Genomic DNA, 461,373 nt, shown 5'->3' on the forward strand with positions numbered 1-461,373 from the left:
TGGTCACCTGGTCCCGCAGGGCCTTCATGTCCTTGACCATCGCGTCGCGGTGGACGGTCCAGTTGTCGGCGAAGTCACCCATCGACAGATTGGCGTTGTGCTGTCCCCAGAGCCCCTTGTCGTCGTTCTGGAAGTCCAACGCCCCCTCGAACTGGCTGATCAGCGAGTTGAGGTCGTTGACCAGGTCCTGCAGGTCCTTCACCACGAGGTCTGCCATCAGTGCTCCCGGTTGTCGTGGGCGGGTCGGTGGGGCTCGGCCGGTGCGGGCGCCGGCAACGGGATCCTGGCGGGCAGCAGGGTGCCGCTGCCCAGGTGCACCAGGGCCGCGCCCGGCGCGACCCTGGCGGCGACCTGGGAGCGGGACAGCCGGACGCCCACCAGGTCGCCGTCGCTCATGTTCGGCGGCGACAGCAGCACGCCGCGCCGGTTCTTCTTCACCTCGGCCTGCCAGCCGGAGAAGCCGCTCGCCACCGAGGCGACCTCCCCGCCGATGATCAGGCCCCGCCTGCTCCCGGAGGCCTTGCGGACGAACGCCCGCAGCCAGTCCCGGCAGCGCAGGTCGCGCCAGACCTCGGCGTCGTCGACCACGAGCACCACCGGCCCGGCACCGGGGTCGAGCAATTCGGCGAACTCGGCCTCGGTGGGCTCCTCGCCGGTGAGGACGCCGCGCACACCGGGCCGGTCGGCGAAGCCGCGCAGCGGGGAGTTCATCGGGGCGCCGATGACCAGCTCGGTCCCGCCGCGCAGCAGTGACTCGGCCATCACGGCCAGCGCCGTGCTGCGCCCGGACCGGGAGGGTCCGGCGACCAGGAAGGTCGGCTGGTCGCCCAGCAGGTCGGCCCCGACCGGCTCCAGGTCGTCGCCGGCCACGCCCACCAGGGCCCACATCGGCGCGGGGGTCCCGACCATCTCCCACGCCTGCTCGAACGCCAGCTGGGTGGGTAGCACCGCGATCCGGTGGGGCCGCGCCGACTTCGGGACCGCCGCCTCCCGCTCGACCAGCCGGGCGGCCAGCGCGTGCACCGCGGCGACCTGCGCCGGTCCCGAGGGGTCGGCGGCCACCAGCGCGACCTGGGTCTCGATCGCGCTGACCGCGCGGTAGCCGCGGCCCGGCGGCAGGTTCTCCGGGATCTTCCGCGCGTTCAGCCCGGCCAGGCTCGCGTCGCTGCGGTCCGAGAGCCGCAGCACCAGCTTGTCCTCGCAGAGCGAGCTCATCCGGCCGCTGAGCAGCATGTGGTCTCCGGCGACGACCAGGTGCACCCCGGCGCTGGCCCCTTCGCGGTGCAGGGTCTGGACCAGGTCGGTCAGCACCCCGCCGTCGTACTCGCTGAGGGTCCCCATGAACCCTTCCCAGCGGTCCAGCAGCAGCAGCACGTGGGGCAGCCGCTCCGACTCCGGCCGGGCCGCGCGCTGCTCGGCCAGGTCGGCGAAACCGCCCTCACCGAGCAGCCGCTGACGGTTCTGCACCTCGGCGTGCAGGCGCCTCAGCAGCCGGGCGGCCCGGTCGGTCTCCGTGCGCTGCACCACCGCGCCGCAGTGCGGCAGCCTGGTGAGCGGCAGCAGGGCGCCGTTGCCGCAGTCGAGCCCGTACAGGTGGAGGTCGGCGACGCTCGCGGCGGCGGCGGCCGCCGCGGCGAAGGTGCGCAGCGCGGCCGAGCGCCCGGAGCGCGGGGCGCCGACGATGTGCAGGTGGCCGAAGGTGGCCAGGTCCACCGTCACCGGCTGCTGGCGCTGCTGCGCGGGCAGGTCCTGGACCGCCCAGGAGAACGACGGATCCCCGCGCTCGCCGCGCACCGGGTCCGCCGCCAGCTCGACCACCGGCGAGGACGGCAGCGGCGGCAGCCACGGCCGGCGCTGCGCGGCGATGCCCAGCATGTCGTTGGCCTGCCTGACCGCCGTCACCAGAACCGACAGGTCGGTCACCTCGTCGGTCTCGGCCGTGCTGTGCGGGCGCTGCGGCGCGGGCAGTCCGAGCTCCAGCCAGGAGACCGGGTGCAGGAACGGGGCGGGGGCCTCGGCCGTCCGGTCGGTGCGCGGGCGGCGGCCGCCCACCCGGCCGGTCTGGAACGGGATCAGCGAGCTGTGCCCGAGCCGGGCGTAGGCGCGCCCCGGGGTCGAGGCGGCGATGCTCGCGGCCTCCCTGGCGTCGATGACGTCGGTGCTCTCACCGGCGTCGGTCACCCGCAGCGCGACCCGCAGGTTGGTGTTGGCCCGGATCTCCGCCGACACCACGCCGGAGGGGCGCTGGGTCGCCAGGATCAGGTGGATGCCCAGCGAGCGGCCGCGCTGGGCGACGTTCACCAGGCCGGTGACGAAGTCGGGCAGTTCGCGGGCCATGGACGCGAACTCGTCGATGACGATCAGCAGCCGCGGGATCGGCGCGAGTTCGGGCCGCCGGACGGCGTAGTCGAGGTAGTCCTCCAGGTCCTTCGCGCCCGCGGCCGCCAGCAGGTGCTCACGATGGGTCAGCTCGGCCCCCAGCGAGGTCAGCGCCCGTTCCACCAGATGCGGGTCCAGGTCCGTCACCAGGCCCACGGTGTGGGGCAGTTCGACGCAGTCCTTGAACGCGGCACCGCCCTTGTAGTCGACCAGGACGAAGGTCATGGCGTCCGGGCGGTTGGCCACGGCCAGTGAGGCCACCAGGGTCTGCAGGAACTCCGACTTTCCCGAGCCCGTGGTGCCCGCTACGAGTCCGTGCGGGCCGTGGTTGACCAGGTCGAGAGCGAACGGGCCGTTCAGCGAGTAGCCGACCACGGCCTTGGTGCTGCGGCTGGAGGAGCGCCAGCGGCCGGCGACGGCGGCCGCGGTGGGGTCCTGGAGGCCGAGGATCTCCAGCAGCCGCGCGGCGCCCGGCAGCGCGGCCTCGCCCTGGTTCTCGCTGACGTCACGCAGGGGTGCCAGGTGCCGCCCGGTCGCCGCGTACCAGCTGTCGGCCACCTCGTCCGCCCGGATGCCGTCGATCTGCGCGGCGCGCTGCTGGCGCAGGGTGGCCCCGCGCCCCGGGCCTCCGACGACGACGGCCGTGCACTCCTCCGGAAGGGTGCGCTCGTCGGCGTCCACGCAGATGCTGTGGACGCCGACCGCCGGCCCTTCCTGCAGGACCGTCACCACGCCGGGCAGCGCCCGCAGCCGTCGGGCGCCGTCCAGCACCACGATCACGTCGGGATCGGCGAGCGCGGCCCCGGCTCCGGCGTTGAGCCGTGCCTGCTGGCGGACGGTGATGAGTTCGATCAGCTCGGCGACCCGGTGGCCGAGCGTCTCCGCGTCGGTGCCCACCAGCGCCAGGGCCTGCTGTCCCAGCATCGGCCGGGTGTGCGGCAGCCAGGCCGCCCACTCCCACAGCGACTTGCCGGCCGGGTCGGTCAGGACGTACAACTGCACGTCGCGGGGGCTCTGCAGCACGGCCAGTTGACCCACCAGCCAGCGGGCCATCCGCCGCGGCCAGTCGCCGTGGCCCGCGACCCCGACCACGCCCGTGCGGGCGATGGAGAAGGTGGCGGGGACGTCCCGCGCCACCCGCGGCTCCCGCTGGCGCTCGGTGCCCTCGCCCTCCTCCACGACGACCGCGGTGGGCAGGTCGGCGACGCCGACCCGGACCAGCAGGTGGTCAGGGTCGGTGCGGCGCCGTTCCCAGAGCCTGGCGTGCGGACCGGTCGCGATGACCAGCAGCTCGGCCGGATCGGGTCCCGCGGCACGGCGGTCCAGCCGCTCCTGCTCCAGCGCCGCCGCGATCTCCGCCTCGGTGCTCGTCAACTGCTCCCGGTAGTCTGCCAGTTGCCGCCGCTGGCCGATCTTGCCCTGGCGCCGTCCGGAGATCCAGTTGCCCACCATCATGACCGGCGACATCGCCGCCATCATCAGGAACATCGGGTTGTGCGTCATCACCGCGATCAGCCCGCCGCCGACGGCGGGCAGGCCGGCCGCCAGCCACGGCAGCGCGCTCGGAGCCGCCGGCCTGGGCTGGGTCGGCAGGCGGAACGCGGTGGTCTGGGCCGGGGGGAGCAGCCGTGGGGGGCGGTTGTAGTCCAGGTACTCGCCGTCGTGCGAGGGTTCGATGACGGCGTCCGGACGCAGCACCGGGTGCGCCTCCAGCAGGGTTTCCCCGACCAGGAGTTGGACCGTCTCCCGCCAGGGGACCTCGTGCTCGGGCAGCGGGACGCGACCCAGCAGGGCGGTGGGCGCGAGGGCGCGCACGTGCACCGAGGCATCGAGGGACACCCGGGCGACGGCGACCACCGCCGCCTGGTCACCGCCCTTGGTGACCTGGACACCCGCGCCGGTCCGGATCCGGTGCTCACCCGCGTTGAGGTACCAGACCCGCCCGGCGCCGGCGCCCGCCACCACCCTGATGCTGACCAGGCCGGTGCGGCGGCCCGGGACGGGACCCGGCCGACCGAGCCAGAGGACGGAGCCGTCGTGGATCCCGCTGTCCGCCAGGGGGCGGGAGAGGTCGAGTGGCTGATCGGCGAGGTAGACCGCCGTCACGGGGGCCGCGCCGGGCGGCGGGGCCTGCGCCCCGTCGAGGCTGTCCAGCAGGTTCTTGACGACGTCGCGCAGCGGGGTGGTGGGATCGGCGTCCACGACCACGTCGGCCGACCAGTCCGGGCGCCGGGCAATGGTGATCATCATGGGCATGCTTCCCAACCCCTCGTGGGTCCGGGCGCCCCGGGCCGGTGCCACGGCCGGCTCGGGGCGCGCGTTCGGTGCCGACCGACTGCGCTGCTACTGCTACTGCTACTGCTACTGGTACTGCTACTGGTTGAGGGAGCTGGAGAGCTGGGTGTCCATGTCGCGCAGCGCGGCCACGGCCTTGTCGAGCCACTGCGAGAGCTGGTCCAGGGTGTCCATCGCCTGGTTGGCCGAGGTGACGAACTCGGTGTGCACCTCGTCGAACTTGCCCGACGCCTGCTCGGTGACGAAGCCGTTCGCGGTCAGGCTGTCGACGATGCTCTTGCACTGGGTGAGCTTGTCGTCGATGTCGGCCTTGTTGTTGCGCATCGTGGTCGCGGTGTCCGACATCTCCTGATAGGTGACGTTCAGGTTCGCCATGGTGTGGGTCCCTTCTGGTGTCGCCGAGCGTCCCGGTGGACACCGACACGTCCGGCACGGACGCTCCCGATGCTAGGAACGGACCCCGGGGCGGTCCAGAACTCCCGCCCCTGCCTTGGGCCCTGGGGCCCAAGGCGGGCCGGTGCCCGGCGTTGACGCCGGCCCGCTGGGAAACCAAGGTTCCGAGGACGCCGAATGCCCCGGCGCGGCGGTCGACCCGGGGCAGCACCCGACGACACGGAAACCACGCCGGACGGGGCCCACACACTCGACCGGCCGCCCAGAGCCGAGGAGACACAGGTGACACTGTCGAGCCGATCCGCTGATCGCGTTCCGCGCCGCGGCGACTGGCTGACCCAGGCACGTCGGTCGCGCAGGACCGAGCCGCGATCGGGGCCGGCCCCGCGAGCCGACCACGGCCTGTGGACCGTGGACCGGGCCCTGCGCGTCCTGGCCACCGCCTGCGCCCGCGAGAACCGCGGCGTTCCACTGGCCCACCTGGTCGTCGTCGGCCCCGAGGCCGTCCGGCTGCGGCTGAACACCCCCGACGAGCGTCCCCCCGCCGGCTGGACCGCCGAGGACGGCGGCCGGACCTGGCAGGCGCGGCTACGGCTGCTGCAGAGCGCGAGCGTGGCGGAGTCGCTGGAGGACCCGTACCCGCGGCTGGTCTCGCTCGGCGCCACCGGTCAGGGCTTCATGCTGCTCAACCTCGGACAGGCCGGCGGGATCATCAACCTGGAGGGCGACGCCCGGCAGGCCAGGGCACTGGCCCTGGAGTGGAGCCGCCAACTCACCTCGAACCCCTGGTCACGAGATGTGCCGGTGGTCCGGGTGGGGTTCAGGCCGGGCACCGCGGAGCGGTTCGGACCGACCGGTGCGCCGGCCCCGACCGACGGCGAGACGGCACTGGCCGACGAGAGCGGCGGGGTGGCGCTGCTGGCCGGTATGCCCGGCGGCCGGGACCGCGAACGCATCCACCGGCTGGCCGACGATCCGAGGGGACGCTGGTCGGTGGTCGTCGTGGGCCGGGTCGACCATCCGCGGTGGCGTTTCACCATCGACGCCACCGGTGTCGTGGACACCGGCCTGCTGGACGAACCGGTGGTGCTGCTGCCGAGCATGCCCTCGGACGAACCCGACCACGCGGACGCCGCCGCCGACCCCGTCGGCGCGCCGGCCGGGAAGACCCCACCGGGCGGCCGCCCGCGAGGGCGTCTGATCAGCCGCCGGCGGCTCATCGTCGCCACCGCGCTCCTCGCCTGCCTGGTGGGCGCCGCCCTGGTGCTCACCAGGCAGGGCGCCGCCTCGCACGCCGCTCCCCCGGCCCGGGCCGGAGGCGTCCAGGGAGCCTCCGGCGCGGCCAGCACCCCGGACCCGACGGCGAGCACCGCGCCGCCGCGCTCGGCCCCGGCGAGCGCGGCGGGCACGCTGCTGAACCCCGGCACCGGCAAGTGCCTCAGCGGCTCGACCGGCACGGACGGCACGCCCCTGGTCCTGGGAGCCTGCGACGGCGCCGCGAACCAGCAGTGGACCGCGGCCCCGGACGGCACGGTCCGGACGAAGGGTCTCTGCATGGACGCCGCCTGGGGCGCCACCACCCCCGGCACCGTCGTGCAGGTCGCGAACTGCAGCGGGAACCCGGCGCAGCAGTTCTCCTTCAAGAACGGCACCGTCTTCTCCACCCGGGCCAACCTGTGCGCGGGTGAGGTCAACGGCGGCACGGCGGTCCAGCTGCTGCCCTGCGACCAGAGCGCGCCGGAGGTCTTCAAGCGGGGCTGACCACCGCCGGGCACCCGCGGACGGAGCCCGGCGGCCGGGACGGGAGCGTGTGGTGGCCGGGACGGGGGCGTGTGGTGGCCGGGACGGGACATGTGGCGGGGGCCACGAAGAGGCCCGATCGTCACGCCAGGTGACCGGGTGCGGGCGGACCGTCGACCGATCCCGGCCGTTTTCGAGAGGCGTGCGCCACATCGAAAGCACGGCGGGACGCTCCCGGCGCCGTGCTTTCCGGGCCCACAGCCCGCCAGGAGGCCCATGTTTCCGCGGGTAACAGCCACTGACCTGCGACGATCCCCCGAACATTGAAACGCCCCGACGCATTGCCTAACTTCGATCTCAGCGCACCGAGCGCCACCGCAGGCCCCCCACACCGAACCACGGCCCCGACCAGGGTTTGGTTCCGTGCGGCCACCCGCGATCCGCCCGTCGAAAGGCACGCTTTGATCTTCCGTAACGAGAACACCGCCACCACCACGACCACCACCAACACCACCAAGCGCAACCGGGTGCGGATGGCCGTCATGGGCGGCGCCCTCGCCGTCCTGCCCGTGGCCGGTCTCGTCACGGCGACCAGCTCCTCCGCCGCCGACGCCTCCACCTGGGACAAGGTCGCCCAGTGCGAGGCCACCGGAAACTGGTCCATCAACTCCGGCAACGGCTTCTACGGCGGCCTGCAGTTCACCCCCTCCACCTGGGCCGCCTTCGGCGGCACCCAGTACGCCGCCCAGGCCAACCAGGCCACCAAGGCCCAGCAGATCACCATCGGCGAGAAGGTCCTCGCCGCCCAGGGCCCCGGCGCCTGGCCCATCTGCTCCGCCAAGGCCGGCCTGCACTGACCCCACCCGCACAAGTCCCCCCACCCGGAACCCAAGGTTCCGGGTGGGGGGACTTCTGCATGCCGCCACCCGCACCGGCGGGCCCTGGCGCGCACCCACGGTGCGTGGACGGACGACCAGCCCGACCGTTCGACGGGACTGACAACTGATCAGCACAGGTCAGCGGCACAGCAACTGATCCCACGGCGGGCTCCTCCCGCTGGCGCCATGCCCTCCCGGGCAACTTCACACATGAAATTTGAGCAAACACCATCAACGTGATCTGATAGCCCCGCCAGGCACCACGAGGGGGATCGATGAGCCTGTCCGCATCGTCTCCAGCCGTGCCGCCAGCCGTGGCCGTGGGGGAATCGGACGTCACGCGCGTATGCGTACGCGCGGATCGGGCCGGGGGCGCTGCTCAGAGCGCGAACTCCAGATCCTCGGAGGTCATGGGCCTTGACGTCCAGCCGGCTGCGGGAGCAGCCCCACCACCCCCGCCCTCGCACTGAGGGGAACCGCCCGCGGAATGCCGTCGTCCTATCGCGGGAGTGCTTGACGTCAGGTCAGGTCTACGCCCGTAGTTCCCGCCCGGTGCGGGCCACGCCGCGGCCTTGACGCCACAGCCCCGACCCCACAGCCCTGACGCGGTGGCGTCTCCGGTGCCGGCCCGCAGCCGGCCCAGGCACACCGCGCCCCCGCCCCAGAGGCCCCGCTGACCGCTGGTCAGCCCTACCAGGTGAGTGACAGGAGAGAATCCGCATGTCGGAGATCGACGGATCAGCCAACACCGGCACAGCCGGCCCCGCATCGGCCGGCCCCGGATCGGCCGATGCCGGCCTGCGGCTGCTGAGCGCGGGCGCGGGCGCGGATCGTCTGCCGGACGGTGCCGTCGAGGTGTTCCTGGGCCTGGACGGCGCGTTCCGCGTCACCGCCGGGGCCCGGGTCCGGACGGGCACGGCCGACACCGCCTTCCTGCGCCGGATCGCGACCGAGCTGCGTGTCGCCCCAGCGGGGGCCGAGGCGGCTTCGACTCCGACCGGTGCGGCACGCAGCCTGACCACCACCGGCGTTCCCGGGCACGTCGACTCGGTGTGGAGCGACGGCACCGCTCAACCGGTGCCCGCCTTCGCCACGCTGCTCGACGCGCTGGCCGCACGGGTGCTGCGGCCGGCCGACCCGGCCGCCGTGCCCGGGGCCCTGCTGCGGCTCGACCCGGCCGCCGCGGTGGTCGACACCGGCCGCGCCGTGGCCACGATCGGCGTGGTGCGCGGCCGCACCGCCTACGCGCTGGCCGACCAGGACGGTTCCTTCGGCCTCACCGCGCTGGACGACGCACAGCCCCTGGGCGGTTCGGGGCCGGATGCGGGGCTGCTGCCGACGGCGGTGGCGCTCGGCACCGCGGCCGGCCGCGAGTTGTTCGCGGTCGGCGGTGCGGACGGTGCGGTGCAGGTCTGGGACGCCGTCTCGGGCGCGGTGCTGCACGGGACTTCGGGCGGCGAGGGCGCGCAGGCCGTGGCCGCGGGCCTGGTCCAGGACGTACCGCTGGCCTTCTCCGGCGGCGCCGACGGGGGTGACGTGCGGGCGATGCGCGCCGACACCGGCCAGGCGCTCGGCACCCTGTCGGTCGGCGGCCGCGGGGCCGAGGTGCTCTGCGCCGCGCGCTGCGCCGACCTCGACCTGCTGGCCGCGGCCGGCCAGGACGGGGTGATCCGGGTCTGGGACGTGTCCTCCGGGACGCAGCTGCACCTGCTGGTCGGACACGTCGGACCGGTGGTCGCGCTCGCGGTGCTGAGCCTGGGCGACGAGGCGGTGCTGGCCTCGGGCGGGGCGGACCGGCGGATCCGGCTCTGGGACCTGGCCACCGGCCTGCCGGTGGCCGAACTCGACGGGCACAGCGCCACCATCACCGGACTCGCCTTCACCGAGGTGGCGGACCGTCCGGTACTGGCCTCCTGCGCGCTGGACGGCACGGTCCGCACCTGGGACGTCCGCCGGGCCGTCGCCCTGCACGGCTGGCCGACCGGCGAGGAGTGGCCGACCGGCATCGTCGCCGTCCCCTCGGGCGCCGGACCGGTGCTGGTGGTCGCGCAGCACAGCGGCCGGCTCTCGCGCTGGGTCGCGGCGACCGGCTCGCCCCTGGGCGAGTTCGCGGTCGCGGGCGCGGCGGCGCACCCGGTCACCGCGCTGGCGGCCGGCGAGCTGGCGGGCCGTCCGGTGCTGGCGGCGGGGTACGGCGACGGCACGCTGCGGCTCTGGGAGGCGGGGATCGGCGTGGAGCTCTACGCGCTCGCCCCGGACGGCGGTCCGATCACCTCGCTGGCGGTCGGTCAGGGCGGCCCGGACGGCGCGGTGCTGGTCTGCGGGACGGCCGCCGGGGCCGTCCGCAGCCACCTGCTGAGCACGGGCGCACCGCTCCCCGTGCCCACCCCGCACGCGGGCGCCGTGACCGGGCTCGCCTTCGGTGCGGGCGGCGGTGGCGCCGACACGGCGCTGGTGTCCGCGGGCGCGGACGGCACCGTGCGGGTCCGGTCGGCACTCGACGGGACGCCCCTGCTCCAGCTGGCCACCGGCCAGGGCGGTGTCACCGCGCTGGCCGCGGGAGAGGCCGGGGGGCACCTGCTCCTGGCGACCGCCGGCCGGGACCGGACGGTACGGCTCTGGCACGGTGTCAGCGGGCAGGCGGGCCCGGTCTGCGAGGGTCTGGCCGCCCACGCGGAGACCATCGCGTTCGGGGTCTTCGGCGGGCGTCCGGTGGTGATCGGGGGCGGCAGCGACGGGTCGGTGCTGGTCTGGGAGGTGCGTGACGGGAGCCGGATCGCCGCGCTCACCGGCGGTGCGGCGGCGGTCCGGACGCTGGTCGCGCAGGAGCTGGACGGTGAGACCCTGCTGGCGGCCGGCGACGAGCAGGGCACGCTCCGGCTCTGGCACCTGCCGAGCGGCACCCTGCTCAACGAAGCGGGCCTGGCCCAGGCCGCCCTCGCCATCAGCTTCGCGGACACCGGGCTCACGGTCGTCGGCCCGGGCGGGGTCACCTCGCTCTGACGGCAGGGGCCGGTGTCCTGAGCTCCCGTCAGCCGTCCCTGTCGTTCCTGCTGTCCCTGCTGTCCCTGCTGTCTCTGTCGTCTCTGTCGTCTCTGTCGTCCCGGCTGTCCGCAGCCGACTCTAGGAACTCCCGTGGGGGGAATTGGTGGCTGGTACACACGTGCGGATCGACCTGGACGCGGTCGATGACACGGCGAAGAAGATCAACGGCCTGCTGGACGAGCTGACCACGGCCACCGCGAAGCTGAACGCGGTGATCCAGCAGGTCCAGCCGTCGGTGTACGGCACCGACGGGCTCGGCAAGGCGCTGACCGGCGGCAGCTCCTCGGTCGGCGGCCTCGCCGACCACCAGAAGCAGGTGCTGACCGGTATCCAGGACTACCTGAGCAACTCGACGGCGATGGCGCAGAACCTCACGCTGATGAGCCAGCGCCACCGGGAGAACGACGGTCAGCAGGCGGCCAACCTGAAGGGCATCGGCACCGGCGACCCGACCTCGCCCACGCTGCCGGACGCCGATCCGGCTCCGGAGCAGACCCAGCCGACGCCGACCCCCACGGACGACCAGGCCTACCAGGACGACCCGTCCAAGGACCCGACCTACAAGGACCCGAACGCGCCGACGCTGACCTTCGACACCACGACGACGAAGCAGCCCGATGACGGCGGCGGCCGCGGCGGTGGTGGCGGCGGCGGGCACCAGTTGATCTGAGCAGGCCCGCCCGCCGGTCCTCGCGTGCCCCCTCCGTGGCTCCGCGCCGCCGCGGCTCGCCGCCGCAGACCCCTTCACCCGTCCCGGCCAAGCCGAACCCGTCCCGTCCCGTCCCGTCCTGTCGAGGAGAGTACGTCGCCGTGATCGAACTGCCCGATGATCTCGCCGAGGTCCTGAAGACCGTCCAGAGCAACAAGGACGGTTCGAGCATCGTCTTCCCGAACGCGGACGAGGACCTGATCGGGCAGCTCGCGCAGGCCTGGGACACCTGGAAGTCCGTGGCCGAGAGCCACATCCCGGCCATCGTCGCCAGCGCCGAGCAGGCCTCGTCCGCGATGTCGGGCGACGCGGCGGACAGCTTCCAGGACTACCTGCGCAAGTACGGCAGCGGCAGTGACTCGCACGCGGCGACCACGCTGGCGGCCGGGCGGGCGATCGGCGAGTCGCTGCACGCGGCGAGCACCGCCGTCACGCACACCAAGAACGAGATGATCCGCGAACTGCAGTACACCAAGGAGTGGATCGCCAACAACCCGGCCGGCAAGCACGACGACATCGCCCAGTCGGACGGCGTCAAGAAGGCCGCGGACCTCTACAACTCCTACATCGGCCAGGTCGGCGACAACGTCGACACGATGCTGCGTCAGAACAGCGGCTTCGTGGAGGCGATGACCGGCGCGGGCGCGGTCTGCAAACTGGACGGCGGCGCGTCCTCCGGTGGTTCGGGCTCCAAGCCCGCCCCCGGCAGCGGCAACCCGGACGGGACGTCGGGCCCGGTGCTGCCCACCAGCGTGGACGCGCTGGGGCCGGGCGGTCTGCCGCTGCCCACCGGCCTCGACGCGTTGACGAACCTGGACGGCACGCCCGCCGACGGCACGGGGGTCACCCCGTTCAGCCTCGCCACCGACGGCGGCAGCGGCGGCAGCGGTTCCGGCGGCCCCGGGGGGTCCCAGCCGGCGCTGCCGTTCCAGATGCCCGGTGCCACCCAGCCGTCCCTCCAGCCGGAGGACGGCACCGCGGCGTCGTTCGACCTGCCGGCCACCGGAGCGCTGACGCCGTTCCGGTCGGACAACGGCCTCGCCTCCCCCACCACGCTCACCAGCAAGGACGGCATGCCGGTCTTCCAGCCGCAGTCGGTGACCACCCCGAGGCTGGCCCTGGACGGGATGAAGGGGTTCGACGGGACCGGCACCGGCACGGACGCCTCCTGCCGCGACACCTCGAAGCTGAGCCCCTGGCAGGGCGGGTCGGTCACGGCACCCTCGTTCACCGGACCCGACGGCCTCACGAACGGCGGCCTCGGCGGCGGGTCCTTCCCCGGCTTCAGCCTCCCGGGGACGGGCGGCGCCGACGGGGTCGGCAAGCTGTCGCTCGCCGGGCTCGACGACGGCGGGAGCGGCGCGGGCGGCTTCGGCGGTGGTGGGGCCGGTGACGGGGGCGCGGGCTTCAGCCTGGGGTCCGGCGCCCTCGGCGGCACGGGCCTCGGCGGCGGGGGCGGGAGCGGCCTGGACCTCGGCGGCGGGGGCGGCGCGGCGAGCGGCTCCAGTCTCGCGGGGGCGGCCGGCAGCGCGGCCCTGGGCAGCACCGTCGCGGGGGAACTCGGGGCAGCCGAGTCCACCGCCGCCTCCCTGAGCTCGCAGGCGGCGCGGGCGGCCGGCGGGGCCACGGGCGGCGGGACACCCCTCGCGGGCGGGGCCGGCGCGCTGGGGGGTCGTGGCGGCGGCGCGGGCAGGTCGGAGCGCAAGGGCAAGTCCAAGTACGTCCGGCCGACCCGGTTCGGTGCGGAGATCGCGGACGAGGAGGACCAGGCCGCGCCGACCGACCGGGGCATCGTCGGGGTGGCCGGCGCGACGCGGCAGGGCGACCGCAGCTGGCAGCGGCTGCGCCGCGGTTGGCTGGACGGCGCCCGCACCGAGGACCGCGGGGCGGTCGAGGAGGACGCCGGGCAGCCGACCGCCGGCCCGCAGACCCCCGAGGAACAGCACACCCTGGCAACGCAGTTGACCAGCGCACTGCTCGGAACCGGCCCCGACGCGGCCACCGCCGGCGGTCCGGTCACGGCCGGTGCCGCGCCGGCCCACGAGACGGCGGCGGCCCAGGAGTCGGCGCCGGCCCAGGAGTTGGCGCCGGCTGGGCCGGCGGCGGAGGCCGCGCCGTCGTCCGACCAGGACTCCTACCTCGACCGGGCCAGGAGCGCCGCAGCCCGTCGCGGCCACCCGGACGCCCCCGAGGCCGCCGCGCCTACCGCGCCCAAGAAGGCCCCGCTGCTGGAGGAGGGGGGCTACCAGGTGCCCAGCCCCTTCCTGCGGGCGGCTCTCGCCAAGCTCGCCGACACCGGGGCACTCGAAGGCGCCGGAGCGGCCTAGGCACCAGAGCCAGCCGGACCCACCGACCACGTTCCTCACACTGATTCGGAAACCCCATGGCTGACGCACCCGACTCCACCGGCACGGCCGGTGCCGGCTTCGCGGTCGACCCGGCGCGCTACCGCGCCGCGGTCTCGCCGCTGCTCGCCGCGGTCGATCAACTCACCGAGCTGAGCACCGGCATGACCGCCTTCCTCGCCACCATGGAGGACCAGGCACCATGGGGCAACGACGACTCGGGCAAGAAGTTCGCCAACGGCGACAAGGGCTACCTGCAGTACAGCGCCGACACCATGAAGACCCTCAACGGCATGCCGGACGGCCTGCGCTACGTCGCCGACGGCATCAAGGCGATGGCCGACGGCTACGAAGGGGCCGACGGCTCCGTCCAGGGCGACATGAGCAGCGGGGACGGCCCGACCCCGCAGAGCGCGCCGCTGCAGCCCATGTCCGTGTCGGTCACCCCGGTCGGCCCGATCCTGCCCCGCGAGACGCTGAACCGGATCGCCCAGGACCGCACGACCGTGAACGGGAAGGGCTGAGCACCATGGCAGTCGAGTTGCCCGAACCACTGCAGTGGGTCCTGATGCTGCTCGCCGGCACCCGCTGGCCCGAGGCCGACGAGGACGCGCTGCGCGAGATGGCGGACCGCTGGCGCCAGGCGGCGAAGAGCGTCGAGGACGCGGGGCACGCCGCCGACAACGCCGTCAAGCAGGCGCTGGACGGCCAACAGGGCGCGGCGGCCGAGTCGTTGAACACCTACTGGGCCCAGTACACGGTCGGCAAGGGCACCGCGGACAATCCCGGCTACTTCCCCGGGCTGGTCGACTCCTGCAACAGCATGGGCGACATGCTGGAGGAGATGGCCAACTCCGCCGAGACCGCCAAGATCCAGATCATCGCCCAACTCGCCATCCTGGCCTTCGACATCGCGACGGCCGAGGCCGAGGCACCGGAGACCTTCGGCATCTCGCTCGCCCAGATCCCGATCGCCATCGCGGCCGGCCGCGAGGCCGTGCAGGCGCTGCTCAAGGCCTTCCTGAAGGAGGTCGTCACCATGGCGGCCAAGCAGGCGGCCCAGATGGCGGCCATCAACCTGCTGGCCCAGGGCATCGAGGTGGCGCAGGGCCACCGCAAGAGCATCGACCTCAAGGAGGTCGGGCAGAGCGCGGAGGGCGGGGCGGTCGCCGGTGCGGCCGGGCACCTGATCGGCAAGGGCGTCGGCGAGGCCGGGGCCAAACTCGGCCTCAAGGGCGCGATGGACACGCTCCCCGGCAAGATGGCCACCGGAGCCGGGGTGGGCGTCGCCACCGATGCGACCACACAGGAGATCACCACCGGGCACGTCGACGGCAGCAGCCTGCTCGGCTCGGGGCTCGGCGGCGCCGGGGGCGTCGGCGCGCACGCCGCCGCCGGCGCGTTCCGAGGTCATTCCGGCCCTCCGGCACCGGACCTCCCGCACCACGACCTCCCCACGGGACAGACCCGCCTCGACTCCACCGGCAAGCCCGTCTTCACGAAGAGCGGGAGCCCGGACCTCACGGACGGCGCGGGGGCCGGCCTCGACGGCACGGGCTCCGGCTCCACGTTCCGTGGCGTGGGGCACCCGTCGCAGGACGACGCAGGCACCGCTCCGCACGGCCTGTCACCCTTCACCCTGGAGCGCGACACCACCTCGCCGGCCGGCGGCGAAGCCGACCGGAGCGGCCCGGTCGAGCCGGTCGAGCGGACGGCGGGGGCGCCCCGCGGCGAGTCCGAGCCGGTGCCGCGGTCCGCCTCTCCCGTGCGGTTGAACGCGGACCGCTCGACCACGCCGATGGACCTGTCGGCCGAGACCCGGTCGGCCGAGCAGCGGCCCGACAGCCCGGCGCCCGGGACGTCCGACGCGCCGCGTCCGCAAGCACCGGCGTCGGACACCCGGGTGACGGACACCCAGCTGACGGCCCCCCGGGCACCGGAAGCACCGGCACCGGAAGCCCCGGCGCCGGAGGCCCTGGCACCGGAGGAGGGCGTCCGCCCGGCTCCCGGCGTCGAGACCCCGCGGGAAGCCGTCACTCCCCCGTCGCCCGTGGACCGTGGCGAGGCGCCCGTGGCGCAGGCGGCCCCGGTCACCGAGTCCCCCCGGGACATCACCTCCCCGGCGCCGGCGGAGACGCCGGCCCAGCCGCGGCCCGACGCGCCCACACCGGTGGAGGCGTCAACCGAAGTCCGGCCCGAAGCACCCACACCCGTCGAGACATCACCCCAACTCCGACCCGAAGCACCCGCACCCGTCGAGACATCACCCCAACTCCGACCCGAAGCACCCGCCCCCCTGGAGGCCCCGGCGCCCCAGCACTTCGCCGACGCCACCGGTGCGGCCGCCCCGCGCCCCGAGGCACTCGCGCCGCACCAGGACGCAGCCGGCGTCCCGCAGCAGGTCCCGTCCGGCGTCCGCCTCGACGACACGAGCGTGCCCGCGCCCACCCGTAGCGCGGTCGCCGTCGACCCGTCCACCGTCCGGCTCGGTGACCACGTGCCGTCCCCGTCGGCCTCGTCCGGCCCCTCCCACGGTGACCACGAGGCCCAGCAGCAGCCGCTCATGGCCGGTGCGCCGGCCATGAGCGTTCCGTCCAGCGCGGGCGGCGGCGCCCGCGCCGAGGACACCGCCTTCGCGACCCCCGCCGCCGCGCCGCGCCACGACACGCCGGACACTCCTCCGCCGCCACCGATCGCCCCTCCCCGGCCGACCACCCTGCCCGGGGGGCTGCGTCCGGGCCCGGAGCGCCCCGCCGGGCCGCGCCCCGACCCGGCACGGCCGGCGCCCGCGCCCGGTGCCGGCACCGGCCGATCCGCCGGGAGCGGTACCCGGCGGACGGACCCCGAGCCCGCGGACACCCGGCCGCCCAGCTCCACCCGGGCCAAGTGGACCGCCGAGGGTCTCGACCAGGGCCACTTCCGCACGATGGACCGCGAGCAGGTCGACCGGCTGGTCGACCGGCTGCCGGAGATGACACCGGCCGACCGGGCCAGGGAGCTCGGCGGGCTGACACCGGAGCAGCGGCGCTGGTTCGCCAAGAACCCGGCGCTGGTCGACCGCCTGCGCGACGAACTGCCGCCGGAGGAGTTCGCCCGTACCGCCGCGCGCTTCCTGGTGAACGTCGACCCGCGCTGCGCGCAGCCGGTCGCGGCCCGCGAGGCCGCGCTCGTCCAGGTCGGCCGCATGCTCCAGGACCCGCACGTGGCAGCCGAGTTGCTCAAGCGCGGCGCCGGGGTGACGGTGGTGCCCAAGGACCTCCCGATGACCGACGTCCCCGCGTTCGGCTGGATGCGCGGCACCCACGCCGACGGGGCCTCCGGCGACGGCCGCGGGTGGGACACCGTGCGCGGGTCGGGCGGGCTGGAGACCGCGGTCACCGAGGAGAACCTGCTCGGCGAGACCACGACCGTGGGCTCGGACGAGCACTACGACGACGGCTACTCGACCACAACGCACGAGTTCGCGCACAACCTCCACCAGTTCGGCCTGTCGCCCGCCGACCGGCGGACCATCACCGAGGCGTACCAGAGCAAGATCGACACCGACGACATGACCAGGATGTTCGGCGAGGAGAGCCCGATCGCGTGGTCCGACGGCCGCCGGGAGCTGCACGACACCGACCTGGACAACTACGGCTCGCGGGACGAGCTGGAGTACTTCGCCCAGGTCAGCAACGCGTACCTGGGCACCAACCACGGCACCGACCCGTACACCGGGGAGCCGCGCAACAACGGCGCCGAGTGGGTGCGTGCCAACGAGCCCGACCTGGTCCCGCTGCTGGAGCGGCTGTACGGCAAGGACCCGGCCGCGATCCACCCGGAGCCCGCCAACCCGGTCAACTCGGTGCGGGAGGACCACGAGGTGTTCGCGGCCGTCCGCGATCTGCTGGGCCACGATCCCGCGAGCACCGTGCCCCCGCGGCACGAGCCCCCGGCCGCGCCGGAACAGCACCAGCCCCCGGCCACCGTGCTGGAGCACCACGATCCCGCGGCCACCCTGCCCCCGCGGCACGAGCCCCCGGCCGCGCCGGAACAGCACGAACCCCCGGCCACCGTGCCGGAGCACCAGGAACCCCCGGCGGCCGCCGGTCCCTTCGCGCACGACAACCCGCCCCCGGCCCCGCCGTTGCGGCGCGGCGGATCCGACGCCTCCATGGGCCGGGACTCCGAGGACGAGAGCGATTCCGACGCCTCGATGGGCCGGGCGTCCGACGCCTCGACGGGCCGGGACTCCGAGGGAGAGCCCGAGGGCCGGGACTCCGACACGTCCATGGGCCGGCGCTCCGACGCCTCGACGGGCCGGGACTCCGAGGGAGAGCCCGAGAGCGACTCCGACGAGTCCATGCGCAGTGGCTCCCCGACCGGCCCGGTGCGCCCGCCGGTCGAGCAGCGCCGCCCCCTGCCGGTCGGGGTGCGGCTGGAGACGCCGCCCGGCCGGACGGGCAGGCTCGCCGGCCACGAGGTGCGGGTGGACAGGATCGCCCTGTCCGCCGACCGCCCGATGACCCGCTTCGGAGCCAAGCAGCGCTCGCACACGGTGCCCTGGACGCTCACCCGGCGCGCGGTCGGCGGACTCGCGGGGCGCAGCGCCGACGACCTGTGGCACGAGCTCAAGTCCGAGGTCACGGAGCTGAGGCAGTTCAAGCCGCGCGGCACCGGGGCCGAGGCCAAGGACGCGCCGAAGGTCGCGACCCGCTGGGACGACATCCTGGACCGGCTCGACCGGCTGCCGGACACCCCGCCGCACGACCAGCCGCTGCACGAGTGGAAGGAGCAGCTGGGCGACCTGCTCTCCGGCTACGTCGAGCTGTCGCAGCTGACCAGCTTCGCCTCGTTCGCCGATGGCCGGGCTGTCGGCCGCGGCGAGCGCTCCACCATGAAGGGGCTGGACGACGCGGAGCGCAGGTCGGCGGGGAACGCGGCCTCCCGTGGGGACGACGACATGAGCGCCGACTCGCCGGGGAGTTCGGGTCACCAGGGTGAGGACCCTGACGACGAGCCGGTGGCGGAGGACGGGACGGCGGAGCTCGTCCGCAAGAAGCTGCTCGACCTCAAGGAGAACGGTTCACTGACGCCGGCGGACGTGGCCGCCGCGAAGCGGCAGCTGGCTCGTGGCCTGCTCCGCACCTTCCCGGGGCTGATGACCGGCGAGAAGGGCCGGGGCATCCTGAAGGACCTCGGCTTCGACGGCCATGACCAGCTGAACGTCGCCCCCGGCTCCGGGCGGCAGCCGAAGCAGGGCTTCCTCGCGGACGTCACGGTCAAGCCGGGCGGCGCGGACGGGTCCGCGAGGGTCGGCCGCATCATGCTGAGCGACAAGGACCGTCCCCCCACCCAGTACACCGACGGGCAGCGCTCCCACGCGGCGTCGTGGTCCCTGCTGCGCGGCACGCTGCTCTCCTTCGAGGGGCGGGGCGTCCACGAGCTGGGCGACTGGCTCGGTGACAGGTTCAGCGGCATGGAGAGCGTCGTGCGCGACTCACCGGACCGCGCCACCGAGTTGAAGGCCATCCAGGAGGCCCGGGAGCAGCTCGGCGGCCTGGCCTTCGAACCCGACCACGTCGTGTCCGAGAAGCTGGGCGACCTCCTGGAAACCTTCGTGACGGCCCATCAGAAGATGCCGCACGCGACCTTCGCCGACAACCTCCAGGGCGGCGGGGCCACCAGCAGCGGCGAACTCGACCTGCCGGTCACCAGGGGCGGTTCCACCGGGTCCGGGGTCGGACCGAAGGCGCTGGCGAGCCACTACGACGGAGCGGCGCCGTACGGCATGGAGCTGAAGCCGCTGGTGCACTCCTACCAGGACTGGAAGGCGCAGGCCGAGGTGCTGGGGCCGGTCGGTCAGGAGGCGCTCGACCACCTCGCGGGCCGCTCGTTCACCGACAAGAACCTCGCGCCCCTGAAGTCCATGGCCGGCACCATGACCGCGGGCACGGCCGGGCACTACCTGGACGGGCTGCGCAACTGGGACCACGGGATGTCGATCGCGTTCAAGGAGAAGGGCGAGCGGGCGGTGGAGCACGCGTGGGCCGAACACGGCTCCGCCTTCACCCTGCGCGCCTTCGGCACCCACGGCGCCTCGAAGGCGGACACCGAGCAGCTCGGCGAGTGGTTCCACGACGTCACCGGCGCCGCCCGTCCGACGGACCAGCCGAAGGCGCTGGCGGCACTGACCGAGTACTACCGCGCCCTCGCGCACCCGACCTCGGCCGGCGGAGCACCGGTCCGGCCCAGGCGGGGGCAGCAGGAGCAGGTCACCGGGCAGGCGATGGCCAGGGCGCGGCAGGCGTTCGAGGGCACCGCCGAGGACGGCCGGCCGGACCACACCGACTTCTCGCTCCAGCTCGAATCCGCGCTGCTCGGCAGCACGATCCCGCGCGACGGCGACTGCCTCTACCACGCCGTCAACGTGGCCCTGGACCGGACCGCGCCCTCCCACCACGCGGCGCTCGAACTCCGCGGCCGGGTCACCGACTGGGTGCTGCGGGACGCGAACCTGGACACGGTCCGGCAGTACGCGGCCCAACACGGGGAGAGCCTGGAGACGGTCGTCGACACGCTGGCGACCACCGGCAACTGGGCCGGGAACGCCGGCGACCTCGCACCCCGGATCGTCGCCTCCGCCCTCGGCGTGACGATCGTCGTCCACCGGCCGGGCCAGGCAGCGGTGAACGTGCCGCCGCTGACGCCCCAGCCCGGCCGGGCACAGCTGATCCAGCTGCACCTGGAGGGCGACCACTACACGGTCCACGGCACGAAGCGCAACGAGTGGGAGGAGAGCGGGGACGAGAGCGGGGACGACGGCGACGGTGAGAGCGACGGCGCGAGCTGGGACGACAGCGACGGCGACGGCGAGATCGTCCAGGACCACAAGCGGTTCAAGCCGTGAAACTGCCCAGTTCCTTGGCCGGACCGCCGACCCTGGTCGACGGTGAGGTGGTGCTCCGACCGCCGAGCGCCGATCTGGACGCGGACACCGTGCTGGCCGGCACCCGCGATCCCCTGGTGCGCGAGTTCCTGCAGGGCGTCGTCCCGCACCGGGACCGGGCGGCTGCCGCCGAGTGGCTCGACCTGGTCCCGCCACGGCTGTGGGCCGAGGGCCGGGCCGCCTACTTCGCGGTGGCCCTCGGCGCGGGGCCGGCGGTGGGGTGGGCCGAACTCGTCGACTTCCGGGCCGAGACGGACAGCGCCGAGGTCGTCGTCTGGCTGCTGCCCGCGGCCCGCAACCTGCGGACGGCCACCAAGGCCCTGCGCCTGGTCTGCCGGTTCGGCTTCGACCAGCTCGCGCTGGGGCGGATCGACGCCTACGCGGCGGCCGACAACATGCCGAGCCAGGTGATGGGTGCCTGGATCGGCTTCCGCCGGGCGGGCTACCGGCCGGCCCTGTTCCGCAGCTCCAGCAGCCACCGGCTGCACGACGCCGTGCACGCCACGCTGGCCCCCGAGGACCTCTGCTGACCGCATGGTGCGAGCGGCGTCCAGCCCCGCTGCCCCCGCCCCCCGGCGGCCCGGCGCCCGGCAGCCCGGCCGCCGGGCCGCAGAGCCGTTCGACCAGGGCGCGGGTCAACCGATCTGCTCGGCCAGGGCGATGATGACGCCCGCGGGGCCGCGGAGGTAGCAGAGCCGGAAGATGCTCTCGAACCGCACCACCTCGCCGAGGAGTTCGGCGCCGTGGGCGCGCAGGCGGGCGACCGTGCCGTCGATGTCGTCGACGGCGAACATGACGCGATGCAGGCCCAGCGTGTTCGGCGGCGGGTTCGCCGGCTCGGCGCCGAGCGCCGCCGGGGTGTGGTACTTCGTCAGCTCGACCTTGCTGTGACCGTCCGGGGTCCGCATCATCGCGATCTCGCTCCGGACGCCGTCGAGTCCGACGATGCGATCCACCCAGGAGCCTTCGACCTGAGTCCTGCCCTCCAGGTCCAGACCCAGCTCGGTGAAGAACGCGATGGCGGAATCCAGGTCCTCGACGACGATGGCGACGTTGTCCATCCGCTGAACGGTCATGTCCGCGAGCATAGGGCGGCGGCCGGCCGAGGGCCCGCAAGCGGGAGCGCCGGAGCGTCAGCCGCCGCCCAGGGCGCGGCCGAGGCGTGACAGGGTGACGGGGCAAGGGGGTGACGGGGCGAGGGGGCGAGGGGGCGAGGGTCATCGGCCCGCGGCGGCGCTGAGCAGGCCGGTCACCAGGGCGAGCGGCGGCCAGTCGAGGCGGCCGTGCCGGGCCACCGCGTAGGCCCGCAGCTCGACGTCGGGGGCGGCCAGCGGGACGATCCGCACCGCGGGCCGGGTCGGGAAGCCGATCGGCAGCAGCGCCACGCCCAGGCCCGCCGCGATCATCTCCTGCACCAGGTCGAGGCTGTCGGCCTGGTGGGTGACCCGGGGGCGGAACCCCGCCATCGAGGCGAGCGTGCGGATGACCTCCTCGTCCGCCGTGTTGCGGGAGTTGACGATCCAGTCGCGCGTCCGGAAGCGGGCGAAGACCTCCAGCGTCGTCCCCGCGCCGGGCTCGGCGTCGGCCGGCACACCGAGTCCCCACCTGGCGGTCCACAGCGGGGTCGCGCTGACCGCGGGGTCCTCGGCGGCCGGGGCCAGGTCGTAGTCGTAGGTGAGTGCGAGGTCCACCTCGTCGGTGGCCAGCAGCTCCAGCGACTCGGCGGGCTCGTGTTCACGGATCAGAACGTGGACCCGCGGACTGGTCGCGGCCAGGTCGACCACGATGGGCAGCAGGTAGCCGCGGATGGCGGTGGCGAAGCCGGCGACCCTCAGGGTGCCGTTGGGCTCGGCCCCGGGGCCGAGGTCGCGGTGCGCCGTCTCGACGGCGGCCAGGATCGTCACCGCGTGCTCGGCGAGCCGCCGACCCGCCGGCGTCAGCCGGACCAGCCGCCCAGCGGGCTCGATCAGCGCGGTGTCCATCTCGCGGGCGAGGGCGGCGATCTGCTGCGAGACCGTCGAGGTGGTGGTGCCGAGCACATCGGCGACCGCCCGCATGGAGCCCAGCCGGGACAACTCCGCCAGGATCTGCAGCCGCCGTGTCTCCATCCGGCCATTGTTCAGCTTTCCCGAACGGTTTGTCCATGATCGACACGTGGACGGCAACGGTGCTCGCGACATCTACTGTGCGCATGAGCCCGCTGGAAGCCGTCGCCCCGCCCCTCGCCGCCCGCCCGCGCACCGCCCGGAGCGGAGCCCTGATGGCCATGGGGGCGATGTCCTCGGTGCAGCTCGGGCTGGCCCTGTCGGTGCCGCTCTTCGCCCAGCTCGGTGCCGTGGGCACGGCCGGGCTGCGGCTGGCCTGGGCCGGCGTGCTGGTCCTGCTGCTGATACGCCCGCGCCCCCGGGACTTCGCCGGCCGGGACCTGGCGGCCTGCGCGCTGCTGGGCCTGGTCACCGCCGGCATGGTGCTGCTCTTCATGCTGTCCGCCGCGCGCATTCCGCTGGGCACCGCGAGCGCACTGGAGTTCCTCGGGCCGCTCGCGGTCTCCCTCTTCCGCCCCGGCGGCGGGCGAAAGCGCTGGGCGGCGGCCGCCGCCCTGGGCGTGGTCCTGCTGACCGAGCCCTGGCACGGCGGGATCGACCCGGCCGGCCTCGGCTTCGCACTCGGCGCGGCGGCCTGCTGGGCCGGGTACATCCTGCTGACCCAGCGCGTGGGCGACCGGGTCACCGGGCTGAAGGGGCTGGCCGTCTCGCTCCCGGTGGCCGGCGCGATCGCCACCCTGGTCGCCGCACCGTCCGAACTCGCCCGCACGACCTGGCCGCTGCTCCTGGTCATGCTCGGGGTGGCCGCGCTCAGCACCGTGCTGCCGTTCAGCCTCGAATTCCTCGCACTGCGCCACCTCACCGCCGGCGCGTTCGGCACCCTGATGAGCCTGGAACCGGCGATCGCGCTGCTGATGGGCATCCTGGTGCTCGGTCAGATCCCCGGGCCCGCGGCCGCCGCAGGCGTCGTCCTCGTGGTGATCGCGGGCGCCGGCGCCACCCGTACCGGCGGCCGGGAGGCGCAACCGGTCCGGAGCAACGAGCCCGGGGCGCCGGCGCTCTGCGCCTGACCCTGCCGCGCGGGCTCACCGCGGCAGGTCGGCCTCCCGCACGCGCTGCAGGTGGACGAGGACGTCGTAGGACGGGCCGATCGCGACGTCCTCGGGCGGGCAGGGGTACTGGGTGCCGATCTGGCGGGTGGGGCGGGCGGTGTCCAGCCAGGCCCGGGCCACCGCCGGGGCACTGCGGGTGTCGAGGAAGTAGTCGCGGGAGCGGACCCGGGCGAGGGTGTACTCGTTGCTGCCCGGAGCGGCCGCGTCCACGGTGAACTTCTTCCACGGGCCTTCGAGGCTGGTGTCCTGTGACAGGAAGGAGCCCTGGTCGAAGGTGGTGCCGATGGCGAGGTAGGCCCCGCCGAGCGTCTCGCGCAGGAACGCGCCCTGCAGCTTCGGGTAGTTCACGGGATCGGCGGTCACGTACGCCACGTGCTGGTCGTGCGCCGAGAGCAGCATCCGGTGACCGGTGTGCCGCTGCCACCAGGCGATGTTCTCGGCCATCAACCGGTCGCGCTGGAGCTCCGCGGCGCTCAGCGCCTCGGCGTCGCCGAAGTCGCAGGCGAGGAACGCGGCGGTCTGGGCGATGGACCTGGCGTGCTGCACCGTCCACTCGTACTCCTCGCCACCCGCCCCCGAGCCCTCCAGCAGTTCCAGGGCCTGCTGGGCGTTGGCCGCCAGCCGCTGCCGCTCCGCCAGCGGTCCGCGCGTGTAGGCGATGGCGTCGTCGAGGGGGCGCAGCCCGGCGTAGAGCTCGGTGAAGCGCGGGCCCAGCCGCGGTTGGTGCCGGCCGACGTAGCCCGTCACCCGCTCGAAGAAGTCGTCGCCCACCCGGGGAGCACCGACGTCATCGCCCATGAAGTGCACCCGGCGGCCGGGAGCGCGCCGGTTGTGGTCCCGCATCCACTCGATCAGGTGCAGGAACTCCTGGCGCCCGAACGGCGATCCGCCCAGGGCCTCCTGCACGACCTGGCGCGCGTCCCCCCGCCCGCTCTGGAGGTACTCGTCGATCAGCAGTCCCGACGGCCAGCCGATCTCCAGGGCGAAGGTGGTGAAGCCCTTCTCCTCGACGAGATAGCGGAAGACCCGCTCCTTGAGGGCGAAGAACTCGTGCGACCCGTGGGTGGCCTCGCCCAGGCCCACCACCGCGGCGTCACCGATCATCGCCCCCAGGGGCCGCAGGTCGGCCGTGTCCGGCCCCGGCTCCGTCGACCGCAGCGGATGGGCCGCCAGGGCGAGGGCGCGGACCGGGTCCTGGCCATCGGGCCGCGCCGGGACCTCCTGGTCCGCGTAGGCGGACGTGGGAGCCAGCAGCGCCCCCACCGTGGCCGCGGCCGCCACCAGCAGCGGGCGTCGTCCCATCGTCGTCGTCTTCTCGGTCATGCCGATCACTCCTCAACTCGAACAGCCCGCCGGCGTCGGTGGCGGACCCGGCCCGGTCCCCGGTCGATCACCACTCCATCACCCGGTCGGCGCCCTCTTGTCCGAGCGCGGGACGAGATCGCGTGGGGGTCTGGAGTCCCCCACGGCACCGGGACCAGGACCCCGGTCCCGGTCCCGGTCCTGGTCCTGGTCCCGCTGGGGCTGGGGCTGGGGTCAGCGCTCCATCATCCGCATGCCGGCCTCGTTGTGGGTGTCCCCGGCGGCCGGGGGAAGGCTGGTGAGCTTGGCGAGCTGCTCCTCGCTGAGGTCGACCGCGTCGGCCGCGGCGTTCTCCTCCAGGCGGGCCACCCGCCTGGTGCCGGGGATGGGCGCGATGTGGTCGCCCTGGGCCAGCAGCCAGGCGAGCGCGACCTGGGCCGCGGTGGCGCCGATCTGGGCCGCGACGGCGGCGACCTCGTCGGCCAGGCGCAGGTTGTGCTGGAAGTTCTCGTCGGCGAACCGCGGGTTGTCGGCGCGGAAGTCGGTGGGGTCGAACTGCTCGGTGGAGCGGATCGCGCCGGTCAGGAAGCCGCGGCCCAGGGGCGAGAAGGGCACGAAGCCGATGTTCAACTCACGCAGCACCGGCAGCACGCGGGCCTCGGGGTCGCGGGTGAACAGCGAGTACTCGGACTGGACGGCGGTGACCGGGTGGACGGCGTGGGCGCGCCGGATGGTGTCGGGCCCGGCCTCGGAGAGCCCGATGTGCCTGATCTTGCCCTCGGTGACGAGGTCGGACAGGGCCCCGACGGTCTCCTCGATCGGGGTGCCGGGGTCGACCCGGTGCTGGTAGTACAGGTCGATGCGGTCGGTGCCCAACCGCTTGAGGGAGCCCTCGACGGCGGCCCGGACGCTTGCCGGGCTGCTGTCCGTGCCTCCCTGACGGCCGGTGTGCGAGATCAGGCCGAACTTCGTCGCGAGCACGACCTGGTCACGACGCCCCTTCAAGGCTCGGCCGACGAGTTCCTCGTTGGTGTAGGGGCCGTAGACCTCGGCGGTGTCGATGAGGGTGACGCCCACGTCCAGGGCGCGGTGGATGGTGCGGACGGACTCCGCGTCGTCGGTTCCGGCGCCGGTGTAGCCGTGGGACATGCCCATCGCACCCAGGCCGATCCGGGAGACGTCCAGGTCACGCAGTTCGATGTGCTTCACAGGTGTTCCGTTCACTCGGGCCCGCTGAGCGGGCGCGCGGGTCCGGGCGGGTGCCCGGCCCCTGCTCGACCGCACCGGTGGGCGGGTGCCGCTGATCGTTGGTGCAAGGGGGGTGGCGCACTTTTCAGGGTGGGGCCAACAAGGCCGGCTACGAGCCTCTCACTCCGGAGTGGCCCGGCACCCCCGACACGGTCGCCGAGGCCCGTGCGAACAGCTGACAGGGCCGAAGCCTTCGATCAGTAGGCAACTTCCTGAACAGAAGGAAAAATGCAAGGTGTGGCGCGCATTCTGGTGTAGAATCTGAAGCAGAGGGCGACCTCCGGGACAGGCTTCACAGGGAGGCCGACGGATCGCCCGGCTCCAGGGGGAGAACACCATGAACTACCGACTCGAAGCGGCCCGCGTGACCATCGACGACCGCCTGCGGGAGGCCGAGGAGCATCGCCTGCTGCGCGCCCTGCGCCTGCGGAACCGTGCCGAGCGCACCACCCAGCGCGCCCGCCGAGCCCTGACCAACCTGACCGCATGAGCACCCCGCACCACCACCACGACGGGCCGTCACCAGCACACCGGTGAGGGCCCGTCCCGCTTTCCCCACGCCGAAGCACCACGTCACCGCGTCACGAGAGCAGCGGCGCATGGAGCAGCGGCGCGGCCTGGACGGCGGGTCGAGCGGCGCGCCGGGCGCGGAGGCGGAAAGCTGGAGTGACCAGCTCACCCCGCCCACCCAGGAGGCCCTCATGCCCGCCGACTTCTGCAACGTCCTGGCCGGTCTGATCAAGGACGCCCGCAAGGACGCGGTCGACAAGCAGCGATCGATCGACACCCTGAACCGCCAGCTGGCCGAACTGCGGGACGACCCGGAAGGCAACGCCCAACTCATCCAGCTGGCAGAGCAGCGGCTGACCCAGGTGCAGAGCCAACTCGACGACGACAACGCCCAGATCGAAGCCGCCCGCGAGGAGTACCAGGCCGACAACTGCCCCGAACCCACTCCCTGACCCCGCGGGACCGTGCGCCCGAGCCCTCCCGATCGTGACGTGGCACCTCAGGCACGGCCACGTGCGAGCAGGGCGGCGTGCGGCAGCACCAGCCGGCCGTCAGGCCCGGCGAACTCGGCGCTGAGCAGGTCGAACTGGCGCTTGATCTCGGCCCGGGTCGCGGGCGTCTGGCTCACCACGACCTGTCCGATCGAGGCCACACCGGCGGCGGGGCCGCCCCACCACTCCTCGGGGCCGGCGAGGTGGTCCCACCGGAGCGTCTCGCAGGCGACTCCCGCCAGGCCGGCCGACCGCAGCAGGTCGGCCAGACCCCGCTCATCCCGTGGGAAGTCGTCCTCGGGCGCGAGCGCGGGCAGGTGGGCCGGTCGGACCGCGCCCGCCGCCTGGATCGCCCGGCCTAGCAGCGCCTGCCCCGGCGCGGCGGGCGATGCCCAGATGGTCACGGCGATCCGCCCGCCAGGGCGGGTGACCCGCCGCAGCTCGGCCAGCGCCTGTCGCGGACGGCCCACGTGGTTGAGCACGAAGTTGCCCACGACCGCGTCGAACTCGTCATCGGCGAAGGGGAGTTCCGGCAGGGTGGCCACTCGCGCAGCGGCCTCGGGGACGGCCTGCCGGGCCAGCTCGACCATGCCCGGATCCGCGTCCACCGCCGTCACCCGTGCCCCGCGCGCGGCCGCCGCGGCGGCGACCACGCCGGTGCCGGTCCCCACGTCCAGCACGCGGGCCCCGGGCCGGATCGCCGCCGCGTCCAGCACGTGCGGCACCGGGTACGCGCAGAGTGCGGCGAAGCTGTCCGCGTACGCCTGCGCCCGTCCGGCCCAGGTCTTCCGCTCACACTCGTCGAAGATCGTCACAGCGGTCGTTCCCCTCGTTCATCGGCCGCACCGGAGGTCGGCTCCGTCGACGTCAGGACCCTAACGCAGCGGCCGTGGAGCCTATCCGCTCGATCCCGGCGACCGACCGTGCGATGATCACCTGATCCCACCGACCGAAAGTGCTACCGCGATGCGCCCTGCCCTCTTCACCATCGACACCCCAGGCCCGGGACGGCTGAGCACCATGGCCAGGCCCCGCGGCGACGACTGGCTGGAGGACGAGATGAGCGCCCTGCGCGCCCACGGCGTCGACATCCTGGTCTGCGCACTCACCCGACCCGAACTCGACGAGCTCGGCCTCACCGACGAACCCCGGGCAGCCGTGGCCGCCGGGCTCCGGTTCGTCGCGACGCCCATCCCCGACCGCACCGTCCCCGACCTGCCCACGGTCCTGCCGACCCTGCGGGCGCTCGCCGAGGAACTGCGCGGCGGCGCGCACATCGTCACCCACTGCCGCGCGGGCATCGGACGCTCCTCCCTGCTCGCCGTCGCGCTCCTCATCCTGGGCGGCGTCGATCCCGACACCGCCTGGTCCGAACTGGAGCGAGCCCGCGGCCTGGCCGTCCCGGACACCGCGGAGCAGCGGGAGTGGACCACGGGGCTGCTCGGAGCCACCTCGCGCTGACGGGCGGAGCCGGGGCCGACCGGCCCCGGCTCCGCCCGGGCTCACTCGGCGGCGTCGTCGCTCCAAGCGACGCCGGCGATGCGCCAGCCCTCGGGCGTGCGCACCAGGTGCATGGACTTCGTCCCGCTGCCGGTGAAGGCGGCACCGCGCAGGACACCGGACTTGGCGTAGCGGACCAGGCGCTGCGCGACGTCGCCGGAGACGAGGGTGGTCCCGCTGGTCTCCCACTCCTTGAAGTCGATCAACTCGCCCCCGGTGAGCAGGGTCTGGCGTGGGGTCAGGAAGTCGGCGAGGGACTCGGCCTTCACCGTTCCCGTGCCGCTGACGACCACCGCGCCCGGGACGAAGGCGGGCTCCACGGTGGCGGCCAGCTCGACCGCGCGGCCGTCGGTGTTGGTGAAGGCGTCGAGGAACGCGGCGGAGAGCGCGCCGATCTGCGCCTCGTCCGAGGCCGCCCCGGCCCCGCCCGCCCACGTCTCCCGGGTGACCGACCAGATCTCCATCGGCTCGTCACGCGAGTCGTCGGCCTCCTGGAAGGTCAGCCCGAGCCGACGGGCCGTGCTGATGCTCCGGGCGTTGGCGGACCGCGTGTGCCAGATGACCTGCCGCACCCCCCGCTCGCGGAAGGCCCAGTCGATCAGCAACCCGGCGGCGCGCGTGACGAGCCCCCGCCCCTCGGCCGCGGGCTCCAGCCAGCAGCCGACCTCCGCGACGCCCGTCTCGGTGTCGATGGAGACGAACAGGACGCCGCCGACCAGGACCCCGTCCAGCCAGATGCCGTGGATGCCGGCCCCGGTGCGCCCCTGCGCGTCCCAGTAGCGGCGCAGCACCGCCTCGGCGGACTCCAGGTCGGTGGCGACGAAGCTACGGCCGACCCAGGGCGCGATGTGGGTGCGGCAGCGGTCGAGGTTGGCGAGGAACTCCGCGGCCCGCCAGGGCTCCAGCGGGCGCAGCTCGGCGGCGGGGGCGGCGGACAGCGGTATGGCGTACACGAGGCCTCCAGGCGGCACATGATGACACGAGGTACGTAACAAATGTTTGGTACGTACGTTAGCCGCACGGATGCCTGTTCGGGAAGCCCGTGCGGGCCGGCACCGAGGCGCTCGCCCCGGCGCTCGCACGCCCGCACGCCAGGTGCCGCGGACTTCACCGCTCCTCGGCTACTCCTCGCCGCCGCTGCCGCTGCCACTGCCACTGCCACTGCCACTGCTGCCGCCGGCAGCACCGCTGGAACCGTCCGCGCCCGCGCCCTCTTCCTCCTCCGGGTGCCGGGCGATGGGCTTGCCGCGGCGGGCCATCTCGGCCTCGAAGAGGCGCTGGAACTTCTTCGCCGACTCGTCGAGGACGATCGGGGCGTCCTCGTCCGGGACCAGGCCCTCCGCGCGCAGCCGCTGGTCCAGCACCATGACCGGCTCCTCGGGGTCGAGGTCGCTGGGGCGGGGGCCCTCGGGGCCGTCCGGGCCGAAGCGGACCACCCGCTCCACCCGGATGATCCGCAGCAACCGGCCCTCGACGGTGATCTCGTGGCCCGACCCGGCGTCGAGCCGATCCGCCACCCCGGCGTAGTGCGCCTCCTGCTCGGGGCTCAGCCGACGCTCGACCGGCTCGGCCACGCGCAGCCGCATCGACAGGATGTCCCGGGCCCGGAAGGGGGTGGGCGCGTCCACCATGCCGCTGGGCCGCCACCGGTCGTCCACCCGCTCGGCGACGGTGAAGGCGGCCGGCAGCAGCACCACGCCCGGGTGGGTCCGGCTCGACCGCAGCGCGTCCTCGCGGGCCCCGGGCGGGAAGCCGTTGGCGGCGGGCAGCAGCTGGATGATGTCGGTCTTCAGGATGCCCTCGGACATGCCGGTGGGCGCGGCGGGGTCCATGACGAAGCCGTCGTCCGGTTCGAGGCCGCGGGGCAGGTCGCGCCTCTGGTAGTCGTCCGGGTCGGTGGAGCGGGGCGGCTCGGGACCCTCGGGGCCGCTGCGGATGTACCGCGCGGCCCGCACCACGCGGTAGCGGGTGTCCAGCTCGACCTCGTCGATCTTCTCCCGGTCCAGCCGATCGGCCAGCGCCTGGTACCGCTGCCCCGTCTCGGCCTCACCGGCCTCCTCGGCCTTGGCAGCCTGTTGACGGCAGATCATGCCCAGACCCTCGCGGGCCGACTGCGGGTAGCTCTCGACCATCGAGGACTCCAGCTCCCAGCCGCCCTCGGGCCGCTCGCGGGCGACGCCGAAGACCGGGCTCCCGGCCGAGAGGAGCTGCGGATACTCCTCGCGCGCGGTCCATGCCTCGACATCCGCGAGCTCCGCCACCGGACTGTCGGGGGCCGCGACCCTGATGGTCAGGTAACCAGGAGCATCATCAGCGAAGTTCACCATGGGCACATGATGCAACCGGCCGAGCACCCTGCGCAGCCGAACGGTGCTCCTGTCCCCTTCCCGAGGGACGGGCCGCGGGGACGGGCCGCGGGGACGGGCCGCGGGGGACAGGCCCCCGAGGGACCGACGTAGAGTGGCCCTGCCGACAACGGGGGGCGGGGAAGAAGCGTGTCCGATCAGAATGTTGTGCGCCGTGGTTGCCTCACGGTCTTCCTGGTGCTCCTGGCCCTGGTCGGGGCCCTGATCGGGTGGGTGTACCTCAGCCTCCGGCCGGATCCGATGCCGAACGTGACCAAGGCGGCGCACTCGCCCACCGCCCGCGCCGCCGACCAGCTGATAACCCCGCAGATGGATGCCCAGCTGGCCGGCCTGAAGGCCGCGCTGCCCTGGGCGACCCCGCTGGGGACCGGCGTGTCGGACCTGTGCCGCACGGTGGTCAACCCCACGGGTGAGGACTTCCTCGCGCGCGAGACCTGGAGCCCCGTCACCTGCGGCCGGACCGTGACGCTCTACGCCGCCTTCGACGGCGACCTCACGGCGCGGCTCGGGCAGCTCGACACGGCGCTGGGCGCGGCCGGCTGGCAGCCGCAGAACCTCTCCAACCGGCCGGGCGACCATGGGCTGACCGGTCAACTCGCCTACCTGCACCGGCCGCCGGACGACCCCACCCCGGCCGAGGTGGCGGCGGCCGCCGCCAGGCCGAACACCGTCGACCTCGCCTACAAGGTCCCGATCACCGATCCGACGCCGTACCCGCTCCCGGGTCCCAGTACGGTCGACCGGCAGCCGCTGCCGATCGGCGGGCGGGTGTACGTGGCCCAGGCGCCCCTCGTGCCCTTCGTGGACGACGGCGTCGCCGTGCACGACGACCACAGCCCGACGGACTACTACCTCGCCTGGCAACCCCTCCCCCGCGCCGACCTGGCCGCCGCCTACCCCGCGCACGGGGCCGTGCTGGTGATCACCCTCTCCATCGGGTACAAGACCACCCCGCCGCCCCCGGCGCCGACGCCGACGCCGGCCGTGGATCCCGGCTACAGCCCGTGCTACAGCGGCAGTTTCTGCCCCTGATCCGGGCGCTGTGGGCGGCCGTCAGAACGCGCCGCGGAGCGCGATGCCCTCCACCGTGGCGGCCAGGGTCCGCACCAGGGCGGCCTTGGTGCGCCGCGCCCGCGGGGTGTCGACGAAGGCGCAGTTCAGGTGCAGCCCCGCTCCGGTCCTGTGCAGCCAGAGCAGCACACCGTTCGTGCGGGGCACCGAGGTGTAGAAGTTGGCCCGCCAGGCTCCGTGGCTCGCGGCACCCGGCGCCTTCCTGAAGTCCATGTAGGAGAAGAAGTTGACGGCCGCGGGCCATGGCGCCGAGCGGTACTCGGGCGCCAGCAGGCGCAGCGCCTCGGTGAAGGGCACGTCGAGGCTCCTGGCCATCCTGGTGGAGGCGGCCTGCGCGCCGGCCAGCACACCGTCGAAGTCGTGCTCGTCCGCCACCGGGAACTCGATCGGCAGGATGTTGACGAACCATCCCATGCTGTGCGGATCGGCCCCGCGGCCGCGGGTGCTGACCGGCAGCAGCCCCCGGTAGACGTCAGGACCGCCCTCCCGCCGCAGGCTGACGGCCACCGCCGCCAGCACGCCGGTGGCGAACGTGGCACCCGCCGCCCGGCAGTGGGCCTCCATGGCATCGGCCCCGGCGGCGGTCAACAGCGTGTCCGTCTCGTTGACCGCGTCGTACACACCGCCCGGCCGGGTGCCCAGGTCCAGCGGGAACGGCGGGAACGGGCCGCCCTCGCCCGTGATGAACCGCCGCCAGTGGCCGAGCCGTTCGTCGCCCGCCGCCAGCGACCGGCTGCTGCGGCGCTCCCGCTCGGCGTGCTCCAGCGCGCCCGCCGGCTCGGGGAGCGCGACGTGCCGGCCCTCGCGCAACGCCGCGTAGGCGGTGGCGATGTCGTGGACGGCGACCGTCATCGACATGCCGTCCGTGACGATGTGGTCGCAGGCCAGGTACACCGTCGTGGAGTCGTCCCGGACCATCGCGCCCATCACCAGCCACGGACCGCGCAGCGTGTCGGTGCCGCGCAGGAAGCCCCGCAGGTAGTGCCGGGCCCGCTCCGGGGAGTCGATGCGCCCCACCTCGGCCCGCTCCAGCTTCACGTCCCGCGGGCCGACGACGTCCAGGGCCAACGCACCGCCGTGCTCCCGGAACACGCAGCGCAGCACCTCGTGCCGCCGCACGAAGTGCAGCAGCGCCTCCTCCAGCGCCCCCGCGTCCAGCGGCCCCTCGATCTCGAAGGACGCGGCGAAGGAGTCGCTGCGGGAGGGGCCGGCGACCGGCCTGCCGGAGGGGCCGCTCGCTCGCGCGGACTGCCGGGCGGCGCCGAAGTGGAACTCCTGGTTGTACGAAGGACGCCGGCGCGGGCCGGCGCCATCGGGGCCGGCGGCCTGGGCGGGCACGGCCCCGGTCGCCGACCGGACCGTCCACTCGATCGCGTGGCCGGGCGCGACGACCAGGTCCGTGCTGGGGAGTTGGAGCACCAATCGACTTCTCCTGCGTGTTGCCTGCGGTGGGGTTGGGTGGCGCGGGGTGGGGTGACGTGGCGTGAGGTGCGACGGTCGGATCAGGGGGCCACGTGGTGCGCGGCGTCGTCCAGCGTCCGGGTCAGGGCCCGCACGAAGCCGGCCTTGGTGCGGCGGGCCTGCGGGGTGTCGACATGGATGGTGCTGAGGTGCACCCCGGTGTCGTTGCGGTGGAACCAGAAGAAGATCCCGTTGCTGTGGGACGCCCAGACGTAGGCGCGGGCCTGCCACCCGAGGTGGCCGCGCGCCCCCGGGGTCACCCGGTAGTCCAGGTAGGAGAAGAAGTTGACGGCCTGCGGCCAGACCTGAGGGCCGCACTGCTGGGAGGTCAGCAGGTCGAAGGCCCTGACGAACGGCGTGCCGGTCGACCCGCGCGCGGCGGCGAGCGCGTCGCGGGCGGCGGTGACGACCTGCTCGAACCCCCTCCCCCGCGTCACCGGGAACTCCACCGGGACCGTGTTGACGAACCACCCCATGCTCTGGGCGTCCGGCCCCCGGTCCCTGGTGCTGACCGGCAGCAGCCCCCGGTAGACGTCAGGGCCGCCCTGCCCGTGCAGCGCGAGCCCGACCGCCGCCAGGACACCGACCGACATCCTGGCGCCCACCGCGCGGCAGCGGGCCTCGACCGCGTCGGCCGCGGTCGCGGTCAGCAGCGTGTCCGACTCGTTGACGGCCTGGTACACGCCGCCGGGGGCCATCCCCAGGTCCAGCGGGAACGGCGGGAACACGCCGCCCGCACCGGCGGTGAACCGGCGCCAGTGCCCCAGCCGACCGTCGTCCGCCGCCAGCGCCCGGCCCCGGCGCCGCTCCTGCTCCGCGTAGCCGAGGAAACCGCTCGCCTCGGGCAGCAGGATCCGCCGCCCCTCGCGCAGCGCCGCGTAGGCGGTGGCGATGTCGTGGACGGCGACCGGCACCGACACACCGTCGATCACCAGGTGGTCGCAGGCGAAGTACACCGTCGTGGAGTCGTCCCGGACCATCGCGCCCATCACCAGCCACGGACCGCGCAGCGTGTCGGTACCGCCCAGGAACCTCCGGACGTACGCCCCGGCCTCGGCCCGGGAGGCGATGCGCCCCGCCTCGACCCGCTCCAGCTTCACGTCACGCGGGCCGACGACGTCCAGGGCCAACGCACCGCCGTGCTCCCGGAACACGCAGCGCAGCACCTCGTGCCGCCGCACCAGGTGCAGGAACGCTTCCTCAAGCGCCCGGACGTCCAGCGGGCCCTCGATCTCGAAGGAGCCGCCGATCCAGGACCGGTAGCGCACATCCGCCCGCCGCAGGCCCTGGGCCACACTGAAGTGGTCCTCCTGGTTGTACGACGCCACCGGCCCCACCGACGCGGACGATCCGGGCGGACCGGGCGGCGCCGAAGGAACGGTCGCCCTGGTCGGTCCGGTGTGTCCGGTCGGTCCGGTCGCCGTGGTCGGTCCGGTCGCCCCGGCGAACGACACCGTCCACTCCACCGCGCGCCCCGGCGCGATCTCCCACTCCTCGACGGGTACCTGCAGCACAACAGCCCTCCTGACCAGTTGACACCCGACACACGCCCCGACCAGTCAACGAGGGAACGGACAAGGACCCGGGCCCACCCCACCACGCGCCCGCGCGCCCAACGACTCAATGACTCAGTGACTCACCCATCACTAACGAAGCGATCACCTCGCGGTGACGGCACAACCGGACACCGGCCACAACGCGGCGGCGGACACGTGCCGGCACCGGCCACGGCGGGCCGCCGCCGCACCGGGCCCCGCCCGGATCGCCGAGGGGCCCGCGCCGCCGGGATCACCCAGGGGCGTGCGCCGACCAGAACGAGCAGTAGACGGCGGGCGGCGGTGCCAGGTCGACTGCGGTGCCCGGGTGCCGGGCGATGCCGGGCGTGCCGGGCGGGTGCGGTACCTGCTCGGAGCGGGCCACCCCGGGCGAGAGCGCGGTCAGGTAGGCGTTGCCGAGCACGCCGAAGTCCAGTGCGAGCCGGAACCCGTCGGCCGTGGCGGCATAGAGTCCGGGCGACTCGCGGTCGGCGTTGGCACCGGTCAGGGTGTGGCCGCACGCGCGCCAGTGCCGCTCGACGACACCCAGCAGCGCGCCGCGCCGGGCCGGCGAGATGACCGTCAGCACGTTGCGGTTGCGGGCCACGAACCAGGTCGGCGGCGCCGGATCCGAGGTGCTGTCCACCGCGCCGGTGCGGGCGAGCAGCCCGGCGCTCGGCACCCCGTGGGACCAGGTCAGCCCCGGGCGCACCGCCAGCAGGGTCTCCTGGAGCAGTTCCTCGCAGCGCAGGGCTGCCCGGGCCTGGTCCGCGGTGCCCGCCGCTCCGGTCACTGGGCGGCCACCGGTTGGTTGCGGTCGCCGTGCCCGGTGGCGATGTTGGCCAGCGCCTTGACGTAGGCCGGGTCGTTGGGGTCCTGGTGGAACTCCTGTCCCGGCGGAACACCCGGGACGGAGTTGACGCCCGGCGTGCCGTCCCACTGCGGCGGCACGTCGACCGCGGCGGTCGCCGAGCCCGCCAGGCCGCCCTGTCCGTCCGAGGCGTCCGCGATGGGGCCGGTTCCGGCGCCGGTCCCGATGGCCGTCACCCTGGCCGCGGGGCCGTCGTGGGTGGCCTGGACCCCGGTCAGGAAGCGGTTGAGGGAGGCACCACCGAGGTCGGGCGGCGGCGCGTCGTCGGAACCGCCGTCGCCGTCGTCGAGTTCGGTCTGTGCGAGGCGCGGCGGGGCGTTGTAGTTCGTCCACACCACGGTCGCGGTGGAGGACTTCGGATCGGCCTGGGCGGCGGCCACGGACAGGCGCTGGGCGTAGGCCATGTCTCCGCTGACGAACTGCGGGTCCAGGCCACCGACCGGCGGCACGTAGGTGGCGACGTTGGTCGCGGTGTCGGGGTTGCCGTAGGAGACGATCGCATTGTGGTTGCCGTCCGGTCCACCCAGGCCCAGCAGCAGCAGCGGCGGGTTCGAGGGCTGGTCGAGCTGCTGCTGCAGGGCGTCCAGTCCGGCGAGTTTGGGCCCCGTGGCCCAGGTGTTGTTCGGGTCCGGGTTCTTCAGCGCCTGCTGCATCTGGTCACGCAGCAGGGGTAGTTCGATCCGGTTGGCGGTGTCGCGGTCCTGGGCGGGGATGCCGTCCAGGTTGCCGAGCTGGTCGGGGTGGTCGCGCAGGAGCTGTTGGCGGGTGGCGTCGGGCAGCGAGTCCCACCAAGCCTTGACCTTCGCGGGATCCTTCTCACTCGCCCACGGGTCGAGCACCACGGAGTCGTAGCTCTGCGCCTGCTGGGTGTCGGAGGCCAGCGTGGCGGCGTCGATGAGCTGCGCGTTGGCGACGTCGGCCAGGTGCGCGAACACGGAGGCGGCTCCCTCGTCCAGGTTCTGGGCATCGCTCTCCAGTTGTTGGAGAGCGGCGGCCAGTGCCTGCCGCTTGGGCTCCAGCGATGCCAACTGGGCTCGGGTGTCCGGGTCGTCGCGCATCGCCGGGTTCTCCTGAATCGCCAGATCCAGGAACGCCGTGATCGACGGCTCCCCGCCATCGCCGTCCTTGATGGCCAGGCCGTCGGCGCCGGCCTGGACGGCCAGCTGCTGCCGTCGGGCTATCAGCAGTGCCACCTCGTCCGCGGTGGAGCGCAGTTGGATGCGGACGTTCTCCAGCGCCTGCTGGCAGTCCTTCAACTGCGTCTGCCACTTGGCCAGCTCGTTCTCGGCGCCCGTCGCCGCGTCGCCCGTCCAACCCGAATTCAGCACCTGCGCCTGGACCTTGGCCGACCAGTCGCTGGCATGCGCCGCGAAGCGCTGCGAGATGCCTTCCCAAGTGTCCGCCGCCGCCCACAGGCTGCCCGGATCGGATGTCTCCAGCAAGTCGTAGTACGACCGGTCCATCAGTTCGCCCCTCCGGTGGATCCGGCCGAGTCGAGCACCAGGTGGTTCTGGTCGTCGGAGCGCCGGTACTGCGCCGCCGTCGTCGACAGCTTCTGCGACACGGCGTCCAGCGAGCCGGCCAGTGCCGTCAGATGCGCCGTCCAGGCATCCGAGCAGCTCTGCGCCGGGGCGATCAGCTTCCAGCCGCCCATTTTGGGGATACTGCTGCCATCAACGCTCGTCAGCGGCAGCGGCGACTGCGGGGCCTCGGCCCGGATCGCGCCCGCCACCGTGTGCCCGGCCCCCGCGGCCGCGTCCAACGCATCCGGATCGACCGTGAATCCGCCGCCACCCACCGCACTCCCCCGCATCCTGAGTCACCGTCAGAACATGACCGGCACAGCCTAGACGAGCACAGCGCGTAGTCGCAGGGGTGGTGGTCGGCACACGTTCTTCCCCAGGTGGTGCGTGGTGGTGGGGCCGGCCGACCGGCAGCTGCCCACCCGGTAGGCTCACCCGCCATGACTGACGCATCGAAGGAACACGACCGCCCGGAACCGCCGATCGCCGGCGACGAGACCGCCGCCCTGCTGGGCTCCCTGGAACGTCAGCGCGCGACCTTCGCCTGGAAGTGCGGCGGCCTGGACGCGGACGGCCTGCGGGCGAGGGTCGGCGTCTCGTCGATCACCCTGGGCGGCCTGCTCAAGCACCTGGCCAACGTCGAGGACACCCACTTCGCCCGGCTGCTGCTGGGGCGCGGGCCCGGAGCCCCGTGGGACGCGGTGGACTGGGACGCCGAGCCCGACTGGGAGTGGCAGTCGGCCGCCGACGACACCCCCGAGCAGCTGATGACGCTCTGGCAGGAGGCCGCCGACCGCTCCCGCGCGGTGGTCGCGAAGGCGCTGACCGAGGCCGGCCCGGAGCAGCTGGGCCGCTACACCACCGCTGACGGCCGATCACCCAACCTCCGGCGCATCCTGATCGACATGATCGAGGAGTACGCGCGGCACATCGGCCACGCCGACCTCATCCGGGAGTCGGTGGACGGCCTCGTCGGGGAGTGATCGCCCGGCGCCGGCCGGTCAGGCGCCCAGGCCGCCCGGGGTCAGGCGCCCGGCACGCCCGGCAGCCCGGTGGTGAGGCCGTCCAGGGCGTGCGAGCAGACACAGTCGCGGGTGGCCGGCAGACCCTCCAGGGCCTGGAACAGGACACCGCGCAGCCGGTCGACATTGCGGGCGAACTCGGCCAGCACCTCGGCGTGCGTGACGCCCTCGCCGCTCTCCACCCCCGCGTCCAGGTCGGTGACCAGCGCCAAGGAGGTGTAGCAGAGCCCGAGTTCACGCGCCAGGGCGGCCTCGGGATGGCCGGTCATGCCGACCACCGACCAGCCGTTGGCCGTGAACCAGCGCGACTCCGCGCGGGTGGAGAAGCGCGGGCCCTCGATCACCACCAGGGTTCCGCCGTCCACCGGCCGCCAGTGGGCCGACCGGGCGGCGTCGGCCACCGCCCCGCGTCCGGCGGGGCAGTACGGGTCCGCCATCGACACGTGGACCACCTCCGGCACCGACCCGTCCGGCAGCGGCAGGCCGTCGTAGTAGGTCTGCGGCCGCCCCGAGGTCCGGTCGACGAACTGGTCGGGGACCACCAGCGTGCCCGGCCCGTACTCCGGCCGCAGCCCGCCGACCGCGCACGGCCCCAGCACCTGGCGCACCCCCAGCGAGTGCAGCGCCCAGAGGTTGGCCCGGTAGTTGATCCGGTGCGGTGGCAACCGGTGCTCACGCCCGTGCCGGGGGAGGAACGCCACCTCGCGCCCCGCCAGCCGGCCCAGGAAGAGCGAGTCGCTGGGCGGCCCGTACGGGGTGTCGACCACCACCTCGCTGACCTCGTCCAGCAGCGCGTAGAGCCCGGAGCCGCCGATCACCCCGAGCTCCGCCCGTGCCGGTGCGCCATCCACGATCTGATTCGCCGTCATGCCCTGTTCCCTTCGCAGGAGATGTCCCGCACCAGCTTAGGAGCGGCGGGCGCCGGGCTCCCGCTCGACCGGCCGGGCCCCGCCCCACGCGGCTCGACCCCCTCCCGCCCCGCGCGGCTCGACCCTCCCGCCCGCGCGGCTTGACCCTCCTCCTACCGGAGGCCCTAGCGTCCCGGGTCATGAAGATCATCGTTCACGACACGGCCTCCGCCATGGCCGATCTCCTGCGGCTCCGCGCGGCCGAACGGCCCGACGCCCTGCGGGAGATGCTCAGCCCACTGCAGAGCGTGATGCCCGCGGCCGGCGGCCTCGACGCGGTGCGGATGCACCTGATGGGCAGCGGCTTCCGGATCGACCGCGACGACCCGCGCCACCTGGCCGCCCTGACGCTGCTGCGGGAGGCGGCCGTGTGGGAGCGGGTCGAGCAGTGCCTCGACACGGCGTGGCAGCGGCTGAGCGACGCGGTGCCCGACATCAGGAGCGCCGACACCGTGCACGTCCTGCTGGTGCTCGGCAACCCCGACGACGAGCTGCTGACGGTCCGCAATGCCGGATACCTGGGCATGGGCGGCTTCCCCGGGGCGATCCAACTGACGGTGTGGCCCACCGCGACCAGCCTGGCGAAGATCGGCTACGCCGCCGCGCACGAGCTCCACCACAACGTCCGCTACGCCAACGTGGTCTGGAACCCGATGACGGTGACGGTCGGCGAGCAGGTCGTGGCCGAAGGGCTCGCCGAGGCGTTCGTCCGGGAGTTGGCGGGCGAGCAGGCGATGGGGCCCTGGGCGACCACGCTCCGCGGTGCGGAGCTGGACGACGCCCACCGGAAGATCACCGCCGCGATCGACGTCGCCGGGATGCGCAACCTGCCCGCGTACGTGTTCGGCGACGCCACCGCGGAGCGCTTCGGGCAGCCGCCGCTCGGACTCCCGGACTTCGCCGGGTACGCGGCCGGCCTGCGGATCGTGGACGCCCACCTGGCCGCCTCCGGCCTCACCGCCGCCGGGAGCACCGCGCTGCCGGCCCGCGAGATCCTCAACAACGCCGGTGTGCCGACGGGCGCGTGACGCACCGTCCGGCCGGCGGTGCGGATCGGCGGTGCGGATCGGCGCCGACCGGCACCGCGGATCAGCGGTCGGCAAAACCGGTTGCCCGGGCGCGGGGCGGCGCGCAGAATCTCCGTCGTGATCTCTCAACGTCGTGACCGCCGCCGTCCGCACACCGCCACGCACGTTGAGGATCACCGTCTTGAACCACGTCATACGTGAGTACACCCGCACCGACGAGACCAGTTGGCTGCGCTGCCGGGTGCTCTCCTTCCTGAGCACCGCCTATTTCGACGACGTCCTGACAGCCAAGCCCGTGGTCCCCGCGCCGGGCTTCGAGCTGGTGGCGGCCGACGACTCCGGTGCTGTCATCGGGATCCTGGACGTCACCGTCGAGGGCGACCTGGCGACCATCGACACCGTCGCCGTCCATCCCGACCACCAGCACCGGGGCATCGGCCGCGCCCTGCTCGCCGAGGCCCGCACCCGCGCCGGCGCACTCGGGCTGCCGACCCTGGACGCCTGGACCAGGGACGACCCGGACACCCTGCGCTGGTACCGGGCCATGGGCTTCGCCGAGAGCGACCACTACCTACACGTCTACGCGAACTACTACACCGACGTCGCGGAGCCGGACCGGGCCATCACCGAACGACGCCCGGGGCTGCGGCCGATGGCGGCCTTCCTGCACGCCAACCGGCGGGACGAGCAACTGCTGCGCGAGCAGTTCGCCCGGGTCCACGTCTGCCGCCGGTTCGCCCTTCAGCTGTGACCCGGAACGCCTGATCCTGTGGCCGGCGGTGCCGGCCACAGGATCAGGTGGTTCTCGCGGTCTGGTGGTTCATGGGCTGGTGTTCAGCGGCTGGTGCCGCCGAGCAGGGCCGGGCCGGCCCAGGTGTTGCTGCCGGTGATCCAGTCGTTGGCGACGTCGCCATTGGTGTCGACGAAGACGACGAGGTTGCCCGCAGCATCCGTACTCAGCCCCGACCCGGGCCGCGCCTGACCACCGATCAACGCCGGACCAGCCCAACCACCACTGCCCGCCCAGTCATTGGCGACATTCCCGTTCGGATCGATGAAATACAGGTGATCACTGCTGTTGTCGAAAGCCAGCGGCGAATCAGCCCGCGCCTGACCACCGGTCAACGCCGGACCGGCCCAGGTGTTGCTGCCGGTGATCCAGTCGTTGGCGACGTCGCCATTGGTGTCGACGAAGGCGACCAGGTTGCCCGCAGCATCCGTACTCAGCCCCGACCCGGGCCGCGCCTGACCACCGATCAACGCCGGACCAGCCCAACCACCACTGCCCGCCCAGTCATTGGCGACATTCCCGTTCGGATCGATGAAATACAGGTGATCACTGTTGCTGTCGAAAGCCAGCGGCGAATCAGCCCGCGCCTGACCACCGGTCAACGCCGGACCGGCCCAACCACTGCTGGTGTGCCAGTCGTTGACCACATTGCCATTAGTGTCAATGAAAGCCACGAGATCACCACCGGCGTCAGTGGCGATGGGCGACCCGGGCCGCGCCTGACCACCGATCAACGCCGGACCGGCCCAACCACCGCTACCCGCCCAGTCATTGGCGACATTCCCGTTCGGATCGATGAAATACGCATGGTCGGCATTGGCGTCGAAAACCACGGGAGAATCCGCCCGCGCCTGACCACCGATCAACGCCGGACCAGCCCAACCACCGCTACCCGCCCAGTCATTGGCGACATTCCCGTTACTGTCAACGAAAGCAACGAGATTGCTCGCGGCATCCATCGACACGGGACTGAGATCTGACGACCCGCTGATCGACACGCCCGGGTAGTAGAGACTCAGTATCGACTGCCAGGATGAGCCTGCGGCGGCGCAGTTCTGCGACCCCCACTGGCTGAGCGTGTTCGGGTACCGGGACAGGCCGGATCCACAGGCCTCGTTCGAGGCTCCGGTGAGCGTCGCCTGGAACGAGGCCTCGAAGACCGAGCCGCCCTCCGTCATCACCGAGTTCCAGGTCGCCGCCACGGCGGCGTTGGTGGCGGCCGCGGACTGGCCGGGGACGTAGCGCTGGTAGTTGGTCGAGTCGTCGACGTTGTAGCAGGCGCCGCCGTACGAGCCGGAGTTCCAGGTGTTGACCCAGTGCCACGCGTAGGTCTTCACGGCCATCGCGCCCGCCTCCAGCGCGTTGGGCTGCCAGGAGGAGATCCACTCGTTGGGCAGCACGTCCTCGACGTACGTCTCGAACGGCACGCTGAACACACCTGTCTCGGTCCCCGCCACCGGTGCTCCTGAGCTGGTGTGCTGCGAATACTCCAGCACCCGGATGGTCGAGGGCGGCGTCGAGGTGGACGAGTAGCCGCCGCAGTTGCCTGCTGCCTTGGGTGTGACCGCGGCAGCCCGGTTCGGTAGGGCCTGTCCTGGCGCGGCCTCATCGCTGATCGACTGCGCCTTGCCTGTCAGCTGCACGGTCAGCGCGTCGCCGCTCTGCGCCGGAGTCACGCCGGCCAGTTGGTAGGTGCCGAATCCCGGAGCCGCCACCGTGATCGTCACGGCCTCGCCGCTCGGATCCGGATAGTCGACCGTGAATCCGCCCGTCCGGTCGGTGCGGCCCACGAGGGTGCCGTTCACCTCGATCCGTGCTCCAGGCACGACCGGCGTTGAGGTGGGAGCGGTGACCAGTCCACCGGAGACCTGCTCCGCCCGGGCGTCCGTCACGGTCCCCGACAGGGCGATCGACGCCGACGACGGCGAACCGAGTGGCGCCGGCGCCGCGGCGGCCGGGCCTGTCGACGCACAGCACAGGGTCGCTACTGCCATGGCACCGGTGAGCGTCAGGCGTAATGCACGGATGGCTGACAATTCCGATTCCTCACGTGTGGGGCCGCGCCGGCCGATGGGGTCGGCCAGCGCGGTGATGTGTTGGTCGGGCCGGGTTTGCCGGGTGGTTCTCGCGGTCTGGTGGTTCATGGGCTGGTGTTCAGCGGCTGGTGCCGCCGAGCAGGGCCGGGCCGGCCCAGGTGTTGCTGCCGGTGATCCAGTCGTTGGCGACGTCGCCATTGGTGTCGACGAAGACGACGAGGTTGCCCGCAGCATCCGTACTCAGCCCCGACCCGGGCCGCGCCTGACCGCCGATCAACGCCGGACCAGCCCAACCACCACTGCCCGCCCAGTCATTGGCGACATTCCCGTTCGGATCGATGAAATACAGGTGATCACTGCTGTTGTCGAAAGCCAGCGGCGAATCAGCCCGCGCCTGACCACCGGTCAACGCCGGACCGGCCCAGGTGTTGCTGCCGGTGATCCAGTCGTTGGCGACGTCGCCATTGGTGTCGACGAAGGCGACCAGGTTGCCCGCAGCATCCGTACTCAGCCCCGACCCGGGCCGCGCCTGACCACCGATCAACGCCGGACCAGCCCAACCACCACTGCCCGCCCAGTCATTGGCGACATTCCCGTTCGGATCGATGAAATACAGGTGATCACTGTTGCTGTCGAAAGCCAGCGGCGAATCAGCCCGCGCCTGACCACCGGTCAACGCCGGACCGGCCCAACCACTGCTGGTGTGCCAGTCGTTGACCACATTGCCATTAGTGTCAATGAAAGCCACGAGATCACCACCGGCGTCAGTGGCGATGGGCGACCCGGGCCGCGCCTGACCACCGATCAACGCCGGACCGGCCCAACCACCGCTACCCGCCCAGTCATTGGCGACATTCCCGTTCGGATCGATGAAATACGCATGGTCGGCATTGGCGTCGAAAACCACGGGAGAATCCGCCCGCGCCTGACCACCGATCAACGCCGGACCAGCCCAACCACCGCTACCCGCCCAGTCATTGGCGACATTCCCGTTACTGTCAACGAAAGCAACGAGATTGCTCGCGGCATCCATCGACACGGGCGAGGTCCGCGTCGTGGCGATGTTGTTGTAGCGCAGGGCCTCGAAGTCGGAGATCGGGAAGGTCTCGAGCGTGCTCGCGTAGATGCTGCCCTGCCGCTGGTCCGCGACTTCACCCGTCTGGTGCTCGGCGTCGTAGTTGAAGGTCCCTGCGGACTGGCTGACCCACGAGTCGAACAGCACGTCGTGTTGGACGGTGTAGTCCAGCGCGTCGCCCGGCTGGAGGCTCGTGTCACCGCTGATACTCGCGGCGGTGACGGTCGAGACGCTGGGAAGGGTCCCGGTCACCAGGCTGGTCGTCAGACCCCAGGCCATGGAGACGAAGCCGGAGCAGTCCTGGCGGTACGGGCCGCCGACGGCGCTGTCCTGTCGATAGGCCGACTCGCTGTACGGGACGGCGTTGTTGATCCAGTCGTGCGCCCTGGCAATGATCTGCTGCTGGGTGATCGCGGCGCCCGGCGCGGCCGGACCGAGGGTTCCGGTCGAGCTGGCGGCAGTGGCGGCAGAGGCGCCGGAGGCCGGTACCAGTGCGGCCACCGCGCCGAGCAGTGACGCCGCCGCGAACATGGCCACGCCCCGCTTGCGCCTGTGTGTGAATGACATGGTCCTCTTTCGGTAGCGGTGATCGGGTGGGTCAGTGCGTGCCGACCTGGGCGGCCAGCAGGTTCGTGAGCAGCGACAGCACGCTCGGGTCCTGATGCGCGTCGTACGGGCCGGCCGGGGCTCCCTGCCCCGTGGCCAGCTCGTCGAAGTGGAGGACCAGCAGGCTCATGCCGTGCGCGGCTACGTAGAGGTGGTTGGTCTGTTCGACGGGGGCCGAGATGCCCTCGACCCCGGTCCAGGTGCGTTCGAACGCTGCCGCGTCCGTGGCACTGGCGGTCTGCTGCGAGACCGCGTCGAGGGTGAGGTGGTTCGTGCTCTGCAGAGCCCTGGACGTTGCCTGGCACGTGCTCATACCGGAGTTGACCTGCGCGTACGCGGCGTCGGCCGCGGCCTGGGTGCCGAAGGTGTAGGTCTCCAGCACTGCGGGGCTGCCGCTGCCGCTCAGGTAGGGCTGTTGCTGCCAGGTCGCGGCACCGTGCACGGTCGCGCACTCGTTCAGTTCGATGTCGTGCCCGGTGACCTCGCGCACGGGGCCCGCGGTCTGCGCGGTCCAGGAATCGGCGGTGTACGCGGCGAGGCTGGAGCGGACCGTCCCGGCAGCCGCCGGATTCAGGGCGGCCGCCGGATTCAGGGGCGCCGCGACCGCACCGCTCGGTGCGGCAGCGGAACTCGGCGAAGCCGGCTTCGCCGGCGTCCCGGCAGCGCTCCGTGTCGCGGACACCGAGGGCGCGGCGGACAGCGAGGGCGCCGACCCCGGGGGCACCGAGGTGCTCGAACGGGCTGGCACCGGGGGCACCGAGGCGGTCGAACGGCCTGGCGCCGAGGGCAGCGCGGCGGTCGAGGGCACAGCAACCGAGAAGGTCGAGGGCGCCGACGAGGCAGGTGCGGACGCCGTCGGCGCGCCCCCGATCGGCAGGGCTGATGCCGGATCGGAACCCGCGGCGAGCGGAGTCCGCTCATGGGACCGGTCCGCCGACGCGGTGCCGCAGCCGGCGAGCCCGAAGGCGGCGCACGCCAGGCCGAGAGACAACAGCGCCGATCGTCGGCCGGCAACGCGCCCGCTCCGCCGCAGGCCGGCTCGATCCGCGGCTCCGCCGTCCCGCCGTCGTACCAGCATGCGGACTCTCAGGTCCGTCCAAGACCGCTTACGGGCCCGGTTCATGGGTTCTCCTAGACAAGGTGCGGCGTGGCTGCGCAGGGGTATGGGGCAGCGGCATGGAAAGGGGTGGTGCGACCAGCGTGTGGACACGGCGGGAATTGCCGGGCCGGATCGCACATGCGACCAACTGGCCGGGCGACTGGTGCTGCCCATCGGCAGCACGGTCAGGCCCGCAGGTGGAGAGTCGCGGAATACCGCGAAAGGAGTTCGACTCTCTCCGAAACAACGTCGACCAGGGCCCGGGCATTTGCTACCGCCTCGGACGCGGTCGCGGCCTTCATGAACAGCACGACGTCGACACCGTCTGCCGCGGCTCGGGCCCGGATGTGTTCCAACCCGTGCCGGGGAGTCGCGTAGGCCAGGAGAATGTCATTGACCAGATGAGCGTCAGTCGGGCTGGCGAGGGACGCGTTGACGGCGGCCAAGGCCAGAAGTACCTGGTACATCGCAGGTCAGTCCCATGCGATGCTGTCGCCCGGCGCCACGGCCGCAGCGGTTCCCGAGTCGGCGGCCTGGACCTGGCCCGGAGCCAGGGCTTGGGGCTGGGCCGGAGCCGGGGTGAGGCTCAGCGAGTAAACCGTCAGCAGCGCCACGGCGAAAGAACCGCTGATGCAGAGAATGCGGGCGAACGTGGACACGGCGAAACCCCTTCGGAATATGGCGAGTTCCTGCGATTCTGCGGACGATCCGCGTTCCTCGCGGCCCCGACCTCATGACCACAATCCTGCCCGCCCGCCCAGGCTGTGAGGAGTGCCTGCGGCTGGCACCAAGGTGCCTGGCACCTTGATGCCGGGCAGCACCTCGGCCACCAGCTCCCGGTACGGCCGGTCCCACCCCTAACCTCACGCAGCCCCAGGGTTCGCGCCGACCGGCTACCCCTGAAGTTCTGTCAGCTCTGCCAACACGGTTGCGGGCCGTCAGGTCCGGCTGCAAGGATCCTTCGAACACATATAGCCACAGCACAGGGACGCCGGGGGGCAGCCAGATGCTGGAGATGTTGGGCCTGGATAGTACGACGGAGGCCGTGTACCGGCAGATGCTGGCGACACAAGGCTGCGGCATCGCCGACCTCCGCAGCTCACTCGGCCTGCCGGACAGCGCCGTACGCAAGGCCCTGGACCAATTAGCCGACCTCACCCTGGTGCGCGCCTCCCGGGACACTCCGGGCTCGCTGCGTCCGGTCAGCCCGGAGGTCGGGCTGGAACTGATCCTGCGTCGCCAGGAAGAGGAACTCGCCAGGCGACAGCAGGAACTGAACACGGGCAAGGCAACCGCCGCCCGGCTGATCGCCGAGTACGCGACCCTGCAGCCCGAGATCACCACCACTGAGAACTCCGAACGGCTGATGGGCCTCGACGCCATCCAGGACAAACTGGAGACGCTCACCAGCGAACTGACCGCCGAGATCCTCTCGGTGATGCCCGGCGGCGCCCAGTCCCGCGTCAGCCTCGACGCCGCCCGCCCACTCGACGCCGACGCACTCGGCCGAGGGGTCAGGATGCAGACGCTCTACCAGGTCAGCGCGCGTAACGACAGAACCACCCTCGCCTATGCCGAATGGCTCACCGAGCACGGCGGACTGGTGCGTACCGCCACGATGCTGCCGCCGAGAATGCTGGTCTTCGACCGGAAGGTCGCCGTGATCCCGGTCGATCCTTCCAACACAAAGCTCGGCGCTCTCTGCACCCGCGAACCCGGTATCCTCGCCGCGCTGATCGCACTTTTCGAACACACCTGGGAGACCGCCGTACCACTGGGCGCCGACCCCAGCTCGGTCCGGTCGACCGGGCTCAATTCCATCGAGAAGGAGCTGCTGCGGCTCCTTGCCACCGGCCTGACCGACGAGGCCGCCGGCAAACGGCTGGGAGTGTCCCTGCGCACGGTGCGGCGGCAGATGGCCGCCATCATGGAACGCCTCGAAGCCACCAGTCGGTTCGAGGCCGGGCTCAAGGCCGCGCAGAGGGGCTGGTTGTAGGCGTCACCACGTAGCGTCGGCCGCACCAGGATCACCACTCATCACGAGCGCCGACGGCCAGGCGAACGGACGGCTCGGCGAACATGTGCCCCGGGATCGCCAGCCGTGGCACCGGGACCGCCGGAACCTGGAGAATGGCCCGATGACCAGTCAGCTCCCCCGCGGGCTCACCGCCCTCATCCCGCAGTCCCAGCCCAGCACCCCGGGCCAGCGGGCCGCCGCCCAACTGGCGCACCTGCGCGAGGCCAGCCTGCCGATCCCGGTGATCGCGGCGGCCGCCGAGCTGATCGCCGCCCGCCTGGACGATCCGGACCCGGTCACCCGCGCCGCCGCCGGCACCGTCCTCGCCCGCCTCACCGCCGCGCTGCGGGCCGAAGCCTCCGGCTGAGGCCCCGGGGCGGCCGGAGGCGCCGCGGACGGGGGAGGCCGGTCAGATCTGCCGGTCGGGGTCGGAGAAGGTCAGCCCACCGCCGCCGAGCGGACCGCGGGCCGGGCCCGGCACCTCCTCCTCCGTCCCGGGCGGCTGGCGGAAGTCGGCGCCCTGCTCCACCGGCTGCGGACGGCGCTCACCGCCCTGCGCGGGCACGGCGGGAGCGGCGGGATCGGCGGCGGATTCGGAGAACACGGGCAGCCCAGGGCTGCGACGGTCGGGAGTCATGACTCCCAGTGTCGCAGGCCGCCCGGGCCACGGGCACACAGGCCCGGGACCGGCTCCGGGTCTCGCCAAGAGCCTCGCGGCCTCACCTGCGGCGATCGAGCATTGCGGACATGGCATGTCAGCGGACGGGAAAGGGCGCCGACCTGGAGGACCCCGAATTCACCGTGATCCTGACCTCATCTGAGTACGCTCACGAGCATGTCCGCCTCTGCGCTGTCCTTTGGTTCCGCTGCCCGCCTGTACGACGCGATCCGGCCCACCTACCCGGTGCGGGCGGTCGCCTGGGCCATCGGCGCCAAGCCGGTGCGCGTCCTGGATCTGGGGGCGGGCACCGGGCGACTGGCCGGTGTGTTGCGCGCCGTCGGCCACGAGGTGGTCGCGGTCGAGCCCGACGAGCGGATGCGCGCCGTGGCCGCCGAACGCCACCCGGGCACACAGGTGCTCGCCGGCAGCGCCGAGGACATCCCGTTGCCGGACGAGTCCGTCGACGCCGTCGTGGTCGGGCAGGCATACCACTGGTTCACTCCGCAGGACGCCCTGCCGCAGATTCACCGGGTGCTGCGCAAGGACGGCGTCTTCGCTGCGATGTGGAACATCCGTGACGATCGGACCCCATGGGTGGCCGCGCTTTCCGGCATCGTCGGCAACGAGGGATACGGCCTGGAAAGTGCCTGGCAGTACGGGCCAGTGACGCCATGGTTCACCGGACCCGAGCGTGGCTTGATCGAGCACACCGTGACCGTCCCGACGGACCGGCTGATCGACCTGGTGCGGTCCCGCTCCTCCTACCTGACCGCCGACGCCGCCGAGCAGGCCCGCTTGGACCGGGAGATCGGCGAGTTGGCCGCCACCGACCCGGCCCTGGCCGGCCGCGACAGCGTCGAGATGCCCTACCGGACCTGTGTCTACCGGATGCGGCGGGCCTGATTCCTGGCCAGAGCCCCGGCCCCTCTTTCCGCGTTCAGGATATCGCCCTCTTTTTCCGGGGGTCAATTTCCGAATTCCGCACCCGGTTCCCCCCTCCCACCGGCCGCATTCAGGTACATTTCCGGTTCGCCTTTCCGGCGAGAAGCAAGAAGCGAGAAACCAGAGGCGAGGAGCGAGGTGGCCATGACCGGCGAACGGAGGGCCCTGAACGTCGGCCCGGCGGGCATCGAGCTGGCGTACGAGCGGTTCGGCGACCCCCAGGCGCCACCCGTGCTGCTGATCATGGGGATCGCCGTGCAGATGATCGGCTGGCCGGAGGGGTTCTGCGCCGAACTGGTGGCGCGCGGCACGCAGCCGATCCGCTTCGACAATCGCGATGTCGGCCTGTCGTCCCACTTCCCCGACGCGCCGCTGGCGGACGTGCCGGCGGCGCTGGCCGGTGACCTGTCCTCGGCGTCCTACACCCTGTCCGACATGGCGGCCGACGCCGTGGGGCTGCTCGACGCGCTCGGGCTGGAGAGCGCGCACGTGGTCGGCCTCTCGATGGGCGGCGCGATCGCGCAAACCATGGCGCTCGAACATCCGGGCCGGGTGCGGTCGTTGACCTCGATGGCGGCCACCACGGGGGACCTCGCCGTGGGGCGGGCGAAGCCCGAAGCCCTGGGCGCGCTGGCGGGGCCACCGCCGACCAGTCGGCAGGAGGTGGTCGATCGGATGGTGCGGACCGCCCGGGCCCTCGGCTCCCCCGGCTTCGGGACCGACGAGGCGGCGGTCGCCGAGCGCGCCGGTCGCGCCTACGACCGGTCCTACGATCCGCTCGGCATCGCCCGTCAGGCGGTGGCCTCCCTCGCCTCGGGGGACCGGACGGAGCGGTTGCGGACACTCGCCGTGCCGACGCTGGTGATCCACGGCGCCGACGATCCGATGTGCGACGTCAGCGGCGGGCGGGCCACCGCGGCGGCCGTTCCCGGGGCCGAGCTGGTGGTGGTCGACGGGCTGGGCCACGACCTGCCCCGCGCGTTCTGGCCCGAGCTCGCCTCGCTGATCACCCGCCTCGTCCGGCACGCCGAGGAGAACCGGCCACAGCCCCAGCTGCGGCCAGTCACCAACGAGCACCCGCCGCAACAGCCCTGACCACCAGTCAGCAGTGACGCGGGCCGCCCCGGCGGGCCGCCCCGGCGTCCCATCCGCTCCAAACGTTCACCCGGCTTCATCTCGCCGCTACGTTGTTACTGGACAGTCGACATCTGACGGGAGCACAGTCTCCGGGCTGGAGATGTATAGCTATCTTCCCGGAGGCCTCACGTGACACCCGTCACCCGCCGTACCTTCCTCGGCTCCGCCGCCGCGCTCGGCGCCGCCATCGGCCTCGACTCCCTGCCCGGTGCCGCGCCCCGCGCGGCCGCGGCGACCACGGGGACGATCACCGACGTCAAGCACGTCGTCGTACTCATGCAGGAGAACCGCAGCTTCGACCACTACTTCGGTGCGATGAAGGGTGTGCGCGGCTTCGGCGACCGGGCCACCATCCAGCTGGCCGGCGGCAACAGCGTCTTCAACCAGCCCAACGGCAGCGGCCGGCAGTACCCGTGGCAGCTCAGCGCGACGAGTACCTGGTGGTGGGGCAGCAGCGGCGAGACGCTGGCGCAGTGCGACGGCTCGCTCGACCACTCCTGGTCCACCCAGCACCAGGCCTGGAACAACGGCAAGATGGACTCCTGGATCGCCGCCAAGGGCTCGAACCGGACGATGGGGTACATGGCCCGCGCGGACCTCCCGTTCCACTACGCGCTGGCCGACGCCTACACCATCTGCGACGCGTACCACTGCTCGATCCTCTCGGCGACCGGCCCCAACCGCACCTACCTCTGGTCCGGCACGATCGACCCCAACGCCACCGCGGGCGGCGCGGCCTACGACGGCGGCAGCGAGAGCGGCCTGCACTGGCAGACCTACGCCGAGGCCCTGCAGAACGCCGGCGTGAGCTGGAAGGTCTACCAGAACGCCGGCGACAACTTCGGCGACAACGCTCTGGCCTACTTCAACCAGTTCACCAGCGCGCCGAGTTCGAGCCCGCTGAGCCAGCACGGCATGGGCTCGGTGCCCAGCACCGGCTCGACGCCGGACGACATAGCCGCCGCGATCAAGGCCGACTCGCTCGCGGGCACCCTGCCGCAGGTCTCCTGGGTGGTGGCCAACCAGCTCTTCTCCGAGCACCCGGACGGCCCGCCGGAGAACGGTGCGCACTTCGTCAACCTGGTGCTGCAGGCGCTGTCGGCCAACCCCGACACCTTCAACTCCACCGTCCTGTTCCTCAACTACGACGAGAACGACGGGTTCTTCGACCACGTGCCGCCGCCGGTCGCCCCCGCCGGGACGGCCGACGAGTTCTACTCCGGCACCAACATCGGCCTCGGCTTCCGGGTCCCGATGGTCGTCGCCTCGCCGTGGACCCGCGGCGGCTTCGTGGACTCCCAGGTCTACGACCACACCAGCGTGATCCGCTTCCTGGAGACCTGGACCGCCGCCCTGGGCACCCCGGCCACCTGCCCGAACATCAGCGCCTGGCGCCGCCAGGTCTGCGGGGACCTCACCGGGGCCTTCGACTTCACCAAGCCCGTGTACGGACTCCCCGCGCTGCCGGACACCAGCGCCACGATCAGCCAGGCCACCGCCAACGTGCAGATCAACCCGAGCCCGGGCAGCAACGCGATGCCGGCCCAGGAGGCCGGCACCAAGCCCGCCCGCGCGCTGCCCTACCAGCCCAACGCCTGGGTGGACCGGATCGAGTACGACGCCAACAACCAGATCCAGCTCTGGCTGGACCTGGCCAACCAGGGCCCGCAGGCCACCGCCTGGGCGCACTACTCGGTCTACGCCAACGCCTACCGCACCGACGGGCCCTGGCAGTACACCGTCGCGCCGTACAACGCCCGGACCGGCGCCGACGGGAGCACCAGCACGCCCATCAACATCGGTGCCAACTACGGCAACGGGCAGTACGACCTGACCGTGGTCGGCCCCAACCGGTTCCTGCGGCACTTCGCCGGCAACGCGACCACCGCGGGGAAGGCTGCGGAGGCCACGACGTCGTACGCGCCGGCGCCGAACACCGGCCAGCAGGCGCTCTGGTTCAACATGGCCAACACCGGCACCAGCACGGTGACCTTCACCATCACCTCGAACAACTACCGTACCGACGGCCCGTGGACCTACCAGGTCGCCCCCGGCGCCACCGCCTCGGACTACTTCAACGCCGTCTCGCTGGCGGGCGGCTGGTACGACTTCACCGTCACCGTCAGCGGTGACAGCAGCTGGAGCCGCCGGGCCACCGGCCACATCGAGACCGGAGCCGCGAGCGTCAGCGGCTGACGCACCGGCCGACCCGGCGGAGGCCGTCGCCCACCAGGGCGGCGGCCTCCGCTGCTGCGCGCGCCCATCGCCCGGCCGCCCGGCCGCCCACCGCGGATCGCCCACCGCGGATCGCGGATTGCGGATCGCGGATTGCGGTCGCACGGGGGCTTCTCGAAACCGGCCTCCTATTGTACGTTGCGTCTAATAAGCGGATCCGACCGGACGACCGGACCACACCCAGGGCGCGCACGGGAGGCAGCCATGGCACAGCCCGCCACACCACGAGAGACCCAGCACCACACGGCAGTTGACGACGACGTCGCGGCGCGGCTGCTCGACTCGGCGGCCGTGCTCTCCTACGACCCCGCCACCGAGATCGACTGGGCCGCGCCGCTCCCCGCCGACGCCTACGGGCTCAACCCCGAGTGGAGCACCCTCTACGGGACCCCGCTGTGGGCGGAGATGACGCCCGAGCAGCGGGTCACCCTCACCCGGCACGAGGTCTGCTCGATCATGAGCACCGGCATCTGGTTCGAGATGGTGCTGCAGCAGATGGTGCTGCGCGACCAGTACCTGAAGAACCCCGGGAACGCCGAGTTCAGGTTCGCCCTGACCGAGATCGCCGACGAGTGCCGGCACTCGATCATGTTCGCCCGGCTCTGCGAGAAGATGGGCTCCCCGGCCTACCGCCCGCCACGCGCGTTCGCCGAGGCCGGCCGCGCCTTCAAGTCGCTCGCCTCCGCCGAACTCGCCTACGGCGGCATCCTGGTGGCCGAGGAGGTGCTGGACGTCATGCAGCGCGACTGGATGCGCGGCGAGAACGTCCTGGACATCGTGCGCGCCTCCTCCCGGATCCATGTCGTCGAGGAGTCGCGGCACATGAAGTTCGCCCGCCAGGAGATCCGCGAGCGGCTGCGCGGCGCGAGCCCCGCGCGCCGGCGCGCCGGCGGCGTGGGCATCGCCGCCGCGGCGTTCGTGATCCTCTCCAGCATGGTGAACAAGCGCGTCTACGCGGCCGCCGGGCTCGACACCGAGCGCGCGCTCGCACAGGTGCGCGCCAACCAGCACCGCAAGGCGATGATGCGCACCAGCTCCGCCCACCTGATGGCCTTCCTCGCCGAGACCGGCCTGCTCTCCCGGCCCGCGGCCGCGATCTACCGTCGCGTCGACATGCTCTGAGCACTGCCGGAAAACCCCCAGACCTGACCGCCGTCGGCCGCCGGACCCGACCGCCGCCGACAAGCCCTCACCCCTCCCCCAGCGGCAAGGACCCCCACACCGGCCATGGCCTACGCGATCACCAGGACCTGCTGCAACGACGCCTCGTGCGTCTCCGTCTGCCCGGTCAACTGCATCCACCCCACCCCCGACGAGCCGGGCTTCGGCACCACCGAACTGCTCTTCATCGACCCCGCCGCCTGCATCGACTGCGGGGCCTGCGCGGACGCCTGCCCGGTGGACGCCGTCCTCCCCGTGGACCGGCTCACCGGTCCCGACGCGGTCTACGGCGAGCTCAACGCCCGCTACTACCAGGAGCATCCCACCGACCACGCCTGGGGCGAGCCCCGGTTCCCCCGCAGCCTGCCGCCCGGGTTCGGCGCCCTGCGCGTCGCGATCGTCGGCACCGGACCGGCCGCGAGCTACACCGCTCAGACGCTGCTGCGCACCACCGGCGCCGAGGTCACGATGATCGACCGGCTGCCGGTGGCCGGCGGTCTGCTGCGCCACGGCGTCGCCCCCGACCACCAGTCGACCAAGCAGATCGGCGCGGGTTTCGCGGGTGTCCTCCAGCACCCGCGGCTGCGGCTGCACCTCAACGTCGAGGTCGGGCGGGACATCGGCCACGCCGATCTGACGGACCATCACCACGCCGTGGTCTACGCCGTGGGCGCGGCCGCCGACCGCCGCCTGGACCTGCCCGGCGAGGACCTCCCGGGCAGTCTGGCGGCGACCACGGTGGTGGGTTGGTACAACGCCGAGCCGACCGTGCCCGCCGACGCCGTCGACCTGCGCGCCGAGCGGATCGTCATCGTCGGCAACGGCAATGTGGCGCTGGACATCGCCCGGATCCTGCTCACCGACCCCGACCGGCTCGCCACCACCGACATCGCCGACCACGCGCTGGCCGCCCTGCGCGGCAGCCAGGTGCGCGAGGTGGTGCTGCTGGCCCGCCGTGGACCCGAGCAGGCGGCCTGGACCAGGCCCGAGTTCCTGGCCATGGGCCAACTGCCCGGCGTCGAACTGGTGCTGGACGACCAGCCGCAGGTGCGCGAGGCCGTCGCCGCCGCGCCGCCCGGCAGCAAGGCGGCGCTGCTGGCCGACCTGGCCGTCGAGTCCGTGGACTGGTCGCGGCCACCGCGCCCGGGCCGGCGGATCGTGCTGCGCTTCTTCTCCGCGCCCACGGCGCTGCTCGGCGAGGGCCGCGTCGAGGCGCTGCGGGTCGCCGGCACCCGTCTCGACGACGCACGGGTGCGGCGGACCGGCGAGGAGCTGACCATCGGCGCGGGCCTGGTCGTGCGGTCCATCGGCCACCGGGGCGTCCCGGTGCCGGGCCTGCCGTTCGACGAGGCCGCCGGCACCATCGCGCAGCGCGACGGCCGGGTGGTCGACCCGGTCACCGGCCGGCCGCTGCCCGGCGGCTACGTGGTGGGGTGGGCCAAGCGTGGACCCTCGGGCGGGATCGGCGCCAACCGCGCCTGCGCGGAGCAGACCCTCGACGCCCTGCTCGACGACGCCGCCGCCCGCGCCCTGCCCACCCCGGCGGGCACCGGCGCGGACTTCGCCCGGCTGGTCCGGCAGCGGCGGCCGGAGGCGATCGGACTGCGCGAGCTGCGGGCCGTCGACCGCGCCGAACGGGCCCGCGGCCAGGCGGTCGGCCGCCCCCGCGTCAAGCTCGCCACCGTCTCCGACCTGCTCGCCGCCGGACGCGGGTCAGGGCGCGGCTTCGGGCGCGGCTTCAGGCGCGGCTTCAGGCGCGGCTGACCAGGTGACGGTGACCAGCCGTCGCCAACGGCCTGCTGCCGCTGCTCACCCTGGACGAGTTCTTCGCCGGCAACGACAACGAGGAGTCCCTGGCTCCCGGCCACCGTCGAGGTCAGGACGCGGTGCTCTTCCCGTAGCGCTTGGCGAGCTTCGGATCCGACTCCCACCACGGCCGGCCCGAGCCGTCGTCGTACACGGCGTCCTCCTCGGCCTCGGCGGAGGGCCGGCGCGGTGCGACGTCCTCGCCCTCGGCGCGCAGCCGGAAGACCAGGCCGGGGATCTGGGACAGCGGACCCAGCACCGGCAGCACCGCCGTCAGCAGCGACAGGCCGGTACTGAAGGAGGTGAGCGCGAGCTCGGCGCCCTCGGCGACCTCGACCGCGACCGCGTTGGAGCGGCCGCCGCGCGCCCGGGTGCGGACGGTGTGCGGGCCGGCCTCGACCGTGAAGCGCGCGGCCCCGCCCTGCCTGACCTCGCCGACCTTCACCTCGTCGACGAACACCCCGAGCACGCCCGCCCGCTTCAGCGACGGCGCCTCCGCGCGCACGAACAGGATTCCTGCCACCGGTACCTCCTCCTGGTCGGGAGCGCGTCGAGAGCGCGACGAGACCGCGAACAGCGTACGGCGCGGATCCGTGACCCCCGCAGCCGCCCCTGCGTGCCCACCTGCCCGCCGGCTCACCTGCCCGCCTGCCCACCTGCCCACCTGCCCTAGGCATCCCCGCCCGCCGCCCCGCCCGACCCGCGCACCAGGTCGAGCGCCGCCGCGCTGAAGGCCCGCACCCGCGCCGTGGCATTGTCGGCGCGCCACAGCAGGCCCCACTCCACCGGCGCGGCGTCCACGAAGGGCAGGTACGCGACGTCGGGACGGCTGTAGTAGCGCCTGACGTGGGCACTCACGGGGAAGACCCCGGCGCCGGCGCCGACCAGCGTCAGGAGCTCGTTGAAGGTGGCGGCCACCGGCCCCGGTTCGATCGGCTTCCCGGTCGGTGTGTGCCGCGGCGTCCAGTCCTCGCCCACCAGGTCCGGCCCGGCGTCGGGCAGCCGCAACACCTTGACGCGGGCCAGGTCCTCGACCGAGAGGGTGCTGGCGCGGGTGAACGGATGCCCGGCCGGCACCGCGAGCATGCGCGGCTCGCGCACCAGGACCGGACCTGCCACCAGCTCCGGCGCGTGCGAGGGCAGGGTGGTCAGCGCGAGGTCCACCTCGCCGGCGCGCAGCCACGGCAGCGCCTGCGTGATCTGCGCCTCGCGGATCCCCACCTCGCAGTCAGGGTGCCGCTGCCGGAACACCCGCGCGGCCTCGGCCAGCAGCGGGCCCGCCGCCGACCCGACGAAGGCGACCCGCAACTCCCCGCCCAGGCCGCGGCCGGACTCGACCGCCCGCCCGAACGCGACGCCGATCCGCTCCCAAGCTGGCCGCAGCTCCGCCGCCAACTGCTCACCCACCGCCGTCAGTTCCACCCGGCGACTGGTGCAGTGGAAGAGCGGGACGCCGACCCGGCGCTCCAGCTTGGCGATCGTCTGGCTGATCCGGGCCGTGGAGACCCGCAGCCGCTCGGCGGTACGGCCGAAGTGCAGTTCCTCGGCCAGCGTCAGGAAGGCCTCCAGCTCGTGCCGCTCCAGCATGCCCACCCCTTCCCCCGCCCGCTCGCACTCTCGATCGTCAAGCGGGACTTAACGATCGTTGCACAGGCGCGCGTTGATGACCATGCCGGACCGGAGCAGGCTTGGCGGCGTCCGCACCACCGCTGACCAGCACCCCAGCACCCCAACACCCCAGCACCCCAGCACCCCATCCCCATCCGACCCGCACCGGAGACCAGCATGTACGTCACCCGCGACCGCGCCCTGACCGCCCCGGCCCACGACACCGCGGCGGTCGTCGCGGAGCTCAGGGACCGCACGGAGATCACCGACGCGCTCCACCGCTTCGCCCTCGGCCAGGACCTCAAGGACCGCGAGCTGTTCGCCTCGGCCTTCGCCGCCGACGCCGAGCTGGACTTCCGGCCGGCCGCCGCCGCGTGGGGGGCCCAACCGCCGCTGATGACCGGGCGGGAGTTCATCGTCACCACCATCCTGGGCATGTTCGAGGGGCGGGTGGAGACCACGCACCAGGTCACCAACGCCCGGATCGCCATCGAGGGCGACACCGCGCACCTCACCGCCCTGGTCGAGGCCCAGCACCTGCTCACCGCCGACCGCGCCACCCACGCCCTGCTGAAGAACCCGTACGACGTCGAGCTGGTCCGCGACGGCGCCGCCCGCTGGGTGATCCGCCGCCTGCGCATCGCCAACACCTGGTACACCGGCGACCCCACCGCGATCTTCGGCTGACACCGGGCGGCACACCGGCACCGGTCGGCACACCGGCACCGGTCGGCGCGGCCGCGCACCGGCACCGCTATCCGGTTGCGGGCGCGCGGTCGGAACCGGAATGATCACAGCCGCGTCCATCATCCGCGGACAGCACTGGGAGGGGCAGATGGGCGATCAGCCGCCAAGCGGGCCAGGGCCCGGATACACCGTCGACTACGCCACGTTGACCGCTGCCGCGAACACGCTGGAGCAGGCGGCGGGCGACCTGGCCACCACCTCGGGCAAGCTCGCCCACCCGCCGGCGTTCACCGCGGACACCTTCGGCGACTACGGCGCGGCGGACGCGGCCCGGGGCTTCGTCGGCGCCTGGCAGGACGAGGTCCAGGTGGACCACGACGCGATCGCGCAGCTGGCCGACAAGGTCCGCCAGAGCGCGGCGAACTACCAGGCCGGGGACGCCGCCGCGGCGACCGGGTTCGGCGGGCAGTGATGGCGACCCACCGCGAGCAGGTCGAGGCACTCAGCCGCACCATCGGCTCCGCGTACGGCATGTGGGGTGCCGGCGACCTCAAGGACGCGGTCGGCCAGGCCCTGAAGCTGGATCCGCCCAAGGGCTCGCCCGACGCGCTGCACGCGCTCGGCACCGCCTACAGCTCGGCCTCCACCACGGTCGGCGGGGTCCAGGGCGCGGTCAGCGGTCTGAGCAAGGGGCTGCTGCCGAGCGCGTGGACCGGCCGGGCGGGCGAGAAGGCCACCGAGGTGATCGGCGCGGCCGGGGACGACCTGGACCGGATCGAGGCCGCGTTCAGCCAGGCCGGCTCCGCCTTCACCAAGCTCGGCGACGCGCTGGCCGGCGCGCAGGCGCTGCACGCGAAGGGCCCCGGCCCGCTCCAGCAGGCCCACCGGCTGCTCGACGACATCACCATGGGTGACCTGCCCGACCCGCTGAACTGGGACGACGGCAAGATGCACCAGGCCGAGGCCGCCGCCAAGGAGGGCATCGGGCACCTGCTCGACGCGGCCGAGCAGGCCGAGAGCGCCGGGCACACCCTGACCGAGACGCTGAACAAGCTGTCCGGCCAGGCGGTGGCGGGGCGGATCAAGGGCGGCGACCTGCAGGCCGCCGACAAGCTGGTGCTGGCCGACGCCGCCACCCCGGACGGGCCCGCCGACGTCAACGGGATCCTGAGCGCCAACGACGCCACCCGGGCCGGCCAGTTCATGGACCGGATGAACCCGCAGGACCGGGCGAGCTTCGACGCCCTGCTGGCGAACGCGCGCTCCCCGCAGGAGCGGGCCTACCTGCTCAAGACCCTCGCCGCCGGGCACGGCGTCGCCGAGATCACGTCCTTCGACCTGCTGATCCACGCCCACGGCGACGACCCGGAGTGGCTGGCCCAGCGGCTGACGCCGGTTCAGCTGGCCTCCGACGACACCACCACCGGCCAGGACGGCAACCAGGAGCCCGACAGCTACCAGGGCGTCTCCTGGACCCAGGGGCCGCACCCGACCTGCGTCGCCTCCTCCACCGTGATGGCCAGGGCGATGCTCGACCCGATGTACACCTTGCAGCTCACCACCGGCGGTCACCCGGGCGACCCGCAGTTCGACAGCGGGCCGGCCTTCGCCAAGCGCCTGCAGGACGAGCAGAACCGGGTCTACGACGACGGCCGCCCGTTCTACGCCGACTGGCCGCTGGTCGGCTACGACGGCATCGACGACCCGGGCTCGAACAAGGAGGCCAACAAGGAGATCGCCCCCGCGACCGGCGCCGCGTACCACGATGTGGCACTCAACAGCGATGACAACCGGCGCGACGCCCTCTCCTCGGTCGAGGGCTCGGTCGACCAGGGCCGCCCCGTCCCCGTGTCGATCGACGGCGGTGGCGGCGGGCACCAGATGATGATCATCGGGCACAGCGGTGACAAGCTGGAGATCTACAACCCCTGGGGCTACACCACCTGGGTCAGCGAGGACGACTTCGTCCACGGCCACATGAACGTCGCGCTCTCCGGCCAGGATCCGCAGATGCGCAACGTCACCAGCGTCCGGCTCCCGCAGTGAGGCGGGGCGCGACCGCACTCACCGGCCTGGCCCTGCTCCCGGCGCTGCTGGCGGCCCTGCTGACGGGCTGCCAGAGCGAGGGGAGCATGGACCACGGCGAGGTCTACGCCTTCGGCACCGCGTCGATCCGGGTGAAGGCGGGCCAGACCTTCTCACTGCGCCAGAAGCTCGCCGTGGTCCCGGGCAGCGACGACTGGCAGGTCATCGCGCCCCGCCCGGACCCGGCCGTGGTCGCGGTGGTCGGCACCGACCTCATCAAGGCGGACAGCTCGCACATGGGCGACGGCGGCGAGGTGTACCTCGTCTTCAAGGCGGTGGCGAAGGGCAGCACCGAGGTGCAGTTGGAGAACTGCCTCAGCTGCGCCTCGTACCTGCGGGCGAGCTACCAGCAGCACGGCAGCTACCGCGTCGAGGTCGGCTGACCCGCCCCCGTGGAAAGAAGACCTGACGCCGGGGAGTGTCGAGCAGCCCCGACGTGATGTCAAGCATTCTGTACATCGATCGCGCGGGCGTGCCGGTGGGGGGCGGTGCGCGTACGGTGCCAGAAGGGGCGTCCAACTGGTCTGTGCAGGAGGTGGTTGCTGTGTCGGCGCACTTCGAGGTCTACGAGGACCGGGCCCAGCATTGGCGGTTCAGGTTGAAGGCCGGCAACGGCGAGATCGTCGCGGTCGGGGAGTCCTACCCGACCCGCAACGGGGCGGAGCGCGGTGTCGACGCGGTCAGGCGCGCGGCCGCCGAGGCCGATGTGCACGTCCTCGACGACGGCCATCGCTGAACCGGCCCGCACCCCGCGGGCAGAAGACCTCCCCGCGGGCCGGGAGCCCGGCGGGGAGGTCTTCTGCCCGCGGCCCCCGCCAGTGGTCGACGGGAGCCCGCGGGGTCGAGCTCAGTAGCGCTCGGCCTTCGCCAGCTTCGGCGCGAGCGGCTGGTCGGGCTGCTGGTCCGTGTACACCAGCGGCCTGCTGCTGGCGCCCGGCGCCAGGTTGCTCGCACTGACGATGTCGCTGGCGACCGTCTTGCCCGAGGGGTCCACGAAGTCCACCTGCACCGCGTAGGAGGCGGTGGAGCCGGTGCGGTTGGTGATCGTCACCACCGCGGCGTTCAGGCCGGCGGACTGCGCCTTCGGCACACCCGTGATGGTGATGTCGGAGACCGCGTTGCCGGTGCCGGAGACGGCCGCCAGGGTCGCCGAGGCCTGCGCCTGGCCGGCCGAGACCCGTGCGTTGACCGACGCCTCGAAGGAGGCCGCGGCGGAGGAGACGGAGGAGGCCGCCGAGGCGACGGCGGAGAGCGCGGACGAGGCCTGCGATGCCACGGCCGAGGGCGCCTGCCCCGAGAACGAGGCGGTGTTGGGCGAGAAGCTCGGTGTGGCGCTCGACGGCGCGGTCGTGCTCGTCGAGCTGCTGCTGCACGCCGCCAGCGCGAGCGAGGTCGACACCACGGCGGCGACCAGCAGCACGCCCGGCCAGGTCCTGCCGGGACGCGGGCGGTGCTGGGTCTGGCGGGGAGGATGCGGCGCGGAGCCAGGGGTGCGGGTCATCGTTCCGTCCGGGTGTGTGATGCGGGCCGGTCGGGCGCGGCCTCGTGGCTCTCACCCTGGCGCCCGCCGCGGGGAACGGCGAGTTCTGCTGACCTGTTCGGTACCCGGGCGACCGGGCCCGCGTCACCGCAGCGCCAGGGCGACGGCCACCGGCGCCAGGTAGATCAGCGGGAACGGGATGTGGCCGTAGAACCGGGCGCGGACCACGGCGATCACCGCGCCGCAGAAGTAGAGCACCAGGCCGATCCCGGCCAGCAGGCCGACGGCGGGCACCAGCAGGCCGGCCAGCAGGCCCGCCGCCCCCGCGGCCTTCGCGGCGCCGAGCCACGGCAGCCAGGTCTGCGGGATGCGGTACTCGGCCAGCGGCTCCACGACCCACTTCGCGCGCAGCAGGACGGAGACGGCGGAGAAGGAGACCAGGGCGGCGGCCAGCAGGGTCACGACGACGAAAGAGGTGGACACGGAGTGCTCCCGGATGAGAAGTGGCTGCCGGGGCTGGCTCGCTCCGGCTGGGTGCTGCGTTCAACATCCCTATGACCCGGGGCGCCGCGGAAGTGTGACGAGTTGGCGGGAGCGATTTCTGGAGAGTTTTCCGGCGACCACCTCTCGGGCGCCCCCGCCCCACCGGTCCGGCTCCGCGGACTACTTCTCGGGGACCGGGCGGTAGGTGCAGACCCTGGTGCCCGTGCTGCTGTCGACCGAGGAGACCAGCTCCAGGGGCCGCCGCCCGCCGTCGGCGGGGAAGATCGTCTTTCCGCCGCCGAGGAGCACCGGCATGATCATGAGTCGGAGCTCGTCGACCAGGCCTTCGCTCAGCAGGGTGCGGACGAGGGTGGGGCTGCCCATGACGAGCAGGTCGCCGCCGTCCTTCTCGTGCAGCTCGCGGAGGCGGGCGACGGCCTGCTCACCGGGGATGCCGGTGGTGTTCTGCCAGGTCAGCGCGGCCTCGCCCAGGGTGCGGGAGACGACGTACTTCGGGATGGCGTTCATCCGGTCGGCGAACGGGTCACCGGCCCGCTCGGGCCACGCGGCGGCCATCGTCTGCCAGGTGCGGCGGCCGAAGAGCAGCGCCTCGGCCTTGCCGAGCGCGTCGTTGAAGGCGCCGCCCACCACCTCCGGGTCGAAGAACGGGTGCGACCAGCCGCCGTGGGCGAAGCCGCCGTCGGTGTCCTCCTCTGCGCCGCCCGGGGCCTGCACGACGCCGTCGAGGCTGATGAACTCACTGATCACGATGCGCACGGGCGCTGCTCCTTCATCGATCGGGGACTGCCACTACTGGGACCGGGGCCACCGGGTGAACCACCGGGAAGCGGTGCGGGACGGCCCGGCCGCTCCGGGATCATCGCGCCCGACCGCTCCTCCATTGTGGACCGACCCGCAGAGGAGGGCCCGCAACCCGGACCGTCCGACCTCGCGGTCGCACCCTACGGCGGGGCACCGACAAGGGCCGCTGACGATGCGTCACAGCCCTCCTCCCTCTGCCCCCGGTCGCCGCCTCGCCCGGATAGGGAACGCTGCCGACGTCCCCCAGGCTGCCGACTTCCACCAAGCTGCTCGATCCGGCCTTCGCCGTCCGCCACCGCTCCCCCTCGCCGTCACCCCTGTGGCGCCTCCCCTACTCCGAGCGGGTCACCCCCGAACACGGGCGCCTCCAGTGCCGCCAGCGCCGCCAGCGCGTCGGCGAGCACCGCGTCGCGGAACCGCGCGCCGGCCGCCAGCGCCGAAGCCGCCTCCACCGCCTCCCGCAGCAGTGCCGCCCGCGCCTCGGGCAGCTCCCGCACCCGGCGGAACCTGCTGGCCACCACCAGCACGTGGGCGAGCTTCGCGCCGTACACCTGGGGACTGACCTCGTTCAGCGCCCGGTAGACCCAGAGCGCGTCCGGCCCGCTCAGCACCCACTCGTCGGCGCTGAGCAGCCGCATCCGCGCCCGCAGCACGACATGCTGATCCATCGTTCCCCCATCGCCTCGCACCCCTCGGCCCCGACCCGGCCGGCGGCCGGGCAGCACGACGTGCGCGCCGGCGCCCGGTGACCGGCGCCGACCCGTGGGCCGCAGGGTGAATGCGTCGAGTCTGCGGGCCGCCTGCGGGGGCGGACAAGGGCGGAGCGGGGTGCGCTACGTCCTACCGCACCCGCCGCTGAACAGGCATGATGGACTCGACACTCACCAACGGCCCGCGCCGGCGCGGCAGTAGTGGCCCGCACAGCGGAACCGCCCCGCGCCAGGTGGGCGCGGGGCGGTCCGGGGCAGTGCGGTTGGGCAGTGCGGTCGGGCACGCCGTTGGGCAGTGCGGTGCCGGGTGCTTACAGTGTGCGCCCCAGGCGGTCCGCCATCAGCTTGATGAAGCGTGACGGCTCGTCCAGCTGACCACCCTCGGCGAGCAGCGCCATCCCGTAGACGAGCTCCACCGCCTCGGCGAGCGCCTCGTGCTCGGCTTCCTGGGCGTGCGCGGCGTTCAGGCCGGTGACCAGCGGGTGGCCGGGGTTGAGTTCCAGGATGCGCTTGCCCCGGGGGACGTCCTGGCCCATCGCGCGGTAGAGGTTCTCCAGCGCCGGGGTCGCGTCGTGCGTGTCCGAGACCAGGCAGGCGGGCGAGACGGTCAGGCGGGCGGAGAGCCGCACCTCCTTGACCTGCTCGCCGAGCCGCTGGGTCATCCAGGCCAGCAGGCCCGCGTACTCCTGCTGCCGCTGCTCGCGCTCCTCCTGCTGCTCCTCCTGGTCCGCGCCGAGCGGCACGTCACCCTTGGCGACCGAGCGCAGTTCCTTGCCGTCGAACCCGGGGACCGCGTCCACCCAGACCTCGTCGACCGGGTCGGTCAGCAGCAGCACCTCGATGCCCCTGGCCCGGAACGCCTCCAGGTGAGGGGAGTTCTCCAGGGCCTGCCGGGACTCGCCGGTCAGGTAGAAGATGTGCTCCTGGCCCTGCGCCATCCGCTCGACGTACTGCTTCAGCGTGGTCGGCTCCTCCTGGTCGCGGGTCGAGGCGAAGGAGCAGCCGGCGAGGATCGCGTCGCGGTTCTCCGCGTCGGTGATCAACCCTTCCTTGAGCACCCGGCCGAACTCGCGCCACAGGACCGAGTAGCGCTCGGGGGCCTTGGCCTGCAGGTCCTTGACGGTGGAGAGCACCTTCTTCGCCAGCCGTCGGCGCATCAGCTCGATCTGGCGGTCCTGCTGCAGGATCTCGCGCGACACGTTGAGCGACAGGTCCTGGGCGTCCACCACGCCCTTGACGAACCGCAGGTACGGGGGCATCAGCGCTTCGCAGTCGTCCATCACGAAGACGCGCTTCACATAGAGCTGGATGCCGCGCTGGTAGCCCTGGGTGAACAGGTCGTGCGGCGCGCGGGAGGGGATGAAGAGCAGCGCCTGGTACTCGAAGGTGCCCTCGGCCTGCAGCCGGATGGTCTCCAGCGGGTCGGTCCAGTCGTGGCTGATGTGCTTGTACAGCTCGTGGTACTCGGCCTCGGACACCTCGTCGCGCGAACGCGCCCAGAGCGCCTTCATCGAGTTCAGCGTCTCGGGCTCGCGGGCGGCGGTCGCCTGCTCCTCGCCGTCCGCCCCCGGGGCGTCCGTGGCGGGCGGGGCGTCCGTGGCGTCCGTGGCGGGCGCGGCCAGCCTGATCGGCCAGGTGATGAAGTCCGAGTAGCGCTTGACGATCTCGCGGATCTTCCAGGTCGCGGCGTAGTCGTGCAGCTGGTCCTCGGTGTCCACCGGGCGCAGCCGCAACGTGACCGAAGTCCCCTGCGGCGCCTCGGCGGTGCTCTCCAGCGTGTAGGTGCCCTCACCGCTGGACGTCCAGCGGGTGCCCTCGCTCTCGCCGGCCCGTCGGGTCAGCAGCACGACCTCGTCGGCCACCATGAAGCTGGAGTAGAAGCCGACGCCGAACTGGCCGATCAGGCCCTCGGTGTCGCCCGCCTCCTTGGCCCCCTTCAGGTCCTGCAGGTACTTGGCGGTACCGGAGTTGGCGATCGTGCCGATGAGCTGCTTCACCTCGTCGTACGACATGCCGATGCCGTTGTCCCGCACGGTCAGCGTGCGGGCCTCCTGGTCGGCGTCGAGCTCGATGTGCAGGTCCGACACGTCAACGCCGAGCGAATCGTCGCGCAGCGCCTCCAGCCGCAGCTTGTCCAGCGCGTCCGAGGCGTTGGAGATGAGTTCGCGCAGGAACACGTCCTTGTTCGAATAGATCGAATGGATCACCATCTGCAGGAGTTGGCGTGCTTCCACCTGGAACTCGAACGTCTCAGTCGACATGACTCGCACGTCCTCCTCGGGTCTTCGCGGTGTGGTTGCTGACCCGAGCACTGTAGATCAACCGGGCCCCGACGCCGGCACGATCGGGGCCCTGGAGAGCGGCTCAGGGGGCGGAGTCGGGGACGCCGGGGCTCTTCTCGTACGCCTTGGTCGGGTTCATCCCGATGTTGTTGATCGTCACCGTGTCCTGGGTGCTCACCTGCGCGCACTTGCTGGAGTCGTCCGCGGTCTGCGCCTCGGAGTTGGTCAGCGCCGCCTGGGTGTTCACCGGCGCCGGGGCCGTCGGGGAAGCCGCGCCGCCCGCGCCCGCCGGCGCGGCAGCGAAGGTGCTCCCGGCCGTCCAGTCCTTGCCGATCACCAACGTGATCCCCGGACCGTCACCCGGCCTGACCGCCGAGGACGGCAACCCCACCGAGGCCGCCACCTCCTGCGCGTCCGCCTCCCGACCCGCCGTGTACGTCACCTCGCTGACCGCCGCACTCACCGTCGCGTTGGTCGCCGAGGTCAGCGAGCTGTACCCCGCCGTCTTCAACGCCTCCGCCAGATCCCCCGCCCGACCCGCCACCCCACTGCCGTTCTTCACGTGCACCGCGATCTCCTTCTTCGGCGCACCAGCCCCCGCCCCCGCGGCGGCCGCCGCCGACGACGCAGGAGCGGCGGGAGCGGCAGGCGCCGGCGCGGCCGAGGAGGCGTCCGGGTTCGCCGTGGAGGTGGCCTGCGCCGCCGCCGACGACTTGCTCCCGTCCCCGGTGGTCAGCGACTGGTCATTGATCATCGCGCTGAAGAGGTTCTTGGCCGCCGGGTCGACCACCACACGCTGCGTATTCGTCGGGTCGGGGTCGTTCTGCATCGTGGTCATCGTGATCCGGTCGGTCGGCACCTTGTTCAGGTCGTCCGCCAGCCCCACCAGCTGCGGGATCCCGCTCAGCCCGTTGTCCACCGTCAGCGCCTTGGTCGCCGCGTTCGCCAGCGACAGCACCGCCGCCGGGTTCGTCAACGTCCCCGCGCTCTTCAACTGCCGCACCATCGAGGACAGGAACATGTGCTGCGCCACCGTGCGCCCCACATCGCCACCATCGCCGAAACCGTGCCGGGTGCGCACGAACTCCAGCGCCGCCATCCCCTGCAGCGTGTGGTTGCCCTTCTTCAACTTCAGGTGCGAGTACGGGTCGTAGACGTTGTTGTCCACGCACACCGGCACCCCGCCCACCGCGTCCGACATCTGCACCACACCCGTGAAGTCGACCATCATGAAATGGTCGATGGGTATACCGGTCAGCTGGTGCACCGCCGCCACCGTGCACCCCGGACCGTAGTCCAGGGTGCTGTTGATCATGTCCCGGTGCGCCTTCATCGACGTGTGGTTCTCGGTGTCCGTGCAGGCCGGCAACTCCGCCATCGTGTCGCGCGGGATGCTCATCACCGTCGCGTTGCTGCGGTCCGCCGACACGTGCAGCACCATCTCGACGTCGGCGTTGGCCCCAGGCCCGCAGTCCCCACCGATCTGGCAGTCCGCGGCGTTGTCCCGCGTGTCCGAGCCGATCACCAGGATGTTGATCGGCGTGCGCCCGAAAGCGTCCGGCTTCTCGTGACCCGCGTCGCCCGAGGTGCCCGCGAAGAGCGCCGAGTGCTTGATGTTCCCGTTCAGCTCCTCGTAGACGTAGCCGAAGGTCCCCGCCGTCACCAGCACCAGCCCGGCCGTGCCGTAGGCCAGGATCCGCAGGCCCTTGCGCTTGGGCCTGCGGCCGGCTCGGCGGGCCGCGGCACGGCCGCCCCCGGCGCCGTCCGCACTGCCCGCCCCGCCCGCGTCGGCACGCCGCCGCCTTCCGGAACCGCTCTCCGGCATCTTGGTCACCTGTACGTCCTCGTTCATCGGCGCCGCCCAACACCGGCACTGGCCTACTCAGGACCGCACCACGGCAGCGGGTCGGTCACCTGAAAGGACGCCGCGTGGCAGCGCACCGGTTGCACAGTTGCGCAATCTAGCAACTATTTTCGGAAGATTCGACCACTCCGTCGGCGCACGGTGGCCCACGCCACCACCTCCGCTCACCCCGGCGCGGGCCAGGCCCCGGACCCGCGATGCGCGGCCCACCACGATCACGGATAGTGTCGACAGCAGCCAAGGAGGTCTGATGCTTGCCGGCCCTGGATTCTGGGACCTGGAGATCGCGAGGGCGGGCTGGTCGCGCGCCCCCTCGCCGTCCCCCGCCGCCTTCCCCGAGCTCATCGGACGCGCCGCCGTGTGGGGCCGCAACCTCTACAGCCGCGGCGGTGACCGGCTGGTCATCGAGTGGTCCGACCCCGTCACCCTCTCCGCCGTCCTCCTCAACGGGACGGCGCGGCAGGTGGACAGCGCCGAGGCACTGGCAGCCCTGGTCCACCGCGGCCGCTGAGCGGCCGACCGTTCGTGCGCCGTCCCGCGCGGCGCCACCCGGGCCAAATAGTAGCCATGGACATAGTTGCCATGTACTGTATCTCCCGTGAGCAACACACCGATTGGTCCGACCCCCGGCTTCCTGGTCTGGCGCCTGTCCACCAAGTGGCGGGCCGCCGTCGACCGGGCGCTGGCGCCGCTGGGCCTCACCCACGCCCAGTACGTCCTGCTGGCCTCGCTGTCCGGCATGGCGCACACCACCCCGCGCACCGCCCCCAGCCAGCGTGAACTGGCCGACCACACCGGCTTGGAGCCGCTCTACGTCTCCAAACTGGCCCGCGCCCTGGAGGCCGAGCAGCTCATCGAGCGCACTCGCGATCCCCAGGACAGCCGCACCGTGCGCCTCGCACTCACCGAACGCGGGCAGGAGGCGGTACGGCCGGCCATCGCCACCGTCCAACTGCTGCTGGACCGACTGCTCGCGCCACTGGGCGGGCGCGACGACCCGCGCACCGCGGGGCTCGTCCGCGACCTGACCGCCCTGCTGGACGCCCCGCTCGACCTCGACACCCCGCCCGCCCCCCTGCACTGACGACAAGGAGACCCACCATGCCCGAGATCGCCGTGCTCGACTCGACCATCCACTACGAGGACTTCGGCACCGGCACGCCCATCGTGTTCCTGCACGGCAACCCGAGCTCCTCGCACCTGTGGCGCGACGTGCTGCCCGCCGTCGGTCCCGGCCGACTGCTGGCGCCCGACCTGATCGGCATGGGTCGCTCCGGCAAGCCCGAGCTCGCCTACGACTTCGCCGACCACGCCCGCTACCTGGACGCCTGGTTCGACGCCCTCGGCCTGGACCAGGTGATCCTGGTCGGCCACGACTGGGGCGGCGCGCTCGCCTTCGACCAGGCCGCCCGGCACCCCGGGCGGGTGCTCGGCCTGGCCTTCCTGGAGACCATCGTCAAGCCGATGGCCTGGGACGACCTCTCGCCGCAGGCCCGCAAGCGCGCCGAGGCGTTCCGCACCCCCGGAGTGGGCGAGGAGCTGGTGCTCGACCAGTTCCTCTTCGTGCGCCAGGCCTTCACCGGCGGCGTGCTCACCCCGTTGACCGGCCCGGACCTGGACACCTACCTCGCCCCCTACCCCACCCGCGACAGCCGCCGCCCGATCCTCGCCTGGGCCCGCCAGCTCCCGCTCGACGGCGAGCCCGCCGAACTCGTCGCCCGGATCGAGGCGTACGACGCCTGGCTGGCCGACAGCACCGAGGTCCCCAAGCTGCTGCTGACCTTCGAGGGCTCGCCCACCCTGCTGATCGACGAGCGCATGGCGCACTGGTGCGCCACCCACATCGCCGCGCTCGACACCGTCGCCTGCGGCACCTCCGGGCACCACGCCCCCGAGGACCGGCCCACCGAGATCGCCGCCGCCATCAGCGCCTGGGCCGACCGCCACCAGCTGCGCCAGGCCCGCTGAGCCGACGGACCGCGGGGCTGACGGTGCCTCGGCCCCGCTCACCCGTCCGCCCCCCGTCGGCTGCGGCCGCCCCGCACCGGACCTAGGGGCCTGTCCGGGCGATCTTGCCGGGCGCGTGACGCCGGGCATCCCGCCTGGACGCACGCCCGAATCATCCAAGTACGACCCGGTACGAGGACGATCCGGGCGCACGCCCAGCCGGGCGCCCGACACCGCGCGCTGATCCGACAAGATCGCCCGGACAGGCCCTAGAAGGCTGATGAAGATCTTGTTGAGGGGCTGTCCGGTGGTTGGCCGGGTGGCCCCTCTGGCTATGCGGTGGCCGGGTTGAGGTGCCAGGTGTTGTCGGTGTGGGCGAGTCCGAGGTTGATCAGGGTTCGCAGGTTGAGGGCGGCAGCGCGGGTGTGGAGCCAGGTGTCGTTCTTGATGGTGCCGCGGTAGCGGAGTTTGCGGTTGCCGTGGGCGACGAGCCAGGCGACGGCGCGTTCGACGGGTGGTCTCCATCGTCGGTAGGCGGCTTGCCAGTGGGGGTTTGTGGCGGCTTGGTGGCGTGCGGTGGCGAGAAGATCGTGGTGCGGCCGGATGGTGACGATCCGGCCGGTCTTGGCGGTAGTGCACCGCTCGCGCAGAGGGCAGCCGGTGCACTGGCCGGTGAACAGTGCCTTGCGCTGCATGTGCTGTCCGGACGGCTCGGACAGCGGGGCGGTGTGGCCGGCGGGGCAGGTCACAGTGCCGGCCGCGGTGTCGATGGCGAAGTCGTCGAGGCCGAATCCGCCGGGGACGGCGGTCTTCAGCGGCGCCGGCTTGAGGAACAGCCGGTGCCCTTCCTGTTCCAGGGCCTGGCGGGCGTCGCTGGTGGAGTAGGCGGTGTCGCCGAAGGCGTCCACCGGGGCGTCCTCGTCGGCGAGCAGGTCGAGGGCGATGACGGCCTCGTGGTGTTCTGCTCCGGCGCCGGGCCGCAGGGCGACGGCGGTGTATAACCCGGTCTCGGGCTCGACGGCGAGGTGGGCCTTGTATCCGTCCTGGTAGTGGCTGCGGGTCTTGTGGACGTGGCGGGCCTCGGGGTCGACGGTGGAGACCGTGCGGTCGTGGGTGGTGCCCCGGGTGATGCGCCAGCGGCCGTCGCGGCCGTCGGAGTCGTCGGCCGGTTCGACGTCCTGTCCGGCGACCAGGGCCAGCAGGCCGACCGCGTTCGCGGCCTTCTCGCCGAGCTGTTGGTCGGGCAGGTGGCCCAGCAGCCGCAGTGCGTCGCCGACCAGGGCGTCGATGAGGTCGGCTCGGGCCTGGGAGTCGTTCCAGGCGATGCGGGGTTTGCCCGGGTCGGTGTAGTCGTGGGCGGTGCACTGCGCTGCTGCCACCTCGCCGGCCCCGGGGACCTCGCGGATCACCGCGCGGACGGCGGCGATGATCTGGGTGACGGTGTCCTGGGTGGCGACCGCGTCGTCCAGCACGGTGGAGTCCAGCGCCCGGCGGTGCCTGCCCTTGAGGACACCGGTGGCCTTGACGACCTCTCGAACGGCTTCGAAGATCCGGTTCGGCCGGGCGGAGCGAGCAAGCCGACGGCGGAAGTAGGCGAGCAGCGACGGGTCGAATGCGATGTCGTACAGGCCCAGTCCGCACGCGGCCTTCCATCGCAGGTCGCACCGCAGTTCCTGCACCGTCTCGAAGTCCGACAGTCCGTGCAGCGCCTGCAACGTGACCGCCGCCGCCAGAATCTGCGGTGGCATGCTCGGCCGCCCGTTCGCCGACGGATACATGTCCGCGAACATCACCGCCGGGAACAACTCACCACGGTGCTCGGCCAGAAACGCGAAGACGCTGCCCGTCGGGATCAACCCCCGGCACGTCTCCCAGACATCCGGCCCGACCGTCTCCCCGACCCATTCCCCCATCGCCACAAGACGAGTCTGGCCCCACCGCTCACGCGGCGGGGCCAGAACCCAACATCTTCATCAGCCTTCTAGCGTCGAGGGCATGACCAGCACCAGACGGCCGGCCCGCCGCCCCAGAGCCAGAGCCAGAGCCAGAGCAGCAGCATGCCTCGCGGTCCTCACCGCACCACTCCTGGCCCTGGGGGCGGGCACCACCCCGGCGCGGGCCGCCGGAACCACCAGGACTGTCCAGGTTCCCTTGTACTACCAGCAGTTGGGCAACGACTGCGAGGCCGCCGCGCTGCGCATGATGCTGGCCGCGCACGGGATCGCGGTCCAGGACCAGCAGATCCTGGACCGCATCGGCGTCGACCGGGTCCACGGCGAGTTCGGGCACGACGGGCCCAACTCCGGCGACCCGTTCAAGGCCTTCGTGGGCGACCCCGACGGCTCCGAGAACGAGGGCACCGGCTACGGCGTCTACGACCCGCCGGTGGCCGCCGCCGCCCGTGCCTACGGAGCGAAGGTCGCCTTCACCGGGCAGGGCCTGACCCCCGCGCGGCTGCGCGCCCACGTCCAGGCCGGTCGGCCCGCCATCGTCTGGGTCGACTACCTGTGGCGCAAGCGGCCCGACCATCCGTACACCGCCTATGACGGGCGCAGCGTCCTGTACGCCGGCCCCGCCGAGCACGCCGTCGTCGTCACCGGCTACACCGACCTGGCGGTCACCATCAACGACCCGGCCCGCGGCCACCTCACCGTCGCCCGGGGCGACTTCGAGGCCGGCTACGCGACCTACGGCGACATGGCCGTCGTCCTGGAGGCCTGACCCACCGCCCGCCCGGGCCCGGCGACCCTGGTCCGGCTGGTGCTTTCCCCGCGAGATCGCCTAGGTTCAGCCCAGCCCACACCCTCGCGGGGCCGGTCATCCGGCTCCTACCGCCGCCAACTGGGAGAACGCGCTTGTCAGGGGACTTCGGTGGACTCCTTCGGCAGTACCGGCGCCGAGCCGGTCTGACCCAGGAGGAACTCGCCCAGCGGTCCGGGCTCTCCGCCCACGCGATCAGCATGCTGGAGAGCGGGCGGCGCCTGCCCCGGCTGACCTCGATAGCCCGGCTCGCCGAAGGCCTGGGCCTGCCGGCCGCCGACGGCGAGCAGTTGGCCGCGAGCGTCCAGGCCGAGGACGCCGAGGAGGAGCGGCCCACCGCTCCCCCGGCCCCGCCGCCGCCCGCACCCGACTCGGTGGTGCCGCGCCTGCTGCCCTACGCCGTCGCGGACTTCACCGGGCGCGGCACGGCGCTGACCGAGCTCACCGGGCGGCTGCGCGGGCCGGACCCGGCCACGGTGGTGATCTCGACGATCGCCGGCATGGGCGGGATCGGCAAGAGCACCCTGGCCATCGAGGTCGCCCACCGGTGCCGGGACGACTTCCCGGACGGACAGCTCTACGTCGACCTGCGCGGCACCACCGCGCCGCGCGATCCCGGCGAGGTCCTCTCCGACCTGCTCGGCGACCTGGGCGTACCGCCGGCGGCCGTCCCGGTGCGCCCGGAGGCCAGGGCCGCGCTCTACCGCAGCACGCTGGCGGGGCGCCGGGTGCTGCTGGTGCTGGACGACGCGCGCAACGCCGCGCAGGTGCGGCCCCTGCTGCCCGGCACGCGGGGCTGCGGCGTGCTGATCACCAGCCGCTCCCGGCTGGCGGCCCTGTCCGGGGCTACGCGGCTGGACCTCGGGGTGCTCGACGACCAGGAGGCGCTGGCGCTGCTGACCGCGGTGATCGGCGCGGAGCGCGTCGCGGCCGAACCGGCGGCGGCCGCGCTGATCATCCGGCGCTGCGCCGGCCTGCCGCTGGCCATCCGGATCGCGGCGGCCCGGCTGGCCTCCCGGCCGGCCTGGCAGCTGCGGACACTGGCCGACCGGCTCGAAGGCGCCCACCTGCTGGACGAGTTCACCATCGAGGACGTCGCGCTGCGGATGAACTTCCAGGTGAGCTGCGAGGCCCTGGAGACCTCCGGGACGGCGGCGGACCGCACCGCGGCCCAGGCCTTCCGGCTGCTCGGCCTCTGGCCGGGGCCGTTCCTCGAACTGCCGGCCGCCGCCGCGCTGCTCGGGCTGACCGAGCGCGAGGTCGAACCGGCCCTGGAGGCCCTGGTCGACGCCCAGTTGCTGGAGAACACCTCGGCGAACCGGTACACCTTCCACGACCTCACCCGGGCCTACGCCTACGAGCAGTGCCTGCGACACGATCCGCCGCGACTGCGCGAGGAGGCGGCGGACCGCCTGCTCACCTGGTACCTGCACAGCGCCGCCAACGCGACGGACCTGATGAACCCGGACCAGGCGCGCGCCGGCTTCGACCGGATCCCGGCGTGCCCGACGGCGCTCACCTTCCCGGACCGGCCCGCGGCCCAGCTGTGGTGCCAGCGCGAGCGCGAGAACCTCGGCGCGGCCGTCGCGCTCGCGGCGGAGCGGCCCTCGGTGCTCTCCTGGGTGCTGCCCACCTCGCTGATGAACTACTACGTGCAGTACCGGCACTGGGCGGACATGTTCCGGGCGGCCACCCTCGGCCTGACCGCCGCCCGCCGGCTCGGCGACCAGGAGGCCCAGGCCTGGACACTCATCGCGCTCAGCATCGGCCACCGGCTGCTCGGCCGGATGCCCGAGGCGCTCGACACCGCCCGCGAGGCGATGACCATGGCCGAACTCGCCCAAGGTGAGCAGGCCGCCCAGGGAGCGCCGGTCATCGGGGCGGCCGCCTCGCTCTATGCCTCGACGCTGCACGTCATGGAGCGCTACGAGGAGGCGATCAGCTGGTACGAGACGGCGCTGCCGAGCCTGCGGGCGGAGGGCAGGCTCGGCAAACTGGCCGCCACGCTCAACAACCTCGGCTACGCCTACAACGAGCTGGGCCGGTACCAGGAGGCGATCACCTGGTACCGCAGGGCCATCGAACTGCTGCACGAGGCCCCGGACCCCTCCCCCTACGGCTTCGTCGAGGCCACCGTGCTGGACAGCCTGGGGCGGGCCCACCACGGCCTGGGCGAACTGGACCTGGCCGGCGAGACGCTGCGGGCGGCGTCCGACCAGCGGCTGCAGCTCGGCGACCAGGAGGGCGCGGCGACCACCCTCGACCGCCTCGGCGACGTGCGGCTGGCCGCCGGGGAGCGGCTGGCGGCCCGGGAGGCCTGGCAGCGGGCGGCGCAGTGCCTGACGGGCCGCGATCACCCCCTGACGGCGACCCTGCGGGCCAAGCTCGACGGGGCGAGCGGCGGCAGCTCGACGAGCCCGGAGGAGCCGGGCGTGGACACCGCCTGACCGCGTCGGTGTGCTGCGAGCAGAGTCACGTACGTCTCCTTCGGTGCTGTCGGTGCTGGTGGTGCTGGTGGTGCTGGTGGGCGCCGACACGGACAGGTCAGCGGCCCTGTGACCATCCTCGGTGGTGATCGACTTCGGCTCCATGGCGTCCGCTGTGCGTTCGCCTTGCGTTCCGGACCACCGCGTTCCGGACCACCGCGTTCCGGACCACCGCGTTCCGGACCCCGCGTTTCCGTCGGCGCGGTCCCGCTACCGGTGCCCGGCCCGGCCTCCGTACTCACCTGACCGGTCGGCTGGGACACGGCTCGCCACCCTGCTGTCGCCACGCCGGATCTTGCGCGTAGGGTGCCTTGTCGGAGCTCACCGGAGCCCGCAGCGGAGCACCGGATCGGTCGGCCGGAAACGGGAGGCGGACGCATGACGGAGTCGTGGAGCGGAGCGGGGCTGCCGCCCGCAGCCGCGGCGCGGATCGCCGAGGGGCGGTCCAGCGGGACCTGGTCCTCGGCGCTGTCGACGGGCGAGTTCGCCGCGATCAGATCGGTCGGGTTCGAGCCGGTCGGCCAGGTGATGGGCTCGGCGGTCTACCACGTCGGCCGCAGCGGCCGGTACTGGGGCTACCACTCCTGCACCTACGGCGCCGTGCGGCGCGCCGGCGGCCGGTACTACAGCAGCGGCATCGCGCTCTCCGGCGAGGGCGCGCCCTCCGCGGGGCTGGTGCAGGTGATGGACACGGCCCGGCGCACCGCGCTGGACCGGATGGCCGCCGAGTGCACCGCCCTGGGCGGCGACGGCGTGGTGGCCGCACAGCTGACGATGGCTCCGTTCCTGGGGGCGCCCAACTGCCTGGAGTTCCAGGTGATCGGCACGGCCGTGCGGGCCGCCGGCCCGGTGCGCCCGCGCCGGCCCTTCACCTCGCACCTGGACGGCCAGGGCTTCGCCAAGCTGATCACGGCCGGCTGGGTGCCGGTGGAGCTGCTGGTCGGGATGTCGGTCGGGGTGCGCCACAACGACTACCGGACCCTGATGCAGAACTCCATGTGGTCCAACCAGGAGGTGGACGGCTGGTCCGCGCTGGTGCACAGCGTGCGCTCCGACGCCCGCGCCCAACTGCGCCGCCAGGGCCTGGGGTACGGCGGTGACGGGGTGATCCTGGCCGACTCCGACCTGCGGATCTGGGAGGAGCCCTGCATGAACAGCTCCAACGACCAGAGTGACCACCTCGCCGAGAGCACCCTGATCGGCACCGCGATCGCCCGCTTCACCTCCGCGCCGGCCCGGCCGCGCACGCTGACGGTCATGCCGCTGAACGGCGGTGACCGGCTGAGCCGGCGCCTGGCGCAGGCCCGCCGACCGGGCGCCCGCGGTTAGGCCGTTCCTCGCCGGCCCAGCAGCAGCATTCGAACTCGCCGTAGACCACCAAAGGGGAGAACGACCCAGATGAACACCTTCGATCCGTCCGCGCAGGGTGTGCCCGCCGACGCGATGCGGCGCCTCGCGGAGCTGGAGCCGGGCAAGCCCGGCTCGATCTTCACCAGCGACCTGTCGGTCAACGAGTTCCTGCTGGTCCGCGAGGCCGGGTTCAAGCCGATCGGCCTGGTCCTGGGCAGCTCGATCTACCACGTCGGGATCCAGCTCGGGCGCTGGGGCAAGAACCAGGAGCTGGAGACGCTCAGCCAGGCGATGTACCACGCCCGCGAGTTGGCGATGACCCGGATGGAGGCCGAGGCGGCCCAGCTGGGCGCGGACGGCATCGTCGGGGTCCGGCTGAGCGTGGAGGCTCGCGAATTCGGCACCGACATCGCCGAGTTCATCGCCATCGGCACCGCCGTCAAGGCCGACCGGCCCGCACCGGACGGCAGCAGCTGGCGCAACAACAAGGGCCAGCCGTTCACCTCCGACCTCTCAGGCCAGGACTTCTGGACGCTGATCCGGGCCGGCTACGCGCCGCTGGGCATGACCATGGGCACCTGCGTCTACCACATCGCGCACCAGAAGATGAGTTCGGTCTTCTCCAACGTCGGCAAGAACGTGGAGATCGAGCAGTACACCCAGGCGCTCTACGACGCCCGCGAGCTGGCGATGGCGCGGATGCAGGCGGAGGCGGAGGAGCTGAAGGCCGAGGGAATCGTCGGCGTCCAGCTGAACGCCCACAACCACCGCTGGGGCGGCCACACCACCGAGTTCTTCGCGATCGGCACGGCCGTGCGCCCGCTGCGGGCCGACCACGAGATCGAGCGGCCCACCATGGTGCTGAGCCTGGACAACTGAGAGCCTGAGCTGCCCGGCACCAACCACACGGACCGACCGCATCGAGGAGCGCAATGACCGACCACGGCGAGATCGAGCCGGCCCCGCAGGACCCGGGTTCGATCGACCTGCTCGCCGCCGCCCTGCGCCGGGACGCCGCCGACCTGGAGGTCTACACCCAGGTGCTGACCGGCGCGCTCGCCGACGCGCTGCCGGCCGACGCGGTGGCGGTCGAGCGCAAGCGCGGCATGGCCGACCGGATGGCCGGGCGACCGGGCCGGATCGAGCGGGTCGAGGTCTCGCTGGCGGACCAGCGGCTGATCCTCAGCCTGGCCCACGGGCGCCCGGCCGCCGAGGTGTGCAAGGTGGTACGCGGCGTGGTGCTCTCGCGCCGGCCGGTGCCGCTGGACGAGTGGGCCCACGAGCTGGCGGCGGCCGTGACGGCCCGGGCCCGCTCGGACGCCCGGGCCCGCTCGGCGCTGGAGCGGCTGATCCTCGGCGACGGCTCCTGATCCGCTCACCCTGGGTGACGAGTGCCGGGCGGACGGCACCAGGTTCACCCGGACCGACCAGTGAGCGCCGCCCGCGCCCGCGAGGCGCGGAGCGGGAGCCCCCGAGGCGCCCGCGCTGGGCGGTCCGGGCCGGGCGGTCCGGGCGGACGAGGGCCTGGGCGCCCACCGCGGGCGTCCGGTTCGAGTAGAAGCATCCCCGTTCGTCCGTACGCTGGTAGCCAGGACTCCGATGCCCCCATTCTCCGCGGGGGCATCCAGGGGAAAGGCGTCGGCGCATGGCTGGACCCACGACCCGCGATCGGGGCAAGGCCCCCTCGTCGAAACCGCGCGGTGTGCGCGGCCTGCTGGCACGGCTCTCGCTCTTCTACCGGCAGATCGTCGCCGAGCTGCGCAAAGTCGTCTGGCCCACCCGCTCGGAGCTGACCAGCTACACCGGCGTGGTGCTGAGCTTCGTGACGGTCATGATCATGCTGGTCTACGGCCTCGACACCGCCTTCGCGCACCTGAGCTTCGCGATCTTCGGCTAGGAGCTGTCCGGCCGCAGGACGCGCCGCGGCGCCGTTCCGGGGACCACTTGGTCCGAGGAACGGCGCCGCGGCATGCTCTCGGCTGTGGGCGCCCGGCTGTGGGCGCCCGGCTGTGGGCGCCCGGCTGTGGGCGCCCGGCTGTGGGCGCCCGGCTGTGGGCGCTCAGAGGCGGAACAGCCCCGGGTCGGCCACCACCACGTCGAGCAGCACCGGGCCGTCCACGGTGAACGCCGACTTCAGCGCCTCCCGCAGCCGCTCGGGCGTCTCGATCCGCTCGGCCGGGACGCCGAAGCCGCGGGCCAGCGCCGCCATGTCGAGGTCCGGCAGGTCCCAGCCGACCCGCCAGGCCTCCTGGTCCTTCAGGTAGTACTTCAGCGACAGGTAGCCGTTGTTGTTCGGGATGATGTAGGTGACCGGCAGGCGGTGCTGCGCGGCCGTCCAGAGCGAGTGCAGGGTGTACTGCGCCGAGCCCTCACCCACCACGACCACCGCGCGCCGCTCCGGGCGGGCGAGCGCGTAGCCCACCGCACCGGCGAACGGGAAGCCCAGGGCACCCGAGGCGGTGGCGAAGTAGCCGTTGTCCGGGCCGAGCGGGATCTGCTCGTGGAAGTCCGCGCGGGCGATCGGCAGTTCCTCGAAGAGGATCGCGTCCTCGGGCAGCTCCTGCGACACCAGGTGGAACAGGTAGGCCTGGGAGAGCGGCTCGGAGGCCTCCGGCACCGGGATCGGCTCGCGGGTCGGCGCCAGCGCCACCTTCGGCTTCTCCTCGACCAGGTCGAGCAGGCCGGTGACCGCCGGGCCGGGGGGCAACACGTAGCTGGTGCCCGCCATCGACCAGGCCGCCGCCTCCGGGTTGTCCGTGAGGTGGTAGAACGCCGTCCCGGCCGGCAGCTGCGGCTGCTCGGACAGGTCGGGCCCGGCCGGTTCGGTCGAGAAGAGGTCGGCGCAGGTGAAGAGGGTGAAGGTCGGCGAACCGATCACCACCACGACGTCGTGGTGCTCCAGCTTGGCCGAGATCAGCTCGGGGATCGGTGGCAGCACGCCACCGAAGAGCGGGTGGTTCTCCGGGAAGCTCGCCCGGGGCCACACCGGCGCGCCCCAGACCCGGGCGTTCAGCTTCTCGGCGAGCGCGATCAGGTCCTGGCGCGCGCCCTGGGCGTCCACCGTCGGGCCGGCCACGATGCCCGGGCGCTCGGCCCGGTTGAGCACGTCGGCCAGCTCGCGGAGCACCGCCGGGTCCGGCACCACCGCGGCCTTGACGACGCGCTCCGGCAGCGGGTTCTCGCCCGCCGGGCGCACCCAGTCGTCCTCGGGGACGGCCACGAAGACCGGACCCTGCGGGGCCTGGTTGGCGATGTGGAAGGCCTTGACCAGCAGTGCGGGCACGTCCTGCGGGCGGGCCGGCTCACCGGCCCACTTGATGTAGGGCTCCGGCAGCTGGGTGGCGTGCCGGGCGTTGAGGAACGGCTCGCCCGCCACCATCTTGCGGGCCTGCTGGCCACCCAGGATGACCATCGGGGTGTGCGCGGTCGCCGCCGTGTACACCGAGCCCATCGCGTTGCCCAGGCCCGGACCGCCGTTGATGATCACCAGTGACGCCGAGCCGGTGGCCTGGGCGTAGCCGTCGGCCATGCCGACGATCGAAGCCTCCTGCAGGCCCATGACGAACCGGAAGTCGTCCGGCCAGTCCTCGAAGAGCTTCATCTCGGTGTGGCTCGGGTTGCTGAAGATGGTGGTCAGCCCGAGCTGACGCAGCACCTCCAGCGTCGCCTCACGCACCGTCCGGAACTCGCCGCTGTTCTCGCTCACCGTACGCACACTCCCGTCTCGTCTCGGGCCGCGACCGCTATCGGGCGCGCCATCAGTCCTCGACCAGCTCGTAGTGGCCCGAGGAGACCGTCGAAGGCTCCACCACGGCCAGGAACTCCTGGGTCTGCGGCACCTTCAGGAACTCGTTGATCGTCGCCTCGGCCTCGGCCACGCTGTTCCAGCGGACCACCACCAGCCATTCGCCCTCGGCCGACTTCGAGGTCCACCGGGCCACGAAGCCCGGCCGCTTGGCCATGTACTCGCGCTCCACACTCTGGTTGCGCTGCAGGAAGTCCTCGTCCGCGACGCCTTCGCGCAGGTGGAACCGGATCGTCTCCAGGACGCTCATGCCAACCACTCCCGATCTGCCAGTCGTGCCAGTCGTCCGTCATCGCCCGGACCGCCGGTGGCGGCACGGGCCGCACCGGGTCGGTCCGGGGCGCACATGGGCCCCTCCCATGTACCGGGCCGCACTCACCAGCCCTCGCGCGGCACCTGGGCCGGGGTCAGCGGCACGTTGAACACCGCTGAGCCCGTCCCCTGGCGCGCGTCGCCTTCCCGCAGCGAGCCCGCCGCCACCGCGGCGAACCCGATCTCCGCCACCAGCGAGGCGACCAGTGCGTTCGCCTCGCCGTCGTCGCCGGACACGAAGAGCGCGGTGCGCTCGGCCGACGGCGCGAGGCGGTCGGCCCGGTCCAGCAGGGTCTTGAAGTACAGGGTGTTCAGTGACTTCACCACCCGCGCGGCGGGCAGGAAGGCGGCGATCAGCTCACTGGAGGTGGTCCCGCCGGACACCAGCTCGGCGATCCGGCCGTCCCGCGCCGGCGTGTAGTTGGTGGTGTCCACCACCACCTTGCCCGCCAACTCGGCAACCGGCAGCTCCTGGTAGCGCCCGAACGGGATCGCCAGCACCACCACGGGGGCACCGAAGGCGATCGCCCCCGCGGCGCTCGCCGCCCGCGCCCCCGGGCCCAGGTCGGCCACCAGGGCGGCCAGCGAGGCCGGCCCGCGCGAGTTGGCGACCGCCACCCGGTGGCCGGCGTCCACCAGCAGCCGGCCGACCGCGCCGCCGATCATTCCGCTGCCCAGAATCCCGATGTCCATGTATCCGACCCTTCGGCCCTCGACGAGGTCCCGCACACCCGGCGGGACCGGACGAACTGACGTCCACGCCACTTGATGGTCAGCCAACTCCCTTGCGGAGTTGATGCATTGACCGTCAGTTCTCGCGCGCGTACTGGTAGCTGTCGTTGTGGCCGTGCCGGTCGGCGGTGAACTCCGTCACCGCCCGCTCGGCCGCGTGGATGTTCACCATCCGGGCCGGGCCGGGGCCCAGGTTGTAGAAGGTGTGCGGCACCCGCGCCTCGACGACGACGATCTGCTCCGGCGTGCCGTCCACCACCTCGTCACCCGCCTCGATCCGCACATTGCCCTCGACGATCACGAAGACCTCGTCGTACGGATGGGTGTGCCGGTCCGGCCCGACCTGCCCGGCCACGTCGACGATGAACGCCGACACGGTGGTGCCCGCCGACACCCCCTGGAAGATGTGTGCGGCGGTCTCGCCGTCGATCACCACGCTGGGCAGACCGCTCTTCGCTATGACTCTCATCTCAAGGTCCCATCTCTCGGCAGAAACCGCGCCGTCACGGCGCATGGCAAAGGAAGCGACCGGCGGGCGGGGACGGGAGAGGGACACCGGCCGGTCGATGGTTCGGTAGACAATTTTTCTTCCGACCTGCCGTCAGTCGGCGTGCACAGCACCGGAGTCGGCCACCAGGGCGGCAGCTGGTCCGGCCGCCGCCACCACCGTCTCGCCCTGCGAGGGCGGGGTGAGGAACCGCGAGGCCCAGGTGGCCGGCAGTGCCACCGCGCAGACCACCGCGCCGGTGACCACCACCGCACCCGAACCGTGGCTGCTCTGGGCCCAGCCGCCGACGGCCGCACCCGCCGCGATCCCGGCGTTGACCGCCGAGGCACCCAGCGTCGCCGCCAGGCCGCCGCCGGGCCCGGCCAGACTGATCACCCGCAGCTGGAAGGCCGGGGTCAGGCCGAAGCCGACCAGGCCCCAGAGGGCCAGCACCACGATCACCGGGATCGGGCTCGCACCGACCAGCTTGAGCACCACCAGCGCGACCACCAGGCCGACGTTGCAGATCAGCAGGGTCGCCGAGGCGTTGCGGTCGGCGAAGCGGCCACCCACGATCGCCCCGATCGCGCTCGCGACGCCGAAGGCCAGCACGAAGCCGCTGACCGCCCCGCCGGAGACCTTGGTCACGTCCTGCAGGAAGCTGGCGATGTAGGTGAAGGCCGCGAACTCGCCGCCGAGCAGCAGGAGTCCGACCGCGAGCATTGCCAGCACCCGTGGTGCGAAGGCGAATTTGGCCTGGTCGCGCAGCCCGGAATCGGTCTGCGCCGGCATGCTCGGCACCAGCGCCACCACGGCGACCAGCGCGATGGCGGCCAGGATCACGATCCCGACGAAGGCCGCCTGCCAGCTGACCGCCTGCCCGACCAAGGTGCCCAGCGGCACCCCGACCACCGTGGACACCGCGATGCCGCCGAAGACCATGGCCACCGCCTGGCCACGCCGCTCCGGTGTCACCAGGTTGGCCGCGACCATCGAGGCCACCCCGACGAAGAGCCCGTGCACCGAACCGGTGATCACCCGGGCCAGCACCAGCATCCCGAAGTTCACCGCGCTCAGCGCCAGCACGTTGCCGACGATGAAGGCGGCCAGCGTCAACCCCAGCAGCACCCGCCGGCCCAGCCGGACGGTCAGCACCGTCAGCAGCGGGCCACCGATACAGATGCCGAGCGCATAGGCGGTCACCAGCAGCCCGGCCGTACCGACGGAGACCTTCAGATCCTTCGCCACCAGGTCCAGGATCCCGACGATCACCAACTCGGCCGTACCGACCACGAAAGCGCCCAGCCCGAGTGCTCCCAGCGCCAGGTTTCCTCGGGCCCGCGCCCGTCCCGGTTGCACGGTCGTACTCATCTGCACCAGCCTTAGTCGCCGAAGGGGAAGCAGGCCAGCTGGGGTGAAGTCGCAAGCCCCGCAACGGAGTAGCGCAGCACTCCACTGACCACGAACCACGCTAGCGACCCGGCCGGACCCGATCATGGCGCAATAGGGGCGGATGCGGCACTGTCCGCAGTCCCATCCGGGACTGCGTCAGGTTTGCCGGATTGATACTAGGACGTCCTACTTGTCCGTGATCGCCCTACTCTTCCCGGCGGGCGGCCGAGGCGGCGGTCGGCCGGGGCGACGGCCGCGAGTTCGGGTGCGGGTGCGGGTCGATCCGCTCGCGCGGACCCCTCGGGGCTGTTCGAACCACCGCACAGGAGTATGCCCGGCAGAAGGCGGCTCGACCCCTGGATCGGGCTGATCCTCAGTGTGACCCGTGCCGCCGGCGGATCGTCAGTCGCGCTCGGGTGGAGTGAAGGTGAAAGGCAGCGAGCGGACCCGGTGGTCGAAGCTGGACGGGGTGATCTCGGGGGCGGCCGTGGCGCGGATGTCGGGCAGGCGGGCGAAGAGTTCGCGGTAGAGGGCCTTCATCTCCTGGCGGGCCAGGTGGGCGCCGAGGCAGAAGTGCGGACCGCCGCCGCCGAAGGCCAGGTGCGGGTTGGGGTGCCGGGTGATGTCGAAGGCCTCGGGATCGGGGAAGACCGCCTCGTCGCGGTTGGCCGAGCCGTAGCAGAGCAGCACCTGCTCGCCGCGGGCCAAGCGGGTGGCGCCGAGCTGGTGGTCGGCGGCCAGGGTCCGGCGGAACTGGATGATCGGGGTGGCGTGGCGCAGGATCTCGTCCACCGCGCCGTCCAGGTGCCGCTCGGGGTCGGCGAGCATCAGGGCGCGCTGCTCGGGGTGGACGGTGAGCAGGTGCAGGCCGTGGGCGAGCGCGTTGCGGGTGGTCTCCACCCCGGCCACCAGGAGCAGGGAGAAGAAGGCGCCGAGCTCGCGACCGGTCAGGCCGCGGCCGTCCAGGTCGGCGGCGACCAGGGCGGAGATCAGGTCCTCGGCGGGACGGCGACGGCGCTCCCGCCCCAGCTCGGCGACCAGCAGCTGCATCCGGCCCAGCGCGCGCAGGCCCTGGCCCGGCAGCCGGATCCGGGCACCCAGCGAGCGGTGGACACCGGCGTGCGCCGAGGCGCGGTCGATCTGGCGCAGGATCAGCGCGCGGCGCTGCTCCGGGATGCCCATCATCGCGCAGATCACCTGGAACGGGAGCTGGGCCGCGACGGCGGGCACGAAGTCCGCGGGGCGCTCGGCGATCACCCGGTCGACCAGCCGGGCGGCGGTCGCGTTGATGTCCGCCTCGGCCCGGGCGAGCAGGCGCGGGGTGAAGGACCTGGCGACGATCCGGCGCAGCTGGGCGTGGCGCGGATCGTCCAGGTTGACCATGGAGTCGCCGAAGAGCAGGCGCACCCAACGGGCCGGAGCGGGCGTGGTGACGCCGGGCGCGCTGCGGAACACCCGCGGGTCACGGCTGGCGGCGAGCACATCGGCATGGCGGACCAGGGCGTGGAAGCCGCGCTCACCGCGCAGCGGACCCTGGGGACGCTCGGTGAAGTGCACCGGTCCGGGCAGGGCGCGCAGCCGGCGGAAGGCGGCGGCCCGCCGCTCGGCGGGCAGCTCCCAGAAGGCGGGATCGGCCAGGTCGATCCTGGGGGGCGGATCGCTGGGCGGCTGGGCGACCCGCGGCCCGGGATCAGCCGGCGGAGCGGCGTGCGGCTGGGCGGCGTGCAGTTGATCGGCGTGCAGCTGGTCAGGCATACCGACCACCCCTCCCCCGCTCCGGGCTGTGACGGAGCGTCAAACAGCGGATACCCGAGGTTAGCAAGGGGCTGGCGGGCCGAATACCTCCGTTCGGGCGAGACCGGCCGCTGGTGACCCCTGGCGGGATATCCGGCGGCGCGCAGGTGATCCGGCGCGCCGTACGGAATGACCCCGCGCCCCCACGTGCGGATCGATGCGGCGGTCCTGGCGGCAGCGCCCCCGACTCGGGCCGACCGGGCCGGCCCACCCCGGCGAGCCCACCCAGCCGGTCGACCGCAGCCGACTCACCACAGCCGATCCACCGCAGCCGGTCCACCGCAGCCGACTCACCGCAGCCGGGTCAACCGCCGCGCGCGGGCCCGGCGACCCGCGGGGCGGGCGTCGCGCAGCGCGGCCCGGGCGGCGGGTCGCTGGGCGGCGAACAGCACGCCGTAGCCGAAGGTGTCCTCGCCGTCCGCCCGTGCCTGCGCGGCGAGTTGGGGTAGCAGCCGCTCGGCGGTCACCGCGTCCTGGTAGCCGCCCAGCGCCTCCTGCAGGTCGCGCATCCGCCGGGCCAGGCGAGCCGCGTCACGGCCGGCCAACTCGGCGGTGTAGCGGGCGCGTTTGGCGGCCTTGCGGGCCCGGTGCAGCGCCTCGTCGCGGCCGGGACCGGCGGGGTGGGCCAGTGCGGCGCGCAGCCGCCGGCCGGTGCGGCGCTGCTCGCGGCGCAGCAGCCGGGCCAGCTCGGCCCGCCCGCGCCGGGCCCGGCCGCGCAGCGGCGGCCGTTCGGCCAGCGTCCCCAGGGCGTCGAGCAGCTCGAAGTACCTCTCGCTGTCGAGGACTTCGAGCACCTGCAGACGGGCGTCGGCGTAGCGCCGCCGGAACCGGGCGGTGAGGTGGGCGGCGAGCTGTCCCGGTGCGGCGGCCGGCGGCAGCTCGGCGCAGGCGGCGGCGAGGCGCTCGCCGGTGGCCTCGGCGTCCCTGGCCCTGCCCAGGACCTGGCCGAGCCAGCGGAGTTCCTCGGGCAGCGGCCCGACCCCGCCGCGGCGCAGCAAGCGCCGGCCGGCGGTCAGGGCGCTGCGCAGGCGGCGGCAGCAGACCCGCATCCGGTGCACCGCGTCGGGCTCGTCCCGGCGGACCGCCGCGTCCAGCGCGAGCAACTCGTCGGTGCGGCCGCGCAGGTAGGCGGCGAGCGCGGCTCCGGCGGTGCCGGGGGCGACGCGGCGGGCGGGCACCCGGCGGGCGGCGGGCTCCCGGCGCCGGGCGAGCAGGGCGGTCGGCGGCGGGTCGGGGGCCGCGGTGAGGCCCTGGGCGCGCAGCTGGGCGTCCAGGGCGGCGAGCAGCCGGGGACGGCCGTGGACCAACCGCACCTCGGTGCGCGTCCAGCCGACCAGCCGGACCGGTCCCGGGGTGGCGTGGAGGGGCTGGGCGAGGGTCTCGGCGCGGTCGAGCTCGGCGAGGGCGCGGCCGCCCGCGTCGAAGAGCCGGGTGCGCGCGTGCCGGGTGCGCAGGCGCAGGACCGGGTGCGGGGTGCGGCCGCCGGTGTAGGCGCGCAACCGGTCGGCGAGTTCGGCGGGGATGACGGAGGGGGTGGCGGCGGCGGGTGGGGCGTGGTGCTCGGTGCCGTCGGGCAGGGTCAGGCACCAGTCGGGTTCGGGTCCGGTGAGGGTGCGGCCGTGGGCGAGCAGGCGCAGCTCGGGGGTGTCGTGGCAGATCCGGACCTGCTCCTCGGGCATGCCGTGCACGACCTCGGCGACGCGCGGCAGGGTGCCGAGGCGCAGCGGTTCGGCCGGCAGGCCCCGGTACGTCAGCGCGCGCTCGGGGTGCGCGGCGTGCGTGGCGGCCATGCTGTCAAGCTTCCCGCGTCCGCCCTCGGCCCGCACCCCACTCCCGTTCCACCGCGCCGACCTGGCATGATGCGCTGGCGCCCGCCTGGCACCAGGGTCCGCGGGGGCGGGACGACGGGGGTGGGCGGAGATGGCCGGACGCGGTGACGGAGCGGCGGCGGGCCGGGTGGTCCGCGATCGGACCAAGGGCGGGGCCACGCCCGGTCGACCCGGCAAGGGCACGCGCGGGCCGTGGCAGCGCAAGCCGCGGCGGCAGCCGGCACTGGCCGGGCTCGGCTGGCTGCTGGGCCTCCTGCTGATGGCCGGCGGGGCCGCGGGCTGCTGGGCGGTGGCGGGCGGCATCGGCTACGCGGCGCGGGTGGCCGGGACACCCGGGCTGCTCACGGTCGAGCGGTGCGAGGTGCACACCACGACGTCCGGGCGCACCAGCCACTACACGGTCTGTGGCGGCACCTTCCGGTCCGACGACGGGAGGGTGACCGTGCCCGCCTCCTTCGACCACAGCAGCCGGCCGACGGGCAGCACCATCCCGGTGCAGTACCACGACGGCGGCCTCTCCACGGTGGGCGTGCTGCCGGTGGCGGGGCGGCTGTGCGCGCTCGCGCTGGCGCTGCTGGCGGTGCTGGGCGGCGGGCTGCTGCTGGTCGGCGGCACCGTCGCCGCGCTGCCGGCGACCGCGACGTGGTTCGAGCGCGTGCTCTGGACCCGGCGGACGCGCCGCCTGGTCCAGGCGGCGGCACTGGGCTGCGGTGGCGCGGCGGCACTGGCCGGGCTGGTGAGCCTGATCGCGCTCGCGGCGGGCGGCTAGGGTCGCGGCGGAGCGGCGGGCGGGGCGGCGGGCGGAGCAGCGGGCGGAGCAGCGACCACCCGGTGGGGCGGCGGCGGCCCCGCCCGCCGGGCCGGTCAGCCGGCCAGGGCCTGCAGGCGGCTGAAGGCGCCGTTGAAGTAGTCCTGGTCGCCGGGGAAGGTGCCGGAGTCCGCGTACTGCCAGAAGGTCTGGTAGGACCAGCCGTTGGGCAGGGTGCCGGGCGAACTGGCGTAGCGGGCGATCCAGAGCGGGTCGGTGGCGCCGAACCCGCTGTTGTTGCCGGTGCAGGTGGTCCACCAGTCGGTGGTGGTGTAGATCGTCGGGTAGCGGCCGGTGAGGCTCTCGACGGTGTTGGCGAAGTCGTGGATCCAGCTCACCATCGCGCTCTGGCTCAGCCCGTAGCAGGTGGCGCCGTAGGGGTTGTACTCGATGTCCAGCGCGGGCGGCAGGGTCTTTCCGTCGGCCGACCAGCCGCCGCCGTGGCCGACGAAGTAGCTCGCCTGGGTCGCGCCGCTGGAGGCGTTGGGCAGCGCGAAGTGGTAGGCGCCGCGGATCAGGCCCGCGTTGTAGCTGCCGTTGTACTGCTGGGCGAAGTCCGGGTTGGTGTAGCCGGTGCCCTCGGTCGCCTTCACGTAGGCGAAGGTGGCGCCATCGGCGGCGACGCCGGACCAGTTGACGCTCCCCTGGTAGCTGGAGACGTCCAGACCGGAACTCTGGCCGGTCATCGGTTGCAGCGCGCCGACCGGGCCGCGGCCCTCGTGGGCGACCACGGTGGAGCCGGCGAAGTCGCGGTCGGGGTGGCTGGGTCGGAAGCCGGTGGCGGTGGCGGTGGCGGTGGCGGTGGTCGTGGTGCCGTCGGCCTGGGCGGGAACCGCGACGGCCCCGGCGAGCAGCGCGGCGGCCAAGGTGACGGCGGCACGGGCACCGTGGCGGGAGAGTCCGGTGCGGTGGGAGAGCCCGGTGCGGTGGGAGAGCCCGGTGCGGCGGGCGGGTCTGATGGTGCGGGCGTCGCGGGAGAAGCGGGCAGCGCGGGACATTGTCGCTCCTTGTGGCCTGGCAGGGATGAGTACCACATGTGCGAGAACGCGAATACCGATGCACGGATACCAATGATTGGCATGACCGCGCCCGGCGAGCGTAACCGCCAACCAGCCAGCGCCGCTAGAGAACTGAAGCCTCGTCAGAGAGAAGAAGGCCACCAGGACCCGCGTAGACCCGGCCGCGCCACCGGGTGTTCACCCAACGGGCTGAGCGGCCCGGATCAGTCGCCGCTCAGCGGCGGATCAGCGGCCGATCAATCGCGCAGCCGGCGGGCGACCTCACCCAGCGCCTCGGCGAGCACGGTGAGCTGCTCGCGGTCCAGCACATCGATCAGGGCCGCGCGCACGGCGCCGACATGCCCGGGCGCCGCCGCCCGCAGCACCTCGCGCCCGTGCTCGGTGAGGCAGGCGAAGACGCCGCGCACATCGCTCGGACACGACCGCCGACCGACCAGCCCCGCCTTCTCCAACTGGGCGATCTGGTAGGTGAGCCCGCTCTTGGAGGTGACCACCCGGTCGGCCAGCTCGGCCATCCGCAGCTCGCCTTCGGGGACGGCGGAGAGGTGCACCAGGATCTCGTACTGGGTGTGCGACAGCCCGGAGTCGTCCTTGAGCTGCTGCTCCAGGCGTCGTGCCACCAGGCTGGTCGCCATGATGAAGCCGCGCCAGGCCGCCATCTCCTGCTCGTCCAGCCACCGGGTCTCTGCCATGCCCCCTAGCGTAGCCTGGTTGTTCAAATTTGAAGCTCACCGCTCGGTGGGTGTACGGTCAGGTCTGGCTTCAAATTTGAACTACTTTGAACCATCTCTCACGGAGACCTCTACTTCCACGGAGACCTCATGACCAGTGCCGCTCCGTCCGTCCCGGCCCAGCTGCCGCCTGCCCGGGTCCGCACCCGGGTGCGGGTGCCGCTGCGGTTCGGCGACGGCTTCCGCGTCGAGGCCGACGTGGTGACCTTCCACGACCTCGCCGACGGCGCCGAGCACCTCGCGCTCGGCCTCGGCGACCCGCGGGCCACCACCACTCCCCTGGTCCGGCTGCACTCCGAGTGCCTGACCGGCGACGTCTTCGGCTCGGCGCGCTGCGACTGCGGCCCGCAGCTGCGCGAGTCGGTGGAGCGGATCGCCGAGCAGGGCGGCTACCTGCTCTACCTGCGCCAGGAGGGCCGCGGTATCGGTCTCTACAACAAGCTCGACGCCTACGCCCTGCAGGACGGCGGCCTGGACACCTACGCCGCCAACGCCGCCCTCGGCCTGCCGGAGGACGCCCGCGACTACACCGCGGCCGCCCAGATGCTGCGCACGCTGGACGCGACCAGGATCGAACTGCTGAGCAACAACCCGGCCAAGGCCGCCCAGCTCACCGCACTCGGCATCGCGATCGCCCGCCGGGTGCCGACCGGCGTGCACGCCTCGCCGAGCAACCTGCACTACCTGCGCGCCAAGGCCCGGGGCACGGCGCTCACCCTGGGCCACGGGCTGCGGCTGCGGCCCGAAACGGCCTGAGTCCGCCACACCGCCATCCGGCCGAACCCAACCCGACCCGACCCACCCCGACCCGACCCGCAGCAACCCGCAGCAACCCGAAAGGCAGGGACCACCATGCCCGTCCGCCGTCTCAACCACGCGGTGCTCTACATCCGCGACGTGTCCCGCGCCGTCGCCTTCTACACCGAGGTGCTCGGCTTCCGGGTGGACGTCGAGATCCCGGGCCGGGCCGCCTTCCTCAGCTCGCCCGACAGCCTCAACGACCACGACCTGGGCCTCTTCGCGGTCGGCGAGCAGGCGCCCGGTCCGCAGCAGGGCCACGTCGGCCTCTACCACCTGGCCTGGGAGGTCGGCACGCTGGGCGAACTGGCCGAGATCGGCCAGAAGCTCACCGAGCACGGCGCGCTGGTCGGCGCCACCGACCACCAGGTCTCCAAGTCCTTCTACGCCAAGGACCCCGACGGCAACGAGTTCGAGGTGATGTGGCGGGTGCCGCGCGAGGACTGGCCGACCGGTGACGAGCAGAACGGCCTGCGCCGACTGGACCTGGCAGGCGCGATCGAGCGCTGGGGCGCCCAGCTGGCCACCGGTGCGGCGGCCGGCTCGGCGACCTGAGGGCGGGACCCGGCTCCTGGGTCCCCAGAGGATCGTCAGCGCGGCTCGGCGCCGTCCGGGCCGGGGCCGCGCTGGCAGCTCGGGCACCAGAACGCCACCCGCTGCCGTGGCGCCGCCCCCTGCCGCGCGGTGCGGATCATGCTGCCGCAGCGGCGGCACGGCTGCCCGGCCCGCCCGTAGACCCAGTGGCTGCGGTCCGGGCGCGGCTCGCCGGTGGTGATGTGGCCAGGGCGCATCCGGTTGACCTGCAGCAGGCGGTGGGCCAGCGCGACCAGGCGCTCCGGCGCGGGCAGCTCGCCGAACGGCGTCCACGGGGTGACCCCGGCCAGGAAGCAGAGTTCCGCCGCGTAGACGTTGCCGATCCCGGCCAGGTTGCGCTGGTCCAGCAGCGCCTCGCCGGCGGGCCGCTCGGGCGCCCCGGCCAGTCGCCGCAGGGCCTCCTCGGGGCCGCCGTCCTGCCAGTGGGGTCCGAGCAGGTCGGGGCCGAGGTGGCCGACGGCCTCGTCCTCGTCCGCCGTGCGCAGCAGCCGCACCACCGGCAGACGGTAGCCGACGGCGGTGCACTCCTCGGTGCCGAGCACGGCGCGGATCTGGTGGGCGGGACCGCCGCTCCACCGCTCCCCGCCGCGGTAGATGTGCCAGCGGCCGTCCATCCGCAGGTGCGTGTGCAGGGTCAGGCCGCCCTCCAGCCGGGTCAGCAGGTGCTTGCCGCGCGGGGTGACGTCCAGCACCTGGCGCCCGGTCAACTCGGCGGTGGCGTGCGCGGGCACCCGCAGCTCGGCCGCGGTCAGCCGCCGGCCGGCCAGGGCCTGGTGCAGCTGCGCGGCGGTCCGGAAGACGGAGTCACCCTCGGGCATGACCCCAGCATGCACCCAAGAGGCTCAGCACCGGCTCCGCGTCCCCGCCCGGCCCACCCTCCCGCGGCTAGGCTCGACGCGAGCGGGCCATCAGCCCGCGCTCCCCCCGCACCGCACAACACCGCACAACACCGCACCGCACCGCACCGCACCGCACCGCACCGCACCGAGGAGGCGACCGATGGCGATCGCGACCGTGAACCCGGCGACCGGACAGACCCTGCGGACCTTCGAGCCCTACTCGGCCGCCACCGTCGAGCAGCGCCTGGCCCGGGCCGAGCAGACCTTCGCGCAGTACCGGCTGACCGACTTCGGCCGTCGCACGCAGCTGATGCACCGGGCGGCCGAGCTGCTGGACGCGGACCGCGAGACGGTGGCCCGCCTGATGACCACCGAGATGGGCAAGCCGCTGACCGCCGCCCGCGCGGAGGCCGCCAAGTGCGCCAAGGCGATGCGCTGGTACGCCGACCGCGCGGCGGCCCTGCTGGCGGACGAGCACCCGGCGGCACAGGACGTGGTGGACGCCGGGGCCTCCCGGGCCTGGGTGCGCTACCGACCGCTGGGGGTGGTGCTCGCGGTGATGCCGTGGAACTTCCCGCTCTGGCAGGTGATCAGGTTCGCCGCGCCCGCGCTGATGGCGGGCAACGTCGGTCTGCTCAAGCACGCCTCCAACGTCCCGCAGACCGCGCTCTACCTGGAGGACCTGTTCCGCGGCGCCGGGTTTCCCGACGGCTGCTTCCAGACCCTGCTGATCGACTCCGGCACCGTGGCCCAGGTGCTGCGCGACCCGCGGGTGGCGGCGGCCACGCTGACCGGCAGCGAGGGCGCGGGCCGGGCGGTGGCCTCGGTGGCGGGCGACGAGGTGAAGAAGACGGTGCTGGAGCTGGGCGGCAGCGACCCCTTCGTGGTGCTGCCCTCGGCGGACATCGCGGCCGCCGCCAGGACGGCGGTCACCGCGCGGGTGCAGAACAACGGGCAGTCGTGCATCGCCGCCAAGCGGTTCATCGTGCACGCCGAGGTGTACGAGGAGTTCAGGGCCGCTTTCACCGCGCGGATGGCCGAGCTGCGGATCGGCGACCCGATGGACGAGGCCACCGAGATCGGCCCGCTGGCCACCCGCCAGGGCCGCACGGAGCTGAGCGAGCTGGTCGCGGACGCGCTGGCGCTGGGAGCCCAGGTGGAGTGCGAGGTGGAGGTGCCGGGCGGACTGGGCGAGGGCTGGTTCTACCCGCCGACCGTGCTCAGCGGGATCACCGGGCAGATGCGGATCCACCACGAGGAGGCCTTCGGCCCGGTCGCCACGCTCTACCGGGCCGACGACCTGGAGCACGCCCTGCGGCTGGCCAACGACACGCCGTTCGGGCTGAGCTCCAACGTCTGGACCACCGAGGAGGCCGAGCAGGAGCGCTTCGTGCGCGACATCCAGGCCGGTGGCGTCTTCTTCAACGGCATGACCGCCTCGCACCCCGCGCTGCCGTTCGGCGGCGTCCGGCGCTCCGGCTACGGGCGGGAGCTGTCCGGGCACGGGATCCGCGAGTTCTGCAACGCCACCACGGTCTGGGTTGCGCAGCACTGACGGAGCGCCCGGACCTCCGGCGGGGGTGAGTGGGGTGTGGGCCGGCGGGGCGTCAGTCCTCGCCGAGCACCGCGTAGAGCTCGGTGTCGTCGACGGGTTCCACCTCCTCGACGTTGAGCTGCTTCTTCAACTGCTCGTTGCGGCTGCCCGGCTCACCCGGTGTGAGGATCTCGCGGTCCATCCTGCCTCCTCGGCTCAATGATCTTGGTAAAGATCTTGAGCCGAGCGGTACCCGAGCTGGTCACGGGGAAACGGCCGCGCCCCGGAGTTCGCCCGAACGGCGGAACGCGGCAGCGTCCTACGATGAGCGGGTGGAACGGGAGCAGGGGAGAGAGCAGGAGCGGGCCCGGGAGCACGAGCGGAGGCAGGGGCCTCGCGCGGCGGACCCGGTCGGCGGCGAGCCCGCCTGCCTGCTGCACCTGGTCTGCGCCGAGTGCGGCGCCCTCGCCGAGGAGCGCCCGCCCACCGTCTGCCGCCGGTGCGGCAGCGCGATCGAACCGGGCTGAACCGGACTGAGCCGGACTGAGCCGGACTGGACTCAGCTGGGCGGGTCAGCTCCCCGCCGGCCGGCTGATCAGTGAGAACCGGCCGCCCTGCGGGTCACGCAGGTGCGCCACTCGCCCGTACGGACTGTCCCGGACCTCGCCGAGCACGTCGGCGCCGAGCCCGTCGGCTAGCTCGACCGCGTGGTCGGTGTCGGCGACCGAGAAGTAGACGTTCCAGCTGGGCCTGGCCTCCGGGTCGGTGGCCTCCGCGAGCGCGGCCACGCTGCGTCGCTGGGTGCGCAGCACCACCCGGTCGTGTTCCCAGCGGACCTCCAGGTCCTGCGGCTCGCGGTTGTCCCAGGCGAAGACCTCGCCGTAGAAGAGGGCCGCGGCGAAGGCGTCCTTGGTCCGCAGCTCGATCCAGACCGGCGCGCCGGGGATCGTGCTGAGCACCGGGCCGACGTCCAGCGGCCCTTCCCAGAGACCGAACGGCGCGCCGGCCGGGTCGGCCGCGATCGCCAGGCGTCCGGCGTCGGACCCCAGCGGGCCCACGGCGACCGTGCCGCCGCGGGCGCGGACCCGCTCGGCGACCACGTCGGCGTCCTCGGTGCCGAAGAAGGTGGTCCAGGAGACGGGCAGCTGCAGGTCGACCGAGGCGCTCAGCCCCGCCACCGGGACGCCGTCGGCCTCCGCGCGGAGATAGGGGCCCCAGCGGCTCGGGCCCGGGCTGAAGGTCCAGCCGAGCAGCGTTCCGTAGAACTCGGTGGCGGCGTCCAGGTCGCCGGCCATCAGGCTGACCCAGCTGGGCAGCGCCGGCACGCAGCGCACCGCCGCACCCTTCGCCCCCTCGACCGCCCCCACCCTGCCGGCCGCTGCCTCCGTCATCGCTGCGCCTCCTCGCTGCCCGACCGCGCTGACCCGGCCGGTCTGGATCAGACCGTACCCGCACCACGGCCCGCTCGCACGGACCCCGCTCGGGCGGGCGCGGCCAGGTGCTCGGGCGGGCGCGGCCGGTCACCCCATGGGATCGTGGACGGACCGTGCCTGACGAACCGCCAGGCCGACGGAACGAGCGGCTTCCCGGGCGGACCGAGACGGACCAGCCCTCACCGGCGAGGCGAGAGAGGCGACAGCGTGGCCGAGCAGCACGACCGGAGCCGGCGGCCGTCCTGGTTCCCGATCGGCTTCGGCCTCGCGCTGGGCGCACTGCTCGCCGCGCTGCTGGTGCGCTCGGTGCTGCGGATCAGCGGACTGCTCACCCTGGTGGCACTGGCGCTCTTCCTGGCGATCAGCCTGGAGCCGGTGGTGACCTGGCTGACCCGACGGGGCGTGCGCCGGTTCTGGGCGGTGACCGCGCTGGTGCTGGTGCTGCTGGCGGCGATGGCCGGCTTCGTCGCGCTGGTGATCCCTCCGCTGAGCGCCGAGGTCAGCGCCCTGAGCACGGCGATCCCGGACTGGCTGCAGCAGCTGCACGACCACCAGTCCGCCCTCGGCAGGCTGGAGGACCACTACCACCTGATCGACCGGGCCAAGCAGGCGCTCAGCGGGGGCAACGCCACCACCGTGCTGAACGGGGTACTGGGCGCCGGGCGGCTGGTGCTCAACGCCCTGACCGCCGTGGTGGTGGTGACCACGCTGACGCTGTACTTCCTGGCCGGGCTGCCGGCCATCAAGTCCTACGGCTACCGCTTCGTGCCCGCCAGCCGCCGCGAGCGGGTGGTCGACCTGGTCGAGGAGGTGGTGGTGCGCACCGGGCGGTTCATGCTCGCCAACCTGGCCACCTCGGGGATCGCGGGCCTGGCCACCTTCGGCTGGCTGGAGGGCTGGGGCGTGCCGTATCCGGCGCTGCTGGGGGTCTTCGTGGCGCTGATGGACCTGGTGCCCGTGGTCGGCTCGACCATCGGCGGCGTGGTGGTCTCGCTGGTGGCGCTGGTGGTCTCGTTCCCGGTGGCGCTGGCGACGGCGGCCTTCTACATCGTCTTCCGACTGGCCGAGGACTACCTGATCATGCCGCGCGCGATGAAGTACGCGGTGGCGGTGCACCCGGTGGTGACCGTGCTGGCGGTGCTGGCCGGCGGCGCGTTGCTGGGGCTGGTGGGGGCGCTGGTCGCGGTGCCGGTGGCGGTCGCGGTGGGGCTGGTGCTGGACGAGGTGGTCTTCCCGCGCCTGGAGCGGCGCTGACCCTCCGTCAACACGTTCGGGCAGCAGGCGCCGACGGGCGCCGATACCAGGCAGGTGCCGACGCCGACGGGCGCCCGCGCGCGGTCAGCGCACCCCGGTGGTGACCGCTGTCCGCCGGGCGCGGGCGGCGGCGGCGTCGAGCAGCAGGTCCCAGCGCGGGGCGAGCAGCGCGGGCAGCCCGCCCGCCGGGTCGCCCGCGGCGGGCGGGCACAGCAGGGCCGCGGTCTCCGGCTCCAGCTCTCGGTTGCGCAGCACCGTGGGGTGCGCCAGGTCGGCCGAGTCCACGATGCTCTGCAGGAAGAGCAGGTTGGCGGCGATCAGCCACGGCGAGTCGGCAGGCGCCGGCCCGGCCCCGGCCCCGGCGGCAGGCGAACCGGCGTCGGCCGGGCCGGAGGAGGCCGGCGCCCACGGATCGGGGGCCAGGAAGCGGACACCGCCGACGCCGGTGAAGGCGAGTGCCGCCGCGCACATCGCGCAGGGCTGCTGGGTGCTCCAGAGTGTGAGGCCGCCCAGGTCACAGCCGGTGCGCACGAGGGCCAGTGCGTTCAGCTCGGCGTGCGCCAGCGGGGTGCCCTGGAGCGGGTCGGGGCCGCCGGGCCCGTCGTAGGCCCGGTTGCGCCCCTCGGCGCGGACCAGCCCCGCGCCGTCCACCAGGACGGCGCCGACCGCGAGGCCGCCCCCGGTCAGCGAGAGGTGGGCCAGCTCCAGACAGCGGCGCACCGCCGCCGGAGCCGCCTGCCAGGCCTGCTCGAACCCGCTCATCCCAACCCCCGTGGTCCGCCCGGTATCAGCGGGCATCCTACGGCCGGGCGTCTTACCAGCGGGTGAACGCCAGGGATGGGTCATCCGCAGGACGCCCGGAGCCCGGGTGCTGGGGGGCTCGGGACTGGGCCCCGGGGGCCGGGGCCCGGCTAGGGACGGGTCATCCGCAGGACGTCCAGCGCCTCGTCGAGCTGGACCTCGGTCAGCAGGCCGCGCTCCAGATAGCCGCGCTCCAGCACCACCTGACGGATCGTCTTCTCCTCGGCCAGTGCCTGCTTGGCGACCTTGGCGGCCTCCTCGTAGCCGATGTAACGGTTGAGGGGGGTGACCACGGAGGGTGAGGACTCCGCGAACGCGCGGGCCCGCTCGACGTTGGCGGTGATGCCGGCCACCGTGCGCTCGGCCAGCAGCCCGGCGGCGCTGGTCAGCAGCGCGACGGACTCCAGCAGGTTGCGGGCGATCACCGGGAGCATCACGTTCAGCTCGAAGTTGCCGCTGGCGCCGGCCACCGCCACGGTGGCGTCGTTGCCCATCACCTGGGCGGCCACCATGGCCACCACCTCGGGGATCACCGGATTGACCTTGCCCGGCATGATCGAGGAGCCCGGCTGCAGGTCGGGCAGGTTGATCTCGCCGAGGCCGGTGCGCGGCCCGGAGGACATCCAGCGCAGGTCGTTGACGATCTTGGTCAGGCCGACCGCGACGGTGCGCAGCTGGCCACTCAGCTCGACCAACGCGTCCCGGGCGCCCTGCGCCTCGAAGTGGTTGCGGGCCTCGGTCAGCGGCAGGCCGGTGGCCCGGGCCAACTCGGCGATCACGGCGGCGGCGAAGCCTGGCGGGGTGTTGATGCCGGTGCCCACGGCGGTGCCGCCCAGCGGCAGCTCGGCGACCCGGGGCAGCGTGGCGCGCAGCCGCTCCTGGCCGAGGCGGACCTGCGCCGCATAGCCGCCGAACTCCTGGCCGAGGGTGACCGGGGTGGCGTCCATCAGATGGGTGCGGCCGGCCTTGACCACGGTCGCGAAGGCCGCCTCCTTGGCCTCCAGCGCGGTGGCGAGGAGCTCCAGGGCGGGCAGCAGCTCCTCGGTGACGGCGGCGGTGGCGGCGATGTGGATCGAGGAGGGGAAGACGTCGTTGGAGGACTGGCTGGCGTTGACCTGGTCGTTGGGGTGGACCGGGCGGCCCAGGCGCTCGCCCGCCAAGGTGGCCAGCACCTCGTTGGTGTTCATGTTGGAGGAGGTGCCGGAGCCGGTCTGGAAGACGTCCACCGGGAACTCGGCGTCCCAGCGGCCCTCGGCCACCTCGGCGGCGGCCTGCCGGATCGCCTCGGCCACCGGGGCCTCGATGATGCCCAGCTCGGCATTGACCTTCGCGGCGGCGGCCTTGATCCGGGCCAGCGCCGCGATGTGGGCGCGGCCCAGGCCGCGCCCCGAGACCGGGAAGTTCTCCACCGCGCGCTGGGTCTGCGCCTGCCACTTCGCGGCGGCGGGCACCTTCACCTCACCCATCGAGTCGTGCTCGACGCGGTACTCGCCCGCGGCCCGCGCGCCGGCCTCACCGAACTGCTGCGCACTCATCGCGCCCACCTCCACAGCGATCAAGGGTTCCACGGGGCACAGCTTCCCCGGACCGCCGGGTATTTCCGCTCAGCCGATCGATTCACTCCTTCGTGTCGCCGACCCGTTCTCCCGGCCCACCGCGCTGCTCCTTCGGGGTAACGGGCCGCACCTCCCGAGGGCGGCCGGTCACTCCTTCGGCGCACGCGGCTCGCCGCGGTAGGTGCCGAAGGACCAGTGGTTGCCCTCCGGGTCGCGGGCGGCGAAGTCGCGTGAGCCGTAGTGGGTGGTGTGCGGCGGGCTGACGATCTCGGCGCCGGCGGCCTTGGCCCGCTCGTGCAGCGCGTCGGGCCGGTCGGTCACCACGTAGGCGCCGAACGAGCCGGGACGCAGCGCCCACTTGTCGTCGGCGCCGGGGCGGACCGAGCCGAGCATCAGGCCACCGCCCTGCGGCCAGGCGAGCTGGGCGTGCTCGACCAGCTCGCCCTCGCCGTAGACCACGACCTCCTCGAAGCCGAAGGCCTCGACCAGGAACCGGATCAGTGCCCGGGCGTCGGTGGCCCGCAGGCTGGGCCAGACCTGCGGTGCGGGGGCGCCCGGGGCGGGCGGCAGGCCCCCGTCGAGCTGCGCGCTGTCGGGCTGGGCAGCGGTGTCGGGCTGGGCAGCGGTGTCGGCGGGCTCGGACATGGCGACCGGACCTCCTCGGTTGTCGGGTGCCCGGGTCATCCCGGACTGCCTCCAGCCTGCGCCGTGCGCCCCGGCGGTGCCTTGGACGTTTCGGAACCCGCGAGGCCCTCGGCGGCCAGCCAGCGGCTCGGCGCGCAGCCGGCCAGGGCGCGGAACTCGCGGGCCAGGTGCGCCTGATCGAAGTACCCGCAGTCCACCGCCAGCTGCGCCAGTCCCAGGCCGCCGCCGTGGCGCACGGCTGCCTCGGACGCGGTGGCGGGGGTGGCGGCGGAGGCGGCGCCGCTCGCCGCGGCGGTCCGGGCGGTCCGGGCGGCCAGCAGCCGGCGGGCCCGGTCGAAGCGGATCACCCGGGCGGCGGCCTTGGGCGTGAGGCCGATCTCGGTGCGGAACCGCGCCGCCAGGTGGCGCCCGCTCCAGCCCACCCGCTCGGCGAGTTCGGCCGCCGCGGGCCGCCCGCCGCCCGCCAGCAGCAGCCGCCAGGCCTCGGCCACCTCGGGGGCGGGTCCGGGCACGGCGGCCAGCCGGCCGGCCAGCCACTGGTCGACGGCGGCGAACCGGCCCGGCCAGTCCTCCGCCGAGCGCAGCCGCTCCCGGCCCTCCTCGGCGCACCGCCCGAGGACATCGTCGGCCGGGAGGTCCAGCTCGGCCAGCTCCCCCGCGGGCAGCCCGAGCAGCGCGCGGGCACCCAGCGGGCTGAGCGCGATCTGCACGCCCGACTGCCGGCCGTCGTGGGTGATCAGCGCGGGGCGGGTGTGCAGGCCGCCGAGCAGCGCGCGGTAGCCGGCCGGCGGCTGCGCGGGGTCGGGGTGCGCGGCCAGCCGCAGCGGCTCGTCGAGGGTGAGGATCAGCGTCAGGTACGGCGAGGGCAGACCGCGGTGCAGGGCGGGCGGCACCCCGCGCTGCCGGTAGCCCGAGTACCAGGCGATGAACGGGCGCAGCGCGGGCGCCGGGCGGGCGCGGACGGATTCGTCCACCCGGCCCGTGGGGTCCCCGGCGGCGCTGGTCACCCGTCCATTCTCGCGCGCTCCCGCGCGGGCCTCGCGCGAGTCGCCGCCCGGCGGATCACCGCAGGCGGATTCACCGCAGGCGGATCACTGCAGGATGTTGACCGCGCGGGCCACCACCAGCACCACGGTGAGCAGCGAGATCGCGCTCTGCAGCAACATCAGCAGCTTGGCCCAGAGCGAGAGCGGCATGGTGTCGGTCGGGCTGAAGGCGGTGGCGTTGGTGTAGGCGACGTAGAGGTAGTCCAGGAAACCCGGCTCCCAGTCCGCCGGGGCCACCCCCTGCTGCTGCATCTGCGGGAAGAGGAAGTCGGGGTACTCGGCCACGCCGCGGGCCCGGGCGGCAGGGCCGCCGCGGTCCCACTCCCAGTACCAGAGCGCGAAGGCGATCACGTTGGTGGCCCAGACCGCGCCGCCGGTGCCGAGCAGCGCGAGCGCACCGGTAGCACCGCCGCCGTGCACCAGGTCGCGCACCAGCTTCACCGCCGACCAGCCGTTGGCCAGACTGATCGCGGCCACCAGCGCGAGGCTGAGCGTGCGCAGCAGCCGGGAGCTGCGGTTGATCCGCCGGTGCGGGTGCACCGCGACCAGCGCGACCAGCAGGCCCAGCTCAAGGGCGGGCAGCATCCAGCGCGGATGGATGCTGAGCCGGGCGGGCAGGAAGAGCTGCAGGCCGACCGCGACCAGGATCGCCGCGGTGACCGCCCAGCGCTGCTCCGCCTCCGTCTCGGTGCGCCAGACCGGCCGCACCGGGGCCGGGTCGGGTGCCGAGGCCGATGCCGGAGCCGATGCCGGCGCTGATGCAGAGGCCGCCGAGCGCAGGCCGGTGGCGCCCTCACCGGGCTCGGCGCCACCGGTCAGCAGCGCCTCGATCCGGTCGAGGCGGTGGTGCAGCAGTTCGGTCAGCTCGTGCGGGGTGTCGCCGGGGGGATGCTCGGTGCTCATGGCGGACATTCTGCTCGGCACGCAACTGTCCGCCGCACCCGGGCGGCCCTCACCGCGTGCCGGGGCCGGGCAGCGGACGGCCGGCGAGGGCGCGGGCGCGGGCGAAACCAGCGGACCGGACGGAGGTCCCCCAGTCCGTCTGACAACGCGCCGGCCCGGGTCCTGACGCGGCGTACGACCCGGTTGCCGCTCAGCGCAGCAGTTGGTCCAGGAACGGGTTGCCGAAGACGCGGGCCGGGTCGTAGCGGTCCAGGGTGGCCACGGCCGTGTCCCAGCCCGGGCCGCCGCCGGCGCGGTAGCTGTCGGGGATGACCCGGCCCAGGACGTCGGGGTCGGCCCAGGTGGCGTCCGCGGTGTAGGCCCAGCCCTTGGACCACTCGACGCGCAGCGCGGCGCGGGTGCCGTCGAAGGTGGCGAGCAGCAGTTGTTCGAGGTCGCGGCCGAACTCGTGCAGGCCAGGGGTGCCGGGCAGGGTGAGCACGTCGAACCAGACCGCGGTGTCCCACTCGGGGTGGTCCGGGCGGGCCCGCAGGGCCGAGAGCAGCGGCGCCTGGGCGCCGGGGACGCCGCTGGTGGCCGGGTCCTCCAGGCCGGTGACGCGGATCTCCACGGCGCCGTTGACCGGGAACCGTCCGCCGGCCTGGTACCGCGCCAGTAGCGTCTGGTAGCCGCTGGTGACCTGGTTGACCACCCACTGCACGTCGGCCCGGCGGGCGAGCACCGCGTAGCCGTTGGCGGTCATCCGCAGCGTGGTGGGGCGGACGTACTGGAGCAGCGCGCGGGAGGGGCCCCAGAGGTCGGAGCGCAGGCCGCCGGCCAGCAGGTGGGTGACCACGTCGAGGCTGAGCAGGTCCTGCAACAGGGTGCCGGAGAGCAGGACGTCGGTGAGGTCGCCGGTCAGGCCGATCGCGGCGATCAGGTACTGGAGTTGGCCGAAGGTGGGGGCCAGCGCCCAGGAGCCGCTGACCAGTTCGCCGGCGAGCGTGGCGACCGGCGTGGGGATGCTGTCCGAGAACGGGTAGTTGTAGGGCTCGGTGACGGCGCGCGAGGTGAGCGGCTGCTCGGGGGTGACGCTCCAGGACTTCAGCCAGGGGAACTCGGTGAAGGCGAACCAGATGGCCTCCACCCGCCCGCTCTGCGCCAGGAAGTCGGCCAGGCCCTGCCCGCCGGTGGCGCCCGGCGCGGCGAACAGCCGCGAGGCGGGGATGTCGACCCGGCTGAGGCAGCGCAGGTTCTGGTCGACGCCGGCCCGCAGCACGGCCTCGGTGACGAAGGCGCGGCCCAGGTGGACCAGGAACGCGGCGGTGTCGGGATCGGCGCGGTCGAAGGTGCGCAGCGCGTACCGGCCGGCGCTCCCGTCCCAGACCACGGCGGTGAGTTGGGTGACCAGGTTGCTCACCGAGCCGTAGCCGTGACCGGCCGGGGCGCTCTCGCCGGTGGCGGGCACAGCGGTGCCGTGGCCGCCGATGGCGAGCACGCCGCCCAGTGTCACGTCACCGGGGGCGGGGCAGTGGGTGACGCCCAGGCCGCGCCCGCCCAGGTGGGTGAGGATCGCCTCCATGTCGGCGCCGGCCTGGGCGCGCACGGCCGGAGCGTCGGCGGTGCCGGCGGCGCTGATCGCGGTGAGGTGCTGGGTGGTGTCGACCAGCAGCACCGCGGTGCCCGCCGGGGTGCCGTCGGCGACGGTGAGCGGGGCCCAGGTGTGCCGGTGGCCCTGGGCCCGCAGCCGCCAGCCCTGGCCGTACGCCCAGTTGGCCAGGGTGACCACGTCCTCGGGGGTCCGCGCGGCGCAGGTCCAGAGCTGGTCGGCGTGGATCTCGCCGGCCCAGTTCTCGTAGACCTGGCGGTAGGGCACCAGTCCGGCCGGGAAGGCGGGCGGTGCCGGCGGTACGGGTACGTCCGCGGGGGCACCGGGGCCGCCCGGCGCGGCCTGGGCGCCGTCCGGGGTGAGGATCCCGCGCAGCAGCCAGCCGGCCCCGCCGAGCGCGGCGGATCCGGCCAGCAGCCGACGACGGGTCAGACCCCGTGCCCCGTGCTCGGACTGCGGGGTCGGGGTGTCGTCGCGGTCGTGCGGGTCGGTAGCCATGGAACTCTCCCTGTCGGTCCGTCCGCGGGTCTGCCCGCGGGCAGGAGAGAGGCTAGGAGCGGCAGCCGGCGCCGATCGATCCATTGACGATCAGTCAGCAGTTCGAGTGAACCCATCGGTGACCGGGAACTTTCGGGAGCGCTCGGCGTTCCGCGCGATCCGGGCGGCCAGCTCCGGCCAGAGCGCCCGCGGCAACTCGTGCCCGACCCCCGGGATCAGCCACAGTTCGGCATCCGGGACGGCGGCCGCGGTGGCCTTGCCGCCGCTCGGCTCGATCAGCGGGTCGGCATCGCCGTGCACCACCAGCGTGGGCACGCCGACCCGGCGCAGCCCCTCGGTGCGGTCGGGCGAGCTGCGCACCGCGAAGAGCTGGCGCAGCGAGCCGTCCGGGCGGTAGGCGCGGTCGTAGCTCTCGCCGACCCGGTCGATCAGCTCCTCGGGGTCCGCCGGGTGGTCCGGCGAGCCGACCAGCTGGTGGAAGTGGACGCCGTTGCCGATCACCTGCTCGCGGGTCGAGGCGGGGCGGGCCACGAAGGCGGCCGCCACGTCGGGCCGGGGCTCGCCGTTCACCCGGTCGCCCGGGTGGGAGAGCAGCGAGCAGAGGCTGCGCACCCGCGTCGGGTGGTCGATGGCCAGCTGCTGGACGATCATGCCGCCCATCGAGACGCCGACCAGGTGCGCGGCCGGTATCCGCAGGGCGTCCAGCAGCGCCACCGCGTCGTCGGCCAGGTCGGCCAGGCGGTAGGCGGTGCCCAGCGGGACGAGGGTGGCGGTCAGGCCGCTGTCGCGGTTGTCGAAGCGGATCACCCGGTAGCCGTGCCCCGCCAGCAGTTCGCAGAACTCCGTACGCCAGCTGATCAGTTGCGAGCCCAGGTCGGCCACCAGCAGGATCACCGGGTGTTCCGGGCGGCCGAACACCTCGTACTCGATCGCCAAGCTGCCCGCGCGTACCTGTGCCATCCGCGACCTCCGACGCCCGCTCCCCCGGCCCTGCCCCCGGGCCAGGCCCTGCTGTGGGCCACGCTAAGGGGAATCCTGCTTCCGGAACAACACCCTTGACCGTGCACGGCAAAGGTAACGGCGGCCCCGGCGCCGGCGGCCCGCCCGCTCGGGCGCTCAGCCGACCGGCACGGGTGCCGCGGGCGCGGTGGGCAGCGCGATCTCGAAGCAGCAGCCGCCGGCCACGTTGTGCACCGAGGCCCGCCCGGCGTGCGCCTCCACGATGCCGCGCACGATCGCCAGGCCCAGCCCGGCCCCGGTGTCCCCGTGGTGCCGGACCGCGCCGCCGCCGGGCGCCGCGCCGCGCGCCTGGCGCGGGGTGCGGGCGCTGCCGCCGCGCCAGCCGGTCTCGAAGACCCGGGCCAGGTCGGCCTCCGGGATCCCGCCGCAGCCGTCGGTGACCGAGAGCACCACCTCGCCCTCACCCTGCCGCGCGGCAACCGCCACCACGCCGTCGGCCGGCGTCGAGCGGATCGCGTTGACCAGCAGGTTGCCCAGCACCCGGGTGATCTCCCGGCCGTCCACCTGCACCGGCGCCGGATCGATCCGCGCCCCGTCGAGCCGCACGCCGCGCTCGCGGGCCAGCGGGTCGGCGGCCGCGAGCGCGTCGCCGACCAGGTCGTAGACCGAGACCCGGGCCAGGGTGAGGGTCAGCGCACCGGCCTGGATCCGGGAGAGCTCGAAGAGGTCGTCCACCATCCCGGTGAGCCGGTCCACCTCGGTGCGGATCAGCCCGTGGTAGCGCGCCGGGTCCTCGGCGACATCGTCCTCCAGGGCCTCGGCCATCGCCCGCAGGCCGGCCAGCGGGGTGCGCAGGTCGTGCGAGATCCAGGCGATCAGCTCGCGCCGGGAGGCCTCCAGGGCCCGCTCTCGCTCCCTGGAGCGGGCCAGCCGGGCGCTGGTGGCGGCGAGCTCGGCACTCAGTTCGGCCAGTTCGGCGCCCAGCGGGCCGCTCGGCGCGGCGAACCCCGCCGCGGAGCCGACGGTGCGCGCCGCCCGGGCCAGCGCGCGGCTGCCGGCCACCACCTGGCGGCCCAGCAGGGCCGCCGTGCCCAGCGAGACCACCGCCGCCATGCAGGTCACCGCGATCACCACGCCGAAGTCGTGGTGCGAGAGGAACATCGCCTGGGCCACCGCCAGGGTGCCCGTGGTCATCGCGAGCACGGTAACCACTGCGACGGTGAAGAGCGAGAGCGCCACCGAGCGGCGGCGCAGCAGCCGCACCGCCGGCCAGCCGAGCAGCCCGGCGGCCCCGGCGCCCAGCGCGGCGTACAGCGCGATCAGCAGCAGGTCCCTCACCCGGTCACCTGCCGCTCGGCCACCGGGTCGAAGCGGTAGCCGACGCCCCAGACGGTGCTGATCAGCCGGGGTGCCGCCGGGTCGTCCTCGACCTTCTCGCGCAGCCGCCGCACATGGACCGTGACGGTGGACAGGTCTCCGAAGTCCCAGCCCCAGACCCGGTGCATCAGCTCCTCCCGGCCGAAGGCGGTGCCCGGGTGCCGGGCGAAGAAGGTCAGCAGGTCGAACTCGCGCTGGGTCAGGGAGAGCTCGCGCCCGCCGCGGAACGCCCGCCGGGCCTGCTGGTCCAGCGAGAGGTCGCCGGTGCGCACCGGCTCGCGGCTGGGCGGTGGGCCGGTGTGGCGGCGCAGCACCGCCTGGATCCGCAGCACCAGCTCGCGCGGGCTGAACGGCTTGGTGACGTAGTCGTCGGCGCCCAGCTCCAGGCCCAGGATCCGCTCCGACTCCTCGCCCTTCGCGGTCAGCATCACCACCGCCGGACCGCCGCCCTCGGCCGCGCGCAGCCGGCGGCAGACCTCCAGGCCGTCCAGCTCCGGCAGCATCAGGTCGAGCACCACCAGGTCGGGGCGGCCCCGCTCGGCGCGGGCCAGCGCGGTGCGGCCGTCGGCGGCGCGGTCCACGGCGTAACCCGCCCGCAGCAGGTAGCCGGTGACCACTTCGGCGAGGGTCGGGTCGTCGTCGACCACCAGGATCCGGGCGGGCGGGGCGTCGTCTGTCACGCCTACGAGGATAGGGACCGCGGACGGCGGCGCGGCCCGCGCGGCGGCGGCGTAAGACTTCCGTCACCGCTCACCCGGGGGGCTCGGCCCGCCGCGCGCGGGGCCGCGCGATGCGTCACGGTGGAACGGCACGACCAGCCACGACCAGCCACGACGACGTCCACGGAGGCCGCGATGAGCGAGCACACCTACCGGGTGACCGAGATCGTCGGCTCCTCGCACGAGGGGACCGACGCCGCGATCCGCAACGCGCTGACCCGCGCGTCCCAGACGCTGCGCAACATCGACTGGTTCGAGGTGGTGCAGGTCCGCGGACACGTCGCGGACGGTGCCATCCAGCACTTCCAGGCGACCGTCAAGGTCGGCTTCCGGCTGGAGGACCCGCCCGCCTGATCCCGCCCGCACCGCACCGCACCCGACGAGCGGGAGCGGGGTGCCGGTGAACGCCCGACGCGTTCACCGGCACCCCGCTCCCGCTCGTCGCACGGCACCCGCCGCGCGGTCGACTCAGTGGTGCACGGTCGGCCGCAGCACCTGCTTGAAGGCCGGCACGTGCCAGCGCCCGGCCACCTCCTCCTCGGGCTCGCGCTCGCCGCCGTGGCGCTGCTGCCAGTACGGGTTGTCGTGCGGCAGGTGGCCACTGACCCTGCCGTACATGCCGAAGGTGGCGATCACCAGCCCGAAGGCGAAGCTGAAGATCACGTTGGCCATCCGGAAGGCCAGGTGGTTCCAGCTGCTGTCGAGCGCGATCAGGCCGACGAAGCCGGCCACGAAGAAGATCGCGCCGACGGTCATGTTGAGCCAGGAGGCGAAGTTTCCGCCGATCACGGCGCCGATCATCAGTACCGCGCCGAAGACGATGGACAGCACGCCGAGCGCGCCGTTGCTGGACAGACCGGCGATGTTCTTGCCGTGGGTGGACAGGTAACCGGGGGCGCCGGCCACCCCGAAGCAGCCCCAGATCAGCAGCAGCAGGCCGCCGAGACCGGCGCCGTAGCGGTAGACCTGGGCCAGTCGGTGGTCGACGGGAAGCTCGTCCTGCAGTCTCATGACAACCTCCACGCGGTCGGCGGGGCGGACCGCGGTGCCGCGTCCGCACCCTGGAACCACGCTACGCCCGCCCAGGAACACCCGGCGCGTTGGACGCTGCCGGCCCCTAACTGCCTTGGTACTCATCGATCTTCGGCCACTTCCGACCCAGCCGTGGCACGTACACGCCAGCGCGGCGTAGCGTCACGAGCTGCACACGGACCGGAGCGGAACGATCACCGAGCACGATCACCGAGGAGGCACTGCGGATGTGCGGCATAGCCGGATGGGTGGCGTTCGACCAGGACCTGACCGAGCGGCGGGAGGTGCTGGCCGCGATGACCGGGACCATGGCCTGCCGCGGCCCCGACGCGGGCGGCACCCACCTGAGCGCGCACGCGGCCCTGGGCCACCGCCGCCTGGCGGTGATCGACGTCGAGGGCGGCACCCAGCCGATGACCTTCGAGGAGGACGGCCGCCCGCTGGTCACGCTGACCTACAGCGGCGAGGTCTACAACCACCTGGAACTGCGCGCCGAACTGGAGGCGCACGGCCACCGGTTCCGCACCCGCAGTGACACCGAGGTGGTGCTGCACGCCTACCTGCGCTGGGGCCGGGACTTCGTCGAGCGGCTGAACGGCATGTTCGCCTTCGCGCTCTGGGACGCGCGCGACGAGGAGCTGCTGCTGGTCCGCGACCGGATGGGCGTCAAGCCGCTCTACTACTTCCCGACCGCGGACGGCGTGCTCTTCGGCTCCGAACCGAAGGCGATCCTGGCCCACCCCGCGGTGGCCGCGGTGGTCGACCTGGACGGGCTGCGCGAGCTGCTCTCGATGGTCAAGACCCCGGGCCGCGCGGTCTACCGGGGCATGTCCGAGGTGCGGCCCGGGCACCTGCTGCGGGTGCGGCGCGAAGGGCTGACCGACCACCGCTACTGGGCGCTCACCGCCCGCGAGCACACCGACGACCTGAGCACCACCGTGGCCACCGTGCGCGAGCTGCTGGACGACATCGTGCGCCGCCAGCTGATCTCGGACGTGCCGCTCTGCTCGCTGCTCTCCGGCGGCCTGGACTCCTCCGCGATCACCGCGCTGGCCGCGCGCGGGCTGGCCGCCGAGGGCCGGGGCCCGGTGCGCTCGTTCTCGGTGGACTTCGTCGGGCAGACCGAGAACTTCCGGCCCGACGACCTGCGGGCCACCCCGGACGCCCCCTTCGCCCACCTGCTGGCCCAGCACGTGGCGGCCGAGCACCGCGACATCGTGCTCGACGCCGGCGCGCTGGCCGACCCGGCGAACCGCGCGGCGGTGCTGCGGGCGGGCGACCTGCCGACCGGCTTCGGCGACATGGACACCTCGCTCTACCTGCTCTTCAAGGAGATCCGCAAGCACTCCACCGTCGCCCTCTCCGGCGAGTCGGCGGACGAGGTGTTCGGCGGCTACCCGTGGTTCCACGAGCGCGAGGCCGTCTACGGCGGCACCTTCCCCTGGCACGCCGCAGGTGCGGTGCAGCGCCTGGGCGGGCCCGGCGCGGCCCCGCGCGCGAGCCTGCTCGACCCGGACCTGGTGGCCCGCCTCGACCTGTCGACGTACATCGCCGACTCCTACGCGGACGCGCTGGCCGAGGTGCCGCACCTGCCGGTTGCCGATCCGCACGAGCGCCGGATGCGCGAGGTCTGCCACCTGCACCTGACCCGGTTCGTGCGGACCCTGCTGGACCGCAAGGACCGGATGAGCATGGCCAGCGGCCTGGAGGTGCGGGTGCCGTTCTGCGACCACAGGCTGGTGGAGTACGTCTTCAACACGCCCTGGTCGATGAAGACCTTCGACGGGCGGGAGAAGAGCCTGCTGCGGGCCGCGGTCGCCGAGGTGCTGCCGCGGGAGATCGTCACGCGGGTGAAGAGCCCCTACCCGAGCACCCAGGACCCGGGCTACCCACTGGCGCTGCGGGCCGAGCTGGCCGCGCTCGCCACCGACCCGAAGGCGCCCGGGCAGGCGCTGGCGGACCCGGCCGCGGTGGCCGCGGCGCTGGCTCCGGACCGCGATCCGCAGACGGCCAGGGCGGCCGCGGAGGTGCTGCTGGGCCTGGACCGGTGGCTGCGCGCCTACCCGGTCTCGCTGCGGCTCTGAAGCCGCTGGGAACGGGCCCGGGCAGCGCTGACCGCCGCCCGGGCCCGGGTCGCGCCGACCGGCGGCAACCCCCGTGTGCCGCCGGTCAGCGCGGGTACTCGTCGTCGTCGACCGGAACCTGGCGGGTCTGCTCGAAGGCGTCGGCGACATCCGCGGCGGCGGCCAGCGGGAGCTCGCCGCGCGGCGGGAGCTGCTCGTCCGCGCCGGACTCCAGGTCCTCCGGGTCCAGCAGGTCTTCCGGGTCCAGCGAGTCGACGGCGAATTCAGCGGCGTTGTCGGTCATGACCTCACCCCTCACGGCGCCGGGGCCCCGGCGGCCCCTGCTGCCCCAACACCTACCCGACTCGTGGCGCCTCACTCGGCACCCGCCCCGTACGTCGGTGTGTCGCGGCACCGGCCCGCACCCGCGGGCAGCTCAGATCCAGGCGGTGTCGCGGCGGTGCGAGCGGGCCCACGCAGCGAGCCGCACCAGGGCGGAACGGTCGGTGAACGGCGTGGCAACGGACAGCTGGACGGCCATCGGCGGTTCCTTCCCTGGTACGGCGAGCGCGCCCGCGCGGACCGGCCGGGTTGGTGCCCTCCCCTGTTGGGCACCAACCCGGCCGGGCTCGGTTCCCCTGAGCCTGCCGGAGCCCGCACACGGGCGGGTAACATCCCGATAATGGACCATCAACAAGGCCCCGCGGACGCCGTTTCGTCCGCCCCGGCTGCGGCCGTGCCCGACCGGGGCGAACCGGCATGGACGGCCTCCCACCTGCGGTTCGGCCTGCTGGGGCCGCTGACGGTCCAGGACGCCACGGGCACCGCGCTGCCGGTGAGCTCCCCCAAGTGCCGGGCGCTGCTGGCGGTGCTGCTGCTGGAGCCGAACCGGGTGGTCTCCCGCGACCGGCTGACGGCGGCGCTGTGGGGCGAGCACCCGCCGGCCACCGCCGCCACCTCCCTCAACAACCACGTGGTCCAGCTGCGCCGGCTGCTCGGCGCGGGCGGTCCCGGCCGACTGCGCACCGTCCCGCCCGGCTACCTGCTCCAGGTCGGCGAGCACGAGCTGGACAGCGGGCTCTTCGCCACCCACCTGGAGGCGGCCCGCACCGCCCGGCGCCAGGGCGACTGGCCGGGCGTCAGCCAGCAGGCCGGGGCGGCCCTCGCGCTGTGGCGCGGCACTCCGCTGACCGACCTGCCCACGCTCGCCGAGGAGGCGCTGCCGCACGTGCAGCGGCTGCACGAGCTGCGGCTGCAGGGCCTGGAGTGGTTCGTGGACGCCGAGCTGGAGCTGGGCCGCCCGCACGCCGTGGTCCCGGAACTGAACCGGCTGACCGCCGAGCACCCGCTGCGCGAGTCGTTCCACCGCCAGCTGATGCTGGCCCTGCACCGCACCGACCAGCGGGCCGAGGCGCTCGCCGTGCACCGGCGGCTGCGCGGCACCCTGGTCGAGGAGCTCGGCATCGAGCCGGGACCCAGCGTGCGGGCCGCGCACCAGGAGATCCTGCGGGCCGAGGTCGGCGCCGGCCTGCCCATGGTGCCGCCGCAGCGGCAGGCCCCGGAGCCCGCCAGGAGCGCCGCCCCCGCCCCGCCGGCGCCCGCCGCGGCGCCCGCCGCGGTGGCCGCCGGGGCCGGGCTGCCCCGGGACGTGGCCGGGTTCACCGGGCGCTGCGAGGAGCTGGAGCGGCTGCTCACCGCCTGCCGCGCGGGCAGCTCCGACGGCCAGGTGGTCGGCATCCACGCGGTCGACGGGATGCCGGGGGTGGGCAAGAGCGCGCTGGCGATCCACGCCGCGCACCGGCTGGCGGCCGACTTCCCGGACGGGCAGATCTTCCTGCCACTGCACGCCCACACCCCTGGCACCCCCGCCGTCGAGCCCGCGGACGCGCTCACCGCGCTGCTGCTCACCATCGGCGTCTCCCCGCAGCAGATACCGCGGGACCTGGACGCGCGGGCCAACCTGTGGCGCAGCCGACTGGCCGGGCGGCGGATGCTGCTGCTGCTGGACGACGCCCGCAGCAGCGAGCAGGTCCGCCCGCTGATGCCCGGCACCCCGGGCAGCCTGGTGCTGGTCACCAGCCGGCGGCGGCTGCCGGCGCTGGGCGACGCGGTGCCGATCACCCTGGGGGTGCTGCCGCCCGAGGAGGCGGCCGCGCTCTTCACCGCCACGGCGGGGCGCCCCGATCTGGCCCCCGAGCAGGCGGCGGTGAAGGAGGTGGTGCGGCTCTGCGGCTACCTACCGCTGGCGATCCACCTGACCGCGGCCCGGCTGCGGCACCGGCGGGCCTGGTCGGTGGCCGACCTGGTGCCGGACCTGGCGGCCGCGGCGGGCCGGCTGGGCGCGCTGCGCGCCGAGGACGTCTCGGTGGCCGCCGCCTTCGACCTCTCCTACCGGGACCTGACGCCCGCGCAGCGCCGGCTCTTCCGCCGGCTCGGCCTCCATCCCGGTGACCACTTCGACGCCCGGGCCGCCGCCGCACTGGACGGCGGCGACCTGGCCACCGCGCGCCGGCTGCTGGAGGAGTTGGAGGACCACCACCTGGTCGACGAGCCGGTGCGCGGCCGCTACCGGATGCACGACCTGATCCGCGAGCACGCCAGGGCGCTGAGCGCCGAGGACGACCAGGCCACCCGCTACGCCGCGGTGGGCCGGCTGCTCGACGGCTACCTGGCGCTGGCCATCGAGGCCGGCCGGCACCTGGCGATCAACTGCCCGGAGCGGCCCGACGGCGCCGAGCTGCCCACCGAGGGCGCGGCGATGGCCTGGCTGCGCACCGAGCGCGGCAACCTGCGCGCCGCGGTGGAGCACGCGGCCCGCCACGGGTACCCGCGGCACGCCGTGTGGCTGCCGGCCGCGCTGCACGACCTGCTGCGCGCCCAGGGCCACTGGAGCCAGGCCCGCGCCCTGCACGAGATCGCGCTGGAGACCGCCCAACTCACCTGCGACTGGCTGGGCCAGGCCCAGGCACTCATCCACCTGGGCACCTTCCAGCGGCTCACCGGCGAGCACGAGGCCGGCGCCGAGCACCTGCGCCAGGCGCTGGAGCTGTTCCGGAGCCTGGACGAGCCGAGCGGGCAGGCCGCGGTGCTGATCCAGCTCGGCGCGATGGAGCGCACCTTCGGGGACAACGGCCGGGCCAGGGAGTACTTCGCCCAGGCGCTCACCCTGGCCAGGGGCGCGAACGACCGGCCCGGCGAGGCCGAGTCGCTCTGCCAGCTGGGCATCCTGGGCCGGATCACCGGCGACTACGCCGAGGCCACCGAGCACGCCACCTTGGCCCTGGCGCTCTTCCGCCGGCTGGGCAACCGCACGGGGCAGACGGCGGCGCTCAGCGAGCTGAGCCTGATCCAGCAGCTGACCGGCGACCTGACCGCCTCCGAGGCGAGCCTGCACCTGGCGCTGGAGCTGTGCCGGGACCGCGACGACCGGCCGGGCGAGGCGTACGCGCTGGCCAGCCTGGGCTCGCTGCAGCAGCTCACGGGCCGCTACCAGGCGGCCGAGCTGACCCACCAGCAGGCACTGACCCTCTACCAGGGCCTGGGCAACCGGATCGGCCACGCCAACGCGCTGATGGCGCTGGGCGCGGTGCGGCTGGTCACCGGGCAGTACGACGCGGCCGAACGCGACCTGGAGCGGGCCGGCCTGATGTACCGCGAGCTGGACGAGGCGCGCGGTCGGATGAACACCGGCGCGTACCTGGGCGTGCTGCAGCAGGCCACCGGGCGCCACGCCCAGGCGGTGGCCAGCCTTGGCCAGGCGCTGGGGCTCTACCGCGAACAGGGCGACCTGCTCGGCGAGTCCCGGGTGCTCGCCTACCTGGGCGACGCGCTGCTCTCCACCGGCGACCACCAAGGCGCCGCCGACCGCCTCGGGCAGGCCCTGGCGCTCTGCCAGGAGCGCGGCGACCAGGCCGGCCAGGCGGAGGTGCGCAACCTGCTCGGCCGGCTGCTGACCACCACCGGCGACCTGGCCGGGGCGCAGGGCGAGTTCGCCGCCGCGCTGACCTGCGCGCTGGCGGCCGGCTCGCCGCTGGAGGAGGTGCGCGCGCTCAGCGGCCTGGGCCGCGGCGACCTGGCGGCCGGGCGCCCCTGCGAGGGCCGGACGCGGCTGCGGCAGGCGCTGACCCTGGCCCGCCGGCTCGGCGTCCCGGAGGCGGAGCGGATCGAGGCGGCGCTGTCGCCGCGCCCGACCGGGCTGTCGGCGGCCTGCTGAGGCGCCCGCCCAGGCGCGCCTGCAAGGGGGCCGCGCGGCGGGCCCGCCGCGCGCCGCCGCGACGGTCACGACCCACCACGACCCACCACGACCCACCAGGATCCGTCACGACCCACCACGACCCGTCACGGTGCGGAGCTGCCGGGCGCTGACGGGCGGAGCGGCAGGACGCTGACGAGTGGTCAAGAGTTCACTGCACGGACCTTGTCCGGTGGTTTTCTACGCGCGTATCGTCGCCCGCCGAGGCACTCGCGCGGACCGTGGTCTACGCGAGTAGTCGACCTCACCCGCCGACCGTCGAGGAGCCCCGTCCCGGTGTCCACCGCTTCCTTCGCCCGCCCCTCGCGCCGCTCCGTGCTGCGCGCCGCCGTGCTGCCCAGTGCCGTCGTCGCCTCCCTCGTGCTCGCCGCGCTGCCGGCCGTCGCCGCCGGTGCCGCCGGCGCAGGCCAGGTCCGGATCCACGACATCCAGGGCACCACCCGGATATCCCCGCTGAACGGCCAGAGCGTGCAGGGCGTGCCCGGCATCGTCACCGGGATCCGCAGCTACGGCTCGTCCAAGGGCTTCTGGTTCCAGGACCCGAACCCGGACCGCGACCCGCGCACCAGCGAAGGGGTCTTCGTCTACACCGGCAGCACCCCGAAGGTCGCGGTGGGCGACTCGGTGCTGGTGGACGCGAAGGTGAGCGAGTACTACCCGGACTACGCCGACGGCTACCAGTCGGTCACCGAGCTGACCAAGCCGACCGTCACGGTCCTCTCCTCGGGCAACGCGCTGCCCACCGCCGTGAAGATCAACGGCGGTGACATCCCCGGCCGCTACGCCCCGCAGAACGGCAGCGCCTCGATCGAGAGCCTGACCCTGCAGCCGGAGAAGTACGCGCTGGACTTCTACGAGTCGCTGGAGGGCATGCGGGTCGAGGTGGACAACACCCGGGTGGTCGGCGCCACCGACGCGTACAGCGAGCTGTGGGTGGACGCCGACCCGGGCGACCAGCGCTCGGCCCGCGGCGGCACGCTCTACGAGTCGTACCAGGAGCCCAACGGCGGCCGGCTGCAGATCCAGTCGCTGGTCCCCACCGCCCAGCAGCCCTTCCCCTCGGCGAACGTCGGCGACCGGCTGACCGGGGCCACCGTCGGCCCGCTGGACTACAACCAGTACGCCGGCGGCTACACCCTGGTGGCCACCCAGCTCGGCGCGCTCCAGGACAACCACCTGCAGCGCCAGGTCGCCCCGCAGGCGAGCGACAACCAGGCCACCATCGCCACCTACAACGTGGAGAACCTCGCGCCCAGCGACTCGGCGGCCAAGTTCGCCGGCCTGGCGCAGGGCGTGGTGACCAACCTGCGCTCGCCCGACGTGGTGGCGCTGGAGGAGATCCAGGACAACAGCGGTGCCACCAACGACGGCACGGTGGACGCCAGTGCCACCGTGGCCAAGTTCGTCGCCGCGATCAAGGCGGCCGGCGGCCCGACCTACGACTGGCGCTCGATCGACCCGGTGGACGGCCAGGACGGCGGCCAGCCCGGCGGCAACATCCGCCAGGTCTTCCTCTTCAACCCGGACCGGATCAGCTTCACCGACATCCCCGGCGGCACCTCGACCACCGCCGTCGGCGTCACCGGCCACGGCGCGGGCACCGAGCTGACCGCCTCCCCCGGCCGGATCGACCCGGCCGACGCGGCCTGGACCGCGAGCCGCAAGCCGCTGGTGGGCCAGTTCAGCTTCCGCGGCAAGAAGCTCTTCATCATCGCCAACCACTGGACCGCCAAGCTGGCCGACCAGCCCTACGACAGCCGCTTCCAGCCGCCGGCCCGCAGCTCGGACGCGCAGCGCCTGCAGCAGGCCCAGGTCGAGGGGGCGTTCGTCGATCAGCTGGAGGCCGCCGACCCGCAGGCCGACGTGGTCTCGCTCGGCGACTTCAACGACTACCAGTTCTCGCCGGCGCTGGCCGCCCTCACCAAGGGCGACAAGCTGGACGACCTGGTGAACGAGCTGCCCGAGACCAAGCAGTACTCCTACGTCTACGACGGCAACTCGCAGGTGCTGGACCACATCCTGGTCAGCCCCTCGATCGGCAGCGCCCAGTACGACGTGGTGCACATCAACAGCGAGTTCGCGGTGCAGTCCAGCGACCACGACCCGCAGGTGGTGCGGATCCGCCCCTGACGCCTCCCGCCCGCCCGGGGCCCGGCCGCCGAGTGCGGCCGGGCCCCGGCGCGTGTCACGTCGCACCGCACCGCGCGCCACCGCGCGCCACCGCCCGCCCGCCGCCCGCCCGCCGCCCGCCCGCTGACCTGCGGCCCAGGTGCCGGTCGCCGGTTCGGGACGGCTAGGGTTCGGTTCTGGTCCGGTCGGCCGCGCGCCTTCGACCCGACCGCTCCCGCACCTGAACGATCGGAGTCCCCCGTGTCCAGCCTCTGGCCCGCCGGCCCGCGCCGCGTCCTGGTCGTCGGCATCGACGGCGTCCGCCTCGACCTGCTGCCCGAGCTGGCGACCCCGCACCTGGACGCGGTGGCGGCGGACGGCTTCCTGGCCCCCGTCGAGGTCGACGAGGCCACGCCCACCATGTCGGGGCCGTGCTGGGCGACCATCGTCACCGGGGTCACGGTCGCCAAGCACGGCGTCTTCGGCAACCACCTGGGCGGCAACCGGCTGGACGTCTTCCCGGACTTCACCACCCGGCTGGCCGAGACGCACCGGCGGCGCACCTTCGCGGTCGGCGGCTGGGAGCCGCTCTTCCTGGCCCGCCAGGGCGGCCCGCTCTTCGCCGCCCCGGGCCGGCTGGCCTACATCGCGCCGCTGGAGGACACCCCCGAGGCCTGGGAGGTCTGCGACGAGCGGGCCACCGCCGAGGCGGTCACCGTGCTGACCGGCGACGACGACCCGCAGGCGACCTTCGTCTACCTGGGCGCGGTGGACGAGACGGCGCACTTCCTGGGCTGCGGCGCCGAGTACCGCCGCTCGATCGAGGCCGCCGACGCCCGCCTCGGCCGGCTGCTGGCCGCGCTGCGGGCCCGCCCCGAGTACGCCGAGGAGGAGTGGACGGTGATCGTGGTGACCGACCACGGCCACGTCGACCAGGGCGGCCACGGCGGGCGCAGCACGCTGGAGCGCACCGCCTGGGTGGCCGCCAGCGGCCCCGGTCTGCCGCCCGGCGGCCAGGTGCTGCCGGTGCGCCACGTGGACGTGGCGGCCCACGTCTACGCGGCGCTGCAGATCGCGCCCGACCCGCACTGGACCCTGGACGGGCGCCCGTTCACCCCGGCGGCCGCCACCGAGGCGACCTCGCGGTAGCACCGGGCGGGGCGCTGGGCCGGGCCCGGGCCCGGTCGGCTCAGAGCGCCTTGACCAGCCGCTCGAAGGCCAGGTCGGGGCGCTTGGGCAGGCCGAAGCTCGGGTCGCCGTAGGGGAACGGCGACAGCTCGCCGGTGCGGTTGAAGCCGCGGCGCTCGTACCAGGCGATCAGGTCGGCGCGCTGCACGATCACCGTCATCTCCAGCTCGGTGGCGCCCCACTCCTCCCGGGCGATCCGCTCGGCCTCGGCGAGCACCAGCCGGCCCACCCCGCCGCCCTGCTGGGCGGGCCGGACCGAGAACATCCCGAAGTAGGCCCCACCGCCCCGCCGCTCCACCGTGCAGCAGGCGAGCAGCTCGCCGGTGCCGGCCCGCTCGGCCAGCAGCACCCGGGTGTCGGGGCGGGCCAGCGCCTGGGCGACGGAGTCCGGGTCGGTGCGCTGCCCGTCCAGCAGGTCCGCCTCGGTGGTCCAGCCCACCCGGCTCGCGTCGCCGCGGTAGGCGGACTCGACCAGCTCGACCAGCGCCGGGATGTCGCGCGCGGTCGCGGGGCGGAAGGCCAGGTCAGCGGTGGTTGCCATGCGTGTACTCCAGACGGCCGAAGGGTGTCCTGGCATGGTGCCACGGCGACACACCGGATGGACCAACCGGGAGCGGTGTTCGGCCGCCTCCGGGTGAGGATGTGAGACGGTCCGTAGCCGTCCACCCACCAGGAGTGCTGAGCCGCATGCACCCGCGCGTCTTCGCCATCATCACCGCGGTCCTGCTCGGGGCACTGGGCCTCGGCGCGCTGGCCGTCACGAACTGGACCCCGGCCGCCGTACCCACCGCGGGCCGGGCCGGGCAGGTCGCCGCGGGCCGGCAGGCCGCCGCCTCCGCCTCCCCCACCGGCGACCCCGCGGTGTGGACCCGCAGCACCCTGCGGAACAAGCTGATGGCCGAGATGGCGGCCACCGACCCCGGCGTCGCGCTGGCCGACCTGGACAGGATCTCCAAGGCGAAGCCGTACACCGTGCGGTTCTGCCACCCGATCGCGCACGAGCTGGGGCACGCGGCGGTCAAGCGCTACGACCACGACTTCGCCAAGGTGCTCTCCTTCCCGCACGACACCTGCGCGGAGGGCTACCTGCACGGCGCGGTCGAGGAGATGCTCGCCGCCTCCAGCGACCCGGGCACCGACCTGCTCAAGCTCTGCCAGCCGCAGATGGCCGGCCCGTGCGTGCACGGCGTGGGCCACGGCACGATGTTCGTCACCAAGCAGAACGTGCCCGCCGCCCGCGACCTGTGCAGCAAGTTCGGTTCGCAGAGCCGGATCATCACCTGCTCCGAGGGCCTGTTCATGCAGCTCTTCGGCCCCGACGAGGAGGACGAGAACGCCAAGGCGCAGCTGCCCGCCGACAAGCTGGCCGCCGAGCCGCTCTACCCCTGCCCCGAGCAGCCCGCGCTCTTCCAGTCGGCCTGCTACTTCTACGCGCCGACCTTCTTCCTCTCCTCGCACGACTACCCGGACCACCCCGAGGTCTACGCCCAGGCGCTCAAGTGGTGCCTGAACGCCCAGGCGAGCGGCGGCTCTGGCGACTGCAGCCGCGGGGTCGGCTCGCGGACCATGAAGTACAACCTGGACCGCGAGGACTGGGTGGGCCAGCAGTGCGCGAGCGCGGCCGACAGCTGGCAGCGCAAGGCGTGCGTGGACGGCATGGTCAGCTACTACACGGTCAACTACACGGACGCGGGCGCCGCCGGGCGGCTCTGCGCGAAGCTGACCGACCAGGAGCTGGCCCGCGACTGCCGCTCCTCGGCCCACCTGTCCGGCTCGCTGGACTAGGAGCTGCCGCTCAAGGTCACCGCCTGGACCGCTCAAGGTCACCGCCTGGACCGCTCAGGGTCACCGCCTGGACCGGGGGCCCTGGTTCAGGCGGTGACCTTGGCGATGAAGTCGGCGACGTTCGCCAAGGTCCGCTGGATCCTCTCCTCCACGGTGAGCGACTCCGGCAGCCGCGCGCCGGCGCCCGCGTCCTTCTTGCCCCGGACGTAGAGCGAGCAGGCGAGGTCGTCGCAGAGGTAGGCGCCGACCGAGTTGCCCTGCTGGCCGGCCCGGCCCGCCTTGGGGGCGACCATCAGCGAGACGCCGCCGGTGTGGGCGGTCAGGCAGAGCGAGCAGAGGCTGCGCCGGGCCTGCCGGACGGTCGAGCCGGGGCCGCGCAGCGCGAGGGCGGTCGGGCGGCCCTCCAGCACGGTGACCAGGTAGGCCCGGTCACGGGCCTGCGGGTCGCGCCAGCCGAGGTAGTCCAGGTCGGCCCACGGGCGGTCGGCCAGGTCGCGCGGGACGGACAGTCGCTTCGCCTCGCCCTTGGTGCAGTTCACGAACGCGGCACGGATCTCTTCTTCGGTCAGTGACTCCATAAGTGCAGGCTAATTTGCCTAAAGGTTTTAGGCAAATATATAGTTGGCCACGAGGATTGAGGAGAAGGCCATGGCACGAGCAGGAGTGACGACGGAACGCCTCACCCGAGCCGGGGCGGAGCTGGCCGACGAGGTCGGGTTCGAGCAGGTGACCGTCTCGGCGCTGGCCAGGCGGTTCGACGTCAAGGTCGCGAGCCTCTACTCGCACGTACGGAACTCCCACGACCTGCGGACCAGGATCGCCCTGCTCGCCCTGGAGGAACTGGCTGACCGGGCGGCCGACGCCCTGGCCGGTCGGGCCGGCAAGGACGCGCTGACCGCCCTCGCGAACGTCTACCGCGATTACGCCCATGAACACCCCGGCCGCTACACCGCGGCCCAGTTCAGGCTCGACCCGGCGACGGCGGCCGCCAGCGCCGGGGTGCGGCACGCCCAGATGACCCGGGCGATCCTGCGCGGCTACGACCTGGCGGAACCGGACCAGACCCACGCGGTCCGGCTGCTGGGCAGCGTCTTCCACGGGTACGTGACGTTGGAGATGGGGGGCGGCTTCAGCCACAGCGCCCCCGACACCCAGGAGACCTGGTCACGGACCCTGGACGCGCTCGACGCCCTGCTGCGGAACTGGCCCGCGCCCTGACGCAGCACCATCCGCGAACCCCGATCGGCAGGCCGATACCCATGTGCACCGACAGCACGCAGGACGAGAGCACGCAGACCGAGCGGCACTGGATCAGCACGCCCATCACCCCCGGCCTGCTGCGCGGCGCCCTGGACCTGGAGCACACCGAGCACGGCATCATGCCGCACCGGCTGCCCGCCCGCGCCCGCGCCCAGTTCGCCGACCCGCTGCTGGCCATGGCGGAGTCGCAGCCCTCCGGGGTCCGGCTGGCCTTCCGCACTCGGGCCACCGCGATCGAGCTCGACGCGGTGCCCACCAAGCGCGTCCACCCGGGCGCCCCGCCGCGCCCGGACGGCGTGTACGACCTGCTCGTCGACGGGCGCCTGGCCGGCCGGGCCAACGGCGAGCGGCGGCAACACCGCGACCATCGACCTGGCCACCGGCGCCTGCGAGCTCCGCGCCGGGGAGCCCGCCACGCTGCGCTTCAGCGGCCTGCCCGAGGGCGCCAAGGACATCGAGATCTGGCTGCCGCACAACGAGATCACCGAGCTGATCGCGCTGCGCACCGACGCCCCCGTCCAGCCCGTTCCCGCCCGGGGCGGCAGGACCTGGCTGCACCACGGCAGTTCGATCAGCCACGGCTCCGACGCGGCGAGCCCGAGCACCACCTGGCCCGCGCTCGCCGCCTCGCTCGGCGGCGTGGAGCTGGTCAACCTCGGACTGAGCGGCAGCGCCCTGCTCGACCCCTTCACCGCCCGGGCCATCCGGGACGCGCCCGCCGACCTGATCAGCGTCAAGATCGGCATCAACCTGGTCAACACCGACCTGATGCGCCTGCGCGCCTTCACCCCCGCCGTGCACGGCTTCCTGGACACGGTCCGTGACGGGCACCCCACCGCGCCGCTCCTGGTGGTGTCGCCGATCCTCTGCCCCATCCACGAAGAGACGCCCGGCCCCAGCGCGACGGACCTCGGCGAACTCGCCGCCGGACGACTGCGGTTCACGGCGGCGGGCGACCCGGCGGAGTGCGCGGGCGGGAAGCTGACCCTGCGGGTGATCCGCGAGGAGCTGGCCCGGATCGTGGCGCAGCGCTCCGCCGAGGACCCGAACCTGCACTACCTGGACGGCCGCGAGCTCTACGGCGAAGCCGACGCCGCCGAGCTGCCGCTGCCCGACCGCCTGCACCCGGACGCCGCCACCCACCGCCGGATCGGCGCGCGCTTCGCCGAGCGGGCCTTCGCCGCCGGCGGCCCGTTCTGCGGCGGGAGCGCCCGCTCCCCCGAGAACCACCGCCGCGCGGCTCCCGCGTAGCATCGGCGCCATGCCTGAGCTGCCCTTTCGCGATGCCGCCCGCGCCACCGCCGACCTGGTCGCCGACTACCTGGCCGCGGTGCCGGAGCGGCCGGTCTGGCAGCCGATGGACCCCGCGGCACGTGCCCGGCTGCTGGACGCGCCGCTGCCGGGCGCCGGGCGCGGCCTCGACGAGCTGCTGCGGGTGATCGAGCGCGAGGTGATGCCCGCGCCGATGGGCAACGGGCACCCGCGCTTCTTCGGCTGGGTGAACTCGGCGCCGGCCCCCGCCGGGGTGCTGGCCACCCTGGCCGCCGCCGCGATGAACCCGAGCTCGGCGGGCGGTGACCATGCCGACGTGCACCTGGAGCGGGCGGTGGTGCGCTGGTTGGCCGAGCTGGTCGGGTTCCCGCACGGCCCGCGGGGCGGCGGGGAGGGCCCTGGCGGCGGCGGGCTGCTGACCTCCGGCACCTCGATGGCGACCATCGTCTGCCTGGCCGCCGCGCGCAACCGCGCGGCCGCCAGGGCCGGACACGACGTGCGGGCCGAGGGGCTGGCCGGGCTGCCGCCGCTGGTCGGCTACGTCAGCGGGGAGACCCACTCCTGCGTCCGCAAGGCGGCCGAGCTGCTGGGCCTGGGCAGCCGGCAGCTGCGGGTGCTGCCCGGGGACACCGAGGGGCGGCTGGACGTCGAGGCGCTGCGCGCGGCCGTCGCCGAGGACCGGGCGGCCGGCCGGCTGCCGTTCCTGGTGGTCGCCTCGGCCGGGACGGTCAACACCGGCGCGGTGGACCGCTTCGAGCCGATCGCCGACCTCTGCGCCGAGGAGGGACTCTGGCTGCACATCGACGGCGCGTACGGGGCCTTCGGGGTGCTCGACCCCGGGATCGCGCACCGCTACGCGGGCCTGGGGCGGGCCGACTCGCTGGCCCTGGACCCGCACAAGTGGCTCGGCGTGCCGGTGGACTGCGGCTGCGCCCTGCTGCGCGACGCCGAGCAGTTGCGCGGCACCTTCAGCCTGGTGCCCGCCTACCTGCGGGACGAGGAGGGCGACGGGTTCGGCTGGTTCTCCGAGTACGGCACCGAGCAGACCCGCCCGTTCCGCGCGCTCAAGGTCTGGGCCACCATCGCGCACCGGGGCCGCGAGGGCCTGGCGGCCGACATCGCGCACTGCACCCGGCTGGCCCGGCGGCTCGGCGAGCTGGTCGAGGCGGATCCGGAGCTGGAGCTGCTGGCCCCGGTGGAGACCTCGATCGTGGCCTTCCGGGCCCGTCCGGCACGGCTGCCACCGGCCGAGCTGAACAGGCTCAACCAGGCGCTGCCGCTCGCGGTGCAGCGACGCGGGCGGGCCTTCGTCACCGGCACCGTGCTGGCCGGGCGGGAGGCGATGCGCGCCTGCCTGCTCAACGCCGCCACCACGGAGGCGGATCTGACCGTCCTGCTGGCCGAAGTCCGCTCCGCCGCAGGTGATCTGACTACCCGACAGTAGCCTGACCAGCCTCCTTCGCCGCCCGGCAGACATTAACCGGGCGGTCATAACAGATTCGTGATCGTGAAACACCAGCGCGTCATGGTGGGGACATGACTCGATCGCCGTTCTCTGCCCAGCACCCCGACCAGCACTCCAGCCGGGACCCCGACCAGCAGCCCGACCAGCACCCCGGCCAGCACCCCGGCCAGGCGGCCGCGCGGCCCTCCCGGGCCCAGCGCCGGCAGGCCCGCTCGGACCGCTGGCGCCGTTCGACCGTGGAGCTCGCCGCCGTCTTCCTCGCGGTGGCCACCGCCGACCTGGTGGCCAACGTGGTGGTGCACGGCCACGACGGCCCGGTGCTGCTGGCCGTCTCGGCCGCCGCACTGCTCGCCACGGCGGTGTTCCACAGCTGGTGGGCACACCGCCATCCGCACGCGCCGCCGGGCCCCGATCCACTGGCCGACCCCGGCCCCGGGCAGGCCGGGCAGCTCGAACCCGCCGCGGCGCTGCCCGAGCAGACCCGGCTCTGGCGGCTGCGGGCCACCGTTTCGGACGCGCCCGGCTCGCTGGCGGCCGTCTGCACCGCGCTGGCCGCGCTGCGGATCAGCATCGTCTCGCTGCAGACCCACCCGCTGCCGGACGCGACGGTGGACGAGTTCCTGCTGCGCGCCCCGCGCTCGCTGCCCCGCTCGATCCTGACCGAGGCGGTCGCCGGAGCGGGCGGCCGGGAGATCTGGACCGAGCCGGCCGACGCGCACGACCTGGTCGACGTGCCGACCCAGGTCGGGTAACCAGGGTTGCACCTCTCCGGGTGCGGGTTCCGACCGGGGAGGACACGATCGACGTATGGCTCCTGAAAAGCCGCTGGTGGACCTGTATCTCCGGAAGTCCCAGGTGATCCGCGAGGGCGACTACCGGCGAGAGCTGTCCATGGACGCTCAGGAAGAGCGTGGGCGCAAATGGGCCGACACTGAGAACTTTGAAATCCGGAAGATTTGGCGTGAAAACCAGTCCGCCTACCGGAGCAAGACCCGTCCCAAATTCGAGAGCGCCGTCAGCGCACTCTTGGAAGACGAGTCTCAGGCACTTTGGGTCTTCGATTCCTCGCGATATTCGCGGCGTGGTGCGGGTGACGTACTCCGGGTCATGGACGAAGGAAAGCGCATCGTCTTTGACTACGACCGGTTGGACTCGGCCGAACCGAGGGACCGGAAGTACATCATCAACAAAGCTGAGGACGCGAAAGAGTACAGCGACCTTCTGTCCTACAAGGTAACCGGCACCAAGGCTGTGCAGCGCGAAATGGGGATGTGGCTCTCCGCTGCACCGGATGGCCTTCGAGTAGACCCGAAGACGCGAAAGCTGCATCACACCAAGCGTTGGCCGATCTACGAGCGCATCTTCGCTGAGGCGGCCAAGGGGCGGCCCCACCGGAAGATCGCTATGGCGTTGACAGCGGACCGGATTGCAGCTCCAAGAGGCGATGCGTGGCTCGGGAGCACAATCGGGACGATTCTTCGGAACCCTGTCTACCTCGGGTGGCAGACCATCCGCGTCAACGGGCGACATGAGATCTGGCGGAATCCGAAGGGCGAGAAGGTCAGCGTGTTCGCCGAAGGGGTGGAACCGATCCCGCAGGCTACATGGGACAAGGCTCGCCGTATGGCGGCAGGACATCAGCGCCCAGAGATCTCCGAGGACGAGCAGCCGGCAGCACCGAACCCGCTCGCAGGCAGCGTGAGGTGCGAGGGCTGCAAAGGTAACTCCACGTCTGTCGGGACTTCGTTCCGGTGCTCCCGGCACATAGCTGGTGGCCCCTGTCCCGCCCCTGTCAGCATTCTCCGGGACAGTGTGATCAAGTACGTCTGGGCCGAGTGGAAGAAGCGAGTGGCAGCGAAGGACCCCATGGACCCCACGATGGTTGCCGTCGCGGAGGGATGGGTGACGCTGTCGCAGCCCGAGGAGAGCAACGCGGAGCGAGAGGCCAGGGCCACACTCAAGGGCGCCGAGGAGGGCGTCAAACGCCTGGACCGTGTGTTCGCGGCAGGTGCCTACGACGGGGCCGAGGGAGAGCTAACGTTCGCCCGACTCCGCCGGGAAGCCGTGACCGCTGTCGCAGAGGCCAAGAAGACGTGGGAGACCATCGCACAACCTGTTGCCGACCTCTCTGTGCTGACCAACCCTACTGCTGCGCAGGAACTTTGGGAGCGGTCCGACGACCACTTCCGAGGTCAGCTCATCCGGCTGGCCATTAAGGCTGTGCACCTTCGGCAGGCGGACTACTCCGGCCAGCGGACTACCGGCCGCATCCGGATCGAGTGGGCGAAGCCCCAAGCTTGGGAAGAGGAACAGGAGAAGCCTGCAAAGGCGGCCTGAAACGAAGAAATGGCCCCCGGTCAGCACTGTGCGAGCAGTGCCGGCCGGGGGCCTTCGTGGTGGGTCAAGTGGAGATCACCATCCGACGCTCTCTATGTCGGTGGCGAGGGCGAGTGCGACGTGCTCCGGGAGGGGGACGACCGTTCGGGTGAGCTGGCCGGGTGAGGAGTGCTCGGTCTCGATGACGATGACGCGCTCGCCTGCGGGGGTGCGGGCCTCATAGGCGCGGGCGGCCTGGTGGACGACGGCATGGATCACGGGCGGGGTCACTGGTGGCCGCCTTGGAGGAGGTAGTTCGCCATGGCGATGCGCGCCGCGACTCCGGCGTCCGGGCCGAGCAGTTCACTCGCCCGCAGGAACGCGCGCTCGCGCTCGGCGGTGTTGTCGCTCTGCGGCAGCATCGTGTCCGCGAAGGAAGGAACCTGGGCCCCGACGGTGGCAGTGCTCTGGCGGACCAGCGTGTCCGCGAGCGCGGTCTGCGGAAGGGCAGCGGGAGAGGTGGAGCCGCCGGCCACCATGAAGGGGGTTCCGGCCTGGCGGGCTTCCTCGGCCTGGCGGGCGGCTTCCATCTCACCGAGGCGGCGCGCGGCTTCGGCTTCCTGGGCCTGGACGCGGCGGATCTCCTCGGCGATGACACGCGAGCGCGCCGCCACGTTGACCAGGGACTGGCCCAGGGATTCGGCGACTTCGGGGTTCAGATAGATGGAGGCGGGGTTGGCGTTCGGGTCGCCGGAGCGGACGAGGAGGCCGATGTCGCCTTCAGCGTCGATGTGCAGGCGGGCGAAGTCGGCGGGGCCGTCGTACTTGCAGGGGAACCGCTGCTCGTCCACGTACACGGTCGGCTGCTCAGGTGCGGTCGTCATCGGGGTTCTCTCCGGTCATCAGGAACTCGGCCAGGCGGAGCACGGCGCTCACGCGGGCCTCGAAGGGGCAACCGTCTTGGTAGCCCCGGGCGTTGGTGGACATCTCGGTGACGGTCTTCTGGGCGAGGGTGAGGGCTTCGGTGCGGGTCACCGGGCCTCCCAGTGCGAGTCGATGCCGGCCAGGGGTCGCGGGGTTGGCCGGTCGTACAGTCCGGGCGAGGAAGCGCCTGCGGCCTGACGGCTCGTCGGGACGGAGACCCACTCGACCTTCTCGGTTCCCTCCAGCGCGGTGGCCTGGCGGGCGAGGTAGGCGGACAGCTCGCGGCACTGCTCGGCGTTGAGCTTGGCCGGCCGGGCGGTCTCGGCCCCGGCGGACAGGGCCAGGACCGCGCCCATGCGATCGTTGCGGACGGCGACGACGGAGCCGAATCGCGGCGTGAGGGTGGCCTTGTGCTCGGTGGTCTCAATCATGGTCTCTCTCCTCGTCAGCTGAGCAGGGCCAGGATGGCGTGGACTTGGCGGGCGGAGTGCCCGCAGTCGTAGGTGACGCTCTCCTCCCCACGGGTGATCTCCAGGCGGTACCGGTCGTCCTGGGCGGCGTAGACGTGCAGCTGTGCGCCGCCGGTCAGCTCGTGGGTTCCGACTGGGGACTTCATCGCGGGGTCCTTTCCGTGGGGTTCGGAAGGCTTGAGGCGGGGCGGTTAACAGGGGCGTTCACGCGGCGGCACGGAGCTTCTTCAGGGCCCGCGACCAGGTGGCCTTGACGGTGCCGGGGGTCTTGCCGAGGGCTTCGGCTATCGCGGTGGCGTCGAGCTTTCCGGCGTCGGTGAGCATCGGCGGCCCGTCGAATCCGAAGGCTGCGCGGGCGATGGCGGCCTCGGTCGGGGACATGCTCGCCAGCAGTTCGGCGGCCTTGATTCGAGCGGCAGCGGTGAAGCGGTCGCTGGTCTCGGTCTCGGCGCGGTGGTCGATGATCGCTCCGGTGGCGTGCTTGCCGCGCTTGGCGCCAGTGACCTTGACGCCCTTACAGCGGACGGCGTCGCGCGACAGCGCGAGCGGGTTCAGGGCAAGGGAGGGCTGGAGGTCGGTGCACCAGCCGGCCGTCGTCGCCCCGGCCACCACCTCCCGCCCGTTCGACACGACGATGTGAAGCCGTGGCATGCGGGGCGTGGTGCCCAGCGCGGTGTACTCGACCAGGACGTCCGGGTCCTGGGCGTGGGAGGCGGCGAGCGCGCTCTCGGACACGCTCTCGATGGGCACCGGCCGGGCGAAGGCGGAGGCCACGAGGTCGGCCTGCTGCGATGAGAAGCGACGCTTGGTATCGGGGTGGCCGGTCAGCTCCTGCTTGGCAGCAGCGAAGTCGCCGCCGTTGCGGGTGAGCGCGCCCATGAAGCTGGCCACCGAGTCGCGCGGCATGCCGGGGGCGATCTCGCGGGTGGCCGCCGAGCGGCCGTCGAGCTTGGCGCGCTGGAAGGCGTAGCTCGTGAAGGTGGCGGTGTTGGGGGCGTCCACGTCCCAGTCGTTGAGGGCGCGCCAGAACGAGAGACGCATCTCCTGGGCGATGTCCTGGGCGGCCTGGTGGCTGTCGCCTTCCATCTGCTGGGCGCGCTTGCGGGAGACGGACAGCGCGATGCCCTCAAGTCCGTTCAGGATCTCCTCGGTGGCGACGCGGCCCCGGTCGAGCTTGCCGACGCCGGTCAGGGCGGGCAGCGGCTTGGGGGTACGGGCCTGGGAAATCAGGGCGGGCGTGATGGCGGAGCAGGACGAAGACATGGAGGTTCCTTGGCATGTACACAACAGGGAGATGGGCGTGCGGTATCGCGGATCGGCGGGCGCGCCAGGGCATGACGAAGCCCCGGCCGGCGCGGGTGGCCGTGTCGGGGCATGGAAAAGGCCCCTACCGCTTCGGTGTCAGCCGAAGGGCAGGGGCCTGGTGCGGCCTGTCGTCAGGTCAGGCCGGTCAGACTCCTCGCACCCTGCGGCGGGTGGCCGCGGGGCAACACATAGCGAGGTGGCGCGTGAACAGCGCCATGCAGGTGGATAGTCGACGGTGCAGAGCTCGGGCAACGCGAGCGCCGAGGCGATCGGTCGCCACGGACCGGTGCACATGCGAGAGCGATAACGCCCGGAGGTCCAGGCGGGCGCACTCAAGTACATCGAATTCGCGGGCGGCCAGCTCAAGATCGAGGGAGCTGCCGTCGGTCACGCCCATCGCGCGGCGAATAACCAGCGCCGCACGGGGGGTTGTGAGTTTGGCGAACTCTCTTCGGAGCCGTGCCTGATGCGCGAGGAGTCTGCGGATGCCGCAGTACGCCGCCCAGCCGCGACGACGCATGACCACTCCTGTTTCACTGGCTGCGCACTTCCTTGTGCGGCACGTGAGCAGAGATTAAGCAGGTGTCCGATGTGCCCGCAACACACCTTTTGACCACTCTTGGTCACGATCATGGCCATGACCTGCATGTTTTTATGCAAAGACTAGGTAAAGTGACCTGGGTCTCACTTGCCGTGGGCGCGCAGGTACGCGGACCCGCTGTCGAGTCGGGCGGAGGAGTCCCCGAAGTGCCCGAGAGCGGAGTTCTCGCCCCGACACAGCAGTCGCCGTACGGCCTGGCCGTGGGGCTTGGCGTGGTCGTGGTCCACCACCAGGCGGTCCCCGGCCACGGCCTTCTGACCGCAGATCGCGCACCGCCAGCGCTGCTGGCGGCCCATGCGCTCGTAGTCGGCCAGGGTGATCCCGTAGACGCGCCGAAGGCGGGCGTCCCGGCGCTTGCGGACCACCTGCGGGTCGCGGTTGGCCCGGTTGTTCGCCGCCTTCACACACACCCGGCAGACGTTCGCGCGGCCGTTCGGCGCTCTCTTGCGCCGGCCGAACTGCCCGAGGGGCTTCTCGTCGTCGCACACCTCGCAGAACTGCGTGTGCGCGCTCTCCGGCTCACGCCGCATAGGCCCACTCCTTCGGCAGCTTGTAGCCGTCGGCCCAACTCGGCCCGTAGACCTCGGCGTCGGTGTCCAGCGGCACGCCCTTGAGGGTCATCTTCATGGCCTCGGCGACCGCGCGGGCCACGTCCGCGGCCTCGTCCTTCGGAGCTGTGCCCACCACCTCGTCGTGCACCCACATCGTCAGGTAGGGAGTGAGACCCTGGGCGTCCATCGTGATGAGCGCCTGCCCCATCGTGTCGCGGGCCGTGGACTGGCAGGCGTAGGCAACCGACTTGTACAGCTTGTCGCGGTCCAGGTGGAGCCTGCGGCCCACCGCCGTGGTCATCGTGCAGCGCTCCGCGAGCGCCTGACGCTGCATCTTGCGGGCCCACCGCTTGATCCCGGGGAACGCCCGGCTGTACCGCCGTAGCGTGTCCCGCATGACCTCCACGTCCTGTCCGGTCTGCTTGGCCAGCGTCGCGGCCCCGCCCTGGTAGGCGGTGCCGAGTCCGGCGATCTTCGCCAGTCCTCGCTGCGGCTTCGTGAAGTCGGGGCCGAACATCAGCTCCGCCGCGAAGCCGTGCAGGTCCTTGCCCGCCGCGATGGCCTCGACCATCCGCGACTCACCCGACAGGGCGGCCAGCACCCGAAGCTCCACCGCCTGCTGGTCCACCGAGAAGTAGACGCTGCCCCGCTCTGCGACCACGGCTCGCCGTACCTCCCAGCCGTGGGAGGGAAGTTGGGCCATCGCCGGGTCGGAGTGGGAGGCGCGGCCGGTCTGAGCCCCCAGCGGGTTGATCTTCGGGTGGATGCGGCCGTGCTCGTCGCGGTTGTTCAGCATCGCCTCGGCGTAGCTCGAACTCCACTTCCCCGCGCGCTTGGCCCGCAGCACGGCGTCCGCGAGCGCGTTGGGCTCGCGCATCCCGAGCCGCACCCAGTCCGGGTCGAGATCGGCCAACGGCAGCAGCACGTCCTTCGCCACCGACAGCGCGCCGCTGTCGGTGCGCTCGGTCAGCCGCTCGCCCATGCCCAGCAGCGCGCCGGCCACCTGATCCGACGAGTTCACCGAGGACACCCCGAACCGCGCGGCCACGGCGGAGAAGCGTTCCTTCTCATGTCCGAGCCGACGGACAAGGCCCTCGGTGTATTCGGGGTCGATGAGCATGCCCCGGCGCTGCATCTTCGCGCAGACCAGGGCCACGCTGTGCTCGTAGGGCAGCAGCGCCGAGCGCAGCCCCTCGGCCTTGTACCGGGCCAGCAGCTTGGGCAGCAGCCGGGCCACGAGCAGGGCGTCGAGACCGGCGTACAGCTCGTAGACGTGGTGCGAGAGGTCGATCCCGGCCCAGCCGGTCTGCTTCGTCAGCCCGAGCCCGTTGAACACCTTCGTCAGATCGCCCTGTGTGTCGGGCGCGGCGGGATCGACGTACCAGGCCGACAGCGGTTTGAGGGACAGCCCGACGCCGCCCTCGTAGTCGTGCCGGCTGTCGAGCAGATGGGCGGCGATGCGCGAGTCGCGGGCTCGGGGCCAGAGGTCTTCGAGCGAGATGCCCAGCTCGGTGTCCACCTTCAGCGCGTCGAACGCCAGGTTGTGCGCCACCAGGTTCGGCAGCTTCGCCAGTGCCTCGCGGGCCGCTTCGCGGAACGGGCCGCCGAGTTCGACGGGGATGACCCACGCGGTGTGGGTGTCGCCGAACTGCGCGAGCCGTATTCGGTCGGTCCAGGCCAGGCCCGTGGTCTCGGTGTCGAAGCCGATCAGTGTCCCGGCGTTGGCGTGCCCGGTCCACCAGGTGCGGAACTCCCGCAGGTCGTCACCGTTCTCGGCGACCTTGATCTCGACCAGCTCTCCGGCCAGTCGGTACGGGTGTACCCGCATGTGCTCTCTTCCTAGTCGTTGGTGGTGTCGAACACTCCCGGCCCGGCCGGTGACGGCTGGCTGGCGAAGCGGACGCCGAGCAGCACACGGCCCCGGGTCATGCGGTGCTGGCGGATGCCGCGCTCGTCCAGGGCGGAGATGAACCCGCGACGGGTCCACGCCTTCTCGCCCTGTGCCTCGCACCAGTCGCGGTACGCGGTGTACGCGTCCTGGGCGGGGACGTGCTCCTTCTCGCTGCCGGTCTTCACCAGCACGTCCGTCAGGAACTCCGCCAGCGCGTCCGAGTTCTCCTTGAACGAGGACGTGGCGCTCTTGATGCAGGCCGGCTCCTTCAGGCCCTCGGCGTACCACTCGACCGCGCCGGCCACCGCCCACGCGGCGACCCCCTCCGCCTCCTCGCGCAGCGCGGCGAAGATGCCGTGGTCCCGTTCCTCCGGCTTGAAGTACCGGTCGAACTTGATCAGCTTCACGCGCCTCCACAAGCCCTCGTCCTGCGACCTGAAGCTCGGGGTGTGGTTGGACGCCAACCACAGCAGGAAAGTCGGCTGATAAGTGAAGAAGTTCTCCCTCATAAAACGCGCCGTCAGCTTGTCGCTGCCGGTGGCCCGCTTCAGCACCGACTCCGACATCGGTTTGCCTGCCTCGCCCTCCGAGGCCATCACCATCCGGGCCCCGCGCAGGGCTGCGAGGTCGGCGGGGATGCTGGACCCCCGGTCCTCGAACGTCTCGAAGCGGGTCGTCTCCGACAGGTCGCCGAAGACGTGCGACAAGGTGTCCAGGAACACGCTCTTCCCGTTCGCTCCCGTGCCGATCAATACCGCGAACGCCTGCTCAGCCGTCGAGCCGCTGATCCCGTAGCCGCACAGGCGGCGGATGTAGCCGGGCATCAACGGCTCGGTGGGGAAGACCTCTTGGAGGAAGCCGAGCCATCGCGGAGCCTTCGCCTGCGGGTCGTAGTTCCACGGCAGGGCCTTGGTCAGCATGTCCGCCGCATCGTGCGGCTTGAGCCGACCGGTGCGCAGGTCCACGGTCCCGTTCGCGAACGTGACCAGTTCGGGCCGGTTGTCGAAGTCGTCCACCTCGCAGTGCACTCCGCGCACCGACGCCAGCTCGCGCATCAGGTCATCGATCCGCCGGGCCATCGTGAAGCCCTTCGCGGCCTTGGCCAGCGGCAGCGCCTGGACCTGCTTCTCGTACTCGGCGTCCAGCGCCTCCCCGGCGAGCTTCAGCTCCAGCGCCGCGCGAATGACCTCCTTCTCGCGGGCCAGCGTCTCCACCATCGCCGCCCCGAGGTCGTGGGCGGCCTGGCGCACCAGCACCTCCGAGCGCACCCACTTCCGCCCGTCCCAGACATGGAAGCCCAGCCCCTCGGCGTACTTGATGCCGCCCTTCTGAAACTGCACCAGCGCATGGGCGTTGACGATGTCGGACGCCCCGTAGCGGGACGCCGCCTCGCGGTAGGCGGCCACCGCCTGCTCCGGAGGTAGCGTCAGCGCTGCCTGCTCCGGCTCGTAGGGGGTGGTCAGGCTGTCGATGGCGTAAGCCGTCATCGGGTCTCTCTCCTCTCTCTCCATACTGCGTAGTCCTTGAAGCCCGGAGGCAGGGTCAGCCGCCGGGCGGGCACCTCCCGTTCGTGGAGGGCGGCCAGGATGGTCCGGGCGAACTCGCGCCCAGACCGGTCGTTGTCGCCGCACACCCGCACGTCGCGGCCGGCCAGCCCCCGGGCCAGGGCGTCCAGCGTCGCGGGGTCGTTGTTGAGCAGTGCGGCCCCGCGCACCCCAACGGCGTTGAAGCCGTCGGCGACGACCGCCAGCGGGTCCGACAGACCCTCGGCGATCACCCACGGCGCATCCGGGTCCGGCCCGGGGAACACCCCAAAGCGCTGCCACTCGAAGCCGTCGGGGTTGGCCAACGAGATCCACCTCACCGGGCAGCGCCCCGACAGGTCCCGGCCCTGCGCGCCCCGGGCCACTCCCGCGAAGTCGGCCATCGGCACGACGAGGCGGGGATACCGGACGAACGAACCGGGAACCCACTCGGGGCACGGCTGCGGACCGGGCCACCAACGCAGGCCCAGCCGGTCCAGCTCGGCCCGGGTGAGGCCGAAACGTTTCTGCGCATAGGCGATAGCGGGGGCGGCGTCCAGCTCACCGGCCGGCAGGCTGTCCAGCCACACCCGAAGCGCCGCCGTCAGGAACGGGGAGACCGGCTCTGGCCTAGCCTCGGCGACGGTCACCAGCCCCTCGGCGTCCACGTTGAACAGGTGCCGGGGCAGCAGGTCCAGCGCGGCGACGATGTCCTCGAAGGCGCACCCGGCGCGGCAGGCCAGGCCCACCATGCCGTTGCTCTTGAGGTTGAGCCACAGCGACGGCTTCCCGTCGTCGTGGGCCGGGCAGCGGGCCACCCACTCACCAGGCTGATAGTCCCGCCACTCCTCCAAGCGGTCCAGGATCGCCGACATGCGCACGGCGCTCTCCTCTCAGTAACCGGCCTCCCGAAGGGCCTTGACGATCGCGGCATGCGTGCGGATGGAGGTGACGGCGTACCCGTCCTCCGTCTTCGCCCGAGGGCGCTTCACGTAGGCGACCCCGAAGGGCTGACCCGCGTTGCGGGCCTCGGCTTCGGCCTGGCGGACGTAGGCGGCGAGGTCGTAGGACTTCTCTGCCTTGCACTCCCCGGCGAACGGCCGCACCCCGAGATCACCGATGTCCGCTGTGCCCTCCTGGACCTGGCGGCGGATGTTGTCGCGGTCGGTGGGGTCCTTCCAGCGGACCGCGCGGTCGCCGTCCTTCCAGAACTCCCGGTACTGGCCGAGCTGTTCGTTCAGGTAGTCGGCCACCGCGGACTCCCAGGCGGTTCCCTTGGCCTTGGCTCGGTTGGCCACTAGGCGGTCACCACCGTTAGCGCCGCGCCTCGGAAGACGGCCGTCGCGGCGGCCTGCCAGTAGCGCGGCCAGTCCGGGCGCTGACGGGCGTCGTGAAGGAACAGGATCGTGTCGCCGGGTCCGGCGGCCCGCAGGTCGCCGAGCGCCGGGGCGATGCCCAATCCGATGCGGTGGATCACTCTTCCTCACCCTCGCGCGGCTCGCGGAAGTCGATCGTGTGGGCGGCATCCGAGGCCCGCAGCAGCCGCTTCGGGGAAGCGCCTTCGGCGCTCAGGGCCCGTGCTCGGGCGTGCAGGAACGCCCTGCGGTGCTCGGCCGGGATCTTCCACAGGGGTGTGGTGTGGTTCAGCAACGGTCAGTCCCTCTCCGGGAGATGGGCCCAGGAGGTCCGTCGGGCGATGTGGCGGCAGGCCCGCTCCGAGATGCCGAAAGCCTCCGCGAGGGCGGAGAGACTGGCGCCCAGGTCAGCGGCGCGGCGGATTGCGTAGACCTTGCGCTCGGTCAGCTTCGCCTGGGAGTTGCGGGTGCCGGCCGACGGCGGGCGCGGGGACTCACGGAACGCGGAGCGCATGATCTCCTGCGCCCGGTCGGTGGCCGCAAGGGGGTTGACGAGGCGGGCCGGTATCGGCCCCGCAGGGGTGGGGGTGTGCACGGGGGCCTTTCTCATCGGGGGTTCGCGTACGCGGCGGCCAGCTCGGCGACGGCGTCCAGGCTGTGCAGGTAGGCGCGGTTCGTCTGGTCGGGGTTACTCAGGGCCTCCAGGCAATCGACCAGGCGCAGCACCGCGTCCGCGACGGCATCGGGGGCGCGGTCGAAGATGTCCTCGGTGGCGTGCTTCATGCGCTGCACATAGGTGCCGACGTGACGGCCTTGGGGCACCGGCACCAGGCGCACCGTGGGATCGGCGGCGAGTTCAGCCTCGGCCTGCTCCAGCGTCACGTCATCCGGCGTCTCAGCCCTCGGCTTCGGCGGGTTCGCCTTGCGGTAGAACTCCGTCCACGTCTTCGCGGCCGGAAGGTCCACATCTACGCCCGGGGCCAGCTCATCGCGCGACGAGACGTGCCCGGCCTCGGCCAGCAGATCCCACGTGGCGACGTAACGCGTGATTGTCTTATCGGATCTGCCCGACACCCTGGCAAACGCCTTCGCGCTGCTCTTACCCTCGGAGTTTTCCGAGGGGTCTACCGCGCTGTTGCCGTTGTTCGGCTCAACGCACCGCGCCGCGAGCATCGCAAGGAATGCCTTGCTCCCGGCCTTGCCGAACAGCTCGGCGTCGGCCTCCCAAGCGCTCACAGCTGGATTCCCAGCGCGTGCACGATCACCTGAAACGCGGCGGCCAGATGCTCCGGGACGGGTACGTTGACGATGCCCGAGGCGGCGGTCGGCGGCACTGCGGGGGCCAGGACCGGGGCCGGGACCGGAAGCTCGGCACGAGTGGCGTCGGGAAGCATCCGGATCGCGGCGGTGTAGCGGGGAGACAGCTTTGTCCTGCCGTCGGCGACGACGTACAGGATGCCGGAGCCAGCGAGGATGCCCGCCCGCGCCGCCATCTGCTCGAAGGACAGGCCCGTGCGCTCCTGCTGGTCCAGCAGCTCGGCCGCGCCCATGCGGGCGGGAGTGACCTGGGGAAAAGGAGAGACTGCGATCACGGCGACCTGGGTACTCACGGCAGCCCGTGCCGACTTCTGCGCCTGGGCACGAACGGCCGTCTCGGTGCGGCCGAGCAGCCGGGCGATGTCCCCGAAGCCGACGCCCTGAGCGCGCAGAACTGTGAGCTTGCGCCTGTCGGCAGCCTCCCACGTCGTGCCGTGATGCTCGCGGCCGGTCTGGCCGGCGGGGCTGAGGATCGTGTGGTTCGTGCAGGAGTTCATGGGTTCTCTCTCCAGAGGGTGGAACGGGAGCGGGACCGGCCCCGAAGGACCGGTCCCGCTGGTGTGATGGGTGGTGGAGCGCCGGTTAGAACGGCGGCTCCTCCTCGACGGCCGCGCTCGGCGCGTCGGTGATGGCCTGCTCGAACGGCTTGATGACCTTCAGGTGGAGCTTCTGGTAGTCCACGTCCCGGCCGCCCTTGGTCACGTACTGGACGCGCTCGTTGATCAGGTGGGCCAGGGCCGGGCCGCCGACCTTGGCCAGCGCGGTCTTCAGCGCGGGAAGCTCGCTGATCAGCGACCAGCCCGAGGACTTGTAGCGGAACAGACCGAGGCCGGTGTCGTGGGCCAGGCGGAACGTCAGGGTGATGGCGGGCTTGGGGCCGCGCTCGGCCTTCGCCCGGTCCTTCAGCTCCGCCAGCGTGCCGGGGCAGCGGCACGGCACGCCCACGTCCTCCGGCGGGGACAGGAACTGCCGGGTGTCGCAGTGATGGGCGAGCTTGCCGTTCACCCACTGCTTCATGTCGAACTCGATCGCGCCGGGACCGTCGATGACGACCTCGACCCGGTCGGTGTCGGTGTTGACCGCCATCGCGTCCTCGGCTTCGGTCTCCCGCTCGTACGGGGTGCCGCCCAGCAGCTCCGCCACCGCTTCTGCGGTGGACGGCAGCGCGGTGGTGACCTGCCACTGGTGCAGCGCGGTCGGGAAGCCGCCGTCGGGGGCGGCCTCGTAGTTGCGGAAGGTGCCGGCCACGTCCGGGCGGGCGGCGGCCTCGGCGCGCTCGGCGCGCTCGGCAAGCTCGGGGTCGCTAGCGAAGATGTTGTCGAGTGCGTTGCTCAAGAGTTTCCGATCTGTCGGGCAGGGGGCCGCCGGTTGGTCGGCCCCGTTCGTGGGTGTTGAGGCGGGGCGGTTAACAGCCCCGCTCGGGGTGCCGATCGCGTCTGCACAGAGGTAGAGGCGGGGCGGTTAACAAGCCCAGCTCGGGGGTGCAGGTCGCACCTCTACACAGACGTAGAGGCGGGGCGGTTAACACGCCCGCTCACGCGGCGCGGCGAGCGGTGCCGCTCAGGTGGCCGGCCTCGTTCTTCCAGGCGACGCGGCCGATGATTCCGGCGTCCGAGGCCCGGTCGTCGGTGAAGCGGCGGCGCAGGTTCAGGAACCGCTCGAAGACGGGTCGGTCGATCTTCACCGGTCGGAACTCGGCGCGCGCCGGGGTGACGTGAAGGACCGCCCCGGCGTCCACCGTCGGGAACGCCTGGATCTTGCGGTCCACGGTGATCAAATCGTCTGCGTGGGCGTAGGCGGCGAGCTGGGCCGCCACCGACAGATAGACGGATTTGCTGGTCTTCAGGTCGCCCAGAATCGTCTTGCCGTTGATCCGGACCAGGAAGTCGAAGCTCCCGGCGTAGCCGTGCTCTCGCGACCAGGCCACGTCTTCCGCGTGCAGCAGCTCGGGCTGGTAGCGGTCGAGCCACGCTTCGATGTGCGGGACGTACGGCTCGACATCGTGGTGGGGGTAGGGGACCTCTTCACCGCGCAGCCGCAGCTCGAAGTAGTCGTGGACCAGCGAGCCCACGTCGGCGCGGACCTTGGTGTAGCGCTTCGCCGCGTACTTGAGGAAGTCAATGGCGGCCTGGCGGTCGCGGGCCGCGATGCGCTGGACGACCTCCAGGTCCGTCACGGCGCACTCGGCTGCCATGCCGGCCGACCAGTCCTGGAGGAACGGCTTCGCCTCCATGTTCAGGATGGAGGTCACCGAGGGGGCGAGGTCGCCGTTCTCCGGGTGGATGTAGTAGCGCGAGCCCTTCTGGTGGATCGTGCGGACGCCGTCGGACATGTGCTCTCTTCTCTGTTTCGGGCATGGAAAAGGCCCGCCCCGGGTCGGGACGGGCCGCCGCGGAGTGATGGGCTATCAGGCGGCTTCGAGCATGGAGGGCAGGGTGTCCGAGTAGCCGGGCACCTCGTTCGCCACCCGGGCGTTCGCCGCCCGCTCGGCGGCCTCGCGCTCGTCCAGGGTCAGCAGGTCGGGCACGGGGGTGTAGATGAACACGACGTTCTCGATCGCGGTAGCGGTGCGGTCCAGGGCGTTGAAGCGGTCTCGCATGGTCACAGGCTCTCCAGAGCGGTGTGGATTCGGTGGGTGAAGGCGGCGATGGAGCCGAAGTTGGGGATGACGAGGTCGGCGTGCTCGGGCCCGAGTTGTTCGCTCGGGTGGTAACCGTCGGGGGCGCCCCGGTCGATGAACCACACCGCGAAACCGGTCGCGCGCAGGGCCTCGACCTCGTTCTCGAACCGCACGTCCGTGACGACGACCGGCCGGGTGGACGCAGCCGCGTCGCTCACGCAGCGGGTGATCCAAAAGTCTCGGTCCACATGCCGGCGGACCCCCTCCGTCCCTAGGCGCTGGAGAAACCGGCGCGCCGCCGGGAACTCGTCCTTCACCCGCTCCCAGCCGTAGCGGTCCACCGCGTCGGCCAAGCCGACCAGCGCCGGGGCGTTCACGCCCAGCATCTCGACGCCCACCACCGGGTCGATGTCGTACGCCATCGCCTTCAGCGGGTCGGCCAGTGCCAGCCGCGCGAACCCGTGCTCCGCCACCAGGACGGAAGCCGCCGTGTCCTTCCCAGACCGAGCCCGGCCGATCAGGGCAATCCCGTTCATCCGTGTCTCCTCTCTCCGTGGTCAACCGGGTTGAGGCGGGACGGTTAACAGCCCCAGAAACGCGAAACGGGCCCCGCCCTCCCAGCGGGAGGAACGGGGCCCAGGGTCGGGAATCAGCTCAGCGCACGCTCAAGGACGAGCAGGGCCGCGCGGGTCGCCTGGATCTCCTCGCGGAGCTGGGCCGTGGTCTCCGCGTCCAACCCCGCGAAGGAGGCCGGAGCCAGCGCCGCGACGGTGCGGTGCATGCTGTGAACCACCTCAGCACAGCGGGCCGCCGGGACTTCCTCGTCGTCGCTAAGCACTGCTGCCCCAATGCTCTGAAGAGTTACGCGGCGCTTGTAGGTCTCGGCCCGGATCTCACGCTGGGCCTTCGGGACGATCTTGTAATAGGCGAAGACTTCTTCAGAGGAGGAGAGGCCCGGGAAGCGGCGCTCCCGTTCTTCCTGTTGCTCGTCCAGCTGTCGGATGTACGCGACGCGGACTGATGAAAGCGCTTCGCGTACGGATTGCGCAAGGCTCTGTCGAGCCCTCTCGGCCTCGCGGCGGGACTCCAGGGACGATTGCGGTGGAGCCTTCAGGCCGACGGTGTCCAGGAGGTCGGACATCCACTGCCGTGCAGGACCGCTCTCCCGCCGAAGGTCCGGCAGGCCGTCCGAGTTCGTGAAAAGCAGAGCGGCGTCGAATACCGCTTCGGCAAGAGGGGCATACGACCGGGTCTCCCGTGCAACTGCCGCCAAAGGGACAGCCCTGGCCATCACATCCTGCGCGCCGGGCACCTCCTGCCAGCCGGGCGCGGTCTTCTTCTTCGGGGGCATGGGTTCCTCTCAGGTCGGCGGGCGGAGTGTTGTGCAACCAATGGTCTCTACCCGCCATTCCCATTCCACCACAGCCCTGGTCTGCGACGGGAAAAGGCCCCGACCCGCCCGAGGGCAGGCCGGGGCCCGGTTCATCGCTTGATCTTCATCCCGTCGCCGCCCGACTCGACGGCGGCGGGTCGAACGGGGTCTTCGTGCGGGCAGGCGCAGCATTCGGCGAGTGCTGTGGTGCGGGCGGCGTCAGTGCGGGCGGCGTCGGTCGCGTGTGTGACGACCTGCTTACCCGCGGAGTGCCCGCCGGCCATCGCGGCGGCGGCCAGCAGTAGGCCGATGATCTCTTCGTTGGTCTCGATGCCGGCCAGCTTGGGCACGACGGTGCCGAGTACGGTCAGCAGCGCGACGACGGCCGCGCGGGCCTTGACGGGGTTGGCGTTGAGCCAGTCCTTCATCCTTTATCCCTTCAGTCGTGCGACCACGTCGGCGGCGAGCGCGGTGCCTCCGGCGAGGCCGGAGGCCACGACGCCGTAGCGCCAGCGCTCCAGCGCGCGGACGCGGTCTTCGTGGTCCTTCAGCATCTGGTCCACGGTCGCGCTGCTCTGCGCCAGCGAGCGGACGTCCTCACGCACGCCCACCAACTGGTCGTAGATCTCGCGCGGGCCGATGTGGACCCCGCCGAGTTGTTCGTCACCGGCCATCAGTACCCGCCTGCGTTCCAGGCGATCGACTCGAACGAGCCGTAGGTCGCGTTCGCGTACCTGACGCCCGCGATGATCGAGTCCACCGGGTTGAGGATGTCCTTGTGGCCGGGCAGCGAGTAGGCGTCGAAGGTCGGCCGGATGGTCTGGAGCAGGCCGAACGTGCCGCCGTACGCGGCCTCGTTGCTGTCCCAGTGGTTCTCTGCGAGCGGGTTGCCGCCGGACTCGACCATCACGCGGTGCTCGATCGCGGCGGCGGACGGGACGATGTCGCCGTTCGCCCGCAGGACGTCCCGTGCCTCTTCGATCCACCCGGCGAGGTCGTTGGAGTAGCCGGTGCTCGGGGCGGGCGGCGTCTCCTTTACCGGTGGGGCCGGGGCCGCAGTCGCCGCAGGCTGCTGGGCCGGGGCCGGGGCGGGCTTCTGCGCGGGGGTCTGCGGTTCGGGCGCGGCCGGTCGCGAGGCCGGGGCGGAGCCGTCAGGGATCACGATGTCCTGGCCCGGGAAGATCAGGTCCGGGTTGGCGACCGTGGCGGCGTTGGCGGCCACCAGGGCTTCCAGCGTGACGCGGGAGCATGCGGCGATGTCCCACAGGGTGTCGCCGGGAACGACGGTGTGGACCGGCGGCGCGGCGGCGCTCGCGGTGGCGGTCGGCAGGCTGATGACCTGCCCGATCTCGATCCGGTCCCGGTCGGTGATCTGCGGGTTGGCGTTGACCACGGCCGCCAGGCTCGCGCCGTAGCGAGCGGCGATGGCGGACAAGGTGTCCCCGGCGACGACGGTGTGGGTGGCCGCGCCCGGGGCCGGGGTGGGAACCGGGTCAGGGGAGGGCGCTGGAGCCTCGATCGGGCTGGGCTGAGCCGGGACCGGGGACTCGGTCGCCTCCGGGGCCGGGGCCGGGGGCTGTGAGGCGACGGCCGACGGCGAAGCGGCGGGGACGGTGATCTGCTGGCCCTCCGCGATCCGGTCGGGGTTGGAGATCTGTGGGTTGAGGGAGAGCAGCCCTGCCACGGTGGTGCCCAGCGCCACGGCGATGCCGCCCAGGGTCATGCCCTTGCGGATGGTGAACGTGCGGGTGGCCGGCCGGGGCGGGACGATCGGCAACGGCGCGGTGGTGGAGCCGCTTCCGTACTCGGCGAGGAGGCGGGCGAGCTGCCTCGGGCCGGGGATGCCGTCCGCGTCGCGGGTGTCGCCGATCTTGATCTGGTAGGCGCGCATCGACTCGGTGTCCGCGCTGCCCCAGACCGGGCCGGGGCCCTCGGTGTAGCGGGAGCAGCCCGCGCGGACCAGGGCGCGGCCCATCTCGGTGATGTGCTCACCGCGCGCTCCGGGGCCATAGGGCTTGCCGTTGATGATGACGGCCTGTCCAGTGCCCGTCTCGGTGCCGGTGCTGCCGCCGGAGGTGAAGGCGGGCCGGCCGACACCGAGCACGACGGAGCGCGGGCGGGTCTTGCGGGCGACGTAGCCGCCGGAGCCCTGGCCCGCGCCGCTGTCGCGGGCGGTGTTGCCTTCGACGGTCTTGACCTGCTGGCCGGGCGCGGAGTCTTCCAGGACGATGCCCACGTGGTCGGCGATGCCGTTGGAGCCCCAGGAGAAGAAGATCACGTCGCCGCGCTTGAACGCGGCGTCGCGCCCGAACCACTGGCCCTTGTTGCGGAAGGCTTGGACGTGCGAGGGGCAGTAGGCGAACCTGCCGACGGCGGCGGCCTCGCCGCCCTTGTCGGCGCACCAGGAGACGAACATGTCGCAGTACGGCTCGTGGTTGAAGCCGTCCGCGTACCACTTGCCGAACGGGGTGTCGTAGTACTTGCCGTTCGGGGAGAGGCCGCCCCGGTAGTTCTGATCGGCCCACTTGGTGGCCTCGGTGATGAATGCTTCGCGGGAGATAGGTGCGTCTCTTTCAATGGCGAAGCCCCGCCCGGGAGTTCGGGCGGGGCTGGTGGTCGGGGTATGGCGACGGGTCAGGCGTAGCCGGGCGGGATCGGCACGGGGGTCCAGGTGCCGGCCTCGGTCGCGGTGGGGGCCTGGTTGAGGGGCAGGGCCATCGCGACGCCGGGATCGACGGTGCCGCCTCCGGTCACGTCGGTGCGGGTCTGGAGCAGGAGGCGCTGCCATTCGCCGGGCTGGCCACCGCCCATGGGCAGCACCCAGTCCAGCCGGACCCAGCCGTTGTTGAGCGCGCCGCCGGTGTACTGCCACTCGACGGTGACGGCGCGGGCCTTGTCCACATCGAAGAGCCTGAGCCAGACGTTGGCGCCCTGCTTGGAGGAGACGCGGCAGTCCAGGCGGATGACGGGGTGGGCGATGCCGGCTGTGGGAATGGTGGCGGCGGCGCGCCAGGCGGTCTGGACGTCCAGGCCCTGACGGTAGGGGGTCATCGGTAGCACCGCACCCAGCGCGCTGGCGGTGCGTTCCATCGCGGACAGGCGGGTGTCGATGCCCTGGAACTCATCCGCCAGGGTGGGGCGGCCGTAGACGGTCATGCGGCTCTCACCAGTTCTCCCTTCACCCAGTCGTCCACGCGCTCGAAGATCGTGACGGGGACGAGGGCGAGGGTGGTTTCCTCGCCGGTCTGGGAGACCTTGGTGCTGATCTCCTGGATGACGTATTCGGCGTCGATGCCGGGCCAGTTGGCGGTGCGGGCGCGCACTCGGATCTTGTGGCCCACGCGCAGCTCGGCGACCGAGTACTCGCCGCCGGGGTGCAGCCGCACCTCGGGGACGACGATGGGGAACGCGCCGACGGCGGTCATGCGCTCGGCCTGGGCGGTCAGGGTCTCGACTCGCACGACGGAGTTGTTCGTCTCGACGGCGGCCAGGCGCGGGATGCGGCGGCCGTCCTCGGTCTCCAACTGGCCGTTGTACCACCAGGATTTCAGCTGCGACCAGCCCTCGCCAGCGCCGTTGACGCCGGTCTCGGTGCACATCTTGTCGCCGTCGCTGGTGACGCTGGTGACGTCGCAGTTGGTGCCGTGTTCCAGGACGATGCCGGTGTCCACGCCTCCGGCCGGGGCGAGGAAGCGGAACCGGTTGCGGATGATCCGGGCGTCCACGTCCCAGTCGTGGTCGATGCGGAAGTCGAAGCCCTTGATCACCGCCCCGAGCTGTTCGACGGCTTCACCGACGGACTTCCACTCGAACCAGGGGTACGTCCGCTCGCGCTTCATGGTGTCCAGGTCCGGGCCGAAGGTGAGCGCGCCTGGGCCGTTGCTGCCCCAGTACCCGGGCTGGCCGGGGGCGACGGGCGAGGGGGTGTCCGCGAAGGTCTGGATCAGCTCGCGGGCGATGGTGGTCTGCTCACGCGGCGTGCTGCCGGTCGAATAGCCCAGGTTGACCAGGTTGCGGCGGTAGTACTCCCACAGGCCGGGGCAGTCCAGCGTCATGGCCTCGGACTGCATATCGACCGACCAGGAGAGCAGCGGGCCGCCCCACAGGACGCGGCTGCCGCGCTGGACGTGGGCGATGATCCGCCACGGCGAGATCAGCGACCAGTCCAGTCCGGCCAGCGGCTCGGCGGCCAGCGGCACGGTGAAGGAGGCGTTGCCGGGGGCGTTGAGGATGGAGCGGAAGGTGAGTCCGGAGACGGGCAGCTCGGCCAGCAGCCGGCCGCCCTTGAACTCGGAGAGGATGACGCGGTAGTCGTCCACTCAGGCCGCCTGTATGACGATGGCCTCGGCGTAGGAGGTCCACGCGGCTTTGAACTTGATGTTGTTGTTGGCGGTGTTGTCGGGTCGGCAGGTGGTGCTGACGCTCATCGCCGCCCCGGCGGGAACCTTGACGGTGCCCGTGCCGCGTACGTCGCGGTTGTCGCCCGCTCGGATGTACTGCGGGCGGCCGGCTCGGCGGCTCTCGCCGTGCCCGAAGACCACGGGGACGATCCATCCCTCGCCGAAGTCGCCCGCGTAGGTGGCTTCGAAGGAGATGGTGATCAGGCGCGGGTAGGAGGCGGCCGGGGCCGTGAAGGTGTGCCACGCCTCGCCGCCCCAGGTGTTCTCGGGGCCCTGGTAGGAGGGGTCATAGCGCGTCGCGCCGGGTAGCACGGGGGCCGTGGTTCCGGGCCCGGTGACCTTGTGCAGGGCGGTGGTCACCGAGTCGTAGACCAGGGAGCCGGCCGGGGCTCCGGCGGCGGCCTGGACGACGCCCTGAGCACCGGCGGTGCGGAGCTGGCGAAGCGGCGTGGTGTCGAGCTGCCCGGAGACCACGAATCGCTGGTCCTCAATCCCGGTGATACCGGTCTGGGCGATGTTCACCAGCGCCAGGCGGATGCAGTTGGACGGGACCGGCCAGTCCTTCGCGCCGGGGGTGGACTCGGCGAGGACCGCCAGCGACCAGCCGCGCGCGCCTTCCTTGGTCACCTGTGTGCCGGTGCCGGGGGCTGCGGCGTAGGGGGTGCCGTCGGCGGCGTAGGTGACGGACTGCATGTAGCGGTCCGCGGTGGTCTTCATGTCCATCAGCAGCGGGCCGGCCGGGGCGGTGTCGGGGTCGGCGAACGCCACGACGAGGTCTTGACGGGCGGCCTCCCCCGGCTTGGGGGTGGAGCACTGGAGCTGAATGGAGGCGTCCAGGTTGGCGAAGTGGACGGCCCCCTTGTGGGACACGGCCACGTCGTCCGGCAGCCACAGGGAGCCTGCGGCGACGCTCACGCGCGGGGTGGGGTTGTCCACCTTCTCGACCAGCAGCGCGGCCGGGCCCGAGACGCCGACGTGGGCACCCCTGGTGCCGCCGATCATCGTGCGCAGGTCCAACGCGTCGTAACGCCCCTGCTGCACGAAGAGCGGGGCACGGAGTTCTACAGCCAAGAGAAGGGGGTCCTTACATCCAGGCGGAGCGCCACTGCACATCCGCCGTGACCCCGTCGGGGCCTTCCAGTACGTCGAGTTGAACGGCGCTCGGCCCCGGGGGCAGGGCGAACCAGGCCGAGCCCGGATCGACCTGTCCGAAGCGGGAAGCGCCGTTGAGGGTGATGCGGCGGCGGCCCATGTCGATCACCAGGGCGTCACCGCGTCCGACCCGCAGTCCCCGGGTGGCGAAGCGTCGGCGGACCCCGCCGTTGACGAGGGTCAGTGCCGGGTCGCGTATCTCGCCGGTGCGCGGGGTGAGGCGGACGAGGGGCCAGGTCTCGACCGAGCCGGTGTTGGCGATGTCCGGCGTGGAGCGGGCGGCGGGGCCGTTGCCCATGTCGAAGGGGAACGTCAGCGGGAAGATCGGCCGCCCGCCCCGGGGCACGTCCACAGCAACCGTCGCGCTCTGGAGCCACGCACCGTAGAGACGGGGGTCGGTGGCGGCCAGCTCGACCGTGAAGCGGCGGCGGCCCGCGTGGTACTCGCGGTCCACGGTGACGGCCCGTTTGCGCACGCGGGCAAGGATGCGCGAGCGCCCGCCGGCCACCGGGGGGAACGCGAACTCGAACGGCCGCTCCGGACCGCCGGGGGCGAAGGCGGCCAGCAGCGCGGGCACCTCGCGCTCGTCCAGGGCCAGCATCGTCAAGGTGACGGTGCGCGCGCCCATGTAGTCGGTGCCGGGGGTGAGGCCGTCGCGCTGAAGCAGCTCGGCGTCCGAGGTGCGGACTTCGGGGGCGTCCAGCAGGCCGGCCACCTCTTCAAGGACGACGGACGAGCCGTCGCCGAGCAGCACCCCGCCCCACGATGCGGTCCAGTCGCGGCCGGTGTAGGGGTTGGCGACGCTCGGCGGGATGCCGGGGTCGGGCACCTCGGGAGGCGGGGCCGGGGCCAGGGCGCGGAAGGTGACCGGCTCGGACCAGGTGTCCAGGCCGGGACCGGTGCAGTGGTAGCGGACCCGGTACTCGGTGTCCGGCTCCAAGGGCGGGTCGATGCCTCGCGGGCCGCCTCCCCCGAGCAGGGCCGAGCCGGGCCAGGTGGGGTCTTCGGCGTCAGTGCGGGCTTTGCCCGTGCGGGTGTTGACGCTCTCCACGTCCGTCCGCGTGCTGGGCGGCGAGGCGCACAGCACGCGGGCGGTGGTGGTCGTGATGTCGGTGATGAACGGCGGGGGCAGTGTCCCGATAGCTACTACCTCCCGGAGGTCTTGAGTTCCCAGGCGATGGCCTTGCCGATCTCGTGCGGATCGGCGTTGGTGCGGGCGTTGACGGTGATGCGCGCGCCGTAGCGCTCCTGGCCTGCGGCCTTGGAAGCGGTGTCCGGGTGGCGCAGGCTGGCTGCGGCGCGCTGCCCGTAGCCGTAGCTGTCGAGCGAGCGCAGCCCGGCGGCGACCGGGCGAAGGGCGGTGTCCAGGGCGCTGGCGCGCGGCTCAGCGCGCAGGGCGGCCGGCATGGCGAACGCCATCGGCGCGGCCATCAAGGCGCGCGGGGCTGCGGCCGGGGCAGACGCGGGAGCCGAGCTGAACGGGTTCAGCGACGACATGATGCCGCTCACCACGCCGCCGACAGAGATCGACTTCATCCCGTTGACCAGTCCCTGGATCGCGGACTTGCCCTTGTCGTAGAGCAGCGAGCCCAGGTCGCCGATCGCACCGAGGATCTTGCCCGGCAGGCTGGCCACGTAGGAGACCACGGTGCCGATCCCGGACGACACGCCGCTTGCGATGTTGGACCAGGATGAACTCACTGCTGAGACGCAGGAGTTCCACGCGGACGAGGTCCACGACTGGACGTTTCCCCAGGCTGAGGCCACCGCGCTGGCCGTGGACGAGGCCGCCGACGACACGGCGGACGTCACGGACGCCCAGGACGAGGAGGTCCACGAGGTCACTGACGCCCAGGACGACGAGGTCCACGAGGTCACGGACGACCAGGCTGACGAGACGGCGGAGGCCACGGAGGAGGCCGCCGACGACGTCCAGGAGGTCACGGACGACCACGCTGACGAGACGGCTGAACTCACGGCCTCCCAGCAGGACTTGGTGGCCGATGTCACCCCGTCCCAGGCGGATTGGATCATCTGCCAGGCCCACTGGGCTCCGACGGCCAGGCCGTTCCACGCCTGCATCGTCACGCTGAAGCCGATGACGAGGGCACGGAGGCCGAGGTCAACTAGCCGCATCATGGCGGCAGTTGCTTCCGCATTGTCGGCGAAGACCTGGAAGAACTGGCGGAGGGAGTCCGCGAACCAGCTGATCGACGCGGCGATCTCGGGCGAGAACTGGACGGCGAGCTTGGCGATCCCCTGGAGGAAGGCGTCCAGCAGGCCGACCAAGGGGCCTAGGATGAGCTGGAGTTGGTCGCCCCCGTTGGACAGGGTGAGGAAGAAGTCCCCGAGGGTGGCCCCGAGGCTGACGAGCGACTTGGGCAGCTCGTCGGTGAATGCCTTCATCCCCGGCGACGACATCGCCGCCGTGAGCTTCGGGAACAGCGTGTCGGTGAAGTCGGTGATCGACTTCACCATCGGGCGGACGTACTGGGCCCCGGCGTCGAAGAACGCCTTGAACTCGGGCTGGGCCTGCTTGAACCAGGCCGTTACGTCCTTGACCGCACCGCCAAACTCGGTGCGCATGGCGGCAGTTGTAGGCTTCAGCGCCTCCGACGCTGCCTGCATCGCCTCCTCGGCTTTCTTGCCGAGGTTCTTCATGTCGCCGGCCGCTGCGATGGCCGCGAGGCCCAGTGGCAGGACCGGCAGGGCCGCCAGCGCCAGGACGCCGATCAGCCCCGAGGCGACGACCGTCACCCACGTGGCGATGGCCGTCACCGCCACGAGCAGCGGAGCGGCTGCGGCAGCGGACTGGGCGAGGCCGGCCGCCATCCCGGCGGCCCCCTGGGCGGCCGAGCTGATGCCCGAGCCGATGCCCTGGAGGGCGGAGGCCGTCTGCTCGATCGAGAGCGTGAAGAGGCGGCCGAAGTTGCGGGCGACCTCCGCGGCTCCCGAACCGATGCTCTGGAGACCGGACTTGACCCGGTCGAGCCCACCCCGGGCGAGGTGGACGTTGACCCCCAGCCGCCAGCGGCGGCCGGTGAACGCCCGCACCTGGGCCTCGGCCGGCGCGGTGTCCGCATCCGCCCGGACCCGCGCTCGTCGCTCGCGGGTGAGCGCGGCGATCCGGGCGGCGGCCTCGCCGGTGTCGGCGAAGACGTTGACCCGGACGTTGCGGTCGTGGGTCAGCTCGCGCAGCCGGGCGTTCACGCCCGTGGTGTCAAGGTCGAGCTTGACCTTGAGCTTGGTGTACTTCTCCAGCATCTCCAGGTACTGCTTCAGGCGCTGGCGGAAGTCCGAGGTGTCCGGCAGGACGCGGATGTGCACGCGCCCGGCTTCCTTGCCGCCGGGACCGGCCATCGGCTCACCTCCTACGTGAGTCGGACCGGTGCGGGCCGCTCTGGCGCGGCGGAGCGCGCGAGCACGGCCGCCGGTAGGCGGAACGTTTCTGCAAGAGGGGTGGAGGGCAACGCAATGGCGGGGCCTCCACCTTCACCGACCTCCCGCTGAAGGGCAGCCGCGAAGGGGTTCCCGTCGGCGGGCCTTCGGGCGCGCTTGGCGTACGGGCGCGGGTACGGGGTCGGCTTCTCGACCGCGCGGGGGTTCTTGGCGGCCTTGGCGATCTGGACGTGGGTGAGCGCCTGGACGGCGTCCACCAAGTCGGCCAGGACGTAGGTCCGCGCGTCCCAGCCCAGGGCCTCACGGCCGCCGCGCATCGCCGCCAGCGTCGCCGAGTCGTCGGGGAGCGTCCCGATCAGGGCCAGGATCAAGCGCGCGGAGTGCCGGCCCCGGACCCAGTCCAGGACGTCCACGCCGCAGTAGCGGCGCAGGTCGGCGGTGATCTCCGCGCCGTGCTTGTCCAGCAGCCTGATCAGGCCGAGGCTTCCCCCGGCGCGGCCTGCTCCATCCACCGCTCCACCACGGTCATGGTCTGCTCCAGCGGCAGGGCGTCCACGGACTCCCGCATCCGCTTCTTGTCGGAGGCGACCGCGACCAGCAGCGCGGACATGGCGTCGATGCGGCGCTCGTTGCTGACCTTCTCGGACTGCATGACGTCCATCAGCGCCATCGCGGCCTTGAGGTCGGAGCCCGGCAGGGCCTCGATACGGCGCAGGCGCAGCGGCTTGCCGCCCTTGGCGACGAACTTCAGGCCCTTACCCGCGTGCTTGCGGTCGGCCTCGGCTTGAAGGTCGGCGAAGTCCAGAGTGGTAATGGTCTAACTCTCCTAGCGGTCTTGCGGGTTGTGGGGTGGAGGAGGCCCGCCCCGGCGGTTCACGGGGCGGGCAGGGGATCAGGCAGCGGGCGGCAGGAGGCCCACGGCCAGGTCGAAGACGGGGCTGACCGTGCCGAGCGGCGCGGACTGGTTGAGCGCGACGACGGTTGCCTTCACCGGCATCTCGGTCAGCGCGGCCGGGTCGATCTTCACGGCGTCCGTCCCGATGATGCTGGTCTTCGGGTAGTGCCACACCACGGCCTTGCCGCCGTCCACCGCGACGATCATCAGCGCGCGGTTCTGCGCGGCGGGACTGCTGGGGATCGAGAAGAACCCCTTCGCGTCCAGGCCCTTGGGCGTGCCGTAATAGAGCTTGTAGGACTCGGCGGTGAAGTCCTCCAGGTTGATCGTCACCGCGTAGGTCTTGCCGGGGTCGGTGGTCTTCAGGCTCTTGTTCTGCCAGGACCCCAGCACCTCGGGGTCGTCGCCGTCCACGCTCATCTCGATGCCGTTGTCCAGGCTCGTGTTCCCCACGGACTTCCACGTCAGCCCGGTCGGGCCCCACTTGGACGTGTCCTTCGGGTCGAACCCGGCCTTGAGGTCCGGCGGCGCGGTGCCGGGGTCGGCGACGTAGATGTATCCGGTGCCCGGTACCAGGACCGGGGCGTCGTCAGCAGCCAAGCTGACTCCCTTCCGGCCCTCGCTCAGCGGGGCCTTGTAGCGATCATGTAGTTGGCCGAGAACCGGTAGAAGTCCACCTGGGCCTCGGTCATCGGGTCCGTGGTCATGAACGGACCCGTGGCTTCACGGAAGTGGGACAGGTAGCCGTCGGCGTTGCCCCACTGGTCGCGGGTCAGGCGCACCAGGCCGGCGCGGGCGCGCCGCGCCAGCAGGGAGGCGTCCGCGCGGGCGGTGGCGTAGGTCTGGACGGTGAACATGCCCTCGTCGATGAAGCGCCTGTCCTTCATCACGCCGCCGACGCGGCGTGCGATGACCAGTCCGCCGGCCTGGCGCAGCGCGAGCTGCCAGTCGGTGGGCAGGTAGACCGCGCACCGGTAGCCGGGCAGCGCGGTGCGCAGGGCCTCCATGACGATCCGCTCCGAGTCGGGCATCAGGAACGGCTCGCTCACCACAGGGCGGCCTCCATCGCGTGGATGCCGTCCACGTGGCGACCGGCGCGGTGGTTGAAGCCGCCCCAGTTCTTGTGAGCGGCCAACGGGTCCTCGTTGACGATGGCGTAGCCCTTGGCGTGCCGCGTCACCCTGAGACCGGCGATGAACTCGCCGGTGTCGATGTGGAGTGCGGCTTTCGCGGTGATGCGGGCCTTGCGCTCCTCGGCCTCCAGCTTGAGGGCGCCCATCACGCCGGGGAGAGCGGCGATCATGGCGTCACAGTCCGGTCGGATCTCCACCACTCTGCCCGCCTCCCTCCACGATGACGGTGACGAACCGCATGCGGTCGGAAGCGCCGTGGTGGGCGCGCGGGGCGTCCACCACGGCCCACCGCGTCCCGGGGTCGCCCTCGTCCGCGAAGGAGACGGCCGACCACTTGTCGAGCACGGTCTCCGGGGGGAAGACGATCTTGCGGCGGATCGGCGGGGACCAGCCGACCTGAGCGCCGACCGGGGCCCGCCAACCGGCGGCGTCGCCGACCGGCTGGACCCACGCCGAGTAGGTGGTGCTGGTCCCGGTGGCCGGCCGCCGGTCGCCGTAGCCGTCCGCGACCATCCGGACGGTGTGGACGGTGACGCGGGTTCGGCCCCGCTCCAGCAGGCTCACGTGAGCCCCCAGGAGTCTTCGGGGTCGGGGTAGGGGTAGCCGGTGCGCAGGCCGCGCGAGGCCACCGAGCGGCGGCCGTTCACGGACTTCAGACCCCCGCGGCCTGACACCCTGTCGATCAGAGTCTGTTCGCCCCGGGTCAGGGCAAGTCCCATCGGCGTGCCGTCCGGCATGCGGTAGGAGACCTCTCCGGCCTGCTCCTGCACGTACCCCTCGGGGTTGCGGAACCGGCGGTCGGCGACGGCCAGGGCCAGCGTGCGGATCACCGGAGGGTGGCGCTGCGGGGACCACGCGGGGTGGCCCTGCGCGGCGATCACCCAGAAGGCGTCTTCGAGCGCGGCGTTCGCCCGCTCCCACTCCGGCGTACCGGACGCGGGGGCGGGCTTGCCCAGGCGCTTGAAGAGGTCGGCGACTTCGAGCGCCACGAGGTCCCCTTACTTGGCGGGGACGGCGGTCGGCTCGCCGGTGAAGGTGAGGCGGATGCCCCGGACCTTGACGAGGTTCTTCGGGTCCTGCCAGTTGGTCTCGTTCTTCTTCAGGTCGGTGACCAGGGTCGCACCCCAGTAGGACGACAGGAACGAACGCTCCATCGCGGCACCCGAGTTGTAGTCCTTGATCCAGCGCAGCGCGAAGCCGTCGGCCGACTGCCGGCCACCCTTCGCGGACTCGGGCACGCCCGGCGCACCGGAGACGAGCTGAATGGCGGAGCGGTGGAAGGCGTAGACGCCGAGCGGGGCGAGCACGTCGTTCGTGGACTCCACGATGTCGAAGCCGTACAGGTTGCCGATGGTGGCCTGTCGCAGCGCGGCACCGCCGTTGGCGGACTCGTTGGCCTTGGTGATGTTCGGGTCGTTCAGGAGGTAGTACGCGGCCTCGGAGCCGACCACGGCGGTACGGCCCTCGGCGGGGATGTTCTCCTTGTTGAGCTGCACGCGCAGGCGCGCCAGGCTCTTGCGGATCATCTGGCCGGCCTGCTCGTCGCCGGTAGCCTTGGTGAGATCGACCGGGATCTTCGCGGCGGCGGCCACGTCCGGGAACTCGTTCATCGCCGAGGCGACCTTGTCCTCAAGGCGCTCGGTGATGGAATCGACCTGCGGCACCATGACCTGCTCGCCGAAGCTGAGCAGGTCGAGTGAGAGCTCAGCGTCGGACAGGTCCACTGCCGAGTAGGCGTGGGTGTCGAGCTTGACGGTCAGGAGACCTTCGTTCAGGTTCTCCGACTGAATCCAGGTGCTGGCGTCGTTGAACTTGCGCTTGGCGTCGATCCGCTCCTCCGCGCCCTTCAGGCGGGCGGGGCGGCGGATGTTGATGACCTGGCCGGTGGCGTTGACGAACTCGTCCGCCGAGCGGCGGTCGAACTTGTGGGCCAGGGTGACGGTGTCCTTCAGGTTGGCGATGGCCTGGAGGACGAGCTTGTCGGGGTTCTGGAAGGCGTTGGCACGGGTGGTGTTGAGAGAGATGGCGCTGATCCTCGGGAAGACGGAAGGCCGCCCCGGGACGGGACGGCCTCAGTGGCGGGGTGGGCGGGGTGGGTCAGATGCCGAAGCGCCGCTGTCGCAGCTTCTCGGCCAGACCCTTGTACGGGTCGGGCTCGGCGTGCGGGGTCAGCCCGCCCGCGCCCAGCAGCGGCTTCGGCGCGGCGACCGTGGCCAGGGCCTCCGCGTGCTGGCGGATGGCAGCCTCGTCACCGCCCTGGACCAGGGCGGCCAGGACCGGCGGCAGCGCGTACTCGGCGGCGATCCGGTCGCGAAGGGCCTGCTCCTGGAGCTGGGCCACCTGTGCGCGCAGCTCGTCCGCCTCGACCCCGGCCTCGTTCGAGCGCTCGCGGGTCGCGGTCAGGTCGGCCTGCATCTTCTCGTAGAGCGCCCGGTAGTCCGGCTTAGCGGGCTTCGGGACGGCGCTCTCCTCGCCGACCTCCGGAGCCGGGGCCTCCGGGGCCGGGGCCTCCGGGGCCGGGGCCTCCGGGGCCGGGGTGGCCGGCGGGGTGGCCGGGTTGACCACGCCGCCGGGGATCGCCTCGGCCGGGGTGGGGGTCTCGTGCTGCTCGGACATCTCTCTCCTAGGTCTTGGTGTAGTAGGCGCGCCAGTCGGCCAGCGAGCCCCCGCCGAACTCCCGCCACATCCGGGCGAAGCTCGTGTTGGCGTCGGGGAGTTGGTACCGGCGGGAGAAGATCGGGACGGCCTGGCAGTGGCAGTGCGGGTGCGCGCCGAACGCGGCCGTCCGCTTGGACTTGTAGACCGCGCCGCGCGCGGCCATCAGCGCGCAGAAGTAGCAGGGTGAGCCCTCGGTGGCGCGGTAGTAGCCGATCGCCCCGGGGTCGTTCTGCAGCGCGTTGTGGATCATGTCCCGGCCGCCGTCCTGGACGATCTGCCCGCCCGCCCCGGAGCCGGCCGTCTTCAGCGACTCCAGGAAATCCCGCTCCCAGGCGATCAGCGCGGGGTCGTCCAGCGCGGCCGAGCCCTCCCGGCCGGGGCGCTCCCGCTCGTGCTTGGCCACCCGGTCGGCGACCTGCTGGCGGAACGTCTCCGCAGCCCGCTCGGCTTCGCGCCCGATGTCCTCGGCGGGGAAGGGGTTGCGGGTGTCCACGGGCAGGGGCTCGCGCGCCCCGGTGCCGGTCCGCTTGCCCGTGGCGCGGTTGAAGTCGGCCCACAGGGAGCCGAGCGAGGCGCCCGGGCGGTAGCCGGGGCCGCCGATCACGCGGCCGGTCTCCAGCGCGCGGACCAGCCGGTAGAAGGCGATCGACAGCGTCCGGGAGGCCACCGCGGATTCGCGGATCGCCGCTTGGTACTGCGTGCTGAGCTCGGTCAGCGAGGTGGCCAGTTCGCGGGCCTCGACGGCGGTCAGGATCTCCGCCCAGCGGGCGGAGAACTCAGCGGCCAGCGCTTCCTGCGCGAGCTGGTACGCGGCCACTGCCCGAAGGATCTCGGCTGCTCTGGGAGTCCACGCCACCGGCCGCCTCCTTCTGCTTCAGGGCCTCGGCTTCGGCGGCCTCCGCCTTGCGGGCGGCTTCCTCGGCGGCCTTCACCGCCTCGTCAATGTCCGCCTGGGAGAAGCCCGGGATCTTGCGGAGTGCGACCGACAACGGGACGCCCTGCTGCATGAGCTTGACCATGGCGTCGGCGGCCTGCGCGAGGCTGCGGGTGGACTTCTCTGCCCACTCGACCTGGCTCTCGTCCTGCTCCGTCTCGCCCCGGCCGGCCACGGTGGCGCACAGCCGGAACACCGACTCCCACGACTCGCCCAGCGAGTCCTGAAGGGAGCCCAACATCCGCTTGAACGAGGTCTCGGCGGCGGCCAGGGCATCAGCCGAGAGGTTCACCAGGCTGGCCCCGGCAAGGTAGTGCGGCGGCACATCCGCCAGCGAGCTGATCTCCTCGATCGTCTGGCGACGGGAGGCCATCAGATCGCCGGTCGGCATCGCCGGGAGCTGCCCGAACGAGGCGTCGGAGTTGGGGGCCATCAGCAGCGTGGACGGGTCCAGGCTCGGCACGTCGTAGACCGGCTCACCGCTCTCCGGATCGCGCACCGGGTCACCCGTCTCCGGGTCAAGTCGCTCGGACGGGGCGAGGCCCGTCGCGTAGCGGATCGCGTGGGCGCCCCAGTGCTGATTGAGCAGCAGGCTCAGCGTCTGCTGGTTGAGGCGGTCCTGCGAGACGACCAGCGGCTCGACCAGGCCGCGGGTGCGGCCCCGAAGGTCAACCGACGGGGAGAAGCGCACCACGGGGCACACGTTCATGCCGTGCGGCTCGGCGGCCAGCACCGCGCTCTCCGGCTCGGCGTCCAGGTCGATGGTGTACCGCGCGACGTCGTCCCACAGGTAGCCGACAGTGGTGTTCTCGTCGGGCTGCTGCTCGGGGACGTGCAGCGCGTACACCGGGTACTCGTCCCACGCCGGGTCGGTGTAGACCGCGACGGTGTTGATCGAGTCGTAGGCCCGGATCAGCGGCTCCCTGCGACCCTTGCGCGGGTCGGGGGTGACCACGGCGTAGGCCGCACCGGAGGTGAGGGCAGCACGGTGGACGGCGGCCTGCCGCTCGTCCATCCGGTTCTTCTGCCAGTACCGCCACTCGTAAGCGTTCTCACCCGAACCCGGGCGGCGGAACCCCTGCACCCGCAGGGCGTTCAGCGGCGTCTCGACCACCAGGCCGGTGACGTTCAGGATGGACCGCTTGACGAGGTCCTTGAACTCCGAGTTGGCCTTGGCCGGCATCCACGGCGCGCGATGCGCTCCGCGGGCGTAGCGGTCCACCAGGTTGAGCCGGTCGAAATCGCGGTCGATCAGCTCCTTGGCGTGGCGGGCACGCTGGAGCACGACGGGGAGGGACATCAGAACCCTCCTCTGGTCTGGAGCTGTCCGGGGCGTTTGGCGGGCTTGAGCTTGCCGCTCTCGGTCAGGCGGCGGTGGGCGATCCAGGCGAGCACCATGGCCGCGTACAGGTCCACCTTCAGCTTCGACTCGCGGCTCTCCTTGCCGAAGGAGAAGCCGTACTGGTTCGGTCGCTTGCGGGCGTTGAGGGTGTGGCGGGTCAGCGAGTAGTCGCGCACGTGCGGCAGGGCCTCGGTCTCGATCGCGCCGACCATCGCCATGTGCTCGGTTGTGATCTCGCGCTGGTTGGCGCGCATGTCGAACCCGCACGTGGACTTGCCGCTGGCCTTGATGAGCAGGTGCTTGCCGTACTTCTCGGACCAGTCGGCGACGTAGCTCTCCCACCCGGCGATGTCCGCGAAGAACGCGGTGACGGTGTACTTCTGGAAGACGTGGGCCACCATGTCGTTGACCTCCTGGCCGTCCACTTCCCAGTTCTTGCCGGCCGGGCCGTCGGGCTTCTCCCACAGCGCGAGTTTCTGGACGAGCTTGTCCCGAACGCGTAGGGCCAGCAGGCCGGTTGAGTCGTCGGTCTTGCCGCCGTCGAAGGCGAGGACGATCCGCTCGCCGGGCTTGATGCCGTCGGCCGGCTCGACTGTGGCGAGGTCCCAGGTATCGCGGTCCACCAGCGCGTCGTCATGGCTGGAGAGCTGGTTGAGGTACTTGCGGCGGGACTCGTCCTCGGACGTGCTGGCGGACCAGATGTCCTTCATCACCCGCTCGGGGTTGATCCAGACCGAGTCGCCCCGGGCGCACAGGATCGCGGCGCGCAGCTGGTCCTCGTCGGCGAGATCGACCCCGGGCGGGGCCTCCACCGAGTCGTAGTAGATACCGGCGTCGCGGTTGACGCCGTCGCGCTGCTTCTCGAAGGCGTACCACGTGCCTTCGGCGACGCTCTCCTCGCCGATGACCGGCGCGTTGGTGATCTCCATCGTCCGGCCGGAGACCTTGGTCGCGTTCGGGCGGATCGTTGCCGCCAGGCGCGGGCCGTGGTTGCCCTCGACCCAGTGCCACGTCTCGTTCAGCAGCGCGAACGACGGCCGGCCACCCTCGGCGGCGCGGAAGGACGACGCCTTGGCCTCAAGGCGGCACTGGCGGCCGTCGGTGTCGGTCTGCGAGGCGTAGCAGACCTCCTGGCCGAGCTTGATGGCATACCGGTCGATGGCGGCCGGGGAGAAGATCGTGGCCAGCGCCGACATGGTGTTGACGTTCTGGCCGGCCGCCGTGGCGAAGATCTGCACCCATGCTTCCTGCGGTGGTCCACCGATCGGCGAGCCGTCGGCGCGGAAGCCGACCAGGCGGCACGGGCCGACGAACTCCATCGCGGCCACGCTCGCCATCTTCGGGTCCTTGCCCCAGCCCTTGAGGCGGCGCAGGGTGCCGGACTCGTAGCGGAAGGCGCGGCCCCAGGTCTCGGGGTCGTTGGGGTCCTCGGGTACGGCGTCGTCGCGCAGTTCGTACCAGCGAGCGAGGATGCGGCACTGCTCGGGGGTGTACTTCCAGTCCGGGCGGAACGCGTGGGCGCTCCAGCGCAGCAGCTCACCCGCGAGCGTGCGGCGGCGGTCGGGGATCTCGTCCGCGATGGTGCGGACCGGCTCGTAGCGAAGCAGCGCGGCCCTCCTCGGTCTGAAATTCGGCGAGCCCGGCTGTCAGTTTTGACAGCCGGGCCCTCTCAGGTCGCCGCTGCCTCCCTGCGGGCGCGCTCTTCCAGCAGCCGAGCAGCGTCAGCGGAGACATGCTCACCGGTCGCGAAGGGCGAGTTCATGTCGTGGGCCCACAGTTCGCGGGCGACGGCGTGAGGGACCTCGGAGTCCAAGCACGCCTCGTAGTAGACGATCGTCCGCGCGATGCGCAGGGACTCGTCCGAGGGTCCGGCGGCCCGGGTCTTGCGGCGTGCCACGGCGGCCCCTCTCAGACTCGGTTGCCCCAGCGGGCGGCAATGGCGTCGCGGGCGTTGTGGCCTCGGCGGTTCCCGTCGCCCTCCCCTCGGATTTTTCCGAGGGTGCCGGCCGCGCTCGCCCGGTTGGTCTGGGCCTGCGCGATGCCCGGGTGGAGGACGAACATCCCGGCCCGGTTCCCTCCGGGGATCATCTGGCCTTCACGCTTCACCACGGCGTCGAGCTGGGCGGCGCGCGCGAGCATCGGCGCGGCGATGTCGATCAGCGCGAGGTCGGTCGGCTCAAGGTCCAACTCGGTCTCGTACAGCTCGACCAGCGCGGTGCGAATCTTCGCCGGGTCCTTCTCGGTCGGATCGACGTTCAACGGACCTCCCCGGGGTGCGATCGGCGGGTTCGGATGGGCTGCCAGCGGCCCGCGGCGGCCCGCCTGCGGGCTCGGCCGGCGTCCGCCGAGTCCTTGCGCAGGACGTGCCAGTCGCACAGGGCGCGGAGGTTGGCCGGCGCGTCGGAGCCACCTTCAGAGGCGGGCACGATGTGGTCGCAATGGCGCGCTGGCTCGCCGCACGGCTCTCCGGTGTCGTACCGGATGTGCTGGCACATCCACGCGTCGCGGTTCATCACCGCGCGGCGAAGGCGGGCCCAGTGCGGGGGAAGCGGGGTCGTCCGGCGCGAACTCGTCTGCACGGCAACCTCCTTGAAGCGTTGGGCCCCGCCAGGTGCTCGACCTCGACCAGGGAGAGAGGGCCGGTCGGGGAGCGTTGCCCTGGCGGGGCAACTCGGGAGGCCGGCTCGGGGTGCCGCAGACGTGCGCGCACGCGCGCGGAGCTGCCTCCACATGTATTAAGGCGGTCCGGTTAACAACCGCCGACGCCCGCGGCCTCACTCTCCGCAGTCAGTGCATGGCAATGCGTTCATCCCTGCTGGTCACAGTGTGTTATTGATCAGGAAGAAGGAGTCGGCCGGCGTTCGTATCGGATCTCGACTGCTATGACGCTCCGGGCAATGAAGGAACGCGCGCGGGAGGCACCCCCCGGGTCACCCCGCAACGACCGCCGAACCGCCACGAACGTGCCACCAAATCTCTTGCAGCACTTAGGAGTTGACTTCGCTTCGCGTGAGCGCGTCTTCCGACTTGGCGAGTTGGAGTGCTTCAAGTGAGTGTGACGGGCATCACGCATTTCATATTGGACAACCAACGTGGTGGTCATGCAGTGTTGCCCTCAGAACGAACGAGCCGAGCGAAACGAGATCACGATGCGTAACCACATCACCCCCGCCGCCCTGGCCCTGGCCATGCTGCTGGCGGGCAACCCGTGGCAGACGCACAACTGGGGCGGAGGGGTCGCGGCGGCCCTGCTGACCGGCCTTCTGGCACACGGGGTGCAGCGGCTGGCCGGTCGCTTCCGGCGGACCGCGCCGTGCCCGGCCGAGGTTCCGGCGGTCGCCGACGACCGCGACGACGCCTGATCCGTTACCCCGCCCGACTCAACCCCGGAGAACACCAATGCGTGTCCGCCTCACCCTCTCCGCACTCGCCGTGTCCGCCGTGTCCGCACTCGGCGGGTGGGCGGCTGGAAGCCACCACGCACCGGCCCCAACTCCGCCGAGCGTCACGGCTGATGACGTCTACGCCGTACTCGGCGAAGGGCAGACCGTCGCGGCGGCCTGCGGACGGGGTCACGACGCCTGCCGCACGGCCCTTGACGGCTCGCAGGGCATGGCACTGGCCGGACAGGCCGTGACCTTCTGGGAAGACGGCTCGTGGTCGCTCACAGGCAGCGGCCCGGCCAGTGAGGACGCCTACACCCGCGCATTCAACGACGGCTGGCAGGACGCCATGCGCGACGCCTGCGATCAGGGCAGCGCGTACGCCTGCAACTGGCTCGCCACCACCCGCTGACCACCACCCGCACCACGCAAGGAACGCACCATGACCGCCACTCTCACCCACGAACTCGCCGACGCCGTAGACCAGTTCGGCACCCGATACGACACCGCACAGAACCTGATCAACGAGTGCGCCGCTCACGACTGGGCCCGGATAGCCATCGTGATGGACGTGACCGGGTTCCTGGAGGACGGGGACCACTGGTACTCCACCGAGGCCGAACAGGTCCGCGCGGCGTCCAACTACGAGACGGCCAAGCGCTGGTTCACGGAGGAGTGCGGGCCGATCGGCGGCACGTGGGACGACAACGGCTGGTTGCTGTACAACGCCGACGATCCGGCCGCTGTGGCGGTGGCGGAGCGCGTGACCGGCTGCCTGCACGGATACCCGCTGTTGGACGACGACGACCACAGCGAGCGGGAGCACGTGGCCATGGTCGAAGAGATCGAAGGGTCACCCCTCACCCTGCCGGACGGAGTGGACGGCGCGGACGTGCTGCGCGAACTGTCCTGTCCCCAACTCGGCTGCATCACGATGGACATGGTGGAGGATGCCCTGTCCGGCATGGGGTACGCGCAGTGCTCCGACTGCGACGAGTGGCTGACCCCCGCCACCGCCCGACACGGCGAACCGCTCTGCCGGGACTGCGCGTTGGAGGAATCGCGCCCCGTGGAGACGTCCAACTTCCTGATGCCCGGGTCTGAGCAGTGGCAGGCCCGCACCGTCTACGGCCACGGGAAGCCACTGACCGCCGTTCTCAAGCCCTACCTGGACGGCTACGCCACCGAGCAGGGGGCCGCGTACCGCGAGGACGTGCGCGCCATCGTGCGCGGCTCCAAGCAGGGATACCGCGCCGTGTACGGCCGTGCCGCGTAGGCAACAGGCCCCACCCCCTCCAACTCCCGTACCACAGAACGGAATCCCCGCCATGACCCGCACCGACGCAATCCGACTGTCCGGCTACTGGCCCAACCTGGCGAAGCTCGGCATGGACCACCCCGACGACGCAGCCGCGATGTTCGACGCCTTCCGCGACATGCGCCGTGACCCGGAGTTCGGCCAGGGCCTTGACGTCCTGCTGGACGAGATGTTCGCCGACCCGCGCAGCGTCTGACCCACCCACCCACCCACCCGCCCACCCCCACACCGACCCGAGAGAGACCCCACGGTGAGCCGCACCGCTGACTACCTTGCCCACCTTGCCGAAGAGGCCGGGCTGATGATCGAAGACCTGGAAGCCCTCACCGCCTACGCCGCACTCGTCGGCGACGCTGAGTACGCCGTGCGGACCTTCGATGACGCCTACGAAGGCCAGTGGGACGACTTGGAGGACTTCGCCCACGACCGGCTGATGGAGACGGACGACGAGTACCGCGCGGCGATGGAGAGTTGCCGGGGGTGGCGGCCCTCCCTGGACATGATCGCGTGGCACTGCGACTACTCGCACACCGCCGGTGGCCACGTCTTCCAGTCCATCTGAGCTGCGCCCCTTTGGTGAGGGCCCGCCCGCAGCGTCGGGCCCGCGCCATGGGTGCACAGACACCAGGCCCCACCCCCTCCCACCTCACCGACACACCCCCGGAGCACAGCCATGCCCGTAAGCCTGATCAAGTCCGCCGCCGTTGACCAGACGTTCGCCGCGATCGTCGCGGACATCCCCGACCACGACACCAGCACCGCCACCGACCGGTTCACCTGCGAGTACTGCGGCGGAAAGATCGAAGCGTCCGCCCCGATGTGGTTCAACGTCACCCGGCAGGCCGACGGAACCCCCCTCCTGGACATCTACGGCGTAGGGGCCGAGTCCGCCTCGGTGAGCTGCGAAGACTGCGGGCGCGACGCGGACACCGAGATCTACCGCGCCATCTCAAACGCCATGTGCCCCGCAGACAACTACCTGTCGGGAATGGTGCTCTGAGCCCGTCCGCACCCCCCTGAGCCGCTTTGGTGGGGGCCGGACCCCCGGCCCCCGTCATGGTCGCTCAGGCACCAGACCCCACCCCCTCACCCGGCCGAAGGAACAGCGCCATGTCCGCACAGCTCCAGACCCTCGTTGACCGCGTCCGCGAGAACGAACGTGCCTGGGAAGCCGCCTTCCGGGCGAACGTCCCGACCTACGACCCCGACCACCCCGACCAGCCCGCCGAAGACCAGTACATGGGCGACTACGACGAGATGGACACCGAGCGGGCGCACGACGCCCGCAAGCTGCTGCTGGACCTCTCCACCGAACTCGACGCACTCATCAGCGAGATGGAGGGCGGCCGGTGATCAGCGCCGAGGACTTCGCGCTTCTCTCCCACTGGGCCTACGCCGACCGCATCGGGGCCGACGTCGCCGACCCCGACGGAACGGCTACCGCCCGGCTGGCCGACGCCGGATACCTCACCCCCGGGGCCGTCCACGGTATGTGGCGCATCACCCGGGAAGGTCAGGCCGCCCGGGGCGCGTACCTCCGAGTCCACCCGGTCGGCAAGCGCGTCGGCGGCATCCCGTTCTGACCGGCCCCGCTGGCACCAGGCCCCACCCCACCCCGAAGGAAGCGAAGCACCGATGAACACCTACGACGCTCTTGTGGTCCAGCTCGGCGACCACGCCGCCGTGAGCGGCGCACGGGCCTACGCCACCGAGGACGACTCTCCGAGCACCAGCCCGGACGTCCTGGCCCAGCGTCTCGCCCGCCACGGCACCCACCACGGCGCGACCATCACCCCTGGCCCCGGCGGAGCCGTCACGGTCGAGTGGCCCCGGGTCGGTCGCACGGTCCGTGTGGTGTGGCTGCCGGTTATCCGGGCCGCATGGGTCAACCTCGCGGACGAGCTTCCCGAGTTGACTCCCGACAGCCGGGCGTACGGCAAGGGGGCGGAGGACGCGGGCAGGATGCGCGGCTGGCGGCTCAGCCGCGCGGGGTACCGGGCCTGGGCCGAAGCCGTCGGCCTGACCGGCGACGACGGCGAGTGGTTCGCCTACGAGACCGGTCACGCGGACTGGTGGATCTCCTACGAAGGCCGCTGACACCAGGCCCCACCCTCCGGCCGGCCTGGCACCAGGCCCCACCCCGACCCCGCAGGAGACCTCCGTGCCCCGCTTTGCCGTCTACATCAACGACACCAGCACCTACCGCTACGAGGTAGAGGCCGACGACTACGAGGCCGCCGAGGCCGCCGGGTTGGCCATCTTCGAGAGCGACGACCGCGAGAGCGGCTACAGCCACTGCCACGAACCAGAGGTTCCTGAACCGGAGTTGCTGGACGCGCTCCCGCTCCCCGTCGCGGCGTGACCACCCGCCGTTGACACCAGGCCCCACCCCCACCCCATCGCAGGAGATACCAGTGCCCACCCCCGCCACCCTGACCACCACGCTCCGCCTGCCCGGCGAGAAGAAGCCCGTCGTCGTCACCACCCCGGCCCAGCGCGGTGCGCAGAACAAGCACACCAAGGCCGTTCAGACCGCGCTCGACCTTCCGACGCTCAGCAGCCCCGGCAAGGCCGTGAAGATCGGGCCCGGTCCCCGCCCCGCCACGAAACCCAGCAAGGCCCGCACGGCGGGCAAGGGCTGGCAGCGCTGGACCGAGCCGGACGGCACCGTGCGCTACGGCGTCGCCAGCGAAGCCCACCCCAGCGAACTCGGGCTCGACTGCCCGTCCGTCCGCGCGACCCGCGCCCGGTACCGCGTCGTCGTCCCGGCCGACGGCGGGGAGCCGTTCGCCATCGTCACCGCCCCCGGTCACCCGTGGATGCGCGACCGCGACACCGCCATGGTCCCCGCACTGCTTCAGGACTGCCTGCCCGGCCTGCTCGTCAGCGGCACCGTGCTGGCTGCCTGACCCGCCCCGGTGCAGCCCGGACCACCACGTCCGGGCCGCGCCGAGGCCCGGTCAGACACCAGGCCCCACCCCGAGCACCGCAGGAGAGCAGCAGTGCCCACCCCCGACTACAAGCTGACCGCCTTCCGCGCCGAGCTGCTGGCGCTCGCCGAAGGGCTAGCCCAGGGCCTCGGCAGCGACGAGTGGACTGTCGACCCGCGCCGGATACCCGACTGGCACCCGTGCGTCGAACTGGTCCGCACCGAAGACAGAGCCCGCGTTCTGATCCAGCAGGAACGCCTCCGACCCGACCGCTGGGGTGTGCACGGCACCCTCCCCGACAGCAGCACCTACTACTACCGCCACGACCTGACCGGCGGGAACATCACCGTCACCCGGGCCAAGACCCCGGCCCAGGTCGCGCGGGACGTGCAGCGGCGGCTGCTGCCCGACCTCGACGCGGCGGTCGCCGAGATGAGCCGCAGGCAGCACCAGCACCTCACCGACGTCCACGAGGTGACCGCCGTGGCCAGCCGGTTGAAGGCCGTGCCGCTCACCACCGGCCAGCCGCCCGGCGAAGCCAACCGGCGCAACGGCGAGGACACCACCCGCACCCTGAGCTGGAACCAGGGCCCCGGGACCTCCTGGAGTTCACCCCACGCCGTCGTCAAGGTCCAACGGTCCCAGTTCGGCGGGGTCGAGATCACGTGCTCGCACCTCACCCCCGACATGGCCGAGGCCGTACTCCGCGCCCTCACCACCTCGCTGCCCGCCACCGCCCAGGCCGCCTAGGCACCAGAGCCCACCCCCGCCAGCGGCCGGCCGCCGCTGACACCAGGCCCCACCCCCGACCACCCGCAGGAGAGCAGCAGCATGCCCAAGTACATCGTCGGCGTAGACGAGATCCGCGTGCACTGGGTGCCCGTCCTCGCCCCCACCCCCGAGGCCGCCGAGCGCGAAGCCGAGCGCATCGTAGCGGCCGACCGGAAGGTGTGGTTCGACCACACCGAGCCCCTGGTGGTCGGCGATGCCCAGACCGAGGCCGAATGGGACGCCGAGCAGGAGGCCATCGACCGCCGCAGCGGCGGGCACCAGGCCCCACCCCGGGCCCGCCACTCGGAGCCCGCCCCCGCCGCGAAGTTCACCGCGCCCCGCACCGACCACCACGCCGACGACAGCCCCTGCCCGCCGAACCACAAGCACACCAGCAGCGGCAAGCCGCTCACCCCCGGCTGCCCCGGCCGCACGTACTCCAAGGCCGTGTGCACCTGCGGCTGGGAGACGAAGAACTCAGGCAAGGGCTACACCGACGAGACCCGCCGCCGCCACCTGCGCACCGCTCACGCCTGATCAGCGGCCGGCACCAGACCCCACCCCCGAGGAACCACCGTGCACGTCGTCTCCGCACCCCTCCGAGTCATGAACCTGCCCCGCCGGTACACCTTCGGCTACGCCGAAGGACCCGCCCCGCACATCGCGCTCGTGGACGACCAGGCCCGCCGCTCCCTGTGCAGCCCCCACGTCCCCCTCGCCTCGGACTGGGCCTTCAACGACGACCAGCTCTGCCCGGCCTGCGCCCCGCTCGTCCAGCGCTGACACCAGACCCCACCCCGATCCCCACAGGAGACCAGTGCCCACCCCCACCATCACCACCGGCTACACCCTCACCTACCCGCCGATCAGTGACCGGCCCCCGATGGCCGTCCGGTTCACCGTCGCCCCCGACGACAAGGGCACGTGGACCGTCGAACGCCAGGCGCACGGAGCGGCCGGCCGGATACTCGGTGGCGACCAGCCCCGCCGCTACTACGGGGATGAGGCCCAGGTCCGAGCGGAAGGCGCCTACCGGGGGCTCGTCGTTCGTGAAGTCCTGCACCTGGGGCAGATGCTCGACCTGGCCTTGGACCCCCGGGACATCCGCTTCATCGACGGCGTTCCCACCCTCGACGGGATGGACGCCGGCCAGTGGCTCGACGCCGTCGGTACCGGCTGACCAGCCCGCTGGCACCAGGCCCCACCCCGTCGCCCGGCTTCCGTCACCCCACTGTCGGTATGCCGGGTGTCGGACCCCGAGTTGGGTTGAGTCCCACCGCTAGGGGCTTATGTATAGATATTTTTTAAATGTCAATAAAAAAGACATTACGACATAGACCCTTACGCCGAGTACCCCAACCAATCACCCCGGGTGACCAAGACCGGGGGTCGCCCCACCGACCGCAGGAGACACCAGTGCCCACCCCCCGCGCCCCCTGGATTCCCGGCGGAGGCACCGCCCTGGACTGGGGGCTGCGCATCCCGTGCCCCGTCGGGGTGGGGCCAGCCGGCCTGTCCGGCGAAGGCGGCGCGGTCTGGTGCCTGGACTGCGGCGACCGGTACACCGGACGCCCCGCCCAGGTCGGCGACGACCACCCCCACCGCGACGACGCCCACCACGCCGCCCGCCTCCACGCCGACGACCACGAAGCCGACTTCCGCCGCTTCGTCCACGCCGAGCGCACCCGCGAAGCCCGCGAGAACTCCGGCTGGACCGGCAGCGTGTACGCCCTCGTCGCAGCGGCCACCGGGGAGGACCCGGACAGCGGGGTGTGGTGGGACGGCAACGGCTACCGCCTCGTCCCCCACGGGGCCCGCATCGACGCCAAGGGCCGCCGCGTGCGCCGCCGCGTGGTCGAGCTGATCATCAAGGCGGGGTTCCTCCGGCAGGAGGAGGACGGGGACGTGGTCGCCACCGCCGACGGCCGCGCCATGCTCACCATCTGGCGGCACCACCGCGCAGAGCTGGCCGAGCCCTGGCCCGCCCGCGCGGAGCCCGAGGCCCTGCCGCCCCTGCCCGGCGGGAAGGAGGCACAGCGCCGCCGGGAGGCCGCCCGTCAGCGCGCCCTGGAGCTGGAGCGCCAGGCCGCCCAGAGCCGGGCCGAGTTCCTGCGGCGGCGCGAGGAGGCCGAGCGGCAGCACCAGGCCGATCAGGCGGCCAAGCGGCAGCGCCAGGCCGACGAGCAGGCCGAGCGCGAGCGCGCCGAACGAGCCCGCACCGGAGCGGACATCTACCTCACGTGGTCCGCGGTGAGTGCCGCCCGCTGGAGCGTCACCGGAACCGGCAACGACCGCCGCCTGGACGTCGTCCTCAACACCACCGACTTCGCCTCGGACATGTACGAGATCCGCGAGAACGGCCACTTCGTCTCCCGCCACCCCTACCGGCACCAGACCGAGCCCGCCGTCCGGCAGCTACTCGCGGACGGCGTCGAGATCGGGCAGCGGACACCAGGCCCCACCCCCGCGGCCTCCACCGAGGCGGGCCCCGGCGAGCCCGCCGTCCGTGGACAGCAGGCCCCACCCCCACCACCTTTCGTAACCCCTGTCTACGGCCCAAGGTCTGTCGAACAGCGGGGCGAACCTGGCTTTCCGCTTACCCACCCGGCTACTTGCGCTCTCGCCGGACGCCGCGTGGCTGAGCTGGCAGTTCGTCAGAAACGGAAACGCCTGACAGGCAGGTCGTGTACGCGCCAGGATGAGCCCACCGGTTGTGCAACTACGCAGAACCAGAGCCCCAGGGAGCATCGTGGAGCCTCTACAGTTCATCGGGATCATCTCCAACACGCCAGAGGTTGACTCGCCGACCATCTGGCGCGACCCGGAGAACGGTGACCTGCTCATCCAGTCCTACAAGGCCAGCGATGAGGACTTGAGCCGCTGCAAGGAGGTTGGTTCGGTCCCCGGGCACTCGACTGACGTGCCCGACCACGAGACCGTGATCCGCCTCCCCGAAGAAATGATCAAGTTCATCGTGGACCTCGCCGCAAGGCTGGCCACTCAAGAGGACGAGAGGGAGTAGCGTGGCCAACCCGATCGCCACGGCCATGGCAGAGGCCAAGTTCTCTGCCGTGCACCTGGAGATGCGCGACAACTACACGCCGAACGACCCGCAGTTCCAGCGCTATCGGGAGGGTCTTCGCTACAACCCGGACGACCGGCCGGAGTGGTTCCAGTACTGGACCAACTTCGCTGGCGAGGCGATTGACCGGGGCGTGGTCATGCGTCGGGCTCGCATCGTCTCCGAGCCGGTCACGGAGTACATCCGCTACGAGCACCACGTGACATTCCTGAACGTGGCTATCGGCGAGCAGGTTCGCTGGCTTCCGCGCCGATTGGCGGCAGACATCGCCCTGCCTGGGACTGACCTGTGGATGTTCGATGACTCCAAGATCATGTTCACCTTCTTCTCGGGCGACGGGGATGTGGTGGACCGGGAGTGGACGACCGAGCCTGACGTCGTTCAGCTCGTAAAGAGCGCCTTCGAGACCGTGTGGCATAGGGCGACTCCGCACAAGGACTACGTGCTCAAGTAGCCGAACAAGATGCGTACCTCCCGCTCATCGAGCGTTCAGCAGGCCCGGAAGGCTCTAGCCGAACGGCTTAAGGAGATCCGGAAGGACTCCGGGCTCACCGGGCCTGCTCTCGCCCTCGCATGCGGTTGGAGCAAGTCGAAGTGCTCCCGCATCGAGAACGCGATCACCGCACCTTCCGAGCAGGACATCAGGGATTGGTGTCGAGCGTGCGGAGCAGACGACCGCGCCGCAGACCTGGTGGCTTCCCTTCGCTCAGTCGAGACCATGTTCACCGAATGGCGACGCATGGAGCGGAGCGGACTCAAACACGCCCAAGAGATGGTCCTGCCGCTGTACGAGCGGACTACGCGGTTCCGGGCGTACACACCTGGCATCCTGCACGGGCTCCTTCAGACTCGGGACTACACCCGCTCGGTACTCCAGGCCACCCAACGCCGTCGTGTTGCCGTGGACGACGTGGAAGAGGCCGTACAGGTGCGTATGGAGCGTCAGGAGATCCTGAGAGACCACGGGAAGACCTTCGCCTTCATTACCGAAGAGGCATGCCTGTACCACGGCCTCGGCGGCACGGAGGTAGCCGCCGGCCAACTCACCCGCCTGATCACCGTCGCGTCCATGGCGAACGTGAGCCTGGGGATCGTTCCGAGGGGCTACTTGCGCCACTCGATGCACGTCGAAGCGTTTTCGCTCTACGACTCGTCACAGGCCAACATCGAACTCGTCTCCGGGTACCTCCAGATCACGCAGCCCTCCGAGGTGGCCATGTACGTCAGCCGGTTCGCGGAACTGGCCAGCGACGCCGTGTATGGCGCTGCCGCTCGTACTCTGATCACAGAGGCGATTGACTCTCTCGGGTGACGGCTGTGCAACTGCGTGCAACTTTCTGGAGAGCGTCTGGCTGAAACTCCTACGGTCTATCACGCACCCCCCACCGCCACGGCGAAGGAGGACAGACCGGTGGCGAGACGCACCCCCAAGCGTGAGTACCGCGAGACCGGAACCGGCCCGAGCAAGTACGAGTTGAGCCGGGCTCCCGCCGGTTGGAACCCGCTGGACGACTACCGGAAGGCCAACGCCGCCGGGCAGGCCCCCTCGGTGGGCACGAAGCTCCAGATCGACGCCGTTCGCGCCACCTGCCCCTGCTCGGACTGTCGAACCCGCCGCGCCGGCCTCTCGGCCTGACCAGCACCACCACATCGCACGCCCCGACCCGATGGAGAGGCGCAACTGTGAACAGTGTGATCCAGGGAGCCCCGGTCCGGCACCGCACGGACGGCTGGACGGGCACCGTCGCGGAGACCCCGAGCAAGCTGGCCAACCACGCCTGGGTAAGCCGGGATAGCTCCAGCGACACGTACCCGGAGATGGTCCTCCTGACCGACTTGGAGCCCGCGGAGTGAGCAACCCGCTGCTACCCGTCCGAGTGACCGCGCCGCTGCCAGTCCGAGCGGACACCCCGCCGCCGACGCCGGTCCGATTCGCGGGTGAGGGGATGGTCGTGGACCGCCCCGACGGATACCGGCAGGGAACCTGCTGGGCCTGCCACCAGGAGACGCTGGTCTGCGCCGGCACCACGCTCCAGGCCCCCGGCGAGGACCAGGCCACCTGCCACGCGATCTGCGACGACTGCATTGCCCGCGCCCGGCGGCCCCACCGCCGCGCCGCGCTGCGCGCTGCACTCGACCAGCGCCCGGCGTAGGCCGCCGTGGACGACGGACAAGAGGAGTACCGCGAGGCCGCCGACCGGGAGACCCGTGGGCTCCCGACGCCGCTGCCGGTCGCCATCGCCCAGACGGTTGCGATGGTCCTGCTGGCTGCGGTGGTGGCCGCACTCATCGCCTCCGGCCGCTTCTGACCGTCACCCCGCGCCCCTGGGCGCCCCACGAACTCCCGGCCCGTCAAAACGACACGACGGGCGGGGGCACCACGCACGACTGCTCGCCCGCACCCGGGCGAGCAGAGCCAACCCGATAGGAGAGGCACGTGAGCACCGCCACCACCCCCGGCTCCACCGTGGAGCTGGACGAGCTGGGCAAGTTCTTCAACATCACTGCGCGACGGATCGACGCGGGCGAGACCGCGCCGCAGATGTTCTCCGCCGCGATCGACGCGACGTGGCACACCCTCGTCGCGGACCCGGCCGCGCACGACGCGTTCGCGCTGAAGCACGCTGGCCGCAAGCTGGAGCACGTCGAGATGCAGGGCTTCGGGCCCATCGCCTGGGTGGCCGCGTACGAGGAGGCGTACGGGCCCCTGCCGGAGATCTGGTTCACCAACGCCGACGGCACCGTGAACACCGAGGCCCGCGCCGAGTACCTGGAGACCGGGACCGTCACCGCCGAGTGGGACTGCGGCCCCCGGCCCGGCCCCGGCGACGGCGACGACCTGACCCCGGCGGCGTCCTACCTGTGATCACAGCACCGTTCGACGGAGCGCCCCGGCCCACCGCCGGGGCGCTCCGCCTCACCGAGGCCCGGACGGAGAACCCCGCCAGCGTGGACGTGAACGGCTACCTCGCCGACCTCATCGAGCACTGCCCGTTTCTGCTCCCCTCCATCCGGCGGGACATGACCGGCTGGACCGTCTACGAGATCACCCCAGGCAGCCACCGGTACGCGGTGGAAGCGGACTTGTTCTACGCCGGGGTCCAGGCCGCGGAATGGGTCCGCCCGCTGATGGGCAGGCCGTACGGTGTCCTCGCGTGCGAGAACGTGGTGCTGGTCGGGCACTGCGAGGGGGCGGGCCACCGGGAGCTGCTGGCCTGGCCGCACTGGGCGCTGAAGAATCTTTACGCCCCGGTCGGCGTGATGTTCGGCAAGTTCACCCAGGGGGCTGTCGAGATCGGCCGGCGCGGGCAGAGCATCCCGCCGCCGCCGTTCTCGTTCCTCCCGGTGCGGGCGGGCGTCCGGCCGCTGGACCCGAAGTTCCTGGAAGCAACACCCGACCTCGCCACGGCGCTGGCCGTGGCGGCGGACGACGGCCGGGACGTCTTCGAGCACATCCCTTGCGAATGGAAGGCAGTACGAGAATGGGCGAGTTCACTTCCGATGCCGCAGAGGCCCTGAAGGCCGCAGAGGCCGTCTGCGGGCCGGTCGAACTGGAGGAGATCAGCGACCGCCGGGGCTCGGCGGTGTGGAAGGCCAGCGGCCCGCTCGGGGTGGCGAGCATCAAGCTCGGCACCGGCGAGGCCGCCGAGGTCACCGCCCGCGAAGCGTCCGTACTGGACCAGCTCCCCGAGTACACCGTGACGGCCGGCCGCTTCAACGGCGGGGTCTGGTATGTCACTCCGTGGCTGGCCGGGCCGTCCACCTGGGACGTCTTCCGCCCGGTGCGCAAGGACGAGGGCGGACGGGACGAAGCGCTCGCCGCTGCGGTCGACCTGTGCCGCGCCGTCGCCGACCTGCACCACGCCGGATGGGTCCATGGGGACCTCCAGCCCCAACACGCCATCCACACCAAGGACGGCGTGCGCCTCCTCGACTTCGCGTGGTCGCGGCAGACAGGCATCACCCCGTGGTCGACGTTCGACGGCACGATGATCCACCTGACCCCGCCCGAGCTGGCCGCCAGGATCATCAACGGCCCGCAACCCGTCCTCACCACACAGAGCGCCGACGTCTACGCCCTCGCCGGAACCCTGTGGACCTGCATCACCGGTCGCTGGCCCCTGGACTACGAGACCGCAGGGATCGGCAGCGACGCCCCGGTGGAGGACAAACGCAAGGCCATCGCCCACCGTGCCGTCCCGCTGTCCACCGTTCTGCCCTGGCCTTCCCTCCAGGCCCGCCTGCGCCACGTCCTGCTGTGTGCCCCAGACGACCGCCCGAGCGCCGGCGAGCTGATGAGGCTCGTGAAGGCGGCGGAAGCGTGATCGAGCTGCGGGAGCTGACCGACGGCGACGCCGACGCCCTGCTGCGCATCTACTGCGCGGAGGCGACGAAGCACCTGGGCAGAGCCTCGATGGACGCCGCCGAAGCGCGGTTTTACGCCCGCACCGCCGCAGCCTCCGCAGCGCAGAGCCCCCGCATGCTGTACACCCTTGGGCTGGTCGCGGCTGGCGACCTCCTCGGGGTCGTCAAACTCCACCTCGACCGGCCCGCGCCCGCGATCAGCTACATCCTGCGCCCGGACGCCTGGGGCCGTGGCTTCGCCACCGAGGGCGTGCGCAGAATCCTCGCCCTAGCCTTCGGCCACCTCGGGCTGCCGGAGGTCCGCGCCAAGCACCACCCGGACAACCCCGCCTCCGGGCGTGTCCTGGTGAAGGCCGGGTTCGCACCGACCGGCGAGCACGTCGGTTTCATCACCTACGCCATCCGGCCGCCGTCGGCCGCCTGCCCCTCCCCGTACACCCGGAGCACCACATGGAACGCGCCGCTTTGATCCTTGTCCTGATCGTCTACATGGTGACCGGTGTCCGGTACTACCGAACGCCCCTGGACGAGAGCGACCCCGGCAAGCTCGTATACGCCCGCATCACCGAGCGTCGAACCGTGGAGATCTGGCGGCGCGGCCTCTCCATCGACGTCCGCGTGATCGACCAGCACTGACCATCTCGCACCCCCGCCGCCCTCAACCCCCAGTGGCGGGCCCGCCCCCGTCCTGCTGCTGCCCCCGCAGCCGCAGGGCGGGGGCCTCTTACCAAGGAGACATCAATGTGGGCCAGCAGCGGGCCTGAGCGCGAAGCCATGATCAAGAAACTTGTTCTGGCTGCGCTGCCGGTCGCTATCGGGCGGTACAAGGCCGGCACAGGCATGAGGACCCTCGCCACCATGTACGGCTGTGACCCGCTCTGGCTCCGCGATCAGTTCAGCAAGGAAGGAGTCCGCCTCCGTTCCCTCCAGGAGGTCTCCGTCGCGCGGGAGCTGAAGCCCGTGCCGTGGACGCCGGTTCCGATGCCCGGGAAGAAGCTGATGCCGTAGGGCAGGGGCCCTATATAGATGACTCCTCGTACGTTCACGGATGCGTAACCGCAGCGAAGCACGCACCTCGTAGCGTGGCTGGCATGACGGCAACCTGGGCTCAGAAGATGCGGCAGATCACACCTTTGCGCAGGTCAGAGCGGACCTGCAAGGGGGTAGACTCGACCCACGTGCTGGCGCTGGCCACCCGCACCGCGCTGGACGCCGCCGAGCTGCCGATCGCGCTGCGCCAGCTCTTCGGCCAGGTCACCATCCGGCAGTTCCCGGCCCGCGACGGGCAGGCCCCGGCCGCGCCGAGCCTTCAGGGTCCGGTGATGCGGCTGGCCGCGCCGGGCGGCGAGCTGATCGAGCTGGCCCGCCCGCACCTGCCCTTCACCCCGACCGAGTTCGCCCGGGCCAAGGCGCTGGTCGAGCTGGACACCGTGCTCGGCCCCCGGGTGCCCAAGGTCGCCGACCGGCTGAGCCTGCCGGGCGGCGGCGAGCCCGGTGGCACCGAACTGACGGTCCGCCGGGCCGATCCCGCCGACAAGGCGGCGGCGCTGGCCATGCACCGCCGCTGCTCGCCGGCCACCCTGCGCCGCCGCTACCACGGCCCGGTGTCCGACGCGGACCGCTACGTGGACCACCTGCTGGACCCCCGGCACGGCCAGACGCTCACCGTGGCCGCCCCCGACGGCCGGCTGGTCGCCCTGGCCCACCTGATGTGGGACGACGACAGCGCGGAACTGGCTGTGCTGGTCGAGGACGACTGGCAGCGCCGGGGCCTGGGCCTGGACCTGCTGCGCCGGATGGCGGCGCTGGCCGCCGAGGCCGGGGTGGCCACGGTCTACGCGGTCACCCAGGCCGGGAACACCGCGCTGATCGCCGCGATGCGGCGACTGGAGCTGCCGCTGGACTACCAGGTGGCGGACGGCACCCTGGTGATCACCGCCCATCTGGCGGGCGCGGCCGAGCAGTTGCCGAGCCCCTGGCCCTCGGTGCCCGGGAGGCGCTGAGGCGGTACGGTGCGGGGCGGGCCCGGCTCCACCGGCCCGCCCCGCACCGCGTTCCGGCCGGTCGGCGAGGTGCCGGACGGCTCATCCGGCACGGCAGGACGGGGGGCATGGCTCGGCCTGCTTCCGATGAGCCGTTAGGCTGGCCCCGTCCCCGCCGCCCTACGGCCCCGTACGAGGTCAGAGGGGGGTCGTCAGCTAGAGGAGGAACTCCTGAGCATGCCAGGCACCGGATCGGAGGCCGCGGCCACCGGCGCGCGCGACTCCTCACTGCCCGCCCGCTCCAAGCTCGCCGTCACCGCGGGCAAGGTGGCTGCTGCCGCCTCCCGCTCGGTCGGCCGTGGCAGCGGCTCGGTGATCGGCGGCAAGGTCGCGCTCAGGCTCGACCCGGACCTGCTGGCCCGGCTCGCGGACCACCTGGACGTGGTCCTGGTGAGCGCCACCAACGGCAAGACCACCACCACCCGGCTGATCGCCGAGGCGCTGCGTGCCGCCGGTCCCGTGGTCTCCAACGCGCTGGGCGCCAACATGCCCGCCGGCATCACCTCCGCGCTGGCCGGCGGCTCGGACGCCCGCTACGGCGTGATCGAGGTGGACGAGAAGTACCTGGCCGGCGTGGCCAGGGACACCCACCCCAAGGCCATAGCGCTGCTCAACCTCTCGCGCGACCAGCTGGACCGGGCCGCCGAGACCCGGATGCTGGCCGAGAAGTGGCGCGAGGGCCTGCAGGGCACCGAGGCCGTGATCATCGCCAACGCGGACGACCCGCTGGTGACCTGGGCCGCCTCCTCCTGCCGTCGGGTGGTCTGGGTGGCCGCCGGGCAGGCCTGGAAGGAGGACGCCTGGTCGTGCCCGTCCTGCGGCGGCGTGATGCAGCGCCCCGGCGACGACTGGTACTGCCAGGAGTGCGGCTTCCGCCGGCCGCAGCCGCACTGGGCACTGCAGGGCGGGCACGTGATCGACCCCAACGGCGCCGCCTGGCCGATCCAGCTGCAGCTGCCGGGCCGGGCGAACCTGGCCAACGCGACCAGCTCGGCCGCGGTGGCCGCGGTCTTCGGCGTGCCGCCGCAGGTCGCCCTGGAGCGGATGCAGTCGGTGGCCGCGGTGGCCGGCCGCTACGACGTGGTCAACTACCACGGCCGCGACGTGCGCCTGCTGCTGGCCAAGAACCCCGCCGGCTGGCTGGAGACCTTCTCGCTGATCGACGGTCCGCCCGCGCCGGTGATCCTCTCGGTGAACGCGCTGGACGCCGACGGCACCGACACCTCCTGGCTCTGGGACGTGGACTACGAGCGGCTGCACGGCCACCCGGTCTTCGTGATGGGCCAGCGCAAGCTGGACCTGGCGGTGCGGCTGGAGGTGGCGGGGCTGCAGTTCCACGTGGTGGAGACGCTGGAGGAGGCGGTCCGGATGGCGCCGCCCGGGCGGATCGAGGCGATCGCCAACTACACCGCGTTCCAGCAGCTGCGCAAGGTGGTGGCCGGAGCATGAGCACTCCCCCGCAGCAGCCGGGCTACCCGCAGCAGGGCCAGCCGCAGCAGCCCGGGCACCCCGGGCACCCCGGCTATCCGCCGCAGCAGCAGCCGGGCTACCCGCAGCAACCGCCCGCCGGGTACCCCCAGCAGCCCGCGCCCGGCCAGCAGCCGCCGGCCGGCTACCCGCAGCAGCCCGGCTACCCCCAGCAGAACCAGCCGCAGCAGAATCAGCCGCAGCCGGGCCAGCCGCAGCAGCCCGCCGGGCAGCCCCACCCGGGCCAGCCGTACCCCGGCTACCCGCAGCAGCCGGGCTACCCCGCCCAGCCCGGAGTGCCGCAGGGCCAGCCGCAGCAGGCCCCGCCGCCCCCCGGCCAGCAGCAGCCGGCGCAGCAGCACCGGCACGCGGCCCCGCAGCAGCACGCGCAGGCCGCGCCGCCGCAGCCCGACCCGCAGCACTATGGAAGGCCCTCCAGGATGAGCGACAGCAGCCTGCGGCTGGTCTGGATCTACCCGGACCTGCTCAGCACCTACGGCGACCGCGGCAACGCGCTGGTCGTGGAGCGCCGGGCCCGCCAGCGCGGGCTGAACGTGCAGCGGGTCGACGTGCGCTCCGACCAGCCGATCCCGACCAGCGGCGACATCTACCTGATCGGCGGCGGTGAGGACCGCCCGCAGCGGCTGGCCGCCGAGCGGCTGCGGCTGGACTCCGGGCTGCCGCGCGCGGTGGACAACGGCGCGATCGTCTTCTCGGTCTGCGCGGGCTACCAGATCCTGGGCCACGAGTTCATCAACGACCTGGGCCAGCGCGAGCCGGGCCTGGGCCTGCTGGACGTCTGGTCCACCCGCGGCGAGGGCGCCCGCAGCGTCGGCGACGTGCTGGCCGAGCCCGACCCGCGACTGGGCCTGCCGACCCTGACCGGCTTCGAGAACCACCAGGGCGTGACGCACCTGGGCCAGGGCGTGGCCCCGCTGGCGCAGGTCAGCGCGGGCGGCGGCAACGGCGACGGGAACGGCACCGAGGGCGCCTGGCGGGACACCGTCTTCGGCACCTACCTGCACGGCCCGGTGATGGCCCGCAACCCCGCGGTCGCGGACCTGCTGATCAAGCTGGCGCTGGACGTCAACGCGCTCCCGCCGGCCGACACCACCTGGTACGACGCGCTGCGCGCCGAGCGGATCGCCGCCACCCGCCAGCCCGCCTGACCCTCCCCGGCCCGGGCCGCGTTCGAGTCATCGTCGATCGGCCTGGGCCACCCTCGGTCGTGCTGAGCGTTCGTCAGCCGACCCAAGTGAACGTTTCCCGCCCGCCGGGTGTCCAGCATCCGGCGGCAGGAGATTCCACGTCGCGAAATTGCGACAATAAGCTCGTCGGATGCAACCCTCCTCGGCAGCCGGCACATTCGCGCGGGCGCGCCGACGACGCCGCCCCCGTGCCTGCTCCCGCCCGGCCGGAGGTGGGGGCCGCTAAGATCAGCTTCGGGTCGATTTGTCCGATTCTGACCCCGCCCTTCCAAGGTGGTAGTCCGGCCGTCCGGTTCCTCCCCCCAGCCTGGCGGCTGGGTGGTGCCCCCAGGGGAGTTGCAAGAAACAATGCGTATTGGTGTGCTGACCAGCGGCGGCGACTGCCCCGGCCTGAACGCCGTGATCCGTTCCGTGGTCCACCGGGGGGTGGTCGACCACGGCGACGAGATCATCGGCTTCCAGGACGGCTGGCGAGGCCTTCTCGAAGGTGTCCACCGCCCGCTGACCCTCGACTCGGTCAGCGGCATCCTGGCCCAGGGCGGCACGATCCTGGGTTCCTCCCGCGTCCAGCCCAGCCACCTGCGCGACGGCGTGGAACGGGCCAAGCGCTACTGCGCCGACCTCGGCATCGAGGCGGTGATCCCGATCGGCGGCGAGGGCACCCTCAAGGCCGCCAAGCTGATGAGCGACGCGGGCCTGCCGGTGGTCGGCGTGCCGAAGACCATCGACAACGACATCGCCTGCACCGATGTCACCTTCGGCTTCGACACCGCCGTCTCGGTCGCCACCGAGGCGCTGGACCGGCTGAAGACCACGGCCGAGTCGCACCAGCGGGTCATGGTGGTCGAGGTGATGGGCCGGCACACCGGCTGGATCGCGCTCAACGCCGGCATGGCCGCCGGGGCCCACGCGATCGTGGTGCCGGAGCGTCCGTTCCACATCGACAAGCTCACCCAGGTGGTCCGCGAGCGCTTCGAGCGCGGCAAGAAGTTCGCCATCGTGGTCTGCGCCGAGGGCGCCAAGCCCGAGGCCGGCACCATGCACTGGGAAGAGGGCACCAAGGACATCTACGGCCACGAGCGGTTCACCGGCATCGCCACCCAGCTCTCCGGCGAGCTGGAGCACCGCCTGGGCAAGGAGGCCCGCCCGGTGATCCTCGGCCACACCCAGCGCGGCGGCACCCCCACCGCCTACGACCGGGTGCTGGCCACCCGCTTCGGCTGGCACGCGGTCGAGGCCGCGCACAAGGGCGCCTTCGGGCACATCACCGCGCTGCAGGGCACCCAGATCAACCTGGTGCCGCTGGGCGAGGCGGTGGCGGACCTCAAGACGGTGCCGGCCGAGCGCTACGTCGAGGCCGAGATGGTCATCTGACCCGCTCCCCTCGGCCCAGCACGCTCCGATGCCCTGCCTCCCGGCGGGGCATCAGGCTTCTCCACCACGGCCCGTACACGCTGGTCCCGCGACCGGGCGCCGGAGCCCCGGGGGTGCCCGCGGCCGGCCGGTAGGGCGCCCGTAGTCTGGATGCCGACGAAAAACGGACGAACCGGACCCGAACGGGCCCCGGGGTCCGCTGGCACGACGGAAAGCGGGACCGCCGATGGACGGTATGTCGGGGATGCACCACGGGGACGGGCTCGGCCCGTTCTCGCTCCACGCGGTGCTCACCTGGTCGCCTGACTGGCCGTTCCTGCTGGGCTGCCTGGTGGCGCTGGGCCTGTACGGCACCGGCGTGGTCCGGCTGGTGCGGCGCGGCGACCGCTGGCCGATCGGCCGCAGCGTGGCCTGGACCCTCGGGGTGCTGACCATCGTCGCGGTGACCTGCTCGGGGTTGAACGACTACGGCATGGTGCTGTTCAGCGCGCACATGATGCAGCACATGGTGCTCAGCATGCTGTCGCCGATCCTGCTGCTGCTCGGCGCACCGATCACCCTGGCGCTGCGGGCGCTGCGCCCGGCCGGCAAGGGCCGCCCGCGCGGGCCGCGTGAGCTGCTGGTGGCGCTGCTGCACAGCCGGTACGTGAAGGTGCTCTCGCACCCGGCCTTCACCATCCCGCTCTTCATCGCGAGCCTCTACGGCCTCTACTTCACCCCGCTCTTCGACAGCCTGATGCAGTCGCGGATCGGGCACATCGCGATGATGGTCCACTTCCTGGCGGCCGGCCTGCTCTTCTTCTGGCCGATCATGGGCGTGGACCCGGGTCCGAACCGCCCGGGGCACGTGATGCGGATCATCGAGCTCTTCATGGGGATGCCGTTCCACGCCTTCTTCGGGGTGGCGGTGATGATGGCGACCAGCCCGCTGGTGACCACCTTCAACGCGGCGATGGCCCCGCCCGGCACCGACCTGATGGCCGACCAGAAGATGGCCGGCGGGATCACCTGGGCGTTCGGCGAGATCCCGACCGCCGTGGTGCTGATCGCGCTGGTCTTCCAGTGGGCCAAGTCCGAGCAGCGGCACGCCGTGCGCACCGACCGGGCCGCCGAGCGCGACGGGGACGCGGAGCTGGTCGCGTACAACGCCTACCTGGCCGCGCTGGAGCAGCGCGGCAACCGGTCGGCCCCGGCGGGCTGAGCCGCCACTCGCCCCGAAGGACCCCGTTCGCCGCACCGGCGGGCGGGGTCCTTCGCCGTCGGGGCGGCCTCGGCGGGGCGGGGCGGGGCGGCACTAGGCGCCGAGCAGCTGCCGCAGCACCAGGGCGTCCGGCGCGAGCGCGACCAGCAGGTGTGCGGCGGTGCCGGGCAGCGCCAGCAGCGCGCACTCGCCGGGCGGTGGCGACGGGCGGGCGGGCTCGGGGGCGGGGGCAGGCTCGGAGGCGGAGGCGGGGGCGGGCTCGGGGGCGGGGAGTCCGACGGTGAGCAGGTGGCCGGCGGTGCGGTGCGGGCCCAGTGCGGCCGGGCCGTCCCAGGCCGGTGCGCCCGGGCCGAGGTCGGTCTGCTGGTCGAGGACCAGCCGCCCGTCCTGACGGACGGTCAGCCGGGAGGTGACCCGGCCGGGGACGCCGTGCGCGGCCCAGTCGTGGTGGCGGCCCAGCACCAGCTCCTCGCGCAGCCGCAGCGCCGCACCCGCCGCCAGCCGGATCCGGGTGTGCTGGACCAGGTGGCTCCCGGCGGCGGCGACCACCGGCTCGGGGAGCCATTCGAGCAGGCCGCCCGCCGCCACGTCGAGGTCGAGCGTCCAGTGGGCCGGCCCGTCCCCGGGCAGGCTGACGGTGGCCGCGACGCTGGTGACCCGCAGCCGCGCACCAGGACCGACCCGCACCCGCACGGCCAGCCGGTCCCCGCCCAGCGGCGCCGCCATCGCGCCGATCAGCGCGACCTCGGCGGCCGGGCCGCCGGTGCGCAGCCGGCGCAGCGCCAGCGGTCCCGCACCCACCAGGGCGGGCAGCGCGGTGCGGCCGCGCTCGTCGCACACCGCGTGGATCCGCGCGGTGGGGACGGCCTCCGGCGGCGGGGGCGCCACGGCCGGGGCCGTCCCCACCTGCGCCTCCACCGCTCCTGGGACGGCCCCCGAGGCGCTCGCGCTCACCCCCGGCCCCAGGCCGCCAACCGCGCGCGGACCCAGGCGGCGACCTCCGCCACCCCGCCCTCCCGGGCCAGCGAGCAGAACACCACCGGCAGTTCGCCGCGCTGCGCCCGGGCGTCGCGGGCCATCACCGCGAGGTCGGCGCCGACCAGCGGGGCCAGGTCCGTCTTGTTGACCACCAGCAGGTCGGCCGTGCGGACCCCGGGGCCGCCCTTGCGCGGGATCTTGTCACCCCCGGCCACGTCGATCACGAAGATCTGCGCGTCCACCAGGCCCCGGCTGAAGGTGGCGGTGAGGTTGTCGCCGCCGGACTCGACCAGCACCAGGTCCAGCGGTCCGACGCTCGCCTCCAGTTCCTCGACCGCCTCCAGGTTGGCCGAGATGTCGTCGCGGATCGCGGTGTGCGGGCAGCAGCCGGTGGCCACGGCGGTGATCCGCTCGGGCGGCAGCACGGCGTGGCGGAGCAGGAACTCGGCGTCCTCGGTGGTGTAGATGTCGTTGGTCACCACCGCCAACGAGAACCGGTCGCGCAGCTCGCGGCAGAGCGCGGCGACGGTCGCGGTCTTGCCGGAGCCGACCGGGCCGCCGAGCCCGATCCGCAGCGCGCGCCGGGGCCGTTCGGCCGGCCGGGAGCCGTCGGTGGGCCGGGGCAGCAGGTCGGACCGGGGCGGGACGCCGGGCCAGGTGGTCGCCGCGGCGACGACGGGGGCCGCAGGGGCGGCGGTGGCGACGGGGGCGCCGAATTCGTCGGTCGCATGGTCACGATGCAAAGAGTTTCACCTTCCACGAGTCGTGCCGCTCGGCGTAGAGGTCGAGCAGCGGGGCCGAGGCGCAGGGCAGCAGGTCGACATCGCCCGCCTGGAGAGCCAGCGCGGCGGCCTCGGCGGCGGTGGCGGCGACCGCGTCCACGGCCGGTGTCAGCCGGGCGAGCACCGCGACCACCTGGTAGGGGTCCAGGCCGAGCAGCCGCACCGCCGCGGTGGCCGGGCCGTTGACGCTCTCGTGCGCCGCGGCCACGGCGGCCTGGTCCGGGGTCAGCCCGGCCGCCCTGGCGACCAGGCCGAGGACCACGCTGTGCTGGGTCGCGCCGACCGCGGCCCGGTCGGGGCCGGGCGCGAGATCGGAGTCCACGGCGGGGCCGGGGTCGTCGGGCCAGCAGGCGCGGGCCGCGCGCAGCAGTTGCCGCCCCAGCCGCCGACCCGCCGCCCGCAGGGCGGGCGAGGGGGTACGGGCCTCGGCCGCCGCGTCCAGCTCCGCCGGGTCGAACCCGCCGGCCGCGGCCGCCGCCAGGCCCGCGGCGGTCAGGCCCGCGGTGTGCAGACGACCCGTCAGAAAGCGCTCCAGCGTGGCGATGTCGTGCACCGCACCGGCGGTGACGGCCGCCTCGACGCCGCCGGAGTGCGCGTGCCCGCCGGCCGGGAACCGTCCGTCCGCGAGCAGCAGCAGCGTCGCGGTCCTTGCGAGCCCCTCCGGCGGCACGGCCATCAGAAGAGGAAGTACCGCTGGGCCAGGGGCAGTTCGGCGACCGGCTCGGGCACCACCAGCTCGCCGTCGATGGTCACCCGGAAGCTGTCGGGCGCCACCTTGACGTCCGGCCGGGCGCTGTTGTTGACCATCTGGTCCTTGGTCACCGACCGGGTGTCCCGGATCGCGCGGAACTCCTTGCCCAGGCCGAGCCGTTCGGGCAGTCCATCGGCCAACGCCTGCTGCGAGGTGAAGTTGACCGAGTTGGCCGCCGGGGCCCGGCCGACGCCGCCGAACATGGGTCTGGGCAGCAGCGGTTGAGGTGTCGGGATGGAGGCGTTGGCATCACCCAGCTGCGCCCAGGCGATCTGGCCGCCCTTGAGCACCAGGTCCGGCTTCACCCCGAAGAAGGCCGGGTGCCAGAGCACCAGGTCGGCGAGCTTGCCCGCCGCGACCGAGCCGACCTCGTGGTCGATGCCCTGGGCCACGGCCGGGTTGACGGTGTACTTGGCGACATAGCGCCTGGCCCGGACGTTGTCCGCGCGCCCGTCCCCGGGCAGCGGGCCGCGCCGCCGCTTCATGCAGTGCGCGGTCTGCCAGGTGCGGCTGATCACCTCGCCGATCCGCCCCATCGCCTGCGAGTCCGAGCTGATGATCGAGATCGCGCCGAGGTCGTGCAGGATGTCCTCGGCCGCGATGGTGCTGGGCCGGATCCGCGACTCGGCGAAGGCCAGGTCCTCCGGGACGGCCGGGTTGAGGTGGTGGCAGACCATCAGCATGTCGAGGTGCTCGTCGATCGTGTTGACGGTGTGCGGGCGGGTCGGATTGGTGGAGCTCGGCAGGATGTTGAGCTCGCTGACCACCGTGATGATGTCGGGCGCGTGACCGCCCCCCGCGCCCTCGGCGTGGTAGGCGTGCACCCCGCGCCCGGCGATCGCGGCGAGGGTGTCGGCGACGAATCCCGCCTCGTTCAGCGTGTCGGTGTGCAGGGAGAGCTGGGCCCCGGTGGCCTCGCAGACCCGCAGGCAGGCGTCGATCGCCGCCGGGGTGGCGCCCCAGTCCTCGTGGATCTTGAACCCGATCGCGCCGGCCCGCAGTTGCGCGTGCAGCGCCGCCGGGTTGACGGTGCTGCCCTTGGCCGTCAGCCCGAGGTTGACCGGCGCCCCGTCCAGCGCGGCGAACATCCGGGCCAGGTGCCAGCCGCCGGGGGTGACGGTGGTGGCCTTGGTCCCTTCGGCCGGCCCGGTGCCGCCGCCGATCAGCGTGGTGAGCCCCGAGCCGACCGCCTCTTGGACCAACTGCGGTGCGGTGAAGTGCACATGCGCGTCGATCCCGCCCGCGGTGAGGATCCGGCCGTTGCCGGCGATCACCTCGGTCTCCGGACCGATCACCAGCCCGGGGTGCACGCCGTCCATGGTCTCCGGGTTGCCGGCCTTGCCGAGCGCGACGATCCGTCCGTCGCGGATGCCGATGTCTGCCTTGACGATCCCCCAGTGGTCCAGTACCACCGCACCGGTGATCACCGTGTCCGGTGCGCCCTCGGCCCGGGTGGCGCGGCTCTGCCCCATCGACTCGCGGATCACCTTGCCGCCGCCGAACACGACCTCGTCGCCGCCCGCGCAGAGGTCCTGCTCGACCTCGATCAACAGGTCGGTGTCGGCCAGCCGGATCCGGTCGCCGGTGGTCGGTCCGTACAGCTCGGCGTACCGCTCCCGGGAGAGCAGCAGCCGCCGGCCGGAGCGCTCCGCGCGGTCAGCCATCGAGGCGCCCCGCGACCGCGCCGCGCAGTCCGTGCACCTCGCGGCGGCCGCCCAGCGGCACCACCGCGACCTCGACGGGGATGCCCGGTTCGAAGCGGACGGCGGTGCCCGCCGGGATGTTCAGCCGCTGCCCGTAGGCGGCTTCGCGGTCGAACTCCAGGCCCGGGTTGGCCTCGGCGAAGTGGTAGTGCGAGCCGACCTGCACCGGGCGGTCCGCGAGGTTGCGCACCCGCAGCAGGGTGACCGGGCGGTCCCCGTTGAGAGTGATCTCGCCTTCGCCACAGAGGATCTGACCAGGAATCAGCTCTTCGACCGGCGGGGCGGCGGGCGAGTCGGCAGGCTGGGCGGCGGGTGCGGCGGTGGGCCGGCCCGGGGTCGGGGTCGGTGCTGTCGGGCCGGTCACTGGATCGGCCCGTGGACGGTGACCAGCTTGGTGCCGTCCGGGAACGTGGCCTCGACCTGGACGTCCGGGATCATCTCGGCGATCCCGTCCATCACATCGGCCCGGCCGAGCACCCGCCGCCCGGATTGCATGAGTTCGGCCACGCTGCGGCCGTCCCTCGCGCCCTCCAGCAGGTGGGAGGTGATGATGGCGATCGCCTCCGGATGGTTGAGCCGCAGGCCGCGGGCCTGCCGGGCCCGGGCCACCTCGGCGGCGACATGGATCAGCAGGCGTTCCTGCTCATGGGGGGTGAGCCTCATCTGCGCGCACCTCAAGGGGAGTTCAGAGGGCGCGGACACAGCGCTGTGCCGCGTGGGGGGCGAATCTCGTGGCCGTAACCGTAGCGGACCCGCGCCCCGCTGGGGAGGGCGCCTGATCGCGTGTCGCGGGTTCGTGCCCCGCGCCGGGGCGGCCCCGCGGCGGCCCGCACCGCTGGTTCCCCGGATCGGGTGACGGCGGCGGACGGAGGTCCCGCTCACCCGGGAGGGTGAGCGGGACCCTCCCCGCTACGGGGGCGCCCCCCGGCGGCCGGTTGGTGGCAGGCTGGAGGGGCTGGCAGGAGTGATCGCGATGACGGTGTTCCACAGCGGCACACACCAGGGACGGACCTTCCGGGACCGCGCCGAGGCCGGGCTGCGGCTGGGCGAACGGGTGCTGGAGTGGCGTGCCGACGACCCGGTGGTGATCGGGCTGCCCAGGGGCGGCGTCCCGGTGGCCCACCAGGTGGCCAGGATGCTGGGCGCGCCCCTGGACATCCTGGTGGTCCGCAAGATCGGCGCGCCCGACCAGCCCGAACTCGCGCTCGGCGCCGTCGGCGAGGGCGGCATCCGGCTCTTCAACCACGACATCGTCACCGCCCTCGGCATCGGCCCCCGCCGCCTGGAGCAGCTGGCCGACGCGACCGCCGCCGAGGTCGCCGAGCGGACCGAGCGGCTGCGCGGGCCGGTTCCGGCGCTCGACTGGGCCGGGCGGACGGTGGTGCTGGTGGACGACGGCGTCGCGACCGGCGCGACCGTGCGCGCCGCGATGGCGGTGCTGCGCCGCCACGAGGTGGGCGCGCTGCTGCTGGCCGTCCCGGTCACCGCGCCCGAGGCGCTGCGGGTGCTCGGCCCGCTCGCCGACGACCTGGTCTGCCTGACCGCGCCGGCGGCGTTCCGCTCCGTCGGCGAGTACTACGCGGACTTCACGCAGACCACCGACCAGGAGGTGCGGCGCCTGCTGGCGGACGCGCGGCGGTGACGGCGGGCGGTGACGGCTGGCGGTGGCGGCGGGCGGTGGCAACAGGCGGCGGTGATGGGCGGCGGTGATGGGCGGTGACGCTGGGTGGCGATCCCGGTTGTGGGGTGACCGGAGCGGTGTTTCAGTCGTACACAGCCGCCGTAGAGCCAAGGAGGACTCCCCCCATGTCCGAGTCAGCGGTCCCCCACACCACCAACAACGCCGGTGTCCCGGTCGAGAGCGACGCCGATTCGCTCACCGCGGGCCCGGTCGGCCCGATCCTGCTGCACGACCACTACCTGATCGAGAAGATGGCCCAGTTCAACCGCGAGCGGGTGCCCGAGCGGGTGGTGCACGCCAAGGGCGGCGGCGCCTACGGCGTCTTCCAGGTGACCAACGACGTCAGCCGCTACACCAAGGCGGACCTGTTCCAGCCCGGCAAGAAGACCGACCTGCTGGTCCGCTTCTCGACGGTGGCCGGCGAGCTGGGCACCCCGGACACCTGGCGCGACCCGCGCGGCTTCGCCGTGAAGTTCTACACCGAGCAGGGCAACTACGACCTGGTCGGGAACAACACGCCGGTCTTCTTCGTCCGCGACCCGATCAAGTTCCAGGACTTCATCCGCTCGCAGAAGCGGCGCCCCGACACCCACCTGCGCGACAACGACATGCAGTGGGACTTCTGGACCCTCTCCCCCGAGTCGGCGCACCAGGTCACCTGGCTGATGGGCGACCGCGGAGTCCCCAAGAGCTGGCGCCACATGAACGGCTACGGCTCGCACACCTACCTGTGGGCGAACGCCGAAGGTCAGAAGTACTGGATCAAGTACCACTTCAAGACCGACCAGGGCATCGACTTCCTGCCCCAGGCGGAGGCCGACCGGATCGCCGGGCTCGATCCCGACACCCACCTGCGCGACCTCTACCAGTCGATCGAGGGCGCCCAGTACCCGTCCTGGACCCTGCACGTGCAGGTGATGCCCTTCGACGAGGCGTGGAACTACCGGTTCAACCCGTTCGACCTGACCAAGGTGTGGCCGCACGGCGACTATCCCCTGATCGAGGTCGGGCGGATGACGCTCAACCGCAACCCCGAGAACTACCACGTCCACATCGAGCAGGCCGCCTTCGAACCGTCCAACCTGGTGCCGGGCATCGGCGTCTCGCCGGACAAGATGCTGCTCGGGCGGATCTTCTCCTACCCCGACACCCACCGCTACCGGATCGGCCCCAACTACGCGCAGCTGCCGCCGAACCGCGCGCACGTGCCGGTGCACTCCTACGCCAAGGACGGCCCGATGCGCTTCGAGGCCTCGCGCGCCGCGACGCCGTACGCGCCGAACTCCTACGGCGGGCCGGCCGCCGACGCCGCCCTCTGGGGCGAGCCGCTGGGCTGGGAGGTCTCCGGGCGGATGGTCCGCGCGCCCTACCCCCCGCACGCGGAGGACGACGACTGGGGGCAGGCGGGCACCCTGGTCCGCCAGGTGATGGATGACGCGGCCCGCGACCGACTGGTGTCCAACGTGGCCGGGCACCTCGCCAACGGGGTGAGCGAACCGGTGCTGGAGCGGGCGTTCCAGTACTGGCGCCACATCGACAAGGCGACCGGTGACCGGATCTCGGCGGCGGTGCGGAAGAAGTAGGCGCGCCTGGCGACAGCGGTGCGAGCGCCCGCCCGGCTCCCGATGGGGAGGCCAGGCGGGCGCTCGCGTCGTGGCGTCGGGCGCGGGTCCCGGATCCGGATCCGGGGCAGGGGCAGGGTTCAGACGCCGGCGGGGGTGTCGGCCGGGGCTTCGGCGAGCTGGATGCTGAGCTGGGTGCCCAGCTCGCGGAAGCCGAGCCGCTCGGCGACGCGCCGGGAGGCGGACACCCGGGCCCGCCACTGCGGCAGCAGCCCGGCGGCCAGGGCGTGGGCGGTGGCCGCCGTGGCGGTGGCGCCGGCCAGGCCGCCGGAGCGGTGCGCGGTGTCCGTGAGCACGCACAGGTGCGCCGCCCGGCCGGGCCAGGTGCGGTAACCGGTGGCCGCGATGACCCGGCCCGCCTCGTCCAGCACCGCGAAGGCCGGTGAGGTGATCTCGTCCAGGCCGCACTCGGCCGCGTCCTCCTCGCTCACCCGGGCGATCAGCGCCTGGACGGCCGGGTGGTCGGGCGACAGCTCGGTCACCGTCCACCCGGAGCCGTCCACGGGGCGCAGGTCGCCCGGTGCCAGGTAGGCGAGGGCGGCCGGTCCGAGCACCCGGGCCGCCGCGAGCTCGGTGCCGAGCGCGAGCGGGTCGACGCCGGCGGCCAGCGCGGTGCGGATCCGCTCGGCGGCCGCCTCGTCCGGCGCGGTGATCAGCGCACCGCCCCCGAGCAGCACCACGCCCACCCACCCGGGCGGGCAGAGGCCCGAGTCGGGCGAGACGAGGACGGCGGGAACGGTCACCCCGGCGGGCGCCTTGGCCAGGTCGAGCCAGAGGCGCTCCGCGCGATGGAGAAGATCATCGGTGGTCACGCGCTCATCGTGGCACGGGGCGCCACGCCGGCGCCGCTGGTTTTTCCGCCGGCCGCCGGCCGCCGGCCGCTGGTCCCCTGGTTCTCCGCCGGACCGCACCGGCACCCCCGCCGCCTGCGTGCCGGGACCCGCACCGTCGAGCAGTGCGGGTCCCGGCACGCAGGCGGCGGTGCTCAGTCCTTGAAGGCGTCCTTGATCTTCTCGCCCGCCTGCTTGACGTCGCCCTTCGCCTGGTCGGCCTTTCCCTCAGCCGTCAGGCGCTCGTTGCCGACCGCCTTGCCGACCGCCTCCTTGGCCTTGCCCTTGCCCTTCTCCGCCAGGTTCCGGGCCTTGTCCTCGCCGCTCATGGTCGGTCCTCTCCTCGGTCCGGCCCGGTGGCGGTCACCACCGGGATCACCACCCGTCTGCCCCGTGAAGCCGCGCTCACACCCGGGCAAAGCGGTTTATCTCGGGCAGCCGCCCGTCAGGCGCCGGTCGGTCTCAGGTCGTGTCGATGGACGTGACGGCCGGCTGCCCCAACAGGGCGGCGTGCTCGTCGAAGCCCGCCTCGCCCAGCGCCCGCGCCGCGATCGCCAGGGCGCTGTGCTCGGCCTCGGCGCTGTCCTCGGCCTCGACCTCCAGGCGCAGGGTGAAGACGGGCTCGCCCTCGTGCAGGGTCAGCACCTCCAGGTCCTGCGGGTCCGCACCCACCTCGCGTGGGTCGGTGCCCCGCAAGGCGTGGAGCAGACGCCCCCGCCCGGTGGGGGTGAGATCGCGCCGGAAGGTTCCGGGAAGCGAGATGACGAACTTGGTCATGGCCTACGGCCCTCCGTTCCAGTGGCGGGAGTGCCCCGCCGGATTCCGTGCTCGCGGGATTTCGTGCCCGCGGAATTGCGTGCTCGCGACCGGCCGGCAGCCGGCCCCGCGGGGCGGATCCACCGCCCGCGGGGACGCGTCACGGCTCGTCGTAGTACCGCCGCTCCACCACCTCGTCCGCTCCCGGGCGTCCCGAGAAGCGACGGCGCCGGAAGACGTTCACATAGGTGATCAGCCCGAGCAGGCTCGCGGCCATCAGGATCCAACCCACCGCGTGGACGTTCATGCCGGACAGGTGCCAGTTGACCCCGAAGGCCAGGACCGCGCCCAGGGCGAACAGGAGAACGCAACCGCCGATGCCCATGCCATTCACTCCTTGCCGCGTCGCTCTCCCGGCCGACCCGGGTGGCGGCCCGTCGGTGCGGGCATCCCGCCGTCTGCCCCGGCCGCGGCGACTGACACCTGGCGAACCGGGCGGTTTGCGCGGCGCCGAGTGGGACAGACGCGAGCCGCCGGGCAGGCCGCGCCGGCACGGACAAGGGGTCCGAGCAGCCGAGGAAGGACTGGTCATGGGGTCACTGAAGCGCTACGAACTGACGTTCAGCGGCGGACGGGCGGGACAGGTGCCGCAGCGGGACGCCGTCGTGGTGGCGGTCACCGGGATGACCGGTCCCGGCGGGCATCCGGTGTACTCGGACGCCTCGGGCATCGTGCGGGCCGAGATCAGCGACCGCGACGAGGTGCGGATGCTGGCCAGCGGCGGCCGGCAGTCGCTGCGCCGCCCGGTCCGGATCGAGCCGCTGAGCTGAGTCGGCGGTGCCGCGTCCCGGAGCCCGGCACGCGCCAGGTCACTCCTCGACGAGCAGCGCGGTGCGCAGGCCGGTGAGGATCCGCGCCAGCAGGCGCGAGACGTGCATCTGGGTGACCCCGAGCTCGCGGCCGATCTCCGCCTGGGTGAGCTCGGCGCCGAAGCGCAGCGACAGGATCCGGCGATCGCGTGCGGGCAGCGCGACGATCAACGGCCTCAGGGTCTCGTGGTGCAGCACGGCCTCGAAGGCCGGGTCCTCGACGAGCAGGCGGTCGGTCGGCACCGAGCCGCCGCCCCGCTCGTCACCGGCGGGCGCGTCCAGCGAGCGGGCGCTCTGGGCGCCTGCCGCTGTCCGGGCCTCGGCCACCTCCGGCTCACCGACCCCGAGGTGCCGAGCGATCTCGGCGGTGGTGGGCACCCGGTCGAGCCCCCGCCCCAGCTCGTCCTCGGCCCTGGCCAGCGCCAGGCGCAGCTCCTGCAGGCGGCGCGGCACGTGCACCATCCAGCCCGTGTCCCGGAAGAAGCGCTTGATCTCACCGGTGATGGTCGGCAGCGCGAAGGTCGAGAACTCGACGTCGTAGCCCGGGTCGAAGCGGTCGATGGCCTTGATCAGGCCGATCGTGCCGACCTGGACGATGTCCTCCATCGGCTCGCTGCGCGCCCGGTAGCGGCCGGCGGCGAACTTCACCAGTGCCATGTTCAGCTCGATCAGCGTGCCGCGGATGTAGGAGTACTCGGCCGTGCCCTCCTCCGCCTCGCGCAGGCGGGCGAAGAGCGTCTTCGACAGCAGCCGCGCGTCGGCCGGGCTCACCGCGCCCGGGTCGGTGATCACGGGCAGGTCCGCCGCCGCGTCGGCGACCGCGCGGGGCGGGAGCGGCTCCTGCCACGCACCGGCGGACGGAAGCACGGACGAGGCTGCGAAGTTCGTGGTCGACATGACTCTCCTTCTCGTTCGCTCATCACGCACGCGCGCACGCGCGCACGGACACACGGGCAGTGGGCCCCGGGAGCTCGGGTCTGCGGTGGACCTTCACCCGGGTGGGCCTTCACCCGCCCCCGGCCGGGCGAGCCGGAGGGGACGAATTCGGACCATCCTTGTAGAATCGCACATTCCCGACGCCGCTGTCACGCGCGCCCGCCTGCTGAAGGCCTTGGGGCCGGACGTGATGCGGGCGGGGATCCCCGCGCCGGCAGAGGTCGGACCGGACCCGGAATGCCGAGCCCCCGGCCGGGTAGGCGCCCCTCGCGGGAATATCCGGCGCGCAGGACGCGCACCGCGGCCCCCAGGGCCACCTGCGACCGGCGCCACCAGACCGGCGCCACCAGACCGGCGCCACCAGATCAGCGCCACCAGACCGGCGCCACCAGGAGTCAGGAGAGTCAGGATGCCCACCGTCCCAGTACCGCCCGATCCCGACATCGGACCGCTGCCGGCCCCCGGTCCCGACCCGGTGCCGCCCACCCCCACGCCGCCGCGGCCGGGCGAGCCGCACCCCGTCGACCCCGAACCGCCGCGGCCCGTCCCGCCCTACCCGCCGCAACCCGGGCCCGGCCCGCTGCCGCCGGGCCCGGCCGCCTCAGCGGTGCCGCCCATCGGCGGCTGACTCCCCGACCGACCGCGGCGGCGGCGCCGTGGTGGTCGGCCGCGTCAGTTTCCGGCTCCGGCCAGGAGTTCGCCCATCGCGGAGGGGGTGCTGTACCGTCCCGGACGGTACGTTCAGATGTCCGGACCAGTCCTGGCAAGGCCGTTGGCCGAGCGCGGGGCACGGCCGGACGTGGCCGTGGCGGGCCGATGGCCTGACGCTCTACGAGGAAGGCGGCGCCCGATGGCCGGCTCGACCAAGCCCCGGACCGCACAGCGCGACGAGGGCGACGGCGCGGCCCAGGTCGGCGAACCGGATCTGCGCCGCCTGCTGGCCGGACTGACCGCCGTACGGGACGGGGACTTCGGGACCAGGCTGCCCGACGACGCGGACGGCCTGCTGGGTGAGATCGCCACCGTCTTCAACGGGATGGTCGACCAGCTCTCGCTCTTCACCTCCGAAGTGACCCGGGTGGCGCGCGAGGTGGGCACCGACGGTCGGCTGGGCGGCCAGGCCGAGGTGCCGGGGGTCTCCGGGACCTGGAAGGACCTGACCGACTCCGTCAACGCGATGGCGGGCAACCTCACCAGCCAGGTCCGTGACATCGCGCAGGTGGCCACGGCGGTGGCCAAGGGCGACCTGTCGCAGAAGATCGACGTGGCCGCGCGCGGCGAGATCCTGGAGCTGAAGAACACCGTCAACACCATGGTCGACCAGCTCTCGGCCTTCGCCGACGAGGTCACCCGGGTGGCGCGCGAGGTCGGCAGCGAGGGGCGGCTCGGGGGCCAGGCGCTGGTGCCCGGGGTCGCCGGCACCTGGCGCGACCTGACCGACTCCGTCAACTTCATGGCCGGCAACCTCACCGACCAGGTCCGCAACATCGCCCAGGTCACCACGGCGGTGGCCAAGGGCGACCTGTCGCAGAAGATCACGGTCGACGCCCGGGGCGAGATCCTGGAGCTGAAGAACACCGTCAACACCATGGTCGACCAGCTCTCGGCCTTCGCCGACGAGGTGACCCGGATGGCGCGGGACGTCGGCACCGAGGGCATCCTGGGCGGCCAGGCCGATGTGAAGGGCGTCTCGGGCACCTGGCGCGACCTGACCGACTCGGTCAACTTCATGGCCGGCAATCTGACGGCCCAGGTCCGCTCGATCGCCCAGGTCGCCACGGCGGTGGCCGACGGCGACCTGTCGCAGAAGATCAACGTCACCGCGCGCGGCGAGATCCTGGAGCTGAAGGAGACCATCAACACGATGGTCGACCAGCTCTCCTCCTTCGCGGGCGAGGTGACCCGGGTGGCCCGCGAGGTCGGCACCGAGGGGCGCCTGGGCGGCCAGGCCGACGTGCGCGACGTCTCCGGCACCTGGCGGGACCTGACCGAGTCGGTCAACGTGATGGCGGACAACCTCACCGCGCAGGTCCGCTCGATCGCCGAGGTGACCACCGCCGTGGCCCAGGGCGACCTGACCCAGAAGATCAGGGTGGACGCGCGCGGCGAGATCCTGGAGCTGAAGGAGACCATCAACACGATGGTCGACCAGCTCTCCGCGTTCGCCGACGAGGTGACCCGGGTGGCCCGCGAGGTCGGCACCGAGGGCAACCTCGGGGGCCAGGCCACCGTCCGCGGCGCCTCGGGCACCTGGAAGGACCTCACCGACAACGTCAACGTGATGGCCTCCAACCTCACCGGCCAGGTCCGCTCGATCGCCCAGGTCGCCACGGCGGTGGCCAAGGGCGACCTGTCGCAGAAGATCAACGTGGAGGCCAAGGGCGAGGTCGCCGCGCTCGCCGGGGTGATCAACACGATGGTGGACACGCTCTCCGCGTTCGCCGACGAGGTGACCCGGGTGGCCCGCGAAGTGGGCACCGAGGGCACCCTCGGGGGCCAGGCCCGGGTGCCGAACGTGGCCGGCACCTGGAAGGACCTCACCGACAACGTCAACTTCATGGCCCACAACCTGACCAGCCAGGTCCGCAACATCGCCCAGGTCACCACGGCGGTGGCCCGCGGCGACCTCACCCGCAAGATCGACGTGGACGCCCGCGGCGAGATCCTCGAACTCAAGACCACCATCAACACCATGGTCGACCAGCTGAGCGCCTTCGCCGCCGAGGTGACCCGGGTGGCCAGGGAGGTCGGCAGCGAGGGCCGGCTCGGCGGCCAGGCGGAGGTCGAGGGCGTCTCGGGCACCTGGAAGCGGCTGACCGAGAACGTCAACGAGCTGGCCGGCAACCTGACCCGCCAGGTCCGCGCCATCGCCGAGGTCACCAGCGCGGTGGCGGCCGGCGACCTGACCCGCTCGATCACCGTGGACGCCTCCGGCGAGGTCGCCGACCTCAAGGACAACATCAACTTCATGGTCGAGTCGCTGCGCGAGACCACCAGGGCGAACGAGGAGCAGGACTGGCTCAAGTCCAACCTCGCCCGGATCTCCGGCCTGATGCAGGGCCGCCGCGACCTCACCGTGGTCGCCGAGCTGATCATGGACGAGCTCACCCCGCTGGTCTCCGCCCAGTACGGCGCCTTCTTCCTCGCCGAGGACAGCGCCGACACCGTCTCCCTCAACCTGATCGGCTCCTACGCCTTCGCGCCCGACTCCACGCCCACCCGCTTCAAGCTCGGTGAGTCCTTCGTCGGCCAGGCCGCCCGCAGCCGGCGCACGATCGCCGTCAACGACCTGCCCGCGGGCTACGTGAGCGTCTCCTCGGGCCTGGGGCGCGCCGAGCCCGTCTCGCTGGTGGTGCTGCCGATCGTGGTCGAGGAGCAGGTGCTGGGGGTCATCGAGCTCGCCACCGTGCACAGCTTCACCCCCGTCCACCGCGCCTTCCTCGAACAGCTGATGGAGACCATCGGCGTCAACGTCAACACCATCGTCGCCAACGCCCGCACCGACGAGCTGCTCGGCGAGTCCCAGCGCCTCACCTCCGAGCTCCAGGTCCGCTCGGCCGAACTGCAGTCCCGGCAGGAGGAGTTGCAGTCCTCCAACGCCGAACTGGAGGAGAAGGCCGCACTGCTGGCCACCCAGAACCGCGACATCGAGACCAAGAACCTGGAGATCGAGCAGGCCCGCCAGGAGCTGGAGGACCGCGCGCACCAGCTCTCGCTGGCCTCCACCTACAAGTCGGAGTTCCTGGCCAACATGAGCCACGAACTGCGCACCCCGCTCAACAGCCTGCTGATCCTGGCGCAGTTGCTGGCGCAGAACCCCACCCGGAACCTGACGGCCAAGCAGGTCGAGTACGCGGGCATCATCCACTCCGCCGGCTCCGACCTGCTGCAGCTCATCAACGACATCCTCGACCTCTCCAAGGTCGAGGCCGGAAAGATGGACGTCACGCCCGAGCGCATCCCGCTGCGCAAGCTGCTGGACTACGTCGAGGCGACCTTCCGGCCGCTGACCACCCAGAAGAGCCTGACCTTCACCGTGGCGACCTCGACCGCGGTGCCCACCGAGCTGCTCACCGACGACTACCGGCTGCGCCAGGTGCTGCGCAACCTGCTCTCCAACGCCGTCAAGTTCACCGAGAAGGGCGGCGTCGAGCTGCGCATCGAACTGGCGGACGCGGCGCGGGTGCCGGAGGTGGCCCGCCGCGAGGACGGTCCGGTCATCGCCTTCCACGTCGTGGACACCGGGATCGGCATCGCGCCCCAGCACCTGGAGAGCGTCTTCGGGGCCTTCCAGCAGGCCGACGGGACGACCAGCCGCAAGTACGGCGGAACCGGCCTGGGCCTGTCGATCAGCCGCGAGATCGCCTTCCTGCTCGGCGGCGCCATCACGGCCGAGAGCGCGCCCGGCCAGGGCAGCACCTTCAGCCTCTACCTTCCCGCCGCCCGCCCGGACTTCGTCGAGCTGAACGCCCAGAACTCGCGGGCGGTCCTGGAGGCCGGACCGGCCGAGGCAGCCGCGCAGGGCCAGGAGAACCCGGTGGCGAGCGCGGCCGCGGTGGAGGCCCTCCAGCCCAAGCGGCTGCTGGTGATCGAGGAGCGGCCGCGCGGCCTGCTCTCGCTGGTGGCGGAGAGCGCCGTCGCCGACCTGGCGGGGCACCCCGGTCCGGGCGACCCGCGCGGGACGGTGGAGGTCATCACCACGGTCGGCGCGCAGGAGGCGGCGGCCACGCTGGCGGCGCTGCCCTGCCACTGCGTCGTCCTGGAACTCGACCTGCCCGACGGCGCCGCGCTGAGCTTCCTGGAGGAGATGGGGCGCGACACCGCGCTGCACAACGTGCCCGTCCTGGCGCACAACAACCGGCGGCTGGGTGTCGAGCAGGAGCGGCTGCTGCAGCAGCGCGCCTCCGCGCAGCCGCTGGAACTCCTCTCCAGCCTCGACGAGCTGCGCGAGCGCATCGCCCTGCACCTGAGCGCGGACCAGCCGGGCGACGTGCTGCCGCTGGTGCGCAGCGAGGACGCGGCCGACCCCCTCCCCCAGGACGTCTCCGGCTCCCTGACCGGCCGCACCGTGCTCGTGGTCGACGACGACGACCGCAACCTCTACGCGCTCACCGGCATCCTGGAGCTGCACGGCATGCGGGTCCTGCAGGCCGAGAACGGCCGTGCCGCGATCGGCACCCTCACCGCCAACCCGGGCATCGACCTGATCCTGATGGACGTCATGATGCCCGAGATGGACGGCTACGCCGCCACCGCGGCCATCCGCGCGATGCCGGCCCACACCGGCCTGCCGATCATCGCGGTGACCGCCAAGGCCATGATCGGCGACCGGGAGAAGAGCATCGCCTCCGGGGCCAGCGACTACGTCACCAAGCCGGTGGACGCGGGCGACCTGGTCGCCCGGATCGAGAGGTGGCTGCTGCCCTAGAAACCGTCCGGCCGTGTCCGGGCCTTCCCCCGACGCGACGACCACCGACGACCCGCCAGCCGAGGAGAGACCGATGCGCGACCACCAGCCACCTCGGGAGGTCGACGGCGCGGCCGCCCTGGCCTCGTCAGCCGTCGTCGCGCAGCGCGGACGGGGCGGCCGGGCCGACCAGCAGGCGGTGGGCCCGGCGGACACCGGTGTCATCGGCCGGCTGACGGCCACCGTCGACCGGTTGCGCCGCGAGCTCACCCGGGCGCAGGCCGAGGCCGACGGGCGGGCGCTGGTGGAGCTGGCCAAGGGGATCCTGGTCGAGCGGCTCGGCTACGGGCCCTCGGAGGCGGCCCGCCAGCTGGAGGACCTGGCCGCCCAGTCGAACCTGGCCGTCCTGGAGCTGGCCGCGGACCTGGTCAACCAGGCCTCGCACGACCGCATCGCCGACGTCGCCCGCGACTTCGTGGCCGCCGCGGGCGAACCGTCGGCGGCCCTGCGCCTGCGCAGCGCCGAGACGGGCATCCTGGTCGCCGACGACGTGCAGGCCGTCGCGCAGTCCGCGCTCGAACACGCGCTGCGCCCGCTCGGAGCGCAGGCCGTGGCGATCTGGGCGGCCAACGCCGACCAGTCGCTGACCCTGGCGGGCAGCGCCGGATTCGCCGACGCGGAGGCGGCCCGCTGGCGCCACGTGCCGCCCGGCGTGCCCACCCCGGCGCGCCAGGCGCTGACCGAGCGGGCGCCGGCGCTGTACGACTCGCTCCTCGCGGCAGGTCTGCCCTCCATCGGCCAGCGCGAGCTGACCGGCGGGCGGCTGGCCGTGCCGGCCGGGGTCGGCGGCCGGGTCACCGGCGTGCTGGAGATCTGCTGGCCCGCTGCCCTGCCCGTCTGGTCGCAGTCGCTGCAGCGGCAGTTCGAGGCCCTCGCCGAGCTGTGCGCCACCGCGCTGGAGTCGCGCCCGACCCGCGAGAGGGAGCGCGAGGGCGACTCCGGAACGGCCGAGCTGCTGGAGCTGGTCCGCGGGCTGCAGGATCCCTGCCTCGTGCTGCAGCCCGTCTTCGACGCCGCGGAGCTGCCCACCGACTACCTGATCAAGTACGTCAACCCGGGATTCGTGGACTTCGCGGGGCGGCCGCGCAGCGCCGTGGCCGGCGCGCGGCTCCTGGAGGTCTACCCGCTGGCCGCCGGGGCGGACGGGCTCTTCGAGAAGGTCGAGCACGTGCTGGCGACCGGCGAGTCCTTCCGCTCGGCGCGGATGAACCTCTCGGCCGTGGTCGACGGGGTCCCGCTCACCACCGAGGCCAACGTGGGCATCAGCCGGCACGGCTCGAACGTGGTGGTCCTGTGGCGGACGGCGGACGGCACCGCCCGGGTCGCCAGCCTGCTCCAGCACGCGCAGCGGCTGGGCCGGATCGGCGGCTTCGAGGAGAACCTGCACACCCACGAGATCGCCTGGAACGACACCCTGTTCGACCTGCACGGCCTGCCACCCACCGCCGAGCCCTTCTCGATCGAGCACCTGGCCGCCCACGCGCACCCGGACGACGAGAACGCCATCGGCCGGTTCCTGCGCACGCTGCTGCACCACCAGCGCCCCGCGTCCACCGCGTTCCGCCTCAAGCGGGCCGACGGCATCGCCCGCCACATCCGGGTGGTCGCCGAACCGGTGCTGGACGACCGCGCCCGCCTGGTCGCCGTCCGGGGCGCCTACCAGGACGTCTCCGCCCAGCACTGGACGGAGGTGGCGCTGGCCGCCACCCGCGACCAGCTCGCCCAGAGCGAGGAGCAGTCCGCCGAACGCAGCCGCCTGGCGCTGCAGTTGCAGCACGCCATCATGCCGCCCAGCCGCGGGCCACTGGACCTGCACGACCTGCGGGTGGCCGTCCGCTACCGCCCCGCCGAGAAGGACCACCTGGTCGGCGGCGACTGGTACGACGCGATCGCCCTGCCCACCGGCCGGGTCCTGCTCTGCGTCGGCGACGTGGCCGGGCACGGCATCGAGGCCGCCACCGGCATGGTCGCCCTGCGCAACGCCCTGCGCGGCCTGGCCGCGACCGGGGCCGGCCCGGCCCAACTACTGGCCTGGCTCAACACGGTGACCCACCACCTGACCGACAACGTCACCGCCACCGCCGTCTGCGCCCTCTACGAGCCGCGGACCCACCTGCTGCGCTGGGCCAGGGCCGGGCACCTGCCCCCCGTCCTGCTGCGCGACGGCGTGGCGAGCGAACTCCCCTCCCTCAGCGGGATCCTGCTCGGCGCGATCGACCAGGCCGAGTACGCGGAGGGCGAGATCCGGCTGGCGGCCGGCGACACCCTGATGATGTACACGGACGGTCTGATCGAACGCCGGGACCGCTCCCTTCAGGAGTCGCTGGACGACCTGCTCACCACCGCCCAGCAGCCGCAGGGCGCGGACGACCTGGGCGAACTTGAGCACCGGCTCGACCACCTGCTGCGGTACAGCAGCGCCGACACCGACGACGACACCTGCCTGATCGGCGTCACGGTCCGCTGAGCGGTTCGCCGGCGGTGCCGGTGCCCTGGTGGCCCGCGGTTCGGCCGGCGCCGGCCGTCCGGCCGGCGGCCGCCGTCTCCGCGATCCTGGCCAGGGTGGTGCGCATGCCGGCGCGGTTGACCTCGATCCGGCGCTCGGTGCCGGTGCCGGCGAAGAGCAGGCCCAGCAGGTGGGCGAGCCGGGCGCCCCGGCCCGTGCGCAGGTCCTGCCAGGACTCGGTGAGCCGGGTGCCCGTGCCCTCGGGCTCGAAGCGGTAGCCCCAGCGGGCGATCGGCAGGCCGAGGACGCCCACGTCGAAGACGAAGGCGGCGCCCTGCCGCGCTTCGAGGACCCGCCCCGTGGTGAACCAGGCGAACGGCCCGCGCCGGTTGAAGCCGACGAACCGGGTGCCCGCCCTGGCCGGCACCTGGGCCGGCCAGACCCGGCGGCACTCCGGGCTCCAGCGGCCCATCCGCCGTAGATCGCTCACCAGCGCGTAGACGGCTGCCGGGGCGGCGTCCACCAGGATGCTCTCCGTCAGCGTCGGCGGTGCCGGTGCTGGTGCCGGTGCCGTTGCTCGGGGCGGTGGCTGGGGCGGCATCAGGAGCGCTGCCCGTCGAAGACCGCGGCGTGGGCCTCGGCCAGCAGCAGGTAGCCCTCGGCGTTCGCCTTGATGCCGGCCGCCTCCTCCTCGGTGAGCGGGCGGCGGACCTTGGCGGGCACGCCGGCCACCAGCGAACCGGGCGGCACCACGGCGCCCTGGGTCACCACGGCCCCGGCCGCCACCAGCGAACCGCGGCCGATCCGGGCGCCGTTGAGCACCCGCGCGCCCATGCCGACCAGCACGTCGTCCTCGACCGCGCAACCGTGCAGCACGGCGTTGTGCCCCACCGTGACCCGCTCGCCGACCACCAGCGGGAAGCCGGGATCGGCGTGCAGGGTGCAGTTGTCCTGGATGTTGGAGTCCGCCCCGACCGCGATCTCCTCGGCGTCCCCGCGCAGCACGGCCTGGTACCAGACGCTCGCCCGCGGCCCCAGCCGGACCGCGCCGACCACCACGGCCGTCGGCGCGACGAACGCCGTCGGATCCACCCGCGGCTCGCGCCCTCCCACGCCGGCGATCAATGCCTCGGCCATGACGCACCACTCCCCACTTCGCCTGCTCCGCCTGCCTGGTGCCCCGGAGGTCCGGGGCTCCGACGGCCCTCACCCTACCGAGGAGTAGTCGCGGGCCGGACCCCGGGCGGCGGGACGCTTCACGGGAGTACTTCGCGGGCTACGGGACGATCGGCCGGGCGGGGTGCGGCCACCTGACAGCCTCACGGCCCGGCGAGCAGCGCGCGGATGAACAGCGGCGGCGTGCGGCGGCGGCCCGCATACGGCACCGTGCGGAACTCCGTAGTTCTACCGATGTCCCCGCGCGCGCTGTCCGGGAGCATCGAGGTACGGCGTCGAGGCGGGATCCATCCCGGCCCTCCGCCGGACTGACGTGCCATCAACCAGGGTCCGGCCATCGCCGGCACCGGACAGATCGAACGCGGAGTAGCGCAAACGCATGGGTATTTTCGGCTCGATCAAGGGCTTTTTCGCCTTCAACTACAACATCCTGGCCGACGCGCCGACGCTGACCGCCGAGCAGGAACGCGGCCTGGCGCTCGGCGCGGTGTACGCGAGCGAGGGCGATCTGCCGATCAACGCCCTGACGATGGAGGCCGACGCCAGGACCGCCGCCAAGGTGCTGCACGGACCGTGGGGCGTGGTGGACACCGAGTCCGCCCGGGAGAGCTACCAGTACCTGCTCACCAGCGGGCACCGCGGGATCTACCAGGTGGTGCGTCCCTACCTGGCGGAGCTCGGGGCCGTGAAGAAGCGCAGCGAGTACGTCGCGGTCCAGCGGCGCGCGGCGCAGGAGCTGCCCGAGGTGGCGCAGCGGCACCAGCTCGCCCCGCAGGACCTGCTGCGGCACTTCAACGGCTACGCCGGCACCATCTACGAGGTGAAGCGCAACCTCCCCGAGCAGTACCCGAAGTCGATCGCGGGCTGGGACGCGGCTCGCGTGGTCCACGTCAGCCGGCTCTTCCTGGACGCCGGGTTCATCGAGCCGGACGAGGCCTGGGCGGCGATCGCGCAGGCGGTGCGGCTGGCGCGCGCCGAGCACACGTCCTGGGCCGAGTTCAACGGCGGCTTCCTCTTCGGCCGCGCGTTCTGGCAGATGGGCCTGTCCGGAGCGAACGCGGAGAAGATCGGTCGGGATGCCTCGACGTTCCAGTTCAACGCCGAACGCCTGCTCACCCGCGAGGACAGCCCCTGGGTCCGGCTCCCCTGGTAGCCGCCCGTGCCGTGCCGACCCGCTCACGGCGGGTCGGGGGTCGCGCCGAGCACGGCATGGGTGAGGCTCGCCCGGTTGGGCACGCCGAGTTTGCGGTAGATCCGACCCAGGTGGCTGTCGATCGTGCGCACGCTGAGCACCAGGGCGCCGGCGATCTCACCGCTGGTCAGGCCGGTGCTGGCGAGGCCGGCGATCTCCCGCTCCCGCGCGGTGAGCCCGGCCAGCGCGTCGACCGGCCCCGGGTTCCTGGTCGCGGCGCGGCCGGCGCGGGCGGCGAGCCGACCGCGCTGGTGGGCGACCTCGTCGGCCAGTCGCGCCGAACCGCACTGGTCGGCCAGCAGCGCCGCCCGGTCCAGCCGGTCGGCCACCTGCTCGGTGCCGCCGGCGTCCAGGGCGAGCGCGGCCGCCATGACCAGGGTGCGGCCGACCTCGATCCGCTCACCGCCGGCGGCGAAGTGCGCGCCCGCCTCCTGGGCGCCGAGCAGGGCCCGCTCGGTCTCCCCGCGCATGGCGTGGGCCCGCATGCGCGCGCGCAGGGCGAAGCCGAGTCGGCTCGCGGAGGGGAGCTCTTCGACGCCGCGCTCCGCGAGCAGCGCCCAGTGCTCGACCGAGGCCCGATCACCCTGGGCCAGAGCCAGTTCGGCCAAGGTGTCGCAGAAGCGCGGTCGGCGCCAGGCGGTGAGCCGGGGCAGCTCGGTGCCCCCTGCCGCGTCCAGCAGCAGCCAGCCGGCACGGGTCGGGTCGCCGGTGAGCAGGACGAGGCCGGCCACCAGGCAGCGGACGCCGACGGCCCAGCCGGGCGTCTGCCCGTCGGCGATCGCCGCCGCCCGATCGGCCAGCTCGACGGCCTCCCGCAGGTCGTCCACGCCGCCGCGCCAGAGCAGTGCCTCGGACCGGAACGTCGCCAGGCCGGCCCGGGTCGCGGGGTTGCCGGCGCGTTCGACGAGCGGGCCGGCCTCGTCGAGGGTCGCCAGGGCGTGGCGCAGGTTCCCCGAGCGCAGCTGGGTGTTGGCCAGGCTCATCAGCATCATGGGCCGGACGTAGGTCTGCCCGGTGCGCCGGGACAGGGTCGCGCCGCGGTCCAGATGGCGTTCGGAGTCGGTCAGCCGCCCCAGCATCCCCTCGGTCATGCCCAGTTGGTAGGCGGCCTCCAGGTTGGTCAGCAGGACGGCGTCCGAGGTGGCGTCGATGAGCTCGGCCGATCTGGTCACCGTCGTCAGGGCGGCGGCCAGGTCGGCGGTGAACAGGTGGGCGAGGGAGGCCTGGGCCAGGGCGTTGGCCTCACCGACGCGGTCATGGTGCCTGCGCGCGATCGCCGCGCCCGTCTCGGCGTGCCGGCGGGAGGTCGCGAAGTCCTGGAGGTCGTAGCTGTAGTCGGCGAGCTCGGCGTGCAGGGCGGCGGCCGTCGCGGAGTCCTGGTCGGCCAGCGCCGTGAGCCCGTCGCGGGCGATGGCGCCGGCCTCGGTGAAGCGCCCGAGCCGTCGTTCGACCCGGCTGGCGTCGGCCAGCGCGGTCGGGGCACCGCTCTGGTGCGGCGGCCGGCCAGGACCGGCGGATCGCAGGGCGTCCAGGAGCGCGCGGCTCTCCGGTGCGTCTCCGGTCAGCAGCCGGGTCTGGGCGAGCAGGACCCGCGCCTCGTGCCAGTGCGGCTCGCCCTCGTGGAGCAGGGACAGCGCGGCCTGCAGGTACTCGGCAGCGGCGGCGGGCGAGCTGTGCAGCGAGTCGCGCGCGGCGGCGATCAGGGTAGTCACGTGCTCCGGTCGGCCGGGGTCGGCGGCCCGGACGACGTGGTGGGCGCGCCGGGCGATGGGCGCCGCCCGCTCGGCCAGCGCGAGTTCGGCGCCGCGGTGCAGGGCGAGCCGGCGGCTGGGTTCGAGTCGCTGGTAGACGACCTCGGCGACCGCGCGGTGACGCAGCGTCAGCTGGGGCGCGGGGTCGACCGGCCGGATCAGGTCGAGCCGGGAGAGGTCGTCCAGCGCCCGCATGGTCGCGGCCGCCTCCAGGCCGGCGACCGCGGCGAGCAGGTCCGGGTGGCACGGTTCGCCGAGCACCGCGGCGGCCTGGACCACGGCGAGCGCGGTGTGATCCAGCTCGGCCAGCTCGCCGAGGATCGCCAGGGCGGCGTCGGCGCCCGCCTCGCCCTTGGCGGCGAGGACCTTGAGGTACTGCGGATTGCCCTGGCACGCGCGGTGGACCTCCCGCGCGTCGGGGTGCTCGCCGAGCAGTTCGAGCACCTGCTCCCGGGAGAGCGGTCCGAGGTGGCGCACGTCGAGCTGGCCCATCGACGCGGCGCGCGCGAGCACGGCGGCAAGCGCGGGCGCGAGCTGGCGCTGCCGGTACGCCAGCAGGCAGAGCGCCGGACCGGTGGCGGCCGTGTGGAGCAGCCGTTCCACCTCCGTGATCCGCTCCGGCGCCAGCTGGTGCAGGTCGTCCACGGCGACCAGCGTGGCCGTCCCCCGCGCCATCTGCTCGTGCAGCTCGCGCAGTTCGCGGCTGCCGTCCGCCGGCGGGCGGACACCGGTGGGCGCGGGAGCTAGCGCGGGGGTGGGCTCGGGGGCGAGCACGGGGGCGAGCGCGCGCCGGCCGTGCGCCGCGAGGACCCGGACCCCGGCGGCCCGGGCATGCGCGGTCGCCGTCAGCATCAGCGCGCTCTTGCCGATGCCCGGCTCCCCGACCAGCGCGATCGCCCGCCCGCGGCCCGACGCCAGCTCCCCCAGGGCCGCCAGCACCTCCGCGACCTCGGTCTCCCGGCCGACAAACCGAGGAGCACCGGCCGCCGACCCGCGGGGCGCCGGTGCCACCTCGCGGACCACGGCGAGCGTGGAGTCACCCGCCGCCACGCGGCCGGCACGGGAGCCGGCCGGCCGACCCGCCCGTACCGGTGAAACCTCGGGCGGTGAGCCGTGACTCCACAGATCGTCAGACATGAACGGCACAGTAGTCGCCCCCACCGACTCGCCCGGCGGTTCGCGGTCCACCCGCCTGATCGGCGGGCGCGGTCCCAGGCTCCCGCACGGACGGCTCCGTTGATGAAACCCTAACTCCGGATGACATTCCGATGGCCTCAATGTGCCCTAGAGTTCTTTTCCTGAACAGTAGTTGACGATTCATCGGGGAGACATGGGCACGGGGGACGGAAGATTCGTCGTCGATCTACCGGATCTGGAGCGGTTGGCGAAAGAGCTGGACAGCGCGAAAGCGGAACTCGACAGCGCGTTGAAAGCCATGGGCGGCGCCGACCCGGCGGGACTGGGCATGACCGAGCTGGACAGCGCGTGCGCTCATTTCCAGAGCAGGTGGGGCTACGGCCTCGGGGAGCTCGGGAAGGACGCACAGGCATTGCACGACGGCCTGGCCAAGGTGCTGAAGAACTACGGCAGGACGGAGGCCGATCTCGCGGCCGGTCTCCAGGGCAAAGGGTAGGCACCGATGAGTACACCCGCTGAGGACTGGTCCGGGCTGGGTTTCGATCCGGCGCCGGGCGACCCGGCCGCGGTGGAGCAGTTGTCGAAGACCCTGGCGCAGGCGGCGCAGCACCTGCAGGGGGTGCATGACACCATCACCCGACTCGGGCAGCCGGGCGGTACCTGGACCGGAGACGCGCAGCAGGCGTTCTCCGGCCAGCTGGGCCAGTTGCCCGATCGGCTCAAGCACGCGGGCGACTCCGTCGACACCGCGCGCCAGGAGCTGGACAAGTGGTGGAAGGAGCTGGACGCCAACCGGCCCCGGGCGAACGACTACGAGCAGCAGGCCAAGACGCTGCGGGCCTCGCTGAAGGACGCCCAGGCGGAGCACGCCCAGGCCGGCGCGAACAGCGATCTCGGGCTGGTCGACCAGACGTTCCCCGACGACGCCGGGCGCGCCGCCGCGCAACAGCGCTACAACACGGCGAAGGCCACGCTGGACGCGGCGGCCACCCGACTGGGCAGCGCCCAGGACGCCCTCAACCGCGTGCTGGGCCAGGCGAGCCAGTTGTACAGCGACCAGCAGGGGTTCGGGCTCGACCGGGCCAACGCGATCCGCGGCGCGGCCGACCACGAGGCGCCGCACAAGCCCGGCCTGTGGGACTGGATCGAGAACCACGGCGCCGACTTCCTGACGGTGGCCGCCTCGGTCGCGGGCATCGTCGCGCTCTTCTGCCCGGCCGTCGCGCTCGTGGCCCTGGTGCTGAGCGCGGCCGCGCTGGTCGCCCACGTGTCCACGTACATCGGCCAGCAGGGGCTGTCGGCGTTCTTCCCGCCCTCGTCCAAGAACATGGGCAACTGGCTGACGGTGGGCGGCGACGCGCTGGGCGTCATCCCCGGCGTCAGTGAGATCAAGGCGGGCGCCACGGCGGCCAGGGCGGCCGACGGGTTCGGGGCCTCGGTCAAGGCCGGCGTCAGCGCGACCCAGGCCGGGATGAAGGCTCTCGACGCCTCGAACCCCGTCGCTTCGGCGATGCAGAAGCCGCTGGCGAAGTGGCTCGGGGAGAAGGGTCTGCAGAACAGCGAAACGGTGGCGACCAATGTCACCAGAGCGGGGCAGGGCGCGGTCATGGCGGGCCTCACGACACCGACCGCGCTGTCGCTCGGCAACAACTCCGACAACGACTGGGTGAACGGGACGACGGCCGGTGGAAACGCCGTGAACAGTCTGGGCTTCGTCCACGGTGAGGGCAGCGGCACGCGCGGCACCGTGCTCGGGACGCTCGCCATGGTCGGTGGTGCTTTCGGCTTCGGCTGGTCACTGCAGGGGAACAACTGATGGACCGCACGACGGTGCCACTCCTCTGGTTCGCGGCTCCGGCCGGATTCGTCGAGGTCCCGCTCGGCGGCACCGCGGAGGAACGGCTCGACCGGTTGGCGGACTCCTTCGCCGTGCTCATGCCCGACGCGCCGCTGGAACAGCGGCTCGGCTCGGCCGTCAACGCCGAGCTGCTCCTCGAAGCCCAGCTGTCCCAGGGCCTGACCTACCTGGCCAACTGCCTCCACCGGACGGAGGAAGGGGAGGTGACCCACGGCGTCTTCAGCATCTTCGTCACGGCCGCGCAGGTGGACGGCCCGCTCACCTTCGCCACCCGGACGGCTCAGCGGCTGGCGGCCGAGCGGCCGCACGCCGAGGTCGGGGTGCTCCAACTGCCATACGCCGACGCGGCCGTCGCGACCGAGGACCGGGTGGTGCGGGTGCCCGGGGCACTGTACGGCCTGACGGCGGACAGCGAGAGCCTCGTGCGGCAGATCGAGATCATGATCCCGCACCCGGCCGGCCGGCACGTGGTGCTGGTGGTCTTCAGCACGGAGCACCCCGAGCACTGGGCGGGCTGGGCGGTGGTGGTGGGTGCGGCCCTGCGGAACCTGTCGCACCTCCCGCCACGGCCCGCGGAGCCCGAGCGGACCGACCTGGCGGTGGCGGGTTCGGCGATGTCGGGTTCGGCGGTGGCGGGTTCGGCGATGGCGGGTTCGGCGGTAGCGGGTTCGGCGATGGCCGGCTCGGCGATGGCGGCGACCGAGGACCGCATCCGGCGGGCGTTCGGCTGACGGTGGGTGGAGGTCCGGACATGCACACGTTCGTCATGGATGTGAGAACAGCGCTCTTCGGTGTCGTCGTCCTCGCCAACGCGTGGTGGCTCGTTCACAAGACCCGGGAACAGCGGCTGCACCGCCGGCGCCAGGGGGTCCCGCACGAGCAGCAGTTGGCCGAGCTTCGCGCCGAGGTGGCCACGGCCCTGGTCCCGGGCGCCGAGCGGCACAGCGTTCCGACGGCGAAGTACCCGGCTCTCACCATCGAGCACGCGGTCGAGGCGGCCGGCGCGGCGGGTCCCTGGCGGGTGCGCGAGAGCGGTCCGAAGGGCGCGCTCCGCTGGGACTTCCAGCGAACCGGTTCCGCCGTCTGACGGCCTTCGTGCCCATGTTGATGGACAAGAGCGCCGGAGCGGACGCACCCGTGTGACCCCGGTGGTACGAACGGGGCAGCAGCGGGAGGACGCCGGCCCGCGTCCCGCCCGTCAGCTCGGGTCGACCTCCGCGCGCAGGGCGTTGTAGGCGGTGAAGGCCGACTCGACCTCGGCGCGGGTCAGGCCGTAGCGCGACAGGGCGTAGCTGTGCGCGCGGGTGCTCCGGCGGCGGGCGGTGATCGCGGGCAGGCGGGCGGCGGTCTGCTCGGTCCAGCGGGCGCCGATGGCGTCGTAGAGCTTCGGGGCGCCGGCGGCCGGGTCGGCGCCGAGCCAGGAGTACGGGACGTCGACCAGGGCTTCGCGCGGGATCGCGGCGCGGGCCGCGAGGCCGCGGGTCATCGCACGGCTCAGCAGGTCGAGCCAGGTGGCGCCGATGCCGGGCAGGTCGAGCGGGCGCACGGTGACGGCCATGCCGTGCTCGACCAGGCTGCAGAACGAGGCCACGGCGGCGACCGGGTCGCGGTGGGTCCAGACGATGGTGGCGTCCGGGAAGACGGTGCGCAGTGCGTCGAGGTTCTCCAGGTGCATGGGGGACTTCAGCACCCAGCGGCGGCGGGGGCGGCCGTACTGGAGCACCTGGAAGACCTGCTTGAGGTGGTGGTAGTCGGGAACGAAGTCGCGTGCGTAGTGCCAGGCCCGGTAGGCGGGGATGCGGGCCTGGGAGAGCACCATGACGGTGTGCGGCAGGGCGAAGGTGCACTCGTCGGGGCCCTCGGCGAGCAGCGGGTGGATGTCGCGGAAGCCCGGGGCGAACAGGTCGATGCCACCGGCCATCCGGCGCGCGGTGGCGACGGCCCGCCGGCGCTGCTCGGGCGGTCCTTCCAGGTCGGGGGTGAGCAGCTCCCAGAGCAGCGGGCAGCGGTGCTCCGCAGCCAGGGAGAGGACGCCGTGGGTCAGCGTGGTGGCGGTGCGCGGCAGGCCCAGCACGAACACCGGCCGCTCGATGGGCTCCCGCTCGATCGCGGGGTGCTCGGCGACCAGGCGGCGGATCCGGGCCCGGTTGGCGAGCTGCCGGCGGATGTGGCCCTGCGCGGACGCCCAGCCGACCGGGGTGAGGTGCTCGTCCGCCGCCCACTGGCGCAGCAGGAAGCGGAAGTCGTCGACGAACCGCTGGTCCCCGTCCGCCTGCCCGGCCGCGGCGACGAGCCGGTCGAAGGTCCGGTCGGGGGTGTGGCGGGCGCCGAAGCCCGGCCGGAGCAGCAGGTTGGCCAGGGTCAGGGCGAGGGGGGCGGCGGGCACGGGGGCGGGTTCCCTTCGGTGGCAGCTGGTGGGGGTGGCGGGGTGGCGGGTGGCGGGGCCGGGGTGGTCGCGCCGTGGGTCAGGGCCGCGCCTCGTAGCGGGCGAGCAGGCGGTAGGCGTTGGACAGACCCGCGCGGCCGGCGAAGCGGGCGATCAGCCGGTCGAGCGCGGTCGCCAGCAGCAGCACCGGGGCGCCGGCCAGGAAGAGCGTGCCGCGCAGCAGCCGCCGCAGCCGCCCCGGCGGCCTTCCCGGCAGCCACGGCGCGTCCTCGCGCGGTGCCACCGCGTCCAGCAGCAGCCAGCAGGCGGCCAGCAGGTCGACCGGGTCGTGCGGCTCGTGATGCTGCTCCAGGAGCACCGTGAAGCCCAGTTCGCCCAGGCGGCGGCGCAGGTTGGCCGCCGGGACGAGGTTCAGGTGCTGCGGCTGCAGCCAGGGCAGCCACCAGCGCCCCAGCAGTCGGGCGTAGCGGCAGCGCGGGTCGGGCACCTCGATCAGCAGCAGCCCACCGGGGCGCAGCGCCTCGCGCGCGGCCGCCAACTCCCGGGCCGGGTCGGTGCTGTGCTCCAGGTAGTGGAACATGCTCAGCACGTCGTACCGGCCGGCCATGGCGGGCGCCAGTTCCGGGAACGAGCCGCGGAAGCCGCGCGCCAACCGGCCGTTCTGCTCGGCGAGTTCGACACCCTCGCTCAGGTCCAGGCCGTCGAAGACGGTCTCCGGGAACACCTCGCGGGCCCGCTCGCAGAAGTGTCCGTGCCCGGTGCCGACGTCCAGCCAGCGGTCCGGCGCGGCGGCGAAGGGTGTCACCGAGCGGGCGCGACCGCGGTAGACCGCCGCCCGGGTGCCGAACACCGTGCCCAGCCGCTGCTCCCCCAGGCCGTCGTAGAAGTCGCGGTAGTAGAACTCCAGCCCCGCGCCGGTCAGTCGGGGGTTCTGGAAGACGTGCCCGCAGGCCCGGCACTCGTCCAGCACGAACCGCCCGGGCTTGTGCTGCAGCAGGTCGGAGGTGCGCAGCCGGACCCTCAGCAGGGTGGAGCCGCACCACGGGCAGTCGGCTCGGCGCGGCTCGAAGAAGCGCTCGGTGCCGTCGGCCAGGTCGGCCTGGTAGCCGGGGCGCAGCGCGGCGACCGCCCTGGCGCGCAGCGCGGCCTTGCGGGCGGCCGGCGCGGAGCTCGGGGTGGGCGTGCCTGGTGCGGTGGTGGTCATCGGGTCTCCCTGTCCGTCGGCCGCGGGCGTGCGAGGAGCAGCCCTTCGAGGTGGGTGGCCGCGGCGGCGGCGCCGCCCGCCGACCGGAAGGAGGCGCCGATGCGCAGCGCCGCCGCCTGGTGGGCGGGGTCGTCGAGCACCGCGTCCAGTGCCTGGCCCAGCCGGGCCGCGTCGGTGCGCCCGAAGCGCACCCGCACGCCCGCGCCGGCCGCGGCCACCTGGGCGGCAACCACCGGCTGGTCGTCGCGGATCGGGGCGACCACCAGCGGCACCCCGTGCCAGAGTGCCTCGCAGACCGTGTTGTGCCCGGCGTGGCAGACCACGGCGGCCGTGCGTGCGAGCAGGCGCAACTGCGGTACGGCGGGCAGCACCAGGACATCGGGGTCCAGCTCGGGCGCGGTGCGCGGCAGGGTCCCGGCGGGGTCGACGATCACCGCCTGGAGTCGCTCGGCCCGGTCCCGCAGCATCTGCTGACAGATCGTCAGAAATGCGGCGCCGGCGTCGCCGTTGGCCGTGCCGAGGGTGACCAGCACCGTCGCACGCTCCCGGTCCAGCCATTCCCAGGGGAACGGCGGGGCCGAGGGGCGGTCGGCGATCGACGGGCCGACGAAACGGATCGGGCCTACGGCCGGGGCCAACGCCGCGACCAGCGCCGGGGCCACCGGCCCGGTGAGCTGCGGGGTGGTGAAGGCGAGGATCAGGTGGGGGGAGAAGCGCGGGTCCGCGCCGCCCTCCGGGTCGCCGATCCGCTTGCGCAGGTCGGCGAGGAGGCCGGCGACCCAGGCGTCCACCAGCGGCATGCCGTCGAGCGCGCCGGTGAACTCCGCCGAGGTCGTCGCGCTGGTGGCCCAGGGCAGGCCGAACCGCTCGGCCACCAGCGCGCCGGCGACCGCCTGCTGGTCCGCCACCACCACGTCGGGACCGAAGCGCTCGATGGCCGCCGCCACGCCGGGGGCCATCGCCTCGGCGAGCGGGACCAGGAAGTCCTGCCAGAGGAACTTCAGCGCTCCGGGCCCGCGCAGCTCCGGCGGCCGCACCGGCTCGGCCGCGGGGACGGCGCAGGCGAAGACCTCGGCCTCCGGGCCGGCCAGTGCGCCGACCACCTCCGGCAGTCCCGCCCACGCGATCGTGTGTCCGCGGGCGGCCAGCGCGGCGGCCACGCCCAGGGCCGGGTTCACGTGCCCGACCAGCGGCGGGACGGTGAAGAGGAAGCGGCTCACCGGGCGGCCCCCAGGACCGCCGGCCGGCCGCGCAGCTCCGCGCCCTGCTCGCGCAGCCAGGACAGGGCCAACTCGCGCACCACGTCCGGCGCTTCGACCAGGACGGAGTGCTCCTGCCCGGGCACGAACACGCTGCGGCAGTCGGGCAGCAGGCCGTCCAGCCAGGCGGCCTGGGCGGCCAGGTCGGAGCGGGTGCCGTAGACGGTCAGCACCGGGCAGCCGATCGCGCGCAGCTCCGCCTCCCCGGGCAACCGGCTGGCCGGGATCTCCCGGGCCAGCGCGGTCTCGGCCAGCAGCCGCCCGGCCGAGCGGGCGAGCCGGGCGGTGTGCGGGCCGCGCTTCGCCGCGACCCAGGCCAGCGTGGACTTCTTGACCAGCTCGGTCTCGGCCCGCCGCAGGATGTCGTCCAGCTTGACCGCCCAGGCCGCCGTGGCCGGCTCGGACTCGATGGCCAGGATGGCGGCGACCTGCGCCGGGCGCCGGGCGGCGAGTGCGAAGGCCACTGTGCCGCCGAAGGAGTTGCCCAGCAGTTGCAGGGGCCCGGTCAGCTCCAGCCGGTCCAGCAAGGCCTCCAGGTCGTCGACGAAGTGCTCAAGCCGGTAGCCGGTCGGCGGCCGCTCGGAGCGGCCGTGGCCCCGCTGGTCGTACATCAGCACCTCCGCTCCGGCGGCGGCGAGGGCCGGGGCCAGGGTGAAGTAGTAGCTGGCGAGGCTGTCGGTGAGCAGCCCGTGCAGCAGCACCACGGTCGCCGCGGGCGGGCCCGCGTCCTGCGGACCGAGCCGCTGCACGTGGCAGCGGAGTCCGCCGAGGTCGACGAAGGCCATGGTCAGCTCCGCCCGGCGGTCCGCAGCCGGTCCGCGACGTAGCCGACCAGTCGGCCCACCGTCAGGCCGATGATCTCGTCGAGGTCCATGCCCGCGATGAACTCGGCGAAGTTGATCCGCTCGCCCCAGCGCTCCTGGAGCTGCCCGGCCAGCGTCACCAGGTCGATGCTCTCCAGTTCGAGGTCCTCGGTGAACCGGGCCTCCATGGTGACCTCGACGTCGTCGAGGCCGTAGTCGCCGAGCACGGTGGCCAGCATGCCGGCGATCTCGCCGAGGATCTGCTGCTCGGTGGGCGGGTGCCGCTCCATGGTCTGCTCGCTGACGGTCACTTGACTGCTTCCCTTTCCTGGTGGTCGAGGGTGTGGCTCTGAGGGGCGGGGCTCTGGGAGGTGGGGCCCTGGGCGGTGCTGGGGTCGGCGGTGCTGGGGTCGGCGGTGCGGTCCTGGGTGGTGCGGTCCTCGGTCGTGCGGTCCTCGGTCGTGCGGTCCTGGGCCTCGTCCGCCGTCCAGGCCGCGACGTAGCGGCGCTCGGGCAGCCCCGGCGGGTTGGCGATCAGCGTGCAGCGCACCCGGTGGACGCGCGGGCCGTCGGGAGTGGCGACCGTGACCAGCAGCGCGGCCGGGTCGGCGCGGACCACCGCGAAGTCGCGCGGCCGACCGCGCAGTCCGGTGCCCTCCGCCTTGGCCGCCGCCTCCTTCGCGGCCCAGAAGCGGGTGAACCAGAGCGCCTCGCTGCCGCCGTGGGCCGTGCGGCAGGCCGCCAGGAGCTCCAGCTCCGCCGGGCCGAGCGCGACCGGCAGGGTCTCGGCCGGCCGCTCCGCCACCTCCTCCAGGTCGATGCCCACCCCCGGCCCGCCACCGGGGCGGGACGGCCGGACGAGGGCGACCGCCGCCTCGCCCCGGTGCGCGAGGGAGACGTCGAGGTCGGGCAGCCGCCGCCCGTGCAGGCCCACCACCCGGGGCCGCCCGTCCGGTTCGTTGCGCACCTCGATCTCGGCGGGGAACACCGGGCCCTCACCCTGCTCCCAGAGCCACCGCCGCACCGCGTCCTTCACCGCGATCCGTCCCAGCAGCCATGCCCGGCGCCCGCGCGGCGGCTGCCGCTCGTAGCGGGCCCGCTCGGCGGAGCCCAGGTGGTTGCGCATGATCAGGTCACGGGAGGCGAGGTCCGGCCAGCGCTCGTGCAGCAGCACCCAGCCGCCGCGCTGTCGCACGGAGAGCGTGTTGCGTTCGACGAAGCGCTCGACCGGCCGGGTCTCGGGGTGGCTGTCGAAGCGGCGGTCCTGCCAGCCGCGCACCTCCGCCCAGACCGTGCCGCCGATGAGCAGTTGCACATCGGCTTCGAGCACGGTGTCGGTGAGCTCGGTGACCCGGATGTGGCAGTCCAGCGCGGTGCCGGGCCGCGGCGGCGGCCCGTAGAAGCGGAGGTGGCGCAGGCCGACGGGGAAGACGACGGTGCGCTCGGTACGGGTGGCCATGATCCAGTAGCCGAGCAGCTGGCCGACGTTGTCCAGCAGCGCGCCGGGGGCGGGCGGTGCGGTGATCACGCCGCGCACGTGCCGCTCCCCCAGCGCGGTCAGCTCGGTGAGCCCCTGGAACGCCGGGCCGTGGAACATCCACCGCTCCGCGTAGAGTGCGGCGGCCGTCAGCTCCGGTGCGCGTTCGGCTCCCCGGTCCACCGGCCACGGCCGCGGCGGCACACTGTGATGGTCCGTCAGCTCTATTGTGCCGCGCGCGAATTCGCCGAAGGAGGCGGTGCGGCGGCCGGGCCCGGCGTCCTGGAGGGTGAGCTCCACGTCCAACGGGGTCGCGGCCGGCACCCACTGCCCGAACCGCATCCCCTCGACGCCGGTGGCGAGTTGACCGGGCGCGGCGTGTTCCGCCGCGTCCATCAGGTGCCGCACGATGGTGGTGGCCGGGACGACGGGCCAGCGGTCGGCCGGATCGGGCCAGTCAGGGCGCTGCCGGAAGAAGCAGTGGTCGCGCAGGTAGGGCATGGCGGCGATGGAGACGTGCAGGGTGCTGGTGCTGGTCCGCACCGGTGCGGGCACCTGCACCTGCACCTGCACCTGCACCTGCACAGGCACCGGCACCGGCTGCTCGGCCCGGGGCCTCCCCGCGCCGATCACCTCGACCGCGGTCCGCTCGGTTTCGCGCAGCAGCGCGTCGAGTTCGGCCGCCATCGGGAAGCGCTCGGCCAGGGCCGCGAGCGCGGGGAGGTCCGCGCGCCGGCGGTCGGGGTACGGGCGGTGCGACGGCGCATCGGGCGGACCCGACTCCATTGCCCCGAGGGCCAGTTCGGCCCGGAGCGCGCCGAGTGCGGCCGGATCCAGGCGGACCAGCGCGCCACCGAGCTCCAGCCGCACCACCGGGTGCGCCCGCTCCTTCGCCACCTCGGCGCTGCCCGGAGCCCGCGTACCGGGGGACGGCAGCGCGGACAGGTCCGGTTCGGCGCCGTCCACCCAGAGCGCCGCGGCGACGCGGCGCAGCTGGGCCAGCCCGTCGCGGTGCGGGGAGTTGGCCGCGACCGCCAGGTGCTCCCGCTCGCCGAGCGTGTCGCCCACCAGCGAGGCCAGCTGCCCGGTACCCAGCTGGACGAACGCCCGGAAGCCGGCGCCGTGCAGGGCCTCGACCAGCGGCCGGAACCGCACCGGCTCCAGCAGATGCCGCAGGAACAGTGCGCGGACCTCGGCCTCGGCGGACGGGAAGGGGGCCGCCGTCGTGCCGGACCACACCGGCACGGTCGGCCGGTGGAGTTCGAAGCTCTCGGCGGCCCGGCGGATCGGCGCCAGGTAGGGGGCCAGCATCGGCGTATGGAAGCCCGAGCGGAACGGCAGCACCTGGCCCAGCACGCCCTGCGCGCGGAAGCGGCGCACCAGCTCGGTGACCGGCCGCTCGGGGCCGCAGACGATCGACTGCTGCGGCGCGTTGTCGTGCGACAGCACCACCTCCGCCATGCCCTCGGCCGCCGCCAGCTCATCGAGGACCCGCCCGGCCGGGGCGCCGAGCGCGGCGAAGGCGAGCCCCGGGACGCGCAGCGAGTCGGGGTCGAAGGAGGCCAGGAAGGCGTCCACCGAGGCGCCGGAGTAGAGACCGGCGGCCGCCATCGCCGTCCACTCCCCGACGCTGTGCCCCGCCACCGCGTCCGGCCGCACGCCGATCCGGCGCAGGGCCTGGTCGAGCAGCCGGCCGACGGCCACCACGCCCGCGCCGTGCCGCCCGACGTCGGCCACGCCGCCCGCCAGGTCGGGGCGGGGCAGGCCGAAGTGGTCGGCGACGTCGTCCACCCGAGGGGCGAACTCGCCCTCCAGGCCGGGGAAGAGGAAGGCCGTCCGGCCCGCGCGGCCGGGGCCCAGCAAGGGCTGCGGCGCGTACCAGACGTCGCCGCGCCCGCGCCAGGCCCGCCCCCGGGCGAGCGCGCGGCGGGCCAGCGCCAGGCGCTTGGCGGTCGGGTCGGCGATCGCCACCCGGTGGCGCGGGGCGGGCCCGCCCCGGTCCGGCAGGCCGGCGTCGAGCAAGGCGTGGTCGTCGGCCGCCAGCAGCGCCGCGAGCTGCTCGGGCCCCTCGGCGGCCAGCCGCAGCACCCGCTCGGGCTCGGTGACCACCGCGGCGGGCCGTGCCGGGGTCGCGGCGAGCGGTGGTGTGCCCGGCGCCTGCTCCAGCACCACATGGGCGTTGATGCCGCCGAAGCCGAAGGCGTTCACCGCGGCCCGGCGGGGCGTGCCGGCGGCGCCCTCCCAGGGCCGCGCGGCGTCCACCGTGCGGAACCGGGTGCGGGCCAGCGCCGGGTGCGGCTCCTCGCAGTGCAGGGTGGGGAGCAGCACGCCGTGGTGCACGGCCAGCGCGGCCTTGACCAGCCCGGCGATGCCGGCAGCCGGCATGGTGTGCCCGATCATCGACTTCACCGAGCCGAGCACCGCCCGCTCCTCCCCCGCCGTCACCGGGCCGAACACCTCGGCCAGGGTCGCGAGTTCGGCCGCGTCGCCGGCCGGGGTCGCGGTGCCGTGGGCCTCCAGCAGACCCAGGGCGCCGGGTGCCGCCGGGTCGAGCCCGGCCGAGCGCCAGGCCGCCCGCACCGCCCGGCTCTGGCCGCCCGGGTCAGGGGTGGCGGGCCCGGCCGTGCGGCCGTCGCTCGCCACACCGGTGCCGCGGATCACCGCGTACACCCGGTCGCCCGCGCGCTCGGCGTCGGCGAGCCGTTTGAGCACCACCACGCCGGTGCCCTCCCCGATCAGCAGCCCGTCGGCGCCGCGGTGGAACGGGCGGATCCGCTGGCTCGGGGAGAGCGCCCGCAGCTGCGTGAAGACGCTCCACAGCGTGACGTCGTGGCAGTGGTGCACCCCGCCCGCGAGCACCACGTCGCAGCGCCCGCTCGCCAGTTCGCCGACCGCCTGGTCCACCGCGACCAGCGAGGAGGCGCAGGCGGCGTCCACCGTGTAGGCGGGGCCGCGCAGGTCGAGCCGGTTGGCCAGCCGGGAGGCCGCGAGGTTGGGCACCAGGCCGATCGCCGACTCCGGCCGGTCGGGACCGAGCCGATCGGTGAACGCGTCCTTCACCTTCCGGAGTTGATCGGTCGTCAACTCCGGCAGCAGCTCGCCGAGGGTGCGCACCAGCTGGTGCGCGCCGCGGACCCGCTGGTCGAGCCGGACCAGGCCCGGGGTGAGGTAGCCGCCCCGGCCCAGCACCACGCCGACCCGGTCGCGGTCGGGCAGCCGCTCCGGGCCGCCCGCGTCCGCGATGGCGGCGGCGGCGACCCGCAGCGCGATCAGCTGGTCGGGCTCGGTGCCGGGCACCGAACTCGGCATGATGCCGAAGCGGGTCGGCTCCACCTCGGCCAGCGCGTCCACGAAGCCGCCGCGCCGGCAGTAGAGCCGGTCGGGCTCCACCGGTCCGGCGGCTGCCGCCGGGTCGTAGTAGCCCGCGTCCAGGCGGCCCTCGGGGAGTTCGCTGATGGCGTCGACGCCGTTCACCAGGTTCTGCCAGTACGTCGCCAGGTCCGGGGCGCCGGGCAGCAGCACCGCCATGCCCACCACGGCCACCGGCGGCAGCTGGGTGTGCGTCACCGCGCCGCTCACCAGCCCGAGGCGGTGTAGACCACGGAGCGCACCGACGGTTCGCCCCAGGCGAGTTCGCGAAGCAGTGCCAGCGCGCCCGCGCCCGGGTCGATCAGCCGCACGCCCCGCCGCTGGTAGTCGCGGGCCAGCTCGGGGGAGACCATGCCGCCGTGCGTGGCGGACGGCGCCCACGGGCCCCAGTGGACGGTCAGCGCCCGGCGCCCGGTGCGCTGCGCCCAGCGGGCGCCCAGTTCCTCCAACGCGTCGTTGGCCGCCGCGTAGTCGGCCTGGCCGCGGTTGCCCAGGGCGGCGGCGATGCTGCCGAAGAGCACGGTGAAGCCGGGCCCGGACGGCAGCTCGGCCAGTGCGTCGAGCAGGGCCCGCGCGCCGTCCGCCTTGGTGGCGAAGACCCGCCGGAAGGAGTCCGGGTCCTTCTCGGCGAGCACCTTGTCCTCGATCACACCCGCGGCGAACACCACGCCGTCCAACCGGCCGTGTTCCGCGTACACCTCCTTGACCGCCTGCCGCAGCGCGGCCGGATCGGCGGCGTCCACGACCTGGTAGCGGGCCCGCGAACCCAGCGCGGACAGCTCGTCGAGCGTCGCCGCGACCTCGCGCCCGGCCAGCAGGGCGGCGGCGGTGCGGTCGATGCCGGCCAGCGGCACGCCCTGGCGGGCGAGCGCGGTCCGCAGCGCCGCGCGGTCGCGGGCGGCGCCCAGCACCGGGTCCTCGGCGCCCTGCGGCGGTGCGGTGCGGCCCAGCAGCTCCAGCCGGCAGCGCGCGGCCGCCGCGAGCGTGGCCGCGAACCGCGCGGTGATCCCGCGCGCCCCGCCGACCAGCAGCACCACGGCGTCGCGGTCCAGCCCCAGCGCGGCGGCCTCCGCGGCGCCGTCGCCGGCCGGCCCCGCGCCGGTGCTGCCCAGCAGGCCCAGGGAGCGCTCGACCAGCGCCAGGCCCTGGCGTCCGGCCGGCCCGTGCAGCACCACCGGTTCCCGGTCCTCGGCCAGCAGTTCGCCGACCAGCGCCGCCGCGGCCTGCTCCGGGCCGACCTCCGCGCCGAACTCGACGAGCCGGGCGGTGCACTGGGGGTACTCGCGGCTCAACGTCCGGAACAGTCCGCGCAGTCCGTCGGCCCTGCCACCGCCAGCGGGTGCGGCGGTGCGGGCGGCGGTGCCGGCGGCGGTTCGGGCGGCGAGCAGCCGGCTGGGAGCGGCGGCCAGGGCGCTCTTGAGCGCGGGCACGCAGCCGGGCAGCACCGGCGGGCCGTCCTCGCGCAGCGGATCCAGCAGCAGCACGCCGTCCACCGGTCCGTCCGCCTCGGTGAGTTGGTGACCGGCGTCCAGCGCCAGCAGCTGCGCGCCGGCCGCGGCGAGCTGTGCCGCCAGTGCCTCGGCGACCGGGCCGCTGTCCTTGCCGCTGTCCGGGCCGCCGTTCTTGCCACCGTCCGTGCCGCCGTCCGTGCCCAGCACGGCGAAGCGCCGGCCGGCCAGCGACTGCGGCGCCACGGGGGGTGCGGCGGGCAGTGGAACGGTGGCGAACTCCAGGCGGGTGGGCTCGTGGCCGACGACGGCGGGCGGTTCGGCGATTCGCTCGGCGGGCGGTTCGGCGGGCGCCCCGTCAGGCGGCAGGGGAGCCACGGGCGAAGGCGCGGGCGTCGCACCGGGGCCGGCCAGCCGGTCGGTGAGCCAGCGGGTGATCGCGGCTGCGGTGCGGGCGCCGGAGAGTTGCTCCACCTCCTCGTCGCCCAGCGTGGCGAGGTCGGCGCCCGGGACGGTGGCCAGGCGGCGGGCGAGCCTGCCGATGATCTCGGTGCGCTTGATGGAGTCGATGCTGAGGTCGGCCTCCAGGTCCAGCTCGGGTTCGATCATGTCGGCCGGGTAGCCGGTGCGCTCGCTGATCACCTCCACCACCGCGCGCAGCACGTCCGCCTCGCCGAGGACGGCGGGGGCCGGCGGCTGCTCCCGCACGGCTGCGGCGCCCGATCCGGACAGCGCGGGCACCGCGGGCACCGCGGCGGGTGACGGCACCACGGCCGTCGGGACCAGCGGCGCCGTCGCCGCTGCCCCTGTCGCCACGGGCACGGTCGCCACGGGCACGGTCGTCAGGGGCAGCGGCGCGACGGGCACCGTCGCCAGCGGCGCCACCGGCGGCAGGGCCGGCGCGCCGCCCGCCCCGCCGAGATGGGTGAGCAACACGTCGCGCTGCGCCGCGATCATCTCCCGGCTGCTCCGCAGGAACTCCGCCACCAGGGCGTCCCCGGCGGCCTGGCGGCCGTCGGCCTGGGGTTCCCGCGTCGTCATCAGAGCCTCCGGTACAGGTCGGGCCGGTGCCAGCGCACCGGGCAGCAGTTCTCCGGCAGCGGTGCGCACCAGCTGCCCGTCCACCGTCCAGCCGGGCCGGCGCGGGGTCCGCGTCCGGCCCGGGTCCACCGCGTCGCGGCCGCGCAGCAGGCGGCCGGTCCGCACCGGCACCCCCGCGACGGCCAGCTCGGCCAGCGCGTCGAGGAAGCCGGGCAGGCCGCTGCGCCGCCCCTCCAGCGCCACCGCCCGATGGGGCCGCTCCCCCAGCACTGCCGAGACCAGCCGGGTCAGCACCGCGCCGGGGCCCGCCTCGACGAACACCCGGGCGCCCGCCGCGTACATCGCCTCGATCTGCTCCGCGAAGCGCACCGGGGCGCCGATCTGCGCGGCGAGTTCGGCCCGCACCCCGGCGGGATCCGCCGGGTAGCGCGCGGCCGTCCGGTTCGAGAAGACCGGGAACTCCGGTCCGCGCACCGTCCGGTCGGACAGCGCCGCGGCGAAGCGCTCGCCCGCGCCCGCGACCAGCGGGCTGTGGAAGGCGCACGCGACCGGCAGCCGCTTCACCCCGTGCCCCGCCTCCGCCAGCAGGCGCATCGCCTCCGCCACCTCCGCCGTCCCGCCGGAGACGACCGTCTGGCGCGGCGCGTTGCGGTTCGCCGTCACCACCCGCCCCGCGAGCCCGGCGGCGGCGAGCACCCGCTCGACCTGCTCGGCCCCGGCCGCCACCGCGGCCATCGACCCCGGGTCCTGGCCCTCGCCGACCGCCGCCAGGATCGCGCGCGCCCGCTCGGCGCTCAGCGCGGGCAGGTCCTCGGCCGCCAGCGCGCCCGCAGCGCACAGCGCCACCAGTTCGCCGTAACTGTGGCCGGCGGCCAGCCGCGGGCGCACGCCGGCCAGCCCCAGCAGCTCGTACGCCGCCAGTCCGGTCATGCCCAACGCGGGCTGGGCCACCCTGGTGTCGGTCAGCGCGGCGCGCTGCCGCTCGCGCGCCTGCGGCGTGAACGCCGCCGGGGGGTGGAGCGCGTCCGCGTGGTCCCGTCCCAGGCGCAGGTGCCGCCGCACGGCGGGGAACGCCGCGAACAGCTCCGCGAACATCCCCGGGCGCTGGCTGCCCTGCCCGGGGAAGAGGAACGCCACCTCACCCGGCGCGAGCTCGCCGGTTGCCGAACCGCTTTCTGACGACTCGTCAGCCTCGGCCAGGTGCAGACCCGCCGCCGGGTCGCTCTCCCCCGCCAGCGCCCGGCGCAGCAGCCCGGCCAGCTCGGTGAGGTCCGAGGCGACCACCGCCACCCGCACCGGCCCGGCAGCCGACTCCGCCCGCCCGGCGGCGGCCAGCGCGAGATCGCGCAGCCGCCACGGCGAGCCCGCCGTCTCCACCTGGCCCAGCAGTTCCGCCACCCCGCGCAGCGCCCGGACCAAGTCGGTGCCCCGGAAGGTGAAGAGCTCGGCCGGCCACTCCTGCAGCGCGTGCACGGGCGGCGGTCCGTCGTAACCCTGGAGCACGGCATGGAAGTTGGTGCCACCGAAGCCGAAGGCGCTCACCCCGGCCACCCGTTCGGCGGCCGGTGCGGTCCACGGCCGGGCCTCGGCGTGGAAGACGAACGGGCCGGCGCCGTCCTGCCAGGCGGGGTTCGGCCGTTCCAGGTGCAGGGTCGGCGGTTTGATCCCGGTGTGCAGCGCCAGCGAGGTCTTGATCAGCCCCGCCAGGCCGGCCGCGCACTTGGTGTGCCCGATCTGCGACTTCACCGAGCCCAGCGCGCAACTGCGGGGCGCCGCGCCCGCCTCCGTGAAGACCGCGCTCAGCGTGGCCAGTTCGGTGCGATCACCGACCACCGTCCCGGTGCCGTGCGCCTCCACCAGCCCCACGTCGGCCGGCCCGAGCCCGGCACCGCGGTAGGCGCGCTCCAGCGCCGCCCGCTGGCCCTCGGGCCGCGGCGCCGTCAGGCCCAGCGACCGCCCGTCGCTGGCGCTGCCGATGCCCTTGACCACCGCGTACACGCGGTCGCCGTCACGTTCCGCGTCCGCCAGCCGCTTGAGCACCAGGCAGCCGACCCCCTCACCGAGCACGATCCCGTCCGCCGCCGCGTCGAAGGGGCGGGAGACGCCGGTCGGCGAGAGCGCGTGCACCGAGGCGAAGAGCAGGTAGTCGTTGATCCCGTTGTGCAGGTCCGCGCCGCCGCAGAGTGCCAAGTCGCTTGTGCCCGAGATCAGTTCCTTGCACGCCACGTCCAGCGCCGCCAGCGAGGAGGCGCAGGCCGCGTCGACGGTGAAGTTGGCGCCGCCCAGGTCCAGCCGGTTGGCGATCCGCCCGGAGATGACATTGGCCAGCATGCCGGGGAAGGAGTCCTCGGTGAGCTCGGGCAACTGCTCGGCGATCGCCGCGGGCACCGCGCCGAGGTAGGCGGGCAGCACCGCCGCCAGCACACCCGCGTTGGAGAGGTCGCTGCCCGCCTCCGCGCCGAAGACGACGCTGGCGCGCGAGCGGTCGAAGGGCCGGCCGCCCTCCGCGGTGCCGGTGCTGGTGCCGGTGCCGGTGCTGGTGCCGCTGGTGCCGGTGCCGCTGGTGCCGGTGCCGGTGCCGGCGTCGTACCCGGCATCCAGCAGCGCCCGTCGCGCCGCCTCCAGCGCCAGCAGTTGCACCGGCTCGATGCTGCCCAGCGCGGCCGGCGGGATGCCGTAGTCCAGCGGGTCGAAGGGGATCCTGGGCAGGAAGCCGCCCCACTTGGACGGTGTGCGGCCCGGGTCGCCGTCCGCCGCGTGGTAGAGCGCCGGGTCCCAGCGCTCGGCCGGCACCTCGGTCACCGCGTCCACCCCGCCCACCACGTTCGCCCAGAACGCGGGCAGGTCGGGGGCCTGCGGGAAGAAGCCCGCCATGCCGATCACCGCGATGTCCAGCGGCACGGGCTCCGGCTCCGGTGCGACGGGGCGCTGGTCGAGCAACCGCGCCAGCTCCGCGGCACGGGTGGTCAGCAGGTCGGCCGCGCCGGTGCTCACCGCGGCGTGCAGTTCGGCGAGCGTGGTGGTGGCCGAGCGCAGGACCGCGACCTGCCCGGCCATGAACATCCCCCGCTCCAGCTGCCCTTGCTCGTCCACCTCGGTCAGCTCGCCCGCCACCCGGTCCACGCCCTTGGCCGCGATCCGCAGCCGCCCGACGTTCAGCCGCTCCAGTCGCTCCCAGACCTCCCGGTCCGGCACCCCTTCGGCCCGCAACCGCTCGCGCGCCCGGCGGAACTCCGCCGTGAACGGGCTCGGCAGGCATCGGGTGGCATGCCCGGGCGCCGTCCCCAGCAGCTCCGTGGCACGTGCCGCCAGCGCCTGCCGCTGGAACTGCGCCCGCACCGCGCCGCAGGCCACCGCCTCCTCGGTGAAGAGGTAGGCCGTGCCCATCAGCACCCCCGCCGCGAGGCCGCGCGCCGCCAGCGGTGCGGCCAGCGCCGCCACCATCGCCGCCGAGCGTGCGTCGTGCACCCCGCCCGCGAAGAGCACCTCCACCTCCGGGGCCTGCGGAGCCTTGGGGGCCTGCGGGGCCTTGGGGGCGGCGGCGAGGAAGTCCTCCAGCACCGCCAACTGTGCCTCCCAGAGCGGGAAGCTGTGCCGCGGCCCGACATGCCCGCCGCACTCCGAACCTTCGAAGACGAACCTGCGCGCCCCGTCCTCCAGGAACTGCCTGAGCAGCCCTGGCGAGGGCACGTGCAGGAAGGTGCGGATCCCCGCCTCCTCCAGCACTCTCGCCTGCGAGGGCCGCCCGCCCGCGATCACCGCGTGACTGGGTCTGGCGGCGAGCACCTCCGCGAGCTGCGCACCGCGCACCTCCTCCGGCGCGAAGCCCAGCACCCCGACGCACCAAGGCCGCCCGCCGACCGCCGCGGCCGTCTCCGTGAGCAGCGCGCGGGTCTGCGCCGGGCCCGCCAGCGCCAGGGCCACGCACGGCAGCGCGCCGGCCACGGCCACCGCCGCCGCGAAGCCCGGCTGGTCGCTGACCCTGGTCATCGGCCCCTGCACCACCGGCAACCGGGTGCCCAGCACCTCGGCCGCCCGCGACCCCGGCCCGAGCAGCGCAGCCGCCGCACCGGGCGCCGCCACTGCCCGTAGGCCGTCCAGGACGGCCTCGCGCACGGCCCGCACCGCTCGCTGGACGGTCCCCCAGCGTTCGGCGAACTCGGCAGCGAGGAAACCGTCCTGACCGATCATCAACTCCGCTGCGGGCCGCTCCCGCTGAGCCGACGCACCCGATTCACCCGATGGGCCTGAAGGGCCCGACACACCCGACAGGCCCGACGTGCCTGGCCGCCCGCGCCGCAGCAGGCGGCGCCCGTCGACGACCACGGTCTCGGACCCGTCCATGCCGCGCAGGAGTGCCGCGACCTCCTCCGGCACCCCGGACTCCGCCAGCAGCGCCAACTGGCTGTCCAGCACCACTCCGGCCGCCCCACCGGCCACCGCCGCCACCGCCGTGCGCGGCCCGATCCCGCCCCAGGCCCACACCGGCACCCCGATCCCGGGCTCGGCCAGCAGCTGCTGCAGCAGCACGAAGGTGCTCAACTCGCCGACCGGGCCGCCACTCTCGCAGCCACGCGCGATCAGCCCGTGGACCCCGGCGCGGACGGCGCCCAGGGCCTGCCCCAGATCCGTCACCTCGGCCAGCACCCGGTACTCACCACACAACGCCGCGACGTCCCAGCCCGGCGCACCCTCACCCGCACCCGCACCCAGCACGAGGACCGACGGCGCGGCGCCATGGGCCGCACGCAGGTCCTCGGGCACCATCCGGCAACCGGGCCCCACCCGGACGCCGAAGCCCTCCGGCGCCCTCTCGCGGAGCCGGGCGAGCTCCTCGCGCGACCGGCGACCACCGGCTCCGAGGTCCAGCACGCCCACCGCGCCCGCACGGCACACGGCTTCGGCCAGTCCGGCGTCCGGTAAGTGGAACGGGGTGATCCCGATGACGACGTCGGTCAGCGGAACATTGGGCCTCATGGGCTCTCCGGTATGCATCATGGCGCAGGTCGGGGCATGAGCGACTTGGAACGGAGCGCTACCGGCAACCCTGTGTCGGGGCCGCGAGGCGCCATTGCGCCATCCCGCGATCCGGTTCAACATCGAGGCTACCGAGTGGTAGGGCCTGTCAGGTTAAACCCACGTTGCGCGTACATGTCAACATCACCGCACGAGAAAGCCCGTTCGAAACCGGGGGTTTGCAATTGGCCCGCACTACCGACCGGTACGCGATTCCGCCCGCGCCCTTGACCCGCGCCCGAGGCACCGGCACCCTCGACGGGCGGCCCTCGTACCGCCGGCCGATCCCGAGCATCGGCACACCTGCCCCTTTAGCGGGGAACGTGAGCTGAGCATCCGTCACATTGCTCAGCAGGCAAGGGAGACGAGGCGGTCAGGGAGACGAGCCGGTCAAGGGGACGAGGTAGTGAGGGCGCCGGTCAGATCAGCACCGGCTGGTCATAGATCCGGCGGGTGCTGGTGCCGCGAGGGCGGATGTCGACACCGTAGATGTGGAGCGAGACCGTCGTGAGGGCGGTGGCGTTGCGGACGCGTTCCGGCATCCTCGGGGATCCGACCGAGCACAGTGGCGGCCTCCAACTCCTTGAAGGGTGCGCGGCGACGTGCTCTTCTTCACCGCCACCCGCGGGCGCGGCGAGGGCACCCCGCCGGCCACCGTCCGGGGTCGCCACCTCACGGGCCGCGTCATCGATCGCCACCTGGACGCCACCCACCACGGCCTGATGGGCCCCGGGCCGCTCGCCGAGATCGCCCGGGCGATCGCCGGGTTCACGAAGGGCGCGGGCTGACCCGCACCGGGCGCGCGGCCCGGGCGTCGCGCGAATCGTCACTCGGTGTCACGATGGGAGTCGACGGATCTCGCCGCGATCGGAGGCGGTCATGGGCCGCGACTACCACTTCCACCGTGAACACGCCGGCTGCTCGGTGACCCTCGCGGTGCACCTGGGCGGAGCACGGGAGGTCGAGCTGCTGGTGGACGGCAAGGAGGTGGCGGTGGAGCGCGTGCACGGCCACCATGCCGGGGTGCGGTCGCTGAGCACCGTCCTGCCGACCGACCCGCCGCGGCGCATCGACGTCGAGGTGACCCTGCCCGGCGGGGTCAGGGGGGAGCCGGCCGGCGTCCTGATCGAGGACGGCGACCGGCTCCCGATGCCCGAGAAGGAGGTGCCCCGCAGGGCGGGGTTGACGGAGGCGTCCTGGTACGGCTGAGCACCGCCCACAGCAGGTACCGCCCCCACCCGGCACGCTCCCACCCGGCACGGCTCCCATCCAGCACAGCCCCCGTCAGGCACAGCCCCCGTCAGGCAGCCCACCCGCAGGACCCGCCCGCCGGCTCTACCGGCGGGCGGCGATCCGGCGCCAGATCGCCCGCTGGCAACGCATGAGGTCCGGCGGGCTCACCGCGCGGACATGGATCAGCTCCACTCCTGCTACCGCCACGAGTTCCGGCCGCCGGGCCGACGGCGGGCCCCTGCAGGATCCCTCACCCAGGCCGGTGCGCCCCGGTATCGGCGCGCGCGGGGCGCCCGGCATGACACGGCCACCGCAACGGGCGCGGCCACTGGTCCGGGTCGATAGTGAAATGAGGGACCGAACGAGGGAACACCCGAACCGGGGAGCACCCATGCACCGCTACCCTCCGATCGCCGAGCACGGCCTGATCGGCGACCTGCAGACCGCCGCCCTGGTGACCTCGCGGGGCGTTGTCGACTGGTTCGCCGCGCCGCGCTTCGACTCCCCCAGCGTCTTCGCCGCGCTGCTCGACCACGATCGCGGCGGCTACTTCCGGCTCGCCTCGGACGATCCGCAGGCCACCTGCAAGCAGCTCTACTACCCGGACACCGCCAGCCTGGTCACCCGCTTCATGTCCCCCGACGGGGTGGGCGAGGTGATCGACTGGATGCCGCCGAACAGCAGCCGCACCGCGACCGACCGGCACACCGTGATCCGCACCGCGCGCACCGTGCGCGGGACCGTGCGCTTCGAGCTGGAGTGCCGCCCGCGCTTCGACTACGGCCGGGCCCGCCACCAACTCGACCTGGGGCCGGACTCCGCCGCCTTCCGCGCACCGGGAGTGAGCGCCCACCTGCAGAGCACCTTCCCGCTGGAGCGGGACGGTGACGACGTGCGCGGCGCCGTCACGCTGAACGTCGGCGAGCAGGCGGCGACCGTCCTCACCGTCTGCGACGCCGAGGGCGGGCCCCCGCCGCCGCTCACCGTCGACGGGATCACCCATGAGCTCTGGTCGGCCGTCGAGTTCTGGCAGCGCTGGGTGCGCGGCTCCAACTACCGCGGCCGCTGGCCCGACATGGTCAACCGCTCCGCGATCACCCTCAAGCTGCTCACCTACGCACCCACCGGCGCGCCGGTGGCCGCCGCCACCATGGGCCTGCCCGAACAGGTCGGCGGCGAGCGGAACTGGGACTACCGCTACACCTGGGTGCGCGACGGCTCGCTCTCCGTGCGCGCCCTGCTCGACCTGGGCTTCGTGGAGGAGGCCACCGCCTTCACCCACTGGCTGGGCGACCGCCTGCACGAGTCGGCGGGAACGGACGGCGAGGCGCTGCAGATCATGTACCGGGTCGACGGCTCGCCGCTGCTGGGCGAGGAGGTCCTCGGGCACCTGGAGGGCTACCGCGGCTCCGCCCCCGTGCGGCTCGGCAACGCCGCCGCCGACCAGTTGCAACTGGACATCTACGGCGAGGCGCTCTACGCGCTCTCCCAGGGGCACGAGGTCGCCGTCCAGGCCGGCTACCGGGGCTGGAAGGTGCTCGCCCACAGCCTGGACTGGCTCGCCGACCACTGGGACCGCCCCGACGAAGGCATCTGGGAGACCCGCGGCGGGCGCAAGGACTTCACCTACAGCCGGGTGATGTGCTGGGCCGCCTTCGACCGCGGCCTGCGGTTGGCCGACGAGTTCCGCCGGCCCGCCGACACCGAGCGCTGGCTCAGCATCCGGGACAGCATCCTGGAGCAGGTCATGGCCCATGGCTGGAGCGAGGCGGACCAGGCCTACGTCCAGCACTACGGCGGAGAACCCGTGTTGGACGCGTCGCTGCTGCTGATGCCCCGGGTGGGGTTCGTCGCGGCCAAGGACCCGTCCTGGCTCTCCACCCTGGACGCGATGGACCGCACCCTGGTCTCGGACAGCCTGGTCTACCGCTACGACCCCGCCGCCTCCCCGGACGGCCTGCGCGGCTCCGAGGGCACCTTCAGCCTCTGCACCTTCCTCTACGTCGACGCGCTGGCCAGGGCCGGGCGGCTGCGCCCCGCCCGGTACACCTTCGAGAAGATGCACACCTACGCCAACCATGTCGGCCTCTTCGCCGAGGAGGTGGGGCCCAGCGGTGAGCAACTCGGCAACTTCCCACAGGCGTTCACCCACCTGGCGCTCATCATGTCGGCGTGCACGCTGGACGAGGCGCTCGACCGGCAACGCGACTGACACCGCCGCCCGAGGAGCGATGTTCATGGCTGCGCAGCACCGACCGGACCCCCAACAGCCGCAGAGCCAGGAGGAGTTCACGGCCCTCTACGGACGGCTGTGCCGGTTGGCCACGGGCGACTCCCGGGGTGCGCTCGCCACCATCACGCCGGAGCGCCTGCGCGCGGCGGCGCACGAGGTGCGCCTGGGCCGGTCGGTGACGATGGCGGCGCCGGTCGAGACCCGGGCCGCCCCCGACAATCCGCGACCGGCCGGCCACCACCTGACCAGCCCGCCCGAGGCGGCGGCCGACGGCACCGGACTCCACTTCGCCACCGACCACTTCAGCATGAACGTGCACGGGGACGCCGACAGCCATCTCGACGCCCTCTGCCACGTGGTCTACGACGGCACCCTGCACGGCGGCGTCCCCGCCACCACCCTCACCGCCGAGGGTGCCACCGCGCTCAGTGTCGAGCTGGTCAGGGACGGGATCGTCGGCCGGGGCGTGCTGCTCGACATCCCGCGGCTGCGCGGCGTCCACTGGCTGGAGCCCGGCGACCACGTCACCGCCGAGGAGTTGTCGGCCGCCGAGCGGCACCAGCACGTCCGGGTCGGCGCCGGTGACCTGCTCTTCGTGCGAGTCGGCCACCGCCGCCGCCGGATCGAGGCCGGCCCCTGGGACGTCGCCCGGACCCGGGCCGGGTTGCACCCGGCCGCGATGGAGTTCCTGGCCGAGCGCCAGGTGGCCGTCCTGGGCTGCGACAGCAACAACGACACCGCCCCCAGCATCACCGACGGCGTGGACTTCCCGGTGCACGTGCTGGGTGTGCACGCCCTCGGGCTGCACCTCCTCGACTACCTGCAGTTCGAGGACCTGGTGCCGCTGTGCGAGGCGGCGGACCGCTGGTCGTTCCTCTGCGTGGTCGCGCCGCTGCGGCTGCCGCACGCCACCGGCTCACCCGTCAACCCCATCGCGATCCTGTGACCAACTACCGCCCACCGCCTACCGACCGGCCGGCCGCCCACCGACGGCCCTCCACTCACCGACCGACCGCTCACCGACGACCCCGAGGTGGCCGACATGGCCGACGACCAGCACTACGACGTCATCATCATCGGCACCGGAGCCGGCGGCGGCACCCTCGCCCACCGCCTGGCCCCGACCGGGAAACGCGTGCTGCTCCTGGAACGCGGCGACTACCTGCCCCGCGAGCGGGACAACTGGGAGTCGAGCGCCGTCTTCGTCAAGGGCAAGTACCGCGCCCCCGAGTTCTGGTACGACAAGAACGGCGACCGCTTCCCGCCCGAGGTGAACTACTACGTCGGGGGGAACACCAAGTTCTACGGCGCGGCGCTGTTCCGCCTGCGCCCCGAGGACTTCGGCGAGCTGCGCCACCACGGCGGCCTCTCCCCCGCCTGGCCGTTGCGCTACGAGGACCTGGAGCCGTACTACACCCAGGCCGAGCACCTCTACCTGGTGCACGGCCGGCACGGCGAGGACCCGGGCGAGGGGCCGGTCAGCGCCCAGTACGCCCATCCGCCGGTCCGGCACGAGCCACGGATCCAGCAACTCAGCGACGACCTGGAGAAGCAGGGCCTGCATCCGTTCCACCTGCCCATCGGCGTCGACCTCACCCAGGACGAGCAGGGCCGCGCGACCCGCACGAGCGTGTGCATCCGCTGCAACCGGGTGGACGGCTTCCCCTGCCTGGTGCGCGGCAAGGCGGACGCCCAGGTGATCTGCGTGGACCCCGCGCTGGAGCACGACAACGTGCGGCTGGTCACCGGCGCCAACGTCCGCACGCTGGAGACGGATCCGGGCGGGCGCACGGTGACCGCCGTGGTCGCGGAGCTGGCGGACGGCTCGACGGCGCGTTTCAGCGGCGACATCGTGGTGGTCTCCTGCGGCGCGGTGAACTCCGCCGCGCTGCTGCTGCGTTCGGCGAACGAGCGGCATCCCGGTGGCCTGGCCAACAGCTCCGACACGGTCGGGCGGCACTACATGCGGCACAACAACCTCGCGCTGATGGCGGTGTCGAGGGAGCCGAACGACACCCAGTTCCAGAAGACCCTGGCCCTGAACGACTGGTACCTGGGCGCCGACGACTGGGAGTTCCCGCTCGGCGGCATCCAGATGCTCGGCAAGTCGGACAGCGAGCAGATCAAGGGCGAGGCGCCCCGCTGGGCCGGGCTGGCCTCACCCGACATGCCCTTCGAGGTACTGGCCCACCACGCGGTGGACTTCTGGCTCTGCGGCGAGGACCTCCCGCAGCCGGACAACCGGGTCACGCTGGACGCGCAGGGCGACATCCACCTCGCGCTCGACGAGCAGAACAACATCGAGGGGCTGAAGCGGCTGCGGCACAAGTTGCGGAGCATGCTCGGCCGGCTCGGCATGCATCCGCACCACCTGCTGCCGCACAGCCTCTACCTGCACAAGGGGATGCCGATCGGCGCCACCGCGCACCAGGCGGGCACCGTCCGCTTCGGCACCGACCCGCGGACCTCGGCGCTCGACGTGCACTGCCGGGCCCACGACGTGGACAACCTCTACGTCGTGGACACCAGCTTCTTCCCGAGCATCGGCGCCGTGAACCCCTCCCTGACCGCGATCGCCAACGCGCTGCGGGTCGGCGACCACATCGCCGAGCGCCTCCGCTGAGGCGCCCGGGGCGGGCGCTGCCGTAGCGCTACCGGGCCCGGGCGCGGTACGGCAGCGCTACCGCGGTGTGGCCGGGGGCGTCAGCAGGATCGCGATGTCGCCGCCCGCGGGCACCGGCGCGCTGCCGTCGGTGACCGCGCTGAGCCGCCCGTCCGGGCGCACCAGGAAGAGCGTGTCGTGTCCGTCGGGCAGGCCGCCGCCGACCTGCCGGGCGACGATCCGGGCGCCGTCCGCGTACCGGCGGGCCAGCTCGGGGCGGTTGAGGCCGGGGGCGAAGAGTGCCTCGCCGCCGGTGTAGGGGGCGACCACGCCGTAGCTGCCGGCGGGCGGCTCCAGCCGGTGGACCGGGCCCTCCACCCGCTCCCTGAGGGTCATCAGCGCGAGCGCGTTGAAGTCGTCCTCGTCGGTGAGCAGCAGCACGTCGGTGATGCCCTCCAGCTCCGCGCCGGCGCCGGTGGCGGCAGCGAGCAGCTCACCGGGGGCCAGCGCGAGGCCGGCCTCGGTGATGCTCCGGCGCTGCTGCTCCAGGCCCGCCCACATCAGCACGTCCAGGCCCGCCGAGCGCAGCGCCCGACCCAGCTCCACCACCCAGGGCTGGCCGCCGACCAGCAGCGGGCGCGAGCGCGCCGAGCGGCGCACGCCCAGGAAGCGGGCCACCGGCAGCGCGGTGAGGCCGTACACCATGACGGTGGCGACGATCACGATGAAGGTGGCGGGCAGGATCTTCTGCGCGCCGCCGACACCGGCCTTCACCAGGGAGACCGAGAAGGTGGAGGCGGTGGCGGCGGCGACGATGCCGCGCGGCGCCATCCACCCGATGAACCACCGCTCCCGGTAGGGGACATCGGTGCGGACGGTGGCGAGCAGCGCCACCAGCGGCCGGACCAGCAGGACCAGGACCGCGACCAGGCCCAGCGCGGGCAGCACCACGTGGCGCAGCGACTGCGGGGTGACGGTGGCCGAGATGCCGATGAAGAGCAGCCCGATGGTCAGCGAGACCAGCGTCTCGAAGAAGGGCCGGCGCGCCGGGATGTCCAGGCCCGGCAGGTTGGCCAGCGCCATGCCCGTCACCACGGCGGCGATCAGGCCGGTGTCGTCGCGGAAGGCGTCGCACGCCGCCGCCACGGCGACCACGACGGCGAGCTGCACCGTCGTGCCGAGCACCTCGCCCAGCGCGAGGCGGCGCAGCAGCAGCCAGAGCAGCGCCGCGCCGACGGCGCCCCCGGCCAGGCCGACCGCCGCGCTGCCGGTGAACTTGGCCAGTTGGCTGCCCACGCCGTGCTGGCCGCTGGCCAGCACGGCGTGGAAGACGAGCGCACCGAGGATGCCGCCGAGCGGGTCGATCAGCGCGCCCTCCCAGACCAGGACGCGCTGCAGCCGCTCGGCGGGGCGGATGAAGCCCAGCAGCGGCCCGACCACGGTCGGGCCGCTGACCACCAGGATCGCGCCCAGCATCACGGCCGCGCTCAGCGACATGCTCAGGATCGGGACGGCCGCCAGCGCCGCCGACGCCCAGGTGACCAGGGCCCCGAGCCAGAGCAGCCTGATCACCACCCGACGGTTGTGGCCCTTGAGGTGGCGCAGGTCCAGGCCGAGTCCGGCGTCGTAGAGGATCACGGCGACGGCGAGCGAGACCAGCGGGGAGAACGCGGCGCCCAGCAGCTTCTCCGGGTTGACGTCGTCGGTCAGCGCGCCCGCGGTGAACCCGGCCGGGAGCAGCAGCAGGATCGCCGGCACCCGCAGCAGGCTCGCCACGACCTGGCAGCCGACGGCGAGGGCCACGATCAGCGCGATGCCGATCAGCACCTGACTCGATGTCATGCCCGCTCCTCCTTGGTCGTCGTGCCCTGCGGTCGGACCAGCCGTCGGACCAGCCGTGCTCTCAGACCAGCTGGGAGATGCTCTTGCCGACCAGCCACAGGCCGAGCAGCAGACAGATCACCACGATGGTCTGGTCCTGGTGGTCCGCCATCCAGGTGCGCATCCGCCCGAGCCGCTGCTGCGCGGCGGCGGGCCGGAAGACCGCGTAGACGAGCATCACCAGCTGGGTGGCGGTGGCCAGCAGGCAGAAGCCGAACAGGACCAGGTAGGTGGAGAGGTGGGAGAGGTCGGCGTCCACCGCCGTCGCGCAGCCGGCCGCGACCAGCGGCCAGGGCTGCAGCAGCACGGCCAGGCCGGCCGCCGTCCACGGCGAGACGCTGTTCAGCCGGGCGGTCCAGGCCGGGGGCTTGCGGGGGCGGCCCAGCCGGCGGCGCCGGTGCTCGCCGTACAGGACCAGGCCGAGGCCCAGGGCGAGCTTGACGGCCAGCACCACCGTGGAGGGGTTGCTGTTGTGCGCGAGCGGTTGGCCCCCGGTCGCCAGCACCACCATGGCGAGCACCAGGACGATGCAGCCGAGCCAGGCCAGCACGAAGGCCAGCCCCTTGCGGACGCCGCGCTCCGCGGAGAGCAGCAGGATGAACGCCATCGCCGGCACCGGCTGCAGGGTGATCCCCAGGCCGATCAGGATCAGGTCGAGGACCATCGCCACCGCCTTCCGAGCCGAGCCGTCCTGTCACGGCGCCCGGCCGTCCCGACACCGCGCCCGGCCGTCCTGCTGCCGCGCCCGGCCCTCACCGCGTGACGTCCTCGTCGGAGAGCGGCTCCAGCACGCCGTGGGTGTCCAGCCGGTAGAGCACGACGAGCGCGGGGCCGATCAGCACCAGGGCGACCAGCGCGACGATCAGCATCCACTGCAGCGGCGCCGAGGCTCCGGCCGCCTGGCGCACGGTGAGCGAGGTGGGCACCAGGTAGGGGCGCTGGGCGCAGCCCCAGGCGGCGACCAGCAGGGCCACGGCGGCCACCGAGCTGTACCGGGCCCAGCCGGCGGCCCGTCCGGCCACGAGCCGGGCGGTGAGCGCCACGGCCGCCGCGGCGAGCAGGACCAGGGCGAGCCCGGCGCCGTGGGTGAGCCCGTGGTGGACGTAGGCGGCGTGCGGGTCGGTCACGGTCAGGCCCAGCACGCCGAGCAGCAGCAGGGCACCGGCACCGATCCAGGCGCGCCGCCGGAAGTAGCCGACCAGGTCGGACGCTTCGAACCGGCGGGCGTCCACGGTCAGGAAGACCGCGCCGAGGAAGGCGGTGGCCGCGACGGTGAGCAGGCCGGCCATGATCGAGGTGGTGGTGGCCCAGGCGTCCGCCGAGGCGGTGGTGCCCGGCGCGACCCGCCCCGACGCCACCGCGCCGACGGCCGCGCCCAGGAAGAACGGGGTGAGCAGCGAGGAGACGGCGAACACGGCGCCGTAGACCCGGCGCGCGGCCAGCCGCCGGGTGGGCTTGCGCAGCGCGAACCCGGCCCCGCGCAGCACCAGGCCGACGGCCGCCAGCGCCAGCGGGAGCCACAGCGCGGTGAAGACGGTCTGGAAGAAGACCGGGAAGCCGGTCCACATCAGCACCAGCACGAAGATCAGCCAGACGTTGTTGACCTCCCAGACCGGTGCCATGGCGTGGTCGATCAGCCAGCGCGGCCGCTTGCCGCGGTCGGCGCCGCCGGCCAGCAGGTCCCAGAAGCCGGCGCCGTAGTCGACGCCGCCGCCGCACGCGTAGGCGGCGATCGCGAGCAGCAGGATCCAGGCGACGGCACTCGCGGTCACAGTTCGCCCCCCGGGGTGCGGGCGCCCGCGGCGCCGACGGGCGGGCGCGGACCGTACGGCGTGCCGCTCTCCGGGCCGTCCGCGAGGTCCGACGCGGGGCCGACGCCCTCGTCGGCGAGCCGCCAGCGGGTGCGCATCTTCAGCACCACGGCCAGGAAGGCGCCGAAGACCAGCACGTAGACCGCCACCACGATGCCGAACATGGTCCACAGCGAGGCGGCGGCGGTGGGCGTCACCGCCTCGGAGACCCGCATGTTCTGGTACACGATCCAGGGCTGGCGGCCCACCTCGGTGGTGATCCAGCCGCACTCCACGGTCACCAGGCTGGCCACCCCGGCCAGGGCCGCGCAGCGGAAGAACCAGCGCGAGCGCGGCAGGTCGCGCCGGCGCCACCAGCACCAGGCGTACCAGAGCGCCAGCAGGATCAGCACGCTGCCGATGGTCGCCATGATGTCGAAGGTCCAGTGCACGATGGTCGCCTGGAGCGCGGTGGGACGGTCGTCGGCCGCCACCGTGTTGAGCCCGGTGACCTGGGTGTCGGGGCTGAACCCGGCCAGGATGGAGTCCAGTTGGGGGATCTTGAGGCCGCCCTTGACGCTGCCGTCCTCCTGCAGCCGGCCGAAGAGGTACTCGGGCACGTGGGTGCCGGTGTTCCAGACCAACTCGGCGGCGGCGAACTTGATCGGCTGCTTGTGGAAGATCTGCCGCGCGATGTTGTCGCCCAGCACGAACTGCACGGGGGTGAGGATCGCCGCGAGGGTGAAGGGCACGGTGAAGCCGAGGCGGTGGTAGCGGTCGCGGCGGCCGCGCAGCCAGCCCACCGCGTAGACGCCCGCCACCACATAACCCGCCGTCAGGAACATCGCGACGGCGAAGTGCCAGTACTGCGGGCCGAACATGGGCGTGAAGACCGCCTGCCGCACGGTGACGTTCACCGGGTCGCCGTTCGCGTCCAGGGTGAACCCCTGCGGGGTGTTCATCCACGCGTTGGCGGCGATGATGCCGAACGCGCCCATCAGCGCCGCCAGGGGCAGCGGCGCGCCGAGCCAGAAGTGCGTCCAGGGCTTGAGTCTGCGCCAGCCGTAGAGGTAGATCGCGATCAGGATCGCCTCCAGGAAGAACGCCCACGCCTCCACCCCGAACCCGAGGCCGAAGACGTCCCCCCAGCGGCCCATCATGCCCGGCCAGAGCAGGCCGAACTCGAAGGAGAGCACCGTGCCGGTGACGATGCCCACGGCGAACTGGACGGCCATCACCGCCGACCAGCGCCGCGCCAGCAGCAGCGCGGTCGCATCCGCCCTGCGCAGGCCCCGGTAGTGCATCAGCAGCGTGACGAGCGGCAGCGCCACGCCCAGCGGCACCAGCAGGATGTGGGAGGCCAGGGTGAACGCCATCAGCTCCCGGGCCGGCAGCAGTTGCGCGGGGGCGTTCGCCAGCAGGTGTGCGGCGGTCTTCATGCGGGCCTCGGTGGTTCGGGCCGCTCGACAGCGGGGCCGGCCGGCGGAGCGGACGGGTGCGCGGACGGGTGCGCGGGCGGGGAGGGGGCCTGCGCGGCGGGCGGGTGCGGCGGGGCCGGGACGAAGGCGCGCTCGCGGCGCGAACCGGAGGCGAAGGAGACCGCCCAGCTGAGCAGCGCGCCCGCCCGGCTGCGGAAGCCGGTGAGGAAGACGATGTGGACGAAGAGCCAGATCAGCCAGCCGAGCAGCCCGGAGGCGTGGAAGCGGCCCATCTTCACCACGGCCCGGCCGCGCGAGATGTACGCCGCGCTGCCCAGGTCCAGGTAGCGGAACGGGCGTGGCTTGCCGGCCCTGCCCTCCACGGCGTGGCGGATCCGGCGCCCGGCATAGGCACCGCTCTGCATCGCGACCTCGGCGAGTCCGGGCAGGCCCGCCAGGCTCATCAGGTCGCCCACCACCCGGATCTCCCGATGGCCGGCGATGGTCAGGTCGGGCTCCACCCGGATGCGCCCGGCCCGGTCCTGCTCGGCACCGGTCGCCCGGGCCAGCGCCGTCGCCAGCGGCGGCGCCTCGACCCCCGCCGTCCACAGCACGGTCCGCGCCTCGACCCGCTCGGTGCCGCCGTCCTCGCGACGCACCGTCAGGCCCTGCTCGTCCACGGCAGTGACGATCGACCGGAGGTGGACCTCGACGCCCAGCTCGGCCAAGGTCCTGGCGGCCCGCCGGGAGAGCACCGGACCGAAGGCGCCGAGCACCGCGTCCGAGCCGTCGAAGAGCAGCACCCGCGCCTGGCCCGGGTCGATGCTGGAGAACTCCCGGTCGAGCGTGCGGCCGGCGATCTCCCTGATCTGCCCGGCCAGTTCGACCCCGGTGGGGCCACCGCCGACCAGCGCGAAGGTGAGCCACCGCTCCCGCTCGCGCGGATCCTCGCTCGCCTCGGCCAGTTCGAAGGCTTGGTAGAGCTTGGCACGCACCGCGAGCGCGTCCGCCAGCGTCTTCATGCCGGGGGCGTGGGCCGCGAACTCGTCGTGCCCGAAGTAGGACTGCCGCACGCCGATCCCCACGATCAGGTCGTCGTAGGGCAGTTCGAGGACGCCGCCGTCCGGCCGCCGGACCCGCACCAGGCGCTCGGCGACGTCCACCTCGGTCGCGGTGGCCTGCAGGCAGCGCACCCGGGGGTGATGGCGCAGCACGGCCCGCAGCGGCTGGGCGATCTGGCCCTCGGAGAGGATGCCGGAGGCGCACTGGTACAGCAGCGGCTGGAACAGGTGGTGGGCGCAGCGGTCGACCAGGGTGACCGCCACCGGGGCGCTGCGCAGCGCCCGGACGGCGAAGAGGCCGGCGAAACCGCCGCCGAGGATGACCACCCGGCGGCGGGCCACGGGCTCGTCCGCGGTGCGGCTGCCCGCGGGCCGGCCCTGCGCCGTGCTGCCCTGCGCCGTGCTGCCCTGCGCGGTGGGCGCTGCCGGGGTGTGTTCTGCTGCCACGGGGGTCAGCCTCCGGTGGCGAAGCCGGGGTGGAGGGTCACCAGCGCCGGCCGGCCCCGCAGGATCCGCGGCGTCCGCCGCCGTCCCTCGTCCACAGCTGACATCGCTGGTCCCTCCCGTCCTTGGCCGCGAGCCGGCACCGGGGACGGCGCCGGGGACCACCCTGCTCGGCCGGTCCCGGTACGGGGGCCAACGGCACGCCCGCTCGGCCATTCGGGAGAGCGGGATCCCTCCAACGGCGGACGAGCGGGAGTTCGGAGCTCGGAGCTCGGAGCTCGGAGCTCGGAGCTCGGAGCTCGGACGATCTCCGTTCGGGGTGTAGACGAGCACCAGGACGCTTAGGTTAGCCTTACCTTCACTACTCTCCCCCTGGCCGCCTCGCCGGCTACGCCGCCCCGGATCGCCCGGGCCCGCCGCGCCGAGGCCCTCGCCACCCCCGGACCGGCCTCACGTCGGGTGCGGCGGGGCGGCTGCGGAAGCCCCGTCAGGACCTCGGGGCCGCCGCGGTGCGGCGGACAGTCAGGACTGCTCCGGGCGACGGGGGGTGAGCAGGCCGCGGTCGTACGCCTCGGCCACGGCCGCCGCGCGGTCGCCGACGCCGAGCTTGCCGTAGACGTTGAGCAGATGCGTCTTCACCGTCGCCTCGCTGATCAGCAAGCGTTCCGCCACCTCGCGGTTGGTCGCCCCGGCCGCCACCCACTTCAGGACCTCGTGCTCGCGCGGGCTGAGCAGCCCGGGACCCGGGCCCCGGACCTGGTTCATCAGCCGCGCCGCGACCGAGGGCGCCAGGACCGCCTCGCGGTTGGCGGCGGCTCGCACCGCCCGCAGCAGCTCGTCACGGGGAGCGTCCTTGAGGAGGTAACCGGTCGCCCCCGCCTTGATGGCCGGCAGGACGTAGCTGTCGGAGTCGTAGGTGGTCAGGACCAGCACCCGGGCGGTGCTGCCCGCCCTGGCCAGCTCACCGATCGCGGTCACCCCGTCCATGGTCGGCATGCGCAGATCCATCAGGACCACGTCCGGTTCCAGGCTCCTGGCCAGCCGGACCGCCTCGGCGCCGTCCGCCGCCTCTCCCACCACCTCGAACGCGGAGTCTGCGGCGAACATGCCGCTCAGGCCGTTCCGGACCACGGGGTGGTCGTCGGCGATCAGCAGCCTGATCGCGGCGGGGGCCACGGAGTTCACGCGCCCACCTCCGCCGACGGGTGCGGCACGCGGGCGGAGACGGTCGTCCCCGATCCCGGTCGCGACCGCACCCGCACGGTGCCGGACAACTCCTCGATCCGCTCCCGCATCGCCTTCAGGCCGAACCCGCCGCCGGCGGCGCCCGCTGGTTCCGCGCCCACTGTGACCGGGGCGGCCGTCACCGGGGCGGACACCCGGGCGGCGGACGGGTCGAATCCGCAGCCGTCGTCGCACACCTCCAGGGTGACCTCGCGATCCAGGTAGCCGAGGGTCAGGGCGACGGTGCCGGCCCGGGCGTGCCGGCCCACGTTGGCCAGCGCTTCCTGAGCCGCCCTCAGGAGGGCCAACTCGGCTTCCGGGGGCATCGGCCGGGCCGTCCCGGTGGTGGTGACCTCGACGGTCACACCGTGCAGGGCGGACCAACGCTCGGCGACCCCGGCCAAGGCCTCCCCCAACCCAGCGGTCTCCAGCGGGCGGGGCCGCAACGCGTCCACCGACCGCCGGGCCTCGGCCAGGCTCTCCCGGGCCAGCCGGGTCGCCGCCTCGAAGTGGGCCCGCCAACGGTCCGGGGACTGCTCGGCAAGCTGTTCGGCGGCCTGCAGCTGGGTGACGATCCCGATGAGGCCCTGCGCCAGCGTGTCGTGGATCTCCCGGGCCATCCGCTGCCGTTCGTCGAGGACCCCGGCCTCCCGGGACTGGACCAGCAGTTGCCGCTGCAGCCCGGCGTTCTCGGCCAGTGTCGCCTTGAGCCGGCGGTTGGCTTCCCGCACCTGCTCCAGGGCCGCCTTCCGCTCCTCGTTCTTCCGATCGGCGTCCCACTGCCACCAGCCCCACCCGCACATACAGATCACATTGACGGCCAGCACCACGACGTAGACGGTCACCCCGGCCGCACTGTCCTTGGCGGTCCCGGCGACCTGGGCGCTCCCCGACTCCAGGGCGACCGCGGCGATCCCGCAGAGCCGCCACGGCCAGGGCAGGATCCCGAAGGCGTAGAAGTAGCCGGCCGGCGTGAACAGGCCGAACCACGGATCCCGGACGACGAGGATGCCGGTGAGGACGACCAGCCCGGCGAAGAACACCCCCATCACCCACGCCCGCTCCCACCGGTCGCGGCGCAGGGAGAACATGCAGAGGATCCACAGGGCCACCGCGGCGCACAGGCCCAGATCGATCAGCAGGGAGCTTCCCGTCCCCCACTTGACGATCAGGGTCACGACCGTGAGGGCGGCCAGCATCACATAGGGGACGACGGTCACCAGCGGTAGCAACCGCTCGTCCTGCTCACCCATCCAGGTGGGCGCTTCCGGCCTGCTCAACGCTGCCCCTCCGGTCGGCTTCACTCCCAGCGGAAGAATTTAACCGCTCCCGCGCCGAAGACTACGACGTAGCCGGCCAGAGTGATCAACTGGAGGGGGTGGGGCCAGTGCCCCTGGGTCGCGTCGGTCAAGGCCTGCACGGCGGCGCCCAGGGGAGCGGCCCGGCTGACGTGCCGCAGGAGCGAGGGCATGACGGCGATCGGGAGGAAGAGCCCGGCGAAGAACATCATGACGTAGAACAGGGTCGTGCCCACGGCGTCCGCGACCTGGCTGCTGGGCGAGACCGCGGCGATGAACAGGCCGATCGCCATGAGGGCGAGAGCGGCCAGCACGATGCTGACCACGTATCCGCCGACCTGGCGCGGCAGCGGCACCCCGAACGCGAACCGGCCCACCAGGAGCACGGCGGTCACGGAGAGGGCCGCGGTCGCCAGATTGACCAGGAGCTGGGCGGCCAGCATCCGGGCCGGCCCGACCGGGGTCGTCCGCAGGCGGCGCAGCACGCCCTTCTCCCGGTAGCCGACCAGCACCGCGGGTACGACGTTGAAGGAGAGCGTGGCCAGCACGAAGGCGGTCAGGATCGGGACGTAGACGTCGAGCAGGGTGTGGCCGTCGAGGCTCTCGCGGTGCTCGTTGTAGAAGGGGATGTTGCCGAAGATGATCAGCAGGCCCAGCGGCAGCCCGATCGCGAAGACCGGACCGGCCTTCCCCCGGATGAACATCTTCAGCTCGGAGAGGGCGAGTTGGCCCAGCGCCGAGCGCCGGTCGGCGGCGAACGGCACGGGCACGGGCGCGGTTGAGGTGGTGGCTGACACGGTGGTGCTCCTCCTGCTCGGTCGGCTAGCGCCGCGCGGCGTCGGCCGCCGCGGCATGGGCTTCGGTGGCATGGGCGTCGGCGGCATGGGTTTCGGTGGCATGGGCGTCGGCGGCATGGGTTTCGGTGGCATGGGTCTCGGCGGCATGGGTCTCGGTGGCATGGGTCTCGGTGGCGGGTCGGGTGCCGGTCAGCGCGACGAAGGCGTCCTCCAGGCTCGGCTGCTCCACCCGCAGGTACTCCGCCACGATGTTGTTGCGGGCCAGGGCGGAGGTGATCGCGTTGAGGGCGTTGCTGGTGCCGGTGATCACCACGAGACCGTCGTGGCGGGTGAGACCGGTGACCTCCGGCAGAGCCGTCAGCAGCTGGTCCTCGAACGGAACCGACGGGCGGAACCGGATCCGCTGACCGTCCTGGACGCGTTCGGTCAGGCCCTCCGGAGTGTCCACCACGGCGACACGGCCCCGGTCGATCACCGCCACCCGGTCGCACAGCCGCTCGGCTTCCTCCATGAAGTGGGTGACCAGCAGGATCGTCACCCCTCGGGAGCGCACGTCCTGGATCAGGCTCCAGGTGTCACGACGGGCCTGCGGGTCCAGTCCGGTGGTGAGTTCGTCGAGGACGGCCACCCGCGGACTTCCGATCAACGCGAGCGCGATGGAGAGCCGCTGCTGCTGGCCGCCGGACAGGTCCGCGTACCGGGTCCTGTGCTTGCCGGCCAGGCCGAGCGCGTCCATCAGGGTCTGCGGGTCGGCGGGCTCGCGGTAGAAGGAGCGGTAGAGCCGCAGCGCCTCCCCGACCGTCATCCTGTCGGGGAGCCGCCCGTCCTGGAGCTGCACGCCGAGCCGCTGGGTCAACTCGGCGCGGTCGCGCCGGGGATCGAGCCCGAGCACCGTGATCTCGCCCCCGTCGGGCTCGCGCAGCCCCTCGACACACTCCACGGTGGTCGTCTTGCCGGCCCCGTTCGGGCCGAGGATCCCGAAGATCTCGCCCCGCTCCACGGTGAACGAGACGTCGTCGACCGCCACCTTGTCGCCGTACTTCTTGTGCAGGTGCCGCACCTCGATGACCGCTGGCATGCCTGGCATCCTCTCCGCCTCCGGAGGTCTCCGGATCGCTGGTACCAGCGTGGCGGCGCACGGGTCCCCGGCGGCATCGACCGTCCGGCCCTGTCTGGCGGGCACCGGTCGATCGGTCGCGCGGTTGAGCCGCATCAACCGATCGGTTGATGCGGCCTCAGCCGACCTTCCCGGAGGCCGGTCGGCGTGACGCGCCCCGGCGGCTCCGCCGCGTCAGCGCGCCGGGCCGGTCGCGCGTGCGGTCGCGGGAGCGGTCGCGGGAGCGGTCGCGGGAGCGGTCGCGGGAGCGGTCGCGGGAGCGGTCGCCGCCGGGGGGTGCTGCGCTTCGCGGGCCGGGGCGGTGCCGATCAGCAGGACGGTGACGACCAGGATGGCGGTGACGCCCGCGAGTTCGAGCAGGACGGAGCGCCGCAGGGCCACGGCCTCCGCCTCGCCGAGGCCGGCCGCACGGGTGCGTGCGTTCGCGCGGACCCGGCCGCGGGTGACGGCGGCGGCGGCGAGCACCAGGACGAGGACGGCTGTCTTGACCAGCAGCAGCCTGCCGTAGGACGTACCGGTCAGAGCGGCGAACCCGCCGACCTCGCGGACGGCCTGGTAGAGCCCGGTGGCGGCCAGCACCAGCACGGAGCCCAGCGCCAGGCGGGAGAAGCGCGCGGTGATGGCCGCCAGGTGCGGGCCGGCTCCCCCGCTCAGCAGGACGACGATGCTGACGAGTCCGCCCGCCCACACCGCCATCGCGGTGACGTGCAGGGTGGTGACCAGCAGCGCCAGCGGCACCAGGCTCCCGCTCGTCGCATGGCTGATCTCGCTCCAGGTGGCGGCGAGCGCGAGCGCCAGCACGACGGCGGCGGTGGCGGTGGCCACGCCGGCAGGGGTCGCGGCGGCCCGGCCTCCGGCAGCGCTCCCGGCGGCAGCGCTCCCGGCGCGGCGGAGGATCGGCTCGCCGACTGCCGCCACCAGGGCCAGCAGGATGATCCGGGCGACCAGCGCGTGGCCCTCGTGGGTGGCGAGCGTGGCGGAGAGCAGCCGCCGGTCCAGCACGTGCGCGAGCGACTCCCCCTGGGTGGCGGGCCCGTGGACGAAGAGCTGGGCCAGGGTGCCGACCAGCAGGGCACTCCAGCCGAGGCCGGCGGCCCGGCGTGGGTCGCGGCCGGTCGACGAGGTGTCAGCGGCGCCGGGCGGGGCGGTACCGGCGACCGCCGGCAGGCAGTACAGGCGGATCGCCGCGAAGCCGACCAGCAGCGCCAGCCCGGCCAGGCCCAGCCAGATCGCCAGGTCGAGCACCGCGTCGGTCACCCGGTCCGGCGCGCCGAAGCCGCCCGCCGCCACCGTGCGGCTCGGCGCGCCCACCGAGAAGGTGAGCGAGCCCGAGGTGGCGTGACCGTCATCGGCCGCGGTGGCCAGCCAGTCGAGGACGAAGGTGCCCGGTGTCGGGTCACTGGCGAGGTCGACCGCGATGCTGTCGCCGTCGGCTCCCCCGGAGTGCGGAGCGCCGCTGTCGACGCGGTGCCCGTCGGGTCCGATCACCTTCACGGAGCTCAGCCTCAGGGTCACCTCCTCGGAGAAGACGAGGGTCACCTGCCGCGGCTCGGCGGCGACCACCGTCCCGTTCGAGGGCGAGGAGGAGACGAGGTCGGCGTGCGCGGCGGCCGGACCGGCCAGGGCGAGCACGGCGCCGAGCGCCAGGACGCAGGCTGCGACGAAGCGCCGCAGCGGTGCGGCCGGTCGGACCCGCGCGTGAGCGGCGGTCGTCACGGTCGCGGTGGTCAAGGAGGTCAGTGGCATGAGCCCGCGGCCCGTCTCTTCTGGACCAGTTGGTCGACGCCCAGCCGGTAGTCCGCCAACGAAGCCGCGTCCGGCACGAACTGCCACCGGCCCGCCTGGTAGAGCAGGGTGTTGCTGCCGGTCGCGTTGCCGCCGGTCGGGTTGCCGCCGGTCGCGTCGGCCCGGTGCCAGTCGATCCGCACCGTGGTCGAATCGACGATCGTGGTGCGGTCGACCACGTACGGGACGCCGGGCACCGGGCGGCACTCGGTGTTGAGCCGCACGAAGTCCGCCTGGGAGATGACCTGGTGAGCGCTGTCGGTCCACAGGCTCCACGCTTGCGCCCAGCCGCCGCCGGCCAGCAGCCCGAACTCCTCGGAGGCGACCGACGCGGCCTGCCGGGACTGGGGTGGGGGTGGCCCGGCGGGGGCGCTGTGCCCAGGTTGACTCGTGCATCCGGTGGCCACCGTGATGAGCGCCAGGGCGGTCACTCCGGTGGCGGTCCGCCGGTTCGGTGCGCGGCGCAACGGCCACTCCATTCCTGATCTCGGCAAACTGGACGGGGCCGGCGCGGCGGCCTGCGCCCGGGGCGGGTGACCCGTCGTCAGGTCGCCCGCCCCGAGGGCCGACCGCCCCGAGGATCGGTCGGTCAGCCGGTCGAACCGGTCAGTTGGTCAGCCGGTTGGTGCCGTAGTGCTGCACCAGCGCCTGGTTCGCCGTCAGACTGAGGTCGGCGGTGAGCTTCAGCGAGTCGCGGATCTGGGTGAGCGAGATCGCGGCGCTCGGCACACCGCTGATCTGGTAGGTGAAGGACTGCCCGGGCGCGACCTGGCGCTGGGCCAGCGGCACGTCGTGGAAGTCGATCCGGGCGATGTAGAACGACGTCCCATCGCCGCGCGGCACCTCCAGGTAGTCCTCCTGGGGGTGGCCGAACTGCTGGGTGGCGCTGTACTCGTGGTCGTCCGAGCCGGACGGCGCGCGGAAGACCAGCACCGCGCAGTCCGTCGAGAGCACCTCGGAGGAGGTGTTGGTGAAGACGAACTGCCAGTCGCCGTAGTACTGGTTGCCGCTGAAGGTCACGTACTCCGACAGCCCCACATTGCTGGCGAACTGCGTGGTCACCGGCTCGCTGAGGACCGGGTTGGCGCCGCTGATCGGGTAGTTGACACCGTTGGCGCACCGCTCCAGCGGCTGGTTGTACTGCGACGGCGCTCCGGCGGGCACCGCCTGGGTGTAGGTGGCGGGTCCGGCGCTCACCGCGGTGGTGGTGTTCGGGTCGGCGACAGCCGCGCTGCCGTCGGCGAACGCCGCGACACCGGCGAGCAGCAGGATGGTGGCGAGGCTGGCGCCTAACCCCCGCTTGGTGGACTTCGCGTGCATGGTGGATCGGTCCCTTCGGTCGCGAACGGGCGAACGACCCACGGCGGGCGTGCCGTGTGCCCGGAGGCAGGACCGCGAGCGCAGCGGTGAACGCCGCTGCGAAGGACCTTGCTGGCGCGCCGGCTCGGAACAGTGGGGGAACGCGACGAGACGGCGCTTCTCAGGACACCCCGCTGAGGGCTCAGTTGTACGTTGGCACTCACCGACTGCACACGTCAAGGGTCTGTACCATTCAGGTCTAGTCCATTAGGTCTAGACCCTTTTCGGCTGACCGGCCACCCGTCCACCGCACCGCGTACGACCGGTTGCGGGCTTGCAACTCGGCATGGCACTTGACCAGTTGGGTCGTCCGGGACGACTACCGAGCCGAGATGTCGAGTGTGACGGCGCTGCCGGCCGTCGCGTCGTGGCCGGCCGCGGGCAGTTGGCCGCAGACCCGGCGGAGCGGAACCCCCGGGGTGGGACAGCCGCCCTCCACCACCTTGACCACCCGCAGCCCGGCGCCCTGCGCGCCCTGCCGGGCATCGGCGACGCTCTTGCCCACCAGATCGGGCGTGCGGACGGTCCGCGCGGCGGCGGCCGAGCCACTCGCCGCGTAGCCCGCGGCGGCCGCGCACCCGGCCGCGCAGATCACGAGGGCCAGGACGGCACCCCGGACCCGCCCGCGCCCGCGCCCGCCAGGCCGCGATCCGGCGGGGTGCGGTCCAACTGCCTGCGGTCCAACGGCCTGCGGTCCGGCAGGCCCGAGCACCTCGGCGGTCGGCTCGGTCGCGGCGGTCAGATCGGTCAGCGCCCGCGCGAGCGCGCTCCGCATCTCGGCGGCGGTCTGGAACCGCTGCTCGCGGTCCTTCGCCAAGGCGCGCAGGACCAGTGCGTCGCAGCCGGGCGCCAGGTCCGGCGCGAGCTCCGAGGGCGGCCGCGGCTCGTCGTTGACCTGCTGCCAGGCCACCTCGACGGCGGTCGCACCGGTGAACGGCGGTGTTCCGGTGAGCAGTTCGTAGAGCAGGCACCCCGTGGCGTAGAGGTCCGAGCGCCCGTCCACCGCCTCGCCACGCGCCTGCTCGGGCGAGAGGTAGGCCGCCGTGCCCATCACCATGGCGCTCTGGGTCAGGTTCATCGCGTCCGCCCGCAGCGAGCGGGCGATCCCGAAGTCCATCACCTTGGTCCGCCCGTCCTCGGTGACCATCACGTTCGCGGGTTTGACGTCCCGGTGCACCAGGCCCTGGGCGTGGGCACACGCCAGGGCGTCCAGCACGCCGAGCGTCAGCTCCAGCGCCCGCGCGGCCGCCATCGGCCCTCCCTCGCGCACCAGTTCGTCCAGCGTGCGGCCCTGGACGTACTCCATCACCAGGTAGCGCAGCGCCCCCTCGGGCGCCGCCCCGCCCGACCACTCCTCGCCGCTGTCGAAGACCGCGACGATCGAGGGGTGGTTGAGCGAAGCGGCGGCGAGGACCTCGCCCCGGAACCGGGCCGCCGAGACGGGGTCGACCGCCAGGTCCGGCCGGAGGAGCTTGACCGCCACCAGGCGGTTCAGCCGCCGGTCCCGCGCCAGGTACACCTCCGCCATGCCCCCGCGGCCCACCAGCCCGGAGAGCACGTAGCGCCCGCCCAGCACCTGCTCCGGTTCCATGCCGCCCGCTCTCCCATCCGTGCCCGGGACCCGGGCCGACATGCCGACGCGGGTCCCGGGCACGGTAGGGGGCAATCTTGTGAAATCTCTGTGGGACCGGGCCGGGAACACGGGTGGCGGGCCGCCCGCGGCTGCTTACCTGGAGGTGTCGAACCGCTCCGCCGATCGAAGATCGAGGTCCCGCTGTGCCCGTGCCCGCCAACCCGCCCGCGCCCGCGCCCGCGCCGAGTGTGCTCGCCGTCTTCGCCCACCCGGACGACGAGTCGCTGTCGGCGGGCGGCGTGCTCGCCCGGCACGCGGCCGCGGGCGCGCGCACCGCCGTGGTCACGGCGACCTGGGCGCCGGAGACCCCGCGCGCCGCGGAACTGGCCGAGGCCCTGCGGATCCTCGGCGCCGGGCAGCCCCGGATGCTCGGCCACGGCGACGCCCGCGCGGCGTGGTCGGCGCCCGGCAAGGCGCGGTTCTGCGACGTGCCGATCGAACAGACGGTGAGTCAGTTGGTCTGGCACATAAGGGAGTTCCGCCCGCAGATCGTCGTCACCCACGACGCCTACGGCGGACTGAGCGGCCATCCGGACCACGTGCACACCCACCGGGTCACGCTGCTCGCCGTCCACGCGGCCGGACTCGACCTGCTCCACCCGGAGGCGGGCGAGCCCTGGCAGCCGGGCGCCCTCTACCTGGCCACCCACCCGCACACGGCCGCACGGGAGGTGGGCGCGCACCTGCTCCGCCCGGGCGCCCTCCTGCGCAGCGTCCCGGACGAGCGGGTCACCGCGACCGTCGACGTCGGCCCCTGGGTGGAGCAGAAGGTCGCCGCCATCCTGGCGCACCGCACCGAGGTGGCCCGGGGCGCCGCGCCAGGCCGGGTGGCGGCCCTGTCGGCCGCCGTCCGGGCCCGGGTCCTCGGCACCGAGTGGTACATCCGCCACGAGCCCGTCCCCCGCACGGCACCCCGAACCGAACTGACGGCCTGACCCGGGCTGACGGCCTGACCCGGGCTGACGGCCTGAGCGCCCCCGGGCTACGCCCCGTCGTACGCCGCGCGGGCCCGGTCGACCTCCGCGATGTGCTGCTCGGCCCAGCACGTCACGGCGGCCAGGACGGGCAGCAGACTCTGCCCCAGCGGCGTGAGCGCGTACCGCACGCGGGCGGGCACGCTCGGGCCGACGGTGCGTGTGAGCAGACCGTCGCGCTCCAGGCGGCGCAGCGTCTGGGTGAGCATCTTCTGTGTCGCCCCCGCGACCGCGCGGGCCAACTCGCCGTAGTGGCAAGGCCCCTCGGCCAGTTCCTTGAGGACGACCGCGACCCACTTCTCGCCGACGCGCTCCAGCAGCCGGTTGGTCGGACAGTCGGCGAAGCGGGCCTGGTGCGCGTCGCGGGCCTCGGCCCGCCGTTGCGCCGCCGTGCGCGGTCGCACGGCGGCTCGGGCGTTGGTGCGGGCGGTGGTGCGGGCGGTAGTGCGGGCGGTAGTGCGGGCATTGGTGCGGGCGGTCATGGCATCCCCTCGCGTGTGCGGGCCGGGCACCTTGAAGTGCGTTCTCCCGCTCCACCGTAGCCGCGCCTAGCGTCACTGCTGAGCGGATCCATCCCCGATCAAGGAGCGCACAGCCATGACGACGATCGCCATCCTCGGTTCCGGCACCGTGGCCCGAACCCTCGCCGGCCGCCTTCACGAGGCCGGGCGCCTCGTCGTCGTGGGCTCCCGCGACCCGCGGCGGACCGCGCCCGCCTGGGCCGGCTCCGGCATCCGCGTCACCGGCCTGCGGGAGGCGGCCGGTTCGGCCGAGGTGGTCGTCAACGCCACCCCGGGCCCGGCATCGCTGGAGCTCCTCGGCGGCCTCGCGGCGGAGCTGGCGGGCAAGGTCCTGGTGGACCTCGCCAACGCCACCGAGTCCGATGCCGCGGGCTTCGCCTCGGCGCTGCGCCACCCGGACAGCAGCCTCGCCGAGGAGCTCCAGCGCGCGCTGCCGGCGGCCCGCGTGGTGAAGACGCTCAACACCCTGCACGAGTCGGTCATGGCCGACCCGGCCCGCCTGGCCACCCCGCCAACCGCCTTCGTCTCCGGTGACGAGGCCGGCGCCAAGCGGGTCGTCACCGAACTGCTGGGCGCGTTGGGCTGGCCGCCGGAGTGGATCATCGACCTGGGGGACCTGCGGACCGCCCGAGTGCCGGAGGCGTTCGTCCTGCTGGTCGGCCCGCTGGTCCGCGCACTGGGACCGGTCCCCTTCGGCCTGGCCGTCGCCCGCTGAGCCGCACCCTGAACGCGACAGCCGGCCCGGCCCGGGACCGCTCCGGGCTGACGCGGCGCTAGGTGTTCTGACCCGTGAGGTTGGGGACGCGGCTGGCGGGTGATTGGCCCTTGAGCGCGGTGTGTCCGCGGTGGTGATTGTAGGTGTGGAGCCAGGCGGGGTAGGCGTCGCGTCGTTCCTGCTCGGTGCGGTAGGGCCTGGCGTAGGCCCATTCGTCGAGCAGGGTGCGGTTGAAGCGTTCGACCTTGCCGTTGGTCTGTGGCCGGTAGGGCCGGGTTCGTTTGTGGGTGATCCCGGCGGCGGCCAGGACGTCCCGCCAGGGGTGGGACTTGTAGCAGGAGCCGTTGTCGGTCAGCACGCGCTGGACGGTGATCCCGGCCTGGGCGAAGAAGTCCTGGGCTCGGGTCCAGAACGCGGCGGCGGTCTCCTTGCGCTCGTCGGTCAGGATCTCGCTGTAGGCGAGGCGGGAGTGGTCGTCGACGGCGTTGTGGAGGTAGCTGTAGCCGGTGCCGGAGCGGGTCTTGCGGCCGGCCTGGCGGCCGAGCACCTGGTGGCCGCCGCCGTCGGGGATGTTGCCGAGCTTTTTGATGTCGACGTGGACCAAATCGCCTGGTGCGTCGTGTTCGTAGCGGCGGATGGCGCGGCCGGTGGCGCGGTCGAGGTGGGTGAGGCGGGCGAGGCGGTAGCGGGTCAGGACCCGGTGGACGGTGGCGGGGTTGAGCCCCAGCAGGTAGGCGATGCGGGCCGGTCCCCAGCGGCGCAGGACGCGGACCTTGATGATCCGGCGCTCGGTGCGGGTCGGGGTGCGGCGCGGGCTGTGGTGCGGGCGGCTGGACCGGTCGTCCATGCCGGCCTCGCCCAGGGCCCGGTAGCGGTCCGCCCAGCGCTTGGCCGTGGTGGGCGAGACCTGGAAGCGTTCGGCGGCCCGGCGCAGCGGCCAGCCGTCCTCGACCACGCATCGGGCCAGGCGCAGGCGTCCGGTCTCAGTCAGGGGTGCGTTACGGTGTGGCATGAGGGCCTTTCTGGCGCTGGGGTAGATGTCGCAATCCACACCTGGCCAGAAGGCCCTCACTCATTTCAAGATCTGCCAGCCGTGAGCCCTGTCACCAACCTCCGTGGTCAGTACACCTAGGGCGCTTATTTGGTCGTGATCAAGCGGCAGCTCTGGTGAGGTCCTTGATCCAGATCATCGCGCCGCGAAGGTGGAGGCCGGCCCGCGAAAATCGCTGTTACGTCGCCGCCGCACAGTGATAGAAACCCCGGGTGACCAAGACCTTGGACTTCCCTGAGCTGCTGCGCCTGATCGACGAGCGGTCGGCCGCCTTCCGGGCCGCGATCGCCTCCGCGCCCAGCCTCGATGTGCAGGTGCCGACCTGCCCCGAGTGGACGCTGCTCGACCTGGTGCACCACCTGGGCGGGGGGCGTCGCGCCTGGGCCGCCACGGTCGCGGCTGGGCCGGACGCCTCGGGCAAGTTGGCGGGAGAGGGCCTGGCCGCACCGCAGGAGCGCGAGGCCCTGCTCGCCTGGCTGGCCGAGTCGACGCAGCAGATGCTGGACGCGTTGCGGGAGGCCGGCCCGGAGCGCGGTTGCTGGACGTGGTGGGGCTCGTCGCAGTCGCCGCGGACCTGCGGCGCCGTCGCCCGGCACCAGCTCCAGGAGATCGCGATGCACACCTATGACGCCCAGCTCACCGTGGGCGCCCCGGAGCCGCTGCCGGAGGAGGTGGCGCTTGATGGCGTCGAGGACTTCCTGTTCACCTGCTGCACCACGACGGTCGCTTGGCCGCACAAGCCCGCCGTCGTCGACTATCACGTCACCGAGGGCGGCTCCTGGCGCCAATCGCTCTCCGCCGATGGTTCGCGGGCCTTCCGTCTGCCCGAATCCGGCCCCGCCGCCGGCGAGGACTCGGAGTCGGTCGACGTCTCCGTCCGGGGTACGGCGAGCGACCTGGTCCTGGCCTTCTACGGTCGCATCCCGCTGGACTCCCTGAAGCTCGAAGGCGACCGGCACCTCTTCGACCTGCTGGAAGAGTGGGACATGCAGTAGGACTGCCTGGAGTAGGACCGCGCACCTAGGCCGTGTCTGACAATTCCCGCCGGGCCCGCGACGCCGGGCATCCCGGCTGGACGCACGCCCGAATCATCCAAGTACGTCCAGTACGAGGACGACTCGGGCGCACGCCCAGCCGGGCGCCCAACACCGCGCGCTGATCCGACAAGATCGACCGGAAAGCTCCTAGGAGTTGCTCAGCGGCAGCCCCGGCGGGTTGACGGCCGACGTGGGGACGGCCTCGTTCGCGAGGTTCCAGGCGGTCAGCCACTTGCCGTAGTCGCCCTGCTGGATCAGGTAGTTGATGGCGTCGGCGGTCGGCTTGGCCAGCCCGTCGCCCTTCTTGGTGGTGGCGCAGATCAGCCCCTGCAGCGTGGCTCCGGCACCGGAGAACTTACCAGCGCTGCGGGTCGGGTTGGGCGACTTCGCGCTCTGCGTGACGTGGTAGGAGACATCGGGGTTGGGACCGAAGTAGGCGTCGATCTTGCCCGAGTCCAGCGCGAGGTAGGTGGCGTTGTTGTCCGGGAAGTACTTGATGGTCAGGTTCTTGCCCTCGGCCTGCAGCTGGCTCTGCCACTGCTCCAGGATCTTCTCCTGGTTGGTGCCGGCGCCGACCGCGAAGGTCTTCCCGGCGAGACTCTCGAAGGTGCCGTCGAAGCTCCACGCGTCGCTCTTCAGGACCTCGAAGCCCAGGTTGTCCTGGCGGTAGGAGGCGAAGTCGTACTTGGTCTTGCGCTGCTCGGTGTCGGTGATGTTGGAGAAGCCGAGATCCGTCTTCCCGCTGTCGATGCCCACGAACAGGTTGTCCCAGGTCGCGTTGGAGAGCACCGGCTTGAGCCCGAACACGGCGGCGACCAGGCGGCCGAGGTCGGGCTCGGAGCCGGTGAGGGTCTTCTGGTCCGAGCCGATGTAGCCGAGTGGCGCGGAGCCGGTCGGCAGCAGGCCCAGGCCGATGTGCAGTTGCCCGCCGCTGACCAGCGAGGCGGGCAGTTCGGCCCGGATCGAGGCGACCTGAGTGACCGTCAGTCGCGTCTCGGTCGCCGCTCCGTTGGACACGGCCCCGACATCGATCACGGTGCTGCCCGCCGGCGCGTCGGCCTTGGGGCCGGCGGACGTGCCGGTGGCGCTGGAGGCGCAGGCGGTCAGGCCCGTGCCGAGAGCGACCAACGCGGCGGCGAGGGGGAGCAGCCGGCGGCGTCTGAGACCGCGGTCCCGGTCGGTGCGGGCTCTGGGATCGGTACCACCGGTGCTCGTGCCGGCGGTCGTGCCGGTGGCGGTCGTGGTGGAACCGGTGGTCGCGCCGGCGGTCGTGCTGGCGCTGATTCCGGTGCTGGTGCTGGTGCTGGTGCTGGTGCTGGACATGCTTCTCCCTTGGTGCGGGTCGGCGGGTGTTGAGGGGGCTGCGGGGCGGGCGGACGTCGCGCGCCGATCGCCTCAGATGACCTTGCTGAGGAACTCCTTCGTGCGCGGGTGCCGGGGGTTGTCCAACACCTCGGCCGCCGTGCCCTGTTCGAGGATCTGCCCGGCGTCGAGGAAGACGACCAGGTCGGCGACCTCGCGGGCGAGGCCGATCTCGTGGGTCACCACGATGAGCGTGGTCCCGCTGGTGGCGAGGTCCCTGATCACCGCCAGTACCTCGCCGACGAGTTCGGGGTCCAGCGCGGACGTCGGCTCGTCGAAGAGGATCACACCCGGCCGCAGCGCCAGCGCGCGGGCGATCGCCACCCGCTGCTGCTGGCCGCCGGAGAGCTGGCGCGGATAGGCGTCGGCCTTGTCCGCGAGCCCGACCCGGGTCAGCAGGCCCAGGGCCAGCTCACGTGCCTCGGCCCGGCCGACGCGACCGGTCGCCACCGGTGCGGCGGCGACGTTGTCGAGCGCGCTCAGGTGCGGGAAGAGGTTGAAGTGCTGGAACACGAAGCCGATCCGGCCACGCTGGGCCAGGATCGCCCGTTCGCTCAGCTCCTTGAGCCGGGTGCCCTGCCGGCGCACGCCGATCAGCTCACCGCTGACGCTGACGTGGCCCGCGTCCGGCTTCTCCAGGTGGTTGATCGTGCGCAGCAGCGTCGACTTGCCCGACCCGGACGGTCCCAGGATCACCGCGACCTGCCCGGCCTCCACGGTCAGGTCCACGGCGTCGAGCGCACGGTGCGTGCCGTACCACTTGTGCACGCCGTGGACCTGGACCGCCGCCGGCCGCACCTCATCGGCCTCGATCACCTCCGTCCCGACCGCGTTCACGACCCCGCCCCTCCCGTTCGACGTCACGGCGCTCATCCGCGCACCGCCCCGGACTCGGTGGCGCGGGTCCGCAGCTCGCGCAGGCCCGCCCGCAGCCGCTGCAGGGGCGTCGGTGGGACGGTGCGCAGCGCGCCGCGCGAGTAGTGGCGCTCCACGTAGTACTGCGCGACCGACACGACGCTGGTCAGCAGCACGTACCAGACGGTGGCCACCATCAGCAGCGGCACCACGTCCCCCGGGTAGGTGCTGCCCATGCTCTGGACCTCGCCGAAGAGGTCCAGCAGCGAGACGTAGAAGACCAGCGAGGTGCCCTTGATCAGCCCGATCAGCTGGTTGACGTAGGAGGGGACGATGGCCCGCAGCGCCTGGGGCAGGATGATCCGGGTGAACTGGTAGCGCCTGGGCAGCCCGAGAGCCGCGGCCGCCTCGTGCTGGCCCTGGTCGACCGAGAGGATCCCGGCCCTGACCACCTCGCAGGCGTAGGCGGCCTCGTTGAGGCTCAGGCCGACGGTCGCCACCACCAGGTCGGTGGCCAGGGCCGATTCGTCGAAGTGCACGAAGCCCGGCCCGAACGGCACACCCAGGCTCAGCGTGCGGTACAGCGCGCTGGCGTTGTAGAGGATCAGCAGGACCACGATCAGCGGCACCGAGCGGAAGAGCCAGACGTACGTCCAGCTGACCGCCCGCAGCACCGGGCTCTTCGACAGGCGGCCCAGTGCCAGCAGGATGCCGCCCACGAGCCCGAGCACCGCGCTCAGCGCCGTGACCTCCAGGGTGACGACCAGCCCGTTCATGATCACCGGACGGACGAACCAGTAGCGGAACCGGTCCCACTGGTAGAACGGGTTGGTCACCAGGCCGTGGGCGAACTGCGCGACCAGCACGACGACCACCGCGGTCGCCAGCCACCGGCCGGGATGGCGCAGCGGGATCACCCGCTCCGCGGGCAGCGGCCGCTCGGCGGTGGGCCGTTGGGTGGTGGACTGTTCGGCAGCGGACCCCGGCGAGGTCGGCGCCGGCACGGACCCGGAGGCCACCGCGGACCCGGGGGCGAGCCCGAGGCCGGACGGCCCTCGGGCGCCTGTGAGGAGGGAGGGGGGTGGTTCGTTCATCGGAGGAGCTCCAGCGGGGTCGAGGAAACCCGGGCATCGGAGGGCACCCTGGACCGTGCGCCGCGGGTGCGGCCGGGGTACGGGTGATCGGCCCGACCGCGCCTGCGCGGCGGCGGTTCGGCGGGGCACCGGCCTTCGGCCGACACTCAGGTCGGGGCAGGGCCGGGCAGAGGTCGGACGGACCGGACCGGACCGGGTCGGACCCGGCGGAACCAGGTCAGGTCAGGTCGAAGCAGCTCAGGTCGGCTCCGGTCAGGTCAGCGGCGGCACGGGGCCGGCGTCGCTCAACCGCGACAGAGGGCGCTGCTCACCCGGAGCAGATCGACGTGGCGCCGGGCGACCCGGGCCTGGAAGGACCCGTGCGGGCGCGGCGTCGTGCTGCGGTGCCGTGCGTGCATGTCGATCACCTCCCAGTTGCCTGGCCCGTGGGCCGCGCGCTTACCGGACACCTCGTCCTGTCGGGTCGTCACCTGGAGCACCCCACCGCGGACGAGGGTTGCCGGTCAGCGAGCCAGGGCTTGACGCTGACGCTCATGACCGGGGCTCACGTTAACCGCTCGCCCGGCCCTGGGCAATCCCCACCGGTGTGGTGGAGGTCGCATCCGACCAGCACGGACACGAGCGGTACGGTTGTTCCTCCCCGTGGTACCGATCCAGACAGGCCGGGTATGAGCACACGCCAACTGCGTTCCGGATGGCCGCGCTTGGCCTGCCCGGCACTGGTGCGGCGGCGCTGGCTGGACAACACCGGGGCGCCGACCGGCCTCTGTCGCCGCTGACCCGCGTCGCCACCGACCCGCGTCGCCACCGACCCGCCACCGACCCGCCGGTGATCCGCCGCCGTTCCGGCCGCCGACCTGACGCCGACCCACCGGTGACCTGACGCATCCGCCCCCGACCGCGCGGGAACTACCGCGACGCGGATGCCTTCCGCGAACCCCCGCAACTCCAGCCGCCGACAACGCCCTTCGCGATCCGCGAGGGTGGGCCGGCGCCGCCCCAGCACCTTCGAGAAGACACCGAGGAGTGGAACCGCATGCCCACGCCCACCTCCCACCTGCTCACCGCCGACGCCGACGCCGCACCAGGTCCGGGGCACCCCGTCCCGCCCGCCGCCCCGCACCCGCTGGACAACCCCGTCCGCGCCGCCCTGCTGGGGGCGCACGCGCACCTGGCCGAGCGGCGCGGCGAGGTGCTCCGCTACCCGGTCGACGTCTCGCCGTTCGCCGCCCTGCCGGAACGGCCGGACGAGCAGACCTGGCGCGACGTGGCCGCGCTCTTCGGGCCCGGCGCCGTGGTGCCGGTGACGGGGATCCTGGGCTCCGCTCCCGCGGGGTGGGAGGTCGTGATGGACCTCGCCGGGGTCCAACTGGTGGACGCGGGCGTCGCCGCCGCGCCCGACGACGAGGCCATCCCGCTGGGTCCGGCCGATGTGCCGGAGATGCTCGCGCTGGTGGAGCGGGCCAAGCCCGGCCCGTTCCTGCCGCGCACCATCGCGCTCGGCCACTACCTCGGGATCCGGCGCGGCGGTGTGCTGGTGGCGATGGCCGGTGAGCGACTGCACCCGCCGGGCTGGACCGAGATCAGCGCCGTCTGCACGGCCGAGGGCCACCGCGGGCAGGGGCTGGCCACCCGGCTGGTGCACGCGGTCGCGGCCGGCATCCGGGCCCGGGGCGAGACGCCGTTCCTGCACGCGGCCGCGAGCAACACCGACGCGATCCGGCTCTACGAGTCCCTCGGCTTCGAACTGCGCCGCCGGGTCGGCTTCCGCTCCGTCCGGGTCCCCGCCACCGGGCCCGAGGCGCGCCCCTGACCGCCGGGGCCTCGCGATTCGTCCCGAACCGACGGGGATTGTTTTCGCCACCGGGGCGGTTATACGGTGCACGCAGCTGACGAGGTGACGAGGCGATGGGGGGTGCGGCGCAGGTGACGAGGACGAGACCGCTGGACGCACGCCCGGGAGCCGAACTCCACTCCTGCGGCCGCTGCCTGATCGCGCGTCGGGCCACTGGTGCCTACTCGCGCCGGCACATCGACCTGCAGCGTGTCGCCAGCGCCCTGTGTCCGGCCTGACGCACCACCGGCCCGCCTGCGGGCCCCACGTCCCGGCCGCGTGCGCCGGCACCGCCGCCGACACCACTGTCAGCACCGGGGCCGCCCTCGCGTCCCGGGTCCGTTGACCTCCAGGTGCTCCCCGGCGCCCTGACGCCCAGGCCTGCCGACTCCTCGCACGCCGACCCTTCGCACGCCGCCTCCCCGCACCCGTACTCCCCGCACGCCCACACCACCCGTGCCCCCGCAGCGCACCGCGCCCATCGCGCGCGCTGCCGCCCCGAGGCACGCCCGCGGCCGTCCCGCCCGTGCGGCGGCCCACCGAGCAGGAAGCGACTCCGTCCATGGCCCAACCGCATCCCGCCCTCCACCTGGCGCTCGCCCTCGACGGCGCCGGCTGGCACCCCGCCGCCTGGCGGGAGCCCGACGCCCGGCCGGGCGAGCTGTTCACGGCCGGCTACTGGACCGACCTGGTCACCGAGGCCGAGCGCGGCCTGCTGGACTTCGTGACGATCGAGGACTCGCTCAGCCTGCAGTCCGCCGACCCCTCGGCACCCGACGACCGCACCGACCAGGTCAGGGGCCGACTGGACGCGGTGCTGATCGCCGCCCGGGTGGCCCCGCTGACCCGGCACATCGGCCTGCTGCCCACCGCCGTGGTCACCCACACCGAACCGTTCCACCTCTCCAAGGCCATCGCCACCCTCGACTACGTGAGCGGCGGGCGGGCCGGGGTCCGGGTGAAGGTCTCGGCGCGGGCCGACGAGGCCGCGCACTTCGGCCGCCGGACGCTACCCCCCTTCTCCTTCGCGGACCTGGCCGCACCGGAGGTGCAGGCCCTGGTCACCGAGCTGTTCGACGAGGCCCGCGACTACGTCGAGGTGGTGCGGCGGCTCTGGGACAGCTGGGAGGACGACGCGGAGATCCGCGACGCCGCCACCGGGCGCTTCATCGACCGCGACAAGCTGCACTACATCGACTTCCAGGGCGCGAAGTTCAGCGTCAAGGGCCCTTCGATCACGCCGCGCCCGCCGCAGGGCCAGCCGATCGTGGCCGCCCTGGCGCACGACACCGTCCCCTACCGCTTGGTCGCCCGCGCGGCCGACCTGGGCTTCGTCACCCCGCGCGACGCCGCCCAGGCCGGCGCCCAGCTCGCCGCGATCCGCGCCGAGCAGGCCGCCGCCGGACGCGACGGCGAGACGGTGCACGTGCTGGGCGACCTCGTGGTCTTCCTCGACGACGCCCCGGGCGCGGCCGCCGCCCGCAAGGCCCGGTTGGACGAGGTGGCGGGCGCCGAATTCGCCAGTGACGCCCACGTGTTCACCGGCACGCCCGGTGAGCTGGCCGACCTGCTGCAGGACTGGGCGCGGGCCGGGCTGTCCGGCTTCCGGCTGCGCCCGGCCACCGTGCCGCACGACCTGGAGCAGGTCACCCGGCGCCTGGTCCCGGAGCTGCAGCGCCGCGGCGCCTTCCGCACCTCGTACCAGGGCGGCACGCTGCGCGGTCTGCTCGGCCTGCCGCGCCCCGCCAACCGCTACGCCGCCGCGGCCGCCACCGCCGGCGCCACCCACTGACGCCCGCCCGGCCCAGACCACAGGGACCCATCGCGATGAGCAAGCCACGCAAGCAGATCCACCTCGCCGCGCACTTCCCCGGCGTGAACAACACCACCGTCTGGAGCGACCCGGCCGCCGGGAGCCAGATCGAGTTCAGCTCCTTCGTCGAGCTGGCGCGGACGGCGGAGCGGGCCAAGTTCGACTTCCTCTTCCTGGCCGAAGGGCTGCGCCTGCGCGAGCAGAACGACCGGATCTACGACCTCGACGTGGTCGGCCGACCGGACACGCTCACCGTGCTGGCCGCACTGGCCGCGGTCACCGAGCGGCTCGGGCTGGCGGGGACGATCAACTCCACCTTCAACGAACCCTACGAGGTGGCAAGGCAGTTCGCCTCGCTCGACCACCTCTCGGCCGGCCGGGCCGCCTGGAACGTGGTCACCTCCTGGGACGAGTTCACCGGCCAGAACTTCCGGCGCGGCGGCTTCCTGGCCGAACGGGACCGCTACCTGCGCGCGCAGCAGTTCCTCGCCGCCACCTGGGAGTTGTTCGACTCCTGGCGCGGCGACGAGATAGCCGCCGACCAGGCTTCCGGGGTCTTCCTGCGCGATCCGCAAGCTGGCGCCTTCGACCACCACGTCAGCCAGTTCGACATCACCGGGCGCTTCGACGTGCCGCGCGGCCCGCAGGGACGTCCGGTGATCTTCCAGGCCGGCGACTCGGACGAGGGCCGGGAGTTCGCGGCCGCCTCGGCCGACGCCATCTTCAGCCGGCACGGCACCCTGGCCGCCGGCCAGGCCTTCTACGCCGACGTCAAGGGCCGCCTGGCCCGCCACGGCCGCTCCCCCGAGGACCTGAAGATCCTGCCCGCCGCCACCTTCGTGCTGGGGGACACCGAGGCCGACGCCCAGGAGAAGGCCGAGCTGATCCGCCGTCAGCAGGTCAGCGGACAGACCGCGATCAAGTTCCTGGAGCAGGTCTGGAACCGCGACCTGAGCTCCTACGACCCCGACGGGCCGCTGCCCGCGATCGATCCGCTGGTCGGCGAGCACACCGTGGCCCGCGGCCGGGCGAGCGTGCGGACGCACCGCGACCCGCTGGAGGTGGCCGGGCAGTGGCGCGAGCTGGCCGAGGCGAAGAGCCTGTCGATCCGGGAGCTCGCCATCGAGGTCAGCGGGCGGCAGTCCTTCATCGGCACCCCGGCGCAGGTCGCCGCGACCATCGACGAGTTCGTGCAGGCGGACGCGAGCGACGGCTTCATCCTGGTGCCGCACCTGACGCCCGGCGGCCTGGACGAGTTCGCCGACACCGTGGTCCCGCTGCTGCAGGAGCGCGGCGCCTTCCGCACCGAGTACACCGGCACCACGCTGCGCGACCACCTCGGGCTCGGCCCGCTCGGCGCGGCCGACCGGGCCCGCACGGAGCGGGCCACGTCATGAGGGTGGCCACCGGCCGAGCACGTGTCCAGGTACCGGACAGCGCGCACCGCCGACGGCCACGCGGTGCTACAGTCCGCGACATGCAGCACACCGCCACCCTCGCCATGATGCGAATGATGCCCCCGCTCCCGGAGGCGCTTCGCTAGCGAAGCCGTGTGCGCGCACGACGCGACGGACCCTCCGGAAACGGAGGGTCCGTTTTTTGTTGCCCCGATCCTCCTCGCCCGCCCGGAACTCCCGGCAACCGGAACTCCCGGCAACCGGAACACCTGGCGACCAGAACACCCGGCAACCAGAACCTCCGGCAGCACCAGAACACCCGACAGCCAGAACACCCGACAGAAGGCGAAGTACCCGCGATGCCCCAGCCACCGGTCATCTCCCTCACCGACTGCGCCGATCCCAACGCGCTGGCCCGCCAGTCCGCCAGGATCGCCGCGCTCCTCGGCGCCACGCCGAGCATCCTGCCGCTGGCCGGCCCCGACCCGGAGGGCGCCGCCGCGCTCACCCTGCTGGACCTGCTGCGCGCCACCGGCCTGACCGGCGGCCCGACCCACCCGCTGGTGGTGCTGGTCAACATCGCCCCGCGGGACGGGCACTGGCCCAACGGCGCGCCGTTCTGCTGGTTCCGCCACGGGGGGCACCTGGTGATCAGCACGCTGAACCACCGGGTGCTGGCACCGCTGACGGCCCACCTCGGCGTCACCGAGGTCCAGGTCACCGATGTCCGCGAGGTGCTGGAGGCGGCCGCCGGGCAGTGGGCCGAACTGACCGCGGCCGAGGTGGAGGAGATCGCCCGGACCCAGTTCCGCAGCCTCTGGTACGTGCCGCTGCTGGCCCGCTGGCTGGTCGACGGCCACCCGGTCCCGGCCCGCCCGCTGGCCCTGCCGGCGCCGGCGGCGCACCCGGACTCCGAAGCGGACGCCGTGCGGGTGGCCGTGGTGGACAACTTCGGCAACTGCAAGCTGGACCGGCCCGCCACCGCGCTGCCCGGCTACGCCGGTTCGGCCGTGCTGAGCGTCCACAGCCGGCGCGAGGAGCGGGCCGTCCAGGTGCGCTGCTACGACCGGCTGCCCGACGTCCCGCTCGGCGAGCCGGGGATCACCACCGGGAGTTCGGGGGTCGGTTTCGCCGAACTGGTGGTGCGCGGCGGCTCCGCGGCCGACCTCTTCGGACTGCGCGAAGGCGACCGGCTCTGTCATCTCACCAGCTGACATGTTGTGCCGGCGTTACCGAACAGTTGCCGACGCGATTGACATCGCACTCCCCCGCCCGGAATGCTGAAACGCATGTCCGGAACATCTCCCCTGGTACGCCGCCGCCACGTGGACAACGTGCGCTGTGCCGCCGATCTGTGTCGCTGAGCGCACCGGCCCGGCCGCTTTTCCGTACCCCCTTTCCGGACTCCCTCCCTAAGGACCTCCCCATGCTCCGTATTCGGACGGCTCTCACGGCTGCCCTCGGCGCCACCGTCGTGCTCACCGCCGCCGCCTGCGCGCCCCAGCCGCAGGCGGCGAGCACGGCGGCCGGCTCGGCCGGCCCCACCTGCACCACGACCAGCCCGGGCCTGCACACCAGCGGGCAGCTGACCGTCGCCACCGATTCCCCGGCCTATTCGCCCTGGTTCGACAGCAACAACCCGGCCGACGGGAAGGGCTTCGAAAGCGCGGTGGCCTACGCCGTGGCCGCCAAGCTCGGATTCGGCCAGAGCCAGGTGAAGTGGGTGGTCGAACCCTTCGACAATTCGTACGCACCGGGCGCGAAGAACTTCGACTTCGACATCAACGAGATCTCCGCCACGCCGGAGCGTGCCAAGGCGGTGGATTTCTCCACCAGCTACTACACGGCCAAGCAGGGCATCCTCACCCTCGCCGACTCGAAGTACGCGGGTGCCACGTCGCTGGGCGCGCTGAAGGACGCCAGGATCGGCGTGCAGGTGGCCACCACCAGCCTCCAGGCGGTGCAGGACGACCTGAAGCCCTCGCACCAGCCGGGGGTCTTCAACACGACCAGCGACGAGGTCAACGCGCTGAAGAACGGCCAGATCGACGCGATCGTCACGGACATGCCGACCGTCTTCTACCTGGCCGGCGCGGAGCTGGACAACGGCAAGATCCTGGGCCAGTTCGACTACGACGGCGGCACGCCCGAGCAGTTCGGCCTGCTGCTGCAGAAGGACAGCGGGTACACCTCCTGCGTCAACCAGGCGCTGGCCGCCGTCAAGGCCGACGGCACCCTCGACAAGATCACCACCCAGTGGCTGTCCGCCTCGGCGAACGTGCCCGAGCTGAAGCGGTAACGGGGCGAGAGTGGACCACGCGAGCACGGCCGCGCTGAACAAGCAGGCCACACCGCCGGACGAGGAGTACCGGCCGAGCGCCCGGGAGCAGGAGCGCGAGCGCTACCGCCGCACCCGCAGGCGCCGCAGCACCTGGATCGCCACCGGGTGCACCCTGCTCTGCCTGGTGGCGCTGGGGGCGGCCGCGGTCGCCTCACCGGGCTGGGAGCGCGTGCGCAGCCTGTTCCTGGACGGGGCGGAGTTCCGCGGCACGCTCCCGGAGATCCTGCGGGGCTTCTGGCTCAACATCCAGATGTTCCTGATCGCCGAGGTGCTGATCCTGGTCCTGGGGCTGCTGGTCGCGCTGGTGCGGGTGACCCGGGCGCCGGGCCTGCAACCGCTGCGGCTGGCCGCCACCGCCTACGTGGACGTCTTCCGCGGCGTGCCGACCCTGCTGCTGGTCTTCCTGGTCGGCTTCGGCCTGCCGGCCCTGCGGCTGCAGGGCACCCCCACCCAGCCCTGGGTGCTCGGGGTGATCGCCCTGGTGCTCTCCTACGGCGCCTACGTCGGCGAGGTGCTGTGCGCGGGACTGAACTCGGTGCACCCGGCCCAGCGCAACGCCGCGCGGGCGCTGGGGCTGAACGAGCGGCAGGCGCTGCGCCACGTGGTGCTGCCGCAGGCGGTGCGCAACGTGCTGCCGCCGCTGCTCAACGACTTCATCGCGCTGCAGAAGGACACCGCGCTGGTGGCCGTGCTCGGTCCGCTGGAGGCGCTGCGGGTCGCGCAGATCAAGGCCGACTACGCCTTCAACTACACCCCCTACCTGGGAGCGGCACTCTTGTTCATCGCGGTCACCATCCCGCTGACCCGGTTCGCCGACCGGCTCCAGCGGCGGGCGGCGCAGCGCACCTGGGCGGAGGCGGCGCGATGACCGGGCCCGGCGCGGAGCGCCAGCCGACGTCCGAGCAGCTGCCGGGCTCCGACCTGCGGCCGGGCTCCGAGCCGTTGCCGGGCTCCGAGCCGCTGCTGCGGATCCGCCGCCTGCGCAAGAGCTACGGCTCGCGCCTGGTGCTGCGCTCGATCGACCTGGACGTCGCCGAGCACCAGGTGGTCTGCCTGATCGGCGGTTCGGGCTCGGGCAAGTCGACCCTGCTGCGCTGCGTGGACCTGCTGGAGGTGGTCGACGACGGCACCGTCCACCTGGGCGAGCGCGAGCTGACCGATCCCCGGCTGGACGCCAACCTCGCCCGCCGCCGGATCGGCATCGTCTTCCAGGCCTACAACCTCTTCCCGCACCTGAGCGTGCTGGACAACATCACCCTCGCGCCGCGCCAGGTGCACGGGGTGCCGCGCCGTCAGGCCGAGCAGCACGCACGCGAGCTGCTGGCCCGGCTGGGCCTGGCGGACAAGGCGCTGGAGCACCCCGACCGGCTTTCCGGCGGGCAGCAGCAGCGCGCCGCGATCGCCCGCGCGCTGGCCACCGAACCGGAGCTGCTGCTCTTCGACGAGATCACCTCGGCCCTGGACCCCGAGCTGGTGGGCGAGGTGCTCGACGTGGTCGCGGACCTCAAGCAGCGCGGGCTGACCATCCTGATGGCCACGCACGAGATGGGCTTCGCCCGGCAGGTCGCGGACCAGGTCTGCTTCCTGGAGGACGGGGTGATCCGCGAACAGGGCACCGCCGAGCAGGTGTTCACCGAGCCGCGGCATCCGGCCACCCGGCGCTTCCTCTCCCGGGTGCTCGACCACTACTGAGCCCCTGCACCGCCCCCGTCCCTCACCACACCACGGGCAGCTCCCGCAGCCCCCGGTTGCGGAACGAGCCGTGCCAGGCGAGCCCGGCGGCCGGGTCAGCCGCCGGCCCTGCCAGCACAAGGCCGGGGAAGCGGTGCACCAGGGCGGTGAGGGAGGTCTGCGCCTCCAGCTTGGCCAGGGCGGCGCCGAGGCAGTAGTGGAGGCCGTGGCCGAAGCCCAGGTGGCCGCCCTCACGGTCGAGGCGGAACTCGGCGGGGGCGGCGAACCTGGCCTCGTCGCGGTTGGCGGAGACCAGGGAGAGCCAGACCCGCTCGCCGGCCGGGATGGTGACGCCCGCGATCTGAAGGTCCTCGCGGGCGAAGCGGCGCGAGGCGAGCATGGAGGGCGAGTTCCAGCGCAGCGTCTCCTCCAGCAGCGCCTCCGGCTCCAGCGCGCCGCCGCGCAGGTCCGCCACCGCCCCCGGGGTGGTGAGCAGCGCCAGCAGCGCGTTGCCGATCAGGTTGGCGGAGTTGTCGTAGCCGGCGAAGAGGATCAGGAAGGCCAGCGCGACGAGTTCCGGCTCGCTCAGCCTCTCGCGCTCGTCGCGCGCGGCGATCAGGCGGGTCAGCAGGTCGTCGGCCGGGTGCTCGCGCTTCTCGGCGATCAGCGCGGTCAGGTAGCCGTGCATCTCACCCATCGCCGCCCGCGAGGCCTTGGCGGCGTCCGGGGCCGGTGAGCGCAGCGTGTCGGTCCAGCGGCGGAAGTCCGGGCGCCCGGCGTCCGGGATGCCGAGCAGGTCGCAGATGACGGTCAGCGCCAGCGGCACGGCCAGTTGGGCCATCAGGTCCGCGCCGGGAGCGGCGAGCCGGTCGAGCAGTGCGGCCACGCACGCTTGGATCGTCGGGCGCAGGCCCTCGACGGTGCGCGGGGTGAACGCCGTGGCGACCAGGCGCCGCAGCCGGGTGTGGTCCGGGGGGTCCAGGTTGAGCAGATGGGCGTCCAGCTCGGGCGGCATCGAGGCGCCGTGCTCACCGCTGCTGCCGGCGGTGCGCTTGTCGAGCGAGAGCCGGGGGTCGGCGAGCGCCGCGCGCACGTCCTGGTAGCGGGTGACCAGCCAGACCGGCGCCCCGTCGGGGGTGGTGGTCCTGTGCACGGGGGCGGCCGCCCGCAGCCGGGCGTAGCCGCCGTGCGGGTCGGCCAGCAGCGCGGCGTCGAAGAGGGTGCCGGCGTCGGCCCGCTGCCGGGGTGCGCCGCTCACGCGTCCACCTGGTCGGCGCGGGGGCGGTCGGCGGCGAGCGCGGCCCGCACGAGCGGGGAGCCGCGGTAGGCGTCGGCGACCTGGATCAGCCAGACGACCTCCGCCTGCGGGTCGCCGTCCGCCGGATCGTGCGGGGCGGGGCCCGGGCTCTCGGGCGGCGCCTCGCCGGCGGCCCTGGCCCGCAGCGCGCCGGCGATCCGGGCCGCCTCGACGACCGCCTCCGCCCGGTCGCCGGTCAGGCCCTTCGACCGGGCCAGCTCGCGCGCGGCGCTCGCCAGGGCCGGCTCGTAGTGCGGGCGCAGCGCGAGCTGGCCGTCCCGGATCTCCACCGTCTGGCGGCTCACCAGCAGCTCCATGTCGCGCGCCGTGTGGCCGAGTTCGGGGTCGTCGTGCGGGCGCAGGGCCAGTCGGCCGTCGCGGATCTCGATCACCTGGCGCCCGACCAGTCGGCGCAGCTCGCCGGCTCCGCGCCGGGCGGTGCGCGGGGTGGGCGGGAAGAGCACGATCTCCGGGAACTGCTCGGCGATGGCGTGCCACAGGGGGTAGAGCCTGCGGTACGCGCGGTAGGTCGCGGCGAACTCCCGGCCCCGGCTGACGCCCGCGCCCCAGGCCGGCATGGTGAACCCGACCGCGAAGAGCGCCGCGGAGACGCTGGCCGACATGGGCGCCACCACGCTGGAGACGTAGTGCAGCGGCGAGGGGCCGAACAGGTCCCAGAGCATGTTGACGACCTTGGGCACGGCGTAGCCCTCGCCGAACACCGCCCCCACCGTGACGAACCGCAGGCCGCGGCGCAGCCAGGGTCCGTCGACGGCCCGCGCGTAGCGCCAGCACAGGGTGATCAGCCCGGCCATGCTGACGGTGAAGAGCAGCTGGTAGGAGAGCAGGAAGACCGAGATGTAGCGGACGTGCTCGAAGTGGACGTCGAAGTCGAGCGGGTGCTCCTCACCGCTGACGTTGCCCAGGAAGAAGAAGACGGCCATCACGACCAGCGTGGTCACCGAGTAGCCCACCAGCAGCCGGTGCCGCAGCCGGACCTGGTGCTGGGCGGCGGAGGACCAGCTGACCAGCAGGGCCACGAAGGAGGTGAGGCAGACGGCCACGCAGGTGTAGATGATCAGCGTGGCGATGTTGGGCACGCCCAGGATCCGGTCGATGCCCACGTACACCGCCGGCGAGGCGAGCACGAAGGGCGCCGCGAAGTTCGCGATGGCCAGGCAGAGCAGTTGGAGCTCGCGGTTGTGCCGGTCCCGGAGCAGGTCCCTGACCTTGTAGACGAAGGCACTCCAGGTGATAACGGAGAGGATGCCGTAGACCACGGTGAAGAGCAGCACGCGTCAGATCCTCCGAGCGTTGCGCTGCAGCGAACGCTCCAGGTGGTGGACGAGGTTGGCGACCCCGGGCGGGACGTCGGGGCGCGGTCCGCGGGCCCGGGCGCGGCCCGCCTCCAGCGGCAGCAGCGAGGCGACCAGCTCGGCGGCCCGCTCCTCCTCGCTGTTGTAGGCGGTGCGGCCCAGCACGCTGCGCACGAAGGCCGGGTCCAGGGTGGGCATCAGCAGCCGGGCGACCTCGTCCTGGTGGGTGGGCGAGGCGTTGTGCCCGAGCAGCAGGTGGCCGATCTCGTGCAGCACGATGTGCTCCTGGTGAGCGCGGCTGGTGCCCTGCTGGAAGAGGATGTAATCGGTGTCATCGGTGGCCACCCACAGACCGCACGGGCTGCCCTGGCGGACCGGCAGCGCCATCGGGACCAGTGAGATCTGCCGTCCGCGGTCCTCCTCCAGCCGGTCGCACAGGGCGTTCACGCTGAACGGGGTCGGGACGCCGACCTGGCCGACCTTCTCGGCGCAGTACCGTCGAAGCTCTCTGTCGTCCATCTCCGCGCCTCTCAGTTCGGCGACAGGCCACTGCCAACCGACGAATTCCATGAAAGACCCCCGTTCCCAGGCCACTCGGGCCACTCACATCCGGTGCCGCTTGCTCCCCCGGCCCAGGTGCTCGATCATCGGTACCAGCGCGCTGAGCGCCTCGTCGTCGAGCGCCGCCACCGCGCGCAGCGCGACCTCGCGGGCGCCGACCTGCTTGAGCGCGTTGAGCAGAGCCAGGTCGTCGGCCACCCGGGCCGCGACGGCGTCGTCGAAGAAGTAGGCGCCCGGCACCCGGAAGTAGTCCGCGAGGCACTGGAGTTGCCGGCGGGCCGGGTTGTCCCACTCCCCCGTCCGCAGCGCCGCGTCGGCCTCGGCGGTGGGCCGCCCCGCGCGCAGCGCGGCGATCTCCGCCGCGCTGATCCGGGCGCCGGCGGCCGTGACGGCCTCGGCCACCTCCTCGTTGCCCAGCGGGGGGCGCCCCTTCGGGCGGGCGGCCTCGAAGAGCTCGTTCAGGCGGGCCGCGAGAACGCCGGCCGAGACCGCAGGTGGCGGCGGTGCGGCGGGTAACGCGGCGGGAGTTCCGGCTGAGATCCCGGCGGGGGTCCCTGCGGAGGCCCCGGCTGAGATCCCGGCGGATTCCGGCGCCAGGAAGTAGGTGATGTCGACCTGGAAGACGTTGGCCAGCGCCTGGAGGCTGTTGACGCTGGGGTTGACCACCTTGCCGGAGCGGATGTTGAGCACGCTCTGATGGCTGATCGTGGGGCCGCCGTGGACCGCCGCGAACTCACGGCTCAGCTTGGCGATCTCGTCGTACCCGTAGGCGCCGCGTCCTGGGGGGTGGCTGGTCGAGATGAGCCGGTCCAGGCGGTCGGCTATCGACCCGCGACCAGCGGGGGTGATCTCACCCATCTACCTGCCTCATTCCTCCAGCCACGGGATGTTCGGGTCCGCTCAATCTACTGCACCAGCGGTGCGGATCGCGTCGCGGGACGGTCCATCTAACGTGGTTGACCGGATCGCGCTCCGTCGTCAAGCTGGTCATCCTGGAATCTAATTGACTAGATGTCAGATCACGCCGACCACCGGACGGGAGGCACGCATGACCCACCAGGTCTCCACCCCCGGCGCGCCCCGGGCCTGAGCGCGACGGACCGGGCCCGGGCCGAGCTGGGCCTGCCTTCCGTACCGGTCTGGGAGGAGTGACGCGACACAACCGCGGCGCCGACGCCGACGCGCACCACTGCCCGGCGGCCTCGAACGCCGACCGCACCTGACGACCGCGCCCCGACCACCTGGCAGCGGGCTGGCATGATCTCCGGCACGACCAACCTTCTGACCTGCATCCCCACCGACGAAGGGCAGCGGGAACTGATCGCCGAGCTGCGCCGGGTGCTGCGCCCCGGCGGGCTGCTCTACCTCGGCGACATGTGCCTGCAGCCCGACGACCGGAACCACGCCCGCTACCAGCGGTTCGCCCCGGAGTACGGCACCTACGGCGTCTTCGAGACCGGGGACGGCGCGGTCTGCCGCCACCACGCACCGGAGTGGCTGCGCGAGTTGCTCACCGGGTTCGACCTCGTGGCCACCCGCGAGGTCTCGACGGAGACCATGAACGGCAACGGCGCGCTGGTCACCCAGTTCCTGGCGGCCAGGAGGTGACGCGGGCCGTTGTGGCACAGTGTCCTCTCCCGGGTCACCTCCCGGCCGGCCCTCCGACCGGTCGGGGTGCTCGCGTCCCGTCCTCCGTCAGGACCCGCGCCGAGGAGTAGCGATGTCGCCGTCCCACCCCGTGCTCGCGGAGCTGCCCGGCGTCTGGCGGCGCACCCTCGTCCGGGAGGCGGACGGTTCGACGGATCGCGTCACCGCCGTCACCTGGGTGCAGGGACCGGCGCTCTTCGGGGACCTGCGCCGGCCTCAGGGGCTCGACGCGCTGGTCGGGCGGGCCTGTCTGGCGGACCTGGACCGGCCTCGGCTACTCGCGTTGTGCGGGCAGAAGGCGTTCGCCGGCACCCTGGAGCAGCGGGGCGACACGTTCAGCTGGGTCCGCCGGATCGACCTGCACCCGTCCGCCCCGCTGCCCGACGCGGGCACCCTGCGCCGGGAGGGCGGCGTCCTGGTCGAGAAGGGCCTGCACGAGCCCTACCTGGAGCACTGGGAACCCGTCGAGCGCTCGCCGCGGAGCTCTGCGGCGGCCCTGCTCACCGATCCGGCAGCCGGGTGCGCGGGCGTGCTGGTCCGGGCCGGCTCCTGGTTCTGCTACGCGCGGGACCGGTCCGTGCCGCTGCCCGCGCCCCGGGTCCCGCTCGTGGAGCAGGTCCGCGGCTGCGCCGACCACGCGGCGGCGGTGGCGCTGCTGGACTGCGAGGTGTCGATCGGCAGGGTGCGCGCGGACCGGTGGGAGATCGTCAGCTCCACACTGCCGCAACGGATCGGGGCCCAGCTGCGGCCCGAGCTGAGCGGCGCCGGGGACCGGCTGCGGATCCGCGACACGGACCCGCGGGGCCTGGCCCGCCCGCGTGACTGGGAGCTGGTGCGAATCGAGGGCCAGGCGGGGCAGTTGGCGGCCCGGCCGGCCACGAACTGAACGGCCGGGACCACCGCGAACCGTCGGACCACCACGAACGGTCGGACCACCACGAACCGTCGGACCATCACGCACCATCGGGCGGCCACGCACCGTCGGGCGGCCACGGCGCCGAATGCGGCGAGAAGTTGGGCAGCGCCCTGGTCGGCTCGTAGCGGCGCTGCCAGACCGGCGTGGTCGAGCCGCTGGTGGCCGGCACGATGGCGGACCAGTCGGCCGGGCAGCCGCGACCGCTCTTGCGCTCGCGCTCCTCGTGCCGGACGAACTGCTTGGTGGCGAAGTGGTGGTCGATGATGGAGACCCCGGCCCGGTCGTAGGAGTGCAGCACCGCCGCGGTGAGCTCCAGCAGCGCGCGATCGCGCCACAGGGTGCGGTCCCGGCTGGTGTCCAGGCCCATCCCCCGGGCGACGGCGGGTAGTTTGTCGTAGCGGTTGGTGTCGGAGAGGTTGCGGGCGCCGATCTCCGTACAGGTGTACCAGGCGCTGAACGGCGCCAGGGGGTAGCGCAGGCCACCCAGTTCCAGCACCTGGTCGGAGATCGTGGGAAAGGCGTGCCAGCGCAGGCCCAATCCCTCGAACCAGGGGTGCTCGGGGTGGCTGATCGGCACCTCGGGGACGGCGTCCGGCGGCAGGTCGAACCACCTGGGCCCACGCCCGGGCCACTGGACGACCAGCGGCAGCACGTCGTACTCGGTGCCCCGGCCGCGCCAACCCAGCCGCCGCACCGCCTCGGTGAGCGCCACCGTCCCGGGGTCACCCAGCACGGAGCCGTCGCCACGGCGGTAGCCGGCGTAGCGGATCAGCTGGCCGTTCCAGACCCGGGGCCCTGGCCGGTCGGGCCGGCTCGGTGCGAAGACGCTCAGCAGCAACCGGACCTTGCCGCCGTTCCAGGCCAGCCGCAGATGCTCCACCAGGGCCTCGAACAGGGCCCGCTCGTCGCCGCCGACGCCCCCGACCTCGCGGCAGTCACGGATCTCCAGCCCCTTCCAGTAGAACTTGCCGATGCACTGGGGGTTGTTCCGCCAGGCGATCCGGGTGCCCAGGAGCAGCTCCCGGGTGTGCTGGCGATAGGTGCCCCGAACGGCCAGCTCCGCCGCGATCTCCTTGACCCGCCGCTCCGCCGCCTCGGCCGACAGCTCACCCTCGGCGGCGAGTTGGCGCACCAGTGCCGCGGCCTCGGCGGCCGCCGCAGCCGCGGAAGGCATGGACGGTGGTACGCACAGACGCGTGCCCTGCACAGCGATCTCCTGTCAACTACGATGAATCCAGGACAAGTTGACGCACACATGAACTGCGATGCCCGACCGCAGCCGAACGCTACGCCGCCCGGGCCGCGGCGCGTAGCCGACCGAGCGTCATTTGACGGAACCCATGCACCACGCTGACGGAACCCCAGCACTCGGCCGCCCGCGCCCCGGTCCACCCGCCTCGCCCCGCGCTCGCTTGCCAGTGGGCCCAGCGGTCCCTACTGTTCGAGCGGTTGCTCAATCCGATGGCTCAACAGGGTGGAGACGGTATGGCCGGCGCCGGAGGCAAGCGCTCCCTCGGGGCATCGGGCAACCGGAGTTCGGTCCAGACCCGCGCGGCGCTGGTGCGGGGCGCGGTCGAGGCCCTGCGGGAGAACGGCTTCGCCGGGGCCAGCGCGCGGGAGATCGCCGCGCGGGCGGGCTGCAACCAAGCGCTGATCTTCTACCACTTCGGCTCGGTGGCCAAGCTGCAGCTGGCCGCGCTGGACCAGGTCAGCGCGGCCCGCGACGAGCGCTACCGGGCGATGGTCGAGGAGTCGGGGAGCCTGGGCGACCTGGTGCGGGCGGCGCGGGCGGTCTTCGAGGAGGACCTGGACCAAGGCCATGTCACCGTGCTGGTCGAGATGATCGCCGCCGCCCAGTTCACCCCCGAGCTGCGGCCTGAAGTGGCCGCCCGGATCCGCCCCTGGCGCGCCTTCGCCGCCGACAGCGTCCGCGACGCGCTGGCGGGCTCCCCGGCGGCGCGGCTGCTGCCGCCCGAGGAGCTCGCCCACGCGATCGTGGCCCTCTACCTGGGCCTGGAGATGCTCGCCAACCTCGAAGGCGAGCGCGAACCCGCGCTGGCGCTCTTCGACCGCGCCGGGAAGGTCGCCTCGCTCCTCGACGTGTTCCGCCGGCGCAAGCGGAAGGCCTGACCGGGACCTCGGCCAGGAGCTGTCCGATCCCGACGGCCAGGAGCGGCGGGCCGGGCCGGCCCGAGAGGTCCGCAGCACCGCGGCTGCGGCCGGCCGCGCCGCGCGCCCGATCGGCGGTGCGCCCGACCGGCGGTGCGTCGACATGAGGGTGCGTCACATTCTCTCGCACGACAGGCGATGGTACACGCCACGTACTTCGTGGCGCGTACTTCATGACGCGTAGTAGGGTGCGGCTTCAGAACGAGAGGAGCGGCATGCAAGCCAACGATGCCCAGACGCTGGTGCTCTGCGCACTGGCCGACGGACCGCTGCACGGCTACGCCATCAACGCGGCGATCGAGGAGCTGACCGGGGAGCGGCTGGGGCCCGGCAGCCTGTACGGGGCACTGGCCAGGCTGGAGTCGAAGCAGTTGATCGAGCCGCTCGACGGACAGGGACGCCAGCGGCCGGTGCGGCTGACGCCGGTGGGCCGCGAGGTGCTCGAACGTGAACTGCGAACGATGGCGCGGGTGGCGAACGCGGGGCTGCGCAGCCTGGGGGTGAACCCGGCGTGAGCGTCGTCGCCAGGAGCCTGGTCAGGCTCTATCCGGATGCCTTCCGCGAGCGCTGGGGCGCCATGGTGGAGGAGGAGGCCCAGGGCGCGGGCTGGAAGTCGTGGCCCAACCTGATCGCGGGCATCGCCGACATGTGGCTGCACCCGGCGGTCTGGCCCGCCGACTCGCCGGCCCAGCGGCAGCGGCGGGTGGCGACCATGGGCATCACGGTCGCGCTCGCCGCCTGGTTCTTGAGTCATCTGGTGGCCGAGCAGGGCGGCCCACTGCCCGCCGACGGCGTCCGCGGGGACATCATGCACGGCTGCACCACCCTGCTGCTGCTCGGGATCGCACTGGTCGCCCCCAGGCCCCGGCCCAGCCTGGGCGCCGCGATCACGCTGCTGCGCTGGGCGGTTCGGCGCCTCGCCGCCCCGACAGTGCTCGGCACGAGCATGGTGGTCGTCGTGCACAGCGGCCTCGACCCGGCGGCCTCGCCGCCCACCCTGCGGACCGCCGTGGTCGTCGGCTGGTGGATCGCCCTGGGGCTGGGCGCGATCCAGATCCCGCGGATCTTCACCGGCGTCGGCGCGGAGGCGGTCGTGCCGCCGCACGCCGGACGGCTCCGCCTCGGTGTCCGGACGCTGGCCGCCGCCAGCGCGACCGGGGGCGCGACCATCCTCGGCGTCTCCGTGGCGGGCGGCGGCTTCCATCTACTCGCCGCCACCGTCGGCGTGGGCCTGCTGCTGCTGACGGCCCTGTGCGCGGGCACCCTGCGCGACCTGCGCGACCTGACGGCGGCTCACCACCTGGACGGACCTCATGCCTGATTTCCTCCGCACCCTCTACACCCGCCGCCTTCGCCGCCAGGTCACGGCAGGCCCGCTGCCCAGGCACGTCGGGCTGATCATGGACGGCAACCGCCGCTGGGCCCGGCAGATGGGCATGGCCAACCCCAGCCTCGGCCACAAGGTGGGCGCCGAGCACGTCGAGGAGGTGCTCTCCTGGTGCGAAGCCCTGGGAATCAAGCACATCACCGTCTTCGTCTGCTCGACCGAGAACCTGCAGCGCCGCGGCGACGCCGAGGTCGCCTTCCTGATGGAGGTGATCGAACAGGTCGTCACCGACCGGCTCACCAGGCCGGACGCCCGCTGGCAGGTCCACCTCGCCGGCATGCTCGACGCCCTGCCCGACAGCACGGCCCACGCGCTCAAGGAGGCGGTCGAGGCCACCCGCACCTGCGCCACCGGGGCCCACGTCACCCTGGCCGTCGGCTACGGCGGCCGGCAGGAGGTCATCGACGCCCTGCGCGAGCTGATGCACGTGCGGGCCGAAGCCGGCGAATCACTGACCGACGTCGCCGACACCCTGACCGTCGACGACATCGCACCGCACCTGTACACCGCCGGCCAGCCCGACCCCGACCTGGTCATCCGCACCAGCGGCGAACAGCGGCTGTCGAACTTCCTGCTCTGGCAGAGCGCCTACTCGGAGCTGTACTTCTGCGAGGCCTACTGGCCCGCGTTCCGCGAGATCGACTTCCTGCGTGCCGTCCGCAGCTTCGCCGCGAGGCAGCGGCGCTACGGCGGCTGAGGAGCGGCTGGGCCCCCGACCCACGGACGCCCCTGGCACGGGACCACGTGGGTTGGGAGCACGCCGGCGGGCGACCCTCAGGCCTGCGGGTCGCGCAGCCCGACGCAGTCGAAGGCCCAGAACGGCTCCGAGTAGACGAACGTGCCCGTCATCCACGGCTCGTGGGCGGAGAGCCGGGCGACCTGGAAGGCGGCCTCCGGGATGCGCAGCGACGGTGAGCGGAAGCCCAGCGGTCCGGCCGGCTCGAAGCCGCGCGAGCCGTAGTAGCGGGGCGAGCCCTCCAGGAAGACCAGCGGCTCCCCCGCCTGCTCGGCCGCCGCGAGGGCGTGCCCGACGAGCCGGGTGCCGATGCCCTGCCCCTGGTACTCGGGGAGCACCCCCAGCGGCGACAGGGAGAGGACGTCCACGATCCGGCGCGGCGCGTCCAACCGCGTGGCGCTCAGCATGACGTGGCCGACGACCCGCTCCCGCAGGGTGGCGACGAAGCCGATCGGCGCCCGCACGGCAGTGGCCGCCCGCAGGGCCGCCACCAGGCCCGGCACCCGCTCGGGATCGCCGTAGGCGCGTGCGTGGAGCTGGTGCACGGCGTGGCGGTCGTCGGCGGTCTCCGGCCGGATCAGCACCTCGGCGCTGTCGAAGGAGGTCTCGGCGCCGGGAGCGCTCTCGTGTGTCGTCATGGCTGGGAGGGTAGGGCTCGGATGGCGGCCGGGCGAAGCAATTACGGGAGCGGTTACGGGAGCGGTCACGGGAGCCGCAGGATCGTCTCCTCGATCTCGGCGTGCCGCGCGGGCGCGTGGGAGATCTCGGTCCCGATGACCGTGAAGCCCGCCCGGCGCAGCACCCGGAGCGATCCGAGGTTGTCACTGGCCGCGCGGGCGTGCAGCGGCCGGAGCGGCACGATGTCGAGCAGCAGGGCCAGGGCCCGGCCGGCCACCCCCTGCCCCCAGGCCGAGCGGTCGATCCAGTAGGTGATCTCGGTGTCGCCCTCGCTGACGAAGGCGGCGATGCTGCCGACGAGCCGCCCGCCGCGTGTCACCGCGCGCATGGTGACGTCGGGAGCGGCCCGCACCTTGGACAGCCAGCGGTCGAACGCCTCGCGGTCGTCGGGGTCCTCGGCGGTGAAGGCCGCCATCCGGGCCGCCTCCGGATCGCGCATCTGGTCGAACAGCTCGTCCGCGTCGGCGTCGTCGATCAGCCGCAGTGCCACCTCTGCCATCGGTGCTCCCCGCTCCGTCCGGTCACCGGGCGAACGTACCAGCGGCTGCCGACACCGCGGCCCCACCCGGTCCCCGGCTCTGCCTGGCGGGCCCCGGGTGCCACGGCCGGGGGGCCGGGACGCTACGCTCCCACCTGCGGCTTCGGCACAACGCTGGGCACGGCGCTGGGCACGGCACTGGGCACGGCACTGGGCACGGCACTGGTCAAAGGGGCGAGCTGACGGTCCGTAGGATGCCGCCGTGAAGATCAACCGACGACGACCGATCAGGGCGGCGGGCTTCCTCGCTGCCCTGGCGATATCCGCGGCCTCGCTGCTGTGCGGCCTGCCGGCCCAGGCCGCCACGCCCAGCGCCGCCGCCACTCCCCCGAGCGCCGCCTCCCCGAGCACCCCGAGCACCCCAGCCTCCCCGAGCACCGCGAGCACCCCGGCCGCCCCGAACGGCGACGGCACGGCGAACAGCGACGGCGGCGCCACCACCGAGGCCCCCAAGGTCGACCTGGTGCTGGACGTCAGCGGCTCCATGAGCACCGCCGACATCCAGGGCCGCAGCCGGATCTCAGTCGCCCAGCAGTCCATCGACGAGGTGATCGACGCGCTGCCGCCGGAGGCCGAGTTCGGCATCCGCACGCTCGGCGCGACCTACCCGGTGAGCGACAAGACCGACGGCTGCAAGGACACCCAGGTGCTCTTCCCGGTCGGCAACACCAACAAGGTGGAGGCCAAGACGGCCGTGGCCACCCTGCGGCCCACCGGCTGGACGCCGATCGGCCTGGCGCTGCGCGGCGCCGCGCAGGACCTCGGCACCGGCCAGGCCACCCGCCGGATCGTGCTGATCACCGACGGCGAGGACGACTGCGCCCCGCCCGACCCGTGCGACGTGGCCCGCGAACTGGCCGCCCAGGGCCTGCACCTGGTGGTCGACACGCTCGGTCTGGCGCACGACGACCAGGTCCGCCAGCAGTTGCTCTGCATCGCCAACGCGACCGGCGGCACCTACACCGACGTGCGGACCCAGCAGCAGTTGACCGACCGGGTCAAGCAGTTGGTCACCCGCTCCGACCAGACGTACCGCCAGACACCCGCGCAGGTGGCCGGGACCGACAGCTGCGCCAACGCGCCGGAGCTGACGCCCGGGGTCTACGCGGACCGGGAGAAGTTCTCCGAGCACCGGGTCTACCGGGTCGCGGTCAAGTCCGGCCAGGAGTTGCGGGCCGCGGTCAGCGTGACCCCCGACCGCGCGGTGGCACCGGACTACGGCGTGCTGCTCCAGGCCACCGACGGCACCGGCCAGGAGCTGGTCCGCGGCACCGACGCGGGCAGCGGGCGCACCGACGTGGCCTCCACCGGCCTGCGCTGGTCGGCCACGGGCTCCGCCACCGCTACCGCTTCCACTTCCGCCTCACCTGACTCCGGCTCCGGCTCCGGCACGGGCTCAGGCACGGGCACGGGCACGGGCACGGGCACCGACGGCGTGCAGCAGGTCTGCCTGATCGTCAGCAACTCCTTCGCCCCGCAGCCCGGCGTGCAGACCGACCCCGGTCTGCCGGTGGAGCTGACCGTGGACGTGGTGGCGGCCTCGCCCGCGCCCGCCGGTCCGGCGCTGGGCCTGGGCCGCGGCTGGATCCTGCTGCTGGTCCTGACCGGGGCCGGCCTGCTGACCGGCCTGGTCAGCGGCTGGGTGGCACGCTGGCGGATCGCTGTCTGGCAGGAGAACTGACGATGCGCGCACCTCTCAAGGCCGGCCTGCTCGCCCTCGGGCTCGGGCTCGGGCTCACCGTGTTGGCCACACCGGCCGCACCGGTGGCGGCAGCCGCCGCGCCCTCCCCGTCGAGCTCCGTCCCCGGCTCCCCGGCGCCGGCCGGCAGCACCGCCCCGGCCACCACCTCGGGCACCTCGTTCCTGACCGCGACCACGCTGGCGCCCGGTCAGGACGCCGCCGTGACCGCCTCCACCGGCGACTACCTGTACTGGGCCTTCGCCGCCTCCGCCGGGCAGACCGCGACCGCGCAGGTCACCGTCACCCTCCCGGCGGCCACCGACCGGCACGGACCGCAGACCTGGTCGCTGGAGGTCTTCGACGGGCTGCGCCGCCGCCAGGCCTGCACCGCGGGGCCGCAGAACGCGAGCGCCGACCAGAGCACCGGTTCGGTCACCGCGAGCTGCACCCTGCGCCAGATCCGCGGCTGGGCCGAGCCGTGGTCCGGGGATCCGCTGCCGGGCACCTACTACCTCCGGCTGTCGGTGAGCGACGTGCCGCAGCAGGACCTCGGTCTGGCCGCGCAGGTGGCCGTGCACGTCAGCGCCACCGGTGGCGCTGACGACGCCCAGCCGGAGGGCGGCGACCTCAAGGCGCCGCTGGTGCCGCCGGTCAATCCGGGCAGCACCACCGCCCCGGGCTCGGCCGCGGCACCGACCACGGCTCCCGCCCCGAGCGCGAGCACCGCACCGACGGCGGGGACCCTGCGGGCGGCCGCGCCGGTCAAGGCGGTCTCGCACTGGTACTCCGAGCTGTTCTCCGGCTGGAACACCCGCTGGTTCTGGACCATGGGCGGCGGCGTCCTGGCCGCGCTGGCGGGGGTGGCCGGCTACCGGTTCACCCGCCACCCGCGCCGCCGGCGCCTCTTCGGCGCCCCGCCGCCGCCGAGGCGGCCCGAGCCCGCGGCACACCACGAGCCGCAGCGCTTCTGACGCTCCGCCGGAAGCGCGTCTGACGCTCCGTCAGACCCGCTCGGGCCCACCGTCGAGCAGGGGCCGGGGTCCGGTCGAGTCACCTCGACCGGACCCCGGTCGTTCGCGTTCACTCCCCTGGCTCGCCCGGAGCCCCCGGCGCCCCCGACTCACGCGGCTCCACCGGCCCCACCGGCCCCACCGGCCCCACCGGCTCGACCTGCGCGATCAGCAGCGCCACGTCGTCGGGGTCGTCCGGGTGGCGCAGCGCGGTGAGCAGCCGGTCGCAGGTGGGCTCCAGCGCGAGCCGGGGGCCGGCGAGCAGGTCCAGCAGGGTCCGCAGCCGCTCGTCGATGGCCTGGTCGCGGGTCTCCACCAGACCGTCGGTGTAGAGCACCAGCCGGTCCTCGGGCGCCAGGCCCAGGGTGGTCGCCTCGAACGGCACGCCGCCGACCCCCAGCGGCGCGCCGGTGGGCAGCTCCAGCAGCAGCGGGGCGCGCCCGGTGCCGACCAGGACCGGTGGCAGGTGCCCGGCCGTCGCGATCCGCAGCCGGCCGCGGTGCGGGTCGAGGACGGCGTACACGCAGGTGGCGATGGTCTCCTCCAGGCCCTGGGTGATCCGGTCCAGGTGGTGCAGCACCTCGGCGGGGTCGAGGTCGAGCCCGGCCAGGGTGCGGGTGGCGGTGCGCAGTTGGCCCATGGTGGCGGCGGCGTTGATGCCGCTGCCCATCACGTCGCCGACGACCAGCGCCGTCCGCTCCCCGGAGGCCGGGATGACGTCGAACCAGTCGCCGCCGACCTCGCCCGCCGCCGCCGCGGGCTGGTAGCGGTAGGCGACCGTGAGGCCCACGGGCTGCGGCGGCTGGTGCGGCAGCAGGTGGCGCTGCAGGGTCAGCGCGGCGTGCCGCTGGCTCTGGTACCAGCGGGCGTTGTCGATGGCCACGGCGGCGCGGGCGGCCAGTTCGCCGGCCAGGAGCACGTCGTCCTCGTCGAACGGCAGCGGGTTGCGGGTGCGCTTGAGGTCCAGGGCGCCGAGCACCTCGCCGCGGGCGATCAGCGGCACGGCCAGGTAGGAGTGCAGGCCGGCCCGGGCGAGCACGGCGGCGGCCTGCGGCGAGCGGGCGATGTGCGGCAGGTCGGCGGCCCGGACCCGGGGCACCAGGACCGGGCGGCCGCCGGTCACGCACCGGGTGACCAGCCGGTCCGCGCCGTAGCTGGCGATCTCGCCGGTGGGGTCGGCGGCCCGCACCGCCTCCTCGTCGGGGTGGGAGGCCGCCACCGCGAGCGCCCGGAAGGTCCTGGGCGCCGCCTCGGCGGGCGTGCCGGCGGGCGCGCCGGCGGCCTGGCGCCGGGTGAGGACCGAGTCGAGCACGTCCACCGCCGCGATGTCGGCCAGGCCGGGGCGGTCGGCCACCACGAAGTCGGCCAGCTCCCGGGCCGTCCGGTCCAGGTCGAGGGTGGTGCCGATCCGCACCGAAGCGCGGGCGATCAGGGCCAGCCGGCGCCGGGCCGCCGTCGCCTCGGTGGCCGCCCGGTGCTGGTCGGTGACGTCCACCACCGAGGTCGCCAGGCCGATCACCCGCCCCGCCGGATCCTCCAGGCGGAAGTACGAGGCCCGCCAGGCGTGCTCGGCCTCGGGGGCGGCGCGGGTGCGGCCCACGGTGAACTGGTCGACCAGTGCCGTGCCGCTGGCCAGGACCTGGCGCATCGCACTCTCGACGGCCTCGACGTCCAGGAACGGCAGCGCCTCGCGGACGGTGCGTCCCAGGTGCTGGTCGGCCGGCAGCGCGTCGATGCGTTCGAGCGCCGGGTTGACCAGCACGTACCGCAGGTCGCTGTCCAGCACCGCGAGCCCGATCGGGGACTGGGCCACCAGCCGCACCGAGAGCGCCAGGTCGCGCTCCACCCCGCGCAGCACGGCCTCGTCGGTGGCCAGGCCGAGGGCGAACCAGTCGCCGTGCCGGTCCTGCAGCCGCATGTTGCGGAACTCCACCGGGCGGGTGCTGCCGTCCTTGTGCCGGACCGGGAAGACGCCGGCCCAGGTGCCGCCCTCGGTCATCACCCGGGCGAAGACCGCCAGGATCAGGTCGACGTGCTCCTCGGCGACCAGCAGCGGGGCGGCGAAGCGGCCGAGCGCTTCCTCGGCGCTCCAGCCGAAGAGCTGCTGCGCCTGCGGGCTCCAGAGCACGATCCGCCCCTGCGCGTCCAGCACGGCCGCCGCCACGCCCAGCACGTCCAGCAGACCGCCGGGCTCGGACGGGCCGCCCCGGGCCCGTCCGAGCCGCTCACCAGCGGCGGCACCAGGGGCTCCCGGGGGCTCGGCGGGCTCGTGGGCACCGGCCGCGTCGGACACGCTCATCCCAGGCCCTCCTTCCGCGGGCACCGGAGGGCGCTGCCCGCGCCCTCCGGTCCGCCGGTCGTCCGCGCCCGTTCCGCGCGCCGGCCTCCATCGTCTCTCGCACCGGCCCGGCGGACAGCGCGGACGCGGCAGGGCCGAGCGGGAGCGGGCGGGCGGGGCCGGGCGGGGAGCAGGCGGGCGGGGAGCAGACGGGACCCGGTCACTCTCCGCGACCGGGTCGCGACGGCCAGAACGGAGCTACTTGACGGAGCCCGCCGTCAGGCCGGAGACGACCTGCCGCTCGATGAAGGCGAAGAGGAAGATCACCGGCAGGATCGCCACCACGGAGCCCGCGAACAGGTAGTTCCACTGCACCGTGTAGTTGCCGATGAAGTTGTTGATACCGACGGTCAGCGGCTGGCTGGACGGCACGGTGGTGAGCCGCAGGCCCATCACGAACTCGTTCCAGGCGGAGATGAAGGTGAAGATCAGCGCGGTGACGATGCCCGGCATCGCGAGCGGCACGGTGACCCGGCGCAGCGCGCCGAACCGGCTCAGGCCGTCGATCAGGGCGGCCTCCTCCAGCTCCGCCGGGATCGAGGAGATGTAGGCGGTGAGGATCCAGATCGCGAACGCCAGGTTGAAGGCGGCGTTGCAGATGATCAGCGTCCAGACCGAGTTGAGCATGTCGAGCTGGAAGAACTCGCGGTAGAGGCCGACCAGCAGCGAGGTCGGCTGGAACATCTGGGTGACCAGCACGAGCAGCATGAAGAGCTTGCGGCCCCGGAAGGTCATCCGCGCGGTGTAGTAGGCGGCCGGCAGCGCGACCGCCAGCACCAGCAGGGTGGAGCCGCCGGCGACCTCCAGGGTCACCCGCAGGTTGGTGCCCAGGGTGGACTGGCGCCACACGTCGACCAGGTTGTTCCAGGCGAAGTGCTTGGGGAGGAAGGTGGCGTCGCGCAGCTCGTCGGCCGGGCGCAGCGCCGTGATCACCATCTCCAGGTAGGGCAGCACGAAGAGGGCGGCCAGCAGCCAGGCCACCGCGGTGATGACCAGGGTCCGCGGGCGGAGGGTGCGGCGGCGTGCGGGGGTGGTGAGTGCCTGGTCAGTCATCAGCTTTCCTCGTTCCAGCGGCTGACCTTGAGGAAGGCCAGGACCATGACCACGATCAGGGCGAAGTTGACGACCGACATCGCGGCGGACTCGCCGATGTCGGTGTCCATCAACTGGTAGGCGTAGACCGTCGTGGTGGCGGTGGCGCTGTCGGGGCCGCCCTTGGTGGTGCCCCAGATGACCGGGAAGGAGTTGAAGACGTTGATCAGGTTGATCACCAGCGCGACCAGCAGCGAGGGGCGCAGCAGCGGCAGGGTGATCAGCCGGTAGGTCTGCCAGGTGCTGGTGCCGTCGACCTTCGCGGCCTCGTAGACCTCGCCGGGGACGGTCTGCAGGCCGGCCAGGATCGTGTAGGTGGTGAAGGGCAGCGAGACGAAGACGGCGATCGCCACCATCCACGGCTTGGCCGTGCCCGGGTCGCCCAGCCAGTCCTTGGGGCCGTTGATCAGGTGGAGGTCGACCATCACGGTGTTCAGCACGCCGGCGGTGCGGTCCAGCATCCACCGGAAGCCGATGGAGGTCATCAGGACCGAGGCGGCCCAGGGCGCGATGAGCGCCCAGCGGGTCAGCCGCCGGCCGGGGAAGTTCTGGTTGAACAGCTGTGCCAGAGCCAGCGATATCAGCATCGTCAGGACCACGACCGCGATGGTCCAGATCACCGTCCAGACCATCACCGAGGCGAAGTCCGGCTCCTGGAAGAGCTTGGTGTACTTGGCGAACCCGGCTGTGCCGCGCACGAAACCGCTGGCGCTGATCCGCAGGAACGAGGTGTGGACCATCTCGTAGACGGGCCACAGGACCACGAACAGGATCAGCACGACGGCGGGGGCGATCCACGGGAGCGGGCCGAGCCGGGCGAGCCCGCGGCCGGTGCGCACGGTCGGCGGTTGGCCCTGACGGGCGCCTCGGGCCCGTCGGGTGAGCTGGGTCAGCGACACGGGTATGGCCTTTCTGCGCGCGCGGCGGCGCCGGCGGCCGCGCGGTCTGCGGACGGTACGGGGGGCGGCGGCAGCAGCCGCCCCCCATACCGCGGTTGACGGTGGATCAGTTGTTGGAGGCGGCGTCCTGCGCCTGCTTCTGCAGGTCGCCCAGGACCTTGGCCGGGTCACCGGTCACCGCGGTGCCGCCGCTCTTCTTGATGGCCGCCGAGACGGTGTCCCAGGTGGTGTTGCCCAGCGGGTAGAACTCGGCGTTGGGCAGCAGGGCGAAGAACGGCGCGAGGTCGGCGTGCTTGCCGCTGTTGGTCATGTCGGTCAGGGTGTCCTGGGTGACCGGCATCAGGTTGTAGGTCTCGTCGAACTTCAGCGTGTTCTCCTTGGAGTACGCGAAGTCGAGGAACTTCTTGATCTGGTCCTGGTGGCCGTTCTTCTTGAAGGCCATCATCCAGTCGGCCACGCCCAGGGTGGACTTGAGCGGGCCGGTCTTGCCGGGGATCGGCGCGACGCCGTAGTCGACCTTGCCGTCGGTGGACATCTGGATCAGCGAGGGGTGGCCGTTGAGCATGCCCGCCTTGCCCGCGGCGAAGTCCGCGAAGGCGGTCTTGCGGTCGGTGGTGGCCGGGTTGGCGTAGGTCAGGCCCGGGTCGACCAGGTTGGTCTTGAGCCAGGAGAAGGTGTCGATGTTCGCCTGGCTGTTGAGCGCGTACTTGCCGGAGGCGTCGGTGGGGCCGCCACCGTTGCCGAGCTCCCAGATCATGCTCTCCGCCTGCGCCTCCTCCGGGCCCAGCGGCAGCGCGTACGGGGTCACGCCGGGGACCTTGGCCTTGATCTGGGCGGCGTCGGCGGCGACGTCGGCCCAGGTCTGCGGCGGGGCGGCGATGCCGGCCTGGGCGAAGATCGTCTTGTTGTAGAAGAACGCGCGGGCCGAGGAGACGAACGGGATGCCGTACTGGGTGCCGCTCACCTCGCCGGCCTTGGCGAAGGAGGGGATGATGTTGGACTGGGTGCTCGGCGAGAGCACCGAGGAGGCCGGGTAGAGCAGGTTGTCGGCGACCTTGTCCGCGTAGCCGCCGGTCTGCAGGACGTCCGGGTAGTTGCCGCTCTGGATCATCGTCTTGACCTGCGCGTCGATGTCGTTCCAGTTGATCACCTGGACGTCGACCTTGATGTTCGGGTTGCTCGCCTCGAAGCTCTTGGCCACGTCGTTCCAGTACAGCGAGGAGCTGTTGGACGCCTTGTCGCCGTAGTCCGCGGCCACCAGCTTGATGGTCACCGGACCACTGGCGGAACCACCGGAGCTGCCGCCGCTGCTGCCGCACGCGGCGAGGGCCAGGACACCGACGGTGCACAGGGCCGAGAGGTGGAGAACGTTCTTCTTCAACGTGGTTACCGCCTTGGACGCATGGACTGCCTGGGGCGAGGTCCGTCATAGGGATGGGGGGAGCCGGCGCCTCCGCAGTGGGAGGTCGTCGGGGCATGGCAGGTCGAGCGGGCGGCGCTGGCAGCGCCGGGGACGTACGGGGGTGCCGGCCGGACGGTCTCGCGTCGGCCGCGACGGGGGCCCGACCGCGTTGCGGGTGGCTGCGGTCCGGGTGAACGGGGCACGGCGGCCCCGCACCATCAGATTGCCCGGAGTTCGGATGCAGGTCTACACCAGTTATCGATTCGTGCGAGTCCGTTGCACAGCGCGCAACGACGGAAACGGAATCGCCGCCGGAAGCCGGCAAAGGTCCGGACCAAGTCCCCTGTGGCGGCCCGGCGCAGGGGTGCTGACGGCCCGCGGGGGCGAACTGGTTCACCGTCGGGTGGACCAATCGGCGCGGCGCCTCCGAGCGGGGCGGCTGATCGCGTGTCACGGTGACTTGTCGTCACTTCGGCGGTCCGGGCGGCGCGGGCACGCGGGGGGCGGCGGGCGCTCGGGGCCGCAGGCGCTCGGGGCCGCAGGCGCTCGGGGCCGCAGGCGCTCGGGGCGGCGGGGACGCGGTCGGCCCCCGGGTGCTCGTGGCACGTCCGGGGGCCGACAGGGGTGGTACGCGGGGCGCAGGTCGCGCTGGGGGTGCTGGGGGTGCTGGTCGCGCTGGGGGTGCTACTGCACCGTGAGGGTGCCCAACATGAACGGGTGGATCGTGCAGTCGTACGGGTAGCTGCCCGCGGCGGTGGGGGCGGTGATCGTCGCCGACTTACCGGGCTGGAGGGTGCCGGTGTCGAAGGTGGCCTTGCCGCCCGTGGCGGTCAGGGTGTGCGCGGTGGAGTCCTGGTTGGTGACGGTGATCGTGGCGCCGGGCGCGACGGTGAGGGCGGCCGGGCTGAAGGCGAAGTTCTTGATGGTGACCGTCAACGCCGCCGTGCTCGACGCCGTGCCGGACGCCGAGGCGGACTCCGAGGCTGACTCCGAGGCTGACGCGGAGGCCGTGGCGCTGGGGGCGCCGGTGGTCGGCGCGGCACTGGTCGGCGCGGTGGAACCGGCCGCCGATCCCCCGCCACTGCTGGAGCAGCCCGCCAGGCTGAGCAGCGCGAGGACGGCGCCGGCCGCCACAGTGGCCCGCCGGGGCCGGCGGAGGGTGTGGAACATCGGGGTGGCCTTTCAGGGGGACAGCCCCGGCAGGGCCGCGCCGGGCGGCCCGAGGGGGCCGGTCCCGACGCCGGCTCCGCCGGGGTGCTGCGTGGACGCTTCGAGGGTGGGTCAGACGGTCAGCAGGCTGGGGCTGGCGGCCTTGTCCGTGGGCAGGAACGCGTCCGGGACGGGGTACTGGCCGAGCACGTAGTTGAGGATCGCCGCGTGCATGGCCTCCACCGGGGCGATGGTGGCGGCGGTGGCGATCCCACCCGGGCTGGTGACGCTGTAGGTCGCCACCAGGTAGGTCTGCGCGGCCTGGTCCTCCAGCTGCAGGGCCAGCTTGGCCACCGTGGTCACATCGGTCGCGGCGGCCAGCGCGGACGTGACCTGGGCCTGGTTGGAGAGCGGCACACCGGTGATGGCCGGCTTGCCGGCCCCGGTCAGCACCGCGTTCCAGGCCTTCGCGTGGTCGGCGTGCTGGGCCATCGCGGTGGTGACGAAGTTCGCCACCGCCGGCGGCACGGTGCCGAGCTTGCCGGCCTTCGCCGCGTCCAGGGTGGCCTGGTAGGCCCCCACCGCCTGGTTCTCCAGCGCGGTGGCCAGCGCGACGAGCTGCAGGTCGCCGGTGTACTGGCCCGACGCGGAGCCCGAGGCCATCGCGGCGGCGCCGGTGACGCCTGCGCCTGCCCCGCCGGGAGCCGACGGGGCCCCGGCCGCACCGGACTTGCCGCCGCTGGAGCAGGCCGCCAGCGCCAGCGCCGCCGCCGCGCCACCGGCGCCCAGCAGGAAGCCGCGGCGCCCCGGGTGCGCCGGCCGCTCGCCGCCGCGGGAGCGGATCTCCTCGGCCAGCTCCAGCCCGGCGGCCCGCATCACGGGCAGCGTCTCCTCGTGCGCCGCGGTCATCTCCCTGGTGAGGGAGGACAGTTCACGCTCACTGATCGGCAGCTCCCAGCCGCCCTTCGACGCGGTCACTGCTCGGCCCCTTCGCTGATCGGCGAGGCGTTCTTGGTCGGGTAGAACGTGTCCGGGATGCCCACGCTGCCGGCGACCGCCGGGAGCTTGCCCGGGTCCACCGGGATGGTGACGAGATTGGCCGCGTTGGCCGCGAGCAGGGCCTGGACCGCCAGCAGCACCGAGCGGTGCTGCGCCTCCACCGGCGCCACCGAGGCGAAGAGCTGGCGCAGCTGCGCGTCGCTCACCTGGCTGACGTTCGCGGTGTAGGTCTGGGCCGCCACGTCCTCCAGGGTGAGCGCCAGCGCGACCACGTCCGCCGGGGTCTTGATGGTGGGCAGCGCCTGGTCGACGATCGCCTTGTACTTCGGGTCGGGGTTGTTCTGCGGCTGACCGCCGGACTGCACGGCGGCGGCGTTGAACGCCTTCAGGTGCGCCTGGTGCTGGGTGGTGGTGGTCGTGATGAAGGTCTGCACCGTCTTGTTGCCGTTCTGGATGAACGGCAGCCCGGCCGCGGTCTGGTAGACGCTCACGGCCAGGGTCTCGATCGACGCCGCGGTCTGCAGCGCCATGATGTCGTTCGCCGTCGACGGCGACTCGGAACCGGAGGCCGACGCCGAGCCGGACGCCGAGCCGGAACTGGACGCCGAGGCGGAGCCCGACGCGGAGGCCGAACCCGAGGCGGAGCCCGACGCCGAGGCGGTGCCCGAGGCGGAGCCCGACGCCGAGGCGGAGGCCGAGGGGCTGCCGGAGGCCGCCCACGCCCGCGAACTCCCCAGCAACGTGGCCATGCCCGCCATGCCCGCCATGCCCGCCAGCGCGCCACCGCGCCGCCACCAGCGCGCCTGCGGCTCGACGCTCTCCGCGTAGTCCGCCAGCGCCGCGTGCGTGATCCGCATCGCGTCGCTGTTCAGGTCCTGCGACTGCTCGGTCAGTTCTTCGAGCAATCGGGTGTCGATGTGCTCTCGGCCCATCGCTCCCCATCTCTTCAGGCGCCCGCTCGATCACGGGCTCGTCTGGGCAACCTTGGGGCTCCAGGGCACGACCGGGCTGCCAACATGACCCTCGCGCCGTAGGAGTTCACCCGCACGAGTGGCCGATTGCCGCTGCCAGAACGGCAGATGGCGCACCGCGGGACGCCCTCAGGCGGCGCCCGGCGGTCATAGTGTGACCGTATGACAGCGATGAACGGCGCGACACCGGACGAGCCGGCGCCCGACGAGACCCCGCCCACCAGGCCCGCACCGCGCGAGCCGCTGGCCGGCGGGATGGCGAACGCGGGCGGGGTCTTCCGTCGGGGCTCACTGGTGCACCGGCCGGCATCGCCAAACGCCGCGGGCCTGTCCGACGCGAATTGTCAGACACGGCCTAGTCCCGTCCTTCGTCGCCCGGCGGGTGGCCGGGGGCGACGTGGTCTACCGCGAGTCGACCGCCGCGCGCGGCGCGCGGCGCCGTCACGGGGCCGTGGGCGCGAACGGCGCGATCGGGTTCACCAGGTCGCCGACCAGCTGCAGCGCCGCCGAGGGGTCGGCCAGGTCCACCATCTGCCGGTTGTCGCGCAGTTGCAGCCGGTTCAGGCAGGAGAGCGGGAAGCGCTCGGCGAAGGGGTCGAAGCGCTCGAACTTCTCGGCCAGCTGCGGCACCCGGGCCCGGTAGTCGATGACGCACCGCGCCACCGTGCGCCAGAAGTCGTCCTGCGCCAGGGCACCGGCCTCGTCCAGGGTGGCGGCCAGGTAGCGGAAGAAGCAGTCGAAGACGTCGGTGAAGATCGACAGCAGCTTCATCCGGTCCGGGACGTCGGCCCGCACCCGCTGGACCAGCGGCGGCAACGCGGCCTGCGGGTCCATCACCACGATCTCCTCGGCGATGTCCTTGAAGATCGCGCGCCGCACGGTCCCCGCCTCGTCCAGCACCAGGATGACGTTCTCGCCGTGCGGCATGAAGGCCAGGTCGTAGGCGTAGAAGCTGTGCAGCAGCGGGGTGAGGTAGGCGTCCAGGTAGCGGCGCAGCCACTCGGTGGGGGCCAGCCCGGAGCGCTCGATCAGCGCGGCGGCCAGCGACTGCCCGGCCCGGTCGGTGTGCAGCAGCGCGGCCATGGTGGCCAGCCGCTCGCCGGGCGCCAGCGAGGGCACCGGGCTCTCCCGCCAGAGCGCGGCCAGCATCTTGCGGTAGGGCGAGTACCGGTCGGTGGCGGCCTCGTACTGCCGGTGGCGGTAGCCGATCGCGGCGTGCTCGCGGATGATCGAGAGCCCGGTGCCGCGCAGCAGCGGGTCGCCGGCGATCAACCGGGCCAGCCAGTCGTTGATCGCGGGGGTGGCCTCCATGTAGGCGGCGGAGAGGCCGCGCATGAAGCCCATGTTGAGCACCGAGATGGCGGTCTTGACGTAGTGCTTGGCCGGATCGCTGGTGTTGAAGAAGGTCCGGATCGACTGCTGCGCCAGGTAGGAGTCCGCGCCCTCGCCGAGGAGGACCAGGCGGCGCTCGGCCAGTTCACCGGCGAAGGTGACCGAGAGCTTGTTGAACCACTGCCAGGGGTGCACCGGGAAGAGGTGGTAGTCGGCCGGGTCCAGGCCCAGGTCGGCCAGCGCGGCGTCGAACCGGGCCCGCTCGGCCGCGCTCAGCTCCTGCTCGATCAGGCGCTGGTAGTCCACGTCGGCGCAGCTGGTGAAGGTCGAGTGGGCGCGCTGCGCGGCCAGCCAGACCAGGTGGACCGGGCTGGCCGCCTCGGGCGCGTAGCAGTGGTACTCGTCGCCGCCGAAGCCGATCCGGCCGTTGTTGGCGACGAAGCCGGGGTGGCCCTCCGTCATGCCGGTCTCGATCGCCTGGAAGTCGGCCTTGGCCAGCTCGGTGGCGCTGACCTCGGGCTTGTCCAGTTTGTAGGCGCTGCCGGCCAGGGTGGAGCTGATCTCCTCCAGGTAGACCGGCAGCACCTGCTCGGACAGGCCCAGCGTCTGCCGCAGTTCGAGGACGAAGTCAACGGCGTCCAGCGGGAGTTCGCGCCCGTCGCGGTACCGGGTGATGGAGTCGGCGGGGATCTGCCAGTGGTCCAGGCGCAGCAGCCGGGCGGTGAAGCGGTACTCCACGGCGCCGTCGTCGCCGCGCACCGCGTAGTTGTCGGAACCGAGCGACTCGGGTGTCAGCAGCCGCTCGTGGGCGAACTCGGCGAGCGCCTTGCGGACCAGCAGCCGGTTGGCCGCGGCCCAGGTGTCGGGCCTCAGGTGGGCGACGGGGTTCACGCGGCGGCTCCTCGGGTGGCGGCGGCGAACTGCTCGCGGGTGCAGAAGCTGAGCAGGGCCTCCTTCTCGGGCTTGCTGATCGGGCCGACCGGCTCGAAGCCGACGGCGGCGTTCAGCGCGTGCACGGCGGTGTTGCGGACGTCCGGCTCGACCACCACCCGGCGCACGGCCGGGTCGTCCAGCAGGAAGGCCATCACGGTGGTGATCACCACCCGGGTGAAGCCGTGCACGGGGGCGTCGGTGGGCGCGCAGAGGAAGTGCATGCCGATGTCGCCCGGCTCGGGCGGGTAGAGGCCGACCAGCTCGACGTGCGCCGGGTCGTAGCGCTCCACCAGGAAGGCCGGCTGCCCCTCCGCCAGGCCGATGAAGGCGTCGTGGTGCGGGTGTTCGAGGATCGCCCGGTACTCGGCGGCCACCTCGACCACCGAGCGGCCCTGCATCATCCAGAACGGCGCCTTGGGGTGGGTGACCCAGGAGTGCAGCAGTTCGGCGTCCTCGGCCAGGTCGAGCGGGCGAACGGCGAACTGCCCCAGGCGCGGGTCGGTGCGGGAGAACAGGACGGTGCTGCGGTGCTGCGGGGTGCTCATGGGGGTGCTCATGGGGGTGCTCGTCGGGGTGCTCATGCGGAGGCTCTCGTGTTGCTCGGCGCTGGGGTGGGGCTCGGGCGGCACGGGGTCGGTCACGGGGTCGGTCACGCGGCCGGTCACGGGGTCGGTCACGCGGTCGGTCACGCGACGACGCCCTCCGGCGCGCCGAACTCCTGGAAGGCGATGGCCTTCTCGATCGGGTAGACCTCGCGGCCGGTCAGCTCGCGGATGATCCAGGCATTGCGGTAGGGGCCCATACCGAGGTCGGGCGAGGTGATGCTGTGGGTGTGGGTGCCGCCGTTCTGCAGGAAGATGCCGCGCCCGGTGCTGTCGATGCTGTAGTTGCGGGCCAGGTCGAAGCGGCCGTGGCCGTCCCGGCGGATCCGGTCCAGCACCGGCGCCAGGAAGTCCGGCGTGCGGTACCGGTAGCCGGTGGCGAGCACCAGGCCCTCGGTGCGCAGCTCGAAGTCGCGCTGCTGCTCGGCGTGGTGCAGCCCGAGTGTGTAGCCGCCCGCCGTCTCGTCCCAGCGAGCCGTACTCAGCGCGGAGTTGGTGAACAGTCGGGTCGACACCTGGCCCTTGACGCTCTGCTGGTACAGCAGGTCGTAGATGCTGTTGACCAGGTCCGCGTCGATGCCCTTGAAGAGGCCCTTCTGCTGCGCCTCCAGCCGGTAGCGGGTCTCCTCGGGCAGCGCGTGGAAGTAGTCGACGTACTCCGGCGAGGTCATCTCCAGGGTGAGCTTGGTGTACTCCAGCGGGAAGAAGCGCGGCGAGCGGGTGACCCAGTTGAGCCGGTAGCCGTGTGCCGGGGCGTCGGCCAGCAGGTCGTAGTAGATCTCGGCCGCGCTCTGGCCGCTGCCGACCACGGTGACGCTCTGCTTGGCCTGCAGGCGCGCCTTGCTCTCCAGGTAGCCGGAGTTGTGCACCAGGTCGCCGCCCAGCCCCCGGCAGGCCTCGGGCAGGTGGGGCGGGGTGCCGGTACCGAGCACCAGGTGCCGGGCCCGGTGCCGCACCGTCTCGCCGCCGACCGTGGCGGTCACCGTGTAGAGGGCGTCCCCCTCGTCGTACTCCACCAGGCGGACCTGGTGGCCGAAGCGGATGCTGCCCAGCTTGCCTGCGGCCCAGCGGCAGTACTCGTTGTACTCGCCGCGCACCGGGTAGAAACTCTCGCGGATGTAGAACGGGTAGAGGCGGCCCGACTCCTTGAGGTAGTTGAGGAAGGAGTACGGCGAGGTCGGGTCGGCGAGCGTGACCAGGTCGGCCATGAACGGGGTCTGCAGGGTGGCGAAGTCCAGCAGCATCCCGGGGTGCCAGTCGAACTCGGGCTTGCTCTCCAGGAAGAGGCCGTCGAGCTCCTCGATCGGCGCGGTCAGGCAGGCCAGGCCCAGGTTGTACGGGCCGAGCCCGATCGCGATGAAGTCGTGGGTGGACATGCGGGTCTCCCGTGGCAGGTCGAACGGAGGAAGGGGAGCGGCGGGGCGGGGCGGGGCGGGGCGAACGCGCGGGAGGCGCTGCAGTCAGCCGCGGTCAGCCGCGGTCAGCCGCGGTCGCGCGACAGCCCGGCGGCGGGCCGCGACCCCGCGAGGTGGCGCTCGGCGTGGCCGGCGAGCAGGTCGAGCACGTGCGCGATGTCGGCGAGCGTGGTCTCCGGGTTGAGCAGGGTGAACTTGAGGTAGTGCCGGCCGTCCACCTTGGTCCCGGCCACCACCGCCTCACCGGAGGCGGCCAGCGCCTCGCGGGCGTGCAGGTTGGCGGCGTCGGCCAGTTCGCGCCCGGGCCCGGCCGGGGGCAGGTAGCGGAAGACCACGGTGGAGAGCTGCGAGCGGGTGACCACCTCGAAACGCGGGTCGGCGGTCAGCAGGTCGTGCGCGGCGGCGGCACGGTCCACCACCTCGTCGAAGAGCGCGCCGACCGCGTCCGCGCCCATCACGCGCAGGGTGAGCCAGAGCTTGAGGGCGTCGAAGCGGCGGGTGGTCTGGATCGACTTGTCGACCTGGTTGGGGATCCGCTGCTCGACCATCCGGGCCGGGTTGAGGTAGTCCGCGTAGTAGGTGGCATGCCGCAGCAGCACGCTGTCGCGGACGATCAGGGCACTCGAACTGACCGGCTGGAAGAACGACTTGTGGTAGTCGACAGTGACCGACCAGGCCCGCTCGATGCCGTCGAGCAGCTCGCGGCGGGTGGGCGAGACCAGCAGGCCGCAGCCGTAGGCGGCGTCCACGTGCAGCCAGACGCCCTCCCGCTCGCAGAGGTCGGCGATCGACGGCAGCGGGTCGATCGAGCCGAAGTCGGTGGTGCCGGCGGTCGCCACCACGGCCATCACCAGCAGGCCCTCGCGGCGGCAGCGCGCCAACTCGGCCGCCAGCGCCCGCGGTCGCATCCGGCGCTGCCGGTCGGTCGCCACCGTGATCACCGCGTCCGGTCCCAGACCCAGCATCTTGGCGGACTTCTGCACGCTGAAATGTCCGGCCTGGGAGGCGATGACGCGCAGCCTGGGCAGCAACTCTTCGCGTGCGGACGGCTGTTCGGTGCCTTCACCGGCGGCAGCGGCGGCCAGCACCTCCTCCCTGGCCAGCAGCAGGGCCTGGAAGTTGGACTGGCTGCCGCCGCTGGTGAAGACGCCGTCGGCGTCCACCCCGAAGCCGATCCGGCCGGCCGTCCAGTCGACCAGCCGGCGCTCGATCAGCGTGGCGCCCGCGCTCTGGTCCCAGGTGTCCAGCGAGGAGTTGACGGCACTGAGCACCGCTTCGCCGAGCAGCGCCGGGATGACGACCGGGCAGTTGAGGTGGGCCAGGTAGCGCGGGTGGTGGAAGTAGACCGCGTCGCGCAGGTAGACCTCCTCCAGCTCGTCCAGCGCGGCGCCCGCCTCGCCCAGCGGGCGGTCCAGGTCGATCCCGGAGATCTCCGGTGACAGCCGCTGCGGGGTGATCCCGCTGAACGGCCGCGCGGTGCGGGCGACCCGGCCGGCCACCCGGTCGATGCCGTCGGCCAGCGAGCTGCGGTACTCGGCCAGCGTGCGGTCGTTGAACAAGTGCCTTCTGGCACCGTTCGGGGCGGTCGCGGTGCGGGTCGGCGTCGAAAGGGTCTCGACAGCAGGTCCTTGAAGGCTCATGGCCAGTCCTCGGCAGTCACGGGGGCGGGTCGAAAGTAAGGTTAGCCTATCCTAACTTTGTCGAAAAGTGATCGAAGGCCCGCCCCGAGCTGGGACAGGCCTTCGAATGATGGTGCTGACGGGCCGAGTTGACCGGAAGCCGGATTACGTGGCGTCAGTTCCGGCCGACGCCTGCGCGCGCAGCTGCTCCTCGGACGCGCCGCGACGCCAGTAGCCGGAGAACTCCACCCTCCGGCGGTCGAAGCCGCGCTCCCCCACCAGGTGCCGGCGCAGCGCCCGGACCAGCCCTGACTCACCCGCGAGCCAGGCGTACGGCACCCCCGGCGGCAGCTCGGCGGCCCGGATCGCCGCCAGCGCCCCCTGCGGCTGCCGCGCCTGGGACGAGCCGTCAGCGCCGCGCACCAACCAGCTGACCTCCAACTCCCCCGGGTTCCGCAGCTGCTGGATGTCATGCGGGTGCGGCACCTCGATCCAGGCCTTCACCCGGGTGCCGGCCGGCAGCCAGTCCAGGATCCCGCCGACCGCCGGCAGCGCCGTCTCGTCCGCCGCGATCAGCACCCAGTCGCTCTCCGGCGGCGGGCGGAAGCCGACGCTGCGGTTGTCCGCCACCGCCGGGCCGAGCAGCACCACCCGGTCGCCCGGCGCGGCCTGCGCGGCCCATCGGGAGGCCGGCCCCGCCGCGCCCGGCGGATCGTCGGGGCCGGTGCCGTGCAGTGCGAAGTCCACGTCCACCTCCGCGCGTTCGCGCCGCTGCGCGCGCACGGTGTAGGAACGCAGCACGGCCCGCTGCTCGGCGGGCAGTGCCCGCCAACCCTCGAACCAGGCCGGGCCCGCCTCGATCGGCAGCAGCGGGGCGTCCTGGCCCGGGTGCGGCAGGAAGAGCGAGAAGCTCTGGTCGCGCCCACCGGAGGAGAAGTGGGCCAACTGCTCGCCGCCGAAGGTGATCCGGGTCAGCGTTGGGCCGAGCCTGCGGCTGCGCACCACCCGCGCCTCGAAGAAGCGGAACTGTCCGGCGATCAGCGCCCGGCTCCCGGCGTCCGCATCGGTGGCGGTGGTTGCGGCAGTGGCGGTAGCGGCGGCAGTGGCGGTAGCGGCGGCGGTGCTCAACTGACCTTCTTGGCCGACCGGATGGCCTTGGCCAGGCCCTCCAGCAGCGGTGCGGCACCGGCGTAGGAGAACCGCGGCACCGAGCTCCACGGGGTGATCTGACCGGCCTTCACCGCCGGCAGCTGCCCCCAGGCGGGCTTGCCCGCCAGGTCCTTCGGCTGCAGCGAGGTGCTCCGGTCGTCCAGCAGGATCACGTCCGCCGGGTACTTGTTCGCGTTCTCCCAGCTGAGGCCCTCGTAGTAGCCGCCGGCGTCCAGCTTGGTCGGCACCACGAAGTCGACGCCGAGTTGGGCGAAGTACATCAGGTCGGTGCTGATCTGCGGGTTGGAGACGTAGAACAGGTCCGGACTGCCGGACCCGGCCAGCACCTTGATGCCGCCGGTCGCCTTGGCCGCCTGCCGCACGCTCTCGGCGGCGGCCTCGAAGCGGGCCTTGGCGTCGGTGACCTTCTTGGCGCCCAGGTCGGCGCCGAGCGACTCGGCCAGCTTCGCGTAGTGCTCGATCGGCTGGGTCATCGGCACCCGCGCCACGGTGATCGCGGCCACCGCCGGGTTGACCTGGAGGATCTTGTCCTTGCTCTCGTCCGGCACGTACCAGAAGGCGCCCGGGTCGTACATGTGGGTCACCAGCAGGTCCGGGCGCAGCGCCGCGTACTTCTCGATGTCGAACTCGCCGTAGGCGTTGCCGATGACCGTCACCTTGTCGACGTTCAGGTCGCCGGCCTGCGGGTCGGCCTTGCCGTCCGCGGTCCTGGTCTCGCCGAACACCCCGACGATCTGCTGGTCCAGCCCGAAGTCGACCAGCGCGGCGGCCGTGCCGGTGAAGGCGACGATCCGCGAGGGGGTGCTCGGCGCGGTGAGCGTCCTGGGTTGGTCGTCGGTGAAGGACCAGGGCCCCTTCTTCGGCACGGCGGACGAACCGGCGCCGGCCGCGCCGCCCTTCGAACCATCGCCACCGCCGCTGCCGCAGGCGGCCAGCAGGGCGCCCAGGGCGGTGGCTCCGCCCGCGGCGAGCAGGCCGCGACGGGAGAGCTGGCTGGCGCTTCTGGAGTTCATGGGTGTTTCTCTTTCGCAGCGGGAAGCGGGGAAGGACTTCGGAGGGCCGGGGGTGCACGGGGGTGCGCAGGAGCGCACGGGGGTGCGCAGGGAGGCACGAGAGGCACGGGAGGCACGGTGACGCATGGGGAACGACCCGGGCCCGGCGGCCTCCGACGGAAGATAGGTTAACCTAACCTAAGTTCCTGTCCAGAGGGGCCATCAGCTCCTCTCACCAGCCTCGGAGCCCTGCCGTGCCTGTCACCAAGTCACCCCAGGTTCAAGGCGCTTCCTCGGGTGGCCGACCGGTCGGCGTCGCCGGCCGGCGGTCCGGCGAGGAGGGGCCGGCGACCGGTCCCGAACCTCCCGGCCACCGCTCGAAGGGCGCCCGCACCACGCTGCGGGCCGCCGGACTGCCGCTCGCCGCACTGCTCCTGCTCGCCGTGCTGGCGCTGAGCATCGGCGTGGGCTCCCGGGCGATGTCACTCGGTGAGGTCTGGCACGGCCTGCTCGACCCCACCTCGCCGAACTACGCGGTGGTGCACCGGATGCGCCTGCCGCGCACCCTGCTCGGCCTGCTGGTCGGCACCGCGCTCGGCCTGGCCGGCGGCCTCATGCAGGCGCTGACCCGCAATCCGCTGGCCGACCCCGGCCTGCTGGGGATCAACGCCGGCGCCTCGGCCGCCGTGGTCACCGCCGCCTCGCTGCTGGGCGTGGCCACCTTCGACGGCTACGTCTGGTTCGCGCTGGCCGGCACCGCGATCGTCTCGGTGCTGGTCCACGCGGTCGGCGGCGGGCGCGGGGCCACCCCGGCCCGGCTCGCGCTGGCCGGCTCGGCGCTCAACGCCACGCTCTACTCCTACGTCAGCGCGGTGATGCTGCTCGACACCAGCTCGCTGGAGAAGATGCGGTTCTGGACCGTCGGCTCGCTGGCCGACGCGCGGCCCGAGACGGTGGTCAAGGTGCTGCCGTTCATCGGCGCGGGGCTGCTGCTGGCGCTGGCGCTGGCCCGCCCGCTGAACGTCCTCGCGCTCGGCGACGACGCGGCCAGGGCACTCGGCGCCAGGCCCGAACTGGTGCGCGGCGCCGCGATCCTGGCGGTCACCCTGCTCTGCGGCGCGGCCACCGCGGCCTGCGGACCGATCGTCTTCGTCGGCCTGATGGTCCCGCACCTGGTGCGCGCGCTGACCGGTCCCGACCTGCGCTGGCTGCTGCCGTACTGCGCGCTGCTCGCACCCGTGCTGCTGCTCGGCTCCGACGTGCTGGGCCGCCTGCTCGGCCGACCGGGCGAGCTGCAGGTGGGTGTGGTCACCGCGGTGCTCGGCGGCCCGTTCTTCCTCTACTTCGCCCGCCGCGGAAAGGTGGCCCGGGTATGAGCACGATCCGCCTCGGGGACCGCTGGTCCCTGCGCTACAGTCCGCGCGCGCTGGCCGCCGGCACCGGCTGCGCGCTGCTCGCCCTGCTGGTCAGCGTGCTCAGCCTGGGCAGCGGGGAGTACCCGATCAGCCCGGCCGACGTGCTGCGCACCCTGGCCGGCGGCGGCTCCCCCGCCGAGGACCTCATCGTCAACCAGCTGCGGCTGCCCCGGGTGGTCACCGCGCTGCTGGTCGGCGCCGCGCTGGCGCTGGCCGGCGCGCTCTTCCAGTCGCTGGTGCGCAACCCGCTCGGCAGCCCGGACGTGCTCGGCTTCACCCAGGGCGCGGCGACCGGCGCGCTGCTGGTCGTGGTGGCCGGCGGCAGCAGCCTGGCGCTGGCCACCGGCGCGGTCATCGGCGGGGTGGCGACCGGCGCGGGGGTCTGCGCGCTGGCCTGGCGCGGCGGCCTGCACAGCGGGCGGCTGATCCTGATCGGCATCGGCACCGCGGCGATCCTCACCGGCGTCAACGGCTACCTGCTGACCCGCACCAAGCTGCTCGACGCGGCCCGCGCGGTGCTCTGGCTGACCGGCAGTCTGGACGGCCGCGGCTGGGGGGATGCCGTGCCGCTGCTCGTCGCGCTCGGCGTGCTGGGCCCGCTGGTGCTGCTCGGCTGCGGGCGGGCGCTGCGGATGCTGGAGCTGGGCGACGACACCGCCGCCGGGCTCGGGGTGCGGGTCGAGCCGCTGCGGCTGGGCCTGCTGGCCGCCGCCGTGCTGCTCGCCTCGCTCGCGGCGGCCGCCGCCGGGCCGGTCTCCTTCGTCGCGCTGATCGCCCCGCAGCTGGCCCGCCGGCTCACCCGCTCCCCCGGCCCCAACCTGCTCGCCGCGCTCTGCACCGGCGCCGCCCTGCTGGTCAGCGCCGACTGGGCGGCCCAGCGGCTGATCAGCGGCCACCAGCTGCCGGTGGGCGTGGTGACCGGTGTGCTCGGCGGCGGCTACCTGGTCCGGCTGCTGGCCACCGAGCGGCGGGCGGGCCGGATATGAGCGGCGCCCCCCATGATCGTCCCGTACAGCGGAGAGAGGCACACATGAGCACGGACGGAGCGCGGCTGCTCGGCCGCGGGCTCACCCTCGCGTACGAGCGGCGCACGATCGCCGAGGACCTCACCGTCGCCATCCCCGACCGGTCCTTCACGGTGATCGTCGGCCCCAACGCGTGCGGCAAGTCGACCCTGCTGCGCGCGCTCTCCCGCACCCTGGAGCCCGCCGCCGGCACCGTGCTGCTGGACGGCCAGGACATCGCCTCGCTGCCCGCCAAGCAGGTGGCCCGCGCCCTGGGCCTGCTGCCGCAGTCCTCCATCGCCCCCGACGGCATCACCGTCGGCGAGCTGGTGGGCCGCGGCCGCTACCCGCACCAGGGGCTGCTGCGCCAGTGGTCACCGCAGGACGAGCGGGTGGTGCAGGAGTCGATGGCTGCCACCGGGGTCGCCGAGCTGGCCGACCGGGTGGTCGACGAGCTCTCCGGCGGCCAGCGCCAGCGGGTCTGGATCGCGATGGCGCTGGCCCAGCAGACCCCGTTGCTGCTGCTGGACGAGCCGACCACCTACCTGGACATCGCGCACCAGATGGAGGTCCTCGACCTCTGCGCCCAGCTGCACGAGGAGCAGGGGCGCACCCTGGTCGCCGTGCTGCACGACCTCAACCAGGCGGCGCGGTACGCCACCCACCTGATCGCGATGCGCGGCGGGCGGGTGCTGGCGGCGGGGGCGCCCGGCGACATCGTCACGACCGAACTGGTGCAGGAGGTCTTCCAGTTGGCCTGCCAGGTGATCGAGGACCCGGAGACCGGCACCCCGCTGGTGGTCCCGGCGGCCCGCCGCGCCCGTCCCCGGTCGGGTGCCGGGGACGCGGCGACCGCGCCCGCCGGGAGCGCCGGGCCGGCCGAGGTGGGCCGGCCATGACCATCGAGGTCTTCCGCGACGACTGGGGCATCCCCCACCTGCGGGCCGGCGACCCGCTCGAACTCGCCCGCGCCCAGGGGCAGAACGCCGCCACCGACCGGGCCTGGCAGCTGGAGGTCGAGCGGCACCGGGCGCAGGGCACCTCGGCCGCCTTCCTCGGACCCGAGCACCTGGACTGGGACCGCTTCGCCCGCCAGGCCCGCCTCGCCGACACCGCCCGGCGCTGCTTCGAGCGGCTGGACGCGGAGACCGCCGCGTGGGTCCGCGCGTACGTCGCGGGGGTCAATCGCGGCTTGCGCGAACGGGCCTACCAGGCACCGGAGTTCGCCGCCACCGGGCTCACCCCCGGGAACTGGGAGCCGTGGACCCCGCTGGCCCTGTGGCTCTCCCACCACATCCTCTTCGCCGGCTTCCCGGCGAAGCTGTGGCGCGAGCGGGTGGCGGAGTTGCTCGGCGAGGAGGCGATCGGCCTGTTCGCCACCGACGGGCCCGCCACCTCCGGCAGCAACGGCTGGCTGGTGGCCCCCGCGCGCACCGCCACCGGCGCCGCGCTGATCGCCGGTGACCCGCACCGGTTCATCGAGGAACCGGGGATCTACCAGCAGATCCACCTGGCCTGCCCCGAGTTCGACGTGGTCGGGCTGGCGGTCCCCGGCGTCCCCGGCATCGCCCACTTCGGCCACACCGGCGGCGTCGCCTGGGCGATCACCAACGCGATGGCGGACTACCAGGACCTCTACCAGGAGCGGCTGCGCCGCACCGCGGGCGGCGTCGAGGCGCTCGGCCCGGACGGCTGGCGAGCGGCCGCCGCGCACACCGAGACCATCGAGGTCGCCGGTGCCGAGCCGGTCACCGTCGAGATCGTCGAGACCGAACGCGGCACGGTGGTGATCGGCGGCCCCGACGGCCCCGAGGAGGCGGTGAGCCTGCGCTGCCCGCCACGGGTGCGCGCGGAGTCGGGTTTCCAGGCGCTGCCCGCGCTGCTGCGGGCCAGGACCGTCGCGGACGTGGACGCGGCCTTCGACCACTGGGCCGAACCGGTCAACGTGGTGCAGGCCGCCGACACCGCGGGCGGGCTGCTGCACCGGGTGGCCGGCGCCGTGCCGCTGCGCCACCCGCGCAACCGGCTCCGGCTGGTGCCCGGTTGGGAGCCCGGTCACGACTGGCAGGGCTGGCACCACCCGCTGCCGCGCGCCGAGGTCGAGGACTTCGCGGTGATGGCCAACCAGCGCGGCCTGGCCGCGGCGCTGGGCGTCGAGTTCGCCGCGCCGCACCGGGCCGAGCGGATCACCGAGTTGCTGGCCGGCTCCACCGGGTGGACCGGCGCGCGGATGACCGCCGTGCACACCGACACCTACCTCGCCTCCGCCGCCCCGCTGCTCGACCTGCTGGCGAACCTGCCCGCGCTGAGCCCCGCCGCCGACCGGCTGCGCGCCCAACTGCTGGGCTGGGACCGGCGGATGGCGGCGGGCTCGGTCGCCGCCGCCCGCTTCGCGGCGCTGCGCTCGGCGGTGGTGCGCCGCCTCGCCGCCGCCCCGGCGCTGGCCGCGCTGGCCGAACCGCACGGCCACCCCGCGCTCTTCGCGCCCTGGCTCTCGCTCACCGCGCGGATCGGCTTCGCCCTCGAACACCTGCTGGGCGCCGACCTGCTGCCGGGCACCGACCCGGCCACGCTGGTCCGGGCCGCCGTCGAGCAGTTGGCCGGGGAGATCGCGGAGGCAGCGGCCGACGGGGCGGGCCCGGCGGCGACCTGGGGCGACACCCACCGGCTCGCCCCGTGGCAAGCGCTGCCCGAGGACGAGCCGCCGCACTGGCCCGGCCTGGCCGGCGACCACGACTGCGTCCTCGCCACCACCTGCCTGCCCGGCCTGACCGACCTCAGCGCCCGCGCCTCGGCCGCCCGCTACGTCTGGGACCTGGCCGACCGCGCGAACAGCGGCTGGGTGGTGCCCTTCGGCGCCTCCGGCCTGCCGGGCGACCCGCACCGCCGCGACCAGCTGCCGCGCTGGCTCGCCGGCGAGCTGCTCCCCGTGATCACCGACTGGAACAAGCTGAACAAGGAACGACCATGACGAACGATCAGCACACTCAGGCCGCCACCACCGAGGACGCATCCCCGGCCGGGCGCACCTTCGAGGCGGCCCTGCCCGGCTTCGGCACCGTCCGGATCCGCCCGCTGGACCCGGCGGGCGACGCCGCGACGGTGCACGGCTGGGTCGATCAGGAGTGGGCCCGGTTCTGGGGCATGGTCGGCCACAGCCGCGAACAGGTCAGGGACATCTACGCGTTCGTCGACTCGCTGCCCAGCCACCACGCCTACCTGGCCCTGCGCGACGACACCCCCGTCGCGCTCTTCCAGACCTACCGGCCCGAGCACGACCCGCTCGGCGAGCACTACCAGGTCGCCCCCGGCGACCTGGGCATCCACCTGCTGGTCGCCCCCACCGAGGGCAACCCGCGGCCCGGCTACACCGAGACCCTGGTCTCGGTCTTCCTCGCCTTCGTGCTGGCCGACCCGGCGGTGCGCCGCCTGGTCGCCGAGCCGGACGCCCGCAACGAGAAGTCGATCGCCCGCCTGCTGCGCACCGGCTTCGAACTCGGCCCGGAGATCCAGCTCCCCGAGAAGCGCGCCCGCCTGGTCTTCCTCACCCGGGAGGCCGGCGAAGCACTCCGCCACCGGGCCGCCGCGTCTCACTGATCCTTGTTGTCGATGCCCGCGTCGTCCTTGTCGCGGGACCGTACAAGGTGTCGAGCGGAGATCCGGTCGACCTCCACATCAACACCACCCGAGAGTGTGGGACGGTCCCGTCACTCCAGCCCGGCAAGTCCCTTGCGAGCCCCAAGTTCCTTGGGGCGTCGTTGCTTTCAACCGACCGCCAGTGTCATGCTTGCGTCAGCTCGCCCTCCGGTGAGCACCTGCGCCATCACTGCACGCCCGACCCGCGTACGCTTCCATCCGATCGGCGACAAGGACGTCATCATGCGCAGCAGAATCCCCGGCCTCGGAGCCCTCGCGCTCCCCGCAGCCATCATTGCCGGCGTGTGCGGCCTGGCCACCGCCGCCCCGGCGCAGGCCGAGGCCGCGGCGAACGCCGCCTCCTCGACCCCGGGGCACGTGGCGACGAACCAGACGGCGCCGCTCCGGATCGAGGCGACCGGCCCGAACCTGCTGACCGCAGGGTCCTTCGAGCAGAGCACCGCCGGCTGGCAGCGACTGGTCCCCTCGGGCGGGATCGTCAACTGGGCCAACTACAACACCGCGGCCGGCGCCCCGGCGCCGGCCCATGACGGCACCGGGTACCTGGCCTTCAACACCAACACCGCCGGCGGCTCCGTCTTCCAGGACGTGCCGGTCACCCTCGGCACCGGCGGGGTGTACGAGGCTTCGGTGTGGCTCTCCTCGCAGTCCGGCTCCGCGAGCGGCACCTTCTGCCTCTGGAGCCTGGGCAGCAGCAACACCGACCTCTGCAGCGCCTACAACGTCGACTCCGCGACCGGCTACCAGAACTACGTGCTGGTCTTCGGCGTGCCGCAGCAGACCGGCGCGCTGCGGTTCCAGGTCTACCCGACGGCGAACGGCGGGACCACCGACATGGACACCGCGAGCCTGAACCGGATCGGCTGACCCGTCGAGCGGCCGTGGCGCACCGCGCCACGGCCGCTCCTGGTACGGCTGACCATTGGATCTCTTTGTTGATCTTGGTTTTGCCCTGCGGTGTTGTAGGTGGGGTGGGACGGTCAGTGGGTCCTTCGGGCCGGCGTTCTCCTGTTTGCACGCGTGTCCTGAACGCGTGTCCTGAACGCGTGTCCTGAACGCGTGTCCTGAACGCGTGTCCTGAACGCGTGTCCTGAACGCGTGTCCTGAACGCGTGTCCTGAACGCGTCCGAGCTGCTGACGCGCTCAGGACGCGGTCAGGGCGCGGTCAGCGGTCAGCACGCGGTCACGGCCCGCCCAGCACGATCGAGCGAGTCAGGTTGCGCGGCTGGTCCGGGTCGAGCGCGCAGCCCTTGGCCAGCTCCACCGCCAGCCGCTGAGCGCGGATCAGGTCGGCGAGCGGGTCCAGTGAGCTGACCGAAGTGCGCGCGCCGGTGTCCAGCACCTGGTCGAGCAGGCCGATCGGCGGCGGCCCGAAGAACCAGACCAGGCTCTCCGGGCCGCTGACGCTGATCGGGCCGTGCCGGTACTCCATCGCCGGGTAGGACTCGGCCCACCAGCCCGAGGCCTCGCGGAGCTTGAGCGCGGCCTCGTTGGCCAGGCCCACGGTCCAGCCGGTGCCGAGGAAGGTGACCTGGGTGGCCGCCGTGGCCCGCTCGGGCAGCGGCTCGGCGAGCGCCTGTTCGGCCTGCGCGGGCAGGTCCGCGGGGACCAGGCCCAGGTGGCCCCGGAGCAGCGCCAGGGCGCTGGTGGCGAAGCGGGTCTGCACCACCGACTTCTCGTCGGCGAACCCCAGGTCGACCACGGTGCCGGCGGCCGCGCTGATCGGGGTGGCCGGGTCGCCGGTGACCGCGACGGTCGGTGTGCCCCCGGCGCGCTCCAGCGCGGTGAGCACCTCGGTCGTGGTACCGGAGCGGGTGATCGCCAGCACCCGGTCGTAGCGGCGGGCGGCGGGGAACTCGGAGGCCGCGAAGGCGTCGGTCTCGCCGAGCCCCGCGTGCTCGCGCAGCGCCGCGTAGGCCTGGGCGATGTAGAGCGAGGTGCCGCAGCCGACGACGGCCACCCGCTCACCGCGCTGCGGCAGCCCGGCGGGGCTGGTCTCCAACGCACGGCGCCAGCACTCGGGCTGACTCGCGATCTCCCGCTCGACATGGCTCATGACGGCCCCTCCCGGTGCGCGCTTCTGCACAAATGTGCGTGAAACTGCTGCCTTTATAGCTTCCCGCATCAGGTTCGAGCAATACTGCCCTGCCTCCCGCTCCATCTGGAGCGGGCACCGCCGCACGGTCCCCGGCGGGCCCGGGGACCGTGGTCAGCCCGGGGACCAGGGTCAGCCCGGCACCGCCCGTCGCGCCGGGCGGAACCGTGGTCGGCCCGGCCCCGCCCGCCGCGCCGGGCTCAGCCGATGGTCCAGTGCTGCAGCGCCGCGCCCGCCGGCGCCTGCTGGGTCACCAGCGACCCGTCCGCGCTCGACGCGGTGGTGAGCAACAGACCGCTCTGCTCGGCGGCGAGGGTGTAGCTGCCGTCGGTCTGCCGGGTGAGCTGCCAGCTCTGGTTGGCGCTCCCCGTGCAGGTCCACTGGATCACCTGGGCCCCGGCGGCGGAGGAGCCGCCGCTGACGTCCGCGCAGAGCTGCGACTCGGTGTCGCGCAGCTGGTAGGAGCCGTCGGCCTGCCGGGTGAACTGCCAACTCTGGTTGGCGCCCCCGTTGGTGGTCCAGGTGATGAGCTGGGTGCCCGCCGTGCGGCTGTGGTTGGGGTCGTCGAGCGCCTTGCCGCCGATGGACAGGGTGTGGGCACCGGTGAGGCCGCCGGCCGCCTGGACGGTCCAGGCGAACGAGGTCGTGCCGGTGGCCGTCCCCGCCGTCGCGGTCACCGTCGCGCTCCCGGTGCCCGCGCTGGTCGGGGTGCCGGAGACCAGGCCGGTCGAGGAGTTGATCGACAGTCCGGCCGGCAACCCGGTGGCCTGGTAGCTCAGCGGCGAACCGGAGGAGGCGGTGGCGGACACCTGCAGCGAGGTCGCGGCGCCCTGCGTCCAGCTCTGCGCGCCGATCGCGCCGACCGAGACGGTGCCCGTCGCCGAGCCGACCGCGGTGAGGGTCAGCGTCTGCTGGGCCGCGGTGCGCGAGCCGCCGACGGCACTGCCGGTGCTGTCGGTCCAGTAGCGGGCGGGGGTGGTCTCGGCGAGTCGGCCCGCGGTCGAGGAGAGGCCGATCACCAGGCCGCTGTAGCGGTTGACCAGCCGGTAGTCGCCGGTCGGCGCGCCGGCGGCGGAGGCGCCGGGGACGATGAACCACTGCTGCCCCGCGCTGGGCCCGCCGGACCCGCTCGCGGTGGCGGTCGGCGCGGCGCCCCAGGCGCGGCCCGCGGTGGAGCTGGAGTCGACGCCCAGCAGCTGCCCGGTGGCGGCGTTGACGATCCGGTACGAGCCGTCCCCGTCGGCCGCGAACGCCCAGGCGGCCAGGGTCGAGCCGCTGCCCGCCGCCACCGAGGTGGTCGCCGGGCCACCGGAGACCTGGGCCAGTGCCAGGCCGTCGCCGCTGCTGATCCGGTAGGTCCTGGCCGGGTCCAGCGGCGGCGCGGCGGGCGCGGTCGAGTCCACCGTGACGTTGGCGTACTCGCCGTCCGAACTGGCGCAGGCGATCGCGCAGTACGAGCGGAAGGACTTGCCGATGATCGTCGAGCCGGTCCGGTTGACGCTGTCGACGAACCAGCGGTACCAGGAACCGGAGGTGTAGCCACCCGAGTCCCCCGCCAGGTACCACTTCTGCGAGGAGAGGTCGTCGGTCACGTAGAACTGCTGGGGCGCGGTGCCCGAGACCACCTCGGGCTCGCCGATGTACAGGCCCAGGTAGGCGTCGTAGGCGATGTTCATGATGAACAGGCTTGACTTGGAGGGCAGTTCGCCGGCCGCCACCTGCTGGTCCACCGAACCGGTGGTGGCCGGGCTGTAGTCGCCCGCGACCGGGGTCCAGCCGCTGGGCGCGGCCGCGGTGGCCGGCACCATGTTGCTCTCCAGGCCGCCCACCCCGGGCTGGGACCAGGTGCCGTCGTACCACTTGGACCAGGAGCCGGTCGCCATCTTCCCCGAGATCGGGGCGCGGGCGACGTGCGCGAGGCCGCCGGTGCTGCCGCCGGTACCGGCCTTGGGCACGATCCGCGAGCCGTAGTAGACGTAGAAGTAGCCCGAGGCCGTGTCCACGTAGAGCCGCGGGTCGCCGTCGCCGTAGTCGTAGGTCTGGTTCGGGAAGGCCGAGTTGTCGTTGCGGGTGGTGCTGTACGGCGAGGTGATGGCGTGGCCCTCGATGGTCCAGGTCCTGCCCTGGTTCGTGGACTGCGCGTAGTCGATCGAGTCGTAGTGCAGCCCGTCGCCGAACGGCTGCGGGGTGAACTCGTTGTGCACCAGGCCGTACCAGGTGCCGGTGTCCGGGTCGACCCAGACGCCCACCAGGTCGCAGTAGTTCGGCTGGGCGTAGCCCGAGCCCGACCCTGCCGAGGTCGCCTCCAGGCCGGTCGGGCTGTTGTCGCAGCGCCAGGTGGTGTCGGCGTTGCTGTCACTGGCGTTGGCGGGGTTCACCGCGTTGCTGATCGAGGTCGAGAGGGTGGCGTCGTCGAAGGTGCTGCCGGTGTAGAAGCTCCACTGCCGGGAGTCGGTCGCGCCGTAGAGCGAGTGGGACTCCTGGAAGTAGAAGGTGCCGTCCTTGTCGATGTAGGAGCCGGCCGGCGTGTCGTCGGCGTAGGGGTAGGAACCCGTCGAACCGACGGAGACGGTGTAGCCGGCGGACGACGGGATCGCGGGGGCCGCGAGGATCCTGGCGGATGCCGAGGCGGTGGGGGCCTCGGCGGACGCGGACGCCGCGGGGGCCTTGGCGGACGCCACGGCGCTGGGGGCCGCCAGGGCGCTGCCGAAGAGCGCCAGGGTCGCGGCGGCCACCGCGCCGACGAGCCTTCGTCGAGGGGTGGGGGCTGGAGTTGGCACAGGGACTCCTCCACATGCTGAGGGTCGGGTGATGGGTCGGAACGGTACGGCTCCTTTGACCGGTAAAACAAGACATCGGCGCGAGGCTTTTCCGCTCCGGCGCTCAGCGCCGGGCCTCCTCCTTGACAGCACATCAGGTCGGACCTACTGTGCGAGCAACTGTCTTTTGATCGGTAAAACGGGGGACCCATGGCGACGATGCAGGATGTTGCCGAACGCGCCGGCGTCACCAAGCAGACCGTCTCCAACGTGCTCAGCGGCCGGGTCCGGGTCCGCCCGGCGACCGCCGCCCGGGTCCGCGCGGCGATCGACGAACTGGAGTACACCCCCAACCTGGTGGCCAGGTCGTTGGCCACCGGCACCACCATGACGGTGGGCCTCTTCGTCCCCACCGTGGCCAGTTCCTTCTACTCGGAGGTGATCGAGGAGGTCGAGGACGTTCTCGACCGCAACGGCTACCACCTGATGCTCTGCACCACCCGACTGGACGGCGAACGCGCCCGGCGCCGGCTGGCCGGGCTCTCCAGCCGCTCGGTGGACGCGCTGCTGATCGCCGGCGACCGGGACCTGATCGACCATCTGCCGCTGCTCGCCGACGCCCGGTTCCCGGTGGTGCTCTGCGCCTGGGAGACCGAGGCGCCGGACCGCTTCCCCGTGGTCACCATCGACTACGAGCGCGCCGGCTACCTGGCCGGCCGCCACCTGCGCGAACTCGGTCACCAGCGCGTGGCCGTGCTGGCCAGCCCCGCCCACACCGCCCGGGTCGCCGGCTTCCGCCGTGCCTTCGCCGCCGACGGCCTCCCGCTGCCCGGCCACGCCGTCCACCTCGCCGCCGAGCCCACCCCCGAGGGCGGCTTCGCCGCCGCGAGCGCGGCGCTGGCCGCCGATCCCGGTCTGACCGCCCTCTTCGCCACCCACGACGTGCTCGCCCTCGGCGCCATGGAGGCCGCCAAGGTCGCCGGCCGCTCGATCCCGCACGACCTCTCGGTCATCGGCCACGACGACAACGCCGAGATCCGCCTCGCCCGCCCCGCCCTCACCACCGTGTCGATCCCCAAGCGCGAGATGGCCCGCCAGGCGGTCGAACTGCTGCTGCGCGCCATCACCAAGTCGGGCACCCCCGCCAACTCGGTCCAACTCCTGCGCCCGGAACTCATCGTCCGCGCCAGCACCGGCCCGGTCGCCGGGCGGTAGGGCGGGCCGGTCCGGGCCGGCCGTCCGGGGCCGTTCAACCAGGCGGTGAACGGCCCCGGACGCGGCGCAGCCCCGGGCGGGGGGGGTTGCCCGGGGCGCGTCGCCGCTGCCTGGCCCGGGGGGGGTGGGCCAGGTGCAGCCGAACGGCGTCTGCCCGGCCGGGGAAGCGGTAAACCACTCCCCCGGCGTGTTGTCGTCGCCCCGGCCACCGGGCCGCACGTCGGCCGATCCGCGGGTCAGCCGATCCGCACGTCGGCCGATCCGCGGGTCAGTCGATCCGCCGGGCTCCCGCCGACGGGGCGGCCGGGAAGATCCGCGGCAGCGCGTGGCCGGCCCGTCCGAAGGCGGCGGTCACGGCCGAGGCGACCACCGCCACGGCTCCGGCCTCGACCAGGGCGATCACCGAGCCGCCGAAGCCGCCGCCGGTGAGCCGGGCGCCGAGCGCGCCGGCGGCGAGGGCGGTGTCCGCCGCGAGGTCGGCCTGCGGGCAGGAGACCCGGTAGTCGTCGCGCAGCGAGGCGTGGCCCGCGGTGAGCACCGGGCCGAGGCCCGCCGGGTCCCCGGCGTCCAGCAGGGCGACGGCCTGCTCGACCCGGGCGTTCTCGGTGACCACGTGCCGGACCAGCGGGCGCAGTGCGCCGGGCAGGCGGGCCAGCGCGTCGGAGAGTCGGGCGAGCGGTAGGTCGCGCAGGGCGGGCAGGCCGAGCAGCCTGGCGGCGCGCTCGCAGCCGGCCCGGCGCCGCGCGTAGGCGCCGTCGGCGAGGTCGTGCGAGACCCGGGTGTCGAGCACCAGCAACCGCAGGCCGTGTGCCGCCAGGTCGAGCGGGACCTGGCGGTGGGTCATCGCGCGCAGGTCCAGGTGGAGCGCGTTGCCCTCGGTGCAGCACATCGCGGCCAGTTGGTCCATCGCCCCGCAGGGGACGCCGACGAAGTCGTTCTCGGCGCGCCGGGCCAGCAGCGCCCGCTCGGCGAGCGGCAGCGCGAGACCGTGCAGCTCGCTGAGCGCGGCGGCGACCGCGCACTCCAGGGCGGCCGAGGAGGAGAGGCCGGCCCCGGCGGGCACGTCGCTGTCGAGGTGGAGGTCCGCGCCGCCCACCGGGTGGCCGGCCTGGCGCAGCGCCCAGAGGACGGCGGCGGGGTAGGCGGCCCAGCCGGCCACCGCCCCGGGGGCGAGACCGGCCACCGCCACCTCGACGACCGGACCCGCGAACTGGGCGCTGCGCAGCCGCAGCAGCCCGTCCGCCCGGCGGCGCACGGCCACCTTCGCGGTCTGCGCCAGCGCGAGCGGGAGGGCGAAGCCGTCGTTGTAGTCGGTGTGTTCGCCGATCAGGTTGACCCGGCCCGGCGCGGCCCAGACCCCTTCGGGCCGCTCGCCGTAGCAGGCCGCGAACCGGGCGGCCGACTCCGCCGCGGTCAAGAGGCGAGCTCCCGCAGCCGCTCGGCGGCCGTCTCCGGGGCCACGTCGTTGACGAAGGCGTCCATCCCCGACTCCACGCCGGCCAGGTACTTGAGCTTGTCGGCGGCCCGCCGCACGGTGAACAGTTCGAGGTGCAGGGCCAGTTCCGCACCGCCCCGGGCGGGCGCCTGGTGCCAGGCTGCGATGTAGGGGGTCCCCGACGCCGAACCCGGCCCGAAGAGGCGGTCGAAGCGGCGCAGCAGCTCCAGGTAGAGGCCGGGGAACTCGGCCCGCTCGGGCTCCGTCAGTTCGGTCAGGTCGGCGACCCGGCGGTTGGGGTAGAGGTGCACCTCGTAGGGCCAGCGGGCGGCGAACGGCACGAACGCCGTCCAGTGCTCGCCCGCCAGCACCACCCGGACGGGGTCGGCGAGTTCACCGGCCAGCAGGTCCTCGAAGAGGTTGCGGCCGGTGCGGGCCCGGTGCCGGTCGGCCTCCTCGACCATCCGCGCCGTGCGCGGGGTGGTGAACGGGAAGGCGTAGATCTGGCCGTGCGGGTGCGCCAGGGTGACGCCGATCTCGGCGCCCCGGTTCTCGAAGCAGAAGACCTGCTCGACGCCGGGCAGCGCGGCGAGTTCGGCGGTCCGGTCGGTCCACGCGTCCAGCACCAGCCGCGCCCGGGCGGGCGTGAGGTCGGCGAAGGAGGCACCGTGCTCGGCCGTGAAGCAGACCACCTCGCAGCGGCCCACGCCCGCCCGCTCCGTACGCAACGGGCTGTCGCTGCCGGGGTGGTGGGCGTCCTCGCCGGGGGCGAGCGAGGGGAAGCGGTTCTCCAGGACCGCCACCTGGTAGTCGGGCTCCGGGATCTCGCTGGCGCGCCCGTCGGCCGACGGGCAGAGCGGGCACTCGTCGGCGGGCGGCCGGTAGGTCCTGCCCTGGCGGTGGGCCGCGATGGTGACCCAGGCGCCGGTGGTCGGGTCGCGGCGCACCGTGGAGAGGTGTGCCGCGGGCTCCAGCGGGCGCTGGTCGGTGGCGTTTCGGGGGCCGACCGCGTCCAGGTCGAAGTAGATGAGCTCTCGGCCGTCCGCGAGCTTGGCGATCGTCTTGGTCACGGCTTCTCTCTCGATAGGGGCCCGCGGGCCGCGCCGCGGCGCGGCCGGCCCACGGGTGCGGACAACTCAGCGCCAGTCGAGGACCAGCCAGCCGCGGTGCGGCAGGTCCTGGTCGAGCTCCAGCCGGTGGCCGGTCCTGGTGACCCGGGCTGCGGCGGGCTTGTCGAGCGGGGCCAGCAGGGTCGCCTCGGGATCGGCGGCGCCGGCCAGGCAGGCGGTGTCGGCACGCAGGTCCGTGACGGCGGGCAGGCCCGTCTCCGCGGGCCGGGCCCCCGGCAGGGCGACGCGCGGGCGGGCCGGGTCGGCGCTGCCGTTGGCGATGGCGAGGCGCCAGCCGTCCGCCGTGCGCGACAGGTGCGGGATCAGGTGCGGGCCGCCGGTGACCAGGGGCAGCGTGGGGCGGTCGCCCTCCAGGAAGCGCACCGTGGCGTGCAGCAGGCGCTGGCCGTCGTCGTCGTAGGGCAGCAGGTCGGGCGCGGTGGCGGCCAGCACGGCCACCCGGCCGCCGAGTCGGTTGCGGAAGACGCAGCGGCCCGCGCCCCACCGGTGCTGCTCCGGGGTGAGGATCTCGGTCCACTCCTCGGCCCCGGGGCGGGGCGCCAACCGGGCCAGGGCCGGCTGGTTGTTGATGCTGAGGTGGACGCCCGCCTCGATCCCCGCCGCGCCCACCCCGATCCCCGCCGCGCCCGGCACGGGCAGCACCCGTTCCAGCGCGTAGGGCCCGGGTGCCACCGGCTGCTCGCGGTCGACCACTTCGGCCACCTCGACCCCGAGCAGCTCGCCGAACCCCCGCTCGGTGAGCACCCGCGCCGCCGTGCCGTCCAGCAGCAGGCCGCCGGCCAGCATCGCCCGGATCTCGGTGTCGTCGAACGCCCGGGCGAGCTGGCCGAAGAGGACCCGCACCGGCGCGCCCCCGGCCGCGGTGACCGGCACGCCGTAACGCAGCAGGTAGTCGGCCGCGGCGCCCGGGTCGACGGCGAGTTCGGCGAATGCGGCGAGTTCGGCGAGTGCGGCGAGTGCGGCGAGTGCGGCCGGGTCACCACCGCCGGCGGCACCCCCGGCCGAGGGCCCGGGGCGGGTGCGTACGTGCGCGGCGGCGTCCTGACGCACCGCCAGCCCGACGCCGTGGGTGGCCGGTTCGCCCGCCTGCCGCTCGGCGATCAGATCGAGCGCGGGCCGCGAGCGCCGCAGCAGTTCGGCGACGGGTGCGAAGCGCTGGGCCCGACCCGACTGCATCGGATGGACGTTGAGGAACATCGCCGCCGATCCCGCCAGTTGGGCGGTGACCAGCTCCGACCAGGTCTGCGTGTCGGACTTCGACCAGGCGGTGTGCGGCCAGTTCTCGATCTCCGGCTCGCTGGGCACCCCGGCCGGCCGCAGTGCCCGCTGGACCTCCAGCATCCAGACCGAGAAGCTGAGTTCGCGCCCCGGGGCGTCACCGTAGCGGGCGAAGTGCGGACGGTGCGACACCCGCCCGTCGATGCTGAGCGCCGCGAAGAGGGCCGGCCAGTCGCGCCCCTCCACCGAGGCGACGCCCACCTCGGAGCTCATCAGGCCCAGCTGCGAGCGGCGCCCGGAGTGCGTCGCGACCGCCTCGGCGACCAGCGCGGCCACCTCCAACTGGGCGGTGCGCCAGACCTGCTGAAGCAGCGCGCGCCACGGGTGCGGCGGGCCGGGAGCGGTGATCGCGGCGACCACCTGCTCCCGGGTGACCGGCGCCCCGACCAGCCGCGCGAGCCGCTCCAGCATCGGCTCCTCGAAGCCGCCGCCCCAGGTCAGCGGCGCGTGGTTGTGGTAGCGGAAGTCGTCCTCCAGCCAGAGCACCCGGAAGCCCAGCGCGGCGAATCGGGCGTAGTGCGCGGTGAGCCAGGAGCGCCAGCGCGGGCAGGCGAAGGAGGCCTGGGTGGCGGCGACCTCACCGGCGGGACCGACCATCGGCGTGAAGCCGAGCCGGTCGACCCGGCCGCGGTCCGCGTGCCCGGCGGTCACCCAGGGGTTGAGGCTGACCTCCAGGCCGGCCGCGCGCAGCACCGCCGAGGCGGTGGCCGCCGTCTCGTAGAGGCGGTCCTCCGCCGCGCCGACCGGGTGGCCCGCGTAGAACTCCTCGGCACCGAGCAGCAGCACGACCTCGTCCACACCGGCCTCCCGGCAGAACTCGGCCAGTTCGGCGGCCTGCGCGGCGGCCTGTGGGGTGGGGTGGAGCTGGAACCGCAGGTGGTACCTGGCGGGCACGCGGGGCCTCCTCGACTGGTGCTGCCGGCGGTTCACTTGGTGCTGCCGGCGACCAGGCCGGAGCGCCAGAAGCGCTGCAGGGAAAGGAACAGGACGACCAGCGGGAGGGCGGAGACCATCGCCGCGGTGATCACGATGTTGAACGGGACGGCGGTGGGGCCGATGCCGCGCTGGGACTGCCAGCCGACGATGCCCACGGTGACCGGTTGCAGGTGGTCGTTGGCGAGCATCAGCACCGGCAGCAGGTAGTTGGTCCAGATCGCGACGAACTGGAAGAGGAAGATGGTCACCAGGGCCGGGGACATCACCCGCAGCGCGATCGTGGCGAAGATCCGGAACTCCCCCGCGCCGTCGAGCCGTCCGGCCTCGATCAGCTCGTCCGGCACCGAGGAGCCGGCGTAGATCCGGGCCAGGTAGACCCCGAACGGGCTGACCATGCTGGGCAGCAGCACCGCCCAGTAGGTGTTGACCAGGTGCACCTGGGAGAACATCAGGTACAGCGGCACGGCCAGCAGCGGCTGCGGGACGAGCACCGCGGCGAGCACCGTGTTGAAGGTGAACTCCCGTCCCCGAAAAGGGTACTTGGCGAGGGCGTAGCCGGCCATCGCGGCGATCGCGGTGCTGACCGCCGCACCACCCACCGCGTAGAGCGCGCTGTTCGCCAGCCACTGCCAGTAGATGCCGCCCTGCTGGGTGAAGACCTGCCGCAGGTTGTCGACCAGGGCGAAGTGCCCGAACCAGAAGCCGTTGCCGGTGAAGAGGTCGGCGTTGGTCTTGGTGGACGAGACCAGCAGCCACCAGACCGGGGCCAGGAAGTAGACCGAGGCGAGCAGCAGCACCCCGAGCACCACCCAACGCGACAGTCCGGGACGTGTGTTGGCGGGAGTGTTCACAGGGCGGCTCCCCGGCGCTGGACGATCTTGAGGAAGCCGAAGGAGAGGACGAACGCCAGCAGCGCCAGGATCACCGACTCGGTGGCCGCGGCGTTGAAGTTGTTCGCGTCCACGGCGTCGTAGGCGGCGTAGATGGGGGTGTACGTGCTGCTGAGGTTGGGCGCGACGTTGTGCAGGATCGCCGGCTCGTTGTAGAGCTGGGCGGTGCCGATGATGGAGAAGACCGTGGTCAGCACCAGGGCCGGGCGCACCATCGGGACCTTGATCCGCCAGGCGATGCCGAAGGCCGAGCAGCCGTCCATGGTGGCCGCCTCGCTCAGCTCGGCGGGGATGGCCTGCAGCGCGGAGTAGATGATCAGCATGTTGTAGCCGGTCCAGCCCCAGGTGAGCATGTTGCCGATGGTGGGCCCCAGCAGCGCGTTCGAGGTCAGGTCCAGGTGCAGGCCCAGGTGGTGGGCGGCGGCGGTGATCGGACTGAGACCGGGGGCGACCAGGTAGGACCACATGATCGCCCCGACCACGCCGGGCAGCGCGTAGGGCAGGAAGAAGGCCAGCCGGAAGAAGCGCTTGAAGAGGGTGGACCTCGCGTCCAGCAGCAGCGCCAGCCCCAGGGCCAGCAGCAGCATCAGCGGCACCTGCACCACGCCGATCAGCAGCACCCGCAGCAGCGAACCGCGGAAGTCCGCGTCACCCAGCGCGGTGGCGTAGTTGGCGAGTCCGACGAAGGCCTGGGTGGGCGCCGAGAGGCCCAGTCCGGAGCGGTGCATCCGGTACAGGCTCTGGTAGACGGTGTAGCCGATCGGGGCCAGGTACAGCGCCGCGAAGAGCAGCAGGAACGGGGCGAGGAACAGCGCGACGGGTCGGCCGCGGCGCCGCGCCCGCCGGGCGGCGCGCGGCGGTGCGGCGGCTGCGGACGCCGGTGCCGCCCGCCTGGGAGGAGCGGTGGTCATCCGGGGGTGCCTTTCTCGACGGAGCGGGTGGGGCGGTGGGGTGGACCCCGAAGGGGGCGGTGGGGGTGGGGCCCGGGAGACGGTGGCAGGCGGTCAGCCGCCGGAGACGGTCAGCCCCTGCTGCTTCATCCCGGCCACCGTCTTGCCCTGCAGCCCGGTCAGCGCGCCCGGCAGGGTGGTCCCGCCGGTGCCGGCCTGCCCCAGCCCGTCGCCGAGGTCGGTCGCGGTCTGGGTCATGGTGGGGCCCCACTGCCAGCCGGTGTTGATGTGCGCGCTCTCGGCGCGGAAGACGTCGTAGATGGTCTGGCCGCCGTAGAACGGGTCCGGCGCGGTGAGCGCGGTGTTGGACAGCCCGGCGGTGGCCGCCGGGTAGATGCCGGTGACCTTGATCAGGTTGCTGACGCTGTCGGCGTCGGTGCTCATCCAGGTGGCGAACTCGGTGGCCTCCTTGGCGTGCGCGCAGCCCTTGAGCACCGCGGTGGCCGAGCCGCCGTCGTTGCCGTACACCGGGTTCGCGCTGTCCCAGACCGGCATCGGGGCGACCGCCCACTGGCCCGCGCCCTCCTTGACGCTGCTGGCGATGATCGGCGCGTCCCAGACCGCGTTGACGTCGGAGAGGACCTTGCCACCCGCCATGTCGCTGTAGAGCGAGGGGTCGTAGCTCGGGTCGGTCTTCAGCAGCTTCTTGTCCAGCAGGCCCTGCCAGTAGCCCGCGACCTTCTGGTTGGCGGCGCTGTCGATGGTCACCTGCCACTGCTCGTTCGCGGTGCCGAACCAGCCGGCGCCGGCCTGCCAGGCCAGGCCCGCGTAGTTGTAGGCGTCGTTGCCGAAGTCGCCGAGGTAGACGCTCGGGTCGGCGGCGTGCACCTTGGCCGCGTCGGCCGCGTACTCGTCCCAGGTGGCCGGCGGCGCGGTGATGCCGTACTTGGCGAAGAGGTCCTTGCGGTAGAGCAGCGCCATCGGCGCGGTGTCCACCGGGATCCCGTAGGTCTGCCCGCCGATGGTGACCTGGTTCCAGGTCCAGGCGGCGAACTGCGACTTGGCGGCGGCGGCGTACTTGGTGACGTCCTCCAGGGCGCCGGCGGCGGCGAAGCTCGGCAGCGTCTCGTAGCCGACCTGGCCCAGACAGGGGGCGTTGCCCGCCTTCGCGGCGGTGAGCATCTTGGTGTAGCCGCCCTTGGAACCGGAGGCGGTCTTGTCGAAGCTGACCTGGATGCCCGGGTGGGTCTTGTTGAACAGCGCGACCGACTGGTCGTAGCCCGGTGCCCAGCCCCAGAAGTCCAGCTTCACGGTGCCCGATCCGGCGCCCGCCGCGTCCGCGCCGGTGGAGCCGCTGGATGAGCAGCCGGTGACGACGGCCGCGGCCGTCAGGGCCGCTATCGCGACGGCCAGGGTGGTGGGTCTTGTCTTCACGTGCGTCTCCTCCGTGCCAGGGGAAGCAGGAACAAGCCAAATTCGTTCGGCTATTGTTTGAACTAACCCTGCTAAAGTCAAGAGTGACGACGGACGGGCGAACGCACACGGGAGGAGCGGCTGTGAAACCAGCACTGCATGGGACTGGCGTGCGGAATCTGGCCATGGCCGGACCGGCGGTCGCACGGGACCGCTCCTCGACCCGGCGGGCCAACCTGAGCATGGTGCTGCGCCTGCTCAGGGACGAGGGCCCGCGCTCACGCGCCCGGATCGGCGACGACACCGGGCTGCCCAAGGCCACGGTCTCCCACCTGACCGCCGAGTTGCTGGAGGGCGGCCTGGTCCGCGAGGGAGCGGCCGAGCGCGACCGCGGCGCGGTCGGCCGGCCCGGCCAGTCGGTGGAGATCGACGGCCGCGGCGTGCACGGCATCGGCGCAGAGATCAACGTGGACTACATCAGCCTGCTGGCGCTCGACCTGCGCGGCCAGGTCAGCGCGGAGCAGCGGATCCCGCTGGACGTGCGGGCCGCGGGCCCCGAAGCCGTGCTGGACGCCGTCGCGCGCATGATCGCCGAGGGCATCGAGGCGCTGCGCGGCGCCGGCGGGCTGGTCGTCGGGGTCACCCTGGCCACCCCGGGCGCGGTCAACATGGACGCGGGCACCGTCGACTACGCCTCCAACATCGGCTGGCGCGAGGTGGCGGCGGTCGCCGGCCTGCGCGAACGCCTGGGCCCCGGCGCCCCGGAGACGCACCTGGAGAACGACGCGAAGCTCGGCGCGCTGGCCGAATACCTGCTGGTCTCCGCCGACAACGTGCGCGACCTGGTCCACGTCACCGGTCAGACCGGCGTCGGCGTCGGCATCATCGCCGGAGGCCAACTGGTGCGCGGCGCGGGCGGCTACGCGGGCGAGATCGGCCACCTGCGCCTGGTGCCCTCGGACCAGCCCTGCGCCTGCGGGCGGCGCGGCTGCTGGGAGACGATGGTCGGCCGCGGGGCGCTGCTGCGCTACGCCGCGGATCCCGGCGACATGGTCTGCGACCCCATGGTGGACCTGGGGACCCGGCTCGCCGAGCTGCGCGACCGGGCCCACGCCGGCGACGGCCGCACCCTGGAGGCCCTGCGGCGGATCGGCGACAACCTGGCCCCCGGCCTGGCCCTGCTGGTGGACATCCTCAATCCCCGACTCGTCGTGCTCGGCGGCCACTTCGCCTTCTTCGGCGAGCACCTGATCGACAGCGTCAGCGCCCAGGTCCGCGAGCTGGTGATGGCCCCCGACGCCGGCGGCTGCGAGATCGTGCTCTCCCGGCTCGGCCTGAGCGGCACCGCCCGGGGCGGCGCCCTGCTCGCGCTGGACACCGTCTACCAGGACCCGGTGCGGGTGATGAACCTGGCGAACGGCTGAGCTCGGCGTGCCGGCCAGCATGCTGACGCCGCGTCAGCCGATCCGCAGCTCGCGGTCCAGCAGCCGCTCCAGCGGGCTGAGCGGCTGCTCGGGGCAGAGCCGTTCGGGGTGACCGGGGCCCGGCAGCGAGCCGGGCGGCTGAGGCGACCGAGGCAGCTGGGACGACTGGGGCGGCGGCTGGGTCTGGGTGGCGACGGCGCCGTAGAGGACCAGCGCCTGCCAGCAGTCCCGCAGGCAGCGGCGGGCCAGGGTGCGCAGGGGGCGAAGCAACGAACTCCTCCGGTAGGTGCAGGTGCTGGTACGGGGGCTGGGCGGGGCTGGTACGAGGGCTGGGCTGGGCGGAGTGTGGCCGCCGGCGCTTAAGCGGACCCAAATCCACCGCTCCGGTCGGCCTCGACAGCGGCGGTTCTCGGCCAACCTGACGCTACGTACGTACTTTCCTCGATGTGCGGACCGCGGGTCGGCGCGAGAGTGGGGACCAGTCAGCCGCTTGTTCCCACCACTCGTCAGATCCGAGGTGCCGATGCGCTACGAACTGCTGGGCCCCCTGCGCGTGTGCGCCACCGATGGCAGGGTGCTCACCCTCTCCGCCCCGAAGGCCGAGGTCACGCTCGCGCTGTTGCTGCTCTCCGAGGGGCGGGTGGTGACCAAGGAGCAACTCACCACCGAGCTCTGGGGCGAGCGCCCACCACGCAGCGCCTCGGCGGCGATCCACGTCTACATCTCGCAGCTGCGGAAGTTCCTCGCCGACGCCGGTGCCGGGGACCCGGGCTGCCCCGCGATCACCACCACCGCCTCGGGCTACCGCTTCCAGCGCGGCGGGGCGTCCTACGACGCCGAGGAGTTCACCGCCGCGGTGCGGGCCGGGCGGGCCCGGCAGGCGGCCGGTCGACCCGCGGCGGCGCTGGAGTCCTTCGAACTGGCCCTGGCGCTCTACCGCGGGTCGGTGCTGGACGGCCACGGGGACGGCCCGGTGGTCTCCTCCTTCGCCGCCTGGGCCGAGGAGGAGCGGCTGACCTGCCTGGAGCTCGCCATCGAGGCGCGCACCACGCTCGGCCAGCACCGCGAGGTGATCGGGCTGCTGGGCGGGCTGACCGCCGAGTACCCGCTGCGCGAGTCCTTCTACCGGCAGCTGATGCTGGTGCTCTACCGGGCCGAGCGCCGGGCGGAGGCGCTGGAGGTCTACAGTTCGGCCCGCCGGGTGCTCAGGTCCGAACTCGGCCTGGAGCCGCACCGCTCGCTGCGTCGTCTGCACCAGGCGATCCTCAGTGCCGACCGGCTGCTGGACCACCAGCCGCTCGCGAGTTGAGGACGGCCCGCGGATCGCGCGGGGCCGGGACGGGCGCCGCGGCGGGGGCGGCGTCAGCCATCAGACGGACCAGGGCGGCACGGGAGTTGACGCCGACCTTGCGGTAGATCCGGGCCAGGTGCACGTCGACGGTGCGCGGGCTCAGCGCGAGCAGCTCGGCGATGTCGCGCGACTTCAGCCCCTGACCGGCGAGTTCGGCGACCTCGCGCTCCCGGAGCGTGAGGTTGTCCAACTCGCTGTGCCGGCCGCGCCGGGCACCGGCGCCCGCGGCGAGCGCCAGTTCCTTGGCCCGCACCCCGGCGGCACTGTCACCGAGCAGGCGGTGGGCCTCCTCGTAGCAGCGGGCCGCCTGCTCGGCGAGGTCGCGGGCGGCGAGCAGATGACCACGGGCGAGCAGCGCGTGGCCGCTCTGCTCGGGCAGGTCGACGAGCACCGCGGCAGCCTCGGCCCGTCGCACCCACTCCTCGGCGGGCTCCCGCACCGCCACGGCCGCCGCGGTGAGCAGCTCGTAGACGCGCGCGGCCAGCACCGCCGAGGGCTCGGAGAGCCTGCCCCGCCCGGGGAGGAGCAGGGCGCGCGCCCGGTCGCCGTCGCCCGTCGCCAGCGCGGCCTCGGCGAAGAGCAGCGCGGCGACGGTGGCGCGCGGCATCGCCCCCGGGTCCCCCTCGGTCATGTTCGCGGTGGCGGTCGTGCTCGTACTCGTACTCGTGCTCGCGGACCCGGACCCGGACGCGGTCCTGGCCGGCTGGTCGGTCTGCGGCACGGCACCGCCCAGCCAGGCCCAGGCGGCGGCGGTCAGCGCCTCCGCGAGCAGCGCCTGGTCCCGCCGGCCCATCGCCCGGGCACCCGCGCCGGCCGCTCGGGCCGCCTCCAGGGCCTCGGCCATCCGGCCCGACTGGTAGGCCACGTAGGCCTGCACGTTGAGCAGCACCGGCATCAGGTGGCGGTCCCCGCGCAGGCGCACCTCGGCCAGCGCGCGGGCGGCGTGCGCCTGCGCGGCGCCGTACCGGCCCAGCGCCGACTCGGCGCTGGCCAGCACGGTGAGGAAGGAGGCGAAGCCGGCGGCCGGCGGCCCGTCGGCGTCGGCCGTGTCCAGCCGCCGCGCGCCCTCGTCGAGCGCCTGCCCGGCGGCGGCCAGGTCGCCGGCGAAGATCGCGCACATGCCGCGCAGTACCAGACAGCCGCCCACGGTGACCTGGTCGGCACCCGCCGACTCGCGGGCCAGCGCGTCGACCTCGGCGCGCGGTGGCAGCTGGCCACCGAGCACCCGGCCGAGCTGGACCTGGACCCGCAGCATGGCGCGCAGTTCGGGGCGGTGGCCGAACTCGGTCAGCGCGCCGTCGAGCAGCGATCCGGCCTCCTCGGTGCGCCCGAGCGAGGCGTGCACGGTGGCCAGCCAGACGGTGGCACCGGCCCGCTCGGCGGCCGGGGCGGCGGCCAGGCTGGGCAGGATCTCACCGACCACGGAGCGCAGTTGGGCGATCCGGCCGTCCGCCGCGAGCGCCTGCACCACCGGCAGCCACAGGCCGCATCGCTCGTGCTCGACGGTGGCGGCGGCGCCCGCGGCGCGGCGCAGGCGCAGCGCGCCGATGGTCCAGCCGGCCGCCAGGACGGGCTGCCCGGCCGCGAGCGCGGCGCGCACCGCGGCCTCCAGCACCGCGCGGTCGCCCGGCGCCATCAGCGGACCCGAGCCGATCACGTGCGGCGCCAGCTCCATCGGGGCCGCCCCGGTGTCGGCGAGGTGGCGCAGCGCCCTGCGGTGGGCCTCGGTGCGCCAGCAGGAGTCGCCCTCGCTGTTGAGGAATTCGCGCAGCAAGGGGTGCCGGAAGAGCAACCGTCCGGCCGCGGCGGCCGGACGCACCAGGTCGCGGCGGCGCAGCTCGCCCAGCGCCCGGCAGGCCGCCGAGTGGGGCAGCTCGGCCACCGCCGCCACCGACTCCACGTCGAAGGTCTCGCCGATCACGGCCGCCGCCCGGGCCGCCAACTGGGTGGTGGCGGCGAGCGGGACGGTCTCGGCCAGCAGCCTGGCGCGCAGGCCGGGATGCGGCTCGCCGGCGGCGGCACCGCAGGGCGGACCGGTCGGCGCTTCGGCCAGGGCGGTGAGGTAGAGCGGATTGCCGTGGCTGCGCTCGTGCAGCAGCGCGGCCCGCGCGTCGCCCGGGTCGGTGCCGAGCAGGCTCGCGCTCTGCGGCAGGGTCAGCGGACCGAGCGCCAGCTCCTCGGCCGTGCCGAGCTCCACGCCGAGTCTGGCGGCGGCCCGCAGCGTGGCGCCGGCCTGCCAGGGCCGGTAGGCGATCACCAGGCCCAGGCCACCGGCGACGGGCCGGCGCATCAGCAGCTCCAGCAGTTCCACCGAGGCCCGGTCGGCCCAGTGGAAGTCGTCGAGCAGGAGCAGCAGTCCGCCGGGGGTGCCGCTGGCGCAGCCGGCCAGCAGCCGGCGCACGTCGGCCGGTGCCGGCGGGCCGCCGCCTTCGAGCGGGGGGTGGGCGAGCGAGCGGAGCGCGGCCGGCAGGCCTGGGCCGGCGACCGCGTCGGCGAGCCGCTCGCGCACGGCGGTCAGCGCCTGGACGAACGGGTGGTAGGGCAGTTGGGCCGCCTCACCACCGAGTCCGCGCGCCACGGTCACCCCGTGCCGCTCGGCCTCGCGGGCCAGCAGGCCGAGCAGCCTGGTCTTGCCGGCCCCCGGCTCGCCGGTCACCTGCACGCCCGCCGACCGGCCCTCCCGGGCCGCTCTGACCAGCGCGCGCAGTCGGTCGAGTTCGCTCTGCCGGACGTCCCGCTCCTTCGGCGTGCTGACGGTGTCGACCATCATCACAGGCCCCCCTCTGCCGGTTCCGGCCGCGCGGCGAACGGCGAGGGGACTCGCCGTACACGAGCGGCCCGGTCCAGGATAAGAAGCCCCGGTCCCGAACGACGCTGCTGTAACAGAAGCTTCATGGCGGCCCACACGCGGCAATGTCCACCAGCACCGGCGGCGGGCGGCCGCCGGTGCGGCGCGGCCCGGGGAGTGGCCGCGCCGCACCGGTGCTGAGGCGGTGCCAGCCGCTGCTGAGACGCTGTCAGCCGGTGCTGAGATGGCTTCAGCCGGTGCTGAGACGGTGTCAGCCGGCCGCGGCACCGGTGTCCCGTGCCTTGGGGCGGACCCAGAAGGCCACCGAGACCAGGATCGCCAGCACGGTGATGCCCGCCGCCCAGGCGAAGACGGAGGAGATGTGGGTGGCCAGGCCGCCGCTGCCCGAGGCCAGCGGGAAGAGGAGCACGGCGAGCCCGAGCGAGCCGCCGATGGTCAGCGCCGTCTGCAGCAGGCCCGCGGTGACGCCGGCGTACTCGGGCGGAACCGTGGTGAGGATGATCATGTTGATCGGGATGATCGCCACCCCCACGCCGACGCCGATCAGGATGATCTGCGGCAGCACGCCGCTCGCGTAGGAGCTGGTGGCGCCGAGCCCGCTCAACCAGGCCACGCCCGCCAGGATGACCACGAGCCCGGCCAGCGCCCGGGTCACCAGGCCCAGCTTGGCCAGGTGCTTGGTGAGCAGCTGGGTGGTGGCCAGCAGCGCGGCGCCGAACGGGAGGATCGCCAGGCCGCTCTCCAGCGCGTTGTAGCCCAGCACGTTCTGCAGGTACTGCACCAGGTAGATGAGGAAGCCGGTGAGCACCGCGGCCAGCAGCAGCAGGTTGACGAAGGCACCGGCCCGCTGGCGGTCGGCGAAGACCTGACGGGGCAGCAGCGGGTCGGCGGCACGCGAGTCCACCGCGGCGAGCACCGCCCAGAGCAGCGCGGAGGCCACCAGCGGCAGCCAGCTGCCGACCGCGCCCCAGCCCTGGCCCGCGGCGTGCACGATGCCGTAGACGGCGGTGGCGACCGCGAGGGTGACCAGGACGGCGCTGGGCAGGGCCAGCGAACGGGCCCTGGTCTCGCCGGGGCCGGTCCCGAGCGCGCGCACCGCCACGGCGATGATCGCCAGCCCCACCGGCACGTTCACCAGCAGGCTCCAGCGCCAGTCCCCCGCCCAGGTGAGCAGGCCGCCCAGCAGCATGCCGGCGGAGGCACCCAGGCCGGTGACGGTGGAGTAGAGGCCGAAGGCCCGCTGGCGGCGCTCGCCCTCGAAGACGATCGCCAGCAGCGCGAGCCCGGTCGGCCCGGCCACCGCCGCGCCCGCGCCCTGCAGGGCCCGGCCGACCAGCAGCACCGGCAGGTTCGGGGCCAGCCCCGCGAGCAGCGAGGCGGCCACCACCAGGGCGATCCCGGAGAGGAAGACCCGGCGGTGGCCGAGCACGTCACCGAGCCGGCCGGCGAAGAGCAGTAATCCGCCGAAGGCGAGGAAGAACGCGTTCGGCACCCAGGTGCCGGTGCTGACCGAGACCCCCAGGTCGTGCTGGAGGGTGGGCAGCGCGACGTTCACCACGGTGCCGTCGAGCTGGAGCATGAACTCGGCCCCGACGATCGCCGTGAGCGCCAAGGCCCAGGGCTCCCTGGACGTCCTGGGGACCGAGCCCTGGTCGGAGACGGTTTCTGTGGTCACTGGTCCTCCGCGGTGCGCCACGTGGGCGAGTACTATACTGAGACAGCCTCAGGTTATGGGCAGCAGTTAACCTGAGGCACCCTCCGGTAGTCAAGCCAAGGAGCACCGTGCCCGAGAGTCAGCCACCGAGCCAGCCCTCCGCCGTGCCGCCCGCAGCCGCAGCCGCGCAGCCCTACATCGCGCGGCGGCCGAAGCGGGCCGACGGCGCGAAGAACTACGACGCGATCCTCGCCGCGGCGCGCAAGGCCTTCGAGGCGCACGGCTCCGAGGCGGCCCTGGAGGACGTGGCCGGCCAGGCCGGGGTGGCGATCGGCACCCTGTACCGGCACTTCCCCACCCGCGCCGCACTGGTCGAGGCCGCCACCCGGGACGGCCTGGCCGACCTGGTCGCGCACGCCGCCCAAGCGGGCGGCGAACCCGACCCGCTGGCCGCGCTCACCGCCTGGATGCAGCGCGCCGTACGGCACTTCAGCACCTTCCGCGGGCTGGTCGGCATCCTGACCCAGAGCATGTACGACGAGGGGACCCCCTCCCACGCCGCCTGCGCCGCCATGCACGAGGGCGGCGCCGAACTGCTCGCGCGCGCCCAGGCCGCCGGGCTGGTGCGGCCCGAGCTGACCACGGACGAGCTCTTCGACCTGCTCAGCGCCGTCGCCTGGGTGCGGGAGAACGCCTCCGCCGAGCGGGACGGCAGCAGCCGGCTGCTGGAGAACTTCCTGACCGGGGTGGTGCTGCCGGAACCCGCCGCCTGAGCGCGGGGGCGAGCCCGAGACAGGCGCGGGGTGCTTACTGGGCGTCAGTTCACGGGGGGAGATCGCCACCCGCGCTGCTGACGCTGTCGTGCCGGGATGGTATGCAGGAGGGAGGGTGGACCCTGGCGCCATATTCGTCAGGGTCCACCCTCCCTCTTCACTCGTTACGGCGCCGCCCGGAACTCCCCGCCCTTGACGGCGTCCACGAAGGCGCCCCACGCCGCCGGTCGCAGGCGGAGCACCCCGCCGAGGCCGTTCTCCTTGGTGTCCCGGACAGCGACCGCCTCGCCGTTGTCGGAGACGCCCTGCTCGACACAGTTGTTGTTCGGGTCATTGCTGTAGCTGGACTTGTGCCAGCCCACGGCGCCCTGACCGGGGACGGGGCTGGTGGTGCCGTTGTGCATGGCCATCCTTCCTGGTGTTGCCCAAGTCGCCAGTTACGAGAGGGCGTGCAGCAAGTATGACCGGGCATCAACCAGGCTGATCGCGGTGGCTTGGAGCTGACGGAACACGGCGTCATGGCGGGCGATCATGTTGATGTTGTCGCCGAAGCTGCTCGGACCTTCGTGGTACACGACCGAATGATCGGCAGCCTTGGAAAAGATGAAGTGCGTGAACGGACCGGTGACGCCCGGGTGGTAGCCCGCATCGTCCTTCATGATCTGGATCGTGATGTTGCGGCGCTGGGACAGCTCCAGCAGGTGCTGGAGCTGCTTGCGCATGACGTCCGGGCCGCCGATCTGTTTGCGGAAGGCACCCTCCCCGATGATCGCCCAGACCATGGGCGGGTTCTCGCCGTCCAGGATCAACGCACGCCGCTTTCGGCTCTCGACCTGCTCGTCCAGTGTTGGAACGCCACCGACCGGCGCCCAGGGGCGCTCGCCAGTACTCTTCGCCAAGAGTTCATGCTGCTCGAACAAGGCGCGGATGTAGTCGGGCGCCTGGAACAGGCCCGGAAAGATGTCGGGCTCCCAGGTGCGGATCTGGCCGGTCTTCGAGGAGGCGACCAGGTTCTCGACCGCGACGATCTTCGAGTACGGGCCGCCCAGCAGCTGGTCGTATTCGGACCACCAGCCCCTCTGCTTCGCCCGCCGAGCCAGGCTCTCCATGTACTCGGCCGTCTCGGCCGGCACCTTGAAACGGCTGCACAACAGGTGCACCTGCGGCACGGTGCCACGATTCTCCGCGGTCTCCAGTCGGGCGACTGCGTGCACGGAGACGTCGAGGATCTCGGCGATGTCCTCCCGGGTCGCCCTGTTCTCCTCACGGATGTCACGGAACAGCTGCCCGAGCAGTGTTCCGAGGAAGGTCGGGCCGGAGCCGTCGACGGGCGCTGATCGAGTCCTCTTCGCTGGTGCCATAACTCCCACCCCTATCGACGCACCTGACCATAGGTCAAGTCTGCTGCCCGGTCGACCAGAACGCCAGTTTCTGACTTCCGCGAATTCACGGTACTGGGCATGTTGCGTTCCCGCCACATCTGCGGGACGGTAGACCTCGCACTCACCGAACGTGGCCAATTCAGCACCTTCGGTGATCAATTCGCCCTGCTCACGGGGGTTCCACATGTTCGAGACAGCGCACACCCCTGCCGTCCCCGACGCACCGCTCCGCCGGCACAAGCCGATCCGCATCCGCGTCCAGCCGACGCCCGAGGCCGTCCACGTGGCCCGCCGCACCTTCGCCAAGGCCGTTCGTGAGGCTCAACTCCCCTTGTCTTCTTCCCGATTGGCCGATGCCGTGCTCTGCGCCGCCGAGGTCCTGGCCAACGCTGAGCGCCACACCCAGAGGCTCTGCGAGCTCACGGCGTACTGGACGGGCAGCCACCTGCACGTCGAGGTCGCCGATTCCAGTCCCGAGGTGCCCGAGAAGCTGGTCCCGGCACCGTCCTCCCGCTCCGGCCGGGGTCTGCTGATGGTCCACGTCTACGCGGACCGCTGGGGCATCCGTCCGCCGGTCAGTGCCAAGGACGGTTGGACAAAGGCCGTGTGGTTCGAGATCGGCCCTGAGGCACCGCCGGAGCCCTTGCCCGGGCAGGTCGGCGGTGCCTGCTGACGGGGCGCGCCGCGTGAGCGCGCCCCTGGCGCACCGCGGGCCACCCCCGTGGCCGAGATGCGCCGACATCCCCGCCGCCACCATCCAGCGCGCCTGACAGATCCGCACCAACCCCGAGCCACACCGTATAAGGAGTCCAGCGTGGTCGCCCCCGCCGTGTTCCCCTCGTTCCAACACGCCTACGCCGCCGTCCTGCGGCACGTCAGCGAGAACTACGAGTTCGCCAACTCCGCTCGCGGGAACGACAGTCACGAGTGCATCGGTGCGAGCTTCCGTCTCACCGACCCCCGACGGCGGGCCCTGTTCCTGACGGCCCGGCCGGTCAACCCCGTCTACCACTACGCGGAGGCGCTCTGGTACCTGGGCGGCCTGCGGAGCCTGGACCTGATCGGGCACTACGCGTCCCGCCGTCGGGCCGACTCGCGCGATGGCACGACCATCGACGGCTCGGCCTACGGCGCGCGGATCTTCGCGCCCCGGCCGGACGGTGTCCCCTCGGCGTTCGACCAGGCGCTGGAGCTGCTGTGGGCGGAGAAGGACAGCAAGCGGGCCTACCTGCCGGTGTTCGAGAGCCACGACCCCGACGAGATCGGCAGCCCCGACCTGCCGTGCCTGGTCGGACTGCACCTGCTCGCCCGTGACGGGCACCTGCACATGGTCACCTACATGCGCGCCAACGACGCCAACCGCGGCCTGGTCTGCGACGTGTACTCCTTCACCCTGATCCAGGAGTTCGCCGCCGCCCTGCTCGGCCTGCGCCTGGGCACCTACACCCACCACGTGGGGTCGATGCACATCGGCATCCGGGACCTGGCGCGCGTGGACAAGGTGCTGGAGGAGACCGCGGCCGACCCCGAGAGCACGCCCCGCTTCGCGGCCCCCGTGATGCCCGCCGACACCTCCTGGCAGCACATCCGGACCGTCCTGGAGCACGAACAGCTCCTGCGCACCAATCAGGTCCAGTACACCCCCGGGGACGTCGCCGCACTGGACCTGCCGCCGTACTGGCAGCGGGTGCTGCTGCTCTTCGAGGCGCATCGGCAGGTAACCCACTGTCCGGCGGACCCTGTCGATCCGGTGCTCGCGCCATCATCGTCCAGGGCCTGAACGAACCTCCGCGCTACTTCTTGCAGCACGGCTTCGGCTACCAGGTCCACGACCGTGACAAGCCGCACCACCACCGCCGGCACGGCCGCGCCGAAATCGGCTGGGCCGCCCCCAGTAAGGAGCCCTGATGGACTACGGCACCTGGCCCCGAGTCTTCGTCGTGGACGTGGAGGGCAACGGCGCCCAGCCGCCGGACCTGGTCGAAGTCGCGGCCATCCCCGTGGTGAACGGGAGCCCGGTGCCGTCGTCCGCACGCTCCAGCCTGATCCGCCCGCCGCACCCCATCACGCCGTTCGCCATGCGGGTGCACCACATCACCAACCAGGACGTCGCCACGGCGCCGACCTGGCAGCAGGTCGGCGCGCAGGTGCACGCCGACCTGGAGGGCGCGTGGATCGCCGCGCACAACGCCCACGTGGACTACGGCGTTCTGCTGCGACACATCCCGCAGTGGCGACCGGCCGGAGTGCTGGACACCCTCCGGCTCGCCCGCGCGACCTACCCGGCGGCCAGCGGGTACAGCCTCGACGCGCTGATCGAGCTGACCGGCATCGACCTGGCCGCCGTCCCCGGCCAGCGCCACCGCGCAGGCTTCGACGCCCACGCCACCGCGCTGCTGCTGCTCGACCTCGCCGCGCACTACGACACCTGGGACGCCCTGATCGCCGCCGCCGTCCCGCCCGGGGTGCCCGGCGCCCCCCTGCCCGCTACCCCCAGCTCAGAGGAACAGACACTGTGGTGACACCGCTTCGCCTCTACATCGCCGGAACGCACTCGTCCGGCAAGACCACCCTGGCCCGGCGCATCGAGATGGAGCTGCGCGCCACCGGCATCACCGTCGTGCGCACGGGCGGCTTCGCCAAGCGGGCCGCCGAACTCGGCTTCCCGAAGATGACGCGCCACACCGCCCAGTCCACCGCCTGGATCATCAACACCACCTCCGCCGCCACGCTGGAAGCCGAGCTCACCGCGGACGTCGTGATCGTGGACCGCACCCCGTACGACGCCCTCGCCTACTACCTGGCCGCACTCCAACACCGCGGCGAGCACCCCGACCCCGAGGCGCTCTCCCGCCTCACCGGCCTGGCGCAGCTGGCCTGCCCTCGCCCGGCGGTGTTCCTCGCCACCGTCCTCGACCCGGCGCTCCCGGTTGCCGTCCACCCGGGCAAGGACCCCGACCGGGCGGACACCGCGTTCCGCGAGGCCGTGGACCAGCAGCTGCACCGGGCACTGAAGGCCTACCACGTCCCGCACATCCCAGTGCCCGGCGACGGCCACGCAGCCGCAGTCGAAGCGGCGGTCGAGACGATCGCCTCCGCCTGGGCGGCTGCCGCGTGAAGACGATCACCATCGCGGGCAAGCAGGTCCCCCGCCTGGGCCTGGGCACCATGCGGCTGACCGGTCCTGGCACCTGGGGCGGCCCGGCCGACCCGACCGCCGCCGTCACGCTGCTCCGCACGGCCGTTGACGACCTCGGCGTCCTCCACGTCGACACCGCTGACGCCTACGGCCCGCACACCGTCGAGGAACTGATCCGCCGCGCGCTGCACCCCTACCCCGAGCAGCTGCTGCTCGCCACCAAGGTCGGCATGGTGCGGCCCGGGCCGAACGTCTGGCGTCCGCTGGGCCGCCCCGAGTACCTGCGCGCAGCCGTCGAAGCATCCCTTCGCCGCCTGAACCGCGAGCACATCGACCTGTGTTATCTGCACCGCCTGGACCCCACGGTGCCGTTGGCCGATCAGGTCGGGGAACTGGCCGCGCTCCGGAGGGAGGGGAAGATCGGCGAGATCGGCCTGTCCAAGGTCACTCCCGAGCAGATCCGGGAGACCGGCACCCTGGTGGCGGTCGCCGCCGTGCAGAACTGTCTGAACGTCGCCGAGCCAGACGACCCGGCCCTGGCGTACTGCCAAGCCCACGGCATCCCGTACGTGCCGTACCGGCCACTGAACGCCGGCAGGCTGCCCGACCCCGCGAAGGCGCTGCGGTGGCTACTGGACCTCGGTCCGCAGGTGGCACCGATCCCCGGCACCGCGGACCCCTCGCACCTGCGCGCGCTCTTCGCTCCCGCGACCTCGGAGAAGTCCGAGGAGAGCGGCCGACAGTCGTAGGAATGCGAGGCCGTTGTGTGCACGGCGTTCATCAGCATCGCCCCGGGCTCGGCGGTGCCGGTCCTGCTGCTCGCCGTCCGGGACGAGTACACCGACCGCCAGTGGCTCCCACCCGGCCGCCACTGGGCATCGCGGCCCTCCGTCACCGGCGGCCTGGACCTGACAGCGGGTGGAACCTGGCTCGCGGTCACCCCCGGGAGCGCTCCGGGGACCGAGGCGGTAGCAGCCTGCCTGCTCAACGGCTTCGGCCGGAGCGTTCCCCAGCAGCGGCTCTCCCGCGGCGGGATCCCGCTCATCGCCGCAGGCGGCCAGGTGCTCACCAGCAGTCGGATGGAGCGCTACGACCCGTTCCACCTGATCCTTGCTCGGCCCTCCGGGGTACGCGTGATCAGCTGGAGTGGAAGCAGCATGGAGGAGCATGAGCTTCCCGCTGGTCTGAGCGTCGTGCTCAACGATGGTCTGGAGGGCCGGACGGGCGGCCGCACCTGCTCGCCGCACATCCGCTCGACGATGTCCGCTCGCGCGTCGCACTTCCGGGCACGGCTGCAAGCCGCTGCGCGCCCGGAGCCCGCAGACGGACCGCCGGCTGACGCGTGGGGCGACTGGCTGCCGATCGCATGCGGTGACGACCTGCCGCTGGACGATCCGGCAGCCCTGATACGCCGCCTGAGGTCCCCGGGCGGACGTGTCTGGGGGGCCGTGTCGATCTCCATGGTGGCGCTCGCACCCACGGGGGTGCGGTACGACTTCGGCGCCGTGGTCACCAGCGCCTCGTCGACCCGGATCACCCTGAAGCCGGTGCTCGTCAGCGCCTTTCGGAGCCGCTACGAGGAACGTGCCGACCTCCACCAGGGTCTGCGCCAACTCGCCTGCAGCGTCAGCTGCCCGCGACGACTCCGAAGGTCATGCTGAAACGATCGGTTAAGGACCGGTTCAGCGCCGCCTCGTAGCTTCGGCGCGACCCGGCGCATCCCTTCCTGGAGGACGATCGTGGTAGCGCGCTCACAGCCCGGCCCGACCCTTTCCGCCCTGCTCACCAGCGCCGCGACGCGGCTGCTGGCCCCCCTCGCCGCACCGCCGCGGACCACCGCGGCCACCGTGGGGCGGCTCGCCCGGCCCGGGCGCTCGCTGGTGCTGCGGGACCTGCGGGAGAAGGTGGTCGAGTACCACTCCAACAACCCCGACCCGACCGGCACCACCCCCACCGAGAACGACTTCGCCACAGTGAAGCTGGAGATCTTCGGCCCGGACGGCGGTCGGCTGGGCCGCACCGAGGGAGCCGGGCGGATGCTCTACCGCGACCCGGCCGACGGGCACTTCACCGCCTACTTCGGCGAGACGATCACCCTGGACGACGGGAACGTGATCCAGGCCGGCGGTCTGGTGGACGACGCCCGCCTCACCGCGGGCGAGTTCGCCTCCTTCCCGGCCGTCGTGGTGCGTGGCCCGCTGCGCGGCGCGATCGGGTACCGCCAGTTCCGGCCGCTGGTCAAGGAGTCGCACACGACGTACGAGTCCGCCATCGTCCTCTACCGGAAGTGACGGTCCATCAGATGACGGAACAGCTGACGGAGCGCCCCCTGCCCGTCCGGCGGATCGGACCGCTCACCGTCGGGGCGCAGGGCCTGGGCTGCCTGGGCCTGTCCGAGTTCTACGGACCAGTCGAGGAGCGGGCGGCCGTGGCCGTCATCCACCGGGCGCTGGAGCTGGGCGCCACCCTGCTGGACACCGCCGACGTCTACGGGCACGGCGGCAACGAGCAGTTGATCGGGCGCGCGCTGAGCGGCCGGCGGCGCGAGGCGGCCGTGATCGCGACCAAGTTCGGAGTGGTGCGCCCGGGCGAGGGTGTGGGCACCGGCATCCGGGCGGACCCGGCCTACGTCCGGGAGAGCTGCGAGGCCTCGCTGCGCCGGCTCGGCGTGGAGCACCTCGACCTGTTCCAACTCACCCGCGCCGACCGCTCGGTGCCGATCGAGGAGACCGCGGGGGCGCTCGCCGAGCTGATCGCGGAGGGCAAGATCCGCGCGTACGGCCTGAGCGAGGTCTCCTCGGCGACGCTGCGGCGGGCCCACGCGGTCGCGCCGGTGGCCGCGCTGCAGAGCGAATGGTCGCTCTGGTCGCGCGACCTGGAGCGGGAGACCGTGGCCGTCTGCCGGGAGCTGGGCGTGGCGATCCTGCCCTACGCGCCGCTGGGGCGGGGCTTCCTGGCCGGGGCGGTCCGCTCGGTGGAGCAGCTCGACGCCGACGACTTCCGGCGGATCGGCCTGCCCAGGTTCGAGGCGGCCAACCTGGCCCGCAACCTCCCGCTGGTCGACCGGCTGGCCCGCCTCGCCGACGAACTCGGCGTGACCGCGGCCCAGTTGGCCCTGGCCTGGCTGCACCACCAGGGCCCGGACGTGATCCCGATCCCGGGCACCAAGCAGCCGGCGCACCTGGCCGAGAACACCTCGGCCGCGCACCTGCGGCTCAGCCCCGCCCAACTCGACGCGGTGGCACTGGCCGTGCCCGCCGCCGAGGTGCGCGGCGAGCGGTGGAACACGGCGAGCACGGCCTACCTCGACGGCTGAGCGCACACCGCGAGAACGAAGACGAGGGGGGTGCGCCCGGTCACCGGGCGCACCCCCTTCGTCATGGGCGTCACGCGAGTGGCGCCGCCGCCGTCACTCGCGCGCCAGGGCGGCGGCGGGCGCGGGTACGGGCGGTGCCCCCGTCGGCCGGCGGCGATCGGCGCGCGCGCCGCCGAGCAGCCGCATCGCGGGCACCTCGACCAGCGTGTGCAGCGCCCACGCCACCACGGTGGTCAGCGCGAACATGCCGGCCAGCACCGCGACGGCCACCGGCGCGCTCCAACTGCGGGTGGCGCCGAGCGCGTTGTGCCCGAACTCCAGGACCAGGAAGTGGGTCAGGTAGGAGGCGTAGGAGATGGTGCCGAGCCAGACCAGCGCCCGGCTGCGGAAGACCGACCGACCACCGCGCAGGTCCACCGCCGCCACCGCCGGGACCAGCAGCGCGAGCGGCACCGCGACCGGGGCGCTCAGGCTGTACAGGCCGGGGTAGTTGGCGAGCTGCACCGCGAAGCCGGCGACCAGCAGCGCCACCGGCACCAGCGGGTTGAGCCGGATCCAGCGCCCCTCGCGCACGATCCGGGCCATCACGATGCCCAGGGTGAAGTCCAGCGCCCGGATCAGCGGGAAGGAGACCAGGAACCAGTTCTGGGTGAGCGACATGTCCTGCCCCGGCAGCCTGGGCGTGCCGGGCAGCGCGGCCCGCGCGACGGCGGGCAGCACCAGGATCACCGCCGCCAGCGCGGCGAGGGTCCACCACAGCCGCGCCGGCGGGATCCGCCGGATCAGGGCGTGCAGCAGCGGGAAGGCCAGGTAGAAGAGCAGCTCGCAGGAGAGCGACCAGGTGACCACGTTGATCGTGACGATGGTGTTGAGCCGCGGGTACCAGGTGTGCACCAGGAAGAGGCTGGGCAGCAGGTTGCCCAGGTTCACCGACTGGCCGGCCCAGAGCGCGAGCAGGATCGCCGCGCACCAGGTGACCACGTGGTTCGGGTAGATCTTGGCCAGGCGTCTGCGCCAGAAGCGCCGCACGCCGTGCTCCTCGCGCGCCGACCAGGTGAGCACGAAGCCGCTCAGGATGAAGAAGAACTCCACCCCGAGCCAGCCGATCGCGAAGGCGGTGGGCGCCAGCCGCGCCTCGGTGCGCGGGTCGAAGTAGCCGAGGACGAAGGAGTGGCAGAGGAAGACCAGGAAGGCCGCGCCGAAGCGCAGGCCGGTCAGCGATGGCAGCCGGGAGTGGCCCGGGTCTTGGGCGGCCATGGAAGGCTCCTAGGGTCTGGGGACGGCGGTGGTGGACTCGGTGAACCGGATCGCCCGGGCCGGGCAGAGGTAGGCGGCTTCGCGCACCGCCTCGTGCAGGTCGGCGGGCGGCTCCGGGGTGAGGACGACGACGATGCCCTCCTCGTCCTGGTCGAAGACCTCGCCCGCCGTCGCCATGCAGCGCCCGCCGCTGATGCAGCGTTCGCGGTCCGCGGTCACCCGTGCGGCGCTCACCAGGCCACCGGCAGCGAGAGCACCCGCTGGACGGTGCCGGCGCCGAGGATCGGCAGCTCGCTGACCGGCGCGTCCAGCCGCAGTCCGGGCAGCCGGGTGAGCAACTCGCGGAAGGCGATCTCCAGTTCGAGCCTGGCCAGGTTCTGGCCCAGGCACTGGTGGATGCCGAAGCCGAAGGTGAGGTGGTGGCTGTCGGAGCGCAGCAGGTCCAGCTCGTCCGGGCGCTGGTGGGTGCGCGGGTCGCGGTTGGCCAGGGTGCCGGAGACCAGCACGCCCTCCCCCGCGCGGATGGTCTGCCCGGCCAGCTCGATGTCGCCCTTGGCGATCCGGGTGGCGACCAGGTCGGTGGTGGCGATGTAGCGCAGCAGTTCCTCCACCGCCGTGCCCACCCGCTCCGGGTCCTCGTGCAGCAGGGCCAGTTGCTCGGGGTGCTCCAGCAGGGTGATGACGCCCAGCGCGAGGGTGGAGGAGGTGGTCTCGTGCGCGGCGATCAGCAGCACCAGCGCGATCGAGACCAGCTCCGCGTGGCCGATGTCGCCGGTCAGCACCCGCTCGCGGACCAGTTGGCCGAGCAGGCCGTCGGTCGGCTCCTTGATCTGCTCGGTGACCAGGCGGTCGATGTAGTCCACCAGGTCCTGCGCCGCGCCGCCGGACTCCTCCTCGGTGCCGAGCATCACCTTGCCGCTGGCGTCCTGGAAGAAGTCGTGGTCCTCGTAGGGCACGCCGAGGTGCCGGCAGATCACCAGCGAGGGCAGCGGGACGGCGAGCAGCGGGACCAGGTCGGCCGGCGGGCCGTGCTCGATGATCCGGTCGACGTGGCCGGAGACGATCCGCTCGATCTCCGGCTGCATCCGGCGCACCTGCTTGAGGCTGAAGTGCGGGTTGAGGAAGCGGCGGTAGATGTCGTGCTCGGGCGGATCCATCGCGATCATGGCCAGGCTGCGGGCGATCTGCGAGCGGAACCTCGGTGCCACGATGGGGAAGTCGGGGTGGGTGCGCTGCGAGGAGAGGTTGGGGTGGGTGAGGATCTCCCTGCTCTCCTGGTAGCCGGTGACCAACCAGGCCTCGCGGCCGTCGAAGAGGGTCACCTTCAGCAGCGGGCCCTGCTCGCCCAGTTCGCGGTAGCCGGCGGGCGGCTCGTACGGGCAGGTGCGCGGCTGCGGGTAGTGCGGGGCTTGGGTCATCTCCGGTCCCTCTCCTACGACTGGTGTGACGGTGACTGGTGCGACGGTGACTGGTGCGACGGTGCGTCGGGCGTGCTGGGCAGCCGCGGCACGGCGGCCAGCAGCTCCTGGGTGTACGGGTGCCGTGGTGCCTCGAAGACCCGCGCGGCCGGCCCTGACTCGACCACCCGCCCGTCCTTCATCACCAGCACCCGGTGGCTGAGCCGGCGGACCACGCCGAGGTCGTGCGAGATGAGGACGAAGGCCACGCCCAGCCGCTCGCGCACCCGCTCGAAGAGGTCCAGGATCTGGGCCTGCACGGTGGCGTCCAGCGCCGAGACCGGCTCGTCGCAGACCACCACCTCGGGACGCGGGGCCAGCGCGCGGGCGATGGCCAGCCGCTGGCGCTGGCCGCCGGACAGGTCGCGGCCCATCCGGTCGAGCAGGCCGGCGGCCAGCCCCACGTCGTCCAGCAGCTCGGCGATCCGCGCCGGCCGCTCGGCCGCCGGCAGGCCGATGGCGCTCAGCGGCTCGGCCAGCAGGCGGCGCACGGTGTAGCGCGGGTCGAAGGAGGCGAGCGGGTCCTGGTGGACCAGCTGCACCCGCCGCCGGGCCGAGCGGCGTTCGGCCCCGCGCAGTTCGGCCCAGCTCCGGCCGCCGAGTTCGACGGACCCGGTGTCGGGGCGGACCAGGCCGGCGAGCATCCGGCCCACCGTGGTCTTGCCGGAGCCCGACTCGCCGACGATGCCGAGGCTCTCCCCGGCCCGGACCTCCAGATCGACCCCGTCCACCGCGCGCAGCACCGCGCGGTCCGGCAGCCGGTAGGACTTGGCCAGCCCCGCCGCCCTCAGCAGCACCGGCCCCGGCCGCCCGAGCGGCGCGGCGCTGCGGCTGCCGTCGGGCACGGCGGCGACCAGCTCGCGGGTGTACGGGTGGACGGGGGCGCGCAGCACCCGCTCGGGCGGGCCCTGCTCGACGAACCGCCCCTGGTGCATCACGTGCACGTGGTCGGCGATCTCGGCGACCAGGCCCAGGTCGTGGCTGATCAGCAGCACGGCGGTGCCGCCGGCGGTGCGTTCGCGCAGCAGCCGCAGCACTTGGCGCTGCACGGTGGCGTCCAGCGCGGTGGTCGGCTCGTCGGCGATCAGCAGCTCGGGGCGGGCCGAGAGCGCGGCGGCGATCAGGGCCCGCTGGCGCAGGCCGCCGGAGAGCTCGTGCGCGAACTGCCGGGCCCGCTGCTCCGGGCGCGGCACGCCCGCCTCGGCCAGCAGCCGCACGGCCTCGGCCGGCAACTCCCTTGCCGCGACGGTGCGGTGCTCCCGGGCGGCCTCGGTGACCTCGGCGCCGATCCGGCGCAGCGGGTCGAGCGAGCCGAGCGCGTCCTGCAGCACGTAGCCGATCCGCCGCCCGCGCAGGGCGCGCCACTGGCGGTCGGTGCGCCCGCGCAGGTCGGTGCCGTCGAAGCGCAGCCGCTCGGCGGCCACCGCGGCGTCCCGGCCCGCCAGCCCGAGCAGCGCGCGGGCGGTGACGCTCTTGCCGGAGCCGGACCCGCCGACCAGGGCCACCACCTGGCCGCGCCGGATCCGCAGCGAGACGCCGCGCACCGCCTCGACGGCGCCACCGCTCGCGGGGAAGCGCACGGTCAGGTCCTCGATCTCGACCAGCGGCCCTGGGTCAGCCCTTCCGGGCCCTGGGTCCTCGGGGTTCATCGCTGCCTCCGGTCGAGGGTCTGCTGCAGGTGGCGGCCGACCACCGAGACGGCCAGCACGGCGGCGGTGACGGCGGCCCCGGGGAAGGCGGCGGTCCACCAGGCGATCCCGAGGAACTCCCGGCTGCCGGCCAGCATGGCGCCCCACTCCGCCGTGGGCGGTCGCGGTCCCAGGCCGACGAAGCTCAGGCTGGAGCCGGCCACGATGGTCGCGCCGAGCGAGACCACGCCGAGCGCGAGCACCGGGCCCAGCGCGTTGGGCAGCACGTGGCGCGCCACCACCTCGATCCGGCGCCGGCCGAAGCCGTGGGCGGCCTCGATGTAGGGGCGGTTGCGCAGGCCGATCACCTCCGCCCTGGCGACCCGGGCGAAGCCGGGCAGCGAGACGATCGCCAGGCCCAGCGTGGCCGGACCGCTGCCGGGGCCGAGCACCGCGACCACCAGGAAGACCAGCAGCAGCCCCGGCACCGAGAGCAGCACGTCCAGCAGCCGGCCGAGCAGCTGGTCGACCAGCCGCCCGCCCTGCGCCGCCGCCACGCCGAGCACGGTGCCGCCGACCAGGGCCAGGGCCACCGCGCCGGTGCCGATCAGCAGCGAGGGCCGCGCGCCGTAGACGATCCGGGCGTACAGGTCGCGCCCGTTCTGGTCGGTGCCGAGCAGGTGGGCGCCGCTCGGCGCGCGCAGCAGGGCGCCCAGGTCGGTGGCGTTGGGGTCGGTGCCGGTGAAGAGCGCGGGCGCCAGCGCCATCGCCGCCAGCACCGCGAGCACGGCGAGGCCGGCCCAGAGCCCGAAGCGGCGGCTCATCGCGCACCCCCGGCCTGGCGCGAGCGCGGGTCGATCAGCCACTGCAGCACGTCGACCGCGGTGTTGAGCAGCGCGAAGACCGTCGCGGCCAGCAGCACCAGGGCGAGCACCACGGGCATGTCCTTGTTCTGCACGGCGCTGAGCAGCAGGCGGCCGATCCCCTGCCGGGAGAAGACGATCTCCACCACCACCGCGCCGCCGACCAGCGAGCCGGCCAGCCAGCCGAAGAGCGCGGTGGCCGGCAGCAGCGCGTGGCGCAGCGCGTGCCGCAGCAGCACCGCCCAGCCGCTGATCCCGCGGGCGCGGGCGGTGGTGGCGAAGGGCTCCTCCAGTGCCCGCAGCAGCCCCTCGCGCAGCACCTGCGCGATCACGGCGGTCGGCGCGGCGGCCAGCGCGAGGGTGGGCAGCACCAGGCCGGGCAGGCCCGGGGCACCGATCGCGGGCAGCCAGCGCAGCTGGAAGGAGAAGACCGTGAGCAGCAGCAGGCCGGTCCAGAACGGCGGCAGCGCGACCACCAGGGACTCGATCGCGGCGGCCGCCGCGCGCACCCGGCGCCCGGCCCTGGCAGTGGCCAGCGCCAGCAGCAGCGCGCCGGCGGCGGTCACCAGCAGGGTGGCGAGCAGCAGTTGGGCGGTGGCCGGCAGCTGGGCGCCGATCGCCTGGCGGACCGGCTGGCGCAGCACGTAGGAGTCGCCGAGGTCGCCGTGCAGCAGCCGGCCCAGGTAGGTCGCGTACTGCAGCGGGAGCGGGTCGTCGAGGCGGTACTGGGCCGCGATCGCGGCCCTGGTGGCGGGGGTGACGGCGGCGCCGGCCAGCAGCACGTCGGCGGTGCCGCCGGGCATCAGGTGCAGCAGCAGGAAGGCGGCGGTGACCGCGCCCCAGAGCACGGCGAGCGAGGTGGCCAGGCGCAGCAGGACGAAGCGGGCCAGGGCCAGGCGGTCCTGGCCGGCGGGCCGGGCCGCCCGCGCGGTCAGGAGGCCAGCCATGCGCCGTAGAAGTCCGGGGTGCCGTCCACGTCGAAGGTCACCCCCTGGACGGCGGAGCGGGCGGCCAGCGAGGAGAGCGGGGAGTAGATCGGGAAGACCGCGGCGTCCTGGGTGATCCGCTGCTGCACCTGGTCGTAGGCGTGCTCGCGGTCGGCCTCGGTCGCGGCCTGGTCGGCGGTCTTGAACAGCTGCTCGACGGCGGGGTTGTCGTAGCGGGAGACGTTGTTGCTGATCCCGCGGGCGGCGGTGGGGATGTTCGCGGCGCTGAAGAGCACCCGCAGCACATCGGGATCGGGGGCGGCGAAGCTGGTGTCGATCAGGTCGTAGTCCCCGGCCAGCAGGCGCTTGACGTAGGTGCCGGAGTCGACGTTCTGCTCGACGATCTCGATGCCCAGCGCCTTGGCCTGGCCCTGGATCTGCACCGCCAGGTCCTGGATCGATGGGTTGGACCACAGGTGGCGCAGGCTGAGCCGCACCCCGTCCTTGGTCCGGTAGCCCTGCGCGTCCCGGCCGGTCCAACCCGCCTGGTCGAGCAGCTTGTTCGCGTCCGCGACGTCGGTGCGGTAGGAGCCGGCGACCGAACTGTCGTAGCCCGGCGTGGTGGTGGAGAGCGGGCCCTTGGCCGAGGGGTAGAGCCCGAAGAAGAGGCCCTGCACGATGGTGGACCAGTCGATCCCCTCGCGCACGGCCTGACGGACCGACAGGTCGGCCAGCGGCCCGGAGGCGGTGTTCGGCCAGTAGCTGTAGTTGGCGCCCGGGTAGGGGGAGTCGTGCAGGGTCAGGCCCGGGGTGTCGCGCACGGTGCGCAGGCCGATGGGCGAGAGCGCGGTGGCCGCGTCCACCTGGCCGCTGGTCAGCGCGCCGCCGCGGGTCGAGTCGTCCGGCACCACGGTCAGCTCGATGCCGTCCAGGTGGGCCGGGCCGCCCGGGGAGAGTGCGGCGGGCGCCCAGGCGTAGCCGGGGTTGCGGGTGTAGGTGATGCCCTTCTGCGAGACGAAGCCGGTGTCGCTGCGGAACGGGCCGGTGCCGACGATCCTGGTGCAGAGGGTGGCCGGCGGCGCGGTGAGGGTCTTGGGCGACTCGATGCCGAGGTTGGGGGTGGCCAGGGCGCCGAGCAGGCCGGAGTCCGGGCTGCGCAGGGTGATCTCCACGGTGTGCGGGTCCACCGCGCGCGAGGAGGCGTAGGAGGCCAGCAGGCCGGCGGCGAGCATGGACTTGGTGGCCGGCGCCACCACCTGGTCCAGGTTGGCCACCACGGCGGCCGCGTCGAAGGGCGTGCCGTCGGTGAAGGTCACCGAGTCGCGCAGGTGCAGGGTGTAGGTCAGGCCGTCCGGCGAGACCTGCCAGGAGGTGGCGAGCCAGGGGTGCAGCGCGCCCTTGGCGTCCTGGTAGACGAGCGAGTCGAGGATCGGGCGGGCGAAGAGGCGCGCCGCCTGGGTGGGGCTCTGGTGCGGGTCCAGGCAGTCGGGCTGGGTGGCCACCGCCAGGCGCAGGGTGCCGCCGGCGCGGGGCGGTCCGGCCGCCGGGGTCGCGCCCGCTCCGCCGGCGCCGGCGGAGCAGCCGGACAGCGCCCCCAGGAGCAGCGCGGCGATGCCGGCCGCGGCGGCGGGACCGCGGTGTCCGCGGAACCAGGTGGCAGAGTCCATCGTTGTCCTCGCTGCTCCAGGGGCCGCCGGTGGCCGTGCCCCTCGTCCGTTCGCCGGCGCCCTCGGTGCGCGCCGGTGCCTGTCGGGCAGCCACGATGGTGCAGCGGGCTAAACCCGCTCTGAACCGGTGCGGGCCGGCCCGGCACGTCGACGGCCCGGCCCCTGGGCGGGGTCGGGCCGTCGACGTGTGGTGGGGTGATGGTCCGTCAGATCGCTTGTCAGGTTCCTTGTCAGATCACTTGTCAGATCGCCTTGGTCAGCAGCTCGTAGGAGCGCACCCGGGCCTCGTGGTCGGGGACCTGGGTGAGCACGAAGAGCTCGTCGGCGCGGGTCTGCTGGAGCAGTTCGCGCAGCCGGGGGCCGACCGCCTGCGGGGAGCCGACGAACTGCGGGGCGATCCGCTCGTGCAGGAAGGCCCGCTCGGCCGGCGAGAAGGGGTGGGCGGCGGCCTCCTCCTCGGTGGGCAGCACGGTGTTCGGGTCGGTGGTGCGCATCCGGATCTGGCCCAGCACGAAGGCGTTGGCCAACCGGTGCGCGCGCTCGTCGGTGTCGGAGACGACGGCGATCACGGCCACCCCGGCGTGGGGTTCGGGCTGCTCGGCCGTGGGCCGGAACGCCGCGCGGTAGGCGTGCAGCGCCTCCGGGGCGCCGCCGCCGACGATGGCGTGGGCGTAGACGTAGGGCAGCCCGTGCCGGCCGGCGTAGCGCGCGCTGTCCGCGCTGGAGCCGACCAGCCAGAGCCGGGGCGCCACCTCGGGCTCCGGCACCGCCCGCACGCCCCGCAGTCCGCCGCTGAAGTAGGCCCGCAGATCCTCCAGTTGCCCGTCGAAGCCGCGCCCCGTCGGATCGCCGAGCAGGGCGGCCGCGGCGGGCGAACCGCCGCCGGCCCGGCCCAGGCCCAGGTCGACCCGGCCGTGGTGGAGGCCGGCGAGCATCCCGAACTGCTCGGCCACCGCCAGGGTGGCGTGGTTGGGCAGCAGGACCGCACCCGAGCCGACCCGGATCGAGCTGGTGGCCGCCAGGATCTGCCCGGCCAGCACCGCGGGGCTGGAGGCGGCCAGCGCCGGCGTGCTGTGGTGCTCCGCGACCCAGTACCGCGTGTAGCCCAGGGTCTCCACGGCGCGGGCCAGTTCGACCGAGCGCCGGAGCGCGTCGCCGGCCCGGTCACCCCGCCAGACCGGGGCCGTGTCGTGCACCGATATCGCGATCGCCTCGGTCAAGGCGCTCTCCTCCCGCATGCTGCGCCCGGTGCGCCAACGCGTCGCACCCTTGTACGATCCAGTTAAGTCGAGGGCCCCTCAGGTTGTCAACGCCGCTCCCGGCTCGGGCACCAGGTCCGGCGCCGCGGCCAGCGTCAGGTGGGCGGGCACCTGCGGCAGCGCGCCGCCCGCGCCGAGCGGATGGACGAAGCTCGCGGCCGCCTCGGTGCGCTCCAGCACCGCGAAGCCGTAGTGCGGGTAGAAGTCGGCGACCTTGGCGTTCTTGGCCGTGCGCAGGTAGCTGCCGCGCACCGCCGTGAAGCCGGCCGCCTCCGCCCGCTCCAGCAGCGCCGCCAGGCAGGCCTGCTCGATGCCCCGGGAGAAGACCCGGCAGCTCAGCACCAGGTTGTCGACCACCAGCTCGCGCCCCACCGCGCGCAGGAAGACCGCGCCGACGATCCCGTTGCTCCCGAACCGGTCGCCCGCCGCCAGCGCGAGCACCCGGCCGGCCCCGCCCTCGGCCAGCTCGCGCACCTCGGGGACCCCGAGGCGCTCCGTGGTGAGGTTGAACTGGTTGGTCCGAAGCGTCAGTTGCGAGATCCTCTGGTACTCGGCCGGGGTGGCCGCGGCCAGCTCGACCCGGACCTGGAGGTCGGCCAGGAAGTGCTCGGCCGATCCGGCGGCGGAGAGGAACTCCGCGCGCGCCGACTCCTCCTGGTAGCGCCGGGTGCGCACCCGGTCCTCCGCGGTCACCTCGGTGGTGGCGAACCAGCCGTCGGCCAGCAGGCGGTGCACGTGCTCGGCCGGGTCGCCGTCCAGCGGCACCACCGCCGCGGCGGGCAGTTCGGCGCGCACCGCAGCGCACTCGTAGCGGCTGTCGTCGGCGAAGACCAGGCTGTCCGCGCCGAGGTTCAGCTCCGCCGCCAGGGTGCGCAGGTTCTCCGGCTTCGGCGCCCAGTTGGCCAGCACCCGGACGAAGTCCGCCTCGCGCACCAGCAGGTCGGGATGCTCGCGCAGCACGGTGCGCACCGGCTCCTGGTCGTTCTTGCTGACCGCGGCCAGCAGCACCCCCTGCGACTGGAGCTGCTTGAGCACCCCCTGGAAGCGGTGGAAGGCCTCGCCGCGGCGCCCGTGCGCCACTTCGATCCCCTCGATCCCGTCGTCGCCGAGCACCCCGCCCCAGAGCGTCTGGTCCAGGTCGACCGCCAGCACCTTCTTCGCCCGCCCGCCGCGGGCCCGCACCAGGTGGGCCAACTCCCTCGCGTAGGAGGCCAGCAGGGGATCGGAGAGGTGCGCGCCCGCGTAGACGTCGAAGCGCGGGTCGGTCAGCGGCACCGCCTCGGTGAGCAGCGGGTCGAGGTCGAGGACCACCAGCCGCTCGTCCGCCCCGGCCAGGCCGAGCAGCTCGGCGTTGGCGGTGCGCCAGGTCGCGCCGAGCCGGGCCCGGGCGGCGTGGTCCAGCAACTGGACCTGCCAGGTCCTGGGCAGCGGCACGGTGTTGAGCACCAGGGTGGCACCGGTGCGCGCGGTGAAGCCGGTGGCCAGGGAGCGCCAGAGCGCGAGCTTCTCGGTGAGCGCGGCGGCCACGTCCTCGGCGGTGAACGGCACCGGGACCCGCTCGAAGACCGCCGTGTGGTCCAGCACGCAGACGGTCAGCCAGGCCGGGTCGGCCGGCTGGTCGGCGGCCGGGTCGCCCAGGTCGAAGACGTAGGAGCCGTAGTCGGCCACCCGCACCTCGGGCAGGTAGCCGTGCCGGGCCAACTCCCCCACCAGCGCGGTCCGCAGAGAGTTCAGCAGGCCCGATCCGGTCAGCTGGACCCTGGCCGTCGGCAGGTCGGGGTGCAGGGCGCGCAGCTCGGCGGGCTCCAGCCGGGCCAGCAGGCGGGCCGCGGCGGCCGCCCGCTCGCCGTCGAGTCCGGCGAGCAGGCCCGGCACGCGGTCGAAGTTCCGTTCCAGCAGCCCACGTTGGTGCAGATCGCGCAGCTCGGCCAGCGCGTCGTCGGCGGTCTTCATCGCACGGGCTCCAGTTCGTCGGCGGTCAGCGAGTCGTGCAGGTGCCGGGCGAGGTCGCGCGCGGTGCGGTGCTCCAGCACCGCGACCGGTCCGATCTCCACCCCGGTCCGGTGGGAGAGGCGGGTGGCGGTCTCCAGCGCGCCGAAGGAGGTCAGGCCGGCCGCCGTCAGGTCGTCCTGCGGCCCGAGGACCGGCGCGCCGGGGCCCAGCGCCTCCGCGACGGCGGCGAGCACCCAGTCGACCAGCGCCTCGTAGCGCGACTCGCGCGGCAGCGCGGCCGATTCGGGCGGCCGCGCCCCGGTGGCCACCACCGCCGGCGCGGCGGGGGCGGCGGTCCTGGCCAGCCAGTAGTGCCGGTGCTGGAACGGATACGTCGGCAGCCCGGCCGGATCGGCCGCGGGTCCGGCCCCGAGCAGGCCGGCCCAGTCCACCGGCACCCCGGCGGCGTACAGCTGCCCGAGCGCGTGCAGGAAGGCGCGTGCCTCGACGGCGGGACCGCGCAGCAGCGGCACCGCCGCCACCGCCTCCCGCCGCTCCGCCACCAGGCAGTCCGCGACCAGCCCGGTGGCGGTGGTGTCCGGACCGATCTCGACGAAGGCGTCCACCGCCAGCTCCTCGCGCAGGGTGCGCACGCAGTCGAGGAACCGGACGGTGCCGCGCGCCTGCGCGGACCAGTGGTCGGGCGCGGCCAGCTCGGCGCGGCTCACCAGCGCCCCCGAGCGGTTGCCGGCCAGCGGCACCTGCGGCTCGCTGACGACCAGTCGGCGGGCGGCGGCCTCGATCGCGGGCAGCGCCGGGTCCAACTGGGCCGAGTGGAAGGCCTGGCCGACCCGCAGCAGCTTGGTGCGGACGCCCTCGGCGCGGAACTCGGCGGCCAGCTCGCGCACCGCCGCCGCCGTACCGGAGACCACCGTGGAGCGCGGCCCGTTGACGGCGGCCAGCGCCAACTCGCCCGGCGGCCAGGCCGCCAGCCGCGCCGCCACCCGCGCCTCGTCGGCCCGCAGCGCGACCATCAGCCCCTCGCCCGGCACGGCCTGCATCGCCCGGGCCCGGGCGACCACCAGGTCGGCGGCCCCGTCCAGGGTGAGCGCGCCCGCCAGGTGGGCCGCCGCCAGCTCGCCGATCGAGTGGCCGGTCACCGCCACCGGCTCGACGCCGAGCGAGCGGGCCAGCCGGGCCAGCGCCACCTGGGTGGCGAAGAGCGCGGGCTGGGCGTACTCGGTCCGTTCGAGCAGGCCGGCCCCCGGCCCCTCGGGCACACCGAGCACGAGTTCGCGCAGCGCCGGCCCCTCGTCCCCGCCCTGTGCGGCGCGGGCCCGGTCCACGGCGGCGCAGGCGGCGTCGAAGGCCGCCGCGTAGGCCGGAAAGCCCTCGTGGAGCCCGCGCCCCATGCCCGGGCGCTGGGTGCCCTGGCCGCTGAAGACGAAGGCGACCCGGCGGGGCCGGGCCGCGTGGCCGCTGCCCGCGCCGGCCAACCGGTCCAGCTCGGCGGCGAGTTCGGCGGCGTCCGCGCCCACCGCGACCGCGCGGTGGCGGAACGCGGTGCGCCGCAGCAGCGCGCGGGCGACGGCCGCCGGATCGCCCGGCGGCCGCTCGGCCAGCACCGCGCGCAGCCGGGCGGCCTGCGCCGCCAGCGCCTCGGGCGTGCGCGCGGAGAGCACCCAGGGCACGGCGGCCGGCGGCCGGGGCTCGGCGGACGGCTGATCCGCGAGCTCGGCGGCCTCAGCGGGCTCGGCGGGCTCAGCGACAGGCCCGGCGGGCACGGCCGCAGGCGCGCGGGTCGGCGGCGCCTCGATCACCAGGTGCGCGTTGGTCCCGCTGATCCCGAACGAGGAGACCGCCGCCCGCCTCGGCCCGCTCGCCCGGGCGGGCCAGGGCCGGGCGCGCCCGAGCAGCTCCACCCGCCCCGCCGGCCAGTCCACGAACTCCGAGGGCTGCTCGGCGTGCAGGCTCGCCGGGAGCACCCCGTGCCGCATCGCCTCGATCATCTTGATCACCCCGGCCACCCCGGCGGCGGCCTGGGTGTGGCCGAGGTTGGACTTCACCGAGCCCAGGTAGAGCGGCGCGGAGCGCTCCGCGCCCCCGTAGGCGGCCAGCAGCGCGGCGGCCTCGATCGGGTCGCCGAGCACCGTGCCGGTGCCGTGCGCCTCCACGGCGTCCACCTCGTGCGGCGCCAGGGCGCCGGCCCGCAGCGCGGCCTCGATCACCTTGCGCTGGGCGGGCGCGCTGGGCGCGGTGAGCCCGTTGCTGGCCCCGTCGGAGTTGACCGCCGAGGCCCGCAGCAGCGCGAGCACCGGGTGGCCGTGCCGCTCGGCGTCGGACAACCGCTCCAGCACCAGCAGGCCGGCCCCTTCGCCGAAGCCCGTCCCGTCCGCGCCCTTGCCGAAGGGCTTGCAGCGCCCGTCGGCCGCCAGACCGCCCTGGGCCGCGAAGTCGGCGAAGACCCGGGAGGTGGCCATCACGGTGGCTCCCCCGGCGAGCGCCAGGTCGCACTCGCCGCCGCGCAGCGCCTGCGCCGCCAGGTGGATCGCGACCAGCGAGGAGGAACAGGCGGTGTCGACGGTCAGCGCGGGCCCCTCGAAGCCGAAGGAGTAGGCCAGGCGCCCGGAGGCGATGCTGGCGGCGTTGCCGGTCATCAGGTAGCCCTCCAGCTCGGCGGGCGCGGTGCCCGGCGGCGGGGCGTACTCCTGGTAGATCACCCCGGCGTAGACACCGGTCCTGCTGCCGCGCAGCTCGCCGGGGGCGATCCCGGCGCGTTCCAGCGCCTCCCAGCCGACTTCGAGCAGTTGGCGCTGCTGCGGGTCCATCGCGGTGGCCTCCGCCGTCCCCAGCCCGAAGAAGCCCGCGTCGAAGCCGCCGGCGTCCGCGAGGAAGCCGCCGGCCGCCGCCGCGCGCAGCGCCGCCTGGTCCCAGCCCCGGTCCAGGGGCGGCGCGCCGATCGCGTCGCCGCCGTGCTCGACCAGCCGCCACAGCTCCTCGGGCGAGCCCACCCCGCCGGGGTAGCGGCAGGCCATGCCCACCACGGCCACCGGGTCGGCCTCGGTGCTCGCGGCCAGTTCGCGCTTCACCCTGGCCAGTTCCTCGGTGGTCCAGCGCAGGTACTCGACCAGCTTCTGTTCGTCCGTCACAGTCCTTGCCGCCTCTCAGGATCGGAGTTCCGAGTCGATGAACCGGAACAGCTCCTCGGCTGTCCGCGGGATCTGCGGGTCGGCGCCCGGCGCGGCCGGCGCGCCCGCCTCGGCCCGGTCGGCCCCGGCGGGCCCAGCGGCCTCGGCGGGTCCGGTGGCCCCGGCGGGCCCAGCGGCCTCGGCGGGTGCCTCGGGCCGCAGCCGCTCCAGCAGGTGGTCCGCGAGCGCCGCGGGGTTCGGGTGGTCGAAGACCAGGGTGGCCGCCAGCCGCAGCCCGGTGGCCCGGCCAAGCCGGTTGCGCAGCTCGACGGCGGTCAGCGAGTCGAAGCCGAGCTCCTTGAAGCTGCGCGCGTCGAACTCCTCGCCTGCCGCACCCGTCGCGGCGGAGGCGCCGGGCGCCCGGCCCAGCACCGTCGCCACGTGCTGCTCGACCAGCCCGGTGACCAGCTCCCTGGCCAGCGCCGCCGAGGCGGCGGCGATCCGGGCCGGCAGGCCCTCGGCACCCGGCTCCGGCGCGGCGGCCACCGCGCCGGAGCGGACCAGCGAGCGCAACGGCGGTGCGAGGTACGGCAGTCGGGCCAGGCTCGCCAGGTCGAGGCGGACGGCCACCGGGGTCGGGTCGGCGCCCCGCAGCGCGGCATCGAGCAGCTCCAGGCTGCGGGCCGCCGAGAGCGGCAGCACGCCCGAACGCGCCATCCTGGCCCGGTCGGTGGCCGAGAGTTCACCGGTCATCGCGCTCTCGGACTGCCACAGGCCCCAGGCCACCGACACCGCCGGCAGGCCCTGGCCCGCCCGCACGGTGGCCAGCGCGTCCAGGAAGACGTTGGCCGCCGCGTAGGCCCCCTGCCCCGGACTGCCCACCACGCCCGCCGCGGAGGAGAAGAGCACGAAGGCGGCCAGGTCGGCCTGCCGGGTGAGCCGGTGCAGGTGCCAGGCGCCGTCCGCCTTGGGCCGCAGCACCGCGTCCAGCCCCTCGGCGTCCAGCCCCTCCAGCGTCGCGTCGTCCAGCACGCCGGCCGCGTGCACCACGGCGGTCAGCGGGTGCTCGGCCGGCACCCGACCGAGCAGCCGCAACACCTCCGCCTCCTCAGCCACGTCGGCCGCCACCGCCACCACCCGCGCACCCAGGCCGGTCAGTTCGGCGTGCAGCGAGTGCCCGGCCGGGGTGTCCAGGCCGCGGCGCCCCACCAGCAGCAGGTGCCGCACGCCGTGCTGCTCGACCAGGTGACGGGCGACCAGCCGGCCGACACCGCCGGCGGCTCCGGTGACCAGCACCGTGCCGTCCGGGTCCAGCGGCCGCGGCAGCCGCAGCGCGACCTTGCCGGTGTGCCGGGCCAGGCCGAGGTGGCGCAGCGCGCGCCCCGCCTCGGCCACCTCCCAGGCGGTCACGGTGAGCGGGGCCAGCACCCCGCTCCCGAAGAGTTCGGTGAGCTCGGCGAGCATCCGCCCGATCCGCTCGGGCGCCAACTCGGCCAGGTCGAAGGCCTGGTAGCTGACCTGGTGCCGGGCGGCCACCACGGCGGGGTCGCGCGGGTCGGTCTTGCCCATCTCGATGAAGCGGCCGCCGGGCACCAGCAGGTCGAGCGAGGCGTCGGTGAACTCGCCGGCCAGGGCGTTCAGCACGATGTCCACCCCGCGCCCGCCGGTGGCCGCGCGCACCGCGTCGGCGAAACCGAGGTCGCGCGAGTTGCCGGTGCGCTCGGCGGCCAGCCCGGCGGCGCGCAGGGCCGGCCACTTGCCGGGGCTCGCGGTGCCGAAGACCTCGATGCCCCAGTGCCGGGCCAGTTGCAGGGCGGCGCCGCCGACCCCGCCGGCCGCCGAGTGCAGCAGCAGCCAGTCACCCGGCTCGGCCCCGGCCAGGTCGCGCAGGGCGTGGTAGGCGGTCAGGAAGACCGCCGGCACAGTGGCCGCCTGAGCGAAGGAGAGGCCTGCCGGGATCGGGGCCAGCAGCCGGTGGTCGGTCACCGCGCGCGGGCCGATGCCGCCGGGGACCAGCCCCATCACCCGGTCACCGGGCCGCAGCGCGCCGGCCCGCGGACCGACGGCGAGCACCACGCCGGCCGCCTCGGTGCCGAGTTCGGCCGCGCCCGGGTAGAGGCCGAGCGCGAGCATCGCGTCGCGGAAGTTGAGCCCGGCGGCGCGGACCGCGAGCCGGACCTCGCCCGGGGCCAGCGGCTCCTCGGCGACGGGCCTGCGCACCAGGTCGTCCACCGTTCCGCTGCCGCCGGTGGCCAGCCGCCAGTTGCCCTCGGGCTCGGCGGGCGCCGCCTCGCGGCGGCGCAGCCGGGGCACCAGCAACTGCCCGTCCCGGACCGCGAGCTGCGGCTCGGAGCCGGTCAGCTGTGCCGACGGCACCTCGGCCACCGGGCCGTCGACCAGCGTGATCCGGCCGGGCTCCTCGGCCTGCGCGCTGCGCACCAGGCCCCAGAGCGCCGCGCTGCCCAGCGCCGTGGGGCGCTCCCCCGGCACGGCCGCCACCGCGCCCGCGGTGGCCACCACCAGGCGGGTGGCGCGCAGCGCGGGCTCGGCCAGCGCCTGGCGCAGGGTCTCGGCCACGCCGAGCAGCACCGCGCGCAGCCCGGCCGGGTCGAACTCCCCGTCGCGCTCCGCGGCCGGCTCGGGCACCGGGAGCACCAGCACCTCGGGGGGCGGCTCACCGGCGGCGAGCGCGGCCAGCAGCGCCGCCAGGTCGGCCGCGCCGGCGCCGGCCAGGGTCCGGTGGGCACCCTCACCGCCCGGCGCGGCAGCGGGGGCGGAACCGAGGGCGGGGGCGGGTTCCCAGACCAGCTCGTGCAGCACCGAGCCGGAGCCGGCCGCCGCCGTCCGGAAGGCGACGGCCGCCACCTCGGCGACCGGCTCGCCGCCCGGCCCTGCCAGCAGCACCGCGACGGTGTCGTCCGCCGTACGGCGCAGCCGGACCCGGACGGTCGCGGGCGCGTCGGCGTAGCGGCTGAAGCCGTGCCAGGTGAACGGCAGCCGGACCCCCTCGGCGCTCGGCAGCAGCCCGGCGACGCCCGCCGCGTGCAGCGCGGCGTCCAGCACGGTCGGCGCGAGCGGGTAGCCGGGCAGCGGGGGCGGGCTCAGCTCGGCGTAGACGTCCGCGCCGTCGCGCCAGGCGGCCCGCAGGCCCTGGAAGGCCGGGCCGTAGTGGTAGCCCTGGGCGGCCAGTTCGGCGTAGTGGGCGGAGACGTCGACCGGCTCGGCCCCGGCCGGCGGCCAGGCGGGCAGCGGCGCCGGGGTGGCGGCGGTCGGCGCGAGGGTGCCGGTGGCGTGCGTGGTCCACGGCGCGCCCAGCGGGTCGGCGCTGCCAGGAGCGCCCGCCGCCCTGGCGTGCACGCCGACCGGGCGCCGGCCGTCCGGCTCGGGGGGACCGACGGTGAGCTGCAGCTCCACCGGCTCGTCGGCCAGCGGCAGCGGCCGTTGCAGGGCGAGTTCGGCCACCGTGGCGGCGCCGGCCAGCCCGCCGGCGAAGGAGGCCAGCTCGGCCAGCACCGCCCCGGGGACCAGCACGGTGCCGTCCACCGCGTGGTCGGCCAGCCAGGGCTGCCGGTCCAGGGCGAGCCGGCCGTGCAGCACCAGGGCGTCGGCGTCGGCGGTGCGCACCGCGTCGGTGAGCAGCGGGTGGCCGAGCCGGCCGGCGGCGGGCGCGGTGGGGGCCGCGTCCAGCCAGTGGCGCCGGCGGTCGAAGGCGTAGGTCGGCAGCGGGGGCAGCAGCGGCCGGGGCCGGTCCGCGCCGAGTCCGGCGGTCCAGTCGACGGGCACCCCGTGCACCCAGGCCTCGGCGGCGGAGCGCAGCATCCGCTCCAGGTGCCCCTCGTCGCGGCGCAGCGTGCCGAGCACCACGTGCCGGTCGGCGGGGCCGGCCTCGGCCTCCAGGGTCTCCTGCACGGCGGGGGCCAGCACGGGGTGCGGGCTGACCTCGATGAAGACCTCGTGCCCGGCCTCGGCGGCGGCGGTCACCGCGTGCTGCAGCAGCACCGTGGCCCGCAGGTTGCGGTACCAGTAGCCGGGCTGGGCGTAGTGCGGGTCACCGGGCTCGACCTCGGTGCCCGTGACGGTGGAGAAGATCCGGGCGGCGAAGTCCGGCGCGGGCGCCACCTCGGGCAGCACCGCCAGCAACTCCGCCTCCAGCCCCTCGACCTGCGCCGTGTGCGAGGCGTAGTCGACGTCGACCAGCTTGGCCCGCAGCCCGGCCGAGCGCAGCTCCTCGCGCAGCCGGCGCACCGCCCGCACCTCGCCGGCCAGCACGGTGGCCGTCGGCCCGTTGAGCGCGGCCACCTCGACCGCGCCGCCGTACGCCGCGAGCAGCGGCCGCAGCTCCTCCTCGCGCTGCGCGACCGAGAGCATGGCGCCACCGCCGGCCAGCGCCCGCAGCGCGCGGCTGCGCAGCGCGACCACGGCGGCGGACTCCGCCAGGCCCGTCGCCCCGGCGGCCAGCGCCGCCGCGATCTCGCCCTGCGAGTGGCCCACCACGGCGGCCGGGCGCACCCCGAGCGACTCCCAGAGCGCGGTCAGCGCGGTCATCACCGCCCAGAGCAGCGGCTGCACCACGTCGACCTGGCGCGGGTCGGCGCCGCGCCCGTGCAGGGTCTCCAGCAGCGACCAGCCGGTGAGCGGGTCGAGCGCGGCCGCGCACTCCGCCAGGCGCGCGGCGAAGACCGGTGACTGGTCGAGCAGTTCGCGCGCCATCCCGTCCCACTGGGCGCCCTGCCCGGGGTAGAGGAAGACCGGGGTGCGGGTGCCGGTGGCCCGCCCGGTGACCAGCCCGGGGCTGGGTCGCCCCTCGGCCAGCGCGCCGAGCCCCTCCCGGGCCTGCGCCGCGTCGGTCGCGACGATGGCCGCGCGGTGCTCGAAGGCGCCGCTGGTGCGGGCCAGTTCGGCGGCGACCGCGGCGAGCGACAGCTCCGGGTGGGCAGCCAGGTGGGCGGCCAGCCGCCGGGCGCGCTCGCGCAGCGAACGCTCCGAACGGGCCGCGAGCACCAGGACCGCCGGCCGCTCGGGGTGCCGCGCGGGCTCCACCGGGCCGGACGGCACGGACAGCGCGGACAGCGCGGACAGCGCGGACGGCGCGGACAGCGCGGACGGCGCGGACGCAGCGGACGGCTCCGGCCGGGCGGGCGGATCGGCCGGTGCCACGTCGGAGGAGGCGGGCGGCTCCTCCAGCACGACATGGGCGTTGGTGCCGCTCATGCCGAAGGCCGAGACGGCGAACCGGCGCGGGTGCCCGTCCGGCTCCCAGGGCACCGGATCGGTGAGCAGCGCCACCCCGCCGCGCTCCCAGTCGACGTGGCGCGAGGGCCGGTCCACGTGCAGGGTGCGGGGCAGCGTGCGGTGCGCCAGTGCCTGCACCATCTTGATGATCCCGCCGACCCCGGCGGCGGCCTGGGTGTGGCCGATGTTGGACTTCAGCGAGCCGACCAGCAGCGGCCGCCGCGCCGGGCGCGCCGCGCCGTAGGCGGCGAGCAGCGCGCGGGCCTCCACCGGGTCGCCGAGCGTGGTGCCGGTGCCGTGCGCCTCCACGGCGTCGACCTCGGCGGCGCTCAGCCCCGCGTCGTGCAGCGCCTCGCGGATCACCCGCTCCTGCGCCAGGCCGCTGGGGGCGGTGAGGCCGTTGCTGGCGCCGTCCTGGTTGACGGCGCTGCCCCGCAGGACGGCGAGCACGGGGTGGCCCCGGCGGCGGGCGTCGGAGAGCCGCTCGACCAGCAGCATGCCGACGCCCTCGCTGAAGCCGGTGCCGTCGGCGCTGTCCGCGAAGGCCCGGCACCGCCCGTCCGGGGAGAGCCCGCGCTGGCGGCTGAACTCCACGAAGGTGTCCGGGGTGGCCATCACGGTCGCGCCGCCGACCAGGGCGAGGTCGCACTCGCCCGCGCGCAGGGCGCGGGCGGCCAGGTGCAGGGCGACCAGCGAGGAGGAGCAGGCGGTGTCCACCGTGACGGCGGGGCCCTCCAGGCCGAAGGTGTAGGAGATCCGGCCCGAGGCCACGCTGCCCGCGCTGCCGGTGCCCAGGTAGCCGCCGTGCTCGCGCGGGTCCCCCTGCGCGCGGCCGCCGTACTCGGTGTAGATCAGCCCGACGTAGACGCCGGTGCGCGAGCCGCGCAGCTCCGCCGGGTCCAGCCCGGCACGCTGGAACGCCTCCCAGGCGGTCTCCAGCAGCAGCCGCTGCTGCGGGTCTGCCGCCCGTGCCTCGCGCGGGCTCAGTTCGAAGAAGTCGGCGTCGAACTCGGCGGCGTCGTGCAGGAATCCGCCCTGGCGCACGTACGCGGTGCCGGGGTGGTCGGGGTCGGCGTGGTAGAGCGCCTCCAGGTCCCAGCCCCGGTCGGTGGGGAACGGGCCGATCACGTCCCCGCCGCGCTCCAGCAGCTGCCACAGCTCCTCGGGGGTGGTCACGCCGCCCGGGTAGCGGCAGGCCATCGCGCTGACCACGATCGGGTCCGCGAGCGGATCGGTCGGCCGCTGGGCGGGCTCGACGGGCCTCGACGCGGCCGAGGGCGCACCGGTGTCCGGGTCGGCCGCCAGGTGGCGGGCGAGCGCGCGCGGGGTGGTGTGGTCGAAGACGACGGTGGCCGGCAGCCGGCGGCCGGTGGCCCGGCCGAGGTGGTCGCGCAGCCGGACGGCGGTCAGCGAGTCCAGGCCCAGCTCGCGCAGCGGGCGGTCGGGGCGGATCTCGCTCGGGGAGTCGTAGCCCAGGATCCCGGCGACCGCGCGGACCACCGTGTCGAGCAGCCGCTCCTCGCGCCTCGTCGCGGAGAGTCCGGCCAACGCGGAGGGCCCGGCCGGCGCGGAGAGTCCGGCCCGCGCGGACGGGTCTGTGTCGGAGGGCTCGGCGGGCGTGCTGCGGACGGTCGGGACGGCGGGCAGCAGGCGGATGGCGGGCCGCGCCGGGTCGGGGGCTGCGTCCGGGGCTGCGTCCGGGGTGGGGAGGGTCACCGGGCGCAGCCGCAGCTCGGCGACGCTGAGGCAGGGGCGGCCGGCCGCGTCGGTGGCCGTGAGGCGGACCGTCTCGGGGCCGGTCCACACCGCACGCGCCCGGGCCGGCCGGTCGGCGCCGGGGTGCAGACGCAGGCCGCGCCAGCTGAACGGCGCCAGCACGGCGCCCGCGCCCGCGCTCTCGGTCTCGGTCTCGGTCTCGGTCTCGGTCTCGCTCTCGCCCGCGCTCTGGCCCGACCGCCGGCCCAGGAACGCGGCTTGGACCATGCCGTCCAGCAGCGCCGGGTGCACCAGGTGCCCGGCCGGGTCCAGCTCCGCCAACTCCGCCTCCACCGCCCCCTCGCGCAGCCGGGCGGCCCGCACCGTGCGCAGCGCGGGGCCGTAGTGCACGCCCAGCTCGGCGAGCGCGGCGTACCCGGCCTCGACGTCGACATCGAGCGGGGTGCCCTCGGCGTCGGCGTCGGCGTCGGCGAATTCCCCGAGCGCCTCGACGGCCTCGGCCGCCTCCAGTGTCGCGACGGCGTGCAGCTGCCAACGGCCGTCCGCCGTCCGGCTGTGCACCCGGATCGAGGTGGCGTCCGACTCGGCGTCCACGGTCACCTGGAGCGGCAGGCCCGGGACGGCGTCGAGCGGCGCCAGCAGCGTCAACTCCTCGATCCCGGCGCCGCCCAGGCGCGCGGCGGCGGCCAGCACCAGCTCCGCGACGGCGCTGCCGGGCAGCACCGCCCGCTCGCCCAGCCGGTGCTGGATGACCCAACTGTCCGGGTTGTCCGGGCTGTCCGGCAGCGCGCCGCCGCCCGGGAGCGCGCCGGAGAAGACCAGGCCGCGTCCGTCGGCCCGCTCCACGACCGCGCCGAGCAGCGGATGGCCGCCCGCCTCCGGTGAGACGGGACCGGCCGGTGCGGCGGGATCGGCGGGATCGGCCGCGCGGTTGGCCGCCAGCCAGAGCCGCCGCTCCTGGAAGGCGTAGGTCGGCAGCGGCACAGCTCGGCCCTGCGGCGTGCCCGGCCAGTCGACGGCGGCGCCACCGGCATACAACTCGCCTGCTGAGAGCAGAAGTTGATCGAGTCCGCCATGGTCGCGGCGGAGCGTGGCGGTGGCCCGACCCGGCAGCTCGGCCTCCTCCAGGGTGTCGCGCAGCGCGGCCGTGAGCACCGGGTGCGGGCTGACCTCCAGGAAGCGCCGGTGGCCCGCCCGGGCCAGCGCCCGGACGGTCTGCGCCAGTTGGACCGGCTCGCGCAGGTTGGTGTACCAATAGGCGGCGTCCAGGCCCACGGTGTCGAACTCGGCGGCGGTGACCGCGGAGTGGAACGGGATCCTGGCCCGCTGCGGGCGCAACCCGGCGAACTGGCGCAGCAGTTCTGGGCGCAGCTGTTCCACCGCCGCCGAGTGCGAGGCGTAGTCGACCGGGATCAGCCGGGCCCGCACGCCGTCCCGCTCGCAGGCGGCCACGAACTCCCGCACCGCTCCCGCCTCCCCGGAGACCACCGTGGCACGCGGCCCGTTGACGGCGGCCACCGCCGCGCCGGCCCCGAGTCGGGCGGCCGCCTCGGCCGCGCCCAGTTCGACCGAGGCCATCGCGCCGGTCCCCGCGATGGCCAGGATCGCCTTGCTCCGTCCGGCGACCAGCGCGGCCGCCTGCTCCAGGTCGAGCGCGCCCGCGACGTAGGCGGCGGCGATCTCGCCCTGGGAGTGGCCCACCACCGCGGCCGGTTCCACCCCCAGCTCCCGCCAGGCGGCGGCGAGCGAGACCATCACCGCGAAGAGCGCGGGCTGGACCACGTCCACCCGCTCCAGCAGCGCCGGTTCGTCCCCGGCGACCGCCTGCCGCAGGTCCCAGTCGGTGTGCGGGGCGAGCGCGGCGGCGCACCGCTCCAGCTCGGCGCGGAAGGCCGCGTTGGAGAGCAGGAGTTCGCGCGCCATGCCGACCCACTGGGAGCCCTGGCCGGGGAAGACGAAGACCGGCCGGCCCGGCGGCTCCGCCTCGCCGACGGCCGCCCTGGCCGACGGGATCCCCTGCTCGACCTCGGCCAGACCGCGCTCGAAGTCCGCGAGCCGGCGCCCCACCAGAACGGCCCGGTGGGTCAGCGCGGCACGCGCCGTGCGCAGCGTGTGGGCGACATCGGCGGGGGCCAGCTCCGGGTGCTCCGCCAGGTGTGCGCGCAGCCGCCCGGCCTGCTCGGCGAGCGCCCGCTCGGTGTGGCCGGACACCAGCCAGACCACCGGGTCCCGGCCGGACGGCTCGGCGGCCGCCGGCGACTCGGCGGGCGCCGGCGACTCGGCGGATACCAGCGACTGAGCGACCGTCAGAGACTCTACCGCCGAGGACAGTTGGGCCGGCGTCCCCGGCTCCGCGGGCGCCTGCGGACCGGCGGGCTCCGGCGGCGCCTCCAGGACGACGTGGGCGTTGGTGCCGCTGATCCCGAACGAGGAGACCGCGGCCCGGCGCGGCCGGTCCAGCCCCGGCCAGGCCCGCTCCTCGGTGAGCAGCGCCACGCCGCCGTCCCAGTCGATGTGCGGCGAGGGCTGCTCGGCGTGCAGGGTCGCCGGGAGCACCCCGTGCCGCATCGCCAGCGCCATCTTGATCACGCCGCCGACCCCGGCCGCCGCCTGGGTGTGCCCGATGTTGGACTTGAGCGAGCCGAGCCAGACCGGATCGGCGGCCGACCGGGCCGCGCCGTAGGTGGCGAGCAGCGCCCCGGCCTCCACCGGGTCGCCGAGGCGGGTCCCGGTGCCGTGGCCCTCGATCACGTCGACGTCCTGGGCGCCGAGCCCGGCGTCGGCGAGGGCGGCGCGGATGACGCGCTGCTGCGCCGAGCCGTTGGGGGCGGAGAGCTGGGTGCTCGCACCGTCCTGGTTGACCGCGCTGCCGCGCAGCACGGCGACCACCGGATGGCCCTCGCGCAGCGCGTCGGAGAGCCGCTCCACCAGGAGCAGCCCGACGCCCTCCGCCCAGCCGGTGCCGTCCGCGTCCGCCGCGTAGGCCTTGCAGCGGCCGTCCGGGGAGAGGCCGCGCTGGCGGCTGAACTCCACGAAGGTGGCCGGGGTGGCCATCACGGTCGCGCCGCCCGCCACCGCGAGCCGGCAGTCGCCGCGCCGCACCGCCTGGGCGGCGTAGTGCAGGGCCACCAACGAGGAGGAACAGGCGGTGTCCACCGTGACGGCGGGGCCCTCCAGGCCGAAGGTGTAGGAGATCCGCCCGGAGGCGATGCTCCCGGCGCTGCCGGTGCCGATGAATCCCTCGAACCCCTCCGGTGCGCGGGTGTGCCGCGACCCGTAGTCGCCGTACATCACGCCCGCGAAGACGCCGATCTGCTCCCCGGCGAGCGAGCGCGGGTCGAATCCGGCGCGCTCGAACAGCTCCCAGCTGGTCTGCAGCAGCAGCCGCTGTTGCGGGTCGATCGCCAGCGCCTCGCGCGGGCTGATGCCGAACAGCTCGGCGTCGAAGTCCGCCGCCGCGTGCAGGAACCCGCCCTCGGCGGCGTAGCTGGTGCCCTCCCGGTCGGGGTCCGGGTCGATCAACCGGTCCAGCGGCCATCCCCGGTCGGTGGGGAAAGGGGTGATCGCGTCGGTGCGCGTCGCCACCAGCCGCCACAGGTCCTCCGGCGAGCGCACCCCGCCGGGGAAGCGACAGGCCATGCTGACGATCGCCAGGGGTTCCCGGGCGGCCTGCTCGGCCTGCTCCAGCGCGGCACGCGCGCGCAGCAGGTCGGCGGTGGTCCGCCGGAGGTAGTCGCGGAGCCGGTCCTCGTTCTCCATCGGTGGGCAACTCTCCGTTAGCCGAGTCGGGTTCAGAGTCGGGGCGCGGCGACGGGCCGCGCATCGGTCGCTGGGGCAGGAACGCGGCGGCAGGCCGCGCGTCGGTCGCGGGGATCGGGCCGCGGCGTGGCGCCGCGGGGTCGGTCACCGGGGTCGAGCCGCGGCAGCCGGCCGCGGGGGTCAGTCGCTGAGTTCGCGATCCAGCAGCCCGAACAGCTCATCATCGGAGGCTGAATCCATCCCAAAGGCCGGCTCCGCGGCGCCGAGCGGCTCCTGAGGCTCCGTCAGTTCGTCGAGGGCGGAGCGCAGGGCGGCCACCAGCTCGGCCCGCTGCCGGTCGGACCGGTCCAAGGCCGCCGCACCGGTGACCCACCGGCCGAGCGCGGCCCGGTCGTACGCGGGGCGGGCGGCGGCCAGCAGGTCCACCAGGTGAGCGGTGAGCGCCCGCACGGTGGGATGGTCGAAGAGCACGGTGGTGGGCAGCCGCTGGGCCAGCTCCGCGCCGAGGCGGTTGCGCAGCTCGATCGCGGTGAGCGAGTCGAGACCGAGGTCGAACAGGCCGCGGTCCTCCGGCACCGCGGCGCCCGAGCCCAGGCCGAGCACCTCGGCGACCGCGCCGCGCACCAGGGCGGCCACCGCCTCCGCCGTCCCGGCCGGGTCGAGGCCCGCCAGGCGCTGGACGACCGGCGCCTGGGCCGGGTCGGCCGGGTCGGCCACCGAGCCGGTGGCGGGCCCGGCAACAGGCCCGGCAGCAGGCCCGGTGGCCGCGGCCGTGCGCGGCACCAGGTCGGCGAGCAGCGAGGGCAGTTCGGCACCGCGCCGGGCCAGCGCCGCCCGGTCGAAGCGCACCGGCACCAGCAGGTCGTGGTCCGGGCCGAGCCCGAGCGCCTGGTCGAGCAGGTCGAGCCCGGCGGCGCGGGCCAGCGGGCGGATGCCCAGCCGCTCGATCCGGGCCCGGGACGGCGCGGCGAGGCCGGCGGCCAGCCCGGCGCCCTCACCCTGCGGACCGTCCTCCCAGAGCCCCCAGGCGAGCGAGGTGCCGGGCAGTCCGGCGGCGCGGCGGTGCGCGGCGAGCGCGTCCAGGTAGGCGTTGGCCGCCGCGTAGGCGGCCTGGCCCGCGTTGCCCAGCACCCCGGCGACCGAGGAGAAGAGCACGAAGGCGGTCAACTCCCGTCCGAGCGTCGCCTCGTGGAGATTGCGTGCCGCGTCCGCCTTGGGCCGCAGCACCCGGTCGAGTTGATCATCCGTCAGATTGGCCAGCACGGCGTCGTCCAGCACCCCGGCCGCGTGCAGCACGGCGATGGGGCCGTCCTCGATTCCGGCCACCAGGCGTTCGACCGCCGAGGCGTCCGCCAGGTCGCAGGCGGCGGTGCGGACCTCGGCGCGCTCGCCCGACTCCCCGCCCAGCTCCCCGCCCAGCTCCTCGCCCAGCTCCTCGGCCAGCGCGCGCAGCGCCGGATCGGCCGCGCCGCGGCGGCTCACCAGCAGCAGGCGCCGGACACCGTGCGCGGTGACCAGGTGCCGGGCCACGGCCGAGCCGAGCGCGCCACCCGCGCCGGTGACCAGCACGGTGCCCAGCGGGCTTCCACCGCTGGTGGCCTGCGTGGTGACCGGGCGCAGTCGCGGCCGGTAGGCGCGGCCGTCGCGCACCGCGAGCTGCCCGGGGTGAGCGGCCGCCCATCGCCCCAGCGCGGTGGCAGAGGCCGGCGTGCCGTCCGTGTCGATGACGCTCACCCGGCCCGGGTACTCCTGCTGCGCGGTTCGCACCAGGCCCCAGAGCGGCGCCTGGTCGAGCCCGGGCAGGGCATCGCCGGGCAGCGCGGCGACCGCGCCGCTGGTGACCAGGACCAGGTGCCGCGACTCCGGCAGGTCGAGCAGCAGGCGGCGGGCCTCGCGTAGGTTGGCCCGGACGTCCCCGTGGTCGACGGTGACGACGGTGGGCTCACCCGTCGCGTCCGTCGCGTCAGCCGGGTCCGCCGAGTCAGCCGTGCCGGCGATGTCCGCCGCGCGCGGAGCCGGTTGCGCCTCCTCCTCCCAGCGCACCTCGTAGAGCCGCCCCGCGCCGCCCCCGCCGAGCGCCGCGCGGTCCAGCGGACGCAACCGCACTTCCTCGGCGGTGAGCACGGGGGCGCCGGCCGCGTCGGTGACGGCGAGCGCGAACGCCGCCTCACCGGTCGGCGTGATCCGCACCCGCAGCGACCCGGTGGGCCCCTGGTGCAGCCTGACACCGTGCCAGCTCACCGGGACGTCGAACCGCTCGGCGGCCGGCGACCCGAGCGCGGCGGCGGGCCAGGCGTGCAGCGCGGCGTCCAGCAGCGCGGCGGGACGCGCCGCCCCGGTGACCGCCTCGCCCAACTCCACCTCCGCGTAGAGCGCCTGCTCGCCACGCCAGAGCGCCCGCAGCCCCTGGAAGGCCGGCCCGTAGCCGTAGCCCTGCTCGGCCAACGCGGCGTAGGCGCCCGCCAGTGGCACCGGACGCGCGTCGGCCGGCCGGTCCGCCTCGCCCGGCTCACCCGGCTCACCCGGCTCACCCGGCTCACCCAACTCGCCCGGGTCCAGCAGCTCACCCGGCTCGGCGAGCAGCGCCCGCGCGTGCAGTGTCCACGGCGCGTCGGCAGCCGCCGCGTGCACCCGCGCCTCCGCTCCGCTCACGGTGACCCGCAGGCGCAGTTCGGCCGCCTCCTCGATCACCAGCGGTGCGTGCAACGACAGTTCGGTCAGGCCCGGCCGCCCGTGCCGCTCGGCCAGGCGGGCCAGCAGCTCGACCAGCGCCGCCGCGGGCAGCACCGGAGTGCCGTGCAGGGCGTGCTCGGCCAGCCAGGGCAGGCGGCGCAGTGAGAGCAGTCCGGTGTAGACCGCGTGGTCGGCGTCCGGGTCGGCGATCCGTGCCGCGAGCAGCGGGTGGCCCGGCTCGTCGGCGCCCAGGCCGTGCGCGTCGCCGCCCGCTTCGGGGGCGGGCGGCAGCAGCCAGAGCCGCTCCCGCTCGAACGCGTAGGTCGGCAGCGGCACGGTGCGTGCCCCCTCGCCGAGCAGCGCCCGCCAGTCCCAGGGGACCCCTGCCACGTGCGCACGGGCGACGAAGGACCAGAGGGCCGCCACATCCTCCCGGCGCCGGTCCAGCGCGGACAGCGCCACGGTCTGCGGGCCCAGCTCGCTCTGCTCGACCAGCGCGGTGAGCGCGGCGTCCGGGCCGAGCTCCAGGAAGCGGCCGACCCCGAGTTCGCGCAGCCGCGTGAGCGCGTCCGCGAACCGGACGGTGCCCCGCAGTTGCTCGCTCCAGTGGCCGGTCGAGGCGAGGTCCGCCGGCGCGGCCTCGCGTCCGGTCAGGGTGGAGACCACGGGTCGGTCCGCCGCGCCCTCGGCGAGCGCGAGCCCGTCGACCTCGGCGCGGAAGGCGGGCAGCACCGGGTCCATCAGCGCGGAGTGGAAGGCGTGGCTGACGGTGAGCGGGCGGGTGCGGTGCCCGAGTCCGGCCAACTCGGCGGCGAGCCGGGCCACCTGCTCGGACTCGCCGGAGAGGACCACCGAGGAGGGCGTGTTGACGGCGGCGATGTCCACCTCGGCCCCGATCCGCGCCCGCGCCGCCTCGACCGCCGCCTGATCCGCCTGGACGGCCACCATGGAGCCGCCCGGCGGCAGTTGCTGCATCAGCCGGCCCCGGACCCCGACCAGCGCGACCGCCTCCGGCAGGCTCAGCGCGCCACTCAGGTGAGCGGCCGCCAGTTCGCCGACCGAGTGGCCGGCGAGCGGCCCGGCGGGCAGGCCCCAGGACTCCAGCAGCCGGAAGAGCGCCACCTCGACGGCGAACAGCGCCGCCTGGGCGTAGCGGGTCCCGTCCAGCTCGCCGCCGTCCGCCTCCAGCACCGCAGCGAGCTCCAACCCCTCACGCTCGCGCAGCAGTTCGGCGACCTCGTCGAAGGCCGCCGCGTACACCGGGAAGGCCGCGCGCAGCGCGCCGCCCATCCCGACCCGCTGGCTGCCCTGCCCGGTCAGCAGCACCGCCGTGCCACCGGGCACCGTGCTCCCGCTGACCACGATCGGGAAGCCCTCCGCGGCCGCCCGGCCGCCGCTGGTCAGCGGGTCGGTTCCGGCCCGCGGAGCGGCATCGGCCAGCAGGTCGAGCCCGGCGAGCAGTTCGGACCGGTCGCGGCCGACCACGACCGCCCGGTGCTCGAAGGCGGTCCTGGTGGTGGCCAGCGAGAGCGCGAGATCGGCATCGCCCGCTCCGCCGTCGGCCGAGACGAACTCGCGCAGCCGCCGGGCCTGCTCGCGCAGCGCGTCGGGGGTGCGGGCGCTCAGCACCCAGGGGACGGCCCGACCAACCGTCGGCCCGGTCGTCGGCCCGGCAGTCGACTCCAGAGCCGCCAACGGCTCGGTGTCGGTGCCCTGTTCGAGGATCACGTGCGCGTTGGTGCCGCTGATCCCGAACGAGGAGACGGCCGCCCGCCGCGGCCGGTCCCGGCGCGGCCACGGGGTCGGCCCGGTGGGCACCACGACCGTGCCCGCCGACCAGTCCACGTGCTCCGAGGGCCGGTCCAGGTGCAGGGTGCCGGGCACCGTGCCGTGCCGCATCGCCTGCACCATCGCGATGATCCCGGCCACGCCGGCGGCGGCCTGGGTGTGGCCGATGTTCGACTTCACCGAGCCCATCAGCAGCGGGTCGTCCGCGTCGCGCGCGCTGCCGTAGGCGCTCAGCACCGCGCCGGCCTCGATCGGGTCGCCGAGCCGGGTCCCGGTCCCGTGCGCCTCCAGCACGTCCACCTCGGCGGGGCCCAGTCCGGCCGACGCCAGCGCCCGCTGGATCACCCGCTGCTGGGCCGGGCCGTTGGGCGCGGTGAGGCCGTTGCTCGCACCGTCCTGGTTGACGGCGGAGCCGCGCACCACGGCGAGCACCCGGTGCCCGTTGCGGCGGGCGTCGGAGAGCCGCTCCAGGACCAGCAGCCCCACGCCCTCGCCCCAGGCGGTGCCGTCGGCGGCGGCGGCGAAGGGCTTGCAGCGCCCGTCGGCCGCCAGCCCCTGCTGGCGGCTGAACTCGACGAAGGTGGCCGGGCTGGCCATCACGGTCGCACCGCCGACCAGCGCCAGCGAGCAGTCGCCCAGCCGCAGCGCCTGCGCCGCCTGGTGCAGCGCCACCAGGGAGGAGGAGCAGGCGGTGTCCACGGTCACCGCGGGCCCCTGCAGGCCGAGCGAGTAGGCGACCCGCCCGGAGGCCACACTGCCGGCACTGCCGCTGACCAGATAGCCCTCCAACTCCTTCGCGGATCCCGGGCGTTGGTGCAGCCTGGCGCCGTAGTCGGCGTACATCACCCCGACGAACACCCCGGCGTCGGTGCCGCGCAGCGTGGTCGGGTCGATGCCGGCGTCCTCGGCCGCCGCCCAGGCGGTCTCCAGCAGCAGGCGCTGCTGCGGGTCCACCGCCAGTGCCTCGCGCGGGCTGATGCCGAAGAAGGCCGGGTCGAACTCGGCCGCGTCGTGCAGGAATCCGCCGAACCGGGTGGACGAGGTCCCCGGGTGGGCGGGGTCCGGGTGGAACAGCTCCGGATCCCAGCCGCGGTCGGTGGGGAACTCGGTGATCGCGTCGGTCCCGGAGACCAGCAGCTGCCAGAAGTCGGCGGGAGAGCGGACCTCACCGGGGAAGCGGCAGGCCATGCCGACGATGGCGATCGGATCGTCCGACGCACCGGGGCCGGCGAGGGCACCGCCGGCCGGGGCGGCGGCCGCCTCGACCGCGCGCGGCTCCGGCCGCAGCTGCGCGGCCACGAAGCCGATCAGCGCGGCGGCGTTGGGGTGGTCGAAGACGACGGCTCCCGGCAGCCGCAGGCCCAGGTCGGCGTTGAGCCGGTTGCGCAGCTCGACGGCGGTGAGCGAGTCGAAGCCGAGGTCGCTGAAGGCCCGCTCGGGGTCGAGCGCGGCCCCCCGGTCGTGGCCGAGCACATCCGCGATGGCGTCCAGCACGATCCGGGCGGGGTCCACGGCGCGCGGGTCCACGACACGCGGGTCCACGACACGCGGGTCGGCGGTCGAGGTGGCGGTCGGGTCGGCGGTCGCGGTGCCCGGCGCCGTGCCGGTCGGGCGCGGCAGCGGCGCGCGGGTGGGTGCGGGGCGGCCCAGGTCGGCCGCGATCAGCGCCGGCAGGTCCAGTCGCAGCGCGCGGTCGAACAGCGCCAAGGCGTCGGCGGCGGCCATCGGCCGGATGCCGGCGCGGTCGAGCCGGGCCAGGTCGCGTTCCCCGAGCGCGGCGGCCAGACCGGCATCGAGGTCCCACAGGCCCCAGTGCAGGGCCGTCGCCGGGCTCCCGGCCGCGCGGCGGCGGCGGGCGATCCCTTCGAGCGCGGCGTTCGCGGCGCAGTAGGCGGCCTGCCCGGCCGTGCCGAGCACGCCCGCGACCGAGCCGTAGAGCACGAAGGCGTCCAGCTCCGCCGTCCGGGTGAGTTCGTCCAGGTGCTGGGCGGCGCCGACCTTGGCGTCCAGGGTCTGCCGCAGGGTCTCGGCGGTGAGGCCTTCGAGCACGCCGTCCTGGGCGATGCCGGCCGCGTGCACGACGGCGGCGAGCGGCGCGGGCAGCTCGGCCAGCAACGCGGCGACGGCGGCCCGGTCGGCCAGCTCGCAGGCCCGGACCTCGGCCCGGGCACCCAGCCCGGCCAGTTCGGCCACGATGGCGGTCGCGGCCGGGTGCGCGGGGCCGCGCCGGCTCACCAGCACCAGGTTCCGGATCCCGTGGCGGGTCACCAGGTGCCGTGCCGTCAGCCGGCCGAGCGCGCCGGTGCCGCCGGTGATCAGGACGGTGCCGCCGGCGAGGCCGCGCGGCCAGTGGTGGACGGGGGCCGCCGGCTCGGGCGCGGCGTCCGTGACGAGGACCGGTGCGGGTATCCGCACCTCCCAGGCGGAGCCGTCCGCGCCGTCCGCCTCACCCGTGCCGCCCGTGCCGCCCGTGCCGCCCACATCGGTGGCCACGAGGGCCTGCGGGTGCGCCGCGCCGACGGCCGCGAGCAGCCCGTCCTCGGCGCCCGGGTCGGCGTGCACCAGCGCGAACCGGCCCGGGTGCTCGGCCTGCGCGGCCCGGACCAGGCCCCACAGCGCCGCCGTGGCGGGGTGCGCGTGCGGATCCCGGCCCGCTCGCGCGTCCGTCACCAGGACGAGCGGGGCAGCCGCGGCGTCCGGTTCGGCCAGCCGCGCGAGCAGCGTGGCGCGGGCCAACTCGGCCGCCTCGTAGGGATCCTCGACACGGACCCGCAGGACCTCGGCCCCGGTCCCGGCTCCTGCCGCAGAAAGCGAGACCGGCTGCGGCACCGGCACCGGCCGCCACTCCAGCCGGTGCAGCCCGGCCCCGGACGGCAGTGCCCGCAGGCGCAGCCGCTCCACCGTCAGCACCGCGGCGCCCGCCTGGTCGGTCAGCTCCACCCGGTAGCACTGGTCGGCCACCGGCGTGAGCCGCGCCCGGACCGGGGCGGAGCCGGGGGCGTGCAGCCGCACCCCCTCCACGGCGTACGGGACCAGCCGGGGGCCGCCGAGACCGTACAGCGGCAGCACGTGCAGGGCGGCGTCCAGCAGCGCCGGGTGCAGGCCGTAGGGCCCGGTGCCGGCGCGGACCGCCGGGGTCGGCCCGACCTCGGCGAGCAGCTCCCCCGCCGCCTCCCAGGCCGCGCGCAGCCCTTGGAACGCCGGGCCGTAGTCGTAGCCGGCGGCCGCCAGCGACGCGTACGCCGCGCCGGGCCCGTCGCCGTCGAGGCGGCGCGCCTCCTCCGGCCAGGGCTGCGGCTGCGGCTGGGGCTGGGGCTGGGGCTGCGACTGGAGCCCACCGGCCTGCGGCGGCGCGGCCAGCGCGCCGGTCGCGTGGGTGCGCCACTGCCCGTCCGCGCCGCCGCGCGCCCGCACCGTCAGGGCTCCGTCCGCCGCGACCGCCACCTGCACCGGCACCGCGCGGTCCGCCGCCGGCTCCAGCGGCTCGCTCAGCAGCAGCTCGCGCAGTTCCGTGCGCCCGACCACCGCCCCGGCGGCCAGCGCGAGTTCGATCAGCACCGCGGCCGGGAGCAGCACCCGCCCGTCGATCCGGTGCTCGGCCAGCCACGGCTGCCGGCCGAGCTCCAGCGTGCCGGTGAACAGCACACCACCGTCCGGCAGTTCGACGGAGCCGGGGAGCAGCGGATGGGCCGAGGCCTCGATCCCGAAGGCGTCGGCCCGCCCCGGCGCCGGATCCTCGGCCGACTGGAGCCAGTAGCGCCGGGTCTGGAACGGGTAGACCGGCAGGTCCACCAGGCGGGCGCCGGCGAAGCTCGCGCCGAACTCCACCGGTACGCCCGCGACGTGCAGGCGGGCGAACGCCGTCCGCACCGTCTCCTCTTCCGGGCGCCCGGGTCGCAGCAGCGCCACCGCGACCGCCTCGTCCGGGGTGTCGCCCTGGGGCACCAGCGCCGCCAGCGCGCCGTCCGGCCCGAACTCCGCGAAGCAGGTCACCCCCAGCTCCTGGGCGGCCCGGACGGCGTCGAGGAACCGGACCGGCCGCCGGACCTGCTGGACCCAGTACTCCGGCTCCGACAACTCGCCGGCGAGCGCCGGGCGGCCGGTGACGGTGGAGATGATCGGCACCGCGGGCTCGGCGAAGCTGAGCCCGGCCAGCGCCTGGCGGAACTCGGCGAGCACCGGCTCCATCCGGGAGGAGTGGAAGGCGTGCTCCACCCGGAGCCGGGTGGCCTTGCGTCCCCGCGCCTTCCACCGCGCGACCAACTGGTCCAGCACGGTGGCCTCGCCGGAGAGCACCAGCGCGGCCGGGCCGTTGACGGCCGCCAGCTCCACCGCCCCGTCCACTGCCCCGTCCACTGCCGCGATCAGTTCGGCCGCCTCGGCCTCGCTCGCCTCGAAGGCGGCCATCGCCCCGGCGGGCGCCGACTGCATCAACCGGCCCCGGGCGGCCACCAGCGCGCAGGCGTCGGCCAGGTCGAGGACACCCGCCACGTGCGCGGCGGCGACCTCGCCGACCGAGTGACCGATCAGGAAGTCGGGGCGCAGGCCGGACTCCTGCGCCAGCCGGTACAGCGCGGTCTCGACCGCGAAGAGGGCGGGCTGGGCGAAGCGGGTCTGCCGCAGCTCCTCGGCACCGCTCTCGACGAGCGCGCGCAGCCCGGTGCCGACCAGCGGGTCGAGCACGGCGGCGACCTCGTCGAACGCCCGCGCGTACGGCTCCGAGGTGCGCAGCAACTCGGCACCCATGCCGATGCGTTGGGAGCCCTGTCCGGAGAAGAGCGCGGCCAGCCGGCGCTCGGGGCGGGCCCGGCCGACCACGGCCAGCGGGTGGCGCTCGCCGTCGCGGACGGCGGCGAGGGCGGCCAACGCCTCGTCCAGGGTGGCCGCGTGGACCACGGCGCGCTCCGCCAGGCGGGCCCGCCGGGCCAGCGTGTGGCCGAGGTCGACCAGTTCGGTGGGCCCGCTCGCGACCCCGGTCGCGGCGGTGAGGGCGGCGTGCAGGGCGCCGGCCTGGGCGCGCAGCGCGGCGCCACTCTTCGCGGCGAGCAGCAGCGGGACCGCGCGCGCCTCGTCGACGGGTGCGCTCGCCGGAGCGGAGGTCTCGGTCAGCACGGTTTCCTCGGGGGCTTGTTCGAGGATCACGTGCGCGTTGGTCCCACTGATCCCGAACGAGGACACCCCAGCCCGACGCACCCGACCCGTCCGCGGCCACTCCCGCTCCCGCCCCAACAACTCGACCCCGGAACCCTCCCACCCCACATGCCGCGACGGCACCTCCACGAACAACGTCCGCGGCAACACCCCCCGCCGCAACGCCTCCACCACCTTGATCACACCACCCACACCAGCAGCCGCCTGCGCATGCCCGATATTCGACTTCAACGACCCCACGAACAACGGCACACCACGACCACCACCACCATCGCGACCACCACCATCGCGACCACCACCCCCATACGCACCGATCAACGCCTGCGCCTCGATCGGATCCCCCAACACCGTCCCCGTCCCATGCGCCTCCACCACATCAACATCACCAGGCACCAACCCCGCATCCACCAGAGCCCGACCGATCACCTCCACCTGCGCCCGACCACTGGGAGCCGTCAAACCATTCGACGCACCATCCTGATTCACCCCCGAACCAGCCACCACCGCCAACACCCGATGCCCCAACCGCCGAGCCACCGACAACCGCTCGACCACCACCACCCCCACACCCTCCGCCCAACCCGTCCCACCCGCACCATCACCAAAAGCCCGGCACCGCCCATCCACCGACAACCCACCCTGCCGAGAAAACTCCACGAACATCCCCGGCGACGCCATCACCGCCACCCCACCAGCAACCGCCAACCCACACTCACCCGACCGCACCGCACGCACCGCCAGATCCAACGCCACCAACGACGACGAACACGCCGTATCCACCGTCAACGCCCGACCCCGCAAACCCAACACATACGCAATCCGCCCCGACGCCACACTGGACTCACTGCCGGCCAGCAGCAGGCCCTCCACCTCCTCGGGCACGCTGCGCAGCCGGGAGCCGTAGTCGTCGTACATCGCGCCGATGAAGACGCCGGTGTCGGAGTCCTTCAGCGACAGCGGATCGATCCCCGCCCGCTCCAGCGCCTCCCAGGTCACCTGCAACAGCAACCGCTGCTGCGGGTCGGTGGCCAGCGCCTCGCGCGGGCTCATGCCGAAGAAGTCGGCGTCGAACTCCCCCGCGTCGTAGAGGAATCCGCCGCGCTTGGTGTAGGTCGTGCCGCGGTGCTCGGGGTCGGGGTGGTAGAGCGCCTCCAGGTCCCAGCCGCGGTCGGTCGGGAACTCCCCCGTCGCGTCCCCGCCGCGCGCCACCAGATCCCACAGCTCCTCCGGCGAGGACACCCCGCCCGGATACCGGCACCCCATCCCCACGATCACCACCGGATCCTCCGACCGCCCCACCACCACAGCAGCGGCAGCCGGTTCGGCGGCGGACTCGGCGGCGGGTGCCGGCGCGGGTGCGGTGAGCGCGGCCACCAGGTGCCCGGCGAGCTCGGCGACGGTGGGGTACTCGAAGACGACGGTCGCCGGCAGCGCCAGCCCGGTCAGCGCGTTGAGGCGGTTGCGCAGCTCGATGGCGGTGAGCGAGTCGAACCCCAGCTCCTTGAAGGCCCGTTCGGCCGGCACCACGTCGGCCTGCTGGTGGCCGAGCACCTGGGCGATCTGCTCCCGCAGCAGCGCGGTGACGGTGCGCGGCCGCTCCTGCGGCGGCACGGCGGCCAACCGCCGCCCCCAGGCCCCTTTCCCGGCCCCGGCCCGCTGCTGGACGGCGGGCAGTCGGACCAGCCCGGCGAAGAGCGTCGACAACCGCCCGGCGGCGGCCTCCGCCCGCAGCACGGCCTCGTCCCACGGGGAGACCACCAGTGCCTGACGCGGCACCAGGTGCGGTTCGCCCGTCACCCGGTCCAGCACGTCCAGGGCCAGCGCGGTGGGCACCGGACCGATGCCGTACCGGGCCAGCCGGGCGCGGTCCGCGGCACCGAGGTGACCGGTCAGAGCGCCGGTCTCCTCCCACAGGCCCCAGGCGAGCGCGGTGGCGGGCAGGCCGGCGGCGCGGCGATGCGCGGCGAGCGCGTCCAGGAAGGCGTTCCCGGCGGCGTAGTTGGCCTGTCCGGGCACTCCGAGGGTGCCCACCGCCGAGGAGAAGAGCACGAACTCGACCAGCTCCTGATCACGCGTCAACTCGTGCAGCAGCCAGGCCGCGTCCACCTTGGGCCGCAGGGCCGCCGCGAGTTGATCGGGCGTCAGATCGGCGACGGTGGCGTCCGCGAGCACCCCGGCGGTGTGGATCACCGAGCGCAGCGGTCGCCGCGGCGGGACGGTCGCGAGCAGCTCGGCCAGCGCGGCACGATCGGTGACATCGCAGGCGGCGACGGTGACCTGGGCCCCGGCCGCGCGCAGTTCGGCGGCGAGGTCGGCCGCGCCGGGTGCCGCCTGGCCGGAGCGGCTGACCAGCAGCAGGTGCGGCGCGGCGGGCCGCGCGGCGAGGTGGCGGGCCACGATCGCGCCGAGCGCGCCGGTGCCACCGGTGATCAGCGCGGTGCCCGGTTCGGCGCCCGGCGCTCCCCCGTCCCCCCGCTCGGGCAGCTGGTGGACCGTCAGCCTCGGTACCAGGAGCGCTCCTTCGCGGATCTCGCTCTCCCGCTCGGTGAGGTGGGCGACGAGCGCCCTGACCGCCGTGGGCGCGTCCACGGCGGTGAGACCGAACCGGTCCGGGTGCTCGGCAGCGGCGCCCCGCACCAGGCCCCGCACTGCCCCGGCCGCCAGGTCGTCGACGGGCAGCACGAACTGGAGCCGGGTGGCGGACAGCGCCGGTTCGGCCAGCCAGCGCTGGACCAGGTCCAGAACGGCGGCGGTCCAGGCGTGGGCGTCCGCCACCGGGCCTCGCGAGGCGTGCCCGCCGACGGGCACCAGCACCGTCTCGGGCACCGGCCCGGCGGCGAGCAGCTCCTCCAGCGAGTCGGCGGCCCTGGGCGCACCGGTGACCAAGCCGGGGTCGCCCAACCCGGTGAGCAGCGCGAGCGAGCCGGCGGGGGCGCCCGCCTCGGGCGCCGGCACCCAGTCGATCCGGTGGACCGCGGCGGGCGTGGCGCCCAGCAGCCGGGCGGGGTCGACCGGGCGGAACGCGAGCGAGGCGATCTCGGCGAGCGGCGCACCCCGCTCGTCGGCGAAGGCGAACCGGAACCGGTCGCCCGCCAACGGTTCGATCACCACCCGCAGCGCGCCGCCGCCGTGGCCCGCGCCGAGCAGGCGCAGTCCCTCGAAGGCGAAGGGCAGCAATGGCCGGCTCGGCTGCCCGGCCGCGTCCGGGTCGGGGTCCGGATCCGCCAGCAGGCCGCCGACCACGGGGTGCAGCGCGGCGTCCAACTGGGCGGGGTGCAGGGCGAAGCCCTCGGCCGCCGCGGTCTCCTCGACCGGCGCGATCTCGGCGTACAGCCGTCCGCCGGACCGCCAGGCGGCCGTCAGGCCCTGGAAGGCGGGGCCGTAGTCGTACCCCCGCGCGTACAGGTCGCGGTAGAGGTCGGCGAGCTCCACCGCCGTGGCCCCGGGCGGCGGCCAGGCGGCGGCCAGCTCGGTGGTGGACAGCTCGGTGGCGGCCGCGACGGGCACCACAACCGGGGGCGCCAGCAGCGCGGTGGCGTGCCGGGTCCACGGCCCGCCCCCGTCGGGGCGCGCGTGCACCTGCAGCGTCCGCAGGCCCTGCCCGTCCGGCTCGCCGACCAGCAGCTGGAGTTCGGCGGCCTGGCCGGCGCCTGGCACCAGCGGCGCGAGCACGGTGAGCTCGCGCACCTCGGCGCCGTCGAGCAATGTGCCGACCCGCAGGGCGAGTTCGGCGAAGGCCGTGCCAGGGAGCAGGACGGTGCCGAGGACCAGGTGGTCGGCGAGCCACGGTTCGGTCCGCAGGTCCAGCCGTCCGGTCAGCAGCAGGCCGCCGCCTTCGGCCAGCGGGACCAGCTCGTGCAGCAGCGGGTGCCGCTGCCGGTCCTGGCCCAGGCCCGCGCCCGCCTGGCGGCTCGGCCGCGGCACGGACCAGTAGCGGTCGGTGGCGAACCGGTAGGTCGGCGGCTGCTCGGCCGGCAGGGCGATCTGCGCGGTGGCGGCCCAGCCCACCGGGACGCCGCCCAACTCGGCGGCCGCCAGCGCGCGGTGGAAGCCCGCCGGGCCGCCGCCGTCGCGGCGCAGGGTGCCGGTGGTCACGGCCCGCACCTCGCGCTCGGCGAGGATGTCGCCGAGCGCGTAGGTCAGCACCGGGTGCGGGCTGACCTCGACGAAACGGCGGTGGCCCGCGTCGAGCAGGCCGTGCACGGCGGCCTCGAAGCGAACCGTGTCCCGCAGGTTGCGGTACCAGTACTCGGCGTCGAGCGTGCGGGTGTCCTCGATCCGCTCGCCGGTCGCGCCCGAGTAGTAGGCGACGGTCGCCGCCTTCGGGGTGAGGTCAGCGGCGATCCGCAGCAACTCCTCGCGCAGCGGCTCGACATGGCGGGTGTGCGAGGCGTAGTCGACCGGGATCCGCCGGGCCCGCACGCCCTCCCGCTCGCACCACGCGAGCAGCTCGGCGAGGGCTGCCTCGTCCCCGGCCACGACGGTGGCGGCGGGGCCGTTGCGCACGGCGACCTCCAAGGCGCCCGCGTGCTCGGCGAGGAGCGGGGCCAGCGCGTCGGCGGCGAGCGCGACGGAGACCATGCCGCCACCGCCCGCGAGGCCGACCAGCGCGCGGCTGCGCAGCGTGACCAGCTTGGCGGCGTCCCGCAGCGAGAGCACGCCGGCCACGTGGGCGGCGGCGATCTCGCCCTGCGAGTGGCCGACCACGGCGTCCGGGTGGACGCCCGCAGCGCGCCAGAGCGCGGCCAGCGAGACCATCACGGCGAAGAGCGCGGGCTGCACGACATCCACCCGGTCCAGTGACGGCGCGCCGGGTTCGCCGCGCAGCACGGCGACCAGGTCCCAGTCGGTGAAGGCGGCGAAAGCGTCCGCACAGGCCTCGATCGCCTCGCGGAACTCCACGCTGGAGTCGAGCAGTTCGCGCGCCATCGCGGGCCACTGCGAGCCCTGCCCGGGAAAGACGAAGACCGTCCGGCCGGCCACCCGCTCGCCGGTGAGCAGGGCGTCGTGCACCTCGCCCCGGGTCAGCGCGGTGAGGGCCTCGCGCAGGGTGCCGCCGTCCTCGGTGAGCAGCGCCGCCCCGTGCGCGTGCCGGGCGCGGGCGGCGAGGGCGGCCGCGAGGTCGCGGGGGTCGGCGTCCGGGTGGCGGTCCAGGTGCCCGAGCAGCGCGACGGCCTGGCGGGCGAGGGCCGGGGCGTCGGTCGCGGAGAGCAGGACGGGCGGGCGCAGAACGGGCGGGCGCGGGGCCGACTCCGGCGCCGCGAAGGTCTTCTGACCATCCGTCACCACAGCTTCTTCAGGGGCTTGTTCGAGGATCACGTGCGCGTTGGTCCCACTGATCCCGAACGAGGACACCCCCGCCCGACGCACCCGACCCGTCCGCGGCCACTCCCGCTCCCGACCCAACAACTCGACCCCGGAACCCTCCCACCCCACATGCCGCGACGGCACCTCCACGAACAACGTCCGCGGCAACACCCCCCGCCGCAACGCCTCCACCACCTTGATCACACCACCCACACCAGCAGCCGCCTGCGCATGCCCGATATTCGACTTCAACGACCCCACGAACAACGGCACACCACGACCACCACCACCATCGCGACCACCACCCCCATACGCACCGATCAACGCCTGCGCCTCGATCGGATCCCCCAACACCGTCCCCGTCCCATGCGCCTCCACCACATCAACATCACCAGGCACCAACCCCGCATCCACCAGAGCCCGACCGATCACCTCCACCTGCGCCCGACCACTGGGAGCCGTCAAACCATTCGACGCACCATCCTGATTCACCCCCGAACCAGCCACCACCGCCAACACCCGATGCCCCAACCGCCGAGCCACCGACAACCGCTCGACCACCACCACCCCCACACCCTCCGCCCAACCCGTCCCACCCGCACCATCACCAAAAGCCCGGCACCGCCCATCCACCGACAACCCACCCTGCCGAGAAAACTCCACGAACATCCCCGGCGACGCCATCACCGCCACCCCGCCGGCAACCGCCAACCCACACTCACCCGACCGCACCGCACGCACCGCCAGATCCAACGCCACCAACGACGACGAACACGCCGTATCCACCGTCAACGCCCGACCCCGCAAACCCAACACATACGCAATCCGCCCCGACGCCACACTGATCGCCGATCCGGTGAGCAGGTAGCCGCCCGATGAGGCGTCCGCAGCCTCGTGCAGGCGCGGCGCGTAGTCCGAGGCGCTGGCGCCGATGAAGACGCCGGCGTCGGAGTCCTTCAGCGACAGCGGATCGATCCCCGCCCGCTCCAACGCCTCCCAGGTCACCTGCAACAGCAACCGCTGCTGCGGATCCATCGCCGCCGCCTCGCGGGGCGAGATGCCGAAGAAGGCCGCGTCGAACTCGCCGACGTCGTCCAGGAATCCGCCGCGCCGAGTGGCCGAGGCACCCGCGTGGAGCGCCGCCAGGTCCCAGCCGCGATCGGTCGGGAACTCCCCCGTCGCATCCCCGCCACGCGCCACCAGATCCCACAACTCCTCCGGCGAGGACACCCCACCCGGATACCGGCACCCCATCCCCACGATCACCACCGGATCCTCCGACCGCCCCACCACCACAGCGGCAGCAGTGGGTTCGGCGGCGGACTCCGGGGCGGCCGGGGCACGCAGGAACCCGGTCAGCGCGGCGACGGTCGGGTGGCTGAAGAGGGCGTCGGCGGGCAACTCCCGGCCGAGCGAGGCTCCCAGCCGCTCGCGCAGCTCGACCAGGCCCAGCGAGTCGAGCCCGAGGTCCTTGAAGGTGGCCCCCGGGTCGACCCGTGCCGGATCGCCGAAGCCGAGCACCGCCGCGACCTCCGCGAGCACCAGCCGGTCGAGGTCACCGTCCGAAGGCGCATGGCCCGAGGCCAGTTCGCGGACCGGCTGGCGGACCGGCTCACTGACCAGCTCACTGACCAGCTCACGGATCGGATCACTGACCGGCTCACTGACCGGCTCACTGACCGGCTCACGGCCGGGCTCGGCCTCCGCCGCCGTCCGCCGCGGGCGCTCCTGCTGCCCGATCCAGTACCGCTCGCGCTGGAAGGCGTAGGTGGGCAGGTCGATCCGCGGCACCCCGGCCCCGGGGAACACCCGCCGCCAGTCCACCGCCACGCCCGCGGTGAAGAGCCGGCCGAGCGCACCGTCCAGGTCATCGTCCTTGCCCAGCACCGGGAGATGGGCCGCCGTCGGGCCGGTGATCTCCCGGCCGAGACCGCTCAGCGCCGTGCCAGGGCCGGCCTCGACGAACGCCCCCACCCCCGCCCGGTGCAACCAGCGCACGGCGTCGGCGAAACGCACCGGCCGCCGGGCGTGCTCCACCCAGTAGTCCACCCAGTACGCGTCGGCGTTCGCCGGGTCCACCGCACCGGCCGGTTCGCCGGTCACCGTCGAGACGAACGGCAGCCGGGCCGGTGCGAAGGACAGCTCGCGCAGCTCGGCACGGAACGCGTCCAACATGGGCGTCATCAGCGGCGAGTGGAAGGCATGACTGACCGTCAGCAACCGTGTCCGGAGCTCGCGTTCAGCCGCCTTTGCCGCCACCTCGGCGAGCAGCTCCACGGGCCCGGCCAACACCGTGGCGGCCGGGCCGTTCACCGCCGCGACGGCCACCGCCGCACCGGACGCACCGGACGCACCGGACGCACCGGACCCACCGAGTTCACCGAGTTCACCGAGTTCACCGAGCAGCTCACCCACCGCCGCCTCCGACGCGCCGATGGCGAGCATGCCACCGCCGGCCGGCAGCGCGCCCATCAGGCGGCCCCGCGCGGCGATCAGCCGAGCCGCGTCGGCGAGGTCCAGCACGCCCGCGAGGTGCGCGGCGGCGACCTCGCCGATCGAGTGCCCGGCGACGAAGTCGGCCACCACGCCGAGCGAGGCGAGATGACGGGCGGTGGCCACCTCGACCGCGAAGAGCGCGGGCTGGGTGTACTCCGTGCGGTCGAGCAGCGCGGCGCGCGGGCTGCCGGGCTCGGCGGCGATCACCCGCTCGATCGGCTCGGGCAGCCACGGCGCGAGCGCCTCGGCGGCCTCCGCGAACGCCTCGCGCCAGATGGGCGAGCGCTCGGCGGGCAGCAGGCCCATCCCCGGGCGCTGACTGCCCTGGCCGGGGAAGAGGAACGCCACCGCACCCGCGCGCGCCGCGCCGACGCGGAGCCCGGCGGCGGGCCTGCCCTCGGCCAACGCGGCCAGCGCGGCGCGCAGTTCCGCCACGTCCGTGACACCGGTGATCGCGGCCCGCTCGGCGAAGGCCGTCCGACCGGTAGCCAAGGCCCTCGCCAATCCGGCGGGCAGCCCGGCGGGCAGCCCGCCTGCGGGCCCGTTCGCCGGCCCGGCCGACCGCTCCAGCGCCGCGTGCAGCCGCGCGGCCTGGCCGCGCAGCGCCGCGCCGTCGCGACCGCTGAGCAGCAGCGGACCTGACGTATCGTCAGACTCCTGTCGCGCCAGGGCCGGCGCCTCACCCAGCACGACGTGGCAGTTGGTGCCGCCCATGCCGAAGGAGCTGACGCCCGCCAGCAGCCGCCGTGCCTCCGAGCGCGGCCACGGGCCGTGCTCGGTGCGCACCCGCAGGCGCCACCCGGCCAGGTCGATCGCGGGGTTGGGCTCCTCGTGGTCGACGGTGCCCGGCAGCTCGCGCCGGTCGACCGCGAGCACGGTCTTGAGCAGCCCGGCGATGCCCGCCGCACCCTCCAGATGGCCGATGTTGGTCTTCACCGAGCCCACCTGCAGCACGTCGAGGTCCTGCGGCACAGCAAAGGCCGCCGGCACATCAAGGCCCGCCGGCGCATCGAGGTCCGCCGGAACGTCGACATCCACGACCGACCGGGCCAGCCCGAGCCCGCGCGCCTCCAGCGGATCGCCGACGGGCGTCCCCGTGCCGTGCAGTTCCACGTACTGCAGCTCACCCGGCGCCACACCCGCCGCCGCGCAGGCCCGCCGGATCACCTCGGCCTGCGCCTCGGCGCGCGGCACGGTGAGCCCCGCACCGCCGCCGTCGTTGTTCACCGCGCTGCCCAGGATCACGGCGCGCACCCGGTCCCCGTCGGCGAGCGCGGCGGCCAGCGGCTTGAGCAGCACCAGCCCGGCCCCCTCGCCGCGCACGTAGCCGTTGGCCCGGCGGTCGAAGGTGTAGCAGTGCCCGTCCGGGGAGAGCCCGCCGAACTCGGCGACCGTGTCGCTGCCGGCCGGGTCGACGATCAGGTTCACCCCGCCCGCCAGCGCCAGCGTGGACTCACCCCGGCGCAGGCTCTCGCAGGCCAGGTGGACGGCGACCAGCGAGGAGGACTGCGCGGTGTCGACCGCGATGCTCGGGCCGCGCAGCCCGAGCGTGTGGGAGACCCGGTTGGCGATGATCCCCCGGGTGGTGCCGGTGAGCGTGTGGCGGTCGGGTCCGGCGGCGCGGGAGAGGGCCGCGTACTCGTCGGCGATCGAGCCGACGAAGACCCCGGTTGCCCCGCCGAGCAGCGCCGCCGGCAGCAGCCCGGCGTCCTCGACCGCCTCCCAGCTCAGCTCCAGCACCAAGCGCTGCTGCGGGTCCATCGCGGCGGCCTCGCGGGGCGAGATGCCGAAGAACGCCGGATCGAAGCCGTCGATCGCCTCCAGGTACCCGCCGAACCGCAGTCCTGGATGCTGCCGCGCCCCCGGGCCGGTCCCAGGGCCGACCCACGAGCCGGTCTCCGAGCCGGTATCCGAGCCGGTCCCCTGGCCGGCCGCGCGGTCGGCGGGCCGCTCGCCGACCGCGCGGCGCCCCTCGCTGAGCAGCCGCCACAGCGCCTGCGGGTCGGGCGCACCCGGCAGCCGGCAGGCCAGGCCGATCACCGCGATGGGCTCGCCCGCCGCGTCCGCCGCGCTCTCGTTGCCGCTCACTGGAACCTCATCTCTTCATCGGGCCAGGGGGGTTGTGTCCGGTACCAAGGTGCCGAGGGGGGTACGCGCGGGCGCCGGGAGGTACGTCCAGCGCCGGGGGTCACGTCAAGCGCCCGCGGGCGCTCCGCCCGGTGCGGGCTCAGGACGACGGTGCGAGGACCGCGCGCACGGCCGCCACCACGTCCGGGAGCCGGGGCGTCAGGTAGAAGTGGTCGCCGGGCAGTACCCGGAACGTGAAGCGTCCGGCTGCGTGGTCCTGCCAGCGGCGCGCCTGGGCCGGCGTCACCAGCGGGTCGCGGTCACCGACCAGGACCGAGACCGGGCAGTCGAGCCGGGCCAGCGGGTCGGCCGCGTAGCCGCCCAGGGCCCGGTAGTCGGCCCGCAGCGCGGGCAGCACCAGGGCCCGCAGGTCCTCGTTCTCCAGCACCTCCCGGCTGCTGCCGCCCAGCATCAGCACCTCCTCGACCAGGGCCAGGTCACTGTGCAGCAGGGCCGGCTCGACCCGGGTCAGCCCCGGGGCCCGGCCACCGGAGACGATCAGGCCGTGCGGGGACGGGCCGTCGCCCCGCTCGCCGAGCAGCGCGGCCTCGAAGGCGACCAGCGCGCCCATGCTGTGGCCGAAGTAGGCCACCGGGCCGGCGGGCGCGTACCGCAGCACCGCCTCACCGGCCTGCCGGGCGAGCTCCCGCAGGTCGGGCACCGGCGGCTCGGCCCGCCGCTCCAGCCGGCCCGGGTACTGCACCGCCAGCACCCGGACCGCCGGGGCCAGCGCCTGGGCCAGCGGGGTGAAGTACCCGGCGGCGCCGCCCGCGTGCGGGAAGACCACCAGGGTGGGTGCCGACGGGTCGGCGGCCGCGTACTGGCGCAGCCACTCGTCGACCACCACCACCGCCGGCGCGGTCACCGGGCACCCGCCGGCCCGAGCGCGGCCAGTGCGGCGCTCAGCCCGGCGACCACCCGCGGGTCGGCGTCCGGGCGCATCCGCTGGACGGCGAGCAGGCTCCACAGCGCGGTCTCGCGCAGGTGGCCCGGCGCGCCGTGCACGTCGTCGTGCTCCAGCAGTCGCAGGTCCGCGACACCGGCCCGCAGCCGCTCCGCGTCGCCGGGCGGGATGATCTCGTCGCGGCGGGCGACGACGGCGGCCAGCGGGATGCGCAGGCGGGCCGGCGCGTCCTCGTCGAGCCCCCAGTCGCGGATGTGCTCGAAGACCTCCCCCGGGGCCGTGCCCGCCAGGTGGGCCAGGGTGTCGCGGGTCAGCCGAGGCACCTGCCGCTGCCAGGCGGCGTCGGTGAAGAAGTCGCGCACCGGCAGCCCGTTGGCGACGATGCCCCGGATCCGCTCGTCGCGCAGCGCCGCGCCGATCGCCAGGTGCCCGCTGAAGCTCAGCGCGAGCAGGTAGCTCTCCTCGGTCCTGGCCCGGTCGGCGAAAGCGTCCAGGATCGCCGGGAAGAGCCGGGCGCTCTCGCGCTGGTAGCGCAGCGGGTTCTCGCCCACGCCGGGCAGTTCGGCCACCACTCCGGCCATGCCGAAGCCGGCGATCTGCGGCAGGTAGGCACCCCACTGCTCCTTGGGGCTGACGATGCCGCCGGTCATCACCAGCAGCGGGCGCGGCTGCTCGGCGGAGAGGCCGATGGTCCAGACCCGCACCGCGGTGCCGTCGACGTCCACCGTCTCCGGGGTGATCTCCGGCGCCTCGGCCAGCCGCCAGCGGTCGAAGGCCGCGACCGCGTGCCCCAGCGACCGCGCACGCCCCGGGCCGTCGACGAACGGGAACCTCCCCAGCGTGTAGTACTGGCAGGCGCCGAGCAGCTCCCCGGCGGCCTCGCGCCGCTGCCCGGCCCGCACCCACTCGTAGGCCCAGGAGCCGGGCCGGTCACCGCTGTCGGTGGTGATCCGCTCCAGCACCCCGGCGTACTCCTCGGCGGGCAACTGCTGGGAGATCGCGTGGGCCACCACGAAGCGCTTGAGTTCGGCCAGGTCGTTCGCCGGAGCCTGCCCGGCCGTGGGCTCCACCGTCGGCTCCGCCGCCGGCCCGGCCACCGCTGCCACGTCCGTCACCGCTACCCCGTCCGTCACCGCTACCGCGTCCGTCACCACTGCCGCGTCCGTCACCGCTTTCACGTCCGTCACCGCACAGCCTCCAGGGCGTCCTTGATCTCCGTCAGCACCTCGGCCGCCTCGGCGCCGTCGATCACCCGGTGGTCGAAGGTCAGCGACAGCCGCAGCACCGGCGCCACCACCACCGCGCCGTCCCGGGCCACCGGGCGGTCGGCGATCCGGCCCACCCCCAGGGTCACCGTGGTGCCGCCCACCGAGTGGAAGCCGTCGACGGCCGTGTGGCCCAGCGAGGTGACGCTGAAGGTCCCGGTGACGGCCGGCCGCAGCTCCAACTGTCCGGCCGCCGAGCGGAACCGGTCCAGTGCCTCGCGCCACGGCAACGCGCGCAGCGCCCTGATCGGGGCGAACTCGGGCGAGCTGTCCGGGTCCTGGGCCGCGACCCGGTCCAGGTGGGCCTGGACGTCCGCCAGGCTCGCCCGCTCCAACTCGGGGATCACGGTGGCCAGCACCACCCGCCGACCGTCGAACACCCGGTCCAGGGTGACCTTGGCGCTCACCGTGTCGTAGGTCGCCAGTTCGGGTTCGAGCCGGCCCTGGATCGCGCTGTTCGCCTCGGGGTGGCGGGCGAGCACGCCGGCCGCCGCGTGCACCACGTGGGCGACCACCGAGCGGCGGGCGCCGGCCTCCTTGGCCCGCCGGCGCGCGGCGACCAGGGCGGTGGCGTCGACCTCGGTGTCCAGGTGCACCGGGGCGAAGTCCCGGATCTGGTCGAGGAAGAAGAGGGTGTGCCGGCGCTGGGTCGGGAACGGGCGCCGGCTCACCGGGTCACCAGCTCGTAGATCGACTCCAGGCTCCGGGCGTCCAGCAGGTCGGGCAGTGAGAGCGGGCGGTCCACCCGGCGCTCCAGCAGCACCAGCAGGGAGAGGAGTTGGACGGAGTCCCAGCCCGGCAGCAGGTCGAAGTCGCGGTCGAGGCCGCCCTCCGCGACCTCGATCCCGATCCCGTCGCGGACCAGGGCGGCAAACTCCGCCCGGGTGATGGCAGTGCTCAACTCAGGTCACCTCCACGCCGTTCCAGGGCGAGTCCCGCCCTGATCCACTTGCTCGACTCGACGGCCACCGCCAGCGCCCGGGAGGGCGAGGTCATGTCCGCGAGCAGCCGCTCCAGTTGGAAGAAGAGCAGGGCGTTGCCGGTGTTGCCGGTCTCGCCGACCCGGCTCACCTCCAGCGCCCGGGGAAGGTCCAGGTGCTCGGTGATCCTGCGGGTCATGGTGACCGAGAGCTGGGGTGGCAGCAGGTACCCGATCTCCCCGCGTTCCCAACCCAGTTCGTCCAACAGGTCCTGCACCGCCTGCTCGGCGAGCAGCGGCACCCACTCCTCGATCGCCTTGTAGTCCTCACTGGCCGGGGCGGGGCGTTCCGGCGCGTTCCGGTCAGCCTGGCCGTACCAGTTCAGGACCTGTCCCGGCGCGCGGTCCAGGCCGGAGAACCGGGTGACCACCGCGCGCAGCTCGGGCGCCTCGGGCCGCTCCTCCGTGCTCAGCACGGCCGCGCCGGCACCGTCGCCGAAGAGCACGTAGTTGACCAGTTCCCCGGGCGGCAGCGCGGCCAGGTCGGCCGTGACGTCGTAGTGCTTGGCGATCACGTCGCCGCCGATCACCAGCGCGGTCCGGTAGCGGCCGGTGCGCAGCAGGGCCTCGGCCACCTCGAAGGTCTGCACCGCGCCGGAGCAGCCGGACTGCAGCTGGAAGGTCGGGATGTCGTCGATCCGCAACCGGTCCGCGATCACGTTGACCGTGGCGGGCATCAGCTGGTCCGGTGTCGCCGTGCCGAGCACCAGCACGTCGACGTCCTGGGCGGACAGGCCCGCCCGCTCCAGCGCCTGGGCGGCGGCCTCCTCGCCGAGGTCGGCCAGCGACTGGCGCGGCTGCCCGGACGCCAGGTCGATCGCCAGGTGCCTGGTCCTGGTGCCGATGAAGGCCGCCACCCACTCCTGCCAGAGCCGGTCCATCCCGAACCGCTCGGCCAGCGCGGCCGTGTCGATCGGCGGGCCGGGTAACGCCGTCCCCGCCGCCAGCACCCGCACCGCGAACTCACCCACAGGACTCCCCCTTCGCCGTCGCGGCGCTCGCCGCTCACTGCTCACCGCTCACCGCGGTCGCCGATCCTGCGCCGGACGCTAGGTGCGCCCGCTAAACCGGGTCTAAGCCCTGGAGAGGGTGACGGGAGGACCGGGCGCCGGCAGCGTCACCGCCGTGACGAGCAGACCGCGGCCGGTCAGCCAGCGCCCGCGCAGGGCGGCGGCGTCCAGCTCCGGGGCCGGGGCGAGCAGGCGCACCCGGAAGCCGCCCGCCGGGTCGATGGCGATCTCGGCCTGGTCGAAGTCGAGGAAGCGGCCGGTCAGCGGGAACCAGGCCTTGTAGAGGCTCTCCTTCATGCTGAAGAGCAGCCGGTCCCAGGGCAGCTCGGGCGCGAGCCGGCGCAACTCGGCCAGCCGCCGCAGCTCGGCGGGCAGCGCGACGGCCGCCAGTACGCCCTCGGGCAGCGGCAAGAGCGGTTCGGCGTCGATGCCCAGCGAGCGCAGCGCGCCCGCCGGGGCCACCGCGGCGGCCCGGTAGCCGGGGCAGTGGGTCATGCTGCCCACCACACCGGGCGGCCAGCGCGGCGCCCCCCGCTCGCCGGGCAGCACCGGCGCCGGGCCGGCACCCAGGCGCCGCAGCGCCCGGCGAGCGCACCAGCGCACCGCCGCGTACTCGCGGCGGCGCTGCTCGACGGCGTGGCGGATCGCGGCGGCCTCCTCGGGCGCCAACTCCTCCTCCGCCCGCGGCGGGTCGCCGTAGGACTCGACCGCCGCGGCCCGCGGCGGCAGCAGCTGCTCGATCACCGGCGTGCCCGGGCGGTTGGGCTCGATCTCATGTCGGCATCCTGGGTGCGCCCGCTTAACCGGTCCTGAGGCGGACGGCCCGCTCAGCCGCCCAGCCGCTCAGCCGCTCAGCCGCTCACCTGTGACTGTGCACGGTAGATGGCCAGGTTTGCACGCTACTTGGCCAGCGGGCGGGCAACTCGTTGACCGGGGCGGGCCGCAGACCAACTCGGCTCGGAGGACGCCGAGGCGGCTGCGCCGCAAGGCACAGCCGCCTCGGGGCCCCCATCAGCCGGGCCGTCAGTTTGGTGGGCTGTTCATGCTCCAGGCTGCCCTCCTCGCCCACCGCTGACCCATGTAGGGGTCCGGAGAGCGGACCAGACCAGGCTGCGGCGGTGAACTCCTGGGCGTCGCGCGAAATTCATGAAAATTGGTGACCTCGGCGCCGATGGGAATGGTGTCGTACGCGGCTTCGCCGGGCCCGTGCCGGAAGTCCGGCACCAGTTCGCGACTCCCGGGCCGACCGCCTCCGGACGGCCTCGCACCTGCCCGTCTGTGGATTCGGAAAACACGGCCTGACCTGGTGTTTTCCAGAGATTCGCCTAGGGTGAGGAGTTCCGCCGGACCGCATCGGAGGGGACATCATGAGCGGGGAAGCCAACAAGTACGACGCCAGCCAGATACAGGTGCTGGAAGGGTGGGAGGCCGTCCGCAAGCGGCCCGGTATGTACATCGGCTCGACCGGTGAACGCGGCCTGCTCCACATGGTCTTCGAGGTCGCCGACCGGGCCGTGAACGAGGTCCTCGCCGGCCACGCCAGCTGTGTCGACGTCACCCTCACACCCGACGGCGGTGTCCGTGTCGCCGACGATGGGCGGGGAGTTCGTATCGACGAGGCGGGAGCCAGCGGCATTTCCGGCCTCGAAGCCCTGCTGACCCGTTTTCAGACCGGGCCGGGGACCGGAGGCCGCCACGACGTGACGCTCGGCTTCTGCGGAGTGGGGCCCTTCGTCGTCAACGCCCTGTCGAGCCGGATGACGGCCGAAGTGCGGCGCGGGGGAGCTCGCTGGGTCCAGGAGTATGCGCGTGGCGTGGCCGTCACCCCGCTCACCGAGGCCGGGACGTCGACCGGAAGCGGCACCACCATCACCTTCTGGCCCGATGCCGACATCTTCGAGGCTGCGGAGTTCTCCTTCGACGGCCTGGCCGAGCGCTTTCGGGAACTCGCTCTGTTGAACAAGGGCTTGGAGATCTCTCTGACCGACCAGCGCCGTCCGGGCGAGTCCCGGGCGGCCCGGTTCAGGTACCCGGACGGCGCGCGGGACTTCGTGACCCTCCTCGACGAGCCGGAAGAGACCCCCGTTCATCAGCACATCATCGGCTTCGAACGGGAGGACCCGCGCATGGCCGGAACCGTGGAGGTCGCCCTCCGTTGGCGTGACTCCCAAGAGGAACGAATCCGGAGCTTCGCCAACAGCCGGCCCACCTTCGGTGGCACCCACGAGCGCGGCTTCCGGGACGGAGCGGCGGCCGCGGTCACCGCGTACGCACGGAAGCAGGGACAGCTGACAACAGCGGACCCCGACCTCGAAGGCGATCGAATCGGCGAGGGCCTGACCGCGGTCGTGTCGGTGAAGCTGGACCATCCCGAGTTCGAGGGCCCCATACGCGACTTGCTGGGCAACGCCGCGGTGCGAGTCTGCATCGAAGAGGCCGTCCAGCAACACCTCGGCAGGTGGTTGGAAGAATACCCGGAGCGTGCCGCAGCTGTCATCGGCCGGATCATCAACGGCGTCCGTCGGGCCTGACCGGTAGCAGGCCGTCTGCTGGTCCCGGGGGACCGGCCAGCAGGGCGGTCGGCAGCACACGGCGGTCAACCAGTGACATGACCCGTGGCCAACCAGCCTGCTCAGACTGGACAGATAGCGTGCAAACTTTGGCCATCAACCCTGGAAAGTGGCCATCTACGGTGCACAGTCACATCACCGCGCGGGAACGGCCACCCCCGCCGCGCGGTCACCACCCGCGGTCACCATCCAGGGTCACCACCCGCGGTCACCATCCAGGGTCACCACCCGGGCTCACCGCCCCGGCCCGCCCTCCTCGGGAGCGCGCCGCCGGCGCGGCGGCAGCGGGAGGAAGCCGCTGGTCCTGGCCGCGTACTCGGCCCAGCCGGGCTTGCGCTCCGCGAGGTGCCGGTCCAGCAGCGGCCGACCGCTGCCGAAGGCGAGCAGCCAGGTCATCAGCAGCGGGCTGAAGACCACCGCCCAGCCGGCCGCCGAATCGGCCACGAGCAGGAACAGGCCCCACCAGACGCAGGCGTCGCCGAAGTAGTTGGGGTGCCGGGTGTAGCGCCACAGCCCGCGGTCCATCACCAGCCCGCGGTTGGCGGGATCGGCCTTGAAGCGGGCCAACTGCCGGTCCCCGACGGCCTCGAAGAGCAGGCCGACCGCCCACAGCCCGCAGCCCGCCCAGGCCGCGGCGCCCGGCGGTCCGGGCAGGTACTGGGCGACCTGGACCGGCGCCGAGATCACCCAGACCAGCCCGGCCTGCAGCAGGTAGACCATCCGCAGCGCGTGGAGGTCACGCCGCCGACCCGCCGGCGCGCGGTCCAGCATCCGCTGGTAGCGCGGGTCCTCGCCGGCGCCGCGTGCCCGCCACCAGATGTGCGCGGACAGTCGCAGGCCCCAGATCAGCACCAGCGCCGTGGCCAGCAGCCGCCGCCCGGGGTCGCCGTGGCCCGCCGACAGGCCGTAGCCGGTCAGCGCCACCGCGCCGAAGGCCAGTCCCCAGGCCACGTCGACGCCCCGGTGCCTGCCCGTGCGCACCCCGACCGCGAACGCGACCAGCAGCACCACCAGCGCCGCCCCGAGGCTCGCCGCGAGGTTGACCGCGAAGGCCGCGCCGTTCACGGGCGGTACCAGTCGGGGGTGGGCGGCATCCCGGCGGCGCCGTCCGTGCCCGGGCGCACCGCCAGGATCTGGTCCACGCCCATCCGGCCCTCGCTGAAGGCCAGTGAGCTGCCCGCCAGGTAGAGCCGCCAGAGCCGCACGGTGGCCTCCCCCACCAGCTCGGCGAACTCGGCCGGGTGCGCCAGCAGCCGCTCGTGCCAGGCGTCGATGGTGCGCGCGTAGTGCTCGCGCATCGCCTCGACCTGCCGCACCTCCAGGCCGGCCGCCTCCAGCAGGTCCGCGGTGCTGCCGACCGGCCGCATGTGCATGTCGGGCGCGATGTAGGTCTCGATGAAGGCGCCGCCGCCGGGCGCGTTCGCCCCGCGCGACATCTGCTGCACCAGCAGCCGCCCGCCCGGCACCAGCAGGCCGCGCAGCCGCCGGGCGAAGGCCGGGTACCGCGCGTCGCCCACGTGCTCGCCCATCTCGACGCAGCTGATCGCGTCGTACGGGCCGTCGGCGATCTCGCGGTAGTCGCGCAGCCGCACCCGCACCTGGCCGGCCAGCCCCGCGTTCTGCACCGCGGCCTCGGCGAAGGCGTGCTGGCGCCCCGACAGGGTCACCGCGGTCACCTGGGCGCCGTAGTGGCGGGCCGCGTGCACGGCCAGCGCGCCCCAGCCGCACCCGACGTCCAGCAGCCGGGCACCGGGGCGCAGGTCGAGCTTGCGGCAGATCAGGTCGAACTTGGCCCGCTGCGCCTGCTCCAGCGTCTCGTGACCCCGGACCTCGTGCTCCCCACTCCCGCGCTCCCCGTTCTCGCGCTCCCCACTCCCGTGCTCCCCGTTCTCGCGCTCCCCGGTCCAGTAGGCGCAGGAGTAGGCCATCGCGGGGCCGAGCAGCAGCGCGTAGAACTCGTTGGAGAGGTCGTAGTGGTGACTGATCACCGCCTGGTCCCTGGTGCGGCTGTGCAGCGCGCCGCGCACCTTGGCCCGCCCGTGCGGCGGCGCCGGGCGCGGGCCGAGCGCGCCCAGCCGGGCGGCGGCGGTCAGCAGCCGCGGCCAGTGGCGCGCGGCGGGCCGGATCGGGCCGCGCCCGGCCAGGGCCCGACGCACCTGGCCGAGCGCGGCGGTCAGGTCCCCCTCGACCTCCAGGTCGCCGGTGATGTAGGCGTCGGCCAGGCCGAGTTCGCCGGGCTGCCAGAGCAGCCGCCGCAGCGCGGCGCGGTTGCGCAGCACCACGGTGGGCGCGTCGGCCGGGCCGGCGGTGGAGCCGTCCCAGGCGCGCAGCCGGAACGGCGGCGGGCCGTCGAGCAGTTCGGTGAGCAGCGGGGCGAGCAGGGCTGCGGCGGTCATCGTCAGTGCTCTTCTCGGGTGAGCAGGATCTGCTGGACATCCAGGTACCCGCTGCGGAAACCGGCCTCGGAGTAGCCGAGGTAGAGCTGCCACATCCGCTGGAAGACCTGGTCGAAGCCGAGCGCGGAGACCTGGTGGGCCCGCTCGGTGAAGCGCTCGCGCCACAGGCGCAGCGTCTCGGCGTAGTGCGCGCCGTAGGCCTGGGCCCGCACCACTCGCAGGCCGGTGTGGCGGGCGCAGCTGTCGGCGATGGCGGGCAGCGAGGGGATCTGGCCGCCGGGGAAGATGTACTTGAGGATCCAGGTGTAGGTGGCACTGCTGGCGATCATCCGCTCGTGCGGCATGGTGATGGCCTGCAGCGCGACCCGCCCGCCGGGGGCGAGCACCCGGTCCAGGGTGGCGAAGTAGCCGGGCCAGAACGGGCGGCCGACCGCCTCGACCATCTCCACGCTGACCACCGCGTCGTACTGGCCCTCGGCCGCGCGGTAGTCGCACAGCCGCACCTCGGCCCGGTCGGCCACGCCCGCCTCGGCGATCCGGCGGCGGGCCAGCGCGAGCTGCTCCGCGGAGAGGGTCAGGCTGACCACCCGCGCGCCGCGGCGCGCCGCGCGCAGCGCGAGTTCGCCCCAGCCGGTGCCGATCTCCAGCACCCGGCTGCCCGGTCCGACCCCGGCCAGGTCGAGCAGTTGGTCGATCTTGCGGTGCTGCGCGGTGGCGAGGCCGTCCCAGTCGGCCACCGGGGCGTGGTCGCGCCCGGTCGGGAAGACGGCGGCGGAGTACGTCATGGTGGGGTCGAGGAACTGCGCGAAGAGCTCGTTGGACAGGTCGTAGTGCCGGTGGATGTTGGTGCGGGCGTTGTCCACGGTGCTCAGCTCGGTGGCCGGCGGCCGCTGCACGTAGAGCCGGCGCAGCCACTGGGCGCCGGTGGGGACCAGCGTCTGCGGCGCGGTGGCCAGCACGGTGAGCGCGGCGATCAGGTCGGGCGCGTCCCAGTCACCGGCCTGGTAGGACTCGCCGAACCCGATCAGGCCGCCGGCGCCGACCCGGTGCAGGAAGGCCTCGGGCCGGTGCAGCCGCAGCACCGGGGCCTGCGCCGGCGCCGGTGCCAGCAGCCGGCCGCCGGGCAGCTCGACCCGCAGGCCGCGCTGCTTGGCGACCCGGCGCAGCAGCCGCAGCGCCACCGCGGCGCGCAGCGGCACGCGCGGCACGCGGGCGACGTCGGGCCAGCGCCCCGGGTCGACGTGGAAGTCCTGGGGTGCGATCAGCTCGGTCACGATGGTCACGGGAGGAGTGCCTCTTCCTGGGACGTGCTTTCCTGGGACGGGTCCGGATGGGCGGCGCCCACCGGGCCGGCGCCGGCCGAGCGGCCGCCGGCCACCGGGCAGCCGCCGCCGGGACGGGGCTGCACCGGCAGGCCGCGCAGCAGCAGCCGGATGCCCTGGTAGCGGATGTGCAGCGGGACGGCCGGCGTCGCGAACGGGTGCCGCAGCGCCGCCAGCAGCAGTTGCCCCGGGCCGGCCGGGCGCCGGGTGCCGCGCACGGTCGCGGTGAACGCCGGGCCGCCGGGCCGCTCCAGCCGGATCGCCAGCGCCAGCCGCTCGCCGGGCTCGGGCAGCACCATGTGGTACTCACCGTCCACCGGGAAGAACGGCGAGACGTAGAACTCCTTGGCGGTGGTGGCCCGGCCGCGCTCGTCGGGGCGCAGCAGGTAGCGGTGCGCGCCGCCGTAGGTGTTGCGCACTTCGGCCACGGTGCAGAGCGGGCGGCCCTCGCGGTCGTGGCACCAGTACACGGTCAGCGGGTTGAAGACGTAGCCGTAGGAGCGGGCCTGGGTGAGCATCAGGATCCGGCCGCAGGCAGCCTCGACACCCTGCTCGGCGAGGTAGTGCTCCAGCTTCTGACGGATCGTCAGTCCGGCGGGGCCCGGGTGGTCGGCGGCGTGGAAGGCGGCCAGCGGGCGCAGCCAGCCGGGTACCGGCGGCAGCCGGTCCGGGTCGACCAGCCAGAGGTAGGTGCGGTGCTGGAAGGCGTGCCGCAGCGGGGCGGTGCGCAGGTGGCCGATCCGGCAGTCGTAGAGGGCCGCGCCCCACGGGCCGGGCAGCGCGCCGCTCATCGTTGCACCCCACCGAGTTGCACCCCACCGAGTTGCACCCCGTCGGGGTGCACCCCGTCGAGCCGTGCCCCGCCGAGGTTCGCCCCGCCGCCGAGCACGCCGCCGAGCAGCGCGTGGGCGGCCTGGGCGCCGGAACGGCAGCCGTCCTCGTGGAACCCCCAGCCGTGGTAGGCCCCGGCGAACGCGCTGCGCCCGGTGGCCAGTTCGGGTAGCCGCCGCTGGGCGGCGACGCTCTCGGGGGTGTAGATCGGGTGCTCGTAGACGGTGCGGGAGAGCACCTGTTCGGGCGCCACGGGCCGGTGGCGGTCCTCGTTGAGGGTGACCAGGTAGTCCTCGGCGGTGTCCAGGCCGAGCAGCCGGTTGAGGTGGTAGCTGACCCGCACGCTCCCCGCGCCGCCGTCGCAGGCGGGCAGTTCGTAGTTCCAGGACGCCCGGGCACCCTTGGCGCGCGGCAGCCGGGAGGCGTCCCGGTGCAGCACGGTCGGGTTGCGTGAGTAGCGGAAGGCACCGAGCACCGCGCGCTCCGCGTCGGTGGGATCGGCCAGCAGCCGCAGCGCCTGGTCGGCGTGGGTGGCCACCACCACGGCGTCCGCCTCGGTGCGCCGCCCGTCGGCGGTGTCGACCGTGACGCCGTCCGGGTGGCGGCGCACGGCCGTCACCGGGGCCGCCCGGTGCACCGCCGTCAGCCGCTCGGCGATCCGCTCGACGTAGACCTGCGAGCCGCCGACCACGGTGCGCCAGCTCGGCGACCCGGTCACGCTCAGCATCCCGTGGTTGGCCAGGAAGGCGAAGAGGTAGCGGGCCGGGTACTCGCCGGCCACCTCGGGGGCGCACGACCAGACCGCGGCGACCACCGGGTTCATGAAGTGGCTGACGAAGAACGGGGAGAAGCCGCCGGCCGCCAGGAACCGGCCGAGGGTGGGCTCGCCCGCCGCCGGGTCGGCCAGCAGCCGGCGGGCCCGGCGGTGGAAGACCGGCACCTCGGCCAGCATCCGCAGGTAGCGCCCGCGCAGCAGCGCGCCCGGCTGGGCCAGCAGCCCGGCCGGACCCCGGGCGCCCGCGTATTCGAGACCGCAGCCGTGGCAGCGCACCGACATGCTCATCTCGCTCCGGCGGGTGGGCACCCCGAGCTCCCGGAAGAGCTCGACCAGCTGCGGGTAGGTGCGCTCGTTGTGCACCAGGAAGCCGGTGTCCAGCGCGACCGCGCGGCCGTCGGCGCCCACCGCCCGCTGGGTGTGGGCGTGCCCGCCGAGCCGCGCGTCGGCCTCGAACAGCTCGACCGCGACCCCCGCGCGCTGGAGCCGGTACGCGGCGGTCAGGCCCGCCACCCCGGCGCCGATCACCGCGACTCGTCCGCGGGCCCCGGCCATCGGCCGGCCACGGTCCGCCGCGATCTCCTTGGCGGTCCCAGGCATGGTCACCAGCACCCCTCCAGTCCCCCGGGCCGACCCTGCTGCTCAGGGCCGTCCGTCCCGGCGGTCATGGTTCATTCGGACCGGACGGCCCCTCGGATTGCTCCGATCGGCGCGGCATGTCCACTCGATCGGCCGAACCGGACCCAGCCCGCCGAACCGGACCCGGCCTGCCGAAGCGGCCCCGCCAGCCGAACCGGTCCGGCCGGCCTGCCGAACCGGACCGGACCGAACCCTCCGACCGAAACGGTCCGGTCAGCTGAAGGGCAGCACCAGCACCGGCTGCCCGCTGGGCCGGGCGGAGCCGCCCGCGGGCTCGACGGTCACCCCGACCCCGGCGGCGCCGTGGATCGGGCCGGTGAGCAGCAGCGCGCCGGTGGCGGTCGGCAGCAGGCCGGCCGGGCGCATGGTGCCGCCGTCGTCGTACCAGAGCTCGTAGGTCCTGCCCTGGGCCAGCGCGGGCAGCCCCTGGGCCAGGAAGCCGGCCTGGCCCCGGCTCTGCGACCAGATGACGGTGCCGGCGCCCGAGCCGAGCGGCCGGCTGCTGGTGCGCGCGTCCGGCGCGGTCAGCAGGCCGGCGATCCGGTCCTGCTCGACCTGCAGCCGGTCCGCCCGGGCGGCGGCGCCGCTCGCCCGCTCGTGCTGCTGCACGGCGATGCCGCCCAGCGCCGCGGCCACGGCCACGGAGGCGGCCAGCGCGAACCGCGGCCAGCGGCGGACCCGGCGGCCTCGCTCCTGGTCGGCGGCGACCGGCGCGGCGGCCAGCGGCGGCAACTGGCGCGTGGTGGCGGTGGCCGCCAGCACCCGGATCCGTAGCTCGGGCGGCGGCGCCACCACCTCGGCCGCGCCGAGCCGGGCCAGCGTCTCGCTGAACTCCCGCACCTCCAGCGCGCAGGCGTCGCACTGCGCCAGGTGCCGTTCGAACGCCCGGCACTCGGCCTCCGCCAGGGCGTGGGCCGCGTAGGCGCCGGTCAGCGTGTGCAGATCGGCCGTGCTGGTCATGACGACACCCCCAGGCAGTCGCGCAGCCGGATCAGCCCGTCGCGCATCCGGGTCTTGATGGTCCCCAGCGGTGTGCCGAGCAGTTCGGCGACCTGCTGGTAGGTGAAGCCGCGGTAGTACGCCAACGCGACCGATTCGCGCTGCAGTTCGGTCAGGGTGCGCAGGCAGCGTCGCACCTGCTCGCGCTCCAGCCGCCCCTCGACCTGCTCGGCGACCTCGTCGAAGACGGGCGTGTACGCCTTGGCGGCCGCGCGCTGATCGCGGTCGGCGGCCGCCTGGGCCGCCCGGACCCGGTCCACCGCCCGCCGGTGCGCCATGGTGAGCACCCAGGCCAGCACCTCGCCGCGCTCGGGACGGTAGCGCGCGGCGGTGCGCCAGACCTCCAGCATCACCTCCTGCGCCACCTCCTCCGACTGCGCCGGGTCGCGCAGCACCCGCCGCACCAGGCCGAGCACCGGGCCGGCGATCACGTCGTAGAGCCGGGCGAAGGCGTCCTGGTCACCGAAGGCCACCCGCGCCACCAGCTCCGCCAGATCGGGGCCGCGCCGCCGTGGGGCGGCCAGATGGACGACGCCGCTCACCGGGCCACCACCTCGTCGACGGCACCGGGGCAGCTCGGCGGCGGTGGGCACGCGGTGAGCCGGACGGCGGCACAGCGGCGGGGCATGGGGGACCTCCAGCGGGTCGGCACAGGCGGATCGGCGGCACGGTGTTCACCCCTCCTTCGGAGCACCACGCGCCGCGGATTGCCCCGACCGCCGCCGAACCACCGCCCTCCCGCCGCCCGACCGCCGCGCGAGGTCCGCGGCGGCTCGCCACTACGCCGATCGGGTGAGCTTCGCGGACCATCCGGGGTGGCTGAGGGGCACGGGCGCATCGGATCGGAATCGTCGGGACCGTCAGCCGGGGGCCGGGCCAGGGCCCACCGCCCGCCCGCTGCCGCCGCCGAGCGGCCGCCCCGCCCCTGGAGGTCGACCGTGGCCCGCGCCCGCCGACTAGTCCGCACCGCCGTGCTGAGCGCCGCCGCCCTGCCGGCCGTGACCGCCGGCTGGCTGCTGCCGGCCCCGGCCACGGCGGCCCCGGCGGCCCCGGCACACCTGGCGGCCCCGGCGCACCCGCTGGGCAACTTCTCGATCAACCACTACACCGGCTTCACCCTGGCAGCGGACCGGATCGAGGTGCTGGCCGTCACCGACACCGCGGAGATCCCCACCCTGCAGGACCGGCCCAAGGTCCAGCAGCACGCCAACGGCGCCACGGACCAGGCCGCGCAGGCCGCCTGGGCCGCCGACCAGTGCGCGCAGACCGCGCAGCGGCTGCGGGTGACGGCGGCGGACGACGGCCCCGCCCTGGCCTGGACGGTCGACGGGCGCTCCTTCACCTACCTGCCCGGCGCGGCCGGCCTGCAGACCAGTCGGCTCGAATGCCGGCTCTCCGCGCCGCTCCACCTCGACCCGCGCGGCACCACGCTGCGGGTGGCGACCGGGGTCGAGCCCGGGCGGGTCGGCTGGAACGAGATCACCGCGCGCGGCGACGGCGCCCGGCTGACCCGGTCCGACGTACCGGACAGCTCGGTCACCCAGGAGCTGCGGAACTATCCGCGCGACCTGCTGGAGAACCCGAGCGGCGTGACCACCGCCCGGTTCACCGCCGTGCCGGGCGGCGACGGCGCCGCCTCCGCCCTGGCCGGCGCCGCCTCCGGAGCGGCCCGCCCCACCGGCCCGAACGCCTGGCTCGCCTCGCTCTCCGGACAGCTCACCGACCTCGGCGCGGCCCATCGGCTCACCCTGCCGATCGGACTGCTGGCGGTGCTGCTCTCGGTGGTCCTGGGGGCCGGCCACGCGCTGCTGCCCGGACACGGGAAGACCGTCATGGCCGCCTACCTGGCGGGCAAGCGGGGCACCACCCGGGACGCGCTGACCGTGGGCGCCACGGTGACGGCGACCCACACCGCCGGGGTGCTGGTGATGGGGCTCTGCCTCACCGGCTTCGCGGCCTTCGCGGGCGATGTGGTGCTCGGCTGGCTCGGCGCGCTGAGCGGGGCGCTGGTGGCGCTGATCGGCGCCGGCCTGCTGCTGGAGGCGGTCCGCCGCCACCGGGCCCGCCCGGCCGCGCACGACCACGATCGCGCCCACGATCCCGCCCACCACCACGACCACCCGCACCCGCACCCGCACCCGCACAGCCACCACGATCACCACGACCACGACCACCAGCACAGCCACAGCCACGGCCCGGGCCGCCATCACCACCACCGCCCGGCCCCCGACGCCCGCCCGCTGAGCCGGCGCGGGCTGGTCGGCATGGGCATCGCGGGCGGCCTGGTCCCCAGCCCCTCCGCCCTGGTGGTGCTGCTCGGCGCCGTGGCGCTGGGCCGCACCCTCTTCGGCGCCGGCCTGGTGCTCGCCTACGGCCTGGGCATGGCCGGCACCCTCACGGCGGTCGGCCTGCTCTTCGTGCGCCTGGGCGACCGGCTGGCGAGTGCCGGGGACCGCCCGCTGGTGCGGTGGCTGCGCCGGCTGAGCCCGTACAGCGGCCTGCTGACGGCGGTGCTGGTGCTGGTGGTGGGCCTGGGCCTGCTGATCCGCAGCTTGCCGTCCACCCTGTGACCGGAGGTCCACCGTGCCCGTCCCCACCAGCCCGCGCCCGCGCCGACGCCCGCGCAAGCTGCTCGCCCTGCTGCTCCTGCCCCTGCTGCCGCTCGCCGCCGGCTGCGAGCGCGCGCCCGCGGACGGGCGGTTCGACGCCCAGCCCGCGACGCCCTCGCCCAGCTGCCTGGTCCACCAGGCCGAGCCGCCCGGCACCCGCTACCGCGACACCGCCAGTTCGGACGGCCCCGCGGTGCTGGAGATGATGCGCTACTACACGGCCAACGGGGCCAAGCCCTACTGCGACGGCCACCCGCCCACCGCCGTGGACCAGCAGTGGACCCGGCTCTACACCGAGCTCGGCGGCGGCCCAGGACACGTGGCCGGGTGACCCCGCTCAGGTCCCGGCGCCCAGCTCGCGCAGCGCCGCGCGGGCGTCCGGCGCGTGCCGGACGCTGAAGGCGGGATTGATCTCCAGCGCCCGCGCCAGGTCCGCGCGGGCGGCGGCGGTGCGGCCCAGGGACTTCTCGATCACGCCCTGGTGGTAGGCGAAGAGCGCGTTGCGCATGCCGAGCGCGTTCGCGCGCACCGACTCCGCCAGCGCCTCGTCATCGCGGCCGTTGACGTGCAGCGCCCAGGCGCGGGCGTCGTGCATGTCCAGGAACGGGCGGGTGCGCAGGCCCTGTTCGGCGGTGGCCAGCGCCTGCCGCGGGTCGCCGTGGTCGGCCTCGAAGAGGGTCGCGTCGCTGTCCATCGCCACCCCGTTGTCGGCCAGCAGCTTCTCCTCGGCGCGAAACACCTGGTACTGCTGCTGCGCCTCCTCCTGGCGGCCCAGCGACTGCAGCAGCTCGCCCAGTTCGAGCACGTAGCCCGGCTGCGGGACCAGCGCGACCGCGCGGGTGTAGTCGGCCACCGCCGCACCCGGATCGCCCAGCGCCGCTTCGGCCTTCGCCCGGCCCTCCAGCAGCTCGGCCGAACCCGGCAGCACGCGCAGGCCCTGCTGGGCCCGGGTGAGCGCGGTGCGCGGATCACCGTTGTCGAAGGCCAGCTGGCTCAGGTGGTAGAGGGCGAAGGCGCGGTCCGCCGGGGTGCTCGCGTCGTCCAGTGAGCGGGCCATCTGCTGCCGCGCGGTCTCGACCTCGCCGCGCAGCTCCCAGCTGTAGGAGGCGCGGGTCAGCGAGGGTGTGCCGGGGCGCAGGTCGACCATCCGCTGGATGGTGTCGAAGGCCTCCGGGTAGCGGCCGAGCTGGGTCAGCGCGTCGGCCTGGATGCCGTACAGGGTGGCGTTGTCCGGGTTGACCGCGATCGCGCGCCGCGACCAGTCGAGCGCGCCGGCGAACTCGTGGCGCCCGGCCGCCAGCGCGGCCATCCCGGCCATCGCGGTGAAGTTCTCCGCGCCGTCCAGGGCCAGCGAGCGGGTCAGCACGCCTTCCGCGCGCGGGTAGTAGGACGGATCGGCGGTGCTCTTGGCCAGCTGCACGTAGTCCAGGCCCAAGCGGCCCAGCGCCGAGGCGTCGTCCGGGCTCTGCCGCAGGCGCGCCTGCAGCACACCGGTCTCCACGGCCACCGGATCGGCCCCGGCGGCCGGGGCGGCAGGCGCGCCGGGTACGGCCGCTCCGGCCCCGCCCGGCGCGCCACCGCGGGCCGGGGCCAGGCCCACCGCGCCCGCCGCGAACAGGACGGCGCCGAGGGCGGCGGCCGAAGCCGCCAGCACCGCACGGCGGCGGGCGGACCTGGGGTGCTGACGGGTCACGGGGGCTCCTCAGGGGGCGGCGCTCAGATCGGGCGCCGGTCGTGGGTGGCGGTCGGTGAGGGTCGCGGCCGCGGCGCGGGCGAGCCGCTCGGCGCAACGGCCCCGCTCGGCGCAACGGCCCCGCTCGGTGCCGCCGAGCCGCTCGGTACGGGGACCGGTTCGGCGAAGACCACCAGGTTGGCCCGGTACTCGCCGGCCCGGCTGTCGTAGCTGCCGCCGCAGGTGATCAGTCGCAGGCTGGGGGTCGGTGTGTTGCCGTAGACCAGGTCGTCCGGGAAGTCGTCCTTGTCGTAGCCGCGCAACGCCCGCACCGTGAAGACGGCGGTGGAGCGGTCCGCCCCGTCCACCTCGATCCGGTCGCCGGGCCGCAGCTGCGACAGGCCGGCGAAGACGGCGGGCCCGGTGCGCGAGTCGACGTGCCCGACGATCACGGCGGTACCGGGGCTGCCCGGTGCCACGCCCTGGCTCCACCAGCCGGGCACCATCGGATCGGCCGGGGCCGCGAGGTGGCCGTCGCCGCCCACCTGCAGGTCGGTCAGGCCGCTGTCCAGCTCCAGCCGGGGTATTCGCAGGCGCACCGGCGGCGCCGCGGCCGGCCGGGCGGCGTCCGCCGGCAGTGCCGCGCCGGACGGCAGCACAGCCAGCGCGCCGCGGTCGGCGACCGGCGCGCCGGCGGGCCGCGGCGCCGTGGTCAGGCTGACCGTGCCGACGGCGGTCAGGGCCAGCCCCGCACCCAGCGTGATCACGCCCAGCCGGCGCCCCGCGCGGGCCCGGCCGCCCCGCCACGGGCGGAACGGCCGGGCCCGGTCAGCACGGTGCGCCACTACTGGGCACCGCGCCGGCGGCGCAGGAGGAGGAAGCCGGCCGCGCTCAGCAGCACGCCGCCGCCCAACGCGCTCGCCCCGGCGAGCGGGAAGCCGGCGACCGACAGGCCGCCGAGGCCGGCGCCGACGCCGCCGCCCGGGTTGTCGGTGACCGCCTGGTTGACGGCCGCGGTGTTCGGCAGCGCGACGTAGGGGAAGGTCGCGCCGAACGCATGGTCCGGCGCGTGGACCCCGTCACCGTTCGCCAGCGCGGGCACGATCTTCCCGGTCTGGGCCGCGCCCTCCAGGGCCTGCAGCTCGATGTCCACGACGTCGTCCGCGAGTCGGCGGCCGTTCGGGAAGCCCGCCAGGTCCTGCCCCAGCACGCCGAGCCGGTTGGGGGCGCCGCTCGGCGGCACCCCCATGTTCAGCCGCAGCTCCTCGGCGGGGGTGAACGCGGCCTTGTTCACATCGGCGTTCAGCAGCTGCGAGTTGAGGTCGGCCTGGATCGGGCCGCCGGAGTTCTTCGAGATCCCGGTCAGGAAGATCTCGACCAGGTCGTTGCGCGGGGTGGCGGGCGCCGGGATGCCGTAGATGCTCTGGACCAGCTTGGGGACGATCGGGTCCTTGACCTTGTCCACCACCGGGGTGACCGTGTGGTCGTCGACCGGGGCCAGCGCGTTGAAGGCGTCCTTGTACTTCAGCGGCACCACGACCTCGTTGACCAGCGGGTTGCCCAGCCGGGACACCTGGTGCCAGCCGACCGCCTTGCCGTCCGTGCCCTTGCCGTCCGTGCCCTTGCCCTCACCGCCCTTGCTCTCGCCGCCCTTGTCGGCGACCTGGGCGCCCATCCGGTCGGTGGTGGACCAGACGCCGATCACCGGGTTGCGGGTGGCGTCGCCCTTGAGCGCCAGGTCCTTCTTGGGGACCTGGAGGGCGATGGTGTTGACGTTGTACCCGGCGAGCGTGTTGTGCCCGGTCTCCGAGAGGTTCCCGCCGTAGAGCAGGTCGAAGACGCGCAGGTCCAGGAAGAACGGGTCGGCCGCCTGGCCCGCGTAGGTCTGGCCGCCGCCGGGCAGCGCGACGGTGGCCTGCCGGCGCAGCGAGGCGTAGTCGGGGATCGAGGCCTTGCCGACGTTCGAGGGGGCGACCGGCGCGTCCTTCAGCAGCGTCTTGGTGGACCCGTCCGGACCGGTCACCGTGAGGGTGTAGGTCTGCCGGAAGTTCAGGTTCGGGTCGTCGACCGTCTTCACCACGCCCGTGTTGTACAGGAACTGGTTCGCGTCGTCGCGGATGTGGTTGGTGAAGGTCCAGGTGTAGGTGGTGTCCGGCTTGCCGTCACCGTCGCTGTCGATCTTGATGTTGTAGTGCGCGTCGTCGGCGAACGGATAGAAGTTCGGGCCGCCGTTGGGCTCCTCGAACGGGATCCAGTTCGCCACCAGCGTCACGGTGTCGGGCTTGTCCGGGCTGACGAACGCGTAGACGTCGGTGTTGTCGGCCTTCGGATCGCCCGCGATCAGCGGGGCTTCACGGTGGCTGGAGGCGGAGCTCACGCCGGGCGCGAGGCCGGCCAGCGCCGCCGAGGAGAGCAGGGCCAGGACACCGAGGCCGGCGAGCGGCCGTTCGGCGCGGCGCAGCGAGGCGAAGCGCCGCGGGCGGGGAGGCTGCATGGTTCAACTTTCTTCGCTGGTCGCACGGGCCGATGGGTCCGCGCGGTACGTGGCGGACGGTGCGCCGGGCGGAGAGGCCGGGCGGGTCCGCGACGTGCTGTGAGCGGCCGCTCCGACCGCGCGTCCCCGGCGCGGTCGCCCGGCGCGAATCCCGGTGCCGGGCGCGCCTGCTGGCCTTGCACCACGTGACCACGCAGGGTGTGCACCCGGCTACCCAGGTGGCCCGTTCGAGTTCTGCGCGGCCCTGGTGACCCACCGTCAACGGATCCGACCTTCGACAGACGCGATAGTTGTATGCATATAATTGTTGTATGCCAATAACCACTAGCGTCACCGCGCTGCCGACCCGCGACGCGTCCGCACCGCTGAGCCACCGGCGCAAGCTGGGCGTGCTCGGCATCTGCTGCCTGAGCCTGTTCATCGTCGGCCTGGACAACACGATCGTGAACGTCGCGCTGCCGTCGATGCGGCGGGACCTGCACGCCTCCGTCTCGGGGCTGCAGTGGATCATCGACGCCTACACCGTGGTACTCGCCTCGCTGCTGATGCTGGCCGGCTCGACCGGGGACCGGATCGGGCGGCGGCGCACCTTCCAGACCGGGCTGGTGCTCTTCACCCTGGGCTCGCTGCTCTGCTCGCTCTCCGGCAGCCTGGGCTGGCTGGTGGCCGCGCGGGCACTGCAGGCGGTGGGCGGCTCGATGCTCAACCCGGTCGCGATGTCGATCATCACCAACACCTTCACCGAGCCGCGGGAGCGGGCCCGGGCCATCGGCGTCTGGGGCGGCGTGGTGGGCATCAGCATGGCGCTGGGGCCGCTGGTCGGCGGTGCGCTGGTCGGCTCGGTCGGCTGGCGGGCGATCTTCTGGATCAACATCCCGGTGGGCCTGGCCGCCCTGCTGCTCGCCGCGCTCTTCGTCCCCGAGTCGCGCGCGCCCCGGCCGCGCCGGGTCGACCCGGTGGGCCAACTGCTGGTCATCACCCTGCTGGTCGCGCTCACCTACGGGCTGATCGGGGCCCCGGCGGCCGGCTGGGCGTCCGCGCAGAGTGCGGCGTGCGGCGCGGTGGCGCTGGCGGCCCTGGCCTGCCTGGTGCCCTACGAGCTGCGGCGGGCCGAGCCGCTGATCAACCCGCGCTTCTTCCGCAGCGCGCCGTTCGCCGGCGCGACCGTGATCGCGGTCTGCTCCTTCTCCGCACTGGCCGGCTTCCTCTTCCTCAACACCCTCTACCTGCAGGAGGTGCGCCACTGCTCGGCGCTGCACGCCGGGCTGCTGACGCTGCCACTGGCCGTGCTGACGGTGGTCTGCGCGCCGATCTCCGGACGGATCGTGGCCACCGCCGGGCCGCGGGTGCCGCTGCTGATCGCGGGCGCCGCGACCACCGCCGGGGGCCTGGCCCTGACCGGCCTGAGCGCGCACACCCCGCTCTGGCAGTTGCTGGGCGCCTACGCGCTGCTCGGGCTCGGCTTCGGCATGGTCAACGCCCCGGTCACCAACACCGCCGTCGCCGGGATGCCACGCACCCAGGCCGGGGTCGCCGCCGCGGTGGCCTCCACCAGCCGCCAGGTCGGCCAGTCGCTGGGCGTCGCCGTGATCGGTTCGCTGGTCACCTCGGCGGTGCGCGGACCACTGGGCACCGGTCTGCCGCAGGCCAGCCACATCGGCTGGTGGATCGTCACCGCCTGCGGCGTGGCGGTGCTGCTGCTCGGTATGCTCACCACCGGCCGCTGGGCCAGGCGGACCGCCGAGCAGACCGCGGCGCGCCTGGCACCCAGCTGAACCGGGAGAAACGGACACTTCGTGAGCAGCACCAGGCAGGGCGGCGCGGCCGACGACGACGCGGCCGGGACGACCGCGTCCGGGACCGACGCGGTCGGGGCGGACCTGACCGGGGCGGACCTGACCGGGGCGGACCCGGTCACCCGGATCTGGGATGTCATGCGGTTCCTGGTGCTGGAGCAGGGGGACCGGCGCCGCGAGGTGGCGGAGACGCTCGGGGTCAGCTTCTTCCGCGCCAAGGCGCTGCGGCGGCTGCTGGCCGGACCACAGACCATGCGCGACCTCACCGCGACACTCTCCACCGACAAGCCGTACACCACGCTGGTGGTGGACGACCTGGAGCGGCGCGGCTACGTGGCCCGCACCGTCCACCCGGAGGACCGGCGCTCGAAGATCGTCAGCCTCACCCCGGCCGGGACGGCCGCCGCCGAGCAGGCGGAGCGGATCCTGAACCGGCCGCCGGGTTCGCTGCTCGCCCTGGAGCCGGCCGAACTGGCCGAACTGGACCGGCTCATGGCCAAGCTGGGGCAGCCGCACTGCTGACCGGCGGCAGGGCTGGCCCCACCGCTGACCGGCGGCAGGGCTGGCCGGCGGCAGGGGTGCTGAACGCCCGTCACCGCGCCGCCGGACGCGGCCGATCGTCCGCGTCCTCACCGATTCCCCGCGAATCCGTCCAGCTGTTCGCCCAGCGTTCCGCTCCAGGCCTGCCAGTGGCGGCTACCTGCCGGTAACGTTCCGCCTCGGTCCGGCGCGCTCACGCCCGGCCACCGTCGCACAGACCGTTCTCCGCCGGGCGCGGCACCCACTCCGGCGGGGCATCAGGAGGGGGACCCCCATGTCCGCGTTCAGTCGGCGCCGCTTCATCAGCGGTGCTTCCGCCACGGCCGCCGGCGCCGCGCTCTCGCTGGCCGGCGGCACCTTCGCCTCGGCCGCGGCCCGGGACGGCGCCCTGGCGGCGACCGCGGCGCGCGCGGTGACGGTGGGCGGGACGACCCTGGAGCAGGTGGCGACCCCGGTCGGCAGCACCGGTTACCGGCGGCTGCTCTCCGGTCCGGGCTGGCCGCTGGCCGTCCGGGCGGAGCTGGCCGCCGCGCAGAGCGGACGCGACGACCGCCGCACCGGCCTGGCGAGCTTCGTCCAGTTCACCGACATGCACCTGTGCGACACCGAGTCGCCGGTGCGCTTCGAGTACCTGGCCCGCTGGAACGACGCCGCGCACCGCCCGCAGGAGACGCTCACCGTGCGCGGCGCCTCCTCGCTGGTGGAGCGGGTGAACGCGGTGGCCGCCGGCCCGTACACCGGCCTGCCGTTCAGCCTGGTGATGGCCACCGGCGACAACACCGACAACCACGAGCAGCTCGAACTCGACTGGTACCTGACCGTGATGAGCGGCGGGCGGGTCACGCCCAACAGCGGTGACACCAGCCGCTACGAGGGCGTGCAGGACTCCGGCAACGCCGGCTACTGGAACCCGGAGAGCGCCTACCAGGACAGCTACAAGGCGCTCGGCTTCCCGCAGGTCCCCGGCTTCCTGACGGCGGCCGGCAGCAGCTTCCAGGCGCCCGGCCTGGCGATGCCCTGGTACACCACGGTCGGCAACCACGACGACAGCATCGAGGGCACCCTGCCCGACCTGGGCCTGCTGGGCTCGCTCTACACCGGCGACCGCAAGATCGAGGGCTGCGACGACGCGGACGCGGCCAAGCTGGCCGGCCTGCTGAAGAGCGACCCGGCCTCCGCCGTGCTGCTGCTCGGCCGCCTGCTGGCCGACACCGACGCGGTGCGCGAGGTGACCCCGGACGGGCGGCGCCGGCCCTTCACCACCGAGCAGTTCGCCCAGGCCCACCTCGACCCGGCCCACACCGGCGCCGGACCCTACGGCCACGGCTTCACCTCGGACGCGGCGAGCAGCGGCAACCTCTACTACACCTTCGAGATCTCCGACGGCGTGCTCGGCATCAGCCTGGACACCACGAACGCGGCCGGCTTCGCCGACGGCTCGATCGGCACCGCCCAGCTGACCTGGCTGGAGCAGCAGCTGCGCGCCAACAGCGACCACTGGTACGACACCAGCGGCAACCTGGTGCGCGGCGGTTCGAGCAGCCGCCTGGTGGTGCTCTTCAGTCACCACACCAGCACCACCATGGGCAACCTGCTGCTCGACCCGCGCCACCTCTTCGAGCGCCGGCACGACGGCAACGAGCTGGTCGCGCTGCTCCAGCGCTACCCGAACGTGGTGGCCTGGGTGAACGGCCACACCCACCAGAACCAGATCACCGCACACGGGCACGCGGTGCCCGAGCGCGCTTTCTGGGAGGTCAACACCGCCTCGCACATCGACTTCCCGCAGCACGCGCGGATCATCGAGCTCACCGACAACGGCGACGGCACGATCTCGCTCTTCACCACGCTGATCGAGTCCGCCGCCCCCTACGGCACCGCCTTCGACGACACCTCGGACGCGGCACTCGCCTCGCTCTACCGCGAGTTGTCCTTCAACGACCCGTACGCCACCCCGGGCGCCAAGCTGGGCACCGCGCTGGACCACAACACCGAGCTGCTGCTGGCCAAGCCCGGCCGCTGAGCCCGGCCCGCAGCACCTACCGCAGCACCTGCCCGCACCGCTGAGCCGACCCGCACCGGTGCGGGTCGGCTCAGCGGTGCGGGTCGGCCACCTGGCCCAGGAAGAGCGGCTGACCGGTCGCCACCACCGCACCGTTCCCCGCGCGGGCCAGCCGGTCGCGGCGCGCGCGGTCCTCGGCGAGCGCGCGGTAGTGGCGGTCGTGGTAGACCAGCGGGCCGCCGGGGCCGGCCGCCGAACGCTCCGCCCGCTGCACCTCCCCCACCACGATGGTGTGGTCCCCCGCCGCCAGGAGGCTGTGCCGGACGCAGACGAGCCAGGCCAGCGCGCCGCGCACGGCCGGCAGCCCGTCCAGCACGATGTCCTCCTCCCGGCCCTCGGCGTTCTCGGCGCCGAAGCGGTGCTGGGCGGGCCCGGCGAAGCGGGCCGCCGTCGGCTGCTGGTCGGCGGCCAGCACGCTGAGGCAGAACCGCTCGGCGCCGCAGATCGCGTCGTGCGCGCCGGCCCGGTGGGCCAGGCAGAAGAGCACCAGCGGCGGACTGAGCGAGAGCGAGCAGAGGGACCCGAGCGTGGTGCCGTGCGCCGCGCCGCCACGGTCGCGCGTGGTCACCACGGTGACCTGCATCGCCACGCAGGCCAGCGCCTCCCGGAAGCTCTGGGCGTCGACCGTCATGCCCCCTCGCTCCCCGGGCCGCTCAGCAGCGGGGAGCGGTCGGCGGCGAGCCGCTCCAGCAGCTGCTCCAGCTGCGCGGTGTCCGGGCCAGGCCCGAGATCCAGGCAGGCCCGCAGGTCGGCCTCGGCGGCCTCGGCCCGCCCGAGGGCGGTCAGGCACCACGCGCGCCGGCGCAGCAGTTCGGCCCGGTCCGCGCCCGGCAGCTCCAGGGCCCGGCCGTAGTCGCGGACGGCCTCGGCGTGGCGGCCCGCCTCCTGCAGTGCCACGCCTCGGTTGTGCAGCACGTCGGGATCGTCGCCGGTCAGCTCCAGTGCGGCGGTCAGATCGCCGATGGCGGAGTCGAGTTCGCCCTGCTCGTAGCTGAGCACCGCGCGGTTGACCAGCGCCGGTCCGAAGGCGGCGTCGACCGCAAGCGCCCGGTCGAAGGCCTGGCGCGCCTGGTCGAATTCGCCCAGCGCGTGCGCGGCCGACCCGGCCGTGCAGAGCAGCCTGGGCTCCTCGGGCCGCAGTTGGAGGCCGGCCGCCGCCAACTCGGCGGCCTCGCCCGGCTCGCCGAGCTCCAGCAGCAGCGCGGTCAGGTTCAGCCGGGCCTCGGTCTCGGCCGGCTCCATCTCCAGGACGTACCGCAGGTCGGCCAGCGCGCCCGCCACGTCGCCGAGTTGGTCGCGCAGGTTGGCGCGGTTGTAGAAGAGCTCGGGCAGCGGGGCCGAGACGGCGATCGCCCGGTCGTAGTCGGCCAGCGCGCCGGGCAGGTCGCCCTGGCGGCGCAGCAGCGCGGCCCGGTCGGTGTGGTACTCGACGAAGGCCGGGTCCCAGGCGAGCAGCTTCGCGTAGTCCGCCAGCGCCTCCTCGATCCGGCCGAGCGCGACCAGCACCCGGGCCCGGTTGTGCAGCAGCTGGGTGCGGTGCACCAGGTAGCGGTCGCCGGGCAGTTCGGCGTCCAGCCGCCGGATTCCGTCGCTGACCAGCCGCAGCGAGCGGTCCAGGTGGCCCCGGCGCATCTCGATCAGCGCCAGGCCGTTGTCCTGGAAGACCTGGTAGACCGGGCCCAGCACCGGATCCGTCTCCAACTCGGCCAGCGCCCTGGCGTTGTTCGCCAGCTCCAGCGCCTTCTCGTGGTCCGGCGGGCGGAAGAACCGGGTGTAGAGGATGGCGAGCGCGTAGCTGCAGGTCATCTGCACCCTGGGCAGGGTGTAGCGGCGGCGCAGCTCGGTGTAGATCGCCTCGCACTCCTCCGGTTCCCCGATCGGGACCAGCGCGCTGGCCGCCTTGGCGCTGAAGTGGCAGTAGTCCAGCTGGTGCAGCTCGGGGTCGCAGACCGCCCGGCCGCGGTGGCCCAGGTCGATGGTGGCCGTGGAGTAGCCGACCGCGACCGAGATCTCCAGCGCGGTGCGCAGCGCGCGGCGGCCCGCGCCGCCCGGGTCGCTGCCGCGCTCGCGGTGGTAGGGCAGGGCGCCCAGCAGGACGCCGCGGTCGGCGCCCGCCTCCAGCTCGTCCGCCCGCTCGTCGTGCAGCCGGGCGCGCAGTCGCGGCTCGGCGGCGGCGTAGCCGGCCAGCTCCTCGGGGTCGTCGCCGGTGCCCTCGGACCAGACGTGGGCCCGGGCCAGCTCCTCGGTGCTCCGCCGGGGGGCCGCGCCGCCCTCGCCCGCCGCCGGGTCCTCCACCGGGGGGACCGGCAGCGGGGGGAGCGGCAGCGGGCGGGTCCAGTGGCGCAGCGCCTCGGCCAGCTCGGGCAGCGCGGGCTCGGCGGCCGTCCCGACCGCGATCCGCAGCTGCTCGGGATCCGCCCGGCGCAGCAGCAGGGCCAGGAACTCCTGCTCGGTGGGCTCGGCCTGGTCCGCGTCGTCGAAGGCGAGGGTCAGCACCGGCCCCGGGGCCCCGGCGGCCCCGGCCAGTTGCCGCGCGTGCTCCTGCAGGAAGGTGATCACCCCCTGCGAGGTGGCCCGGATCAGCGAGGCGCCGAAGTACCTGGTCCGCTCCTCGTGCGGGGTGTCGTCGACCAGCGACGGGGGCGCCTGCCCGATCACCTCGGCGAGTTCGGGCACCGTGTAGAGCAGCACGATCCGGTGCGCGTCCACCAGCCCGGGCCAGCGGCGGTAGGCCTCGGGCACCACCGCCCGCAGCATCGGGGCGACCCCGGAGTAGGGCCCGCGCAGGCGCTGGTGGCAGCTGACCGGCTCGGGCAGGCCCGCCGCGGCGAAGGCCGAGCGGCGCGCTGCCCGGCGCGGCGCGTTGATCCGCAGGTGACTTGATCGGGTCATGCCCATTCCCTCCTGGGGGACGACGCGGACGGAGCGGTGCGGTCGCCTGCCTTCGGGGCGGACCGGTGGCCGGCGGCCCGGCGGCGGGCGCGCTCGCGCAGGCTGACCACGGCGAAGAAGCAGACCTGGGAGGCGTTCAGCAGGACGAAGACCGCGCTGTCCCAGAAGTGCGGGCTGGTGACCGGACCGGTCAGCCCGTGCCAGACCAGCTGGGCCAGCTGGACGGCGATCGGGACCAGGGCCAGCGTCCCGACGGTGAAGAGCACCGCGACACTGGCGGCGAAGAACGGGGCGTACCAGCGCGCCACCCGCAGGTCGCGCTCCGTCCACAGCTCCGCCGGCACGACCGGGTCGGGGCGGCGCAGCAGGCGGCGCAGCCGGCCGAGCACCACCGCGCGGGTGGCCTCGTGCAGGTCGTGGCAGCCCAGCGCGGTGGCGATCACGTAGTAGATGTCGGTGCGCAGGTAGAGCAGGAACTGGTAGGCCAGCCTGGTCAGGATGGGGAAGGCCATGGCGAGCGCGATCCGGCCGGCGAGCGGCTGCCCGCCGTGCGGTCCGCGCAGCGCCAGGGCGAGCAGGCCGAGCCCGGCCACGGCCACCACGTCCACCGCCATCCCGGCCAGGAAGGGCAGGTAGCGGCGGCGGCGCTCGACGGTGAGCAGGCCGTTCATCCGGGTCTCGAAGACCACGAAGTAGAGCCGGGTCCCGACGCCGAGCGAGCTGCGCAGGCCCAGGCGGCGGCCGGCCAGCACGTGGCCGCCCTCGTGCAGGAAGAGCCAGGGCAGCTGGCCGAAGACCGCCAGCAGCTCGACGGCGAGCGCGGAGCGGGTGAAGAAGACCTGGTGGGGGTCGGGCGCCAGGTCCGGGTGGACGACCACGGCGGCGATCCAGCAGCCGAGCAGGACGGCGGCGGCGGCGAAGGCGAGCGGCGAGAACAGCGCCCGGCCCAGCCGCCGCAGGCCCACGGGGCGCTCGGGCGCCGCCACCTCGGCGTCCTGGCCGCGGATGAAACCCAGCGCGTCCAGCGAGGCGAGGAAGTCGGGCATGTCGATCTCCGCGCCGTACTCCGCCTCGTACCAGGCGGCCGCCTCGGCCGGGGTCGAGCCCGCGGTCATCCGCTCCAGGACCGCGGCGCCGTCGGCCGGCAGGACCGCGTAGGACTCGGTGTCCGGCCGCCCGACCAGCACCTCGTCGGGATTGCGCTCGGTCAGGAAGCTCAGCGGGTGGAACTGCACCCGGTCGTCCAGCATCGCTCTCCTCGGGTGGGCCGAGCGCCGGTGCGCGGCCGGGCCGCGCACCGGCGGTTCATCGGGATCCGGTCAGGCTCAGAAGCTGAACGCGCTGTAGTGGTAGGTGCACATGGCGGTCAGGCGGACGGCACCGACGTTGCGGATCACGATCTTCTTCATGACGACTCCTCGGGTCTCACGGAGCGCTCACCGGACGGCGGCGCCCTGCAAGGGTTACCGGCGCCAAGCCACCGCGGGACGGGGCGCGGCGGAGCCGGGCACACTCCGGGAACAGCGGGGAACAGCCGGGAGCGGTGCCGTACGGAAGTCGGACGGGAGTCGGACGGGAGTCGGACGGGAGTCGGACGGGCTCGGTACAGAAGCCGTACGGGCTCCGTACAGGCTCCGTACTCAGCGCGGTACGGGCGCGTACAGGCGCGTACAGGCGCGGTACGGCCGGGGGCAGCACGGCCGGGGCCCGCGCACAGCACGGTCCCCGGCCCGCGGGGGCCGGGGACCGTGTCGGGGGCGGTTCAGGCCCTGGTCAGGGACTGCCTGACCTGGGCGACGAGGTGGGCGAACCGGCCCTGGGGCACGCAGGAGAGCACGAAGGCCGCCACCGCCGTCCGGCGCGCCTGGCGTCCCGCCCGGCGCTGCCCGCCGAGGGTCTCCGGGGCGCCGCCCGGCTCGGGCGCGAGCGGGCGCGACCGGGGCGGGCGCGGGGGCAGGGTCAGCACGGTCGCCACCGCCTCGGCGGTGCCGCGGCCCCGGGCCGCCGCCAGTGCGGCCGCGCGTTCGGCCAGCACCAGGGCCCGCAGCTCGACCAGCGAGCCGGGCCGCAGCTCGCAGAGCCGCTCGTAGGCGAGCAGCAGCGGTTCACCGGGCAGCCGCCGCGCCTTCTCGAAGTCGGCGAAGGCGCTGTGCGAGCTGTACCCGAGACATCGCGCGAGCGCCCGCAGCGACAGCCCGCGCTCCAGCCGCAGGCGGTAGAGCAGCAGGCCGAGTTCCTGGTGCCGGGGCCCGGCCGGCGCGCCGTGGGCCGGGGCGGGAGCGAGGGCGGGCCGGGCGGCACCAGGCCGGGCGGGACCAGGCCGGGCGGGGACGGACTGGGGGACGGTTGCGGAGCCGGGGCCGGTCCGTGCGGGGTGGGACGAGTGCGACATTGAGCCGATCCTCCTAGAGCGACGGTGCTGCGCGTACGCACCGGCGACCGAGGGTGAGGCGGCCGGTCGCCGGTGCGCGGCGGAGGTGGCCTCCGGGCGCCATGGGGGTGCGCCCGGGTGCCCGGGGTGCGGTCGGTCGGGGTCCGGGCACGGCCGGAGGCGGCGGGGCACCGGGGCGCGCCGCCGGGAGTTCCACGCTGGGCCCGAGGCCTCTCGCAGCCGGGGACCGGGGGAGCCGTGCGCTGATCCGACGTGAATGGCCAGGCGGGCCCTTGCGGCCGTGGCAGGTCGATCACCGGGGCGTGACGGCTGGGCCGTCGGCCGGGGCGATCAGGAACGGTCGAGCACGGGACCATTCATCTTGGCTAATGAGTCTCGTCGCATTGATGACGGACTGTCAAGCATCGGGGAGGCCGCAACCGCCCACCGGGCTTGCCCGGCTCACCAGTTGCCCGCGCGCCTGGACCGAACGGGCGAACTACAGTGGAGCGGGGGCAGGAGGTGGTCCCGAATGCCGAGTGTTTCCAGGCGCAGTGTCGCCGCTCCCGCAGCCGCGGTCTTCGCGCTGCTGCTGATCGGCGTCGGCGGATGCGGCGGCGGCAGTCCGACGGCGCACTCATCGCCAACAACCACGCCCGCGCCGTCGAGCGGCGCGGCGAGCGGTCCGGCGAGCGGCCCGGCGAGCAGCGCCCCGAGCAGCACGCCGAGCCCGTCGCCCACCGCCCAGGTCTCGCCGCTCACCGGGCTGCCCGGTGAGGCCGGGCGGATCGTCGCGGTGAAGATCGACAACATCGTCAACGCCCGCCCGCAGACCGGGATCAACTCGGCCGACGTGGTCTACGCGATCGAGGTGGAGGGTGGGCTCTCGCGGTTCCTCGCGGTCTACGACGGCAACAACCTGCCGCCGGGCGGCGCCGTCGGACCGGTGCGCAGCGCCCGGGAGAGCGACCTGCCGATCCTCCAGCAGTACGGCAAGGTCGCCTTCGCCTACTCCGGCGCGCTGAGCAAGTTCCTGCCGGTGCTGGCGCAGGCGGACATCTTCAACGCCTCGCCGCAGCAGGACGCGGGGCCGTACTTCCGGGGCACCAGCAAGGTCGCGCCGTTCAACCTCTATGTGAAGCCGGCGCAGGTCCTGCACGACTTCCCGGACTCGGCGCAGGCCAAGGACATCGGCTTCCGGTTCGGCCCCGCGCCCGACGGCGGCACGCCGACCAACAGCTTCACGGCGAAGATGCCGGCGGCCTCCTTCACCTTCAACTGGGACGCCACCCAGGGCAAGTACCTGGTGACGATGGACGGCCGGGCGGCGATGACCACCGACGCCGGGCAGATGGGCGCGCCGACCATCGTGGTGCAGAAGGTCGCCGAGACCACCTCGCCGCGCGGCTTCATGGACTCCCCCGGTGTCCCCTCCCCCTACGCGCCGACCGTCGGCAGCGGCGACGCGGTCATCCTGCGGGACGGCAAGGCGTACCAGGGCAGTTGGTCGCGGACCGACCCCAACGGGGGCACGACGTACAGCTATGCCGGGCAGCCGATGAACTTCCACCCCGGGCAGGTCTGGGTGGTGCTCGAACCGCAGTAGCCGGCAGTGAGCCCGCAGTGAGCCGGTGGGACCCACACAGCACCCGCGCACGGCGGAGCCCCGACGCACTGACCGCCCCGGACGATTCGTCCGGGGCGGTCAGTGCGTCGGGGCTCGTCCCGCGTCTTCGGGCGCGGCTCGTGGGCCGCTCAGGCCAGGTGCTCGGCCTCGGGGTCGTCCACGGTGTGCATCGCGGCCTCCTCCGCCGTGGCCGCGCCGCCGCAGATACCGTGGTCCTGCGCGATCTGCTCGCTGCGCGCGCCGTCCGGGGAGACCAACCGCCCGGTGCGGGCCTCCCCCGCCTCCGGGTCGAGCGGTTCCGCGTCGGTGCCGTAGGTGTCGCCGATGCCGTCGCCCTCGGGGGCCGCGACCTCGGGCAGCTCGGCGGCGAGCCGCCGGTCCAGGCTCTCGCCCAGCCGTTGCTCGTTCGCCGTGGTGCCGTACCGCTCCACCGCCAGCGGGCGGTCGGGCGTGGCGTAGCCCTCGTCCAGGGCCGATGCCACACCCCGGTCGTCCAGGGTGTCGGACGGCTCCAGCGGTCCGATGTCGTCCTGCACCTCGGAACCGTCGGGCTGGTAGACCTGGTCGCCCATCAACGCTTCTTCCGACATCCCATCCTCCTCGCCGGACGCGGCCCCGCACAGACTCCACACGCCCAGCCTGGACCCCCGTCCAGCGGATCGCAGCCCGAGCGCCCCTCCGGGCCGCGATCCACGCCCGACAGCTCACGGCCGGCAGCTCACGGTCAGCAGCCACCGGCCAGCAGCTACCGGCCAGCAGCTATCGGTCAGCAGCCGGGACCAGGACGCCGCGTGCCGAGGTTGAGAACCAGCCAAAAGGACCGACGACCACCGGGGCGGAACTGACGGACGGTCAGCAGTGGTGAAGGAGTGAGAAGAACGGCCGGATGACGCCCCCGGAGGGCGTTCCCCGCAATACCACGGGAAGGCCGAAAACGGATCAAGCCGACCTTGACGCCACTGGGCGATCGGGCCATCCTCTTTCGGAGGATGCTCTCCGTTTTGCGGAGAGAAGCGCTCCACCGGTACACCTCACCGTCACATTCGCCGCGGATCAGCGGAAGGCCGTTCATGCGCCCGGAGAATGCCGAATCGGACACCGAGAACCGCTGCGTGTGCAGCGCCGGCAGACTCAGGGGGCGGGCGGTCGCGCCCACCCTGACCGCACTGGCGCGGCTGTCGGAGCGCGAGCGGGAGGTGCTGCTGCTGATCGCCTCGGCCTACAGCGACGCGGAGATCGCCACCCGGCTCTTCATCAGCCACCGCACCGTCCGCGCGCACGTCAGCGCCATCTTCGACAAGCTCGCGCTGGGCAGCCGGGTCGAGGCGGCGGTGGTCGGCACCTACGGGCTGCTGGGCTGCGCCCATGCCACCGAGGCGCTGCGGCCGGACGGCGCCGGACTGCCCGTCCTCGACCTCGTCTGAGCGCCGGCCCCGGGCACGACGGGGCAACGGTCGGGCAGGACTGTCAGAAGTGACGATGACGACTCTCTGACATAGCCATGACGATAGAGGCAGTGAAACCCGGCCGGGCGCCCGGACGGGTGGCACTGCCTTTTTCCCTGCCCGCTCCGTCTCCTCCCTGCCTTTCCGCGCTCCCTTATCCGCTTTCCCGGGCCTGCCGCCCGCCTGTTCCCGGCAACCGTCGGCGGCATTGTGCCGCCCCCGGATCGCGGCTGCCCGAATTCCGACCGGCACCGATTCCGACCGGCAATGATTCCGGCTGCCCGGATCCAGGCCGCCGCCCGGATTCGCCTCTCGAATCCGCCTCTCGAATTCGAGCGCCATCGCGCTTCCACGGCAGCACGACAGCACAGCAGCGCGGCCAATTCCTGACGACCTTGGGTGACCCATGCGCACACTGCTCCTCTTCGACGGTCTGGGCGGCTCCTGCGCCGACCTGATCACGGACCTGCGCGAGCGCTACCGGCAACCGGAGAACCGCGCCTTCTTCAGCGCGGTCTGCGAGGCGGTGGAGTGCGCGCTCGACCACGTCGGCGGCGAGACCTACCGCCGGCTGCTGCCCGCCGGGCTGCCGCTGCGGTCCTGGCTGCGGGCACCGGCCGCACCACCGGTGGCTCCGAGCGACTCGATCAGCGCGGGTGTCTGCACCCACGCGCTCCAGCTCTGCCAGCTGCAGCCGACCGGCCGGCAGGCCGTGCCGGGCGCGACGGCGGTGGGTGCGCTCGGCCTGAGCCTGGGCCTGCAGGCCGCGATCGTCGCGGGGCTCGACGCCCGCCGACCCGGCACCTTCCTCGACCTGTGCGGCCGCTCCATGCGGCTGGTCGTGCTCGCCCTGGTCCGGGGCCACCAGCTGACGGCAGCGGACACCGTGGACCCGGCGCTGGTCGGCCGGTACGCGCGCGGCCGGCCCGGCGCCCAGCCGCCCGCGCCGATGGCCTCGGTGACCGGCGTCGGCCACCGGGCCCTGGCGGAGGCGGTGGCGCGCCACAACACCCGCCACAACACCCGCCGCCCCGCCCCGGCGACCGCCGGGCGCGCCGTCGAGGTGGGGCTGGTCGCCTCGCCGCGCACCCAACTGCTGAGCGGGCACACCGAGGACCTGCTGGACTTCCACTTCGCCCACCAGCGGCTGCTCGACGGGCCCGGCGCGGGGTGGAGCTTCCTGCGCAACACGCTGCCGTTCCACAGCGCCCGGCTGGCGCCGGCGGTGCGCTGGGACGCGCGCGACCGCGGCTTCCTCGGCGCCGGACCGAGCGGCGCCCAGCTGCGGTTCCCGGTCTACGCCACCGACGCCCCGCGCGACCTGCGGGAATCGCCCGATCTGAGCGCCGAGTTCGTCAACCTCATGCTGGTGCGCCCGGTGGACTGGCCGGCCACCGTGGCGCACGTGATGGACGCGAGCGCGCCCGAGCGCGCCATCGACTTCGGCCCGGGCCCGGCCGCGCGGATGTTCACCCGGGACTGCCTGCGCCCCGGCGGCCGCCGGCTGCGCTTCGACTCCGGCCCACGGGCCTCGTTGCAGGGAGGGTGACCGATGCACTGCCTACTGTTCCCCGGGCAAGGCGTCCAGCGCCGCGGTATGGGCGCGGGACTGTTCGAGGAGTACCCCGAGCTCACCGCGGCGGCGAGCGAGGCGCTCGGCGAGCCGATCGACGAGCTCTGCCTGCGCGACGAGCGGCGGCGGCTGCGGGACACCCGCTACGCCCAGCCTGCCATCTTCTTCGTCAACGCCCTGCTCGGCCTCAGGGCGCTGGCGGCCGACCCGGACGCCTACGCCTACCTCGCCGGGCACAGCCTGGGCGAGTACAACGCGCTGGTGCTGGGCGGCTGGCTGGACCTGCGGCAGGCCCTGACGCTGGTCGTGCGGCGCGCCGAGCTGATGGCGCAGGTGACCGGCGGTGGCATGGCCGCGGTGCTCGGCGTGCCGGGCGTGCTGGTCGAACGCGCCCTGCGGGAGACCCAGCTGTCCAAGGTCTACATCGCCAACCGGAACGCCGACACGCAGACCACCATCGCCGGTGACAGCGCCGAACTCCAGGCCGCCGCCCGGGCGATGGCGGCGCTGCCCGGCGCCCGGGTGGTCCGGATCAACGTCAGCGGGCCCTTCCACACGCCGCTGATGGAGCCGGTCCAGGCCGCGCTCGCCGAACTGCTGCGCGACTGCGCCTTCAGCACCGGTCGGCTGCCGGTGGTGTCGAGCGTCACCGGCGAACCCTTCGCGGCCGCGCACGCGGTCGAGCTGCTCAGCCGGCAGGTCTCGGCCCCGGTGGAGTGGACCCGCGCCGTGCGCACCCTGCGTGCGGCGGGGGTCTCGCACTTCGACGAGGTCAACGGCCGGACCCTGACGTCCCTCACGGAAGGAATCCGTTGAGCCCCATGAGCCCTGTCAGCCCTGTCAGCCCTGACACCAGCGCCCCGAACACCGGCGGCCCGAACACCGGCGCCCCGAACACGGACCTCGCCATCGTCGGCATCGGCATCGAACTACCCGGCGCCCACGACATCGAGGCGTACTGGCGGATCATCAGCTCCGGCACCAGCCTCACCCGGCCCTTCCCCGCCGACCGGGGCCAGCTGCTGACCGAGTACGTCCGCTACCTGCGGGCGACCACCGTCGAACCGGTCGCCGACACCGGGGTCGACTACTACGACGGCTGCTACCTGGACGAGGTGGACGGCTTCGACCACGCCGTCTTCGGGATGAACCCCAAGCAGGCCGCCACCACCGACCCGCACCAGCGGCTGGCCCTGCGCACCATGTACCGCGCCATGGAGGACGCGGGCCACACCGGCGACCGGGTGCGCGGCAGCCGCACCGGCGTCTTCGTCGGCTTCGCCACCAACCCCGGCTCCACCTACCTGGACTACATCTGCCGGACCGACCCGGCGCTGGCCCAGCTCGCGCTGACCGGCAACATCCCGACCATGATGGCCAACCGGCTCTCCCACGTGCTCGACCTGCGCGGCCCCAGCCTGGTGGTCGACACCGCCTGCTCCGCCTCGCTGGTCGCCGTCCACCAGGCCAAGAACGCGCTGCGCGCGGGCGACTGCGACCTCGCCGTGGTCGGCGGGGCCCGGATCGTCTTCGCGCCCGTGCGGCACCCGCACACCAGGATCGGCATCGAGGCGGCGGACGGGATCACCCGCACCTTCGACGAGTCCGCCGACGGCACCGGCTTCGGCGAGGGCGCGGGCGCGGTGGTGCTCAAGCGGCTGGCCGACGCGATCGCCGACGGCGACCGGATCCACGCCGTGCTCAAGGGCACGGCGGTCAACCACGACGGCCGCACCGAGGGGATCACCAACCCCGACTCCGACTCCCAGGCCGAACTCCTGCTGGCCGCCTGGCGTGACGCGGGCGTCGAGGGGCGCAGCATCGGCTACCTGGAGGCGCACGGCACCGCCACCAGCGTCGGCGACCCGGTCGAGTACGAGGGCCTGCGCCGCGCCTTCGCCCGGCAGACCGCCGACCTGGGGTTCTGCGCGGTGGGCGCGGTCAAGGCCAACATCGGCCACCTCTTCGAGAGTTCCGGCGTGGTGGGGCTGATCAAGGCCGCGCTCACGCTCAAGTACCGCACCATCCCGCCACTGGCCAACTTCAAGGTCGCCAACCCGAGCATCGACTTCGCGGCCGGGCCGCTCTACGTGCCCACCGCCGCCGAACCCTGGACCGCCGAGGACGGGCCGCGGCGCAGCGGCGTCAGCGCGTTCGGCCTGGGCGGCACCAACGCCCATGCGGTGCTGGAGGAGTACACGGCCCCGCCGGCGCCGCCCGCCGCGCCCGGGCCGCGGCTCTTCGCGCTCAGCGCGGCGACCCCGGCCTCGCTGGAGCAGTTGGTCCGGCGCTACCTCGCGCTGATCGACCGCGGCGGGCTGGGCGGCGTCGAGTTCGCCGACGTCTGCCACACCGCCCGGGTGTCGCGCGCCGCGCACCGGCACCGGCTGGCGGTGATCGCCGGTGACCTGGCCCAACTGCGCGCCGGGCTCGCCCAGGGCACCGCCGGCACGCTGACCGACCTGACGACCGACCCGACCGACCCGACCGACCCGACCGCCCTCGACGATCCCCACTCCCCGCACGCCGCCGCCACCACCGCCGCCACTGCCTGGCTGGCCGGCGGCACGCTCGCGCCGCTGCCCGAGCCGGACGGCCGGCTGCCGCGGATCGTGGACCTGCCCGGCTACGTGTACGACGACGCCACCGGCTGGATCGCCTTCCCGGACGACTGGCGCGAGCGGCTCGCCATCGCGCCCGAGGAGCGGCACCCGGCCACCCACAGCGTGGAGTTCCGCCCGGCCCCCGCGCCCGGCGCCCCGCAGGCGCCGGTGCGCGTCCTCGCCCTGGTCGGCCCCGAGGGCCCGGGCGGCGACGCGCGGGCCGCCCTCACCGCGGCCGCGGGCGGGCACGAGCTGCGGGTGCTGCGGCTGGCCGAGCCGGGCTCGCCGCAGGCCGAGGAGCCCGACCGGTTCACCCTGGACCCGGCCTCGCTGGACCGGATCGCCGAGCTGGTGCTGGACCACGACTACACCCACGTGGTGCACGCGCTCGCCTTCGAGCGCGGCCCGGCCGCCTCCGTCGACGAGCTCGACCGCCGGGTGCGGACCAACCTGCGCAGCCTCTTCCTGCTCGCCAAGTCCCTGATGACGCACGGGGTGAAGACCACCCTCGCGGTGCTCAGCCGCCAGGCCGTGCCCGCCGAGCAGGGCGAGGTCTGCGCGGTGGAGAACGCCTCGCTGGTGGGCCTGGCCAAGGCGGTCACCCGCGAGTACCCGTACCTGAGCACCCTGGTGGTCGACGTCGACGACGCGGTGCCGGCCGAAGCGCTGGGCGCCCGGCTGCTCGCCCCGGAGCCGGGCGTCTTCGTGCTGCGCGGCGAGCGCGAACTGCGCGAGTTCTTCGCCGAGTTGCCCGAGGTGCCGGCCGATGGACCCGCCGAGTACCTGCGGCCCGGCGGCGTCTACCTCATCACCGGCGGCACCGGGGCGCTCGGCCTGGCGGTGGCCCGCTGGTTCGCCGAACGGCAGTCCGGGCTGACCCTGGTGCTGCTCAGCCGCTCCGGCCTGCCGCCGCGCGAGCAGTGGCCCGCCGTGGTCGCCGCCGGCCCCGAACACCCGATGGCCGAGCGGGTCCTGGCCGTCCAGGAGCTGGCGGAGCTGGGCGCCACCGTCGAGGTGCGCGCCACCGACGCGGGCGACCCGGCCGCGCTGGCCGCCGCCGCCACCGAACTGCTGGACCGGTACGGGCGGATCGACGGCATCGTGCACGCGGCCGGCCTGCCCGGCGGCAGCACCCTGATCTTCCGCGAGCCGGACGACTTCGACGCGGTCCTGCGGCCCAAGATGCACGGCGCCTTCGTGCTCGACCAGGCGACCCGGGACAACCGCCCCGACTTCGTCGTGCACTTCTCCTCGGTCGCCGCCGTCTTCCCCGCCCCCGGGCAGGGCGACTACGCGGCCGCCAACTACTACCTGGACGCGCTGGCCGCGGCCAACGCCGACCGGCGCTGCCACGTGCTGGCCGTCGACTGGGTGGCCTGGCGGGAGATCGGCATGGCGGTGACGTACGGCAGCAACGGCGACACCACCTTCAAGAGCCTGCCCACCGCGACCGCCCTGTCGATCATGGACGCCGGGCTCAGGTCCCGCACCAGCCGGATCTTCGCCGGCGAGGCCCACTACGGCGGCGAACTGATCCACCTGCTCGACTCCTTCGACGTCGCCCTCGCTCCCGAGGTCGGGGCCAAGGTGACGGCCGCGGTCGCCGCCGCCGAGGGCCGGCTGCGCCAGGCCGCCGACCGGATCAGGAGCGCGGTGGCCGCCGTCACCGTCGAGCTCACCGGCCGGCCGGAGGGCGACTACACCCCGGTGGAGCGCACCATCGCCCGCTGCATGGCCCAGGCCTTCGGCTACGCCGCGCTGGACCTGGAGGACGACTTCTTCGACCTCGGCGGCGACTCGATCATGGCCGCCTCGGTGGCGGGCACCATCTCGGCCTGCCTGGGCGTCCGGTTCGACGTGGCCGACCTGCTGGCCGACCGGACGATCTCGGAGATCGCCTACCACCTCGAATCCTCCGGCGAGCTGCCCTTCGACGCCGACACCGACATCGACGCCTACACCGACACAACCGCCTGCACGAACACCCACACGAACACCCACACGAACACCGACTCCGACGCCAACTCCGACGCCTAGCCAGGGACATCCCATGACGGACCTGACCGAGGGCCCCGTGCTCTCCCGGATCGTCGGCTTCGCCCTGCCGCTGACCCTGGCCGACCTGCTGCAGCAGGGCTACCTGCTGGTCGACAGCATCATCGTGGGCCGCTACGTCGGCATCGACGGCCTCGCGGCCGTCGGTGCCGGCCAGCCGCTCTTCTACCTGATGAACGCCATGTTCATCGGCATCGGCACCGCCTTCACCATCCGACTGGCCCACCTCACGGGCGCCCGGGAGGGCACCGAGGTCCGCGCCGTCGCCCGCTCGCTCACCCTCTTCACCGTCGCCTGGAGCCTGGGCGCGATGCTGCTGACCGTGCTGCTCGCCCGCTTCGCCTTCGACCTGATCGGCATCCACGGCCAACTGGTCCACCAGAGCCGCCAGTTCCTGGACACCCTGGCGCTCGGCTTCCCGGCGATCTTCGGCGGCGCGGCGGTCAGCGCGTTCCTGCGCGGCTTCGGCGCCTCGCGGGCGGCGATGTGGATCCAGGGCCTGGGCAGCGTGGTGAACGCCGCGCTGGCCTGGTTCTTCGTCGCCGGGCTCCACCTGGGCGTGGCGGGCGCGGCGCTGGCCACGGTCGCGGCCGCCACGCTGGCCCTGGCGGTCGGCGGGGTGCACCTGCGCCGCGCCTACCGGCTGGGCCCGCGCACGGGCGAACCCGCCGTGCGCAAGGAGCTGACCGAGGCGCTGCGGCTGGGCGCGCCACTGGCGATCCAGCACATCGGCCTGGCCCTGGGCATCATGGTGCTGGTCTGGATCATCGCGGGCTTCGGCCCGGTCTGCCTGGCCGCCTTCACCGTGGTGGGCCGGCTGGAGCTGTTCACCTCGCTGCTCTTCCTCGACCTCTCCGGCGGCCTGTGCGCGTTCGTCGCGCAGAACCTGGGCGCGGGCCGCGCCGAGCGCATCCGCGCCGGACTGCGGCAGGCCGTGCTGCTCACCGTCGGCCTCACCGTGCTGGTCTCGGCCCTGGTGCTGCTCGGCCGCACCCCGATCGCCGACCTGTTCACCGCCGATCGGCAGGCCCGGGCACTGACGGTGCGCTACCTCCTGATCACCTATCCCTTCTTCGCCTGCTACACCGTGATGGTGGTGGTCCACGGCTACCTCAACGGCGCCCGGCGCACCGCCGTCCCGCTGGTCTGCACCGTGCTCGCCTTCGGGCTGACCCAGGTCCCCGCCGCCTACCTGCTGCACCGGCCGCTCGGGATCGACGGGGTGATGTGGGCGGTGGTGCTGGGCTGGAGCGTCGGGCTGGCCTACACGCTCTTCTCGGTGCGCCACCAACTGCGCCCGGTGCCGGCCGGCGCGGCGGTGGACGCGCCCGCTCCGGACCCGGCCCACCCCACGGAACAGGCCGAGGAGGCTGCCACATGGGCGACATGACGGTCCGTCAGATCGACTTCTCCGGCGGCCGCTCCCGCACCGTGCCGCTCGCCTGGGGGCAGCGCACCGCCTGGGAGGACATCGGCCACTACCTGCCCGAGCTGAAGGCCTTCTTCGTCCTCACCCGGCGGGTACCGGTCCCCGCGGGCCTCGGCCTGGCGGCCATCACCGACGCGCTGCGGGTGCTGCTGGAGCGCCACGAGTCGCTGCGCAGCCGCTACCGCGCCCTGCCGGCGGCAACCGGCACCACGCCCGGCACCGCACCCGACATCATGCCCGGCGCCGCACCCGCCAGCGGTCCCGGCACGGCCGAGCGGCAGGTGGTCCAGCAGGTGCTGCCCGCCGGCCTGGTGCCGCTCACCTTGGTCGAGTGGGGGCCCACGGACCCGCTGCCCTTCGCGGCCGCCGTCGAGCGGGCCGAACAGGCGATGGTCGGCGCCCGCATCGAGCACGCGAGCGAGCCGCCCGTCCGGTTCCGCGTGGTGACCCGCGCGGGCGAGGCGGCACTGGTGCTCCTCGGGGTCTCGCACCTGGCCGCCGACGCGCGGGCCGTCGACCTGCTGATGGCCGAACTGGCCGGCCTGCTCGCCGCGGCGGCCGCGGGCGCACCCACCCCGCCGCCGTGGACCAGCTGGCAGCCCGCCGACCAGGTGGCCTTCGAGCAGTCACCGGCCGGCATGCTGCGCAACGCGGCGTCGCTGCGGCGGCTGCGCGGGCAACTGGCTTCCGCCACAGCGGCGTTCCCCGAGCCGCTACCGCCGCCGCGCCATCCCGGGCATCCGCGCTACCTGTGCGGCCGCCTGGAGTCGCGGGCCGTCCCGCTCGCGCTGCGGGTGCTCGCCCGCCGCCACCGCACCGGCGGCTCGGCCGTGCTGCTCGCCGCCACCGCCGCCCTCACCCGCGCGCTGACCGGCGCCGAGCGGTGCACCTTCGCCCTGGTGGCGGCCGGACGCACCGACCCGCGCGCCGCCCAGTTCGCCGTCTCCAGCCTCAGCCAGACCACCTGGGCCACCCTGGACACCGCCGTGGACAGCTTCGCCGAACTGACCGCGGCCGCCGCCACCGCCCTCGCGGAGGCCGACCGGCACTGCCCGTACGATCCGCTGGCCGCCCGGGCCCTGGTCCGCGACCTGGAGCGGCGGCGCGGCACGGCGCTCGACCTGGGCTGCCGTTTCAACGACATGTGGGCCTGGACCAGGAAGCAGCCCGTCCGCGAGCTGCCCGACCACGCCGCCGTCCAGGCAGCCACGTCCGCCGGCCGCCTGTGCTGGCCGGCCGACCAGGCCACCGACAACGACCGGATCACCCTCTCGGTGAACGTCTACGGCACCGCGGACCGGATCATCCTCGACGCGCTCGCCGACACCTTCCGCCTGCCCCGCCCGCGCCTGGCCGCACTGCTGCTCGGCTACGAGCGGCTGCTGGTGGAGCTGGTCGCCCGCGACGTGCCACCGGCCGAGACCGCCCGCCTGCTGGAAGGAGACCGCAGGTGTTCACCCGGGTTTCCCGGGCAGACGGGAGTCAACAGCGGAAACGTCTCGCGCCTGCTGTGCGGGCCGGAGTCGGAGTGAGCAGAGATGAGTGTGAGTGACCTGGAGGCCGTCGCCCTCGCGGTGCTGCCCGATCTGCCGGCGCACGGGCAGATCCGCCGGCTCGCCCTGAGCGGCACCGCAGGGACGGTCGGACGCGCCCGCGACCACACCCGCCGCGCCCTGCACGACTGGGGTTGGCTGCCGACCCAGGACCCGGACCAGCGGGCCCGCGCCGACGACGTCCTGCTCCTCGTCTCCGAACTCGTCACCAACGCCTGCCGCCACACCGACGGGCCCGAGCACCTCACCCTGCGTGCCACCCCCACCCGGCTGCGCATCGAGGTCACCGACACCGACCCCACCCACCCCGCGCCCCGCCGCCCCCACCTCGCCACCAGTCTCGGCGGCCACGGCCTGCACACCGTCGCCCTCCTCGCCAGCCGCTGGGGCAGCGCCCCCCACCCCGACCGACCCGGCAAGACCGTCTGGGCCGAGATCGACCTCCCCACCCCCTGAACCCCCCACCAGCTGAACCACCGCACATCACGCGCGCAGCACGCCGGACATGCCGAGCGCCCGTCCACCCGACCAGGAACCGGGTGGACGGGCGCTCGGCGCGTCGGCTCACTCCTCGGCGAGCAGCGCGGTGCGCAGCGAGCCGAGCGTGCGGTTGAGCAGCCGGGAGACGTGCATCTGGGAGATGCCCAGCTGCTTGCCGATCTGCGCCTGGGTGAGGTCGGCACCGAAGCGCAGCGAGAGGATCGTCCGGTCGCGCTCGGGCAGCGCGGCGATCAGCGGCTTCAGCGCGTGCAGGCCCAGGATCAGCTCGTAGCGGGACTCCTCGGTGGTGAGCCGGTCGGCCATCGGCTGCGGGCTGCCGCCGCGCGGGTCGTCCTGGACGGGCGGAGCGTCCAGCGAACGGGTGCTCTGCGCCTGGGCGGCGGTCAGGCCCTCGGCCACCTCGGCCTCGGTCAGCTCCAGGTGCTCGGCCAGCTCGGCGGTGGTGGGGACCCGGTCCAGCGCCTGCTCCAGCGCGTCGGAGGCCTTGGCCAGTTCGAGGCGCAGCTCCTGCAGGCGGCGCGGCACGTGGACCATCCAGCCGGTGTCGCGGAAGAAGCGCTTGATCTCGCCGCTGATGGTGGGGATGGCGAAGGTGGAGAACTCCACCTCGTAAGCGGGATCGAACCGGTCGATGGCCTTGATCAGCCCGACCACGCCGACCTGGACGATGTCCTCCTGCGGCTCGCTGCGGTGCCGGAAGCGCGAGGCGGCGAACTTCACCAGCGCCATGTTCAGCTCGATCAGCGTGGCCCGGACGTAGGAGTACTCGTCGGTGCCCTCCTCGGCCGCGCGCAGGCGGGCGAAGAGCACCTTCGACAGCGCGCGGGCGTCGGTCGGGCAGACCCGCGCCAGATCGTCCTCGACCGCGATCCCGATCCGTGAGGCGGCGTCCCGCAGGTCGCGGGCACCCTCGATCGCCCCCTGCGCGGCGGCCGGGCCCTGGACCTCGTGATCGACGCGGACGTCGGACTGGGCGACAGTCGCTGTGGCCGGCATGCTCTCTCCTCTGGCTACGGGCCCGCTCGGGGCCGCTGACGTGACGCGGGACCGCCTCCCCGCTTCACGCCACACCATGTCCGACTCCACGAAATAGCCAGGGGCTTTTCACATAGCCATCACATCCGACCGAGGTTCTTCATCGATTCCCTCAGCTCCATCAGCTCCGTCAGCTCCGTCAGCTCCGTCAGCTCCGTCAGCTCCGTCAGCTCCGTCAGCTCCATCAGTCGCCCACCGCCGACCCCCGATAGGTGAGGTCGATCCGGGGCAGCGCCTCGGGCGCGTGCTCGCGCAGGTAGGCGATCAGCCGCTCGCGGATCCAGCAGCGCAGCTCGAAGGCGTCCGCGGCGTTGCGGGCGGTCATCAGCGCGCGCACCACGATGGTGCTGGGGGTGGTGTCGACCAGTTGCAGGGCGCTGCCGACCCCGTCCCACCACTGGCACTCCTTCAGCAGCCGGTCGAACTCGGCGCGCAGCTCGTCCAGCGGTGCCCGGTGGTCCAGGTGGAGCAGGGCGGTGCCGGTGATCGCGGGGTCGCTCCGGGACCAGTTCTCGAACGGCTTGCCGACGAAGTAGGAGACCGGCATGACGATCCGCCGCTGGTCCCAGGTCGCGATCACCACAGAGGTCAGGGTGACCTCCTCGACCACACCCCAGTCCCCCGCGACCACCACGTTGTCGCCCAGGCGGACCATGTCGCCGAAGGCCAGCTGGATGCCGGCGAACAGGTTGGCCAGGGTGCTCTGCGCGGCGACCCCGACCACCAGGGTCACCAGGCCCGCCGAGGCGAGCAGGCTGGCGCCCACCGAGCGGACCGCCGGGAAGGTCATCAGCGCGCTCGCCAGCGCCACCACGGCGATGGCGGCCGCGCTCAGCCGGCGCAGCATGCCGGTCTGGGTGCGCACCCGGCGTATCCGGGCCGGGTCGCGGCGGTCGGTCGCGTACCGGGCCAGCGAGGTGTCGATCAGCAGCGCCAGCAGCCGGGCGAGCAGCCAGGCACCGGCGGCCATGGCGGCGAGCAGCAGCGCGTGGCGGATCGGACCGCGGGCGGCGCCCGGCAGGCCCGCGCCCGGCTCGGCGGCCAGCAGCAGCATGCTGGCCAGGGTGGCCAGGGTGGGCACCCGGCAGCCGCGCAGCAGCCGGCGCAGTTGCTGGCCGGGCCGCCGGCCGGGCAGGTGGCGGGCCAGCAGCAGCACGGCGCGGTCGAGCGCGGCGGTCGCCAGGGCGACCCCGCCGGCCAGCGCGAGCGGCCTGAGCAGGCTCCAGAGAGACATCCGACTCCTCATCGGTCGTGGCGCACGGCGGGCGGTCGCGGTTCGCCTGTCCGCACCCGGTGCCGGCAAACCGCTGCCGGCCCCAGCGGGCTCCCCCGCCCCGGGCCGGCCGGTCCGAATCGGCGGCGGCGGATCGGCATGGACCGCCCGGCACCGGGCAGACGGGCCAGCCGAGGGGCGGGGCCGACCCGGTCCGGGGCCGACCGCGCCCAGACCACCGAAGCGCCACCGGGAGGCCGGGCCATGCCAGAGACAGTCGAGTACCTCACCTCCGGACGACTCGCCGGCCCGCTGCCGCGCACCCTGCGGCTCGCGCTGCGCTACCGCGCCGACGACCCCTACGCCGTGAACCTCTGCTTCCCCGGCCCCGCCCTGCTGGGCGAGGGCCTGGTCGTCGAGGACGGCGGCCCGGCGGCGGACGGGCTGCACTGGACGGTCGGCCGGGAGCTGCTGGAGGAGGGCACCCGGCGGGCGGCCGGCCTGGGCGACCTGCGGATCCGGCCCGGCGCGGACGACACGGTCCGCCTGGAGTTCCACGCGGCGGACGGCTACGCCGCCTTCCACCTGGACCACGCCGACCTGCGCGGCTTCCTGGACGCGAGCTACCGCCTGGTGCCGCCGGGCACCGAGGACGAGCGGTGCGCCTGGCCGGCGACGGCCGAGGAGTTCGCCAACCGCCTCTTCTGAGCGCTCCCGCGCCGGATCCGCCCGGCCTGCCACGGCCCCGCGCGAGGGGATCGCACCAGAGCAGCGGCGAGCGGAGGGCGATCCCGGTGGCCGCGGCCCCGCGCGACGGGATCGCACCCCGGCCGAGCGGGGGAAATCACCGGCCCCGGCGCATGACCGCACCCGGAGCGGGGATGCGCAGGGGAGGAAGGTGGTCGAAATGGGTGCTCCGCTGATCGCACGAGGGTGTCCGGCATGCCCCGGGCCCGGCCGCTGAACGGCACCCGCACCGCCGTGCTCGACCGCGCCGCGCTGGCCGCCGGGGCCGCGGTGACAGCCGGACGGGCGCTGCTCGCCGCGCTGCCCGGCGCCGGGCAGGCACTGCGGGCGGCCGCCGCCGAGCTGTGGCAACGGGGGCGCGAGGTCGAACTGCTGCAGCGGTCGATGGCCTTCGCGGCCCTCTTCTTCGTGACCCTGGTGCCGCTGCTGGTGGTGATCGCCGCCGCCTCACCGGCCGGCGGCGACGGCATCACCGGCTGGATCACCGACGGCCTGGGCCTGAGCAGCCGCGGCACCGAGGCGGTCAGCGCGCTCTTCGCCTCCCAGCACGAGGTGCTCAGCACCACCACGGGCTTCAGCCTGGCCGCACTCGCCTTCTTCGGACTGTCGCTGATCGCCTCGATGCAGACCGCCTACGAGCGGATCTGGCAGCTGCCGCGCGGCCCCTGGCACACCGCGTGGCGGCAGGCGGTGGGCCTGGCGGGGGTGATCGGCTACGTGGTGATCGCCGCCTGGAGCGGCGAGCCGTTCAGCGGCAGCGCCGCGCAGCCCACCCTGCGGATCGCGGCCACGGTGCTCGGCGGCGCGCTGCTCTTCTGGTGGCTGCAGCGCCTGCTGCTCTCCGCCCGGGTGCCGTGGCGCACCCTGCTGCCCGGGGCGCTGGCCACCATGGCGGCGCTGGCGGGCCTGCGGTTCTTCTCCCGGCTGGTCTTCGCGCCGCTGCTGGTCTCCAACGCCGTCTCCTACGGCACGGTGGGCACGGTGCTGGTGGTCCAGTCCTGGCTGATCGGGGTCGGGTTCACCGTCTACGGCGGCGCGCTGGCCGGCCGCGCGCTGCACGCCCGATCCGCCCCTCCCGAGCGGCCGGAGCGGCCCGAGCGCACCGACGTGGCGGGCTGAGCCCGGCCGGCCCGACTCAGCGCGCGGGGTGCGGGGCGCGCAGCCCGTCCAGGTGGAGGTCCAGGTGGCGCCGCCAGGCGTCCGCCGGGACGGCGTCACCCGCGTCCACGATGCCGCGCAGCGCCCAGGCGGTCGCCTGGATGTCGGCCAGGACGGCGTCCGGGCGGATCGCGCCGTGCCGCTGGGCCTGGGCCAGGAGCTCGGTCAGCAGCGCCCGCAGCCGCTCGGTGTACTCGGGCTGCGGGCGGCCGAAGACCTTGTCGGCGTAGCCGCGGTGGTCGGCGAAGGACTGCCCGAGCACCCGCAGGAAGCGCTCCAGGCCCCGCCCGTCGGTGCGGCGCAGCTCCGTCTCGGCCGCCTCGATCAGCTCGTCCAGGATCAGCCGGACCAGCTCGTCGAGCAGGGTCTCCTTGTTCGGGAAGTGCCGGTAGAGGGTGCCCACCCCGACGCCCGCGCGGGAGGCGATCAGCTCCATGCTGGCGCCGGATCCGTGCTCGGACATCACCGCCCGGGCGGCGTCGACCACCAGCCGGTGGTTGCGCACGGCATCGCGCCGCACGGTCCGTGTCCCGCTGCCCCGCACGTTGATCGTCCCTCCTGGCGCGTCCGGCATGCTGCGCAGTCTAGGGTCTGACCTCCCAGGTCACCGCCTTCGCCGCCTCCGCCGCACCGGCCGCACCGGCCCGCGGGCGCGCTGGGGCGGGTGCGGCGGGGCAGGTGCGGCGGGGCAGGTGCTACTCCGGCTTGTCGCCGACCAGGGTGCCGGCGGCCAGCAGGCCGGATTCGGCGTGGGCGGGCTCGTCGGCGGGCAGCGAGTCCGCCACCCCGCGGGAGCGGCCGGCCACCGGGATCAGCAGCGCCGCGGCGGCGGCCACCAGCAGCGCGGCGGCCAGCATGGCGAAGCCGTTGGTGTAGCCGGCCTCGCGCGGCAGCCCGCTGGGGGCCGCGTGCGAGGTGACGACGCTGGCCATCAGCGCCGCGCCGACCGAGCCGCCGATGGTGCGAATGTTGGCGTTCATGCCGCTGGCCACGCCGGTCTGCGCGGGCGGCACGGCGCTCACGATCAGGCTGGACATCGCCGCGAAGGCGAGCCCGAAGCCGACGCCCATCACGCCGGTGCCGACGTAGATCTCCCAGGCGTGCTGGTGGGCGTAGGCGAAGATCGCCATCGCCGCCGTGCCGACCAGGCAGCCGAGCAGCACCACGGTCTTGGCGCCGATCCGGCGGGCCAGCCCGCCGGCCGCGGTGCCGACGAAGAACATGGTGATGGTCGCGGGCAGCAGCATCAGCCCGGAGCGGGTGATGTCGGCGCCGAAGCCGTAGCCGGCCGCCGAGGGGGTCTGCACGAACTCCGGCAGGAAGGCGAAGACGGCGTACATGCCGACGCCGATCAGCAGCGCCACCAGGTTGTTGGTCCACACCGCGGTCAGCCGCATCATGCCCATGTCGATCAGCGGCGCGGCCGCCCGGCGCTCGCTCTGCACCCACAGCACGGCCAGCAGCACGGCGGCCACCAGCAGCCCGATCACCTTGCCCGAGCCCCAGCCCCACTCGGGCGCCTCGCTCAGCGCCACCAGCAGCGCGACCAGCCAGGCGGAGAGCAGCAGCGCGGGCAACCAGCTGATCCGCCCGGGGGTGCGCACCGGCGAGGCCGGGATCAGGAAGAAGGCGGCGATCGCGGCCGCCACGGTCATGATCATCGGCAGCCAGAAGAGCCAGTGCCAGTCCAGCGCGTCCACGATCGGCCCGGCCAGCACGATGCCCAGGCCCGCGCCGACCGCGCTGAGCGAGGCGATGGTCCCGACCGCGCCGGAGACCTTCTCCTTCGGGTACTCGTCGCGGACGATGCCGAAGGCGAGCGGCAGCACACCGCCGCCGATGCCCTGGACCGCCCGGGCCACGATCATCAGCGTCACGTTGCCGGCCAGCGCGGCGAGCAGCGAGCCGACCGCGAGCGCTATCAGGGTGACGACGAAGACCCGCTCCTTGCCGATCATGTCGCCGATCCGCCCCATGATCGGCGTGAAGATCGAGGCGGAGAGCAGGTAGGCGGTGAGCACCCAGGTCACGGTGGACTGGGAGGTGTGCAGGTTGGCCTGGATCGTCGGCAGCACCGGGGTGACCAGCGACTGGAGCAGGGCGTACGCGGCCACGCCGGCGGCGAGGACGGCGAAGGTGACTTGGTGGTGTGTGCGCGGCGCGGCGGACGCCATCGGACCCTCCGGGATCGGCAGTGAAACGGAATGATCATTCCGATACCGACAGCCTAGCTGTTCAGGAATCAACATTCCGTTTTCTTTGCCGACCCGTGACCGGACTCGAGAATCGCCGGTGCCGCGACGATCACTCGTGGCAAGGTGAGTGGTGTCCACCGGCGGGGCGCCCAGCCGCTCCCGCCGACCCGCGGGACCAGGCGTCTGGAGACCCATGCACACCCCGCTGGCCGTGCTCTTCGCGCTGCTCACCACGGTCTTCAACGCGCTGGCGACGGTGCTGCAACGCAAGGCCGCCGGGCGGGTGCCGCTGCGCGGGATGGGCCGGGGGCTGTTCCCCGCGCTGCTGCGCCAGCGGGTCTGGCTGGGCGGCATGGTCGCGGTGGCCGCCGCCGCCTGCTGCCAGGCACTGGCGCTGGCCAACGGCCCGCTCTCGATCGTGCAGCCGATCTTCGTCCTGGAGTTGCTGATCGCCCTGCTGCTGGCCGGCCTGATCCTGCGCCGCCCGCTGCCGCCGCGGACCTGGCAGGCGGCCGGCTGGGTCACCGCGGGCCTGGGCGTGGCGCTCTGGGCGGCGGCGCCCAGCGGCGACGGCCCCTCGGCGGGCTTCACCCGCTGGCTGCTGGCCACGGTCAGCTGCCTGGGACTGGTGGCACTGCTGACCGCGGTGGCGGCCCGCCGGGGCGCCGGCCCCGTCCGGGCGGCCTGCCTGGCCCTGGGCGCCGCGCTCTGCTACGCGCTCACCGCGGCGATGCTCAAGGCCTCGGCGCTGGCCTGGCAGCGCGGCGGCCTGACCGCCTTCCTGACGGTCTGGCAGACCTACGGCTTCGCGCTGATCGGCGTGCTGGCCCTGTTCCTGCTGGAGAACGCGCTCCAGTCGGGCCAACTGGTCTTCTCCCAGCCCGCGCTGACCCTCGGCGACGCCTGCGCCAGCGTCGCGCTGGGCATGACGCTGTTCGGCGAGCGGATCCGCACCGGTGGCTGGGTCGCGGTCGAGTTGCTGGGCGTGGCGGCGGTCGCGGTCGGCGTGGTGCTGCTCAGCCAGGTGGCCGGCGCGCAGGAGCGGGCCGCGGCGGCCGCCCCGGAGCCCGCGGCCGACAGCCGGCGGTGAGGGGCCGCGGTGAGGGGCGGCGACCGACCGGGGCGGGGTGCGGTCGGCCACCCCGCCCCGGCGCCCGCTACTCGCCCTGCTCGGCGGCGTCCACCGGGTCGAGGACCACCACGGGCAGCACCCGCGAGGTCCCGCTCTGGTACTCGGCGAACTTGGGGAACGCCTCCACCATCAGCTCCCAGAGCTCCGCGCGCTCGGCCCCCTCGGCGGTGCGGGCCCGCACGGTGAACTGCCGGGCGCCGACCTGCACCCGGATCCGCGGCCGGGCGAGCAGGTTGAGGTACCAGTTGGGGTGGCTGTCGCTGCCGCCGCGCGAGGCGACCAGCACGTAGGCCTCGCCGACCTTGCGGTAGACGGCCGCGAACTTGCGCTCCTCACCACTGCTGCGGCCGATGGTGGTGAGGATGAGGGTGTAGACCCCGTCGAGCCACTCGTGGCCGATCTCGCCGTCCGACTCCTCGTAGGCGCGGATGTGCGTCTCCTGGAAGAGCATGCCGATCCCTCTCTTTCGGTAGTGTCACCGCTACCCAAGGTGACAGGTTCAGGCTAACGGCTCACCCGGGTGGAGCAACGGCCGTTCCGGGTCGGCGCTTCGTTCGACCCGGTAGGGTCACCCGGACGGGGCGGCGCACACGGGCGTCGCGCGCGAGCGGCGCACCTGAACGGTGCACGTGAACAGTGCACATGACGGCGTACGGGGCGGGAGTTGACGGCATGACCGATCAGCGGGAGGCGGGCTTCTTCGGCTCCGTCGAGGAGGTGTCGGCCCGGCTGGCCGAGGCGGGCTACCTGGCCTCCACTGCGGTGGCGACCACGGTCTTCCTGGCCGACCGGCTGGGCAAGCCGCTGCTGGTGGAGGGCCCGGCCGGGGTCGGCAAGACCGAGCTGGCCAAGGCGGTGGCCGCCGTGGCCGGCGCCCGGCTGGTGCGGCTGCAGTGCTACGAGGGGGTGGACGAGTCCCGCGCGCTCTACGAGTGGAACCACGCCAAGCAGCTGCTGCGGATCACCGCCGGGCGGGCGGAGAGCTGGGAGGCGACCAGGACCGACATCTTCAGCGAGGAGTTCCTGCTCCCCCGCCCGCTGCTGACCGCGATCCGCGGCAGCGAGCCGACCGTGCTGCTGATCGACGAGACCGACAAGGCCGACGTCGAGGTGGAGGGGCTGCTCCTGGAGGTGCTCAGCGACTTCCAGGTGACGATCCCGGAGCTGGGCACGATCACCGCCGAGCGCCGCCCCTTCGTGCTGCTCACCTCCAACGCGACCCGCGAGCTCTCCGAGGCGCTGCGCCGGCGCTGCCTCTTCCTGCACCTCGACTTCCCCGACCCGGAGCTGGAGGTGCGGATCGTCCGCTCCCGGGTGCCGGAGCTCGACCAGGCGCTGGCCGAGTCGGTGGTCAAGGTGATCGGCGCGCTGCGGGCGATGGAGCTGCGCAAGGCACCCTCGGTGGCGGAGGCGATCGACTGGGCCCGCACCCTGCTCGCGCTCGGCGCCGACACACTGACCGACGCGGTGGTCCGGGACAGCCTCGGCGTGATCCTCAAGCACCAGGAGGACCTGCGCCGGGCCGCCGAGAAGCTGACCCTGGCGTGAGCGAGCGGCAGCGGCAGGCACTGGCCGAGCGGCTGACCGCCTTCGTGCACGCGCTGCGCGCGAACGCCCTGCGGGTCGGCCCGGCCGAGACGGTGGACGCCGCCCAGGTGCTCGCCGTGCTCGGGCTGGCCGACCGGGAGCGGCTGCGCGAGGGCCTGGCCGCGGCCCTGCTGCGCGCGCACGGCCAGCGTTCCGTCTTCGACGCGACCTTCGACCTCTACTTCCCCGGCCGGGTCGGCGAGCCCGAGGCGGCGCGGCAGGCCGGCGATCCAGCGGCCACCGCTCAGGCGACCGGCGCTCAGGCGACCGGCGGTCCGACGGTCGAGCAGCTGCGCGAGGAGCTGGCCGCGGCGCTCGCGGCCGGCGACAGCGCCGCCATGGCGCAGCTGGCCGCGCGAGCCGTGGGCGCGCTCGGCGCGTTCGGCCAGGCGCCCGGGGCACCCGGCGCCGGCGGCTGGTCGGCGCACCAGACGCTGGACCGGCTGCGCCCGCAGATCCTGCTGGCCCGGGTGCTCGCCGCGCTGCGCGAGAGCCGGGGGCAGCGGCGCCCGGCCGAGGTCCTGGAACGGATCGAGCCGGACGAGATCCGCCGCCGGATCGAGGCCTTCCGCGCCCTGGTCGCCACCGAGGCCCGCCGCCGCAGCGCCGAGCTGCGCGGCACCGAGGAGATCGCCCGGCGGGCAGTGGCACCCAGCGTCGACCAGATCGACTTCCTGTTCGCGGGCCGCGAGCAACTCGCCGAACTGCGCCGTTCGGTGCGCCCACTCGCCCGCAAGCTGGCCACCCGGCTGGCGGCCCGCCGGCGCCGGGCGGCCCGCGGGCAGATCGACCTCCGCCGCACGGTGCGGCGCTCGCTGGGCACCGGCGGGGTGCCGCTGCGGCCCGCCTACCGGCGCCGCCGTCCGCAGCGGCCCGAACTGGTGCTGCTCTGCGACGTGTCCAGCTCGGTCGCCGGGTTCTCGGACTTCACCATGCTGCTGGTCCAGGCGCTGCGCGAGGAGTTCAGCCGGGTGCGGGTGTTCGCCTTCGTCAACCGGACCGACGAGGTGACCCACCTGCTCGGCAGCGGCGGCGACCCCGGTGACCTGGCCCGCCGGATCCCCGCCGAGGCCACGGTGCTCGGCCACCACCCGTACAGCGACTACGGCTCCTCGCTCGGCGAGTTCGTCGAGCGCTACCGGGAGGCGGTGGGTCCGCGCAGTTCGGTGCTGATCCTGGGCGACGCCCGCAACAACAACCGCGACCCCAACCTGCCTGCCCTGGCCCAACTGGCCCGGCAGGCCCGCCGGGTGCACTGGCTCAACCCCGAGCAGCCCGGCTCCTGGTCGACCGGCGACTCGGCGGCCCTCGCCTACGCGGGCGTGGTCCCGATGCACCCGTGCCGCAACGCACGCCAGTTGGGCGAGCTGATCACCCGTCTGCTGCCGCTCTGAGCGGCCGCTCCCCGCGGCGAACTAGCGGTCCGCGCCCTGCGGCACCCTGCGCAGGGCGCGGACCGCTGACCCCGGTCGGATCTTGACGCAACGTCAGGCCGATTGCCAGCCCCGCAGAGCTCTGAGATTCCTCTGAAAGACCACGGAGTTCCGCGCGCCCAATTCCCGTCCCGACTTCCCGTCCCGACTTCCCGTCCCGACTTCTCACCTCGGCCCAACTTCTCAGTTCTCTCTGAATATCGGCGCCACCCCGGTCCGGAAGCGCACGCCCGTTGACCCCCATTCGTCAACTCTGCTTTGCTTCAGCCAGCGAACGGCGCACCACCTGATCTTCCAACGGACCCGGGGACGAACATCCCCGCGGACAGCCCACGCCGTACCTCCAGACGTCCCCCAGCCGGGCTTCGCCCTGCGCGGAAACGGCGTGCGCCGCGCCCACCGTGCGCACTCCGGTGCGTCTCGCTGCCCTGCCCCCAGAGCCGATCGCCCGCGCCAACCGGTGCCGGGCGATCAGCAGCAGAGAGGATCCCCCCACAGAATGGGTACCCCCCGCTTCCGCAGCGCGGCGCGAGTCGGTCTGACCGGCCTCGCGTCACTGTCCCTGGCCACCGGAGCCCTGCTCGCCGCCGCCGCACCCCAGGCAGTGGCCCAGCCGGCCCCGCACCAGACGCAGAGCAGCACCGTCACCGACCCCTACAGCCCCGCGTACCAGCACGCGTACCGGCACGGGGCGCTGCCGACCATCCAGCAGAACGACAAGATGAAGGCGTGGTCGGCGACGCAGTCCTCGCCCAGCGTGGCGACCGGGCCCGAGACCCTCTCCTACGGCGGTGGCGTCGACGGCATCGGCGTCAACGACGGCAAGTCGCAGGTCTACCTGGTGTTCTACGGCAACCAGTGGGGCACGCAGAGCACCGACAGCAACGGGAACGCCAAGTTCTCGGGTGACGCGGACGGCGCGGCGGGTGCCGCGCAGCAGATGTTCAAGGGCATCGGCACCGGGAACGAGCTGTGGTCGGCCGACCTGACCCAGTGGTGTGACGGTCCCAACGTGGCCACCGGCGCCACCAGTTGCCCCTCGAACGCCAGCTTCGTGCCCTACCAGGCCGGCGGCGTGCTCTCGGGCGTCTGGTACGACAACGCGGCCGCCTCGCCCAGTGCCGCGACCGGTCACCAGCTGGGCCAGGAGGCCGTCAACGCGGCCGCCCACTTCGGCAACACCACGGCCGCGGCCAACCGGCACGCGTACTACGTGATCCTGTCGCCGCACGGCACCAACCCGGACAGCTACCAGGGCCAGTACTGCGCCTGGCACGACTACAACGGTGACAGCACGCTCACCGGCGGCGCGGTCACCTCGCCCTACGGCGACGTCGCGTTCAGCAACCAGCCGTACAACATGGACTCGGGCGCGGGCTGCGGCGTCGGCTTCGTCAACTCCCCCGGCACCCTCGACGGTTTCACCATGACGCTCGGCCACGAGTGGCACGAGATGATGTCGGACCAGAACCCGGCCGGCGGCTGGACCAACCAGACCGGTGACGCCACCTACAACGGCCAGGAGAACTCCGACGAGTGCGCCTGGCTGAGCCCCGGCACCGCCGGCGGCGCGGCCAACATCACCATGGGCACCGGCACCTTCGCCGAGCAGGCCAGCTGGTCCAACGACACCAACGCGTGCGCCATCTCGCACCCGATCGTCGGCGGCGGCTCGACCGGCAACACGGTGACGGTCACCAACCCGGGCACCCAGAGCACCACCGTGAACACCCCGGTCTCCCTGCAGGTCAGCGGCAGTGACTCGGGCTCCGGCCAGACCCTGACCTACTCGGCCACCGGTCTGCCCACCGGCCTGTCGATCAGCTCCTCGGGCCTGATCAGCGGCACGCCGAGCGCGGCCGGCAGCTACAGCGTCACCGTCAAGGCCACCGACGGCACCGGCGCCAGCGGCTCCGCCTCCTTCACCTGGACCGTCAGCAGCGGCACCGGCGGCGGCTGCACCGCCGCCCAGCTGCTCGGCAACCCCGGCTTCGAGACCGGCTCCGCCTCGCCGTGGACCGCCACCGCCGGCGTCATCGACAACTCCTCCAGCGAGCCTGCCCACTCCGGCAGTTGGAAGGCCTGGCTGGACGGCTACGGCAGCACCCACACCGACACGCTGAGCCAGAGCGTCACCATCCCGGCCGGCTGCCACGCCTCGCTCTCGTTCTACCTGCACATCGACACCGCCGACACCAGCTCGACCGCCCACGACACCCTCAAGGTGACGGCCGGCTCCAGCACGGTGGCGTCCTTCTCCAACACCAACAAGAACACCGGCTACACCCTCTACACCTACGACCTGTCCTCGTTCGCCGGGCAGAGCGTCACCCTGAAGTTCACCGGCACCGAGAACTCCTCGCTGCAGACCAGCTTCGTGATCGACGACACCGCCATCACCACCTCCTGACACCGGTGTCCAGCGCTTGACCAGTAACCGTGGGGGCGGGCCGTCGGCCCGCCCCCACGGGCGCGCCCCGTCAATTCATGACGGATCGTCAGGTCCTTCTCCGAGCAGCGGGATTCATACAGAACCCGTCGGGGAGACACCGGCGAAACCTGATGACGAATCCGCAATGAGCGCCGTTCACCCCCCCCTTGAGTTCGGGAGAACCCACCATGCGCATCCGCCCCTCCTCGCTCACCGCGCGGGCCCTGGCCGCCGTCGGCCTCGCCGCCCTCGGTACCGCCTCCCTGGCCGGGGCCGGGCCGGCCTCCGCCGCCACCGGCAACGCCCACCACGGCGTCAAGCCGATCCACCAGGGCGTCCACCCGCTGGCATCGAGCAACACCCTGAAGGTCGGCTCCAGCGCCACCCAGGGCGTGGTCTCGCCCACACCGAAGGTCTACCTGGTGTTCTGGGGCTCGCAGTGGTCCTCCGACCCGGCCGGTGTCGCCCCCGACCTGCAGAACCTCTTCAAGGGCCTGTACGGCAGCCAGGACACCTGGGGCACCATCCTGTCGCAGTACTGCGAAGGCGTCGCGAAGGGCACCAGCAACTGCGGCACCAAGGGCACCCACGTCGTCCACCCGACCAGCACCCCGCTGGCCGGCACCTGGTTCGACAACACGGCCGCGACGCCCGCGAACGCCACCGCCGCCCAGCTGGCCGCCGAGGCCGTCAAGGCCGCCGGCCACTTCGGCAACACGACCCAGAGCCCGAACCTGAACGCCCAGTACGTCATCGTCTCCCCCACCGGCGCCCACCCCGACGGGTTCCCCAGCAGCGGCTTCTGCGCCTGGCACGACTACACCACCTCGTCGTACGGCAACCTCGCCTACACCAACCTGCCCTACGTCCCGGACACCGGTGTGGACGGCTGCACCACCCTGACCGACGGCCGAGCGCTGTCCGGCATCGAATCCACCGAGACCCACGAGTACGCCGAGACGGTCACCGACACCTGGCCCAGCATCGGCTGGAACGGCGGCGGCGGCGAGATCGGCGACGAGTGCGAGAACCTCGACGCCTTCGTCCCGCTCAGCACCGGCAGCTTCGACCTGCAGGGCCTGTGGTCCAACAGCGCTGCCAAGTGCGTGACGCACGGCTGACCTCGCCCGTCGGGCAGCTGCGGTAACCTCGCCGACCTGGGCCGGTGCGGGCGGGACGACGCGCCGTCGGTGTCGCCCGCACCGCCCGCACCCCTCCCCCGTCGCCCCAGGAATCGCAGGGACCCCCATGGACAGCGCAACCGACGTCGACCGGCCACGGCGGCGGATCCTGGTCGTCGACGACGAACCCGACCTGGTCGAGGTGCTCTGCGCCGCGGTGGGCTACGAGGGCTGGGAGGCCCGCGCGGCGACGACGGGACCGGCCGCCGTCGCCGCGGCCGCCGCCTGGCACCCGGACGCGGTGGTCCTGGACATCATGCTGCCCGAGTTCGACGGTGTGGAGGTGCTCCGGCGCATCCAGGCCGAGCGGCCCGAGGTGCGGGTGCTCTTCCTCACCGCGAGGGACACGGTCCAGGAGCGGATCGCCGGGCTGGCCGCCGGAGGCGACGACTACGTCACCAAGCCGTTCAGCCTGGGCGAGGTGATGGCCAGGCTGCACAGCCTGCTGCGCCGGACGGGACCCGCCACCGACGGCCCGGCCGGGCCGCCCGAAGGAGCCCTGGCGGTGGGCGGCCTGGTCCTGGACGACCAGGCCCGCGAGGTGACCCGGGACGGTCGGCCGATCGAGCTGAGCCCCACCGAGTACGCGCTGCTGCGCTACCTGATGCAGCATCCGCGCCAGGTGCTGAGCAAGGCGGAGATCCTGAACGCCGTCTGGTCCTACGACTTCGGCGGCCAGGCCCACGTGGTGGAGCTCTACATCAGCTACCTGCGCAAGAAGTTGGACCACGGCCACCCGCCGCTGATCCACACCGTGCGGGGCGCCGGCTACGTCCTGCGAGTGCCGCGGTGAGCGTCCGGATCCGGTGCCGTCCGGCGGCCTGGACGCTGCGCACCCGGCTGATCGCCGGCATGCTCACCCTGCTGGTGCTCACCTGCGCCGGGGTCGGCCTGACCACCACCGGCATGCTGCGCCACTTCCTGACCGTCCGGCTCGACCAGCAGCTCTCCGACACCGGCGCCCGCTTCGCCGCCAGCCTGGAGCGCCGCGACGCCGGGGGCGCCCACGGCACCGACGGACAGTCCGGCGCGACGGGCGACAGCGGCGACACCAGGGCCCAGACCCCCGGCACCTTCGGCGCCCGACTCAAGGGCGGGGTCGTCACCGACGCCGGCCTGGTCGACGGCGACGCCACCGACGCCGCGGTGGAGGCCGGCGACCTGCCTCCCGACGCCAAGGACCTGGTCCGCCTGACGACCCGTGACCGCCAGGCGCTGGCCGCGCTGCCGGTCGGCGGACCGCCCGCCGACGTCAACCTCTCCTCACTGCACCGCTACCGGCTGCACGCGGTCACCGGCCAGGACGGCGACGTGCTGGTCACCGGCCTGCCGCTGCGCCCGGTGGAGGAGACCGTGCACCGGTTGGCCACGGTGGAACTGCTGGTGTTCGGCGTGGCACTCGTCCTGGCCGGCGTCGGCGGAGCGCTCTGGATCCGCTGGTCGCTGCGCCCGCTGGGCCGGGTGGTCGCCACCGCCGAGGCGGTCAGCACCCTCCCGCTGTCCAACGGCGCGGTGGCCCTGACGGCCCGCGCACCGGACGACGACCCGCGCACCGAGGTCGGCCTGGTCGGCAGCGCCCTCAACCGGATGCTCGGCCACCTGGAGGACGCCCTGGCCCAGCGCCAGGCCGTGGAGGAGCGGCTGCGGGCCTTCACCGCGGACGCCGGCCATGAACTGCGCACCCCGCTCGCCAACGTGCGCGGGCACACCGAACTCGCCCTGCGCCACCCCGACCCGCTCCCCTCGGCCGTCCGGCACTCACTGACCCGCATCGACGCCGAGTCCCAGCGGATGGGCCGACTGGTCGAGGACCTGCTCCTGCTGGCCAGGCTGGACAGCGGCCGCCCGCCGACCTTCGCCGAGGTCGACCTGACCCGGATCACCCTGGACTGCGCCACCGACGCCCGTGCCGCGGGACCCGAGCACCGCTGGCGCCTGGCGCTGCCCGAGCAGCCCGTCCTGGTCCACGGCGACGCCGACCGACTGCGCCAGGTGGTGGGCAACCTGCTGACCAACGCCCGCACCCACACCCCGCGGGGCACCGAGGTGACACTGCGCCTGACAACCTCGCACGAGGGAGCGCCCCCGGGCCGGCCGGTGCGGCTCACGGTCACCGACACCGGTCCCGGCATCGGTCTCCAGCCACCCGAGCGGGCCTTCGAACGCTTCGTCCGCGGCGACGAGGCCCGCTCCCGCAGCTCCGGCACCACCGGTCTGGGCCTGGCCATCGCCCACACCGTGGTCGAGGCCCACGGCGGCACCCTCACCGTCGCCAGCCGCCCGGGGCACACCGCCTTCACCGTCCTGCTGCCCCCGGGGGAAGAGCCGCCTTCCGCACGGGGCCGATGACCACGCGGGGCCGAGGAGCGCCCGACGCGGACTACTTCCCCCAGCGGCGCGCGCAGAGCACCAGGCGGTAGCCGTCGGGGTCGGTGACGGTGACACCGAACTCGTCCCAGTACGGGTTGTGCGCGGGCACCCGGGTGCCGCCGGCGGCGAGCAGCCGGTCGACGAGGTCCTGCTCGACCGGGGCGCCGAGGTAGAGCACGAAGAGGTCGTCGACGGTGGGCGTGGGCTCCAGCGGGTGCTCGGGGTCGCGGGTCAGCTCGAAGTGCCAGGCCCCGTCGGCCGGCCCGAGCATCACAAGGTCGTGCTCGCCGGAGACCCGCTCGGTGGTCCGCCAGAGCACGTCGAGCCCGAGTCCGGCCACGTAGAACCGCTCGGCGGCGGCCAGGTCGCGGGAGGGGCGGGCAATCCGGATGGGCGTCGTGGAATCGATCATGACCGGAGCATAGCGATGCACGGAAAGCCGGTCGAACACATTCGCTACCGAATATGTCTGTCATCGATGTAATCTGATAGCGACAGATCCGCTCCGCGACAGAAACGGCCCATCCATGTCCGTACGCGAGCGCCAGGCTCCGCCGCACCCGGCCCCGGGCCCTCGGCTGCGCACGCTGCTCACCACCGAACGGGCCAGGCCCGACGCCGTGCGCGCGCACCCGTGGGCCTGGCGGCTCGCGGTGGGCACGGTCTGCTTCGGGGCCTTCATGGGCCAGCTGGACGCCAGCATCGTCACACTCACCTACCAGCCGCTGCGCGCCGAGTTCCACAGCACGCCGGCCGCGGTGGAGTGGGTCTCGCTCAGCTACTTGCTGGCCCTGGTGGCCTTCCTGGTCCCGGTCGGGCGGATCTCCGACGCGCGCGGCCGCAAGCTCATGTACCTCTACGGCTTCGCGGTCTTCACCGCCGCCTCCGCCGCCTGCGGCCTGGCGCCCGGGCTGGGCGTCCTGGTGGCCTTCCGGGTGGTGCAGGCGATCGGCGCGGCCATGATGCAGGCCAACAGCGTGGCCCTGGTCACCACCATTGCCCCGCCGGGCCGGATGCGGGCCGCGCTCGGCATCCAGGCGGCCGGCCAGGCGGTCGGCCTCGCCCTGGGCCCCACCATCGGCGGCGCGCTGGTCAGCACCCTCGGCTGGCGCTGGGTCTTCGGGGTCAACGTCCCGATCGGCATCCTCGCGCTGGTGGCGGGCCACTACCTGCTGCCGCGCACCCGGCAGTGCGCGAGCGGCTCCCGGATCGACGCGCGCGGCGTGCTGCTGCTCGGCAGCTCGACCACCGCCGCGCTGCTGGCCCTCTCGGTCGCCTCGGGCCTGGGCCCGCCGGCCTGGACCGCCGTGCTGCCGGGCCTGGCGGCGCTCGCCGCGGGCCGGGCGTTCCTGCGCCGCCAGCGGCGCTGCGCCCATCCACTGGTCGACCTCGCGCTGCTGCGCGCCGGCCGGCTCGGCCCCGGGCTGCTGGGCGGGCTCTGCGGCTACCTGGTGCTCTTCGGTCCGCTGGTGCTGGTCCCCGCCGAGCTGGCCCGCCGCGGCGGCGGCGCGCTGGCCACCGGCCTGGTGCTCACCGCGCTCCCCTGCGGCTTCGCCCTCGCCGCGACCACCGCCGACCGCCTGCTGCCCAGTGCCTGGAGCGACCGGCTGCGCAGCCGGATCGGTGCCGCGGGCTGCGTGCCGGCCCTGGCCCTGCTGGCCCTGCTGCCCCCGGTGACCGCCCTGCTGCCGATCCCGCTGGCGCTGCTCGGCCTCTCGCTGGGCGTCTTCGTACCGGCCAACAACGCGCTGGTGATGCGGGCGATCCCGGCCACCTCGGCGGGCACCGGCGGCGGCATGGTCAACATGACCCGCGGTCTGGGCACCGCGATCGGGGTCGCCGCCGTCACCCTCGCGCTGCACCTGGCCGGCGCCGGGGCCGGGGCCCGTGTGGCGGCGCTCACCATGCTGGCCTTCGCGCTGCTCGCGCTGGGCACCACGCTGCCCCGGCGGGCCGGGGCAGCGTGGTGGTCCCGGCTCGGCCGGGGGTGACGGGGACCGGCCTGGCGGGGCAGCGTCGCGTCCGGCCCGCCGGAGAGTGGCTCAGGCCCGGCCCGCGGCCTTCTGGGTGCGCCGCGCCAGCGAGTCGATGACCACCGCGGCCAGCAGCACCGCGCCGGTGATCATGAACTGGATCGCGTTGCTCAGCCCCTCGATGTTCATGCCCGACTGGATCGAGCCGATCACCAGCGCACCCAGCAGCGCCGACCAGGTCGTACCGCGCCCGCCGAACAGGCTGGTGCCGCCGATCACCGCGGCGGCGATCGCGTTCATCAGCAGGTTGCCGCCGCCGGAGGTCTGGCTCGCGGACTGGATCTGCGCGGCCAGGAAGAGGCCGCCGACCGCCGCCATGGTCGAGCAGACGGTGAAGACCGAGATCCGGATCCAGGGCACGTTGATGCCCGCCCGCCGGGCGCCCTCGATGTTGCCGCCGAGCGCGAAGACCTTGCGCCCGTAACCGGTGCGGCGCAGCACGAAGTCCAGCACCACGATGAAGATCAGGAAGACCAGCAGCGCCAGCGGCAGGCCCTTGTACTGGTTCAGCGTGTAGGCGGCCAGGTAGGCGATCACCGCGAGTGCCGCGGTGCGCAGCGCGATCTCGGCGATCGGCCGCGAGGGCACCTGGGCCCGCCGGCGCCGGGCGGCGTCCAGCAGCGAGGCGCCCAGGAAGAGCAGCACGCCGATCGTGGCCGCCCCGTAGGCGGCGATCTGCTGGCTGAAGATCGTGCTGTAGAGCCGGGAGACGATGTCCGTGCCGGAGAGGTTGACCGTCCCGCTGGAGCCGAGCACCTGCAGCATCAGGCCGTTCCAGCCCAGGTTGCCGGCCAGGGTGACGACGAAGGCCGGCACCCCCACCCTGGCGAAGAAGAAGCCCTGGATGAAGCCGACGACCGCGCCGCCGACCAGCGCGCAGAGCAGTGCCACCCACTGGTTGACCCCGTGGGTGACCTCCAGCACCGCGTAGATCGCCGCGCAGAGCCCGCTGACCGAGCCGACCGACAGGTCGATCTCGCCCAGCAGCAGCACGAAGACCACGCCGATCGCGATCATCCCGGTGCCGACGATCTGCTGCGAGAGGTTGGAGAGGTTCTGTGCCGAGAGGAAACTGCTGTTCAGGCTGCCGAAGACGGCCCAGATCACGATCAGCGCCAGCACCACCGGCAGCGAGCCGAGCTCACCGCTGCTCACCCGGCGGCGGAACTCGCCGAGGTAGCCCTTGACGCCTTCCTGGCGCACGATCAGCCGCGGGTCCACCGCCGGGGTCGCCTCGGCGGCCACCGGAACGGGCGCGTTGACGCCGCCCTGCGGCATCGCGTCCTCGGGCAGCCGGTGGCGCGCCTGCTCGTGCCGCCCTTCGGTGAAGGGTTCCTCCTCGTGCGGGGTGTTGGGGTCGTCGCTCACTGGGGGCCCTCCGTCCCGCGGGCCTGGCGGCGGGTCACGGCGTTGTCCGTGGCGCCGGTGATGGCCGAGATGATCTGTTCCTGGGAGGTCGACCGGCGGTCGAAGACCCCGTTGTTGCGGCCCAGCCGGAGCACCGCGACCCGGTCCGCGACGGCCATCACGTCGGCCATGTTGTGGCTGATAAGGATCACCCCGAGGCCCTGCTCGCGCAGCCGCTCGACCAGGTCGAGCACCTGCGCGGTCTGCTCGACGCCGAGCGCGGCGGTCGGCTCGTCCAGGATGACCACCTTGGGCGAGCCGATCAGCGAGCGGGCGATCGCCACCACCTGGCGCTGGCCACCGGAGAGCGAGGCGATCGGGATCCGCACGCTGGGGATCCGGATCGAGAGGGTGTCCAGCAGCGTCCGCGAGCGCTGCTCCATCGCGACCTCGTCCAGCACCCCGAACCGCTTCAGTTCGCGCCCGAGGAAGAGGTTGCCGACCACGTCAAGGTTGTCGCAGAGCGCGAGGTCCTGGTAGACGGTGGCGATGCCCAACTGCTGGGCGTCCTGCGGCCGGTGGACGGTGACCGGGCGGCCCTGCCACTCGATCACCCCCTCGTCGGGCTGGTTGACCCCGGCGATCGACTTGACCAGTGTCGACTTGCCCGCGCCGTTGTCACCCACCAGGGCGAGCACCTCGCCCGAGTACACCTCCAGCTCGATGTCGGTCAGCGCCTGGACCGCGCCGAACCGCTTGGAGACCCCGCGCAGGGCCAGCACCGGTTGACCTTCGTCTGCCATGGCGGCCGCTCCCTTCTGACAGATCGTCCGACAGATCGTCCGACAGATCGTTCGACAGATCGTCCGACCGTCGGATCACGCTGCTGCGGGGACGGTCACTGCAGGCCGGCGGCCGAGCAGTCGGCGGCGTAGTCGGGGGTGCAGATCTGCGGCACGGTGTAGAGGCCGTCGGCCACCACGGTGGTCTTGATGTTGTCCTTGGTGAGCACGATCGGGGTGATCAGCATGGAAGGCACCTTGGTGTTGCTGCCACTGGTCGCCGTGGTCGGCACCACGTCGGACGGCAGCGACTTGCCCTCGGCCAGGTCGACCGCCATGGAGCCGGCCGCGTCCGCCTCCGGCTTGTAGGGCTTGTAGATCGACATGGTCTGGGTGCCCGCCAGGATCCGCTGCACGGCGTCGAGCTGGGCGTCCTGGCCGGTCAGCGGCACGCTCAGGTTGGCGGCCTTGAGCGCGGTGGCGATGCCCGCGGCCATCCCGTCGTTCGCCGAGTAGACGCCCACCACGTTCGAGCCGCCGATCGCGGTGATCGCGGCGGCGGCCTCCTGGTTGGCGTTGTTCGGGTCCCAGTTCGGGGTGTCGTACTCCTTGCCGATCTTCAGCTTGCCGTCGATCGCGCTGTGCGCGCCGGCCTTGAACTCGCCGGCGTTCGGGTCGGTGGGCGAGCCGTTGATCATGATGATCTGGCCGCTGCCCGACTTGTCGCCCACCGCCGCCACCAGCGCCTGGCCCTGCAGCTGGCCGACCTTGTCGTTGTCGAAGGAGACGTAGGAATCCACCGGACCCTGCGCCAGCCGGTCGTAGGCGACCACCTTCACGTGGGCGTCGTGGGCCTTCTGGACCGAGGACTGGATCGCCTTGGCGTCCACGGCGTCCAAAATCAGCACCTGGTCGCCCTTGGTGAGAGCGGTGTCCACCTGGGTCTGCTGGGTGGTCGCGTCCTGGTTGGCGTTGTAGTAGTCGACCGTCGCGTTCGGGGCCAGCGCCTTGATCTGGGCCTCGATCAGCGGCTTGTCGAACTGCTCGTACCGGGTGGTCTTGGTCTCCGGGAGCAGCAGGCCGATCTTCAGCGCCGAGGTCGAGCTGCTGGCGCCCGAACTGGTGCTGGAGCTCTTGGCGCTGCCGCAGCCGGCGGCCGTGGCCGCCAAGCCGAGAACGGTGGCGGCCACGGCCGTCCGGCGCAGAACAGTCTTCATGAGGATGCCTTCCCTGGTCCCGTCACCCCCGGCTTCCGAGTCTGCGAAGCCAGGGACGGCGATCACCAGCCGGGCTGCGCCGAACGGGGAGCGCCGTCCCCCGGTTGATGGCGGATCAGGAGCTGGTGGTGCGTCAGGAGGCCCTCAGGAGCGCGGGCCGAGCGCGGCGGCCGCCTTGTCCCAGTTGGCGTGCAGGTTGCTCAGGTAGGAGCCGGCCTGCGGGCCCACCGAGGTGCCGCGGGCGAAGGCGAGCATGTTGCCGGCCCCGGCGTTGTATCCCAGTGCCAGCAGCTCGTCCTCGGTGAGGGAGGTGCTGGGGTGCGCGGGCAGCTGGGCGGCCAGGTCGTGCAGGAACCAGGCGGCCGCCTCGATCGCGAGGTCGGGGTCGTCGGGCAGCTCGTCCCAGTCGCGCCCGGCGAAGTCCCGGCCCGCCTTGGTGTCGTCGAAGGCGGCCTTGTGCATGTTGGCGATGCCGAAGGCGGCGTCCGGCTTGAGCTGCTGCCAGGCGCGCTCGGCGGCGGGGTCGTGCGGCTTGTAGGACTCGTTGTAGAGGATCGCCATCAGCAGCTGGGGGTCGATCCCGGCCTGGGTGGCACGGGTGCGGACCTGGGCGGCGAAGTGGGCGGGGTCGTAGTCGCCGGCGGTGGCGCCGGCGGTGGCAGTGGCGGTGGCGCCGGCGGTGGCGGACGGGCTCCCGGTGGGGGTGGCGCCCGGGGCGCCGGGGGTGGCGGCCGCCGGGCTCGCGCCGCCGACGGGGCGGGCCGCCCCCGCGGTGCCCTGGCCGCCGCCGTGCACGCTGTGCACCGCGATCCCGAAGGCCAGCACCGCGACCACGCCGACCACCGCTCGCCCGTACCTGCGCAACTCCCCCACCCTGCCCTCCGTCGACCCGACCAGCTCTGCCATCCTGCCTGATCCGCCCGGGTGGTGCGGATCACCCCCCGGGGCCGCCGGGCGGTGACCGTCAGCTCGCGGCAGGCCGGCGCATGCGCAGGTTCGGCAGGCGCTCACGCCAGAGCTCCCGCTCACCGGTGGGGTGGAAGCCGTGGCGGCGGTAGAAGCGCAGGGCCTGCTCGTTGTACGCGGTGGCCCAGAGCACGATGGCGTCGGGCTCCGCCCAGGCCAGCAGCTCCACCATCAACTGCCGCCCGAGGCCGCGGCCCTGGTCCGCCGCGCGCAGGTACATCGGCCCGAGGGTCACCTCCCGCTCGGCCGGCGGCCGGGCGCGGCTGCCGCAGATCACACCGGCGATCGCCGCCCGCGGGCCCCGGCGCACCACGCGGCAGAAGGCGTGCTCCGGCTCATCGGCCGCCCGCTCGATGAACTCACGCCAGCGGGCCGCCCCCTCGGGCGTGGCCGGCTCGCCCCGCTGGGCGCGGATCCACTGCTCGTCGATGCCGGCCGCCGGGTTCGGATAGGTCTCCAGCCAGGCCGCCAGCTGCATCTGCCCGATCGCGAGGGCGTCGTCGCGGTCCGGTGGTTCGATCACATGGCGCATCGGTGGATCATCGGCTGCGACGGGCGGGGCGGGCAACCCCGCCCCGCGGATCGGCCGGGTCCGCGCGCCGTGCCCGCCCGGCGGCGTCGCGCGCCCATACGGTGGGTCTCCGGGGCCGCCACCCCCGGGCCGCCCCGACCCCACCGTGACTCGGACAGACCTGGAGGACGCATGAGCAGCACCCCGCTCACCGAGCTGACCGGCGAGTACGTCTTGGACCCCGCCCACACCAGGATCGGCTTCGTGGCCCGGCACGCGATGGTGACCAAGGTCCGCGGCTTCTTCAAGGAGTTCGAGGGCGGCGCGCACCTGGACGGGAGCGACCCGGCCAGGTCGAGCACGACCGTCACGATCAAGGCCGCGAGCATCGACACCGGCAACGAGCAGCGTGACGGCCACCTGCGCAACAACGACTTCCTGGACGCGCCGGCCTTCCCCGACATCGTCTTCAGCTCCACCGGCATCGAGGCGCTGGGCGGCGACAAGTACCGGCTGAACGGCACCTTGACGATCAAGGACACGACCCACCCGATCAGCCTGGACGTCGAGTACGACGGCAGCGCCCGCGATCCCTACGGCAACCTGCGGGTGGGCTTCGAGGGCTCCACCACGATCAGCCGCAAGGACTACGGCATCACCTGGAACGCCGCGCTGGAGGGCGGCGGCGTGCTGGTCGGCGACAAGGTGGTGCTGGAGTTCGACGTCTCGGCGGTCCGCCAGGACTGAGCCGCACCGACGGGTCGCCTCCGGCGTCCGCGGACGCCTGAGGACGCCTGCGGACGCGTGAGGACGCCTGCGGACGTCGGGGCGGCCTGGGGTCGGTCCCCGGGCCGGGGGTGCCGGGCATGGCCCGGTTACCATCTCCCGGTGGCCCTGACCCAGCGCGCTCAGCGCGCCCTGCAGACCCTGCCCGCGCCGGTGCGCTGGCTGGCGGCACCCCTGGTGCTGCTCGCCTGCACCGGCGCGGTGCTGATGTCCGGCGGCAGCTACCAACCGCCGATCACGGCCCCCCACCCCGACCCGATGGCGCTCGGCCCCTGCGCCGCGCTGATGAAGGCGCTGCCGTCGGCCATGCTCGGCCACCCGCGGGCCGACCCGCCGAACTCCCCCTACGTCGCCGTCTGGCGGACCACCCCGCGCACCGTCCTGCGGTGCGGGGTGGCGCGGCCGGCGTCGCTGCGCATCGTGGCGAACCAGATGTCGACCGGGCCCAATGTCGACGGCGTCCAGTGGTACCTGGAGCAGGACGGCCACGGCGGCTACCGGTACACGCTCACCCAGCACGCGCTCTACGTCGAGGTGGCCGCGCCGGCCGGGGCCACGGTCAACGCGACCGACGCGCTCGGCATCGTCTCACCGGCCGTCCTGGCCACCATCCCCGACCTGAACGGCCAACTCGGCCAGGGCTCGGACAGCGACCAGCCCGGGCAGTAGCCAGGACGGGCAGTAGCCAGGACGGGCAGTAGCCAGGACGGGCGGCGGGGAGGAGTGCGGCTGCGGCCCGGCGGGTGTCACAGCGGGTCCCCGAGGGGTCCGTGCCGCTCCTCCAGGTGCTCGGCCCAGTGGGCGGCGAAGTCCGGCCGGGTGCCGTCGGTGTCGGTGAAGCCGTACTCCCGGTAGAGGCCCCAGGTGGCCAGGGCCCGTCCGGTCCTGGCCATGATCCGGGGGTCGGCGGCCAGCGCGACGACGGCCCGGCCCAGGTACGCGGGCGTCTCGGAATGGGCGAAGTCCGGATCCTCGGCCACGCCGTCGCGCCAGTTGTCCTCGGTGACGCCCAGGTGCTCCAGCACGGCCTCCGAGCGCAGGAAGCCGGGTGTGAGCGCCACGGCCGCGACGCCGTAGGGCCGGAGTTCGGCAGCCTGCGCGACGGCGAGCCGGATGACCGCCGACTTCGCCAGGTCGTAGAAGAACGAGCCCCGGTAGCGGGCGGTGTTGCCGTCGGTCACCTCCACGACCAGCCCGCTCCGGCGGGCGACCATCAGCGGCAGCGCGAACCGGCTGGTGATCACATGGGTCTCCACCGCCTGGCGCAGCAGCCGGAGACCGGTCTCCAGGTCCTGCTCCCACAAGGGGTGCTCCCAGTCGGTCAGCGGGTCCGCGCCCCAGACGGAGTTGACCAGGACGTCGAGCCGTCCGCCCTGTTCGGCGGCGATCCGCTCGACCAGGGCCCGCACCTCCTCGGGACGGCTGTGGTCGGTGCGGACGGGGATGCCCAGGCCGCCCGCGGCGGTCACCTGCCCGGCCGTCTCCTCGATGGTCTCCGGACGGCCCAGCTCGGAGCGCCCGCCGGCACTGCTGCGACCGGTGACGTACACCGTCGCACCGGCGGCGCCGAGTTCGACGGCGATGCCCCGGCCGCCGCCCCGGGTGCCGCCGGCGACCAGGGCCACCTTTCCTGCCAGCGGGCGGGTGTCAGCCGTCATGGTTCCTCCTGCTCGTCGCCTTGGCGTTGGTCATGGCCTTGGCGTTGCTCGTGGCCTTGGCGTTGCTCGTGGCCTTGGTGTTGGCGTTGGCGCTCTCACCGGTCGGGGCGCTCGCAGGGGCGGGATGTGCGGCGACAGTACGGTGACGAGTTCGTGGCGCAGCCGCTGTTCGAGGGTGCCCCGGCGTTCGAGGGCCCAGGTCAGGCCCACACCGGCGGTGATCGCCCGCACGGTGCGGGCCAACGCCGCCGCATCCGTTCCGGCGCGGAGCTCCTGCGCACCCGCGGCCAGCGTGAGCCCCGCGGGACCCACCCGGCCCATGACCCGCACCGCCGCACGCAGGATCACCGCGTCCTCGATCCCTCGGGGGCGTCCCACCGCACCGTCCTCGTTAGTAAATGAACGTTCATTTACTAACTCATGCGACCTGCCCCGAGGCAAGCCCCGGCGCTGCCCGGGTGGTGCCGGGAGTGCCGGGGCTGCTGTGGGTGCGGTGGGTGCCGTGGGTGCCGTGGGTGCCCGACCCCGGTCAGGCGGCGGCGTCGGGGCGGGCGCGGAGCCACTGCTCGTAGGCCTGCGTGCCCCGCAGCTCCGGGTGGTCGACGCTGAGCGCCCCGGCGCGCAGCGCCCGACCGAGGCTGCCGGGCAGCGGTAGCCGGAGCAGCGGGACGCGGCGGCCGGTGGCGGTGCGCCAGGCGCGGGCCAGCTCGTGGAGGTCGGTCGGTCGCGGGCCGACCAGATCGATCCGCCGCAGCGCGGGCGGGGCCTCGACCAGGTCGGCCGCGTAGGTCGCCGCCTCGGCGCAGGCGATCGGGCGCAACCGGACGCGCGGCAACGGGAGCAGCCGCAGCCGGGCGGTGGACTCAAGGGTGTCGGTGACCAGTTCGTGGAACTGGGTGGCCCGCAGGATGGTCCAGGGCACCGGCCCCTGCTCGACCACCTGCTCCTGTGCGACCTTCACCCGGAAGTAGGCGAGCGGCACCCGCTCGCAGCCGACGATCGACACGCAGACGTGGTGCCCCACGCCGGCGCGCCGCTCGGCCTCCAGCAGCAGCCGGTTGCCTGCCACCAGGGTCCGTTCGGCCTTCCTGGTCCGGTCGTTGCTGGCGTCCACCACCGCCTCGCAGCCCGTCAGTGCCTCGATCAGACCCACTCCGGTGCGCAGGTCGACCGGGTACTCGGCCGAGCCCCGACTGAGCACCCGCACCTGGTGCCCGCGGGCCCGCAGCTCCTCGGTCAGGGGCCGGCCGAGGGTTCCTGTTCCGCCTATGATCGCGATTCTCATGCCCGTAGGACTGAGCAGCGGCGCGGACTGTGACATCCCCTCCGGCGGCGGACCGGCGAACGGCCGGATGGCGAGATGGCGGGGCGGGAGTGGCGAACGGCAGGGCGGGAGCGGCGAACGGCAGGGCGGCGAACAGCGGGGCGGCGAACGGCTTCAGGTGGAGTCGCGGACCACCAGTTCGGTGCCGAGGACCAGTTGCCGCCGGGGCCGGCCCGGGTCGGCTATCTCGTCCAGCAGCAGGCGCACCATCGTGCGGCCCAGCTCAGCGATCGGCTGGCGCACGCTGGTCAGCGCCGGCTCGGTGTGCCGGGCCACGATCGAGTCGTCGAAGCCGACCAGCGCGACATCCTCGGGTACCCGGCGGCCGGCCGCGCGCAGCGCCCGCAGGGCGCCGGCGGCCAGCACGTCGGAGGCGCAGAAGACCGCGTCCAGGTCGGGCACCCGCGCCAGCAGCTCACGCATCGCCGCCCGGCCGCCCTCCTCGGTGAAGTCGGCCAGGGCCACCAGCTCCTCCCGGTGCGCCCACCCGGCCTCGGTCAGCGCGTCGCGGTAGCCGGCCAGTCGCGCCTCGGCCACCTCCATGTCCAGCGGTCCGGTGATGGTGGCGATCCGCTGCCGGCCGCGGGCCAGCAGGTGCCGCACCGCCGCCCGCGCGCCGCCCGCGTTGTCGGCGGCGACGTAGCCGAGCGTCTCATGGTCACCGCGCCGCCCAGCCAGCACCGCGGGGATCCGCAGCTCCTCCAACGCGGTCGGCAGCGGGTCCTCGCGGTGCACCGCGACCAGCAGCACGCCGTCCACCCGCTGGGCCCGCAGGTAGGTCGAGAGCCGCTCGCGCTCGCGCTCGTTGCGGACCAGCACGAGCAGCAACTGCAGCTCCGTCTCGGCCAGTTCGGCGCAGACACCACTGATGATGTCAGCGAAGTACGGCTCCGAGAAGAGCCGGGTCTCGGCCTCGGGAACCACCAGCGCGATGGAGTCCGTCCGCGAGGTGACCAGGGTGCGGGCGGCCCGGTTGGGCACGTAGCCGAGCTCGGCCACCGCCTGCTCGACGGCCGCCCTGGTCTGCTCGCTGACCCGGGGCGAGCCGTTGATCACCCGGGAGACGGTGCCCCGGCCAACACCCGCCAACACGGCCACCTCCTCCAGGGTCGGCCGGCGCACGCCGCGCCCCTCAGCCGCGACGGTGGGTGGCCCGGTGGGATGTTGGGCGGTGGGGCTCATCGATCACCTCGTGCGACGGTCGCGGGCCTGGGCAGGACTAGCAGGACTGGCAGGGCCAGGGCCGGACGGGCCAGGCCGGGGGACATTGTGGCAGGCCAACCTGACAGCTGGCCGAGCGTCACCCCGGCAGCGCTGCGGCGGCCACGCGCCGGAGCCGGATCGACCCGCCGGGCCGTTCCACCGGGCCGTTCCACCGAGCCGACCTGCCGGGCGGTTCCACCGAGCCGACCTGCCGGGCCGATCCGCAGAGCCGGCCCGAGTGGCCCGTGACCGTCAGGGCCGTGCGCCGTCCGGTAGTTCGGCCAGTGCCTCGGTGAGCCACTGGATCCAGAACGTCTCCAGCCCGATCCCGGCCCGCAGCACCAGGTGCTGCAAGCGGTCCGCCCCGGCCATCCGCTCAGGCGGGAAATCCTTGCGCTCGATCGCCTGGTACTGCGCCAACTGCTCCTGGTGCAGGATGAGATGACGCTCCATCTCGGCCCGCAGGCCGGGAGCTCCGACCACTGCGGCCGCCCGCACCCGCAGCAGCAGCGGCTCCCGGGCGGCCTTCGGGTCCTGGCTCTCGCCCACCCAGTCGACCAGCGCCGCCCGGCCGGGCGCCAGCACCTCGTACTCCTTGCGCTGGCCTCGACTCGGCGGCTGCGGGACGGCCCGGATCAGCCCCGCCTGCTCCAGCTTGCCCAGCTCGCGGTAGATCTGCTGGTGCGTGGCGGACCAGAAGAAGCCGATCGACTTGTCGAAACGCCGCGTCAACTCCAGCCCGGAGGAGGGCTTCTCCAGCAGGGCGGTGAGGATGGCGTGCGGCAGCGACATGGCGGGACCGGTCTCCTGGAGGGCGCGCGGGTACTGCTTGGCATCCTAGGCGAGCCGGGCCCGACGTCCGGGTGGCCGACCGAACCGGCGGACCGGGCCGCTCGGCCACCCGGACGTCGGAGTTGGACGGCGGACTCAGACGCCGGACTCAGACGCCGGAACCAGACAACCGTTCCAGACAACCGTTCCAGGCAGTCGTCTCAGACCTTTGTCTCAGACCGTCGATTCAGACAGCTGAATGAGACAACGGTCTGAGACAGTGCCCTGAGACGACGGTCTGAGACCGCTGACTCAGAGCGCGGCGGCCAGGCGGGTGCCCTGGTCGATGGCGCGCTTGGCGTCCAACTCGGCCGCCACGTCCGCGCCACCGATGAGGTGCGGCTCGATGCCGTGCTCGCGCAGGCTCTCGACCAGCTCCCGGCGCGGCTCCTGGCCGGCGCAGAGCACCACGGTGTCCACCGGGAGCAGCTGCGGCTCGCCGTCCACCGTCACGTGGAGCCCGGCGTCGTCGATCAGCTGGTAGCCGACGCCCGCGACCATGGTGACGCCACGGTGCTTGAGCTCGGTGCGGTGGATCCAGCCGGTGGTCTTGCCGAGGCCCGCGCCGACCTTGGTGCTCTTGCGCTGGAGCAGGTGCACCGAGCGCTTGGTCTCCGGACGGACCGGTCGGCGCAGGCCGCCGGGGCCGGTGTGCTCGCTGTCCACGCCCCACTGCTCGAAGAACGTGTCGGCGTCCTGGGAGGCCGACGTGCCAGGGTCGGTGAGGAATTCCGCGACGTCGAAGCCGATGCCGCCGGCACCGACGATCGCCACCCGGTCGCCGACCGGCGCCCCGTCGCGCAGCACGTCCAGGTAGCTGAGGACGCTCGGGTGGTCGGCGCCCTCGATCCCGGGGTCGCGCGGGGTCACGCCGGTGGCCAGCACGACCTCGTCGAAGCCCTCCGCCGCCAGGCCCTCGGCGGTGACCCAGCTGCCCAGCCGCAGGTCCACCTGGTGCCGCGCCAACTGGTGGCGGTAGTAGCGCAGGGTCTCGTTGAACTCCTCCTTGCCCGGGATCCGGCGGGCGACGTTGAGCTGGCCGCCGACCTCCTCGGCGGCGTCGAAGAGCGTGACGGCGTGGCCGCGTTCGGCCGCCGTGACGGCGAAGGCGAGGCCGGCGGGACCGGCGCCGACCACGCCGATCCGCTTGCGCAGCCGGGTCGGGGCGAGCACCAGCTCGGTCTCGTGGCAGGCACGCGGGTTCACCAGGCAGGAGGTGATCTTCATGCTGAAGGTGTGGTCCAGGCACGCCTGGTTACAGCCGATGCAGGTGTTGACCGCCTCGGGGGTGCCGGCCGCCGCCTTGGTGACGAAGTCGGGGTCGGCGAGCAGCGGGCGGGCCATCGAGATCAGGTCCGCGTAGCCGTCGGCGAGCAGTTGCTCGGCCAGCTCGGGCGTGTTGATCCGGTTCGTGGTGACCAGCGGGATCCCCACCGAGCCCATCACCTTCTTGGTGAAGCGGGCGAAGGCACCGCGCGGGACCGAGGTGGCGATGGTGGGGATCCGGGCCTCGTGCCAGCCGATGCCGGTGTTGATGATGGTGGCGCCGGCCGCCTCGACGGCCTGGGCCAACTCGATCACCTCGGGCAGGGTGGAACCGCCGGGGATCAGATCGAGCATCGAGAGGCGGTAGATCAGGATGAAGTCCGCACCCACCCGCTCGCGCACCCGGCGCACGATCTCCACCGGGAACCGCATCCGGTTCTGGTAGCTGCCGCCCCAGGCGTCCTCGCGCTGGTTGGTCGGCGCCGCGATGAACTCGTTGATCAGGTAGCCCTCGGAGCCCATGATCTCGACGCCGTCGTAGCCGGCCTGCCGGGCGAGTTCGGCGGCCCGGGCGAAGTCCTCGATGGTCTGCTCGATCTGCGCCTCGGTGAGGGCGTGCGGCACGAACGGGCTGATCGGCGCCTGGATCGCGCTCGGCGCCACCAGGTCCTCGTGGTAGGCGTAGCGGCCGAAGTGCAGGATCTGCATGGCGATCTTGCCACCGGCGGCGTGCACGGCCTCGGTGATGACCCGGTGCTCGGCCGCCTCCTCGGCGGTGGTGAGCTTGGCGCCGCCGCCCCACGGCCGGCCGGCCTCGTTCGGCGCGATGCCGCCGGTGACGATCAGGCCGACGCCGCCGCGGGCCCGGGTGGCGTAGAACTCGGCCATCCGCGCGAAGCCGTCGGGCGCCTCCTCCAGGCCCACGTGCATCGAGCCCATCAGGACCCGGTTGGGCAGGGTGGTGAAGCCCAGGTCGAGCGGGCGCAGCAGGTGGGGGTAGGCAGTCATCCGGACTCTCCTCGCGCGGGTGTTGTTACCCAACGGTAGGGGTGAGGCCGGACTCTATGCAACTAGTTTCAAAAGAACGAGGACGCAGAGCGCCCGACACAGGAGCCCGCGAGCGCGGGACGGCGAGACGGCGGGACAGCGGGACAGCGGGACGGCGGGACGGCGGTACTGCGTGGAGTCGCAGTCAGGAGTGCGTCCGGTCGTAGCCCCGCTGGGCCACCTCGATCTCCGGCATCCGCGCCTCGACCAGGGAGATCAGCTCGTACAGCCGCTCGGCGACCTCGTGCCCCAGCTCGGTGAGGCGGTAGTCGACCCGGGGCGGGTTGGTCAGCTGTGCCTCGCGGTGCACCAACCCGTCGCGCTCCAGCGCCTGCAGGGTCTGCGACAGCATCTTCTCGCTCACCCCGTCGACGCGTCGGCGCAGCTCGTTGAAGCGGAAGCTGCCGTCCCGCAGGGCCGCGAGGGTCAGGCTGCCCCAGGCGTGGGTGATGTCCTTCAGCACGTGCCGGGAGGGACAGGCGCGCCCGAACACGCTGAAGCACAGCCCCTCCGCCTCACGGCCGACCGCGGCCTCGACGGTGCTCTCAGTCGTCATGGCAGCCAAGTGTACGCGCGGGTAGCGCTAACCATGGGGTTGCACTGTCAAAACGAAAGTGCTTTCCTTTCACCAGCGCTTACCAATCGGCACCTGCTGATCCGCAGCCGTAAGAATCCGCACCGACTTACTCGGTCGAACGCCCCAGGAGCACCCTGTGACCAGCCCCGTCATCTCCATCGCCGTCCACTCCGGCTTCGGCCACACCGCCGTCATCGCCGAAGCCGTGCGCACCGGCGCCCTGGAGGCCGGCGCCACCGTCCACCTGATCAAGGTCGACGAGATCACCGAGGCCCAGTGGGAGCTGCTGGACGCGTCGGACGCGATCGTCTTCGGCTCGCCGACCTACATGGGCGGCGCTTCGGGCGCCTTCCACACCTTCGCCGAGGCCAGCGCGAAGCGCTGGTTCGCCTCGGCCTGGAAGGACAAGCTGGCGGCCGGCTTCAGCAACTCCGGTTCGAAGAGCGGCGACAAGCTCGCCACCCTGCAGTTCCTCAGCAACTTCGCCGCCCAGCACGGCATGACCTGGATCAGCCTGGGCCTGCACCCGGGTTGGAACCTCAGCACCGCTTCCGAGAACGACCTCAACCGCCTGGGCTTCTTCCTCGGCGCGGGCGCCCAGTCCAACAACGACCAGGGCACCGAGGGTGTGCACAAGGCGGACATCGCCACCGCGGAGCACCTGGGCCGCCGGGTGGCCGAGCAGACATCGGTCTTCCTGGCGGGCAAGGCGAGCCTGGCCGCCTGAAACCGGACGCCATCGACGCACTGACGCGCCGACGGTCAACTCCCCGGCGGGAGCGGACCGCCGGCGCGTTGGCGCGTTGGCGCGTCTGGGTGCCCGTGCCCGTTCAGGGCGCGTGCGCCAGGCGGCGGCGCCCGAGAAGCCGCGCTCCAGCAGGGCGAAGGCCTCGTGCAGCGCGCGCCGCGGCGGGCCGACCCGCCAACCGGACGCGTAGCAGCACGAAGTGGGAACTCATCGCGCCCTTGGAGCCCTTGCACCGGCTGACGGACCGCCCGGCGTACCGTCCGGCGGTCAGCACGTGCTCGCGCAGCCGCACCTGATCAGTCAGCTCTCGACAGGACCTGGTGGACGGTTCGCCGGACACGGTCGAGGACCCGGCCGCTACTCTGTCGGAATCCGGTAGGCCGATGGGGGATGGGTGATCCGTGCGGAACTTCAGATCAGGCACCGGACGGCTCGTCGGTGTGCTGGGAGTGACCGCTCTGGCCATCGCGACGCTCGCCGGCTGTGGTTCCAACGGGCCCACAGGATCAGCCGACCAGGTCAAGGCGAAGATCACCGCAGACGTCACTCAGGTGACACAAGAGCTTCGGTCGCGCCCCCCGTATTCCGACGGCGAGATCACCGCGAGCACCACTGGCCCGGCGGCTCCGTCCTGCACCAACAAAAAGAGAAGCAGCGCGTATTCGCTGTCCTGGACGTTCACATCGGACGCCTACGCCGTATCCGACATCTACAACGACTTCGCCCATCGCGGCTCGGGATTCCTGGACAGTCTGGGCTACCACTGGGCCGCGGAGAGCGGCGCCATGTCGCCCACGTTCGAAGGCAACGCCAACAACAGGAAGTTCGGCCTTCACGCCGTGCTCAGGATGACCGCCGACGGCTCCGGCGTGGGGGCCAAGGTCCACGTCGAGGTCTCCGCCACCGCCGACTGCCGGTAGCGGACGCCTCCGCGGGCAACCAGCCGGACGCTCGAGATCAAGCTGAGCTGAGGCAGAACACCTGACCTGATCAGTCACGATCGCCTCTTGTCGCGCGAGTTGTCGGCTCAGCGTCACCAACTCAGCACGGGTTGCTCAGCATGGCTGATCAGCACGGGCGCCCGAGGTCCTTGGTGAAGCCGCGAGTTCGGCTGTACTGCTGGAAGCCGAGGGACTCGTAGACGAGCTTGGGGACCGGGTATCCGGCATCGCCACGCGGACAGACCGTGGCCAGCCTGCCGCCCGCGGCCGCGAAGGCGTGCAGCACCGCGATGCCGGTGGCCCGCGACAGGCCGAGCCGGCGGAAGTCGGGTGCGGTGCCGACGGGTTCGAACAGGCCGATGCCGCTGGGCCCGTCGTACCAGCCCTGGCAGTAGGCGGCCGCCTTGCCCTGCGGGGAGAACGCCGTCAGGTCGAACTCGGCTCGGTAGGGCCAGAGTTCCCGCATCGCCAGGTGCCGCTCCGCGGTGCTCCGCTGAGCCGGGGCGCCGCCTCCGCCTCGGCGGGATCGGCGGGATCGGCGGGATCAGCGGGATCGGCGGTCCGAGTGGCGGTGGCGGCCCGCTATGCCCAGGCCAGGACCTCGTCGGCGAGGTCCGGATGGGCTGGGTCCACCTGCATGGTCAGCTCGTCCGGCGACTCCAGCCACCCCCAGGCAGCGGTGACCTCGCCGACGGTCCAGAGCGCGGTCAGGCGGGTGTCGGGCGCGGACTCGGCGCAGGCGGCAGCCCACGCGAGGTCACCGGAGTGCCGCCCGCCGGCCTCCGGGAAAACGCGACTCGCGAGGCTCTGCATCGCACGCAGCGCCACCGGCCCCTGGTATTCGTATCGCCGCACAGTCGGTGACTGTGCCCGGTCCGGGAGCGGACGACAACCGAAATTCGCCGCACCGGCCCGCGAGGCCCGGTCGGGCTGGCAAGCTGTCCCGGTCGGGACGCCGCCGGGCGGCCCGTGAGCGAGGGGGAGGTCCGCAGTGGGTGGTGGAGGTAAGCCGTGGGAGCACGGCCCTGCCGCAGCGGCTCCGCCCGCGCCTCCCGTCGACCCGGAGCTGGCCACCGTGCTGGCGGCCATGGGCACGGCGGCACGGGAGCCCGTCACCCCGGAGGGTCTCGCGGCCAGGCAGCAGCGGGATGCCACGGCCCGGCCCAGGCCGACCCTCCACGAACTGCGCGCCGACGGCCGGTTCGAGGTGGCGGAGTTGCGTGCGCCGGGCGGTCGGGGCGGGCCGGAGGTCACCCTCGTCAGCGCACGGCCCGCCGGGACGGCCGGACCGCTGCCGCTCCTGTACTACCTGCACGGCGGCGGGCTGATCATGGGCAACGCCTGGTCCGTGCTGCCACGGGTGCTCAGCGACTGGGCCCTCCCGCTGGGGCTCGCCGTCATCTCCGTCGAGTACCGGCTGGCGCCGCGGGCGCGGTACCTCGACCCCGTGGAGGACTGCTACGCCGGGCTCGCCTGGGCCGCCGGCCACGCGGCCGAACTGGGTCTCGACGCGGATCGGATCATCCTCGGCGGGAAGAGCGCGGGTGCCGGACTCGCCGCGGGGCTCGCCCTGTTGACCCGCGACCGAGGCGGGCCGGTGCCGATCGGCCAGTTGCTGCTGAGCCCGATGCTCGACGACCGCAACGACACCTTCTCCAGCCACCAGATGGCCGGCCACGACACCTGGGACCGGGCCTCCAACACCACCGCTTGGCAGGCGCTGCTGGGCGACCGGTACGGCACCGCCGACCTGTCGCCCTACGCGGCCGCCGCCCGCGCCACGGACCTGTCCCGGCTCCCCCCGGCCTACATCGAGGTCGGGTCGGCCGAGACCTTCCGGGACGAGGCCGTCGGCTACGCCGATGCGATCTGGCGGGCCGGCGGCGAGGCCGAACTGCACGTCTGGCCAGGCGCGTTCCACGGCTTCGACACCCTCGCACCGCAGGCCACCCTGAGCCAGGAGGCCGGCGAGGCCCGCTCCCGCTGGCTGCGGCGGATCACCGGACGGACCGGACGCTGAGTCTGCGGCGACAGCGACAGCGACTCGACGGGACACCGCCACCCCGCCACCCCACCACCGCTGTTCAGCCCGTCGGCAGGCCGATCCCGTCACGTTCCAGCACGGCGCGGAGCCGCGCGAAGGTCTGCGCGACGGCCGGCAGCGGGGACGTCCCGCTCGTCTCCGCGAAGAGTTCGGCGAGCCGCTCCGAGAACGTCCCGGCCGCCGCCTCGACCAGCGCCAGGCCGTCATCGGTCAGGGCGAGCAGTGAGGACCGGCGGTCCGCCGGATTCGGCTGCCGGACGACCCAGCCCAGTTTCTCCAGGCGGTCGACGCCCTTGCTGGTCGCCCCGATCCCGATGGCGAACTCGGCGGCGAGGTCCGCCACCCGGGACCCGGGTTGGTCGCGGAGGTGGCTCAGGAACTCGAACTGCGAGGTGACGATCCCGTGCCGCTCGCGGAGGCGTTCGTTGAGCGCGTTGTAGAGCCGCGTCTCGCAGCGGACGAGGTCGGCGAAGAGGCCCGGCAGGTCGAGCATGCCGTCACTCGCGTCACTCGCCGCGCCATCGCTTGATTTAGATGCCATGGCATATAGTGTACTGGCATTCACTTCGAGAGGGGCAACGATGAGCAGGGAACAACGCGCCGAGGTCGATGCCATGCTCCGGCAGCCCAGGCCCGAGGGCCCTCGCACGGTCGAGGCGATCCGCGCCGGTTTCCGGGCACTGATGGCGCAGATGATCGTCCCGGACGGGATCCGCACCGAGGAGACGGCGCTCGGCGGCCGGCCCGCGCTGCTCGTCGAACCGGTCGACGGCCCGCAGCCCGGCACGATCCTCTACTTCCACGGCGGCGCCTACGTCTTCGGCTCGCCCGCGACCGCACTGTCGCTGACCGGGAACCTGGTGGCCAGGACCGGCTTCAGGGCGCTCTCCCCGGACTACCGGCTCGCCCCCGAGCACCCGTTCCCGGCCGCGATCGAGGACACGCTGCGCGCCTACCGCGCGCTGCTCGACAGCGGCGAGGATCCGTCGGCCATCGTCTTCGCCGGGGACTCCGCAGGTGGCGGCCTCTCCGTCACGACCTGTCTCGCCGCCCGCGAGGCCGGCCTGCCGCTCCCCGCCGCGATCGTCTGCTTCTCCCCCGGACTCGACGCCACTCGCACCGGCGAGAGCATGGACGCCAAGGCCGGCATCGATCCGATCTTCACCCGCGAATCCCTGGCCCACACCGGCGCGATGTACCTCGGCGGACACGACCCGCACCACCCCATGCTCAGCCCCGCCGTCCTGGCGGACCTCGCCGGCTTCCCCCCGCTGCTCCTCCAGGCGGGCGCCAACGAAGTCCTCCTGGACGACTCCACCCGCCTGGCCGCCCGCGCGAGAGCAGCCGGTGTGAACGTGATCCTCGACGTCACCGCCGACGTGCCGCACGTGTTCCAGTCCTTCGCCGGAGTGCTCGACGAGGCCGACGAGGCCCTGGACCGCGCGGCCCTCTTCCTCACCCAGCACCTCCGCGCCCGGACGGGCGACCACGCCGGCAGGTAACCCGCCTGCTCGTCCGGCGGAAGGAGCGGGCCAGTGATCCAACTGCCAAGGGGGTCATGGTGGGACTGGGACGTCGTCGCCTGGAACCCCGGCCAACTGCGGCTCGGCGCCGGGCACGACCTCACGTACGCCCACGGCCTGGAGTTGGTCTTCAGCGACCCGGTCCTCGTCAGATGCCCATCGGCCTTCCAGGACCCGGTCTTCCGTGAGCCGACACCGAGCGAACTCCAGCTCGTTGAGCGGCAGTTGGGTGAGATGCCCGCCGTGCTGATCGCCTTCGAGGCCGACGCGGGCGGGACGACCCTCGCAAGCGGCCTGGTCGCGGCCGGACGGCTCGACATCGTGCAGGGCACCGTCTTCCGCTACTGGCGCGAGGAGTTGGCCGCCGGCGAGCGGCTGGCCTCCTGGGTGAGACCGCCGGCCACGTGATCGCCCTCAGACGTTTCACTGTGGCGGTAGCCTGGATTGCTTCGCTGCCGAATCGGGCCACCCAGTTCTCCCACTCCGAAAGCACACGTCGCCACCTGCGGAGTTGTCCTCATGCCTGCCGAGAAGACGTTCACCCGCATCACCGACCACTACCGACGGCTGATACTGTCCGGCACCCTCCCCGCGGGCTCGAAGCTGCCCAGCAACAAGGAGCTGGCCGGCACTTGGGGCGTGGCGGTCGAGACGGTGCGGAAGGCGCTCTCCCAGCTCCAGGTCGAGAAGTTGATCCGCACCAGCCCGCGAGGCACCTTCGTGGTGGACGAGACTCCGGCCACCGCGAGTCCGGCCGATCGGCTCGCGGCCGTGCGGAACACCATGCGGACGTCCATGGACGGGGAGACCAGCATCGTGACGGCGGCTCAGCTGGTGGTGCCGCCGGTCTACGTCGCCGATCTGTTCGACCTCGACCACGGTGACCAGATCGTCAGGCGCGAGTATGTCGCTGGACGGAGCAGCGTGCGGACCCTGTTCGCGGTGGACTGGTTCCCCGCACCGTTCGCGGTGCTCGTCCCGGACCTGCTCAGCACCTCGGCCAGCAAGAACGACGGTCTGACGGCGCGGGTGCTCGAAGCCGCGAAGCGGACCATCAGCACCGCCCGCGACGACATGCACGGCCGCGCCGCCGACGCGCGCGAGGCGGCTGCCCTCGGGCTCGCCATCGGCGCGCCCATTCTTGCCGGGGCCACCCGTTGGGGCGACGCGACCGGGGTCATCCAGTACTCCGAGTGGTGCCTGCCGACACGGCTCACCATCGGTTACGAGTACGGGATCTGAGGGCGCCCCCTTCACAACCCCTCCCGGGCTCAGGGGATGCGCCACTCCTGGGAGTCGTTGCCCGGGGTGCAGGTGTTCAGGGTGAGCTGCTTGCCCGCGCCGTTGTCGGTCAGGCAGTCGATGCTGTCGGCGTCCTTGATGTAGACGCCGGAGGGTGCGGAGACCACCGTCCAGTCGTAGGCCCCCACGGAGTGGGCGAGGAGTTGGGCGCCCGAACCGCCGTAGTACACCATGCCGAGCGGACTGTCGTTCAGGTTGCAGGCGTTGAAGGTGCTCCACTGGCTGGTCGCGTGCACCCAGCCGTACGAGGTGTTGCCGCCCATGATCACCGCGCCGCTGCCCGAGGGGTCGCCGTCGGACAGACCGACCTTGAGGCCGTCTCCGACGTTGGTGACGGCGCCCCAGCCCGCGCCGCCGCAGCCCGCGGGCGGGCCGGCGACCGGTGGCGGCGGTGCGGAGCTGGGCTGGGGGTTCGGGGCGGGCGTGGTCGGTTGGGTGACGGGGGCCGGGGCGCCGCCGCCCGTCGTGGGGGCGGAGCCGCTGCCCGAGGTTCCGGTGCCGCCTGCGGCACTGCCGCCGCCGCTGCTGCCACCGCCGGTGCCCGTACCGCCTGCGGCACTGCCGCCGCTGGTGCTGCCGCCGCCGGTGGCACTCCCGCCGCCCTTCCCGCCGCCCTGCGGGGTACCGCCGGACGCCGTGCCGCCGGTGCGGGTGGTGGTGCTGCCGCCCGAGCTGCCACCGCTCCCGCCACCGCTCCCGCCACCGCCGCTGCGCTCCGGCGGAGCCGCCGCGCTGGGCGACGGGGGGCCCGATGAGGCCGCGCTGCTCGCCGAGGCGGACGCCGAGGCCGAGGCGCTCGGCGTCGCGGAGGCCGACGGGGACCCCGAGGCCGTTGCCGAGGCCGAACCCGAGGCCGACGCCGAGCCGACGGCGCCGGTCAGCGGGCTGCCGACGACCGTCACGGTCGGGTGCGGCTCGGGGACGGCCGCGTCCGAACTGAACGGGGTCTGGTCGATGAGCAGGGCCGAGCCCACGGCCACCGTCACGGCGCACGGGATCAGTACGGGCAGCACGAACCGGCGCCTGGTCCAGGGCCGGCGCGGTGCCACGTCGGGACGCGTCTGCGCCGCGTCAGCGGCGACGGCAGCCTCAGCGGCGACAGCAGCCTCAGCGGCGACAGCAGCCTCAGCCGCAACAGCAACGGCAGCCACTGCCTCAGGGACCTCGGCGGCCCTTGCCGCCCCCGCGAGCGCCAGCGGCAGGGTCCGGGAGACCGCCTCCGCGATCGGCACACCCTCGGCCGCGCCGCGCGCCGCGGCGGCCATCACGGCGGCGTCGGCGAACCGGTCCTCGGGCTGCTTGGCGAGCGCGGTGGCCACCAGGTCGCGCACCGGCTCGGTGAAGCTGTCGGGCAGCGCGGGCGCTGGCTCGCGGACGTGCTTCAGCACGATCTCCAGCGCCGTCTCGCCGGTGAACGGCGGCTCGCCGATGAGCATCTCGTAGCAGAGCACGCCGAGCGAGTAGAGGTCGGCGGCCGGGTTGGCGGCGGCCCCTTCGGCGCGCTCGGGGGCGACGTAGAGGGCGGTGCCGAGCACGGCGTGCGAGGAGGTGATCCGGGTGCCGGCCATGGCGCTGGCGATGCCGAAGTCGGTCACCGCGACCCGGCCGTCCTCCCGGAGCATCAGGTTCGACGGCTTGATGTCGCGGTGCACGATGCCCCGCTGGTGGGCGGCGTGCAGCGCGTCCAGCGCCTGGGCCAGGATGCCCAGCGCGCGGTCGGCGGCCAGCGGCGCGCTCTCGGTGAGGACCTGGTCCAGCGGCCGGCCGGTGATCAGCTCCATCACGATGTAGGCGACGGGGCTGCCGGAGTCGCCGTCGCTCTCGCCGTAGTCGTGCACCTCGACGATGCCGGGGTGGTTGATCGAGGCGAGCAGCCGGGCCTCGCGGCGGAAGCGCTCCATGAAGGTGGCGTCGTCCAGCAGCGCCGGGAGCAGGATCTTGACCGCCACCTGGCGCCCCAGCACGCCGTCATCGGCGCGCCAGACCTCGCCCATCGCCCCGCCGCCGAGCCGCTCGACGAGCGTGTAGCGCCCGCCGAGTTCGGTTCCCCGACCCCACATGCCCCGTCCCCCCGTCAGGCCTGGCATGACAGTTCGTCAGCCGACAGCGACAGTGTGCCAGAGCTCTCGCAATGGTCCAAGATGGACTGTGCAAACAGGTTCGACGCGACGGGCTCGGCGCACGGGGTTCAGCGCGAACGGGGACAGCCTCAGAACATCACCGGCCCAGAACACCACCAGCTCAGAACACCACCAGCTCAGAACACCACCGGCTCAGAACACCACCGGCTCAGAACACCACCAGCGAGCGCCCGCCCTGCCCCGCGCGCATCCGCTCGAACGCTGCCGGGATCCCGTCCAGCGTGATCCGGTCGGTGATCAGCGCCTCCAGGTCCAGCCGCCCGGCCCGCACGTGCTCGGCCAGCAGCGGGACGTCCTGGGCCGGGTCGCTGTTGCCGTAGACGCAGGCGCTGAGCGTGCGGGCGAAGTGGAACAGCTCCAACGAGGAGAAGGAGACCAGGTCGTCCTTGCCACCGATGCCGACCACCGTGGTCCGCCCGCCGCGCCGGGTGGTGGACCAGGCGGCCCGGATCGTGCTCCCCCGCCCGACGCACTCGAAGGCCTGGTCCGCGCCGTGACCCTCCGTCAACTTCCGTACCGAGCGAGCGAGCTGATCGTCCGCCAGGAGGAAGTCGGTGGCACCGTGGCGGCGTGCCAGCTCCTCCTTCCGCGGGCTGACGTCCACCGCGATGATCGGGCCCGCGCCGGCGATCCGGGCCGCCTGGAGCACCGCCAGGCCCACGCCACCCAGGCCCAGCACCACCACCGACTCACCCGCCTTGACCCGGGCCGCGTTGTGCACCGCACCGTAGCCGGTCAGCACCGCGCAGCCGAGCAGCGCGGCCGAGGTGAGCGGGACACCGGCCGGCACCGGCAGCAGCGCGCGCTCGGCGACCACGGTCTCCTCGGCGAAGGCGGCCACCCCGAGGCCGGGGTGCACGGGAGTGCCGTCCGCGAGCGTGCCGTAGGCCGTCCCGTAGGCGTCGGCCGCGCGCTCGCAGAGCCACGGCTCGCCGAGCCCGCAGAGGTGGCAGGATCCGCAGGCCGGTGCCCAGTTGAGCACCACCTGGTCGCCGACCCGGACGCTGCTGACTCCCTCCCCGACGGCGGCCACGGTGCCCGCGCCCTCGTGGCCCAGCACCACCGGGGTCGGGGCGCGCAGCACGCCGGTGGCCAGCGACAGGTCGGAGTGGCAGACGCCGGCGGCGGCCAGCTTGACCCGGACCTGGCCGGGGCCGGGCTCGGGCAGCTCGATCTCGGTCAGCTCCAGCGGAGCGCCAACGGCGGTGAGCAGGGCGGCGCGAACCATCGTGTTCCTCTCGGTCGGTCCAGTGCGTGCGGTCGGTACGGAGGGTGGCGGAGGACTCAGAACTGCAGCGACTTGGTCTGCAGGAACTCCGCCAGCCCGTGCCGTCCCAACTCCCGGCCGATCCCGGAGGACTTGTAGCCGCCGAACGGCGCCAGCGGGTTGAACGGCCCGCCGTTGATGTGCACCTGGCCGGTGTCCATCCGGCGGGCGAACGCGACGGCGCTCTCCCGGTCCGCGGCCCAGACGCCGCCCGCCAGGCCGTACTCGGTGCCGTTGGCGATCTCCAGGGCGTGCTCCTCGTCGCGGTAGGCGAGGATCGAGAGCACCGGGCCGAAGATCTCCTCCTGCGCGACCGCCATCGCGGGCGTGACGTCGGCCAGCACGGTGGGGCGCACGTAGTAGCCGGTGGGCAGGTCGTCCGGGGCCTCGGCGCCGCCGGCCACCAGCCGGGCGCCCTGGGCCAGCCCGCTCTCGATGTAGCCGCGCACCCGCTCGCGTTGCCTGGCGCTGACCAGCGGACCCATCCGGGTCTGCGGCTCGGCCGGGTCGCCCGGCTGGTACTTGGCGGCGGCCTTCGCGGCCAGCGCGACAGCCTCCTCGTACTGGTCCTGGTGGACCAGCAGCCGGGTCCAGGCGGTGCAGGTCTGGCCGGAGTTGCTGAAGACGTTGGCCGCGTTGACGTTGACCGCGCGGGCCAGGTCCGCGCCGGGCAGCACCACGTTGGCGGACTTGCCGCCCAGCTCCAGGGCCACCTTCTTGACCCCGCGCCCGGCCACCGCGCCGATCTCCCGGCCCACCGCGGTGGAGCCGGTGAAGGAGACCAGGTCGACCTCCGGGTGGGCGGCCAGCGCCGCGCCGACCACCGCGCCCAGACCGGTGACCAGGTTGAAGACCCCGGCCGGGAAGCCGGCGGCGGCCACGATCTCGGCGAACAGCCGGGCCACCAGCGGGGTGTCCTCGGCGGGCTTGAGCACGACCGTGCAGCCGGCCGCCAGCGCCGGGACCACCTTGGCGACGATCTGGTGCAGCGGGTAGTTCCACGGCGTGATCGCGCCGACCACCCCGGCCGGCTCGGCGAGGACGGTGGAGTTGCCCACCTGCTCCTCGAACTCGTAGCCGGCCAGCAGCTCCAGGTAGGAGGAGGCGACCGCGAGCGGCAGCCCGGCCTGCACGCTGAGCGCGAAACCGATCGGACTGCCCTGCTCGGCGCTGACCGTCTCGGCGATCTCCTGCTGCCGGGCGGCCAGGCCCTCCCGCAGCCGGGTCAGCGGGGCCAGCCGCTCCTCGCGGGTGGTGGCGCCCCAGGCGCGGGCGGCGGCGCGGGCGGCGGCCACGGCGGCGTCGATGTCGGCGCGGGTGCCGGCCGGAACGGTGGCGATCACCCGCTCGGTGGCGGGGTTGACCACCGCCAGCGGCTCGCCGCCCAGGCTCGGCCGCCAAGCGCCGTCGATGTACTGGTCCGCATGCTGCTGCACGGGTGGGTCCTCTCCTGGCCATGGCGCCGGGGCGTTTAACTACCAGTGCTAGTCAACGCCCCGGCGCGATCCCGCGCAAGCATGCCAGGCGGCTACTGCGGGGTGACGTACGCCCCCGAGATGCCGCCGTCCACCAGGAAGGTGTTCGCCGTCATGAACGAGGAGTCGTCGCTGGCCAGGAAGGCCACGGCGGCGGCGATCTCGCTCGGCTCGGCGAACCGGCCCAGCGGGATGTGCACCAGGCGGCGGGCCGCGCGCTCCGGGTCCTTGGCGAAGAGCTCCTGGAGCAGCGGGGTGTTCACCGGCCCGGGGCAGAGCGCGTTCACCCGGATCCCCTCGCGGGCGAACTGCACGCCCAACTCGCGCGACATCGACAGCACGCCGCCCTTTGAGGCGCTGTAGGAGATCTGCGAGGTGGCCGCGCCCATCACCGCGACGAAGGAGGCGGTGTTGATGATCGAGCCCTTGCCCTGGCGCTGCATGTGCGGGATCGCGTACTTGCAGCAGAGGTAGACACTGGTCAGGTTGACGTCCTGGACCCGCTTCCAGGCCTCCAGGCCGGTGGTGAGGATCGAGTCGTCGTCGGGCGGCGAGATGCCGGCGTTGTTGAAGGCGATGTCCAGGCGGCCGTACTCGGCGACCGCCGCCTCGTACATCGCCTTGACGGCCTCCTCGTCGGTCACGTCGGCGCGCACGAAGAGCCCGCCGACCTCCGCGGCGGCGGCCTTGCCGCTGTTCTCGTCCAGGTCGACGCAGACGACCTTGGCTCCCTCGCTCGCCAGGCGGCGGGCGCTGGCCAGACCGATTCCACTACCCGCACCGGTGATCACGGCCACCCGGCCGTCGAGACGGTTGGTCATCTGACTACTCCTCCGTGGAGATGAAGACGTTCTTGGTTTCGGTGAAGGCACTGAGGGCGTCGGGGCCCAGCTCGCGGCCGAGACCCGACTGCTTGAAGCCGCCGAACGGCGTGGTGTAGCGGACCGAGGAGTGCGAGTTGACCGAGAGGTTGCCGGCCTCCACGCCCTGGGCCACCCGCAGCGCGCGGCCCAGGTCCCTGGTCCAGATCGAGCCGGCCAGGCCGTACTCGGTGGCGTTGGCGATCCGCAGCGCGTCCGCCTCGTCGGTGAACGGGACGACGGCGACCACCGGACCGAAGACCTCCTCGGTGAAGACCCGCGCGCCCTGGTCCACCGGGGTCAGCACGGTGGGCGGGAACCAGAAGCCCCTGCCCTCGGGCACCTTGCCCTGCAGGTGGATCGAGACGTCGTCGGTCAGGTAGGCGCTGACCCGGGCATGGTGCGCGGCCGAGATCAGCGGTCCCATCTCGGTGGCCTCGTCGCGCGGGTCGCCCACCTTGACCCCGAGCACGGCCGGCTCCAGCAGCGCCAGGAACTCGTCCAGCGCGCTCTCCTGGACCAGGATCCGGGACCGCGCGCAGCAGTCCTGGCCCGCGTTGTCGAAGACGGCGTACGGCGCGGTGGCGGCCGCCCTGGCCAGGTCGGCGTCGGCGAAGACGATGTTGGCGCTCTTGCCGCCGAGCTCCAGGGTGACCGGCTTGACCTGCTCGGCGCAGCCGGCCGCGATCTCCTTGCCGACCCGGGTGGAGCCGGTGAAGACCACCTTGCGCACGTCGGGATGGGTGACGAAGCGGCGCCCGACCACCGGGCCGTGGCCGGGCAGCACCTGGAAGACACCCTCGGGGATGCCCGCGGCGAGCGCGAGCTCGGCCAGCCGCAGCGCGGTCAGCGGGGTGAGCTCGGCGGGCTTGAGCACCACCGTGTTGCCGGCCGCCAGCGCCGGGGCCAGGCCCCAGGCGGCGATCGGCAGCGGGAAGTTCCACGGCACGATGACGCCGACCACGCCCAGCGGTTCCTGGAAGGTGACGTCGATCCCGCCGGCCACCGGGATCTGCCGGCCGAAGAGCCGCTCGGGCGCGGCGGCGTAGTACTCGATGACGTCGCGGGCGTTGCCCGCCTCCCAGCGGGCGTTGCCGATGGTGTGGCCCGCGTTGGCCACCTCCAGCTGGGCCAGGTGCTCGCGGTCGGCGTCCACGGCGGCGGCGAAGGCGCGCAGCAGCCGGGCCCGGTCGGCCGGGCTGACCCGGCGCCAGCTCTCGAAGGCGGCCCTGGCCCGGGCGATGGCGGCGTCGGTCCTGGCCAGGTCGGCCATCTCGACTCGCTCGATCACCTCCTCGGTGGCGGGGTTGACCACCTCGTAGAGGTCGGCGGTGTCGGTCACGGGGTCTTCTCCTCAACGGCGTCGACGAAGGATCTGAAGAGTCTCGGGTCACCGGGGTCGGCCTCCGGGTGCCACTGGACGCCCAGCGCGAAGCGCGCGCCGGGCAGTTCGAGGGCCTCCACGGTGCCGTCGGCGGCGAAGGCCACCGGGCGCAGGCCGGTGCCGATCCGGTCCACCGCCTGGTGGTGGTAGCAGAGCACCTCGGGGCGCTCGCCCAGGATGCCGGCCAGCCGGCTCTCCGGCTCCACCCGCACCGGGCGGCGGTGGAAGGTGGCCGGGGCGCTCTGGTGGCTCTCGTCGCCGATCCGGTCGGGCAGGTGCTGGACCAGGTCGCCGCCGAGCGCCGCGTTGAGCACCTGCAGGCCGCGGCAGACCCCGAGCAGCGGCAGGTCCACGGCCAGCGCCGCCCGCACCAGCTCGAACTCCCAGGCGTCGCGCACCGGATGGGGTGCGCCGGTGCGGTGGTGCGGCTCGGCCCGGTAGCGTGCCGGGTCGACATCCGGGCCACCGGCCAGCACCAACCCGTCCAGCCGGGCCAGCAGGGCCCGCGCCACCGGGCCGGCCGGCTGCGGCGGCAGCAGCACCGGCACCGCGCCCGCTCCGATGACCGCGTCCACGTACAACTGCGGTACGAGTGCCGCCGGTTGGTTCCAGACACCCCAACTGGCCTGCTCCAGGTAGCTGGTGATCCCCACCAGCGGCAGCCCGGTCACAGCCGCTCGAACCCGCGCCGGCGCTCCCAGTCGGTCACCGCGGCGTCGAAGGCGGCCAGTTCGACCCGGCCGGCGTGGCTGTAGTGGCGCACCACGTCCTTGCCGAACGCGAGGGCGGCGACCTCGCTGGCCTCGAAGGCGCTCACCGCGTCGCGCAGCGTGGCCGGCACCCGGGGTGCGTCGGAGGCGTACGCGTTTCCGGTGAACTCGGGCTCCAGCTCCAGCTGTTGCTCCAGCCCGTGCAGCCCGGCCGCGATCAGCGCGGCGACCGCGAGGTACGGGTTGACGTCGCCGCCGGGCACCCGGTTCTCGAAGCGCAGCGAGGAGCCGTGGCCGACCACCCGCAGCGCGCAGGTGCGGTTGTCTCGGCCCCAGGCGATCGCGGTGGGCGCGAAGCTGCCCGG

At 73.6% G+C, this 461,373-nt stretch carries 406 protein-coding genes, 3 pseudogenes and 1 riboswitch (2 of these 410 cut by a window edge); of the genes and pseudogenes, 174 read left to right on the top strand and 235 right to left on the bottom strand.

Annotation, left to right across the window (positions count from 1 at the left end; all coding sequences use genetic code 11):
- The 3 genes from OG455_RS38390 to OG455_RS38400 form a co-directional block, all read right to left on the bottom strand.
- Positions 1–217, bottom strand: partial view of a hypothetical protein gene (locus OG455_RS38390; RefSeq protein WP_266301389.1) — the 5' portion only. 59 nt of this gene lie to the left of the window's left edge; only the first 217 of its 276 coding nucleotides appear in the window; its start codon is at positions 215–217; its stop codon lies off the left edge, out of view.
- The gene (locus OG455_RS38395; protein ID WP_323185669.1) at positions 217–4,629 is read right to left on the bottom strand and encodes an FtsK/SpoIIIE domain-containing protein; all 4,413 of its coding nucleotides are present in this window, start codon (positions 4,627–4,629) and stop codon (positions 217–219) included. The genes OG455_RS38390 and OG455_RS38395 overlap by 1 nt, the downstream gene beginning before the upstream one ends.
- Before the next feature lie 123 nt (positions 4,630–4,752).
- A complete protein-coding gene (locus OG455_RS38400) occupies positions 4,753–5,049 on the bottom strand; it encodes a WXG100 family type VII secretion target (protein WP_266301391.1) in 297 nt (98 codons plus the stop codon).
- A gap of 300 nt (positions 5,050–5,349) precedes the next feature.
- Between OG455_RS38400 and OG455_RS38405 the strand changes: the two genes are divergently transcribed.
- The 8 genes from OG455_RS38405 to OG455_RS38440 all read left to right on the top strand — a co-directional run bounded on the left by OG455_RS38405 (position 5,350) and on the right by OG455_RS38440 (position 21,242).
- Positions 5,350–6,828 (top strand): RICIN domain-containing protein, encoded by a 1,479-nt coding sequence (locus OG455_RS38405; RefSeq protein WP_266301392.1) that lies wholly within the window; start codon positions 5,350–5,352, stop codon positions 6,826–6,828.
- A gap of 440 nt (positions 6,829–7,268) precedes the next feature.
- A complete protein-coding gene (locus OG455_RS38410) occupies positions 7,269–7,664 on the top strand; it encodes a transglycosylase family protein (RefSeq protein ID WP_323185670.1) in 396 nt (131 codons plus the stop codon).
- Between the two features lie 741 nt (positions 7,665–8,405).
- Entirely contained in the window at positions 8,406–10,688 is a 2,283-nt protein-coding gene (locus OG455_RS38415) for a WD40 repeat domain-containing protein (protein ID WP_266301393.1), read from the top strand.
- Between the two features lie 145 nt (positions 10,689–10,833).
- The gene (locus OG455_RS38420; protein WP_266301394.1) at positions 10,834–11,400 is read left to right on the top strand and encodes a hypothetical protein; all 567 of its coding nucleotides are present in this window, start codon (positions 10,834–10,836) and stop codon (positions 11,398–11,400) included.
- Between the two features lie 140 nt (positions 11,401–11,540).
- A complete protein-coding gene (locus tag OG455_RS38425) occupies positions 11,541–13,766 on the top strand; it encodes a hypothetical protein (RefSeq protein WP_266301395.1) in 2,226 nt (741 codons plus the stop codon).
- A gap of 56 nt (positions 13,767–13,822) precedes the next feature.
- Complete coding sequence (locus OG455_RS38430) at positions 13,823–14,308, top strand: hypothetical protein (protein ID WP_266301396.1); 486 nt, start codon at positions 13,823–13,825, stop codon at positions 14,306–14,308.
- Positions 14,309–14,313: 5 nt separating this feature from the next.
- Positions 14,314–20,673 carry a hypothetical protein gene (locus tag OG455_RS38435; RefSeq protein ID WP_266301397.1) on the top strand — a complete coding sequence of 2,120 codons (6,360 nt, stop codon included), beginning with the start codon at positions 14,314–14,316 and terminating at the stop codon, positions 20,671–20,673.
- Positions 20,670–21,242, top strand: coding sequence for a GNAT family N-acetyltransferase (locus tag OG455_RS38440; protein ID WP_266301398.1), 573 nt, complete (start codon positions 20,670–20,672; stop codon positions 21,240–21,242). The genes OG455_RS38435 and OG455_RS38440 overlap by 4 nt, the downstream gene beginning before the upstream one ends.
- 105 nt (positions 21,243–21,347) lie before the next feature.
- Here the strand turns inward: OG455_RS38440 and OG455_RS38445 are convergent, their stop codons facing one another.
- Together OG455_RS38445 and OG455_RS38450 are read right to left on the bottom strand one after the other, a co-directional pair.
- Complete coding sequence (locus OG455_RS38445) at positions 21,348–21,788, bottom strand: VOC family protein (RefSeq protein WP_266301399.1); 441 nt, start codon at positions 21,786–21,788, stop codon at positions 21,348–21,350.
- A 141-nt stretch (positions 21,789–21,929) separates the two neighbouring features.
- On the bottom strand, positions 21,930–22,820 hold the full coding sequence (locus OG455_RS38450; RefSeq protein WP_266301400.1) for a LysR family transcriptional regulator: 891 nt from the start codon (positions 22,818–22,820) through the stop codon (positions 21,930–21,932).
- Positions 22,821–22,903: 83 nt separating this feature from the next.
- Here OG455_RS38450 and OG455_RS38455 point away from each other — a divergent pair, with 83 nt between their 5' ends.
- Entirely contained in the window at positions 22,904–23,827 is a 924-nt protein-coding gene (locus OG455_RS38455) for a DMT family transporter (RefSeq protein ID WP_266301401.1), read from the top strand.
- A 15-nt stretch (positions 23,828–23,842) separates the two neighbouring features.
- On the opposite strand, the gene OG455_RS38460 is transcribed toward OG455_RS38455, so the two are convergent.
- Both OG455_RS38460 and OG455_RS38465 read right to left on the bottom strand, forming a co-directional pair.
- Positions 23,843–25,192, bottom strand: coding sequence for an erythromycin esterase family protein (locus OG455_RS38460; RefSeq protein ID WP_266301402.1), 1,350 nt, complete (start codon positions 25,190–25,192; stop codon positions 23,843–23,845).
- Between the two features lie 213 nt (positions 25,193–25,405).
- Complete coding sequence (locus OG455_RS38465) at positions 25,406–26,380, bottom strand: aldo/keto reductase (RefSeq protein ID WP_266301403.1); 975 nt, start codon at positions 26,378–26,380, stop codon at positions 25,406–25,408.
- Positions 26,381–26,756: 376 nt separating this feature from the next.
- Between OG455_RS38465 and OG455_RS38470 the strand changes: the two genes are divergently transcribed.
- Positions 26,757–26,909 (top strand): hypothetical protein, encoded by a 153-nt coding sequence (locus OG455_RS38470; RefSeq protein ID WP_266301856.1) that lies wholly within the window; start codon positions 26,757–26,759, stop codon positions 26,907–26,909.
- Between the two features lie 109 nt (positions 26,910–27,018).
- Complete coding sequence (locus tag OG455_RS38475; protein WP_266301404.1) at positions 27,019–27,381, top strand: hypothetical protein; 363 nt, start codon at positions 27,019–27,021, stop codon at positions 27,379–27,381.
- Positions 27,382–27,428: 47 nt separating this feature from the next.
- Here the strand turns inward: OG455_RS38475 and OG455_RS38480 are convergent, their stop codons facing one another.
- A complete protein-coding gene (locus tag OG455_RS38480) occupies positions 27,429–28,235 on the bottom strand; it encodes a class I SAM-dependent methyltransferase (RefSeq protein ID WP_266301405.1) in 807 nt (268 codons plus the stop codon).
- A 151-nt stretch (positions 28,236–28,386) separates the two neighbouring features.
- Between OG455_RS38480 and OG455_RS38485 the strand changes: the two genes are divergently transcribed.
- Positions 28,387–28,881, top strand: coding sequence for a tyrosine protein phosphatase (locus OG455_RS38485; RefSeq protein ID WP_266301406.1), 495 nt, complete (start codon positions 28,387–28,389; stop codon positions 28,879–28,881).
- 41 nt (positions 28,882–28,922) lie between these two features.
- Here the strand turns inward: OG455_RS38485 and OG455_RS38490 are convergent, their stop codons facing one another.
- Positions 28,923–29,873: a GNAT family N-acetyltransferase gene (locus tag OG455_RS38490; RefSeq protein ID WP_266301407.1), complete on the bottom strand. Its 951-nt coding sequence runs from the start codon at positions 29,871–29,873 to the stop codon at positions 28,923–28,925.
- Between the two features lie 168 nt (positions 29,874–30,041).
- On the bottom strand, positions 30,042–31,247 hold the full coding sequence (locus OG455_RS38495) for a DUF5954 family protein (RefSeq protein WP_266301408.1): 1,206 nt from the start codon (positions 31,245–31,247) through the stop codon (positions 30,042–30,044).
- 168 nt (positions 31,248–31,415) lie between these two features.
- Between OG455_RS38495 and OG455_RS38500 the strand changes: the two genes are divergently transcribed.
- Entirely contained in the window at positions 31,416–32,318 is a 903-nt protein-coding gene (locus OG455_RS38500; protein ID WP_266301409.1) for a hypothetical protein, read from the top strand.
- Positions 32,319–32,339: 21 nt separating this feature from the next.
- On the opposite strand, the gene OG455_RS38505 is transcribed toward OG455_RS38500, so the two are convergent.
- The 5 genes from OG455_RS38505 to OG455_RS38525 form a co-directional block, all read right to left on the bottom strand.
- Positions 32,340–33,776 carry a condensation domain-containing protein gene (locus tag OG455_RS38505; RefSeq protein WP_266301410.1) on the bottom strand — a complete coding sequence of 479 codons (1,437 nt, stop codon included), beginning with the start codon at positions 33,774–33,776 and terminating at the stop codon, positions 32,340–32,342.
- Between the two features lie 83 nt (positions 33,777–33,859).
- Positions 33,860–35,332, bottom strand: a complete 1,473-nt coding sequence (locus OG455_RS38510; protein WP_266301411.1) for a condensation domain-containing protein — start codon at positions 35,330–35,332, stop codon at positions 33,860–33,862.
- Positions 35,333–35,606: 274 nt separating this feature from the next.
- Positions 35,607–36,146 carry a hypothetical protein gene (locus tag OG455_RS38515; RefSeq protein ID WP_266301412.1) on the bottom strand — a complete coding sequence of 180 codons (540 nt, stop codon included), beginning with the start codon at positions 36,144–36,146 and terminating at the stop codon, positions 35,607–35,609.
- Positions 36,143–37,687 (bottom strand): alpha/beta hydrolase, encoded by a 1,545-nt coding sequence (locus tag OG455_RS38520; RefSeq protein ID WP_266301413.1) that lies wholly within the window; start codon positions 37,685–37,687, stop codon positions 36,143–36,145. Before OG455_RS38520 ends, OG455_RS38515 begins: the two co-directional genes overlap by 4 nt.
- Entirely contained in the window at positions 37,687–38,037 is a 351-nt protein-coding gene (locus tag OG455_RS38525) for a type VII secretion target (RefSeq protein WP_266301414.1), read from the bottom strand. The genes OG455_RS38520 and OG455_RS38525 overlap by 1 nt, the downstream gene beginning before the upstream one ends.
- 150 nt (positions 38,038–38,187) lie before the next feature.
- On the opposite strand from OG455_RS38525, the gene OG455_RS38530 reads away from it, so the two are divergent.
- The gene (locus tag OG455_RS38530) at positions 38,188–38,730 is read left to right on the top strand and encodes a DinB family protein (RefSeq protein WP_266301415.1); all 543 of its coding nucleotides are present in this window, start codon (positions 38,188–38,190) and stop codon (positions 38,728–38,730) included.
- A 41-nt stretch (positions 38,731–38,771) separates the two neighbouring features.
- On the opposite strand, the gene OG455_RS38535 is transcribed toward OG455_RS38530, so the two are convergent.
- On the bottom strand, positions 38,772–39,638 hold the full coding sequence (locus OG455_RS38535) for an S-methyl-5'-thioadenosine phosphorylase (protein WP_266301416.1): 867 nt from the start codon (positions 39,636–39,638) through the stop codon (positions 38,772–38,774).
- Between the two features lie 179 nt (positions 39,639–39,817).
- Between OG455_RS38535 and OG455_RS38540 the strand changes: the two genes are divergently transcribed.
- Together OG455_RS38540 and OG455_RS38545 are read left to right on the top strand one after the other, a co-directional pair.
- The gene (locus tag OG455_RS38540) at positions 39,818–40,705 is read left to right on the top strand and encodes a DUF2268 domain-containing protein (protein ID WP_266301417.1); all 888 of its coding nucleotides are present in this window, start codon (positions 39,818–39,820) and stop codon (positions 40,703–40,705) included.
- Between the two features lie 181 nt (positions 40,706–40,886).
- Entirely contained in the window at positions 40,887–41,456 is a 570-nt protein-coding gene (locus OG455_RS38545; RefSeq protein ID WP_266301418.1) for a GNAT family N-acetyltransferase, read from the top strand.
- Between the two features lie 83 nt (positions 41,457–41,539).
- Here OG455_RS38545 and OG455_RS38550 read toward each other — a convergent pair whose 3' ends face one another.
- The 5 genes from OG455_RS38550 to OG455_RS38570 all read right to left on the bottom strand — a co-directional run bounded on the left by OG455_RS38550 (position 41,540) and on the right by OG455_RS38570 (position 46,970).
- The gene (locus tag OG455_RS38550; RefSeq protein ID WP_266301419.1) at positions 41,540–43,639 is read right to left on the bottom strand and encodes a SpoIID/LytB domain-containing protein; all 2,100 of its coding nucleotides are present in this window, start codon (positions 43,637–43,639) and stop codon (positions 41,540–41,542) included.
- Between the two features lie 10 nt (positions 43,640–43,649).
- On the bottom strand, positions 43,650–45,143 hold the full coding sequence (locus OG455_RS38555; protein WP_266301420.1) for a hypothetical protein: 1,494 nt from the start codon (positions 45,141–45,143) through the stop codon (positions 43,650–43,652).
- 61 nt (positions 45,144–45,204) lie between these two features.
- Complete coding sequence (locus OG455_RS38560) at positions 45,205–45,702, bottom strand: hypothetical protein (RefSeq protein WP_266301421.1); 498 nt, start codon at positions 45,700–45,702, stop codon at positions 45,205–45,207.
- Between the two features lie 794 nt (positions 45,703–46,496).
- Positions 46,497–46,778: a hypothetical protein gene (locus OG455_RS38565; RefSeq protein WP_266301422.1), complete on the bottom strand. Its 282-nt coding sequence runs from the start codon at positions 46,776–46,778 to the stop codon at positions 46,497–46,499.
- Positions 46,779–46,784: 6 nt separating this feature from the next.
- A complete protein-coding gene (locus tag OG455_RS38570; RefSeq protein ID WP_266301423.1) occupies positions 46,785–46,970 on the bottom strand; it encodes a hypothetical protein in 186 nt (61 codons plus the stop codon).
- Positions 46,971–47,317: 347 nt separating this feature from the next.
- Between OG455_RS38570 and OG455_RS38575 the strand changes: the two genes are divergently transcribed.
- Entirely contained in the window at positions 47,318–48,307 is a 990-nt protein-coding gene (locus OG455_RS38575) for a LuxR family transcriptional regulator (RefSeq protein WP_266301424.1), read from the top strand.
- A 142-nt stretch (positions 48,308–48,449) separates the two neighbouring features.
- Complete coding sequence (locus tag OG455_RS38580; RefSeq protein WP_266301425.1) at positions 48,450–48,695, top strand: hypothetical protein; 246 nt, start codon at positions 48,450–48,452, stop codon at positions 48,693–48,695.
- Positions 48,696–48,737: 42 nt separating this feature from the next.
- On the opposite strand, the gene OG455_RS38585 is transcribed toward OG455_RS38580, so the two are convergent.
- Complete coding sequence (locus OG455_RS38585) at positions 48,738–48,965, bottom strand: hypothetical protein (RefSeq protein ID WP_266301426.1); 228 nt, start codon at positions 48,963–48,965, stop codon at positions 48,738–48,740.
- A gap of 198 nt (positions 48,966–49,163) precedes the next feature.
- On the opposite strand from OG455_RS38585, the gene OG455_RS38590 reads away from it, so the two are divergent.
- The 5 genes from OG455_RS38590 (at position 49,164) to OG455_RS38610 (ending at position 56,228) form a co-directional block, all read left to right on the top strand.
- Entirely contained in the window at positions 49,164–49,892 is a 729-nt protein-coding gene (locus OG455_RS38590; protein ID WP_266301427.1) for a class I SAM-dependent methyltransferase, read from the top strand.
- Between the two features lie 183 nt (positions 49,893–50,075).
- Entirely contained in the window at positions 50,076–51,026 is a 951-nt protein-coding gene (locus OG455_RS38595) for an alpha/beta fold hydrolase (protein WP_266301428.1), read from the top strand.
- 171 nt (positions 51,027–51,197) lie between these two features.
- Positions 51,198–53,264, top strand: a complete 2,067-nt coding sequence (locus OG455_RS38600; RefSeq protein ID WP_266301429.1) for a phosphocholine-specific phospholipase C — start codon at positions 51,198–51,200, stop codon at positions 53,262–53,264.
- Between the two features lie 243 nt (positions 53,265–53,507).
- Positions 53,508–54,425, top strand: coding sequence for a diiron oxygenase (locus OG455_RS38605; RefSeq protein ID WP_266301430.1), 918 nt, complete (start codon positions 53,508–53,510; stop codon positions 54,423–54,425).
- Between the two features lie 105 nt (positions 54,426–54,530).
- The gene (locus OG455_RS38610) at positions 54,531–56,228 is read left to right on the top strand and encodes an FAD-dependent oxidoreductase (protein ID WP_266301431.1); all 1,698 of its coding nucleotides are present in this window, start codon (positions 54,531–54,533) and stop codon (positions 56,226–56,228) included.
- A 112-nt stretch (positions 56,229–56,340) separates the two neighbouring features.
- Here OG455_RS38610 and OG455_RS38615 read toward each other — a convergent pair whose 3' ends face one another.
- Both OG455_RS38615 and OG455_RS38620 read right to left on the bottom strand, forming a co-directional pair.
- Positions 56,341–56,793 (bottom strand): hypothetical protein, encoded by a 453-nt coding sequence (locus OG455_RS38615; RefSeq protein ID WP_266301432.1) that lies wholly within the window; start codon positions 56,791–56,793, stop codon positions 56,341–56,343.
- A gap of 146 nt (positions 56,794–56,939) precedes the next feature.
- Positions 56,940–57,857 (bottom strand): LysR family transcriptional regulator, encoded by a 918-nt coding sequence (locus OG455_RS38620; RefSeq protein ID WP_266301433.1) that lies wholly within the window; start codon positions 57,855–57,857, stop codon positions 56,940–56,942.
- Positions 57,858–58,055: 198 nt separating this feature from the next.
- Here OG455_RS38620 and OG455_RS38625 point away from each other — a divergent pair, with 198 nt between their 5' ends.
- The 5 genes from OG455_RS38625 (at position 58,056) to OG455_RS38645 (ending at position 61,386) form a co-directional block, all read left to right on the top strand.
- On the top strand, positions 58,056–58,565 hold the full coding sequence (locus OG455_RS38625) for a nuclear transport factor 2 family protein (protein ID WP_266301434.1): 510 nt from the start codon (positions 58,056–58,058) through the stop codon (positions 58,563–58,565).
- 100 nt (positions 58,566–58,665) lie between these two features.
- Complete coding sequence (locus OG455_RS38630; RefSeq protein ID WP_266301435.1) at positions 58,666–59,037, top strand: WXG100 family type VII secretion target; 372 nt, start codon at positions 58,666–58,668, stop codon at positions 59,035–59,037.
- Complete coding sequence (locus OG455_RS38635; protein WP_266301436.1) at positions 59,037–60,611, top strand: peptidoglycan-binding protein; 1,575 nt, start codon at positions 59,037–59,039, stop codon at positions 60,609–60,611. Before OG455_RS38630 ends, OG455_RS38635 begins: the two co-directional genes overlap by 1 nt.
- Positions 60,608–61,033, top strand: a complete 426-nt coding sequence (locus OG455_RS38640) for a hypothetical protein (protein WP_266301437.1) — start codon at positions 60,608–60,610, stop codon at positions 61,031–61,033. Before OG455_RS38635 ends, OG455_RS38640 begins: the two co-directional genes overlap by 4 nt.
- Positions 61,034–61,194: 161 nt before the next feature.
- Positions 61,195–61,386, top strand: a complete 192-nt coding sequence (locus OG455_RS38645) for a DUF1508 domain-containing protein (protein ID WP_266301438.1) — start codon at positions 61,195–61,197, stop codon at positions 61,384–61,386.
- A 111-nt stretch (positions 61,387–61,497) separates the two neighbouring features.
- On the opposite strand, the gene OG455_RS38650 is transcribed toward OG455_RS38645, so the two are convergent.
- The 6 genes from OG455_RS38650 to OG455_RS38675 form a co-directional block, all read right to left on the bottom strand.
- Complete coding sequence (locus tag OG455_RS38650) at positions 61,498–62,151, bottom strand: hypothetical protein (RefSeq protein WP_266301439.1); 654 nt, start codon at positions 62,149–62,151, stop codon at positions 61,498–61,500.
- A gap of 123 nt (positions 62,152–62,274) precedes the next feature.
- Complete coding sequence (locus OG455_RS38655; RefSeq protein ID WP_266301440.1) at positions 62,275–62,613, bottom strand: DoxX family protein; 339 nt, start codon at positions 62,611–62,613, stop codon at positions 62,275–62,277.
- A 180-nt stretch (positions 62,614–62,793) separates the two neighbouring features.
- Complete coding sequence (locus OG455_RS38660) at positions 62,794–63,390, bottom strand: dihydrofolate reductase family protein (protein ID WP_266301441.1); 597 nt, start codon at positions 63,388–63,390, stop codon at positions 62,794–62,796.
- Positions 63,391–63,746: 356 nt separating this feature from the next.
- Positions 63,747–64,103: a hypothetical protein gene (locus OG455_RS38665; protein ID WP_266301442.1), complete on the bottom strand. Its 357-nt coding sequence runs from the start codon at positions 64,101–64,103 to the stop codon at positions 63,747–63,749.
- A 353-nt stretch (positions 64,104–64,456) separates the two neighbouring features.
- Positions 64,457–66,406: a molecular chaperone HtpG gene (htpG, locus tag OG455_RS38670; RefSeq protein WP_266301443.1), complete on the bottom strand. Its 1,950-nt coding sequence runs from the start codon at positions 66,404–66,406 to the stop codon at positions 64,457–64,459.
- 103 nt (positions 66,407–66,509) lie between these two features.
- Positions 66,510–68,252 (bottom strand): LCP family protein, encoded by a 1,743-nt coding sequence (locus tag OG455_RS38675; RefSeq protein ID WP_266301833.1) that lies wholly within the window; start codon positions 68,250–68,252, stop codon positions 66,510–66,512.
- Between the two features lie 289 nt (positions 68,253–68,541).
- On the opposite strand from OG455_RS38675, the gene OG455_RS38680 reads away from it, so the two are divergent.
- The 3 genes from OG455_RS38680 to OG455_RS38690 all read left to right on the top strand — a co-directional run bounded on the left by OG455_RS38680 (position 68,542) and on the right by OG455_RS38690 (position 70,259).
- On the top strand, positions 68,542–68,802 hold the full coding sequence (locus tag OG455_RS38680) for a hypothetical protein (protein ID WP_266301444.1): 261 nt from the start codon (positions 68,542–68,544) through the stop codon (positions 68,800–68,802).
- Positions 68,803–68,889: 87 nt separating this feature from the next.
- Positions 68,890–69,375, top strand: a complete 486-nt coding sequence (locus tag OG455_RS38685) for a MarR family winged helix-turn-helix transcriptional regulator (protein ID WP_266301445.1) — start codon at positions 68,890–68,892, stop codon at positions 69,373–69,375.
- Between the two features lie 17 nt (positions 69,376–69,392).
- Positions 69,393–70,259, top strand: coding sequence for a haloalkane dehalogenase (locus OG455_RS38690; protein ID WP_266301446.1), 867 nt, complete (start codon positions 69,393–69,395; stop codon positions 70,257–70,259).
- Positions 70,260–70,570: 311 nt separating this feature from the next.
- On the opposite strand, the gene OG455_RS38695 is transcribed toward OG455_RS38690, so the two are convergent.
- A complete protein-coding gene (locus tag OG455_RS38695) occupies positions 70,571–72,151 on the bottom strand; it encodes an IS1182 family transposase (RefSeq protein ID WP_266300803.1) in 1,581 nt (526 codons plus the stop codon).
- Positions 72,152–72,233: 82 nt separating this feature from the next.
- Here OG455_RS38695 and OG455_RS38700 point away from each other — a divergent pair, with 82 nt between their 5' ends.
- From OG455_RS38700 to secE, 6 genes are all read left to right on the top strand, one after another.
- Positions 72,234–72,959 (top strand): C39 family peptidase, encoded by a 726-nt coding sequence (locus OG455_RS38700; RefSeq protein WP_266301447.1) that lies wholly within the window; start codon positions 72,234–72,236, stop codon positions 72,957–72,959.
- 134 nt (positions 72,960–73,093) lie between these two features.
- A complete protein-coding gene (locus OG455_RS38705; protein WP_266301448.1) occupies positions 73,094–75,445 on the top strand; it encodes a helix-turn-helix domain-containing protein in 2,352 nt (783 codons plus the stop codon).
- A gap of 417 nt (positions 75,446–75,862) precedes the next feature.
- The gene (locus tag OG455_RS38710) at positions 75,863–76,813 is read left to right on the top strand and encodes a heavy metal-binding domain-containing protein (RefSeq protein WP_266301449.1); all 951 of its coding nucleotides are present in this window, start codon (positions 75,863–75,865) and stop codon (positions 76,811–76,813) included.
- Between the two features lie 69 nt (positions 76,814–76,882).
- Positions 76,883–77,713 (top strand): heavy metal-binding domain-containing protein, encoded by an 831-nt coding sequence (locus OG455_RS38715; RefSeq protein ID WP_266301450.1) that lies wholly within the window; start codon positions 76,883–76,885, stop codon positions 77,711–77,713.
- A gap of 53 nt (positions 77,714–77,766) precedes the next feature.
- Complete coding sequence (locus OG455_RS38720) at positions 77,767–78,204, top strand: hypothetical protein (RefSeq protein ID WP_266301451.1); 438 nt, start codon at positions 77,767–77,769, stop codon at positions 78,202–78,204.
- Between the two features lie 275 nt (positions 78,205–78,479).
- The gene (gene secE / locus OG455_RS38725; RefSeq protein WP_266301452.1) at positions 78,480–78,731 is read left to right on the top strand and encodes a preprotein translocase subunit SecE; all 252 of its coding nucleotides are present in this window, start codon (positions 78,480–78,482) and stop codon (positions 78,729–78,731) included.
- Between the two features lie 162 nt (positions 78,732–78,893).
- Here secE and mdlC read toward each other — a convergent pair whose 3' ends face one another.
- The 7 genes from mdlC to OG455_RS38760 all read right to left on the bottom strand — a co-directional run bounded on the left by mdlC (position 78,894) and on the right by OG455_RS38760 (position 87,146).
- Positions 78,894–80,540 carry a benzoylformate decarboxylase gene (gene mdlC, locus OG455_RS38730; protein WP_266301453.1) on the bottom strand — a complete coding sequence of 549 codons (1,647 nt, stop codon included), beginning with the start codon at positions 80,538–80,540 and terminating at the stop codon, positions 78,894–78,896.
- Positions 80,541–80,592: 52 nt separating this feature from the next.
- A complete protein-coding gene (locus tag OG455_RS38735; protein WP_266301454.1) occupies positions 80,593–80,889 on the bottom strand; it encodes a hypothetical protein in 297 nt (98 codons plus the stop codon).
- A gap of 125 nt (positions 80,890–81,014) precedes the next feature.
- Entirely contained in the window at positions 81,015–81,644 is a 630-nt protein-coding gene (locus OG455_RS38740) for an NADPH-dependent F420 reductase (protein WP_266301455.1), read from the bottom strand.
- A gap of 115 nt (positions 81,645–81,759) precedes the next feature.
- Positions 81,760–82,152, bottom strand: coding sequence for a cupin domain-containing protein (locus OG455_RS38745; protein WP_266301456.1), 393 nt, complete (start codon positions 82,150–82,152; stop codon positions 81,760–81,762).
- A gap of 132 nt (positions 82,153–82,284) precedes the next feature.
- The gene (locus tag OG455_RS38750; RefSeq protein WP_266301457.1) at positions 82,285–83,541 is read right to left on the bottom strand and encodes an MFS transporter; all 1,257 of its coding nucleotides are present in this window, start codon (positions 83,539–83,541) and stop codon (positions 82,285–82,287) included.
- 423 nt (positions 83,542–83,964) lie between these two features.
- Positions 83,965–85,317, bottom strand: a complete 1,353-nt coding sequence (locus tag OG455_RS38755) for a cytochrome P450 (protein ID WP_266301458.1) — start codon at positions 85,315–85,317, stop codon at positions 83,965–83,967.
- Between the two features lie 329 nt (positions 85,318–85,646).
- A complete protein-coding gene (locus OG455_RS38760; protein WP_266301459.1) occupies positions 85,647–87,146 on the bottom strand; it encodes a CHAD domain-containing protein in 1,500 nt (499 codons plus the stop codon).
- A 130-nt stretch (positions 87,147–87,276) separates the two neighbouring features.
- On the opposite strand from OG455_RS38760, the gene OG455_RS38765 reads away from it, so the two are divergent.
- Positions 87,277–87,954, top strand: coding sequence for a hypothetical protein (locus OG455_RS38765; protein ID WP_266301460.1), 678 nt, complete (start codon positions 87,277–87,279; stop codon positions 87,952–87,954).
- 95 nt (positions 87,955–88,049) lie between these two features.
- On the opposite strand, the gene OG455_RS38770 is transcribed toward OG455_RS38765, so the two are convergent.
- Positions 88,050–88,991: a lysozyme gene (locus OG455_RS38770; protein WP_266301461.1), complete on the bottom strand. Its 942-nt coding sequence runs from the start codon at positions 88,989–88,991 to the stop codon at positions 88,050–88,052.
- A gap of 257 nt (positions 88,992–89,248) precedes the next feature.
- On the bottom strand, positions 89,249–89,704 hold the full coding sequence (locus tag OG455_RS38775; protein WP_266301462.1) for a MarR family winged helix-turn-helix transcriptional regulator: 456 nt from the start codon (positions 89,702–89,704) through the stop codon (positions 89,249–89,251).
- 129 nt (positions 89,705–89,833) lie between these two features.
- On the opposite strand from OG455_RS38775, the gene ribA reads away from it, so the two are divergent.
- Both ribA and OG455_RS38785 read left to right on the top strand, forming a co-directional pair.
- Positions 89,834–90,499 (top strand): GTP cyclohydrolase II, encoded by a 666-nt coding sequence (gene ribA, locus OG455_RS38780; protein WP_266301463.1) that lies wholly within the window; start codon positions 89,834–89,836, stop codon positions 90,497–90,499.
- Between the two features lie 96 nt (positions 90,500–90,595).
- A complete protein-coding gene (locus OG455_RS38785; protein ID WP_266301464.1) occupies positions 90,596–91,096 on the top strand; it encodes a VOC family protein in 501 nt (166 codons plus the stop codon).
- 35 nt (positions 91,097–91,131) lie between these two features.
- Here the strand turns inward: OG455_RS38785 and OG455_RS38790 are convergent, their stop codons facing one another.
- Positions 91,132–91,953, bottom strand: a complete 822-nt coding sequence (locus OG455_RS38790) for a DNA-formamidopyrimidine glycosylase family protein (protein ID WP_266301465.1) — start codon at positions 91,951–91,953, stop codon at positions 91,132–91,134.
- Between the two features lie 181 nt (positions 91,954–92,134).
- Here OG455_RS38790 and OG455_RS38795 point away from each other — a divergent pair, with 181 nt between their 5' ends.
- Complete coding sequence (locus OG455_RS38795; protein ID WP_266301466.1) at positions 92,135–93,529, top strand: NADP-dependent succinic semialdehyde dehydrogenase; 1,395 nt, start codon at positions 92,135–92,137, stop codon at positions 93,527–93,529.
- 52 nt (positions 93,530–93,581) lie between these two features.
- Here OG455_RS38795 and OG455_RS38800 read toward each other — a convergent pair whose 3' ends face one another.
- A complete protein-coding gene (locus tag OG455_RS38800) occupies positions 93,582–93,710 on the bottom strand; it encodes a hypothetical protein (RefSeq protein WP_266301467.1) in 129 nt (42 codons plus the stop codon).
- Between the two features lie 130 nt (positions 93,711–93,840).
- Between OG455_RS38800 and OG455_RS38805 the strand changes: the two genes are divergently transcribed.
- Positions 93,841–94,035 carry a hypothetical protein gene (locus OG455_RS38805; protein ID WP_266301468.1) on the top strand — a complete coding sequence of 65 codons (195 nt, stop codon included), beginning with the start codon at positions 93,841–93,843 and terminating at the stop codon, positions 94,033–94,035.
- A 45-nt stretch (positions 94,036–94,080) separates the two neighbouring features.
- Here OG455_RS38805 and OG455_RS38810 read toward each other — a convergent pair whose 3' ends face one another.
- Complete coding sequence (locus OG455_RS38810) at positions 94,081–94,899, bottom strand: VOC family protein (protein ID WP_266301469.1); 819 nt, start codon at positions 94,897–94,899, stop codon at positions 94,081–94,083.
- A gap of 249 nt (positions 94,900–95,148) precedes the next feature.
- On the opposite strand from OG455_RS38810, the gene OG455_RS38815 reads away from it, so the two are divergent.
- On the top strand, positions 95,149–96,195 hold the full coding sequence (locus OG455_RS38815) for an AI-2E family transporter (RefSeq protein WP_266301470.1): 1,047 nt from the start codon (positions 95,149–95,151) through the stop codon (positions 96,193–96,195).
- An 84-nt stretch (positions 96,196–96,279) separates the two neighbouring features.
- Here the strand turns inward: OG455_RS38815 and OG455_RS38820 are convergent, their stop codons facing one another.
- The 9 genes from OG455_RS38820 to OG455_RS38860 form a co-directional block, all read right to left on the bottom strand.
- Positions 96,280–96,957 (bottom strand): nucleoside deaminase, encoded by a 678-nt coding sequence (locus tag OG455_RS38820; RefSeq protein ID WP_266301472.1) that lies wholly within the window; start codon positions 96,955–96,957, stop codon positions 96,280–96,282.
- Positions 96,958–97,106: 149 nt separating this feature from the next.
- The gene (locus OG455_RS38825) at positions 97,107–98,531 is read right to left on the bottom strand and encodes an aspartate ammonia-lyase (protein WP_266301473.1); all 1,425 of its coding nucleotides are present in this window, start codon (positions 98,529–98,531) and stop codon (positions 97,107–97,109) included.
- Positions 98,532–98,699: 168 nt separating this feature from the next.
- On the bottom strand, positions 98,700–99,197 hold the full coding sequence (locus tag OG455_RS38830) for a VOC family protein (protein ID WP_266301474.1): 498 nt from the start codon (positions 99,195–99,197) through the stop codon (positions 98,700–98,702).
- Between the two features lie 35 nt (positions 99,198–99,232).
- Entirely contained in the window at positions 99,233–100,204 is a 972-nt protein-coding gene (locus OG455_RS38835; RefSeq protein WP_266301475.1) for a helix-turn-helix domain-containing protein, read from the bottom strand.
- 84 nt (positions 100,205–100,288) lie between these two features.
- Positions 100,289–101,146 carry a hypothetical protein gene (locus OG455_RS38840; protein WP_266301476.1) on the bottom strand — a complete coding sequence of 286 codons (858 nt, stop codon included), beginning with the start codon at positions 101,144–101,146 and terminating at the stop codon, positions 100,289–100,291.
- A gap of 190 nt (positions 101,147–101,336) precedes the next feature.
- Positions 101,337–103,232 carry a cholesterol oxidase substrate-binding domain-containing protein gene (locus tag OG455_RS38845; RefSeq protein ID WP_266301477.1) on the bottom strand — a complete coding sequence of 632 codons (1,896 nt, stop codon included), beginning with the start codon at positions 103,230–103,232 and terminating at the stop codon, positions 101,337–101,339.
- Between the two features lie 90 nt (positions 103,233–103,322).
- A complete protein-coding gene (locus tag OG455_RS38850; protein WP_266301478.1) occupies positions 103,323–104,192 on the bottom strand; it encodes an alpha/beta fold hydrolase in 870 nt (289 codons plus the stop codon).
- Between the two features lie 156 nt (positions 104,193–104,348).
- Entirely contained in the window at positions 104,349–105,530 is a 1,182-nt protein-coding gene (locus OG455_RS38855; RefSeq protein ID WP_266301479.1) for a sensor histidine kinase KdpD, read from the bottom strand.
- On the bottom strand, positions 105,527–106,249 hold the full coding sequence (locus OG455_RS38860) for a response regulator transcription factor (RefSeq protein WP_266301480.1): 723 nt from the start codon (positions 106,247–106,249) through the stop codon (positions 105,527–105,529). Before OG455_RS38860 ends, OG455_RS38855 begins: the two co-directional genes overlap by 4 nt.
- 174 nt (positions 106,250–106,423) lie before the next feature.
- Here OG455_RS38860 and OG455_RS38865 point away from each other — a divergent pair, with 174 nt between their 5' ends.
- Positions 106,424–106,642 carry a dodecin gene (locus tag OG455_RS38865; RefSeq protein WP_266301481.1) on the top strand — a complete coding sequence of 73 codons (219 nt, stop codon included), beginning with the start codon at positions 106,424–106,426 and terminating at the stop codon, positions 106,640–106,642.
- A 114-nt stretch (positions 106,643–106,756) separates the two neighbouring features.
- Here the strand turns inward: OG455_RS38865 and OG455_RS38870 are convergent, their stop codons facing one another.
- Positions 106,757–107,299, bottom strand: coding sequence for a DUF4383 domain-containing protein (locus tag OG455_RS38870; RefSeq protein ID WP_266301482.1), 543 nt, complete (start codon positions 107,297–107,299; stop codon positions 106,757–106,759).
- 248 nt (positions 107,300–107,547) lie between these two features.
- Between OG455_RS38870 and asnB the strand changes: the two genes are divergently transcribed.
- Positions 107,548–109,404, top strand: coding sequence for an asparagine synthase (glutamine-hydrolyzing) (gene asnB / locus OG455_RS38875; RefSeq protein ID WP_266301483.1), 1,857 nt, complete (start codon positions 107,548–107,550; stop codon positions 109,402–109,404).
- A gap of 85 nt (positions 109,405–109,489) precedes the next feature.
- On the opposite strand, the gene OG455_RS38880 is transcribed toward asnB, so the two are convergent.
- Entirely contained in the window at positions 109,490–109,687 is a 198-nt protein-coding gene (locus tag OG455_RS38880; protein ID WP_266301484.1) for a hypothetical protein, read from the bottom strand.
- Positions 109,688–110,065: 378 nt separating this feature from the next.
- Here OG455_RS38880 and OG455_RS38885 point away from each other — a divergent pair, with 378 nt between their 5' ends.
- The 3 genes from OG455_RS38885 to OG455_RS38895 all read left to right on the top strand — a co-directional run bounded on the left by OG455_RS38885 (position 110,066) and on the right by OG455_RS38895 (position 116,893).
- Complete coding sequence (locus OG455_RS38885) at positions 110,066–113,596, top strand: BTAD domain-containing putative transcriptional regulator (RefSeq protein ID WP_266301485.1); 3,531 nt, start codon at positions 110,066–110,068, stop codon at positions 113,594–113,596.
- A 315-nt stretch (positions 113,597–113,911) separates the two neighbouring features.
- Positions 113,912–115,765, top strand: coding sequence for an endonuclease/exonuclease/phosphatase family protein (locus OG455_RS38890; protein WP_266301486.1), 1,854 nt, complete (start codon positions 113,912–113,914; stop codon positions 115,763–115,765).
- A gap of 240 nt (positions 115,766–116,005) precedes the next feature.
- Positions 116,006–116,893 carry an alkaline phosphatase family protein gene (locus tag OG455_RS38895; protein WP_323185671.1) on the top strand — a complete coding sequence of 296 codons (888 nt, stop codon included), beginning with the start codon at positions 116,006–116,008 and terminating at the stop codon, positions 116,891–116,893.
- 40 nt (positions 116,894–116,933) lie between these two features.
- Here the strand turns inward: OG455_RS38895 and OG455_RS38900 are convergent, their stop codons facing one another.
- Positions 116,934–117,473 carry a GNAT family N-acetyltransferase gene (locus tag OG455_RS38900; protein ID WP_266301487.1) on the bottom strand — a complete coding sequence of 180 codons (540 nt, stop codon included), beginning with the start codon at positions 117,471–117,473 and terminating at the stop codon, positions 116,934–116,936.
- A 146-nt stretch (positions 117,474–117,619) separates the two neighbouring features.
- On the opposite strand from OG455_RS38900, the gene OG455_RS38905 reads away from it, so the two are divergent.
- Positions 117,620–118,717, top strand: a complete 1,098-nt coding sequence (locus tag OG455_RS38905; RefSeq protein ID WP_266301488.1) for a hypothetical protein — start codon at positions 117,620–117,622, stop codon at positions 118,715–118,717.
- An 86-nt stretch (positions 118,718–118,803) separates the two neighbouring features.
- On the opposite strand, the gene OG455_RS38910 is transcribed toward OG455_RS38905, so the two are convergent.
- Entirely contained in the window at positions 118,804–119,295 is a 492-nt protein-coding gene (locus OG455_RS38910; protein ID WP_266301489.1) for an FBP domain-containing protein, read from the bottom strand.
- Positions 119,296–119,365: 70 nt separating this feature from the next.
- Between OG455_RS38910 and OG455_RS38915 the strand changes: the two genes are divergently transcribed.
- The 5 genes and pseudogenes from OG455_RS38915 to OG455_RS38935 all read left to right on the top strand — a co-directional run bounded on the left by OG455_RS38915 (position 119,366) and on the right by OG455_RS38935 (position 125,051).
- Positions 119,366–119,935: a TetR/AcrR family transcriptional regulator gene (locus tag OG455_RS38915; RefSeq protein WP_266301490.1), complete on the top strand. Its 570-nt coding sequence runs from the start codon at positions 119,366–119,368 to the stop codon at positions 119,933–119,935.
- Between the two features lie 41 nt (positions 119,936–119,976).
- A pseudogene (locus tag OG455_RS38920) lies at positions 119,977–121,228 on the top strand (GDSL-type esterase/lipase family protein).
- 10 nt (positions 121,229–121,238) lie between these two features.
- Positions 121,239–122,693, top strand: coding sequence for a pyridoxal-dependent decarboxylase (locus tag OG455_RS38925; protein WP_266301491.1), 1,455 nt, complete (start codon positions 121,239–121,241; stop codon positions 122,691–122,693).
- A 92-nt stretch (positions 122,694–122,785) separates the two neighbouring features.
- Positions 122,786–123,466, top strand: coding sequence for a hypothetical protein (locus OG455_RS38930; RefSeq protein WP_323185672.1), 681 nt, complete (start codon positions 122,786–122,788; stop codon positions 123,464–123,466).
- 55 nt (positions 123,467–123,521) lie between these two features.
- Entirely contained in the window at positions 123,522–125,051 is a 1,530-nt protein-coding gene (locus OG455_RS38935) for a recombinase family protein (protein ID WP_266301492.1), read from the top strand.
- Positions 125,052–125,126: 75 nt separating this feature from the next.
- Here the strand turns inward: OG455_RS38935 and OG455_RS38940 are convergent, their stop codons facing one another.
- The 44 genes from OG455_RS38940 to OG455_RS42305 all read right to left on the bottom strand — a co-directional run bounded on the left by OG455_RS38940 (position 125,127) and on the right by OG455_RS42305 (position 157,604).
- Entirely contained in the window at positions 125,127–125,321 is a 195-nt protein-coding gene (locus tag OG455_RS38940) for a hypothetical protein (RefSeq protein WP_266301493.1), read from the bottom strand.
- On the bottom strand, positions 125,318–125,914 hold the full coding sequence (locus OG455_RS38945; RefSeq protein WP_266301494.1) for a hypothetical protein: 597 nt from the start codon (positions 125,912–125,914) through the stop codon (positions 125,318–125,320). The genes OG455_RS38940 and OG455_RS38945 overlap by 4 nt, the downstream gene beginning before the upstream one ends.
- On the bottom strand, positions 125,898–126,065 hold the full coding sequence (locus tag OG455_RS38950; RefSeq protein ID WP_266301495.1) for a hypothetical protein: 168 nt from the start codon (positions 126,063–126,065) through the stop codon (positions 125,898–125,900). The genes OG455_RS38945 and OG455_RS38950 overlap by 17 nt, the downstream gene beginning before the upstream one ends.
- A complete protein-coding gene (locus OG455_RS38955) occupies positions 126,062–126,385 on the bottom strand; it encodes a hypothetical protein (protein ID WP_266301496.1) in 324 nt (107 codons plus the stop codon). Before OG455_RS38955 ends, OG455_RS38950 begins: the two co-directional genes overlap by 4 nt.
- A gap of 14 nt (positions 126,386–126,399) precedes the next feature.
- Positions 126,400–126,570 (bottom strand): hypothetical protein, encoded by a 171-nt coding sequence (locus OG455_RS38960; protein WP_266301497.1) that lies wholly within the window; start codon positions 126,568–126,570, stop codon positions 126,400–126,402.
- A gap of 58 nt (positions 126,571–126,628) precedes the next feature.
- A complete protein-coding gene (locus OG455_RS38965; protein WP_266301498.1) occupies positions 126,629–127,687 on the bottom strand; it encodes a hypothetical protein in 1,059 nt (352 codons plus the stop codon).
- Positions 127,688–128,413: 726 nt separating this feature from the next.
- On the bottom strand, positions 128,414–128,860 hold the full coding sequence (locus tag OG455_RS38970; RefSeq protein WP_266301499.1) for an endonuclease domain-containing protein: 447 nt from the start codon (positions 128,858–128,860) through the stop codon (positions 128,414–128,416).
- The gene (locus OG455_RS38975) at positions 128,850–130,709 is read right to left on the bottom strand and encodes a DNA polymerase (RefSeq protein WP_266301500.1); all 1,860 of its coding nucleotides are present in this window, start codon (positions 130,707–130,709) and stop codon (positions 128,850–128,852) included. The genes OG455_RS38970 and OG455_RS38975 overlap by 11 nt, the downstream gene beginning before the upstream one ends.
- Before the next feature lie 11 nt (positions 130,710–130,720).
- Positions 130,721–132,259 (bottom strand): phage/plasmid primase, P4 family, encoded by a 1,539-nt coding sequence (locus OG455_RS38980; RefSeq protein WP_266301501.1) that lies wholly within the window; start codon positions 132,257–132,259, stop codon positions 130,721–130,723.
- Positions 132,256–133,170 carry a toprim domain-containing protein gene (locus OG455_RS38985; protein WP_266301834.1) on the bottom strand — a complete coding sequence of 305 codons (915 nt, stop codon included), beginning with the start codon at positions 133,168–133,170 and terminating at the stop codon, positions 132,256–132,258. Before OG455_RS38985 ends, OG455_RS38980 begins: the two co-directional genes overlap by 4 nt.
- Positions 133,171–133,188: 18 nt before the next feature.
- Positions 133,189–133,593 carry a hypothetical protein gene (locus OG455_RS38990; RefSeq protein ID WP_266301502.1) on the bottom strand — a complete coding sequence of 135 codons (405 nt, stop codon included), beginning with the start codon at positions 133,591–133,593 and terminating at the stop codon, positions 133,189–133,191.
- Positions 133,593–133,772 carry a hypothetical protein gene (locus tag OG455_RS38995; RefSeq protein ID WP_266301503.1) on the bottom strand — a complete coding sequence of 60 codons (180 nt, stop codon included), beginning with the start codon at positions 133,770–133,772 and terminating at the stop codon, positions 133,593–133,595. Before OG455_RS38995 ends, OG455_RS38990 begins: the two co-directional genes overlap by 1 nt.
- On the bottom strand, positions 133,769–133,945 hold the full coding sequence (locus OG455_RS39000; protein ID WP_266301504.1) for a hypothetical protein: 177 nt from the start codon (positions 133,943–133,945) through the stop codon (positions 133,769–133,771). The genes OG455_RS38995 and OG455_RS39000 overlap by 4 nt, the downstream gene beginning before the upstream one ends.
- A 3-nt stretch (positions 133,946–133,948) precedes the next feature.
- The gene (locus OG455_RS39005) at positions 133,949–134,260 is read right to left on the bottom strand and encodes a hypothetical protein (RefSeq protein WP_266301505.1); all 312 of its coding nucleotides are present in this window, start codon (positions 134,258–134,260) and stop codon (positions 133,949–133,951) included.
- On the bottom strand, positions 134,257–134,886 hold the full coding sequence (locus OG455_RS39010) for a hypothetical protein (protein ID WP_266301506.1): 630 nt from the start codon (positions 134,884–134,886) through the stop codon (positions 134,257–134,259). Before OG455_RS39010 ends, OG455_RS39005 begins: the two co-directional genes overlap by 4 nt.
- On the bottom strand, positions 134,883–135,464 hold the full coding sequence (locus OG455_RS39015) for a hypothetical protein (RefSeq protein WP_266301507.1): 582 nt from the start codon (positions 135,462–135,464) through the stop codon (positions 134,883–134,885). The genes OG455_RS39010 and OG455_RS39015 overlap by 4 nt, the downstream gene beginning before the upstream one ends.
- Before the next feature lie 85 nt (positions 135,465–135,549).
- Positions 135,550–136,302, bottom strand: coding sequence for a hypothetical protein (locus OG455_RS39020; RefSeq protein WP_266301508.1), 753 nt, complete (start codon positions 136,300–136,302; stop codon positions 135,550–135,552).
- A 199-nt stretch (positions 136,303–136,501) separates the two neighbouring features.
- A complete protein-coding gene (locus tag OG455_RS39025) occupies positions 136,502–137,299 on the bottom strand; it encodes a hypothetical protein (protein WP_266301509.1) in 798 nt (265 codons plus the stop codon).
- Between the two features lie 75 nt (positions 137,300–137,374).
- Positions 137,375–137,566: a hypothetical protein gene (locus OG455_RS39030; protein WP_266301510.1), complete on the bottom strand. Its 192-nt coding sequence runs from the start codon at positions 137,564–137,566 to the stop codon at positions 137,375–137,377.
- A 2-nt stretch (positions 137,567–137,568) separates the two neighbouring features.
- Entirely contained in the window at positions 137,569–138,123 is a 555-nt protein-coding gene (locus tag OG455_RS39035; RefSeq protein ID WP_266301511.1) for a hypothetical protein, read from the bottom strand.
- Between the two features lie 113 nt (positions 138,124–138,236).
- Positions 138,237–138,938 carry a hypothetical protein gene (locus OG455_RS39040; protein ID WP_266301512.1) on the bottom strand — a complete coding sequence of 234 codons (702 nt, stop codon included), beginning with the start codon at positions 138,936–138,938 and terminating at the stop codon, positions 138,237–138,239.
- Positions 138,939–139,069: 131 nt separating this feature from the next.
- Positions 139,070–139,387 (bottom strand): hypothetical protein, encoded by a 318-nt coding sequence (locus tag OG455_RS39045; RefSeq protein WP_266301513.1) that lies wholly within the window; start codon positions 139,385–139,387, stop codon positions 139,070–139,072.
- A gap of 3 nt (positions 139,388–139,390) precedes the next feature.
- A complete protein-coding gene (locus tag OG455_RS39050; protein ID WP_266301514.1) occupies positions 139,391–139,633 on the bottom strand; it encodes a hypothetical protein in 243 nt (80 codons plus the stop codon).
- Complete coding sequence (locus tag OG455_RS39055; protein WP_266301835.1) at positions 139,633–141,630, bottom strand: LysM peptidoglycan-binding domain-containing protein; 1,998 nt, start codon at positions 141,628–141,630, stop codon at positions 139,633–139,635. The genes OG455_RS39050 and OG455_RS39055 overlap by 1 nt, the downstream gene beginning before the upstream one ends.
- Complete coding sequence (locus tag OG455_RS39060; RefSeq protein WP_266301515.1) at positions 141,594–142,115, bottom strand: hypothetical protein; 522 nt, start codon at positions 142,113–142,115, stop codon at positions 141,594–141,596. The genes OG455_RS39055 and OG455_RS39060 overlap by 37 nt, the downstream gene beginning before the upstream one ends.
- A complete protein-coding gene (locus OG455_RS39065; RefSeq protein WP_266301516.1) occupies positions 142,112–143,278 on the bottom strand; it encodes a hypothetical protein in 1,167 nt (388 codons plus the stop codon). The genes OG455_RS39060 and OG455_RS39065 overlap by 4 nt, the downstream gene beginning before the upstream one ends.
- Entirely contained in the window at positions 143,279–144,430 is a 1,152-nt protein-coding gene (locus OG455_RS39070; protein ID WP_266301517.1) for a hypothetical protein, read from the bottom strand.
- Between the two features lie 13 nt (positions 144,431–144,443).
- Positions 144,444–145,562: a phage tail domain-containing protein gene (locus OG455_RS39075; protein WP_266301518.1), complete on the bottom strand. Its 1,119-nt coding sequence runs from the start codon at positions 145,560–145,562 to the stop codon at positions 144,444–144,446.
- Positions 145,563–145,657: 95 nt separating this feature from the next.
- Entirely contained in the window at positions 145,658–147,871 is a 2,214-nt protein-coding gene (locus tag OG455_RS39080; protein ID WP_266301519.1) for a hypothetical protein, read from the bottom strand.
- 11 nt (positions 147,872–147,882) lie between these two features.
- Positions 147,883–148,422, bottom strand: a complete 540-nt coding sequence (locus tag OG455_RS39085; protein WP_266301520.1) for a hypothetical protein — start codon at positions 148,420–148,422, stop codon at positions 147,883–147,885.
- Complete coding sequence (locus tag OG455_RS39090; RefSeq protein ID WP_266301521.1) at positions 148,383–148,571, bottom strand: hypothetical protein; 189 nt, start codon at positions 148,569–148,571, stop codon at positions 148,383–148,385. Before OG455_RS39090 ends, OG455_RS39085 begins: the two co-directional genes overlap by 40 nt.
- 231 nt (positions 148,572–148,802) lie before the next feature.
- The gene (locus OG455_RS39095) at positions 148,803–149,405 is read right to left on the bottom strand and encodes a hypothetical protein (RefSeq protein ID WP_266301522.1); all 603 of its coding nucleotides are present in this window, start codon (positions 149,403–149,405) and stop codon (positions 148,803–148,805) included.
- Positions 149,406–149,428: 23 nt separating this feature from the next.
- The gene (locus tag OG455_RS39100) at positions 149,429–149,854 is read right to left on the bottom strand and encodes a hypothetical protein (RefSeq protein WP_266301523.1); all 426 of its coding nucleotides are present in this window, start codon (positions 149,852–149,854) and stop codon (positions 149,429–149,431) included.
- A complete protein-coding gene (locus OG455_RS39105; RefSeq protein WP_266301524.1) occupies positions 149,851–150,108 on the bottom strand; it encodes a DUF5403 family protein in 258 nt (85 codons plus the stop codon). The genes OG455_RS39100 and OG455_RS39105 overlap by 4 nt, the downstream gene beginning before the upstream one ends.
- Before the next feature lie 4 nt (positions 150,109–150,112).
- Positions 150,113–150,502 carry a hypothetical protein gene (locus tag OG455_RS39110; RefSeq protein WP_266301525.1) on the bottom strand — a complete coding sequence of 130 codons (390 nt, stop codon included), beginning with the start codon at positions 150,500–150,502 and terminating at the stop codon, positions 150,113–150,115.
- Positions 150,499–150,927: a hypothetical protein gene (locus tag OG455_RS39115; RefSeq protein ID WP_266301526.1), complete on the bottom strand. Its 429-nt coding sequence runs from the start codon at positions 150,925–150,927 to the stop codon at positions 150,499–150,501. The genes OG455_RS39110 and OG455_RS39115 overlap by 4 nt, the downstream gene beginning before the upstream one ends.
- A gap of 9 nt (positions 150,928–150,936) precedes the next feature.
- Positions 150,937–151,971 carry a P22 phage major capsid protein family protein gene (locus tag OG455_RS39120; protein ID WP_323185690.1) on the bottom strand — a complete coding sequence of 345 codons (1,035 nt, stop codon included), beginning with the start codon at positions 151,969–151,971 and terminating at the stop codon, positions 150,937–150,939.
- Between the two features lie 64 nt (positions 151,972–152,035).
- Positions 152,036–152,554 carry a hypothetical protein gene (locus OG455_RS39125; RefSeq protein ID WP_266301527.1) on the bottom strand — a complete coding sequence of 173 codons (519 nt, stop codon included), beginning with the start codon at positions 152,552–152,554 and terminating at the stop codon, positions 152,036–152,038.
- Between the two features lie 7 nt (positions 152,555–152,561).
- Positions 152,562–153,413, bottom strand: a complete 852-nt coding sequence (locus OG455_RS39130) for a hypothetical protein (RefSeq protein ID WP_266301528.1) — start codon at positions 153,411–153,413, stop codon at positions 152,562–152,564.
- A complete protein-coding gene (locus tag OG455_RS39135) occupies positions 153,373–154,830 on the bottom strand; it encodes a phage portal protein (protein ID WP_266301529.1) in 1,458 nt (485 codons plus the stop codon). Before OG455_RS39135 ends, OG455_RS39130 begins: the two co-directional genes overlap by 41 nt.
- A complete protein-coding gene (locus OG455_RS39140) occupies positions 154,830–156,209 on the bottom strand; it encodes a terminase (RefSeq protein WP_266301530.1) in 1,380 nt (459 codons plus the stop codon). Before OG455_RS39140 ends, OG455_RS39135 begins: the two co-directional genes overlap by 1 nt.
- 332 nt (positions 156,210–156,541) lie before the next feature.
- Positions 156,542–156,769 (bottom strand): hypothetical protein, encoded by a 228-nt coding sequence (locus tag OG455_RS39145; RefSeq protein ID WP_266301531.1) that lies wholly within the window; start codon positions 156,767–156,769, stop codon positions 156,542–156,544.
- 11 nt (positions 156,770–156,780) lie between these two features.
- Positions 156,781–157,131 carry a hypothetical protein gene (locus OG455_RS39150; RefSeq protein WP_266301532.1) on the bottom strand — a complete coding sequence of 117 codons (351 nt, stop codon included), beginning with the start codon at positions 157,129–157,131 and terminating at the stop codon, positions 156,781–156,783.
- The gene (locus tag OG455_RS42305; protein ID WP_353963042.1) at positions 157,128–157,604 is read right to left on the bottom strand and encodes an HNH endonuclease; all 477 of its coding nucleotides are present in this window, start codon (positions 157,602–157,604) and stop codon (positions 157,128–157,130) included. The genes OG455_RS39150 and OG455_RS42305 overlap by 4 nt, the downstream gene beginning before the upstream one ends.
- 417 nt (positions 157,605–158,021) lie before the next feature.
- On the opposite strand from OG455_RS42305, the gene OG455_RS39155 reads away from it, so the two are divergent.
- The 31 genes and pseudogenes from OG455_RS39155 to OG455_RS39305 all read left to right on the top strand — a co-directional run bounded on the left by OG455_RS39155 (position 158,022) and on the right by OG455_RS39305 (position 174,212).
- Positions 158,022–158,234: a hypothetical protein gene (locus OG455_RS39155; protein ID WP_266301533.1), complete on the top strand. Its 213-nt coding sequence runs from the start codon at positions 158,022–158,024 to the stop codon at positions 158,232–158,234.
- 37 nt (positions 158,235–158,271) lie between these two features.
- Positions 158,272–158,667, top strand: coding sequence for a hypothetical protein (locus tag OG455_RS39160; RefSeq protein ID WP_266301534.1), 396 nt, complete (start codon positions 158,272–158,274; stop codon positions 158,665–158,667).
- A gap of 30 nt (positions 158,668–158,697) precedes the next feature.
- Positions 158,698–159,531: a hypothetical protein gene (locus OG455_RS39165; protein ID WP_266301535.1), complete on the top strand. Its 834-nt coding sequence runs from the start codon at positions 158,698–158,700 to the stop codon at positions 159,529–159,531.
- A 52-nt stretch (positions 159,532–159,583) separates the two neighbouring features.
- A complete protein-coding gene (locus tag OG455_RS39170) occupies positions 159,584–159,769 on the top strand; it encodes a hypothetical protein (RefSeq protein ID WP_266301536.1) in 186 nt (61 codons plus the stop codon).
- Between the two features lie 54 nt (positions 159,770–159,823).
- Positions 159,824–160,135 (top strand): antirestriction protein ArdA, encoded by a 312-nt coding sequence (locus OG455_RS39175; RefSeq protein ID WP_266301537.1) that lies wholly within the window; start codon positions 159,824–159,826, stop codon positions 160,133–160,135.
- Between the two features lie 111 nt (positions 160,136–160,246).
- The gene (locus OG455_RS39180) at positions 160,247–160,573 is read left to right on the top strand and encodes a hypothetical protein (RefSeq protein WP_266301538.1); all 327 of its coding nucleotides are present in this window, start codon (positions 160,247–160,249) and stop codon (positions 160,571–160,573) included.
- 110 nt (positions 160,574–160,683) lie between these two features.
- Positions 160,684–160,926, top strand: coding sequence for a hypothetical protein (locus OG455_RS39185; RefSeq protein WP_266301539.1), 243 nt, complete (start codon positions 160,684–160,686; stop codon positions 160,924–160,926).
- The gene (locus tag OG455_RS39190) at positions 160,923–161,156 is read left to right on the top strand and encodes a hypothetical protein (protein WP_266301540.1); all 234 of its coding nucleotides are present in this window, start codon (positions 160,923–160,925) and stop codon (positions 161,154–161,156) included. The genes OG455_RS39185 and OG455_RS39190 overlap by 4 nt, the downstream gene beginning before the upstream one ends.
- Before the next feature lie 52 nt (positions 161,157–161,208).
- On the top strand, positions 161,209–161,670 hold the full coding sequence (locus tag OG455_RS39195; RefSeq protein ID WP_266301541.1) for a hypothetical protein: 462 nt from the start codon (positions 161,209–161,211) through the stop codon (positions 161,668–161,670).
- Between the two features lie 64 nt (positions 161,671–161,734).
- Complete coding sequence (locus tag OG455_RS39200) at positions 161,735–161,935, top strand: hypothetical protein (RefSeq protein ID WP_266301542.1); 201 nt, start codon at positions 161,735–161,737, stop codon at positions 161,933–161,935.
- Between the two features lie 52 nt (positions 161,936–161,987).
- Positions 161,988–162,482 carry a hypothetical protein gene (locus OG455_RS39205; RefSeq protein ID WP_266301543.1) on the top strand — a complete coding sequence of 165 codons (495 nt, stop codon included), beginning with the start codon at positions 161,988–161,990 and terminating at the stop codon, positions 162,480–162,482.
- 93 nt (positions 162,483–162,575) lie between these two features.
- On the top strand, positions 162,576–163,253 hold the full coding sequence (locus OG455_RS39210; protein ID WP_266301544.1) for a hypothetical protein: 678 nt from the start codon (positions 162,576–162,578) through the stop codon (positions 163,251–163,253).
- Positions 163,254–163,334: 81 nt separating this feature from the next.
- Positions 163,335–163,811 carry a hypothetical protein gene (locus OG455_RS39215; RefSeq protein ID WP_266301545.1) on the top strand — a complete coding sequence of 159 codons (477 nt, stop codon included), beginning with the start codon at positions 163,335–163,337 and terminating at the stop codon, positions 163,809–163,811.
- A gap of 69 nt (positions 163,812–163,880) precedes the next feature.
- Complete coding sequence (locus OG455_RS39220) at positions 163,881–164,057, top strand: hypothetical protein (RefSeq protein WP_266301546.1); 177 nt, start codon at positions 163,881–163,883, stop codon at positions 164,055–164,057.
- A 34-nt stretch (positions 164,058–164,091) separates the two neighbouring features.
- On the top strand, positions 164,092–164,454 hold the full coding sequence (locus OG455_RS39225) for a hypothetical protein (protein ID WP_266301547.1): 363 nt from the start codon (positions 164,092–164,094) through the stop codon (positions 164,452–164,454).
- Positions 164,455–164,690: 236 nt separating this feature from the next.
- Positions 164,691–166,073 carry a hypothetical protein gene (locus OG455_RS39230; RefSeq protein ID WP_266301548.1) on the top strand — a complete coding sequence of 461 codons (1,383 nt, stop codon included), beginning with the start codon at positions 164,691–164,693 and terminating at the stop codon, positions 166,071–166,073.
- The gene (locus OG455_RS39235) at positions 166,024–166,296 is read left to right on the top strand and encodes a hypothetical protein (protein WP_266301549.1); all 273 of its coding nucleotides are present in this window, start codon (positions 166,024–166,026) and stop codon (positions 166,294–166,296) included. Before OG455_RS39230 ends, OG455_RS39235 begins: the two co-directional genes overlap by 50 nt.
- Before the next feature lies 1 nt (position 166,297).
- The gene (locus OG455_RS39240) at positions 166,298–166,810 is read left to right on the top strand and encodes a DUF6879 family protein (RefSeq protein WP_043475193.1); all 513 of its coding nucleotides are present in this window, start codon (positions 166,298–166,300) and stop codon (positions 166,808–166,810) included.
- Positions 166,811–166,819: 9 nt separating this feature from the next.
- Positions 166,820–167,668, top strand: coding sequence for a helix-turn-helix transcriptional regulator (locus OG455_RS39245; RefSeq protein ID WP_266301550.1), 849 nt, complete (start codon positions 166,820–166,822; stop codon positions 167,666–167,668).
- 99 nt (positions 167,669–167,767) lie between these two features.
- Entirely contained in the window at positions 167,768–167,992 is a 225-nt protein-coding gene (locus tag OG455_RS39250) for a hypothetical protein (protein ID WP_266301551.1), read from the top strand.
- A gap of 47 nt (positions 167,993–168,039) precedes the next feature.
- The gene (locus OG455_RS39255) at positions 168,040–168,210 is read left to right on the top strand and encodes a hypothetical protein (protein WP_266301552.1); all 171 of its coding nucleotides are present in this window, start codon (positions 168,040–168,042) and stop codon (positions 168,208–168,210) included.
- 98 nt (positions 168,211–168,308) lie between these two features.
- Complete coding sequence (locus OG455_RS39260) at positions 168,309–168,509, top strand: hypothetical protein (RefSeq protein ID WP_266301553.1); 201 nt, start codon at positions 168,309–168,311, stop codon at positions 168,507–168,509.
- Between the two features lie 6 nt (positions 168,510–168,515).
- Complete coding sequence (locus OG455_RS39265; protein ID WP_266301554.1) at positions 168,516–168,665, top strand: hypothetical protein; 150 nt, start codon at positions 168,516–168,518, stop codon at positions 168,663–168,665.
- Positions 168,666–168,793: 128 nt separating this feature from the next.
- Entirely contained in the window at positions 168,794–169,222 is a 429-nt protein-coding gene (locus OG455_RS39270) for a hypothetical protein (RefSeq protein WP_266301555.1), read from the top strand.
- Positions 169,219–169,875, top strand: a complete 657-nt coding sequence (locus OG455_RS39275; RefSeq protein WP_266301556.1) for a hypothetical protein — start codon at positions 169,219–169,221, stop codon at positions 169,873–169,875. The genes OG455_RS39270 and OG455_RS39275 overlap by 4 nt, the downstream gene beginning before the upstream one ends.
- Positions 169,839–170,681, top strand: a complete 843-nt coding sequence (locus tag OG455_RS39280; protein WP_266301557.1) for a hypothetical protein — start codon at positions 169,839–169,841, stop codon at positions 170,679–170,681. The genes OG455_RS39275 and OG455_RS39280 overlap by 37 nt, the downstream gene beginning before the upstream one ends.
- A complete protein-coding gene (locus OG455_RS39285) occupies positions 170,678–171,190 on the top strand; it encodes a GNAT family N-acetyltransferase (protein WP_266301558.1) in 513 nt (170 codons plus the stop codon). The genes OG455_RS39280 and OG455_RS39285 overlap by 4 nt, the downstream gene beginning before the upstream one ends.
- Entirely contained in the window at positions 171,187–171,357 is a 171-nt protein-coding gene (locus OG455_RS39290) for a hypothetical protein (protein WP_266301559.1), read from the top strand. Before OG455_RS39285 ends, OG455_RS39290 begins: the two co-directional genes overlap by 4 nt.
- Positions 171,358–171,462: 105 nt before the next feature.
- Positions 171,463–171,729, top strand: a complete 267-nt coding sequence (locus OG455_RS39295) for a hypothetical protein (protein WP_266301560.1) — start codon at positions 171,463–171,465, stop codon at positions 171,727–171,729.
- Between the two features lie 164 nt (positions 171,730–171,893).
- Positions 171,894–172,724: pseudogene (locus tag OG455_RS39300) on the top strand (N-acetyltransferase family protein); the annotation flags it as partial.
- Between the two features lie 216 nt (positions 172,725–172,940).
- A complete protein-coding gene (locus OG455_RS39305; protein WP_266301561.1) occupies positions 172,941–174,212 on the top strand; it encodes a MurT ligase domain-containing protein in 1,272 nt (423 codons plus the stop codon).
- Here the strand turns inward: OG455_RS39305 and OG455_RS39310 are convergent.
- A complete protein-coding gene (locus OG455_RS39310; RefSeq protein ID WP_266301562.1) occupies positions 174,167–174,652 on the bottom strand; it encodes a hypothetical protein in 486 nt (161 codons plus the stop codon). The two genes, OG455_RS39305 and OG455_RS39310, sit on opposite strands and share 46 nt — an antisense overlap.
- Positions 174,653–174,670: 18 nt before the next feature.
- Between OG455_RS39310 and OG455_RS39315 the strand changes: the two genes are divergently transcribed.
- The 3 genes from OG455_RS39315 (at position 174,671) to OG455_RS39325 (ending at position 178,013) form a co-directional block, all read left to right on the top strand.
- Entirely contained in the window at positions 174,671–175,399 is a 729-nt protein-coding gene (locus OG455_RS39315) for a type 1 glutamine amidotransferase (RefSeq protein WP_266301563.1), read from the top strand.
- Positions 175,400–175,786: 387 nt separating this feature from the next.
- Positions 175,787–176,812, top strand: a complete 1,026-nt coding sequence (locus OG455_RS39320; RefSeq protein ID WP_266301564.1) for a 6-phosphofructokinase — start codon at positions 175,787–175,789, stop codon at positions 176,810–176,812.
- A 235-nt stretch (positions 176,813–177,047) separates the two neighbouring features.
- A complete protein-coding gene (locus tag OG455_RS39325) occupies positions 177,048–178,013 on the top strand; it encodes a cytochrome c oxidase assembly protein (protein WP_266301837.1) in 966 nt (321 codons plus the stop codon).
- A gap of 93 nt (positions 178,014–178,106) precedes the next feature.
- Here the strand turns inward: OG455_RS39325 and OG455_RS39330 are convergent, their stop codons facing one another.
- From OG455_RS39330 to OG455_RS39355, 6 genes are all read right to left on the bottom strand, one after another.
- On the bottom strand, positions 178,107–178,919 hold the full coding sequence (locus OG455_RS39330; RefSeq protein WP_266301565.1) for an urease accessory protein UreD: 813 nt from the start codon (positions 178,917–178,919) through the stop codon (positions 178,107–178,109).
- A gap of 44 nt (positions 178,920–178,963) precedes the next feature.
- Positions 178,964–179,620 carry an urease accessory protein UreG gene (gene ureG / locus OG455_RS39335; protein WP_266301838.1) on the bottom strand — a complete coding sequence of 219 codons (657 nt, stop codon included), beginning with the start codon at positions 179,618–179,620 and terminating at the stop codon, positions 178,964–178,966.
- A gap of 103 nt (positions 179,621–179,723) precedes the next feature.
- Positions 179,724–180,449, bottom strand: a complete 726-nt coding sequence (locus tag OG455_RS39340) for an urease accessory protein UreF (RefSeq protein ID WP_266301566.1) — start codon at positions 180,447–180,449, stop codon at positions 179,724–179,726.
- Positions 180,449–182,188 carry an urease subunit alpha gene (locus tag OG455_RS39345; protein WP_266301567.1) on the bottom strand — a complete coding sequence of 580 codons (1,740 nt, stop codon included), beginning with the start codon at positions 182,186–182,188 and terminating at the stop codon, positions 180,449–180,451. The genes OG455_RS39340 and OG455_RS39345 overlap by 1 nt, the downstream gene beginning before the upstream one ends.
- Positions 182,181–182,492, bottom strand: a complete 312-nt coding sequence (locus OG455_RS39350; protein WP_266301839.1) for an urease subunit beta — start codon at positions 182,490–182,492, stop codon at positions 182,181–182,183. The genes OG455_RS39345 and OG455_RS39350 overlap by 8 nt, the downstream gene beginning before the upstream one ends.
- A gap of 95 nt (positions 182,493–182,587) precedes the next feature.
- Positions 182,588–182,890, bottom strand: coding sequence for an urease subunit gamma (locus tag OG455_RS39355; protein WP_266301568.1), 303 nt, complete (start codon positions 182,888–182,890; stop codon positions 182,588–182,590).
- Between the two features lie 310 nt (positions 182,891–183,200).
- Here OG455_RS39355 and OG455_RS39360 point away from each other — a divergent pair, with 310 nt between their 5' ends.
- Together OG455_RS39360 and OG455_RS39365 are read left to right on the top strand one after the other, a co-directional pair.
- A complete protein-coding gene (locus tag OG455_RS39360; protein WP_266301569.1) occupies positions 183,201–183,869 on the top strand; it encodes a phosphoribosyltransferase in 669 nt (222 codons plus the stop codon).
- Positions 183,870–184,033: 164 nt separating this feature from the next.
- Complete coding sequence (locus OG455_RS39365; RefSeq protein ID WP_266301570.1) at positions 184,034–185,491, top strand: catalase; 1,458 nt, start codon at positions 184,034–184,036, stop codon at positions 185,489–185,491.
- 119 nt (positions 185,492–185,610) lie between these two features.
- On the opposite strand, the gene OG455_RS39370 is transcribed toward OG455_RS39365, so the two are convergent.
- The 4 genes from OG455_RS39370 to OG455_RS39385 all read right to left on the bottom strand — a co-directional run bounded on the left by OG455_RS39370 (position 185,611) and on the right by OG455_RS39385 (position 187,501).
- Positions 185,611–186,342, bottom strand: a complete 732-nt coding sequence (locus tag OG455_RS39370) for a GNAT family N-acetyltransferase (RefSeq protein WP_266301571.1) — start codon at positions 186,340–186,342, stop codon at positions 185,611–185,613.
- Positions 186,343–186,515: 173 nt separating this feature from the next.
- Entirely contained in the window at positions 186,516–186,689 is a 174-nt protein-coding gene (locus OG455_RS39375; protein WP_266301572.1) for a CsbD family protein, read from the bottom strand.
- 133 nt (positions 186,690–186,822) lie between these two features.
- Positions 186,823–187,137: a hypothetical protein gene (locus OG455_RS39380; RefSeq protein ID WP_266301573.1), complete on the bottom strand. Its 315-nt coding sequence runs from the start codon at positions 187,135–187,137 to the stop codon at positions 186,823–186,825.
- Positions 187,138–187,276: 139 nt separating this feature from the next.
- On the bottom strand, positions 187,277–187,501 hold the full coding sequence (locus OG455_RS39385; RefSeq protein WP_266301574.1) for a DUF6458 family protein: 225 nt from the start codon (positions 187,499–187,501) through the stop codon (positions 187,277–187,279).
- Positions 187,502–187,706: 205 nt separating this feature from the next.
- Here OG455_RS39385 and OG455_RS39390 point away from each other — a divergent pair, with 205 nt between their 5' ends.
- A complete protein-coding gene (locus OG455_RS39390; RefSeq protein ID WP_266301575.1) occupies positions 187,707–187,946 on the top strand; it encodes a DUF6296 family protein in 240 nt (79 codons plus the stop codon).
- A 39-nt stretch (positions 187,947–187,985) separates the two neighbouring features.
- On the opposite strand, the gene OG455_RS39395 is transcribed toward OG455_RS39390, so the two are convergent.
- Positions 187,986–188,882: a SigB/SigF/SigG family RNA polymerase sigma factor gene (locus tag OG455_RS39395; protein ID WP_266301576.1), complete on the bottom strand. Its 897-nt coding sequence runs from the start codon at positions 188,880–188,882 to the stop codon at positions 187,986–187,988.
- 448 nt (positions 188,883–189,330) lie between these two features.
- Between OG455_RS39395 and OG455_RS39400 the strand changes: the two genes are divergently transcribed.
- The 3 genes from OG455_RS39400 (at position 189,331) to OG455_RS39410 (ending at position 196,855) form a co-directional block, all read left to right on the top strand.
- Complete coding sequence (locus OG455_RS39400; protein ID WP_266301577.1) at positions 189,331–189,549, top strand: hypothetical protein; 219 nt, start codon at positions 189,331–189,333, stop codon at positions 189,547–189,549.
- A 222-nt stretch (positions 189,550–189,771) separates the two neighbouring features.
- The gene (locus OG455_RS39405) at positions 189,772–194,349 is read left to right on the top strand and encodes a HAMP domain-containing protein (RefSeq protein WP_266301578.1); all 4,578 of its coding nucleotides are present in this window, start codon (positions 189,772–189,774) and stop codon (positions 194,347–194,349) included.
- A gap of 73 nt (positions 194,350–194,422) precedes the next feature.
- Positions 194,423–196,855: a SpoIIE family protein phosphatase gene (locus OG455_RS39410; RefSeq protein ID WP_266301579.1), complete on the top strand. Its 2,433-nt coding sequence runs from the start codon at positions 194,423–194,425 to the stop codon at positions 196,853–196,855.
- On the opposite strand, the gene OG455_RS39415 is transcribed toward OG455_RS39410, so the two are convergent.
- Both OG455_RS39415 and OG455_RS39420 read right to left on the bottom strand, forming a co-directional pair.
- The gene (locus OG455_RS39415) at positions 196,842–197,435 is read right to left on the bottom strand and encodes an SRPBCC family protein (protein WP_266301580.1); all 594 of its coding nucleotides are present in this window, start codon (positions 197,433–197,435) and stop codon (positions 196,842–196,844) included. The two genes, OG455_RS39410 and OG455_RS39415, sit on opposite strands and share 14 nt — an antisense overlap.
- The gene (locus OG455_RS39420) at positions 197,435–197,971 is read right to left on the bottom strand and encodes a gamma carbonic anhydrase family protein (RefSeq protein ID WP_266301581.1); all 537 of its coding nucleotides are present in this window, start codon (positions 197,969–197,971) and stop codon (positions 197,435–197,437) included. The genes OG455_RS39415 and OG455_RS39420 overlap by 1 nt, the downstream gene beginning before the upstream one ends.
- 418 nt (positions 197,972–198,389) lie before the next feature.
- On the opposite strand from OG455_RS39420, the gene OG455_RS39425 reads away from it, so the two are divergent.
- Complete coding sequence (locus tag OG455_RS39425; RefSeq protein WP_266301582.1) at positions 198,390–199,163, top strand: DUF1266 domain-containing protein; 774 nt, start codon at positions 198,390–198,392, stop codon at positions 199,161–199,163.
- 23 nt (positions 199,164–199,186) lie between these two features.
- Here the strand turns inward: OG455_RS39425 and OG455_RS39430 are convergent, their stop codons facing one another.
- The gene (locus tag OG455_RS39430) at positions 199,187–202,090 is read right to left on the bottom strand and encodes an AAA family ATPase (RefSeq protein ID WP_266301583.1); all 2,904 of its coding nucleotides are present in this window, start codon (positions 202,088–202,090) and stop codon (positions 199,187–199,189) included.
- Positions 202,091–202,283: 193 nt separating this feature from the next.
- Between OG455_RS39430 and OG455_RS39435 the strand changes: the two genes are divergently transcribed.
- Genes OG455_RS39435 through OG455_RS39450 form a run of 4 tightly spaced genes read left to right on the top strand, consistent with a single transcriptional unit; the run spans position 202,284 to position 205,035 of the window.
- Complete coding sequence (locus OG455_RS39435; RefSeq protein ID WP_266301584.1) at positions 202,284–202,586, top strand: hypothetical protein; 303 nt, start codon at positions 202,284–202,286, stop codon at positions 202,584–202,586.
- 6 nt (positions 202,587–202,592) lie between these two features.
- Positions 202,593–203,906 carry a hypothetical protein gene (locus tag OG455_RS39440; RefSeq protein WP_266301585.1) on the top strand — a complete coding sequence of 438 codons (1,314 nt, stop codon included), beginning with the start codon at positions 202,593–202,595 and terminating at the stop codon, positions 203,904–203,906.
- A complete protein-coding gene (locus tag OG455_RS39445) occupies positions 203,906–204,679 on the top strand; it encodes a hypothetical protein (RefSeq protein WP_266301586.1) in 774 nt (257 codons plus the stop codon). The genes OG455_RS39440 and OG455_RS39445 overlap by 1 nt, the downstream gene beginning before the upstream one ends.
- Positions 204,680–204,699: 20 nt before the next feature.
- A complete protein-coding gene (locus OG455_RS39450; protein WP_266301587.1) occupies positions 204,700–205,035 on the top strand; it encodes a hypothetical protein in 336 nt (111 codons plus the stop codon).
- A 111-nt stretch (positions 205,036–205,146) separates the two neighbouring features.
- On the opposite strand, the gene OG455_RS39455 is transcribed toward OG455_RS39450, so the two are convergent.
- The 8 genes from OG455_RS39455 to OG455_RS39490 form a co-directional block, all read right to left on the bottom strand.
- Positions 205,147–206,334, bottom strand: a complete 1,188-nt coding sequence (locus tag OG455_RS39455; protein WP_266301588.1) for a sulfotransferase — start codon at positions 206,332–206,334, stop codon at positions 205,147–205,149.
- A 79-nt stretch (positions 206,335–206,413) separates the two neighbouring features.
- The gene (locus OG455_RS39460) at positions 206,414–207,538 is read right to left on the bottom strand and encodes a class I SAM-dependent methyltransferase (RefSeq protein WP_266301589.1); all 1,125 of its coding nucleotides are present in this window, start codon (positions 207,536–207,538) and stop codon (positions 206,414–206,416) included.
- Entirely contained in the window at positions 207,535–208,758 is a 1,224-nt protein-coding gene (locus tag OG455_RS39465) for a glycosyltransferase (RefSeq protein WP_266301590.1), read from the bottom strand. The genes OG455_RS39460 and OG455_RS39465 overlap by 4 nt, the downstream gene beginning before the upstream one ends.
- The gene (locus OG455_RS39470; RefSeq protein WP_266301591.1) at positions 208,755–209,582 is read right to left on the bottom strand and encodes an alpha/beta fold hydrolase; all 828 of its coding nucleotides are present in this window, start codon (positions 209,580–209,582) and stop codon (positions 208,755–208,757) included. Before OG455_RS39470 ends, OG455_RS39465 begins: the two co-directional genes overlap by 4 nt.
- Before the next feature lie 2 nt (positions 209,583–209,584).
- Entirely contained in the window at positions 209,585–209,890 is a 306-nt protein-coding gene (locus tag OG455_RS39475) for an acyl carrier protein (protein ID WP_266301840.1), read from the bottom strand.
- Positions 209,891–209,907: 17 nt separating this feature from the next.
- On the bottom strand, positions 209,908–214,644 hold the full coding sequence (locus OG455_RS39480) for a type I polyketide synthase (protein ID WP_266301592.1): 4,737 nt from the start codon (positions 214,642–214,644) through the stop codon (positions 209,908–209,910).
- Between the two features lie 8 nt (positions 214,645–214,652).
- Positions 214,653–221,912, bottom strand: coding sequence for a type I polyketide synthase (locus OG455_RS39485; RefSeq protein WP_266301593.1), 7,260 nt, complete (start codon positions 221,910–221,912; stop codon positions 214,653–214,655).
- Between the two features lie 458 nt (positions 221,913–222,370).
- Positions 222,371–222,493 (bottom strand): hypothetical protein, encoded by a 123-nt coding sequence (locus tag OG455_RS39490; protein ID WP_266301594.1) that lies wholly within the window; start codon positions 222,491–222,493, stop codon positions 222,371–222,373.
- Between the two features lie 48 nt (positions 222,494–222,541).
- Here OG455_RS39490 and OG455_RS39495 point away from each other — a divergent pair, with 48 nt between their 5' ends.
- The 5 genes from OG455_RS39495 to OG455_RS39515 all read left to right on the top strand — a co-directional run bounded on the left by OG455_RS39495 (position 222,542) and on the right by OG455_RS39515 (position 228,040).
- The gene (locus OG455_RS39495) at positions 222,542–222,739 is read left to right on the top strand and encodes a hypothetical protein (RefSeq protein WP_266301595.1); all 198 of its coding nucleotides are present in this window, start codon (positions 222,542–222,544) and stop codon (positions 222,737–222,739) included.
- A 91-nt stretch (positions 222,740–222,830) separates the two neighbouring features.
- Positions 222,831–223,160, top strand: a complete 330-nt coding sequence (locus OG455_RS39500; RefSeq protein ID WP_266301596.1) for a hypothetical protein — start codon at positions 222,831–222,833, stop codon at positions 223,158–223,160.
- Between the two features lie 415 nt (positions 223,161–223,575).
- Positions 223,576–225,396 (top strand): glycoside hydrolase family 15 protein, encoded by a 1,821-nt coding sequence (locus OG455_RS39505; RefSeq protein WP_266301597.1) that lies wholly within the window; start codon positions 223,576–223,578, stop codon positions 225,394–225,396.
- Positions 225,397–225,421: 25 nt separating this feature from the next.
- Complete coding sequence (locus OG455_RS39510) at positions 225,422–226,363, top strand: cyclase family protein (protein WP_266301598.1); 942 nt, start codon at positions 225,422–225,424, stop codon at positions 226,361–226,363.
- 96 nt (positions 226,364–226,459) lie between these two features.
- Positions 226,460–228,040 (top strand): GMC oxidoreductase, encoded by a 1,581-nt coding sequence (locus OG455_RS39515; protein WP_266301599.1) that lies wholly within the window; start codon positions 226,460–226,462, stop codon positions 228,038–228,040.
- A gap of 57 nt (positions 228,041–228,097) precedes the next feature.
- Here the strand turns inward: OG455_RS39515 and OG455_RS39520 are convergent, their stop codons facing one another.
- From OG455_RS39520 to OG455_RS39580, 13 genes are all read right to left on the bottom strand, one after another.
- A complete protein-coding gene (locus OG455_RS39520) occupies positions 228,098–229,861 on the bottom strand; it encodes a sodium:proton antiporter (RefSeq protein WP_266301600.1) in 1,764 nt (587 codons plus the stop codon).
- Positions 229,862–229,922: 61 nt separating this feature from the next.
- Positions 229,923–230,564, bottom strand: a complete 642-nt coding sequence (locus OG455_RS39525) for a GAP family protein (RefSeq protein ID WP_266301601.1) — start codon at positions 230,562–230,564, stop codon at positions 229,923–229,925.
- A gap of 88 nt (positions 230,565–230,652) precedes the next feature.
- Positions 230,653–231,672, bottom strand: a complete 1,020-nt coding sequence (locus tag OG455_RS39530; RefSeq protein WP_266301602.1) for a cytochrome d ubiquinol oxidase subunit II — start codon at positions 231,670–231,672, stop codon at positions 230,653–230,655.
- The gene (locus OG455_RS39535) at positions 231,669–233,129 is read right to left on the bottom strand and encodes a cytochrome ubiquinol oxidase subunit I (RefSeq protein ID WP_266301603.1); all 1,461 of its coding nucleotides are present in this window, start codon (positions 233,127–233,129) and stop codon (positions 231,669–231,671) included. The genes OG455_RS39530 and OG455_RS39535 overlap by 4 nt, the downstream gene beginning before the upstream one ends.
- Positions 233,126–234,616, bottom strand: a complete 1,491-nt coding sequence (locus tag OG455_RS39540) for an NAD(P)/FAD-dependent oxidoreductase (RefSeq protein WP_266301604.1) — start codon at positions 234,614–234,616, stop codon at positions 233,126–233,128. Before OG455_RS39540 ends, OG455_RS39535 begins: the two co-directional genes overlap by 4 nt.
- A gap of 519 nt (positions 234,617–235,135) precedes the next feature.
- A complete protein-coding gene (locus OG455_RS39545; RefSeq protein ID WP_266301841.1) occupies positions 235,136–235,789 on the bottom strand; it encodes a response regulator transcription factor in 654 nt (217 codons plus the stop codon).
- A gap of 5 nt (positions 235,790–235,794) precedes the next feature.
- A complete protein-coding gene (locus OG455_RS39550; RefSeq protein WP_266301605.1) occupies positions 235,795–237,117 on the bottom strand; it encodes a sensor histidine kinase in 1,323 nt (440 codons plus the stop codon).
- 20 nt (positions 237,118–237,137) lie between these two features.
- The gene (locus OG455_RS39555) at positions 237,138–237,932 is read right to left on the bottom strand and encodes an ABC transporter permease (protein ID WP_266301606.1); all 795 of its coding nucleotides are present in this window, start codon (positions 237,930–237,932) and stop codon (positions 237,138–237,140) included.
- Between the two features lie 25 nt (positions 237,933–237,957).
- The gene (locus tag OG455_RS39560; RefSeq protein ID WP_323185675.1) at positions 237,958–239,010 is read right to left on the bottom strand and encodes an ABC transporter ATP-binding protein; all 1,053 of its coding nucleotides are present in this window, start codon (positions 239,008–239,010) and stop codon (positions 237,958–237,960) included.
- A 213-nt stretch (positions 239,011–239,223) separates the two neighbouring features.
- Positions 239,224–240,780, bottom strand: a complete 1,557-nt coding sequence (locus tag OG455_RS39565; RefSeq protein ID WP_266301607.1) for a copper resistance CopC/CopD family protein — start codon at positions 240,778–240,780, stop codon at positions 239,224–239,226.
- Between the two features lie 5 nt (positions 240,781–240,785).
- Positions 240,786–241,301 carry a hypothetical protein gene (locus OG455_RS39570; protein ID WP_266301608.1) on the bottom strand — a complete coding sequence of 172 codons (516 nt, stop codon included), beginning with the start codon at positions 241,299–241,301 and terminating at the stop codon, positions 240,786–240,788.
- A gap of 139 nt (positions 241,302–241,440) precedes the next feature.
- Positions 241,441–242,154, bottom strand: coding sequence for a hypothetical protein (locus OG455_RS39575; protein WP_266301609.1), 714 nt, complete (start codon positions 242,152–242,154; stop codon positions 241,441–241,443).
- Between the two features lie 358 nt (positions 242,155–242,512).
- Complete coding sequence (locus OG455_RS39580; protein WP_266301610.1) at positions 242,513–243,784, bottom strand: protein kinase; 1,272 nt, start codon at positions 243,782–243,784, stop codon at positions 242,513–242,515.
- A 185-nt stretch (positions 243,785–243,969) separates the two neighbouring features.
- Here OG455_RS39580 and OG455_RS39585 point away from each other — a divergent pair, with 185 nt between their 5' ends.
- Positions 243,970–244,761, top strand: a complete 792-nt coding sequence (locus OG455_RS39585; protein ID WP_266301611.1) for a PIG-L family deacetylase — start codon at positions 243,970–243,972, stop codon at positions 244,759–244,761.
- A 47-nt stretch (positions 244,762–244,808) separates the two neighbouring features.
- Here OG455_RS39585 and OG455_RS39590 read toward each other — a convergent pair whose 3' ends face one another.
- Complete coding sequence (locus tag OG455_RS39590) at positions 244,809–245,204, bottom strand: helix-turn-helix domain-containing protein (protein ID WP_266301842.1); 396 nt, start codon at positions 245,202–245,204, stop codon at positions 244,809–244,811.
- A 193-nt stretch (positions 245,205–245,397) separates the two neighbouring features.
- On the opposite strand from OG455_RS39590, the gene OG455_RS39595 reads away from it, so the two are divergent.
- Positions 245,398–246,036, top strand: coding sequence for an NADPH-dependent F420 reductase (locus tag OG455_RS39595; RefSeq protein ID WP_266301612.1), 639 nt, complete (start codon positions 245,398–245,400; stop codon positions 246,034–246,036).
- A gap of 58 nt (positions 246,037–246,094) precedes the next feature.
- Here OG455_RS39595 and OG455_RS39600 read toward each other — a convergent pair whose 3' ends face one another.
- Complete coding sequence (locus OG455_RS39600) at positions 246,095–247,048, bottom strand: IS481 family transposase (RefSeq protein ID WP_266292992.1); 954 nt, start codon at positions 247,046–247,048, stop codon at positions 246,095–246,097.
- A 251-nt stretch (positions 247,049–247,299) separates the two neighbouring features.
- On the opposite strand from OG455_RS39600, the gene OG455_RS39605 reads away from it, so the two are divergent.
- Positions 247,300–248,082 (top strand): maleylpyruvate isomerase family mycothiol-dependent enzyme, encoded by a 783-nt coding sequence (locus OG455_RS39605; protein ID WP_266301613.1) that lies wholly within the window; start codon positions 247,300–247,302, stop codon positions 248,080–248,082.
- A gap of 189 nt (positions 248,083–248,271) precedes the next feature.
- On the opposite strand, the gene OG455_RS39610 is transcribed toward OG455_RS39605, so the two are convergent.
- The 4 genes from OG455_RS39610 to OG455_RS39625 all read right to left on the bottom strand — a co-directional run bounded on the left by OG455_RS39610 (position 248,272) and on the right by OG455_RS39625 (position 251,905).
- Complete coding sequence (locus tag OG455_RS39610; protein WP_266301614.1) at positions 248,272–249,447, bottom strand: transporter substrate-binding domain-containing protein; 1,176 nt, start codon at positions 249,445–249,447, stop codon at positions 248,272–248,274.
- A 72-nt stretch (positions 249,448–249,519) separates the two neighbouring features.
- Positions 249,520–250,284, bottom strand: a complete 765-nt coding sequence (locus OG455_RS39615; RefSeq protein WP_266301843.1) for an amino acid ABC transporter ATP-binding protein — start codon at positions 250,282–250,284, stop codon at positions 249,520–249,522.
- 71 nt (positions 250,285–250,355) lie between these two features.
- Positions 250,356–251,435 (bottom strand): amino acid ABC transporter permease, encoded by a 1,080-nt coding sequence (locus tag OG455_RS39620; protein ID WP_266301615.1) that lies wholly within the window; start codon positions 251,433–251,435, stop codon positions 250,356–250,358.
- Between the two features lie 284 nt (positions 251,436–251,719).
- Positions 251,720–251,905, bottom strand: a complete 186-nt coding sequence (locus tag OG455_RS39625; protein ID WP_266301616.1) for a putative leader peptide — start codon at positions 251,903–251,905, stop codon at positions 251,720–251,722.
- A riboswitch (SAM riboswitch) is annotated at positions 251,865–251,974 on the bottom strand. Its footprint overlaps the gene before it by 41 nt.
- A 497-nt stretch (positions 251,975–252,471) precedes the next feature.
- On the opposite strand from OG455_RS39625, the gene OG455_RS39630 reads away from it, so the two are divergent.
- The 8 genes and pseudogenes from OG455_RS39630 to OG455_RS39660 all read left to right on the top strand — a co-directional run bounded on the left by OG455_RS39630 (position 252,472) and on the right by OG455_RS39660 (position 260,512).
- A complete protein-coding gene (locus OG455_RS39630; RefSeq protein WP_266301617.1) occupies positions 252,472–253,248 on the top strand; it encodes a GNAT family N-acetyltransferase in 777 nt (258 codons plus the stop codon).
- A gap of 95 nt (positions 253,249–253,343) precedes the next feature.
- Positions 253,344–253,508: a putative leader peptide gene (locus OG455_RS42310; RefSeq protein ID WP_353963044.1), complete on the top strand. Its 165-nt coding sequence runs from the start codon at positions 253,344–253,346 to the stop codon at positions 253,506–253,508.
- Positions 253,509–253,831: 323 nt separating this feature from the next.
- Positions 253,832–255,061, top strand: a complete 1,230-nt coding sequence (locus OG455_RS39635) for an LLM class flavin-dependent oxidoreductase (RefSeq protein WP_266301618.1) — start codon at positions 253,832–253,834, stop codon at positions 255,059–255,061.
- 35 nt (positions 255,062–255,096) lie between these two features.
- Positions 255,097–256,479, top strand: a pseudogene (locus tag OG455_RS39640) (NtaA/DmoA family FMN-dependent monooxygenase); the annotation flags it as partial.
- A gap of 359 nt (positions 256,480–256,838) precedes the next feature.
- Positions 256,839–257,693 carry an SAM hydroxide adenosyltransferase gene (locus OG455_RS39645; RefSeq protein ID WP_266301619.1) on the top strand — a complete coding sequence of 285 codons (855 nt, stop codon included), beginning with the start codon at positions 256,839–256,841 and terminating at the stop codon, positions 257,691–257,693.
- A gap of 212 nt (positions 257,694–257,905) precedes the next feature.
- Positions 257,906–258,778 carry an ABC transporter substrate-binding protein gene (locus OG455_RS39650; RefSeq protein ID WP_266301620.1) on the top strand — a complete coding sequence of 291 codons (873 nt, stop codon included), beginning with the start codon at positions 257,906–257,908 and terminating at the stop codon, positions 258,776–258,778.
- 10 nt (positions 258,779–258,788) lie between these two features.
- A complete protein-coding gene (locus OG455_RS39655; protein ID WP_266301621.1) occupies positions 258,789–259,688 on the top strand; it encodes an amino acid ABC transporter permease in 900 nt (299 codons plus the stop codon).
- Positions 259,685–260,512, top strand: a complete 828-nt coding sequence (locus OG455_RS39660) for an amino acid ABC transporter ATP-binding protein (RefSeq protein WP_266301622.1) — start codon at positions 259,685–259,687, stop codon at positions 260,510–260,512. Before OG455_RS39655 ends, OG455_RS39660 begins: the two co-directional genes overlap by 4 nt.
- Before the next feature lie 22 nt (positions 260,513–260,534).
- Here OG455_RS39660 and OG455_RS39665 read toward each other — a convergent pair whose 3' ends face one another.
- From OG455_RS39665 to OG455_RS39680, 4 genes are all read right to left on the bottom strand, one after another.
- Positions 260,535–261,749, bottom strand: coding sequence for a cytochrome P450 (locus OG455_RS39665; RefSeq protein WP_266301623.1), 1,215 nt, complete (start codon positions 261,747–261,749; stop codon positions 260,535–260,537).
- Entirely contained in the window at positions 261,746–263,083 is a 1,338-nt protein-coding gene (locus tag OG455_RS39670) for an MAB_1171c family putative transporter (RefSeq protein ID WP_266301624.1), read from the bottom strand. Before OG455_RS39670 ends, OG455_RS39665 begins: the two co-directional genes overlap by 4 nt.
- Positions 263,084–263,086: 3 nt before the next feature.
- Complete coding sequence (locus tag OG455_RS39675) at positions 263,087–263,623, bottom strand: hypothetical protein (protein WP_266301625.1); 537 nt, start codon at positions 263,621–263,623, stop codon at positions 263,087–263,089.
- 84 nt (positions 263,624–263,707) lie between these two features.
- Positions 263,708–264,523, bottom strand: a complete 816-nt coding sequence (locus OG455_RS39680; RefSeq protein ID WP_266301626.1) for a hypothetical protein — start codon at positions 264,521–264,523, stop codon at positions 263,708–263,710.
- Between the two features lie 399 nt (positions 264,524–264,922).
- Here OG455_RS39680 and OG455_RS39685 point away from each other — a divergent pair, with 399 nt between their 5' ends.
- Both OG455_RS39685 and OG455_RS39690 read left to right on the top strand, forming a co-directional pair.
- Complete coding sequence (locus tag OG455_RS39685) at positions 264,923–265,273, top strand: hypothetical protein (protein ID WP_266301627.1); 351 nt, start codon at positions 264,923–264,925, stop codon at positions 265,271–265,273.
- A 112-nt stretch (positions 265,274–265,385) separates the two neighbouring features.
- Positions 265,386–266,198 carry a hypothetical protein gene (locus OG455_RS39690; RefSeq protein WP_266301628.1) on the top strand — a complete coding sequence of 271 codons (813 nt, stop codon included), beginning with the start codon at positions 265,386–265,388 and terminating at the stop codon, positions 266,196–266,198.
- 67 nt (positions 266,199–266,265) lie between these two features.
- On the opposite strand, the gene OG455_RS39695 is transcribed toward OG455_RS39690, so the two are convergent.
- Positions 266,266–267,402: a nitric oxide synthase oxygenase gene (locus tag OG455_RS39695; RefSeq protein ID WP_266301629.1), complete on the bottom strand. Its 1,137-nt coding sequence runs from the start codon at positions 267,400–267,402 to the stop codon at positions 266,266–266,268.
- A 311-nt stretch (positions 267,403–267,713) separates the two neighbouring features.
- On the opposite strand from OG455_RS39695, the gene OG455_RS39700 reads away from it, so the two are divergent.
- The 4 genes from OG455_RS39700 (at position 267,714) to uppS (ending at position 270,481) form a co-directional block, all read left to right on the top strand.
- Positions 267,714–268,358 carry a TetR/AcrR family transcriptional regulator gene (locus OG455_RS39700; protein ID WP_266301630.1) on the top strand — a complete coding sequence of 215 codons (645 nt, stop codon included), beginning with the start codon at positions 267,714–267,716 and terminating at the stop codon, positions 268,356–268,358.
- Positions 268,359–268,612: 254 nt separating this feature from the next.
- A complete protein-coding gene (locus OG455_RS39705; protein WP_266301631.1) occupies positions 268,613–268,912 on the top strand; it encodes a PadR family transcriptional regulator in 300 nt (99 codons plus the stop codon).
- Positions 268,909–269,718, top strand: coding sequence for a hypothetical protein (locus OG455_RS39710; RefSeq protein WP_266301632.1), 810 nt, complete (start codon positions 268,909–268,911; stop codon positions 269,716–269,718). The genes OG455_RS39705 and OG455_RS39710 overlap by 4 nt, the downstream gene beginning before the upstream one ends.
- Positions 269,711–270,481: a polyprenyl diphosphate synthase gene (gene uppS / locus OG455_RS39715; RefSeq protein ID WP_266301633.1), complete on the top strand. Its 771-nt coding sequence runs from the start codon at positions 269,711–269,713 to the stop codon at positions 270,479–270,481. Before OG455_RS39710 ends, uppS begins: the two co-directional genes overlap by 8 nt.
- 77 nt (positions 270,482–270,558) lie before the next feature.
- Here uppS and OG455_RS39720 read toward each other — a convergent pair whose 3' ends face one another.
- Positions 270,559–271,158: an N-acetyltransferase gene (locus OG455_RS39720; RefSeq protein WP_323185677.1), complete on the bottom strand. Its 600-nt coding sequence runs from the start codon at positions 271,156–271,158 to the stop codon at positions 270,559–270,561.
- A 65-nt stretch (positions 271,159–271,223) separates the two neighbouring features.
- Positions 271,224–271,697 carry a GNAT family N-acetyltransferase gene (locus OG455_RS39725; protein ID WP_266301634.1) on the bottom strand — a complete coding sequence of 158 codons (474 nt, stop codon included), beginning with the start codon at positions 271,695–271,697 and terminating at the stop codon, positions 271,224–271,226.
- Between the two features lie 241 nt (positions 271,698–271,938).
- Here OG455_RS39725 and OG455_RS39730 point away from each other — a divergent pair, with 241 nt between their 5' ends.
- Together OG455_RS39730 and OG455_RS39735 are read left to right on the top strand one after the other, a co-directional pair.
- On the top strand, positions 271,939–273,417 hold the full coding sequence (locus OG455_RS39730; RefSeq protein WP_266301635.1) for a VWA domain-containing protein: 1,479 nt from the start codon (positions 271,939–271,941) through the stop codon (positions 273,415–273,417).
- A 2-nt stretch (positions 273,418–273,419) separates the two neighbouring features.
- On the top strand, positions 273,420–274,388 hold the full coding sequence (locus tag OG455_RS39735) for a peptidase (protein WP_266301636.1): 969 nt from the start codon (positions 273,420–273,422) through the stop codon (positions 274,386–274,388).
- Between the two features lie 109 nt (positions 274,389–274,497).
- On the opposite strand, the gene OG455_RS39740 is transcribed toward OG455_RS39735, so the two are convergent.
- The 7 genes from OG455_RS39740 to OG455_RS39770 form a co-directional block, all read right to left on the bottom strand.
- Positions 274,498–276,726 (bottom strand): SpoIIE family protein phosphatase, encoded by a 2,229-nt coding sequence (locus OG455_RS39740; protein WP_266301637.1) that lies wholly within the window; start codon positions 276,724–276,726, stop codon positions 274,498–274,500.
- A gap of 237 nt (positions 276,727–276,963) precedes the next feature.
- Positions 276,964–277,818: a carbohydrate ABC transporter permease gene (locus OG455_RS39745; protein ID WP_266301638.1), complete on the bottom strand. Its 855-nt coding sequence runs from the start codon at positions 277,816–277,818 to the stop codon at positions 276,964–276,966.
- The gene (locus OG455_RS39750; protein ID WP_266301845.1) at positions 277,818–278,696 is read right to left on the bottom strand and encodes a carbohydrate ABC transporter permease; all 879 of its coding nucleotides are present in this window, start codon (positions 278,694–278,696) and stop codon (positions 277,818–277,820) included. The genes OG455_RS39745 and OG455_RS39750 overlap by 1 nt, the downstream gene beginning before the upstream one ends.
- A 166-nt stretch (positions 278,697–278,862) precedes the next feature.
- A complete protein-coding gene (locus OG455_RS39755; RefSeq protein WP_266301639.1) occupies positions 278,863–280,137 on the bottom strand; it encodes an extracellular solute-binding protein in 1,275 nt (424 codons plus the stop codon).
- Positions 280,138–280,842: 705 nt separating this feature from the next.
- The gene (locus OG455_RS39760) at positions 280,843–281,328 is read right to left on the bottom strand and encodes a cupredoxin domain-containing protein (RefSeq protein ID WP_266301640.1); all 486 of its coding nucleotides are present in this window, start codon (positions 281,326–281,328) and stop codon (positions 280,843–280,845) included.
- A gap of 111 nt (positions 281,329–281,439) precedes the next feature.
- Positions 281,440–282,285, bottom strand: a complete 846-nt coding sequence (locus OG455_RS39765; RefSeq protein WP_266301641.1) for a ferritin-like domain-containing protein — start codon at positions 282,283–282,285, stop codon at positions 281,440–281,442.
- Positions 282,282–282,836 carry a ferritin-like domain-containing protein gene (locus tag OG455_RS39770; RefSeq protein WP_266301642.1) on the bottom strand — a complete coding sequence of 185 codons (555 nt, stop codon included), beginning with the start codon at positions 282,834–282,836 and terminating at the stop codon, positions 282,282–282,284. Before OG455_RS39770 ends, OG455_RS39765 begins: the two co-directional genes overlap by 4 nt.
- Here OG455_RS39770 and OG455_RS39775 point away from each other — a divergent pair.
- A complete protein-coding gene (locus OG455_RS39775) occupies positions 282,835–283,134 on the top strand; it encodes a hypothetical protein (protein ID WP_266301643.1) in 300 nt (99 codons plus the stop codon). The genes OG455_RS39770 and OG455_RS39775 overlap by 2 nt on opposite strands.
- Positions 283,135–283,718: 584 nt before the next feature.
- Here OG455_RS39775 and OG455_RS39780 read toward each other — a convergent pair.
- The 6 genes from OG455_RS39780 to OG455_RS39805 form a co-directional block, all read right to left on the bottom strand.
- Positions 283,719–285,500, bottom strand: coding sequence for an IucA/IucC family siderophore biosynthesis protein (locus OG455_RS39780; RefSeq protein WP_266301644.1), 1,782 nt, complete (start codon positions 285,498–285,500; stop codon positions 283,719–283,721).
- The gene (locus OG455_RS39785; protein ID WP_266301846.1) at positions 285,497–286,087 is read right to left on the bottom strand and encodes a GNAT family N-acetyltransferase; all 591 of its coding nucleotides are present in this window, start codon (positions 286,085–286,087) and stop codon (positions 285,497–285,499) included. The genes OG455_RS39780 and OG455_RS39785 overlap by 4 nt, the downstream gene beginning before the upstream one ends.
- A 140-nt stretch (positions 286,088–286,227) precedes the next feature.
- Positions 286,228–287,520, bottom strand: a complete 1,293-nt coding sequence (locus OG455_RS39790) for a lysine N(6)-hydroxylase/L-ornithine N(5)-oxygenase family protein (RefSeq protein ID WP_266301645.1) — start codon at positions 287,518–287,520, stop codon at positions 286,228–286,230.
- A 104-nt stretch (positions 287,521–287,624) separates the two neighbouring features.
- Positions 287,625–289,199 carry an aspartate aminotransferase family protein gene (locus tag OG455_RS39795; RefSeq protein WP_266301646.1) on the bottom strand — a complete coding sequence of 525 codons (1,575 nt, stop codon included), beginning with the start codon at positions 289,197–289,199 and terminating at the stop codon, positions 287,625–287,627.
- Positions 289,200–289,343: 144 nt separating this feature from the next.
- Positions 289,344–290,219, bottom strand: a complete 876-nt coding sequence (locus tag OG455_RS39800; RefSeq protein ID WP_266301847.1) for a siderophore-interacting protein — start codon at positions 290,217–290,219, stop codon at positions 289,344–289,346.
- An 83-nt stretch (positions 290,220–290,302) separates the two neighbouring features.
- Positions 290,303–291,361, bottom strand: coding sequence for an ABC transporter substrate-binding protein (locus tag OG455_RS39805; protein WP_266301647.1), 1,059 nt, complete (start codon positions 291,359–291,361; stop codon positions 290,303–290,305).
- Positions 291,362–291,738: 377 nt separating this feature from the next.
- On the opposite strand from OG455_RS39805, the gene OG455_RS39810 reads away from it, so the two are divergent.
- The 6 genes from OG455_RS39810 to OG455_RS39835 all read left to right on the top strand — a co-directional run bounded on the left by OG455_RS39810 (position 291,739) and on the right by OG455_RS39835 (position 298,283).
- A complete protein-coding gene (locus tag OG455_RS39810) occupies positions 291,739–292,716 on the top strand; it encodes an iron ABC transporter permease (RefSeq protein ID WP_266301848.1) in 978 nt (325 codons plus the stop codon).
- Entirely contained in the window at positions 292,713–293,741 is a 1,029-nt protein-coding gene (locus tag OG455_RS39815) for an iron chelate uptake ABC transporter family permease subunit (RefSeq protein WP_266301648.1), read from the top strand. The genes OG455_RS39810 and OG455_RS39815 overlap by 4 nt, the downstream gene beginning before the upstream one ends.
- 44 nt (positions 293,742–293,785) lie before the next feature.
- Positions 293,786–294,658, top strand: a complete 873-nt coding sequence (locus OG455_RS39820; RefSeq protein WP_266301649.1) for an ABC transporter ATP-binding protein — start codon at positions 293,786–293,788, stop codon at positions 294,656–294,658.
- Positions 294,655–296,730, top strand: coding sequence for a penicillin acylase family protein (locus tag OG455_RS39825; RefSeq protein WP_266301650.1), 2,076 nt, complete (start codon positions 294,655–294,657; stop codon positions 296,728–296,730). The genes OG455_RS39820 and OG455_RS39825 overlap by 4 nt, the downstream gene beginning before the upstream one ends.
- Positions 296,727–297,356, top strand: coding sequence for a GNAT family N-acetyltransferase (locus tag OG455_RS39830; RefSeq protein WP_266301651.1), 630 nt, complete (start codon positions 296,727–296,729; stop codon positions 297,354–297,356). Before OG455_RS39825 ends, OG455_RS39830 begins: the two co-directional genes overlap by 4 nt.
- A 282-nt stretch (positions 297,357–297,638) precedes the next feature.
- Complete coding sequence (locus OG455_RS39835; protein WP_266301652.1) at positions 297,639–298,283, top strand: hypothetical protein; 645 nt, start codon at positions 297,639–297,641, stop codon at positions 298,281–298,283.
- A 316-nt stretch (positions 298,284–298,599) separates the two neighbouring features.
- On the opposite strand, the gene OG455_RS39840 is transcribed toward OG455_RS39835, so the two are convergent.
- The gene (locus OG455_RS39840) at positions 298,600–299,472 is read right to left on the bottom strand and encodes an SIS domain-containing protein (RefSeq protein WP_266301653.1); all 873 of its coding nucleotides are present in this window, start codon (positions 299,470–299,472) and stop codon (positions 298,600–298,602) included.
- A gap of 239 nt (positions 299,473–299,711) precedes the next feature.
- Entirely contained in the window at positions 299,712–302,291 is a 2,580-nt protein-coding gene (locus OG455_RS39845; protein ID WP_266301654.1) for an RICIN domain-containing protein, read from the bottom strand.
- A gap of 189 nt (positions 302,292–302,480) precedes the next feature.
- Here OG455_RS39845 and OG455_RS39850 point away from each other — a divergent pair, with 189 nt between their 5' ends.
- Entirely contained in the window at positions 302,481–303,485 is a 1,005-nt protein-coding gene (locus OG455_RS39850) for a LacI family DNA-binding transcriptional regulator (RefSeq protein WP_266301655.1), read from the top strand.
- Positions 303,486–303,753: 268 nt separating this feature from the next.
- On the opposite strand, the gene galK is transcribed toward OG455_RS39850, so the two are convergent.
- The 6 genes from galK to OG455_RS39880 all read right to left on the bottom strand — a co-directional run bounded on the left by galK (position 303,754) and on the right by OG455_RS39880 (position 311,478).
- A complete protein-coding gene (gene galK, locus OG455_RS39855) occupies positions 303,754–304,902 on the bottom strand; it encodes a galactokinase (RefSeq protein WP_266301656.1) in 1,149 nt (382 codons plus the stop codon).
- Positions 304,899–305,990 carry a galactose-1-phosphate uridylyltransferase gene (galT, locus tag OG455_RS39860; RefSeq protein ID WP_266301657.1) on the bottom strand — a complete coding sequence of 364 codons (1,092 nt, stop codon included), beginning with the start codon at positions 305,988–305,990 and terminating at the stop codon, positions 304,899–304,901. Before galT ends, galK begins: the two co-directional genes overlap by 4 nt.
- A gap of 66 nt (positions 305,991–306,056) precedes the next feature.
- Positions 306,057–308,222, bottom strand: coding sequence for a hypothetical protein (locus tag OG455_RS39865; RefSeq protein WP_266301658.1), 2,166 nt, complete (start codon positions 308,220–308,222; stop codon positions 306,057–306,059).
- 32 nt (positions 308,223–308,254) lie between these two features.
- Positions 308,255–309,115 carry a carbohydrate ABC transporter permease gene (locus tag OG455_RS39870; RefSeq protein ID WP_266301659.1) on the bottom strand — a complete coding sequence of 287 codons (861 nt, stop codon included), beginning with the start codon at positions 309,113–309,115 and terminating at the stop codon, positions 308,255–308,257.
- On the bottom strand, positions 309,112–310,065 hold the full coding sequence (locus OG455_RS39875) for a carbohydrate ABC transporter permease (protein WP_266301660.1): 954 nt from the start codon (positions 310,063–310,065) through the stop codon (positions 309,112–309,114). Before OG455_RS39875 ends, OG455_RS39870 begins: the two co-directional genes overlap by 4 nt.
- Before the next feature lie 93 nt (positions 310,066–310,158).
- Entirely contained in the window at positions 310,159–311,478 is a 1,320-nt protein-coding gene (locus tag OG455_RS39880) for an extracellular solute-binding protein (protein WP_266301661.1), read from the bottom strand.
- Positions 311,479–311,642: 164 nt separating this feature from the next.
- On the opposite strand from OG455_RS39880, the gene OG455_RS39885 reads away from it, so the two are divergent.
- Positions 311,643–312,881: an ROK family transcriptional regulator gene (locus OG455_RS39885; RefSeq protein ID WP_266301662.1), complete on the top strand. Its 1,239-nt coding sequence runs from the start codon at positions 311,643–311,645 to the stop codon at positions 312,879–312,881.
- Between the two features lie 33 nt (positions 312,882–312,914).
- On the opposite strand, the gene OG455_RS39890 is transcribed toward OG455_RS39885, so the two are convergent.
- Entirely contained in the window at positions 312,915–313,151 is a 237-nt protein-coding gene (locus OG455_RS39890; RefSeq protein ID WP_266301663.1) for a DUF6059 family protein, read from the bottom strand.
- A 253-nt stretch (positions 313,152–313,404) separates the two neighbouring features.
- Between OG455_RS39890 and OG455_RS39895 the strand changes: the two genes are divergently transcribed.
- Positions 313,405–314,190 (top strand): AfsR/SARP family transcriptional regulator, encoded by a 786-nt coding sequence (locus OG455_RS39895; RefSeq protein WP_266301664.1) that lies wholly within the window; start codon positions 313,405–313,407, stop codon positions 314,188–314,190.
- Here the strand turns inward: OG455_RS39895 and OG455_RS39900 are convergent.
- Positions 314,147–317,002: an AAA family ATPase gene (locus OG455_RS39900; protein WP_266301665.1), complete on the bottom strand. Its 2,856-nt coding sequence runs from the start codon at positions 317,000–317,002 to the stop codon at positions 314,147–314,149. The two genes, OG455_RS39895 and OG455_RS39900, sit on opposite strands and share 44 nt — an antisense overlap.
- Before the next feature lie 289 nt (positions 317,003–317,291).
- Positions 317,292–318,716, bottom strand: a complete 1,425-nt coding sequence (locus tag OG455_RS39905; RefSeq protein ID WP_266301666.1) for an MFS transporter — start codon at positions 318,714–318,716, stop codon at positions 317,292–317,294.
- Between the two features lie 143 nt (positions 318,717–318,859).
- Between OG455_RS39905 and OG455_RS39910 the strand changes: the two genes are divergently transcribed.
- Positions 318,860–319,468 carry a helix-turn-helix domain-containing protein gene (locus OG455_RS39910; protein ID WP_323185691.1) on the top strand — a complete coding sequence of 203 codons (609 nt, stop codon included), beginning with the start codon at positions 318,860–318,862 and terminating at the stop codon, positions 319,466–319,468.
- Positions 319,469–319,632: 164 nt separating this feature from the next.
- On the opposite strand, the gene OG455_RS39915 is transcribed toward OG455_RS39910, so the two are convergent.
- Together OG455_RS39915 and OG455_RS39920 are read right to left on the bottom strand one after the other, a co-directional pair.
- Positions 319,633–319,872, bottom strand: coding sequence for a DUF397 domain-containing protein (locus OG455_RS39915; RefSeq protein ID WP_266301668.1), 240 nt, complete (start codon positions 319,870–319,872; stop codon positions 319,633–319,635).
- 33 nt (positions 319,873–319,905) lie between these two features.
- The gene (locus OG455_RS39920; protein ID WP_266301669.1) at positions 319,906–320,829 is read right to left on the bottom strand and encodes a helix-turn-helix transcriptional regulator; all 924 of its coding nucleotides are present in this window, start codon (positions 320,827–320,829) and stop codon (positions 319,906–319,908) included.
- A 205-nt stretch (positions 320,830–321,034) separates the two neighbouring features.
- On the opposite strand from OG455_RS39920, the gene OG455_RS39925 reads away from it, so the two are divergent.
- The 8 genes from OG455_RS39925 (at position 321,035) to OG455_RS39965 (ending at position 327,305) form a co-directional block, all read left to right on the top strand.
- Positions 321,035–321,523: an ATP-binding protein gene (locus OG455_RS39925; RefSeq protein ID WP_266301670.1), complete on the top strand. Its 489-nt coding sequence runs from the start codon at positions 321,035–321,037 to the stop codon at positions 321,521–321,523.
- 141 nt (positions 321,524–321,664) lie between these two features.
- Entirely contained in the window at positions 321,665–322,630 is a 966-nt protein-coding gene (locus OG455_RS39930) for a thymidylate synthase (RefSeq protein ID WP_266301671.1), read from the top strand.
- A 127-nt stretch (positions 322,631–322,757) separates the two neighbouring features.
- Positions 322,758–323,372 (top strand): 3'-5' exonuclease, encoded by a 615-nt coding sequence (locus OG455_RS39935; protein ID WP_266301672.1) that lies wholly within the window; start codon positions 322,758–322,760, stop codon positions 323,370–323,372.
- Entirely contained in the window at positions 323,369–323,968 is a 600-nt protein-coding gene (locus OG455_RS39940) for an AAA family ATPase (RefSeq protein ID WP_266301673.1), read from the top strand. Before OG455_RS39935 ends, OG455_RS39940 begins: the two co-directional genes overlap by 4 nt.
- Positions 323,965–324,738: an aldo/keto reductase gene (locus OG455_RS39945; protein WP_266301674.1), complete on the top strand. Its 774-nt coding sequence runs from the start codon at positions 323,965–323,967 to the stop codon at positions 324,736–324,738. Before OG455_RS39940 ends, OG455_RS39945 begins: the two co-directional genes overlap by 4 nt.
- A 15-nt stretch (positions 324,739–324,753) precedes the next feature.
- Complete coding sequence (locus tag OG455_RS42185) at positions 324,754–325,650, top strand: NRDE family protein (protein ID WP_323185680.1); 897 nt, start codon at positions 324,754–324,756, stop codon at positions 325,648–325,650.
- Positions 325,651–325,728: 78 nt separating this feature from the next.
- Entirely contained in the window at positions 325,729–326,280 is a 552-nt protein-coding gene (locus OG455_RS39960) for a hypothetical protein (protein WP_266301675.1), read from the top strand.
- An 11-nt stretch (positions 326,281–326,291) separates the two neighbouring features.
- A complete protein-coding gene (locus tag OG455_RS39965; protein WP_266301676.1) occupies positions 326,292–327,305 on the top strand; it encodes an aldo/keto reductase in 1,014 nt (337 codons plus the stop codon).
- A 93-nt stretch (positions 327,306–327,398) separates the two neighbouring features.
- Here OG455_RS39965 and OG455_RS39970 read toward each other — a convergent pair whose 3' ends face one another.
- From OG455_RS39970 to OG455_RS40055, 18 genes are all read right to left on the bottom strand, one after another.
- The gene (locus OG455_RS39970; protein WP_266301677.1) at positions 327,399–328,562 is read right to left on the bottom strand and encodes an acyltransferase; all 1,164 of its coding nucleotides are present in this window, start codon (positions 328,560–328,562) and stop codon (positions 327,399–327,401) included.
- A 9-nt stretch (positions 328,563–328,571) separates the two neighbouring features.
- Positions 328,572–328,799, bottom strand: a complete 228-nt coding sequence (locus OG455_RS39975; RefSeq protein WP_266301849.1) for a ferredoxin — start codon at positions 328,797–328,799, stop codon at positions 328,572–328,574.
- Positions 328,793–329,980, bottom strand: coding sequence for a cytochrome P450 (locus OG455_RS39980; RefSeq protein WP_266301678.1), 1,188 nt, complete (start codon positions 329,978–329,980; stop codon positions 328,793–328,795). Before OG455_RS39980 ends, OG455_RS39975 begins: the two co-directional genes overlap by 7 nt.
- Positions 329,981–329,994: 14 nt before the next feature.
- Positions 329,995–331,668 (bottom strand): ABC transporter ATP-binding protein, encoded by a 1,674-nt coding sequence (locus OG455_RS39985; protein ID WP_266301679.1) that lies wholly within the window; start codon positions 331,666–331,668, stop codon positions 329,995–329,997.
- Complete coding sequence (locus tag OG455_RS39990; protein WP_266301680.1) at positions 331,665–332,471, bottom strand: ABC transporter permease; 807 nt, start codon at positions 332,469–332,471, stop codon at positions 331,665–331,667. Before OG455_RS39990 ends, OG455_RS39985 begins: the two co-directional genes overlap by 4 nt.
- Positions 332,468–333,457 carry an ABC transporter permease gene (locus OG455_RS39995; RefSeq protein WP_266301681.1) on the bottom strand — a complete coding sequence of 330 codons (990 nt, stop codon included), beginning with the start codon at positions 333,455–333,457 and terminating at the stop codon, positions 332,468–332,470. The genes OG455_RS39990 and OG455_RS39995 overlap by 4 nt, the downstream gene beginning before the upstream one ends.
- On the bottom strand, positions 333,442–335,103 hold the full coding sequence (locus tag OG455_RS40000) for an ABC transporter substrate-binding protein (protein WP_266301682.1): 1,662 nt from the start codon (positions 335,101–335,103) through the stop codon (positions 333,442–333,444). The genes OG455_RS39995 and OG455_RS40000 overlap by 16 nt, the downstream gene beginning before the upstream one ends.
- A gap of 242 nt (positions 335,104–335,345) precedes the next feature.
- A complete protein-coding gene (locus OG455_RS40005; RefSeq protein WP_266301683.1) occupies positions 335,346–336,323 on the bottom strand; it encodes an LLM class flavin-dependent oxidoreductase in 978 nt (325 codons plus the stop codon).
- 78 nt (positions 336,324–336,401) lie between these two features.
- The gene (locus tag OG455_RS40010) at positions 336,402–338,315 is read right to left on the bottom strand and encodes an HAD family hydrolase (protein ID WP_266301684.1); all 1,914 of its coding nucleotides are present in this window, start codon (positions 338,313–338,315) and stop codon (positions 336,402–336,404) included.
- Positions 338,312–341,443 (bottom strand): beta-ketoacyl synthase N-terminal-like domain-containing protein, encoded by a 3,132-nt coding sequence (locus tag OG455_RS40015; protein WP_266301685.1) that lies wholly within the window; start codon positions 341,441–341,443, stop codon positions 338,312–338,314. The genes OG455_RS40010 and OG455_RS40015 overlap by 4 nt, the downstream gene beginning before the upstream one ends.
- A 15-nt stretch (positions 341,444–341,458) precedes the next feature.
- Positions 341,459–352,129 (bottom strand): type I polyketide synthase, encoded by a 10,671-nt coding sequence (locus OG455_RS40020; protein ID WP_266301686.1) that lies wholly within the window; start codon positions 352,127–352,129, stop codon positions 341,459–341,461.
- A 180-nt stretch (positions 352,130–352,309) separates the two neighbouring features.
- Positions 352,310–371,632 (bottom strand): type I polyketide synthase, encoded by a 19,323-nt coding sequence (locus tag OG455_RS40025; protein WP_266301687.1) that lies wholly within the window; start codon positions 371,630–371,632, stop codon positions 352,310–352,312.
- Positions 371,633–371,771: 139 nt separating this feature from the next.
- A complete protein-coding gene (locus tag OG455_RS40030; RefSeq protein WP_266301688.1) occupies positions 371,772–372,536 on the bottom strand; it encodes a thioesterase II family protein in 765 nt (254 codons plus the stop codon).
- A complete protein-coding gene (locus tag OG455_RS40035; RefSeq protein ID WP_266301689.1) occupies positions 372,533–373,762 on the bottom strand; it encodes an alpha/beta hydrolase in 1,230 nt (409 codons plus the stop codon). The genes OG455_RS40030 and OG455_RS40035 overlap by 4 nt, the downstream gene beginning before the upstream one ends.
- Positions 373,759–374,511, bottom strand: a complete 753-nt coding sequence (locus OG455_RS40040; RefSeq protein WP_266301690.1) for a 2-oxo acid dehydrogenase subunit E2 — start codon at positions 374,509–374,511, stop codon at positions 373,759–373,761. Before OG455_RS40040 ends, OG455_RS40035 begins: the two co-directional genes overlap by 4 nt.
- The gene (locus OG455_RS40045) at positions 374,508–374,741 is read right to left on the bottom strand and encodes a phosphopantetheine-binding protein (protein ID WP_266301691.1); all 234 of its coding nucleotides are present in this window, start codon (positions 374,739–374,741) and stop codon (positions 374,508–374,510) included. The genes OG455_RS40040 and OG455_RS40045 overlap by 4 nt, the downstream gene beginning before the upstream one ends.
- On the bottom strand, positions 374,738–375,790 hold the full coding sequence (locus tag OG455_RS40050) for a 3-oxoacyl-ACP synthase III family protein (RefSeq protein WP_266301692.1): 1,053 nt from the start codon (positions 375,788–375,790) through the stop codon (positions 374,738–374,740). Before OG455_RS40050 ends, OG455_RS40045 begins: the two co-directional genes overlap by 4 nt.
- 102 nt (positions 375,791–375,892) lie before the next feature.
- Positions 375,893–376,573: a 4'-phosphopantetheinyl transferase gene (locus tag OG455_RS40055; protein WP_266301693.1), complete on the bottom strand. Its 681-nt coding sequence runs from the start codon at positions 376,571–376,573 to the stop codon at positions 375,893–375,895.
- A gap of 623 nt (positions 376,574–377,196) precedes the next feature.
- Between OG455_RS40055 and OG455_RS40060 the strand changes: the two genes are divergently transcribed.
- Positions 377,197–378,360: an ATP-binding protein gene (locus OG455_RS40060; protein ID WP_266301694.1), complete on the top strand. Its 1,164-nt coding sequence runs from the start codon at positions 377,197–377,199 to the stop codon at positions 378,358–378,360.
- 273 nt (positions 378,361–378,633) lie between these two features.
- Here OG455_RS40060 and OG455_RS40065 read toward each other — a convergent pair whose 3' ends face one another.
- From OG455_RS40065 to sigK, 7 genes are all read right to left on the bottom strand, one after another.
- Entirely contained in the window at positions 378,634–379,464 is an 831-nt protein-coding gene (locus tag OG455_RS40065; RefSeq protein WP_266301695.1) for a DUF1295 domain-containing protein, read from the bottom strand.
- Positions 379,461–380,795: a cyclopropane-fatty-acyl-phospholipid synthase family protein gene (locus tag OG455_RS40070; RefSeq protein WP_266301696.1), complete on the bottom strand. Its 1,335-nt coding sequence runs from the start codon at positions 380,793–380,795 to the stop codon at positions 379,461–379,463. The genes OG455_RS40065 and OG455_RS40070 overlap by 4 nt, the downstream gene beginning before the upstream one ends.
- A 2-nt stretch (positions 380,796–380,797) precedes the next feature.
- Positions 380,798–382,078 (bottom strand): class I SAM-dependent methyltransferase, encoded by a 1,281-nt coding sequence (locus OG455_RS40075; protein WP_266301697.1) that lies wholly within the window; start codon positions 382,076–382,078, stop codon positions 380,798–380,800.
- Positions 382,075–382,908, bottom strand: a complete 834-nt coding sequence (locus tag OG455_RS40080) for a DUF1365 domain-containing protein (protein WP_266301698.1) — start codon at positions 382,906–382,908, stop codon at positions 382,075–382,077. The genes OG455_RS40075 and OG455_RS40080 overlap by 4 nt, the downstream gene beginning before the upstream one ends.
- Positions 382,905–384,278, bottom strand: a complete 1,374-nt coding sequence (locus tag OG455_RS40085; protein ID WP_266301850.1) for an NAD(P)/FAD-dependent oxidoreductase — start codon at positions 384,276–384,278, stop codon at positions 382,905–382,907. The genes OG455_RS40080 and OG455_RS40085 overlap by 4 nt, the downstream gene beginning before the upstream one ends.
- A 297-nt stretch (positions 384,279–384,575) precedes the next feature.
- Positions 384,576–385,322 (bottom strand): anti-sigma factor, encoded by a 747-nt coding sequence (locus OG455_RS40090; protein WP_266301699.1) that lies wholly within the window; start codon positions 385,320–385,322, stop codon positions 384,576–384,578.
- The gene (gene sigK, locus OG455_RS40095) at positions 385,319–385,903 is read right to left on the bottom strand and encodes an ECF RNA polymerase sigma factor SigK (RefSeq protein WP_266301700.1); all 585 of its coding nucleotides are present in this window, start codon (positions 385,901–385,903) and stop codon (positions 385,319–385,321) included. Before sigK ends, OG455_RS40090 begins: the two co-directional genes overlap by 4 nt.
- Before the next feature lie 429 nt (positions 385,904–386,332).
- Here sigK and OG455_RS40100 point away from each other — a divergent pair, with 429 nt between their 5' ends.
- Positions 386,333–387,931, top strand: a complete 1,599-nt coding sequence (locus tag OG455_RS40100; RefSeq protein ID WP_266301701.1) for a high frequency lysogenization protein HflD — start codon at positions 386,333–386,335, stop codon at positions 387,929–387,931.
- Between the two features lie 13 nt (positions 387,932–387,944).
- Positions 387,945–388,301, top strand: coding sequence for a hypothetical protein (locus OG455_RS40105; RefSeq protein WP_266301702.1), 357 nt, complete (start codon positions 387,945–387,947; stop codon positions 388,299–388,301).
- A 6-nt stretch (positions 388,302–388,307) separates the two neighbouring features.
- Here the strand turns inward: OG455_RS40105 and OG455_RS40110 are convergent, their stop codons facing one another.
- The 3 genes from OG455_RS40110 to OG455_RS40120 are packed head-to-tail and all read right to left on the bottom strand — an operon-like array spanning position 388,308 to position 392,136.
- Positions 388,308–389,663 carry a tetratricopeptide repeat protein gene (locus OG455_RS40110; protein WP_266301703.1) on the bottom strand — a complete coding sequence of 452 codons (1,356 nt, stop codon included), beginning with the start codon at positions 389,661–389,663 and terminating at the stop codon, positions 388,308–388,310.
- Positions 389,664–389,686: 23 nt separating this feature from the next.
- Positions 389,687–390,487 carry a class F sortase gene (locus OG455_RS40115; RefSeq protein WP_266301704.1) on the bottom strand — a complete coding sequence of 267 codons (801 nt, stop codon included), beginning with the start codon at positions 390,485–390,487 and terminating at the stop codon, positions 389,687–389,689.
- On the bottom strand, positions 390,487–392,136 hold the full coding sequence (locus tag OG455_RS40120; RefSeq protein WP_266301705.1) for a DUF4331 domain-containing protein: 1,650 nt from the start codon (positions 392,134–392,136) through the stop codon (positions 390,487–390,489). The genes OG455_RS40115 and OG455_RS40120 overlap by 1 nt, the downstream gene beginning before the upstream one ends.
- A 311-nt stretch (positions 392,137–392,447) precedes the next feature.
- Between OG455_RS40120 and OG455_RS40125 the strand changes: the two genes are divergently transcribed.
- The 3 genes from OG455_RS40125 (at position 392,448) to OG455_RS40135 (ending at position 396,495) form a co-directional block, all read left to right on the top strand.
- Positions 392,448–393,911 (top strand): MFS transporter, encoded by a 1,464-nt coding sequence (locus OG455_RS40125; protein WP_266301706.1) that lies wholly within the window; start codon positions 392,448–392,450, stop codon positions 393,909–393,911.
- A 21-nt stretch (positions 393,912–393,932) separates the two neighbouring features.
- A complete protein-coding gene (locus OG455_RS40130; protein ID WP_266301707.1) occupies positions 393,933–394,454 on the top strand; it encodes a MarR family winged helix-turn-helix transcriptional regulator in 522 nt (173 codons plus the stop codon).
- A 292-nt stretch (positions 394,455–394,746) separates the two neighbouring features.
- Positions 394,747–396,495 (top strand): TIGR03767 family metallophosphoesterase, encoded by a 1,749-nt coding sequence (locus OG455_RS40135; RefSeq protein WP_266301708.1) that lies wholly within the window; start codon positions 394,747–394,749, stop codon positions 396,493–396,495.
- A gap of 70 nt (positions 396,496–396,565) precedes the next feature.
- Here OG455_RS40135 and OG455_RS40140 read toward each other — a convergent pair whose 3' ends face one another.
- The 4 genes from OG455_RS40140 to OG455_RS40155 form a co-directional block, all read right to left on the bottom strand.
- Positions 396,566–397,165: a flavin reductase family protein gene (locus OG455_RS40140; RefSeq protein ID WP_266301709.1), complete on the bottom strand. Its 600-nt coding sequence runs from the start codon at positions 397,163–397,165 to the stop codon at positions 396,566–396,568.
- The gene (locus OG455_RS40145) at positions 397,162–399,426 is read right to left on the bottom strand and encodes a lipopolysaccharide assembly protein LapB (protein ID WP_266301710.1); all 2,265 of its coding nucleotides are present in this window, start codon (positions 399,424–399,426) and stop codon (positions 397,162–397,164) included. The genes OG455_RS40140 and OG455_RS40145 overlap by 4 nt, the downstream gene beginning before the upstream one ends.
- A complete protein-coding gene (locus tag OG455_RS40150) occupies positions 399,423–400,676 on the bottom strand; it encodes a hypothetical protein (protein ID WP_266301711.1) in 1,254 nt (417 codons plus the stop codon). Before OG455_RS40150 ends, OG455_RS40145 begins: the two co-directional genes overlap by 4 nt.
- A 512-nt stretch (positions 400,677–401,188) precedes the next feature.
- On the bottom strand, positions 401,189–401,818 hold the full coding sequence (locus OG455_RS40155; RefSeq protein ID WP_266301712.1) for a helix-turn-helix domain-containing protein: 630 nt from the start codon (positions 401,816–401,818) through the stop codon (positions 401,189–401,191).
- A 511-nt stretch (positions 401,819–402,329) separates the two neighbouring features.
- Here OG455_RS40155 and OG455_RS40160 point away from each other — a divergent pair.
- A complete protein-coding gene (locus OG455_RS40160; protein WP_266301713.1) occupies positions 402,330–403,403 on the top strand; it encodes a DUF3048 domain-containing protein in 1,074 nt (357 codons plus the stop codon).
- Between the two features lie 149 nt (positions 403,404–403,552).
- Here the strand turns inward: OG455_RS40160 and OG455_RS40165 are convergent, their stop codons facing one another.
- Positions 403,553–404,014 (bottom strand): DUF5709 domain-containing protein, encoded by a 462-nt coding sequence (locus OG455_RS40165; RefSeq protein ID WP_266301714.1) that lies wholly within the window; start codon positions 404,012–404,014, stop codon positions 403,553–403,555.
- Positions 404,015–404,494: 480 nt separating this feature from the next.
- Between OG455_RS40165 and OG455_RS40170 the strand changes: the two genes are divergently transcribed.
- From OG455_RS40170 to OG455_RS40200, 7 genes are all read left to right on the top strand, one after another.
- Positions 404,495–404,848, top strand: a complete 354-nt coding sequence (locus OG455_RS40170) for a helix-turn-helix transcriptional regulator (protein ID WP_266301715.1) — start codon at positions 404,495–404,497, stop codon at positions 404,846–404,848.
- Positions 404,849–405,275: 427 nt separating this feature from the next.
- On the top strand, positions 405,276–406,418 hold the full coding sequence (locus tag OG455_RS40175; protein WP_266301716.1) for a hypothetical protein: 1,143 nt from the start codon (positions 405,276–405,278) through the stop codon (positions 406,416–406,418).
- 3 nt (positions 406,419–406,421) lie between these two features.
- A complete protein-coding gene (locus OG455_RS40180; protein ID WP_266301717.1) occupies positions 406,422–407,258 on the top strand; it encodes an ACP S-malonyltransferase in 837 nt (278 codons plus the stop codon).
- Between the two features lie 5 nt (positions 407,259–407,263).
- Positions 407,264–411,082, top strand: a complete 3,819-nt coding sequence (locus OG455_RS40185) for a type I polyketide synthase (RefSeq protein WP_266301718.1) — start codon at positions 407,264–407,266, stop codon at positions 411,080–411,082.
- 13 nt (positions 411,083–411,095) lie between these two features.
- Complete coding sequence (locus OG455_RS40190) at positions 411,096–412,490, top strand: MATE family efflux transporter (RefSeq protein ID WP_266301719.1); 1,395 nt, start codon at positions 411,096–411,098, stop codon at positions 412,488–412,490.
- Complete coding sequence (locus tag OG455_RS40195) at positions 412,478–414,061, top strand: hypothetical protein (RefSeq protein WP_266301720.1); 1,584 nt, start codon at positions 412,478–412,480, stop codon at positions 414,059–414,061. Before OG455_RS40190 ends, OG455_RS40195 begins: the two co-directional genes overlap by 13 nt.
- 6 nt (positions 414,062–414,067) lie before the next feature.
- Complete coding sequence (locus OG455_RS40200) at positions 414,068–414,538, top strand: ATP-binding protein (protein ID WP_266301721.1); 471 nt, start codon at positions 414,068–414,070, stop codon at positions 414,536–414,538.
- A gap of 108 nt (positions 414,539–414,646) precedes the next feature.
- On the opposite strand, the gene OG455_RS40205 is transcribed toward OG455_RS40200, so the two are convergent.
- Positions 414,647–415,579: a SigB/SigF/SigG family RNA polymerase sigma factor gene (locus OG455_RS40205; RefSeq protein WP_266301722.1), complete on the bottom strand. Its 933-nt coding sequence runs from the start codon at positions 415,577–415,579 to the stop codon at positions 414,647–414,649.
- Positions 415,580–415,802: 223 nt separating this feature from the next.
- Positions 415,803–416,852, bottom strand: a complete 1,050-nt coding sequence (locus tag OG455_RS40210; protein WP_266301723.1) for a mechanosensitive ion channel family protein — start codon at positions 416,850–416,852, stop codon at positions 415,803–415,805.
- Positions 416,853–417,095: 243 nt separating this feature from the next.
- On the opposite strand from OG455_RS40210, the gene OG455_RS40215 reads away from it, so the two are divergent.
- Together OG455_RS40215 and OG455_RS40220 are read left to right on the top strand one after the other, a co-directional pair.
- Positions 417,096–417,539 (top strand): SsgA family sporulation/cell division regulator, encoded by a 444-nt coding sequence (locus OG455_RS40215; protein WP_266301724.1) that lies wholly within the window; start codon positions 417,096–417,098, stop codon positions 417,537–417,539.
- A 234-nt stretch (positions 417,540–417,773) separates the two neighbouring features.
- Positions 417,774–418,697, top strand: a complete 924-nt coding sequence (locus OG455_RS40220) for a YhjD/YihY/BrkB family envelope integrity protein (RefSeq protein ID WP_266301725.1) — start codon at positions 417,774–417,776, stop codon at positions 418,695–418,697.
- 16 nt (positions 418,698–418,713) lie between these two features.
- On the opposite strand, the gene OG455_RS40225 is transcribed toward OG455_RS40220, so the two are convergent.
- Positions 418,714–419,310 (bottom strand): TetR/AcrR family transcriptional regulator, encoded by a 597-nt coding sequence (locus tag OG455_RS40225; protein ID WP_266301726.1) that lies wholly within the window; start codon positions 419,308–419,310, stop codon positions 418,714–418,716.
- A gap of 121 nt (positions 419,311–419,431) precedes the next feature.
- Positions 419,432–420,910: an MFS transporter gene (locus OG455_RS40230; RefSeq protein WP_266301727.1), complete on the bottom strand. Its 1,479-nt coding sequence runs from the start codon at positions 420,908–420,910 to the stop codon at positions 419,432–419,434.
- A 214-nt stretch (positions 420,911–421,124) separates the two neighbouring features.
- Between OG455_RS40230 and OG455_RS40235 the strand changes: the two genes are divergently transcribed.
- Positions 421,125–422,021 (top strand): DMT family transporter, encoded by an 897-nt coding sequence (locus tag OG455_RS40235; protein WP_266301728.1) that lies wholly within the window; start codon positions 421,125–421,127, stop codon positions 422,019–422,021.
- Positions 422,022–422,088: 67 nt separating this feature from the next.
- On the opposite strand, the gene OG455_RS40240 is transcribed toward OG455_RS40235, so the two are convergent.
- A complete protein-coding gene (locus tag OG455_RS40240) occupies positions 422,089–422,514 on the bottom strand; it encodes a nitroreductase family deazaflavin-dependent oxidoreductase (RefSeq protein WP_266301729.1) in 426 nt (141 codons plus the stop codon).
- A 221-nt stretch (positions 422,515–422,735) separates the two neighbouring features.
- Between OG455_RS40240 and OG455_RS40245 the strand changes: the two genes are divergently transcribed.
- From OG455_RS40245 to OG455_RS40270, 6 genes are all read left to right on the top strand, one after another.
- Entirely contained in the window at positions 422,736–423,611 is an 876-nt protein-coding gene (locus tag OG455_RS40245) for a MoxR family ATPase (protein WP_266301730.1), read from the top strand.
- Positions 423,608–425,044 (top strand): VWA domain-containing protein, encoded by a 1,437-nt coding sequence (locus OG455_RS40250; RefSeq protein WP_266301731.1) that lies wholly within the window; start codon positions 423,608–423,610, stop codon positions 425,042–425,044. The genes OG455_RS40245 and OG455_RS40250 overlap by 4 nt, the downstream gene beginning before the upstream one ends.
- 538 nt (positions 425,045–425,582) lie before the next feature.
- The gene (locus OG455_RS40255; RefSeq protein WP_266301732.1) at positions 425,583–427,493 is read left to right on the top strand and encodes a putative Ig domain-containing protein; all 1,911 of its coding nucleotides are present in this window, start codon (positions 425,583–425,585) and stop codon (positions 427,491–427,493) included.
- Positions 427,494–427,702: 209 nt separating this feature from the next.
- Entirely contained in the window at positions 427,703–428,635 is a 933-nt protein-coding gene (locus OG455_RS40260) for a hypothetical protein (protein WP_266301733.1), read from the top strand.
- Between the two features lie 127 nt (positions 428,636–428,762).
- Positions 428,763–429,488 carry a response regulator transcription factor gene (locus tag OG455_RS40265; protein WP_266301734.1) on the top strand — a complete coding sequence of 242 codons (726 nt, stop codon included), beginning with the start codon at positions 428,763–428,765 and terminating at the stop codon, positions 429,486–429,488.
- A gap of 59 nt (positions 429,489–429,547) precedes the next feature.
- Positions 429,548–431,044 carry a cell wall metabolism sensor histidine kinase WalK gene (locus tag OG455_RS40270; protein ID WP_266301851.1) on the top strand — a complete coding sequence of 499 codons (1,497 nt, stop codon included), beginning with the start codon at positions 429,548–429,550 and terminating at the stop codon, positions 431,042–431,044.
- A 31-nt stretch (positions 431,045–431,075) separates the two neighbouring features.
- On the opposite strand, the gene OG455_RS40275 is transcribed toward OG455_RS40270, so the two are convergent.
- Entirely contained in the window at positions 431,076–431,477 is a 402-nt protein-coding gene (locus OG455_RS40275) for a VOC family protein (protein ID WP_266301735.1), read from the bottom strand.
- Positions 431,478–431,592: 115 nt separating this feature from the next.
- On the opposite strand from OG455_RS40275, the gene OG455_RS40280 reads away from it, so the two are divergent.
- Positions 431,593–433,056, top strand: a complete 1,464-nt coding sequence (locus OG455_RS40280; protein WP_266301736.1) for an MFS transporter — start codon at positions 431,593–431,595, stop codon at positions 433,054–433,056.
- Between the two features lie 51 nt (positions 433,057–433,107).
- Here the strand turns inward: OG455_RS40280 and OG455_RS40285 are convergent, their stop codons facing one another.
- From OG455_RS40285 to OG455_RS40305, 5 genes are all read right to left on the bottom strand, one after another.
- Positions 433,108–434,376, bottom strand: a complete 1,269-nt coding sequence (locus OG455_RS40285; protein ID WP_266301852.1) for a sugar ABC transporter permease — start codon at positions 434,374–434,376, stop codon at positions 433,108–433,110.
- Positions 434,377–434,462: 86 nt separating this feature from the next.
- Positions 434,463–435,248: an ATP-binding cassette domain-containing protein gene (locus OG455_RS40290; protein WP_266301737.1), complete on the bottom strand. Its 786-nt coding sequence runs from the start codon at positions 435,246–435,248 to the stop codon at positions 434,463–434,465.
- Between the two features lie 95 nt (positions 435,249–435,343).
- Positions 435,344–436,444 carry a sugar ABC transporter substrate-binding protein gene (locus OG455_RS40295; RefSeq protein WP_266301738.1) on the bottom strand — a complete coding sequence of 367 codons (1,101 nt, stop codon included), beginning with the start codon at positions 436,442–436,444 and terminating at the stop codon, positions 435,344–435,346.
- 144 nt (positions 436,445–436,588) lie between these two features.
- Complete coding sequence (locus OG455_RS40300; protein WP_266301739.1) at positions 436,589–437,350, bottom strand: transglycosylase SLT domain-containing protein; 762 nt, start codon at positions 437,348–437,350, stop codon at positions 436,589–436,591.
- 58 nt (positions 437,351–437,408) lie between these two features.
- The gene (locus OG455_RS40305; protein WP_266301740.1) at positions 437,409–437,942 is read right to left on the bottom strand and encodes a GNAT family N-acetyltransferase; all 534 of its coding nucleotides are present in this window, start codon (positions 437,940–437,942) and stop codon (positions 437,409–437,411) included.
- A 171-nt stretch (positions 437,943–438,113) separates the two neighbouring features.
- Here OG455_RS40305 and OG455_RS40310 point away from each other — a divergent pair, with 171 nt between their 5' ends.
- Positions 438,114–438,668 (top strand): YceI family protein, encoded by a 555-nt coding sequence (locus OG455_RS40310; protein WP_266301741.1) that lies wholly within the window; start codon positions 438,114–438,116, stop codon positions 438,666–438,668.
- Positions 438,669–438,809: 141 nt separating this feature from the next.
- A complete protein-coding gene (locus OG455_RS40315) occupies positions 438,810–439,376 on the top strand; it encodes a DUF3515 domain-containing protein (protein ID WP_266301742.1) in 567 nt (188 codons plus the stop codon).
- 77 nt (positions 439,377–439,453) lie between these two features.
- On the opposite strand, the gene OG455_RS40320 is transcribed toward OG455_RS40315, so the two are convergent.
- The 6 genes from OG455_RS40320 to OG455_RS40345 form a co-directional block, all read right to left on the bottom strand.
- The gene (locus OG455_RS40320; protein ID WP_266301743.1) at positions 439,454–440,365 is read right to left on the bottom strand and encodes an SDR family oxidoreductase; all 912 of its coding nucleotides are present in this window, start codon (positions 440,363–440,365) and stop codon (positions 439,454–439,456) included.
- Positions 440,366–440,894: 529 nt separating this feature from the next.
- Positions 440,895–441,650 (bottom strand): SDR family oxidoreductase, encoded by a 756-nt coding sequence (locus OG455_RS40325; protein ID WP_266301744.1) that lies wholly within the window; start codon positions 441,648–441,650, stop codon positions 440,895–440,897.
- 153 nt (positions 441,651–441,803) lie between these two features.
- On the bottom strand, positions 441,804–442,871 hold the full coding sequence (locus tag OG455_RS40330; protein ID WP_266301745.1) for a LacI family DNA-binding transcriptional regulator: 1,068 nt from the start codon (positions 442,869–442,871) through the stop codon (positions 441,804–441,806).
- Positions 442,872–443,144: 273 nt separating this feature from the next.
- Complete coding sequence (locus OG455_RS40335) at positions 443,145–443,684, bottom strand: PadR family transcriptional regulator (protein ID WP_266301746.1); 540 nt, start codon at positions 443,682–443,684, stop codon at positions 443,145–443,147.
- A 291-nt stretch (positions 443,685–443,975) separates the two neighbouring features.
- Positions 443,976–445,997 carry an NADPH-dependent 2,4-dienoyl-CoA reductase gene (locus OG455_RS40340; RefSeq protein WP_266301747.1) on the bottom strand — a complete coding sequence of 674 codons (2,022 nt, stop codon included), beginning with the start codon at positions 445,995–445,997 and terminating at the stop codon, positions 443,976–443,978.
- Positions 445,998–446,181: 184 nt separating this feature from the next.
- Positions 446,182–446,592 carry a helix-turn-helix domain-containing protein gene (locus OG455_RS40345; RefSeq protein ID WP_266301748.1) on the bottom strand — a complete coding sequence of 137 codons (411 nt, stop codon included), beginning with the start codon at positions 446,590–446,592 and terminating at the stop codon, positions 446,182–446,184.
- Positions 446,593–446,749: 157 nt separating this feature from the next.
- On the opposite strand from OG455_RS40345, the gene OG455_RS40350 reads away from it, so the two are divergent.
- Positions 446,750–447,340, top strand: coding sequence for a flavodoxin family protein (locus tag OG455_RS40350; protein ID WP_266301750.1), 591 nt, complete (start codon positions 446,750–446,752; stop codon positions 447,338–447,340).
- Positions 447,341–447,762: 422 nt separating this feature from the next.
- Positions 447,763–448,281, top strand: a complete 519-nt coding sequence (locus tag OG455_RS40355; protein ID WP_266301751.1) for a hypothetical protein — start codon at positions 447,763–447,765, stop codon at positions 448,279–448,281.
- A gap of 148 nt (positions 448,282–448,429) precedes the next feature.
- On the opposite strand, the gene OG455_RS40360 is transcribed toward OG455_RS40355, so the two are convergent.
- Positions 448,430–448,768: a hypothetical protein gene (locus tag OG455_RS40360; protein WP_266301752.1), complete on the bottom strand. Its 339-nt coding sequence runs from the start codon at positions 448,766–448,768 to the stop codon at positions 448,430–448,432.
- 116 nt (positions 448,769–448,884) lie between these two features.
- On the bottom strand, positions 448,885–449,157 hold the full coding sequence (locus OG455_RS40365; RefSeq protein ID WP_266301753.1) for a hypothetical protein: 273 nt from the start codon (positions 449,155–449,157) through the stop codon (positions 448,885–448,887).
- A gap of 232 nt (positions 449,158–449,389) precedes the next feature.
- Between OG455_RS40365 and OG455_RS40370 the strand changes: the two genes are divergently transcribed.
- Positions 449,390–450,322, top strand: a complete 933-nt coding sequence (locus tag OG455_RS40370; RefSeq protein WP_266301853.1) for an alpha/beta hydrolase — start codon at positions 449,390–449,392, stop codon at positions 450,320–450,322.
- Between the two features lie 64 nt (positions 450,323–450,386).
- Here the strand turns inward: OG455_RS40370 and OG455_RS40375 are convergent, their stop codons facing one another.
- Positions 450,387–450,887 (bottom strand): MarR family winged helix-turn-helix transcriptional regulator, encoded by a 501-nt coding sequence (locus tag OG455_RS40375; RefSeq protein ID WP_266301754.1) that lies wholly within the window; start codon positions 450,885–450,887, stop codon positions 450,387–450,389.
- A 40-nt stretch (positions 450,888–450,927) separates the two neighbouring features.
- Between OG455_RS40375 and OG455_RS40380 the strand changes: the two genes are divergently transcribed.
- The 3 genes from OG455_RS40380 (at position 450,928) to OG455_RS40390 (ending at position 453,111) form a co-directional block, all read left to right on the top strand.
- Positions 450,928–451,848, top strand: coding sequence for an alpha/beta hydrolase (locus OG455_RS40380; protein WP_266301755.1), 921 nt, complete (start codon positions 450,928–450,930; stop codon positions 451,846–451,848).
- A 33-nt stretch (positions 451,849–451,881) separates the two neighbouring features.
- Positions 451,882–452,277 carry a hypothetical protein gene (locus OG455_RS40385; protein ID WP_266301756.1) on the top strand — a complete coding sequence of 132 codons (396 nt, stop codon included), beginning with the start codon at positions 451,882–451,884 and terminating at the stop codon, positions 452,275–452,277.
- Positions 452,278–452,388: 111 nt separating this feature from the next.
- On the top strand, positions 452,389–453,111 hold the full coding sequence (locus OG455_RS40390; RefSeq protein WP_266301757.1) for a GntR family transcriptional regulator: 723 nt from the start codon (positions 452,389–452,391) through the stop codon (positions 453,109–453,111).
- A 29-nt stretch (positions 453,112–453,140) separates the two neighbouring features.
- Here OG455_RS40390 and OG455_RS40395 read toward each other — a convergent pair whose 3' ends face one another.
- The 7 genes from OG455_RS40395 to OG455_RS40425 form a co-directional block, all read right to left on the bottom strand.
- The gene (locus tag OG455_RS40395; protein ID WP_266301758.1) at positions 453,141–455,231 is read right to left on the bottom strand and encodes a serine/threonine-protein kinase; all 2,091 of its coding nucleotides are present in this window, start codon (positions 455,229–455,231) and stop codon (positions 453,141–453,143) included.
- A 229-nt stretch (positions 455,232–455,460) separates the two neighbouring features.
- On the bottom strand, positions 455,461–456,540 hold the full coding sequence (locus tag OG455_RS40400) for a Zn-dependent alcohol dehydrogenase (RefSeq protein WP_266301759.1): 1,080 nt from the start codon (positions 456,538–456,540) through the stop codon (positions 455,461–455,463).
- Positions 456,541–456,596: 56 nt separating this feature from the next.
- Positions 456,597–458,015, bottom strand: a complete 1,419-nt coding sequence (locus tag OG455_RS40405; protein WP_266301760.1) for an aldehyde dehydrogenase family protein — start codon at positions 458,013–458,015, stop codon at positions 456,597–456,599.
- Between the two features lie 92 nt (positions 458,016–458,107).
- Positions 458,108–458,875 carry a 3-oxoacyl-ACP reductase gene (locus tag OG455_RS40410; RefSeq protein WP_266301761.1) on the bottom strand — a complete coding sequence of 256 codons (768 nt, stop codon included), beginning with the start codon at positions 458,873–458,875 and terminating at the stop codon, positions 458,108–458,110.
- A 4-nt stretch (positions 458,876–458,879) separates the two neighbouring features.
- Positions 458,880–460,256, bottom strand: a complete 1,377-nt coding sequence (locus OG455_RS40415) for an aldehyde dehydrogenase (protein ID WP_266301762.1) — start codon at positions 460,254–460,256, stop codon at positions 458,880–458,882.
- Positions 460,253–460,969, bottom strand: a complete 717-nt coding sequence (locus OG455_RS40420; RefSeq protein ID WP_266301763.1) for a gamma-glutamyl-gamma-aminobutyrate hydrolase family protein — start codon at positions 460,967–460,969, stop codon at positions 460,253–460,255. The genes OG455_RS40415 and OG455_RS40420 overlap by 4 nt, the downstream gene beginning before the upstream one ends.
- Positions 460,966–461,373, bottom strand: the end of a protein-coding gene (locus OG455_RS40425; RefSeq protein WP_266301764.1) for a glutamine synthetase family protein. Its footprint extends 951 nt past the window's final position; the window shows 408 of its 1,359 coding nt (coding positions 952–1,359); its start codon lies off the right edge, out of view; its stop codon occupies positions 460,966–460,968. The genes OG455_RS40420 and OG455_RS40425 overlap by 4 nt, the downstream gene beginning before the upstream one ends.

It is taken from the genome of Kitasatospora sp. NBC_01287 (assembly GCF_026340565.1).
Taxonomy (GTDB): Bacteria; Actinomycetota; Actinomycetes; order Streptomycetales; family Streptomycetaceae; genus Kitasatospora.

Coding starts and splice junctions, on each gene's coding strand:
- OG455_RS38520 (WP_266301413.1), bottom strand. CDS start 37,687: ATGGACCGGTCGTACTACGACTTGCTGGAGACATCCGATCCGGGCAGC.
- OG455_RS39345 (WP_266301567.1), bottom strand. CDS start 182,188: ATGGCTGACCGCGCGGAGCGCTCCGGCCGGCGGCTGCTGCTCTCCCGG.
- OG455_RS39775 (WP_266301643.1), top strand. CDS start 282,835: ATGATGTCGTTCGCCGTCGACGGCGACTCGGAACCGGAGGCCGACGCC.
- OG455_RS38955 (WP_266301496.1), bottom strand. CDS start 126,385: ATGATTGAGACCACCGAGCACAAGGCCACCCTCACGCCGCGATTCGGC.
- OG455_RS40265 (WP_266301734.1), top strand. CDS start 428,763: ATGGACAGCGCAACCGACGTCGACCGGCCACGGCGGCGGATCCTGGTC.
- OG455_RS39015 (WP_266301507.1), bottom strand. CDS start 135,464: ATGAACTCCTGCACGAACCACACGATCCTCAGCCCCGCCGGCCAGACC.
- OG455_RS38760 (WP_266301459.1), bottom strand. CDS start 87,146: ATGGCCGCCACGCACGCCGCGCACCCCGAGCGCGCGCTGACGTACCGG.
- OG455_RS39885 (WP_266301662.1), top strand. CDS start 311,643: ATGGCCGGACCGGCGGTCGCACGGGACCGCTCCTCGACCCGGCGGGCC.
- OG455_RS40070 (WP_266301696.1), bottom strand. CDS start 380,795: ATGACCGCCGCAGCCCTGCTCGCCCCGCTGCTCACCGAACTGCTCGAC.
- OG455_RS40240 (WP_266301729.1), bottom strand. CDS start 422,514: ATGCTCTTCCAGGAGACGCACATCCGCGCCTACGAGGAGTCGGACGGC.
- OG455_RS38445 (WP_266301399.1), bottom strand. CDS start 21,788: ATGACCGTTCAGCGGATGGACAACGTCGCCATCGTCGTCGAGGACCTG.
- OG455_RS38900 (WP_266301487.1), bottom strand. CDS start 117,473: ATGGCAACCACCGCTGACCTGGCCTTCCGCCCCGCGACCGCGCGCGAC.
- OG455_RS40140 (WP_266301709.1), bottom strand. CDS start 397,165: ATGACGGTCGACGCCCAGAGCTTCCGGGAGGCGCTGGCCTGCGTGGCG.
- OG455_RS40285 (WP_266301852.1), bottom strand. CDS start 434,376: ATGCCGCAGGGCGGCGTCAACGCGCCCGTTCCGGTGGCCGCCGAGGCG.
- OG455_RS38700 (WP_266301447.1), top strand. CDS start 72,234: ATGACCAGCACCAGACGGCCGGCCCGCCGCCCCAGAGCCAGAGCCAGA.
- OG455_RS40305 (WP_266301740.1), bottom strand. CDS start 437,942: ATGCGCCATGTGATCGAACCACCGGACCGCGACGACGCCCTCGCGATC.
- OG455_RS40380 (WP_266301755.1), top strand. CDS start 450,928: ATGAGCAGGGAACAACGCGCCGAGGTCGATGCCATGCTCCGGCAGCCC.
- OG455_RS39305 (WP_266301561.1), top strand. CDS start 172,941: ATGCCAGGCACCGGATCGGAGGCCGCGGCCACCGGCGCGCGCGACTCC.
- OG455_RS39515 (WP_266301599.1), top strand. CDS start 226,460: ATGGCCGACGACCAGCACTACGACGTCATCATCATCGGCACCGGAGCC.
- OG455_RS39410 (WP_266301579.1), top strand. CDS start 194,423: ATGCGCGACCACCAGCCACCTCGGGAGGTCGACGGCGCGGCCGCCCTG.
- OG455_RS39510 (WP_266301598.1), top strand. CDS start 225,422: ATGGCTGCGCAGCACCGACCGGACCCCCAACAGCCGCAGAGCCAGGAG.
- OG455_RS40205 (WP_266301722.1), bottom strand. CDS start 415,579: ATGCCGGCCACAGCGACTGTCGCCCAGTCCGACGTCCGCGTCGATCAC.
- OG455_RS38820 (WP_266301472.1), bottom strand. CDS start 96,957: ATGAGCGGGTTCGAGCAGGCCTGGCAGGCGGCTCCGGCGGCGGTGCGC.
- OG455_RS39105 (WP_266301524.1), bottom strand. CDS start 150,108: ATGATCGCCGCTCTCCCCGGCGTGATGGGCGCCCTCAAGCTGGAGGCC.
- OG455_RS40335 (WP_266301746.1), bottom strand. CDS start 443,684: ATGTCGCTGCCGCACGCCATCCTCACCGCCCTGCTGGAGAAGCCCTCC.
- OG455_RS38755 (WP_266301458.1), bottom strand. CDS start 85,317: ATGCCTGACCAGCTGCACGCCGATCAACTGCACGCCGCCCAGCCGCAC.
- OG455_RS38910 (WP_266301489.1), bottom strand. CDS start 119,295: ATGGAGTCACTGACCGAAGAAGAGATCCGTGCCGCGTTCGTGAACTGC.
- OG455_RS42305 (WP_353963042.1), bottom strand. CDS start 157,604: ATGTGGAGGCAGCTCCGCGCGCGTGCGCGCACGTCTGCGGCACCCCGA.
- OG455_RS39360 (WP_266301569.1), top strand. CDS start 183,201: ATGACGGTGTTCCACAGCGGCACACACCAGGGACGGACCTTCCGGGAC.
- OG455_RS38795 (WP_266301466.1), top strand. CDS start 92,135: ATGGCGATCGCGACCGTGAACCCGGCGACCGGACAGACCCTGCGGACC.
- OG455_RS38625 (WP_266301434.1), top strand. CDS start 58,056: ATGTACGTCACCCGCGACCGCGCCCTGACCGCCCCGGCCCACGACACC.
- OG455_RS39970 (WP_266301677.1), bottom strand. CDS start 328,562: ATGGCCGCCCAAGACCCGGGCCACTCCCGGCTGCCATCGCTGACCGGC.
- OG455_RS40220 (WP_266301725.1), top strand. CDS start 417,774: ATGCCCCGGGCCCGGCCGCTGAACGGCACCCGCACCGCCGTGCTCGAC.
- OG455_RS39155 (WP_266301533.1), top strand. CDS start 158,022: ATGCGTAACCACATCACCCCCGCCGCCCTGGCCCTGGCCATGCTGCTG.
- OG455_RS38450 (WP_266301400.1), bottom strand. CDS start 22,820: ATGGAGACACGGCGGCTGCAGATCCTGGCGGAGTTGTCCCGGCTGGGC.
- OG455_RS38605 (WP_266301430.1), top strand. CDS start 53,508: ATGGCACAGCCCGCCACACCACGAGAGACCCAGCACCACACGGCAGTT.
- OG455_RS39635 (WP_266301618.1), top strand. CDS start 253,832: ATGGCCCAACCGCATCCCGCCCTCCACCTGGCGCTCGCCCTCGACGGC.
- OG455_RS38495 (WP_266301408.1), bottom strand. CDS start 31,247: ATGGTGAACTTCGCTGATGATGCTCCTGGTTACCTGACCATCAGGGTC.
- OG455_RS38915 (WP_266301490.1), top strand. CDS start 119,366: ATGGCACGAGCAGGAGTGACGACGGAACGCCTCACCCGAGCCGGGGCG.
- OG455_RS39675 (WP_266301625.1), bottom strand. CDS start 263,623: ATGGACGACAGAGAGCTTCGACGGTACTGCGCCGAGAAGGTCGGCCAG.
- OG455_RS40300 (WP_266301739.1), bottom strand. CDS start 437,350: ATGGCAGAGCTGGTCGGGTCGACGGAGGGCAGGGTGGGGGAGTTGCGC.
- OG455_RS38880 (WP_266301484.1), bottom strand. CDS start 109,687: ATGACCGACAACGCCGCTGAATTCGCCGTCGACTCGCTGGACCCGGAA.
- OG455_RS39485 (WP_266301593.1), bottom strand. CDS start 221,912: ATGAGGCCCAATGTTCCGCTGACCGACGTCGTCATCGGGATCACCCCG.
- OG455_RS39080 (WP_266301519.1), bottom strand. CDS start 147,871: ATGGCCGGTCCCGGCGGCAAGGAAGCCGGGCGCGTGCACATCCGCGTC.
- OG455_RS40295 (WP_266301738.1), bottom strand. CDS start 436,444: ATGAAGACTGTTCTGCGCCGGACGGCCGTGGCCGCCACCGTTCTCGGC.
- OG455_RS39400 (WP_266301577.1), top strand. CDS start 189,331: ATGCCCACCGTCCCAGTACCGCCCGATCCCGACATCGGACCGCTGCCG.
- OG455_RS39295 (WP_266301560.1), top strand. CDS start 171,463: ATGTGGGCCAGCAGCGGGCCTGAGCGCGAAGCCATGATCAAGAAACTT.
- OG455_RS39520 (WP_266301600.1), bottom strand. CDS start 229,861: ATGACATCGAGTCAGGTGCTGATCGGCATCGCGCTGATCGTGGCCCTC.
- OG455_RS39030 (WP_266301510.1), bottom strand. CDS start 137,566: ATGCGAGACCGCTTCAACGCCCTGGACCGCACCGCTACCGCGATCGAG.
- OG455_RS39985 (WP_266301679.1), bottom strand. CDS start 331,668: ATGAACCCCGAGGACCCAGGGCCCGGAAGGGCTGACCCAGGGCCGCTG.
- OG455_RS40280 (WP_266301736.1), top strand. CDS start 431,593: ATGTCCGTACGCGAGCGCCAGGCTCCGCCGCACCCGGCCCCGGGCCCT.
- OG455_RS40080 (WP_266301698.1), bottom strand. CDS start 382,908: ATGAGCGGCGCGCTGCCCGGCCCGTGGGGCGCGGCCCTCTACGACTGC.
- OG455_RS40235 (WP_266301728.1), top strand. CDS start 421,125: ATGCACACCCCGCTGGCCGTGCTCTTCGCGCTGCTCACCACGGTCTTC.
- OG455_RS39385 (WP_266301574.1), bottom strand. CDS start 187,501: ATGGGCATCGGCGGTTGCGTTCTCCTGTTCGCCCTGGGCGCGGTCCTG.
- OG455_RS38785 (WP_266301464.1), top strand. CDS start 90,596: ATGCCCGTCCGCCGTCTCAACCACGCGGTGCTCTACATCCGCGACGTG.
- OG455_RS38720 (WP_266301451.1), top strand. CDS start 77,767: ATGACCGACCACGGCGAGATCGAGCCGGCCCCGCAGGACCCGGGTTCG.
- OG455_RS40020 (WP_266301686.1), bottom strand. CDS start 352,129: ATGGAGAACGAGGACCGGCTCCGCGACTACCTCCGGCGGACCACCGCC.
- OG455_RS39680 (WP_266301626.1), bottom strand. CDS start 264,523: ATGGGTGAGATCACCCCCGCTGGTCGCGGGTCGATAGCCGACCGCCTG.
- OG455_RS39340 (WP_266301566.1), bottom strand. CDS start 180,449: ATGGCCGTGCCGCCGGAGGGGCTCGCAAGGACCGCGACGCTGCTGCTG.
- OG455_RS40090 (WP_266301699.1), bottom strand. CDS start 385,322: ATGACCAGCACGGCCGATCTGCACACGCTGACCGGCGCCTACGCGGCC.
- OG455_RS39790 (WP_266301645.1), bottom strand. CDS start 287,520: ATGTCCACCCACGACTTCATCGCGATCGGGCTCGGCCCGTACAACCTG.
- OG455_RS39140 (WP_266301530.1), bottom strand. CDS start 156,209: ATGGCGAGCGTGGCCGCGATGGAGTTCGTCGGCCCGTGCCGCCTGGTC.
- OG455_RS39440 (WP_266301585.1), top strand. CDS start 202,593: ATGAGTACACCCGCTGAGGACTGGTCCGGGCTGGGTTTCGATCCGGCG.
- OG455_RS38980 (WP_266301501.1), bottom strand. CDS start 132,259: ATGACGGCTTACGCCATCGACAGCCTGACCACCCCCTACGAGCCGGAG.
- OG455_RS39460 (WP_266301589.1), bottom strand. CDS start 207,538: ATGACCACCACCGCACCAGGCACGCCCACCCCGAGCTCCGCGCCGGCC.
- OG455_RS39580 (WP_266301610.1), bottom strand. CDS start 243,784: ATGGAACCGGAGCAGGTGCTGGGCGGGCGCTACGTGCTCTCCGGGCTG.
- OG455_RS39315 (WP_266301563.1), top strand. CDS start 174,671: ATGAGCGACAGCAGCCTGCGGCTGGTCTGGATCTACCCGGACCTGCTC.
- OG455_RS40175 (WP_266301716.1), top strand. CDS start 405,276: ATGCGCACACTGCTCCTCTTCGACGGTCTGGGCGGCTCCTGCGCCGAC.
- OG455_RS39965 (WP_266301676.1), top strand. CDS start 326,292: ATGACGGAACAGCTGACGGAGCGCCCCCTGCCCGTCCGGCGGATCGGA.
- OG455_RS39045 (WP_266301513.1), bottom strand. CDS start 139,387: ATGAAGGACTGGCTCAACGCCAACCCCGTCAAGGCCCGCGCGGCCGTC.
- OG455_RS39685 (WP_266301627.1), top strand. CDS start 264,923: ATGATCTCCGGCACGACCAACCTTCTGACCTGCATCCCCACCGACGAA.
- OG455_RS39620 (WP_266301615.1), bottom strand. CDS start 251,435: ATGAACGAACCACCCCCCTCCCTCCTCACAGGCGCCCGAGGGCCGTCC.
- OG455_RS39380 (WP_266301573.1), bottom strand. CDS start 187,137: ATGACCAAGTTCGTCATCTCGCTTCCCGGAACCTTCCGGCGCGATCTC.
- OG455_RS38620 (WP_266301433.1), bottom strand. CDS start 57,857: ATGCTGGAGCGGCACGAGCTGGAGGCCTTCCTGACGCTGGCCGAGGAA.
- OG455_RS39165 (WP_266301535.1), top strand. CDS start 158,698: ATGACCGCCACTCTCACCCACGAACTCGCCGACGCCGTAGACCAGTTC.
- OG455_RS39535 (WP_266301603.1), bottom strand. CDS start 233,129: ATGAAGACCGCCGCACACCTGCTGGCGAACGCCCCCGCGCAACTGCTG.
- uppS (WP_266301633.1), top strand. CDS start 269,711: ATGCCTGATTTCCTCCGCACCCTCTACACCCGCCGCCTTCGCCGCCAG.
- OG455_RS40370 (WP_266301853.1), top strand. CDS start 449,390: ATGGGCACGGCGGCACGGGAGCCCGTCACCCCGGAGGGTCTCGCGGCC.
- OG455_RS38930 (WP_323185672.1), top strand. CDS start 122,786: ATGACTCGATCGCCGTTCTCTGCCCAGCACCCCGACCAGCACTCCAGC.
- OG455_RS40230 (WP_266301727.1), bottom strand. CDS start 420,910: ATGGCGTCCGCCGCGCCGCGCACACACCACCAAGTCACCTTCGCCGTC.
- OG455_RS39050 (WP_266301514.1), bottom strand. CDS start 139,633: ATGGCCGGTGACGAACAACTCGGCGGGGTCCACATCGGCCCGCGCGAG.
- OG455_RS39430 (WP_266301583.1), bottom strand. CDS start 202,090: ATGTCTGACGATCTGTGGAGTCACGGCTCACCGCCCGAGGTTTCACCG.
- OG455_RS40260 (WP_266301733.1), top strand. CDS start 427,703: ATGCGCATCCGCCCCTCCTCGCTCACCGCGCGGGCCCTGGCCGCCGTC.
- OG455_RS39005 (WP_266301505.1), bottom strand. CDS start 134,260: ATGAGAAAGGCCCCCGTGCACACCCCCACCCCTGCGGGGCCGATACCG.
- OG455_RS40340 (WP_266301747.1), bottom strand. CDS start 445,997: ATGACTGCCTACCCCCACCTGCTGCGCCCGCTCGACCTGGGCTTCACC.
- OG455_RS39820 (WP_266301649.1), top strand. CDS start 293,786: ATGAGCACGGACGGAGCGCGGCTGCTCGGCCGCGGGCTCACCCTCGCG.
- OG455_RS38830 (WP_266301474.1), bottom strand. CDS start 99,197: ATGTCCGAGCCCGCCGACACCGCTGCCCAGCCCGACACCGCTGCCCAG.
- OG455_RS39920 (WP_266301669.1), bottom strand. CDS start 320,829: ATGGCACCAGCGAAGAGGACTCGATCAGCGCCCGTCGACGGCTCCGGC.
- OG455_RS39760 (WP_266301640.1), bottom strand. CDS start 281,328: ATGTTCCACACCCTCCGCCGGCCCCGGCGGGCCACTGTGGCGGCCGGC.
- OG455_RS39395 (WP_266301576.1), bottom strand. CDS start 188,882: ATGTCGACCACGAACTTCGCAGCCTCGTCCGTGCTTCCGTCCGCCGGT.
- OG455_RS38870 (WP_266301482.1), bottom strand. CDS start 107,299: ATGAGACTGCAGGACGAGCTTCCCGTCGACCACCGACTGGCCCAGGTC.
- OG455_RS39645 (WP_266301619.1), top strand. CDS start 256,839: ATGCCCCAGCCACCGGTCATCTCCCTCACCGACTGCGCCGATCCCAAC.
- OG455_RS39805 (WP_266301647.1), bottom strand. CDS start 291,361: ATGAACTCCAGAAGCGCCAGCCAGCTCTCCCGTCGCGGCCTGCTCGCC.
- OG455_RS40310 (WP_266301741.1), top strand. CDS start 438,114: ATGAGCAGCACCCCGCTCACCGAGCTGACCGGCGAGTACGTCTTGGAC.
- OG455_RS39835 (WP_266301652.1), top strand. CDS start 297,639: ATGCGCAGCAGAATCCCCGGCCTCGGAGCCCTCGCGCTCCCCGCAGCC.
- OG455_RS38610 (WP_266301431.1), top strand. CDS start 54,531: ATGGCCTACGCGATCACCAGGACCTGCTGCAACGACGCCTCGTGCGTC.
- OG455_RS39795 (WP_266301646.1), bottom strand. CDS start 289,199: ATGAGCCTTCAAGGACCTGCTGTCGAGACCCTTTCGACGCCGACCCGC.
- OG455_RS39785 (WP_266301846.1), bottom strand. CDS start 286,087: ATGAGCACCCCGCAGCACCGCAGCACCGTCCTGTTCTCCCGCACCGAC.
- OG455_RS39900 (WP_266301665.1), bottom strand. CDS start 317,002: ATGATGGTCGACACCGTCAGCACGCCGAAGGAGCGGGACGTCCGGCAG.
- OG455_RS38865 (WP_266301481.1), top strand. CDS start 106,424: ATGAGCGAGCACACCTACCGGGTGACCGAGATCGTCGGCTCCTCGCAC.
- OG455_RS39915 (WP_266301668.1), bottom strand. CDS start 319,872: ATGCACAACGGCACCACCAGCCCCGTCCCCGGTCAGGGCGCCGTGGGC.
- OG455_RS39245 (WP_266301550.1), top strand. CDS start 166,820: ATGCGTACCTCCCGCTCATCGAGCGTTCAGCAGGCCCGGAAGGCTCTA.
- OG455_RS38985 (WP_266301834.1), bottom strand. CDS start 133,170: ATGTCGGCGATCCTGGACCGCTTGGAGGAGTGGCGGGACTATCAGCCT.
- OG455_RS38395 (WP_323185669.1), bottom strand. CDS start 4,629: ATGATGATCACCATTGCCCGGCGCCCGGACTGGTCGGCCGACGTGGTC.
- OG455_RS39700 (WP_266301630.1), top strand. CDS start 267,714: ATGGCCGGCGCCGGAGGCAAGCGCTCCCTCGGGGCATCGGGCAACCGG.
- OG455_RS39690 (WP_266301628.1), top strand. CDS start 265,386: ATGTCGCCGTCCCACCCCGTGCTCGCGGAGCTGCCCGGCGTCTGGCGG.
- OG455_RS38485 (WP_266301406.1), top strand. CDS start 28,387: ATGCGCCCTGCCCTCTTCACCATCGACACCCCAGGCCCGGGACGGCTG.
- OG455_RS40215 (WP_266301724.1), top strand. CDS start 417,096: ATGCCAGAGACAGTCGAGTACCTCACCTCCGGACGACTCGCCGGCCCG.
- OG455_RS40345 (WP_266301748.1), bottom strand. CDS start 446,592: ATGACGACTGAGAGCACCGTCGAGGCCGCGGTCGGCCGTGAGGCGGAG.
- OG455_RS40320 (WP_266301743.1), bottom strand. CDS start 440,365: ATGACGGCTGACACCCGCCCGCTGGCAGGAAAGGTGGCCCTGGTCGCC.
- OG455_RS39415 (WP_266301580.1), bottom strand. CDS start 197,435: ATGCCGCCCCAGCCACCGCCCCGAGCAACGGCACCGGCACCAGCACCG.
- OG455_RS38810 (WP_266301469.1), bottom strand. CDS start 94,899: ATGACGGAGGCAGCGGCCGGCAGGGTGGGGGCGGTCGAGGGGGCGAAG.
- OG455_RS40325 (WP_266301744.1), bottom strand. CDS start 441,650: ATGAGAATCGCGATCATAGGCGGAACAGGAACCCTCGGCCGGCCCCTG.
- OG455_RS39170 (WP_266301536.1), top strand. CDS start 159,584: ATGACCCGCACCGACGCAATCCGACTGTCCGGCTACTGGCCCAACCTG.
- OG455_RS38430 (WP_266301396.1), top strand. CDS start 13,823: ATGGCTGACGCACCCGACTCCACCGGCACGGCCGGTGCCGGCTTCGCG.
- OG455_RS39815 (WP_266301648.1), top strand. CDS start 292,713: ATGAGCACGATCCGCCTCGGGGACCGCTGGTCCCTGCGCTACAGTCCG.
- OG455_RS38575 (WP_266301424.1), top strand. CDS start 47,318: ATGCTGGAGATGTTGGGCCTGGATAGTACGACGGAGGCCGTGTACCGG.
- OG455_RS39630 (WP_266301617.1), top strand. CDS start 252,472: ATGCCCACGCCCACCTCCCACCTGCTCACCGCCGACGCCGACGCCGCA.
- OG455_RS39600 (WP_266292992.1), bottom strand. CDS start 247,048: ATGCCACACCGTAACGCACCCCTGACTGAGACCGGACGCCTGCGCCTG.
- OG455_RS39450 (WP_266301587.1), top strand. CDS start 204,700: ATGCACACGTTCGTCATGGATGTGAGAACAGCGCTCTTCGGTGTCGTC.
- OG455_RS39720 (WP_323185677.1), bottom strand. CDS start 271,158: ATGACGACACACGAGAGCGCTCCCGGCGCCGAGACCTCCTTCGACAGC.
- OG455_RS40225 (WP_266301726.1), bottom strand. CDS start 419,310: ATGCCGGACGCGCCAGGAGGGACGATCAACGTGCGGGGCAGCGGGACA.
- OG455_RS40255 (WP_266301732.1), top strand. CDS start 425,583: ATGGGTACCCCCCGCTTCCGCAGCGCGGCGCGAGTCGGTCTGACCGGC.
- OG455_RS38715 (WP_266301450.1), top strand. CDS start 76,883: ATGAACACCTTCGATCCGTCCGCGCAGGGTGTGCCCGCCGACGCGATG.
- OG455_RS38905 (WP_266301488.1), top strand. CDS start 117,620: ATGCACCCGCGCGTCTTCGCCATCATCACCGCGGTCCTGCTCGGGGCA.
- OG455_RS39425 (WP_266301582.1), top strand. CDS start 198,390: ATGGGTATTTTCGGCTCGATCAAGGGCTTTTTCGCCTTCAACTACAAC.
- OG455_RS38695 (WP_266300803.1), bottom strand. CDS start 72,151: ATGGGGGAATGGGTCGGGGAGACGGTCGGGCCGGATGTCTGGGAGACG.
- OG455_RS39375 (WP_266301572.1), bottom strand. CDS start 186,689: ATGAGCGGCGAGGACAAGGCCCGGAACCTGGCGGAGAAGGGCAAGGGC.
- OG455_RS39745 (WP_266301638.1), bottom strand. CDS start 277,818: ATGACTGACCAGGCACTCACCACCCCCGCACGCCGCCGCACCCTCCGC.
- OG455_RS38925 (WP_266301491.1), top strand. CDS start 121,239: ATGCCTGAGCTGCCCTTTCGCGATGCCGCCCGCGCCACCGCCGACCTG.
- OG455_RS38945 (WP_266301494.1), bottom strand. CDS start 125,914: ATGACGACCGCACCTGAGCAGCCGACCGTGTACGTGGACGAGCAGCGG.
- OG455_RS40375 (WP_266301754.1), bottom strand. CDS start 450,887: ATGGCATCTAAATCAAGCGATGGCGCGGCGAGTGACGCGAGTGACGGC.
- OG455_RS38530 (WP_266301415.1), top strand. CDS start 38,188: ATGACTGACGCATCGAAGGAACACGACCGCCCGGAACCGCCGATCGCC.
- OG455_RS38400 (WP_266301391.1), bottom strand. CDS start 5,049: ATGGCGAACCTGAACGTCACCTATCAGGAGATGTCGGACACCGCGACC.
- OG455_RS38435 (WP_266301397.1), top strand. CDS start 14,314: ATGGCAGTCGAGTTGCCCGAACCACTGCAGTGGGTCCTGATGCTGCTC.
- OG455_RS39990 (WP_266301680.1), bottom strand. CDS start 332,471: ATGAGCCGCCGCTTCGGGCTCTGGGCCGGCCTCGCCGTGCTCGCGGTG.
- OG455_RS38750 (WP_266301457.1), bottom strand. CDS start 83,541: ATGAGTACGACCGTGCAACCGGGACGGGCGCGGGCCCGAGGAAACCTG.
- OG455_RS39660 (WP_266301622.1), top strand. CDS start 259,685: ATGACCGGGCCCGGCGCGGAGCGCCAGCCGACGTCCGAGCAGCTGCCG.
- OG455_RS39445 (WP_266301586.1), top strand. CDS start 203,906: ATGGACCGCACGACGGTGCCACTCCTCTGGTTCGCGGCTCCGGCCGGA.
- OG455_RS40360 (WP_266301752.1), bottom strand. CDS start 448,768: ATGCGGGAACTCTGGCCCTACCGAGCCGAGTTCGACCTGACGGCGTTC.
- OG455_RS39830 (WP_266301651.1), top strand. CDS start 296,727: ATGACGAACGATCAGCACACTCAGGCCGCCACCACCGAGGACGCATCC.
- OG455_RS40060 (WP_266301694.1), top strand. CDS start 377,197: ATGAGCGGGGAAGCCAACAAGTACGACGCCAGCCAGATACAGGTGCTG.
- OG455_RS39595 (WP_266301612.1), top strand. CDS start 245,398: ATGACGACGATCGCCATCCTCGGTTCCGGCACCGTGGCCCGAACCCTC.
- OG455_RS38710 (WP_266301449.1), top strand. CDS start 75,863: ATGACGGAGTCGTGGAGCGGAGCGGGGCTGCCGCCCGCAGCCGCGGCG.
- OG455_RS38590 (WP_266301427.1), top strand. CDS start 49,164: ATGTCCGCCTCTGCGCTGTCCTTTGGTTCCGCTGCCCGCCTGTACGAC.
- OG455_RS40145 (WP_266301710.1), bottom strand. CDS start 399,426: ATGACCCGATCAAGTCACCTGCGGATCAACGCGCCGCGCCGGGCAGCG.
- OG455_RS40200 (WP_266301721.1), top strand. CDS start 414,068: ATGAGTGTGAGTGACCTGGAGGCCGTCGCCCTCGCGGTGCTGCCCGAT.
- OG455_RS38535 (WP_266301416.1), bottom strand. CDS start 39,638: ATGACGGCGAATCAGATCGTGGATGGCGCACCGGCACGGGCGGAGCTC.
- OG455_RS39220 (WP_266301546.1), top strand. CDS start 163,881: ATGAACCTGCCCCGCCGGTACACCTTCGGCTACGCCGAAGGACCCGCC.
- asnB (WP_266301483.1), top strand. CDS start 107,548: ATGTGCGGCATAGCCGGATGGGTGGCGTTCGACCAGGACCTGACCGAG.
- OG455_RS38475 (WP_266301404.1), top strand. CDS start 27,019: ATGGAGCAGCGGCGCGGCCTGGACGGCGGGTCGAGCGGCGCGCCGGGC.
- OG455_RS40125 (WP_266301706.1), top strand. CDS start 392,448: ATGCCAATAACCACTAGCGTCACCGCGCTGCCGACCCGCGACGCGTCC.
- OG455_RS40185 (WP_266301718.1), top strand. CDS start 407,264: ATGAGCCCTGTCAGCCCTGTCAGCCCTGACACCAGCGCCCCGAACACC.
- htpG (WP_266301443.1), bottom strand. CDS start 66,406: ATGTCGACTGAGACGTTCGAGTTCCAGGTGGAAGCACGCCAACTCCTG.
- OG455_RS39575 (WP_266301609.1), bottom strand. CDS start 242,154: ATGCACGCGAAGTCCACCAAGCGGGGGTTAGGCGCCAGCCTCGCCACC.
- OG455_RS39725 (WP_266301634.1), bottom strand. CDS start 271,697: ATGGCAGAGGTGGCACTGCGGCTGATCGACGACGCCGACGCGGACGAG.
- secE (WP_266301452.1), top strand. CDS start 78,480: ATGGCTGGACCCACGACCCGCGATCGGGGCAAGGCCCCCTCGTCGAAA.
- OG455_RS42310 (WP_353963044.1), top strand. CDS start 253,344: ATGGGGGGTGCGGCGCAGGTGACGAGGACGAGACCGCTGGACGCACGC.
- OG455_RS38565 (WP_266301422.1), bottom strand. CDS start 46,778: ATGTACCAGGTACTTCTGGCCTTGGCCGCCGTCAACGCGTCCCTCGCC.
- OG455_RS38960 (WP_266301497.1), bottom strand. CDS start 126,570: ATGAAGTCCCCAGTCGGAACCCACGAGCTGACCGGCGGCGCACAGCTG.
- OG455_RS39185 (WP_266301539.1), top strand. CDS start 160,684: ATGTCCGCACAGCTCCAGACCCTCGTTGACCGCGTCCGCGAGAACGAA.
- OG455_RS39610 (WP_266301614.1), bottom strand. CDS start 249,447: ATGTCCAGCACCAGCACCAGCACCAGCACCAGCACCGGAATCAGCGCC.
- OG455_RS38935 (WP_266301492.1), top strand. CDS start 123,522: ATGGCTCCTGAAAAGCCGCTGGTGGACCTGTATCTCCGGAAGTCCCAG.
- OG455_RS38585 (WP_266301426.1), bottom strand. CDS start 48,965: ATGACTCCCGACCGTCGCAGCCCTGGGCTGCCCGTGTTCTCCGAATCC.
- OG455_RS39420 (WP_266301581.1), bottom strand. CDS start 197,971: ATGGCCGAGGCATTGATCGCCGGCGTGGGAGGGCGCGAGCCGCGGGTG.
- OG455_RS39825 (WP_266301650.1), top strand. CDS start 294,655: ATGACCATCGAGGTCTTCCGCGACGACTGGGGCATCCCCCACCTGCGG.
- OG455_RS39160 (WP_266301534.1), top strand. CDS start 158,272: ATGCGTGTCCGCCTCACCCTCTCCGCACTCGCCGTGTCCGCCGTGTCC.
- OG455_RS40085 (WP_266301850.1), bottom strand. CDS start 384,278: ATGGCCGGGGCCCGCGGACGAGTCGCGGTGATCGGCGCCGGGGTGGCG.
- OG455_RS38680 (WP_266301444.1), top strand. CDS start 68,542: ATGCTTGCCGGCCCTGGATTCTGGGACCTGGAGATCGCGAGGGCGGGC.
- OG455_RS38665 (WP_266301442.1), bottom strand. CDS start 64,103: ATGGATCAGCATGTCGTGCTGCGGGCGCGGATGCGGCTGCTCAGCGCC.
- OG455_RS38550 (WP_266301419.1), bottom strand. CDS start 43,639: ATGAACCACCAGACCGCGAGAACCACCCGGCAAACCCGGCCCGACCAA.
- OG455_RS40120 (WP_266301705.1), bottom strand. CDS start 392,136: ATGCAGCCTCCCCGCCCGCGGCGCTTCGCCTCGCTGCGCCGCGCCGAA.
- OG455_RS39125 (WP_266301527.1), bottom strand. CDS start 152,554: ATGTCCGAGCAGCACGAGACCCCCACCCCGGCCGAGGCGATCCCCGGC.
- OG455_RS38460 (WP_266301402.1), bottom strand. CDS start 25,192: ATGACCGAGAAGACGACGACGATGGGACGACGCCCGCTGCTGGTGGCG.
- OG455_RS38770 (WP_266301461.1), bottom strand. CDS start 88,991: ATGTCCCGCGCTGCCCGCTTCTCCCGCGACGCCCGCACCATCAGACCC.
- OG455_RS39895 (WP_266301664.1), top strand. CDS start 313,405: ATGCGCTACGAACTGCTGGGCCCCCTGCGCGTGTGCGCCACCGATGGC.
- OG455_RS40290 (WP_266301737.1), bottom strand. CDS start 435,248: ATGGCAGACGAAGGTCAACCGGTGCTGGCCCTGCGCGGGGTCTCCAAG.
- OG455_RS39475 (WP_266301840.1), bottom strand. CDS start 209,890: ATGGAGCGGCACCCGCCCACCGAGCAGCAGATCCTCGGCGAGATCGCC.
- OG455_RS40150 (WP_266301711.1), bottom strand. CDS start 400,676: ATGCTGGACGACCGGGTGCAGTTCCACCCGCTGAGCTTCCTGACCGAG.
- OG455_RS39325 (WP_266301837.1), top strand. CDS start 177,048: ATGTCGGGGATGCACCACGGGGACGGGCTCGGCCCGTTCTCGCTCCAC.
- OG455_RS39770 (WP_266301642.1), bottom strand. CDS start 282,836: ATGGCGCTGCAGACCGCGGCGTCGATCGAGACCCTGGCCGTGAGCGTC.
- OG455_RS38635 (WP_266301436.1), top strand. CDS start 59,037: ATGGCGACCCACCGCGAGCAGGTCGAGGCACTCAGCCGCACCATCGGC.
- OG455_RS39735 (WP_266301636.1), top strand. CDS start 273,420: ATGCGCGCACCTCTCAAGGCCGGCCTGCTCGCCCTCGGGCTCGGGCTC.
- OG455_RS38540 (WP_266301417.1), top strand. CDS start 39,818: ATGAAGATCATCGTTCACGACACGGCCTCCGCCATGGCCGATCTCCTG.
- OG455_RS39995 (WP_266301681.1), bottom strand. CDS start 333,457: ATGGCTGGCCTCCTGACCGCGCGGGCGGCCCGGCCCGCCGGCCAGGAC.
- OG455_RS39740 (WP_266301637.1), bottom strand. CDS start 276,726: ATGAGCGTGTCCGACGCGGCCGGTGCCCACGAGCCCGCCGAGCCCCCG.
- OG455_RS40160 (WP_266301713.1), top strand. CDS start 402,330: ATGCCGAGTGTTTCCAGGCGCAGTGTCGCCGCTCCCGCAGCCGCGGTC.
- OG455_RS39280 (WP_266301557.1), top strand. CDS start 169,839: ATGGGCGAGTTCACTTCCGATGCCGCAGAGGCCCTGAAGGCCGCAGAG.
- OG455_RS39500 (WP_266301596.1), top strand. CDS start 222,831: ATGGGCCGCGACTACCACTTCCACCGTGAACACGCCGGCTGCTCGGTG.
- OG455_RS39195 (WP_266301541.1), top strand. CDS start 161,209: ATGAACACCTACGACGCTCTTGTGGTCCAGCTCGGCGACCACGCCGCC.
- OG455_RS40210 (WP_266301723.1), bottom strand. CDS start 416,852: ATGTCTCTCTGGAGCCTGCTCAGGCCGCTCGCGCTGGCCGGCGGGGTC.
- OG455_RS39705 (WP_266301631.1), top strand. CDS start 268,613: ATGCAAGCCAACGATGCCCAGACGCTGGTGCTCTGCGCACTGGCCGAC.
- OG455_RS39935 (WP_266301672.1), top strand. CDS start 322,758: ATGGACTACGGCACCTGGCCCCGAGTCTTCGTCGTGGACGTGGAGGGC.
- OG455_RS38650 (WP_266301439.1), bottom strand. CDS start 62,151: ATGACCCGCACCCCTGGCTCCGCGCCGCATCCTCCCCGCCAGACCCAG.
- OG455_RS39135 (WP_266301529.1), bottom strand. CDS start 154,830: ATGTCCCTCCCCGTCGTGCTCCAGCGTGCCCGCCACGCCAAGGAGCTG.
- OG455_RS38690 (WP_266301446.1), top strand. CDS start 69,393: ATGCCCGAGATCGCCGTGCTCGACTCGACCATCCACTACGAGGACTTC.
- OG455_RS38740 (WP_266301455.1), bottom strand. CDS start 81,644: ATGGACATCGGGATTCTGGGCAGCGGAATGATCGGCGGCGCGGTCGGC.
- OG455_RS39490 (WP_266301594.1), bottom strand. CDS start 222,493: ATGCCGGAACGCGTCCGCAACGCCACCGCCCTCACGACGGTCTCGCTC.
- OG455_RS40195 (WP_266301720.1), top strand. CDS start 412,478: ATGGGCGACATGACGGTCCGTCAGATCGACTTCTCCGGCGGCCGCTCC.
- OG455_RS40330 (WP_266301745.1), bottom strand. CDS start 442,871: ATGAGCCCCACCGCCCAACATCCCACCGGGCCACCCACCGTCGCGGCT.
- OG455_RS38790 (WP_266301465.1), bottom strand. CDS start 91,953: ATGCCCGAGGGTGACTCCGTCTTCCGGACCGCCGCGCAGCTGCACCAG.
- OG455_RS38975 (WP_266301500.1), bottom strand. CDS start 130,709: ATGCGGGTACACCCGTACCGACTGGCCGGAGAGCTGGTCGAGATCAAG.
- OG455_RS38415 (WP_266301393.1), top strand. CDS start 8,406: ATGTCGGAGATCGACGGATCAGCCAACACCGGCACAGCCGGCCCCGCA.
- OG455_RS40165 (WP_266301714.1), bottom strand. CDS start 404,014: ATGTCGGAAGAAGCGTTGATGGGCGACCAGGTCTACCAGCCCGACGGT.
- OG455_RS40010 (WP_266301684.1), bottom strand. CDS start 338,315: ATGAAGACCGCCGACGACGCGCTGGCCGAGCTGCGCGATCTGCACCAA.
- OG455_RS39695 (WP_266301629.1), bottom strand. CDS start 267,402: ATGCCTTCCGCGGCTGCGGCGGCCGCCGAGGCCGCGGCACTGGTGCGC.
- OG455_RS39355 (WP_266301568.1), bottom strand. CDS start 182,890: ATGAGGCTCACCCCCCATGAGCAGGAACGCCTGCTGATCCATGTCGCC.
- OG455_RS39435 (WP_266301584.1), top strand. CDS start 202,284: ATGGGCACGGGGGACGGAAGATTCGTCGTCGATCTACCGGATCTGGAG.
- OG455_RS38965 (WP_266301498.1), bottom strand. CDS start 127,687: ATGTCTTCGTCCTGCTCCGCCATCACGCCCGCCCTGATTTCCCAGGCC.
- OG455_RS38825 (WP_266301473.1), bottom strand. CDS start 98,531: ATGAGTGCGCAGCAGTTCGGTGAGGCCGGCGCGCGGGCCGCGGGCGAG.
- OG455_RS40410 (WP_266301761.1), bottom strand. CDS start 458,875: ATGACCAACCGTCTCGACGGCCGGGTGGCCGTGATCACCGGTGCGGGT.
- OG455_RS40135 (WP_266301708.1), top strand. CDS start 394,747: ATGTCCGCGTTCAGTCGGCGCCGCTTCATCAGCGGTGCTTCCGCCACG.
- OG455_RS39850 (WP_266301655.1), top strand. CDS start 302,481: ATGGCGACGATGCAGGATGTTGCCGAACGCGCCGGCGTCACCAAGCAG.
- OG455_RS39505 (WP_266301597.1), top strand. CDS start 223,576: ATGCACCGCTACCCTCCGATCGCCGAGCACGGCCTGATCGGCGACCTG.
- OG455_RS38735 (WP_266301454.1), bottom strand. CDS start 80,889: ATGAGCGTCCTGGAGACGATCCGGTTCCACCTGCGCGAAGGCGTCGCG.
- OG455_RS39365 (WP_266301570.1), top strand. CDS start 184,034: ATGTCCGAGTCAGCGGTCCCCCACACCACCAACAACGCCGGTGTCCCG.
- OG455_RS38850 (WP_266301478.1), bottom strand. CDS start 104,192: ATGGCACAGGTACGCGCGGGCAGCTTGGCGATCGAGTACGAGGTGTTC.
- OG455_RS39090 (WP_266301521.1), bottom strand. CDS start 148,571: ATGGACGTCATGCAGTCCGAGAAGGTCAGCAACGAGCGCCGCATCGAC.
- OG455_RS40170 (WP_266301715.1), top strand. CDS start 404,495: ATGCGCCCGGAGAATGCCGAATCGGACACCGAGAACCGCTGCGTGTGC.
- OG455_RS40390 (WP_266301757.1), top strand. CDS start 452,389: ATGCCTGCCGAGAAGACGTTCACCCGCATCACCGACCACTACCGACGG.
- OG455_RS39840 (WP_266301653.1), bottom strand. CDS start 299,472: ATGAGCCATGTCGAGCGGGAGATCGCGAGTCAGCCCGAGTGCTGGCGC.
- OG455_RS38800 (WP_266301467.1), bottom strand. CDS start 93,710: ATGGACCGCGAGATCCTCACACCGGGTGAGCCGGGCAGCCGCAACGAG.
- OG455_RS38775 (WP_266301462.1), bottom strand. CDS start 89,704: ATGGCAGAGACCCGGTGGCTGGACGAGCAGGAGATGGCGGCCTGGCGC.
- OG455_RS38765 (WP_266301460.1), top strand. CDS start 87,277: ATGGCCGGACGCGGTGACGGAGCGGCGGCGGGCCGGGTGGTCCGCGAT.
- OG455_RS39215 (WP_266301545.1), top strand. CDS start 163,335: ATGCCCAAGTACATCGTCGGCGTAGACGAGATCCGCGTGCACTGGGTG.
- OG455_RS40000 (WP_266301682.1), bottom strand. CDS start 335,103: ATGGACTCTGCCACCTGGTTCCGCGGACACCGCGGTCCCGCCGCCGCG.
- OG455_RS39040 (WP_266301512.1), bottom strand. CDS start 138,938: ATGCCCCCGAAGAAGAAGACCGCGCCCGGCTGGCAGGAGGTGCCCGGC.
- ribA (WP_266301463.1), top strand. CDS start 89,834: ATGACCAGTGCCGCTCCGTCCGTCCCGGCCCAGCTGCCGCCTGCCCGG.
- OG455_RS39560 (WP_323185675.1), bottom strand. CDS start 239,010: ATGCCAGCGGTCATCGAGGTGCGGCACCTGCACAAGAAGTACGGCGAC.
- OG455_RS39180 (WP_266301538.1), top strand. CDS start 160,247: ATGCCCGTAAGCCTGATCAAGTCCGCCGCCGTTGACCAGACGTTCGCC.
- OG455_RS38595 (WP_266301428.1), top strand. CDS start 50,076: ATGACCGGCGAACGGAGGGCCCTGAACGTCGGCCCGGCGGGCATCGAG.
- OG455_RS39525 (WP_266301601.1), bottom strand. CDS start 230,564: ATGGTCCTCGACCTGATCCTGATCGGCCTGGGGATCACCCTGCAGCCG.
- OG455_RS39470 (WP_266301591.1), bottom strand. CDS start 209,582: ATGGCCTTCGTCGACCTCGGCGGACTCCGCTGCCACGTGCAGCGGCTC.
- OG455_RS38525 (WP_266301414.1), bottom strand. CDS start 38,037: ATGCGGGGGAGTGCGGTGGGTGGCGGCGGATTCACGGTCGATCCGGAT.
- OG455_RS39035 (WP_266301511.1), bottom strand. CDS start 138,123: ATGAACGGGATTGCCCTGATCGGCCGGGCTCGGTCTGGGAAGGACACG.
- OG455_RS38630 (WP_266301435.1), top strand. CDS start 58,666: ATGATCACAGCCGCGTCCATCATCCGCGGACAGCACTGGGAGGGGCAG.
- OG455_RS39060 (WP_266301515.1), bottom strand. CDS start 142,115: ATGACCGTCTACGGCCGCCCCACCCTGGCGGATGAGTTCCAGGGCATC.
- OG455_RS40190 (WP_266301719.1), top strand. CDS start 411,096: ATGACGGACCTGACCGAGGGCCCCGTGCTCTCCCGGATCGTCGGCTTC.
- OG455_RS38675 (WP_266301833.1), bottom strand. CDS start 68,252: ATGCCGGAGAGCGGTTCCGGAAGGCGGCGGCGTGCCGACGCGGGCGGG.
- OG455_RS39980 (WP_266301678.1), bottom strand. CDS start 329,980: ATGACCCAAGCCCCGCACTACCCGCAGCCGCGCACCTGCCCGTACGAG.
- OG455_RS38470 (WP_266301856.1), top strand. CDS start 26,757: ATGAACTACCGACTCGAAGCGGCCCGCGTGACCATCGACGACCGCCTG.
- OG455_RS38845 (WP_266301477.1), bottom strand. CDS start 103,232: ATGGCTACCGACCCGCACGACCGCGACGACACCCCGACCCCGCAGTCC.
- OG455_RS39925 (WP_266301670.1), top strand. CDS start 321,035: ATGTTCGAGACAGCGCACACCCCTGCCGTCCCCGACGCACCGCTCCGC.
- OG455_RS40275 (WP_266301735.1), bottom strand. CDS start 431,477: ATGATCGATTCCACGACGCCCATCCGGATTGCCCGCCCCTCCCGCGAC.
- OG455_RS39390 (WP_266301575.1), top strand. CDS start 187,707: ATGGGGTCACTGAAGCGCTACGAACTGACGTTCAGCGGCGGACGGGCG.
- OG455_RS40180 (WP_266301717.1), top strand. CDS start 406,422: ATGCACTGCCTACTGTTCCCCGGGCAAGGCGTCCAGCGCCGCGGTATG.
- OG455_RS38745 (WP_266301456.1), bottom strand. CDS start 82,152: ATGAGAGTCATAGCGAAGAGCGGTCTGCCCAGCGTGGTGATCGACGGC.
- OG455_RS40270 (WP_266301851.1), top strand. CDS start 429,548: ATGCTCACCCTGCTGGTGCTCACCTGCGCCGGGGTCGGCCTGACCACC.
- OG455_RS40395 (WP_266301758.1), bottom strand. CDS start 455,231: ATGTGGGGTCGGGGAACCGAACTCGGCGGGCGCTACACGCTCGTCGAG.
- OG455_RS39025 (WP_266301509.1), bottom strand. CDS start 137,299: ATGTCCGACGGCGTCCGCACGATCCACCAGAAGGGCTCGCGCTACTAC.
- OG455_RS38580 (WP_266301425.1), top strand. CDS start 48,450: ATGACCAGTCAGCTCCCCCGCGGGCTCACCGCCCTCATCCCGCAGTCC.
- OG455_RS38455 (WP_266301401.1), top strand. CDS start 22,904: ATGAGCCCGCTGGAAGCCGTCGCCCCGCCCCTCGCCGCCCGCCCGCGC.
- OG455_RS39650 (WP_266301620.1), top strand. CDS start 257,906: ATGCTCCGTATTCGGACGGCTCTCACGGCTGCCCTCGGCGCCACCGTC.
- OG455_RS40400 (WP_266301759.1), bottom strand. CDS start 456,540: ATGGTTCGCGCCGCCCTGCTCACCGCCGTTGGCGCTCCGCTGGAGCTG.
- OG455_RS39405 (WP_266301578.1), top strand. CDS start 189,772: ATGGCCGGCTCGACCAAGCCCCGGACCGCACAGCGCGACGAGGGCGAC.
- OG455_RS40245 (WP_266301730.1), top strand. CDS start 422,736: ATGACCGATCAGCGGGAGGCGGGCTTCTTCGGCTCCGTCGAGGAGGTG.
- OG455_RS39875 (WP_266301660.1), bottom strand. CDS start 310,065: ATGACCACCGCTCCTCCCAGGCGGGCGGCACCGGCGTCCGCAGCCGCC.
- OG455_RS38840 (WP_266301476.1), bottom strand. CDS start 101,146: ATGAGCACCGAGCATCCCCCCGGCGACACCCCGCACGAGCTGACCGAA.
- OG455_RS39320 (WP_266301564.1), top strand. CDS start 175,787: ATGCGTATTGGTGTGCTGACCAGCGGCGGCGACTGCCCCGGCCTGAAC.
- OG455_RS38885 (WP_266301485.1), top strand. CDS start 110,066: ATGGACCATCAACAAGGCCCCGCGGACGCCGTTTCGTCCGCCCCGGCT.
- OG455_RS38970 (WP_266301499.1), bottom strand. CDS start 128,860: ATGCGGCGTGAGCCGGAGAGCGCGCACACGCAGTTCTGCGAGGTGTGC.
- OG455_RS40155 (WP_266301712.1), bottom strand. CDS start 401,818: ATGTCGCACTCGTCCCACCCCGCACGGACCGGCCCCGGCTCCGCAACC.